General features: G+C 62.0%; 387 protein-coding genes, 10 tRNA genes, 6 pseudogenes and 2 riboswitches (1 of these 405 cut by a window edge). Of the genes and pseudogenes, 196 read left to right on the top strand and 207 right to left on the bottom strand.

The window, feature by feature from the left end:
• The first annotated feature begins 178 nt into the window (after positions 1–178).
• The 3 genes from JET17_RS09895 (at position 179) to JET17_RS09885 (ending at position 4,129) form a co-directional block, all read left to right on the top strand.
• Positions 179–418 carry a DUF3203 family protein gene (locus JET17_RS09895; RefSeq protein ID WP_012313837.1) on the top strand — a complete coding sequence of 80 codons (240 nt, stop codon included), beginning with the start codon at positions 179–181 and terminating at the stop codon, positions 416–418.
• Between the two features lie 123 nt (positions 419–541).
• Entirely contained in the window at positions 542–1,951 is a 1,410-nt protein-coding gene (gene mapR / locus JET17_RS09890; RefSeq protein ID WP_012313836.1) for a GntR family transcriptional regulator MpaR, read from the top strand.
• 102 nt (positions 1,952–2,053) lie between these two features.
• Positions 2,054–4,129, top strand: a complete 2,076-nt coding sequence (locus JET17_RS09885; protein WP_012313835.1) for a hybrid sensor histidine kinase/response regulator — start codon at positions 2,054–2,056, stop codon at positions 4,127–4,129.
• 10 nt (positions 4,130–4,139) lie between these two features.
• On the opposite strand, the gene JET17_RS09880 is transcribed toward JET17_RS09885, so the two are convergent.
• Together JET17_RS09880 and JET17_RS09875 are read right to left on the bottom strand one after the other, a co-directional pair.
• A complete protein-coding gene (locus tag JET17_RS09880) occupies positions 4,140–4,886 on the bottom strand; it encodes an SDR family oxidoreductase (RefSeq protein WP_012313834.1) in 747 nt (248 codons plus the stop codon).
• A 100-nt stretch (positions 4,887–4,986) separates the two neighbouring features.
• A complete protein-coding gene (locus JET17_RS09875; protein ID WP_012313833.1) occupies positions 4,987–5,280 on the bottom strand; it encodes a DUF1330 domain-containing protein in 294 nt (97 codons plus the stop codon).
• Positions 5,281–5,358: 78 nt separating this feature from the next.
• On the opposite strand from JET17_RS09875, the gene ribBA reads away from it, so the two are divergent.
• From ribBA to JET17_RS09815, 12 genes are all read left to right on the top strand, one after another.
• Positions 5,359–6,474, top strand: coding sequence for a bifunctional 3,4-dihydroxy-2-butanone-4-phosphate synthase/GTP cyclohydrolase II (gene ribBA, locus JET17_RS09870; protein ID WP_012313832.1), 1,116 nt, complete (start codon positions 5,359–5,361; stop codon positions 6,472–6,474).
• Positions 6,475–6,763: 289 nt separating this feature from the next.
• Positions 6,764–7,789, top strand: coding sequence for a polyamine ABC transporter substrate-binding protein (locus JET17_RS09865; RefSeq protein ID WP_012313831.1), 1,026 nt, complete (start codon positions 6,764–6,766; stop codon positions 7,787–7,789).
• Positions 7,786–8,703, top strand: a complete 918-nt coding sequence (locus JET17_RS09860) for an ABC transporter permease (protein ID WP_012313830.1) — start codon at positions 7,786–7,788, stop codon at positions 8,701–8,703. The genes JET17_RS09865 and JET17_RS09860 overlap by 4 nt, the downstream gene beginning before the upstream one ends.
• A gap of 6 nt (positions 8,704–8,709) precedes the next feature.
• Positions 8,710–9,519 carry an ABC transporter permease gene (locus JET17_RS09855; protein ID WP_012313829.1) on the top strand — a complete coding sequence of 270 codons (810 nt, stop codon included), beginning with the start codon at positions 8,710–8,712 and terminating at the stop codon, positions 9,517–9,519.
• 19 nt (positions 9,520–9,538) lie between these two features.
• Positions 9,539–10,687 (top strand): ABC transporter ATP-binding protein, encoded by a 1,149-nt coding sequence (locus JET17_RS09850; RefSeq protein WP_012313828.1) that lies wholly within the window; start codon positions 9,539–9,541, stop codon positions 10,685–10,687.
• A 46-nt stretch (positions 10,688–10,733) separates the two neighbouring features.
• Positions 10,734–10,940: riboswitch (cobalamin riboswitch) on the top strand.
• A gap of 112 nt (positions 10,941–11,052) precedes the next feature.
• Positions 11,053–13,179: a TonB-dependent receptor gene (locus JET17_RS09845; protein ID WP_042111318.1), complete on the top strand. Its 2,127-nt coding sequence runs from the start codon at positions 11,053–11,055 to the stop codon at positions 13,177–13,179.
• 113 nt (positions 13,180–13,292) lie between these two features.
• On the top strand, positions 13,293–14,459 hold the full coding sequence (locus tag JET17_RS09840; protein WP_012313826.1) for a DUF1624 domain-containing protein: 1,167 nt from the start codon (positions 13,293–13,295) through the stop codon (positions 14,457–14,459).
• Between the two features lie 28 nt (positions 14,460–14,487).
• Positions 14,488–14,686: riboswitch (cobalamin riboswitch) on the top strand.
• Positions 14,687–14,796: 110 nt separating this feature from the next.
• On the top strand, positions 14,797–15,807 hold the full coding sequence (locus JET17_RS09835; protein WP_012313825.1) for an ABC transporter substrate-binding protein: 1,011 nt from the start codon (positions 14,797–14,799) through the stop codon (positions 15,805–15,807).
• Positions 15,807–16,823 (top strand): FecCD family ABC transporter permease, encoded by a 1,017-nt coding sequence (locus JET17_RS09830; protein WP_042111316.1) that lies wholly within the window; start codon positions 15,807–15,809, stop codon positions 16,821–16,823. Before JET17_RS09835 ends, JET17_RS09830 begins: the two co-directional genes overlap by 1 nt.
• A complete protein-coding gene (locus JET17_RS09825; protein ID WP_012313823.1) occupies positions 16,820–17,608 on the top strand; it encodes an ABC transporter ATP-binding protein in 789 nt (262 codons plus the stop codon). Before JET17_RS09830 ends, JET17_RS09825 begins: the two co-directional genes overlap by 4 nt.
• Before the next feature lie 16 nt (positions 17,609–17,624).
• Positions 17,625–18,059 (top strand): pseudoazurin, encoded by a 435-nt coding sequence (locus JET17_RS09820; protein WP_012313822.1) that lies wholly within the window; start codon positions 17,625–17,627, stop codon positions 18,057–18,059.
• Positions 18,056–19,393 (top strand): OprD family porin, encoded by a 1,338-nt coding sequence (locus JET17_RS09815; RefSeq protein ID WP_012313821.1) that lies wholly within the window; start codon positions 18,056–18,058, stop codon positions 19,391–19,393. Before JET17_RS09820 ends, JET17_RS09815 begins: the two co-directional genes overlap by 4 nt.
• Positions 19,394–19,479: 86 nt before the next feature.
• Here JET17_RS09815 and JET17_RS09810 read toward each other — a convergent pair whose 3' ends face one another.
• Positions 19,480–19,980 carry a GNAT family N-acetyltransferase gene (locus JET17_RS09810; RefSeq protein WP_012313820.1) on the bottom strand — a complete coding sequence of 167 codons (501 nt, stop codon included), beginning with the start codon at positions 19,978–19,980 and terminating at the stop codon, positions 19,480–19,482.
• 117 nt (positions 19,981–20,097) lie between these two features.
• On the opposite strand from JET17_RS09810, the gene JET17_RS09805 reads away from it, so the two are divergent.
• From JET17_RS09805 to JET17_RS09790, 4 genes are all read left to right on the top strand, one after another.
• Positions 20,098–20,577, top strand: coding sequence for a hypothetical protein (locus tag JET17_RS09805; RefSeq protein WP_012313819.1), 480 nt, complete (start codon positions 20,098–20,100; stop codon positions 20,575–20,577).
• Between the two features lie 86 nt (positions 20,578–20,663).
• On the top strand, positions 20,664–22,247 hold the full coding sequence (locus JET17_RS09800; RefSeq protein ID WP_012313818.1) for a sensor domain-containing diguanylate cyclase: 1,584 nt from the start codon (positions 20,664–20,666) through the stop codon (positions 22,245–22,247).
• Positions 22,248–22,331: 84 nt separating this feature from the next.
• Positions 22,332–22,676 carry a hypothetical protein gene (locus tag JET17_RS09795; RefSeq protein WP_012313817.1) on the top strand — a complete coding sequence of 115 codons (345 nt, stop codon included), beginning with the start codon at positions 22,332–22,334 and terminating at the stop codon, positions 22,674–22,676.
• Positions 22,677–22,800: 124 nt separating this feature from the next.
• On the top strand, positions 22,801–23,577 hold the full coding sequence (locus JET17_RS09790) for a ParA family protein (RefSeq protein WP_012313816.1): 777 nt from the start codon (positions 22,801–22,803) through the stop codon (positions 23,575–23,577).
• A gap of 21 nt (positions 23,578–23,598) precedes the next feature.
• On the opposite strand, the gene JET17_RS09785 is transcribed toward JET17_RS09790, so the two are convergent.
• The 4 genes from JET17_RS09785 to JET17_RS09770 are packed head-to-tail and all read right to left on the bottom strand — an operon-like array spanning position 23,599 to position 26,441.
• Entirely contained in the window at positions 23,599–24,333 is a 735-nt protein-coding gene (locus tag JET17_RS09785) for an amino acid ABC transporter ATP-binding protein (protein WP_012313815.1), read from the bottom strand.
• On the bottom strand, positions 24,320–24,967 hold the full coding sequence (locus JET17_RS09780; protein ID WP_012313814.1) for an amino acid ABC transporter permease: 648 nt from the start codon (positions 24,965–24,967) through the stop codon (positions 24,320–24,322). The genes JET17_RS09785 and JET17_RS09780 overlap by 14 nt, the downstream gene beginning before the upstream one ends.
• Positions 24,968–25,633, bottom strand: coding sequence for an amino acid ABC transporter permease (locus JET17_RS09775; protein WP_012313813.1), 666 nt, complete (start codon positions 25,631–25,633; stop codon positions 24,968–24,970). It abuts the gene before it with no gap.
• 22 nt (positions 25,634–25,655) lie between these two features.
• Entirely contained in the window at positions 25,656–26,441 is a 786-nt protein-coding gene (locus tag JET17_RS09770; RefSeq protein WP_012313812.1) for a transporter substrate-binding domain-containing protein, read from the bottom strand.
• A gap of 278 nt (positions 26,442–26,719) precedes the next feature.
• Here JET17_RS09770 and JET17_RS09765 point away from each other — a divergent pair, with 278 nt between their 5' ends.
• The 4 genes from JET17_RS09765 (at position 26,720) to JET17_RS09750 (ending at position 30,414) form a co-directional block, all read left to right on the top strand.
• Entirely contained in the window at positions 26,720–27,403 is a 684-nt protein-coding gene (locus JET17_RS09765; RefSeq protein ID WP_012313811.1) for a FadR/GntR family transcriptional regulator, read from the top strand.
• A gap of 193 nt (positions 27,404–27,596) precedes the next feature.
• A complete protein-coding gene (locus JET17_RS09760; protein ID WP_012313810.1) occupies positions 27,597–28,934 on the top strand; it encodes an MFS transporter in 1,338 nt (445 codons plus the stop codon).
• A 185-nt stretch (positions 28,935–29,119) separates the two neighbouring features.
• Entirely contained in the window at positions 29,120–29,569 is a 450-nt protein-coding gene (aroQ, locus tag JET17_RS09755; RefSeq protein ID WP_042111314.1) for a type II 3-dehydroquinate dehydratase, read from the top strand.
• Entirely contained in the window at positions 29,566–30,414 is an 849-nt protein-coding gene (locus JET17_RS09750; protein WP_012313808.1) for a shikimate dehydrogenase, read from the top strand. The genes aroQ and JET17_RS09750 overlap by 4 nt, the downstream gene beginning before the upstream one ends.
• Positions 30,415–30,464: 50 nt before the next feature.
• Here JET17_RS09750 and JET17_RS09745 read toward each other — a convergent pair whose 3' ends face one another.
• Together JET17_RS09745 and JET17_RS09740 are read right to left on the bottom strand one after the other, a co-directional pair.
• Positions 30,465–31,001 (bottom strand): thioredoxin family protein, encoded by a 537-nt coding sequence (locus JET17_RS09745; protein ID WP_190273320.1) that lies wholly within the window; start codon positions 30,999–31,001, stop codon positions 30,465–30,467.
• Positions 30,991–31,266 (bottom strand): DUF2790 domain-containing protein, encoded by a 276-nt coding sequence (locus JET17_RS09740; protein WP_042111311.1) that lies wholly within the window; start codon positions 31,264–31,266, stop codon positions 30,991–30,993. Before JET17_RS09740 ends, JET17_RS09745 begins: the two co-directional genes overlap by 11 nt.
• 217 nt (positions 31,267–31,483) lie before the next feature.
• Between JET17_RS09740 and JET17_RS09735 the strand changes: the two genes are divergently transcribed.
• The 4 genes from JET17_RS09735 to JET17_RS09720 all read left to right on the top strand — a co-directional run bounded on the left by JET17_RS09735 (position 31,484) and on the right by JET17_RS09720 (position 34,789).
• Positions 31,484–32,224: a response regulator gene (locus JET17_RS09735; protein ID WP_012313805.1), complete on the top strand. Its 741-nt coding sequence runs from the start codon at positions 31,484–31,486 to the stop codon at positions 32,222–32,224.
• On the top strand, positions 32,221–33,507 hold the full coding sequence (locus tag JET17_RS09730) for a sensor histidine kinase (protein ID WP_012313804.1): 1,287 nt from the start codon (positions 32,221–32,223) through the stop codon (positions 33,505–33,507). Before JET17_RS09735 ends, JET17_RS09730 begins: the two co-directional genes overlap by 4 nt.
• 161 nt (positions 33,508–33,668) lie before the next feature.
• The gene (locus tag JET17_RS09725; RefSeq protein WP_012313803.1) at positions 33,669–34,286 is read left to right on the top strand and encodes a ferric reductase-like transmembrane domain-containing protein; all 618 of its coding nucleotides are present in this window, start codon (positions 33,669–33,671) and stop codon (positions 34,284–34,286) included.
• A gap of 14 nt (positions 34,287–34,300) precedes the next feature.
• Positions 34,301–34,789, top strand: coding sequence for a DoxX family protein (locus JET17_RS09720; RefSeq protein WP_012313802.1), 489 nt, complete (start codon positions 34,301–34,303; stop codon positions 34,787–34,789).
• A 128-nt stretch (positions 34,790–34,917) separates the two neighbouring features.
• On the opposite strand, the gene JET17_RS09715 is transcribed toward JET17_RS09720, so the two are convergent.
• The 4 genes from JET17_RS09715 to JET17_RS09700 all read right to left on the bottom strand — a co-directional run bounded on the left by JET17_RS09715 (position 34,918) and on the right by JET17_RS09700 (position 43,628).
• Positions 34,918–35,469 carry a DUF4174 domain-containing protein gene (locus JET17_RS09715; protein ID WP_012313801.1) on the bottom strand — a complete coding sequence of 184 codons (552 nt, stop codon included), beginning with the start codon at positions 35,467–35,469 and terminating at the stop codon, positions 34,918–34,920.
• Between the two features lie 228 nt (positions 35,470–35,697).
• Positions 35,698–40,194 (bottom strand): NEL-type E3 ubiquitin ligase domain-containing protein, encoded by a 4,497-nt coding sequence (locus JET17_RS09710; protein WP_012313800.1) that lies wholly within the window; start codon positions 40,192–40,194, stop codon positions 35,698–35,700.
• Positions 40,195–40,273: 79 nt separating this feature from the next.
• Positions 40,274–42,634 (bottom strand): DNA polymerase II, encoded by a 2,361-nt coding sequence (locus JET17_RS09705; RefSeq protein WP_012313799.1) that lies wholly within the window; start codon positions 42,632–42,634, stop codon positions 40,274–40,276.
• Positions 42,635–42,707: 73 nt separating this feature from the next.
• Complete coding sequence (locus JET17_RS09700; protein ID WP_012313798.1) at positions 42,708–43,628, bottom strand: LysR substrate-binding domain-containing protein; 921 nt, start codon at positions 43,626–43,628, stop codon at positions 42,708–42,710.
• A 160-nt stretch (positions 43,629–43,788) separates the two neighbouring features.
• On the opposite strand from JET17_RS09700, the gene JET17_RS09695 reads away from it, so the two are divergent.
• The 8 genes from JET17_RS09695 to JET17_RS09660 all read left to right on the top strand — a co-directional run bounded on the left by JET17_RS09695 (position 43,789) and on the right by JET17_RS09660 (position 49,396).
• Positions 43,789–44,571: a YqcI/YcgG family protein gene (locus tag JET17_RS09695; protein ID WP_012313797.1), complete on the top strand. Its 783-nt coding sequence runs from the start codon at positions 43,789–43,791 to the stop codon at positions 44,569–44,571.
• 2 nt (positions 44,572–44,573) lie between these two features.
• Positions 44,574–45,200, top strand: a complete 627-nt coding sequence (locus JET17_RS09690) for a LysE family translocator (RefSeq protein WP_012313796.1) — start codon at positions 44,574–44,576, stop codon at positions 45,198–45,200.
• Between the two features lie 42 nt (positions 45,201–45,242).
• Positions 45,243–46,337, top strand: a complete 1,095-nt coding sequence (locus tag JET17_RS09685; RefSeq protein WP_012313795.1) for a hypothetical protein — start codon at positions 45,243–45,245, stop codon at positions 46,335–46,337.
• Positions 46,338–46,535: 198 nt separating this feature from the next.
• On the top strand, positions 46,536–47,189 hold the full coding sequence (locus JET17_RS09680; protein ID WP_420094549.1) for a sel1 repeat family protein: 654 nt from the start codon (positions 46,536–46,538) through the stop codon (positions 47,187–47,189).
• Positions 47,190–47,285: 96 nt separating this feature from the next.
• The gene (locus tag JET17_RS09675) at positions 47,286–47,987 is read left to right on the top strand and encodes an AzlC family ABC transporter permease (protein WP_012313793.1); all 702 of its coding nucleotides are present in this window, start codon (positions 47,286–47,288) and stop codon (positions 47,985–47,987) included.
• Positions 47,984–48,298, top strand: a complete 315-nt coding sequence (locus JET17_RS09670) for an AzlD domain-containing protein (protein WP_012313792.1) — start codon at positions 47,984–47,986, stop codon at positions 48,296–48,298. The genes JET17_RS09675 and JET17_RS09670 overlap by 4 nt, the downstream gene beginning before the upstream one ends.
• Positions 48,295–49,128 carry an AraC family transcriptional regulator gene (locus tag JET17_RS09665; RefSeq protein WP_012313791.1) on the top strand — a complete coding sequence of 278 codons (834 nt, stop codon included), beginning with the start codon at positions 48,295–48,297 and terminating at the stop codon, positions 49,126–49,128. Before JET17_RS09670 ends, JET17_RS09665 begins: the two co-directional genes overlap by 4 nt.
• Before the next feature lie 40 nt (positions 49,129–49,168).
• Positions 49,169–49,396 carry a hypothetical protein gene (locus JET17_RS09660; RefSeq protein WP_012313790.1) on the top strand — a complete coding sequence of 76 codons (228 nt, stop codon included), beginning with the start codon at positions 49,169–49,171 and terminating at the stop codon, positions 49,394–49,396.
• Between the two features lie 33 nt (positions 49,397–49,429).
• Here the strand turns inward: JET17_RS09660 and JET17_RS09655 are convergent, their stop codons facing one another.
• From JET17_RS09655 to JET17_RS09635, 5 genes are all read right to left on the bottom strand, one after another.
• On the bottom strand, positions 49,430–49,918 hold the full coding sequence (locus JET17_RS09655; RefSeq protein ID WP_012313789.1) for a copper chaperone PCu(A)C: 489 nt from the start codon (positions 49,916–49,918) through the stop codon (positions 49,430–49,432).
• Positions 49,918–50,526: an SCO family protein gene (locus JET17_RS09650; protein ID WP_012313788.1), complete on the bottom strand. Its 609-nt coding sequence runs from the start codon at positions 50,524–50,526 to the stop codon at positions 49,918–49,920. The genes JET17_RS09655 and JET17_RS09650 overlap by 1 nt, the downstream gene beginning before the upstream one ends.
• A 213-nt stretch (positions 50,527–50,739) precedes the next feature.
• Complete coding sequence (nfuA, locus tag JET17_RS09645) at positions 50,740–51,324, bottom strand: Fe-S biogenesis protein NfuA (RefSeq protein ID WP_012313787.1); 585 nt, start codon at positions 51,322–51,324, stop codon at positions 50,740–50,742.
• 58 nt (positions 51,325–51,382) lie between these two features.
• Positions 51,383–52,417: an acyltransferase family protein gene (locus tag JET17_RS09640; protein WP_012313786.1), complete on the bottom strand. Its 1,035-nt coding sequence runs from the start codon at positions 52,415–52,417 to the stop codon at positions 51,383–51,385.
• A 112-nt stretch (positions 52,418–52,529) separates the two neighbouring features.
• Entirely contained in the window at positions 52,530–54,830 is a 2,301-nt protein-coding gene (locus JET17_RS09635; protein WP_012313785.1) for a fatty acid cis/trans isomerase, read from the bottom strand.
• 169 nt (positions 54,831–54,999) lie between these two features.
• Between JET17_RS09635 and metH the strand changes: the two genes are divergently transcribed.
• The gene (gene metH, locus JET17_RS09630; RefSeq protein ID WP_012313784.1) at positions 55,000–58,707 is read left to right on the top strand and encodes a methionine synthase; all 3,708 of its coding nucleotides are present in this window, start codon (positions 55,000–55,002) and stop codon (positions 58,705–58,707) included.
• Between the two features lie 77 nt (positions 58,708–58,784).
• Positions 58,785–59,003, top strand: a complete 219-nt coding sequence (locus tag JET17_RS09625; protein ID WP_012313783.1) for a DUF2970 domain-containing protein — start codon at positions 58,785–58,787, stop codon at positions 59,001–59,003.
• A 266-nt stretch (positions 59,004–59,269) separates the two neighbouring features.
• On the opposite strand, the gene JET17_RS09620 is transcribed toward JET17_RS09625, so the two are convergent.
• Positions 59,270–60,346 carry an ABC transporter substrate-binding protein gene (locus JET17_RS09620; RefSeq protein ID WP_012313781.1) on the bottom strand — a complete coding sequence of 359 codons (1,077 nt, stop codon included), beginning with the start codon at positions 60,344–60,346 and terminating at the stop codon, positions 59,270–59,272.
• Positions 60,347–60,561: 215 nt separating this feature from the next.
• On the opposite strand from JET17_RS09620, the gene JET17_RS09615 reads away from it, so the two are divergent.
• Both JET17_RS09615 and JET17_RS09610 read left to right on the top strand, forming a co-directional pair.
• A complete protein-coding gene (locus JET17_RS09615) occupies positions 60,562–62,214 on the top strand; it encodes a nitrite/sulfite reductase (protein ID WP_012313780.1) in 1,653 nt (550 codons plus the stop codon).
• Entirely contained in the window at positions 62,198–62,692 is a 495-nt protein-coding gene (locus JET17_RS09610; protein WP_012313779.1) for a DUF934 domain-containing protein, read from the top strand. Before JET17_RS09615 ends, JET17_RS09610 begins: the two co-directional genes overlap by 17 nt.
• A 71-nt stretch (positions 62,693–62,763) precedes the next feature.
• Here JET17_RS09610 and JET17_RS09605 read toward each other — a convergent pair whose 3' ends face one another.
• Complete coding sequence (locus JET17_RS09605) at positions 62,764–67,998, bottom strand: NEL-type E3 ubiquitin ligase domain-containing protein (RefSeq protein WP_012313778.1); 5,235 nt, start codon at positions 67,996–67,998, stop codon at positions 62,764–62,766.
• Positions 67,999–68,149: 151 nt separating this feature from the next.
• Here JET17_RS09605 and JET17_RS09600 point away from each other — a divergent pair, with 151 nt between their 5' ends.
• The 5 genes from JET17_RS09600 to JET17_RS09580 all read left to right on the top strand — a co-directional run bounded on the left by JET17_RS09600 (position 68,150) and on the right by JET17_RS09580 (position 74,660).
• Positions 68,150–69,727 (top strand): hypothetical protein, encoded by a 1,578-nt coding sequence (locus JET17_RS09600; RefSeq protein WP_012313777.1) that lies wholly within the window; start codon positions 68,150–68,152, stop codon positions 69,725–69,727.
• Between the two features lie 198 nt (positions 69,728–69,925).
• Entirely contained in the window at positions 69,926–70,729 is an 804-nt protein-coding gene (dkgB, locus tag JET17_RS09595) for a 2,5-didehydrogluconate reductase DkgB (RefSeq protein ID WP_012313776.1), read from the top strand.
• A gap of 75 nt (positions 70,730–70,804) precedes the next feature.
• Positions 70,805–71,986: an MFS transporter gene (locus JET17_RS09590; RefSeq protein ID WP_012313775.1), complete on the top strand. Its 1,182-nt coding sequence runs from the start codon at positions 70,805–70,807 to the stop codon at positions 71,984–71,986.
• A 123-nt stretch (positions 71,987–72,109) separates the two neighbouring features.
• The gene (locus tag JET17_RS09585; RefSeq protein ID WP_012313774.1) at positions 72,110–72,574 is read left to right on the top strand and encodes a DUF1348 family protein; all 465 of its coding nucleotides are present in this window, start codon (positions 72,110–72,112) and stop codon (positions 72,572–72,574) included.
• 172 nt (positions 72,575–72,746) lie between these two features.
• Positions 72,747–74,660, top strand: a complete 1,914-nt coding sequence (locus JET17_RS09580; RefSeq protein WP_012313773.1) for a tyrosine-protein phosphatase — start codon at positions 72,747–72,749, stop codon at positions 74,658–74,660.
• Positions 74,661–74,716: 56 nt separating this feature from the next.
• On the opposite strand, the gene JET17_RS09575 is transcribed toward JET17_RS09580, so the two are convergent.
• Positions 74,717–76,483: a S8/S53 family peptidase gene (locus tag JET17_RS09575; RefSeq protein ID WP_012313772.1), complete on the bottom strand. Its 1,767-nt coding sequence runs from the start codon at positions 76,481–76,483 to the stop codon at positions 74,717–74,719.
• Between the two features lie 245 nt (positions 76,484–76,728).
• Here JET17_RS09575 and JET17_RS09570 point away from each other — a divergent pair, with 245 nt between their 5' ends.
• Entirely contained in the window at positions 76,729–77,838 is a 1,110-nt protein-coding gene (locus JET17_RS09570) for a hypothetical protein (RefSeq protein ID WP_012313771.1), read from the top strand.
• Between the two features lie 57 nt (positions 77,839–77,895).
• Here JET17_RS09570 and JET17_RS09565 read toward each other — a convergent pair whose 3' ends face one another.
• Positions 77,896–78,921: a helix-turn-helix domain-containing protein gene (locus JET17_RS09565; RefSeq protein WP_012313770.1), complete on the bottom strand. Its 1,026-nt coding sequence runs from the start codon at positions 78,919–78,921 to the stop codon at positions 77,896–77,898.
• Between the two features lie 657 nt (positions 78,922–79,578).
• Here JET17_RS09565 and JET17_RS09560 point away from each other — a divergent pair.
• The 13 genes from JET17_RS09560 to nuoN all read left to right on the top strand — a co-directional run bounded on the left by JET17_RS09560 (position 79,579) and on the right by nuoN (position 94,548).
• Positions 79,579–79,992 carry an NADH-quinone oxidoreductase subunit A gene (locus JET17_RS09560; RefSeq protein WP_003251427.1) on the top strand — a complete coding sequence of 138 codons (414 nt, stop codon included), beginning with the start codon at positions 79,579–79,581 and terminating at the stop codon, positions 79,990–79,992.
• 10 nt (positions 79,993–80,002) lie between these two features.
• Complete coding sequence (locus JET17_RS09555) at positions 80,003–80,680, top strand: NuoB/complex I 20 kDa subunit family protein (RefSeq protein WP_012313769.1); 678 nt, start codon at positions 80,003–80,005, stop codon at positions 80,678–80,680.
• Between the two features lie 79 nt (positions 80,681–80,759).
• On the top strand, positions 80,760–82,541 hold the full coding sequence (nuoC, locus tag JET17_RS09550; protein WP_012313768.1) for an NADH-quinone oxidoreductase subunit C/D: 1,782 nt from the start codon (positions 80,760–80,762) through the stop codon (positions 82,539–82,541).
• A gap of 2 nt (positions 82,542–82,543) precedes the next feature.
• Positions 82,544–83,041 (top strand): NADH-quinone oxidoreductase subunit NuoE, encoded by a 498-nt coding sequence (gene nuoE, locus JET17_RS09545; RefSeq protein WP_012313767.1) that lies wholly within the window; start codon positions 82,544–82,546, stop codon positions 83,039–83,041.
• Positions 83,038–84,414: an NADH-quinone oxidoreductase subunit NuoF gene (gene nuoF / locus JET17_RS09540; RefSeq protein WP_012313766.1), complete on the top strand. Its 1,377-nt coding sequence runs from the start codon at positions 83,038–83,040 to the stop codon at positions 84,412–84,414. Before nuoE ends, nuoF begins: the two co-directional genes overlap by 4 nt.
• Positions 84,415–84,546: 132 nt before the next feature.
• Positions 84,547–87,261: an NADH-quinone oxidoreductase subunit NuoG gene (nuoG, locus tag JET17_RS09535; RefSeq protein WP_012313765.1), complete on the top strand. Its 2,715-nt coding sequence runs from the start codon at positions 84,547–84,549 to the stop codon at positions 87,259–87,261.
• Positions 87,258–88,265 (top strand): NADH-quinone oxidoreductase subunit NuoH, encoded by a 1,008-nt coding sequence (nuoH, locus tag JET17_RS09530; protein ID WP_012273297.1) that lies wholly within the window; start codon positions 87,258–87,260, stop codon positions 88,263–88,265. The genes nuoG and nuoH overlap by 4 nt, the downstream gene beginning before the upstream one ends.
• Positions 88,266–88,276: 11 nt before the next feature.
• The gene (gene nuoI / locus JET17_RS09525; protein WP_003251442.1) at positions 88,277–88,825 is read left to right on the top strand and encodes an NADH-quinone oxidoreductase subunit NuoI; all 549 of its coding nucleotides are present in this window, start codon (positions 88,277–88,279) and stop codon (positions 88,823–88,825) included.
• Positions 88,826–88,835: 10 nt separating this feature from the next.
• Positions 88,836–89,336: an NADH-quinone oxidoreductase subunit J gene (gene nuoJ, locus JET17_RS09520; protein ID WP_012313764.1), complete on the top strand. Its 501-nt coding sequence runs from the start codon at positions 88,836–88,838 to the stop codon at positions 89,334–89,336.
• Positions 89,337–89,339: 3 nt separating this feature from the next.
• Entirely contained in the window at positions 89,340–89,648 is a 309-nt protein-coding gene (gene nuoK, locus JET17_RS09515) for an NADH-quinone oxidoreductase subunit NuoK (protein ID WP_008096201.1), read from the top strand.
• The gene (nuoL, locus tag JET17_RS09510; protein ID WP_012313763.1) at positions 89,645–91,498 is read left to right on the top strand and encodes an NADH-quinone oxidoreductase subunit L; all 1,854 of its coding nucleotides are present in this window, start codon (positions 89,645–89,647) and stop codon (positions 91,496–91,498) included. The genes nuoK and nuoL overlap by 4 nt, the downstream gene beginning before the upstream one ends.
• A 40-nt stretch (positions 91,499–91,538) precedes the next feature.
• Positions 91,539–93,071 carry an NADH-quinone oxidoreductase subunit M gene (gene nuoM, locus JET17_RS09505; RefSeq protein WP_012313762.1) on the top strand — a complete coding sequence of 511 codons (1,533 nt, stop codon included), beginning with the start codon at positions 91,539–91,541 and terminating at the stop codon, positions 93,069–93,071.
• A gap of 7 nt (positions 93,072–93,078) precedes the next feature.
• A complete protein-coding gene (nuoN, locus tag JET17_RS09500; RefSeq protein WP_012313761.1) occupies positions 93,079–94,548 on the top strand; it encodes an NADH-quinone oxidoreductase subunit NuoN in 1,470 nt (489 codons plus the stop codon).
• A 74-nt stretch (positions 94,549–94,622) separates the two neighbouring features.
• Here the strand turns inward: nuoN and JET17_RS09495 are convergent, their stop codons facing one another.
• Positions 94,623–94,898, bottom strand: coding sequence for an ogr/Delta-like zinc finger family protein (locus JET17_RS09495; RefSeq protein WP_012313760.1), 276 nt, complete (start codon positions 94,896–94,898; stop codon positions 94,623–94,625).
• Between the two features lie 201 nt (positions 94,899–95,099).
• Here JET17_RS09495 and JET17_RS09490 point away from each other — a divergent pair, with 201 nt between their 5' ends.
• Positions 95,100–95,486 carry a helix-turn-helix domain-containing protein gene (locus JET17_RS09490; protein ID WP_012313759.1) on the top strand — a complete coding sequence of 129 codons (387 nt, stop codon included), beginning with the start codon at positions 95,100–95,102 and terminating at the stop codon, positions 95,484–95,486.
• Here JET17_RS09490 and JET17_RS09485 read toward each other — a convergent pair.
• Together JET17_RS09485 and JET17_RS09480 are read right to left on the bottom strand one after the other, a co-directional pair.
• Positions 95,483–95,845: a hypothetical protein gene (locus JET17_RS09485; protein ID WP_012313758.1), complete on the bottom strand. Its 363-nt coding sequence runs from the start codon at positions 95,843–95,845 to the stop codon at positions 95,483–95,485. The two genes, JET17_RS09490 and JET17_RS09485, sit on opposite strands and share 4 nt — an antisense overlap.
• Positions 95,846–95,852: 7 nt before the next feature.
• The gene (locus JET17_RS09480) at positions 95,853–96,101 is read right to left on the bottom strand and encodes a response regulator transcription factor (RefSeq protein ID WP_012313757.1); all 249 of its coding nucleotides are present in this window, start codon (positions 96,099–96,101) and stop codon (positions 95,853–95,855) included.
• A 230-nt stretch (positions 96,102–96,331) separates the two neighbouring features.
• Between JET17_RS09480 and JET17_RS09475 the strand changes: the two genes are divergently transcribed.
• Positions 96,332–98,398, top strand: coding sequence for a TonB-dependent receptor family protein (locus JET17_RS09475; RefSeq protein WP_012313756.1), 2,067 nt, complete (start codon positions 96,332–96,334; stop codon positions 98,396–98,398).
• Positions 98,399–98,426: 28 nt separating this feature from the next.
• Here the strand turns inward: JET17_RS09475 and JET17_RS09470 are convergent, their stop codons facing one another.
• Positions 98,427–99,491: an AI-2E family transporter gene (locus JET17_RS09470; protein ID WP_012313755.1), complete on the bottom strand. Its 1,065-nt coding sequence runs from the start codon at positions 99,489–99,491 to the stop codon at positions 98,427–98,429.
• A 129-nt stretch (positions 99,492–99,620) separates the two neighbouring features.
• Here JET17_RS09470 and yegQ point away from each other — a divergent pair, with 129 nt between their 5' ends.
• The 4 genes from yegQ (at position 99,621) to JET17_RS09450 (ending at position 103,038) form a co-directional block, all read left to right on the top strand.
• Positions 99,621–100,982 (top strand): tRNA 5-hydroxyuridine modification protein YegQ, encoded by a 1,362-nt coding sequence (yegQ, locus tag JET17_RS09465; RefSeq protein ID WP_012313754.1) that lies wholly within the window; start codon positions 99,621–99,623, stop codon positions 100,980–100,982.
• 116 nt (positions 100,983–101,098) lie between these two features.
• Positions 101,099–101,527 carry a DUF411 domain-containing protein gene (locus tag JET17_RS09460; protein ID WP_012313753.1) on the top strand — a complete coding sequence of 143 codons (429 nt, stop codon included), beginning with the start codon at positions 101,099–101,101 and terminating at the stop codon, positions 101,525–101,527.
• On the top strand, positions 101,527–101,964 hold the full coding sequence (locus tag JET17_RS09455) for a YqaA family protein (RefSeq protein WP_012313752.1): 438 nt from the start codon (positions 101,527–101,529) through the stop codon (positions 101,962–101,964). The genes JET17_RS09460 and JET17_RS09455 overlap by 1 nt, the downstream gene beginning before the upstream one ends.
• A 75-nt stretch (positions 101,965–102,039) precedes the next feature.
• Positions 102,040–103,038: an alpha/beta fold hydrolase gene (locus JET17_RS09450; RefSeq protein ID WP_012313751.1), complete on the top strand. Its 999-nt coding sequence runs from the start codon at positions 102,040–102,042 to the stop codon at positions 103,036–103,038.
• Between the two features lie 50 nt (positions 103,039–103,088).
• Here JET17_RS09450 and JET17_RS09445 read toward each other — a convergent pair whose 3' ends face one another.
• From JET17_RS09445 to JET17_RS09435, 3 genes are all read right to left on the bottom strand, one after another.
• Positions 103,089–104,189, bottom strand: a complete 1,101-nt coding sequence (locus tag JET17_RS09445) for an extracellular solute-binding protein (protein ID WP_012313750.1) — start codon at positions 104,187–104,189, stop codon at positions 103,089–103,091.
• Positions 104,189–105,298 carry an agmatine deiminase gene (gene aguA / locus JET17_RS09440; RefSeq protein WP_012313749.1) on the bottom strand — a complete coding sequence of 370 codons (1,110 nt, stop codon included), beginning with the start codon at positions 105,296–105,298 and terminating at the stop codon, positions 104,189–104,191. Before aguA ends, JET17_RS09445 begins: the two co-directional genes overlap by 1 nt.
• 93 nt (positions 105,299–105,391) lie before the next feature.
• Positions 105,392–106,279 carry a LysR substrate-binding domain-containing protein gene (locus JET17_RS09435; RefSeq protein WP_012313748.1) on the bottom strand — a complete coding sequence of 296 codons (888 nt, stop codon included), beginning with the start codon at positions 106,277–106,279 and terminating at the stop codon, positions 105,392–105,394.
• Positions 106,280–106,414: 135 nt separating this feature from the next.
• Between JET17_RS09435 and JET17_RS09430 the strand changes: the two genes are divergently transcribed.
• The 5 genes from JET17_RS09430 to JET17_RS09410 all read left to right on the top strand — a co-directional run bounded on the left by JET17_RS09430 (position 106,415) and on the right by JET17_RS09410 (position 111,525).
• Positions 106,415–107,704 carry an NAD(P)/FAD-dependent oxidoreductase gene (locus JET17_RS09430; RefSeq protein WP_012313747.1) on the top strand — a complete coding sequence of 430 codons (1,290 nt, stop codon included), beginning with the start codon at positions 106,415–106,417 and terminating at the stop codon, positions 107,702–107,704.
• Complete coding sequence (locus JET17_RS09425) at positions 107,697–108,248, top strand: helix-turn-helix domain-containing protein (RefSeq protein ID WP_012313746.1); 552 nt, start codon at positions 107,697–107,699, stop codon at positions 108,246–108,248. Before JET17_RS09430 ends, JET17_RS09425 begins: the two co-directional genes overlap by 8 nt.
• 9 nt (positions 108,249–108,257) lie before the next feature.
• Positions 108,258–109,613 carry a glutamine synthetase family protein gene (locus JET17_RS09420; RefSeq protein WP_012313745.1) on the top strand — a complete coding sequence of 452 codons (1,356 nt, stop codon included), beginning with the start codon at positions 108,258–108,260 and terminating at the stop codon, positions 109,611–109,613.
• A gap of 98 nt (positions 109,614–109,711) precedes the next feature.
• On the top strand, positions 109,712–110,542 hold the full coding sequence (locus JET17_RS09415; protein WP_012313744.1) for an alpha/beta fold hydrolase: 831 nt from the start codon (positions 109,712–109,714) through the stop codon (positions 110,540–110,542).
• A 203-nt stretch (positions 110,543–110,745) separates the two neighbouring features.
• Positions 110,746–111,525: a TSUP family transporter gene (locus JET17_RS09410; RefSeq protein ID WP_012313743.1), complete on the top strand. Its 780-nt coding sequence runs from the start codon at positions 110,746–110,748 to the stop codon at positions 111,523–111,525.
• On the opposite strand, the gene nudC is transcribed toward JET17_RS09410, so the two are convergent.
• Positions 111,493–112,323: an NAD(+) diphosphatase gene (nudC, locus tag JET17_RS09405; protein WP_012313742.1), complete on the bottom strand. Its 831-nt coding sequence runs from the start codon at positions 112,321–112,323 to the stop codon at positions 111,493–111,495. The genes JET17_RS09410 and nudC overlap by 33 nt on opposite strands.
• A 33-nt stretch (positions 112,324–112,356) precedes the next feature.
• A complete protein-coding gene (locus tag JET17_RS09400; RefSeq protein ID WP_012313741.1) occupies positions 112,357–113,169 on the bottom strand; it encodes a crotonase/enoyl-CoA hydratase family protein in 813 nt (270 codons plus the stop codon).
• A gap of 206 nt (positions 113,170–113,375) precedes the next feature.
• On the opposite strand from JET17_RS09400, the gene JET17_RS09395 reads away from it, so the two are divergent.
• Both JET17_RS09395 and JET17_RS09390 read left to right on the top strand, forming a co-directional pair.
• Entirely contained in the window at positions 113,376–113,942 is a 567-nt protein-coding gene (locus JET17_RS09395; protein ID WP_012313740.1) for a lipocalin family protein, read from the top strand.
• Between the two features lie 62 nt (positions 113,943–114,004).
• Complete coding sequence (locus JET17_RS09390) at positions 114,005–114,970, top strand: ribonuclease Z (RefSeq protein ID WP_012313739.1); 966 nt, start codon at positions 114,005–114,007, stop codon at positions 114,968–114,970.
• A gap of 73 nt (positions 114,971–115,043) precedes the next feature.
• On the opposite strand, the gene JET17_RS09385 is transcribed toward JET17_RS09390, so the two are convergent.
• Positions 115,044–116,327: a Zn-dependent hydrolase gene (locus JET17_RS09385; protein WP_012313738.1), complete on the bottom strand. Its 1,284-nt coding sequence runs from the start codon at positions 116,325–116,327 to the stop codon at positions 115,044–115,046.
• Between the two features lie 13 nt (positions 116,328–116,340).
• Positions 116,341–117,843 carry an NCS1 family nucleobase:cation symporter-1 gene (locus tag JET17_RS09380; RefSeq protein WP_012313737.1) on the bottom strand — a complete coding sequence of 501 codons (1,503 nt, stop codon included), beginning with the start codon at positions 117,841–117,843 and terminating at the stop codon, positions 116,341–116,343.
• A 616-nt stretch (positions 117,844–118,459) separates the two neighbouring features.
• Here JET17_RS09380 and hydA point away from each other — a divergent pair.
• The 3 genes from hydA to preA all read left to right on the top strand — a co-directional run bounded on the left by hydA (position 118,460) and on the right by preA (position 122,703).
• Positions 118,460–119,899 carry a dihydropyrimidinase gene (gene hydA / locus JET17_RS09375; protein ID WP_012313736.1) on the top strand — a complete coding sequence of 480 codons (1,440 nt, stop codon included), beginning with the start codon at positions 118,460–118,462 and terminating at the stop codon, positions 119,897–119,899.
• A 161-nt stretch (positions 119,900–120,060) separates the two neighbouring features.
• Complete coding sequence (locus JET17_RS09370) at positions 120,061–121,428, top strand: NAD(P)-dependent oxidoreductase (RefSeq protein ID WP_012313735.1); 1,368 nt, start codon at positions 120,061–120,063, stop codon at positions 121,426–121,428.
• Positions 121,429–122,703, top strand: a complete 1,275-nt coding sequence (gene preA / locus JET17_RS09365) for an NAD-dependent dihydropyrimidine dehydrogenase subunit PreA (protein WP_012313734.1) — start codon at positions 121,429–121,431, stop codon at positions 122,701–122,703.
• A 78-nt stretch (positions 122,704–122,781) separates the two neighbouring features.
• Here the strand turns inward: preA and JET17_RS09360 are convergent, their stop codons facing one another.
• The 4 genes and pseudogenes from JET17_RS09360 to gnd all read right to left on the bottom strand — a co-directional run bounded on the left by JET17_RS09360 (position 122,782) and on the right by gnd (position 127,850).
• Positions 122,782–123,402 carry a TetR/AcrR family transcriptional regulator gene (locus JET17_RS09360; RefSeq protein WP_012313733.1) on the bottom strand — a complete coding sequence of 207 codons (621 nt, stop codon included), beginning with the start codon at positions 123,400–123,402 and terminating at the stop codon, positions 122,782–122,784.
• A gap of 120 nt (positions 123,403–123,522) precedes the next feature.
• A pseudogene (locus tag JET17_RS09355) lies at positions 123,523–125,317 on the bottom strand (glycoside hydrolase family 15 protein).
• A gap of 47 nt (positions 125,318–125,364) precedes the next feature.
• Positions 125,365–126,870, bottom strand: coding sequence for a glucose-6-phosphate dehydrogenase (zwf, locus tag JET17_RS09350; protein ID WP_012313732.1), 1,506 nt, complete (start codon positions 126,868–126,870; stop codon positions 125,365–125,367).
• Positions 126,867–127,850 (bottom strand): phosphogluconate dehydrogenase (NAD(+)-dependent, decarboxylating), encoded by a 984-nt coding sequence (gene gnd / locus JET17_RS09345; RefSeq protein WP_012313731.1) that lies wholly within the window; start codon positions 127,848–127,850, stop codon positions 126,867–126,869. The genes zwf and gnd overlap by 4 nt, the downstream gene beginning before the upstream one ends.
• A 203-nt stretch (positions 127,851–128,053) precedes the next feature.
• Between gnd and JET17_RS09340 the strand changes: the two genes are divergently transcribed.
• The 12 genes from JET17_RS09340 to JET17_RS09285 all read left to right on the top strand — a co-directional run bounded on the left by JET17_RS09340 (position 128,054) and on the right by JET17_RS09285 (position 145,796).
• The gene (locus JET17_RS09340; protein WP_012313730.1) at positions 128,054–128,221 is read left to right on the top strand and encodes a DUF6026 family protein; all 168 of its coding nucleotides are present in this window, start codon (positions 128,054–128,056) and stop codon (positions 128,219–128,221) included.
• Positions 128,222–128,347: 126 nt separating this feature from the next.
• Positions 128,348–128,857, top strand: coding sequence for a sigma-70 family RNA polymerase sigma factor (locus JET17_RS09335; RefSeq protein WP_012313729.1), 510 nt, complete (start codon positions 128,348–128,350; stop codon positions 128,855–128,857).
• Entirely contained in the window at positions 128,854–129,783 is a 930-nt protein-coding gene (locus tag JET17_RS09330; protein WP_012313728.1) for a DUF4880 domain-containing protein, read from the top strand. The genes JET17_RS09335 and JET17_RS09330 overlap by 4 nt, the downstream gene beginning before the upstream one ends.
• 64 nt (positions 129,784–129,847) lie before the next feature.
• Complete coding sequence (locus JET17_RS09325; RefSeq protein ID WP_150105119.1) at positions 129,848–132,175, top strand: TonB-dependent siderophore receptor; 2,328 nt, start codon at positions 129,848–129,850, stop codon at positions 132,173–132,175.
• 11 nt (positions 132,176–132,186) lie between these two features.
• Positions 132,187–133,017 carry an alpha/beta hydrolase gene (locus JET17_RS09320; protein WP_012313726.1) on the top strand — a complete coding sequence of 277 codons (831 nt, stop codon included), beginning with the start codon at positions 132,187–132,189 and terminating at the stop codon, positions 133,015–133,017.
• A gap of 534 nt (positions 133,018–133,551) precedes the next feature.
• The gene (glgA, locus tag JET17_RS09315; protein WP_012313725.1) at positions 133,552–135,111 is read left to right on the top strand and encodes a glycogen synthase GlgA; all 1,560 of its coding nucleotides are present in this window, start codon (positions 133,552–133,554) and stop codon (positions 135,109–135,111) included.
• Between the two features lie 14 nt (positions 135,112–135,125).
• Entirely contained in the window at positions 135,126–136,868 is a 1,743-nt protein-coding gene (gene treZ, locus JET17_RS09310) for a malto-oligosyltrehalose trehalohydrolase (RefSeq protein WP_012313724.1), read from the top strand.
• Positions 136,865–138,934 carry a 4-alpha-glucanotransferase gene (gene malQ, locus JET17_RS09305; RefSeq protein ID WP_012313723.1) on the top strand — a complete coding sequence of 690 codons (2,070 nt, stop codon included), beginning with the start codon at positions 136,865–136,867 and terminating at the stop codon, positions 138,932–138,934. Before treZ ends, malQ begins: the two co-directional genes overlap by 4 nt.
• Positions 138,931–141,705 (top strand): malto-oligosyltrehalose synthase, encoded by a 2,775-nt coding sequence (locus JET17_RS09300; RefSeq protein WP_012313722.1) that lies wholly within the window; start codon positions 138,931–138,933, stop codon positions 141,703–141,705. Before malQ ends, JET17_RS09300 begins: the two co-directional genes overlap by 4 nt.
• Before the next feature lie 14 nt (positions 141,706–141,719).
• Entirely contained in the window at positions 141,720–142,004 is a 285-nt protein-coding gene (locus tag JET17_RS09295) for a DUF2934 domain-containing protein (RefSeq protein ID WP_012313721.1), read from the top strand.
• A gap of 144 nt (positions 142,005–142,148) precedes the next feature.
• Positions 142,149–144,302, top strand: coding sequence for a glycogen debranching protein GlgX (glgX, locus tag JET17_RS09290; RefSeq protein WP_012313720.1), 2,154 nt, complete (start codon positions 142,149–142,151; stop codon positions 144,300–144,302).
• A 417-nt stretch (positions 144,303–144,719) separates the two neighbouring features.
• Positions 144,720–145,796, top strand: a complete 1,077-nt coding sequence (locus JET17_RS09285; protein WP_012313719.1) for an autotransporter outer membrane beta-barrel domain-containing protein — start codon at positions 144,720–144,722, stop codon at positions 145,794–145,796.
• A 56-nt stretch (positions 145,797–145,852) separates the two neighbouring features.
• Here JET17_RS09285 and glgB read toward each other — a convergent pair whose 3' ends face one another.
• The 3 genes from glgB to JET17_RS09270 are packed head-to-tail and all read right to left on the bottom strand — an operon-like array spanning position 145,853 to position 153,442.
• On the bottom strand, positions 145,853–148,063 hold the full coding sequence (gene glgB / locus JET17_RS09280; protein WP_012313718.1) for a 1,4-alpha-glucan branching protein GlgB: 2,211 nt from the start codon (positions 148,061–148,063) through the stop codon (positions 145,853–145,855).
• A complete protein-coding gene (gene treS / locus JET17_RS09275) occupies positions 148,064–151,381 on the bottom strand; it encodes a maltose alpha-D-glucosyltransferase (protein WP_012313717.1) in 3,318 nt (1,105 codons plus the stop codon).
• Between the two features lie 42 nt (positions 151,382–151,423).
• Positions 151,424–153,442, bottom strand: coding sequence for an alpha-1,4-glucan--maltose-1-phosphate maltosyltransferase (locus JET17_RS09270; RefSeq protein ID WP_012313716.1), 2,019 nt, complete (start codon positions 153,440–153,442; stop codon positions 151,424–151,426).
• Positions 153,443–153,581: 139 nt separating this feature from the next.
• Between JET17_RS09270 and JET17_RS09265 the strand changes: the two genes are divergently transcribed.
• On the top strand, positions 153,582–153,743 hold the full coding sequence (locus JET17_RS09265) for a hypothetical protein (RefSeq protein ID WP_012313715.1): 162 nt from the start codon (positions 153,582–153,584) through the stop codon (positions 153,741–153,743).
• Positions 153,744–153,826: 83 nt separating this feature from the next.
• Here the strand turns inward: JET17_RS09265 and JET17_RS09260 are convergent, their stop codons facing one another.
• On the bottom strand, positions 153,827–155,509 hold the full coding sequence (locus JET17_RS09260; protein ID WP_012313714.1) for an AMP-binding protein: 1,683 nt from the start codon (positions 155,507–155,509) through the stop codon (positions 153,827–153,829).
• A 216-nt stretch (positions 155,510–155,725) separates the two neighbouring features.
• On the opposite strand from JET17_RS09260, the gene JET17_RS09255 reads away from it, so the two are divergent.
• The 4 genes from JET17_RS09255 to JET17_RS09240 are packed head-to-tail and all read left to right on the top strand — an operon-like array spanning position 155,726 to position 161,284.
• The gene (locus JET17_RS09255) at positions 155,726–156,889 is read left to right on the top strand and encodes an isovaleryl-CoA dehydrogenase (protein ID WP_012313713.1); all 1,164 of its coding nucleotides are present in this window, start codon (positions 155,726–155,728) and stop codon (positions 156,887–156,889) included.
• 19 nt (positions 156,890–156,908) lie between these two features.
• A complete protein-coding gene (locus JET17_RS09250) occupies positions 156,909–158,516 on the top strand; it encodes a carboxyl transferase domain-containing protein (RefSeq protein ID WP_012313712.1) in 1,608 nt (535 codons plus the stop codon).
• Positions 158,517–158,519: 3 nt separating this feature from the next.
• Positions 158,520–159,335, top strand: coding sequence for a gamma-carboxygeranoyl-CoA hydratase (locus JET17_RS09245; protein ID WP_012313711.1), 816 nt, complete (start codon positions 158,520–158,522; stop codon positions 159,333–159,335).
• Entirely contained in the window at positions 159,332–161,284 is a 1,953-nt protein-coding gene (locus tag JET17_RS09240; RefSeq protein ID WP_012313710.1) for an acetyl/propionyl/methylcrotonyl-CoA carboxylase subunit alpha, read from the top strand. Before JET17_RS09245 ends, JET17_RS09240 begins: the two co-directional genes overlap by 4 nt.
• 39 nt (positions 161,285–161,323) lie before the next feature.
• Here JET17_RS09240 and JET17_RS09235 read toward each other — a convergent pair whose 3' ends face one another.
• Positions 161,324–162,031: a LexA family transcriptional regulator gene (locus JET17_RS09235; protein ID WP_012313709.1), complete on the bottom strand. Its 708-nt coding sequence runs from the start codon at positions 162,029–162,031 to the stop codon at positions 161,324–161,326.
• A gap of 88 nt (positions 162,032–162,119) precedes the next feature.
• On the opposite strand from JET17_RS09235, the gene JET17_RS09230 reads away from it, so the two are divergent.
• Together JET17_RS09230 and JET17_RS09225 are read left to right on the top strand one after the other, a co-directional pair.
• Positions 162,120–162,431, top strand: coding sequence for a DUF6124 family protein (locus tag JET17_RS09230; protein WP_012313708.1), 312 nt, complete (start codon positions 162,120–162,122; stop codon positions 162,429–162,431).
• Positions 162,432–162,866: 435 nt separating this feature from the next.
• Complete coding sequence (locus JET17_RS09225) at positions 162,867–163,382, top strand: DUF4880 domain-containing protein (RefSeq protein ID WP_012313707.1); 516 nt, start codon at positions 162,867–162,869, stop codon at positions 163,380–163,382.
• 43 nt (positions 163,383–163,425) lie between these two features.
• Here the strand turns inward: JET17_RS09225 and JET17_RS09220 are convergent, their stop codons facing one another.
• The gene (locus JET17_RS09220) at positions 163,426–164,601 is read right to left on the bottom strand and encodes an MFS transporter (RefSeq protein WP_012313706.1); all 1,176 of its coding nucleotides are present in this window, start codon (positions 164,599–164,601) and stop codon (positions 163,426–163,428) included.
• Between the two features lie 328 nt (positions 164,602–164,929).
• On the opposite strand from JET17_RS09220, the gene JET17_RS09215 reads away from it, so the two are divergent.
• Positions 164,930–166,078, top strand: coding sequence for a M14 family metallopeptidase (locus JET17_RS09215; protein WP_012313705.1), 1,149 nt, complete (start codon positions 164,930–164,932; stop codon positions 166,076–166,078).
• A 59-nt stretch (positions 166,079–166,137) separates the two neighbouring features.
• Here JET17_RS09215 and JET17_RS09210 read toward each other — a convergent pair whose 3' ends face one another.
• The 7 genes from JET17_RS09210 to JET17_RS09180 are packed head-to-tail and all read right to left on the bottom strand — an operon-like array spanning position 166,138 to position 172,486.
• On the bottom strand, positions 166,138–167,109 hold the full coding sequence (locus JET17_RS09210) for a spore coat U domain-containing protein (protein WP_012313704.1): 972 nt from the start codon (positions 167,107–167,109) through the stop codon (positions 166,138–166,140).
• Positions 167,106–169,451, bottom strand: coding sequence for a fimbria/pilus outer membrane usher protein (locus tag JET17_RS09205; protein WP_012313703.1), 2,346 nt, complete (start codon positions 169,449–169,451; stop codon positions 167,106–167,108). The genes JET17_RS09210 and JET17_RS09205 overlap by 4 nt, the downstream gene beginning before the upstream one ends.
• Positions 169,452–169,511: 60 nt before the next feature.
• Entirely contained in the window at positions 169,512–170,288 is a 777-nt protein-coding gene (locus JET17_RS09200; RefSeq protein WP_012313702.1) for a molecular chaperone, read from the bottom strand.
• A 38-nt stretch (positions 170,289–170,326) separates the two neighbouring features.
• The gene (locus JET17_RS09195) at positions 170,327–170,830 is read right to left on the bottom strand and encodes a spore coat U domain-containing protein (RefSeq protein ID WP_012313701.1); all 504 of its coding nucleotides are present in this window, start codon (positions 170,828–170,830) and stop codon (positions 170,327–170,329) included.
• 9 nt (positions 170,831–170,839) lie between these two features.
• Positions 170,840–171,373: a spore coat U domain-containing protein gene (locus JET17_RS09190; protein ID WP_012313700.1), complete on the bottom strand. Its 534-nt coding sequence runs from the start codon at positions 171,371–171,373 to the stop codon at positions 170,840–170,842.
• 19 nt (positions 171,374–171,392) lie between these two features.
• A complete protein-coding gene (locus tag JET17_RS09185; RefSeq protein ID WP_012313699.1) occupies positions 171,393–171,929 on the bottom strand; it encodes a spore coat U domain-containing protein in 537 nt (178 codons plus the stop codon).
• Between the two features lie 29 nt (positions 171,930–171,958).
• Positions 171,959–172,486, bottom strand: coding sequence for a spore coat U domain-containing protein (locus JET17_RS09180; RefSeq protein WP_012313698.1), 528 nt, complete (start codon positions 172,484–172,486; stop codon positions 171,959–171,961).
• Between the two features lie 265 nt (positions 172,487–172,751).
• Here JET17_RS09180 and JET17_RS09175 point away from each other — a divergent pair, with 265 nt between their 5' ends.
• From JET17_RS09175 to JET17_RS09165, 3 genes are read left to right on the top strand one after another with little or no spacing between them, the layout of a single operon-like run.
• Positions 172,752–175,022, top strand: a complete 2,271-nt coding sequence (locus JET17_RS09175) for an ATP-binding protein (protein ID WP_012313697.1) — start codon at positions 172,752–172,754, stop codon at positions 175,020–175,022.
• A 15-nt stretch (positions 175,023–175,037) separates the two neighbouring features.
• Complete coding sequence (locus tag JET17_RS09170; protein ID WP_012313696.1) at positions 175,038–175,499, top strand: response regulator; 462 nt, start codon at positions 175,038–175,040, stop codon at positions 175,497–175,499.
• 14 nt (positions 175,500–175,513) lie between these two features.
• On the top strand, positions 175,514–177,901 hold the full coding sequence (locus JET17_RS09165; RefSeq protein WP_012313695.1) for a response regulator: 2,388 nt from the start codon (positions 175,514–175,516) through the stop codon (positions 177,899–177,901).
• A gap of 129 nt (positions 177,902–178,030) precedes the next feature.
• Here JET17_RS09165 and JET17_RS09160 read toward each other — a convergent pair.
• Positions 178,031–178,105 (bottom strand) — tRNA-Gln (locus tag JET17_RS09160).
• Positions 178,106–178,373: 268 nt separating this feature from the next.
• On the opposite strand from JET17_RS09160, the gene JET17_RS09155 reads away from it, so the two are divergent.
• Both JET17_RS09155 and zapE read left to right on the top strand, forming a co-directional pair.
• Positions 178,374–178,616, top strand: coding sequence for a hypothetical protein (locus JET17_RS09155; protein WP_012313694.1), 243 nt, complete (start codon positions 178,374–178,376; stop codon positions 178,614–178,616).
• A gap of 105 nt (positions 178,617–178,721) precedes the next feature.
• Complete coding sequence (zapE, locus tag JET17_RS09150) at positions 178,722–179,807, top strand: cell division protein ZapE (protein ID WP_012313693.1); 1,086 nt, start codon at positions 178,722–178,724, stop codon at positions 179,805–179,807.
• A gap of 35 nt (positions 179,808–179,842) precedes the next feature.
• Here zapE and JET17_RS09145 read toward each other — a convergent pair whose 3' ends face one another.
• Positions 179,843–181,732, bottom strand: a complete 1,890-nt coding sequence (locus tag JET17_RS09145) for a propionyl-CoA synthetase (RefSeq protein ID WP_012313692.1) — start codon at positions 181,730–181,732, stop codon at positions 179,843–179,845.
• Between the two features lie 180 nt (positions 181,733–181,912).
• Here JET17_RS09145 and JET17_RS09140 point away from each other — a divergent pair, with 180 nt between their 5' ends.
• Entirely contained in the window at positions 181,913–182,779 is an 867-nt protein-coding gene (locus JET17_RS09140) for a LysR family transcriptional regulator (protein ID WP_012313691.1), read from the top strand.
• On the opposite strand, the gene JET17_RS09135 is transcribed toward JET17_RS09140, so the two are convergent.
• The 5 genes from JET17_RS09135 to JET17_RS09115 all read right to left on the bottom strand — a co-directional run bounded on the left by JET17_RS09135 (position 182,753) and on the right by JET17_RS09115 (position 186,728).
• Positions 182,753–183,910 (bottom strand): HPP family protein, encoded by a 1,158-nt coding sequence (locus JET17_RS09135; protein WP_012313690.1) that lies wholly within the window; start codon positions 183,908–183,910, stop codon positions 182,753–182,755. The two genes, JET17_RS09140 and JET17_RS09135, sit on opposite strands and share 27 nt — an antisense overlap.
• A gap of 210 nt (positions 183,911–184,120) precedes the next feature.
• Positions 184,121–185,440, bottom strand: coding sequence for a sensor histidine kinase (locus tag JET17_RS09130; RefSeq protein WP_012313689.1), 1,320 nt, complete (start codon positions 185,438–185,440; stop codon positions 184,121–184,123).
• Positions 185,437–186,105: a response regulator transcription factor gene (locus JET17_RS09125; RefSeq protein WP_012313688.1), complete on the bottom strand. Its 669-nt coding sequence runs from the start codon at positions 186,103–186,105 to the stop codon at positions 185,437–185,439. The genes JET17_RS09130 and JET17_RS09125 overlap by 4 nt, the downstream gene beginning before the upstream one ends.
• Positions 186,106–186,420, bottom strand: a complete 315-nt coding sequence (locus JET17_RS09120) for a PepSY domain-containing protein (RefSeq protein ID WP_012313687.1) — start codon at positions 186,418–186,420, stop codon at positions 186,106–186,108.
• On the bottom strand, positions 186,420–186,728 hold the full coding sequence (locus JET17_RS09115) for a PepSY domain-containing protein (RefSeq protein WP_012313686.1): 309 nt from the start codon (positions 186,726–186,728) through the stop codon (positions 186,420–186,422). The genes JET17_RS09120 and JET17_RS09115 overlap by 1 nt, the downstream gene beginning before the upstream one ends.
• 153 nt (positions 186,729–186,881) lie before the next feature.
• On the opposite strand from JET17_RS09115, the gene JET17_RS09110 reads away from it, so the two are divergent.
• Positions 186,882–187,961 carry a hypothetical protein gene (locus tag JET17_RS09110; protein WP_012313685.1) on the top strand — a complete coding sequence of 360 codons (1,080 nt, stop codon included), beginning with the start codon at positions 186,882–186,884 and terminating at the stop codon, positions 187,959–187,961.
• A gap of 51 nt (positions 187,962–188,012) precedes the next feature.
• Positions 188,013–188,369: a 6-carboxytetrahydropterin synthase QueD gene (queD, locus tag JET17_RS09105; protein ID WP_012313684.1), complete on the top strand. Its 357-nt coding sequence runs from the start codon at positions 188,013–188,015 to the stop codon at positions 188,367–188,369.
• A gap of 26 nt (positions 188,370–188,395) precedes the next feature.
• On the opposite strand, the gene JET17_RS09100 is transcribed toward queD, so the two are convergent.
• Positions 188,396–189,157, bottom strand: coding sequence for a hypothetical protein (locus JET17_RS09100; protein ID WP_012313683.1), 762 nt, complete (start codon positions 189,155–189,157; stop codon positions 188,396–188,398).
• A 67-nt stretch (positions 189,158–189,224) separates the two neighbouring features.
• Entirely contained in the window at positions 189,225–189,692 is a 468-nt protein-coding gene (locus JET17_RS09095; protein ID WP_012313682.1) for a DUF1289 domain-containing protein, read from the bottom strand.
• Positions 189,693–190,097: 405 nt separating this feature from the next.
• On the opposite strand from JET17_RS09095, the gene acnB reads away from it, so the two are divergent.
• Positions 190,098–192,707 (top strand): bifunctional aconitate hydratase 2/2-methylisocitrate dehydratase, encoded by a 2,610-nt coding sequence (gene acnB, locus JET17_RS09090; protein ID WP_039602878.1) that lies wholly within the window; start codon positions 190,098–190,100, stop codon positions 192,705–192,707.
• Between the two features lie 65 nt (positions 192,708–192,772).
• Here acnB and prpD read toward each other — a convergent pair whose 3' ends face one another.
• From prpD to JET17_RS09060, 6 genes are all read right to left on the bottom strand, one after another.
• Positions 192,773–194,257, bottom strand: a complete 1,485-nt coding sequence (gene prpD / locus JET17_RS09085; protein ID WP_012313680.1) for a 2-methylcitrate dehydratase — start codon at positions 194,255–194,257, stop codon at positions 192,773–192,775.
• 138 nt (positions 194,258–194,395) lie between these two features.
• Complete coding sequence (gene prpF / locus JET17_RS09080) at positions 194,396–195,586, bottom strand: 2-methylaconitate cis-trans isomerase PrpF (protein ID WP_012313679.1); 1,191 nt, start codon at positions 195,584–195,586, stop codon at positions 194,396–194,398.
• A 139-nt stretch (positions 195,587–195,725) separates the two neighbouring features.
• Positions 195,726–198,314, bottom strand: a complete 2,589-nt coding sequence (acnD, locus tag JET17_RS09075; RefSeq protein ID WP_012313678.1) for a Fe/S-dependent 2-methylisocitrate dehydratase AcnD — start codon at positions 198,312–198,314, stop codon at positions 195,726–195,728.
• A 154-nt stretch (positions 198,315–198,468) separates the two neighbouring features.
• The gene (gene prpC, locus JET17_RS09070) at positions 198,469–199,596 is read right to left on the bottom strand and encodes a bifunctional 2-methylcitrate synthase/citrate synthase (protein WP_012313677.1); all 1,128 of its coding nucleotides are present in this window, start codon (positions 199,594–199,596) and stop codon (positions 198,469–198,471) included.
• Positions 199,597–199,750: 154 nt separating this feature from the next.
• Positions 199,751–200,641 carry a methylisocitrate lyase gene (gene prpB / locus JET17_RS09065; protein WP_012313676.1) on the bottom strand — a complete coding sequence of 297 codons (891 nt, stop codon included), beginning with the start codon at positions 200,639–200,641 and terminating at the stop codon, positions 199,751–199,753.
• A gap of 8 nt (positions 200,642–200,649) precedes the next feature.
• Positions 200,650–201,354, bottom strand: a complete 705-nt coding sequence (locus JET17_RS09060) for a GntR family transcriptional regulator (RefSeq protein ID WP_012313675.1) — start codon at positions 201,352–201,354, stop codon at positions 200,650–200,652.
• Positions 201,355–201,648: 294 nt separating this feature from the next.
• Between JET17_RS09060 and JET17_RS09055 the strand changes: the two genes are divergently transcribed.
• The 5 genes from JET17_RS09055 (at position 201,649) to JET17_RS09035 (ending at position 207,078) form a co-directional block, all read left to right on the top strand.
• Positions 201,649–202,185: an ATP-dependent zinc protease gene (locus JET17_RS09055; RefSeq protein ID WP_012313674.1), complete on the top strand. Its 537-nt coding sequence runs from the start codon at positions 201,649–201,651 to the stop codon at positions 202,183–202,185.
• A 5-nt stretch (positions 202,186–202,190) separates the two neighbouring features.
• Positions 202,191–203,726, top strand: coding sequence for an inactive transglutaminase family protein (locus tag JET17_RS09050; protein WP_012313673.1), 1,536 nt, complete (start codon positions 202,191–202,193; stop codon positions 203,724–203,726).
• Positions 203,726–204,709: an alpha-L-glutamate ligase-like protein gene (locus tag JET17_RS09045; RefSeq protein WP_012313672.1), complete on the top strand. Its 984-nt coding sequence runs from the start codon at positions 203,726–203,728 to the stop codon at positions 204,707–204,709. The genes JET17_RS09050 and JET17_RS09045 overlap by 1 nt, the downstream gene beginning before the upstream one ends.
• 171 nt (positions 204,710–204,880) lie before the next feature.
• Entirely contained in the window at positions 204,881–206,224 is a 1,344-nt protein-coding gene (gene pabB / locus JET17_RS09040) for an aminodeoxychorismate synthase component I (RefSeq protein WP_012313671.1), read from the top strand.
• Positions 206,225–206,343: 119 nt separating this feature from the next.
• Positions 206,344–207,078 (top strand): phosphoadenylyl-sulfate reductase, encoded by a 735-nt coding sequence (locus tag JET17_RS09035; RefSeq protein WP_012313670.1) that lies wholly within the window; start codon positions 206,344–206,346, stop codon positions 207,076–207,078.
• 101 nt (positions 207,079–207,179) lie between these two features.
• Here JET17_RS09035 and cysB read toward each other — a convergent pair whose 3' ends face one another.
• The 3 genes from cysB to JET17_RS09020 form a co-directional block, all read right to left on the bottom strand.
• Entirely contained in the window at positions 207,180–208,154 is a 975-nt protein-coding gene (cysB, locus tag JET17_RS09030; protein WP_012313669.1) for an HTH-type transcriptional regulator CysB, read from the bottom strand.
• 129 nt (positions 208,155–208,283) lie between these two features.
• Complete coding sequence (locus tag JET17_RS09025) at positions 208,284–208,781, bottom strand: universal stress protein (protein WP_012313668.1); 498 nt, start codon at positions 208,779–208,781, stop codon at positions 208,284–208,286.
• A 104-nt stretch (positions 208,782–208,885) separates the two neighbouring features.
• Positions 208,886–209,833: a putative 2-dehydropantoate 2-reductase gene (locus JET17_RS09020; protein ID WP_012313667.1), complete on the bottom strand. Its 948-nt coding sequence runs from the start codon at positions 209,831–209,833 to the stop codon at positions 208,886–208,888.
• 233 nt (positions 209,834–210,066) lie between these two features.
• Between JET17_RS09020 and JET17_RS09015 the strand changes: the two genes are divergently transcribed.
• Complete coding sequence (locus tag JET17_RS09015; RefSeq protein WP_012313666.1) at positions 210,067–211,143, top strand: 3-deoxy-7-phosphoheptulonate synthase; 1,077 nt, start codon at positions 210,067–210,069, stop codon at positions 211,141–211,143.
• A gap of 63 nt (positions 211,144–211,206) precedes the next feature.
• Here the strand turns inward: JET17_RS09015 and JET17_RS09010 are convergent, their stop codons facing one another.
• Positions 211,207–211,488, bottom strand: coding sequence for a GNAT family N-acetyltransferase (locus tag JET17_RS09010; protein WP_012313665.1), 282 nt, complete (start codon positions 211,486–211,488; stop codon positions 211,207–211,209).
• A gap of 516 nt (positions 211,489–212,004) precedes the next feature.
• Here JET17_RS09010 and JET17_RS09005 point away from each other — a divergent pair.
• Positions 212,005–212,256, top strand: coding sequence for an Lpp/OprI family alanine-zipper lipoprotein (locus tag JET17_RS09005; RefSeq protein ID WP_003250288.1), 252 nt, complete (start codon positions 212,005–212,007; stop codon positions 212,254–212,256).
• A 140-nt stretch (positions 212,257–212,396) separates the two neighbouring features.
• On the opposite strand, the gene JET17_RS09000 is transcribed toward JET17_RS09005, so the two are convergent.
• The 3 genes from JET17_RS09000 to JET17_RS08990 all read right to left on the bottom strand — a co-directional run bounded on the left by JET17_RS09000 (position 212,397) and on the right by JET17_RS08990 (position 214,451).
• The gene (locus JET17_RS09000) at positions 212,397–213,374 is read right to left on the bottom strand and encodes a L,D-transpeptidase family protein (protein WP_012313664.1); all 978 of its coding nucleotides are present in this window, start codon (positions 213,372–213,374) and stop codon (positions 212,397–212,399) included.
• A 131-nt stretch (positions 213,375–213,505) separates the two neighbouring features.
• On the bottom strand, positions 213,506–213,787 hold the full coding sequence (locus tag JET17_RS08995; protein WP_012313663.1) for a hypothetical protein: 282 nt from the start codon (positions 213,785–213,787) through the stop codon (positions 213,506–213,508).
• A 58-nt stretch (positions 213,788–213,845) separates the two neighbouring features.
• A complete protein-coding gene (locus JET17_RS08990; protein ID WP_012313662.1) occupies positions 213,846–214,451 on the bottom strand; it encodes an arylesterase in 606 nt (201 codons plus the stop codon).
• A gap of 10 nt (positions 214,452–214,461) precedes the next feature.
• Here JET17_RS08990 and JET17_RS08985 point away from each other — a divergent pair, with 10 nt between their 5' ends.
• On the top strand, positions 214,462–215,145 hold the full coding sequence (locus JET17_RS08985; RefSeq protein WP_012313661.1) for an ABC transporter ATP-binding protein: 684 nt from the start codon (positions 214,462–214,464) through the stop codon (positions 215,143–215,145).
• Positions 215,145–217,652, top strand: a complete 2,508-nt coding sequence (locus JET17_RS08980; protein WP_012313660.1) for an ABC transporter permease — start codon at positions 215,145–215,147, stop codon at positions 217,650–217,652. The genes JET17_RS08985 and JET17_RS08980 overlap by 1 nt, the downstream gene beginning before the upstream one ends.
• A 57-nt stretch (positions 217,653–217,709) precedes the next feature.
• Here JET17_RS08980 and greB read toward each other — a convergent pair whose 3' ends face one another.
• The 4 genes from greB to JET17_RS08960 all read right to left on the bottom strand — a co-directional run bounded on the left by greB (position 217,710) and on the right by JET17_RS08960 (position 220,673).
• On the bottom strand, positions 217,710–218,183 hold the full coding sequence (gene greB, locus JET17_RS08975; protein WP_012313659.1) for a transcription elongation factor GreB: 474 nt from the start codon (positions 218,181–218,183) through the stop codon (positions 217,710–217,712).
• An 11-nt stretch (positions 218,184–218,194) separates the two neighbouring features.
• Entirely contained in the window at positions 218,195–218,503 is a 309-nt protein-coding gene (locus JET17_RS08970; protein ID WP_012313658.1) for a hypothetical protein, read from the bottom strand.
• A gap of 214 nt (positions 218,504–218,717) precedes the next feature.
• Positions 218,718–219,152 (bottom strand): DoxX family protein, encoded by a 435-nt coding sequence (locus tag JET17_RS08965; protein ID WP_012313657.1) that lies wholly within the window; start codon positions 219,150–219,152, stop codon positions 218,718–218,720.
• A gap of 114 nt (positions 219,153–219,266) precedes the next feature.
• On the bottom strand, positions 219,267–220,673 hold the full coding sequence (locus JET17_RS08960) for a transglycosylase SLT domain-containing protein (protein WP_012313656.1): 1,407 nt from the start codon (positions 220,671–220,673) through the stop codon (positions 219,267–219,269).
• Between the two features lie 158 nt (positions 220,674–220,831).
• Between JET17_RS08960 and JET17_RS08955 the strand changes: the two genes are divergently transcribed.
• The 3 genes from JET17_RS08955 to JET17_RS08945 all read left to right on the top strand — a co-directional run bounded on the left by JET17_RS08955 (position 220,832) and on the right by JET17_RS08945 (position 223,667).
• Entirely contained in the window at positions 220,832–221,629 is a 798-nt protein-coding gene (locus JET17_RS08955; protein ID WP_012313655.1) for a TatD family hydrolase, read from the top strand.
• A 115-nt stretch (positions 221,630–221,744) separates the two neighbouring features.
• A complete protein-coding gene (locus JET17_RS08950) occupies positions 221,745–223,223 on the top strand; it encodes a methyl-accepting chemotaxis protein (RefSeq protein WP_012313654.1) in 1,479 nt (492 codons plus the stop codon).
• Between the two features lie 75 nt (positions 223,224–223,298).
• Positions 223,299–223,667 (top strand): Mpo1-like protein, encoded by a 369-nt coding sequence (locus tag JET17_RS08945; RefSeq protein ID WP_012313653.1) that lies wholly within the window; start codon positions 223,299–223,301, stop codon positions 223,665–223,667.
• Between the two features lie 3 nt (positions 223,668–223,670).
• Here JET17_RS08945 and JET17_RS08940 read toward each other — a convergent pair whose 3' ends face one another.
• The 3 genes from JET17_RS08940 to JET17_RS08930 all read right to left on the bottom strand — a co-directional run bounded on the left by JET17_RS08940 (position 223,671) and on the right by JET17_RS08930 (position 225,617).
• The gene (locus JET17_RS08940; protein ID WP_012313652.1) at positions 223,671–224,468 is read right to left on the bottom strand and encodes an acyl-CoA thioesterase; all 798 of its coding nucleotides are present in this window, start codon (positions 224,466–224,468) and stop codon (positions 223,671–223,673) included.
• A gap of 76 nt (positions 224,469–224,544) precedes the next feature.
• Positions 224,545–225,324 (bottom strand): CHAD domain-containing protein, encoded by a 780-nt coding sequence (locus JET17_RS08935; RefSeq protein ID WP_012313651.1) that lies wholly within the window; start codon positions 225,322–225,324, stop codon positions 224,545–224,547.
• A gap of 14 nt (positions 225,325–225,338) precedes the next feature.
• Complete coding sequence (locus tag JET17_RS08930; protein ID WP_012313650.1) at positions 225,339–225,617, bottom strand: hypothetical protein; 279 nt, start codon at positions 225,615–225,617, stop codon at positions 225,339–225,341.
• A gap of 153 nt (positions 225,618–225,770) precedes the next feature.
• Here JET17_RS08930 and JET17_RS08925 point away from each other — a divergent pair, with 153 nt between their 5' ends.
• The gene (locus tag JET17_RS08925; protein WP_012313649.1) at positions 225,771–226,811 is read left to right on the top strand and encodes a patatin-like phospholipase family protein; all 1,041 of its coding nucleotides are present in this window, start codon (positions 225,771–225,773) and stop codon (positions 226,809–226,811) included.
• 80 nt (positions 226,812–226,891) lie between these two features.
• Here the strand turns inward: JET17_RS08925 and JET17_RS08920 are convergent, their stop codons facing one another.
• The 11 genes from JET17_RS08920 to JET17_RS08870 form a co-directional block, all read right to left on the bottom strand.
• On the bottom strand, positions 226,892–228,763 hold the full coding sequence (locus JET17_RS08920; protein WP_012313648.1) for a SurA N-terminal domain-containing protein: 1,872 nt from the start codon (positions 228,761–228,763) through the stop codon (positions 226,892–226,894).
• A gap of 183 nt (positions 228,764–228,946) precedes the next feature.
• The gene (locus tag JET17_RS08915) at positions 228,947–229,219 is read right to left on the bottom strand and encodes an HU family DNA-binding protein (RefSeq protein ID WP_012313647.1); all 273 of its coding nucleotides are present in this window, start codon (positions 229,217–229,219) and stop codon (positions 228,947–228,949) included.
• A gap of 152 nt (positions 229,220–229,371) precedes the next feature.
• Entirely contained in the window at positions 229,372–231,768 is a 2,397-nt protein-coding gene (lon, locus tag JET17_RS08910) for an endopeptidase La (protein ID WP_012313646.1), read from the bottom strand.
• A 156-nt stretch (positions 231,769–231,924) separates the two neighbouring features.
• The gene (gene clpX, locus JET17_RS08905; RefSeq protein ID WP_012313645.1) at positions 231,925–233,208 is read right to left on the bottom strand and encodes an ATP-dependent Clp protease ATP-binding subunit ClpX; all 1,284 of its coding nucleotides are present in this window, start codon (positions 233,206–233,208) and stop codon (positions 231,925–231,927) included.
• Positions 233,209–233,316: 108 nt separating this feature from the next.
• Positions 233,317–233,958 (bottom strand): ATP-dependent Clp endopeptidase proteolytic subunit ClpP, encoded by a 642-nt coding sequence (gene clpP / locus JET17_RS08900; protein ID WP_009683825.1) that lies wholly within the window; start codon positions 233,956–233,958, stop codon positions 233,317–233,319.
• Positions 233,959–234,049: 91 nt separating this feature from the next.
• On the bottom strand, positions 234,050–235,363 hold the full coding sequence (gene tig / locus JET17_RS08895) for a trigger factor (protein WP_012313644.1): 1,314 nt from the start codon (positions 235,361–235,363) through the stop codon (positions 234,050–234,052).
• A 246-nt stretch (positions 235,364–235,609) separates the two neighbouring features.
• Positions 235,610–235,909, bottom strand: coding sequence for a DUF6388 family protein (locus JET17_RS08890; protein WP_012313643.1), 300 nt, complete (start codon positions 235,907–235,909; stop codon positions 235,610–235,612).
• Between the two features lie 239 nt (positions 235,910–236,148).
• Positions 236,149–236,224, bottom strand: a tRNA-His gene (locus JET17_RS08885).
• A 36-nt stretch (positions 236,225–236,260) separates the two neighbouring features.
• Positions 236,261–236,345 (bottom strand) — tRNA-Leu (locus JET17_RS08880).
• A 54-nt stretch (positions 236,346–236,399) separates the two neighbouring features.
• Positions 236,400–236,475, bottom strand: a tRNA-His gene (locus tag JET17_RS08875).
• A 42-nt stretch (positions 236,476–236,517) separates the two neighbouring features.
• Positions 236,518–236,594 (bottom strand) — tRNA-Arg (locus tag JET17_RS08870).
• A gap of 259 nt (positions 236,595–236,853) precedes the next feature.
• On the opposite strand from JET17_RS08870, the gene folD reads away from it, so the two are divergent.
• The gene (gene folD, locus JET17_RS08865) at positions 236,854–237,708 is read left to right on the top strand and encodes a bifunctional methylenetetrahydrofolate dehydrogenase/methenyltetrahydrofolate cyclohydrolase FolD (protein ID WP_012313642.1); all 855 of its coding nucleotides are present in this window, start codon (positions 236,854–236,856) and stop codon (positions 237,706–237,708) included.
• A 99-nt stretch (positions 237,709–237,807) separates the two neighbouring features.
• On the opposite strand, the gene JET17_RS08860 is transcribed toward folD, so the two are convergent.
• Genes JET17_RS08860 through JET17_RS08835 form a run of 6 tightly spaced genes read right to left on the bottom strand, consistent with a single transcriptional unit; the run spans position 237,808 to position 243,726 of the window.
• Positions 237,808–239,547 (bottom strand): ABC transporter substrate-binding protein, encoded by a 1,740-nt coding sequence (locus JET17_RS08860; RefSeq protein WP_012313641.1) that lies wholly within the window; start codon positions 239,545–239,547, stop codon positions 237,808–237,810.
• Between the two features lie 38 nt (positions 239,548–239,585).
• A complete protein-coding gene (locus JET17_RS08855) occupies positions 239,586–239,858 on the bottom strand; it encodes a DUF2160 domain-containing protein (RefSeq protein WP_012313640.1) in 273 nt (90 codons plus the stop codon).
• Positions 239,859–239,870: 12 nt separating this feature from the next.
• Positions 239,871–240,671, bottom strand: a complete 801-nt coding sequence (locus JET17_RS08850) for a carbohydrate ABC transporter permease (protein WP_012313639.1) — start codon at positions 240,669–240,671, stop codon at positions 239,871–239,873.
• A gap of 3 nt (positions 240,672–240,674) precedes the next feature.
• Positions 240,675–241,538 (bottom strand): carbohydrate ABC transporter permease, encoded by an 864-nt coding sequence (locus JET17_RS08845; protein WP_012313638.1) that lies wholly within the window; start codon positions 241,536–241,538, stop codon positions 240,675–240,677.
• Positions 241,535–242,632, bottom strand: a complete 1,098-nt coding sequence (locus JET17_RS08840) for an ABC transporter ATP-binding protein (protein WP_012313637.1) — start codon at positions 242,630–242,632, stop codon at positions 241,535–241,537. Before JET17_RS08840 ends, JET17_RS08845 begins: the two co-directional genes overlap by 4 nt.
• Complete coding sequence (locus JET17_RS08835; RefSeq protein WP_012313636.1) at positions 242,632–243,726, bottom strand: ABC transporter ATP-binding protein; 1,095 nt, start codon at positions 243,724–243,726, stop codon at positions 242,632–242,634. The genes JET17_RS08840 and JET17_RS08835 overlap by 1 nt, the downstream gene beginning before the upstream one ends.
• 223 nt (positions 243,727–243,949) lie before the next feature.
• On the opposite strand from JET17_RS08835, the gene JET17_RS08830 reads away from it, so the two are divergent.
• The 7 genes from JET17_RS08830 to JET17_RS08800 all read left to right on the top strand — a co-directional run bounded on the left by JET17_RS08830 (position 243,950) and on the right by JET17_RS08800 (position 251,686).
• Entirely contained in the window at positions 243,950–245,707 is a 1,758-nt protein-coding gene (locus JET17_RS08830; protein WP_012313635.1) for a sigma-54-dependent Fis family transcriptional regulator, read from the top strand.
• A 143-nt stretch (positions 245,708–245,850) separates the two neighbouring features.
• The gene (locus JET17_RS08825; RefSeq protein WP_012313634.1) at positions 245,851–246,915 is read left to right on the top strand and encodes an ornithine cyclodeaminase; all 1,065 of its coding nucleotides are present in this window, start codon (positions 245,851–245,853) and stop codon (positions 246,913–246,915) included.
• A 104-nt stretch (positions 246,916–247,019) separates the two neighbouring features.
• Positions 247,020–247,505: an Lrp/AsnC family transcriptional regulator gene (locus tag JET17_RS08820; RefSeq protein ID WP_012313633.1), complete on the top strand. Its 486-nt coding sequence runs from the start codon at positions 247,020–247,022 to the stop codon at positions 247,503–247,505.
• Positions 247,506–247,792: 287 nt separating this feature from the next.
• The gene (locus JET17_RS08815; RefSeq protein WP_012313632.1) at positions 247,793–249,103 is read left to right on the top strand and encodes a C4-dicarboxylate transporter DctA; all 1,311 of its coding nucleotides are present in this window, start codon (positions 247,793–247,795) and stop codon (positions 249,101–249,103) included.
• A gap of 44 nt (positions 249,104–249,147) precedes the next feature.
• The gene (locus tag JET17_RS08810) at positions 249,148–249,852 is read left to right on the top strand and encodes a FadR/GntR family transcriptional regulator (RefSeq protein ID WP_012313631.1); all 705 of its coding nucleotides are present in this window, start codon (positions 249,148–249,150) and stop codon (positions 249,850–249,852) included.
• 16 nt (positions 249,853–249,868) lie between these two features.
• Positions 249,869–250,549, top strand: coding sequence for a GntR family transcriptional regulator (locus JET17_RS08805; RefSeq protein WP_012313630.1), 681 nt, complete (start codon positions 249,869–249,871; stop codon positions 250,547–250,549).
• Positions 250,550–250,624: 75 nt separating this feature from the next.
• Complete coding sequence (locus tag JET17_RS08800; RefSeq protein WP_012313629.1) at positions 250,625–251,686, top strand: hypothetical protein; 1,062 nt, start codon at positions 250,625–250,627, stop codon at positions 251,684–251,686.
• A gap of 14 nt (positions 251,687–251,700) precedes the next feature.
• Here the strand turns inward: JET17_RS08800 and JET17_RS08795 are convergent, their stop codons facing one another.
• Positions 251,701–252,129, bottom strand: a complete 429-nt coding sequence (locus tag JET17_RS08795) for a PACE efflux transporter (protein WP_012313628.1) — start codon at positions 252,127–252,129, stop codon at positions 251,701–251,703.
• 101 nt (positions 252,130–252,230) lie between these two features.
• Between JET17_RS08795 and JET17_RS08790 the strand changes: the two genes are divergently transcribed.
• The 4 genes and pseudogenes from JET17_RS08790 (at position 252,231) to JET17_RS08780 (ending at position 256,077) form a co-directional block, all read left to right on the top strand.
• Positions 252,231–253,109, top strand: coding sequence for a LysR family transcriptional regulator (locus tag JET17_RS08790; RefSeq protein WP_012313627.1), 879 nt, complete (start codon positions 252,231–252,233; stop codon positions 253,107–253,109).
• 140 nt (positions 253,110–253,249) lie between these two features.
• Positions 253,250–254,272, top strand: a pseudogene (mcpA, locus tag JET17_RS27740) (methyl-accepting chemotaxis protein McpA); the annotation flags it as partial.
• A 117-nt stretch (positions 254,273–254,389) separates the two neighbouring features.
• Positions 254,390–255,130, top strand: a complete 741-nt coding sequence (locus tag JET17_RS27735) for a methyl-accepting chemotaxis protein (RefSeq protein WP_371316843.1) — start codon at positions 254,390–254,392, stop codon at positions 255,128–255,130.
• A 161-nt stretch (positions 255,131–255,291) separates the two neighbouring features.
• On the top strand, positions 255,292–256,077 hold the full coding sequence (locus tag JET17_RS08780; RefSeq protein ID WP_012313625.1) for a sulfite exporter TauE/SafE family protein: 786 nt from the start codon (positions 255,292–255,294) through the stop codon (positions 256,075–256,077).
• Positions 256,078–256,134: 57 nt separating this feature from the next.
• Here the strand turns inward: JET17_RS08780 and JET17_RS08775 are convergent, their stop codons facing one another.
• A complete protein-coding gene (locus JET17_RS08775) occupies positions 256,135–256,674 on the bottom strand; it encodes a histidine phosphatase family protein (RefSeq protein WP_012313624.1) in 540 nt (179 codons plus the stop codon).
• Between the two features lie 141 nt (positions 256,675–256,815).
• On the opposite strand from JET17_RS08775, the gene JET17_RS08770 reads away from it, so the two are divergent.
• Positions 256,816–257,415: a biliverdin-producing heme oxygenase gene (locus tag JET17_RS08770; RefSeq protein WP_012313623.1), complete on the top strand. Its 600-nt coding sequence runs from the start codon at positions 256,816–256,818 to the stop codon at positions 257,413–257,415.
• Positions 257,416–257,444: 29 nt separating this feature from the next.
• On the opposite strand, the gene JET17_RS08765 is transcribed toward JET17_RS08770, so the two are convergent.
• From JET17_RS08765 to JET17_RS08750, 4 genes are all read right to left on the bottom strand, one after another.
• Positions 257,445–257,777 carry a DUF3325 domain-containing protein gene (locus JET17_RS08765; RefSeq protein ID WP_012313622.1) on the bottom strand — a complete coding sequence of 111 codons (333 nt, stop codon included), beginning with the start codon at positions 257,775–257,777 and terminating at the stop codon, positions 257,445–257,447.
• The gene (locus JET17_RS08760) at positions 257,774–259,294 is read right to left on the bottom strand and encodes a PepSY-associated TM helix domain-containing protein (RefSeq protein ID WP_012313621.1); all 1,521 of its coding nucleotides are present in this window, start codon (positions 259,292–259,294) and stop codon (positions 257,774–257,776) included. The genes JET17_RS08765 and JET17_RS08760 overlap by 4 nt, the downstream gene beginning before the upstream one ends.
• Entirely contained in the window at positions 259,291–259,578 is a 288-nt protein-coding gene (locus JET17_RS08755) for a hypothetical protein (RefSeq protein WP_012313620.1), read from the bottom strand. Before JET17_RS08755 ends, JET17_RS08760 begins: the two co-directional genes overlap by 4 nt.
• A 126-nt stretch (positions 259,579–259,704) precedes the next feature.
• Complete coding sequence (locus JET17_RS08750; RefSeq protein WP_012313619.1) at positions 259,705–261,945, bottom strand: TonB-dependent siderophore receptor; 2,241 nt, start codon at positions 261,943–261,945, stop codon at positions 259,705–259,707.
• 240 nt (positions 261,946–262,185) lie between these two features.
• On the opposite strand from JET17_RS08750, the gene JET17_RS08745 reads away from it, so the two are divergent.
• Positions 262,186–263,469 (top strand): arsenic transporter, encoded by a 1,284-nt coding sequence (locus tag JET17_RS08745; protein WP_012313618.1) that lies wholly within the window; start codon positions 262,186–262,188, stop codon positions 263,467–263,469.
• On the opposite strand, the gene dmeF is transcribed toward JET17_RS08745, so the two are convergent.
• Positions 263,393–264,388, bottom strand: coding sequence for a CDF family Co(II)/Ni(II) efflux transporter DmeF (gene dmeF / locus JET17_RS08740; RefSeq protein WP_012313617.1), 996 nt, complete (start codon positions 264,386–264,388; stop codon positions 263,393–263,395). The two genes, JET17_RS08745 and dmeF, sit on opposite strands and share 77 nt — an antisense overlap.
• A 297-nt stretch (positions 264,389–264,685) precedes the next feature.
• Here dmeF and JET17_RS08735 point away from each other — a divergent pair, with 297 nt between their 5' ends.
• From JET17_RS08735 to JET17_RS08725, 3 genes are all read left to right on the top strand, one after another.
• Positions 264,686–266,428, top strand: coding sequence for a copper resistance system multicopper oxidase (locus tag JET17_RS08735; RefSeq protein ID WP_012313616.1), 1,743 nt, complete (start codon positions 264,686–264,688; stop codon positions 266,426–266,428).
• Between the two features lie 120 nt (positions 266,429–266,548).
• Positions 266,549–267,415, top strand: coding sequence for a copper resistance protein B (locus JET17_RS08730; RefSeq protein ID WP_012313615.1), 867 nt, complete (start codon positions 266,549–266,551; stop codon positions 267,413–267,415).
• A gap of 315 nt (positions 267,416–267,730) precedes the next feature.
• Complete coding sequence (locus JET17_RS08725) at positions 267,731–268,420, top strand: SOS response-associated peptidase family protein (protein ID WP_012313614.1); 690 nt, start codon at positions 267,731–267,733, stop codon at positions 268,418–268,420.
• 16 nt (positions 268,421–268,436) lie between these two features.
• Here JET17_RS08725 and JET17_RS08720 read toward each other — a convergent pair whose 3' ends face one another.
• The 6 genes and pseudogenes from JET17_RS08720 to JET17_RS08695 form a co-directional block, all read right to left on the bottom strand.
• Positions 268,437–270,254, bottom strand: a complete 1,818-nt coding sequence (locus JET17_RS08720; protein ID WP_012313613.1) for an ABC transporter ATP-binding protein/permease — start codon at positions 270,252–270,254, stop codon at positions 268,437–268,439.
• A 193-nt stretch (positions 270,255–270,447) separates the two neighbouring features.
• Positions 270,448–270,651 carry a formate dehydrogenase subunit delta gene (locus JET17_RS08715; RefSeq protein ID WP_012313612.1) on the bottom strand — a complete coding sequence of 68 codons (204 nt, stop codon included), beginning with the start codon at positions 270,649–270,651 and terminating at the stop codon, positions 270,448–270,450.
• The gene (gene fdhF / locus JET17_RS08710; protein WP_012313611.1) at positions 270,648–273,527 is read right to left on the bottom strand and encodes a formate dehydrogenase subunit alpha; all 2,880 of its coding nucleotides are present in this window, start codon (positions 273,525–273,527) and stop codon (positions 270,648–270,650) included. The genes JET17_RS08715 and fdhF overlap by 4 nt, the downstream gene beginning before the upstream one ends.
• Entirely contained in the window at positions 273,524–275,083 is a 1,560-nt protein-coding gene (locus tag JET17_RS08705; protein WP_012313610.1) for a formate dehydrogenase beta subunit, read from the bottom strand. The genes fdhF and JET17_RS08705 overlap by 4 nt, the downstream gene beginning before the upstream one ends.
• The gene (locus JET17_RS08700; protein ID WP_012313609.1) at positions 275,077–275,559 is read right to left on the bottom strand and encodes a formate dehydrogenase subunit gamma; all 483 of its coding nucleotides are present in this window, start codon (positions 275,557–275,559) and stop codon (positions 275,077–275,079) included. Before JET17_RS08700 ends, JET17_RS08705 begins: the two co-directional genes overlap by 7 nt.
• Before the next feature lie 235 nt (positions 275,560–275,794).
• Positions 275,795–276,360 (bottom strand): annotated as a pseudogene (locus JET17_RS08695) (glutathionylspermidine synthase family protein); the annotation flags it as partial.
• A 368-nt stretch (positions 276,361–276,728) separates the two neighbouring features.
• Here JET17_RS08695 and JET17_RS08690 point away from each other — a divergent pair.
• Both JET17_RS08690 and JET17_RS08685 read left to right on the top strand, forming a co-directional pair.
• Positions 276,729–277,517, top strand: coding sequence for an SDR family oxidoreductase (locus tag JET17_RS08690; protein WP_012313608.1), 789 nt, complete (start codon positions 276,729–276,731; stop codon positions 277,515–277,517).
• Positions 277,518–277,711: 194 nt separating this feature from the next.
• Positions 277,712–278,404 carry a GntR family transcriptional regulator gene (locus JET17_RS08685; protein WP_198823191.1) on the top strand — a complete coding sequence of 231 codons (693 nt, stop codon included), beginning with the start codon at positions 277,712–277,714 and terminating at the stop codon, positions 278,402–278,404.
• A gap of 63 nt (positions 278,405–278,467) precedes the next feature.
• Here the strand turns inward: JET17_RS08685 and JET17_RS08680 are convergent, their stop codons facing one another.
• From JET17_RS08680 to JET17_RS08645, 8 genes are all read right to left on the bottom strand, one after another.
• Positions 278,468–279,994, bottom strand: coding sequence for a UxaA family hydrolase (locus tag JET17_RS08680; RefSeq protein ID WP_012313606.1), 1,527 nt, complete (start codon positions 279,992–279,994; stop codon positions 278,468–278,470).
• Positions 279,991–281,361, bottom strand: a complete 1,371-nt coding sequence (locus tag JET17_RS08675; protein ID WP_012313605.1) for an MFS transporter — start codon at positions 281,359–281,361, stop codon at positions 279,991–279,993. The genes JET17_RS08680 and JET17_RS08675 overlap by 4 nt, the downstream gene beginning before the upstream one ends.
• Positions 281,362–281,471: 110 nt before the next feature.
• A complete protein-coding gene (locus tag JET17_RS08670; RefSeq protein WP_007913166.1) occupies positions 281,472–282,398 on the bottom strand; it encodes a 3-keto-5-aminohexanoate cleavage protein in 927 nt (308 codons plus the stop codon).
• A gap of 50 nt (positions 282,399–282,448) precedes the next feature.
• A complete protein-coding gene (locus tag JET17_RS08665) occupies positions 282,449–283,411 on the bottom strand; it encodes a 3-hydroxyacyl-CoA dehydrogenase (RefSeq protein WP_012313604.1) in 963 nt (320 codons plus the stop codon).
• A gap of 322 nt (positions 283,412–283,733) precedes the next feature.
• A complete protein-coding gene (locus JET17_RS08660) occupies positions 283,734–284,954 on the bottom strand; it encodes an alpha/beta fold hydrolase (protein ID WP_033698809.1) in 1,221 nt (406 codons plus the stop codon).
• Positions 284,955–285,017: 63 nt separating this feature from the next.
• Positions 285,018–286,406: an MFS transporter gene (locus JET17_RS08655; RefSeq protein ID WP_012313602.1), complete on the bottom strand. Its 1,389-nt coding sequence runs from the start codon at positions 286,404–286,406 to the stop codon at positions 285,018–285,020.
• Between the two features lie 391 nt (positions 286,407–286,797).
• Positions 286,798–287,724 carry a LysR family transcriptional regulator gene (locus JET17_RS08650; protein WP_012313601.1) on the bottom strand — a complete coding sequence of 309 codons (927 nt, stop codon included), beginning with the start codon at positions 287,722–287,724 and terminating at the stop codon, positions 286,798–286,800.
• Between the two features lie 82 nt (positions 287,725–287,806).
• On the bottom strand, positions 287,807–288,343 hold the full coding sequence (locus JET17_RS08645) for a 2,4'-dihydroxyacetophenone dioxygenase family protein (protein ID WP_007913179.1): 537 nt from the start codon (positions 288,341–288,343) through the stop codon (positions 287,807–287,809).
• A 352-nt stretch (positions 288,344–288,695) separates the two neighbouring features.
• Between JET17_RS08645 and JET17_RS08640 the strand changes: the two genes are divergently transcribed.
• A complete protein-coding gene (locus JET17_RS08640) occupies positions 288,696–289,700 on the top strand; it encodes an LLM class oxidoreductase (protein WP_012313599.1) in 1,005 nt (334 codons plus the stop codon).
• Entirely contained in the window at positions 289,697–290,644 is a 948-nt protein-coding gene (locus tag JET17_RS08635) for a nuclear transport factor 2 family protein (RefSeq protein WP_012313598.1), read from the top strand. Before JET17_RS08640 ends, JET17_RS08635 begins: the two co-directional genes overlap by 4 nt.
• Here the strand turns inward: JET17_RS08635 and JET17_RS08630 are convergent.
• The 5 genes from JET17_RS08630 to JET17_RS08610 form a co-directional block, all read right to left on the bottom strand.
• Entirely contained in the window at positions 290,641–291,672 is a 1,032-nt protein-coding gene (locus JET17_RS08630) for a substrate-binding domain-containing protein (RefSeq protein WP_012313597.1), read from the bottom strand. The genes JET17_RS08635 and JET17_RS08630 overlap by 4 nt on opposite strands.
• A gap of 159 nt (positions 291,673–291,831) precedes the next feature.
• Positions 291,832–292,794, bottom strand: a complete 963-nt coding sequence (locus JET17_RS08625) for a cyclase family protein (RefSeq protein ID WP_012313596.1) — start codon at positions 292,792–292,794, stop codon at positions 291,832–291,834.
• Between the two features lie 46 nt (positions 292,795–292,840).
• Positions 292,841–293,932 carry a glycerol dehydrogenase gene (locus JET17_RS08620; RefSeq protein WP_233100436.1) on the bottom strand — a complete coding sequence of 364 codons (1,092 nt, stop codon included), beginning with the start codon at positions 293,930–293,932 and terminating at the stop codon, positions 292,841–292,843.
• A gap of 75 nt (positions 293,933–294,007) precedes the next feature.
• Positions 294,008–294,778 (bottom strand): SDR family oxidoreductase, encoded by a 771-nt coding sequence (locus tag JET17_RS08615; RefSeq protein WP_012313594.1) that lies wholly within the window; start codon positions 294,776–294,778, stop codon positions 294,008–294,010.
• 654 nt (positions 294,779–295,432) lie between these two features.
• Positions 295,433–296,371 (bottom strand): LysR family transcriptional regulator, encoded by a 939-nt coding sequence (locus JET17_RS08610; RefSeq protein ID WP_012313593.1) that lies wholly within the window; start codon positions 296,369–296,371, stop codon positions 295,433–295,435.
• A 121-nt stretch (positions 296,372–296,492) separates the two neighbouring features.
• Between JET17_RS08610 and JET17_RS08605 the strand changes: the two genes are divergently transcribed.
• The 4 genes from JET17_RS08605 (at position 296,493) to JET17_RS08590 (ending at position 302,348) form a co-directional block, all read left to right on the top strand.
• Entirely contained in the window at positions 296,493–297,419 is a 927-nt protein-coding gene (locus JET17_RS08605; protein WP_012313592.1) for an alpha/beta hydrolase, read from the top strand.
• Positions 297,420–298,220: 801 nt separating this feature from the next.
• On the top strand, positions 298,221–299,186 hold the full coding sequence (dusA, locus tag JET17_RS08600) for a tRNA dihydrouridine(20/20a) synthase DusA (RefSeq protein ID WP_012313591.1): 966 nt from the start codon (positions 298,221–298,223) through the stop codon (positions 299,184–299,186).
• A 232-nt stretch (positions 299,187–299,418) separates the two neighbouring features.
• Complete coding sequence (gene tal / locus JET17_RS08595) at positions 299,419–300,345, top strand: transaldolase (protein WP_012313590.1); 927 nt, start codon at positions 299,419–299,421, stop codon at positions 300,343–300,345.
• Positions 300,346–300,488: 143 nt separating this feature from the next.
• Complete coding sequence (locus JET17_RS08590; protein WP_012313589.1) at positions 300,489–302,348, top strand: alkaline phosphatase D family protein; 1,860 nt, start codon at positions 300,489–300,491, stop codon at positions 302,346–302,348.
• Between the two features lie 52 nt (positions 302,349–302,400).
• Here JET17_RS08590 and rssC read toward each other — a convergent pair whose 3' ends face one another.
• Together rssC and rssB are read right to left on the bottom strand one after the other, a co-directional pair.
• Complete coding sequence (rssC, locus tag JET17_RS08585; protein WP_012313588.1) at positions 302,401–302,883, bottom strand: anti-sigma factor antagonist RssC; 483 nt, start codon at positions 302,881–302,883, stop codon at positions 302,401–302,403.
• Positions 302,880–304,064: a two-component system response regulator RssB gene (gene rssB, locus JET17_RS08580; protein WP_042111919.1), complete on the bottom strand. Its 1,185-nt coding sequence runs from the start codon at positions 304,062–304,064 to the stop codon at positions 302,880–302,882. Before rssB ends, rssC begins: the two co-directional genes overlap by 4 nt.
• 269 nt (positions 304,065–304,333) lie before the next feature.
• Here rssB and JET17_RS08575 point away from each other — a divergent pair, with 269 nt between their 5' ends.
• Positions 304,334–304,633, top strand: a complete 300-nt coding sequence (locus JET17_RS08575) for a PilZ domain-containing protein (RefSeq protein ID WP_012313586.1) — start codon at positions 304,334–304,336, stop codon at positions 304,631–304,633.
• Positions 304,634–304,684: 51 nt separating this feature from the next.
• Here the strand turns inward: JET17_RS08575 and JET17_RS08570 are convergent, their stop codons facing one another.
• Positions 304,685–305,392: a VacJ family lipoprotein gene (locus JET17_RS08570; RefSeq protein WP_012313585.1), complete on the bottom strand. Its 708-nt coding sequence runs from the start codon at positions 305,390–305,392 to the stop codon at positions 304,685–304,687.
• A 188-nt stretch (positions 305,393–305,580) separates the two neighbouring features.
• Between JET17_RS08570 and JET17_RS08565 the strand changes: the two genes are divergently transcribed.
• Both JET17_RS08565 and JET17_RS08560 read left to right on the top strand, forming a co-directional pair.
• The gene (locus JET17_RS08565) at positions 305,581–306,144 is read left to right on the top strand and encodes a hypothetical protein (protein WP_012313584.1); all 564 of its coding nucleotides are present in this window, start codon (positions 305,581–305,583) and stop codon (positions 306,142–306,144) included.
• Between the two features lie 123 nt (positions 306,145–306,267).
• On the top strand, positions 306,268–306,531 hold the full coding sequence (locus JET17_RS08560) for a DUF4404 family protein (protein WP_012313583.1): 264 nt from the start codon (positions 306,268–306,270) through the stop codon (positions 306,529–306,531).
• A 125-nt stretch (positions 306,532–306,656) separates the two neighbouring features.
• Here JET17_RS08560 and queF read toward each other — a convergent pair whose 3' ends face one another.
• Positions 306,657–307,487, bottom strand: a complete 831-nt coding sequence (queF, locus tag JET17_RS08555; RefSeq protein WP_012313582.1) for an NADPH-dependent 7-cyano-7-deazaguanine reductase QueF — start codon at positions 307,485–307,487, stop codon at positions 306,657–306,659.
• A gap of 68 nt (positions 307,488–307,555) precedes the next feature.
• On the bottom strand, positions 307,556–308,059 hold the full coding sequence (locus JET17_RS08550) for a cupredoxin domain-containing protein (RefSeq protein WP_012313581.1): 504 nt from the start codon (positions 308,057–308,059) through the stop codon (positions 307,556–307,558).
• A 153-nt stretch (positions 308,060–308,212) separates the two neighbouring features.
• Here JET17_RS08550 and cinR point away from each other — a divergent pair, with 153 nt between their 5' ends.
• Together cinR and JET17_RS08540 are read left to right on the top strand one after the other, a co-directional pair.
• Positions 308,213–308,893, top strand: a complete 681-nt coding sequence (gene cinR / locus JET17_RS08545) for a two-component system response regulator CinR (protein WP_012313580.1) — start codon at positions 308,213–308,215, stop codon at positions 308,891–308,893.
• Positions 308,893–310,230 (top strand): heavy metal sensor histidine kinase, encoded by a 1,338-nt coding sequence (locus JET17_RS08540; RefSeq protein WP_012313579.1) that lies wholly within the window; start codon positions 308,893–308,895, stop codon positions 310,228–310,230. The genes cinR and JET17_RS08540 overlap by 1 nt, the downstream gene beginning before the upstream one ends.
• Before the next feature lie 114 nt (positions 310,231–310,344).
• Here the strand turns inward: JET17_RS08540 and JET17_RS08535 are convergent, their stop codons facing one another.
• From JET17_RS08535 to JET17_RS08525, 3 genes are read right to left on the bottom strand one after another with little or no spacing between them, the layout of a single operon-like run.
• Positions 310,345–311,586: a lipoprotein-releasing ABC transporter permease subunit gene (locus tag JET17_RS08535; protein WP_012313578.1), complete on the bottom strand. Its 1,242-nt coding sequence runs from the start codon at positions 311,584–311,586 to the stop codon at positions 310,345–310,347.
• Between the two features lie 56 nt (positions 311,587–311,642).
• Positions 311,643–312,326 carry a lipoprotein-releasing ABC transporter ATP-binding protein LolD gene (gene lolD / locus JET17_RS08530; protein ID WP_172655298.1) on the bottom strand — a complete coding sequence of 228 codons (684 nt, stop codon included), beginning with the start codon at positions 312,324–312,326 and terminating at the stop codon, positions 311,643–311,645.
• Between the two features lie 7 nt (positions 312,327–312,333).
• Positions 312,334–313,584 carry a lipoprotein-releasing ABC transporter permease subunit gene (locus JET17_RS08525; RefSeq protein WP_012313576.1) on the bottom strand — a complete coding sequence of 417 codons (1,251 nt, stop codon included), beginning with the start codon at positions 313,582–313,584 and terminating at the stop codon, positions 312,334–312,336.
• Positions 313,585–313,677: 93 nt separating this feature from the next.
• Here JET17_RS08525 and JET17_RS08520 point away from each other — a divergent pair, with 93 nt between their 5' ends.
• On the top strand, positions 313,678–314,262 hold the full coding sequence (locus JET17_RS08520; RefSeq protein ID WP_012313575.1) for a PilZ domain-containing protein: 585 nt from the start codon (positions 313,678–313,680) through the stop codon (positions 314,260–314,262).
• Positions 314,263–314,293: 31 nt separating this feature from the next.
• Complete coding sequence (locus JET17_RS08515; RefSeq protein WP_012313574.1) at positions 314,294–315,010, top strand: glycerophosphodiester phosphodiesterase; 717 nt, start codon at positions 314,294–314,296, stop codon at positions 315,008–315,010.
• A gap of 48 nt (positions 315,011–315,058) precedes the next feature.
• On the opposite strand, the gene sthA is transcribed toward JET17_RS08515, so the two are convergent.
• From sthA to JET17_RS08500, 3 genes are all read right to left on the bottom strand, one after another.
• A complete protein-coding gene (sthA, locus tag JET17_RS08510; protein WP_012313573.1) occupies positions 315,059–316,453 on the bottom strand; it encodes a Si-specific NAD(P)(+) transhydrogenase in 1,395 nt (464 codons plus the stop codon).
• A 204-nt stretch (positions 316,454–316,657) separates the two neighbouring features.
• The gene (locus JET17_RS08505; protein ID WP_012313572.1) at positions 316,658–317,656 is read right to left on the bottom strand and encodes an FAD:protein FMN transferase; all 999 of its coding nucleotides are present in this window, start codon (positions 317,654–317,656) and stop codon (positions 316,658–316,660) included.
• Positions 317,657–317,879: 223 nt separating this feature from the next.
• Complete coding sequence (locus tag JET17_RS08500; protein ID WP_012313571.1) at positions 317,880–319,343, bottom strand: glyceraldehyde-3-phosphate dehydrogenase; 1,464 nt, start codon at positions 319,341–319,343, stop codon at positions 317,880–317,882.
• A 168-nt stretch (positions 319,344–319,511) separates the two neighbouring features.
• Here JET17_RS08500 and mfd point away from each other — a divergent pair, with 168 nt between their 5' ends.
• The 3 genes from mfd to JET17_RS08485 are packed head-to-tail and all read left to right on the top strand — an operon-like array spanning position 319,512 to position 326,871.
• Positions 319,512–322,961, top strand: a complete 3,450-nt coding sequence (gene mfd, locus JET17_RS08495) for a transcription-repair coupling factor (protein WP_012313570.1) — start codon at positions 319,512–319,514, stop codon at positions 322,959–322,961.
• Positions 322,962–322,970: 9 nt separating this feature from the next.
• Positions 322,971–323,543, top strand: a complete 573-nt coding sequence (locus tag JET17_RS08490; protein WP_012313569.1) for a CsiV family protein — start codon at positions 322,971–322,973, stop codon at positions 323,541–323,543.
• A 1-nt stretch (position 323,544) separates the two neighbouring features.
• Positions 323,545–326,871 (top strand): DEAD/DEAH box helicase, encoded by a 3,327-nt coding sequence (locus tag JET17_RS08485; protein ID WP_012313568.1) that lies wholly within the window; start codon positions 323,545–323,547, stop codon positions 326,869–326,871.
• Positions 326,872–326,957: 86 nt separating this feature from the next.
• Here JET17_RS08485 and nagZ read toward each other — a convergent pair whose 3' ends face one another.
• From nagZ to JET17_RS08470, 3 genes are read right to left on the bottom strand one after another with little or no spacing between them, the layout of a single operon-like run.
• Positions 326,958–327,956 (bottom strand): beta-N-acetylhexosaminidase, encoded by a 999-nt coding sequence (gene nagZ, locus JET17_RS08480; protein ID WP_190273334.1) that lies wholly within the window; start codon positions 327,954–327,956, stop codon positions 326,958–326,960.
• 25 nt (positions 327,957–327,981) lie between these two features.
• On the bottom strand, positions 327,982–328,503 hold the full coding sequence (locus JET17_RS08475) for a L,D-transpeptidase (protein ID WP_012313566.1): 522 nt from the start codon (positions 328,501–328,503) through the stop codon (positions 327,982–327,984).
• Positions 328,504–328,543: 40 nt separating this feature from the next.
• Positions 328,544–329,251, bottom strand: coding sequence for a TetR/AcrR family transcriptional regulator (locus JET17_RS08470; RefSeq protein WP_012313565.1), 708 nt, complete (start codon positions 329,249–329,251; stop codon positions 328,544–328,546).
• A 221-nt stretch (positions 329,252–329,472) separates the two neighbouring features.
• Between JET17_RS08470 and lexA the strand changes: the two genes are divergently transcribed.
• Positions 329,473–330,081: a transcriptional repressor LexA gene (lexA, locus tag JET17_RS08465; protein ID WP_012313564.1), complete on the top strand. Its 609-nt coding sequence runs from the start codon at positions 329,473–329,475 to the stop codon at positions 330,079–330,081.
• Positions 330,082–330,094: 13 nt separating this feature from the next.
• Positions 330,095–330,571 carry an SOS-induced cell division inhibitor SulA gene (gene sulA, locus JET17_RS08460; RefSeq protein WP_012313563.1) on the top strand — a complete coding sequence of 159 codons (477 nt, stop codon included), beginning with the start codon at positions 330,095–330,097 and terminating at the stop codon, positions 330,569–330,571.
• 38 nt (positions 330,572–330,609) lie between these two features.
• Here sulA and JET17_RS08455 read toward each other — a convergent pair whose 3' ends face one another.
• The 7 genes from JET17_RS08455 to JET17_RS08425 all read right to left on the bottom strand — a co-directional run bounded on the left by JET17_RS08455 (position 330,610) and on the right by JET17_RS08425 (position 338,854).
• The gene (locus tag JET17_RS08455) at positions 330,610–330,843 is read right to left on the bottom strand and encodes a hypothetical protein (protein ID WP_003248777.1); all 234 of its coding nucleotides are present in this window, start codon (positions 330,841–330,843) and stop codon (positions 330,610–330,612) included.
• A gap of 50 nt (positions 330,844–330,893) precedes the next feature.
• A complete protein-coding gene (locus tag JET17_RS08450; RefSeq protein ID WP_012313562.1) occupies positions 330,894–331,409 on the bottom strand; it encodes a DUF6586 family protein in 516 nt (171 codons plus the stop codon).
• A gap of 116 nt (positions 331,410–331,525) precedes the next feature.
• The gene (gene topA, locus JET17_RS08445; protein WP_012313561.1) at positions 331,526–334,135 is read right to left on the bottom strand and encodes a type I DNA topoisomerase; all 2,610 of its coding nucleotides are present in this window, start codon (positions 334,133–334,135) and stop codon (positions 331,526–331,528) included.
• 100 nt (positions 334,136–334,235) lie between these two features.
• Complete coding sequence (locus JET17_RS08440) at positions 334,236–334,487, bottom strand: DUF1653 domain-containing protein (RefSeq protein ID WP_012313560.1); 252 nt, start codon at positions 334,485–334,487, stop codon at positions 334,236–334,238.
• Positions 334,488–334,567: 80 nt separating this feature from the next.
• Positions 334,568–335,743: an acetyl-CoA C-acyltransferase FadA gene (fadA, locus tag JET17_RS08435; protein ID WP_003248768.1), complete on the bottom strand. Its 1,176-nt coding sequence runs from the start codon at positions 335,741–335,743 to the stop codon at positions 334,568–334,570.
• Positions 335,744–335,783: 40 nt separating this feature from the next.
• Complete coding sequence (gene fadB / locus JET17_RS08430) at positions 335,784–337,931, bottom strand: fatty acid oxidation complex subunit alpha FadB (protein WP_012313559.1); 2,148 nt, start codon at positions 337,929–337,931, stop codon at positions 335,784–335,786.
• Between the two features lie 485 nt (positions 337,932–338,416).
• Entirely contained in the window at positions 338,417–338,854 is a 438-nt protein-coding gene (locus JET17_RS08425) for a hypothetical protein (protein WP_012313558.1), read from the bottom strand.
• 108 nt (positions 338,855–338,962) lie between these two features.
• On the opposite strand from JET17_RS08425, the gene JET17_RS08420 reads away from it, so the two are divergent.
• The gene (locus tag JET17_RS08420; RefSeq protein ID WP_012313557.1) at positions 338,963–339,403 is read left to right on the top strand and encodes a universal stress protein; all 441 of its coding nucleotides are present in this window, start codon (positions 338,963–338,965) and stop codon (positions 339,401–339,403) included.
• 88 nt (positions 339,404–339,491) lie between these two features.
• Here the strand turns inward: JET17_RS08420 and JET17_RS08415 are convergent, their stop codons facing one another.
• Positions 339,492–341,420 (bottom strand): ATP-binding cassette domain-containing protein, encoded by a 1,929-nt coding sequence (locus tag JET17_RS08415; protein ID WP_012313556.1) that lies wholly within the window; start codon positions 341,418–341,420, stop codon positions 339,492–339,494.
• A 221-nt stretch (positions 341,421–341,641) separates the two neighbouring features.
• Between JET17_RS08415 and JET17_RS08410 the strand changes: the two genes are divergently transcribed.
• On the top strand, positions 341,642–343,570 hold the full coding sequence (locus tag JET17_RS08410; RefSeq protein ID WP_012313555.1) for a transglycosylase SLT domain-containing protein: 1,929 nt from the start codon (positions 341,642–341,644) through the stop codon (positions 343,568–343,570).
• Positions 343,571–343,623: 53 nt separating this feature from the next.
• On the opposite strand, the gene JET17_RS08405 is transcribed toward JET17_RS08410, so the two are convergent.
• Both JET17_RS08405 and JET17_RS08400 read right to left on the bottom strand, forming a co-directional pair.
• Complete coding sequence (locus JET17_RS08405; protein ID WP_012313554.1) at positions 343,624–344,427, bottom strand: MOSC domain-containing protein; 804 nt, start codon at positions 344,425–344,427, stop codon at positions 343,624–343,626.
• 55 nt (positions 344,428–344,482) lie between these two features.
• Positions 344,483–345,418, bottom strand: coding sequence for a chemotaxis protein CheV (locus JET17_RS08400; RefSeq protein WP_012313553.1), 936 nt, complete (start codon positions 345,416–345,418; stop codon positions 344,483–344,485).
• Positions 345,419–345,767: 349 nt separating this feature from the next.
• On the opposite strand from JET17_RS08400, the gene JET17_RS08395 reads away from it, so the two are divergent.
• The 3 genes from JET17_RS08395 (at position 345,768) to JET17_RS08385 (ending at position 348,210) form a co-directional block, all read left to right on the top strand.
• The gene (locus tag JET17_RS08395) at positions 345,768–346,286 is read left to right on the top strand and encodes a hypothetical protein (RefSeq protein ID WP_042111287.1); all 519 of its coding nucleotides are present in this window, start codon (positions 345,768–345,770) and stop codon (positions 346,284–346,286) included.
• Positions 346,287–346,663: 377 nt separating this feature from the next.
• Positions 346,664–347,554, top strand: coding sequence for a sensor histidine kinase (locus JET17_RS08390; protein WP_012313551.1), 891 nt, complete (start codon positions 346,664–346,666; stop codon positions 347,552–347,554).
• Positions 347,551–348,210, top strand: a complete 660-nt coding sequence (locus JET17_RS08385) for a response regulator (RefSeq protein ID WP_012313550.1) — start codon at positions 347,551–347,553, stop codon at positions 348,208–348,210. The genes JET17_RS08390 and JET17_RS08385 overlap by 4 nt, the downstream gene beginning before the upstream one ends.
• Here the strand turns inward: JET17_RS08385 and yegS are convergent.
• On the bottom strand, positions 348,194–349,075 hold the full coding sequence (gene yegS, locus JET17_RS08380; RefSeq protein ID WP_012313549.1) for a lipid kinase YegS: 882 nt from the start codon (positions 349,073–349,075) through the stop codon (positions 348,194–348,196). The genes JET17_RS08385 and yegS overlap by 17 nt on opposite strands.
• Positions 349,076–349,533: 458 nt before the next feature.
• On the opposite strand from yegS, the gene JET17_RS08375 reads away from it, so the two are divergent.
• A complete protein-coding gene (locus JET17_RS08375; RefSeq protein WP_012313548.1) occupies positions 349,534–350,781 on the top strand; it encodes a glycosyltransferase family 4 protein in 1,248 nt (415 codons plus the stop codon).
• Here JET17_RS08375 and glp read toward each other — a convergent pair.
• A complete protein-coding gene (glp, locus tag JET17_RS08370) occupies positions 350,770–351,957 on the bottom strand; it encodes a gephyrin-like molybdotransferase Glp (protein WP_190273333.1) in 1,188 nt (395 codons plus the stop codon). The two genes, JET17_RS08375 and glp, sit on opposite strands and share 12 nt — an antisense overlap.
• A gap of 22 nt (positions 351,958–351,979) precedes the next feature.
• Positions 351,980–352,519, bottom strand: a complete 540-nt coding sequence (moaB, locus tag JET17_RS08365) for a molybdenum cofactor biosynthesis protein B (RefSeq protein WP_012313546.1) — start codon at positions 352,517–352,519, stop codon at positions 351,980–351,982.
• Between the two features lie 177 nt (positions 352,520–352,696).
• Here moaB and JET17_RS08360 point away from each other — a divergent pair, with 177 nt between their 5' ends.
• Together JET17_RS08360 and JET17_RS08355 are read left to right on the top strand one after the other, a co-directional pair.
• The gene (locus JET17_RS08360) at positions 352,697–352,918 is read left to right on the top strand and encodes a YgdI/YgdR family lipoprotein (protein WP_012313545.1); all 222 of its coding nucleotides are present in this window, start codon (positions 352,697–352,699) and stop codon (positions 352,916–352,918) included.
• An 82-nt stretch (positions 352,919–353,000) separates the two neighbouring features.
• A tRNA-Pro gene (locus JET17_RS08355) sits at positions 353,001–353,077 on the top strand.
• Positions 353,078–353,130: 53 nt separating this feature from the next.
• Here the strand turns inward: JET17_RS08355 and JET17_RS27730 are convergent.
• The 3 genes and pseudogenes from JET17_RS27730 to JET17_RS08345 form a co-directional block, all read right to left on the bottom strand.
• Entirely contained in the window at positions 353,131–353,844 is a 714-nt protein-coding gene (locus JET17_RS27730) for a methyl-accepting chemotaxis protein (RefSeq protein WP_420094548.1), read from the bottom strand.
• A gap of 171 nt (positions 353,845–354,015) precedes the next feature.
• Positions 354,016–354,174: pseudogene (locus JET17_RS27725) on the bottom strand (HAMP domain-containing protein); the annotation flags it as partial.
• A 763-nt stretch (positions 354,175–354,937) separates the two neighbouring features.
• On the bottom strand, positions 354,938–356,701 hold the full coding sequence (locus tag JET17_RS08345) for an ABC transporter transmembrane domain-containing protein (protein WP_042111282.1): 1,764 nt from the start codon (positions 356,699–356,701) through the stop codon (positions 354,938–354,940).
• 203 nt (positions 356,702–356,904) lie between these two features.
• On the opposite strand from JET17_RS08345, the gene JET17_RS08340 reads away from it, so the two are divergent.
• Positions 356,905–357,078, top strand: a complete 174-nt coding sequence (locus JET17_RS08340) for a PA1571 family protein (RefSeq protein ID WP_012313542.1) — start codon at positions 356,905–356,907, stop codon at positions 357,076–357,078.
• 69 nt (positions 357,079–357,147) lie between these two features.
• Here JET17_RS08340 and pdxB read toward each other — a convergent pair whose 3' ends face one another.
• The 3 genes from pdxB to rlmM all read right to left on the bottom strand — a co-directional run bounded on the left by pdxB (position 357,148) and on the right by rlmM (position 360,520).
• On the bottom strand, positions 357,148–358,290 hold the full coding sequence (gene pdxB, locus JET17_RS08335; RefSeq protein WP_012313541.1) for a 4-phosphoerythronate dehydrogenase PdxB: 1,143 nt from the start codon (positions 358,288–358,290) through the stop codon (positions 357,148–357,150).
• Positions 358,291–358,350: 60 nt separating this feature from the next.
• Positions 358,351–358,593 carry a sulfurtransferase TusA gene (gene tusA / locus JET17_RS08330; RefSeq protein ID WP_012313540.1) on the bottom strand — a complete coding sequence of 81 codons (243 nt, stop codon included), beginning with the start codon at positions 358,591–358,593 and terminating at the stop codon, positions 358,351–358,353.
• Between the two features lie 859 nt (positions 358,594–359,452).
• Positions 359,453–360,520, bottom strand: coding sequence for a 23S rRNA (cytidine(2498)-2'-O)-methyltransferase RlmM (gene rlmM, locus JET17_RS08325; RefSeq protein WP_012313539.1), 1,068 nt, complete (start codon positions 360,518–360,520; stop codon positions 359,453–359,455).
• A gap of 223 nt (positions 360,521–360,743) precedes the next feature.
• On the opposite strand from rlmM, the gene acnA reads away from it, so the two are divergent.
• Positions 360,744–363,485, top strand: coding sequence for an aconitate hydratase AcnA (gene acnA / locus JET17_RS08320; RefSeq protein ID WP_012313538.1), 2,742 nt, complete (start codon positions 360,744–360,746; stop codon positions 363,483–363,485).
• 260 nt (positions 363,486–363,745) lie between these two features.
• A complete protein-coding gene (locus JET17_RS08315; RefSeq protein WP_012313537.1) occupies positions 363,746–365,311 on the top strand; it encodes a methyl-accepting chemotaxis protein in 1,566 nt (521 codons plus the stop codon).
• A gap of 40 nt (positions 365,312–365,351) precedes the next feature.
• Here the strand turns inward: JET17_RS08315 and JET17_RS08310 are convergent, their stop codons facing one another.
• The 5 genes from JET17_RS08310 to JET17_RS08290 form a co-directional block, all read right to left on the bottom strand.
• Positions 365,352–366,236, bottom strand: a complete 885-nt coding sequence (locus JET17_RS08310) for a pseudouridine synthase (protein ID WP_012313536.1) — start codon at positions 366,234–366,236, stop codon at positions 365,352–365,354.
• A 51-nt stretch (positions 366,237–366,287) separates the two neighbouring features.
• A complete protein-coding gene (locus tag JET17_RS08305) occupies positions 366,288–366,596 on the bottom strand; it encodes a hypothetical protein (protein WP_012313535.1) in 309 nt (102 codons plus the stop codon).
• Positions 366,597–366,667: 71 nt separating this feature from the next.
• Complete coding sequence (locus tag JET17_RS08300) at positions 366,668–367,099, bottom strand: D-Ala-D-Ala carboxypeptidase family metallohydrolase (RefSeq protein WP_012313534.1); 432 nt, start codon at positions 367,097–367,099, stop codon at positions 366,668–366,670.
• 104 nt (positions 367,100–367,203) lie between these two features.
• Positions 367,204–367,443, bottom strand: a complete 240-nt coding sequence (locus tag JET17_RS08295; protein WP_012313533.1) for a glutaredoxin family protein — start codon at positions 367,441–367,443, stop codon at positions 367,204–367,206.
• 75 nt (positions 367,444–367,518) lie between these two features.
• On the bottom strand, positions 367,519–368,727 hold the full coding sequence (locus JET17_RS08290) for an ammonium transporter (RefSeq protein WP_012313532.1): 1,209 nt from the start codon (positions 368,725–368,727) through the stop codon (positions 367,519–367,521).
• A 312-nt stretch (positions 368,728–369,039) separates the two neighbouring features.
• On the opposite strand from JET17_RS08290, the gene JET17_RS08285 reads away from it, so the two are divergent.
• The 6 genes from JET17_RS08285 to JET17_RS08260 all read left to right on the top strand — a co-directional run bounded on the left by JET17_RS08285 (position 369,040) and on the right by JET17_RS08260 (position 376,072).
• Entirely contained in the window at positions 369,040–369,354 is a 315-nt protein-coding gene (locus JET17_RS08285; protein ID WP_012313531.1) for a DUF883 family protein, read from the top strand.
• A 9-nt stretch (positions 369,355–369,363) separates the two neighbouring features.
• The gene (locus JET17_RS08280) at positions 369,364–369,738 is read left to right on the top strand and encodes a phage holin family protein (protein WP_012313530.1); all 375 of its coding nucleotides are present in this window, start codon (positions 369,364–369,366) and stop codon (positions 369,736–369,738) included.
• Positions 369,735–370,064 carry a hypothetical protein gene (locus JET17_RS08275; protein WP_012313529.1) on the top strand — a complete coding sequence of 110 codons (330 nt, stop codon included), beginning with the start codon at positions 369,735–369,737 and terminating at the stop codon, positions 370,062–370,064. Before JET17_RS08280 ends, JET17_RS08275 begins: the two co-directional genes overlap by 4 nt.
• 163 nt (positions 370,065–370,227) lie before the next feature.
• Positions 370,228–371,559 (top strand): deoxyguanosinetriphosphate triphosphohydrolase, encoded by a 1,332-nt coding sequence (locus JET17_RS08270; RefSeq protein WP_012313528.1) that lies wholly within the window; start codon positions 370,228–370,230, stop codon positions 371,557–371,559.
• A 278-nt stretch (positions 371,560–371,837) separates the two neighbouring features.
• The gene (locus JET17_RS08265) at positions 371,838–372,458 is read left to right on the top strand and encodes a response regulator transcription factor (RefSeq protein ID WP_012313527.1); all 621 of its coding nucleotides are present in this window, start codon (positions 371,838–371,840) and stop codon (positions 372,456–372,458) included.
• An 8-nt stretch (positions 372,459–372,466) separates the two neighbouring features.
• Complete coding sequence (locus JET17_RS08260; RefSeq protein ID WP_012313526.1) at positions 372,467–376,072, top strand: transporter substrate-binding domain-containing protein; 3,606 nt, start codon at positions 372,467–372,469, stop codon at positions 376,070–376,072.
• Positions 376,073–376,108: 36 nt separating this feature from the next.
• Here the strand turns inward: JET17_RS08260 and JET17_RS08255 are convergent, their stop codons facing one another.
• The gene (locus tag JET17_RS08255) at positions 376,109–376,453 is read right to left on the bottom strand and encodes a YggL family protein (RefSeq protein WP_012313525.1); all 345 of its coding nucleotides are present in this window, start codon (positions 376,451–376,453) and stop codon (positions 376,109–376,111) included.
• Between the two features lie 187 nt (positions 376,454–376,640).
• Here JET17_RS08255 and dacB point away from each other — a divergent pair, with 187 nt between their 5' ends.
• Positions 376,641–378,104: a D-alanyl-D-alanine carboxypeptidase/D-alanyl-D-alanine-endopeptidase gene (dacB, locus tag JET17_RS08250; protein WP_012313524.1), complete on the top strand. Its 1,464-nt coding sequence runs from the start codon at positions 376,641–376,643 to the stop codon at positions 378,102–378,104.
• Between the two features lie 63 nt (positions 378,105–378,167).
• Here the strand turns inward: dacB and JET17_RS08245 are convergent, their stop codons facing one another.
• Entirely contained in the window at positions 378,168–380,558 is a 2,391-nt protein-coding gene (locus JET17_RS08245) for a diguanylate cyclase (RefSeq protein ID WP_012313523.1), read from the bottom strand.
• 94 nt (positions 380,559–380,652) lie between these two features.
• On the bottom strand, positions 380,653–382,845 hold the full coding sequence (gene rlmKL / locus JET17_RS08240; RefSeq protein ID WP_012313522.1) for a bifunctional 23S rRNA (guanine(2069)-N(7))-methyltransferase RlmK/23S rRNA (guanine(2445)-N(2))-methyltransferase RlmL: 2,193 nt from the start codon (positions 382,843–382,845) through the stop codon (positions 380,653–380,655).
• A gap of 562 nt (positions 382,846–383,407) precedes the next feature.
• Between rlmKL and rmf the strand changes: the two genes are divergently transcribed.
• The gene (rmf, locus tag JET17_RS08235) at positions 383,408–383,623 is read left to right on the top strand and encodes a ribosome modulation factor (protein ID WP_003248687.1); all 216 of its coding nucleotides are present in this window, start codon (positions 383,408–383,410) and stop codon (positions 383,621–383,623) included.
• Between the two features lie 96 nt (positions 383,624–383,719).
• On the opposite strand, the gene JET17_RS08230 is transcribed toward rmf, so the two are convergent.
• Positions 383,720–384,745, bottom strand: a complete 1,026-nt coding sequence (locus JET17_RS08230; protein ID WP_012313521.1) for a quinone-dependent dihydroorotate dehydrogenase — start codon at positions 384,743–384,745, stop codon at positions 383,720–383,722.
• A gap of 127 nt (positions 384,746–384,872) precedes the next feature.
• Here JET17_RS08230 and JET17_RS08225 point away from each other — a divergent pair, with 127 nt between their 5' ends.
• The 5 genes from JET17_RS08225 to cobA all read left to right on the top strand — a co-directional run bounded on the left by JET17_RS08225 (position 384,873) and on the right by cobA (position 390,484).
• Complete coding sequence (locus tag JET17_RS08225) at positions 384,873–386,075, top strand: CmpA/NrtA family ABC transporter substrate-binding protein (protein ID WP_012313520.1); 1,203 nt, start codon at positions 384,873–384,875, stop codon at positions 386,073–386,075.
• An 11-nt stretch (positions 386,076–386,086) separates the two neighbouring features.
• Positions 386,087–386,662, top strand: coding sequence for an ANTAR domain-containing response regulator (locus JET17_RS08220; RefSeq protein WP_012313519.1), 576 nt, complete (start codon positions 386,087–386,089; stop codon positions 386,660–386,662).
• 165 nt (positions 386,663–386,827) lie between these two features.
• On the top strand, positions 386,828–388,039 hold the full coding sequence (locus JET17_RS08215; protein ID WP_012313518.1) for a nitrate/nitrite transporter: 1,212 nt from the start codon (positions 386,828–386,830) through the stop codon (positions 388,037–388,039).
• A gap of 9 nt (positions 388,040–388,048) precedes the next feature.
• Positions 388,049–389,716 carry a bifunctional protein-serine/threonine kinase/phosphatase gene (locus JET17_RS08210; RefSeq protein WP_012313517.1) on the top strand — a complete coding sequence of 556 codons (1,668 nt, stop codon included), beginning with the start codon at positions 388,049–388,051 and terminating at the stop codon, positions 389,714–389,716.
• Positions 389,717–389,743: 27 nt separating this feature from the next.
• Positions 389,744–390,484: a uroporphyrinogen-III C-methyltransferase gene (gene cobA / locus JET17_RS08205; RefSeq protein ID WP_012313516.1), complete on the top strand. Its 741-nt coding sequence runs from the start codon at positions 389,744–389,746 to the stop codon at positions 390,482–390,484.
• Positions 390,485–390,582: 98 nt separating this feature from the next.
• Here the strand turns inward: cobA and JET17_RS08200 are convergent, their stop codons facing one another.
• From JET17_RS08200 to ppsA, 8 genes are all read right to left on the bottom strand, one after another.
• Positions 390,583–391,620 carry an OmpA family protein gene (locus tag JET17_RS08200; protein ID WP_012313515.1) on the bottom strand — a complete coding sequence of 346 codons (1,038 nt, stop codon included), beginning with the start codon at positions 391,618–391,620 and terminating at the stop codon, positions 390,583–390,585.
• Between the two features lie 110 nt (positions 391,621–391,730).
• The gene (gene sigX / locus JET17_RS08195) at positions 391,731–392,297 is read right to left on the bottom strand and encodes an RNA polymerase sigma factor SigX (protein ID WP_012313514.1); all 567 of its coding nucleotides are present in this window, start codon (positions 392,295–392,297) and stop codon (positions 391,731–391,733) included.
• 113 nt (positions 392,298–392,410) lie between these two features.
• Positions 392,411–393,235 (bottom strand): mechanosensitive ion channel family protein, encoded by an 825-nt coding sequence (locus JET17_RS08190; protein WP_012313513.1) that lies wholly within the window; start codon positions 393,233–393,235, stop codon positions 392,411–392,413.
• Between the two features lie 2 nt (positions 393,236–393,237).
• The gene (locus JET17_RS08185) at positions 393,238–393,501 is read right to left on the bottom strand and encodes a hypothetical protein (RefSeq protein ID WP_012313512.1); all 264 of its coding nucleotides are present in this window, start codon (positions 393,499–393,501) and stop codon (positions 393,238–393,240) included.
• Between the two features lie 112 nt (positions 393,502–393,613).
• Positions 393,614–394,609 carry a zinc transporter ZntB gene (locus JET17_RS08180; RefSeq protein ID WP_012313511.1) on the bottom strand — a complete coding sequence of 332 codons (996 nt, stop codon included), beginning with the start codon at positions 394,607–394,609 and terminating at the stop codon, positions 393,614–393,616.
• A 27-nt stretch (positions 394,610–394,636) separates the two neighbouring features.
• Positions 394,637–395,128 (bottom strand): ribonuclease E activity regulator RraA, encoded by a 492-nt coding sequence (rraA, locus tag JET17_RS08175; protein ID WP_012313510.1) that lies wholly within the window; start codon positions 395,126–395,128, stop codon positions 394,637–394,639.
• Between the two features lie 139 nt (positions 395,129–395,267).
• Complete coding sequence (locus JET17_RS08170; protein ID WP_233100420.1) at positions 395,268–396,260, bottom strand: alpha/beta fold hydrolase; 993 nt, start codon at positions 396,258–396,260, stop codon at positions 395,268–395,270.
• A 101-nt stretch (positions 396,261–396,361) separates the two neighbouring features.
• Positions 396,362–398,737, bottom strand: coding sequence for a phosphoenolpyruvate synthase (gene ppsA, locus JET17_RS08165; RefSeq protein ID WP_012313508.1), 2,376 nt, complete (start codon positions 398,735–398,737; stop codon positions 396,362–396,364).
• 175 nt (positions 398,738–398,912) lie between these two features.
• Between ppsA and ppsR the strand changes: the two genes are divergently transcribed.
• Entirely contained in the window at positions 398,913–399,731 is an 819-nt protein-coding gene (gene ppsR, locus JET17_RS08160; RefSeq protein ID WP_012313507.1) for a pyruvate, water dikinase regulatory protein, read from the top strand.
• A 214-nt stretch (positions 399,732–399,945) separates the two neighbouring features.
• Here the strand turns inward: ppsR and JET17_RS08155 are convergent, their stop codons facing one another.
• Positions 399,946–404,811: an NAD-glutamate dehydrogenase gene (locus tag JET17_RS08155; protein WP_012313506.1), complete on the bottom strand. Its 4,866-nt coding sequence runs from the start codon at positions 404,809–404,811 to the stop codon at positions 399,946–399,948.
• A 249-nt stretch (positions 404,812–405,060) separates the two neighbouring features.
• On the opposite strand from JET17_RS08155, the gene JET17_RS08150 reads away from it, so the two are divergent.
• From JET17_RS08150 to JET17_RS08135, 4 genes are all read left to right on the top strand, one after another.
• Entirely contained in the window at positions 405,061–405,414 is a 354-nt protein-coding gene (locus JET17_RS08150; RefSeq protein WP_012313505.1) for a hypothetical protein, read from the top strand.
• Between the two features lie 167 nt (positions 405,415–405,581).
• The gene (locus tag JET17_RS08145) at positions 405,582–406,292 is read left to right on the top strand and encodes a FadR/GntR family transcriptional regulator (RefSeq protein WP_012313504.1); all 711 of its coding nucleotides are present in this window, start codon (positions 405,582–405,584) and stop codon (positions 406,290–406,292) included.
• A 105-nt stretch (positions 406,293–406,397) separates the two neighbouring features.
• The gene (gene lhgO, locus JET17_RS08140; protein ID WP_012313503.1) at positions 406,398–407,591 is read left to right on the top strand and encodes an L-2-hydroxyglutarate oxidase; all 1,194 of its coding nucleotides are present in this window, start codon (positions 406,398–406,400) and stop codon (positions 407,589–407,591) included.
• 44 nt (positions 407,592–407,635) lie between these two features.
• On the top strand, positions 407,636–408,964 hold the full coding sequence (locus JET17_RS08135) for an MFS transporter (protein ID WP_012313502.1): 1,329 nt from the start codon (positions 407,636–407,638) through the stop codon (positions 408,962–408,964).
• 48 nt (positions 408,965–409,012) lie between these two features.
• On the opposite strand, the gene JET17_RS08130 is transcribed toward JET17_RS08135, so the two are convergent.
• Positions 409,013–410,320 (bottom strand): T6SS phospholipase effector Tle1-like catalytic domain-containing protein, encoded by a 1,308-nt coding sequence (locus tag JET17_RS08130; RefSeq protein WP_012313501.1) that lies wholly within the window; start codon positions 410,318–410,320, stop codon positions 409,013–409,015.
• A gap of 219 nt (positions 410,321–410,539) precedes the next feature.
• Between JET17_RS08130 and JET17_RS08125 the strand changes: the two genes are divergently transcribed.
• The 6 genes from JET17_RS08125 to JET17_RS08100 are packed head-to-tail and all read left to right on the top strand — an operon-like array spanning position 410,540 to position 417,362.
• Complete coding sequence (locus tag JET17_RS08125) at positions 410,540–411,499, top strand: AAA family ATPase (protein WP_012313500.1); 960 nt, start codon at positions 410,540–410,542, stop codon at positions 411,497–411,499.
• A 4-nt stretch (positions 411,500–411,503) separates the two neighbouring features.
• Positions 411,504–412,448 carry a DUF58 domain-containing protein gene (locus JET17_RS08120; protein WP_012313499.1) on the top strand — a complete coding sequence of 315 codons (945 nt, stop codon included), beginning with the start codon at positions 411,504–411,506 and terminating at the stop codon, positions 412,446–412,448.
• 13 nt (positions 412,449–412,461) lie between these two features.
• A complete protein-coding gene (locus JET17_RS08115) occupies positions 412,462–412,956 on the top strand; it encodes a DUF4381 domain-containing protein (protein WP_012313498.1) in 495 nt (164 codons plus the stop codon).
• A complete protein-coding gene (locus JET17_RS08110) occupies positions 412,949–414,025 on the top strand; it encodes a vWA domain-containing protein (RefSeq protein ID WP_012313497.1) in 1,077 nt (358 codons plus the stop codon). The genes JET17_RS08115 and JET17_RS08110 overlap by 8 nt, the downstream gene beginning before the upstream one ends.
• A complete protein-coding gene (locus JET17_RS08105; RefSeq protein WP_012313496.1) occupies positions 414,022–415,740 on the top strand; it encodes a tetratricopeptide repeat protein in 1,719 nt (572 codons plus the stop codon). Before JET17_RS08110 ends, JET17_RS08105 begins: the two co-directional genes overlap by 4 nt.
• Positions 415,737–417,362, top strand: coding sequence for a BatD family protein (locus JET17_RS08100; protein ID WP_012313495.1), 1,626 nt, complete (start codon positions 415,737–415,739; stop codon positions 417,360–417,362). The genes JET17_RS08105 and JET17_RS08100 overlap by 4 nt, the downstream gene beginning before the upstream one ends.
• 85 nt (positions 417,363–417,447) lie before the next feature.
• Here the strand turns inward: JET17_RS08100 and JET17_RS08095 are convergent, their stop codons facing one another.
• The gene (locus JET17_RS08095; RefSeq protein WP_012313494.1) at positions 417,448–417,879 is read right to left on the bottom strand and encodes a DUF2628 domain-containing protein; all 432 of its coding nucleotides are present in this window, start codon (positions 417,877–417,879) and stop codon (positions 417,448–417,450) included.
• A gap of 311 nt (positions 417,880–418,190) precedes the next feature.
• On the opposite strand from JET17_RS08095, the gene JET17_RS08090 reads away from it, so the two are divergent.
• From JET17_RS08090 to JET17_RS08080, 3 genes are read left to right on the top strand one after another with little or no spacing between them, the layout of a single operon-like run.
• Positions 418,191–419,429 carry an exonuclease SbcCD subunit D C-terminal domain-containing protein gene (locus tag JET17_RS08090; protein ID WP_012313493.1) on the top strand — a complete coding sequence of 413 codons (1,239 nt, stop codon included), beginning with the start codon at positions 418,191–418,193 and terminating at the stop codon, positions 419,427–419,429.
• On the top strand, positions 419,426–423,070 hold the full coding sequence (locus JET17_RS08085) for an AAA family ATPase (RefSeq protein ID WP_012313492.1): 3,645 nt from the start codon (positions 419,426–419,428) through the stop codon (positions 423,068–423,070). The genes JET17_RS08090 and JET17_RS08085 overlap by 4 nt, the downstream gene beginning before the upstream one ends.
• Positions 423,067–423,660 carry a glutathione S-transferase gene (locus JET17_RS08080; RefSeq protein ID WP_012313491.1) on the top strand — a complete coding sequence of 198 codons (594 nt, stop codon included), beginning with the start codon at positions 423,067–423,069 and terminating at the stop codon, positions 423,658–423,660. The genes JET17_RS08085 and JET17_RS08080 overlap by 4 nt, the downstream gene beginning before the upstream one ends.
• Positions 423,661–423,693: 33 nt before the next feature.
• Here JET17_RS08080 and JET17_RS08075 read toward each other — a convergent pair whose 3' ends face one another.
• The 11 genes and pseudogenes from JET17_RS08075 to JET17_RS08025 all read right to left on the bottom strand — a co-directional run bounded on the left by JET17_RS08075 (position 423,694) and on the right by JET17_RS08025 (position 435,739).
• On the bottom strand, positions 423,694–423,873 hold the full coding sequence (locus JET17_RS08075) for a hypothetical protein (protein WP_012313490.1): 180 nt from the start codon (positions 423,871–423,873) through the stop codon (positions 423,694–423,696).
• Between the two features lie 123 nt (positions 423,874–423,996).
• Positions 423,997–425,127, bottom strand: a complete 1,131-nt coding sequence (locus tag JET17_RS08070; RefSeq protein ID WP_012313489.1) for a lactonase family protein — start codon at positions 425,125–425,127, stop codon at positions 423,997–423,999.
• A complete protein-coding gene (locus JET17_RS08065; RefSeq protein WP_012313488.1) occupies positions 425,093–425,383 on the bottom strand; it encodes a DUF5629 family protein in 291 nt (96 codons plus the stop codon). Before JET17_RS08065 ends, JET17_RS08070 begins: the two co-directional genes overlap by 35 nt.
• A 157-nt stretch (positions 425,384–425,540) precedes the next feature.
• A complete protein-coding gene (locus JET17_RS08060; protein ID WP_012313487.1) occupies positions 425,541–427,940 on the bottom strand; it encodes an efflux RND transporter permease subunit in 2,400 nt (799 codons plus the stop codon).
• The gene (locus JET17_RS08055; protein WP_042111278.1) at positions 427,937–428,977 is read right to left on the bottom strand and encodes a WD40/YVTN/BNR-like repeat-containing protein; all 1,041 of its coding nucleotides are present in this window, start codon (positions 428,975–428,977) and stop codon (positions 427,937–427,939) included. Before JET17_RS08055 ends, JET17_RS08060 begins: the two co-directional genes overlap by 4 nt.
• Positions 428,978–429,226: 249 nt before the next feature.
• A pseudogene (gene pepN / locus JET17_RS08050) lies at positions 429,227–431,888 on the bottom strand (aminopeptidase N).
• Between the two features lie 13 nt (positions 431,889–431,901).
• Positions 431,902–432,732, bottom strand: coding sequence for a DUF2797 domain-containing protein (locus JET17_RS08045; protein WP_042111277.1), 831 nt, complete (start codon positions 432,730–432,732; stop codon positions 431,902–431,904).
• Complete coding sequence (locus JET17_RS08040; RefSeq protein ID WP_012313483.1) at positions 432,729–432,989, bottom strand: YeaC family protein; 261 nt, start codon at positions 432,987–432,989, stop codon at positions 432,729–432,731. The genes JET17_RS08045 and JET17_RS08040 overlap by 4 nt, the downstream gene beginning before the upstream one ends.
• Positions 432,990–433,002: 13 nt before the next feature.
• Positions 433,003–433,881, bottom strand: coding sequence for a rhomboid family intramembrane serine protease (locus JET17_RS08035; protein WP_012313482.1), 879 nt, complete (start codon positions 433,879–433,881; stop codon positions 433,003–433,005).
• Positions 433,878–434,849: a metallophosphoesterase gene (locus JET17_RS08030; RefSeq protein WP_012313481.1), complete on the bottom strand. Its 972-nt coding sequence runs from the start codon at positions 434,847–434,849 to the stop codon at positions 433,878–433,880. Before JET17_RS08030 ends, JET17_RS08035 begins: the two co-directional genes overlap by 4 nt.
• Positions 434,849–435,739, bottom strand: coding sequence for an NAD(+) kinase (locus JET17_RS08025; RefSeq protein WP_012313480.1), 891 nt, complete (start codon positions 435,737–435,739; stop codon positions 434,849–434,851). Before JET17_RS08025 ends, JET17_RS08030 begins: the two co-directional genes overlap by 1 nt.
• On the opposite strand from JET17_RS08025, the gene JET17_RS08020 reads away from it, so the two are divergent.
• Together JET17_RS08020 and JET17_RS08015 are read left to right on the top strand one after the other, a co-directional pair.
• Positions 435,738–436,766 (top strand): DUF1853 family protein, encoded by a 1,029-nt coding sequence (locus tag JET17_RS08020; protein ID WP_042111276.1) that lies wholly within the window; start codon positions 435,738–435,740, stop codon positions 436,764–436,766. The genes JET17_RS08025 and JET17_RS08020 overlap by 2 nt on opposite strands.
• Positions 436,767–436,936: 170 nt before the next feature.
• Complete coding sequence (locus JET17_RS08015; RefSeq protein WP_012313478.1) at positions 436,937–437,482, top strand: cytochrome b; 546 nt, start codon at positions 436,937–436,939, stop codon at positions 437,480–437,482.
• Here the strand turns inward: JET17_RS08015 and JET17_RS08010 are convergent.
• Positions 437,473–438,372, bottom strand: coding sequence for a 1-aminocyclopropane-1-carboxylate deaminase/D-cysteine desulfhydrase (locus JET17_RS08010; RefSeq protein WP_012313477.1), 900 nt, complete (start codon positions 438,370–438,372; stop codon positions 437,473–437,475). The genes JET17_RS08015 and JET17_RS08010 overlap by 10 nt on opposite strands.
• Positions 438,373–438,443: 71 nt before the next feature.
• Complete coding sequence (locus JET17_RS08005; protein WP_012313476.1) at positions 438,444–440,480, bottom strand: NADPH-dependent 2,4-dienoyl-CoA reductase; 2,037 nt, start codon at positions 440,478–440,480, stop codon at positions 438,444–438,446.
• Between the two features lie 247 nt (positions 440,481–440,727).
• Between JET17_RS08005 and JET17_RS08000 the strand changes: the two genes are divergently transcribed.
• On the top strand, positions 440,728–442,182 hold the full coding sequence (locus tag JET17_RS08000) for a TrkH family potassium uptake protein (RefSeq protein WP_012313475.1): 1,455 nt from the start codon (positions 440,728–440,730) through the stop codon (positions 442,180–442,182).
• A 39-nt stretch (positions 442,183–442,221) separates the two neighbouring features.
• On the opposite strand, the pseudogene JET17_RS27720 reads toward JET17_RS08000, so the two are convergent.
• Positions 442,222–442,302: pseudogene (locus tag JET17_RS27720) on the bottom strand (hypothetical protein); the annotation flags it as partial.
• A 193-nt stretch (positions 442,303–442,495) separates the two neighbouring features.
• Between JET17_RS27720 and JET17_RS07995 the strand changes: the two are divergent.
• Both JET17_RS07995 and JET17_RS07990 read left to right on the top strand, forming a co-directional pair.
• Entirely contained in the window at positions 442,496–443,614 is a 1,119-nt protein-coding gene (locus JET17_RS07995; RefSeq protein ID WP_012313474.1) for a nitrilase-related carbon-nitrogen hydrolase, read from the top strand.
• A gap of 4 nt (positions 443,615–443,618) precedes the next feature.
• Positions 443,619–444,704 (top strand): AraC family transcriptional regulator, encoded by a 1,086-nt coding sequence (locus JET17_RS07990; RefSeq protein WP_012313473.1) that lies wholly within the window; start codon positions 443,619–443,621, stop codon positions 444,702–444,704.
• Between the two features lie 220 nt (positions 444,705–444,924).
• On the opposite strand, the gene JET17_RS07985 is transcribed toward JET17_RS07990, so the two are convergent.
• The 18 genes from JET17_RS07985 to leuB form a co-directional block, all read right to left on the bottom strand.
• Complete coding sequence (locus JET17_RS07985) at positions 444,925–445,800, bottom strand: DUF2242 domain-containing protein (protein WP_042111275.1); 876 nt, start codon at positions 445,798–445,800, stop codon at positions 444,925–444,927.
• A gap of 188 nt (positions 445,801–445,988) precedes the next feature.
• A tRNA-Asp gene (locus tag JET17_RS07980) sits at positions 445,989–446,065 on the bottom strand.
• 138 nt (positions 446,066–446,203) lie between these two features.
• Positions 446,204–446,280, bottom strand: a tRNA-Asp gene (locus JET17_RS07975).
• Positions 446,281–446,381: 101 nt separating this feature from the next.
• Positions 446,382–446,458, bottom strand: a tRNA-Asp gene (locus JET17_RS07970).
• Between the two features lie 80 nt (positions 446,459–446,538).
• A tRNA-Val gene (locus JET17_RS07965) sits at positions 446,539–446,614 on the bottom strand.
• Positions 446,615–446,840: 226 nt separating this feature from the next.
• Positions 446,841–447,614, bottom strand: a complete 774-nt coding sequence (locus JET17_RS07960) for an SDR family oxidoreductase (RefSeq protein WP_012313471.1) — start codon at positions 447,612–447,614, stop codon at positions 446,841–446,843.
• Positions 447,611–448,822, bottom strand: coding sequence for an O-succinylhomoserine sulfhydrylase (locus JET17_RS07955; protein ID WP_012313470.1), 1,212 nt, complete (start codon positions 448,820–448,822; stop codon positions 447,611–447,613). The genes JET17_RS07960 and JET17_RS07955 overlap by 4 nt, the downstream gene beginning before the upstream one ends.
• A 16-nt stretch (positions 448,823–448,838) precedes the next feature.
• Entirely contained in the window at positions 448,839–450,344 is a 1,506-nt protein-coding gene (gene purF, locus JET17_RS07950) for an amidophosphoribosyltransferase (RefSeq protein ID WP_012313469.1), read from the bottom strand.
• A 42-nt stretch (positions 450,345–450,386) separates the two neighbouring features.
• Entirely contained in the window at positions 450,387–450,944 is a 558-nt protein-coding gene (locus tag JET17_RS07945) for a CvpA family protein (protein WP_012313468.1), read from the bottom strand.
• Between the two features lie 117 nt (positions 450,945–451,061).
• Positions 451,062–451,727, bottom strand: a complete 666-nt coding sequence (locus JET17_RS07940) for an SPOR domain-containing protein (RefSeq protein WP_012313467.1) — start codon at positions 451,725–451,727, stop codon at positions 451,062–451,064.
• A 4-nt stretch (positions 451,728–451,731) separates the two neighbouring features.
• A complete protein-coding gene (gene folC, locus JET17_RS07935) occupies positions 451,732–453,018 on the bottom strand; it encodes a bifunctional tetrahydrofolate synthase/dihydrofolate synthase (protein ID WP_012313466.1) in 1,287 nt (428 codons plus the stop codon).
• Positions 453,018–453,911 carry an acetyl-CoA carboxylase, carboxyltransferase subunit beta gene (accD, locus tag JET17_RS07930; RefSeq protein ID WP_012313465.1) on the bottom strand — a complete coding sequence of 298 codons (894 nt, stop codon included), beginning with the start codon at positions 453,909–453,911 and terminating at the stop codon, positions 453,018–453,020. The genes folC and accD overlap by 1 nt, the downstream gene beginning before the upstream one ends.
• 223 nt (positions 453,912–454,134) lie before the next feature.
• On the bottom strand, positions 454,135–454,755 hold the full coding sequence (locus JET17_RS07925) for a phosphoribosylanthranilate isomerase (RefSeq protein ID WP_012313464.1): 621 nt from the start codon (positions 454,753–454,755) through the stop codon (positions 454,135–454,137).
• A 60-nt stretch (positions 454,756–454,815) separates the two neighbouring features.
• A complete protein-coding gene (gene truA, locus JET17_RS07920; RefSeq protein WP_012313463.1) occupies positions 454,816–455,670 on the bottom strand; it encodes a tRNA pseudouridine(38-40) synthase TruA in 855 nt (284 codons plus the stop codon).
• Between the two features lie 98 nt (positions 455,671–455,768).
• Positions 455,769–458,459 carry a FimV/HubP family polar landmark protein gene (locus JET17_RS07915; protein WP_012313462.1) on the bottom strand — a complete coding sequence of 897 codons (2,691 nt, stop codon included), beginning with the start codon at positions 458,457–458,459 and terminating at the stop codon, positions 455,769–455,771.
• 70 nt (positions 458,460–458,529) lie between these two features.
• Positions 458,530–459,534: an aspartate-semialdehyde dehydrogenase gene (locus tag JET17_RS07910; protein ID WP_012313461.1), complete on the bottom strand. Its 1,005-nt coding sequence runs from the start codon at positions 459,532–459,534 to the stop codon at positions 458,530–458,532.
• Between the two features lie 141 nt (positions 459,535–459,675).
• On the bottom strand, positions 459,676–460,788 hold the full coding sequence (asd, locus tag JET17_RS07905; protein WP_012313460.1) for an aspartate-semialdehyde dehydrogenase: 1,113 nt from the start codon (positions 460,786–460,788) through the stop codon (positions 459,676–459,678).
• Between the two features lie 63 nt (positions 460,789–460,851).
• On the bottom strand, positions 460,852–461,373 hold the final stretch of the coding sequence (gene leuB, locus JET17_RS07900) for a 3-isopropylmalate dehydrogenase (protein WP_012313459.1). Its footprint extends 561 nt past the window's final position; 522 of the gene's 1,083 nt are visible here — the last part of the coding sequence; its start codon lies beyond the right edge, outside the window; its stop codon occupies positions 460,852–460,854.

The raw sequence follows: 461,373 nt of genomic DNA, 5'->3' as shown, positions 1-461,373 counted from the left end.
ACGCAAGCTGTGTGCTGCCCCTACCTTCCATTTACGAGCAATGCAGGCGAAAAGGCCGGGAGGGGCGCCTTTGTCGGTTGACCCGTGCACGCCCGCTAAAGTGCCGTGCAGCAGCTTGATGCAGCAACCTGCTACCGGTCGCGGTCACACCTGTAACCGCAACCCGGAGGACCACCCCATGCCCGTCGAAATCGAAGAAAGCACCCGCCGCTGCACGCTCATAGGCGAAGACCTGCGCATCGAAGGCGATGGCCCGGACATCGAGATCGTCACAGATGAGCAGTTGCACATGTCTGTGGCACTGCTCGCAGGCCAGCGTGTCCCGATCACCGAAGCCGAAGCCGACGCGCTGACCGTCGCCGGTGCGGTGGACAGCCGAAGGCATTTGAAGGCGAGCGTTCCTGGCTCGGTAATCTAGCGCGGCAGAGGCACTGACCAGCAACTGATACGGTTTTTAGTGCATGGCCTGAGCCTGTACTGAAAACCGCTTCGGGGCCATAGTGTGGGTGAATTGCCTGTTCACCCTGCTTGCCGAGCCCTCATGAAACGCTATGAACGATTCGCCGACGACATTGCCGAACTGATCCGCTCCGGCGTGCTCGGCCCCGGCCAGCGCGTGCCTTCGGTGCGCTACGCCAGCCAGACACACGGCGTCAGCCCCTCGACCGTGTTCCAGGCTTACTACCTGCTCGAACGCCGCGGGCTGATTCGCGCACGGCCGCGTTCAGGCTATTTCGTCACTGCCCATGCACCGCGTCAGTTCAGCGAGCCACAGCCACTGGAGCCGCTGAGCGAATCGACTGACGTGGATGTCAGCGCCTTGGTGTTCTCGATTCTCGACTCGATCAAAGACCCGAACACCGTGCCGTTCGGGTCGGCATTCCCCAGCCCGGAACTGTTCCCGCTGCAGCGTCTGTCGCGCTCGCTGGCCAGCGCCAGCCGGGCCATGGACCCGCGCATGGTGGTCACCGACCTGTCACCGGGCAACCCGCAACTGCGCCGGCAGATCGCCCTGCGCTACATGGTCGGCGGGCTGATGCTGCCCATGGAGGAGTTGCTGATAACCAACGGTGCGCTGGAAGCACTGAACCTGTGCCTGCAGGCGGTCACCGAGCCGGGTGACCTGGTGGCGGTCGAAGCACCGGCCTTCTACGCCTGCCTGCAGGTGCTGGAACGGCTCAAGCTTAAAGCGTTGGAGATTCCAGTGCAGCCGCGCGAGGGCATGGACCTGGCCGCGCTCGCCCAGACCTTGGAGAAGCATCCGGTCAAAGCCGTGTGGTGCATGACCAACTTCCAGAACCCGATGGGCGCGAGTATGCCCGAGGCGAAGAAACAGGCATTGGTGGCGTTGCTGCAGCGCCATCAGGTGCCACTGATCGAGGACGATGTCTACGCCGAGCTGTATTACTCGCAACAGGCGCCCAAGCCCGCCAAGGCCTTCGACACGCAAGGCCTGGTCATGCACTGCGGCTCATTCGCCAAGAGCCTGGCGCCCGGTTACCGCATCGGCTGGGTGGCCGCGGGGCGCTTTGCCCAGAAGATCGAACGGCTCAAGCTGATGACCTCGCTGTGCGCCTCGATGCCGGCCCAGGCCGCCATTGCCGACTACCTGGAACACGGCGGGTATGACCGCCACTTGCGCAAACTGCGCTATGCCCTGGAAGGCCAGCAGGCCAACATGCTTGCCGCCATCTCGCGGTATTTTCCCGCGCAGACGCGAGTCAGCCAGCCTTCTGGCGGCTACTTTCTGTGGCTGGAATTGCCCGAACGGATAGATGCACTGAAGCTGTTCCACATGGCCTTGGCCCAGGGCATCAGCATCGCTCCGGGGCCTATATTTTCGCCCACCCGCCGCTTTGGCAACTGCATCCGCCTGAACTACGGCACCCCTTGGAGCGACACCGCCGAGCGGGCCATGGACACCCTGGGCCGCATAATCCGCTCGTTCTGACGGCAAACTGCCTACTCGTGCGCAATCTGGCACGGTGGCGGATAGGCATATCCATAGCCGTCGCGCTAAAGTCTTGGCCACGCACTGCTGCCGGACGTCGCCATGCCTCTGAACGAGATGCTCGCCCTGCGTGAAGAAATCGCTACCCTGCGCCAACGTAACGCGCAGCTTGAAACCGAACTGCAGCAACAGCCGCATCCGGGCCTCGATGTCTACCGCTTTCTGTTCGACACCATGGACGAAGGCTTTTGCATCATCGAATTCATTGACGGCCCGCATGGCCCGCTGAGTGATTACGTGCACGTGCTCGTCAACCCCGCCTACGCCAGGCATGCCGGCATCGCTGACGTCACCGGCCAGAAAATGCGCGAAATATTGCCTGATGAAGCCGACGCTTGGGTTGCCCGTTACGGTCCAGTGCTGCATACCGGCGCCCCGCTGCAATTCGAACAGGAACTGCGAGCCAGCGGCCGCATATTGTCAGTAAGTACCTTTCGCATCGAGCCGCCGCAGCGCCGGCAGCTTGCGGTTCTGTTCAAGGATGTTACCGAGCGGCGCAACACCGAGCAGGCCCTTGAGCAGCTCAATGCGCACCTGGAGCAAAGGGTCAACGAAGCCTTGGCACAGCGCAGCCTGTTCGCAGAGCTTATCGACCAGAGCGCAGCCAACGTGCATGTGCTCGATAACGGCATGCACTGGCTGGCCGTCAATCGCAAGGCCAGGGAAGACTTCCGGTTCCTGTATGGCCAGACACCGGAAGTCGGTGCCCTCATGCCGCCCCTGATGGGTGACAATGCCGCTGACCGGAATGCGATCCTGCCCTTGTGGCGACGGGCACTGCAGGGCGAGCAGTTCACCGCGATCGGTGCATTCGGCCAGCAACCAGACCAGCGCCATTATGAACTGCGCTTCAATGCCCTGCGTGATGCTGCAGGTACGCCGGTGGGCGCCTACCTGTTCGCCTACGACATCAGCGAACGGGTACAGGAGCAACAACGCCTTGCCAAGGCAGAGCAGGCCCTGCGTCAGGCGCAAAAAATGGAGGCTATCGGGCAGCTTAGCGGCGGCATCGCACATGACTTCAACAATTTGCTGGGCAGCATCCTTAATACCCAGGAACTACTCCAGCTGCGCCTGCAGCAACAGCGCTATAACGAGCTGGAAAAGTTACTCGAATTGTCCAACAGCATGGCCAAACGCGCCTCATCGCTGGTGCAACGACTGCTGGCATTCTCGCGCCAGCAAACCCTGCAACCACGCGCCACAGAGGTGGCGGTGTTGCTGGGCGACATCGAGGAGCTGGTGCGCCGCACCATCGGGCCATCCATTTCCTTGCACAGCCGGTTCGCCCCTGAACTATGGCCAACCTTCATCGACCCGCCACAATTGGAAAGCGCACTGCTCAACTTGTGCATCAATGCACGTGACGCGCTGCCTGGCGGGGGTGTCATCAGCATACATGGCGACAATGTGGCCCTCGACAGCGATCAGGCACGCCCTTTGGGGTTGCCCTGCGGCGACTACGTGCGCATTAGCGTTGTCGACAACGGATGCGGTATGAGCGAGGAAGTGGTTGCACGCGCCTTCGATCCTTTCTTCTCCACCAAACCTATCGGCCGGGGCACCGGTCTCGGGCTGTCGATGACCTACGGTTTCGTGCGCCAGTCCGGTGGGCAGTCACGTCTGCTTTCTCAACCAGGCAAGGGCACACGCGTTGAACTGTACCTGCCGCGCCATCACGAACAACCCACGCGGCAGGCGCAGGCTCCCAAGACCAGCTCACTGGATAAACACCGTGCCGGCGGGCAGCGCATCGTGCTGGTGGAAGACCAGCCAGCCCTGCGCCTGGTGATCAGCGAGGTACTGCAAGAGCAGGGTTACCTGGTCGAAGCCTTCGAGACTGGTGCTGCCGCCCTGGCACACTTGCAACGTAGCGAACCGCCGGACCTGCTGCTAAGCGACATCGGCCTGCCCGAAGGCCCCAACGGTCGCCAGGTGGCCGAGCGTTACCGCCAACAGTACCCCAACCTTAAAGTGCTGTTCATCACCGGCTATGACAACAGTGCGGCGCTGGGAGACGGCCAACTGCTCCAAGGCGCCCATGTGCTGGGCAAGCCGTTCGAGCTGGACGTGCTGGCCGAGTGTGTGCATCAGCTGCTGGAGGCCAGGCAGCCCTGAGCGGTGGCACTCAGCGCCCGCCGCCCAGGTCGAGGAAACTGCCAGTGGAATAGGACGCCTTGTCCGACAGCAGCCAGAGAATCGCCTCGGCCACTTCTTCCGGGCGGCCGCCACGCCCCATGGGCAAGCCAGGCTCCAGCTTGGCGACACGGTCGGGGTCGCCGGACAGGTCGTGGAAGGCGGTATGAATGTAGCCTGGGCGCACGCCATTGACCCGCACCCCCTCACCTGCCACTTCCTTGGCCAAGCCGATGGTGAAGGTATCGAGGGCGCCTTTGGAGGCGGCGTAGTCGACGTATTCGTTGGGTGACCCCAGGCGCGCAGCGACCGATGACACATTGACGATGGCCCCGCCTTCGCCGCCGTGGCGGCGGGCCATGCGCAGCAAGGCGTGCTTGGCGCAAAGCATCGGCCCGACGATATTGGTTTTCATCACCTTGAGCAGGCGGAACTCCGACATGTCTTCGACACGGCTTTGCTGGCCGATGGTGCCCGCGTTGTTCACCAGTGCGGTGACGGGGCCGAGCTCTTCATCGACGCGGTGGAACAGCTGGATCACCTCGTCCTCGACACTGGCGTCTGCGCGCACACAGATGGCCTGGGCGCCGAGCGCGCGAACCTGGTCAAGAATGCCTTGCGCGGCCTGGTCATCGGCGTGGTAGTTGATGCAGATGCGGTAACCCTCGCGGGCCGCCTGCATAGCGGTGGCGGCGCCGATGCCACGGCTGGCGCCGGTGATGACAATGACTTTCTCCATGGCCCTGCCAAATCGCTTGGGAAGATAGGTCCGACAATAGGGGAAAAGCCAGCCGCTGGGAATGACCCAGCACAACAGGTCAGGCGATATCGCCCCGCGTTCAGGGCTCGAACCCTTCCACGATGATCACCTCTGCCTTGGCCACACCTTGGCGATGGCTGCACGCTTGCTGATACAACTCGGATCGATAGCAGGCCAGCGCCTGCTCGTAGGTCTGGAACTCGATCACCACACTGCGCTGGGGAGTTGGCCGCCCTTCCATCGCCTCGCTGCGCCCGCCCCGGGCGAGGAACCGCCCGCCGAATGCCGCAAAGGCGGCGGGCGCACGTTGGGTGTACTGCTGATACTGCTCGGGGTCGGTCACGTCCACGTGGGCAATCCAATACGCTTTCATCCGCTACTCTCCAGTTGCAAAACTATTTGTGTATGATGGTATACCATAATAATCACCTATTCACAGTGAGCGTGCAGCATGGCTTTCAACACGATCGAAGAACTCCTCGAGGACTACCGCCAAGGCAAGATGGTGCTGCTGGTGGACGACGAGGATCGGGAAAACGAAGGCGACCTACTGATCGCCGCCGAGCGCTGTGACGCCCAGGCCATCAACTTCATGGCCCGCGAAGCGCGGGGCCTGATCTGCCTGACCCTGACCGACGAGCATTGTCAGCGCTTGGGGCTGGAGCAGATGGTACCGGCCAATGGCAGTGCGTTCAGCACCGCCTTCACCGTATCGATCGAGGCCGCTACGGGGGTTACCACGGGTATTTCTGCGGCCGACCGGGCACGCACCGTGGCTGCAGCCATGGCCGCCGATGCCCGCCCGGAGGATCTGGTGCAGCCCGGCCACATTTTCCCGCTACGCGCCCGCGAAGGCGGTGTGCTGAACCGCGCCGGCCATACCGAAGCGGGTTGCGACCTGGCACGCCTGGCCGGTTTTGCCCCGGCGTCGGTGATCGTCGAGGTGCTCAACGACGACGGGACCATGGCCCGTCGACCGGACCTGGAAGTGTTCGCCGCCCGCCACGGCATCAAGATCGGCACCATCGCCGACCTGATCCACTACCGCCTGAGCACCGAGCAGACCATCAAGCGCATCGGCGAACGCGAACTGCCGACCGTACACGGCACCTTCCGCCTGGTCACCTATGAAGACCGTATCGAAGGCGGTGTGCACATGGCCATGGTGATGGGCGATATCCGCCGCGAACAGCCGACCTTGGTGCGCGTGCATGTGATCGACCCGCTGCGCGACCTGGTCGGTGCCGAATACGCCGGGCCGGCCAACTGGACCTTGTGGGCTGCGCTGCAGAAGGTCGCTGAGGAAGGTAGCGGGGTGGTGGTGATTCTGGCCAACCATGAATCCTCCCAGGCGCTGCTTGAACGCATCCCGCAACTGACCCAGCCGTTGCGGCCCTACCAGCGCGGCCAATCGAAGGTGTACTCGGAAGTCGGTACCGGCGCGCAGATTCTCCAAGACCTGGGTGTTGGCAAGCTGCGCCACCTGGGCCCGCCCCTCAAGTATGCGGGGTTGGCGGGGTATGAGCTGGAAGTGGTGCAGAGCATACCCTTCGAGCCCCAGGGCTGAACTGCAAGCTAAAGCGGATCTGCGGCGCAACGCGATCTGCTTTTACTTACAGCTTGCAGCTTGAGGCTTGCAGCTTCGAGACGAGAAAGAGTGATGGCCGGTAGCCTCCCCCCTCTTGCCAAAATCTTGGAATACCATAATATGATATCCCGTAGACCTTGAAATCGCAGGCCGCCACCTACACTCACCAAACGGCCACCGACACTTTGTTTTAGCTGCTCCCCGAATACTGTTGGCGGGCGCACTACCAGCCCCGCCTCGAATAACAAAAAGCAACGAGGGCGTAACCATGCTGTTGAGCAAACGTGTAACCGCAGTGCTGTCCGCCAGCCTGCTGACCCTGGCATGTCAGGCCACCCAGGCCGCTGACAGCCTCAACTTCGTCAGCTGGGGCGGTACCACCCAGGACGCCCAGAAAGAAGCATGGGCCGTACCTTTCAGCAAATCGACCAACATCAAAGTGGTGCAGGACGGCCCGACCGACTACGGCAAGCTCAAGGCCATGGTCGAGAGCGGCAACGTGCAGTGGGACGTGGTCGACGTGGAAGCCGATTTTGCCCTGCGTGCCGCCAGTGAAGGGCTGCTCGAACCCCTCGATTTCACCACCATCGCGCGCGACAAGATCGACCCACGCTTCGTCTCCGACCATGGCGTCGGTTCGTTCTTCTTCTCATTCGTGCTCGGCTATAACGAAGGCAAGCTCGGCGCCAACAAGCCGGTGGACTGGACCGCTCTGTTCGACACCAAGACCTACCCCGGCAAGCGCGCCCTGTACAAGTGGCCGAGCCCCGGCGTACTGGAACTGGCCCTGCTGGCCGACGGTGTGCCGGCCGACAAGCTCTACCCGCTGGACCTGGACCGCGCCTTCAAGAAGCTCGACACCATCAAGAAAGACATCGTCTGGTGGGGCGGTGGTGCTCAGTCGCAGCAACTGCTGGCCTCCGGTGAAGCCTCGCTCGGCCAGTTCTGGAACGGCCGCGTCTACGCCCTGCAGCAAGATGGAGCGCCGGTGGGCGTGAGCTGGAAACAGAACCTGGTCATGGCCGATTTCCTGGTCATCCCCAAGGGCGCCAAGAACAAGGACGCGGCCATGAAGTTCCTGGCCCATGCCAGCAGCGCCGAAGGCCAGGCCGAGTTCGCCAACAAGACCGCCTACGCGCCGGTGAACCTGGACAGCGTGGCCAAACTCGACAAAGACCTCGCGCAGAACCTGCCGACCGCCTACGCCCAGGACCAGGTCACCCTGGACTTCGCCTACTGGGCCAAGAACGGCCAGGCCATCGCCGCGCGCTGGAATGAGTGGTTGGTGAAATGAAAGTCGCCATCAACGCCCTGCAAAACGCGCAAGGTGCCCCCACGGGCGCCGGCGCTCCGGGGACGGCCCCGCGCCGCATAAGCCTCGGCCAGCGCTGGAAAGGCAGCCGCAACCTGTTGCCCGCCCTGTTGTTCCTTGGCCTGTTCTTCTTCGCCCCGCTAATCGGCCTGTTGCTGCGCGGCGTGCTGGAGCCGGTACCGGGGCTGGGCAACTACGAGCAGCTGTTCGCCAACTCGGCCTATGCGCGGGTATTGTTCAACACCTTCTCGGTGGCCGGCGTCGTCACCCTGATCAGCGTGTTGCTGGGCTTCCCGCTGGCCTGGGCAATCACCCTGGTGCCCAACGGCTGGGGCCGCTGGTTGTTGAACATCGTACTGTTGTCGATGTGGACCAGCCTGCTGGCGCGCACCTATTCGTGGCTGGTGCTGCTGCAGGGGTCAGGGGTAATCAACAAGGCGTTGATGGCGCTGGGCATCATCGATGCCCCGCTGGAAATGGTGCACAACCTGACCGGGGTGGTGATCGGCATGAGCTACATCATGATCCCGTTCATCGTGCTGCCGCTGCAAGCGACCATGCATGCCATCGACCCGATGGTGCTGCAGGCAGGCTCCATCTGCGGCGCAAGCCCCTGGACCAACTTCTGGAAGGTGTTCCTGCCGCTGTGCCGCTCGGGGCTGTTCTCCGGTGCACTGATGGTATTCGTCATGTCGCTGGGCTACTACGTCACCCCGGCACTGCTTGGTGGCGCGCAAAACATGATGCTGCCCGAATTCATCATCCAGCAGGTGCAATCGTTCCTTAACTGGGGCCTGGCCAGCGCCGCCGCCGCACTGCTGGTGGTAATCACCCTGGTGCTCTTCTACCTGTACCTGAAGCTGCAACCGGAGTCCCCGGTCGGCAACGCGAGGTAAACCGCCATGCTTCTGTCTCCCAATGCCATGGGGCGCCCGCTGCGTACGGGCCTGTACCTGACCACCGGAGTGATTGCGGCCTTCCTGCTGCTGCCGGTAGTGTTCATCATCCTGCTGTCGTTTGGCTCATCACAGTGGCTGGTATTCCCGCCACCAGGCTGGACCTTCAAGTGGTATGCGCAGTTCTTCGCCAACCCGGAGTGGATGGACGCCGCCCTGGCCAGCTTCAAAGTCGCCGTGCTGACCACCATCGCCGCCGTGCTGCTGGGCCTGCCTACCGCATTCGCCCTGGTGCGCGGCCGCTTCCCCGGCCGCGAGATGCTCTACGGGCTTTTCACCATGCCCATGATCGTGCCGTTGGTGATCATTGCAGTGGCGGTGTATGCACTGTTTCTGAAGCTCGGCTACACGGGCACGCTGTTCGCCTTCGTGGTCAGCCATGTGATCGTCGCCCTGCCCTTCACCATCATTTCGATCATCAACTCGCTCAAGCTGTTCGACCAGTCGATCGAGGATGCCGCGGTGATCTGCGGTGCCTCGCGCCTGCAGGCGATCTTCAAGGTGACCTTCCCGGCCATTCGCCCGGGGATGATCGCCGGCGGTCTGTTCGCCTTCCTGGTCTCGTGGGACGAGGTAGTACTGAGCGTGATGATGGCCAGCCCCGACCTGCAAACCCTGCCCGTGAAGATGTGGACCACCCTGCGCCAGGACCTGAGCCCGGTGATCGCCGTCGCCTCGACGCTGCTGATCGGCCTGTCGCTGTTGGTCATGGTCATTGCCGCCGCCTTGCGCCGGCGCACCGAAACGAACGCCTGAGCGCCCGGAGAAAACAACAATGAGTGCAGTGATCAAAGACAACGCGCACAACAAGACCCTGGTCAGCCTGCGCGGCCTGAACAAGCATTACGGTGACTTCACCGCCGTGGATAACCTCGACCTGGAAATCCAGGACGGCGAGTTCCTCACCTTCCTCGGCTCCAGCGGCTCGGGCAAGTCCACCACCCTGTCGATGCTGGCCGGGTTCGAGACGCCCAGCAGCGGCGAGATTCTGGTCGAGGGGCAGTCGCTGGTGAATGTGCCACCGCACAAGCGCGACATCGGCATGGTGTTCCAGCGTTACTCGCTGTTCCCGCACCTGAATGTGCGTGACAACATCGCCTTCCCCCTGGCCATCCGCAAGCTCGGCGCTGCCGAAACCAAGAAGCGGGTCGACGCCATGCTCAAGCTGGTACAACTGGAGGCGTTCGCCCATCGCAGGCCTTCGCAGATGTCGGGCGGCCAGCAACAGCGTGTGGCGATTGCCCGCGCCCTGGTGTACGAACCGCGCATCCTGCTGATGGACGAGCCACTCGGCGCGCTGGACAAGAAACTGCGCGAAGACCTGCAGGATGAACTGCGCCAGCTGCACCGCCGGCTGGGCATCACTATCGTCTACGTCACCCACGACCAGGAAGAAGCCATGCGCCTGTCCCAGCGCATCGCCATCTTCAGCCACGGCAAGATCGTTGGCCTGGGCACCGGCTATGACCTCTACCAGAACCCACCCAATGCCTTTGTCGCCTCGTTCCTGGGCAACTCCAACTTCCTGCGCATCACGGCCAGCAGCAACGGTGCCGGCAGTTTCGAAGGCCAGCCAGTGGCGATCCGCCTGACGCCTGGCCTTGCGGCGGGGCAGGATGCGCTGATCATGGTACGCCCGGAAAAGGCCCTGGCACTCACCACCGACCAGGCTGCACGCGAACCGTTGCCAGCGGGCTGGAACGAAGTGATCGCCAAGGTCGGCGAGGTGCTGTTCCTTGGCGAAAGCCAGACCTGCCATGTAATGACCCCGGGCGGTACCGAACTGACCGTGAAAGCACTGTCGGCTGCGGGTATGTCCATGCAGCCCGGGGACACCGTGAAGGTCCGCTGGGCGGTTGCAGATGCCTGCATCTACACCGAATGGGCGCAAAGCGACCTGAGCAAGTCGGCCGGCGCGCACTGAGCATCAGCAGCAGGTAAATGGTTGACGCGCATTCCGACCAATGGTCATATGCGCGCCAGTTTCAGGTGTCCTGCGCCGCCGCGCGCAGGGTGAAACGGGAAGCCGGTGCGTCTTGGTTCACGACAAGTCCGGCGCTGCCCCCGCAACGGTAAGCGAGCGAAGCCTTCGACACACCACTGTGCACACGCATGGGAAGGTGAAGGCCTCATGACCCTCGCAAGCCCGGAGACCGGCCTGAAGCTTCACTTGGCAACCCGCGGTGGGCGGGCGCAGGCCGGTATCCGCGTGCGCGCCTGCGCCCGTGGTGGTTGTGCCTTTGCGTGTTTTCCACCGGGATCCATTCATTCCTGCAGCAGTGGAAAGACATGTCCCGTTTCTTCAAGCTTCACCCTCTGGCAGCCTGCCTGGCCGTCGCCCTGCCGGCCCTGGCCGATGACCACGACAACCCTGCGGTGGCGCTGCCATCCACAGCCATCACCGACACCCGCGCTGAGCAGAAGGTCGACCTCGCCACGCCGACCCAGGCCGGTTCACGCCTGAACCTCAGCACCCTGGAAACCCCGGCCAGCACCACGAGCATCACCGCCGAACAGATCCAGCAGCGCAACAACCTCACCGTGCAGGAGGCCGTGACCCGCTCGCCGGGCATCACCTTCATCGGCAGCCCAGGCGATGGCGGCACCGGCCTTTCGGCGCGCGGCTTTACCGGGCACGGTTCAGTGATGACCCTGTTCGACGGCGCACGCTTGTATACCGGGGCCGGCACCCAGACCTTTCCAGTCGACCCGTGGATGGTAGAGCGCATCGATGTGATCCGGGGCCCGGCCTCGGTACTGTATGGTGAAGGCGCCACCGGCGCGGTGATCAACGTCATCCCGAAAAAGCCGTTCACCGGCGACATTCACAACCACCTGCGCCTTGGCTATGGCTCCTGGGATCGCCAGCAACTGAGCCTGGACAGCGGTGGCAGCCTCAGCAAGCGCCTGAGTTACCGCCTGACCCTTGACCAGCAGGCTGGCAATGGCTGGGTCGACCGCACCAACTCGCGCAGCCTTGCCCTGAGTGCCGCACTGCAATTCGATGCCACTGACGACCTGAGCTTTACCCTGGCCCACGAGCGCGGCGACGCCGAGCCCGCCAATTACTACGGTACGCCGCTGATCGACGGCCACTACCGCAGCAGCCTGCGCAAGAAGAACTACAACATTCAGAATGACGTGCAGCGCTACCATGACGAATGGACCCGCTTCACCACTGACTGGGCTATCAGTGACCAGCTCAGTGCCAGCAACCAGCTGTACTACATCAAGAGCCGCCGGCATTGGCGCAATGCCGAGGATTACAGCTGGGACGCCGACCGCCAACAGCTGCTGCGCCAGAGCTACCTGCAGATCAAGCATGATCAGGAGCAGATAGGCGATCGCCAGACGTTCACCTTCGACCATGCGTTGTTCGGGCTTGCCAGCAGGACGATGGTTGGCGCCGAGTACAATAAGGTGCGCTTCAACGTTGACAGCAACTCGCCGTACAACGATGTGGGCGGCGACTACATCGACCCGTGGCAACCAGCCCCGGGCTGGTTCCACAGTGCTTCGCCCCTGCGACCGCAAACCTTGTCCACGACCCACACCTTCGCTCTGTTCGCCGAAAACCGCCTGCAGCTGACCGATCGCCTGTCGCTGGTGACCGGCGTGCGTCGCGACCAGAACCACATTGACCGCAACAACCTCACCGACGGCACGCGCAGCGACCGTAGCCTGCAAGGTGGCAACTGGCGCGCAGGGCTGGTGTTCGCCGTCAGTGACGACCTATCGCTGTACGGCCAGTACTCCACCAGCGAGGACGGGGTGAACGACCTGATCAGCCTCAATCCTGCGCAACTGAACTACGACCTCACCGAGTCCAAGCAGACCGAGCTGGGCCTGAAGCAGCGCTTCTGGGAAGGCCGTGGTGAATGGACGCTGGCGGCCTATCACATCGTCAAGAAAAAGCTGCTGGTGGATGACCCTATCACCCATGAAAAACAGCAGGCTGGGCAACAAACCTCCGATGGCCTGGAGGCGAGCCTTGAGCTGGCCTTGCCGCAGCAGTGGCAGGTCTCAGCCAATGCGTCACTGGTGCGCGCAAAGTACGATGAGTTCGACGAAATGGTGGCTGGTGTAACACAGGATCGCGCCGGCAATCGCCCGTCCAACGTGCCACGGCGTACTGCCAACCTGTGGCTGACCAAGGGCTTCGGTCAGCAAGTGGAGGCCGGCATTGGCGCACGGTACGTGGACGACCGCTATGCCAATACGGCCAACACTCAGCGTGCGCCGGGCTATACCGTGGTCGATGCCAACATCGGCTGGCAGCTGTTGCCGGATGTGCGCCTGGGGCTGCAGATAAACAACCTGTTTGACCGGGAATATGTGGCTTCGGCGTTCAGTGGCACGCAATGGATCATGGGCACGCCGCGGTCGTATTTCGCGACAGTGGATCACAGCTTCTGATTTGAGCTGACTCTAATGGCCTTATCGCCAATACAAAAACCACTACCCGGCACAAATGAAATTGTTATAAGATAACGTTTCATTTGACATCCATTCCTGCCTGCGACCCCTCCATGACAAGTGCCGCCGCCACCCCCACCCAGCTCACCCAGCGCCTGCAGAGCATCGATGCCCTGCGCGGCCTGGTGATCCTGTTCATGCTGCTTGACCACGTGCGCGAGACATTCTTCCTGCACCGCCAGGTCAGCGACCCGATGAGCATCGACGCCACCGACCCGTCCCTGTTCTTCAGCCGCACCCTGGCCCACCTGTGTGCACCAGTGTTCGTACTGCTCACTGGCCTGTCAGCCTGGCTGTACGGCGAGAAGTATCAGGGCCGCAGCGATGTCTCGGCGTTCCTGTTCAAGCGCGGCCTGTTCCTGGTTGTGCTGGAGTTCACCTTGGTGAATTTCGCCTGGACGTTCCAGCTGCCGCCCAGCGTCATCTACCTGCAGGTGATCTGGGCCATCGGGGTCAGCATGATCGCCCTGTCGCTGCTGGTGTGGCTGCCGCGCCCGGTGCTGGTTGTGCTGGGCGCAGTGATCATCGCCGGCCACAACCTGCTCGACGGCCTGCACTTTGGCACGGAGTCGGCGATGCATGTGCCGTGGGCGATCCTGCACGACCGTGGCTGGCTGGAACTCTCTGAAAGCCTGCGCCTGCGCACCTCCTACCCGGTACTGCCGTGGATCGGCGTAATTGCCTTGGGCTACGGCCTGGGCCCTTGGTTCGCCCGTGGCAGCGATGCCGGCCAGCGTCAGTATCGGCTGCTGCTGGCAGGGCTAATCGCCCTGCTCGGCTTCATGGCGCTGCGCATGCTCAATGGCTACGGCGAAGCGCCGTGGAGCGGCTACCCGACGCTTACCCAGACCGTGATGAGTTTCTTCAACATCACCAAGTACCCGCCTTCACTGTTGTTCCTGGCCTTGACCCTGGGCTGCGGCCTGCTGTTGCTGCGCGCCTTTGAACGCGCAGGGCAAGCCCGCTGGATCGGCGCTCTGGCGGTGTTCGGCGCGGCGCCGATGTTCTTCTATCTGCTGCACCTTTATGTGCTGAAACTGATGTACCTGGCCAGCGTCGCCCTGTTCGGCCGCAATCACGGCGACTACTTCGGTTTCGACGGCATTGGCGCTGTGTGGCTGGGTGCTGTGCTGCTTGCCGTGGCGCTGTACCTGCCGGTGCGCTGGTTTGCCAGGCTCAAGGCGCGCCGACGCGACATCACCTGGCTGAAGTACTTCTGATTTAGCGTTTTCACCGGCTGCCTGATGGTCTACCATGCGGGCCGCCGGTTTCCACCACGGAAATAATAGGGAATCCCAGGCCGCCCAGGCGCGCCAAACGGAACTGCCCCCGCAACTGTAAGTGCCGAGCCCGCTCCATCGATGCCACTGGATCAGCCGATCCGGGAAGGCTGGAGCCGGGTGATGACGCACCAGTCAGGAGACCTGCCGGCTTACATTCACCAACCGGCGGGGTGTCCGGGATTGGCCATCAGAGTTGCCCCTGTCGCCTGCAGGGGCTCGGCGATGCCTGTCCGTGCGTTCCTTCCGTGAACTGTCTGATAGGAGATCGCCCTGCATGCTGTCCCGTTTCGCCACCCTGCTCGTCGGCTTGAGCCTCACCGGTGCGGCACAGGCCGCCGCCACGCACTACCCGCTGACCGTGGACAACTGCGGCATGCCGCAAACCTTCACCCACGCCCCCGAGCGTGCAGTGACCATCGGCCAGGCCGGCACCGAAATCCTCTACGCGCTGGGGTTGGGCGACAAACTGGCCGGCACATCGCTGTGGTTCAACAACGTCTTGCCCGAGTACAAGGCGCAGAACGACAAGGTGCCGCGCCTGGCCGACAACGACCCGAGCTTCGAAGCGGTGGTGGGCAAGCGCCCCGAACTTGTGGCGGTGCAGTTTGAGTGGATGGTCGGCGCCCAGGGCGTGGTCGCGACCCGTGAGCAGTTCAACGAACTGAAGATCCCCACCTATCTGCTGCCCTCGGACTGCGAAGGCAAGGACAACCTGGTGGGGGCCGATGGCACGCGACTGCAGGCATTTCAGGTCCAGAGCATCTACAAGAGCGTCAGCCAGCTGGCGGAAATCTTCGACGTCCAGGACCGCGGCGCGGCACTGAACAGCGACCTCAAGGCACGCCTGGACAGCGCCAGGCAACAACTGGCCGGCAAAGACCTGAGCCAGACCTCGGCACTGTTCTGGTTCTCTAGCGCCGACCTCGACATCGACCCTTATGTTGCGGGTCGCCAGGGCGTGGCGGACTTCATGCTGCGCACCCTGGGTGTACGCAACGTGGTCGAGTCCACCGAAGAATGGCCCACGGTGGGCTGGGAAACCATCGCCAAGGCCAACCCTACGTGGCTGATCATCGCCCGCATGGATCGCCGCCGCTTTCCGGCCGACGACTACCAGAAGAAGCTCGAATTCCTGCGCAACGACCCGGTAACCCAGCACATGGATGCCGTGAAGAACAACCGCATCATCATCCTCGACGCCGATGCCATGCAGGCCGGTATCCGTCTGTTCCAGGGCCTGCAGACCCTGTCGGCAGCCTTCGCCAGCGGTAAAGCTGCACCGTGATGAACCGTATGCTGCCTTACTGTGCCCTGGCCCTGGTTGCCTTGCTCGGCGCGCTGCTTGCCGGCACTGCCATTGGCGAGACCACCGTGTCACCCAGCGTGGTGTACCAGGTACTGGCCAACCACCTGTGGCAGGCCGGTTACCCGGTCGACCCGATCGACGCCGGTATCGTCTGGAACTACCGCCTGACCCGCACGCTGGTCGCCGCAGCCTGTGGCGCAGGGCTGGCGACCTGCGGGGTGATCCTGCAGGCGCTGCTGCGCAATCCGCTGGCCGAACCCTACTTGCTGGGCCTGTCAGCCGGGGCTTCGACCGGCGCCGTGCTGGTGGGCCTGCTGGGCCTGGGCAGCGTTGCCCTGAGCATGTCGGGCGGCGCCTTCGTCGGCGCCGTCGCGGCCTTCGCCCTGGTCCTGGTGCTGGCCCGCGCAGCCGGCCCGAGCAACAACAATGCCCAAGTGATCCTGGCAGGGATTGCCGGCTCGCAACTGTTCAACGCCCTGACGGCGTTTCTGATCACCAAATCAGCCACCGCCGAACAGGCTCGCGGCATCCTGTTCTGGCTGCTGGGCAACCTCAGTGGCGTGCGCTGGCCGTCAGTATGGCTGGCGCTGCCAGTGGCACTGTTCGGGCTGGTGGTGTGCCTGTGGCACCGGCGCACACTCGACGCTTTTACCTTCGGCACCGATTCGGCGGCGTCGCTGGGCATCGCGGTGCGGCGCAGCCAGTTGCTGCTGATCAGCTGCGCAGCGCTGGTGACGGCGGTGATGGTGTCGATCGTCGGCGCCATCGGTTTTGTCGGGCTGGTGATCCCCCATGCGCTGCGGCTGTTGCTCGGCCCCGGTCACAGCCGCCTGCTGCCGGCCAGTGCCCTGGGCGGAGCGCTGTTCCTGATCGCCGCGGACATGCTTTCCCGCACGCTGATCCCCGGCCAGGTGATTCCGGTGGGCGTGGTCACAGCGCTGATCGGCGCACCTGTGTTTGCGTTGATCCTGGTCAGCCGCAGGGGGCGCGCATGACGGCCATGACACCCCCAAAGGTCGCCCCGCTCGCCTGCCAAGGCTTGAGTTTGCAACTGTCGGGCAACCCCGTGCTGCGCGATATCAACCTGACGGTCGCCGCGGGTGAAACACTCGGCATCGTCGGCCCGAATGGTTCCGGCAAATCGTCCCTGCTCAAACTGCTGGCCGGGCTGCGCACGCCGCATAGCGGCAGTGTGCAATTGCTCGGCGAGCCGCTTGCGCGCCTGCCGCGTCGGCGCATCGCCCAGGCCTTGGCGCTGGTCGAGCAACAGGCCGACACCCTCGACGCCATCAGCGTGTTCGACGCCGTGGCGCTAGGGCGTACCCCTTGGTTGTCAGCCCTGGCGCCGTTTTCCCAGGAAGATCGCGCGGTCGTCGAACAGGCCCTGGCCGACCTCGATGCCTCGCACCTGCGTACTCGCATCTGGAGTTCGCTGTCCGGTGGCGAACGCCAGCGCGTCCACATTGCCCGCGCTCTGGCCCAGCGCCCGCAGGTACTGCTGCTCGATGAGCCAACCAATCATCTCGACATCCAGCACCAGTTGAGCCTGCTGCAACAGGTACAGGCGTTGCCGGTGACCACCCTGGTGGCCCTGCACGACCTTAACCAGGCGCTGACCTGCGACCGCGTGGCGGTGCTCGAACACGGCCGTCTGGTCGCCCTCGGCAAGCCGCTGGAGGTACTCACCCCCGAGCGTTTGCTGAGCACCTTTGGCGTCCATGCCCACTACCTCACCGACCCCTTCGACGGCGCGCGCATCCTGCGCTTTCGCGCCCCCTGAACCAGGAAGCTCCCGGATGCTGTTGCGCACTACCGTCCTGCTGATCGCCAACGCTCTGCTACCTTTCGCCGCGCTGGCCGACGTGCACGAAGTGAAGATGCTCACCCGCGGCGCGGCCGGTGCCATGGTCTATGAGCCCGACCACCTGCGTATTGCACCGGGTGATACGGTACGCTTCGTGCCGACCCAGAGCGGCCACAACGCGGCCAGCCTGCCCGGGTTGCTGCCGGCAGGTGCCGAGGCGTTCAAGAGCAAGCTGAACCAGCCCTTCGAGCAGTCCTTTACGGTGCCAGGGGTGTACGGAGTCCAGTGCATCCCACACCTGGCCATGGGTATGGTGATGCTGATCCAGGTGGGCGATACCGGCTTGACCGAATTGCCAGCGGATTTGCCTGCGCGGGCACGTACGCGCCTGGCAGCCCAACTGCAGCAGTTGGAGGCCGGCCAATGAACCGTTTGCTTCTTGCCCTGCCACTACTGGGCCTGGCGCCCTTGGCGCTGGCTGAATCCGCACAGTCGCAGAGCAACGGCTTGGTCGAAGACAGCAGCTGGAGCATCCTCAACCGCACGGTCTACGACCAGCGTGATTACAAGCATGGCGGGCGCAACAGTGCCGGCCGTAATGCCTACAAACCCCGCAACGAACGCAATGGCCTGGCCGAGGAATGGGCCTACGGTTTGATGGGTACATTCCAGTCCGGTTTTACCCAAGGCCTGATCGGTGTTGGCATCGATGCCCATGCCTACCTTGGTGTACAACTCGACAGCGGTGGGGGTCGAACCGGCAAGGCCCGCTTACTGGGTGTGGACAACCAGGGCCACCCCAAGAACGAATACAGCCGGGGCGGTGCGGCATTAAAGCTGCGCGTCTCCAACACCGTGCTGTCTTATGGCGAGCAGCGGGTGAAAACGCCGGTATTCAGCTCTTCCGACAGCCGCTTGCTACCCGAAACCGCCACCGGGTTCTTTCTTACCAGCAATGAAATCGACAAGGTCAAGCTGATTGCCGGCCACTTCAACGAAAGCACCGACCGCAACGCTTCAAGCCATGACCAGGGCTTCGTCGTGAATTACTCCAACGGTCGCCAGGGCAACAGCTTCGACGTTGCCGGTGCGGTGTGGAACCCCAGTGCTGCCTTGGGCGCCAGCCTGTACACCTCCCGCTATGAAGACACCTGGAACCAGCATTACCTGGGCAGCACCCTCACCCATGCGCTGGATGACCGGCGCAGCCTGAGCCTGGACCTCAACCTGTACCGCACCACCGACACCGGCAAAGCGCTGTCCGGGCGCATCGACAACACCACCTGGAGCCTGGTTTCGCGCTATAGCCATGGCCCACATGCTTTCAGCCTGGGCTGGCAGCAGGTGGATGGCAACACGCCGTTCGACTACGTGACCCGCGGCGCTATCTACATTGCCAACGCCGTGCAGATGTCTGACTTCAACGCACCCAACGAAAAGTCCTGGCAAGCGCGCTATGACCTGAACATGGGTGCTTTTGGGGTGCCGGGGTTGAACCTGACGGCACTGTATGTGCGCGGGTTCGATATCGATGGCACGCACGTGGACCCCAACGGCGGGTATGCGTACCTGGGCTATGGCAAGGGTGGCAAGCACTGGGAGAGAGACCTTGAGGCGCGGTATGTGGTGCAGAGTGGCAAGGCCAAGGGCACGGCGTTTTCATTGAGGCACAATGTGCACCGCGGGGATACGGCGCAGGCCGAACTGGACGGCAACCAGATCCGCCTGGCAGTGGAGTGGCCGCTGTCGGGCGGGCTCTGAGTGGTTTCATCCTCCTTGTGCGCCGCATTGATGATGCCCTTGCCGTTCCCGGTATCCACCCTCGTCACTGCAAAGCAGGAAAGATCCTAAACCGCCTGCAACTGTTCCATGTGCGTAGTCCGCCACACCGGGTCATCCTCTACGTTGATCACCGTGAAGCCCTGCCGCTCCCAGAACCGGATCGCCCCTGCCAGAAACGGATGGGTGTGCAGGTACAGACATTCAATACCTGCGCGGACGGCGTGCTCTCGCAAGGCCTGGAACAGTGCCGCGGCCAGGCCGTTGCGGCGGTATTCGGGGAGCACGAACAGGCGCACGATTTCGACGACGCGTTTGCCGTGGTAATCGAGTTGGCGGAAGCGATGGTCATAGGGCAGGTAGCCAATGACGGCGATCAACGTGCCACGATCACGGGCTTCCAGAAAGTGTCCGTCGCCATCAAGGTAGGTCGCCTCGAAATGGGCCAGGTCCTTGGGCAAAGGCGAATGGGCGAGCATGGGGAACAGCTCGCGTCGCGCACTGTCGACGAAGGCAACGACTTCATCGATGGCGTCACGGCCGGGTGATTGGAAGGTCCAGTCGGGCATGGGATTGATGCGATGGCTTGGGGAACGTGTTTCTACCCTACAGCATCTGACGGCGCAATGCAGGGCCGGCCCGACCTCGCTATAATCCTCGGCCGCAAACGCGCCCAAGGCCAGCCCATGCCCCGCCTCTCCAAGTTGTTGCTGCCGCTGCTGTTCGCCGCCGCTCTCGCCGCATGCGACCAGAAGCCGACCCGCGAAGAGCAGATCCTGGCCAACCTGCCCTTGCAGGAAGCCTATGAGCACAACATCGACCGTATGGCGTTGCTGCTGACCCGTAGCCACCCGCGACTCGATGAAGAAACAATCCGCAGCGTGCTGCGCAAGCACCTCACGGTCGAGGATCAGCGCCAGGACCTGTTCAAGCTCTACAGCGAAAAGAACTTCAGCGACGCCGAGTTCGCCACTATCGTCGAGGTGACTCGGGACCCGGCAAAGGCCAAGGCCTTGGCGCAGACCGAGGACGGCCAGCAACTGAGCGCGAAACTTACCCGGCTGATGCGCGAGACAGCACGCGATGAAAAGGCCCAGGCATTGGCCGAACAGCGCCTGCAGCAGGTGCAGGACGAGCTGAACGCATTGGAAAACGCCGGTTCCTGACCGATTGCGACAGCCCCACATCCATCCCGTAGCCGTACAATCCCATAACGAGTAAGGTTATTTCTTTTGCGCCAGTGAGGTCTGGATTGCCACACGCCAAGCATGGACTGCGCCTGGACTTGCGCACGCTGATCCTCATCCTTTGCACACTCACCGCCCTGGTGATGCTCTGTGCCAGCTACTTCGCCAGCTACCGGGTGCAGCGCCAGTTGCTCATCGATAACGCCCTGGAAGCCAACCGGGTATATGCGGCGAAGCTGGCGGCAATCACCGAAACCTTCATCGCGACTGCCTTGCAACAGCTGTCATTCAGCGCCAGTGTGCAGGGGCGGCAACTGGCCGACGGTGCGGCGCTGGAAGCAGAAACCACACGGTTGCTGCGCCAGAGCATGGCCTTCAACTCCACCTTCGTGGTCGATGCCGAAGGTATCGTGAGGGCGATTTCACCCGCTGCGCTGCGTCATTACCTTGGCCGCAAGGTACAGACGCCCGGTACTGAAGAGGCATTGCGCGAACGCCGGCCCTTGGTGTCGACGCCTTACCTGTCGGCGGCCAACAACCTGGTGGTGGCGCTTTCGCAGCCGATCTTCGATGCCAACGGCCGCTACCTGGGCTATGTCGGCGGCAGCCTCTACCTGCGCGAACGCAACATACTCAACAGCCTGCTGGGCAAGCATTTCTACAAGGACGGCTCCTACCTCTATGTAGTCGATCGCAACCGCCGCCTGCTCTATCACCCCAATGCCGAACGGGTAGGCAGCGTGGTCGAGGGCAATACCCTGATCGACCAGCTGAAAGAACTGCAGCACGGCACGCGGCAGGTCATCAACAGCCAAGGGGTAGCCATGCTGGCGGGCTTCGCCACAGTGCCCAGTACCGGTTGGGGCGTGGTCGCGCAACAACCGCTGGCGCAAACGGTGGCGCCGTTGAGTCATCTGATTCTCACGGTCATGGGCATCTCGGCCCCCCTGGCACTGGTGGGCAGCCTGCTGCTGTGGTGGCTGGCGTTGACCATCGCCAGGCCACTTTGGCAACTGGCCGCCGGTGCCCGCACCATGGACCGCACCGGCACCGCCGAACGGCTGCACAGGGTACACGCCTGGTACTTCGAGGCCGCCGAACTCAAACGGGCCATGCTGTTCGGCCTGAATCTGCTGCAAGAGCGCATCGGCCGGCTCAACCGCGATGCCCAGACCGATCCGCTCACCGGCCTGGGCAACCGCCGCAGCCTGGAATTCAAGCTGTCGCTGCTGGAGGCCGAAGGCCGCGCATTTTCAGTCATCGTGCTGGATATCGACCACTTCAAGCGGATCAATGATGGGCATGGGCATGATGTCGGGGACCAGGTGCTGCAGCGCTTGGCGGCAATCATGCGTGGCTGTTGCCGTGAAGGTGACCTGCTGTGCCGGACCGGTGGGGAGGAGTTCCTTATGCTGCTGCCTGGGGCCAGTGAGGCGGTCGCGACGGCGGTCGCGCAGCGGCTGCGCGTGATGGTGCAGGACACCGCGATAGAACCGGTAGGCGCGGTGACCATCTCACTGGGGGTGGCACATTGGCAGGCCGAGCAGGAACGCGAGCCGGGTGCAGCGCTCAGCCAGGCGGATAGCGCGTTATACCGGGCCAAGCGCGAAGGGCGAAATAGGGTGTGCAGCGAAGCTGGCAGGCATTGACTGGCGGCCATCCGTCGGTTGCACGGCACCTTGCAGCCGGCCAACCAGCCGAAGATTGGGTAATCAATCCAACAGGAGATCCCCATGAAGCGGATTACCCATCATGCGCTGTTGCTCGCCCTTTGCCTGGGCGCCGGCACATCCGTCGCTCTGGCGGCGACCGACATGAACGACAACGGTAACTCGCCCCCCGGCTCCGGCACGATGGCAGGCGACAAGGGCGGTGCGACGGGGTCGGGTGTGCCTGCCGATGCCACCGGCAGCGGAACGGGTAGCAATGATACTGACAATACCGGGGGAGATGGAACTACCAAGGGCTCGGGCAGCAATGGCTCAGGGGGCTCCGGTGGGGCTTCGGGCTCGGAAAGTGGTAGCGGCGGCAGTGGTGGTACTGGTGGTAGTAGCGGTGGGTCGGGTAGTGGCGGCTGAGCAAATCCCCCCACGGGCGGGTTATCTGGACCGAATGTAACAAGTATTGTCATAAAACTGTCGTGTATTGGTCATAGGATTGACCCCAACCTGACATTTACCTTCTTCATGGATGAGCGTCTAAATGCGTCGTGTGGTTTTCAATCAGAAAGGTGGCGTGGGCAAGTCAAGCATCGCCTGCAACCTTGCCGCCGCCAGTGCCGCCGAGGGTTATCGCACGTTGCTGGTGGACCTCGACCCGCAGGCCAACGCCACCTACTACCTCACTGGCCTCACCAACGACGCCATCCCCGCCGGCATCGCCGACTTTTTTCGCCAGACGCTGTCGCCCGTCACCGCTGCCGGCAAAAAGCACCGCGTGGCCATCACTGAAACCCGCTACCGCAACCTGCATCTGGTGACCGCCAGCCCAGACCTCAGCGACTTGCAGAGCAAGCTTGAAAGCAAGTTCAAGATCAACAAGCTGCGCAAGCTGTTGGTGGAGCTGGGCGAGGACTACGAACGGATCTACATCGACACCCCGCCTGCGCTCAACTTCTATACCTTCAGCGCTTTGGTAGCAGCTGAGCGCCTGTTGATCCCGTTCGATTGCGACAGCTTCTCGCGCCAGGCGCTGCACAGTGTCATGGCCGAAGTCGAGGAGCTGCGCCTGGACCACAACCCGGCGCTGCAAGTGGAAGGCGTTGTGGTCAACCAGTTCGCCGGGCGCACAGCGTTGCACCAGAGGCTGGTTGATCAACTGCGCAGCGAGGGCATGCCCGTGCTGCCGGTGTACTTGAGCAGTTCGATCAAGATGCGAGAGTCACACCTGGCGTCGGTACCGCTGGTACACCTGGCGCCACGGCACAAACTGGCGATGGAGTTCGTCGACCTGCTCGATGCGCTGGAGCGGGCTGCCTGAGCTGCACCGACCGATACAGGCTCAGGCCGATACCACTGAGCCTATGAAATTGGCCAGTTCGGCCGTTTTCGGTGCCGCAAAGACTTCTCGCGGGTTACCCACTTCATGCACCTTGCCATGGTGCATGAACACCAGTTTATCGCCCACTTCGCGGGCAAAGCGCATCTCATGGGTGACCATGATCAGGGTCATGCCTTCACTGGCCAGCTGGCGCACCACGCCCAACACCTCGTTGACCAGTTCGGGGTCGAGCGCCGAGGTGATCTCGTCGCACAGCAGCACCTTGGGCGACATGGCCAGCGCCCTCGCGATCGCCACCCGCTGTTGCTGGCCACCGGAAAGCCGGTCGGGGTAGGCATCGAATTTTTCCGCCAGGCCCACCCGCGCCAGCATCTGTTCAGCCAGTTGGCGCGCCTGGGCCCTGCTGGCCTTCTTCACCACCTGGGGCGCGAGCATCACGTTCTCGCCCACGCTCAGGTGCGGGAACAGGTTGAACTGCTGGAACACCATGCCCACTTTCTGACGCAGGGAACGCAGGTCAGCGCGGCCGGCATCGAGGTATTCACCGTCCACCTCGATCACGCCATCGCTGATCGACTCCAGGCCATTGAGCGTGCGCAACAAGGTACTTTTGCCCGAGCCGCTGCGGCCGATGATCGCTACCACCTCGCCCTCTTCGATGCTCAGGTCGACGCCCTTGAGCACATGGTTGTCGCCGTAGTATTTGTGCAGCGCGGACACTCTAAGCAGGGGCATGCAGCCTCCTTTCCAGATAACGGGCGCTCAGCGAGAGCGGGTAACAGAGGATGAAATAGCCCAGCGCGACCAGCCCATAGACCATGAACGGCTCGAAGGTGGCGTTGGCCAGCATGCCGCCGGTCTTGGTCAACTCGGTGAAGCCGATGATCGACGTGACCGCCGTGCCTTTGACCACCTGCACCGAAAAGCCCACGGTCGGTGCTACGGCAATGCGCAACGCCTGTGGCAGGATCACATGGCGCAGCTGCTCCATGCGGCTCAGTGCCAGGCTGCCGGACGCCTCCCACTGGCCGTTTGGAATGGACTCGACACAGCCGCGCCAGATCTCGGCAAGGAACGCACTGGTGAACAGGGTCAGGGCAATGGCAGCCGCCATCCAGGCAGACACATCCAGGCCGAACAAGGCAATGCCGAAAAACACCATGAACAGTTGCATCAGCAATGGCGTGCCTTGAAACAGCTCGATGTAGCCCCGCGCCAGGCCACGCAGCCACGGCCATTGAGCAATGCGTGCGACCAGCACCAGCAGCCCGGCCAGGCCACCAAAGAAGAAGGCCACCAGCGACAACAGCAAGGTCCATTGCAGACCGATCAGCAGGTTGCGCAGGATGTCCCAGAAGGTGAAGTCCATTCAGCGTCTCCCCATCAGCAAGCGCTGCCCCAACCATGCCAGCAATTGACGCAAGGCGATGGCCATGACCAGGTACAGCACGGTGGTCAGCAGGTAGGTTTCAAATGCACGGAAATTGCGCGACTGGATGAAGTTGGCGGCGAACGACAGTTCCTCGGTGGCGATTTGCGAACACACCGCCGAGCCGAGCATGACGATCACGATCTGGCTCGTCAGTGCCGGCCATACCTTGGCCAGGGCAGGCTGCAACACCACATGACGGAACGCCTCGAAGCGGCTCATGGCCAGGGCTGCAGCAGCTTCCAGCTGGCCCTTGGGAATGGCCTGAATACCCGCCCTGATGATCTCGGTGGAGTAGGCACCCAGGTTGATCACCATAGCCAGCACCGCTGCCTGCCACTCGGTCAGGCGAATGCCCAGCGCCGGCAGGCCGAAGAAGATGAAGAACAGCTGGACGATGAAGGGCGTGTTACGGATCAGCTCCACATACAGACCAAACAGCATGTCGAATGGGCGCACACGCCAGGCGCGAACCCCCGCGCCGAGCACGCCGATGGCCACGCCCAGCAAGGTGCCGACCACCGTCAGCTGCAGGGTGAACCAGGCGCCCTTGAGCAATAGGGGGGCCTGGGCCAGCACGGGGGCGAAGTCGAATTCATAGGCCATGGTGACAGGCTCCGGGTACAGCTCAGAGGTCGGCCGGCAGCGGCTGCTTCAGCCATTTTTCGGCATTGCGGTTAAGGCTACCGTCGGCCTTGGCGGCTTCAAGCGTGGCATTGACTTTGTCCAGCAGCGCCGGCTCGTTCTTGGCCAGGCCCACATAGACAGGCGAGTCCTTGAGCTTGACCTTGACTACCGGCACCTTGGCCGGGTTCTTCTGGGCAATGGCGGCCATCACCACGCTGCCGCTGGCGATCAGTTCGACCTGGCCAGAGAGGTAGGCGGCGATGGTCGAGTTGTTGTCTTCAAAGCGCTTGATCACCGCCCCCTTCGGCGCTACGGCGCTCAGTTCCATGTCCTCGATCGAGCCACGGGTGACGCTGATGGTCTTGCCAGCGACTGCGTCGATCCCCGCGATGTCCACCTCGGCCGGGCCGAATACGGCCAGGTAGAAAGGCGCATAAGGGCGGGAGAAATCGATCACCGCCGCACGCTCCGGGTTCTTGCCCAGGCTGGAAATCACCAGGTCGACCTTGCCTGTGGTGAGGAACGGTATGCGGTTGGTGCTGTTTACCGGGGTCAGGGCCAGCTTCACACCCAGCTTGTCTGCCAAAAGCTGTGCAGTGTCGATGTCCAGGCCACGGGGCTTGAGGTCTGGCCCGACCGAGCCGAAGGGTGGGAAGTCCTGGGGCACTGCCACCTTGAGCACGCCACGGGCGCTGATGTCGGCCAAGGCATCAGCCTGGGCGGTTGGCAGCATGAGGGCGCTGCTGCAGAACAGGCTGGCCAGGAACAAGGTGCGGAATGTCTTCATGGTGTGGCCTCGCAGATAACCAGGGAAAAGAGTGCTGGCTGGCCAGTGCACGGGCCATGCCAAAGTCCATGCTGGCACTGGCTTTACGTGCGCATGCCCTGCGCTGAACGGTCTTACTGGTCTGAACAGTCGCCTGCCTGCCCAGTCGCCCCGCCGCCGTCACGCCCCGCTTTTGTGCAAGGCCGCATTTGCCTGCATCAGCGCGGAGCAATGCTTGCAAGCGCCTGACAATGGCCGTAAAAAGCCAAGGTCATCGCCCTCCGACCGGTCTGAACAGCATGCTCGACACCCTACCCCGCGCCGTCCCCGAACAGGCCCTGCAAGGCATCCGCAAATTGATCGAAGACGGCGGCTATCAGCCCGGTGATGCCCTGCCCTCGCAGCGCGACCTTGCCGAGCAGCTGGGGGTCAGCAGAGCCTCTCTGCGAGAAGCGCTCTCCTCCCTAAGCGCTTTAGGATTGGTGAGCGTGCAGCCGGGCAAGGGTGTGTTCGTGCAAGCGCCAACGCCTTCGGCATTTGCCTGGCCCTATGCCGAACAGGTCTCTGCAAGCGACACCTTCCAGCTGCGTTACGCCTTGGAGGGTTTCGCCGCTGGGCAGGCGGCACTGGCACTGACTGCGGACGACATCGATCGCCTGGAAGTGAATGTAGAGGCGATGCATCAGGAGTTGCGCGCGGGCCGCTTCGAAGCCGCCGCACGGCTGGATTTCGCCTTTCACCAGCAATTGCTGCAAGCCTGCGGCAACCAAGCCATGCTGCAGGTGATCACCGCCAGCCAGGAGATTTTCCTGGAAAGCCAGAAGCTGCCCTTCATCCGCCCGGAACGGGCGATGGAAACCTGGCAGGAACACCGCAAAATTCTGCGCGCCCTGGCTCGCCGCTCACAGTCGGCGGCGCAGAAGGCGATGCAGGAGCATATTCGCAACGCGGCTTCGCGAACCGGGGTGGTTTTTTCGGTGTAACGCCCGCTAATTGCTGCACTGACGGCGGCGTGGCCACGAAGGGGCTCACGCGGTCAAAACAGATATCTGGGCGTCGTCCTCGAAGAAGCGCCCTGTCGCTCGCACCGGTTTACTGCCTGCAACAACAACGATGACGCGGCCAGACCGCTTCACTAATCCGCCAGGCTGCCTTTGAAAACCGGAGCGCTTCCACATGTCCGCATCTCACGAGGTATCCCCCGCCACCCTGCGCCGGGTCATCGCCGCCTCCGCCATCGGCAACTTCGTCGAATGGTTCGACTTTGCCGTCTATGGCTTTCTCGCAACGATTATTGCCAGTCAGTTCTTCGCCAGCGGCGACGCCAGCGTGGCCTTGCTGAAGACCTTTGCCGTTTTCGCCGTGGCCTTCGCCTTGCGGCCACTGGGCGGGATCGTGTTCGGGGCGCTGGGTGACCGGCTGGGACGCAAACGCATCCTGTCACTGACCATCCTGCTGATGGCCGGCTCCACCACACTGATCGGCCTGCTGCCGACCTACGCCAGCATCGGCCTTGCAGCCCCTGCCCTGCTGACCCTTGCACGCTGCTTGCAGGGCTTTTCTGCCGGCGGCGAATATGCCGGTGCCTGCGCGTACCTCATGGAGCACGCACCGCAGAACAAGCGCGCGTTCTACGGCAGCTTCGTGCCCGTTTCGACCTTTTCTGCCTTCGCCTGCGCGGCGGTGATCGCCTACGGCCTTGAGGCAAGCCTGTCGGCCGAAGCGATGGCAGCCTGGGGCTGGCGCATACCGTTCCTGGTGGCTGCGCCGCTCGGCCTGGTGGGCTTGTACCTGCGCTGGCGCATGGAGGAAACCCCGGCATTTCGCGAGGCCATCGCTCAAGGCAAAACCCATGAACATTCGCCACTCAAGGACACGTTGCGTAACCATGGCCGGGCCATCCGCAACCTGGGTGCCTTCATCTCGCTTACAGCGTTGTCCTTCTACATGTTCACCACTTACTTCGCCACCTACCTGCAGATGGTCGGCAACCTGACCCGCGCCCAGTCGCTGCTGGTGACCACCGTGGCCCTGCTGTTCGCTGCCATCGGTTGTCCGCTGGCCGGCGCGTTCTCAGACCGGGTCGGGCGGCGCAAGACCATTGGTTTCACCTGCCTGTGGGTAATGGTGTGTGTATTCCCGGCTTATTGGTTGGCCAGTTCCGGGTCGGTGACGGCCGCGCTGATGGGGGTCATCCTGTTGGCGGTGGGCGCACTGTGCAGTGGTGTGGTAACCGCCGCGTTGCTGTCGGAGAGTTTCCCGACCCGCACCCGCTACACCGCATCGGCGATTACCTACAACGTAGCCTATACGCTGTTTGGCGGCACCGCACCGCTGGTGGCGACCTGGCTGATCGGACAGACCGGCAGCAGCCTGGCGCCGGCGTTCTACCTGGTGGTCATCGCGCTGGTGGCGCTGGTGGGTGGGTTGGCTTTGCCGGAGACATCGCGAATATCGTTGCATGAGGAAACAGCCGGGGGTGAGGTGGGTCGCGAGGCCGCCAGCACGGTTTGAGAGGTGGGGCTGCATTGCAGCCCTTTCACAACAAATGGTGCCTTCAAGAGCACGCGCGCTGAGAACGCTTTGCTCCGAGTCCGATAATCGCCCACTTTCCACGATGCGACACCTAACCCAATTGACGAAACTAACCAGGTGGTACAAACATACGGGCATTCAACAACAACAAAGTGATGCCCGCCATGAAGCCCCTTATCCTTGTGCTCAACGGCCCCAACTTGAACATGCTGGGTACTCGCGAGCCTGCCCAGTACGGCCGTGAAACCCTTGCTGACCTGGCTCAGAGCTGCGCAGACACCGCGCAGGCCCACGACCTGGAAATCGAATTTCGCCAGACCAATCACGAAGGCGATCTGATCGACTGGATCCACGCTGCCCGTGGTCGCTGCGCAGGTATCGTGATCAACCCAGGTGCCTGGACCCACACCTCGGTCGCCATCCGCGACGCGCTGGTCGCCAGCGAGTTGCCTGTGATCGAAGTGCACCTCTCAAACGTGCACAAGCGCGAGCCGTTCCGCCACCTGTCGTTCGTCTCGTCGATCGCGGTTGGTGTTATCTGCGGTCTGGGTAGCCACGGCTACCGTATGGCTCTGGCGCACTTCGCCGAAATGTTCCAGGAGCAGGCAGCATGACTCAGCCGGCCATCCTTGCCGGCCTGATCGGCCGTGGTATTCAGCTGTCGCGCACCCCTGCCCTGCATGAACATGAAGGCGATGCGCAGGACTTACGCTACCTCTATCGCTTGATTGACGCCGACCAACTGCAGCTGGACGACAGCGCCTTGGCGCAATTGCTCGAAGCCGCCCAGCACACAGGCTTCACCGGGCTCAATATCACCTACCCGTTCAAGCAGGCGATCCTGCCACTGCTCGACGAACTGTCCGATGAGGCCAGGGGTATCGGTGCGGTCAACACTGTGGTCCTCAAGGACGGCAGGCGTGTGGGCCATAACACTGACTGCCTGGGCTTCGCCGAGGGCTTGCGTCGCGGCCTGCCCGACGTCGCGCGCCGGCAAGTGGTGCAGATGGGTGCCGGCGGTGCTGGCTCGGCAGTGGCCCATGCGTTGCTGGGCGAAGGGGTCGAGCGGCTGGTGCTGTTCGAAGTGGACGCAGCGCGCGCACAAGCACTGGTCGACAACCTCAACGGCCACTTCGGCGCAGATCGAGCCATTGTGGGCACAGACTTGGCGGCTGAGATTGCCGAGGCGGACGGGCTGGTCAACACCACGCCGGTCGGCATGGCCAAACTTCCGGGCACGCCGCTGCCGGTCGAGCTGCTGCATGCCCGGCTGTGGGTGGCGGAGATCATCTATTTCCCGCTGGAAACCGAGCTGCTGCGCGCGGCACGGGCACTGGGCTGCCGGACACTGGATGGCAGCAACATGGCCGTGTTCCAGGCGGTGAAAGCGTTCGAACTGTTCAGTGGCCGCCAGGCCAATGCCGAGCGCATGCAGGCGCATTTCGCCAGCCTCATCTGAGCAAGTACCGTTCCTTTGGCGGGTTTCCCGCGAAAGGAACGGCTAACACCTCAGCCTTTTTCATCCAGCAACGCCTTTATCACCCTCTCCTGCTCGTCGTAGTCACCTTCACCAAAGTGCACATGCCGCACTTGGCCCTGGCGATCGACAAAGTAGTGCGCTGGCCAGAACTGATTACCCCAGGCATTCCACACCCGATGATCGTTGTCCACCGCCACCGGGTAAGCGATCCCCAGGCGGGCCACCTTGCTTTTCAACTGACTGACATCATGCTCGTAGTCATACTCCGGCGTGTGCACACCAACCACCACCAGCCCCTGATCGGCGTACCGCCGTGCCCAGTCGTTGACATGTGGCAGGCTGCGCTGGCAGTTGATGCAGTCCCACGTCCAGAAGTCCACCAGCACTACCTTGCCTTTGAGTTGCGTGGCATCCAGCGCTGGCGAGTTGAGCCACTGACTGGCCCCGGACAGCGATGGCATGGCCCCGTAACTGTCGCGGGCCGCCAGATGGCCAGCCAGCCCCAGGCCGAAGAGCGCCATGGCCACACCGCCCACTTTCAACAGCATGCGGCGCTCAGTTGTCATGGCAACCGCTCGTGGCATAGGTGCGGTATTGCACACTCTGGCGCTGGCCCTGGGAGTTGATGTAATCCATGCGGCTGTTGACCAGGCCACAGGCATCACTCTGGTCATCCTTCACCGACAGCACTTTCTGGATATCAAGCCGGTCGCCATAGCGGTACTGCATGACGCTGGCGTCCTCCATCGGCGGCGTGGATGCCTGGGCAGCCAGGCCGCCGAAGCTGAGCGCGGCGAACAGGCTGGTGCTGGCGAGGGTTTTCATGTTCATGGCATCTCTCCTGTGCATCTTCTGAGGGTGGGGCGTTGTGTTCCCCGGTGAGAGCCATTTCACGCTCGCCAGGTATCAGGCATGTGTCGCCTGACCCTGCGCCCTGCCTCCTGCTGTATCTGTTGCATGGCCAGATACACTGCAATACAAACCTCTGCAGGCAAGCTCATACCTGCTCGGTACACTGCGCCCATTCCCCTTGCACAGGACCCCACCGATGGAACATGTCGATCACATCCTGATCGTCGACGACGACCGCGAAATCCGCGAACTGGTCGGCAACTACCTCAAGAAGAATGGCCTGCGCACCAGCATCGTCGCCGATGGCCGGCAGATGCGCGCCTTCCTCGAAGCCAACAGCGTCGACCTGATCGTCCTCGACATCATGATGCCGGGCGATGACGGCCTGCTGCTGTGCCGCGAACTGCGCGCCGGCAAGCACCGCAATACGCCTGTGCTGATGCTGACCGCGCGCAACGACGAGACTGACCGCATCATCGGCCTGGAGATGGGCGCCGACGATTACCTGACCAAGCCATTCTCAGCCCGCGAATTGCTGGCCCGCATCAATGCCGTGCTGCGCCGCACACGCATGTTGCCGCCCAACCTGACCATCAGCGAAAGCGGGCGCCTGATCGGTTTCGGCCAGTGGCGTCTGGATACAACCGCGCGCCACCTGCTCGACCGCGAGGGCACGCTGGTGGCCCTCAGTGGCGCCGAATACCGCCTGTTGCGCGTGTTCCTCGACCACCCACAACGGGTGCTCAGCCGCGAGCAGTTGCTCAACCTGACCCAGGGCCGCGAGGCCGATATCTTCGATCGCTCCATCGACCTGCTGGTCAGCCGCTTGCGCCAGCGCCTGGGCGACGACGCGCGCGAACCCAGCTGCATCAAGACAGTGCGCAGTGAAGGTTATGTGTTCTCGCTGCCAGTGCAATTGCTCGAGTCGCCATCATGAAGTGGCCGCGCACCCTCGCCTCGCGCCTGGCACTGATCTTCATCACCGGATTGGTGCTGGCCTACGGGCTGTCGTTCAGCCTGCAGGCCTATGAGCGCTATATCAGCAGCCGCTCGATGATGCTCAGCAATCTGGAACAGGACGTCGCCACTTCGGTGGCCATCCTCGACCGCCTGCCCGCTGCTGAACGCCCCGCCTGGCTGCCCCGCCTGGAGCGGCGCACGTACCGCTATCGGCTGGACGCTGGCGTAACGGGTGCGGCGATGCCAAGCGACGACCCGCCCATGGCCGCCGACTCGATCGTCAAGGCCATCGGTAGCGACTACCGCCTGACCTTCCTGGATATCCCCGGCCCGAATGCCCACTTCCAGGCACACCTGAACCTGGCTGACGGCGCACCGCTGACCATCGACGTCACCCCATCGCCGGTCCCGTTGGCCCGTTGGCTGCCCGTGGTTTTGCTGATCCAGCTGGCCGTATTGTTGCTGTGCACCTGGTTGGCAGTGCACCTGGCCATAGGCCCTCTGACCCGCCTGGCCCGCGCAGTGGACAACCTGGACCCGGACAAGCCCGGCGTACAGCTGGACGAAAGCGGCCCGCGAGAGGTGCGCTACGCCGCTGTGGCCTTCAACGCTCTGCAGGCGCGCATTGCCGCCCACCTCAAGGAGCGCATGCAGTTGCTGGCGGCGATCTCTCACGACCTGCAAACGCCGATCACACGTATGAAGCTGCGTGTCGAGGTGATGGACGAAGGGGTCGAGAAGGACAAGCTGTGGAGCGACCTGGGCGAGATGGAGCACCTGGTGCGCGAAGGCGTAGCGTACGCCCGCAGCATGGATACCAGCACTGAAACCCCGTGCCGGGTCAACCTCGATGCCTTTCTCGACAGCCTGGTGTTCGACTACCAGGACAGCGGCGCCAAAGTGCAGCGCCATGGCAGCACTGGCAGCCTGCTGGAAACCCGCCCCCATGCCCTTCGCCGAGTGCTGGTGAACCTGGTGGACAACGCCCTGAAGTTTGCCGGCGCCGCGGAGCTTGAGGTGTGTCGCGAGGGTGGCATGACCGTGATCCGGGTGCTCGACAACGGGCCTGGCATTCCCGGCGACGAGCTGGACGAAGTGCTCAAGCCGTTCTACCGGGTGGAGGGTTCACGCAATCGCAGCACTGGCGGCACCGGACTGGGGCTGGCCATTGCCCACCAGTTGATCCAGGCCATGGGTGGTCGACTGACCCTGAGCAATCGCGACAGTGGCGGTTTGTGCGCTCAGATCGAACTGGCCTGAAATAAAAATGCGACGCTTTGCAGGAGCGGCCTTGTGTCGCGCCTGCAACAGGCAAGCGATGTACCTACAGTTCGATACACAACGCCATCTCCCCCGACACACTGCAGATACCCCACCCCGACACACTCCCGGTCACACAACCACTCCCCGGGAGCCCCCTGATGAAAGCCCTTGCCTTACCCTCCGGCTGGAAACTGTTCGCAGCCCTCGCCACCCTTACCCTGGCGATGACCGCCTTGGTGCTGGCCAGCCAACCTGACCCGGACGGTTTGCGCAGCGCCATCCGTGCCACCGCCCGCAGCTCCTTCGCGCTGTTCCTGCTGGCGTTTCTGGCGTCGTCGCTGGTGACGTTGCTGCCAGGCACATCAAGCCGTCGCATTCTCCAGGAGCGACGCTACATAGGGCTGGCATTCGCTTTCTCCCACACCGTGCATGGCTTGTTGATCTACCGCTATGCCCAGCATTTTCCCGAGCTGTTCTGGGCCGGCCGTACATTCGCGTCCAGCCTGCCCGGCACCGTCGGCTACCTGTTCCTGCTTCTGCTCACCGCCACCTCCTTCAAGGCCCCCATGCGGCTGTTGGGCGGTCGCACCTGGCAGGCCCTGCACAGCAGCGGCATGTGGGTGCTGGCGGCCGTGTTCTGCCTGTCGTTCTACAAACGCATCCCCATGGGTGGCTGGTACCCGCTAGCGTTCGCCCTGATGTTCAGCGCTATCGCCGTCAAGCTCACCGCCAAGCTGGCCCGCCAACAACGCCGCAGCGCTCGTACCCTTTCCTGAAGAGACAACAGCAAATGACTACCTTGACCCGCACCCTGTCCGCCTTCGAACGCTTCGGAACCTGGAGCGCCGACCTGCCGTTACGGCTGTTCCTGGCCTGGGAATTTTTTGAATCCGGCCTGGAGAAATTCAACGCCAGCAACTGGTTCGGCGACATTCAAGGCAGCTTCCCGTTCCCCTTCAACCAGCTGCCGGCAGAGCTGAACTGGCAGCTGTCGATGTGGGCTGAGTTGATACTGCCGTTGCTGCTGTTGCTGGGCCTGGGGACGCGGCTGGCGTCATTGGGGCTGATGGTGGTGACCGTAGTGGCAATTGCGGCGGTGCACTGGCCGGCGCACTGGTCGGGCCTGGCTGAGCTCGCCCAGGGATATACGATTACTGACCAAGGTTTTGGCAACTTCAAATTGCCCTTGATCTACCTGGTAGCGTTGTTGCCACTGCTGCTGAAAGGGGCCGGGCGATTGAGCCTCGATCATTGGCTTGGAATGCAGTTCAGCAAGTGATCGCCGGGGCTGCTCTGCAGCCCCCTCAAGCGGCGCCAGGCGCGCAAAGCGCACCTTCAGCGCGGCATCGCGATGAAGCCATCATGGTTACATCAGGCCCCAAACAACCCTGGGGCCATGATATGAGTTCAGTCTTCCAGCGGTTTGGGCGGGGCCGCCGGTTTGGCTGGCTTGGCCGGCTTGCTGTCCTTGGCCTTGGCTTCAGGGGCCGCCGCCACAGGCTCGGGCGCCGCTACCGCCTTTTCGCTGGCAGGCAGTTCATCGACCGCCTTGAAAATCACCTGCGGATCGATGGGCTCGCCAGTCTCGTCGTCCTTGAGCATGTGCCGCTCGCCGTCCTTGCCCACCAGGATTACCTTGGTACCCTTGCTCGCGCCCAGTTTCAGTTCACGAATCAGGGCCATGGTGGTCTGCTGCTCAAGGTTCTTGTCCTCTCGCTTGCCCATCATGTTGGCGACGCTGTACAGCACAAGGTTGCGTTCCTTGAAGGCTGCCTGGGTAGCCGGGTCCTCAAGTGCCTTGTTCAGCCCGCGCAAGGTGGGGTCGGCACTGCTCGGGGCGATAACCACCAATGGCCTGGCCTTGCCCAGTTCCTTGGCTAAAGGCGCATCACTGTCTGCGGCAAACAGGGGGCCGGTAACAGCAAGCAGGGTAGCGAGGGTCAGTGACCGGACGAGCATGCGTATCTCCTTATTGTCTCGATAAACCAATGACTACAGATCACGGAGAAAAATCCGACAGGGAGCCTAAACCACTTCACGCAAGAACGGGCTGGGGAAAAGTAACCGTCGATTTCCGAGCTTCCTGAAGCCAAAGCAACGGCGCTGGCGCCAACCACCGTCACCTTGACTGAGCATAGCCCAAAGCCGCTTTGGACAGGACCCGGCAAGCCCTTACCCTGAATGCCGTCAACGCACATGGATCCCTGATTCTTCTGGCCCCACTTCCATGGCCCGAATTGTCATGTCCAGCATCAGCCCCCTGCGTGCAGCGCGCTGCGCATCACGAATGCCATCCGCCTGTTCCAGCTTTGCTCCCTCGGTGAGCGCTTCATCGTCAAGCAGCGTTTCAAGCTGGCGCCTGAACGGCAGATCGACCGCAGCGAATCGGTCAGGGTGGGTACGCTCGAGGTGCGCCTGCCAGAATTCGCGGTCGACCATCGACCTGGCAATCTCGCTTGGGTTTTCCGAACCCCGCACCGCAGCTTCTGCCTCTGCCAGGTCCGCGTCCAAAACGCCTGAAATAGCATGGAAGCTCATACCTCCCACCTGCACGGGCAGGTCAAGCCGCTCCCTTAGCCCGACCCTGAAGGCCAACCCCACTTCGCTCCCTTCCTGTTCCCTGCCATGCTGGAGTGCCCAACTGGCAGCAAACCGGTCGACTTTGTCCTGGCGCCATAAACGCCGGCCCAGGCTCAGCAAGGCACGCTCGCTTTTACCGGGAGCGGCATGTTCAACTTGCCAAACCAGCAGGTTCAGCTCGAGGTTGCTCAAGCACCAGGTTGCACCATCCTGGCACCCCCACTCATCATTGGCCACGGACAGCAGGTTCTCCCTCAGTTCCGGCGTCATGGCCATCGCCTGCAGTACCGCCATCACCCGATTGCCCATGGCACGTGCATCGACACGAAAATCCTCGGACAGCAACAGCTGGCGCAGGACACGGAAAAAACGTTCAGTGTCTTGCTCTCCATCCAGCGAGTCCCAGGCCGCAAGTATCAAGCCGCGATGCTCCGGGGCCACCGCATCCCCCCATACTTCACGAGCGTAATTCAGCCGCAGAAGAACCTGCTCGTCGTCCATTGCAGGAATGTCGCTCCTCAACGAGGCTTGCAAGCGAAGCGTCTGGGCCTCGCCCAAGGGGTTCGCACTCAGGCGGATCCTGCGCCTACGCTGCACGGGCAACTGGTAGAAATGCTCTGGAATCTGCCTGATCCGGTTCTCCCTCAAGTCCACGGATATCAGCTGAGCGCGGTCGAACAGGCCCGGTGGGAATTGCGTTATCTGTGTGTCGCGCAGGTTCAGCCAACGCAGTTCGGTCAAACCGGCCAGCGTAAATCGACGCCCCAGCGGGTTGTGGGACAGGTCGAGGGATTGCAGGCTCGTACAACTGGCCAGTGTGGCGGATTGCGCCAGGTTCAGACGGATCCGGTTGTTGGGCAGACTGAGGTGCCGTAGTTGCGTTATCTGCAGCAACGGGCGCGGTAGGCACGTCAGCAGGTTACCCCCCAGATCGAGGGTCCGCAGGTTAGGGAAAGCCAGCAGGAAGCTGCTGGGCACCTCCAGAAGATCCAGGTGCAGTAGCGAAAGGTTGGTAACGCCTCTGAAGCTGACCTGCGCGGGTATGTTGGGCAGTCTGCCCGCCCTGAAGTTGCAGAACATGACATGCAGGTTCTGTTGCGCCTCGATTTGCAGTTCCCCCACACCAACCGATCGACTCCAGCTACTGAGTAACGTCTCGCGCAAGGTATCCCGATCTTCCCTGGCATCGCCCTGTTCCTGTGCAACCCATGTATCCAGTGTGTTGCGAAGAGCCATGAGTTCATTGCGAAGGTCGGTCAGTTCCCGTTCAAGTTGGTGCCCTGAGCGCCGAGCATCAGCGGCGAAAGTCTCGATCTGCTCATCACTCAACCAAGGAAAGAGATCCCGCAGCGCCGCCCTCAGGGCACTGCCTCTTGACGCGAAGCCACTCACTCCACCGCCACCTAGCGGGTAACCTAATCGCCCATCGGCCAGGCGTATGGGCGTTCGAACAGCACCCGGGCGTACCGCACCGAGCAGACGACTCATCTCATCACGACGCCGGACCGCTTCACGCCCCAGCATCACCCTGAGGTTATGCGAAAACGGGTCGCCGATCCCCATCGCCTCACGCTGCTCTTGGGTATAGGCCGGCGCCATGACGTCGAACAACTCCCCCGCCTCACCGATCGCCGTGCCTTGGTCATCAAGCAACTGGAACGTGCCGTTCGTGTGCAGCAAGTCAAACGTACGCAGCCCTTGTTCGGTCCGCGTCAACAACGGCCCGCCCAGGTAACCTTCATGCAAACGCCAGCGCACACCGTGTTGGCGCCCAGGCAGATACCGCAACAGGCCCAGAGCTACCCTTGCCAAGTCTGCATTCTGCGGCGTATCGAGGTAAAAGGCTTCCAATACCCGAGCCTGACGGATAGCCAGCAGGCTGGTCCTTGCCGCTTCCGCCAAACCCAGCGCAACTCTGCCACTGGACAGCAGACGCCGGCGATCAACGCCACTGGCGGCGTGTACCAGCGCACGTGCGGCACGTGCGTGCAGCCCGGGGAAGATCCGGCGCAGCGCAGCGCTGCCAGGACTGTCGCCGGGCTGCAGCGCTTCGTACAAGCGCTGCAGCAATGTTCGGCGCTGAATCCGTACCAGCTCAGCCAGCGCCTGATCTGACAACCCTCTCGCGCCGGGCAACCCCCGTGCATGATCAAGTGCTGCCGTATCTGCAACCAGCTCGCCGCTGCGCAAACAGCCAACCAGGCTGCGAATACGCTGATCGAGCCCGGCTCGCTGCACGCTGTCGAGCATTTCTGGGCTTGGTGCCTGGGCATATACATGCAAGCCACGCACGTCGTCGCCATCAAGGCCATGAAACAGGAGAACCAGATCGATCCCTTCGTCATCCAGCCTGCTGAATGGTTCGCCCAGGCGACGGAACATACGGTAGGTATTGCGCCACAGGGCCGGTTGATCATTCCATAACCGCCAGGCGCCTGCACCATTGTGACGTAGCATCGGACCATGGCCGTCGACGGGGCGCAGGCGCCATTGACCGTCGCCGGCCACCTCGGTCACGCGATAGTGATGCCCGTCCATTTCGATCCAGGCCCGCCCATCCAGGCGCCGGATGCCCAAGGCGTCCGGGCTTGCGGCTGCAACGGGGGCCTGGGTTTGAAACGGGGCCAAGTCTTGTTGCCAGAGCTTGACGGTGCCGTCATCCAGCTGAGCCGGCACCATGGCATCGACCCGCATGGAACGCGCCCAGAGCCGTCGGGCCACGCCAACCCCCACCGCTGTGGTCGCAAGCACGGCAAGGTCGGTGGCAACATGGGTCAAATGGTCGAGCGCCTCTTGGCGATCCCCTTCGTGCCAGGCCTCGAAGCCATGGTAGACCTCCCCCAACAGCTCCCAGGCCGTCACGGCAAGCAGCGCCAGGCCAAGGCCCGGCACAAAGAAACTGGCCAGGTTGAGCAGCGTCCATCCTTCGGCCGCCAGGCGCTGGTCATGCTCGCGTTGAACCTCACGATCAAGCCGTGCCACAGGCACCGCGATCAACGCTGCATCTTCCTTGATCTGGCGGATACATGCCTGTGCCAGGCTGTTGAACAACGGTTGCGGGTACGCGTGCAAGCGCGGATCGAGATCGCGAAAAGCCCAGTCCGCCAGATCATCGAAGAGCGCCGTGACCTGCGTGAAAAACGCCTGGCTGTCACGTCGCAGCACCAAGCGGCTGAAAAACCGCTGATAGGTTTTGTCTCGCAGGCGACGCCCCAGCTCACGGTTCAGTTTGTCGAGGCTCTCGAACGTGCTCCACGGCGCTACAGGATCCCCTGGCACATAGAGCAGGACACGGCGCGTTGTGTCGAACAAGACGCCCTGGTCAATCACATCGAACACCACCACCTGCTGGATGTGGCAACCCAGCAACCTCAGCTGCCTGGCCTGCACAAGATCGCCCCCCAGGCGCAGCAGCTTTCCATCTGTGCACACTGCCACCGCCCACTGGAGCTCGCTGTCATCCAGTTTTCCCTCCTGCCTGGCTTTGTAGGCATCCACCAGCATGGCGTAGCGGCTGGCATCCACAAGCTGAGATTCCACACGCCTGGTATCACCCTCAGGTTTTAAAATGGCATCCAGATAACGTTGATACCGTTCACCCAGGTCCAGTTCACGGCACAGTGCGGCAAGCTCGATGCTCGTGGGCTCTGTAGCCCTCCCCTGGCACGGGACCAGCAGTCGGTTGCCGGGAGGCTGGCCACCTGCCCGGGCCTGTTCGGCAGTGAAGTTGCGCAATACCACCTCAAGCAGCGGCTTTTCTTCATACACCACTTCGGTGAGGTGAGCGCCTACCGGCTGACTGTTGATCACAGGTTCTCGATGGCCCTCCACAAACTTGAGCGAGCGCGAGTTGCAGTCAAGCCCGTAACGCTCGCCAAGGGCCTCTTCCAGTTTCGATGCTACGAAACTGTCGATGCCTTCGATGCCGCGCAGCAGCGCATCTACCTGCTCACGGCTGCGAAGGCTGTTTGCCAATGCCTTGCTGATTGCTGGCAATTGCTCGGTAGGTGCCTGACGCAACCAGAGCGGCAGGCGCTTGCCGAGTATGGCGTCCTGGAAAGCATCGATGGCTGCCTGTGCGCTTGATAGCGGAGGAGTGTGCATTGCTCGAGGCCTCTTCATGAAAAGAGGCCAGCTTAGGCAGCGTGCTCTGCGACAGGCGCTAGATAGCTAATGCCTGTGGTCAGAACAACTGCAACTGGCGGCCGGTCAAGGTCGCAAAATCATCGCCAACGAACGGCAGGATTGCATCAGCTACCGGCTGCAACTGCCGGCTGAGGTAATGTTCGTAGTCGATCGGCGATTGCAGGTTTTCCATCGGCTCGGGGCCAGCGGTAGTGATGACGTAACTGATCCAGCCCCCACGCTGGTACTGGCGAGGGCGACCAAGGCGGCTGTTGTACTCATCGGCCTGGCGCGCGGCACGCACATGGGGCGGCACATTGCGCTGGTAATCGGCCAGCGGCCGGCGCAGGCGCTTGCGGTACACCAGCAGGTTGTCCAGGTCGCCCGCCAGGGTCTGCTGCACATAGTGGCGCACATAGTCGCGATACGGCTGGCCGCGAAAAATCCGCCCATACAGCTCCTGCTGAAACTGCTGTGCCAGCGCAGACCAGTCTGTACGCACCGACTCCAGGCCTTTGTAGACCACATTCTCGCTGCCATCGGTACGCTGCACCAGGCCCGCATAACGCTTCTTGCTACCCTCATCGGTGCCACGGATGGTAGGCATCAGAAAACGCCGGTAGTGCACTTCGAACTGCAATTCCAGTGCGCTTTCCAGGTTCATCTGCTCGCGCAGGTGCTCACGCCACCACCGGTTGACATGGGCCACCAGTTCGTGACCGATCTGCGCGGCAGCCGCTTCGCCATGAGCGCCCTTGAGCCAGACAAAGGTGGAGTCGGTATCGCCATAGATGACCTCATAGCCCTTGTCCTCGATCAGCGCGCGGGTCTGGCGCATGATCTGGTGACCGCGCATGGTGATCGACGAGGCCAGGCGCGGATCGAAAAAGCGGCAACCGCTCGACCCTAGCACCCCGTAAAAAGCATTCATGATGATCTTCAGCGCCTGCGACAGCGGCGCATTACCCTCACGCTTGGCCGCTTCCCGGCCCTGCCAGACACGCTCGACAATGGCCGGCAGGCAATGCTGACTGCGCGAGAAACGCGCACCGCGAAAACCTTCTACCGAGTGCTCATCGTCGGGCAAGCGCAGGCCTTCGACCAGCCCCACCGGGTCGATCAGAAAGGTACGGATGATCGACGGGTAGAGGCTCTTGTAGTCCAGCACCAGCACCGAGTCGTACAAGCCTGGGCGCGAGTCCATGACAAAGCCACCGGGGCTGGATTCGTCGGGGCGGCTGCCAAGGTTGGGGGCAACAAAGCCCATACGGTGCATCTGCGGTATGTACAAGTGGCAAAACGCAGCGACCGATCCGCCGCTGCGGTCTACCGCCAGGCCGGTGACCGAAGACCGCTCCAGGAGGAACTCGAGCAGGCGGGTATGGGCAAAGATGCGCGTAACGAGCTCACAGTCCTTGAGGTTGTAACGTGCCAGGGCCGGTTTGTCCTCGGCAAAGCGACGGTTGATCTCGTCCATGCGCTGGTAAGGCGTGTCGATGGCCTTGCCTTCACCCAGCAGCGTCTGGGCAACGCTCTCGAGGCTGAAGGACGGGAAGCTCCAGGTCGCCGAGCGCAGTGCTTCGATACCATCGATCAACAGCCGTCCCGGAGCGTCGGCGAATACATGGCCGCCACCGGAGTGGCTGCGCACGGTCATCGGAGCGCCGTTGCGCCCCAGGGCCAACGGTACCTGCAACGACCTGGCGTGCTCATGCAGCAGGCGCAGGTCGAACTGCACAAGGTTCCAGCCGATGATCGCGTCCGGGTCATGCCTGGCCATCCACTGGTTAAGGCAGGTAATCAAGGCGGCGCGGTCGGGGCAATACTCCAGGTCGAAGTCCAGCCCGGTGGCATCGCCGTTGGCCGGGCCCAGCATGTACACCTGCCGCTGGCCGCAGCCTTCCAGAGCGATGCTGTACAGCTCGCCATGCTCGCTGGTTTCGATGTCCAGCGACACCAGGCGCAGTGCCGGGCGATAGCCGGGCAGTGGCCTGAGCTGGGCTTCACGGTAAACACCCTGTGCATCCGGTTGCCCGGCGAACTGCACCGGCGCCGTGATGAAGCGCTCCATCAGGTAGCGCTCCGGCGGGCGGATATCGGCCTCGAATACGTCGATACCGGCAGTGCGCAGGCGCTGCTCCAGTTGCATTAGTTGGCGATGCTGGCGTGTATAGAGGCCGAGCATCGGGCGATGCTCGAAGTCCTTCAGGCGCAGCGGCTTGAACTGCGTACCTGTTTCGTTGGCCAGCAGCAAACGGGCGTGCTCGGCCTGCGCCTGAGGAATGAACGCCACCGACTCCTGCGCCGCCAACCGCAGCAGCCGCGGCCCAGCATCGGTGGCCAGCCAGAATTCCACGCAGGTGCCTTCCGGCGTATCGTGCCAATGCCGGGTCAGTACAAAGCCCTGCTGCAACTCCACCGTGACGACCTCTGCTTGAAAAAGACGATTCTACGCTAGCGCGCCACCGTCACGAAGCCGCTTCGACTGGTGTTCAACCGTACAGGTAGTTGATGTCCTTGTAGGCCAATGGCGGCACCTGCCCCAACAGGAAGTCGCGCATCTTGTGCATTTGCCGCGCCTTGGGGCTGGACTTGAGCCAGGTCATGTAATACCCGTCTCCGGTCGCCACTGCATGCTTGAACGGGGTGACCAGGCGCCCTGCGGTCAGGTCGGCACTGGCCAGCACCAGGTCGACCACGGAAATTCCCAGGCCCTGCTGGGCCGCAGAAATGCCCTGGTCAAGGGTGTCGAACACCTGGCCCTGATCGATGCTGATGTCCAGGGCATCCATGCGCGCCAGCCAGCGCCGCCAGTCGCGCCGGTCCGATGAAGGATGCAGCAGTTCACACTGGCGCAGGTCACCCAGTGCCGGCTGCTCATGCGCCATGTAGTCTGGGTGACACACCGGAATCAGCCATTCGTCGAACAGCTTGAAACTCTCGATGTCGGAGGCAAACCGTCCGTTGGACAAAAGAAAGGCGCAATCGTAGGGCTCGGAGTAAAAGTCCACCGTGTCGATGTCCATCCAGACGCTCGACAATTGTACGCTGCAGCTGTCATCGACTTTCTTGAAGGCATCCAGCGCCCGCAGCAACCAGCGGACCGTCAGCGTCGAGGGCGCCTTCAAGCGCAAGCCGTAGCGGTCCTGACGCAGCAGTGCACAGGCGTTCTCGATGATCTTGAAGCCCACCTTGAGCTCCTGGGCCAGCAGGCGCCCATGTTCAGTGAGGCTCAACTTGGGCCCACGTCGCTCGAACAGATTGCAGCCGAACAGGCCTTCGAGGGTCTTGATGTGGTGGCTGACGGCGCCTTGGGTCAGTGCCAGCTCTTCGGCCGCGCGGGTGAACGACCCGTAACGTGAGGCGACCTCGAAGGCACGCAGAGCGTGCAACGCCTGGATCCGTTCCGACATGATGCCCCCAAAGCATGAGTGAGACTAATAGTAGGTCATAGTACCACGCGTTTTACAACGTTAGGTACGCCTCAGAAAATGCAGGTAAACAACCAAGATAAGCCAATAACCTGCCTGCATGTGTCTTGAATTTTCTACTTATTAAACGCCTGGGGAAATCATGTTTACGGGTTATGGAAACTGCTATCGCCTGGACGCGCTAGAGCTGGCCGCTGAACATGTCCGGAACACGCAGCACTGGACGCACAAAACGATACAACATTTTCGCAACATCCTCGCCAACCCTGACTTTCCGTGCCTGTTCGGGCGCAAGGCAGTGGCCGGGGAATCCTGCCACATCCTGTTCGCCCGCGCCGAGCAGCTCGCCGATGACATCGCACAAGGGCTGGCCGAATACGTGCGCACCATAGCACCGGTGCCGGTCAAGCAACGCATTGGCAGCCCGCTGGTGGTGTTTCTCGAAACTGCCGCCGACAGCAGCCTGGCCGAACAGCAGGCACTGGCCTGGAAGGTGCTGCGCGGCGTCCATGCCCGTGACCCGCACCCATGGCCGCAAGCGATCCCGGCCGACCCACACGACAGTGGCTGGTCGTTCTGCTACGCCGGCATGGCGTTGTTCATCAACATGAACTTTCCCGGCCACCATCAAATGAAAAGTCGCAACCTGGGCAATCACATCACCTTCGTCATCAATCCGCGGGAAAACTTCGATGAAGTGGCCAATGCCGATACCGAGAGCGGCAAGCGCATCCGTGCACGCATCCGCGAACGCGTACAGCACTACAACGACGGCGTGATGCCCGACAGCCTGGGTTTCTTCGGCCAGGCCGACAACTTCGAATGGAAGCAATACCAACTGCAGGAAGCAGGCTCGCTCAACCCGTCGCGCTGCCCCTTTCATGCCCCCGTCCACGCAACACCAGACACCCAGATCGAGAACTGACCGTGAATACCGCACTGACCGCTACCTACGCCCTGACCGTACTGCTGCTGATCGCCACACCAGGCCCGGTCGTGGCATTGATCGTCAACACCGCCGCGGCCTCTGGTTCGCGCAAGGCCATGTTCACCGCCGTGGGCACCAACTGGGCTTCCCTGGTGCTGATCGGCGCCGCGGCCTGGATCATCCTCACCAGTGCAGCCATCGACAAGGCCTGGCTCAGCGGCATGAGCCTGCTCGGCTGCCTGTTCATCGGCTACATCGCCGTAGGCACCTTGCGCGAATACCTGCAGGCGCCGGCCTGCCAGGCACTGGCGCAAACGCCCAAAGCTGGGCGTGGCGGTTTGTGGCAAGGATTCATGGTCGGTATTTCCAACCCCAAAGACATCATCTTTTTCATTGCCTTCTTCCCACAGTTCATCCAGATCACCGAATCGTTCGGCAAAAGCATGATGGTGCTGTCCCTGCTGTGGGTAGCCATCGACTTCGCCGTGCTCAGCCTTTACATCTTTGCCATCGGCAAGATCGCCTCGCAGCGTAGCAATCGGATGATTTCACTGGCCTCGGGGGTTGCGCTGTTGCTGATCGCAGTCGGCGGCCTGGCCTACAACATCAAGGAGCTGGCGGGCTGACGCCTCGGTGCGAGACGCCACGCCGGACAACAAGGAGCGCCCATGACCCAGTCCAATACCGCAACATTAGGCCCGGGCTTGCCTGCGCCACTGTCGCTCGACTACCAGCGTTTCCTGCAACTGGGTAGCCGCCGTGCCCCGCACACCCTGCATGTGCACGAAAGCGGCTACCGTTCCGGCACCATCAACACCGATGCGCTCGGTTTGCGCTACAGCCATTGTGCCGGCAAGCGATTCTCGGCCGCCGAGTATGGCGGCACCGGCCGTGTCAACTTGCTCGTTGGCGGTTCGACCGCATTGGGGATCGGTGCCAGTTCCGATGAGAATACGGTGGCATCACACCTGTCGATGCTCACCGGAGAAGTGTGGTTGAGCTTGGCCGGCTGTGGGCTCAATGCCAGCCAGGAACTGCTGCTGTTTCTCACCCATCAGCATCGCTTCGGCGAAGTCGGCCACGTGGTGGTGCTCAGCGGCATCAACACCTTGGCCCACGAGGGCCTCGGCGAAATGCTAGGCGGCCCGCACGCTGCGCTGCATGCCAAGGCCTATCGGAACTACCTCAACAGTTTCAACGAAGGCGTGCTACCTGCCAGCCCGGCGCGCCGGGACTCGCTGTGGCAACGCCTTGGCCAGGCCCTGGCTCCGCGTCGGCAGCTGCCGCCCCCCGCCTGGCCATTGTCCGCCCCACAGAAACGCCTGGCACAGGCTGCCGACCGCATTGGCCGTACCTTGCGTCAATGGGAACGCTTGCTTGCCGACAGCCACGCCACCCTTACCTTCATTCTCCAACCGCTGCTGCCATGGTGCCGTGAAACGCTGCCTGCCGCAGAGCGAGCCATGCTGTCGGCATTGGAACAGCAACCGACCAACTTCGACCGACTGCTTGAAGGTGCCTTTGACAGTCAACTGCACATGGCCTTCTTCAGGCGCATCAAGAGCCAGGCAGACCCGGTGCCGTGTTACGACATGAACAGCATGCTGAGCAGCTCCCCTGTATTCGGGGCCGAGCTGTTCATTGATCGCTTGCACCTCAATGATTTGGGCAACAATGCGCTGGCCAAGGTGATCACCGCCAAACTGGGCCTTGCCCAGGAAAAAATTGCCCAACGCAAGGTCACACCGATCAAGCTCGTCTGACAAATGTGCGTTGCCCTTTCGGTCGGGCCTTCCGGTTGGCTAGAATAGGCCGTCGTTCCGATACGCCTGAGGCGCAAGTGTACTTGTCATGAACACCCGAGCCGTCCACCAGTACCTTTCTACTTATCCGGGCTGTGTTGCCAGTGAGGCCCGCCTGTGAGTGGTTTCGCCCGCGTGCCCGCACTCCTCATCTCGCTGATGCCGTTTGCCGCACAAGCGCTCGACGTGCGTATCGACCCGCATGCCGACCTGCTTTATCGCCAGGCCCTGCCATTGCTGGAGCAGGCCGATAACCCGGACGCTAACGGCAACACGCTGCGCACTGCCATTGGCGGCGATCCGGAACTCAAACGCCAAGGCCAGGCCATGGCCCGTACGCTTCCGACTGCGGTAGCCCTGCTTGAAAAGTCAGTGGAACTCGGCCATCCCGTGGCCCAATACCGTCTGGCACTGTACTACACGACCTACCTGCCAGCGGCGCAAATCCCTGATGCTGCATGCCCATTGCTCGAGGCCAGCCTCCAGCAGGGCTTTGCCCCGCCCGCTACGGCGATCGCCACCTGGTGCCCACCGTATAACGCCAGCCCCCGGTACCGCGAAGCACTCGAAGCGATCCCGGGCATGGCCACGCTGTATGCGCCCTACTACCCGCAACCGGCCACACGTCTGGCTTGCAGCCGCAGCCAGCCACAAGGGTTGGAAATGCAGTGGGGGCGCCAACGCGACTATCAGGCTGAGGTGTATCGGTTACTGGGCGACCTCGATCCGCAGCACCGCCGGGATTTGCTGCAAAAGGCGGTGGAAATTAATGGTTGCGTAGCTGCACAACGGCGGTTGACCAGCCAGCGTTGATCGTTGTTCTGGCCGTGGCAAACCAGCAAGATCGTTCAAGCAACCTGCCCCACCCTCTGGCATGCTGCGCTACCGAACAATAGTGTTGCAGCCATCATGCAAAGCAGTCCGCCTATCGCCCGCCAAGCTTTTCTGCACGGCGCCATCGCCATTCTTCCGTTATCACTGGCCGTTGCTCCTTGGGGCCTGCTTGCTGGCTCGATGGCCATCGAGGCCAACCTCAGTGCCTGGGAGGGTCAGGGCCTTTCGGCGATCGTGTTCGCTGGCGCCGCGCAACTGGTGGCGATCGGCATGCTCAAGGGCGGCGCCAACCTGCTATCGATTCTGCTGACCACACTGCTGCTCACCTCGCAGCATCTGCTTTACGGCTTGTCGATGCGCCCGGTGCTATCGAACCAGCCGCTGCGCTGGCGCCTGGGCCTGGGTTTCCTGTTGACCGATGAGTTCTTCGCGTTGACCAGCCACTATGACCAACAGCAATTCAACCGCTGGTACGCGCTGGGTGTCGGCCTGACCTTCTACGTGGCCTGGAACCTGTTCACCCTGGCCGGGATCGTGCTGGGCCAGAACATCCCGCATCTGGACCAGCTGGGTCTGGATTTTTCCATTGTCGCCACCTTCGTCGCCCTGATCGCCCCGCTCGTGCGCAACCTCGCCACGGTAGTGTGCGTGGCGGTGTCGCTGTTCTGTTCAGTCCTTTTCAGCTACTGGCACTGGGAAACCGCGCTGGTGGCCGCTGGCCTGCTGGGTATGGCTGCCGGCTTTATCTGCCAGAAATTTTCCGGAGGCCGCGTATGACCTGGTTACTGATCTTTGCCATGGGCGCCGTAGTGTTCCTCAATCGCTACGCTTTCCTGGAACCGCGCCTACCGCTGCGCCTGAGCTCCAATGCCCGGCAGTTTCTGGGCTTTGCCGTGCCGGGCATGCTCACCGCCATTTGCGGGCCTATCGTCTTCCTGCCCGGCCACCAGCTGGACCTGAGCCCGCTCAACCCCTACTTGCTGGGGGCTGTAGTGGCCATCGTCCTGGTGTTGTTGACCCGCAGTGTATTGCTGAGCATGCTGGTGAGCATGTTTATCTTCTTCCTGCTGCGCAGCTGGCTGACATGAGCACACCCCTGCGCGAACAGACCCACCTTTGGCAGGCGCCCGCGCTGGGCGATGTCGAGATGCTGCATGCGCGCTACATTCAGCAACGCTTCGCCCCACATGTTCACGAGGGTTACGTGTTCACCGTGATCGAGTCGGGTGCCCAGCGCTTCTGGCACCGCGGCAGCGAGCACCTGGCACCCGTGGGCAGCATGGTGCTGATCAACCCGGACGAACTGCATACCGGCGCTACAGCCCATGAGGCTGGCTGGCGCTACCGCGGGTTTTATCCGGAGCATGAACGGGTGACCGGCGTGCTCGACGAGCTGGAACTGGGCCGCCACGGCATGCCCTGCTTCAAGGACAGCGTGATCCAGGACCCGGCCCTGGCCATCGCCTTCAGCAAGCTGCATCGGCTGTCCGAAGCCAGCGCCAGTGCCCTGCAGCAACAGACCGCCTGGCGCCAGGCGGTTCTGGCCTTGGTACAACGACACGGCCAATGCGCTGAACCCGCGCCCCCTGGCCACGAACCACTGGCCGTAGCCCGCGCCCGCGAGCTGCTGGAGAGCCAACTGGCAGAACCGCCTTCGCTCGAAGCACTGGCAGGCGCGGTTAATCTATCGCCGTTCCATTTCGCCCGGGTGTTCCGCCAGGCCACCGGCCTGCCGCCGCATGCCTGGCTGAAGCAACGGCGCCTGGCCCGTGCCCGGGAAATGCTCAAGAGCGGCGTGACTGCAACCGGCGTGGCTTTCAACCTGGGCTTCGCTGACCAGAGCCACCTCAGCCGGCAATTCAAACAGGCCTATGGCGTGACCCCGGGCGCCTATCGCACCGCCTGCCTGCACGGGTAACTGCTGCTACACTGACAAGGCTGAATTGGAGGATCCTGCCATGTCCGAAAGAGAGCTCACCACCCTCATATCGTTGATGAACCAGCGCCAGGCCTGCCTGAGCAGTGCCTGCAAAGAGATCGCCGACTGGATCGACCGGCAGGGTGACGTGCCCGCCGCTGGCAAGATCCGTGCAAGTCTCAAGGCCCTGGAGGCCGACGAAGCCCAGGTCCGCAAGACCTTGACCTCGCTGACCCTGGAAAGGCCGCTGCCGCGTTTTCGCAGCTGAATGAAGTGGGGCCGCTTAGCGGCCCCGGATCAATCAGTGCTTCATGTGCATGTGGTCGTGCCCACCGCCCGTCTCGTCGTTGAGCGCCCGTACCGCTGCCTGCACTTCCAAGGTTTCCTTGCCACCCTTGGCATCTTCCACAGTCAGGGTCAGCGGGACTTTGTCGCCCTCCTTCACCTGCTGCGTCAAGCCCATCAGCATCACGTGATAGCCATTGGGGTCCAGGCTCACCGGCTTGCCGGCTGGCAGCTGCACGGCCTCGACCTGTTTCATGCCCATCACATCACCGTTCATGGTCATCTCATGCACTTGCACAGTCTTGGCCACAGGCGATGCTACCCCAATCAGCTTGCTGTCGCTGCTGGCAGTCAGGGTCATGAACGCACCGGTGGACTGCTGGTGCGGTACGCTTGCGCGTACCCAGGCATCACTGACGGTGGTCTGGGCCAAAGCCGGCAGCGCCAGGCCCAGCAGGGCAATAGCGGCCAGGCCGCGCTTGAACGGGTGCAGTGAAACAGCCATTAGCAGATCTCCATCAGGGTGACCAGGTCTTCGGCGCATTCCTTGGCGTTCAGGGAATGGCCCAGGCTCAGGCGCAGGGTGCCACGCGTATCGTAGACGTAGCTGGTGGACGAATGAGAGATGGTGTAGGTATCGCCGGCAGGGACCTTCTCGTAGAACACCTTGAACTCCTTGGCCACCTCGGCGATTTCCTCCGGGGTGCCAGTCAGGGCCATGAACGAGGGGTCGAAGGCCTTGACGTAGGCGTCGAGCACTTCGGGCGTGTCGCGCTCCGGGTCCAGGGTGATGAACACCACCTGGAACAGATCGCGGTCGCGGCCCCGGAGCTGCTTGCGGATTTGCGCCGCTCGCGCCAGGGTGGTCGGGCAGACTGCCGGGCACTGGGTGAACCCGAAGAAGATCATCGGCATGCTGCCGTAGAAGCTCGACAGGGTGACGTCATTGCCCTTGGTATCCTTGAGACGGAACTTACGCCCCAGGATTTCGTTGCTCATGTTCTTGCCGTACTTGAACTCAAGCCCTCGGGCCGGATTGCAGCCTGCCAGCAGGCCGAGCCCGAGAACGCCCATCCCGGCGACGACTGCGCGCCGGGTCAACAGATCATTCATGGAACCATCCTTTAAAGGGAAGGTGCCGACCCTCGGGACGGGCCGGCCGAAAAACCCGGGCATTCTGGCATGACACCCCGAGCGCTTCTACCCGACCAAGGCGGTGGTGGCCTGCAGCCCTTTAAACACGGGCTGCGGCCTGTTGTCGCAGGGGTTGAATCCGTAACAGTTTGTTGCTAAGAGCTTGTGGCCAGCCGTTCGCCGAACTACCGGTCAGTAGTACGCGTTTTCTTTCTGGGTGTGGTCAGTCACATCCCGCACGCCCTTGAGTTCTGGAATACGTTCGAGCAGGGTCCGCTCGATGCCGTCCTTCAGGGTTACGTCTGCCTGACCGCAGCCTTGGCAACCGCCACCGAACTGCAACACGGCAATGCCGTCGTCGACCACATCCACCAGGCTGACCTGGCCACCGTGGCTGGCCAGACCCGGGTTGATCTCGGTCTGCAGGTAGTAGTTGATACGCTCGTTGATCGGGCTGTCTTCGTTGACCATCGGCACTTTGGCGTTCGGCGCCTTGATGGTCAGCTGGCCGCCCATGCGGTCGGTGGCGTAGTCGACCAGCGCGTCTTCCAGAAACGGCACGCTGACGGCATCCAGGTAGGCAGTGAAGCTCTTCAGACCCACGGCGGTGTCGTCAGGCTTTTCTTCGCCCGGCTTGCAGTAGGCAATGCAGGTTTCGGCGTACTGGGTGCCCGGCTGGGTGATGAAAACGCGGATGCCGATGCCAGGCGTGTTCTGCTTGGAAAGCAGATCGGCCAGGTAATCATGGGCGGCGTCGGTAATGGTTATAGCGCTCATGGAAGTTCCTCACAGACTTGCGGCCAAGTGTACGCCAACCTGGCCTTCGAACAAAGTCCTAGCATTTGACTCGGGAAAGAGCAAACGCCGGCGTTTGCTCCCGCGGTGCCGCCAGCCACGCCTGCATCCGCCGGTACAGGCCCCGCTCCAGCCACTGGTAGCTGAACCACGACATTAGTCCAATGGACGGCACGCACAGAGCAAAGACCAGGTAGGGATTCAAGTGCAGGCGCTGGCTGGCGAACCAGCCCGCGTACAGTACCAGTACGTGGATCAGGTACACCGAGTACGAGCAGTCCCCCAATGCCTTGAGCACCCGGTTGCCCTGGAAGTACCGCTCAAGTGCTACAAACGCCAACACTATCAGTGCGCTGGGAAGGCCCCAATGCAACAAGCGCTGGGACGCGTCCAGGTGGTAGATCGCGTAGCACGCCACACCCAGCACCGCCAGCGGCAACCACAGCCCTTCGCGCACCAGGCCGCGGCGGTACAGCACACCGATGCCGATACCGAGCAAGAATTCGTAGATGATGCCGTTGTTGTAGAAGCGGCTGAGCACGCCAAGGCGGCCCAGCACTTCGCTGACCAGCACCAGCGCAGCGGTCACCAGCAACAACTGGTGGCGTTGCCGGACAAGGAATGCCAGGCCAAACAACAGGTAGAAGAACATCTCGAAGTTCAGCGTCCAGCCCACGTTCAAGGTCGGGTACAGGCCGTAGCCACCCGGGTTCTCTGCCGGAATAAACAGCATCGACAGCAACAGGTGATGCCAGGTGAATGCCTGGTGTGGCATCCATTGGCTGAAGGCCAGTAGCAGTAGCGCCATCAGCACGGTGTAGAACCAATAGGCAGGGATGATTCGTAACGCGCGGTTGAGCAGGAACCGACGCGGCTCCACGGGCTTGTCTCGGGTCGAAAGGTAGATCACCAGCCCGCTGATGACGAAGAAGATGTCGACGCCCACGGCGCCGCGGTCAGTGAGCAACTGGCCAACGGGGCCAGTGGCATGGAAGTCGAAAAAGATCTGCATGAAATGGTGGCAGACCACCACCCAGGCGGCGAACGCCCGCAGTGCCTGAAGCGAATACAGCATGGATCACCCTGCGATTGCCTTGGTGCATTGAGGCCACAGTGGGGCTGCCTGGCAGCCCCGGACCACCCAACCTCTCCGACCGCAGGTGTGCCGGAAAGGTCAGCGCAACCGATCAGAGGTTCTCGTAGCGGTTCATGTCCAGCACCCCGGCCTCCAACGGCTGGGTTTCCTTGATGAAGGTGTTCAGGTCATGGAAGTAACGCCAGAACTGCGGGTGGCTGCGGCGCACGCCCCAACGCATGACGATGCGCTCGAACTTGGCGGCATCGTCGCGCGCGTACTCCATGTCTTCGACGAACTCCGGCACATCCGCCGCCGGGATATTGAAGATGAAGTTCGGGTAACTGCTGAGCACCCCGGGGTACAAGGTCAGGGTATCGAGCCCCGGCTGGTAGCGCGCAGCCTCGCCCAGCAGGAACGCGACATTGCTGTGCGCACGGTTGCGCAGCAGGCTGTAGACCTGACGCTGGCCGCCCTGCCCTTCGATGCGCAACATTGTGGCTTCGGGTAATTGATTGATCACCTTTAGGCCTGCGGCCGGGCGAGATACCAGGCGGCTGAGCGACTGCTCGACGTTACGGAATTGTTCATTCATCTGCGGCCGCGAGCAATAGGCGCCCTGGCATCGGTTGATCGGATCAGGCGCTGCATTCAGGCTGCCGGTGCGCTGCAGCAGCTTGAGACCGAAGTCGCGCTTGGGATCGCGGGGGTCGAGCCTGATACCGCTTGGCGTGTCGCTGTCGATGTCTTCATAGTCGAGCCACATCTTCACCTTGCCACTGTTCTGGTACCAGTCGCTGAGAATTGCGCCACGCTGGTCCGCTGGCATCAGGCGCAGGAAGTTGACCTCGGCACCATTGCGGATCAGGTCGAAGTACAGCCGCGTCTGCAACTGGTGCGAGACATTGCCGAATACATCGAAATTGACCGCCAGCTGGTAATAGGTACGTTCGAGCAGCGGGTAGTCGAACAGCCACACAGTCAGTGGCACATCGCCGACCAGGCCCTTGGTCACCGCAGCGCTGTCGAAGTGGCGGAAGATGCTAAGCAGCGCATTGTCGTTGCCGGCCCACAGGGTCGACCAGCCCGGCGCCGGCATTTCGGCGTAGGCCTCACGACGCAACTTTTCATACTCGTTGCGCTTGTCACGGTAGGCATGCCACAGGCTGAGCACACTGCCCACGTCATCGATCTGGCCCGGCATGGCGAGCAACGGTGTGGCTTGGCCTCGGTACGCAGCATCGGTGACATAGCGGTCGTGCGCCGGCTCCTGGAACAGCGCCCAGAAGTTATCGCGAATCACATCGGTAGCGATCTGCCCACGGCATACCGGCCCGCGAATGAAGGTACGTACGAAGTACTCGGCGTTATCCAGCATGAACTGATAGCGCGCCACCGCCGGGATCGCCTCGAAGGTTTCGAACGGGTTGGCGCGGTGGCGCGGCCCATAGCCCGGCAGCGCGCTGGCGTGCCAGTCACCGGCATAGAACAGCTGCTTCACGCGCTTGAGCTTTTGCGGCCCCATCGGGTAAGTGATGTGGGTTTTATGCACGATCACACCCTGCACCGGAATCAATCGGTAATAGAAGTCGGTGCCCGGCGGGTCGTTAGGGCGGCGCGTGGCAATCAGATCGACTGGCCGGCCGCTGGGCGTGCGCGAACGTACCCACTGAAAGAAGTGGCCCTGCTCGCCGCCGACGAAATGGATGTGCGCCAGAAACAGGTGCTCGTAAAGCCAGCGCCCTACCAAGGCCTCCGTAGACCCCGGGCGATTGAGCAGTTCTTCCCATTCGGCGATCTGTTTTGCCTCGGCCGCGCTTGGTTGAATCGGCTCATACTCGACCGGCGCACCTGCAGCCAGCCAACCCTGCAGGGTCTGGTATTCCTTATCGGTCAGGCCGGTGACCGCCAGTGGCATCCCCTCTTTGGGGTGAGCGCCGGCATAGGCATCGAACTCATGGGGCAATGGGCACATGTTGTTGCGTTCAAGCCCCAAGACGATATCGTCAGGCAGCTTGGCGTTGGGGGTAAGCGGCGCCTTGTGCCCCAGCTCCAGCATGCGTGCCATCAATGCGGCCTGGCTGCCCTGGCCGTCGAGCACCGAATAGAAGCCCTTCTTGCGCCACTGCTCTTCGCTGTGCGCGTCGTAGAAAAGCCGCGTGGTCGGGACTGCCTTGCTCCTTTCACCCTGGTAGACCGGTATCTTGGTTGCACCACGCACAGCGCCTTCTGGGCTCTCCAGCTTCAGCTGACAGGCGGCGTCGTTGCAGGCGTGGCAGGCCACGCACTTCTCGGTGAAAATCGGTTGAATATCCCGCGTGTAGGAAATTACCGCGCTCGATTGGGGGGCTTGTGCGAGCGCGACGCTGCTGAGCAGCAGCGCGAAAGCGCCGACAAGAAAACGATGCACCATGTGCCGAAAGTCCTGGGTTCTAGTAAAGCCATCACGTTTGCCTGGTCGACCTTGGGTGCTTCACGGCGCAACATGAACGAAATTCATGCAAATGGCCAATGCGCCTAAAAACCGCGCAGCTTTGTTATGATTCCGCACCTTCTGATATTCGCCCGACCAGGTAGTTCCTATGTCCGACCGCAGCGCTCGTCTCCAAGCACTCCAGCACGCACTCAATGAGCGCATTCTGATCCTCGACGGCGGCATGGGTACTATGATCCAGAGTTACCGCCTCGAGGAACACGACTATCGTGGCACGCGCTTCGCCGATTGGCCAAGCGATGTAAAAGGTAACAACGACCTGCTGCTGCTTAGCCGCCCCGATGTCATCGCTGCCATCGAGAAGGCGTACCTGGACGCTGGCGCCGACATTCTCGAAACCAACACCTTCAACGCCACGCAGATTTCCCAGGCCGATTACGGCATGGAGTCGCTCGTCTACGAACTGAACGTCCAGGGCGCGCGCATCGCCCGCCAGGTTGCCGACGCCAAGACCCTGGAAACGCCGGACAAGCCACGCTTCGTTGCCGGCGTGCTCGGCCCGACCAGCCGAACCTGCTCGATTTCCCCGGACGTCAACGACCCCGGCTACCGCAACGTCACCTTCGACGAACTGGTGGAAAACTACATCGAGGCGACCCGCGGCCTGATCGAGGGTGGCGCCGACCTGATCCTCATCGAGACCATCTTCGACACGCTCAACGCCAAGGCAGCGATCTTCGCCGTGCAGCAGGTGTTCGAAGATGACGGCATCGAACTGCCGATCATGATCTCCGGCACCATCACCGATGCCTCGGGCCGTACCCTGTCCGGCCAGACCACCGAAGCGTTCTGGAACTCGGTACGCCATGCCAAGCCGATTTCCGTTGGCCTGAACTGCGCGCTGGGGGCGAAGGACCTGCGCCCTTACCTTGAAGAGCTGTCGACCAAGGCCGACACCCACGTTTCCGCCCACCCCAATGCCGGCCTGCCAAACGCCTTCGGGGAGTACGACGAAACCCCGGCCGAGATGGCTGCAGTGGTCGAGGAGTTCGCGGCCAGTGGTTTCCTCAACATCATCGGCGGTTGCTGCGGTACCACGCCCGGGCACATCCAGGCCATCGCCGAGGCAGTGGCCAAATACAAGCCGCGCCAGATTCCAACGATCGCCAAGGCCTGCCGGCTGTCGGGCCTGGAACCGTTCACCATCGATCGCCAGTCGCTGTTCGTCAACGTCGGTGAGCGCACCAACATCACCGGCTCCGCCAAGTTCGCCCGGCTGATCCGCGAAGAGAATTACACCGAAGCGCTGGAGGTCGCCCTGCAGCAGGTAGAGGCCGGTGCTCAGGTAATCGACATCAACATGGACGAAGGGATGCTCGACTCCCAGGCAGCCATGGTCCGTTTCCTCAACATGATTGCGGGCGAGCCGGACATCTCTCGCGTGCCGATCATGATCGACTCGTCGAAATGGGAAGTGATCGAAGCGGGCCTCAAATGCATCCAGGGCAAGGGCATCGTCAACTCGATCTCCATGAAAGAAGGCGTCGAGCAATTCAAGCACCACGCACGCCTGTGCAAACGCTACGGCGCGGCCGTGGTAGTGATGGCCTTCGACGAGGTCGGCCAGGCCGACACCGCTGCCCGCAAGAAGGAAATCTGCCAGCGCAGCTACGACATTCTGGTCAATGAAGTCGGCTTCCCGCCGGAAGACATCATTTTCGACCCGAACATCTTCGCCGTCGCTACCGGCATCGAAGAGCACAACAACTATGCCGTGGACTTCATCGAGGCCTGCGCCTACATCCGTGACCACCTGCCACATGCGCTGAGCTCGGGCGGCGTGTCCAACGTGTCGTTCTCGTTCCGCGGCAACAACCCGGTGCGCGAGGCGATCCACTCGGTATTCCTGTTCCACGCCATCCGCAACGGCCTGACGATGGGTATCGTCAACGCCGGCCAGCTGGAGATCTACGACGAGATCCCGGCCGAGCTGCGCGAGCGGGTCGAGGACGTGGTGCTCAACCGCACCCCTGAAGGTACCGATGCGCTGCTGGCCATCGCCGATGATTACAAAGGCGGGGGTGCCACCAAGGAAGTCGAGAACGAGGCCTGGCGCTCACTGCCGGTCGGCAAGCGTCTGGAACATGCGCTGGTCAAAGGCATCACCGCACACATCGTCGAAGACACCGAGGAGTGCCGCCAGCAATGTGCGCGCCCGATCGAAGTCATCGAAGGGCCGCTGATGAGCGGCATGAACGTGGTTGGCGACCTGTTCGGCGCGGGCAAGATGTTCCTGCCGCAGGTGGTCAAGTCGGCGCGGGTGATGAAGCAGGCCGTGGCCCACCTGATCCCGTTCATCGAGGCCGAAAAAGGCGACAAGCCCGAAGCCAAGGGCAAGATCCTCATGGCGACGGTCAAGGGCGACGTGCACGACATCGGCAAGAACATTGTCGGCGTGGTCCTGGGCTGCAACGGCTATGACATCGTCGACCTCGGCGTGATGGTACCGGCAGAGAAGATCCTGCAGACCGCCCGCGACGAGAAGTGCGACATCATCGGTTTGTCCGGCCTGATCACCCCGTCGCTGGACGAGATGGTTCATGTTGCCCGCGAAATGCAGCGCCAGGGCTTCGAGCTGCCGCTGATGATCGGCGGCGCCACCACGTCCAAGGCCCATACCGCAGTCAAGATCGAGCCCAAGTACAGCAACGATGCGGTGATCTATGTAACCGACGCCTCCCGCGCGGTAGGTGTGGCCACCCAGTTGCTGTCCAAGGAACTCAAGCCCGGCTTCGTTGAAAAAACCCGCCTGGACTACATCGAAGTGCGTGAACGCACTGCCAACCGCAGTGCCCGCACCGAGCGCCTGAGCTACGCGCAGGCAGTGGCGGCCAAGCCAAAATACGACTGGGCCGCTTATCAGCCGGCGGTCCCTGCCTTCACAGGCGTCAAGGTGCTGGACAACATCGACCTGCGCACCCTGGCCGAGTACATCGACTGGACGCCGTTCTTCATTTCCTGGGACCTGGCCGGCAAATTCCCACGCATCCTCACCGATGAAGTGGTGGGTGAAGCGGCAACCTCGCTGTACAAGGATGCCCGCGAGATGCTCGACAAACTGATCGACGAGAAGCTGATCAGTGCGCGCGCCGTGTTCGGCTTCTGGCCAGCCAACCAGGTTGCCGATGACGACATTCAGGTCTACGGCGACAACGGTCAGCCCCTGGCCACCTTGCACCACCTGCGCCAGCAGACCATCAAGCCCGATGGCAAGCCGAACCTCTCCCTGGCCGACTTCGTCGCGCCCAAAGACAGTGGCGTCACCGACTACGTGGGGGGCTTCATCACCACCGCCGGCATTGGTGCCGAGGAAGTGGCAAAGGCTTACCAGGACAAGGGCGACGACTACAACTCGATCATGGTCAAGGCCCTCGCCGACCGCCTGGCCGAGGCATGCGCCGAGTGGCTGCACGAGCAGGTGCGTAAAGAGCACTGGGGTTATGCGCGCGACGAACACCTGGACAACGAGGCACTGATCAAGGAACAGTACAGCGGCATCCGCCCTGCACCAGGCTACCCGGCCTGCCCGGACCATACCGAAAAAGAAACGCTGTTCCGCCTGCTCGATGGCACAGCCATCGGTGAAACCGGCCCCAGCGGCGTGTTCCTCACTGAACACTTTGCCATGTTCCCCGCGGCTGCGGTCAGCGGTTGGTACTTTGCTCACCCACAGGCGCAGTACTTTGCCGTGGGCAAGATCGACAAGGACCAGATAGACAGCTACAGCGCACGCAAAGGTCAGGATGTGAGCGTCAGCGAGCGCTGGCTGGCGCCTAACCTGGGCTACGACAGCTGACATTCATGGGGCCGCTTTGCGGCCCCATTTGCCATCTACACTGTCCCTGATTGCCTCCGAATATCCAAGGAGCCAGCATGGACGATTCCAGCCAAGGCAAACCCCCTACCTTCTGGCAGATGCTGCACAGCATCCTCGCCGCCGCGCTGGGTGTGCAGAGCGGCAAAAACCGCGCGCGTGACTTTACCCACGGCAAGGCCAGCCACTTCATCGCACTGGGCGCACTATTCACCTTGGTGTTCATTCTGATTCTGGTCGGCCTGGTACAACTGGCGCTGCACCTGACAGCACACTGAAACGCAACCCGCCCGCGCAACTCCCTTGCGCGGGCGGCTCAGTTTGCGTCACGGCGTGGAGCTAAGGCTATTGGTGGCTGACCCAGTACACGGCGGTGACCACCACCAGGACGATAAGGCAGAGGATCGCCCAGGCATCGACGCTACTGTCAGCTTTGCGGACCTTGGTTGTATTTCCCATTGCATTGCCTCTTGTAGTGATTATGGGAATGCACTTCACAACCAGCAGTTAAGACGACCAATGCCCTTCTCTCAAGCAGGGTTTTTCAGTAGTCGACAGGTGACGTCAGGAAGGGATAACGGTAAGCCGGCGGGCGCGCTCTGGCGCTGAAACGCTGGAAGTCGACACCAAAGTCGTCCTGTTCCGCCAGTTTGAGCCAGCGCTTTGCCTTGAGCGGATCGATCGACTGCAAAACCGGCATCACATGGTCGCGTTTACCGTCCCGGGCGATCTCCACACCATAGGCATCGTCATGGAGCATTACCATGGCCCAGCCGCCGAGACTGAAATGCCCACCCATCAACACCCCCAGGCGCCCATCGATGCGCGCTCGCAAGGCCTCGGGGGAGCTATTGACGGCGCTGAACACTACATCCCGCCCAGGCTTGCGCCCCGCAGCCTCGAACGCACGCATGGCGCCAAAGGCCATTTCGTCGTTGGCCGACCATACCAGCTTGGTATCCGGGTAGCGCTGCAGTAACTGCTGCGCCTGTTCAAAGGCGCGCTGGCGGTTCCAGCCACCGTAAACCACCTGCCGCAGGCGCACCTGAGGGAAATCGGCCAAGGCGCGACGCATGCCTTGTTCGCGCAACTGCGAGGCGGGCGTGGTCTTGAGCCCGGCGAAAGCCACCAGGTCCACCGGCTCGTTACTGCGCGGTAGCAAAGCTACCATCTGGTGCAGCATCTGGTAACCGGCCTGCTCGTCATTGGCCGTCAAGGCCCCTAACAAAGCGCCGTACTTTGCGGGCTGGGCTTGAATGCTGCTCGCCTGGCTGGCAGTCAGCCCGTTGTTGACCAGTAACAGCTTGACCCCGCTACCTTGCGACAAGCGAATGATTTGCGGCGCAACGTATTGCTCGTTGACCAGCACGAGGTATTCCGGGCGCTGCGGCCCCTTGAGCACAGCCCGCGCCTGGCTTAGTGCGCGCTCGGCATTGCGCGCGCTGTATTGCACCTTCAGCGTCATGCCCAAGTCGTCAGCGGCCGCCTGCATGAAACGCGAGTAACTGGCCCAGAACGTCTCACTGGGCAGGCCCGGGTTGAGGAACACCACCGAAGCGGCCTGAGCACTGGCCGCCAGCGGCAGGCTCAGGCACAAGCTGTAGCACAATGCCTTGAGCATGCGGTTACATCCTTACCAACAAACCCGCGAGTATAAACCTGCGGCAGTGAGTGCCGGATAAATGCCAGTCGATCTCACTTAGTTCGTTTGGTTCTTTTCATATGCAAAAACATCACTTTAGCGCATAAACGCAACCTGATATCGTTTCCCCGCTCCGAACCGGAGTGCGCGGCCGTGCGCGCGAATAGCTGCATGCAGCCTGAGACAGGACTTTTATGTACGTATACGACGAGTACGATCAGCGGATCATCGAGGACCGCGTCAAGCAGTTCCGTGATCAGACCCGCCGCTACCTGGCCGGTGAGCTGAGCGAAGAAGAATTCCGCCCTCTGCGCCTGCAGAACGGCCTCTATATCCAGCGTTTCGCCCCGATGCTGCGCGTCGCCGTGCCCTACGGCCAGCTGAACGCCCGCCAGGTGCGCACACTGGCCAAGATCGCCCGCGATTACGACAAGGGCTATGCCCACATTTCCACCCGCCAGAACGTGCAGTACAACTGGCCGGCACTTGAAGACATCCCGGACATCCTTGCCGAACTGGCCACCGTGCAGATGCACGCGATCCAGACCAGCGGCAACTGCCTGCGCAACACCACCACCGATCAGTTCGCCGGTGTTGCCGCAGACGAAATCATCGACCCGCGCCCCTGGTGCGAGATCGTCCGCCAGTGGACCACCTTCCACCCGGAATTCGCCTACCTGCCGCGCAAGTTCAAGATCGCGATCAACGGCTCGAAGGAAGACCGCGCGGCCATCGAAGTGCACGACATCGGCCTGGAGCCGGTGCGCAACGCTGCCGGTGAGCTGGGCTTCCGCGTGCTGGTCGGTGGCGGCCTGGGCCGTACTCCGGTGGTCGGTTCGTTCATCAACGAATTCCTGCCGTGGCAAGACCTGATCAGCTATCTGGACGCCATCCTGCGTGTGTACAACCGTTACGGCCGTCGTGACAACAAGTACAAGGCGCGGATCAAGATCCTGGTCAAGGCCCTGACCCCGGAAGTGTTCGCCGAGAAGGTCGAGGCCGAAATGGCCCACCTGCGTGGCGGCAGCACCACCCTGACCGAAGAAGAAGTACAGCGTGTTTCGCGCCACTTCGTCGATCCGGACTACCTGGCCCTGGACAACGTTGACTACAGCGCCCAGGACGCCGAATACCCTGGCTTCGCCCGCTGGCGCTCGCGCAACACCCGCGCCCACAAGCGCCCTGGCTACGTGGCCGTGACCCTGTCGCTCAAGCCCACCGGCGTTGCCCCGGGCGACCTGACCGACAAGCAGCTGGACGCCGTGGCAGACCTGTCAGAGCGCTACAGCTTTGGCTTCCTGCGCACCTCGCACGAGCAGAACATCATCCTCGCCGACGTCGAGCAGCGTCAGCTGCACGCCCTGTGGATGGAGCTGCGCGAAGGTGGTTTCGCCACGCCGAACATCGGCCTGCTGACCGACATCATCTGCTGCCCTGGCGGTGACTACTGCTCGCTGGCCAACGCCAAGTCGATCCCGATCGCCGAATCCATCCAGCGCCGCTTCGACGACCTGGATTACCTGTTCGACATCGGCGAGATCGACCTGAACATCTCCGGCTGCATGAACGCCTGCGGCCACCACCACGTCGGCCACATCGGCATCCTCGGCGTGGACAAGAAGGGCGAGGAGTTCTACCAGGTGTCCCTGGGCGGCAACGCCGCGCGCGACGCAAGCCTGGGCAAGATCCTCGGCCCGTCCTTCGCCCAGGATGACATGGCCGACGTGATCGAGAAGCTGATCGCCGTGTACGTGGAACAACGTACCGAGGAAGAGCGTTTCATCGACACCTATCAGCGTATCGGCATCGACCCCTTCAAGGAACGCGTCTATGCAGCGAATCATTAAGAACAACCAGATCGTCGACGAAACCTGGCACCTGCTGCCCAAGGAAACCACGATCGACGAGCTGACCAACTGCGACGACTACATCGTCCCGCTGCAACTGTGGCGTGACCATGCCCACATGCTCAAGGCTCGCGACGGTGGCCTGGGCGTGTGGCTGGACAGCGATGAACAAGCGGAAGAGATCGGTGATGACGTGCAGCACTTTCAGGTCATCGCCCTGAACTTCCCGGCCTTCACCGATGGGCGCAACTACTCCAATGCGCGCCTGCTGCGTGACCGCTACCAGTTCAAGGGCGAGCTGCGCGCCATCGGCGACGTACTGCGTGACCAGCTGTTCTACCTGGCACGCTGCGGCTTCGATGCCTTCGCCGTCCGTGCCGACAAGGACCCGGAAGATGCCCTGCAAGGGTTGAAGGACTTCTCGGTGACCTATCAGGCCGCCACCGACGAGCCGCTGCCGCTGTTCCGCCGCCGTTGATCGTCTCCCGGCATGGTCCACCGCACGGTGGCCATGCCTCTGCTTCTATAACCATCTGGCTACACCGCTTCTCAGCCCCTGCGGTTCTGAGACCTTCTGCTTCCTGTTCCCGGCTGCGGCGCAGCAGCTCGCTCCCATTCGGCCCGCAGCCGAGCCAGTGCTTCACGCACGCGCTCCATGACCGTCTCACTCAGCTGATTCTGCTCGAGGTTGACCCTGTGCGGGTGCGCTTCGACCCAGATCAACGCCTCCTCGCTCAACGCCCCGATGCGATTGCCACGCAAGTCCAAGACCAACTCCGGGTAACGCTGCAACAACGTCAAAGGAAGACGGCGCAGGCCTGTTGCACACAACGATACGTAGTGAAGATGAACGTTGTAGCGTAACTGCGGCGCCACCCCCAACGGGTTCGCGTCAAGGTTGAGAATTTCAAGCCTGGGAAACCACTCCAGCCGCAGTTGGGATTGCGCGTCGAGGGTGATGAAATTGTTCTGCAGGTGCAACTGGGTCAGTCTACCCAAGTAATTCAGATTTTCCGGGATGGTGAGCAAGCGATTCGAGCCGACGTTCAGAGTGCTCAACTGCGCAAGGTTGCCGACACTGCTCGGTACAGCACTCAGGAGGTTGCCGCTCAATTGCAGGTTTTCAAGGCTGACCAGTTGCCCTACCCGATCATCCAGGACCGCGATCTGATTGAAGGAGAGATCGAGATGCGTCAGGCGGGCCAACTGCTCTAGCCCGGCGGGGAGGTCATCGAGCTGATTGCCACTGAGGTCCAGCTCGACCAGTTCGGTCAAGTACTCCAGGCCCACCACTGTATCGAGCATGTTACCCCCAAGGTTCACACTGCGCAGGTGCGGCAAATGCTCAAGTCCATCAAGCGCTCGCAGGCGATTGCCCGATAGGTCCATTGTTACCAAATTAGGAAACCGACTCAGGAAATCCGGCTCGATGACCGAAACCTGCTGGTTGCACAACGACAATTTACGCACCTGATCGAACACGATGCCCATGGGCAGCGCAGGTAACGAACTGACAGTCCAGCTTTCCTTGCTCGAGCGCAGGGGTGGCTCTTCATCGTGGTAACGCGACTGCCAGAAACCCCGCAGGAGCTCCGCCATATTGGATCGCGCTGCATACTCAGGGTCGCCAGGCAGCCCGCGCCAGATTGCCAGGCTGGCTTCAAGGCGACTGGACAGATGCGCAAATGCTCGCGAGCCAGGGCCATGGACAAGTCCGAGCTGAAACCACATCCGATAGTTGCCGCGGGCCAGCGCCAAGGTCAGGGCGTCCTCCTCCTCCCTGCGTTGCTCTGCAATTTGCTCCGCCGCACGTGTCGGGGCCGGGTCTTGTGCGCCCTCCCTGAAAAGTGCAGTTCGCCGTTCGTCGTAGGTTTGACGTATGGCTGCAAACTGATCGGCATAAGCGAGTTTGACGTGGTCCTGCCAGAACGCCTGTTGCGCCAGGAACAGGCTGAGTGCATCGGCTGTTTCGGCCTCGTATACGGCTGCCTCGGCTTCTATCAGGTCGTTTGGGGTCACACTTTCGACATGCCTGAAACTGAGGTAAGTCGGTTGGCCGTAAATACCCAATGGCTCTGCAAGCTGAACCCGAAAGGCCTGGTAGATCTCACCAGGGTTGAATGGCACAGAGCGCCGGCGCAAACCTTCGATGTGCCGTGCAGCAAAGCGGTTAACCTGATCAAGCCTGAACAACTCACGCCCAAGGCCGCGCAACTCATGCTCAAGGCGCCAACCACGCAGGCCTTCTGTGCGCAACGCTAGCTTCAAATTGACGAGCAGCACATCGAGGTCCACGCTGCGCCGTGGCACGGCAGCCTGCTGGAATACTGCCCGTCGAACATGAGCATGGTTGTACATGCAATAGAGCAGCTCACCCACGCGACGCCGAAAGTCTTGGGGTTCTACGGCAAAGCGCTCGGAATGCAGCAACGCACTGAGAAAAGCGAAGAACTCTTCGCTGCCTTGTTCTTGAGCAAGCGCCTGCCAATACCTGCGTCGCGGCGCGGCTTCCCGCTCGGTCAGCCCTTCGAGCCACGGAGCGCTGCCCTCCTCCCCCTGCTGGATGGCTGCTACAGGCTCGACGGCAACCCGCTCGAGTGCAGCCGGTGAAAGTGGGTTGCCCTGCAAGCGCGCGCAGGCGGGGTTGGCGCGTAGCCAGCCGGCCTGCGCTTCACTGATGTCGACAATGCGATTGTTACGCAGATCGAGCTGCTCCAGTTGCTCTAGGGCGCTGGTATCAGGTATCGAGATCAGCCGGTTGGACGACAAGTCCAGGCGCCGTACATTGGGGAAACGGGAGAGCCAGCCCTCGCTGAGCGCCGTCAGATGAAGATTGCGCAGTACCAGTGAAGTCACATGGTCGAAGTGAACGCGTTCAGGCAGTTCGGGCAGGCTGCCCAAGGCAGATCCCTCCAGTATCAACGCAGGATGGCCGTCACCGTCGCGAGCGCGTCTTTGCCAGGCATGACGAATCCGCCGAGCCATGCGTGCTCGCCGGATCAACTGAATCGGCCCCGACGATTGCCGACGCCACAACCCCAAAGCCTGATCAAGCGTGCGCAGCTCTTCACACAGGCGCAGGTAGTGATTCCAAGGTGTCAGCCCAAGCGTGCGGGCGTTCTGCGTAAACTGCTCCATCGCGTTTTCGTCGGAATCGGGGAACAGCCGTTGGATACCCCGACGCAACGCGCGATTGCTGCTTTCACCACGGCCACTCAAGGGGTAACCCAGGCGCCCGTCGCCCAGCCGTACCGGCGGCCTGAAACCAAGGCCGACTGGCGCCATGCGCAAAATTGAAGCGGCGAGCTCGCGCTCTTCGCTGGCCCACTGCGACATGGCCTCAGCCAGTGCTTCGGGGGAATCGCTGGCATCGCCCAACATCCTTTTCTGCCAGGGATCGAGCTGCTGCAACAGGGCCTGGAACAGGCTGTCATCAGCTCTGGCCAACGGCAACGGGTTTGCGCGCGCATCCAGCGCCTGATAACCCTGGGCAGTTCGAAGCACGGTGAGTACCTCGCTGGCCGCTTGCGTTCCGGCCCACGCAGTCATTTCACCCGACAGCGTGTCACCGCGCAGCTCGATGCGCACCCCTCGCCAGGGCGCGCGCTCGGCGATCAGGCCCAATGCCAGTTGCTCGGTGTCACGATTGATTGCTGCGGCTTGAAGCAGGCCCGCACAGGCGCGGTCCAGGCGGGTATCGCGCACGTACCACCGCGCCTGCTCGGCCAAGGCCAACGGCACACGCTGGTGCGCAAGCATATGCTCCACCTGGTCCTCGGGCGCATGTTCGATGATCTCACGCGCGCCCATTACCGAGAGGCCGGGAAAGTCCCGGCGAAGCAGGGTTTGCGCTTCGCCGGGCAGGGGCTGCTGAGCCTGTAGCTGTCGCTCGAAGTCCACCCCTTTCAGCTCGGGCCGCCGAGCGTGCAACTGCTGCCTCTGCACCGCATCGCGCAAGCGCGCCGGAGCCTGTGCCTGGTCTACGTGCAAGCGGCGCAGTTGATCTTGGTTGAACCCCGTTGCCCGCATCACCGCGTGTATGGCCTGTTCATCGAGGTGCGCCCAGCCCGCATCGAGGTCCTGAAACAACTCAGCGCTGCCCTGCCATTCGTGGGGCGTCTCCAGTTCATGCTGCCAGCCAGCGCCCTCACTGCCCTCAAGCAGCGGTGCATAACCGTTGGGACGCACGGGATGGCGGATGCGACGCTGCTGTGTTTGAGCCTCCAAGTAGGTCAAATGGCTGGCCAAGGGTGTACGCACATATTCTGTGCCTTGCAGGCTGATCAACTCGCCGACGGCTCCTCGGTCTTGGACGGCATAGCCTGGCAGCCTGGGGTCGCACAATTTCACGGTGTGCTCATCCGTGTACACCGGCACCAGGTCTTCGACGCGAGCGCCCTCCATCAGGTGGTGCGATGCCGCGCCTGCACCGACATTGACGGCCGTCATGCCCACGGTTTGCGCTACGGAGTACATGTGCTCCAGCGCACCCTGCCGGTCCCCCAGGCGCCAATCGGCATAGCCCTCGTAAACATCGTCAGCCACCTGCAACGCGGTGATTCCCAGCAATGGCAAGGCAAGTGCAGGTAGCGCAAAGCTCGCCAGGCCCAACGCATCCAGGCCAAAGCTGAGGTAGAAATGCAGGCGCCTGTCGCGTTGCTGCGCGTCCACTTCGGCGGTGGGTATGGCGTGCACTTTGGCGTTGTCCAGCAGCGTGTCGATCAGTTGCCGGCGCAGGTATTCGAACAACGGCTGCTCGATTGGTGCGTAACGTCCATCGAGCTGGACCGGCACATCCTCGCCAGTATCGTTCAGCGCTTCGGTCAAGGCACGGGTGTAGGCAGCCCGGTCGCGTTCACCGATAAAGCGCTGGAAGAATTCGACGTAGCCGGGCAAACGGAACTGTTTACCCACCGTCAGGAACAGCGATGCCCACGAGGTATACCAGGTCAGCGGGCCTTGAGGATCATCAGGGATCCAGCACAATATTCCCTCGAACACGTCACCGGTCGTACGCTGATGGGTTATCTCGAACGCCACTGCGCCTCGCACAAGCCGACCGAACACACGCAATTGCATTGGCCGCAGCCCAGGGATCGATGGAGGTGTAGCAGAGATCAGATCAATCAGCGGGGCACAATGTTCATAGGCATGCCTTGGTATTTCACCATTGACCAGTGCCAGCCGCAGCGTCGCCTCAAGGCTCGCGCGATAGCCTGCCTCGATCAGCGTGCCCAGTTGTTTTCCCGCTTCACCGCCGGGTGCCAGCTGCGCGCGCAGGTACGCCTGGTAACGCCCCCCCAGGTCGAGCGAGCGGCACAGGGTAAAGAATGCCTTGGCCGAGAGCGCGCACGCATTCCCTGCTGCATCCAGCACCGCAGAGCCCTGCATGATGCTGGTGGCGAATGTTTCACCCTCGGTAAAGTTATGCAACGCCGATTGCAGCAGGCTGTGCTGGTAAATCTGTTCCTTGATCCCATCCGGCACCTGCGCAACATGCGAGGGATATCGCTGCAGGGTCCTGCGCCGTAGCGTGGCCCGGCGCACATCGATGGTAAGTTGATGCTCCGCCTGCAGAGCTTGTTGCAGCAGCGGTTCGGCAAATGCATCGAGTGGAGTGATCCGCGCCAGCCATTCGTGCAACTGATGCTGTAGCTGCTGCTGTCGCTGCTGGCTCTCGTGCAAGCTGTGGAGGGTGTCGGACGGAAGTTCGGTCAGCCAGGCGGGCAAGCGGCTGGCAATCAAGGCGTTGGTGGAGTCATCGGTGAACGGCTGACTTGGCATCGCGGGCTCCTGGGGCGTAAAACCGCGATTGCACCACCGCGTGACGAGGTTTTTGCGTTAACTATTGCAACCTGCCGCCGTGACCGACGTTCACGTTTGCGCAAGCGCTGCCGATAACAGTTACATCTGATGACCAGAAAGGAAGCTGGCGATGAGCCCGATTACCTCAGTGGTGCGCCTGACCTCCGTCGCACACATCACCCCCCGTGCGCCTCAGGTACCCACCACCCTGTCGGCAGACGCGCCGATGACATCACCGAGCACGGTGGTAAGCCTTGGCCAGCAAGAAAGCCGCGTCGATACCCAGACCTACACGGCCAAAGGTACCCTCGGTGAAGCGCAGACGCGGTATGTGTGGGAGCAGGACGGCATCGATAAACTCAGCATGTACATGCTGAGTGCCATTCAGGCCTCCTCCCCGGCAGCGCGCTTCCAGGGGCTCGGTGCTGCCCTGCTGGAGCAACTGGCAGCCAGCGGTGGCCAACGTATGTCGCAATCCGGGCTGGCGATCGATGATGGCGCGACAAACGACCCGTTGTTGCTGGCCATGCAGCAGGCCAGGCTGCGCGAACACGCAACCAGCAGCGTCAGCTTCAATCTCACTACCGGCTCAGGCGCCACCGTGACGGTGGGCCTCTACAGCAGCACCAACGGCCTGGCGGTGGATGCCGACGTGCAAGGCGGTACGTTGACCAGTGAGGAACTCAAAGGCTTGGCAGCGCTTGCGAACAGCTTCCAGGCTGCCCTCAACGGGCTGACCCAGGAACCACCCAGCCTGCAGCTGGGCGCACTGGTAAAGCTCGACCCGGCGCTGTTCACCGGTTTGCAGTTGAATGCCAAATTGCAGACCGCTAGCGGCGAACAGCAAACCTTCGACCTGCAGCTGAACGAAGATTCCCGCAAACTCACGCTGCAAGGCGCCAACGGCACGGTCAAGATGAACCTCGACACCCAGGACGGTGCGCTGCTGGGCAGCCAGGCTCAGCGTCAGGCAGCCGTGGCCAACTACCTGGTCCAGTTCGACGCTGCACAAAAGCGCGGCCATGGTGACGCGCAACTGATGGCACTGTTCAAAGATGCCTTCAGCCAGCTCAACAGCGTGGACGATACCAGCAAGCGCCCTGCAGGCCATGACCTGGCGCAGAGCACGGCCAGCCGCCTGCTGTTGAGCGGCCTTGCCGACTTCGATGCCTCGATCACGCAGACCGAACAGAAGATCAATCCGATGCGGCCTGAAGAAGTGGACCACTTCGACTACAAGGTTTCGCAATCGACCACTCTGCAAGGCCCGGCAGCGGACCTGGCCGTGGAGCAGGAGCAACGGGCAAGCATGAAAGCCGCCTGGCATGAAGGCCTCAATCCGCTCGTCGGCCTGACCCTAACCCGCGACAACAAAACGCAGAACTACAGCTATCACACGATCGACGACCAATCGCGCAGCAGCACTCGCCTGGCGTTCTCCAACAACGCCCTGGTCGAGGCGACCGCGACTCAAGAGGCCAGCCAGAAAGAGCGCGTGCGCACCTATCAGGAGGGCGTGCTGCAGGACGATACGACCAATAGCGCAGCGGCCGCCCAAGCTCGCGAACTGCTGGACGTGCTTGACGAGCTGCTCAGCCAGGATCGGGCTGTGCGGCGCGCAGGGCTGGCCTCTACGCTGCAAGAGCAACTGGCGGGGTTGAGCCATCAGTGGTTGCTGCAGTCGGCGCCAGGACAAATTGCAACGTGAACCAAAGGTAGCCAGGTTTTTTACAGCACCTGAATCACGAGCCAACGGATGACTCGTGATTTCAGGTCAAAAGACCTTGGCACTGTCCCGTCTTAATCAAAGCCTGCAAAACCCCCACACTGCTCCCCATTCGAACGAGGTCGGCAGCAGGGCAACTAAGCTCTGGTTCAACCTCAGTCACTCAGCAGGAGCAGCCCCATGAGCATTCCATCTTTCGGCCTTGGCACCTACCGCCTCACCGGCCAGGCCGTCATCGACTCGGTCAAGTCCGCCCTGGCGCTGGGCTACCGCGTCATCGACACCGCGCAGATCTACAAGAACGAAGCCGAGGTAGGCCAAGCCATTGCCGAAAGCGGCGTACCGCGTAGCGAACTGTTCATCACCACCAAGATCTGGGTCGACAACCATGGCGCTGACAAACTGGTCCCCAGCTTGCGCGAGAGCCTGGCCAAGCTGCGCACTGACCACGTCGACCTGCTGCTGATCCACTGGCCAGCCCCAGGCAAGGGCATCGAACTGGCCGAGTACATGACAGCTTTGGCCGAAGCCAAAAAACTCGGCCTGACCCGTCAGATCGGCGTGTCAAACTTCAACATCGAACTCACCCGCCAAGCCATCGAGGTGGTCGGCAAAGGCGAAATCGCCACCAACCAGGTCGAGCTCAGTCCCTACCTGCAAAACGCCAAACTGGCTGCCTACCTCAAGGATCAGGGCATCACCGTCACCTCGTACATGACCCTGGCCTACGGCAAAGTGCTGAAGGACCCGGTGCTGGTCGAGATCGCCGCCAAGCACAAGGCCACGGTCGCCCAGGTGGCCCTGGCCTGGGCCATGCAGCTGGGTTACGCAGTGATCCCCTCCTCCACCAAGCGCGAAAACCTGGCCAGCAACCTGCTCGCCTGCAGCCTGAGACTGGATGCCGACGACATGGCGCGCATCGCCTCGCTCGAGCGCAATGGCCGTGAAGTCAGCCCGGATGGCCTGGCGCCCGCCTGGGACTGATTACCCACTGCATGTCGATACCGGCTTGTTCGTGGCCGGTATCACTGCTCATTGACCTTTGAACCGGAGCTCCTGATGAGCACGCTTTCCCCAAAACGGGTTCTGTTTGCCCTGGCTATCGGCGCCTTCGGCATCGGCACCACCGAATTCACACCGATGGGTCTGCTGCCGGTGATCGCACAAGGCGTCGATGTCAGCATCCCCAGCGCGGGCATGCTGATCACCGCCTATGCCATCGGCGTAATGGTCGGCGCACCGATCATGACCCTGCTATTCAGCCGCTTTGGCAAACGCGCCGCACTGATGGCGCTGATGGCCATCTTTACCCTCGGCAACCTGCTCTCGGCACTCTCGCCGGACTACTACACATTGCTCGCCTCGCGGCTGGTCACCAGCCTCAACCACGGTGCCTTCTTCGGCCTGGGCGCAGTGGTCGCAGCCAGCGTGGTCCCCAAGGACAAACAAGCCAGTGCCGTGGCAACGATGTTCATGGGCCTGACCATCGCCAATATCGGCGGCGTACCTGCGGCGACCTGGGTCGGCCAGCAGGTCGGCTGGCGCATGGCCTTTGCCGGTACTGCGGCACTCGGGCTGCTGGCCATGGCCGCCCTGTGGTACGCGCTGCCCAAAGGTGAGCGTGGCAGCGTGCCCCACGTGCGCAAAGAGCTGGCGGTCATCGCCCGCCCCAACGTGCTGCTGGCGATGGCTACCACCGTGCTTGGCGCCGGCGCCATGTTCACCCTGTACACCTACGTAGCACCGGTACTGGCTGAACTGACCGGCGCTTCAGACAGCTTCATCACCCTCGGCCTGGTGCTGATCGGTGTCGGTTTCACCCTGGGCAACAGCCTGGGTGGGCGCCTGGCCGACTGGTCGCTGGACGGCGCTGCGCGCATCTTCCTCGGTACACTGGCGCTGATCATGTTGCTGATGCCGCTGGTACTGGGCAGCCACATTGGTGCGGCCATCGCGCTGCTGGTCTGGGGCGTGTTCACCTTCGCCGTAGTGCCGCCCTTGCAGATGCGCGTCATGACTGCCGCCATCGAGGCACCAGGGCTTGCATCGTCGATCAATGTCGGCGCATTCAACCTTGGCAATGCCGTTGGCGCGGCACTGGGTGGCACGGTAATCAGCCTGGACTTGGGCTATGCCGCAGTGCCCATGGCCGGCGGCGTGCTGGCGGCGACGGCCCTGGTGCTGGTATGGCTGGGCGGGCGCGGCAAGGCTGTCGACAAGGCCTTGGGCGCCGCGGTTTAGGCACTGGCGTAAGCGCTGCACTCTTGCAACGGGCGCAATTATGAAGTGCCCGTTGCAGCCATTCCCCCCAATGCCGCTGCAGCAGTACTCTCCTCTACGCTAACCACCGCCAAGGAGTCCCCCATGTCCCGCCCTCCATTGCCTCCCTTTACCCGCGAAAGCGCCATCGAAAAAGTCCGCCTGGCCGAGGATGGCTGGAACAGCCGTGACGCGGCCAAGGTATCGCTGGCATACACACCCGATACCGTATGGCGTAACCGTGTCGAGTTCCCCCGGGGGCGTGCCGAGGTTCACGCCTTTCTGACCCGCAAGTGGAACCATGAACTGGAGTACCGACTGATCAAGGAGCTGTGGGCATTCACCGACAACCGCATTGCGGTGCGCTATGCCTACGAGTACCACGACGACAGCGGCCAGTGGTTCCGCGCCTATGGCAACGAAAACTGGGAGTTCGCCGCCGATGGTTTGATGCACAATCGCCACTCGAGCATCAACGAGCACCCTATTGCCGAAGCGGACCGCAAGTTCCGCTGGCCTTTGGGTCGTCGCCCGGACGACCATCCCGGCCTCAGCGAACTGGGGCTCTGACCCCGGGAAGGCCCAAGCGGCCGGTAGCCTGAGTGTGGCCTGAAGGCCAGACAAAAAACGCAGGCACCGGCCAGATCGCGCAGGCTTTTACGTTCCACCCTGGTATGTAACATTCAGTTTCATGTTGCCCGCGGAGAGTAGCCACACCACGTACTCCTCAGAGGCCTCTGCCGTGCTGCAACGTCTGTTCTGCTCCCTGTCCCTGCTCACACTCGCAATCTCCGCCGCCCACGCCGCCGATGCGCTCGATACGCCGCACCTGGCTGGCATTGACAATTTCCGCGACATCGCCGGCACCACATCGGCCTACGGCACAAGCCACGACGGGGTGATGCGCACCGGTGTGTTCTATCGTACCAATGCCCTGACCCCGACTGCCGCCGACCTTGCCGTGCTCAACGGCCTTGGCATAAGCGATGTATACGACCTGCGCACCGCAAGCGAAATCGCCGCCACGCCCGATACCCTGCCCGCCGGCGCCAGCTATACCAACATCGACATCATCGGCAGCACCACCTCGGGCTCGAACATCACCGACATCTCGTTCACCAGCGCTGCCCAGGCACGCGCCATGATGCAGGAGACCAACCGCGCCTTCGTCAGCGATGCCGGCATGCGTGGGCAATTCTCGGTGCTGTTCAACGAACTGGCCAGTGCCGACGGCGCCGCATTGTTCCACTGCACCGCCGGCAAGGACCGTACGGGCTGGACCGCCGCCGTGTTACTGAGCATCGCCGGTGTAGACGACGCGACAATCATGAACAACTACCTGGCCACCAATGAGTACACCGCCGCCCGTGTGGCCGCCACATTGGCAGCCATGCCGGCCAGCATGGCCGAAGTCTACGCCCCACTGCTGGGCGTAGAGGCCAGTTACCTGCAGGCCGGCCTGGATGAAGTTACGGCCGCATATGGCAGCATGGACAACTACCTCAAGCAAGGCCTGGGGCTTACCCAGGAAACGATCTATGTGCTGCGCGGCAAAATGGTGCGTTACGGCACGCTACCCGGTGAAGCTGGCCTGGTCGGTAACGCCGCAGCAGGCGCGCAACTGCTGCGCCAACTGCAGGACACGTCGCTGTCAGGCACCTACAGCGCCTACAACTACTACCTGCAGTCGGCCATCGATGCCGGCACGCTGGGCGGCGTGGAGTCCACTGTGGGTGGCCAGGTTCATGCCGATGCCGCCAGCTACCTGCTGCGCCTGGGCGTCATGATCGACAGCGCCGCAGCACCTTTCGCCGACGGTACCGACCTGAAGGTTGGCCAGTCGCGCCTGTGGAGCAGCACCCTGGCCGGTTATCTGGGCACCGACGGCTCGTCCAGTGTCGCCAGCAGCAACGAACACAGCCAAGGCCTGATGATCGGCATGACACAGCGTTTCTCCGAGCAGCTCAGCGCCCACGCAGGTTTCGGCTACAGCAGCGGTAACGTTGGCGGCGCAGGCGGCGAGGTTGACACGGACCTGACGTTCCTGAGCCTGGGCGCCCGTTTCGCTCCGGGCGGCCTGGAACAAGGCCTGTTCATCGACACAGATGCCAGCGCCGGCTACCTCGACTATTCCAGCAGGCGTGATCTGACAGGTGGCCTGGGTACGGCCAAGGGCGACAGCCACGGTACCCTGGCCGGTGCCAGCCTGGCCATGGGCTATCGCCTGAACACAAACCGCGTGGTGCTGGAACCGAGCCTGGGTGTACGCATAAGTCGCGTGGACGTGGCCGGGTTTACCGAAAAAGGCAGCGAACTGGCGCTAGAGGTGGACAACCTGCAGCAGACGCGCCGTAGCGCGACCGCCAATCTCAAGGCGTCTTTCGTGCCGTTTGCCATGGGCCGTTGGCAACTGGTACCCAGCGTGCAAGTGGGCTATGAGCATGCACTGGGCGACCACGAGGTGGAAAGCGAGGGCCACTTGCTGGGGCTGGACATCGAACAGCGAGCCGCCTTCGACGATCGTGACCAGTTCAACGCTGGCGTGAGCCTGATGGCCAACCTTGGCGCGCTGAGTGTTGGCGCCGATCTGTCAGCATTGGGCGGTGGTGACAGCCACGGGGCTAGTGGCAGCCTCAAGGCCAGATACGCGTTCTGACAGTTACCGACGCTGCTGTGCGGGCCCCATTGCTGCATTTTGCTCCCGCCTATGCTTCACAGCACTGACGGCTTTGCAGCATGCTTTTCAACCACAGCGGCACCGCCCCGATCCTTGATGACAAGTGCCAAGGCCCCCTCCATATTGAGCCGTGCATACACCTCTGCCTCGCTGCCTGCTGCCAACGCGTGCTCGGCGGGTGTGAGCGCAGAGGTCAGATCAATACCCCGGCGTTGCGCTTCATCTCGGGCCGCCAGCGGCAAGGCGCTTCTGCGCAACAGTGCCCGTATCTGCCTGGGCTCCAGCGCAGGATCTACCGCCAGCATGGCGGCCACCGTACCGGTCACCAACGCAGCGGCATAGGAAGTACCACAGGCCCCCCTGCCTTCTGTACGGCTGCGGCTCGTAGGGCGTTGGGGGCATGCGGCGGCGGTGATATCGACGCGCTGCCCGATATTGGAGGAATCACGCATAGTCACGAAGCGCGGTTCACGTATGTTTGCATCCTGCCTGGTACGTTGGTGCGCGCCGACAACCAGCAGCTGTTGCGATTGCAAACCTGCTGGCAAATGCTCATCGGTGGTAGAAAAACTGTTACCGGAAGAGTTGACGACCACAACATTGGGGTGGTTGCGTTCGAGCCACCTGAAGAATCGCGTCAACAACTGCTCATAGCCTTTGAAGGCCAAGTCAGACCGCACATTGGTTTCGACACGCTCACCTCGCAGATTGGTCGTACCCATGCGGTGGATGCCCCAACTCCAATTGAGCACGTGCGCGCCATCCTCCACCATGTTGACCGATGCCGCTACACGACCTGTCACGCCGGCGAGTGAGCCGCGGTCCACAATGATTTTGAAGCGTCCACCTGCGTCCCCCAACTGGCTCAGAAAGCCCAGATGGTCGACTGGCTGCCGGCCTGCTGCCAGCAGCCCAGTGACCAATGTTCCATGCCTTGCTTGTGGGCTGTGCCGCGCATAAAGGCAAGTCTGCTCCATGCTGCATGGCCTGAGGTAGCTTACGAAGTCGGGGGTATCGAAATTGACTGCCTTCTCCACCACCCCTATTACCACGGCACCCGGATTCGGGTTTGAAGACGCGCTAGCAACGTACTGCCGATACAAGTCGACAGCCGGGAAGAACCGGTTGGCGACCCAACCGTCCTCATCTGCAGGTTCCACCACCCGATCGGGGTCTCGTGGCACTTCAGGGTTGTCATCCTCCACGACCACACCGACAATCACAGGGTCGGTCTTCAATGCAGCCACCAGGGCATCCCGTGCGGCCAGATCACTGACGGGTAGGCGCACCTGGAAGACGTTTAACGGCGCAATCGCACCGACGATTTCCACGCCGTACTGGCGGGCCATCCGCTGCGCTTGTGCCGCGCCGTCGACCCCTTCATGAAAGATCAGGCTGACCAGATCCAGAGCTGTCACCACGCGGTCAGAGAGCCGGACTTGATGCTCGCGGCTCACGGACTGCACGCGGCTTGGCCGCAAGGTAAGCCAGACAGCATTGCTGCTACGCCGTCCTTGAGACACCCAAACCGGACCACTGACCTTTTGCCCCTGCGCGAGGTTAAAACGCAGCGTCGCCCCTTGCCGACTGACTGCGCTGGTGGGCAGGACACTGCCATTGAACACGACCCTGACAGGGTGTCCCTTCATGCCGCTGACCTGCATGCACCATGTTTGCGGCTCGCCGCCGGACCAGCTTTCGCAAGGTGCCAGGCTTTCAATGTGTAACGCGCTTGCAGGCTCGGCAGCCATGAACCACGGTATGACCAACAACGCAAACAGACGCTTCTTGAACGTGCCCATATCCATGTTCCCGTTTCGCCAACATCAGCCACTAGTTGCGCAGGCTTTGAGCCCGTCCGTGCTGACGCATTGACAATGAAACAAGACCCTAAAGGCTGAGCTTCAATGTGCCTACTGGCAAAAATGCCAGGTCATTCAATAGCGATAATGTCGAACAGCTACTGCCAAAAATGACAGTTTTCCGCTTCTGACCCTTCTATTACGCTTCTCCGCGCAGTACTTCCCACCACAAAAGGACAGCGCTCATGGAAAAGCCAGCAATCATCACGTTAGTTGCCGGACTCTTTATTGCAGTACCCCACGCGCCGGCCGCCGAACTGCCTGGACGTATTGAAGCCGTCGAACACCACACCGCACTGTGCCATGCAACTGACACCGCCGTAGACTGCGATGTATCAGCGGTGGTCAAAACCGATGGAAAACTGGTTTTCGCCAACGATAAAGGCTTGCCAGCCATTGGTGATCCGGCCATTTTCACATTTGATTTTGTCGGGGGAACTATCAGTGGTAATCCCGAAGTTCTCAAAGGTAGTGTGCTGGAAAAAGCAGATAAATACGAAGCCATGACCACGACGCTGGATGGCCAATACATTATCGCCAGCACCGCCTTCAATAAGGTCGGCACCGAGCAGGATCCAAGTAAAGACGCACTCAACACCCTTGTTTACTGGCCGGTAAATGACCCGAATACCGCAAAAGTCCTGGCGCAATCGACACGAGGCGGGATCAAAAGCTCGATCATGTTGCGTAAACAGATTGGTGAAGTCATAGGGTCCCCCTACTTTCAAGTCGAAGGCATCACCATGGCCCCAAGCGAACCGGGGCGGGAGAAAGATACAGACGGCCAGTTGATCGTCGGCATCAGCAAGCATGGGAATAGCAGTGCGACTTCTAACCCTGCTTTTCTGCTCATCTCGGCGCATGTGAAGTTCAACGATGCACGGATGGAGCTCGTGGACGGGTTCAAATCGATTCAGAACTTCAACCTGGAAGCGCAAGGGCACCCACTTGCGCTAACTGGCATCGAATATGACCGTTTCAATAAAGACCGACTGTATGCGGTCACCAGCTTTGAAACGCCATCCGCAGAGGGTGCGGGCAACAATGGTATCGAAACGGGCGGGGTTCTTTGGGCAATACCTTTCACGGCAGGTAAACCGGGCACCCCACAGCTGGTGAACCAAAAGGATGGCAGCCCCCTGATGTTCAGCAACCAGCCCGGCGGCGTAGAAGTGCTGGGAGCCAAACAAGTTCTGGTGGTTCACGACGATGACCGCGTTGAGGTGAAAACCTCCGAAGCAGGTATCAAGCGAGGTAAAAACGAATTTGCCTACAGCAAGATCACGTTCCCCTAAGCGCATCCATGGCATCCAACACATTATCTGATTCGCAGGTAGGCCCCTTACCGCAGGTCATGCGTCATGCCTACGCCTGACCTGCGCCGGGCGCAACCCAAACGCCTCTTGAAAATACTGGGCAAACCGCCCGGCATTGGTGAAACCGAAACGTAACGCCACCTGTTCCACCGAAGCACCCTGCTCGCTTGCCAGCACCTGACGCGCCTGCTCCAGCCGCACCTGCCGCTGATACCCGACTATCGAAGTGCCCGCAAACCGGCGAAAGCCCTCCTGTAACGCCCGCACGCTGACATTGGCCAAGCCCGCCAACTCACTGCTACTGCTCAGGCTGGCGGGATGCTCACGGATATAGGCCATGGCCAGTTTCACATGGCGCGGTGCAAGCAAGGGGGCTGGCCTGTGCAGCGCTTCGCGGTAATTGTGCGGCCAGGTTTCCAGCAACGCGTCGACCAGCATTTCCTGCAACCGCAGCGGCATCAACAGGCCCGTATTGATCAATTGATCGAACTCAGTGCCCGTGGCCAGCTCGAGCAAGGCACGGATGCCCTGGAAACCTGGCGCGTTGAGGTCCACTACCGGCGCAAAACGAATGGGGGCCACCAAGGGCCGCTCCAGCAGTGCCGACAGGCGCTCGGCGAATACGCCCCGGCGAATCGACATGCCACACTGGGCATGACCATCGGCAATGCGTACCGAGCGTATCTCGAGCTTGTCGACAGCCAGCCCGACCTGCGCGCCGCCGATCGACTCGCCGCGATGGTCGAAGATGATCTTGCCCGCAGTAGGTAGCACAAAAGTGATCTCGTCCTGCGGGGTGGGCAGGACGATGCGAAAGTCGCCGTGGTAGTGCAGGCGCCTTACGCTCATGCTCTCGAAGCGGCCATATACACCGCCGATGGAAATACACTCGCCCAGTGGCGCCATGTCGGCATACAGGTTGCCGTAGAGCTGCGTGAACAAGGCGCCGAAATCGTCGCTGTGCATGTCGGCGCTACGGAGCAAGAAGGGCTTGCGAGGCGTGGCGGGGTGCACCTGATGGCTCTCCTTTTGCTGCGGGGGGACCGGCACGCTAGCAGTCATTCATTACTCAGGTATGACGCCCGCTTTCGCCACACCGACGCCCCCGAACATCCCCCGGCAATCCCCAGGATCCGGACTATGCTTGAACCAGCCCGGTAGCGAGGATCAACCCAGCCACCGGCTATGGACAATTGCATCGGTGTCGCCGCTTTCCATTCATATGCACGGGCAAGCCACAGCCCCGACCTCTTCACCCGCCACTGCCCCGTGTGCACATCAGGGGGCACTCGAAAAACATTGACCCAGAGCGGTGCAGGCAGTGTCAAACACTGATAGAACGAGGCCAGAGCGCAATTGCAAGAGGGGGGCAACAGCCCATGAACTTAACAAGGCTCAATCTCATTAACTCTTATCGGCTCCAGCCAAACGCTATTAATTATCATTACTAAAATTACAATCTGTTACCACCCACAAGAAACATAATTGACAAAACCAGGCCCAATCCCCGAATTTCAGGGCTTTCAGCCAGTTACGAGCGTGTTTTGTTCTTAATCCTACGAATAAATTTGCGACAGAAATTTTACTTGCACCGGGTTTACCCATAAAATCAGCGCGATTGATTCAGCTGCGACATTTGGTCACTGCACCTGCGACACCACGTCGCCGCTCTACTTATTTCAGACTGCAGAGCTGGGTCTCTGTATAAGGATCTCTAGCATGTCCGATTCGGCAGGACTCATCGCCCACAACTGGGGCTTTGCCATCTTCCTCCTGGGTGTCGTCGGCCTGTGCGCCTTCATGCTCGGCCTGTCCAGCCTGCTCGGTAGCAAGGCCTGGGGCCGCGCCAAGAACGAACCCTTCGAATCCGGCATGCTGCCCGTCGGCAGCGCCCGCCTGCGCCTTTCCGCCAAATTCTATCTGGTCGCGATGCTGTTCGTGATCTTCGATATCGAAGCCCTCTTTCTCTTTGCATGGTCTGTGTCCGTCCGCGAAAGCGGCTGGACCGGATTCGTCGAAGCGCTCGTTTTCATAGCAATTCTGTTGGCAGGTCTTGTCTACCTTTGGCGCGTCGGGGCACTTGATTGGGCTCCCGAAGGTCGTCGCAAGCGGCAAGCGAAGCTGAAACAATGAGGCTTTGGCAATGCAATACAATCTCACCAGAATCGATCCGGATGCGCCCAACGAGCAGTACCCGGTCGGCGAACGGGAAACCGTTACCGATCAACTGCTAGAGGACCAGGTCCACAAGAACATCTACATGGGGAAACTCGAAGATGTGCTGCGTGGTGCGGTCAACTGGGGGCGCAAGAACTCCCTCTGGCCGTACAACTTCGGCCTGTCCTGCTGCTACGTGGAAATGACCACGGCCTTCACGGCGCCCCACGACATCGCCCGCTTCGGCGCCGAAGTCATCCGGGCCTCGCCGCGTCAGGCCGACTTCATGGTCATCGCCGGTACCTGCTTCATCAAGATGGCGCCGATCATCCAGCGTCTGTATGAGCAGATGCTCGAACCCAAATGGGTCATTTCCATGGGCTCGTGCGCCAACTCCGGTGGCATGTACGACATCTACTCGGTCGTTCAGGGGGTCGACAAGTTCCTCCCCGTGGACGTCTATGTGCCTGGCTGCCCGCCACGCCCTGAAGCTTTCCTGCAAGGCTTGATGCTGTTGCAGGAGTCGATCGGCCAAGAACGACGCCCGCTTTCCTGGGTTGTTGGTGATCAAGGTATTTACCGTGCCGAGATGCCAGCCCAGAAAGACCTGCGTCGCGAGCAGCGCATTGCAGTAACCAACCTGCGCAGCCCCGACGAAGTCTGATCCAGCGACCTGCCGCCCGCTCCCCAAGGAGCCGGCGGCCTGGCTTCATTCTTAACGTTGACCCAAAGCGACCGAGACCATGACAGCGGACAACGCTATTTTCATTCCGCCTTACAAGGCTGACGACCAGGATGTGGTCGTCGAACTGCACAACCGTTTTGGCGCCGAAGCATTCGTCGCCCAGGAAACCCGCACCGGCATGCCCGTGCTGTGGGTCAAGCGCGCCCAGCTCAAAGAGGTGCTCAGCTTCCTGCGCGGTGTTTCCAAGCCTTACAGCATGCTGTACGACCTGCACGGTGTCGATGAACGCCTGCGCACCCAGCGCCGCGGCCTGCCTGCCGCCGATTTCAGTGTGTTCTACCACCTGCTGTCGGTCGAGCGTAACAGCGACGTGATGATCAAGGTGTCGCTCAGCGAAGGCGACCTGAACCTGCCGACCGTGACCGGCATCTGGCCAAACGCCAACTGGTACGAGCGCGAAGTCTGGGACATGTTCGGCATCGACTTTGCCGGCCACCCGCATCTGAGCCGCATCATGATGCCGCCGACCTGGGAAGGCCATCCGCTGCGCAAGGACTACCCGGCCCGCGCCACCGAGTTCGATCCCTACAGCCTGACACTGGCCAAGCAGCAGCTTGAAGAGGAATCGGCACGCTTCAACCCGGAAGCCTGGGGCATGAAGCGTCAGGGTGCCAATGAGGACTACATGTTCCTCAACCTGGGCCCCAACCACCCGTCTGCCCACGGTGCGTTCCGTATCGTCCTGCAGCTGGACGGCGAAGAGATCGTCGACTGCGTACCGGACATCGGCTACCACCACCGTGGTGCCGAGAAGATGGCCGAGCGCCAGTCCTGGCACAGCTTCATCCCCTACACCGACCGTATCGACTACCTTGGCGGGGTGATGAACAACCTGCCGTATGTCCTGGCGGTAGAAAAGCTGGCCGGTATTCAGGTGCCGCAGAAGGTCGACGTGATTCGCATCATGCTCGCCGAGTTCTTCCGCATTACCAGCCACCTGCTGTTCCTGGGTACTTACATCCAGGACGTGGGCGCCATGACTCCGGTGTTCTTCACCTTCACCGACCGCCAGCGCGCCTACACCGTGATCGAAGCGATCACCGGTTTCCGCCTGCATCCGGCCTGGTACCGCATCGGCGGCGTCGCCCACGACCTGCCTCGTGGCTGGGAAAAGTTGGTCAAGGACTTCGTCGAGTGGCTGCCCAAGCGCCTGGACGAATACACCAAGGCCGCCCTGCAGAACAGCATCCTCAAGGGCCGTACCATCGGCGTGGCTGCATACAACACCAAAGAAGCGCTGGAATGGGGCACCACCGGTGCCGGCCTGCGTGCCACCGGCTGCGACTTCGACCTGCGCAAAGCGCGCCCCTACTCCGGCTACGAGAACTTCGAGTTCGAAGTCCCGCTGGCCCACAACGGTGATGCCTACGATCGCTGCATGGTGCGTGTCGAGGAGATGCGCCAGAGTATCCGCATCATCGACCAGTGCCTGCGCAACATGCCGGAAGGCCCGTACAAGGCGGACCACCCGCTGACCACGCCGCCGCCGAAAGAGCGCACCCTGCAGCACATCGAAACCTTGATCACGCACTTCCTGCAAGTCTCGTGGGGCCCGGTCATGCCGGCCAACGAGTCGTTCCAGATGATCGAAGCGACCAAGGGCATCAACAGTTACTACCTGACGAGCGATGGCGGCACCATGAGCTACCGCACCCGGATCCGCACCCCGAGCTACCCGCACCTGCAGCAGATCCCTTCGGTGATCAAAGGCAGCATGGTCGCCGACCTCATTGCGTACCTGGGCAGTATCGACTTCGTTATGGCTGACGTGGACCGCTAAGCATGAACAGCACGCTTATCCAGACAGACCGTTTCGCCCTGAGCGAAACCGAGCGCTCGGCCATCGAGCACGAGATGCACCACTACGAGGACCCGCGCGCGGCGTCCATCGAAGCCTTGAAGATCGTTCAGAAGGAACGCGGCTGGGTGCCGGACGGCGCCATCTACGCCATCGGCGAAGTACTGGGCATCCCTGCCAGCGACGTCGAGGGCGTGGCCACCTTCTACAGCCAGATTTTCCGCCAGCCTGTCGGCCGCCACATCATTCGTGTGTGCGACAGCATGGTCTGCTACATCGGCGGCCACGAGTCGGTGGTCAGCCAGATCCAGAGCGAACTGGGCATCGGCCTGGGCCAGACCACTGCGGACGGGCGTTTCACCCTGCTGCCGGTATGCTGCCTGGGCAACTGCGACAAGGCCCCGGCGCTGATGATCGATGACGATACCTTTGGCGACGTGCAGCCTGCTGGCGTTTCCAAGCTGCTGGAGGGTTACGTATGACCATCACTTCCTTCGGCCCGGCCAACCGCATCGCGCGTTCGGCCGAAACTCACCCGCTGACCTGGCGCCTGCGTGACGACGGCGAGCCGGTGTGGCTCGACGAGTACCAGGCCAAGAACGGCTACGCTGCCGCCCGCAAGGCACTGGCAGAAATGTCCGCCGACGACATCGTGCAGAGCGTCAAGGACTCCGGCCTCAAGGGCCGTGGCGGCGCGGGCTTCCCCACTGGCGTGAAGTGGGGCCTGATGCCCAAAGACGAATCCATGAACATCCGCTACCTGCTGTGCAACGCGGACGAAATGGAGCCCAACACCTGGAAGGACCGCATGCTGATGGAGCAACAGCCCCATCTGCTGGTCGAGGGCATGCTGATCAGCGCCCGCGCCCTGAAGGCCTACCGCGGCTACATCTTCCTGCGTGGCGAGTACACCACTGCGGCGAAAAACCTCAACCGCGCCATCGATGAAGCCAAGGCTGCCGGCCTGCTGGGCAAGAACATCCTCGGCTCGGGCTTCGACTTCGAACTGTTCGTGCACACCGGTGCCGGGCGCTACATCTGCGGTGAAGAAACCGCACTGATCAACTCGCTGGAAGGCCGCCGCGCCAACCCGCGCTCCAAGCCGCCCTTCCCTGCCGCCGTGGGTGTGTGGGGCAAGCCGACGTGCGTAAACAACGTCGAGACCCTGTGCAACGTGCCGGCCATCGTCGCCAATGGCAACGACTGGTACAAGTCGCTGGCCCGCGAAGGCAGCGAGGACCACGGCACCAAGCTGATGGGCTTCTCCGGCAAGGTCAAGAACCCGGGGCTGTGGGAGCTGCCGTTCGGCGTGACCGCCCGTGAGCTGTTCGAAGACTACGCCGGCGGCATGCGCGACGGCTTCAAGCTCAAGTGCTGGCAGCCAGGTGGCGCCGGTACCGGTTTCCTGCTGCCCGAGCACCTCGACGCGCAGATGTACGCCGGCGGCATCGCCAAGGTCGGTACCCGCATGGGTACGGGCCTTGCCATGGCGGTCGACGACAGCGTCAACATGGTTTCGCTGCTACGCAACATGGAAGAGTTCTTCGCCCGCGAATCGTGCGGCTGGTGCACGCCCTGCCGGGACGGCCTGCCGTGGAGCGTGAAAATGTTGCGTTCCCTGGAAAATGGCCAGGGCCGTGCCGAAGACATCGAGACCCTGCTGGGTCTGGTCAACTTCCTCGGCCCAGGCCGTACCTTCTGCGCTCACGCACCCGGTGCCGTCGAGCCGCTGGGCAGTGCCATCAAGTACTTCCGCTCGGAGTTCGAGGCCGGTGTAGCGCCTGAAAGCGCTGGCACCCTGCGCCCGAACCTGGCGAAGCCAATCCAGGCCGGGCCGATTGTAGTCGGCGCATAAAAAGATAGAACGCGGGTGGTCCGTGCCATCCGCCAGCCTGCAGGCCGGCCCGAACGATTCGCGGCGGGCCGCAGGCTTACAGATTTCCATTAGCCACGCCCGCTCACGCGGGCCAACGAAGAACTTTGAACAATGGCCACTATCCACGTAGACGGCAAAGCGCTCGAAGTCAACGGTGCAGACAACCTGTTACAGGCGTGTCTGTCGCTCGGCCTCGACATCCCCTATTTCTGCTGGCACCCGGCGCTTGGAAGCGTTGGCGCCTGTCGGCAGTGTGCGGTCAAGCAGTACACCGACGAGAACGACACCCGTGGTCGTATCGTCATGTCCTGCATGACCCCTGCCTCCGACGGCACCTGGATTTCCATCGACGATGACGAATCCAAGGCGTTTCGCGCCAGCGTCGTCGAATGGCTGATGACCAACCACCCGCACGACTGCCCGGTGTGCGAGGAAGGCGGCCACTGCCACCTGCAGGACATGACGGTAATGACCGGCCACAACGAGCGCCGCTACCGTTTCACCAAGCGTACCCACCAGAACCAGGACCTCGGCCCGTTCATCGCTCACGAGATGAACCGCTGCATCGCCTGCTATCGCTGCGTGCGCTACTACAAGGACTACGCAGGCGGTACCGACCTGGGTGTCTATGGCGCCCACGACAACGTGTACTTCGGCCGCGTTGAAGACGGCGTGCTGGAAAGCGAGTTCTCCGGCAACCTGACCGAGGTCTGCCCGACCGGCGTGTTCACCGACAAGACCCACTCCGAGCGCTACAACCGCAAGTGGGACATGCAGTTCGCCCCGAGCATCTGCCACGGCTGCTCCAGCGGCTGTAACATCAGCCCGGGCGAGCGCTACGGCGAGCTGCGCCGGATCGAAAACCGTTTCAACGGCTCGGTCAACCAGTACTTCCTGTGCGACCGTGGCCGCTTCGGTTATGGCTACGTAAACCGCACCGACCGCCCACGCCAGCCACGCCTGGCCGATGGCACCAAGCTGGGCCTGGACGCTGCCCTGGACAAGGCCGCCGACCTGCTGCGCGGCCGCACCATCGTCGGTATCGGCTCGCCCCGCGCCAGCTTGGAAAGCAACTACGGCCTGCGCGAGCTGGTCGGTGCCGACTACTTTTACTCGGGTATGGAAGCCGGTGAGCTGGCCCGCGTACGTCTGGCCCTGGACGTGCTGAACAACAGCCCGCTGCCGGTGCCGACCCTGCGCGACATCGAAGACCACGACGCAGTGTTCGTGCTCGGCGAAGACCTGACCCAGACCGCCGCCCGCGTTGCCCTGGCCGTGCGCCAGGCCACTAAAGGCAAGGCAGAAGCCATGGCCGAGGCCATGAAAGTGCAGCCTTGGCTCGACGCTGCAGTGAAGAACATCGGCCAGCACGCGCTGTACCCGCTGTTCATCGCCAGCCTGGCTGAAACCAAGCTGGACGACGTCGCCGAAGAATGCGTGCACGCCGCCCCCGCCGACCTTGCGCGCATCGGCTTCGCCGTGGCCCACGCCATCGACCCGAGCGCCCCGGCCGTTGCAGGTCTGGACGACGAAGCCCTGGCCCTGGCCAAGCGCATCGCCGACGCCCTGGTCGCCGCCAAGCGCCCGCTGGTGGTGGCCGGTACTTCGCTGGCCGACCCTGCGCTGATCGAAGCTGCCGCGAACATCGCCAAGGCCCTGAAGCTGCGCGAGAAAAACGGCTCGCTGAGCCTGGTCGTACCTGAGGCCAACAGCCTTGGCCTGGCCATGCTCGGTGGCGAGTCCGCCGATGCCGCGCTGGATGCGGTCATCAGCGGCAAAGCCGACGCCATCGTGGTGCTGGAAAACGACCTGTACACCCGCGTACCGGCCGCCAAGGTCGATGCCGCCCTGGCAGCTGCGAAGGTCGTCATCGTCGCCGACCATTCCAACACTGCCACCCTGGAGCGTGCCCATCTGGTGCTGCCGGCGGCCTCGTTCGCCGAAGGCGACGGTACCCTGGTCAGCCAGGAAGGCCGTGCCCAGCGCTTCTTCCAGGTGTTCGACCCGCAGTACCTGGACAGCAGCATCCTGGTTCACGAAGGCTGGCGCTGGATGCACGCCCTGCGTGCCACCCTGCTGAACAAGCCGGTCGACTGGACCCAGCTGGACCACGTCACCAGCGCCTGCGCCGAAGCTGCCCCGCAACTGGCCGGCATCGTCAACGCGGCACCTTCGGCGGCGTTCCGCATCAAGGGCATGAAGCTGGCCCGTGAGCCGCTGCGCTACTCCGGCCGTACCGCGATGCGCGCCAACATCAGCGTGCACGAGCCACGCACCCCGCAGGACAAGGACACCGCGTTCGCCTTCTCCATGGAAGGCTACTCGGGCTCCGCCGAACCGCGCCAGCAGGTGCCGTTCGCCTGGTCGCCGGGTTGGAACTCGCCGCAAGCCTGGAACAAGTTCCAGGACGAGGTCGGCGGCCACCTGCGTGCCGGTGACCCGGGCGTGCGCCTGATCGAATCGCAAGGCGACCGCCTGAACTGGTTCAACGCCATTCCGGGCGCCTTCAACCCGGCCCGTGGCACCTGGACCGCAGTACCGTTCTTCCACCTGTTCGGCAGCGAAGAAAGCTCCTCGCGCGCTGCACCGGTTCAAGAGCGCATCCCTGCCGCCTACGTGGCACTGGCCAAGTCCGAGGCCGACCGCCTGGGCGTCAACGAAGGGACTCTGCTGAGCCTGAACGTGGCCGGTGTGGCCCTGCGCCTGCCGCTGCGCATCAATGAAGAACTGGGCGCTGGCCTGGTCGCGCTGCCCAAAGGCCTGGCCGGCATCCCGCCGGCCATCTTCGGTGCATCCGTCGAAGGTCTGCAGGAGGCAGCACAATGAGCTGGTTCACCCCCGAAGTGATCGATGTGATCATCCAGGTCGTCAAGGCTATCGTGGTGCTGCTGGCCGTAGTGGTCTGCGGCGCACTGCTCAGCTTTGTCGAGCGCCGCCTGCTGGGCTGGTGGCAGGACCGTTACGGCCCGAACCGTGTCGGCCCGTTCGGCATGTTCCAGATCGCCGCCGACATGCTGAAGATGTTCTTCAAGGAAGACTGGAACCCGCCCTTCGTCGACAAGATGATTTTCACCTTGGCACCAGTCGTGGCCATGAGCGCGCTGCTGATCGGTTTCTCGATCATCCCGATCACACCGGGCTGGGGCGTTGCCGACCTGAACATCGGCCTGCTGTTCTTCTTTGCCATGGCCGGCCTGTCGGTCTACGCGGTGCTGTTCGCCGGCTGGTCGTCGAACAACAAGTACGCCCTGCTGGGCAGCTTGCGTGCGTCGGCACAGACCGTGTCGTACGAAGTGTTCCTGGGCCTGGCGCTGATGGGCGTGGTGGTGCAGGTGGGCTCGTTCAACATGCGTGACATCGTTGAATACCAGGCCCAGAACCTGTGGTTCATCATTCCGCAGTTCTTCGGCTTCTGCACCTTCTTCATCGCCGGCGTCGCCGTGACTCACCGTCACCCGTTCGACCAGCCGGAAGCGGAACAGGAACTGGCCGACGGCTACCACATCGAGTATGCCGGCATGAAATGGGGCATGTTCTTCGTCGGTGAGTACATCGGCATCATCCTCATCTCGGCGCTGCTGGTGACCCTGTTCTTCGGTGGCTGGCACGGCCCGTTCGGCATCCTGCCGCAAGTGCCGTTCCTGTGGTTCGCGCTGAAAACCGCGTTCTTCATCATGCTGTTCATCCTGCTGCGCGCTTCGATCCCGCGCCCACGCTATGACCAGGTGATGGACTTCAGCTGGAAGTTCTGCCTGCCGCTGACCCTGATCAATTTGCTGGTGACCGCTGCGATCGTGCTTTACAACACGCCAGCCGTCGCGGCCCAGTGAGGATTTGACCCATGTTCAAATATATCGGCGACATCGTTAAGGGCACCGGCACTCAGCTGCGCAGCCTGGCAATGGTGTTCTCCCACGGGTTCCGCAAGCGCGACACCCTGCAGTACCCCGAAGAACCCGTGTACCTGCCGCCGCGCTATCGCGGGCGCATCGTCCTTACCCGCGACCCCGACGGCGAGGAGCGCTGCGTAGCGTGCAACCTCTGCGCGGTGGCCTGCCCGGTCGGCTGCATCTCGCTGCAGAAGGCCGAGACCGAGGACGGCCGCTGGTACCCGGAGTTCTTCCGCATCAACTTCTCGCGCTGCATTTTCTGCGGCCTGTGCGAGGAAGCGTGCCCGACCACCGCGATCCAGCTGACTCCGGATTTCGAAATGGCCGAGTTCAAGCGTCAGGACCTGGTGTACGAGAAAGAAGATCTGCTGATCTCCGGCCCCGGCAAGAACCCTGACTACAACTTCTACCGTGTTGCGGGTATGGCGATCGCTGGCAAGCCGAAAGGCTCTGCACAGAACGAAGCCGAGCCGATCAACGTGAAGAGCTTGCTCCCATAAGGACAGAAAGATGGAATTCGCTTTCTACTTCGCATCCGGGATCGCCGTGGTTTCCACCCTTCGGGTGGTGACCGGCACCAACCCCGTGCACGCCCTGCTCTACCTGATCATTTCGCTGATTTCCGTGGCAATGATCTTCTTCGCCCTGGGTGCGCCGTTCGCCGGCGCCCTGGAAGTGATCGCCTACGCCGGCGCCATCATGGTGCTGTTCGTCTTCGTGGTGATGATGCTCAACCTGGGGCCGGCCTCGGTCGCCCAGGAACGCGGCTGGCTCAAACCCGGCATCTGGGCAGGGCCGGTGATACTCGGCACCCTGCTGCTGCTGGAGCTGCTGTACGTGCTGTTCGTCACCCCGAGCGGTGCCGGCATCAGCGGCACCACCGTGGGCCCGAAAGAAGTGGGTATCAGCCTGTTCGGCCCTTACCTGCTGGTGGTCGAACTGGCCTCGATGCTGCTGCTCGCCGCAGCCGTCACCGCCTTCCACCTGGGCCGCAATGAGGCGAAGGAGTAAATCATGGGTGCTATCCCTCTCGAGCATGGTCTGGCCGTCGCCGGCATCCTGTTCTGCTTAGGTCTGGTTGGCCTGATGGTCCGCCGCAACATCCTCTTCGTGCTCATGAGCCTGGAAGTCATGATGAACGCCTCTGCCCTGGCGTTCATCGTCGCCGGTGCCCGTTGGGTCCAGCCCGACGGCCAGGTGATGTTCATTCTGGTGATCAGCCTGGCAGCCGCCGAGGCCAGTATCGGCCTGGCGATCCTGCTGCAGCTGTATCGCCGCTTCCACACTCTCGACATCGATGCTGCCAGTGAGATGCGCGGATGAACCTTCTCTTCCTGACTTTCGTCTTCCCCCTGATCGGCTTTTTGCTGCTGTCGTTCTCGCGCGGGCGGTTCTCGGAGAACCTGTCCGCCCTGATCGGCGTCGGCTCGGTCGGCCTCTCGGCCGCCGTGGCGGCTTACGTCATCTGGCAATTCAATGTCGCCCCGCCTGAAGGCGGCGCGTACAGCCAGCTGTTGTGGCAGTGGATGTCGGTGGACGGCTTCGCGCCGAACTTCACCCTGTACCTGGACGGCCTGTCGGTCACCATGCTCGGCGTGGTCACCGGCGTGGGCTTCCTGATCCACCTGTTCGCCTCTTGGTACATGCGTGGCGAAGCCGGTTACTCGCGCTTCTTCTCGTACACCAACCTGTTCATCGCCAGCATGCTGTTCCTGATCCTGGGCGATAACCTGCTGTTCATCTACTTCGGCTGGGAAGGCGTGGGCCTGTGCTCTTACCTGTTGATCGGTTTCTACTACAGCAACCGCAACAACGGTAATGCAGCACTCAAGGCTTTCATCGTTACCCGTATCGGCGACGTGTTCCTGGCCATCGGCCTGTTCATCCTGTTCGTCCAGCTGGGTACCTTGAATGTGCAGGAACTGCTGGTGTTGGCACCGCAGAAGTTCCAGGCGGGCGACACCTGGATGGTCCTGGCAACGCTGATGCTGCTGGGTGGCGCGGTCGGTAAGTCGGCCCAACTGCCGCTGCAGACCTGGCTGGCCGATGCGATGGCAGGCCCGACCCCGGTTTCGGCACTGATCCACGCCGCCACCATGGTGACCGCAGGCGTGTACCTGATCGCCCGTACCAACGGCCTGTTCCTGTTGGCCCCGGACATCCTGCACCTGGTCGGTGTGGTCGGTGGTGTGACCCTGGTGCTGGCCGGTTTCGCCGCACTGGTGCAGACCGACATCAAGCGTATCCTCGCCTACTCGACCATGAGCCAGATCGGCTACATGTTCCTGGCGCTGGGCGTGGGTGCCTGGGACGCGGCAATCTTCCACCTGATGACCCACGCCTTCTTCAAGGCCCTGCTGTTCCTTGCTTCGGGTGCGGTGATCGTTGCCTGCCACCACGAGCAGAACATCTTCAAGATGGGTGGCCTGTGGAAGAAACTGCCGCTGGCCTACGCCAGCTTCGTGGTCGGTGGTGCCGCCCTGGCCGCCCTGCCGATCCTGACCGTAGGCTTCTACTCCAAGGATGAGATCCTCTGGGAAGCCTTCGCCAGCGGTAATACCGGCCTGCTGTACGCCGGCCTGGTCGGTGCGTTCATGACCTCGCTGTACACCTTCCGCCTGATCTTCATCGCCTTCCACGGCGAAGCCAAGACCGAGGCCCACGCCGGCCACGGCATCAGCCACTGGCTGCCGCTGGGCGTGCTGATCGTGCTGTCGACCTTCGTCGGCGCCTGGATCCACCCGCCGCTGGCAGGCGTGCTGCCTGAAAGCGCAGGCCATGCCGGCGGTGAAGCCAAGCACTCGCTGGAGATCGCCTCAGGCGCCATCGCCATCGCCGGTATCCTGCTGTCGGCCCTGCTGTTCCTGGGCAAGCGCCGCTTCGTCAGCGCCGTCGCCAACAGCAGCATCGGCCGCGTCCTTTCGGCCTGGTGGTTCGCCGCCTGGGGCTTCGACTGGATCTACGACAAGCTCTTCGTCAAACCTTACCTGCTGATCAGCCACATCCTGCGCAAGGATCCGGTTGACCGCAGCATCGGCCTGATCCCTCGGATGGCGCGTGGCGGCCACGTCGCCATGAGCAAGACCGAGACCGGCCAGCTGCGCTGGTACACCGCCTCGATCGCTGTCGGCGCCGTGCTGGTACTCGGTGCTGTGGTAGTGGCTGCGGTATGACTATGAATCTTGCGACTTTGCCAAAGGAAACCAACCCGTCATGATTTTGCCTTGGCTGATCCTGATCCCTTTCATCGGCGGCTTCCTGTGCTGGCTGGGTGAGCGCTTCGGCTCCACCCTGCCGCGCTGGATCGCGCTGCTGACCATGTCCCTGCTGCTCGGCATCGGCCTGTGGCTGTGGGGCACCGGCGACTACACCCTGGCCCCTGCACCGGGCGCCGAACCTGCCTGGGCACTCGAATACAAGCTCGAGTGGATCAAGCGCTTCGGCATCAGCATCCACCTGGCCCTGGACGGCCTGTCGCTGCTGATGATCCTGCTCACCGGCCTGCTCGGTGTGCTCTCGGTGCTGTGCTCCTGGAAAGAAATCCAGCGCCACGTCGGCTTCTTCCACCTCAACCTGATGTGGATCCTGGGCGGCGTGGTCGGTGTATTCCTGGCCCTGGACCTGTTCCTGTTCTTCTTCTTCTGGGAAATGATGCTGGTGCCGATGTATTTCCTCATCGCGCTCTGGGGTCACAGCTCGGCAGACGGCAAGAAGACCCGGATCTACGCCGCCACCAAGTTCTTCATCTTCACCCAGGCCAGCGGCCTGATCATGCTGGTGGCGATTCTTGGCCTGGTGCTGGTCAACTACAACACCACCGGCGTGCTCACCTTCAACTACAGCGACCTGCTCAAGGCCGAACTGCCGGCTGGCGTCGAATACCTGCTGATGCTGGGCTTCTTCATCGCCTTCGCGGTGAAGCTGCCGGTGGTGCCGTTCCACTCCTGGCTGCCTGATGCGCACGCCCAGGCACCGACCGCAGGTTCCGTAGACCTGGCGGGCATCTTGCTGAAAACAGCGGCCTACGGCCTGCTGCGTTTCGCCCTGCCGCTGTTCCCGAACGCTTCGGCAGAGTTTGCACCGATCGCCATGACCCTGGGCCTGATCGGTATCTTCTACGGTGCCTTCCTGGCCTTCGCGCAAACCGACATCAAGCGCCTGATCGCCTTCTCCAGCGTCTCGCACATGGGCTTCGTACTGATCGGTATCTACTCCGGCAGCCAGCAGGCCCTGCAAGGCGCGGTGATCCAGATGCTGGCCCACGGCCTTTCGGCTGCCGCGCTGTTCATCCTGTCCGGCCAGCTGTACGAGCGCCTGCACACCCGTGACATGCGCCAGATGGGTGGCCTGTGGCACCGCATCGCCTACCTGCCTGCCATCAGCCTGTTCTTCGCTGCTGCATCGCTGGGCCTGCCAGGCACCGGCAACTTCGTTGGCGAGTTCCTGATCCTGATCGGCAGCTTCGCCAGCGTGCCGTGGATCACCGTGATCGCTACCACCGGCCTGGTCTTCGGCTCGGTCTACTCGCTGATCATGATCCACCGTGCCTACTTCGGCCCAAGCAAGAGCGACACCGTGCTGGCCGGCATGGACGGCCGCGAGCTGATCATGGTACTGGGCCTGGCGGTGCTGCTAATCGTGCTTGGTGTGTACCCGCAGCCGTTCCTCGACACTTCTGCCGCCACCATGAGCGGTGTGCAGCAGTGGCTTGGCTCCGCTTTCACTCAACTCGCTTCGGCCCGGTAAGAGCGCTATGGAATTCACCACTCAACACTTCATCGCATTGGCGCCGATGCTGATCACCACCATCACCACGGTGGTGGTGATGCTGGCGATCGCCTGGAAGCGCAATCACTCGCAGACCTTCCTGTTGTCCACCGTGGGCCTGAACCTGGCCCTGTTGTCGATTCTGCCGGCGCTGAAGGTTGCGCCGCTGGCGGTCACCTCGCTAATCACCATCGACAAGTTCGCCTGCCTGTACATGGCCATCGTACTGGTGGCTACGCTGGCCTGCGTCACACTGGCTCACGCCTATCTCGGTGAAGGCTCCAAGGGTTTCCCGGGCAACCGTGAAGAACTTTACCTGCTGCTGTTGATGTCGGCTCTCGGTGGCCTGGTGCTGGTCAGCGCCAACCACTTGGCCGGCCTGTTCATCGGCCTGGAGCTACTGTCGGTACCGGTCTACGGCCTGGTGGCGTACGCCTTCTTCAACAAACGTTCGCTGGAAGCCGGCATCAAGTACATGGTGCTGTCGGCCGCAGGCTCGGCCTTCCTGCTGTTCGGCATGGCCCTGCTGTATGCCGATGCCGGCAGCCTGAGCTTCGACCAGATCGGTAAAAGCCTGGCCGCCACCAGCATGCCAAGCCTGGTGGCCCAACTGGGCCTGGGCATGATGCTGGTCGGCCTGGCCTTCAAACTGTCGCTGGTACCCTTCCACTTGTGGACCCCGGACGTGTACGAAGGCGCCCCGGCACCGGTCGCCGCGTTTTTGGCCACCGCGAGCAAGGTCGCAGTGTTCGCCGTGGTCGTACGCCTGTTCATGCTCTCCCCTGCTGCCAGCAGCGGCGTGCTGAGTACTGTTCTGGCGGTGATAGCGGTCGCATCGATCCTAGTGGGTAACCTGCTGGCGCTGACCCAGAGCAACCTCAAGCGTCTGCTCGGTTACTCGTCCATCGCCCACTTCGGTTACCTGCTAATCGCCCTGATCGCCAGCAAGGGCCTGGCCATGGAAGCGATGGGCGTGTACCTGGTCACCTACGTGATCACCAGCCTGGGTGCGTTCGGTGTCATCACCCTGATGTCCTCGCCTTACGGCGGCCGTGATGCCGATGCGCTGTACGAATACCGCGGCCTGTTCTGGCGCCGCCCATACCTGACTGCAGTACTGACCGTGATGATGCTGTCGCTGGCCGGTATCCCGCTGACCGCTGGCTTCATCGGCAAGTTCTACATCATCGCCACTGGCGTCGAGTCGCACCTGTGGTGGCTGGTCGGTGCCCTGGTGGTCGGTAGCGCCATCGGCGTTTACTACTACCTGCGCGTGATGGTCACCCTGTACCTGGTCGAGCCGAACCTGCGCCGCCACGATGCGCCGCTGAAGTGGGAACAGCGTACTGGCGGCGTGATGCTGCTGGCGATCGCCATTCTCGCTTTCGTACTGGGTGTATACCCGCAGCCATTGCTGGAAATGGTCCAGCAGGCTGGCCTGCAACTGATCGGCTGATCGAACAGGCAATACCAAACACCCCGCTCATGCGGGGTGTTTTTTTATCTGCGCTGCAAGCAGTGCCGGCTACGCTACCGTTCCGCTTGCCTGCCAGACGCAACATCTTCACTGCGGCGCAGTGCCGTCCTGCGTAAATCACTGCTGGCCGATGGCAAGTACACATCCGGATTAGGCATTCCACTGGGTGACAGTTCATGGGTCATTTCGAACTCGGCCCTCACCGACCAGCCACACGCCTCCGTGGTGCATTGCAAATAGGCCACTCTGAGGAAAATGTGGCGCCCTTCGCTGGTGCGTATGCGCATCCGGCTATGGCAGTGGGGACAGACCAGTTTGTAAGTACTCACGGTAGATACCTGTAAAGGCCGAGCAATGGCAAAGGCTGTAAGGTTGATCGTCCGTTTGTGTCAGTATTGTCTACGGTATTAGAAGGGGTTTTCATCAAACTGCTGTTCATGCCGATAAAGTTCCTCATATTGCAGGGTTAATATTCGTAACGAGTAGTTTAAGCCTAGGGAATGTCATTAAACCAGCCATGGATATCTGTCATGAGTAGCCGTTTTTTCGCCTCGGTGCTGGCCCGCCTCAAGCAACTTACCCAGTCAGAAAGCGACGCCCAGCTGGCCAGGGCGCTTGATGTAAGCCCGCAGACACTGAGCAGCTGGAAGGTACGTGGCAGCATCCCATACTCATTGTGCGTAGAAATGGCTCGTCAGCATGCTTGCTCGCTGGACTGGCTGCTGATGGGTGAGCGCAAGGGTACCTCGCACACCGGTGAAGACTGGGAAGTTGACATCCTCGAACGCTTGCGCAGCCTTTCATACGCCGATCGCGAGGCAACGCTGCTATACATCAAGGACAAACAGCGCATCCAGGAGCTGGAGAAGAAACTGGATGCACTTGCCTACCGTGTGCAGGATACCTCCGAGGGCTAACTGCGACGGCGCCAACGCTGCACGATTTCTCGAAGGTCCACCGCATCCAGCCACACCATGACCTTGAGGCTGATCGGGACCACCACGACCGCAGCAACGAAAGCAGCCATGCCCCGGGAAAGCATGGGAGCCAAAGCTTGCAACAGCGGCTCGAACAGGTAGCCCACGCCAACGGTGAGAAGAGCCAGCAAGGCTTGCTTGCCCAACGTAAGCCGCTTGCGCGAAATGATGACCAGCCGATCACGTGCCGCGCTCACCAGTAAAGCGCCCAACACTGCACCGAAAAGCACCCGCCCGTCGCGTTCGAGCCACTCCACAACGCTGGACAAGGCACCATCAATCAATGCGACTTCATTCATGAGTGCCTCACTGCTCTGCGAGCATGCCGTAGCGAATGGCCTTGATCACGGCGGCGACGCGCGTTGATACATCGAATTTGCGCAGGATGTTGCCCACATGGAAATTAACCGTCGATTCCTGGCACTGCAGGATCTGACCGATTTCCCACGAACTCTTGCCATAGGCGCACCACAGCAATACCTGCTGCTCTCTCGGGGTCAGGCGAATAGGCGTATCCGCTTGGCTATCTTCGATCTGTTGCGTGTTGGCTTTCATCACCGAACTCCAAAAAATCATCGCCAGTTCACGTCAGCTATCGGGCTGACGCGGTAGGACTCCACCTTACGAATCCCAAAACACGTGTGCCATTCATACGGGTTGTAGATCGCCGTCCTACACAGCCGTCCTAAAATGGCTGCTTTCAATTAACTGAAACTCTCCGTGCTCTGCACGGCGTTTCGCTCGTCACAACGCCGTTGCCTGCCCTTTTCACCTGGAGTTGTACGATGCGCCCCGTGTTGCCCCCCTCACCCTGCATTGGCTTTGTTGCCCTTTTCACTGTCGCCCAGCACGTGTCTGCCGCGCCTGCGGTCGAACTGGGCGAGGTGCTGATCAGTGACGAAGCACAAAGCGAAATGGAAGACGCCCGCGAGCGCCTGCAGGCAGTGCCCGGTGCCAGCAATCTGGTTGACATGCGGCGCGTGGGGCAAGGACGGGTGGCCAGCAACCAGGACGTGCTGGCCTACCAGCCGGGGGTGTTCGCCCAGTCTGCTGGTAACGATGGCATCAAGCTTTCCATCCGCGGATCAGGCATCAACCGTGCGCCAGGAGCCCATGGTTCAGGGGTGTACACGATGTTCGACGGCCTGCCGCTGACTGGTCCGGGCGGTACACCTTACGAGCTGTTCGAGCCGCTGTGGCTGAGCCGCGCCGAAGTGCGGCGAGGGGCCAACGGCTTCGATCAGGGCGCGCTGGCGCTGGGTGGGGCAATCAACTATGTGACGCATACCGGCTACGATGCCGCGCCGTTACAGGTGCGGTACGAGGCCGGCAGCCGCGGTTATCAGCACAGGCACGTCAGCTCGGGTCAGGTGTTGGGCAACCTCGACTACTACGTAGCCCTCACCGACTCGGAATATGACGGCTACCAGACGCATAGCAGCGGCAGCGCCAAAGGCATCGCTGCCAACGCTGGTTATCGCTTCAACCCCAACCTGGAAACGCGCTTCTACCTGCGCTACCGGGAAACCGAGAACGAGCTGGCCGGGCGCCTGACCAAGGACCAGATCAAACACGACCCTCGTGCCGCCAACGCCGCCTACCTGGCGCGCGACGACAGCCGGCCGCAACCGGGCAGCACCTGGGCGGCCAACAAGACCACCTTCTACCTTGAGGACGATGCCCGTGTGGAAGCCGGGCTGGTGTACCACGATTTCCCCATGGACCTGCGTGAAGGCCCGATGCGCCTGAAGGTCGCCTACACCGATGTCAGCGGCACCCTTAACTACGTGCGCCGCGACACCTTGCTGGGCCATCAGAGCAACACCACCGTGGGCTGGCGAACCACCAAGCACCTGCCCAACAGCGGCGCCTCGCAGTTTGCCCGCACCACTGGCGACAACTTCGGTGCACGCAGCCGCGACTTCAGCTATCAGGGGTCGGATACCGTCCTGCATGTCGGCAACGATCTGGAGCTGATCCCGGACCTGTGGCTGACCACTGGCCTGGCGATGATCTATACCCGCCGTGAAAGCGCAGTCACCTATCCGCAGAGCGGTGGAAAGGTCAGCCAGCATGACTGGGACTACGCACCGCGCCTGGGCCTGCGCTACGACATCAACCCGCAACTGCAGGTGTATGGCAACCTGAGCCGGTCCGTCGAGCCACCCCACCCATGGTCACTGATCTGGAGCTCCACGGTCGCCACGCAGCCGATCGAACTGCAAAACCAGACAGCCACCACGCTGGAACTGGGCGCGCGCGGCGATTCGGCGCTGGGCCGCTGGGACCTGGCCTGGTACTACTCGCAAGTGCGCCATGAACTGTTGGCCGTTGAAATCGAGGCAGGGCTCCCGGCCAAGGAGGTCAATGCCAGCGCCACTTTGCACCAGGGCGTCGAAGCCGGCCTGGACAGCACCCTCTGGGAGCACGCTGGCACTGGCAAGCTCAGCTTGCGCCAGGCCTACACGTTCAGTGATTTCCACTACCGGGACGATGACACCTTCGGCGATAACCGCCTACCTGGCATTCCCGTGCATTACTACCAGGCCGAACTGCGCTACGACTGGCCAAGCGGCTTCCATGCCGGAATCAACACGCAGATGGCGTCCAAGGTGCAAGTCGATTACGCCAACAGTTACCACGCCGATGCCTACGCCCTGCTCGGTGCGCGCCTGGGCTGGGACTCGCCGAAACAGGACTGGCAGACCTGGCTGGACCTGCGCAACCTGACCAATAAACGCTATGCGGCGACGGTAACGCCGGGGTACGACGATGCAGGGCAGGACATTGCCCGGTCGACGCCAGGGGAAGGGTTTGGCGTATATGCCGGGGTTTCATACAGTTTCCGTTGAAGCGCTGCCTGGGCTGCGCAACAGTCCCCTATTGAGGCAACTGCACCTGCGGTTTGGTCGCGGCGAAAATGCCCCAGCTCGACATGAACAGCGCCGCGATCAGCGGCCCGATCACAAACCCGTTGAGCCCGAATACGGCCAACCCACCCAAGGTGGACACCAGGATCAGGTAGTCGGGCATCCGCGTATCCTTGCCCACCAGGATCGGCCGCAGCAGGTTGTCCACCAGACCAATCACCAGCACGCCAAACGCGGTCAGGATCACCCCTTGCAAGATCGCCCCGGTCAACAGGAAATACGCCGCCACCGGCGCCCAGATGATCCCCGCGCCCACTGCCGGCAGCAGTGACAGAAACGCCATCATCACCGCCCAGACCAGCGCGCTGGGAATATCCAGCACCCAGAAGATGAAACCACCCAAGGCGCCTTGGGTGATCGCCACCAGCACATTGCCCTTCACCGTAGCGCGCACCACACGGTTGAACTTCAACTGCAGGCGGCGCTTCTGGTGCTCTGGCAGCGGCACGGCCAGGCGTACCCGCCGCGCCACGTCCGCGCCCTCACGCAGAAAGAAGAACAGCAGGTAAAGCATGATGCCGAAACTGATCAGAAACTCGAAGGTGCCCTGGCCGAAACTGAAGGCCTGGGTGGCCAGTATCTGGCTACCCTGGGTAGCCCATTTGGTGATCTTGTCGCGCAACCCTTCCAGGTTGCCCATGCCCATGCTGTCCAGGCTGTGCTGCATGAAAGGCGGCAGCATGTTCATGCCGCGCTCGACATAGCCGGCGATATCCAGTTGCCCGCTCTCGATGCGCTGATAAAGGGTGGCGCCCTCCTGCACCAACAAGGCGCTGGTGATGATCACTGGCAAGATGGCCACCAACAGGCAAATCAGCAAGGTGGTCGCCGCCGCCAGGTTACGCCGCCTGCCAAAGCGCATCAGCAGGTTTCGCTGCAGCGGCGCGAACAGTATGCCGAGGATCACCGCCCAGAAGATGGCGCCATAGTACGGCAGCAGGATCCAGCCGAAGGCAATGGTCACCAGCGCCAGCAATACTGCCAGGGCCTTGTTCTGCAAAGCGGTTTGGTTCATGGCGGTTCCTCGTGAGTGCTGGACATTAGTGCACACCACTTTGGTAAAAGTGCCATGCCCACCTTGATTCAAATCAATACGCGCAACGCAGGCTGGCCTTAGCATCCGCGCCTTTGCCCCGGTGCGCACATGAACATCCCCGCCAAGCCTGAACTGCTGGCCCCTGCCGGCACCCTCAAGACCATGCGTTATGCATTCGCCTACGGCGCCGACGCGGTTTACGCCGGCCAGCCACGCTACAGCCTGCGGGTGCGCAACAACGAATTCGACCATGCCAACCTGGCGCTGGGCATCCAGGAGGCCCATGCACAGGGCAAGCGCTTTTACGTTGTGGTGAACATCGCGCCGCACAATGCCAAGCTCAAGACTTTTCTCAAGGACCTGGCGCCGGTGATCGACATGGCGCCCGATGCGCTGATCATGTCCGACCCCGGCCTGATCATGCTGGTGCGCCAGCACTTCCCGCAGATGCCTGTGCACCTCTCAGTACAGGCCAATACGGTCAACTGGGCCAGCGTGCAGTTCTGGCAGCAACTGGGCTTGAACCGGGTGATCCTGTCGCGGGAGCTGTCACTCGAAGAAATCGACGAAATCCGCCAGCACGTGCCTGACATGGAACTGGAAGTGTTCGTCCACGGCGCCCTGTGCATGGCGTACTCTGGCCGCTGCCTGCTGTCGGGCTACCTCAACAAGCGTGATGCCAATCAGGGCACATGTACCAACGCCTGCCGCTGGAAGTACAGTGCCACCCCAGCTATCGAGAACGCTGCTGGCGACATCGTGCGCGAGGTCGAGCCGACGTTGGGCCAGGGCGCACCGACCGATCAGCTGTTCCTGCTGCACGAAAGCAATCGCCCCGGTACCGAGATGCCCGCCTTCGAAGATGAACACGGCACTTACATAATGAATGCCAAGGACCTGCGCGCCATCCAGCACGTCGAGCGGCTGGCGGCCATGGGTGTGCACTCCTTGAAGATCGAGGGCCGCACCAAGTCGCACTTCTACTGCGCCCGTGCGGTGCAGTCGTACCGCCAGGCCATTGACGATGCCGCTGCCGGGCGCCCCTTCGACAGGGCCCTGATGGACAACCTCGAATCGCTGGCCCAACGAGGCTACACCGAGGGTTTCCTGCGGCGCCATGTGCATGACGAGTACCAGAACTACCAGCGGGGCAATTCGCTGTCCGAGCGCCAGCAGTTCGTCGGCGAACTGACCGGTGCACGGGTGGACGGCCTGGCCGAGGTCAAGGTGAAGAACCGCTTCGCAGTAGGCGATCATCTGGAGCTGATGACCCCGCGCGGCAACTATCATTTCGACCTGCACAACCTGTATGGCCGCCACCAGCAGGCCATCGACGTGGCGCCCGGGGACGGCCATGTGGTCTACCTGCCGATCCCGGAGCAGGTAGCACTGGAATACGGCTTGCTGATGCGCGACCTGTGCCAGGACGAACTGGCTGACAAAGGTGTAATGTCCAGTTCAGCCAGCTGACAGTTGCTGGCCAGTACCCTGCCAGCGCATATCGCGCCTGCAAGCCGCCTGCGCTATCCTGCAGCTCATTCGCATGGCGGGCGGGGCGCCTGCCTACCCACAGGAGTCGTTCGACCATGCTGCATAAACACCTGATCGCGCTCGGCCTGCTGGCCATCACCGGCCTGGCCCAGGCTGCCGAAACCATAGACGTCTACCGCGACCCCAACTGTGGCTGCTGCAAGGCCTGGATCAGCCACCTTCGTGACAACGGCTTTACCGTCAACGACCATGTCGAACCGAACATGAGCGCCGTCAAGCAGCGGCTGGGCGTGGCGCCGCGGCTGGCTTCATGCCACACCGGGGTGATCGACGGCAAGTTCGTCGAAGGCCACGTCCCGGCCGAGCAGGTGCGTCTGCTGGCCAAGCGCAACGACCTCAAGGGCCTGGCCGTGCCTGGCATGCCGGTGGGTTCGCCAGGCATGGAAATGGGTGATCGCAAGGACGCCTATCAAGTCATCGGGGTAACCCGGGATGGCCAGGACACCGTAGTCGCCAACTACTGATGCTGAGCCTCTGGGCGCTGTTTCTCAGCGCCTTTGGCGCCGCCACACTGCTGCCGCTGCAATCGGAGGCGGTACTGGTGGGCCTGCTGCTGCGTCAACCCGACGCCTGGCTGACCCTGTTGCTGGTCGCCACCCTGGGCAACGTCCTCGGTTCGGTGGTCAACTGGTTGCTGGGCCGGGCCATCGAACACCTGCGCGACAAGCGCTGGTTCCCGTTCAGCGCCCGTCAACTGGAACGCGCCCAGCAGCGCTATCAGCGCTGGGGGCAATGGTCGCTGCTGCTGAGCTGGATGCCGGTGATCGGTGACCCGTTGACCCTGATTGCCGGGATCATGCGTGAGCCGTTCTGGCGTTTCGTGCTTCTGGTCACGCTGGCAAAGGGCGGGCGTTACATAGTGGTAGCCGTGATTACCTTGGGCTGGTTTCATGCCTGGTAACACCTTTAACGTTTAAGGTGCTTCTGCGGCTGCTAAAGTCGCCAATTCCTACATGGTCCTACACGGAGTGCCCCCATGCTGCGCGCAACCGCCCTGGCCTTGGCCTGCCTCATCGGCGCCCCCGCCATCGCCGCCGAATCACCCACCTACGGCAAGCAGCTCGAAGGCTTTAGCTACCCGCACCCCCTCAAGCATTTCGACTTCCAGTCCCAAGGGCAGAGCCTGCAGATGGGCTACATGGACGTGCCTGCCAAAGGCCAGGCCAACGGCCGCAGCGTGGTGCTGATGCATGGCAAGAATTTCTGCGCCGCCACCTGGGAAACCACTATCGATGCATTGAGTCAGGCCGGTTACCGAGTCATCGCGCCCGACCAGGTCGGCTTCTGCACTTCAAGCAAGCCAGGGTATTACCAATACAGCTTCCATCAGTTGGCCAGTAACACCCATGCCCTGCTGGAGCAGCTGGGCGTCAAGCAAGCGATCATCCTCGGCCATTCCACCGGCGGCATGCTCGCCACCCGTTACGCGTTGATGTACCCGCAACAGGTCGAGCGCCTGGCCATGGTCAACCCGATCGGCCTGGAAGACTGGAAAGCCCTCGGCGTGCCCTACCGCACTGTGGACCAGTGGTATGCCCGCGAACTCAAGCTCGATGCCGACGGCGTGCGTGAGTACGAGCGCAAGACCTACTACGCCGGGCGCTGGAAACCTGAGTACGAGCGTTGGGTCCAGATGCTGGCCGGGCTGAACAAGGGCCCTGGGCATGAAGCCGTGGCGTGGAACTCGGCGCTGATCTACGACATGATCTTCACCCAGCCGGTGTACCACGAGTTCAAGAACTTGAAGATGCCGACCCTGCTGCTGATAGGCGACCAAGACAGCACAGCCATTGGCAGTGACATCGCACCACCCGAGGTCAAGGCGCGGCTGGGCAAGTACAAGGAGCTGGGGCCGCACGTGGCCAAGCTGATTCCACAAGGCGAGTTGGTGACCTTCGAGGGCATGGGGCACGCGCCGCAGATCGAAGAGCCACGGCGCTTCAACAACACCCTGATCGAGTGGCTTGGGCGCTGAAGCTTTAGTGGGGGGCGCCTTGCGCCTCCTTGGCAAACAAGCGGTGCCGGTCAACCCTTGCCGCTTTTCAACCGGCTGAACGCTCGGGTCAGCTCACGGTTGAACGCCTTGCTGTTGTCGTTTTTGCCATACAACCGTGCCCTCACCTGCGCGGGCGGATAAGTGCCCGGCGCATTGCGAATCTGCGCATCCACCAAGCCGTCCGCAGCCGTGATGGCGTTGGCGTAATGAATGGTATCGGTAATCGGCGCAATCACCTCCGGCCGCATCAGGTAGTCCAGCAGCTTCCAGGCTGCCTGGGGATGCGGGGCATCCTTGGGTACCACCAATGCATCCAGCCAGATAAGCGTCCCTTCCTCAGGGATGCTGTACGCCAGGTTGAACGCCTTGCCCGCCTGCTGCGCCTGGGCTTGGGCGATCGCCACGTTGCCGTTCCACGACATAGCCACGCAGGTCTCTGCGTTGGCCAGGTCGTTGATGTTGCGGTCATTGTCGAAGTAGCGGATATACGGGCGAATCTTGCGCAGCTGCAGCTCTGCAGCCTTGAGGTCCTCCAAGCGTTGCTGGTTGATGTCCAGGCCCATGTAACGCATCACCGCGGCGAACACCTCGTTGGGGTCGTTGAGCAGGCTGACCCCGCAGTCGGCGAATTTGGCCACCACCTGCGGGTCGAACAGCATCGCCCAGCTGCCCACTGGCGCCTCGCCCATGCGCGCCGCCACCGCCTGCTGCTGATAACCCACGCCGGTGGTGCCCCAGGCGTAGGTCCCGGCATACCGGTTGCCAGGGTCATACAGTGCCATGTGCTGGCGAAACTCCTCGCCGACACCCGCCAAGTGCGGTAACTGCGCCTTGTCCAGCGGCTGCAGGGCACCGCTGGCAATCGCCCGGCTCAAGTGCTGACCGGCACTGAGCACCACGTCGTAGCCACTGCCGCCGGTAAGCAACTTGGTCTCTGCGGTTTCCAGCGAGTCGAAGTGGTCGGCAACCACCCGAATGCCGGTTTCCTTCTCGAAGTTGGTCAACGTGTCCGGGGCAAGGTATTCGCCCCAGATATACAAGTTGACGGTCGGCTGTTGTGCGTCGGCCGCCTGGGCCACCGACGCCACGCAGCCCAAGGCGAGTGCAGCCGCGAGCAGGGTCAGGTTCATCAGCGGCGGCCTCCGGCGTATTGAGGCATGGTGATGCAGGCGACATTGCCGCCACCGAGCAGGATTTCCCGCGAATTGTCGATGCCAATGATACGGTGGCCGGGGAACAGTTCAGCCAGGGTGGCCTGGGCTACGCTGTCATTGCGGTCACCGAACAGCGGCACGACGATGGCCGTGTTGCCGGCGTAGTAGTTGATGTAGGAGGCACAGATCCGGGTGCCGGCCTCCCGCACGTGCGTGCCTTCGACCTGATCCAGCCCGGCAGCTTCCTCGGCCGTCCACTGCAGCACCTCGGGCTGGGGCAGCTTGTGAACTTTGAGTTCCCGCCCGCGAGCATCGCGGGTGCTGCGCAATATATCGTAAGCCTCCTGGTAGATCTCCCACTGTGGGTCTTCACGGTTGTCGGTCCATTGCAGCACCACTTCACCGGGCCGCGCGAAACACGCCAGGTCGTCGACGTGGCCATCGGTTTCGTCGAACTTGCAACCGCGCGGCAGCCAGATCACCTGGTCGGCACCCAGGTAGTCCTCAAGCCGGCGCGTGACTTCATCCTTGCCCAGGTGGGCATTGCGGTTACGGTTGAGCAGGCACTGTTCGGTGGTCAAGAGGCTGCCCTGGCCGTCGCTCTGGATGCCGCCGAGTTCGGCAATCAATGGCGCGCGATAGCGGTCCAAACCTTCGATTTCGAGGATTTTCTGGGCGATCTGGTCGTCCTTGTCCCACGGGTAATAAAGGCCGCCGTCCAGGCCGCCGTAGGCATTGAATTCGAAGTCCACACCGCGCACTTCGCCGCTGCTGTCGTTGACCACGAAGCACGCGCCGCTGTCTCGGAACCAAGTGTCATTGCAGGTCATTTCCACCACCCGCACCTGCGCTGGCAGCAAGCGCCGGGCATTGGCGTACTGGGCAGCAGACGCGCAAACCGTGACCGGTTCGCTGGACGCGATGGCGGTGGCAATTTCGACCCAGACCTTTTGCGCCGGCTTACCGCCATTGCGCCACACATCTGGCCGCTCGGGCCAACCGAGCCAGCAGCCTGCCTTGTGTTCGAATTCGCCAGGCAAGCGGAAACCATCGCCCTTGGGCGTGGTGGTGAGCGAACGTGCCATGGGTCAACCTCATGTCGGTGAGTGATGCCTGCACGCTACGCTGGCCGGCCTGACTCATCCAACGATGAAAACTCAGCGATAGTTGAATTCAATTCAGCTATCACCCAACTGTTCAATGAACCATTCGATGAAGTGCGCCACCGCAGCACGCTCCAGGCGCAACCGCTCGCACACCAGTGCGTATTGCCCCTGCGCGGTGACACTGGCACCGAAAGGCCGCACCAGCCTGCCGCTTTGCAAATCGCTCTGGCAGGTCAGGTTGTCCCCCATGGCCACGCCCTGCCCAAGCAGCGCCGCCTCCAGCGCCAGGGCCGCATGCGGGAAGTACAGCTGGCGAGTGGGCAAGGCATCGTCGGCATGGGTAGCCAGCCAGGTGGTCCAGGTCCGGCCATCCTGATCGTCGTGCAACAGGCAGTGGCGCACCAGGTCGCGCGGGCGCTTCAGGCCGCCCTGGTTGAACAGGCCTGGGCTGCACACCGGGAAGAATTGCAGCAGCGGCAAGGGCCTGACGAAGTGGGTACTGGCGTCGAGTGTGCTGGTGCCATAGGTGATGGCCAGGTCGACATCCAGCGCCGGGGCTCCTGCGGCGATGGGTTGCTCGAGCAGGTGCAGAGTGATGTGCGGGTAACGGCCACTGAAGTCGGCGAGCCGCGCCACCAGCCATTTCTGCGCAAGCTCGGCAGTCACCGCCACCCGCAGCACCGCCTGCGATGCCGGGTCGCGCAGTTCGTCACAGGCCTTGCCGATCAGTTCGAAGGCCTGCTGCAGGTGATGCAACAGCCGCTCGGCCTCGGCGCTGGGCCGCACCTGGCGGCCAATGCGTTCGAACAGCGTGACCCCAAGCTGCTCCTCGAGCTGGCGGATCTGGTGGCTTACCGCGCTGTCGGTGACACACAGTTCGGCGGCGGCACGGCCGAAGTGGCCGTGGCGGGCGGCGCACTCGAACGTGCGCAGGGCAGTCAGGGAAGGCAGGCGGCGCATAGGTAGTCCTGGCAGGTGCGTGGAGACGCTGTACGGCCACCCGATCATATCGCCAACGCGACTCGACTGGCGCGATGAAAATTCCCTGCTAAATTTTCATGAAAATAATCATTAAAAATTTCATGAGACCAAGGCATGTTCAAGCAATCCGCCCAGCACGTCGCCAGTTATTACGCCTGCACCTACCCTGCCAGCATTCCCCTGCGCCCTACCCTGCAAGGCCGGCACGACACCGACGTGATCATCATCGGCGCCGGCTTCAGCGGCCTGCACACTGCCCTGCGCCTGGCCCTGGCCGGCAAGCGTGTGACCCTGCTGGAAGCCAGCAGGGTGGCCTGGGCCGCATCCGGTCGTAACGGTGGCCAGGCGCTACTGGGCTGGTCGTGCGACATGCCGCCCATCGAGAAGGCCTTGGGAGTGGAGCGCAGCCGACGCCTCTGGGACAGCATGTGCTGGGCTGCCGACGAAATGCGTGAATTGCCGCAACGGCACGGCTTCGATATCGATTATCGGGTCGGCAGCCTCTGGACATCGGTGCTGCCACGCCGGGTGAGAATGCTGGAACACGCCCTGCATGATGCCGAACAGAAATGGGGCTACGATGCCCTGCGCCTGATCGGCCGTGACGAGTTGCCCCAGTGGATCGACAGCCCGCGCTACCAGGCTGCCTTGTACGACGCCAGGGGCGCGCACCTCAACCCGCTGAAACTGGCCCAGGGCCTGGCCAGCGTGATCGAGGCTGCCGGCGGGCAGATCTTCGAGCAAAGCCAGGTAATCGGATACCAGCAGAGCGCCAATGGCTATGTTGCCCGCACCGACCATGGCGAAGTGCACGGTGATGTGCTGGTGCTGGCCTGCAACGCCTACATCGACCGCCTTGACCGCAACCTGTCGCGCCGGCTGCTACCGGTCGGTTCCTATCAAGTGGCAACCGCGCCACTGGACGCGGATTTCGCCCGGTCGCTGCTGCCACGCAACAGTTGCGTGATCGACAACCAGTTCGTACCGGACTATTTCCGCCTCACCCCTGATCACCGCCTGCTGTTCGGCGGCGGCTGCACCTACCTGGGCGGTATTCCCAAGGACGTGGCCAGCGCCACCCGCCCGTACCTTGAGCGTGTTTTCCCACAACTGGCGGGCGTTACCATCGACTATGCCTGGGGCGGGCATATCGACTGCAGCATCCAGCGCACCCCGGACATTGGCCGCGACGCCCAGCGCTACTGGCTGCAGGGCTTTTCCGGCCATGGCGTACTGCCAACCCTGGCAGCAGCACGCGCGGTCAGCGACGCGATCCTGGGCGACGACGACCTGCTGGCGTTGTACCAGGGCATCGACAATGGTCGCTTCCCGGGCGGTGACCTGTTGGCTGCCCCGCTGGAGGCCGCGGCCAAAGCCTGGTACCGGATGCGCGATCATGTCTGAAGACGCCCAGGGCCTGGCCCTGCTGATTCGTGGCCTGCGCAAGCACCGCGGGCTGACGCTCGGCGAGTTGGCGATCAAGGTCAAGCGCTCGCTGGGCTTTCTCTCCCAGGTCGAACGCGGCCTGTCGCAGCCGACCGTAGCCGACCTCACTGCGATCAGCGAGGCGCTGCACGTACCCACCACCTATTTCTACCAAGCCAGCCAGCCGCGCGAACTCGACTGGGTCACCCGCCCCGGTGAAAGGCGCACGATCTACTACGCCGAAGGCATCAGCGATGTGCTGGTCTCGCCGACCCTCAACGGCAGCTTTGCCATGCTCGAAAGCCACCTGGCGCCCGGCGCCAGCAGTGGCGAGGGGCATCTGGACGACAGCGCCGAACAAGGCGGTTTCGTCCTTGAAGGCGCGCTGACCCTATGGCTGGATGGCCACCCGGACGCCGTCACACTCGGCCCCAATGACAGCTTCCAGCTCCCTGCGCACAGTCATTTCCGCTACGCCAACCTGACCGACCAGACGACCCGTGTCCTCTGGGTATTCCGATGAGAGCACAGCATGACAACAACAACGACAGGCTTTGCCGATCTGCTCAGTGAAGTCCGCGCCTTCCGCGCCCGTTACCCCGAAGTACGCCACGTCGACCTGCTGAGCCTAGACATCCCCGGGCATTTCTACGGCAAGCGCTACCCCATCGACATGCTGGAAAAGGTCGCCGCCGGCAGCCCGCTGAAACTGCCGCAGAACTGCGTGCTGCTGGGCGTGCAAGGCGGGCTGTTCCCGATTGGCGACTACTGCTTCAACGACGGCGACCCGGACGCCCTGCGGCGCCTGGTGCCCGGCACACTCAAGCCGGTCAGCTGGGAGCGCGAACCGCTGGGCCAGATGCTGATCAGCTCCGACGGCACCGCCTCGCCCATCGAGTTCGAGCCCAGGGAGGTGCTCGCCCGCGTGCTGCAGCGCTTTGAACGGCGCGGCATTCGCCCGGTGGTGGCGTTCGAGCTGGAGTTCTACCTGCTCGACCGGGCACTCAAGCAGGGGCTGCCGCAGTTCCCCCGCGACCCGTTCAGCGATGACCCCGACGACCAGCCCAACATGCACATCGAACGGCTGTCGCGGTTCAGCGACGTGCTGCGCGACATGGTCGATACCGCCAACGCGCAAGGGGTCGACGCCAACGTCATCACCGCCGAGCTGGGTCCTGGCCAGTTCGAGATCAACTTCGGCCACTGCGACGACGGCCTGCGCGCCGCCGACTGGGCTGCCTTGTTCTGCCGCAGTACGCGTGGCGTTGCGCTCAAGCACGGGCTGCGTGCCTCGTTCATGAGCAAACCTTACCTGCAAGCGCCGGGCAGTGGCATGCACGTACACGTCAGCCTGTACGACATGGCCGGCCACAACCTGCTGGCGGCCGACCAGCAGCGCCCGCTGCGCCATGCCGTGGCCGGTTGCCTGGCCTTGCTGCCGCACTGCATGCCGATATTCGCCGCCAACCACAATGCCTTTCGCCGGTACGGTGCCATGGTCAATGCCGCCAGCCGCGCCAGCTGGGGCTTTGAAGACCGTGATGCGTGCATCCGCATCCCGGAATCGGATGCGCGCAACGTGCGTATCGAACACCGGCTGGCGGGTGCCGATGCCAATCCCTACCTGGTGCTGGCAGCGATCTTGTGCGGGATGGAGCATGGACTGGATGCCGCGCAAGAGCCGATCGCGCCGCTCAATGAAGATCGCGCCAGCGGGGTCGACTTTCCCAAGGAAATGCTTGGCGCAGTCGCAGCCATGCGTGGGCACCCGGCCGTGAATGAAGGGCTGGGGGAAGAGTTCGTGATGGTGTATTGCGAGAACAAGCGCCAGGACCATCTCGCGTTCATGCAGGAGGTCAGTGCCCGGGAGTACCGGTGGTTCCTTTGAGACAGATGCCAGTGAAGAGGCCGGTACTGACAACACAGAAAACTCTCCTATTCTGAATAGCTCAATTGGCAATCCCCCTGCACAGAGGAGACGCGACCATGAGCTACGTGACCACGAAGGATGGTGTTCAGATCTTCTACAAGGACTGGGGCCCGCGCGATGCGCAGGTCATCCACTTCCATCACGGCTGGCCGCTCAGTGCCGACGACTGGGATTCACAACTGCTGTTCTTCCTCGCCCAGGGCTTCCGTGTCGTGGCCCATGATCGCCGCGGCCACGGCCGCTCCAGCCAGGTATGGGACGGCCATGACATGGACCACTACGCCGATGACGTGGCCGCCGTGGTCGAGCACCTGGGTATACAGGGTGCGGTGCATGTCGGCCACTCCACCGGAGGCGGCGAAGTGGTGCGCTACATGGCCCGCTACCCAGGCGACAAGGTGGCCAAAGCGGTGCTGATCGCCGCCGTACCGCCCTTGATGGTGCAAACGCCAGACAACCCCGGCGGCTTGCCCAAGTCGGTGTTCGATGGCTTCCAGGCACAGGTGGCGAGTAACCGGGCACAGTTCTACCGCGATGTGCCGACCGGGCCGTTCTATGGCTATAACCGGCCCGGTGCCGAGCCGGCCGAAGGGGTCATTGCCAATTGGTGGCGCCAAGGCATGATCGGCAGCGCCAAAGCGCACTACGACGGAATCGTGGCGTTTTCCCAGACTGACTTCACCGAAGACCTGAAGAAGATCCAGCAACCAGTGCTGGTGATGCATGGCGATGATGACCAGATCGTTCCCTATGAAAATTCCGGCCCGCTGTCGGCCAAGCTGCTGCCCAATGGCACATTGAAGACCTACAAGGGCTTCCCGCACGGCATGCCGACAACCCATGCCGATGTGATCAATGCGGATTTGCTGGCCTTTATCCGAAGCTGACGTGACCTTCCACGCCGGCCTCATCGCCGGCAAGCCGGCCCACAGGACTATCACCGGTCTTGAGCACTGTGCAAAACCTGTGAGGGCGGGCTTGCCAAGCGAAGAGACCGGCACTGGCAACGCATCCCGCCCGGGATTACCATGGTGCCCTTCTAGCGCGGCAGTTTGCCGCACCCTGCCTGCCTCCTGCCTGCCAGACACCCATGCCCTTCGAACTCACCGTAGAACCACTAACCCTGCTGATCCTCGCCCTGGTCGCCTTCGTCGCCGGTTTCATCGACGCCATCGCCGGCGGAGGTGGCCTGCTCACCACCCCGGCACTGCTCACCGCCGGCATGCCGCCACACCTGGTGCTGGGCACCAACAAGCTCAGTTCGACCTTCGGCTCGGCCACCGCAGGCTTCACCTACTACAAGCGCAAGCTGTTCCACCCGGCGCAGTGGCGCCCCGCCTTGTTCGCCACGCTGGTCGGCGCGCTGATCGGGGCGGTCGTCGCCCACTACATGCCGGCCGAATGGCTGAACAAGATGCTGCCGGTGATCGTCTTCGCCTGCGGCATCTACCTGCTGTTCGGGGGTACGCCCAAAGCGCCGCTGGATGCCGATGCGCCGATCAGGAAGAAGTGGCAGTTCCCGCAGGGCTTCACTCTGGGCTTCTACGATGGCGTGGCCGGGCCCGGCACCGGTGCTTTCTGGACCGTGAGCACCCTGCTGCTCTACCCCATCGACCTGGTCCGCGCCAGCGGCGTGGCGCGCAGCATGAACTTCGTCAGCAACATCGCGGCGTTGACGGTGTTCATCATTTCCGGGCAGGTGGATTACGTCGTCGGCCTGTGCATGGGCCTTTCGGTGATGGTCGGCGCGTTCTTCGGCGCACGCACGGCGATCAGTGGCGGCAGCAAGTTCATCCGCCCGGTGTTCATCACCGTGGTGCTGGCGCTGACCGTGCGCCTAGCGTGGCAACACTGGTTCGGGCAGGCCTGAACGTCTGGCGACATACAGATCGATCAGGTACCGGGCGATGGAGCGCCCGGCTGGCAGCGGTGGCAGGTCGTGCACGTTGAACCACCTGGCGTCTTCGATCTCGTCCGGCTGCATGACGATCTCGCCGCCGGCATACTCGGCATGGAAGCCCAGCATCATCGAATGCGGGAACGGCCAGCACTGGCTGCCGACGTACTGGATGTTGGTGACCTCAACCGCCACCTCTTCACGCACTTCCCGCACGAGGCAGTCCTCGGCCGACTCGCCTGGTTCGGCAAAGCCTGCGAGGGTGCTGTAAACGCCAGTGACGAAGCGCGGCGACCGGGCCAGCAGGATTTCGTCGCCACGGGTCACCAGCACGATCATGCTCGGCGAAATGCGTGGGTAGCTGCGCAGGTCGCAGGGCTGGCAGTACATCGCCCGCTCCCAGCGGATCTGCGTCATCGGTTGGCCGCAGCTGCCACAGAAACGGTGCTCACGCGCCCAGGTGCCGATCTGCGCGGCGTAGCCAAGCACTTTATACAGATCGAAATCACCTTCGAGCATGAACGACCGCAGGCCGCGCCAGCCGCAACCGGGCACCTCGGCGGTGCTGCGCAGCTCCAGCAGGAACACCGGCTCGCCGTCGAAATGGCCGATGCCGTGCTCGGCCAGCACATCCAGGTCCTGGCGCTTGAGCCAGTCGCGGGGGAACAGCGCGCCGTTGGCGTCCACCAAAAACCCTTCCGGGCTGCGGGCGACGGCCCAGCCCCCGGTGATCTGCGGGTCGAGTACTGCGCTAGTCCAGCGTGCTGACATTTCGGGGTTCCTCTACTGCGTCCCCCGGCCCGGTCAGTCGGCGAACGTCGGTTTCTGTTTGCTCATGTGCGCCGCCACAGCCACGCGCAAATCTTCGGACTGCAGCATGGCGGCGTTCCAGGTGGCGATGTACTCCAGGCCATCATCGATGCGATGGTCACGCATGTAGCTGAGCATCTCCTTGGTGCCCGCCACAGCGATCGGTGATTTTGCGGCAATCTCGCGGGCAATGGCAAAGACCCCGTCGAGCAATGCAGCCTGATCATCATAGACCCGGTTGACCAGGCCGATGCGCAGCGCCTCATCGGCCGCAACGTTACGCCCGGTGAAGGCCAGCTCGCGCATGATGCCGTCGCCGATGATACGTGGCAAACGTTGCAGGGTGCCGACATCTGCGGCCATGCCCATGTCGATTTCCTTGATCGAGAACTGCGCGTCCGTGCTGCAATAGCGCATGTCGCAGGCCGATACCAGGTCGATGGCTCCACCAATGCAGTAGCCCTGGATGGCCGCCAGCACGGGCTTGCGGCAGTTGTCCACGGCATTGAAGGAGGCCTGCAGACGCAGGATGGTGCGGCGCAGCAGGCGCGCGTTACGGCCAACGTCCTTGCCCATCTGGCCGGCCAGCGAGGCCAGCATCATCAAGTCGATACCCGAGGAAAAATGCTTGCCCGCACCGCTGATGACCACGGCGCGCACCGCATCGGTGTCGTCGATCCACTGGAAGATATCGACGATCTCTTCCCAGAAGGCAGCATTCATGGCGTTGATCTTTTCAGGGCGGTTGATCTGCACATGGGCGATGTTGTCGGTCAGTTCGACCTTGAATGCGCTGTACTCGGTCACGGGCTGCACTCCTGCGGAGAAAAAGGTTCACTGCGAGGATGTTAACTCAGCCTGGTTGCCGTACTTGTGCCAAAAACGGGACTTGCCCGGGTTGCTCGGGTGCGTGTCGATAGAGGTTTGCCCTGCACAAAAAAACCATACAACTTTTGCCCCGCACACGCATCGAAACACAGGTAAGCTCTTCATCCCTTTCCAGGAGGTTTGCCATGGCGATGCGTACAGCCCTGATTGTTTCCTGCATGACACTGGCCCTGGCGGGCTGCGCCGGTTCGAGCGATGAGCATCGCGCGCCACCGACCACACAGCAGGTCGACCTGCAGCGCTACCAGGGTACCTGGTACGAACAGGCGCGCTTGCCAATGTTCTTCCAGCGCAACTGCGTGCAGTCTGAAGCCAACTATGGCTTGCGCGAAGACGGTCGCATCGATGTGACCAACCGCTGCAAGGAAAAGGACGGCCAGTGGAACGAGGCCAAAGGCATTGCCGAAGCCCAGCAGCCGGGCAAGACCGACAAGCTGTGGGTCACCTTCGACAACTGGTTCAGCCGCCTGGCGCCAAGCTTGACCAAGGGCGAGTACTGGGTGCTGTATCACGACAAGGACTATCGCGTAGCACTGGTCGGGCATCCCAACCGCGAGTACCTGTGGCTGCTGTCGCGCACCCCGGTCATCAACGACCAGACCCGCGAGCAGATGCTGGCCATTGCCCAGAAACAGGGCTATGACACCAGCGAGCTGATCTGGCGGCAGGGCGATGATGCAGTAAAACCCTGATTCATCGACGCCCTGGTTCGTTCGGGCCAGGGTGAGCGCCTAATCAAACTTGGAGTCAGTCATTGGACCTGCTGTTTCTGGGCACCTCGGCCGGGGTGCCCACCAAGGCGCGCAACGTCAGTGCCACCGCCGTGATCGAAGCCAGCGGCAGCCACTGGTACCTGGTCGATTGCGGCGAAGGTACGCAGCATCAACTGCTGCATACCCCATTGTCGGTCCGCGACCTGCGCGCCATTTTCATCACCCATGTACACGGCGACCATTGCTTCGGCCTGCCGGGCCTGCTGGCCAGCGCCGGCATGAGCGGGCGCACGGCGCCGCTGGACCTGGTGCTGCCGGCCGCCTTGCACGACTGGGTGCGCCTGAGCCTGGCCGCCAGTGATTCCTTCCTGCCGTTCGAGCTGCGTTTGCTGGCGGTCGAGCAGCTGGGCGAATGGCGAAGCGATACGCTTGCGGTCAGCACCGTACAGCTGTCGCACCGGGTGCCCAGCGTTGCTTTCGTGTTCACCGAGCTGAACCCCGAGCCGCGCCTTGACGTGCAGCGCCTGGATGCCGAAGGTATCCCGCGTGGCCCGCTGTGGGGCGAGCTTGCCAAGGGCCTGACGGTAGAACACGCGGGGCGAATGCTGCATGGCCGGGACTACCTGCGCGCCTCGCGGCCGGCACGGCGGGTGATCGTCTGCGGCGACAACGACAACCCCGAGCTGTTGGCAGAGGCGGCGAAAGACGTTGATGTGCTGGTGCACGAAGCGACATTCACACAACCGATCATCGCCCGCACAGGTGTGAGCTTCGGCCACAGCAGTGCGGCAGCGGTGGCGCGCTTTGCCGAAACGGCCGGTGTGCGCAACCTGGTGCTGACGCACTTCAGTGCCCGCTATCAGCCGGACCCTCGGCGCAGCCCGTGCATTGACGAGGTAAGGGAAGAGGCGCAGGTCCATTACAGCGGCAACCTGACCCTGGCCCAGGACCTGCAGCGTTACCACATCGGGCGCGATGGGTGCCTGGGCCGCGTCACGGGTATCTAGCAAATCACAATCGACATGATCGTCGTTCTCCATCGGTTTTAGGATTACGGGCCGGTGATGGGACGCTCAGGCATCAAGCCGCCAGCCGCCCGCTGGCGATCGCCTCCGACGCCGCCAGCATGGCCCGCAGCAACACCGCACAGCCCGCGGCCAGGTCTTGCGGGGTGGCGTTCTCGATTTCGTTGTGGCTAATGCCGTTTTCACAAGGCACGAAGATCATCCCCGCCGGCCCCAACTCGGCCAGGAAGATCGCGTCATGCCCTGCCCCGCTGACGATATCCATGTGCGGCAGGCCCAAGGTCTGCGCAGAATCGCGCACGGCATCGACGCAACTGCGGTCGAAGTACAGCGCTGGAAAGTCGGCCGTAGGGATCAGTTCATGGCTCAGCCCGTGCTTGGCACAGGTGGCCTCAATCACTGCCCGCACGTCGGCGATCATCGAGTCCAGCCGCTCACCTTCGAGGTGACGAAAGTCCAGGGTCATGCGCACTTCGCCCGGGATCACGTTGCGTGAGCCGGGGTAGGCCTGCAGGCAACCGACCGTGCCACAGGCATGCGGCTGATGGCCCAGCGCTGCCCGGTTGACCGCCTCCACCACTGCCGCAGCGCCGACCAGTGCATCCTTGCGCAGGTGCATCGGCGTAGGACCGGCATGGGCTTCAACGCCGCGCAGGGTCAGGTCGAACCACTTTTGCCCCAGCGCCCCAAGCACCACACCGATGGTCTTGGCCTGGTCTTCAAGGATCGGTCCCTGCTCGATATGGGCTTCGAAATACGCGCCTACCGGGTGGCCAAGCACTGCCCGCTGGCCGGCGTAGCCGATGGCAGTCAACGCCTCGCCCATGCTCACGCCCTGGGCGTCACGCTTGGCCAAGGTTTCCTCCAGGGTGAATTTGCCGGCAAACACCCCCGAGCCCATCATGCAGGGCGCAAAGCGCGAGCCTTCCTCGTTGGTCCATACCACTACCTCCAGCGGTGCTTCGGTCTCGATGCCCAGGTCATTGAGCGTGCGGATCACCTCAAGGCCCGCCATCACCCCAAAGCAGCCATCGAACTTGCCCCCGGTGGGCTGAGTGTCGATGTGGCTGCCGGTCATCACCGGTGGCAGCTTGGGATTGCGGCCTGGGCGGCGGGCAAAGATATTGCCGACGGCATCGACACTGACGCTGCAACCGGCAGCCTCGCACCACTCGACGAACAGGTCGCGGGCCTGGCGGTCGAGGTCGGTCAGCGCCAGGCGGCAGACACCACCCTTGGGTGTGGCACCGAGGCGGGCGAGGTCCATCAGCGATTGCCACAGGCGCTCACTGTTCACGTGCCGTTCAGTCGATAGCAGGGCTTGTTGGGCTGCGGTCATAGGTCAGGCCTCCTCAGGCGTTTTTGTTGTCTGCATTGATCACAGGCTGCACTGGCCCACGCACCGCCAAGCCGCCCAGGGCGTAGTACAGCACCCCGCCAAGCAGCGACCCGGTGAACCAGCCATAGTCGTAGAACCAGCTGAAACTGCTGTTACCAATGGCCATCACGGTCAGTGCCACAGGCAGCGCAAAGGCGGCAAACCCTGCCCAGTTCCAGGCCGGATAGATGTCATCACGGTACAGGCCGGCCAGATCCAGCTTCTGCCGACGGATCAAGAAGTAGTCCACCACCATGATCCCGGCAATCGGCCCAAGCAGGCTGGAGTACCCCAGCAGCCAGTTGGAATAGACGCTCTCCAGGCTGATGTCGGAAACGATCCAGCCGAGTTTTTTCAGCAGCTCGTGGCTCATCAGCGCCAGGCCGATGAAGCCTGTCAGCCACACGGCGCGGCTGCGCCCGATCAGGCGCGGGGCAATGTTCTGGAAGTCGTTGGTCGGCGAAACGATGTTGGCCGCAGTGTTGGTCGACAGCGTGGCGATGACGATCAACGCCATGGCCAGTGCCACCCAGCCCGGGCTCTGGATCTTGCCGATCAGGCTCACCGGGTCGGACACCGTTTCACCTACCAGCGACGCCGAGGCGGCGGTCATCACCACCCCCAGGGAGGCGAACAGGAACATGGTCAGTGGCAGGCCGAAGATCTGCCCGAGAATCTGGTCTTTCTGGCTCTTGGCGTAGCGGCTGAAATCCGGAATGTTCAGTGACAGCGTGGCCCAGAAGCCGACCATCGCAGTCAGCCCGGCGCAGAAATAACTCACTACGCTCGCCCCTTCCGGGCGCTTGGGTGGCTGGGCCAGCAGCTCGGTCATCGACATGTGCGGCAACGCCCAGAACAACAGGCCAAAGCCGACTGCCACCAACAGCGGCGCCGACAAGGTTTCGAGCCATTTGATAGATTCTGCGCCGCGCAACACCACCCACAGGTTAAGGGCCCAGAACACCATGAAACCGATCACTTCGCCCGTGCCACCCAGCGCTTTCCAGTCATCGAAGATCGAGCCCAGGAACAGGTGAATGGCCAAGCCGCCGAACATCGTCTGGATACCGAACCAGCCACAGGCAACCACCGCGCGTATCAGGCACGGCACGTTGGAGCCGAAGATACCGAACGATGAACGCAGCAACACAGGGAAGGGAATGCCGTACTTGGTGCCTGGGAAGGCGTTGAGGGTGAGCGGGATCAGCACGATGAGGTTGGCCAGCAGGATCGCCAGCAGCGCCTCGCCCACGCTCAGGCCAAAGTAGGCCGTGAGCACGCCGCCCAGGGTGTAGGTAGGCACGCAGATGGACATGCCCACCCACAATGCGGTGATGTGCCATTTGTTCCAGGTGCGCTGGTGCACTTTTGTGGGGGCGATGTCGTGGTTGTAGCGCGGGCTGTCGAGCACGTCACTGCCTGCGGACAGCTCGAACAGGCCATCCTGCTCGATCACTTGCGATCTGCTCTGTTGCATGGGGCCTTCTCCAGATTTTTCTAATTGTCTGCTCATCGGGCTAACGCGATGGCCGGAGTACATACACCACCAGTACTGCTCCTTCGGTCCGGCCTGGCGGTTGTGGCCGTACTCAAAATACGTGCCGGGCCGGCCTTCGCCTACCCGGCCGGCCGCCGCCGACCACAGGTAATCAACTGATCTGCAAGGCATTAATCCGCTTGAGGCGATGGCACGGTCATTCCATCGCCTGCCGCTTTCAGCGCCATGGGCCGGCCCTGGCTTCTGCATCAGGTTTCAAACTGGTGCAGCCTGGTTTTTCAGTGGCGCTCCCTGCGCCTCCCAGCCAGGTTTCAAGCAGCTGATTTTGCATGGAAAATCTTGACCAATTTGGCTTCTTGTCAAGTGCGTCAAAATGGTGAAAGGCCTCACCATTTTGGTGATTATTGAAATTAATCTTTAAAAAACAATTATTTATAGACGTTATAAGCTCATAAATTATTTTCTTGAACAATCCACAATGAGCATCTAAATTCCATTCTTGTCAGGCCTGACAGGATTGAAATTCATCCTCCAGCCACTGGCGCATAACAATTGAAGAACCGGCACAGACCGGTCAGCCTGCGAGGAAGACGGCATGTCCCTGTTGATCCGTGGCGCCACCGTGGTCACCCACGACGAGAGCTACCCCGCTGATGTCCTGTGTGTCGATGGCAAGATCAGCGCCATTGGCAAAGACCTCCAAGCCCCTACCGACTGCGAGATCCTCGACGGTAGCGGGCAGTACCTGATGCCCGGCGGCATCGACCCGCACACCCACATGCAGCTGCCCTTCATGGGCACAGTGGCCAGCGAGGACTTCTTCAGCGGCACTGCCGCAGGGCTGGCCGGCGGCACCACTTCGATCATCGACTTCGTCATCCCCAACCCTCAGCAGTCGCTGCTGGAGGCCTTTCACACCTGGCGTGGCTGGGCACAAAAGAGTGCGTCCGATTACGGCTTTCACGTTGCCATCACCTGGTGGAGTGAGCAGGTCGCCGAAGAAATGGGCGAGCTGGTCACCCAACATGGCGTGAACAGCTTCAAGCACTTCATGGCCTACAAGAATGCGATCATGGCGGCCGACGACACCCTGGTCGCCAGCTTCGAGCGCTGCCTGCAATTGGGCGCGGTACCCACCGTGCACGCCGAGAACGGCGAGCTGGTCTACCACCTGCAGCAAAAACTGCTCGCCCAAGGGCTGACAGGCCCCGAGGCGCACCCGTTGTCGCGCCCCTCGCAAGTCGAAGGCGAGGCGGCCAGCCGCGCCATCCGCATCGCCGAAACCATCGGTACGCCGTTGTACGTGGTACACATCTCCAGCCGTGAAGCGCTGGACGAAATCACCTATGCACGGGCCAAAGGCCAACCGGTCTACGGTGAAGTGCTGCCCGGGCACCTGCTGATCGACGACAGCGTCTACCGTGACCCGGACTGGGCCACCGCCGCCGGGTATGTGATGAGCCCTCCCTTCCGCCCGCGCGAGCATCAAGAAGCCCTGTGGCGCGGCCTGCAGTCGGGCAACCTGCACACCACCGCCACCGACCACTGCTGCTTCTGCGCCGAGCAGAAAGCCATGGGCCGCAACGACTTCAGCCGCATCCCCAACGGCACTGCCGGCATCGAAGACCGTATGGCGGTGTTGTGGGACGCTGGCGTCAACAATGGGCGGCTGTCGATGCATGAATTCGTCGCGCTGACCTCCACCAACACCGCGAAGATCTTCAACCTGTTCCCGCGCAAGGGCGCCATCCGCGTCGGCGCCGATGCCGACCTGGTGCTGTGGGACCCACAGGGCACGCGTACCATCTCCGCGCAAACCCACCACCAGCGTGTTGACTTCAACATCTTCGAAGGCCGCACCGTGCGCGGCATTCCCAGCCACACCATCAGCCAGGGCCGCGTGGTCTGGGCCGATGGCGACCTGCGTGCCGAACCTGGCGCGGGGCGTTACGTGGAGCGCCCGGCGTACCCCTCGGTGTACGAGGTACTGGGCCGCCGCGCCGAGCAGCAGCGCCCGATACCCGTCCAGCGCTGAAGCTGTTGGGGCTGCTGCGCAGCCCATCGCCGGCAAGCCAGCTCCTACAGGGGAAGCATCGCTCCCAGGGACATCACTGTACCTGTGGGAGCCGGCTTGCCGGCGATCGGGGCGCATGGTGCCCCCACCTCAAGCCCGATAAAAAAAGAGAGGCTACAACCGTGATCGATGCCCTGAACCACTTGCCGCGCCCCCGGGCCGGCGCCGACCAGTTGGCCGAGCAATTCAGCGACCTCGCGCCGCCCCTCACCGCCCGCCAGGCAGCGGTGGAAAGCGCTCGCTGCCTGTATTGCTACGACGCACCCTGTGTCAATGCATGCCCCAGCGAGATCGACATTCCCTCGTTCATTCACCGCATCAGCGACGAAAACCTGCAAGGTGCCGCCGAGCGCATCCTTTCGGCCAACATCCTGGGCGGCAGCTGCGCCCGCGTGTGCCCCACCGAGATTCTTTGCCAGCAGGCCTGCGTGCGCAACAACGCCCAGGAATGCGCACCGGTATTGATCGGCCAGCTGCAGCGCTATGCCCTGGACAATGCAGGGTTCACAGAGCACCCGTTCAAACGCTCGCCAGCCACCGGCAAGCGTATTGCCGTGGTCGGCGCGGGCCCCGCCGGGCTGTCCTGCGCACATCGCCTGGCCATGCATGGCCACGAGGTAGTGGTGTTCGAGGCCTGCGACAAGGCCGGCGGCCTGAACGAGTACGGCATCGCCCGCTACAAGCTGGTGGACGACTATGCCCAGCGCGAAGTGGAATTCCTGCTCGGTATCGGCGGCATCGAAATGCGCCACGGCCAACGCTTGGGCGACAACCTGAACCTGACAGAGCTGCGCGATCAGTACGACGCGGTATTCCTCGGCCTTGGCCTGAACGCCATACGCCAGCTCGGCCTGCCTGGCGAAGAGGCGCCCGGCATGCTCGCCGCCACCGACTACATCCGTGAGCTACGCCAGGCGGATGATCTTTCGCAACTGCCACTGGCAGAGCGTTGCCTGGTGATCGGAGCCGGCAACACCGCTATCGACATGGCGGTACAGATGAGCCGCCTGGGTGCCCGCGATGTCAACCTGGTATACCGCCGCGGCTACGCCGACATGGGCGCAACCGGCCACGAGCAAGACATCGCCAAGGCCAATCAAGTGCGCCTGCACACCTGGGCCCGCCCCGACGCCGTACTGCTGGACGACGACAACCGCGTGCGGGGCATGCGCTTCGCCCGCACCGAATTGGCTGATGGCCGCCTGCGCGACACCGGTGAGACCTTCGAGCTGGCCGCCGACGCCATCTTCAAAGCCATCGGCCAACGCTTCGACGAACAAAGCCTCAACGACCCGCTAGCGGCGCAACTGGCCCGCGACGGCGAGCGCATTCGCGTCGACGAGGGCATGCGCACCAGCCTGCCGGGCGTCTACGCCGGTGGTGACTGCACCGCCCTGGGCCAGGACCTTACCGTCCAGGCCGTGCAACACGGCAAGCTGGCCGCCGAAGCCATCCATGCCCAACTCATGCTCAATGTGGAGGCTGCATAAATGGCCGACTTGTCTATCGTATTCGCCGGCATCAAGGCACCCAACCCCTTCTGGCTGGCCTCTGCACCACCAACCGACAAGGCCTACAACGTAGTACGCGCCTTCGAGGCCGGCTGGGGCGGCGTGGTCTGGAAGACCTTGGGCGAGGACCCGGCAGCGGTCAACGTGTCGTCGCGCTACTCGGCGCATTACGGCGCCAATCGGCTGGTGCAGGGCATCAACAATATCGAGCTGATTACCGACCGCTCGCTGGAAATCAACCTGCGTGAAATCACCCAGGTGAAGAAAGATTGGCCAGACCGTGCGCTGATCGTCTCGCTGATGGTGCCGTGCATCGAAGAATCATGGAAATTCATCCTGCCGCTGGTGGAAGCCACCGGCGCCGACGGGATCGAACTGAACTTCGGCTGCCCGCATGGCATGCCCGAGCGCGGCATGGGCGCGGCGGTCGGCCAGGTGCCGGAGTACGTGGAAATGGTCACCCGCTGGTGCAAGACGCACTGCGCGTTGCCGGTGATCGTCAAGCTCACGCCCAACATCACCGACATCCGCCAGTCGGCGCGTGCGGCTCATCGCGGTGGCGCCGATGCCGTGTCGCTGATCAACACCATCAACTCCATCACCAGCGTCGACCTGGACCGTATGGTTGCCCACCCGATCGTCGGTGATCAGAGCACCCACGGCGGCTACTGCGGCTCGGCGGTCAAACCCATCGCCCTGAACATGGTCGCCGAGATTGCCCGCGACCCACAAACGCGCGGGCTACCGATCTGTGGCATCGGGGGTATCGGCAACTGGCGTGACGCGGCCGAGTTCATTGCCTTGGGCAGTGGCGCGGTGCAGGTGTGCACTGCGGCGATGCTGCACGGTTTTCGTATTGTCGAGGACATGCAGGACGGTTTGGCGCGCTGGATGGACCAGCACGGGCACCAGAACCTCGAAGCATTCCGCGGCCAGGCCGTGGCGCACACCACCGACTGGAAGTACCTGGACATCAACTACAAATCGGTGGCGCACATCGACCAGGATGCCTGCATCGGTTGCGGGCGCTGCCACATCGCCTGTGAGGACACATCGCACCAGGCCATTGCCAGTACGCTGAAGGCTGACGGGACCCATGCCTATAGCGTGATCGAAGACGAATGTGTGGGCTGCAACCTGTGCCAGATCACCTGCCCGGTGGAAAACTGCATCGACATGGTGGCGCAGGATACCGGCAAGCCATACCTGAACTGGACGCAGGACCCGCGCAACCCCTACCGCGAAGCGAGCTGACGCCTGGGAATCGCTGGGGCCGCTTTGCGGCCCTTTCGCGACACAAGGCCGCTCCTACACGAAACCGCGATGCACTCATCAAGGCTCCAGGCCGATACCGCGCAGGATCACACTCGTCACCGTCTGTACCGCACTCTCGAACGCCAGGTCCGACAACGGCTCACCGCCATTGAGCACAGCCACCTGGTAACCGAAGTCGGCATAGTGCTGGGTCGAAGCCCAGATCATGTACAGCAGCGCCGAAGGCTCCACCGGCAGGATGCGCCCCTCCTCCACCCAGCGGCGAATCTTGTCTACCTTCAGCTTCGCCCAGGGCACCAGGCTGTCATCCAGGCTCACCCCAAGCAGCGGCGCGCCATGCAGCATCTCTTCGGCCCAGATCTTCGAGCCCAGCGGGCGTGAGCGCGAATGGCCCATCTTGGCGCGAATGTAGCTGGTCAGCACCACTCGCGGGTCGTCGAAGTTCTCGAAGCACAGCGCATCCTGTTTCCACACATCCAGCAGGTCCTGCAGCACCGCGCGAAACAGCTCATCCTTGGTGCTGAAATAGTAATGCAGGTTGGAGCGCGGCAGCTCGGCCTGTTCGGCGATATCACCCATGGACGTTGCGCCGTAGCCTTTCTCGGCGAACACCTTTTCTGCGGCCACGAGGATTTTCTCGATATTGCGACGGCGAATTTCGATCTTGTGGTTGGCCATCAGAATTGCGATGCCCTGACTGCCAGCCTATGGCGACGAACGCTCATGCGTATTCCTTGTCGATTGCTCTTGGCACTAGTCTACTCCGGTCATTTCGCTGAATACGAGTAGCCATGCCCTTCAACCACACTGGGCCCGATCCCTTGCCGGGCACTGCGCCCGGTGCAGGTTCAACGCCGTGTTGATGATGCCGATGTGGCTGAACGCCTGGGGGAAGTTGCCCAACATGCGCTTGCCTGCCGGGTCGTACTGCTCGGCCAGCAGGCCCACGTCATTGCACAGCCCGGTCAGCTTCTCGTACAGCGCCTGCGCCTCGCCCTGGCGCCCCAACAGCACATACACATCGGCCAACCAGAACGAACACACCAGGAAAGTCCCTTCACCCGGCGTCAGGCCGTCACTGCAGCGGTCACTGTCATAGCGCATCAGCAAGCCGTTTTTCAGCAGGCGCTGCTCGATCTGTTCGAGCGTGCGCAGAAATCGCTCATCCTGGGCCGGCAGGAACCCGGTGAGGGCGATCTGCAGCAGGCTGGCGTCCATTTCGCTCGAGCCATAGGCCTGGACGAAATGCAGGCCTTTGGCATCGAGCCCCTGCTCACACACCTCACGGCGGATCTCATCTGCCACCTGCCGGTAATACTGCCCGCGCTCACTGCCCTCCTCGGTGGTCTCAGCCAACCCCGCCGCGCGGTCGAATGCGACCCAGGCCATGACCTTGGAATGCACGAAGTGCTGCCTGCCACCACGCACCTCCCAGATGCCTTCGTCCGGCTCACGCCAGATGCGCTCCAGGTAGGGCATGATCAGGCGGGAAATCGCCGCACTGCGTGGGTGCCTGGGCAATCCGCCCTTTATCGCCTGGGCCATGGCGTCGGCGACCTCGCCGTAGATGTCCAGTTGCCTCTGCTGAGCGGCAGCGTTGCCCACCCGCACCGGCTGCGAGTGCTCATACCCGGCCAGCCACGGCAGGGTGTATTCCTGCAGGTCTCGCTCGCCCGCCAGGCCGTACATGATCTGCATCTGCTCCGGGTTGCCGGCCACCGAACGCAGCAGCCACTCACGCCAGGCCTGCGCTTCGTCGAAGTACCCCAGGTTCATGAACGCCAGCAGGGTCATGGTGGCATCGCGCAGCCAGCAGAAGCGATAGTCCCAGTTGCGCTCGGCCGATGCTTTCGGGCAGCGAGGTGGTGACGGCCGCAACGATGCCACCGGTAGGGGCATACGTCATGGCCTTGAGGGTGAGCAATGAACGGCGCACGCTCGCGCTGTAGGGGCCGACGTCCGGGCAGCGGGCGGCAAAGGCCTGCCACTGGCTGACGGTGTGCTCCAGGGCATGTTCGATATCGCAGTCGGGTTGTACCGGCAGGTGCGAAGGTTGATGCCGCAGGCTGAACACCTGGCGCTCACCGGCGCACACCCGAAAGCGCGCGACAGTGTGGTGGTCGCGGGCGTGCGAGGCCACCGTGCTGCACAGGATCAGCCGGTCGGGACCGGCGACGGCGCTCAGGGTCAGGGGGTCGAGCTTTTCCACCCAGGGTACGCTGCGGCCGTAGTCGAAGCGCATCACCAGGTCCATTTCAAAGTTGGTTTCGCCGGCAATGCCGTCGACGATGCGCACGACCGAATTGATGTCGTCCAGCGGCATGAAGTCCAGCACACGGGCGCGGCCACTGGCAGTCACCCAGGTGGTTTCCAGCACCAGGGTATCTTGCTGGTAGCGCCGGCTGACATGCTCGATGGAGTCGCTGGGGGCCAGGCGCCAGCGACCGTTTTCTTCATTGCCCAGCAGCGCCGCGAACACGGCCGGGGCATCGAAGCGTGGCAGGCACAGCCAGTCGATGGAACCGTCACGGCTGACCAGGGCGGCACTGCGGCAGTTGCCGAGCAGCGCATAGTCTTCGATGTGGGCAGGCATTGGATCTCCTTAATGCAACTGTCTGGCCCACACAGTGGGCCGTGCGATCATCCCAACCGGTGCCACTCGCGCTTGTCACGGGTCAGCAACTCATTGCCAGCCTCTGGCCCATCCTCGCCCGCCGGGTACTCATGCACCTCGCCGTCCTGCGCCCAGGCATCCAGAAACGGCTGCACCGCACGCCAGCCGTTCTCGATGTTGTCGGCACGCTGGAACAAGGTCTGGTCGCCGGTCAGGCAGTCGTAGATCAAGGTCTCGTACCCCGTGGCCGGGGTCATCTTGAAGAAATCCTTGTAGGCGAACCCCAGCTCGACGTTTTCCATCACCAGTTCCGGGCCCGGGCGCTTGGCTTGCAGGTCGAACCACATGCCTTCGTTGGGCTGGATCTGGATCTTCAAGTAATTGGGCTTGGGCCGCTCCAGCTCGGATTCGCGAAACTGAGCATAAGGCGCAGGCTTGAAGCAGATGGCAATCTCGGTATCGCGCACGCTCATGCGTTTGCCGGTTCGCAGGTAGAACGGCACGCCAGCCCAGCGCCAGTTGTCGATCATCACCTTCAAGGCCACGTAGGTTTCGGTCTGACTGTCGGCCGCCACCCTGTCTTCCTGGCGATACCCGGCCAGGCGCTTGCGGCCCTGCTTGCCCGCGGTGTACTGGCCGCGCACGGAGTTCTTCAGTGCCATCTTCGTCGACCAGGGACGGATAGCGCCGATCACCTTGGCTTTTTCGCCGCGCACGGCATCTGCGCCAAAAGCTGCAGGCGGCTCCATGGCAACCATCGCCAGCAACTGGAACAGGTGGTTGGGCACCATGTCGCGCAAGGCACCGGTGTGGTCATAGAACCCACCGCGAGTCTCGACGCCCACCGTTTCGGCGGCCGTGATCTGCACATGGTCGATGTAGTGGTTGTTCCAGAACGACTCGAACAAGCCATTGGAAAAACGGCTGACCAGGATGTTCTGCACCGTCTCCTTGCCCAGATAATGATCGATGCGGTAGATCTGCCGCTCGCTCATCACTTTGAGCAGGCAGGCATTGAGCGCCTCGGCACTGGCCAGGTCGGTGCCGAAGGGTTTTTCCACCACGACCCGGCGGTAGCCACCACCAGACTCGTCGAGCAAGCCGGCATCACCCAGGCGCTGGGCAACCTCGGGGAAAAAGCGTGGCGAGGTGGCCAGGTAGAAAATGGCGTTGCCATGGCTGGTCTTGTCGATGCGCTTGGCCAGCGCGGTATAGGTGGCCGGGTCCAGGAAGTCGCCGGTCTGGTAGTCCAGGCGCTTGGCCAGGCGCGCCCAAAGTTTTTCGTCCAGGCACTTGGCAGCGCCCTCGCCGCCCTTGTCGCGTTCACGCATGAACGCATGCAGACGCTCGGCGAACTCCTCGGCAGTGGCGGCATTATGGTCCACACCAACGATGCGCAGGTTGCGGTCGAGCAGGCCATCCCGGCCCAGGTTGTACAGCGCCGGCATCAGCAGGCGCTTGACCAGGTCACCGTTGGCACCGAACAGGAACAAGGTACAAGGGCCAGCTGCAGGAGTGGTCTGTTCGGTCATTGGCCTTTCTTCTCGACGTGGCCACCGAAGCCCAGGCGCATGGCCGAGAGGACCTTGTCGCCGTAGGTGCCTTGCTGCTGACGTGAGCGGAACCGGGCGAACAGCGCGCTTGACAGCACCGGTACCGGCACGGCCTGCTCGACTGCTGCGTCGATCGTCCAGCGGCCTTCGCCACTGTCCGACACCGAGCCGCTGAACTGCGCCAGGTTCGGGTCGGCCACCAGGGCATCGGCGGTGAGGTCGAGCAGCCAGGAGGTGACCACGCTGCCACGGCGCCAGACCTCGGCGATTTCGGCGACGTTCAGGTCGAAGCGCTGTTCTTCCGGTAGCTCATCGCCGCCTTTGCTGCGCAGCAGGTCAAAGCCTTCCGCGTATGCCTGCATCAACCCGTATTCGATGCCGTTGTGCACCATCTTCACGTAGTGCCCGGCGCCGGGCGGGCCTGCATGGATGTAGCCATGTTCTGCGCGGTCGTGCTCACCTTCGCGCCCCTGGGTCCGCGGAATGTCGCCAACGCCCGGCGCCAGCGCCTTGAACAAAGGCTCCAGGCGCTCGAACACGTCTTTCTCACCGCCGATCATCATGCAGTAGCCACGGTCCAGGCCCCACACACCGCCAGACGTACCGACGTCCAGGTAATGCAGCCCTCGCTTGGCCAGTTCGGCGGCGCGTCGCATGTCATCCTTATAGAAAGTGTTGCCACCGTCGATGATCGCATCGCCCGGCTCCAACAGTTCGGCCAGTTGCGCGATGGTCTGCTCGGTAGGTTCGCCCGCCGGCAGCATTACCCATACCGCCCGCGGTGCCTTGAGCTTCTGCACGAGTGCACCAAGGTCATGAGCACCTTGGGCGCCCTCGCCCTCCAGCCCGACGACTGCATCACGGTTACGGTCGTGCACGACCGTGCGGTGCCCGGCGCGCATCAGCCGCCTTGCAATATTGCCGCCCATGCGGCCCAGCCCGACGATTCCCAGTTGCATGAGCCGATGCTCCCCTTGAAAAAATGAATGACAACACAGTCCAGCGTTTCAGATTAGTCCAGCACACCGCCCGAGGGTTCAGCGACGAACGGCGAGACAACGTTAAACAAAAAAGTTCCAATGAGCAGTGAAAGAATTCAGAATGCCGCCGCGTGAAGCGACTACGCTTTGATTGTCACCAGCCAAAACCGCGAGGTGTTTACATGGGTACCTTGATGCCTGCCACTCCAACCCAGACCCTCTATGTCTCCGTGCGCCGTGATGAGCTGCGTAAATTGAAGGACGAACGCGATCAGCTGCGCCAGCAAGTCGCTCAGTTGCACATGCAACTGGAGCGGGCGCGCTCCGGCGATGAATCTGTAAGCCTCTGATTCATTCTCTCCCCTGGTGGGGGCGTTAACGCTCCCACACTGCTGGCCCCACAGAAAAAAGTTTGAATTGGGAACGATTCGCGTTTATCGTGCGCGCTTTCTCCTTTCACCTGGCCGGGGCGTTGCATGGCAGTGCATGAAACGGATGCGATCATTCCGCTTGAGGTCCTGTATGACGCCCAGCGCGGCTGGCTGCACAGCTGGCTGAAGCGTTCCCTGGGCTGCTCGCAGCAGGCCGCAGACCTGGCCCAGGACACGTTCGTACGCCTGTTGGTGCGCAACCAGCCGATCAGTACCCAGGCGCCCCGCGCTCTGCTGGTACGCATCGCCCGCGGCCTTGTGGTCGACCATTGGCGGCGCGACGCACTGCAGCGCGCCTACCTGCAAACCTTGGCGCAGTTGCCCGAGGCCAGCTACCCCTCCCCGCACGTGCGCCACGAGGCCATGCAGTGCCTCGAGCGCATCGCGCAAATGCTCGATGGCCTCAAACCCACCGTGCGCGACGCCTTCCTGCTATACCAGCTGGGTGGCCTGACCCATGCGCAAATAGCCGAACGGCTAGGGGTTTCCAGCCGCACGGTAGAGCGCCACGTGGCCAACGCGCTGCTGCACTGCTACCGGCTGTGCTTCGAGTGACCGCCGCGCCAGAGCGGCTGCCTGAAGCCATCGTGCGTACGGCCATCGAGTGGCAGATGCGCTTGCGGGCCAGCCCGGGCAATGTCGAGGTGTTCAGCCAGTTCAATGCCTGGCGGCTTTGTGATACACGGCATGAACTGGCCTGGCAGCGCATGCAGCAGGTCAGCGGGCACTTTCACAATGGGCATCTGCCCGATGCCACTTGCACGGCCGCTGTGCTGCGCCAGGCCGACATCGACCTGAGCCGCCGCCGCACCCTCAAGCTGCTGGGCCTGGGCCTGACAGCGGGCGGCGCCACGCTGCTGATCGGCACTGCGCCCCCCGCGTGGCGTAGTGACGTCACCACCGGTGTTGGCGAACAGCGGCAGTTGCGCCTGAACGGCGACATCCAGTTGCAATTGAACACGGACAGCGCCGTTGACCTGCATGGCAGGGAAATCCGCCTGCGCAGTGGCGAAATGTTGGTCGATGGCGCCGACTGGCGCGTGCGCTGCCAGCAGGGCGTTTGCGACGGCCACCAGGCGCGTGCCGTGCTGCGCGAGCGCGATGGTTACAGCGAGTTGCACGTCGAGCGTGGTGAAGTGCTGGTAACTGCCGCTGCCGGCCGGCAGCGGGTGCAGGCTGGCAGCGGCCTCGCCCTCTACCCCACGCGACTGGCGTCTCTGGACGCCGGCGTTCTTGATCCGTTCGCCTGGAGCCGCGGCCTGCTGATCGTCAACGACATCCCCCTGGCCGACTTCCTCGCCGAGGCAGCTCGCTACCGCCGTGGCTGGCTGCGCTGCGACCCGGCAGTGGCCGACCTGCGCCTGTCGGGGGTGTTCCACCTCGACCAGCCGGGGGCACTGCTGGACAACATCGCCCACTTGCTGCCTGTACGTATCGACCAACGCACACGCTGGTGGGTACGTATTTCAACCCAGGCATGAAAAATCTGTCGGACTTCACGCGCTCATCCGGTTAGGGATGATCACCCCTTGAATGGATCGCTTCATGCTGCCTGCCCGACCGCCCCGCTGCTCCCGAACCTTGTCACGTGCCGTGTACCTTGCGTTGGCCCTGCACGCCGGTGGTGCGCTGGCCGCCACAGCGACCGCGCCGAGCATCCCGGCAGGCCCGCTGGGGCAGGCGCTGAGTGCCTTCGCTGAACGTGCCGGGATCACCCTGTCCTTCTCGCCGGAGGCCGTGCGCGGCCTGAACAGTCCCGGGCTGGCCGGTGGTGGCCCGCTGGAAGACGGGCTAAACCAACTGCTCAGTGGCAGTGGCCTGCAACTGCACAAGTCCAGCGCCGGTTATGTGGTGCTGCCCAGCCAGGGCGACGCCAGCTTGCAACTGGAGCCGATCAGCATCGACGCAACCGCCTCGCAAAGCGCCTTCGCGCCCGTCGAGGGCTACTTCGCCAGCAACGCCAGCAGCGCCACCAAGACCGACCGGCCCATCCTGGAAACCGCGCAGAGCATCAGCGTGGTCACCGCCGAGCAGATCGCCGACCGCAAGGTCGACCGCGTCGAGGATGCCGTGGCCTACACTGCCGGTGTACGGGTAGGAGCATCAGGCCTGGACCCACGTTTCGACATGATCAGCATCCGTGGCTTCGAAACCACCATGGGCGCGGACTTTCTCGATGGCCTGCGCCAACCCGGCAGCGGCTGGTTGTCGCTATACCAGACCGAAGCCTACAACCTGGAGCGCATCGAAGTGCTCAAAGGCCCGTCGTCGGTGATGTACGGGCAGATCAGCCCCGGCGGCATGGTCAACCGGGTCAGCAAACGCCCTGGCCTGCAGGCAAAAAACGAAGTGCAGATCCAGTCGGGCAACTACAACCACCAACAAGGGCAATTCGACCTGGGTGGCAAGCTGAACGAGTCCGGCGACCTGCTATACCGCGTTGTGGGTGTGTACCGCGATGCCGAAAACTATATCGAGCAGTTGAACAACGACGTGCGCCTGATCGCACCCTCGCTGACCTGGCAGATCGACCCAGACACCAGCCTGACCCTGCTGGCGCAATACCAGGAACGCGAGACAGCCGCCTCACCGATGCTCTACCAGCAGGGCGAGCACCTGAGCAATTTCTGGCAGGGTGACGAGTACTTCGACAAGCTGCAACAGCGCCAATGGACCTTTGGCTACGAATTCGAGCACATCTTCAACGACACCTTCAGCCTCCAGCAGAACCTGCGTTACGGCCAGGTCGATACCACCAACCAGTACCTGCAACCTTATCAGGAGCGCGAGGGGCACATTCTCGACCGCGATGCCATCGGTGTGTACGAAGACATGTCGAGTGTCTCGGCCGATACGCGCCTGGTCAGCCGTTTTGCGACCGGCACCCTGCACCACACCTTGCTGACCGGCGTGGACTACGGCTGGATCGACACCTCATTGCTGTATGCCAGCGGCCCGGCGCCGTCGATCGACCGCTTCGCGCCCGACTACCACCAACCTGTCGCCAAACCGGGTACGCCGCTGGCGGACGAAGATGGCCTGGAGCAACGCACCGGCCTGTACCTGCAGGACCAGATCGACCTCGACCGCTGGCGGCTTTCGGCCGGCTTGCGCCGCGACTTCGTGCATGTACGGCGCAGCGACAACCTCAGCGGCATCAACCGCAAGACCAGTGACTCAGCCACCACTGGCTCGGTCGGCGCGCTCTACCTGTTCGACAACGGCCTGGCACCCTACGCCAGCTACGCCACCTCGTTCCAGCCACAGAGTGGCAGCGGTGCCTACAAACCCACCGAAGGCGAACAATACGAAGTGGGCTTGAAGTACCAGCCACCAGGCAGCGCAACGATGCTCACCGCCTCGCTGTACCACCTGACCCAGAAGAACGTGCTTACCCGCGACCTGGCCAACCCGATCAACAGTATCGCCACTGGCGAGCAGGTCTCCAAGGGCTTGGAACTGGAAGCCGTTTCCGACCTCAGCGACCGGCTGAAGATGACCGCCAGCTACAGCTTCAACGACCCCGAAGTGACTGAAAGCAACGATGGCAATGAAGGCAAGCAGCCACTGGACGTTCCCCGCCATCTTGCTTCTGTCTGGCTCGACTACCGCCTGCCGATGGGCGTAGGCGTCTCTGGCGGTGCCCGCTACACCGGCAGCAACTACGGCGATGCACAGAACACCGTGAAGAATGAAGGCTACACACTGGTCGATGCCGGCGTGCACTACGACTTCGGCGGCGGCCTGGATGGCGTTCGCCTGGCGCTCAATGCGCGCAACCTGTTCGACAAACGCTATATCAACTGCCAGCAGGGCTACTGCTACCGGGGTGAAGCGCGCAGCGTGGTCACCAGTCTGAGTTATCGCTGGTAAGGGGGATGAACATGCGCACACTAATGATCTGGCTGGGCACTCTATTGCTTGCCAGCCTGGCCCACGCCGCGCCGGTGACGCTGGATGGCACTGAGCAATGGTCCATGACAAGTGCCGAGGGCCGCGAATACCGGATCATGATCAGCCTCCCGGAGGGCGATGTGCCCTGGACCGGCGGCTACCCGGTGATCTACCTGCTTGACGGTAACGCCTACTTCCCGGCGTTTCATGCCGCCAAGCGCGCTCAAGACCGGCTGCGCGGCGCGATACTGGTCGCCATCGGCTACCCCAGCGACACCCCACTGGACTTCGAACGCCGCGCCTTCGACCTGTCGCCACCGCAACCTGCCGAGCGCAACAAACCACCCCAAGGTGGCCAGGACCTGTTCCTGGACTTCATCGAAAAACGCCTGATGCCAAAGGTCAATGCCCGTTTCAAGGTCGATCAGGACCAGCGCAGCCTGATCGGGCATTCGTTCGGTGGCATGTTCGGCGTGTATGCGCTGTTTACCCGACCGCAACTGTTCCAGCACGTGATCGCCATCAGCCCGAGCCTGTGGTGGCGTGACCGCTACCTGATGGCCCATGAGCGTACATTCACGCGGCGTGCCCATGCCGGGCAGCTGGACCTGACCCACAGCAGCCTCACGTTGTTGATCGGTGACCGCGAGATGCCCCAGGAGATTCAGGATGCCCGGGCCCTGCAATTGCGCCTGGAGGCACTGTCGCAGTACGGACTGCGCAGTGATTTCCAGCTCGAGGCTGGGGAAGATCACATGTCGGTGCCGTTCAGGGTGCCGACACGGGTCCTGGATGAGTTGATCAGTACCCGCAGGTTCTAGCTGCAGGTGTCGGCCTTTTCGCAGATCGACCTGCGAGAAGGCCAATATGGGTAAGCCCCACCACGCACCATAACGGTGCATGCACCCTTTTTCGCCACAAAATGGCCCCCCAAAATTTGCCTGCGCCCTCTCTTGGAACACCCCCTCTCAAAGCGAAGACACACGCCAACGTTTGCGTCTAACTCGCGTCATAACGAAAGTGACCAGTGGGTCACCCTTTTTACTTCCGGTCTCCTACACTCAGCTTTCGGCCCGCGATTTGCTCAGGGAAGAGGCGACATGAAAAAAGTCGAACTTTTGCAAAAGGCGACGGGTCAGGAACTTAAGTAGGCCAAAGCAATGGGGCACCCCTCGCTGCAGCCCGCTCACTCCTTCCAGACCAAACGCTTTCGGCGGGAATGCCGATCGCGCCGTGCCTGCGCGCACGACCTTGGGGCAAGGACCGCACTACGAACACACGAAACAGAGATAACCAGCACGAAATAAAGCAAACGGGTGCCAGCACTCGGCCACACCATAGGGACGGAGAGAAGTATGATCAGTGCCGCTGTCGAACCTCACGTAGATTCATTCAAACCGGAAAACCGCGAACCGCTCACACCAGATTTCGCCACGACAGTCAAGGCACCCGGCGCGCAGCGCCAGCACAACCCCAACAAACGCAAGATCCTGTTCGTCACCTCCGAAATTGCCGACCTGATCAAGACCGGCGGCCTGGGCGACGTTTCGGCTGCACTGCCGCGAGCATTGGCGCACCTGCACGATGTTCGTGTGCTGATCCCCGGCTACAGCCAGGTGATGGAAAGCGACAACCCCATTCATATCGTCGGCGAACTCGGCGGCCACGCTGCCCTGCCGCCGTGCAAGATCGGCCGTATGGACATGGCTGACGGCCTGGTCATCTACGTGCTGATCTGCCCCGAACTGTATCAGCGCGACGGCACACCCTATGGTGCCAACAACGGCCGCGACTGGCCCGACAACCACATCCGCTTCGCCCGGCTTGGCCTTGCCGCAGCCGAGATCGCGGCCGGTGAAGGCAAGATCCACTGGAAGCCCGAAGTGGTGCACGCCCATGACTGGCCCGCAGGCCTGGCCCCGGCCTACATGCACTGGCGCGGGCTGAGCACCCCGACCCTGTTCACCATTCACAACCTGGCCTACCAGGGCGTGTACAGCCGCGCCTGCAGCCCGGAGCTGGCGATCCCTGACCATGCCATGCAGCAGGAAGGCATGGAGTTCTACGGCAAGCTGTCCTTCCTCAAAGCCGGCCTGGCCTACTCCAGCCATATCACCACCGTCAGTGCCACCTACGCCCGCGAAATCACCACACCAGAATTCGGCTGCGGCCTGGATGGCTTCCTCGCCAGCAAGGCCCAGCAAGGCCTGCTCGGCGGCATCCCCAACGGCATCGACGAAAGCTGGGATTCGGCCACCGACCAGCATCTGCAGCACAACTTCAGCATCAACGACTGGGATGGCAAGGCGCGCAATGCTGAAGAAGTCCGCCGCCTGTTCGAGCTCGACTCCAGCGAAGGGCCATTGTTCGCCGTGGTCTCACGCCTGGTATTCCAGAAAGGCCTGGACCTGACCTTGGCCGTGGCCGACTACATCGTCGAGCAGGGCGGACAAATCGCGATCATCGGCCGTGGCGAGCCTGAAGAAGAGCAGGCCATGCGCGAACTGGCCCTGCGTCACCCTGGCCGTATCGGCGTGCGTATCGGTTTCAACGAAACCGATGCACGGCGCATGTTCGCCGGCAGCGATTTTCTGCTGATGCCCTCGCGTTACGAGCCCTGTGGGCTGAGCCAGATGTACGCACAGCGTTTTGGCTCGTTGCCCGTGGCGCGCAACACCGGCGGGCTGGCCGACACCATCGAGAACGGCGTCACCGGTTTTCTGTTCAACGAATCGTCCGCTGATAGCTACCGCGAGGCGCTGAGCCGTGCCTTCTATATCTACGGCAAGAAGGACTTGCTCAATGCCATGCGCTGCCTGTCGATGACCCAGCCGTTCAACTGGTGCCAGGCGGTCGAGCCCTACGCCCGTCTCTACGAGGACCTGGTCAAACAGGCACAGTTGAACCACTACTGAGCGGGGATTCGAAGATGCACAGGCATGGCGCACACCTACTGGACGCCACGTCGGCGCGCTTCGCCCTGTGGGCGCCGGATGCGCGCAACGTGAGCTTGGAACTGGAGCAGCAGCCCCCTGTCGAGTTGCTGCCCGACGAAGATGGCTGGTACACGGGGATTGCCCCGTGCAAGGCAGGCGATCGTTATAAGTACCGCATAGACGGCAAGCTTCTGGTGGCCGACCCGGCCTCGCGCTATCAGCCGGACGGCGTGCAGGGGCCGAGCCAGGTGGTTGATACCCAGGCTTACGCCTGGCAACACTCCTGGCTAGGCCGCCCTTGGCACGAAGCGGTGATTCAGGAACTGCACGTCGGCGTGCTCGAGGGCTACCCTGGTGTCGCCCGGCATCTGCCGCGCCTGGCAGAGCTTGGCATCAGCGCCATCGAGCTGATGCCGCTGGGGCAGTTCCCTGGCGAGCGTAACTGGGGCTACGACGGCGTGCTGCCATACGCGCCGCAGCACAGCTATGGCAGCCCTGAGCAATTGTGCGCGCTGGTCGACAACGCCCACGGCGAGGGCCTGATGGTAGTGGTGGATGTGGTCTACAACCACTTCGGGCCGGACGGCAACTACCTGCACCAGTACGCCAGCCCGTTTTTCCGAGAGGACCGGCAGACGCCCTGGGGCGCAGCCATCGACTTCCGACGGCCAGAGGTGCGCGAGTTCTTCATCCAGAACGCCCTGATGTGGCTGTGCGACTACCGCTGCGACGGCCTGCGCCTGGATGCAGTGCATGCCATCGACCAGCCCGACTTCCTGGTCGAGCTGGCGCAACGGGTACGCGCTGCGGTGGAACCTGGCCGGCAGGTGTGGCTGATGCTGGAGAATGAACACAACCAGGCGTTCTTGCTGGAACAGGGCTTTGATGCCCAGTGGAACGACGATGGTCACAATGCCCTGCACGTGCTGCTCACGGGTGAAACCGAAGGGTACTACGCCGACTATCAGCAACAGCCAATCAACCAGCTGGCCCGCTGCCTGTCCGAAGGGTTCGTGTTCCAGGGCCAGGCCAACCGCCATGGCCAGCCGCGCGGCGAACCAAGTGGCCACCTTGAGCCCAGTTCGTTCGTACTGTTTCTACAAAACCACGACCAGATCGGCAACCGCGCCCTGGGCGAACGCCTGACCCGCCTGTGCCCGGTCCCTGCCCTGCGCGCCGCTACCGGCCTGTTGCTGCTGTCGCCGATGATCCCGCTGTTGTTCATGGGGGACGAGGATGGCAGTTGCCGGCCGTTTCTGTTCTTCACCGACTTCCATGACGAGCTGGCCGATGCCGTGCGCGAAGGTCGGCGTGGCGAATTCGCCCACTTCACCGCCTTTGCCGACCCCGAGCAGCGCGAGCGCATCCCCGACCCCAATGCCGAGCAGACATTCCAGGCCTCACGGCCACAGCGTCAGGAAGTCATCGCCGGCTGGCACGGCCTTTATCAGCAACTGCTCGAACTGCGCCGGCGCCATGTCATACCGCACCTGCCAGGCAGCCGTGCGCTGGGCGCCGACGTGCTGGGCGACAAGGCGCTGACCGCACGCTGGCGCCTGGGCAATGGCAACACCCTGCGCATCGACCTGAACCTGGCCGCCACGCCACAGCCGGTCGAACTGCCCGCTGCCGAACACCGCCTGTTCGACAGTAGCGACACCACGCACCCCGACACCGCACTGTCTGCGTACAGCTGCGTGGTCAGCCTGCTTGCACCTGGCCAGGAGCGCCCATGAGTGAAACCGCATTACACCGCCTGGCTGCCCGTGTAGGGCTGGCCCGCGACTGGATCGACGCCAACAACAGGCCGCAACAGGTCAGCGACGAGGTGCTGCGCAAGGTCCTTGAAGCGCTCGGCCACCCGGCCAGTGACGACCGTGCCATCCAAGACAGCCTGCGCGCCGTGGACGCCGCCGAAGACAGCGAACACTTACCGCCGCTGTTGACCGCCGACCTTGGCCAGCCTTTGGCACTGGCGCGCTACTTCAGCGCAGGCAGCGCCGCCCGCTGCACCCTGGAAGACGACAGCCAGCTCGATCTGACCCTCGACAACCAGGCACAACTGCCTGGCGCATTGCCCTTGGGCTATCACCGCATCGCTATCGATGGCCGTACTTTCACAGTGGCCGTGGCGCCGCTGCGTTGCCACAGCCTGGAGGACGCTGTCGAACAGCCGCCACCGCGCTGCTGGGGCATTGCGGCGCAGCTTTACAGCCTGCGCCGCCCAGGTGATGGCGGCTACGGCGACTGCCTGGCCCTGGAGCAACTGGCGCGCAGCGCGGCAGAACGTGGTGCCGACGCCCTCGCCATCAGCCCGATCCACGCCCTGTCAGCGTTCGACCAGCAACACTACAGCCCCTACTCACCCTCCAGCCGCCTGCTGCTCAACCCCCTGTATGCCAGCCCCGCTGCCGTGCTCGGTGAACGTGCCGTGCGCATGGCCGTCGAGGCCTGTGGCCTGGAGCAAACCCTGGAAGACCTCGAGCAACGCCCGCTGGTCGACTGGCCACGCGCCGCCGACGCCCGCCTGCGCCTGCTCGACGCGCTGTACCAGAGTTTCATCCAGGCGGATCACCCCCTGCGCAAAGACTTCGAGAGCTTCCGCGAGGCCGGTGGCCAGGCGCTGGAGCACCACTGCCGCTTTGAAGTGCTGCAGGCACACGCCGTGGACGACGGCCTGGGTGCCGACTGGCGCAACTGGCCGAGCGCCTGGCACGACCCCTATCACCCAGAAGTGGAGGCCTTCGCCAGCGCGTATCCCGCCAAGGTCGAGTTCCATGCGTTCTGCCAGTGGCTGACCGAGCGCAGCCTGCAGCGCGCGCAGGAAGCCGCCCGTGGCAACGGCATGGCGGTCGGCCTGATCGCCGACCTGGCGGTGGGCGCCGACGGTGCCGGCAGCCAGGCCTGGAGCCGCCAGGACGAGTTGCTGGCCAACCTGAAGGTTGGCGCCCCGCCGGACATCCTCAACCGCAGCGGACAGGACTGGGGCATCTGCGCATTCTCGCCCGAAGGCCTCAAACGCAATGGCTACCGCGCCTTCATCGAAATGCTGCGGGCCAACCTGGCCCATGCCGGCGGCCTGCGCATTGACCATGTGATGGGCCTGCGCCGCCTGTGGCTGATCCCGCGTGGCTGCAAGCCCGACGAAGGGGCCTACCTGCAGTATCCGCTGGAGGACCTGCTGCGCCTGCTGGCCCTGGAGTCAGTGCGGCACCAGGCAATCATCCTCGGTGAAGACCTGGGCACCGTGCCTGAAGGCCTGCGCGAAGAACTGGCGGCCAAGGCCGTGCTGGGCATGCGCGTACTGCCTTTCGAGCAGGCTCAGCCCGGCCACTTCACGCCGATTCTCGACTGGCCGGACAAAGCCTTGGCCACCACCGGCACCCACGACCTGGCACCTCTGGCCGGCTGGCTGCAAAACCGCGACATCGACTGGAGCCAGCGCCTGCAACTGATCGATGACGCCACCGAGCTGCACTGGCGTCAGGCGCGACAGAAAGAGCGTGACGGCCTGCGCCGCACCCTGGAAGCCAATTACGGCCCACTAAAGGACAACGACCACTTGATCGATGCTGCCATCCGTTACGTTGGTCACACCCGCGCACCGCTGGTGCTGATCCCGCTCGAAGACCTGCTCGGCAGTGAAGAGCAACCCAACCTCCCCGGCACGACCGAAGGCCACCCCAACTGGCGCCGGCGATTCGAGCACCCGGTGCGCGAACTGCTCGACGATGAAGATGCCGCGCGCCGCCTGGAGCTGTTGGCCCAGGCCCGCGAACAAGCCTGGGAGCGTGACCGATGAAGCCGTTGTCCGCCACACTGCGTCTGCAGTTCCACAGCGATTTCACCCTCGACCATGCACTGCCGCTAGTGCCCTATTTTGCCCAGTTGGGCATCAGCCACCTGTATGCCTCGCCGATCCTCAAGGCCCGCGCCGGCTCGCGCCACGGTTACGATGTGGTCGACCCGACCCAGGTCAACCCGGAGCTCGGTGGCGAGGCCGCCCTGGAGCGGCTCGTGGCCGCCTTGCGCCAGCACGGCATGGGCCTGATCCTGGACACCGTCTCCAACCACATGGCTGTCGGCGGCGCCGATAACCCCTGGTGGCAAAGCTTGCTGGCGTGGGGGCGGCGCAGCCCCTACGCCGAGTTCTTCGATATCCAGTGGCACTCCAGCGACCCCCTGCTGGCCGGCCAGCTGTTGCTGCCGTTTTTGGGCTGCGACTATGGCGCAGCGCTGAAAAATGGCGAAATTCCGCTGGAGTTTGACCAGCAGCACGGCGTGCTGCAGGTGGCCCATTACGAGCACCGCTTCCCGATCTGCCCGGTTGACTATGGCTGGATTCTGTCCCTGAGCCCCGAACCTGTCCTGCAGCGCCTGGCCGAGCACTTCACCGCACTGAACGATGCAGCCGACCCGCTGACAGCGGCTTTGCCGGTGCAGGCCGAGCTGGCCCGCCTGGTGCGCGAGGGCGCCGACCTGCAGTCTGCACTGCTTGCCTTCGATAGCCGCACCGAGAGCGGCTTCAAACGCCTGCACCTGCTGCTGGAACGCCAAACCTACCGCCTGGCCAGCTGGCGCACTGCCGCCGACGACATCAACTGGCGGCGTTTCTTCGACATCAACGAGCTGGGCGGTCTGCGCGTAGAGCGCTCGGTGGTATTCGAGGCGACCCATGCCAAGCTGTTCGAGCTGATTGAACGCGGGTTGGTCGATGGCCTGCGTATCGATCATATCGACGGCCTGGCCGACCCACGCGGTTATTGCCGCAAGCTGCGCCGGCGGGTCGACGGTCTGCTTGCCAGGCGCCCCCTCAATGCGGCGCTTGAGCATTTCCCGATTTACGTCGAGAAGATTCTCGGCACCGATGAACACCTGCATCGCGACTGGCTCACCGACGGTACCACCGGCTACGAGTTCATGAATCAGGTCTCGCTGCTGCAGCACGACCCCGCTGGCGAAGCGCCGTTGACCGAGCTGTGGGCCACTGTCAGCGAACGTCCGGACTTCCCGGAGGAAGTCCGCCAGGCCCGGCATCTGGTGCTCAATGCCAGCTTGGCCGGCGACTGCGAGTCGGTGGCCCAGGCGCTGCTGCAAGTCGCGCGCGACGACTTGATGACCCGCGACCTGACCCTTGGGGCGATCCGCCGCGCGTTGCAGGCGCTGGTCGCCCACTACCCGGTGTACCGCACGTATTTCAATGCTTGCGGCCGCCCGGCCGAAGACGAGAAATTCTTCCAGCAGGCCTTGGCCCATGCCCGCCACGACCTCAGCGAAGCAGATTGGCCGCTGCTCGAGCAGCTTGAACAATGGCTCGGCGGCCAGGCATGGCGCACGCTGCCCCCCGGCCGGCCGCGCAAGCACCTGCGCCATGCCTGCGTGCGCTTTCAACAGCTCACCGCGCCCAGCGCCGCCAAGGCCGTGGAAGACACCACCTTCTACCGCTCGGCCCGCCTGCTGTCGCGCAATGACGTAGGCTTCGAGGCCGAGCGCTTCAGTGCCAGCCCCGAACACTTCCACAACGAGGCCCAGCGCCGCCTGCGCGACTTCCCCAACAACCTGCTGGCCACCGCCACCCATGACCACAAACGCGGCGAAGACACCCGCGCGCGGCTGGCGGTGCTCAGTGAGCGCGGCCCCTGGTTCGCCAGCCGCGTGGAGCACTGGCGCGAGCTGGCGGCACCGCTGCGTGACCAGTTGGACGACGGCGTTGCGCCGAGCCCGGGCGACGAGTTAATGCTGTTGCAGACGCTGCTGGGCAGTTGGCCCCTGGACCTTGACCTGCACGACGATAATGCCCTGCAGCACTATGCCGGGCGCATCCGCCAATGGCAGCAGAAGGCGCTGCGCGAAGCCAAGCTGCGCAGCAGCTGGAACGCCCCGAACGAAGCCTACGAGGCCGCCTGCGCCGCCTATGTCGATGGCCTGTTGCTCGACCGCGAGAACCAGCAGTTACGCCAGTCCGTGGCCGACGCGGCGCAGTCGATCGCCACCCCCGGCGCCCTCAATGGCCTGGTCCAGGCCTTGCTGCGCAGCACCGTGCCCGGCGTGCCAGACCTTTATCAGGGCAATGAGTACTGGGATTTCAGCCTGGTCGACCCCGACAACCGCCGCCCCGTGGACTACGCTTGCAGGCGTCGCACGCTGGACGACGCCCTGCCCGTGGCAGAGCTACTGGCGCACTGGCGCGACGGCCGCATCAAGCAGGCGCTGGTGGCGCGGCTGCTGGATTGCCGGCAGGCCCACGCCGAGCTGTTCCGCCGCGGTGCCTACCTGCCGCTGAACGTGCAGGGCCGCCATGCCGACAAGGTCGTGGCCTTTGCCCGGCTGGGTGAGGAACACCGCGCCATCGTCGTCGCCCCGCGCCTGGCCAGCGGCCTGTTGGGCGGCGCTTCTACACCGTTGATCCCGGCACAGAACTGGGACGACACCCGGGTGATTCTGCCGTTTGCCTTGTCGCCTGCCAACTCGATGGGACTTTTCCCAAGCGCGGTGGTCAGCCCTTCAAAGGAGCTGATGTTGAGCGCCGTGCTGTCGGAATTTCCGGTCAATGTGTTGATACAACAATCTTGAGCATCAGGAGCGTCATGATGAGTGTCGATGAAAAGCGTATTCGCGAATTTGCCTACCAGATCTGGGAGTCTGAGGGTAAGCCTGTAGGCGAGGAAGAGCGCCACTGGGACATGGCCCGCAAGCTGGCCGAGGCCGAGGCGCTGGCGCCCAAGGCCGCGCCGCGCAAGAAGGCCGCCGCTAAACCCAAGGTCGCGGCGGCGCCAAAAGCGCCTGCCGAGCCCAAGGCGGCGGCGCTGCCAGGGGTGAAACCGGCCGCTGCGAAAAAGCCCAAGGCGGTGAAGAAGCCGGCTGCTGGCTAAGCCGGTCCCGGCCCTATCGCCGGCAAGCCGGCTCCCACAGAGATCTCAAAGACCCTGGGATTGCGGTGGCAGCCGGCTTGCCGGCGATGGGGCCGGGGCTGAAGGACCATCCGTCCCCTTCCCTACGGCCACCCGAGGACCACCATGAGCCCCCGCATTCCCAAGAAAACCCGCTCCATAGCACCATCCCGCCTGCGCGAGGGCATGCCCTTCCCGCTCGGCGCCACCTGGGATGGGCTGGGGGTCAACTTCGCCCTGTTCTCAGCCAACGCCACCAAGGTCGAGCTGTGCCTGTTCGACTCCACAGGGGAGCAGGAGCTTGAGCGCATCGAGCTGCCGGAGTACACAGACGAGATCTACCACGGCTACCTGCCTGACGCTCACCCTGGCCTGGTATACGGCTACCGTGTCTATGGCCCCTACGAGCCAGAGAACGGCCACCGCTTCAACCCCAACAAACTGCTGATCGACCCCTACGCCAAGCAACTGGTGGGCAGCCTGAAATGGTCCGAGGCGCTGTTCGGCTATACCATCGGCCACCCCGACGGTGACCTGTCGTACGACGAGCGCGACAGCGCGCCCTTCGTGCCCAAATGCAAAGTCATCGACCCGGCCTTCACATGGGGCCGCGACCAGCGTGTACAAATCCCCTGGGAGCGCACCATCATCTATGAAGCGCATGCCCGCGGCATCAGCATGCGCCACCCGGCCGTGCCGGAAAATCTGCGCGGCACGTTCGCCGGCCTTGCCAATGACGAGTTGCTCAAGCACATCAAGGACCTTGGCGTGTCGAGCATCGAGCTGCTACCGATCCACGCCTTCGTCAATGACCAGCACCTGCTGGACAAAGGCCTTAACAATTACTGGGGCTACAACAGCATCGCCTTCTTCGCGCCGCACCCGCGTTACCTGGCCAGTGGCAAGATCGCCGAGTTCAAGGAAATGGTCGCGCACCTGCACGACGCCGGCCTCGAAGTGATCCTCGATGTGGTCTACAACCACACCGCCGAGGGCAACGAGCGCGGCCCCACGCTGTCCATGCGCGGCATCGACAACGCCTCGTACTATCGGCTGATGCCCGATGACAAACGCTATTACATCAACGATTCCGGCACCGGCAACACCCTGGACCTCAGCCACCCGTGCGTGCTGCAACTGGTGACCGATTCGCTGCGCTACTGGGCTGGCGAGATGCACGTGGACGGCTTCCGCTTTGACCTGGCAACCATCCTGGGCCGTTACCACGACGGCTACAGCGAACGCCACGGGTTCCTCGTCGCCTGTCGTCAGGACCCGATGCTCAGCCAGGTCAAGCTGATCGCCGAGCCATGGGACTGCGGCCCAGGTGGTTATCAGGTGGGCAACTTCGCACCGGGCTGGGCGGAATGGAACGACCGCTTCCGCGACACCGTGCGCGCCTTCTGGAAAGGCGACGAAGGCCAGCTGGCCGACTTCGCCTCGCGCATGACCGCCTCGGGCGACATGTTCAACAACCGCGGCCGGCGCCCCTATGCCTCGGTCAACTTCGTCACTGCCCACGACGGTTTCACCCTGCGCGATCTGGTGTCGTACAACGGCAAACACAACGAAGACAACGACGAGAACAACCAGGACGGCACCGACAACAACCTGTCGTGGAACTGTGGCGCGGAAGGCCCCACCGACGACCCGGAAATCAATGCCCTGCGCATGCGCCAGATGCGCAACTTCTTCGCCACCCTGCTGCTGGCCCAAGGCACGCCCATGATCGTCGCTGGCGACGAGTTCAGCCGCACCCAGCACGGCAACAACAATGCCTATTGCCAAGACAGCGAGATCGGCTGGGTCAACTGGGACCTGGACGAAGAGGGCAAAGACCTGCTGGCCTTCGTCAAGCGCCTGACTCGCCTGCGCCTGGCCTACCCGGTGCTGCGCCGCTCACGCTTTCTGGTCGGCGACTACAACGAGGCCATCGGGGTCAAGGACGTGACCTGGCTGGCGCCTGACGGCAGCGAGATGAGTGTGGAGCAGTGGGAAGATCCGCATGGGCGCTGCCTGGGCATGCTGATCGACGGCCGCGCCCAGGTCAGTGGCATCGCCCGGCCGGGTTCGGAGGCGACTGTGCTGCTGATCGTCAATGCGCATCACGATGTGGTGCCGTTCCTGCTGCCGACGGTACCGGACGGTGACTACTGGAGCTGCCTGGTGGACACCGACCGGCCGGAACTGCGCAAGGGCCAGCACTTGCCGTTCGACAGCACGTTCCAGGTCCAGGGGCGCTCGATGCTGCTGATGGTGCTGCAGCGCGAGGAGGACTGAGCCGGTGTTGGCTCACCGGCCCTGGATCGAACGGATCTCAGGGCCTGCTGTGCCTTGCCACCTTGGACGCACGGCCCCGACCCGGCGTAACAGCGGTGCTAGCAATGATTCGGCATAGCCAGGGTGCAGCAAATAGCGAACGCCGCTATGCAAGCAGGGTTTTCGCTGAAAATCATGGCGTTAACGCTGCGCCCCAATACCCCTCGCCTGTTTAACACTTTCTTGACGCAAGCCCTTACCTCTCCTTAGCTAAAGATTATCTAGTCGTAAAAAAATTGCGCCGGGCCTTTAGCTCGCGCCTTCGTGCGTGCTTGAGAAGGCTGGCGTACTGGTTTGGGTCGCCCTGTGTTTTGCCGTACAGCTCGTGACAACAGGCCAGGTCCTTGGGCTGTACAACAAAAACACAGGAGATCCGCCATGAAAAGCACCTCGAACCCGATGCGCTTCGACCGTATTTTCTACGCGGTTTCCACGTCGATGCTTCTGGCAACCCCGGTGGAAACCTTCGCCTTCCCATTGCTGGACGACCCCAGCTCGCCCCTGTTCCTGCAGCAACCGGCAATGGCGCAACTGTCGCTTGACCCGGTCAGCGCCAGCGGCCTGAGCCTGGGTACGCTGACAGCCTTCAGCAACAAGATGGCCGAGCGACATGGCCCGCTGGCTCCCGACCTGATTGCCAGCCAATGGGCGCAGTTTTTCCCGGGCACACCTCGCCCGGGTGCTCAGGCCCCCGAACAGCTGGAAGCACCCAGCCAGCAACTGACGATTGGCCCGGACCTGTTCGTGCGTGAAACCAGCGGCGGCAATGTGCATCGCGCGGGCATTTTCGTGGGGCACAACAATCTGCAAAGCAGCTTGAAGGGCAGCCGTGTGATGCTAGGCGACAAGCAGCGTAATGCAGTGAACCTCAGCGGCGAGAGCCTGGGGGTGTACTGGAGCATGACCCATGAGCAGGGCTGGCACGTGGACGCTGTAGCCATGGGCACGCGCATCGATGTACTGGGCCGGGGCGAGACTGGGCAGCGGGTGAATGACAGCGGCCATGCGATGACGTTTTCCGTGGAGGGGGGTTACCCGATCCGCCTGGGTGGCAGTTGGGTGATCGAGCCACAGGCACAATTGATCAACCAGCAGTTCTTCCCTGGCAACCAGGTGCAGGAAGAGACGCTGCAGGCGTTCGACAGCCAGCCTACGTGGAGCGGCCGGGTCGGTGCCAAGTTGTCCGGGCGCTACGAAGTGCGGGGCATGCCCATCGAACCCTATGTGCGGACCAACGTCTGGTATGACTTCAGCGATGCCGACGAGGTCAAGCTGGACCAGGTCGACAAGATCTCCGGCTCGCGCTATTCGACCACGGTGGAACTGGGATTGGGCCTGGTGGCGCGGGTGACACCTTCCATGGCGTTGTTTGTCAGTGCCGATTACAGCAGTGATGTGGATGACAACGATCTGAACGGGTTGATCGGCAGCCTGGGGGTCAGGATGCGCTGGTGATCAGTGTGGCCTCTTCGCGGGACAAGCCCGCCAAGAGGCCAACTCAGACCCAGGGATCAGGCGGGTTTCATCACCAGTACACCCAGCGGTGGCAGGTTCAGGGCCAGCGACAGCGGTTGCCCGTGGCTGGCGACCTCATCACTCTCCACCGCGCCCAGGTTGCCCACATTCGACCCGGCGTACAGTTCGGCGTCGCTGTTGAGCAGCTCTTGCCAGCGCTCACCGAACGGCACGCCGATCCGATACCCCTCGCGCGGTACCGGGGTGAAGTTGGCCACCACCAGCAATGGCTCACCATTGCTGCTCCAGCGCAGCCAGGCATACACACAGTTTTGCGCGTCATCACCGATGAGCCACTGGAAACCCTGCGGCTGGCAATCTTGCTCATGCAATGCCGGCAGCTCACGGTACAGCCGGTTCAGGTCACCCACCAGGCGTTGCACGCCTTGGTGCTCGGGGTACTGCAGCAGATACCAGTCCAACTGGTGGTCATGGTTCCATTCCCGCCATTGGCCGAACTCACAGCCCATGAACAACAGCTTCTTGCCCGGGTGAGTCCACATAAAGGTCAGGTAAGCCCGCAGGTTGGCGAACTTCTGCCAACGATCACCGGGCATCTTGTCGATCAGCGAATGCTTGCCGTGCACCACTTCATCATGGGAAATGGGCAGGATGAAATGTTCGGAATAGGCATAGATCAGGCCGAAGCTCATCTCGTTGTGGTGATAGCTGCGGTGCACCGGGTCATTCTGGATATAGTGCAGGGTGTCGTGCATCCAGCCCATGTTCCACTTGTAGGCGAAGCCCAAGCCACCTTGCTGGGTGGGCTGACTGACACCCGGCCAGGCGGTGGATTCTTCGGCGATGATCAGCGCGCCCGGCGCTTCATGGGCGGCCACACCGTTGAGGTGGCGGATGAAATCGATGGCCTCCAGGTTCTCGCGCCCTCCATGGCGGTTGGGCACCCACTCGCCAGCCTTGCGCGAATAGTCGCGGTACAGCATCGAGGCCACCGCATCGACCCGTAGGCCATCGATGTGAAAGTGTTTGAGCCAGTGCAGGGCTGAAGCCAGCATGAAACCGCGTACTTCGTTGCGGCCCAGGTTGTAGATCAGCGTGTTCCAGTCCTGATGGAAACCCTCCAGGGGGTTGTCGTACTCATAAAGGGCGGTGCCGTCGAAGCGCGCCAGGCCATGCTCGTCCGTAGGGAAATGCGCCGGCACCCAGTCGAGGATCACACCGATACCGCCCTGGTGGCAGGCGTCGATGAACGCGGCAAAGTCTTCTGGCGTGCCGTAGCGCGAGGTCGGTGCGAACATCGACAAGGGCTGGTAGCCCCAGGAGCCACCGAACGGATGCTCCATGATCGGCAGCAACTCGATGTGGGTGAAGTTGAGCTTCTGCACGTAGGGCACCAGGCGCTCGGCCAGCTCGCGCCAATTGTAGAAGCGCGACACTTCACCCAGGTCATCCAGCTCGCACTGCCAGGAGCCTGGGTGCAGTTCATAGATCGACAGCGGCGCACTGTAGGCATGGCGCTGGGCGCGGTGTTCCATCCACTCCTGGTCTTGCCATGAATGGCTGAGTTCGCCGGCCACTTTCGATGCCGTGCTGGGCGGCAGCTCAGTGGCACGGGCAAGCGGGTCGGCCTTCAGCGGCAGCACGCCCTCCTTGCCCAGCACCTCGAATTTGTAGGTTTCGCCTACGCCCAGGCGCGGCACGAACAGCTCCCACACCCCGGCACTGTGCCGTAGACGCATCGGGTGACGACGGCCGTCCCAATTGTTGAAGTCGCCCACCACCGACACGCGCCGCGCATTGGGCGCCCATACCGAAAAGCACACCCCATCGACGCCGTCGACCTGAATGGGCTGGGCGCCAAAGCGCCCGGACAGGTCGCGGTGGTTACCCTCGGCAAACAGGTGGAGGTCCATGTCGCCCAACTGCGGGCCAAAGCTGTACGGGTCTTCGGTCACCTGCTCGCCACCGGCCCAGCCGATCTGCAGCAGGTACGGCTGTGCATCATCGAGGTGCGCGGTGAACAGCCCGGGCAGGCTGCCCTGCTGCATTTCGGCAAGCACCCGCCCGTCATTACGGGCCAGCACCCGAGCATTCAGAGCAGTTGGCAGGAAGGCCCGGACCCACAGTCCGCCCGCGCCATCGCCATGGGGGCCAAGTACTGCAAAAGGATCGGCGTGCTCGGCGCGGGCAAGGGCATCGAGCTCCCGCTGCCGAAGGCCACCGTTATCACGCGTGGTTGCATTCATCTATGACTCTCCCCAGGTACTGATCAATCCATGCAAGCCATGCAAAGGCACGGCCAGCCAACTTGGCCGGTTTTCGGCTTCATAAGTAATCTCGTAGGCGGCCTTTTCCAGGCAGAACAGTTCCAGTGCGGCGCGCTCGCCCTCGGCCTGTTGCCAGGCGTGAGGCATGGCGGCGGTGGCCAGGCCATAGGCTTCGACGAAGGCGTGGCGCGACTGGTGCAGGTACTGCCGGGCGACCCGCTGACGAGCCTGCCGTGCCGCCTCGGAAGCGTCTACCGCCGAGGCGCTGCGCAGGATCATCGCAGCAGCATAGTCGAAGGATCGCAACACGCCGCTGACATCCTTGTACGGGCTGTGCTTGGCACGCCGCTCTTGCAGTGCACGCGAAGGCTCGCCTTCGAAATCGATGAGGTAGGCATCCCCTTGCACCACCAGCACCTGGCCCAGGTGCAGGTCGCCGTGAACCCGCATCAGCAGGCCACCCTGGGCCTGCCTGGCCAAGTTGGCGATGTGCTGGGCAAGGCCTTCACGTTGCTGTTGCAGGTCGTCGACCAACGCCTGGCTGTCGTTGTCCAGGCTGTCGCGGTGCTGCGCCAGCAAGTCCAGGGCATGGCAGAGCTCGCTGCTGATCTGTTGGGCCCAGCGCTCGCTGTCTTCGCCATCGCTGCTGCGCGGCCGGAAGGCGGGGTCGTCGGTCGGGGCGGCCAGCAACAGATGCATCTCGCCCAGACGCTGGCCAAGCAAGGCAGCAAAACCGTTGAGCTCGGCCAATGCGTCGGTATGCGCTTCACCATCGTTGCTGGATGGCTCCATCTCGTCGCGGATGGCCCGCTCCAGCGTGTTCTGCGTCCAGGCCCAGGCGTCGCCCTGGTTACTCAGATAACCCTGGGCGATCATCAGCAGGTGCGGTGCGTCCGTTTCATCCACCCGGCTGACCCAGGCCAGCAGTGGCGAGATATTGGCGAACCCGGCGGCGGTGAGGTAGGCGCTCATTTCCAGCTCCGGGTGAACCCCCGGGTTGACCCGGCGGATCAGCTTGAGCACTACGCGATCGCCCACTACTACCGAACTGTTGGACTGCTCGGCGCTCAGGTAACGCACAGCGCTGTCTTCATCGAGGCCCAGGCTGGCCAGCGCCTCGGTGCAGTGGAAGCGTAACTCGCCCTGGCCATTGCCACAGGGCAGGCGCAGGCCGTCCTGGCAGGCGCGCAGCACGGCGCGAATGAAGGGTTCGAGCACAAAGGCATCGGTGATCAGGCCCACCTGACGGCCACGGCGTACCCGCGACATGGCCAGTTGTTGCGGCAACGCACTGTTGATCTGGTCTTCAGGCAGCAGCCCGAACGGCAACTGGTAACGGTTGGCCACGCCATCGCCCAGCACTTCGATTTCGCTGAGCAGCACGGGTGTCGTGGCGGTGCCCAAGCGCACGCCGTAACACAGGCGCACCTGGTCGACAGGCCCTTCCTTGCCGGCGAACCAGCGTCGTTTGGGCAGGTATTGCGGCAGGATCGCGTCTTGCAATGTATCGCTCGAAGGCGTTTCGAGCAGCTCTTCCATGCGTTTGCGCAGCACTAGCGTAGTCAATTCCGGCAACCCCTCGGTAGCTTGAACATGCCAGCTGGGCATGCGGTCGTGCGCTGCCAGCAAGAACCAGTAGAAGGCATAAGGCGGCAACGTCAGCAGGAACGGCAGTTGACCGATAGGCGGGAAGGCGCTGCCGCCGAGCATCTCCACTGGCACCTTGTCGGCGTACTGGGACAATTCAAGTTCGGCGGCCTGCGCCGCACGCGACACATTGGCAACACACAGAATGACTTCGCTGTTGCCCTCAGCATCGGTGTACTCGCGGATGTACGCAAGGATGCGGCGGTTACTCGGGGCGAGCGTACGCAAGGTGCCGCGGCCAAAGGCTTTCTGCTGGTTGCGCACCGCCAGCAGGCGGCGGTTCCAGTTGAGCAGCGAATGCGGGTCGTGGGCCTGGGCCTCGACGTTGACAGTCTGGTAGCCGTACAGCGGGTCCATGATCGGCGGCAGTACCAGGCGCTGCGGGTCGGCTTTGGAGAAACCGCCGTTGCGGTCCGGCGACCACTGCATGGGGGTACGCACACCGTCGCGGTCGCCCAGGTAGATGTTGTCACCCATGCCCAGTTCGTCACCGTAGTACAGGGTCGGCGTGCCGGGCATCGACAGCAGCAAGCTGGTGAGCAGCTCGATGCGCCGGCGGTCACGTTGCAGCAACGGCGCCAGGCGGCGGCGAATACCCAGGTTGATACGCGCGCGGCGGTCTTGGGCGTAGTAGTTCCACAGGTAGTCGCGCTCGCGGTCGGTGACCATTTCCAGGGTCAGCTCATCGTGGTTGCGCAGGAAGATGGCCCACTGGCAATTGGCCGGAATTTCCGGCGTCTGGCGCAGGATGTCGGTGATAGGGAAGCGGTCTTCCATGGCCAAGGCCATGTACATGCGCGGCATCAACGGGAAGTGGAAGGCCATGTGACACTCGTCGCCATCGCCCTCGCCAAAGTACGGGCGCGTGTCCTCGGGCCACTGATTGGCCTCGGCAAGCAGCATGCGGTCGGGGTAATTGGCATCGATCTCGGCACGAATCGCCTTGAGCACCTTGTGGGTCTCGGGGAGGTTCTCGTTATTGGTGCCATCGCGCTCGATGAGGTAGGGGATAGCGTCCAGGCGCAGGCCGTCGACGCCCAGATCGAGCCAGAAACGCATCACCCCGATCACGGCCTTGAGCACTTGGGGGTTGTCGAAATTCAGGTCCGGCTGGTGCGAGTAGAAGCGGTGCCAGAAGTACTGGCCCGCCACAGGGTCCCATGTCCAGTTGGACTTCTCGGTGTCGAGGAAGATGATCCGCGTACCGTCGTATTTCTGGTCGTCATCCGACCACACGTAGAAGTCGCGGGCCTTGCTGCCACGCTTGGCATGGCGAGCACGCTGGAACCAGGGGTGCTGGTCGCTGGTGTGGTTGATGACCAGTTCGGTAATCACCCGCAACCCGCGCTTGTGCGCCTCGGCGATGAAACGCCGGGCATCGGCCATGCTGCCGTAGTCGGGATGTACGGCTTTGTATTCGGCGATGTCGTAGCCGTCATCGCGCCGTGGCGAGGGGTAGAACGGCAACAGCCAGAGGGTGTTGACGCCAAGATCGGCGATGTAGTCGAGCTTGCTGATCAGGCCGGCGAAGTCACCTATACCATCGTTGTTGGCATCGAAGAACGACTTGATGTGCAACTGGTAGATCACGGCATCCTTGTACCACAGCGGGTCGTCGAGGAAGGCTGCCGGGCGGGAACGCTTGGCCATGTGCGACTCCTTTCAATTGCGGGTTCAGCGCCGCCCTGGGGCTTATCGGGCCTTTTCTATGCGCCAGATACCAAATGGCTGATGCCATGGTTCGATACGCATCCATTGGGTCTTGCCATGCCAGGTCCAGCGATGGCCGTTCATCAGGTCTTCGCCCAGAGTGTCGGCGTCATCGTCCAGCCCCAGCTCCCACAGCGGCAGTTCGAAGCTGGCCTCCTGGGCGTTGTGCGGGTCGAGGCTGACCGCTATCAGGATGTAGTTGTCGCGCTCAGGCGTGCGCTTGGCGAAATACAGGATGTTGTCGTTCCAACAGTTGAAGAACGCCACCCCCAGGTGCGTCTGCAGGGCGCGGTTCTGCCGGCGGATGCGGTTGAGCTGGGCGATTTCGGCAATGATGTTGCCGGGCTGGGTGAAGTCGCGCGGCCGGATCTCGTACTTCTCCGAGTCCAGGTACTCTTCCTTGCCCGGCAGGGGTGTGCCTTCGCACAGTTCGAAGCCCGAGTACATGCCCCACAGCCCCGACCCCATGGTCGCCAGCGCGGCGCGGATCAGAAAGCCCGCACGGCCGCTGGTGTGCAGGAAGAACGGGTTGATGTCCGGCGTATTGACGAAGAAGTTGGGACGGTAACACAGGCTCCAGGGCGGCTGATTGAGCTGCTCGAAATACTCGCGCAGTTCCTGTTTGGTATTACGCCAGGTGAAATAGGTGTAGCTCTGGGCGTAACCCACCTTGCCCAGGCGCGCCATCATCGCCGGTTTGGTGAACGCCTCGGCGAGGAAGATCACGTCCGGGTACTGGCTGCGCACATTGGCGATCAACCATTGCCAGAACGGCAGGGGTTTGGTGTGCGGGTTGTCGACGCGGAAGGTTCTTACCCCCTCCTCGACCCAGCCCACCACCACATCGCGCAGGGCCAGCCACAGCGACGGCACGGCGTCAGCGGCGTAGAAGTCTACGTTGACGATGTCCTGGTACTTCTTCGGCGGGTTTTCGGCATAGCGGATGGTGCCGTCGGGGCGCCAGCTGAACCAGCCGGGATGTTCCTTGAGCCACGGGTGGTCCTGGGAGCACTGGATGGCGAAGTCCAGGGCTATCTCCAGCCCGTGCTCGCCGGCGGCGGCCACCAGGCGGCGGAAGTCCTCCCGGGTGCCCAGCTGCGGGTGAATGGCATCGTGCCCGCCTTCGGGGCTGCCGATGGCGTAGGGGCTGCCGGGGTCGTTGGGCTCAGCCTGCAAGGCGTTGTTGCGGCCCTTGCGGTGCTGCTTGCCGATCGGATGAATGGGCGGGAAATACAGCACGTCAAAGCCCATGTCGCGAATCATCGGCAAACGCTCGTGCACGTCGTTGAAGGTGCCGTGGCGCTCTGGACTGTCGGTGATCGAACGTGGAAACAGCTCGTACCAGCTGGCGAACTGCGCGGCCGGGCGGTCGACATCTACCGGGAACTCGCGGCTGCAGGTGAGGTAGCTGCGGTGCTCGGCCTCGGTCATCAGGCGCGACGCCTGTGCCCCCAGTAACAGCGCCACCTGGTCAGCCTGCGACAGCGCGGGCAGCTGCGCCTGCAGCGCCTTGATCTGCTCGCGCAACTCGCCCTCGCTGCGCTCTGCACCTTTGCCAAGCAACAAGCGGCCCTCCTCCAGCTCCAGCTTGACCTCGACGCCAGCATGGAACTTCTTCTCGAGGTCGTGGCAATAGGTGGCGAACGGGTCGATCCAGGCCTCGATGCTGAAAAGGTGCGGGCCCAGGTCAGCGGGGGTGAACTCGGCCAGCCACAAGTCGTTGCCCGGCGAATGCATCGGCACGCAATGCCATCGCCGACTATCGGCCTGCCGCCAGTTGAGCATCACGGCCAGGCGATCGTGGCCGTCGCTGTATACCTTGCTACTAACCGCAACCGGCAGGCCGCTGATGGCCTTGACGGCGAAACCGCCACCGTCAAGTGCAGGCTGGGTATCCTCGATCACGATGCGCGGCGCCATCAGCGCCTGGGACAGGCTGATGGCCTGGTCGGGGTGATCGTTCGCCATCGGTACGCTTTCGAAGGGCTCGTTGCGCGACATCGGTCCTGGCTCCCTGTTGGCATTGGCGGTAAGGGTTCAGAGCCATCGTCCACGCAGGGGGTTCAAAAAAATTGAGCAAACGGCGCAGCCACGCATCAAAGCCTGCACCACCCTCTCATTCACCCTGCGAGGTCAGGCCATGAACATTCCCATTCCACCAGAGACACCCGACCCCAACATCGACGACCCGAGCCTGCCGCCGCCAGTGCCGGAAGAAGATCCGGACGAGCTGCCGATCAAACCGACCGAGCCGCCTACGGTGGGCGACCCGCCGAGCCAGGAGCCACCGGTGAAGGCTTAAGAATAGACGAGGGAAACCGATGCACCCGCAACGGTGGTGCCGGCCGTGCACGGGTACCCGGCGCGGCCAGCACCATAGCTGAATCACCCAGCCGGTACTGCTGAAAGCGTGGCCGCGCTGATTTCGCGCATCTTGAACTTCTGCACCTTGCCGGTCACCGTCATGGGAAACTCGTCAACGAAACAGAAGTGCCGTGGCACCTTGTAGTGCGCGATGCGTGCCTTGCACCAGCCCTGCAACTCTTCAGCCGTTGCGCTGTGGCCGGGATGCAACTTGATCCAGGCCACCACTTCCTCGCCATACCTATCGCACGGGATGCCGATCACTTGGGCGTCCGCCACTGCAGGGTGGGTATAGAAGAACTCCTCGAGCTCGCGCGGATAAATGTTTTCGCCACCGCGAATGATCATGTCCTTGTTGCGCCCGACGATGCGCACATGGCCATCTGCGTCCATCACTGCCAGGTCGCCCGAGTGCATCCACCCTGCGGGATCGATGGCATCCGCCGTGGCCTGCGGGTTGTCCCAGTAACCGAGCATCACGCTGTAACCCCGTGTGCACAATTCGCCGATCTCGCCCCTGGGCACAATGCAGCCGTCGGCATTCACCAGTTTGGTCTCCAGATGGGGCTGGGTGCGGCCAACCGTGGTCACCCGTAGCTCCAGATCATCGTCGGGGCCAGTCTGCAGGGACACCGGGCTGGTTTCCGTCATGCCATAGGCAATTTGCACTTGGGCCATGTGCAGCTGGTCGATGACCCGGCGCATGACCTCGATCGGGCAGGTAGCACCGGCCATGATGCCGCTGCGCAGGGTCGAAAGGTCCAAGTGCTGGCGCGACGGGTGGTCGAGCATGGCGATGAACATGGTAGGCACGCCATAGAGGATGCTGGCGCGCTCCTCGGCAACAGCACGCAGAGTGAGCTCGGCATCGAAGGCGTCGCTGGGGTAGATCATGGTGCTGCCATGGGTGATGCAACCAAGGTTGGCCATGACCATGCCGAAGCAGTGGTACAGCGGCACCGGGATCACCATACGGTCGGTGTTGGTCAGGCCCAGACTTTCCCCGACCATGAAGCCGTTGTTGAGAATGTTGTAATGGCTGAGCGTGGCCCCTTTGGGTGCGCCGGTGGTGCCGGAGGTGTACTGGATGTTCACCGGCTGGTCGAACTGCAGCCCGCGCTGGCGCGCCTGATAAGCCTCATCAGCCGTCTGCGCTGCCCGCGCCGCCAGCGCAGGCCATGGCAGGAAGCCCGGTGGCGGGTTGCCGGCCAGGCTTATCACCCCACGCAGCTCGGGCAGGCGTTCGCTTGCCAGATAACCAGGCGCCACTGCCGCCAGCTCCGGCAGCAGCTCCTGAACCATGGCGTGGTAATCAGAGGTCTTGAAGGCATCGGCGCACACCAGCCAACGGCAGCCGGACTGACGCACTACATATTCCAACTCGCCCACCCGGTAGGCCGGATTGATGTTGACCAGAATCGCACCAACCTTGGCGCTGGCCAGCTGCAGGATGCACCACTGGGCGCAGTTGGGTGACCAGATGCCGATCCGGTCCCCCCTGTCGACACCCAGCGCCATCAACGCCCGGGCATAGACATCGACCTGTTCGGCCAACTGCTGCCAGGTGAAACGCAGGCCCTGATGGCGCACCACCAACGCCTCGTCATCGGCGTAACGGGCCACTGTGGCATCGAAGGCCTGACCGATGGTCAGGGTCAGCAAGGATTGGTCCTGACGACCGCGGGTGTAACTGGGTTGACTCATAGGTGTCCCTTCTTGTGGTTGTTCTGGGCACGACTGAAGCAAGCGACAAATACTGTGGCGCAGATTTACGTTTACGTAAAGGTGATGAACGGATTGACACTAACGGGGTGCAGGTTTACGTTAACGTAAAGGTGAAAACGACATAGCGCTCATCGCCAATGGCTACCGCTTCATGAGCTACGGTGTTTCCTAATTTCAAGAACAAGAAGGTGCCCCATGCATTACCCCTCCCTGAACTTCGCCCTGGGCGAAACCATCGACATGCTCCGTGACCAGGTGCGCACCTTCGTCGCCGCCGAGCTGGCGCCACGCGCCGCACAGATCGACCACGACAACCTGTTCCCTGCCGACATGTGGCGCAAGTTTGGCGACATGGGCCTGCTGGGCATCACGGTGCCGGAAGAGTACGGCGGCGCCGGCCTGGGCTACCTGGCCCACGTGGTGTCGATGGAAGAAATCAGCCGTGGCTCAGCCTCGGTGGCGCTGTCCTACGGCGCCCACTCCAACCTGTGCGTCAACCAGATCAACCGCAACGGCACCCATGAGCAGAAGCTCAAGTACCTGCCCAAACTGATCAGCGGTGAGCACATTGGCGCGCTGGCCATGAGCGAGCCAAACGCCGGCTCCGACGTGGTGTCGATGAAACTGCGCGCCGAAAAGCGCGGCGACCGCTACGTGCTCAACGGCAGCAAGACCTGGATCACCAACGGCCCGGATGCCAACACCTACGTGATCTACGCCAAGACCGACCTGGACAAGGGCGCGCACGGCATCACCGCGTTCATCGTCGAGCGCGACTGGCAAGGCTTCAGCCGCAGCAACAAGTTCGACAAGCTGGGCATGCGCGGCTCCAACACCTGCGAACTGTTCTTCGATGACGTCGAAGTACCGGAAGAAAACATCCTCGGCCAGCTCAACGGCGGCGTGCGCGTACTGATGAGCGGCCTGGACTACGAGCGCGTAGTGCTCTCCGGTGGCCCCACCGGCATCATGCAAAGCTGCATGGACCTGGTGGTCCCCTACATCCACGACCGCAAGCAGTTCGGCCAGAGCATCGGTGAGTTCCAGTTGATCCAGGGCAAGATCGCCGACATGTACACCCAACTGAACGCCAGCCGCGCCTACCTGTACGCCGTGGCCCAGGCCTGCGACCGTGGCGAGACCACACGCAAGGACGCCGCCGGGGTGATCCTGTACACCGCGGAGCGCGCCACGCAGATGGCCCTGGAAGCGATCCAGATCCTCGGCGGCAACGGCTACATCAATGAATTCCCGGCGGGCCGCTTGCTGCGTGATGCCAAGCTGTACGAGATCGGCGCCGGCACCAGCGAAATCCGCCGGATGCTGATCGGCCGCGAACTGTTCAACGAAACCCGCTGAGCACAAGGGACGGGCGCACATGGCTACCTTGCACACCCAGATCAACCCGCGTTCGGCGGAATTCGCCGGCAACAGCGCGGCCATGCTCGAACAGGTCCAGGTCCTGCGCGGCCTGCTCGCCCACATCGCCCAAGGCGGCGGGCCCAAGGCCCAGGAGCGGCACACCTCCAGGGGCAAACTGCTGCCGCGCGAGCGTATAGATCGCCTGCTGGACCCGGGCTCGCCATTCCTCGAAATCGGCCAGCTGGCCGCCCATGAGGTGTACGGCGAAGACGTGCCCGCTGCCGGCGTCATCGCGGGCATCGGCCGTGTCGAAGGCGTGGAATGCATGATCGTGGCCAACGACGCCACCGTAAAAGGCGGTTCGTACTACCCGCTGACGGTCAAAAAGCACCTGCGTGCGCAAACCATCGCCCAGCAGAACCGCCTGCCTTGCATCTACCTGGTGGACTCGGGCGGCGCCAACCTGCCGCGCCAGGATGAAGTGTTCCCGGACCGCGAGCACTTCGGGCGGATCTTCTTCAACCAGGCCAACATGAGCGCGCTGGGCATCCCGCAGATCGCCGTGGTCATGGGCTCGTGCACCGCAGGCGGCGCCTATGTGCCGGCCATGGCCGACGAAGCGATCATGGTCCGCCAGCAGGCGACCATCTTCCTGGCGGGCCCGCCACTGGTGAAAGCCGCGACGGGTGAGGTGGTGAGCGCCGAAGACCTCGGCGGTGCCGATGTACATTGCCGCACCAGCGGCGTGGCTGACCACTATGCCGACAATGATGAACACGCCCTGGCCCTGGCCCGGCGCAGCGTGGCCAACCTCAACTGGCACAAGCTCGGCAAGCTGCAACGCCAGGCGCCGGTTGCGCCGCTGTATCCCGCCCAAGAGCTGTACGGCGTGGTGCCGGCCGACGCCAAGCAACCGTTCGATGTGCGTGAGGTGATTGCGCGTCTGGTCGACGGGTCGGGTTTCGATGAATTCAAGGCACTGTTCGGCACCACGCTGGTGTGCGGCTTTGCCCACCTGCACGGCTACCCGGTGGCGATACTGGCCAACAACGGCATCCTGTTCGCCGAAGCCGCGCAAAAAGGCGCGCACTTTATCGAACTGGCCTGCCAACGCGGCATACCGCTGCTGTTCCTGCAGAACATCACCGGCTTCATGGTCGGCAAGAAATACGAAGAAGGCGGCATCGCCAAGCACGGCGCCAAGCTGGTCACTGCCGTGGCCTGCGCCCAGGTGCCGAAGTTCACGGTGATCATCGGTGGCAGCTTTGGCGCTGGCAACTACGGCATGTGTGGCCGCGCCTACGATCCGCGCTTCCTGTGGATGTGGCCCAACGCGCGGATTGGCGTGATGGGGGCCGAACAGGCCGCCGGAGTGTTGGCCCAGGTCAAGCGCGAGCAGAGTGAACGCAGCGGCCAGGCCTTCAGCGCCGAGGATGAGGCCAGGCTCAAGCAGCCGATTCTCGACCAGTACGAACACCAGGGTCACCCCTACTACTCCAGCGCCCGGCTGTGGGATGACGGCGTCATCGACCCGGCGCAGACCCGTGACGTGCTTGGCCTGGCGTTGTCCGCCGCGCTGAACGCACCGATCGAACAGAGCCGCTTCGGCATTTTCCGGATGTGACCCATGAGCGATTTCAGCACCCTCGAAGTGATCCGTGACCCGCGCGGCTTCGCCACCCTGTGGCTGAGCCGCGAGGACAAGAACAACGCATTCAATGCACAGATGATCCGCGAGCTGATCGTCGCCCTCGGGCAACTGGCCGACGACGCCAGCCTGCGCTTCATGCTGCTGCGCGGCCGTGGCCGCCATTTCAGCGCTGGCGCAGACCTGGCGTGGATGCAGCAATCGGCACAACTGGACTTCAACACCAACCTGGATGACGCCCGTGAACTGGGCGAACTGATGTACGCCCTGCATCGCCTGAAGGTACCCACCCTGGCCGTGGTGCAGGGCGCGGCCTTTGGCGGCGCCTTGGGGTTGATCAGTTGCTGCGACATGGCCATCGGCGCCGAGGATGCGCAGCTGTGCCTGTCCGAAGTACGCATCGGCCTGGCCCCGGCGGTGATCAGCCCGTTCGTGGTCAAGGCCATCGGTGAGCGTACCGCGCGCCGTTATGCCCTGACCGCCGAACGCTTCAGCGGCGTACGGGCCCGGGAACTGGGCCTGTTGGCAGAGGTGTACCCGGCCAGTGAGCTGGAAGTGCAGGTACAGGCCTGGGTAGACAACCTCTTGCAGAACAGCCCGCAAGCACTGCGCGCTACCAAGGACCTGCTGCGCGAGGTCGATGACGGTGAACTCAGCCCTGCCCTGCGCCGCTACTGCGAAAACGCCATTGCCCGTATCCGTGTCAGCGCCGAAGGTCAGGAGGGCCTGCGCGCCTTCCTGGAAAAACGTCGCCCCGCTTGGCAGACCGAGCCCAACAAGGAGCCGCGCCCATGAGCCGCCCGCCATTGACCACCCTGCTGGTCGCCAACCGTGGGGAAATCGCCTGCCGGGTGATGCGCACCGCCAAGGCCATGGGCCTGACCACCGTGGCCGTGCACAGCGCCACCGACCGCGACGCCCGCCACAGCCGCGAGGCGGATATCCGTGTCGAGCTGGGCGGCAGCAAGGCCGCTGACAGTTACCTGGTGATCGACAAGCTGCTCGCTGCGGCCAAAGCCAGCGGCGCCCAGGCCATTCACCCAGGCTACGGCTTTCTTTCGGAAAACGCAGGGTTTGCCCGAGCCATTGAAGACGCCGGGCTGATCTTCCTTGGCCCGCCGGCCAGCGCCATCGATGCCATGGGTAGCAAATCGGCGGCCAAGGCGCTGATGGAAGCGGCCGGCGTACCGCTGGTACCGGGTTATCACGGCGACGCCCAGGACCTGGAAACCTTCCGCGCCGCCGCCGAGCGCATCGGCTACCCGGTGCTGCTCAAGGCCAGCGCCGGGGGGGGCGGCAAGGGCATGAAAGTGGTGGAGGAAGAAAGCCAGCTGGCCGAAGCCCTCGCCTCGGCCCAGCGTGAAGCGCAGTCGTCATTCGGCGACGCGCGCATGCTGGTGGAAAAATACGTGCTCAAACCCCGCCACGTTGAGATCCAGGTGTTCGCCGATCAGCACGGCAACTGCCTGTACCTTAATGAGCGCGACTGCTCTATCCAGCGCCGCCATCAGAAAGTGGTCGAGGAAGCGCCTGCACCGGGGCTCTCCCCTGAATTGCGGCGGGCCATGGGCGAAGCGGCGGTACGCGCGGCCCAGGCCATCGGTTATGTCGGTGCCGGCACCGTGGAGTTTCTGCTCGACGCCCGTGGCGAGTTCTTCTTCATGGAGATGAATACCCGCCTGCAGGTCGAGCACCCGGTTACCGAAGCTATCACCGGCCTCGACCTGGTGGCCTGGCAGATCCGCATCGCCTGTGGCGAGCCGCTGCCGATTACCCAGGCGCAGGTGCCGCTGATCGGCCATGCTATCGAGGTGCGCCTGTATGCCGAAGATCCGGCCAACGACTTTCTGCCAGCCACAGGCACCCTGACGCTGTACCGCGAGTCTGCACCAGGCGAAGGTCGCCGGGTGGATAGCGGGGTAAGCGAGGGGGACGAGATCTCATCCTTTTATGACCCCATGCTGGGCAAGCTGATCGCCTGGGGCGAAAACCGCGAACAGGCACGCCTGCGCTTGCTGGCGATGCTGGACGAGTTCGCCATCGGCGGGCTGAAGACCAACATTGCCTTCCTGCGCCGCATCCTCGCCCACCCCGCATTCGCGGCGGCCGAGCTGGATACAGGCTTTATTCCACGTCATCAGGAGGTACTTCTGCCGGCGCCACAGCCATTGCCCGCAGGCTTCTGGCAAGCCGCAGGTAAAGCCTGGCTGCAGGGCCAGGCGCCGCATCAGCGTGACGACGACAGCTGCTCGCCATGGGCTGAGCGCTCAGGTTTACGCCTTGGCCTGCCGGCACACAGCTGCCTGCACCTGCGCAGTGGCGGAGAGTGCCAGGCGATTGCGCTTGAGCAAAGTGTTGTCTCGGCCTGGCAACTGGACGGCGAACAGCTAGGCCACGATGAAGGCGGCGTGCGCAGGCGTTATCTGGCGGTGCGCCGCGGTGGCACGCTGTATCTGCGCTGGGATGGTGAAATGCATGCCATTGAGGCCTTCGACCCGATCGCCGAGGCCGAAGCCAGCCACAGCCATCAGGGCGGACTGGGCGCGCCCATGAATGGCAGCATCGTGCGAGTGCTGGTGGAGCCGGGCCAAGTGGTGGAAGCCGGTACGGCGCTGGTGGTGCTGGAAGCCATGAAGATGGAACACAGCATTCGCGCTCCGCATGGTGGGACGGTAAAGGCGTTGTTTTGCCAGGAAGGGGATATGGTCAGCGAAGGGACGGTGCTGGTCGAACTGGTGGAGTGATGTAAACACGGGCCGCTTTGCGGCCCAATCGCCGGCAATCTAGAAGGTGCCGTGCACCCGCACAACCACCCCGAGAAACTCACACCCGTCCTCACACACCAACGCCGGGTAGCTGCTGTTCAGCGCCTTCAGATACCGCTGCCCACCCTCTTCGGCCAGCTCGCGGAGAATCGCCGATTTGCCAGGTTGGCGCGCAATTACCAACCTCCCAGGCTCAGCCTCCAGCCCCGGGTCCACCAGAATGCGCATGCCCTGGGGCACGCTACGGCCACTGGCAGTACTCATGGCATCGTTCTCTACGGTCAACCAGAACGCTTTACCTTGGGCGAGGTACTCGGTCTGCTCGAACACCGTGCCCTGCTCGTGCGCTGAGTCAGCCAACGCATCCCAGCCACGCACGGGGTAACGAAAACACACGATGTATTGCATCAGGTCTACATCGTCATCCTCTTCATCCAGCACATAGCGGCCACTGTCTTCACCCACCTGGCCCAGTACCCGCAGTTGCATGCTGACGTGGTAGTGGGGCATGCCCAGCTCGACGAAGACGCGGTTCATCGACTCGACCTTGGGCTGGCGCCGCTTGTTCACCCAATGCCCCACGCTGCCCTGGGAAACCCCAACGCGTTCGGCGAGCTGTTCTTGGGAGATATCGAGCTCCTCCATCCGGTCACGGACGAGGGCAATCCATTTATCCATATTCATCGCTGGCACGATACGGACTGCCTTCTGGCGCTCAATAAACATTCAGTATTATTTATCAGAAAGCACAAAAATACTTTAGGTATTAATATCAGTCCGGACCTTTTCCCTCTTGGCATGCGCAGGTATCAGGATGAAACCACCGAAAAACGACGAAACAGAACTCGACAGCGAAGCAGCCCGCCGCGCCCTCGACTACTACCTCAACCCCAACCCGCCGCGCCCCAGCATCGACAACAAGATCTGGACACTCCACGAAGGCGTCACCGCAGACCAGGCCCAGGAGCACGCCATCGCGCTGCTGCGCTGCGCCGCCGCCACCGCACACGAAACCGCCACCCATCAGGAAGGCAGCCACCGCGAGCTGACCTTTGCACTGATGCACATGATGGACATGGCCAGGGCGCTCTTGGAGCACAAGCGCACCCTACAGGGCGGTCGGTAGACAGGTTCGAAAAAGGGAGAGACGTGGTGGCCAGGTACGGCAAAGGCCCCGATTGCCGGGACCCAGGAAGTGCTTCGGTCAATATTTTTCAGCGAACACGTGAAAAATCATTTGACTGCCAAATGATAACGATTATTATTGCACTCAGCTGATCGCGAGATCTGCTGGATAACCTGGAGCTTAGGTCGCTCTCAGATTATCTCCTCATCAGGCTAATCACGGTTTTTGACCCGGCTTTTTGCCGGGTCTTTTTTTTGGCTCTTCAGGCTAATGAAGATCGTTGATGGCCGCGATTATAGCAAAAGTGTTTCAGGGCGTGAACGCTCATTACAAAACTTTGCGGAATCAGCACTTGAGAATCAATCTCGTTTCTACTAATCTGGTTTCGCATCACGGAAGATGCCCCCACCCCCACTCTTGAGCAAGGAGCTGACCATGAGCCGCCTGCTGCTGCCTTTTGAGCACCCAACGCCCGCAACCGGCCACGACGCCGAGGATGCCCTGCTGCACGGGCTCAAGCGCTTGCCACGCCGCGTTCAGCAAGTGTTCCTGCTCAACCGCTTGGACCAGCTGGACTTCGCCGGCATCGCCAGGCGCCTCGAATTGCCCTTGCTGAGCATCGAACGGCACATGAACCAGGCCCTGCAAACGGCCCGCCCGCAAGGTGATGCTGTGGCCAGCGTTGCCAGCCAATGGTATGTACGGCTGCAGAGCCCTGAGGCCACCGCCTGCGAGCGCATTGATTTTCGGCGCTGGCTGGACGCCGATGCAGCGCACCTGCAAGCCTTCCATGACACCGAACTGCGCTGGCGCAGCCTGCTCGCCCCAGCGAGGGAGCTGGGGCACGATGGCTGGTATCGGCAAGGGCGAGCGGCGATTTCGTTGGGTGGGTGTTCGATTGCGGTAGGGCTAGGCGTGGCGGTGCTGGTGCTGTTTGGCTACTGGGCGTAAGCCGCCTGGGTCGGCAGGACGCAAAGCCGGTATTTCTGCCAAATCAAGCCCGATGTCCGAATGGCCTGGACACGTAGGCAAGGAGCAACCAGCCTGACAGGCAAGAGGCTATAAAAATCGCTGCCAGGCCCATTGCCAAACTCTCCTCGCCTGAGGACGCCACCAGCAGGCTAACGCACCCACCACACGCAAAGAGTAGAGTGTTGCTGACCGAGGCAGCAGCCCCTGCGCGATCGGGATACCGACTGAGTGCGTATGTGGTTGCAGCCGGGCGGACGATCGTCGTGCCGATTGTGCATAACGTTAATGGCAACACCAGATTGATGAGCACCAGTTCACCGCTTGAAATGGCAAGATGCAGGGCTACGCCAGCGGTTCCTATCAGTGCAAATCCACAACCAATCTGCACCTGTGTACTCAGACTCCGATTCAGCGAATTGGCAATGACACCGCCGACCATGTAAGCCAATCCGTAGAAGAGGAACACCATGGAGAAGGCGAACTCCGTCAACCCTAGCGGGCCCATGAGCAACAAGGGGGACACAACAACAAATGAAAAATGACAAGAAAATGCCAAACAGGAAAATAGCGAATACACAAGAAACTTTCTATCTTTCAGAATCTGGCAATAGCCATGCAAAAAACCTCCCCGATAGCGGGAGCCTCCACTTTCATTCAATAACATTAAACAAAGTAAGAGTACCAATACTGCCAGCATGACAAACGCCTGAAAACTCCCCTTCCACCCCCAATATTGCTGAAGCACGCTGCCTGCTAACGGCGACATCGCTATAAAGACGCCGCTTGCACTGGTCAGAAGGATTCGCATTGCATTGCGCTGCTGGCCACTGTAACTGTCCTGCACCAGCGCTTGGCTTAGTACGAAACAGCCACAGCCCATGGCCTGCAACAGGCGAAACACCATGAAGGTCTCATAGTGGGTGGTGCGCATGCAGCCGATTGCCCCTGCAATGCCCATCAAGAGCCCAGCGATCAGCAACCGTTTTCTTCCCACACAATCGGAAAGCGGGCCGATCACCGCTTGGGATAGAGCCACACCCAGCGCAAATAAACTCACCGAATAGGCAATGCGCTTTGTATCGACTGCAAAATATTCAGCCATCTGCGCAACGGAAGGCAAAATGACGTCGAGTGGGAATACACCCAGCAGGCTGATAAGAATGAGCAAAATCGACAGGGAAGTAGTTTTAGCAGGCACACCATCACTCCGGTTACTGACGACAGGCGCTGACTAACACGCCTTCCGTTCCACCATCTTTTTCAAGGCATATACGAACCCACACAGGCAAGACATACAAGAGGAATTACTGAATGAAATACCTCAAATACGTGTAGGACTTTTGAACCCAACGTAGTGCTAGTCCGTCCTGGCAAGCCCATTCCACTCCGTTCCATCAGCAGCGTACTCAAGCCTGCAATCAACTTCTCAACAATAGGAAATCATTGAGGGTGCCGGTTTTTGTACACAGTCTCCCCCGTGAGGGGTGTACAGTACCCCCCACAACAAAGCCCAAGGAGCCAAGCCAATGGCCGTGACGCTGTCCCCTCTGCAGATCGACTGCGCTTTCGATTCCGGCAACATCCAGGTCCTGGATGCCAGCAACCCTGCCCAGGTCCACCTGGCCATTCGCCCGGACACCCACAGCGGCCACTTCCAGTGGTTCCACTTCAAGGTCAGCGGCCTCACGCCCGGTCAGGTCCATCGCTTCAGCCTGGACAACGCCAGCGAGTCTTCCTACAAGAACGCCTGGGCCGGCTACAACGCCGTGGCTTCCTACGACCAGCAAACCTGGTTCCGTGTGCCCAGCCAGTTCGATGGCAAGGCACTGGCCTTTGAAGTGAAAGCCGAGCAGGAGCAGATCTGGTTCGCCTACTTCGAGCCCTACCCGCGTGCGCGCCACAACCAGTTGATCGAGCGCGCCCAGCAGATTCCCGGTGTCGAACTGCTGGCCCATGGCCGCAGCGTGCAGGGCCGCGACATTCCGCTGTTGCGCGCAGGCGACGGAGCCGCCGGCAAGCGCAAGCTCTGGCTGATCGCCCAGCAGCACCCGGGCGAGCACATGGCCGAGTGGTTCATGGAGGGGGTAATCGACCGTCTTCAAGCCAATGACGCAGTCGTCCAGCAATTGCTGGCCAAGGCTGACCTGTACCTGATCCCAAACATGAACCCGGATGGCGCCTTTCTCGGCCACCTGCGCACCAACTTCAAAGGCCAGGACCTCAACCGGGCCTGGCAGGACGCCAGCGTCGACGCTAGCCCGGAGGTGTTCTTTGCCCAGGCGCAGATGAAGCAGTACGGGGTGGATGCGTTCATCGATGTGCATGGGGATGAAGAAATCCCGCATGTATTCACGGCAGCCTGCGAGGGCAACCCCGGCTATACGCCACGCCTGGCCAAGCTTGAAGAGCAGTTCCGTAGCACCTTGTGCAGCGTTACGCCTGACTTCCAGACCAAGTATGGCTATACCCGCGATGAGCCGGGGCAGGCCAATACGACGCTGGCGTGCAATGCGGTGGGCATGGCGTACGACTGCCTGTCGTTGACCCTGGAGATGCCATTCAAGGACCATGACGATGCACCCAACCCGGTTACCGGCTGGTCGGGAGAGCGGTCCAAGGTATTGGCAGGGGCGGTGCTGGAGACCTTGCTGAAGATTGCTGACGATTTGCGCTGATCAGTGCCGGCCTTTTTCGCGGGGCAAGCCCGCGAATAGGCCGGCGCAGGCATACCCGGTCAAAACTGCACATCGAGTATCACATTGTCGGTATAGGTCGCCGCCGGCGGTGTCGCCTGGTCGGTATAGACCTTGGCGTTGTAGTTGAACACCTGGCTACCGGTGCCAGTCCCAGCTCCGGGGTTGATATTGGCATCGCTGCTGGAACGCCGCGCGCTGCCCACTGCTCCCCAACGTACCGCGCCCGCGCTCTTGAAGATGTCGTAGGCCAGGTAGTTGTTGGCAGCAGACTTCATCCTCCGACGCCCGCCAGATGCGTTCTGCCCGTCATCCAGCCCGACCGTGTAGCTGCTGCCCTTGGTGCAGGACAGGTTCACGCTCTGGTTCACCGTGCCGAACCCCGCCACTACCGGTGCGCTGCCAAAGCTGATGGTGGGCGTTGTGATCTGGCAATCATTACTTACCGTCAGGGTCACCGTGAGGGTCTGGTTCCCCGCGCCTGTGTCGCGCCCCAGGCACAGATTGCCCAGGCCAATGCCCGAGCAATAGTTCCAGACCCAGGCAAGGTTAAGCGTCTCGGTATAGACGCCGGCGGCCACGTTGGCGCCAACCGAAGTTTTCAAATACAGCGGCACAGACTTCGGGGAATTGCCATTGAGCAGGCCCAGGGCGTCGATCAGGCCATTGCGGGCGAAATCGAACTGCGCGCCGCGAGTGATGGGGTAGCTGGTCGTATTATTGGCATAGATCGTATAAGGGATGACATCCCCGCTCGGCCCCACCAGCCCGCTGGTAGCTGAGGTGATGGTGAGGTAGAAGTGGTCACTGCTCACCAGCAGGGACAACAACGAACCGGTGCACTGCAAACCCGCATTGGTGGTGGAGGCACTCTGGATGCCAGTGCGCACCAGCGTTGAGTTGACGGTACCGAACGCCGCTGGCGCGGTCGCGACGGACGAGCATAACGCCCAAGCCGAACCCACCGGCAGCCATAGCATTGCGATCAACAGGCCGCGCAATACGCTCCTCATCGGCACACCAACGGGCCGATCAACGGGATCGAGCCTTCTGCCTGCGGCAAGTCGAACTCGACCTGGCACTGCCCTCCTCCCTCCAGCCCGACCTGCAGGTGGTTGTGCGCTGAGAGGTTCTCCAGATACACCAGCCCGTCCCAGCCCACCACCGCCTGGCTGCCACTTTCACGGTGGCTGACCGTACTGCCCAGCTTGAGCGGCTGCTGGTTGCCATCTACCAGCTCGATGCTGGCCGCCAGCACGCGCTTGAGCGGGAACTCCAGCAAGTAGCCGCTGCCACGGCGCACCGCTACCCGCTGCTCCACCTGCGCCGCGAGCACATCGGGCGGCAGGTCCATGGGGTCGATCTCGTACTTGCCGCGGTAGTAGCCGCTGCTGTACGGCACCAGCAGGTGGCCGTTGCGGTCGGTGCGGCCGATCTCTTGGTTTTCGTAACGCACGGGCACATCGGCATAGCCGCCGGTGCTGACCACCACAAAGGCATCGTCGATACGGTTGGCGGCGAACAGCCCGGCGTCCATCCACACCAGCGAGCCGCTGGCATCGGCCCAGCGGGTCATTTCGCCGCTGCTGCCGTACACGCCGGCCTGCAATTGCACCGACTGCAGGCGCCAGGTGGCGTCGGCCTGGCGGTAGGCATCGCGATCACCTGCGGTGGCGTAGCCAAGGTTGTAGCCAACACCGCCGCCCACCGGTACCGCACGGCTGTAGTTGACCCGCTGCAGGTCCTCGCCTTCCTTGCTGCGTTCCATGCTCACGGCAAGGGTACCGCTGAAGTCGATCGGGATCACCCACTGTGCCTGCACCGCCCACTGGCTGTCGCCGACCTCACGGTTGGCCGACAGGTAGACACTGCTGTTGCCCCACAGCGGTTTGCTCCAGCTCAGGTTGATCAGCCGGGTGCGCGAGCCGTCACCGGCGCGCACATCGAAGTAGCCCGCGCCGAGGCTGCCGAAGCGGTCGAGGTTCAGGCTCAGGGTGACCTGCTCGCTACGCTGGCTCAATTGCATGTCCGGGCTGTCGACCCGGCTCAGGTCGGCGTAATGACCATGGCGCTGCAAGCGCTGATAGCTGAAACCGAGGCGCTGGCTGTTGTACTGATAGCCGAGGGCAACCTGGTGGCCCTTTTCACTGTCGAACTGGCTCTGCGCCATGGCAGCGTTCAGTACACCGAAAGTGCCCAGGCGCACATTCGCACCCAAACCCCCAAGCAGCAACGATTCTGCGGTTTCGACATGGCTTTCGAGGGTGAAGAAATCGCTGACGCCATGACGCAGGCTGGCCGAGGCGACGCCGGGCCCGTAGCTGAAGTCGCGCACTGCATAGTCTCGGCGCAGGCTGCCGGCGGCCATCGAGAAATCCGAAAGGCCTTTTTGCAGCAGGCTGCTGGTGACGTAGAACGGCAACGTGGTGGACACCTGGCGCCCAAGTGCATCGGTGGTAACCACCACGGCCTCGCCGGCACCGTTGATGAACGGCACGTTGGTCAGGGTGTAGGGGCCTGGCTGCAACTCGGCGGTGCTGGACTTGTAGCCGTTGATGAACAGATCCAGTGAGGTCGGCACCGCCGCCTCTCCCGCGAAGGCAGGCAACGGATAAGTGACCAGGTCAGGGCGGACGGCAAAGTCACGCGACAACTGCAGGCCGCCCACCCGTACCGAACTGGTCCAGGGCAACGCCCCGGTGACGAAGTCGCCCGCTTCGTAAGTCAGCAGGCGCTGCTCGTCGGTGAAGCGCCAAGTAGTGTCGTAGCGCAGGAAACCCTGGCGGCTGGCGTCGGCCGCGGCGCCGTTGAACGACTGCCGCCACTGACCGGTGGTGGCAAAGGTGCCCCAACTGTCGAACAGGCGTAGCTCATTCCACGCAGCCAGGTAAGTGCCACCCTCGTCGGTGTCGTTGAGGTACAGGTCATAGTTGAACAACGCACCGAAACTGCTGCGTGCATCGCTGGCCGGGTACAGGTTACGGTTGCCGACTTGCTGGTCCGGGAGCCAGGCCGGTGGGACTTGCAGCAACAGGCGCTGGTTCTGGCTGTCGTAATCGCAGTGCAGGCCCGCTACGGCATCCAGGGCCACCTCGCCTTGCGGATTGCCCGGCAGGGCGATGCCGGCAGCGCGTAGCACCTGGCTGTCGAGGAACAGCCCCCCGGCACGCTGCTGCACCGGTACCAGCTCAGCCCTGGGCACCTGGTTCACCAGCAGGTCCAGATACAGTGTGGCGTCGGCAATGGCGGCGGCCTCGGTGGGCGGCGGCGGCAGCTCGTCGGCCACCGCCAGGCCGGGGCCGATAACCGCCAGCCCCAGGCACCAGCGGCGCGTCGCACGCGACAGCCATTTCACACACGCATTCCGACCATTGCCGGGTCCTCCCTGGCCCCTGACATTCATTCAATAGTGACTTCATTGCCCTTGGCGGATCGCCTCGGCCACCTCCTGACCGTTCACCCTGCCCTTGAGTACGCCACTGCTGTTCGGTGCAACCGGTGCCGGCCAGCGCATGCTGGCCCCGGGCAGTACATAGCCAAGCAGCCCCTCGGCCAGTGGCCTTGCCTGGCCGCCCTGCTGTACCACCACATCGGTCAGCCGGGCATGCACAGGGCCAGTGTTGCGCAGTTCTACATAGGGCTTGCCCTGCACCGTCACTGGCCGCCAGCTCAGTTGCGGCTTGCCTACACCACTGGCGCTGCGCTTGCCCTCCGGATCCGGCTTGCCCCACAAGCCTTCGCCATAGACGAACAACGGTACCGAATAGCGCATCTGCAGGCGGATGGCCGCAGTGGCGCCCTGACTGGCGTTATCCGACGGCAGTGGCGAGGGTATTTCGTCGATGATGATGCGGTAAGCCTGCTCCTGACCGACCGGTGAGCTGCCGGTGCGGGTCAGGCGGATCAGTTGTTTCTGGCCGGGGGCAATGGTGGCGACCGGGGGGCTGCCGATGATCTCCCGCTGGGCCTGGAACTGTTCCTGGTTGTCGCCCTGCCGCCAGGCGAATACCCGCACCTGCAGGCTCGCCGGTGCGCTGCCGCGGTTCTCCAGCCACAGCGCACCGGCCTTCTGGTCAGCCTCCAGCACCGGGTCGATCGGCCAGATCAGCACCGAGGTGGCAGCCCCCGCCGGCAAGCTCGCCAGCAGCAATGACCCGATCAAACCCCGCGCCCACTTCGCGCCTGCCCGCATACCGCTCTCCTTGGTAGATTGTCGGGGGCCCGGTTGTTTCACCAGGTCACCGCCACTTGCACAACGTCGCTGTAGGTCCCGGCCGGCACAAGGCCGGTGAGTTGCGTACGGCCATACACCGACAGCTTTATCGCCGTCGGGTCGCTGTTGTTCAGCGCCACGCTCTGGCCCACAGCGATGCTCTGGCTGTAGGCAGCGTCCTGGTACAGCTGATAGGCCAGCAGCTGCGTACCGCCGCTGCGTTTGAGGTAGCGCGTGCCGGTGATCCCGTTCTGGCCACCGTCCAGGCTCATGCTCAGGCTCACGCCGGGCGTGCACTGGAAGGTCACTGTGGCCCCCCCCAATGAGGTACTGAGGGTCCCGGTCGACAAGGCCGACTGCGTACCGTAGTCGAGCACGCCATACTGGGTGGCGCCGCCCACCACCAGGCAGCCTGCGGTGATCGTCGCCGTGACCTGGAAGGTGCTGCTGGTCGCGGCATACAGGGGCGTCGCCAACAGGATACCCAGGCCTGCAAAGGAGCCACCCAGCCAATAGCGCATGGCCGCGGCTCAGAACGACAGCTCGACGGCCACCGTATCGGTGTATACCCCTGCTGGCAGGCCCGCCTTGCCGCGCGCCTGACCGTAGAGGTTGACGGTCTGAGCAACCCCGGTGCTGGTCGGCAGTGTGATGGTGCCGTCGATGGCCAGCAGTTGGGTGCGCCCGGTGTCGGTATAAAAGTCGTAAGGTACGAAGTTGCCGTTGCCGTCTGCCAGCGCCCGCGTGCCGCCAGTCGATGCACCGTCGTTGGCCCCCGCTCGCACGCGAATGGCTGGCACCGTACCTGCGGAGCACAGGATGCTCATCGCACCGCCACCGCCGCCGAGCACCTCACCGTTGGCGGTGGTGAACAGCGCCTCCTGGGTGCCGAAGCTGAGGGTACCGAAGTTCAACCCCGAGGTGCCTGTGGTGCCATTGACCTGGCACGCCGACGTCAATGTCAGGGTGGAACTGATGGTCCCGGTCACCGTGGCGGCCTGGGCGTGGAATGCCATCGCCAGGCCAAGGCCAGCGAGCATGCAGTGGGTGAGGTTCGTTCGCATCGGGATCTCCTTGCGGGGGTTACCAGTCCAAAGTCACTCTAAGCGTGTCGCGGTACAGCCCGGCCGGCAGCGCGCGCGGTTGCGCTACCACTACGCCGAAGATGGGAATCGGAATCTGTTCGGTGCTGCTGATGGTGAAGGCGCGAGCCTGGCCGATGCCATAACGGCTGTTACCGCCTGGGTCGAGCGCCAGTTGATAGGGGATCATTTCACGGCCATTGCTGAGCCGCCGTACGCCATCGCTGCCATTGAGGCCGCCGTTGATGCGCACATTGAAGGCCCTGACCTGGGGCGTGCAGCTGATTTGCAGACTGCCCTCGCCGCCTGCCTCGTCAACCCGGCTGCGCAGCGGCTGGTCCCAGTTCGGACCACGCTCGCCGAAGTCCATCAGCCCCGGGTTGCCGAGCGTGGCCGGGGGTTGGTCGCCACTGCTGATCTGGCACGCTGCACTGATTACCAGGCGGGCCTGGATAAAGCCGGTGGTCGTGCCATGTGCTGCACCACTGGGCAACAGCAGCGGGCCCAGGCTGAGCAACAGGATGGATGTACGGTTCATGGCGTGACGTCCTTGTGCATGTTGCCTCGCTACCAGGTGACCGTGACTTTGAGCAAGTCGACATACGTACCGGCGTGCGGCACCCAGGCCAGCTTGTCGATCCGGGCGTACAGTGGCAGTTCGACCGTACCGCTGTCCGGCACACGTGCGGCGTGGGGCTGGCCCACGACCACAGGCTCGCGCCAGGCCGCGTCGCGGTAAAGGCGATAGGGAATCAGCCGGGCCCTGGCGTCGCCACTGGCCAAAAAGCGCAGTTCACCGGCACCCCCGTGCTGGCCACCATCGACCCGTACCTGGTAGGGCGTGTCGGGGTTGCATTCCAGTCGCGGTGGGCGCTGGTTGAGCAGCACTCCACTCAAGGGTGCACCAGGCCCATCCAGACGTGCGGCAGCGCCCAGGTCGATCCGACCGAGGTCCTGCGCTCCCGCCTCGCGCTGCTGGTTGACCAGCATGCAGCCCCGTTGCACCTGCACCCTCACCTCCACGAGGAAGTCCGCTGCCACAGCACTGCCACTCAACAACAGGCCCCACAGTGCGGCCACCAAGCGTCCCGTCACTGTCACGTCCCTTGTTTCTCTGTCCTGACTCTGAGCGTAGCAGCCGGTGGCTTGCCCGTGGCCGCTGCCCGCCACTCTTTGGTAGTAACAACAAAGGGTTAGATCGATCCCCCAGCCACGGCAAAGAAATTTTCGACTGGCGTCGAACCCAAGCGCCTCCAGTGCCTCCAATGGCCATAGGCCGGCAAAGCTGTGCGCATTCTGTTACGGTGCGCAGCAGCCACCAAGCCCGCATCAGACGCATGCGCGCCATGCATGGACGAACATGACAGGAGCGTATCCATTGACGACCACAGACATCGCACTCGCCGAAGCCGTGGAACGCTGCGCCCAGGAGCCGATCCAGGTACCTGGCAGCATCCAGCCCCACGGCTTTCTGCTGGTGCTGGACGAACAGGACCTGCGTATCCTCCAGGCCAGCGACAATGTCGAACGCTGGCTAGGCGTGCCCGCCCGTGAACTACTGGGGTGCACCTTCGCCGACGTGGTCAGCGACAGTTTCGACCTGCGCGCCCATCTTGAGCGCCTGCCCGGCGACGACGTGTTCCCCTTCCATATCGGCGATGTCCACCTGCGCAACGGGGCACCCTGCGGCGACCGGCTACGCCTGCTGACCCATCGCCATGATCAGGTACTGATCGCAGAGTTCGAGCCCGTGCGTCAGCCTCTCGGCCCGGTCGACCAAGGCGACTATTACCCACTGGTGCGTGGTTTCGTCAGTAGCCTCAACAACGCCGCAACCCTGGAAGAGTTGCTGCAGCAGACTGTATTGCAGATAAAGCGAATCACGGGGTTTGGCCGGGTCAAAGCTTACAGCTTCGATACCGAGGGTAATGGCCAGGTGCTGGCTGAAGTGGCCGATGCCGGCTACCCCCGCTACCTGGGCCTATGCTTCCCGGCCTCGGATATCCCCCGCCAGGCCCGCGAGCTTTATAGGGTCAACCGCATCCGCGTGATCGAGGATGCCAACTACCAGGCCGTACCCCTGGTGCCGGCGGCCAACCCGCGCACCGGCAAGCCGCTGGACATGAGTTTTGCCGCGTTGCGCAGCGTGTCGCCGGTGCACCTGCAGTACATGCGCAACATGGGCACCATGGCGTCGATGTCACTGTCGATCGTGGTCGGTGGGCAACTGTGGGGGCTGGTGTCATGCCACCACGAGCAACCTCGCCCGGTCGACCTGCGCACCCGCACAGCCTGCGAGCTGCTGGCCAGTGTGCTGTCGCTGCAGATCGAGTCGCGTGAGTCCCACGCCAATACCCGAAAACTGCTCGACCTGCGCCAGCACATCGTACGGATGATCTCCTCGATGGCCGACCATGACAGTGTCAGCGAGGGCCTGCGCGCCCTGCCCGAGGTGCTGCTGGCCTTCGCCGGGGCGAGCGGCGCGGCGGTCATTTCCGCCGAGCGCTGCGACCTGATTGGCCAGACACCGCCGGCAGCGCAGGTCACGGCACTGGTGCACTGGCTGGCCCAGCGTGATGATGAGACGGTGTTCCACAGTGACAACGTACGCCGTGACATCGACGAACTGCCCGAGCTGGCCGAGCATGTCGGTGGCGTGCTGGCAGTGGCCATTTCCCAGATCCACTCACACTACCTGCTGTGGTTCCGGCCCGAGCAGGTACGCACAGTCAACTGGGCCGGGCGGCCCGACAAACAGATAGGCCCGCAGGGGGCGCTAAACCCGCGGCACAGCTTTGAACACTGGCAGGAACAGTTAGGCGGTTACTGCGAGCCGTGGGACCCGCTGACGATCGAAGGCGTGGTCGAACTGCGCACCGCAGTACTCGGCATTGTCTTGCGCAAGGCAGAAGAGATGGCGCAACTGGCAAATGAACTACGCCGCTCGAACAAAGAGCTCGAAGCCTTCAGCTACAGCGTGTCCCATGACCTGCGCGCACCCTTGCGGCATATCGCCGGCTATACCGAACTGCTCGGCGAAATCGAAGGCCAGGGCCTGAGCGAGCGCGGCCGGCGCTTTCTCAAACACATCGAGGAGGCCGCGCAGTTCGCCGGTAGCCTGGTGGATAACCTGCTCAACTTCTCGCAGATGGGCCGCTCGGCGCTACGCCTTTCGGATGTCGACCTCAATGCCTTGGTCGAAGCCATCCGCCAGGAACTGGCGCCTGATTACGAAGGGCGTGAGATCATCTGGGACGTGGCACCGCTGCCCAAGGTGATCGGTGACCCGGCTTTCATCAACCTGGCGCTGCACAACCTGATCGCCAACGCCATCAAGTACACCCGTGGTCGCGAGCCTGCACGCATCGAAATCGGCGCACACCAGCACGAAGAGGAAATCGAAGTCTATATTCGCGATAATGGCGTGGGCTTCGACATGGCTTATGCCAACAAACTCTTCGGTGTGTTCCAGCGGCTGCACCGCATGGAGGACTTCGAGGGCACCGGGATCGGCCTGGCCAGCGTGCGGCGGATCATCGAACGTCATGATGGACGAGTCTGGGCCCAAGGCCAGGTCGACCAGGGCGCCAGCTTCCATTTCACCCTTCCCCGTCATCCAGAAACAAACTGAGGCACCCGTACAATCATGCTCAAGCCTATCCTGCTGGTAGAAGACAACCCCAGGGACCTGGAACTCACGCTCCTGGCTCTGGAGCGTAGCCAGTTGGCCAACGAGGTCATCGTTCTGCGCGACGGCGCTGATGCCCTTGACTACCTGCTGCGCCGCAACACCTATGCCGAGCGCGCCGACGGCAACCCTGCGGTGCTGCTGCTGGACCTGAAACTGCCCAAGGTCGATGGCCTGGAAGTGCTCAGGGAAGTACGCGCCACGCCCGAACTGCGCAGCATCCCGACGGTGATGCTGACCTCTTCGCGGGAGGAGCCCGACCTGCTGCGTGCCTATGAACTGGGGGTAAACGCCTACGTGGTCAAACCCGTGGAGTTCAAGGAGTTCGTTGCAGCGATTTCCGACCTTGGGGTGTTCTGGGCCGTACTCAATGAACCACCACCCGGCTCGCTGCGCCTTAACCGGCGCGGCAGCAACTGAGGCCAACCGCAAAGATGCTGCCAACGCCGCTCAAATTACTGATGGTCGAAGACAGCTCGCTGGATGCCGAGCTGACCCTGCTGAGCCTTGAGCGCAGCGGCTTGCAGCTGCAGTCGCAGCTGGTGTTCGACCATGTCGCCGCCGAGCATGCCCTGGGCGAAGCCCGCTATGACCTGATTCTGTGTGACTGCGTGCTGCCGGGCTCGTCCGGCACTGACGTACTGGCCATCGCCCAGCGCCTGGCGCCGGACACGCCGTTCATTTTCCTTTCGGGCATCTACGGTGAAGAACACGCGGTGGAGATGATCCGCCTGGGTGCCACCGATTATGTCCTGAAAAAGAACCTGCCCTTGCTGCCCAAGGCAGTGCGCAGAGCGCTTACCGAAGTGCAAGAGCGGCAACGGCGGCGCCGTGCCGAGGAAGCCCTGGCGGACGTGGAGGCACGCGCACGGATCGCCATCGATGCCGCCGGCATGGGCACCTGGGACTTTCGCCCCGAAGAAGGGCTGCTGATCTGGGACGACCGCTGCAAGACCCTGTTCGGTCTGCCGGTAGACACAGAGATGAGCCTTGACGTTTTTTATGACGGCATCTATCCCGAAGACGTACCCCGGGTACGCGAAGCGGTGGAATACGCCATGCGCCCGGACAGCGACGGGCTGTACCGGGCCGAATTCCGCATTGCCCAACCAAACGGTCTGGAACCGCGCTGGCTGCTCAGCAGTGGCCAGAGCCAGTTTGTCGATGGCCGCTGCACACGCTTTTCGGGCGTGCTACAGGACATCCACACACAGCGCTTGGCCACCCAGGCGCTCAAGCAACTCAACGAAATGCTTGGCGAACGAGTGGAGCGCCGCACCCGCGAGCGCGACCGTGCGTGGGAGCTGTCCCAGGACTTGCTCGCGGTACTCAACAAAGACCTAACGCCGGTCGCACTGAACCCTGCCTGGGAGGCCAGCCTGGGTTTCTCGCGCGAGCGACTGAGCCAGACCTCGTTATTGCAATTGCTGCCCGAACCGGACCAGGAAGCGCTGCTGACCGAACTGGCCGCCCTCGCCCATGGCCGCACCAGCGCGCGCTTCGTCGGCCGCATCCAGCATGCAGGCGGCCAGTTGCGCTGGCTGTCATGGGTGGTGGTGCCGGAAGACACGCTGCTCTATGTGGTAGCCCGTGACATCACCAGCGAGCGCGAAGCAGCCATGGGCCTGGCCGACGCCAACGACCGCCTGCGCGAACAGATCACCGAGCGCGAGCGCATCGAGGCGGCACTGCAGCAGATGCAACGGCTGGAGGCGGTCGGCCAGCTCACTGCGGGGGTTGCCCACGACTTCAATAATCTGCTGACAGTCATCCTTACAGGCTCAAGCTTCCTTGAGCGTGACCTGGACAAAGGCGACCTGGAAAAAGCGCGCAAACGCCTGACGCATATCCGCGAGGCCGGTGAACGCGGCGCCAAGCTGACATCACAGCTGCTCGCCTTCTCCCGCCGCCAGCGCCTGGAACCGGTACCGCTGAACCTCAACCGCACCCTGGGCGGCCTGGAGGAACTGCTGCGCCGCACCCTGGGCGGGAGCATTTCTGTGCGCCTGGACCTGGACCACAGCCTGTGGCAAGCGCTGACCGACCCGACCCAGACCGAAATGATCATTCTCAACCTGGCGATCAACGCCCGCGACGCCATGCCCGATGGTGGCCAGTTGACGCTAGCCACACGCAATACCCGGATCAAGGCCCGCCCGCAGCGGCCGGAAGACCCGGAGCCGGGCGAGTACGTGATGCTGAGCATCCGCGACACCGGCTGCGGCATGAGCGAAGAGGTGGTGGCCAAGGTGTTCGAGCCCTTCTTCACGACCAAGGACATCGGCAAAGGCTCGGGCCTGGGGCTGGCCCAGGTGTTCGGCTTTGCCAAGCAGTCCGGTGGCGGTGTGCGCATCGACACCGCGCCTGGGCATGGCACCCAGGTTGCCGTTTACCTGCCCGCAGTGAAGCATGAGCTGGCTGCGGACCCGGTGATCCCGGCTGCATCGCAGTCAATCAGCGACAGTGGCCGCGACCGCATGGTGCTGCTGGTGGATGACGACCACCTGGTGCGCGACATGCTCGGTGATGTGTTGCGCCAGTACGGCTATCAGGTACGCCAGGCACACAGCGGCGAACAGGCATTGGCCCAGCTGGACGACGAGATCGACCTGTTGCTGACCGACTTTGCCATGCCCGAATTCAACGGTGCCCAATTGGCATTGGCCGCACGTGAACGGCATCCGCGCTTGCCGGTGGTTTTTCTGACCGGCTATGCCGAGCTGGAAGGGCTGGATCTGCCGGACAGCCTGGTGATGCAGAAACCGGTGCAGGCTGAGGAGTTGGCCCGCGTGCTGGATGAACTGTTGCGGGTGAACAGGTAATAACGCTATAGCGGTAGAGGCCCATCGCCAGCAAGCTGGCGACCGGCCTCTACGAACGCCAGAAACGAAGAAACCCAGCGCGGATAGTCATCTGCACTGAATCAAGAATTTTTGTGGTGATGCTGAAAATGGCAGGGGCGGCTGGATTCGAACCAACGCATGGCAGGATCAAAACCTGCTGCCTTACCGCTTGGCGACGCCCCTGTATCGGATGCAGCGTTAACTGCTCTGACCATTCCAAATGAGTGACAACTGGGTTGTTGTCTTGGAATGCGCGGCACTTTAACAACATTCCCTGCACCTGGGAAGCCCCTTGTGCAAAAAAATGCTTTAAAACAGCAGGTTAGTGTTTTTCGGGCCTTTCACAGGCCGCAAAGTGACCATCCGTCGCTTTTATACCGCCTCGCTTCAACACAATCGCATTCCGCCCTTCCAATCAGATAAGCAATTTGCATTGACCAAGGAGGATGCCATGCCTGTTTCCCACGACCTGTACCAGGACCTGCACTACCCTCGCGAAATCGTTCAGCAGCGCCGTCAACAGGACAAGACTCTTGACCGAATGCTTGACGAATACGTCGACATCGACAACCAGGTACTGGCTGCCGAGGCGATTTCAGCGGGAAACTTTCAGGACGACGATCTGCGCCGACTCAAGGAACGCCGGCTGGCCATCAAATACATGATCGAGCGTCAACTGGAACGCAGGGTTTGAGTTATCCGCTCAACTGATAGAAGCCCCGCACTTTTTCTATTGGTTAAAAGGGCCGACCTGGGGCAAGCTGCGCGCTGACCTTCCTTTGCCCAAGGAGCTTAGCTTTTGTCAGCCTGGATCCCTTCCCCCCTGCGCCAGCTGGGTCAACGCCTGCGAACCGCCACCTCCAACCAGAGCGAACTGCTGGCATGGTTCGAAGACAAGGCGCGCAGCCGTGGCTATCAGCTCAGTGAGGACCAGCGCCGGGTCATTCAGGCCATGGCCGAGCAGCTTGCCCGCTTGCCAGGCGGCGAACCACGCAGCCTTTACTTGTACGGTTCAGTGGGCCGCGGCAAGAGCTGGCTGCTGGACGGTTTCTTCCAGGCAGTGCCGATCGAGGCGAAAAAACGCCTGCACTTCCATGATTTTTTTGCCCGCCTGCACCAGGGCATGCACTGTCACAGGCTGCTTGACGATGCCCTGGGCGCGACGCTGGACGCATTGCTGGGCGACTGCCAGGTGCTGTGTTTCGACGAATTCCATGTGCATGACATCGGTGATGCCATGCTCCTCACCCGCCTGTTCAATGCCTTGTTCGCGCGCGGCATCTTCCTGCTGGTGACCTCGAACTACGCACCCGAGGGGCTGCTGCCCAACCCGCTCTACCACGAGCGATTCCTGCCGGTGATCCGCCTGATCAATGGCCGTATGGAGGTACTTGAAGTTGGCGGTGACACAGACTTTCGGAGCCTGCCGGCCAACCGTGAACATCAGCGCTTTACCCAAGGCCATTATGTATGGCCAGGCGATGCGGCCCAGCGCCTGGCGCTGAAAGTGCCGGCCGCGCAACCGCTGACGCTGGAGGTGAACAAACGCAATCTTCGCGCGCTTGCCAGTGATGACAGGCAAGTGATGTTTGCGTTTGACGACCTGTGTGAGCAGCCCACAGCGGTGGTCGATTATCTGCAGCTTGCCCAGCGCTATGAGGCGTGGATCATCGACGGGCTGGATGACCTCTGCGAGTGCTCATTGGCCGCACAGCAGCGCTTCGTCAACCTGGTGGATGTGCTCTACGACCAGGACCGGCAGGTAACGGTGATCGGGCAGCGGCCGCTGAGCGAAAGCCTGGGCGGGGCTATTGCCGACCTGATGCGCACCCGCAGCCGGCTGGGGCAGTTGCATCAGGTGGGGCCGGAGGATGTCAGCGGCTGAACCCCTCACATTCCCAGGCTAGCCAGGCAACCCGGTCAGCCTGCCCTGGGGAGATCCGCCAGCACCGCTTCAATCTCCCGCAATACCGCTGGATCATCCAGTGTCGAGGGCGGCACATATGCCTGGCCATCGGCAATCTTGCGCAGCACCGCCCGCAGGATCTTGCCCGAGCGGGTCTTGGGCAGCCGTTTCACCAAGCGCACCCGGTTGAAGCACGCCAACGCGCCGATCTCTTCACGCACCCTGCCCACCAAGTCCACTAACAGTTGCGCCTCGGTAATACCCTCACCGTCCTTGAGCACCACCAGCGCCAAGGGCACCTGGCCCTTGATCTCGTCATGTACGCCGATTACCGCGCATTCGGCCACCGCAGGGTGGCACGCCACCAAGTCCTCCATCTCACCGGTGGAAAGACGATGGCCAGAGACGTTGATCACGTCATCGGTTCGCCCCATGATGTAGACGAAGCCATCGTCATCCAGGTAGCCACCATCACCGGTGTGGTAGTAACCCGGGTAAGTCTGCAGATAAGCCTGCAGGTAGCGCTCATGATCGCCCCACAAGGTCTGGCTGCAACCGGGCGGCAGCGGCAGGGCGATGACGATGGCGCCCTGATGGTTCGGGCCCAGCAGGTGCCCATCGTCATCCAGCACACGTACGTCATAGCCCGGCACCGCGCGGTTGCTCGAGCCCGGCCGCGCCGCGCTGCCCTCCAGCCCCACGCATGGCGCGGTGACTGGCCAGCCAGTCTCGGTCTGCCACCAATGGTCGTGCACCGGCTTGCCGGTAACCCGTTCCAGCCATTGGTGGGTACTTGAATCGAGCTTTTCCCCCGCCAGGAACAACTGGCGCAGCGAGCTCAAGTCATGTCGCCGGATCAACTCGCCATCCGGGTCCTCCTTACGGATCGCCCGCATGGCGGTCGGTGCACAGAACAAGGCATTGACCCCATACTGCTCAACCACACGCCAATAGGCCGACGCATCCGGGGTGCGGATCGGCTTACCTTCGTAGAACACCGTGGTGCAGCCGCTCATCAGTGGCCCATAGACGATCAGCGAATGACCGACCACCCAGCCCACATCGGAAATGCCCCACCACACGTCACCGGCGTGCATGCCGTAGATGTGGCGCATGGCATAACAGAGGGCGACAGCGTTGCCACCGTTCTCACGGACGATGCCCTTGGGTTTGCCCGTGGTACCAGAGGTGTACATGATGTAAAGCGGGTCTGCCGATTCCAGCTCGACCGCAGGCACAGGCTCGGCATTTACCAGCGCTTGCTGCCAGTCAAGGTCGCGGTTTGGCTGCAACCGGGCGCGAGCCTGGGGCCGCTGCAGCACCAACACCTGGCGCGGCTGATGGTGAGCCAGTTGCAGTGCGCGGTCGACCAGCGGCTTGTACTCGATCACCCGATCGAACTCCAGGCCGCAGGAGGCCGTCAGCAGAAGGGTTGGCCGCGCATCATCGATACGCAGGGCCAGTTCGTTGGCTGCAAAACCACCGAACACCACCGAGTGCACCGCACCGATACGCGCGCAGGCGAGCATGGCCATGGCCGCCTGCGGCACCATCGGCATGTAGATGATCACTCCATCGCCTTTGCCCACCCCCAACTGGCGCAGCAAACCGGCCAGGCGCGCCACCTCGTCACGCAGCTGGTTGTAGCTGAACGTTTGCTGCACGCCGGTCACGGGGGAGTCGTAGATCAACGCCGCCTGCTCGCCACGGCCCAACTCGATTTGCCGATCGAGGGCCAGGTAGCAGCTGTTCAGGCGGCCGTCAGCGAACCAGCGATGGGTGCCGTCCGGGTTTTCCTGCAGCGTCAGGGTGGGTTTGCGGTACCAGGCCAGATGTTTGGCCTGTTCGGCCCAAAAGGCAGCAGGGTCGGCAATGGAATGAGCGTAGTTGTGCTGGTAGGTCATGTTGATGGCAACCCGGTACTTGTTGTTATTGAAGGGCGAGCCTTGAGTATGGACCGCCACGCCCGGGCTGCCATGGGACTAAAGTCACAACGCATATGCAGATTTGCAGCGTCGGCGAAAGCGCCCCATAACGGTGCAAAGCCTCTAGAATAGGCCACCCTCCCCGCCACAGAGCAGCCCATGGATATCGAGCAGGCCCGAACCTTTCTGGAAGTCGTACGGTGCGGCAGCCTCGTCGCCGCCGCCGAACGCCTGTTCGTGTCACAGACCGCCATTACCGCCCGCGTTCAGCGCCTTGAGCAGCAACTGGGCTGCCAGCTGTTCGTGCGTAGCCGCAACGGCGCCAGCCTGACCAGTGATGGCGAAGCCTTCGTCAGCTATGCCAACCAGCTGGTGCAGACGTGGGAAGCGGCGCGCCGTGACCTGCCGCTGCCTGAGGGCTGCCAGCAGGTGCTGCACGTAGGGGCGGAAGTGAGCTTGGGCAACCCGATGCTGCTCGACTGGGTCAGCGCCTTGCACTGCGCATTACCCAGCCACGCTATCCGCAGCGAGGTCAGCGACGGTGAGTCCTTGCTGCGCAAGGTAGAGATGGGCCTGCTGGACGCCGCACTGGTCTATCAGCCCACCTACGGTCCGGGCCTGCAGGTAGAGCAGTTGATGGAAGAGAAGCTGATCCGCATACGCCGGGTCGAGCAACCCGACCCGTACATCTACATCGACTGGGGCGAGGCCTTCCGCCGCCAGCACGACGCCGCCCTGCCCGACTGCGCGCGACCGGCGCTGAGCTTCAACCTCGGGCCGCTGGCCCTGCAGTTCATTCTCGACAAAGGCGGCAGCGGCTATTTCCGTACCCGCGTGGTGCAGGCGTATCTGGACAGCGGAGTATTCGAGCGGGTGCCGCAAGCTCCGGAGTTCACCTACCCGACCTTCCTGGTATACCCGCGCAAGCGCGACAGCGAGGCCCTGCAACAGGCCTTCGCGATGCTGCGCCGGCTGGTGGCCTCCGGCGCCAGTGATTGGTCACAACGCTGGGACCCGCTGATCTGAAACGCTGCCAGCGCCACTGAGCAACTGGCGCTTAAGGCCGGCGATCAGGTCGGTCTGGGTGATCACACCGACCAACTGGTCGCCATCGATCACCGGCAGGCAGTGCAGCCCTTGCTCGCACAGCAGGGGCAGCAGGCGTTCCAATGGGTGCTGGCTGCTGACACTGATGACCTGCCGGCTCATCACCTGCTCCATACGCACGGCCTTGCCCGCGAAAAGCCCCCGCCAGCTGAACCGGCCACGCTGCATGGCCGGACCGAGCAGATCGCTGAGACTGACGATACCCACCAGCTTGCCCTGTTGCAGCACCGGCAGGGTTTTCAGGTGATGACTGGCGAGCATCTTCCAGGCCTGTTCCAGGGTGGTGTCGGGTGCGGCGAACTGCACATCGCGCGACATCACCGACGCTGCGGTGATCCCGCCCAGGCTGCGCTGCAGGGCATGCTGCTCGGTGGCCAGGATGATGCGCTCCAGTTCATCGCGGGTGACGTCGACGAACTCACCCAGCTCTTCCAACGCCTGATCCAGATCCGCACCACTGACCCCGACCCGCTCGCTGGGCAAGGGGTCGTGGGTGTGGTGCTGGTCCTTGCGTGGTGCAGCGCCCTTGGGGTAATGCACGCCGGTCAAACGGTTGTATACCACTGCCACCATCACCAGAATCAGCGCGTTGAGCAACACGGGCTCCAGCAGGTGGTCGCCCAACGCCGTCAGCCCTGAATCGGCCAGCACCGCGCTCACCGCAACACCGCCACCCGGCGGGTGCAGGCAGCGCAACAGGCACATCAGCAAAAGCGAGATGCCCAAGGCAGCCGCCGCAACCCACAGGTGGGGGCCGAACCCCTCGCGCATGGCAAGGCCCACTGCACCCGCCAGCGCATAGCTGCCCAGCACCGGCCAGGGCTGAGCCAACGGGCCGGAATGCACGGCGAACACCAGCACTGCCGAAGCCGCAAGAGGGCCCAGCAGGTGCAAGGCGATGCCAGGCCCGTAGGCCATGCCGGTCAACCAGCCAGCGAGGAACAAACCGAGCAGCGCGCCGATGCCGGCACGCAGCCATTGTTTTGGAGGAATATTAAGGGGCGACGGCAACAGCCGCTGCAGACGACTTTCGGAACGCGAGGCAGTCATTCAAGTAATCGTGTTTGTGGTTCTGATGAAAAAGAAAGCCCAGCCAAACTGGCCTGGGCCCTAGGGGCTCCGTCCGTGGAAGAGATGGAAACCGCAGGGTTTCGTCAGTGGATTGTGCCGCCCTGTGTCGGACTTGGGCCAATTCAAAAAAATGCGGTTGCACTGCAGTTTTTTTGCAGTGCTGCTAGCCGGCGCTAGGGCCAGAGAGAATCAGCGCGCCTTGCGCGGTAATTCGATACTCACCCGCAAACCACCCAAAGGGCTCTCGAGCAAGGCCAAAGACCCACCCCAGGCATCGACGATATCCCGCACGATCCCCAGCCCAAGGCCATGCCCATCCACTTGCTCATCCAGCCGCGAACCACGCTCAAGCACCTGCAGACGCTGGCTTTCAGGTATGCCCGGACCGTCGTCGTCGACCCACACTTGATAGCCTTCGGTCGTCGGGGCTATGCCCAGGCGCACTTCGCTGTCTGCCCACTTGCAGGCGTTATCCAGCAGGTTACCTAGCAGCTCCAGGAAGTCCTCCCGGTCCCAAGGCAGCAGCAACCCTGGCGGTACATCGCGCTCGAGCAACAAGCCTTCGCCATGGATCATGCCCAAGGTAGCGAGCAAGCCCGGAAGCTCGGTATCGCAGTCGAATTGGGCGCCAGGCAGCGCATCCCCGGCCAGGCGCGCCCGGTTCAGCTCGCGTGCCAGGCGCTGCTGGATCTGCTCCAACTGCTCGCGCAGTTGCGCACGCACATCGGGCAAGTCATTCAAGCGCTCGCTGGACGCCAGGCTCAGCAGCACCGCCAATGGCGTCTTCAATGCATGGCCCAGGTTACCCAACGCGTTGCGCGAACGGCGCAGGCTGTCTTCGGTATGGCTGAGCAAATGGTTGATCTGGCCCACCAGCGGTGCCAGTTCGCTGGGCACTTGGGCATCGAGCTGCGAGCGCTGGCCTTGCTGCAATTGAGCAATCTGCTGACGCGCCCGCTCCAGCGGGCGCAACGAGCGGGTGACAGTGATGCGCTGCAGCACCAGCACCAGGATCAGCGCTACCAGACCCATGCCCAGGCCGATCTGCTGCAGGCGCCGGAACCCCTCGCGCACAGGCGAGTAATCCTGGGCAACGCTGATCGAAATGTCCTGGCCCAGCCGCCGGTAATCGGCACGCAGTGCAAGCAACTGCTGGCCTTCCGGGCCCAGTTCGTGGCTGTCGGAAAGGCCAGGGGCGGCTGGCTTCGGCATGTCCAGGTCCCACAGCGAGCGCGAGCGCCAGGTGCCCTTGTCGAAATCGATGCGGAAGTAGTAACCGGAAAACGGCCGTTGGTAGGCGGCGGAAATACGCCGCTCATCCAGCTGCAACCCCGAAGGCCCACGTACTAGCGCCACCAGCAGGTTTTCACTTTCCTTGCGCAGACCGTTTTCCAGATAGCGCTGCAAACCGGCTTCGAACAGCCATAAGGTAAGTTGCGCCAGTACCACCCCGGCCACCACCAATACGGCTACAAGGCCCAGGCTCAAGCGTGCCTGGATCGATTTCACCCGGCGCTCCCGGCGTAGATGTAGCCTTGCCCGCGGCGAGTCTCGATGACGCTGCGGCCCAGCTTGCGGCGCAGATGATTGACGTGCACTTCGAGCACGTTGGAGTCACGCTCGGTTTCACCGTCGTACAAGTGCTCGGCCAGGTGGCTCTTGGAAAGGATCTGCTGCGGGTGCAGCATGAAGTAACGCAACAGGCGGAATTCAGCAGCGGTCAACTGGATATCAACCCCTTCGCGGCTCACGCACTGGCGGCTTTCGTCCAGATGCAACCCGGCAGCTTCGAGCCTGGGCTGGTTGGCAAGGCCCTTCGCCCGGCGCAGCAGCGCCTGAATGCGCAACTGCAGCTCTTCAGGGTGGAAGGGCTTGCTCAGGTAGTCGTCCGCACCGGCCTTCAACCCCTCGATGCGCTCGGCCCACGAGCCTCGCGCGGTCAGGATCAGCACCGGCGTTGCCAGACCCGCGGCACGCCACTGCGCCAGCACCTCCAGGCCCGGCAACCCCGGCAGGCCGAGGTCCAGAATGATCAGGTCGTAGGGCTCGCTCTGGCCCTGGTATACCGCGTCCCGGCCGTCAGCCAGCCAATCCACGGCGTAGCCCTGGCGCTGCAGGCCGGCAATCAACTCGTCAGCCAGGGGAACGTTGTCCTCGACAAGCAACAGGCGCATTCAGTCGTCTTCCTCGTCTTTGAGCAGGGCACCGGTGCTGGCATCGAGCTTGATCTCGCGCACCACACCTTCCGTGGTCAGCAGCTCGACTTCGTATTCGTAGCGATCATCGTCTTCTTCCAGCTCCGCCTCCAGCAACCGCGCCCCGGGGTGACGCCCCAGGGCGGTCTCGAGCAGTTGCTCGAGCGGCAGAATCACGCCTTTCTGACGCAACTGCAGGGCCTCATCCTGATCCAGGTCGCGAGCAACAGCCAAGGAACAGACGGCCAGCAGCGAGAGTGCCAGGTAGCGCGCCGACCGGGTCAAGTGGATCATCAGCGGTCCTGTTCGTCCTTCAGCACTTCACCGGTCTTGGCGTCCAGGTCAACGTCCCATTCGACGTTCTGGGTGTCACGCATCTCGACCTTGTAGATGTAGCGACCGTATTCGTTTTCCAGCTCCGAATCGGTGACGGTGGCGCCCGGGTGCTTGGCAACGGCAGTGGCCTTGAGCTCATCCAGCGACTTGATGGTCTTGGCATTCACAAGCTTTACCACTTCGTCAGGCTGGACGTCCTTGGCCAGGGCAACGTTGGCACCGAAAGCAAGCGCAGCGGCAGTGAAAATGGCAGTCAGAGTTTTCATCAGGTTCTCTCCATCGAGATGTGCAATTTGTCTACGGAGTTAAGATTATCCACCGGTCCTTAACTCAACCTGAAAATAGCTGGCGCCATGATAGCGCAGCGCATCAACCAGCGACTCCCTATAATGGCCCTCCTGTGAGTTGCGAGGCCGTCCATGAGCGCCATCCATATCAAGTACCCGGCTCTGACCCTGAAGGCCGGCAAACGTGCCCTGCAGCAGATCCGCGAACGCGGGTTGCAGGCAGCGGACGTCGGTGTGGTGCCAGGCGCCGCTGGCGGGCCCAAGCCGCTGGGGATTCAGGGATTGGACCTGGCGCTGTTTGGCGAGTGGCTGCCATCGGCCCCTCGCCAGCGGGCATTGATTGGCGCATCGATCGGCTCCTGGCGTTTCGCCAGCGCCTGCCTTGACGACCCGGTCGCAGGCATCCGCCGCCTCGGCGAGCTGTATACCGAACAGGACTTCGCCAAAGGTGTGACCGCAGCCCAGATCAGCCGCAGCTGCCAGCAGATGCTCGACGACCTGCTGCAAGGGCGCGATGGGCAGATCCTGGCTAACCCGCACTACCGCCTGAACATCCTGGTGGTGAAGAGCCACGGCCATCTTGCCCACGACCACCGCGGCCGGTTGGGGATGGGTCTTGGCTCGGTGATCGCCAGCAACCTGCTGGGGCGCTCACGCCTGGCACGGCATTTTGAACGGATCATCCTGCACGATGAGCGTGCCACCCCGCCGCTGGATCAGCTCATAGACTTTCCCTCACGCTATCTGCCACTGGGCCTGGGCAACCTGCGCCATGCCCTGCTCGCTTCCGGCTCGATTCCGATGGTCATGGAAGGTGTGCGCGACATCCCCGGTGCCGGTGCGGGCACCTATCGCGACGGCGGTTTGCTCGACTATCACCTTGACCTGCCATACCGCGGCGACGACCTGGTGCTTTACCCGCACTTCACCGACAAGGTCGTGCCAGGCTGGTTCGACAAAGCGCTGCCATGGCGCAAGGGCGATGCCACACGCCTGCGCAATGTGCTGTTGGTGACGCCGTCACCGCAATACCTGGCCGCACTGCCCTTCGGCAAGCTGCCCGACCGCAACGACTTCAAGCGCTTCATGGGCGATGCACCCAGCCGCAAACGCTACTGGTACCAGGCCATTGCCGAAAGCCAGCGGCTGGGTGACGAACTGCTGGAGCTGATCGCCACCGGGCGGCTGCACGAACGCCTGCAAGCCTTGTAGCGACCATGCTGGTAGACTGCGCGCATCTTCGATACACACAGAGTTCTGACCGTGGAAATCTTTAAGGAATTTACCTTCGAATCGGCCCACCGCCTGCCTAACGTCCCTGCCGGGCACAAATGCGGCCGCCTGCATGGCCACTCGTTCAAGGTCGGCCTGCACCTGACCGGCCCGCTTGACCCGCACACCGGCTGGATCCGCGACTTTTCCGAGATCAAGGCGATCTTCAAGCCGATCTACGAGCAGTTGGACCACAACTACCTCAACGATATTCCAGGCCTGGAAAACCCCACCAGCGAAGTCATCGCCAAGTGGATCTGGGAGCAGGTCAAGCCGCTGCTGCCGGAGCTGTCCAAGGTGCGTATTCATGAAACCTGCACCAGCGGCTGCGAATACAGCGGCGATTGATTGGCGCTGCGCTACACGAGCACAGGTCAAGGCGTGGCAACGAGCGGGCGAGGGTGAGGAGGCACACAAGGGTTCGACACCTGCAGGCTGAACTGGCCGCGCTCGCCTCGACGGTTGTTAAGGTATGCAACCCGCTCCACCCGTCGCCTCACTTGCCGCCCGTCCGCACTGTAAAGCTTCATGTTCAAGAGCAATTGCCCTTCTTGCAACCGCTGCGGATCCAGGCCAGGGATGTACCACAACGGCGTCCGGCGCCCGGCGGTCAGCTTGTACAGTGCCGTCTCCAGATCGGTAGGCGGGTCGGCGGGTAGCACCACAGATGTCCCGAAGGGGTCTCGCAACACCAGACTGGCTGGGTCGTCCTTGCACACACCCGCATCCGAACGCGCCGGGTAAAAGCCCAGATAACCGTTTCGACTGACGTCGAGCCAGTATTCCAGTGAAGGCCATCGGTCGAGGTTATTGCCCTCATATGCCGGGCGGATCTCGTAAACGAAGCCAGTTGCAAGTCGATAGACGCCAAACCAGAAACTGTCACAAAACGCACGCTGACGATCCTCGCGTCCCCACAGCGAGTCAATCAGGAACGATTGCAACATTTCTTCGCCATAGTCCAGGCTGGTCATCAGCCAACCATCGTCACCGTTCCAGTCATCGAATTCGACCCAGAACGGCCGGGTGATTTCATCATCGTCAAACCGGGCGGCCGGCAACGGTGTATCCAGCAATTGCCAGCGGCATGTCGCGGTAAAACTCAGCAGCGGTTCAAAACACAGCTCCACCATCATCCGTACTCCATACGCTCGATAAAAACGCACAATGGCGCCCTTTCAAGGCATGGAGCAGAAAGAAGGCTTACCTCAGTTCGGCACGCAGGAACCCGGGCGCGATATAGCGCTGGTAATGCGCCTCGGACAACAAAAAGAATTCCCGGTCGATGGCATCGCGCAACTGCGGCAGCTCCCAGTCACGAAACTCGGGCAGCAACGCCATCCCGTAGGCTTCCAGGTCGCGAATCAGGCGGGCACCGCGTGCAATCAGCTGATACGCCCAACAATACTCAGACTGCTGCTCGACAAAGCGTATGGAGCGCTGCTGCAGTTGCTGACGCAGCAGGTTTGCATCAAACACTTCCAGCTTGGCCATCATCACCTGCACCAGCAACTGTTCCAGGCGCAGCAAAACGGCACGTTTCTGATCGTCGTCGTAGCCGTTCCAGTGGATGACTTCATGATGGAAGCGCTTGCAGCCACGGCACACCGTGTCTCCATAAACCGTGGAGCAAAGGCCGACGCAAGGGGTCTTGATGGACTGGTTGGGCATGGAAAAACAACGGCTTGGCGGTGGAACACAGGCCCATGTTAGCCCTTTGTCTAACCAGGGTCACTCGTTAAAGTCATGTTCGCCGCCTTACCTTCTGCGACAATTTGCCGTAGAATCATCCCGCCTTTTCAAGGCAACAATGTCCGTTGGAAGCTGTTTTCAAAGCGTCACGAGCACAGTTGATCCGGTAGAACGGCGTTGGCCCGGGCCATGCACCCCTCGCATGCCCGTGCCAGCCCTCATCAGCCCCCGTTCTGCAGGCGTAAAACTTTGAAAGCAGCTTCTGTAAGGATTCTCTGCGACCCTGGCTGGGCGGCCCAAGAAGCCGTGATGGCGCATGGGTGCAGAGAATGCTGGATGAGCGTCCCGGACTCCCTTTAGGGACCACTGATGAGGGTAATAACTGTGCTTGAAGCCTACCGCAAACACATCGAAGAGCGTGCCGCCCTGGGTATCGTGCCCCAGCCGCTGAACGCCGAACAAACTGCAGGCCTGGTCGAGCTGCTGAAAAACCCGCCGGCCGGCGAAGAAGCCTTCCTCGTAGACCTGATCACCCACCGCGTTCCACCAGGAGTCGACGAAGCTGCCTACGTCAAGGCTGCTTTCCTGTCTGCCGTGGCCAAGGGTGAAGCCAACTCGCCACTGATCGACCGCAAGCACGCCACCGAGCTGCTGGGCACCATGCAGGGCGGCTACAACATCGAAACGCTGGTCGCGCTGCTGGATGACGCCGAACTGGGCGCCGTCGCGGCCGAAAAGCTCAAGCACACCCTGCTGATGTTCGATGCCTTCCACGACGTGGCCGAAAAAGCCAAGGCAGGCAATGCTCACGCCAAGGCCGTGCTGGAATCCTGGGCTGCCGGCGAGTGGTTCACCTCGCGTCCGGCCATCGCCGACAAGTACACCCTGACCGTGTTCAAGGTGCCCGGCGAAACCAACACCGACGACCTGTCCCCTGCCCCGGACGCCTGGTCGCGCCCTGACATCCCGCTGCACGCCCTGGCCATGCTGAAAATGGCCCGCGACGGCATCGAGCCACAGCAGCCGGGCTCTGTCGGTCCGCTGGCGCAGATCGAAGCGGTCAAGGCCAAAGGCTTCCCGGTCGCCTACGTCGGTGACGTGGTCGGTACCGGGTCTTCGCGCAAATCCGCCACCAACTCGGTGCTGTGGTTCTTCGGCGACGACATCCCGTACGTGCCGAACAAGCGCGCCGGTGGCTTCTGCTTCGGCACCAAGATCGCCCCGATCTTCTACAACACCATGGAAGACGCCGGCGCCCTGCCGATCGAATTCGACTGCACCAACCTGGGCATGGGCGACGTCATCGACGTTTACCCATACAAAGGTGAAGTACGCCGGCACGACAGCGACGAGCTGGTCACCAGCTTCGAGCTGAAAACCGAAGTACTGCTGGATGAAGTCCGCGCTGGCGGCCGCATCCCGCTGATCGTCGGCCGTGGCCTGACCGAAAAAGCCCGAGCCGAGCTGGGCCTGGGTGCATCCGACCTGTTCAAGAAGCCAGAGCAGCCTGCCGATTCCGGCAAGGGCTTCACCCTGGCACAGAAAATGGTCGGCCGTGCCTGCGGCCTGCCGGAAGGCCAGGGCGTGCGCCCAGGTGCTTACTGCGAGCCGAAGATGACCACCGTCGGCTCCCAGGACACCACTGGCCCGATGACCCGCGACGAGCTGAAAGACCTGGCGTGCCTGGGCTTCTCCGCTGACCTGGTGATGCAGTCGTTCTGCCACACCGCAGCCTATCCAAAGCCGATCGATGTCACTACCCACCACACCCTGCCAGACTTCATCCGCACCCGTGGCGGCGTGTCGCTGCGCCCAGGCGACGGCATCATCCACAGCTGGCTGAACCGCATGCTGATGCCTGACACCGTCGGTACCGGTGGTGACTCGCACACCCGTTTCCCGATCGGCATCTCGTTCCCGGCCGGTTCCGGCCTGGTGGCCTTCGCCGCCGCTACCGGCGTCATGCCGCTGGACATGCCAGAGTCGATCCTGGTGCGCTTCAAGGGCAAACTGCAGCCAGGCATCACCCTGCGTGACCTGGTACATGCCATCCCTTACTACGCCATCCAGCAGGGCCTGCTGACCGTCGAGAAGAAAGGCAAGAAAAACGCCTTCTCCGGCCGCATCCTGGAAATCGAAGGCCTGGACGAACTGACCGTCGAGCAAGCGTTCGAACTGTCCGACGCCTCGGCCGAGCGTTCCGCTGCCGGCTGCACCATCAAGCTGCCGGAAAAGGCAATCGCCGAGTACCTGAAGTCGAACATCACCCTGCTGCGCTGGATGATCGGCGAAGGCTACGGCGATGCCCGCACCCTGGAGCGTCGCGCCCAGGCCATGGAAGCCTGGCTGGCCAAGCCTGAGCTGCTGTCGGCTGACGCCGATGCCGAATACGCCGAAATCATCGAAATCGACCTGGCCGACGTCAAGGAGCCTGTGCTCTGCGCGCCGAACGACCCGGACGACGCCCGCCTGCTGTCGTCGGTACAGGGCGAGAAGATCGACGAAGTATTCATCGGTTCGTGCATGACCAACATCGGCCACTTCCGCGCTGCCGGCAAGCTGCTGGAGAAGGTCAAGGGCGGTATTCCGACCCGTCTGTGGCTGGCTCCGCCAACCAAGATGGACGCCCACCAGCTGACCGAAGAAGGCTACTACGGCATCTACGGCAAGGCCGGTGCGCGCATGGAAATGCCAGGCTGCTCGCTGTGCATGGGTAACCAGGCACGCGTGCAGACCGGTTCGACCGTGGTCTCCACCTCGACCCGTAACTTCCCGAACCGCCTGGGCGACGCCACCAACGTCTACCTGGCATCGGCCGAGCTGGCGGCTGTCGCATCGATCATCGGCAAGCTGCCGACCGTCGAGGAGTACATGCAGTACGCGAAAGACATCGACAGCATGGCTGCCGACGTTTACCGCTACCTGAGCTTCGACCAGATCGCTGAGTTCCGCGAAGCTGCGGCCAACGCCAAGATCCCGGTTGTCCAAGCGTAATCAGCAGTACGCTTCAAGAAAAACCCCGGCATGAATGCCGGGGTTTTTTATTGCTCTTGCTCGCCTCAGGTCACGAACAAATCCACAAACCGGTGTACCGCCGTACCCTCCAGCCGCTGTTGATCCTCGCACAGCTCGAAAATCTCCAGGCAACGCTGGGGCGCAAACCGCGTCGCCAGGTTGTCCCTGAACTTGGCCTCCAGCAAGGGGATGCCCTCCCCGCGCCGGCGCCGGTGCCCGACCGGGTATTCCACCACCACCTGTTCGGTACTGCTGCCATCCTTGAAGAACACCTGCAAGCCATTGGCGATCGAGCGCTTGTCCGGCTCCAGGTATTCGCGGCTGAAACGAGGGTCCTCGACCACCTCCATCTTTTCGCGCAGACGGTCGATGCTCGGGTGGGCGGCGTGGAAGGCATCTTCGTAATGCTCGGCCACCAGATGGCCGAATATAAGCGGCACCGCCACCATGTACTGCAGGCAGTGGTCGCGGTCAGCAGCATTGGCCAGCGGGCCGACCTTGGAAATGATGCGAATGGCTGATTCCTGGGTCGTGATGACGATACGGTCGACTTCGTGCAGACGGTTGCGCACTTGCGGGTGCAGGCTCACAGCGGCTTCGCAGGCGGTCTGGGCGTGGAACTCGGCCGGGAAACTGACCTTGAACAACACGTTCTCCATCACGTAGCTGGCCAACGCCTGCGGTATGCGCAGCGCCTGCTGGGCAGAAGGCTTGAGCGCCAGGTCCTTGTTGGTATGGCTGAACGACACATCATAAAAACCCCACTGCGGCGCGGTCAGCACCCCGGGCACACCCATCTCGCCACGCAGCGCGATATCGGCCAGGCGTACGCCCCGGCTGGAAGCATCACCGGCAGCCCACGACTTGCGTGAGCCGGCGTTGGGTGCATGACGGTAGGTGCGCAGCGCCTGGCCATCGACAAAGGCGTGGGACAAGGCCGAGAGCAGTTGTTCACGATTGGCACCCATCAACTTGGCGCACACGGCTGTGGAGGCCACCTTGACCAGCAGCACGTGGTCCAGGCCGACGCGATTGAAGGCGTTTTCCAGCGCCAGCACACCCTGTATCTCATGGGCCATGACCATGGCCTCGAGCACTTCGCGCATGAACAGCGGGCCTTCACCCTTGGCCACCCGTTTTTGCGACAAGTGATCAGCTACCGCAAGGATCCCCCCTAGGTTATCGGAAGGGTGGGCCCACTCTGCGGCAAGCCAGGTGTCGTTGTAATCAAGCCAACGTACGGTGCAGCCGATATCCCAGGCGGCCTTGACCGGATCGAGCCGGTAACTGGTGCCGGGCACCCGGGCGCCGTTGGGTACCACTGTGCCCTCCACCAGCGGGCCGAGGTGCTTGGTGCACTCTGGAAAGCGCAGGGCCAGCAGGCCGCAGCCCAAGGTGTCCATCAGGCAACTGCGCGCGGTGTCCAACGCCTCGGGGGACTCGACGCGGTAGGTGAGAACGTAATCGGCAAGGGTTTGCAGCACCACGTCATAGTCAGGGCGCTCGTTCAGGTCTACGTTGGCGCTCATTTGCAGCTCCTTTGATTGGGGCTGCTACGCAGCCCATCGCCGGCAAGCCGGCGCCCACAAGACCACTGCAGGCACCGGCTTGCCGGCGATGGGCCGCGCAGCGGCCTTGCTGATTCAAAGCCAAGCGCCAATGGTGCGTCAGAAGCTGTCGCCAGGCACCCTTACCCAGCCTTCCATCAACACCCGGGCACTACGACTCATGATTGCCTTGGTGACCGTCCACTCGCCATCCACCTGGCTGGCCTGAGCCCCGACCCGCAAGGTGCCGGAGGGATGGCCGAAGCGCACGGCACTGCGCTCGCCCCCGCCAGCAGCGAGGTTGACCAGCGTACCTGGAATGGCAGCAGCGGTACCGATGGCCACCGCAGCAGTACCCATCATCGCGTGGTGCAACTTGCCCATGGAAAGTGCACGCACCAGCAGGTCGATGTCAGCCGCCTCGACAGCCTTGCCACTGGACGCAGTGTAGGTGCTTGGCGGCGCAACGAAAGCCACCTTCGGCGTGTGCTGACGCCCGGCCGCCTGGTCGACATGTTCGATCAGCCCCATGCGCACGGCGCCATGGGCACGGATCGCCTCGAAACGCGTCAGCGCTTGCGCATCGCCGTTGATCGCATCCTGCAGCTCGGTGCCGGCATAACCGATATCGGAGGCATTGACGAAAATGGTCGGGATACCGGCGTTGATCAAGGTGGCTTTGAAGGTACCGACACCGGGCACTTCCAGGTCATCCACCAGGTTACCGGTAGGGAACATCGCACCGCCGCCTTCACCCTCATCGGCCGCCGGATCAAGGAATTCCAGTTGCACCTCTGCCGCCGGGAACGTCACACCGTCGAGCTCGAAGTCGCCGGTTTCCTGCACTTGGCCCTCGGTGATCGGCACATGAGCGATGATGGTCTTGCCTATATTGGCCTGCCAGATACGCACGGTGGCAACGCCATTGCGCGGGATGCGCGACGGCTCGACCAAGCCACTGCTGATGGCGAACGAGCCGACAGCAGCAGACAGGTTGCCGCAGTTGCCGCTCCAGTCGACGAAGGCCTTGTCGATGGCTACCTGGCCGAACAGGTAGTCGACGTCGTGGTCGGGCCTGGTGCTTTGCGACAGGATCACGGTTTTGCTGGTGCTTGAAGTGGCGCCACCCATGCCGTCGATCTGCTTGGCATAGGGGTCAGGGCTGCCGATGACCCGCAGTAGCAGTGCGTCACGGGCCGGCCCTGGGGCTTGAGCTGGTTCAGGGAGGTCTTGCAGGCGGAAGAACACGCCTTTGCTGGTGCCGCCGCGGATGTAGGTGGCGGGGATCTTGATTTGTGGTGCGTGTGCCATGGTTGTGCTGTCCTGATAGTCCGGCGAAATACCCTGTGGCTGCTCTGCAGCCCTTTCGCGACGCAAGGCCGCTCCTACAGCTCCGGTAGGAGCGGCCTTGCGTCGCGAAAGGGCCGCAACGCGGCCCCGCTTTTCAAGCTCAGGCGGTGGCTTCGAGGAAATCCTGGGCGAAGCGCTGCAGTACCCCGCCCGCCTCGTAGATCGACACCTCTTCGGCGGTATCGAGCCGGCAGGTCACCGGCACCTCGACCCGTTCGCCATTGCGGCGCGTAACCACCAGCGTCAGGGTTGCACGCGGCTTGCGCTCACCTGCCACGTCATAGGTCTCGCTGCCATCCAGGCCCAGGGTCTTGCGGTCGGTCCCCGGCAGGAATTCCAGCGGCAGGACGCCCATGCCCACCAGGTTGGTGCGGTGAATGCGCTCGAAGCCTTCGGCCACGATCGCCTCGACGCCCGCCAGCCGCACGCCCTTGGCCGCCCAGTCGCGGGACGAGCCTTGCCCATAGTCGGCACCGGCAACGATGATCAGCGGCTGCTTGCGCTGCATGTAGGTTTCGATGGCTTCCCACATCCGGGTCACCTTGCCCTCCGGCTCCAGGCGCGCCAGCGAACCCTGCTGCACGCTGCCATCGGGTTTGCGCACCATCTCGTTGAACAGCTTGGGGTTGGCGAATGTGGCACGCTGTGCCGTCAGGTGGTCGCCGCGGTGCGTGGCGTAGGAGTTGAAGTCCTCCTCCGGCAAGCCCATCTTGGCCAGGTATTCACCCGCCGCGCTGTCGAGCAGAATGGCATTGGAAGGTGACAGGTGGTCGGTGGTGATGTTGTCCGGCAGCACCGCCAACGGACGCATGCCGCGCAACGTGCGCTCACCGGCCAGGGCGCCTTCCCAGTAGGGCGGGCGGCGGATATAGGTACTCATCGGACGCCACTCGTAAAGCGGCGCCACTTTCGGCCCACGGTCTTCCTCGATAGCGAACATCGGGATGTAGACCTTGCGGAACTGCTCCGGTTTGACCGCCGCGCGCACCACCGCGTCGATCTCTTCGTCGCTTGGCCAGATGTCCTTGAGGCGGATCTCCTGACCATCGACTACGCCCAGTACATCCTTCTCGATGTCGAAGCGGATAGTGCCGGCAATGGCATAGGCCACCACCAGCGGCGGCGAAGCGAGGAATGCCTGCTTGGCGTACGGGTGGATGCGCCCATCGAAGTTGCGGTTGCCCGAGAGCACCGCCGTCGCGTAGAGGTCACGGTCGATGATTTCCTGCTGAATCACCGGGTCCAAAGCACCGGACATGCCGTTGCAGGTGGTGCAGGCGAAAGCGACGATACCGAAGCCCAGTTGCTCCAGCTCCTTCTCCAGCCCCGCTTCCTCCAGGTACAGCTGCACTGCCTTGGAGCCGGGCGCGAGCGAAGACTTGACCCACGGCTTGCGTGCCAGGCCGAGCTTGTTGGCATTGCGTGCCAGCAGGCCAGCTGCGATCACGTTGCGCGGGTTGCTGGTGTTGGTGCAACTGGTAATCGCAGCGATGATCACTGCGCCGTCAGGCATCTGCCCCGGTATCTCGTCCCAGGCACCAGCGATGCCCTTGGCTGCCAGCTCACTGGTGGCAACACGGGCATGCGGGTTGGACGGCCCGGCCATGTTGCGCACCACGCTCGACAGGTCGAAGCTCAGCACGCGTTCGTATTCGGCCTTCACCAACGCGTCAGCCCACAAACCCGTGGCCTTGGCGTAGGTCTCCACCAGTTTAACCTGCTGATCTTCACGGCCGGTCAGTTTCAGGTAGTCGATGGTTTGCTGGTCGATGGCGAACATTGCAGCGGTTGCACCATATTCCGGTGCCATGTTGGAGATGGTCGCACGGTCGCCGAGGGTCAGGGCGCGTGCACCTTCGCCGTAGAACTCAAGGTAGGCGCCAACCACCTTCTGCTTGCGCAGGAACTCGGTCAAGGCCAGCACCAGGTCGGTGGCGGTGATGTTGGGCGCCAGCTTGCCGCTGAGCTCCACGCCGACAATTTCCGGCAGGCGCATCCAGGAGGCGCGGCCCAGCATGACATTTTCAGCTTCGAGGCCGCCGACGCCGATGGCGATCACGCCCAGGGCGTCGACATGTGGAGTATGGCTGTCGGTGCCCACGCAGGTGTCCGGGTAGGCAACACCGCGATCGTTGTGAATTACCGGCGACATTTTCTCCAGATTGATCTGGTGCATGATGCCGTTACCGGGCTGGATCACATCGACGTTCTTGAACGCCTTCTTGGTCCAGTTGATGAAATGGAAGCGGTCTTCGTTGCGACGGTCTTCGATGGCGCGGTTCTTGTCAAAGGCCTGCGGGTCGAAGCCACCGCACTCGACGGCCAGCGAGTGATCGACGATCAGTTGCACCGGCACGACAGGGTTGACCGCCGCCGGGTCGCCGCCTTTTTCGGCGATGGCGTCACGCAGGCCGGCGAGGTCGACCAGCGCGGTCTGGCCGAGGATGTCGTGGCACACCACGCGGGCCGGGAACCACGGGAAGTCAAGATCACGCTTGCGTTCGATCAGCTGGCCGAGCGAGGCGCTCAGGGTTGCAGGGTCGCAGCGGCGCACCAGGTTTTCGGCGAGCACGCGCGAGGTGTAAGGCAGGCTGTCGTAGGCACCGGGCTTGATGGCCTCGACCGCAGCACGGGCGTCGAAATAGTCCAGGTCAGTGCCTGGCAGGGCTTTGCGGTATGCAGTGTTCATAGAATTATCGGGCTCGGTCACGGTACGGTCGTGGATAAACGCACAGACGCTTCAATCACTACGGGAGCCGGCTTGCCAGCGATATGGCCGGATCAGGCGGCGCCTTCATCGCCGGCAAGCCGCCTCCCACAGGTTCGCTACAGCGCCTGCTGTTTCAGCGCTGCTCGATTGGCACGAACTGGCGCTGCTCGACGCCGATATACTCGGCGCTGGGGCGGATGATGCGGTTGTTGGCGCGTTGTTCGAACACGTGCGCTGCCCAGCCGGTCAGGCGCGAGCAGACAAAGATCGGGGTGAACAGCTTGGTCGGGATACCCATGAAGTGATACGCCGAGGCATGGTAGAAATCGGCGTTGGGGAACAGACGCTTCTGCTCCCACATGGTCTTGTCTATGGCTTCGGAAACCGGGAACAGCACCTTGTCACCGACTGCGTCGGCCAGCTGCTTCGACCAACCCTTGATCACCTCGTTGCGCGGGTCGGACTCTTTATAGATGGCATGACCGAAGCCCATGATCTTGTCCTTGCGCTCGAGCATGCGCAGCAATTCTGCGGTGGCTTCCTGCGGGCTCTGGAAGCGCTCGATCAGCTCCATCGCCGCCTCGTTGGCGCCGCCGTGCAGTGGGCCGCGCAGCGAGCCGATGGCCGCGGTGATGCAGGAGTACAGGTCCGACAGCGTCGAGGCGCAGACTCGGGCGGTGAAGGTCGATGCGTTGAACTCGTGCTCTGCATACAGGATCAGCGAAACGTTCATTACCTTGACATGTAACTCGCTCGGCTTCTTGCCGTGCAGCAGGTGCAGGAAATGGCCGCCCAGGGTGTCTTCGTCGCTGGTGCAGTCGATACGTACGCCATGGTGGGTGAAGCGGTACCAATAGCACATCACCGCCGGGAACAGCGCCAGCAGGCGATCGGTCTTGTCGTGCTGCGCGTCGAAGGTCAACTCTGGTTCCAGCGTACCCAGCACCGAGCAGCCGGTGCGCATGACGTCCATCGGGTGCGCATCGCGCGGAATGCGCTCGAGCACTTCCTTCAGCGCCTGCGGCAGGTCGCGCAGGCCCTTGAGCCTGTGTTTGTAATCGGCAAGTTCTGCCTTGCTGGGCAACTCGCCGTACAGCAGCAGGTACGCCACTTCTTCAAATTCGGCGCCTGCCGCCAGGTCGCGCACATCATAGCCCCGGTAAGTCAGGCCGGCACCGGCCTGGCCGACGGTCGACAGTGCAGTCTGGCCGGCCACCTGGCCACGCAGGCCCGCGCCACTGAGTACTTTTGCTTCGGCCATGGTGTTTCTCCTTTTTTGAATTTGTTATGGATATCGTTCTGGCTAATTCAGGGTGCCTGTACCGGCCCTATCGCCGGCAAGCCGGCTCCCACAGGCTCAACCTTGGCGCTGTACCTGTGGTAGCCGGCTTGCCGGCGATGAGGCCAGCATTGGCTCAACCTTTTTTCTGCGCAAACAGCGCATCGAGGCTCTGCTCGAAGGCGTGGTAGCCGATGGCATCGTAGAGCTCCATGCGGGTCTGCATGGTGTCGATCACATTCTTCTGCGTGCCGTCGCGACGCAGCGCGGTGTAGACATTCTCGGCCGCCTTGTTCATGGCACGGAACGCCGACAGCGGGTACAGCACCAACGACACGTCCACACCAGCCAGCTCTTGGGTGGTGAACAGCGGCGTCGCACCGAATTCGGTAATGTTGGCCAGGATCGGCGCCTTCACCCGGTCGGCGAAGGTCTTGTACATCTGCAGCTCGGTGATGGCTTCAGGGAAAATCATGTCAGCGCCGGCCTCGATGCAGGCGGCGGCGCGATCCAGCGCTGCGTTCAGGCCTTCCACGGCCAGGGCATCGGTACGCGCCATGATCACGAAGCTGTCATCGGTACGCGCATCGACCGCAGCCTTGATGCGGTCGACCATCTCCTGCTGGGAGACGATCTCCTTGTTCGGACGGTGGCCGCAGCGCTTGGCGCCTACCTGGTCTTCGATATGGATGGCGGCAGCACCGAACTTGCTCATCGAACGCACAGTGCGCGCAACGTTGAATGCCGAGGCCCCGAAGCCGGTGTCGACATCTACCAGTAAGGGCAGATCGCAGACGTCAGTGATGCGCCGCACATCGGTCAGCACGTCATCAAGACCGGTGATGCCCAGGTCCGGCAAGCCCAGCGAACCGGCGGCGACACCACCACCGGACAGGTAGATGGCCTTGAAGCCGGCGCGCTTGGCCAGCAGCGCATGGTTGGCGTTGATGGCGCCGACCACCTGCAGGGGATGTTCGGCGGCAACGGCATCGCGAAAACGCTGACCAGGGGTGCTCTTCACAGTCATTTCTCACCTCAAAGGCTATTGTTGTTGGCGTCCAGGTAGTGACGCTCGATGTTGCGTTTGGACGCGCCGATGTGGCGGCGCATCAGGAGTTCGGCAAGCTCGCCGTCACGATCGGCGATGGCATCGAGAATGCGGTGGTGTTCGGCAAAGGCCTGGCGCGGACGGTTGGGCGTGGCGGAAAACTGGATGCGGTACATGCGCACCAGCTGGTACAGCTCGCCGCAGAGCATCTTGACCAGGGTCTGGTTGCCGCTGCCCTGGATGATCCGGTAATGGAAGTCGTAATCGCCTTCCTGTTGGTAGTAGCCCACCCCCGCCTGGAACGCTGCGTCGCGCTCGTGGGTGTCCAGCACCCGACGCAGCTCGTCGATATCAACCTGGCTCATCCGCTCGGCGGCCAGTCGGCACGCCATGCCTTCCAGCGACTCACGGATTTCATACAGCTCGATCAGTTCAGCATGGCTGAGCGACACCACGCGCGCGCCTACATGGGGCACCCGCACCAGCAGGCGCTGACCCTCCAGGCGATGGATGGCCTCACGCAGCGGACCCCGGCTGATGCCGTAGGTGCGCGCAAGCTCCGGCTCGGAGATTTTGCTGCCTGGGGCTATTTCCCCCTTGACGATCGCGGCCTGAATGCGCCGGAAGACATTCTCGGACAAGGTTTCCGTTTCATCCGACGCTGAGGGGCTGGGGGTAATGAGGTCCAGCATATTGTTGACACCTTGATAAGCTCTTGAGAAGAAACTAGCGAAACAAGCTCATCCAGTCAAAGATAAAATGAACATTGTCGACAATCGTCTAAGCGCGAACTTAGTGAGTGATGGCGTTGTCAGATCGCGACGCGCTGGCGCCAAGGCATCGGCGTGATAGAATGCCGCGCCTCCAACGGAGTATGGATAGCGTTTCTGTCATCCATTCATGTTGTTGACAGATGAACCGAGGAAGCTTGCGCAGTACCTGCCAGTCGCCTTGCCCCGAACCTTGCACAGCACCGCGCCAGGACTATGAGACTTACACCCGTTTTATTGCTGTCATGCCTCACCCTGCTGCCGGCCCTTGGCCAGGCGGCGGGCAAGACCGTGTACGGTCTTAACGAATACGCTCGCCTTGGCGACCTCGACCTGGAAGTGGCCGCCAAGCTCGACACCGGCGCCAAAACCGCATCCCTGAGCGCCCGCGACATCAAGCGCTTCAAGCGCAATGGCGAGAGCTGGGTGCGTTTCTACCTGGCCATTGACGCAGCCCATTCGCACCCCATCGAACGCCCGTTGGCGCGGGTCAGCAAGATCAAGCGCCGCGCAGGCGACTATGATGCCGAATCAGGCAAGGCCTATACCGCCCGCCCGGTCATCGAACTCGAAATCTGCATGGGCCAGGCTCTGCGCACCATCGAAGTCAACCTCACCGACCGCAGCGCATTCCAGTTTCCGCTGCTGATCGGTTCCGAGGCGCTCAAGCACTTCGACGCGCTGGTCGACCCAAGCCTTAAATACGCGGCCGGCAAACCTGCCTGTGCCACCGACGCTCCCAAAGCAGAGTAATCCCGATGCGCTCTCTTACCCTACATCTGAAAGTCCTGATCACCGTACTGGTGCTGCTGGGCGTGGCGGTCACGGCTTATCAGATCTTCTTCCTCGGCATACCGGTGACCGAAGACGAAACCGACGACCTTTGGAACATCGACGCAAAGGTCGAGTTCGTCGCCAGCAGTAAGGACCCGGTCAAGGTACAAATGTTTGTACCGCCGCTGAACCGCGACTATGTCAGCCTCAACGAGAGCTTCATCTCCAACAACTACGGGGTCAGCGTCAACCGCGCCGATGGCAACCGCAAGGTAACCTGGTCGGCCCGCCGCGCCAGCGGCAACCAGACCCTCTACTACCGCCTGGTGCTGACCAAGCGCTACAGCAGCGAAAAGGCCGCCATCAAAGGCCCGACCTTCCGTGACAGCCTGGCGGTAGAAGGCCCCGAGAAGATCGCCGCTGAAGCCCTGATGGCGCCGATCCGCCAGCACTCTGCCGACGTCGAGACCTTCGTCAGCGAAACCATCAAGCGGGTCAACAACCTCAACGACGACAACGTCAAGCTGCTGCTGGCCGGCGATACCTCGCCCATGAAGAAGGCCCAGGTCATCGACCTGCTGCTGTCGATAGCGCATGTGCCGATGGAGAAGGTCCACACCATCCGCCTGGTGGCCGATACGCCGCAGTCCCCCGAGCTCTGGCTGCGCAGCTTCAACGGCAGCGACTGGCTGTACTTCAACCCGGACACCGGTGAGCAGGGCCTGCCCAGCGACCGCCTGCTGTGGTGGACCGGTGACGACAACCTGGTCACCGTCGATGGTGGCAAGAAGGCCAACGTCACTTTCAGCATGAACAACAGCGAGATGAACGCCATTCGCCTGGCCAAGCTGACCGACGAGAACACCGACGCCGACTTCCTCGAGTACTCGCTGTACGGCCTGCCGCTGCAGACCCAGCAGACCTTCATGATCATGGTGATGATCCCGATCGGCGTGCTGGTGATCCTGGTCCTGCGCAACCTGATCGGCATCCAGACCCTGGGCACGTTCACACCGGTACTGATCGCCCTGGCGTTCCGCGAGACCCAGCTGGGCTTCGGCATCGTGCTGTTCACCGTCATCACGGCATTGGGCTTGTCGCTGCGCTCCTACCTTGAGCACCTCAAGCTGCAGATGCTGCCGCGCCTCTCGGTGGTACTGACCTTCGTCGTGGTATTGATTGCCGCCATCAGCTTGTTCAGCCACAAGCTGGGGCTGGAGCGCGGCCTGTCGGTGGCGCTGTTCCCGATGGTGATCCTGACCATGACCATCGAGCGCCTGTCGATCACCTGGGAAGAGCGTGGCGGTGGCCATGCCATGAAAGTGGCGATCGGCACCCTGTTCGCAGCGTCGCTTGCCCACCTGCTGATGATGGTGCCGGAGCTGGTGTACTTCGTCTTCACCTTCCCGGCGGTACTGCTGATCCTGGTGGGCTTCATGCTGGCAATGGGTCGCTACCGCGGTTACCGCCTGACCGAGCTGGTGCGTTTCAAGGCATTTCTGAAGAAGGCTGACGCCTGATGTTTGGCCTTATCAAGACGTGGAAAGCCCTGGAGGCCCGGGGCATCATGGGTATCAACCGCCGCAATGCGGACTATGTGCTCAAGTACAACAAGCGCAGCCTGTACCCGATCGTCGACGACAAGATCATCACCAAGGAGCGTGCGCTGGCAGCGGGCATTCACGTGCCTGAAATGTACGGCATCATCGAGACCGAGAAACAGATCGACAAGCTTCACGAGATCATCGGCGGGCGCAACGACTTCGTCATCAAGCCGGCCCAGGGGGCCGGCGGTGACGGCATTCTGGTGATTGCCGACCGCTTCGAGGACCGCTACCGCACGGTTTCCGGCAAGATAATCAGCCATGAAGAGATCGAGCATCAGGTCTCCAGCATCCTTACCGGCCTGTACTCGCTCGGTGGGCATCGCGACCGCGCGCTGATCGAGTACCGGGTAACTCCCGACCAGATCTTCAAGAGCATCAGCTACGAAGGCGTGCCTGACATCCGCATCATCGTGCTGATGGGCTACCCGGTGATGGCCATGTTGCGACTGCCAACCCGCCAGTCCGGCGGCAAGGCCAACCTGCACCAGGGCGCCATCGGTGTAGGCGTTGACCTGGCCACCGGAGTGACCCTGCGCGGTACCTGGCTGAACAACATCATCAGCAAGCATCCGGACACCACCAATGCGGTGGATGGCGTACAGCTGCCGAACTGGGACGGCTTCATGAAGCTGGCAGCCGGCTGCTATGAGCTGTGCGGCCTGGGCTACATCGGTGTGGACATGGTGCTGGACCAGGACAAGGGGCCATTGATTCTCGAACTCAATGCCCGCCCTGGCCTGAACATCCAGATCGCCAACGACACCGGGCTGACCCAACGCACTCATGCCATCGAGGCGCACATCGAGGCGCTGGCCAAGGACGGTGTGACCGAAGATGCCGAACAGCGTGTCCGGGTGGCGCAAAGCCTGTTCGGGCACGTGCATCCGCACGGATAGCTCTGCCCCCATCGCCGGCAAGCCGGCCCACAGGATGGACTGCGCAGCCCCTGTGGGCCGGCTTGCCGGCGATGGCTTCAACACACTGCTCGAAAATCACACTGGCGCTAGGCGCATTTCCTGCACAGGTCTACAATCGCCCTCCTCGCTTTTACATCGCCGTCCACACTGATGCCGACCTGTACGCTCCACCCCCTGCCCTACCAGCCCGACCCCGCCGCGTACTTCGGCCGCCTGCGCCAGGCGCCCGGGGCGATCCTGCTCGACAGCGCCCGCCCAGGCGCCGAGCGCGGCCGCTTCGACCTGCTCAGCGCCTGGCCGCTGCAACACTTGCAGGTACTACCCGACGAAGATGGCCGGGCCTTCCTGCAACGGCTGCGCACCAGCCTGAAACAATTGGGCCCTGCGCAGTTGCCCGATGGTGTCGAGCTACCATTTGCCGGCGGCCTGATCGGCTACCTCAGCTACGACTTCGGCCGACGCCTGGAGCACCTGCCCTGCCTCGCCACGGATGACCTCGACCTCCCCGACGCCCAGCTTGGGTTGTATGGCTGGGCGCTGGTGACCGACCACCAGCATGGCAGCAGCCAACTGGTATTCCATCCCCAACTGGCTGATGACGAGCGTGAGCGCCTCATCGCCTTGTTTGCAGATCCCGATAACGCTGCAAGCGGCGATTTCCGCCTGCTTGCCGCCATGACGGGAGATTTGCAACCAGGGCAATACGAGGCAGCATTCGATCAGGTACAGCGCTACATCCAGGCCGGCGATTGCTACCAGATCAACCTGACACAACGCTTCCGCGCTCCTTGCCAGGGCGACCCCTGGCACGCCTACCAGGCACTGCGCAAGGCCTGCCCGACACCGTTCTCGGGTTACCAGCAACTGGCCGACGGCAGCGCACTGCTGAGCTTCTCGCCTGAACGCTTCGTCCGCGTCAGCCAGGGGCAAGTGGAGACCCGGCCGATCAAGGGCACCCGCCCGCGCTCGGCCGACCCGGCAGAAGACGCCCGCAATGCCGAGGAGCTGCGTCACAGCCCCAAGGACCGCTCGGAAAACCTGATGATCGTCGACCTGCTGCGTAACGACCTGGGCCGAACGTGCCAGATCGGTTCGGTGAAGGTGCCCGAGCTGTTCAGCCTGGAAAGCTACCCCAACGTGCACCACCTGGTCAGCAGCATCACCGGGCAACTGGCCACCGACAAGGACGCGCTGGACCTGATCGGCGACAGCTTCCCAGGCGGCTCGATCACCGGTGCCCCCAAGATTCGCGCCATGCAGATCATCGACGAACTGGAGCCCAGCCGCCGCGCGCTGTATTGCGGGTCCTTGCTGTACGTGGATGTGCGCGGTGAAATGGACAGCTCCATCGCCATTCGCAGCCTGCTGGTCAAGGATGGGCAGGTCAGCTGCTGGGGCGGCGGGGCGGTGGTGGCGGACTCCGACTGGCAATCGGAATACGAAGAATCGATCGCCAAGGTGCGGGTATTGATGGAGACGCTGCAAAGCCTGTAACTCAGCGCATGCCTGCCCCGGCCCAAGGCCGGTGCAGGCACAGCGTCTAGCCTGCCATTTTTTGTTACCATCACCTCATTACGAGCGCACAGCGCCATAGCCAAGATGGAAACCGCCTGATGAGCCAACCCTTCGACGTCGCCGCCCTGGCCGCGACCTACGCCAGCAAATCCCCGCAGGAAATCCTCAAGCTCGCCTTCGATCACTTCGGCGACGACCTGTGGATCTCTTTCAGCGGTGCCGAGGACGTGGTGCTGGTCGACATGGCCTGGAAACTGAACAAGCAGGTCAAGGTGTTCAGCCTCGACACGGGCCGCCTGCACCCTGAGACCTACCGGTTCATCGACCAGGTCCGCGAGCAATACAGCCTCCCGATCGAGATCCTCAGCCCGGACCGCGCCAAACTCGACCCGTTCGTGCAGGAAAAGGGGCTGTTCAGTTTCTACAAGGACGGCCATGGCGAGTGCTGTGGCATCCGCAAGATCGAGCCACTGCGGCGCAAGCTCGCCACCGTCAGCGCCTGGGCCACCGGCCAGCGCCGCGACCAGAGCCCAGGCACCCGCAGCCAGGTGGCAGCGCTGGAAATCGACAGCGCGTTCTCCACAGCGGAACGCACCCTGTACAAATTCAACCCGCTGGCGCAGATGACCAGTGCGGAAGTCTGGGGCTACATCCGGATGCTCGAGCTACCGTACAACAGCCTGCACGAGCGCGGCTTCATCAGCATTGGTTGCGAGCCTTGCACCCGCCCGGTACTACCAAACCAGCACGAACGTGAAGGCCGCTGGTGGTGGGAAGAGTCGACCCAAAAGGAATGCGGGCTGCACGCCGGCAACCTCATCAGCAAGGCCTGAAGGCAGCTGCAAGCCTCAAGCTATAAGCTGCAAACCCCAAGAAGAAAGAGCAGCCCACACGGACTGCTCTTTCTTGAAGCTTGCAGCTTGAAGCTGCCTTTTCAGTGCACAGGCAACTCGACACCGGCAAACAGCTCTTCGAGTTCCTGCTTGTTGTGGCACTGGATCGCCTTGGCCATCACTTCACGCGTCAGGTGCGGCGCAAATTTCTCAATGAAATCGCACATGAAACCGCGCAGGAAGGTGCCGCGGCGGAAGCCGATCTTGGTGATGCTGGCCTCGAACAGCTCACTGGCATCAAGCGCCACCAAGTCACTGTCCAGCTTGCTGTCCACCGCCATCTTGGCCACGATGCCCACGCCCAGGCCCAGGCGCACGTAAGTCTTGATCACGTCGGCGTCAGCAGCAGTGAACACTACCTTCGGTGTCAGCCCGCGGTGATTGAAGGCCTCATCCAGCTTGGAGCGGCCAGTGAAACCGAATACATAGGTGACGATCGGGTATTCAGCTACAGCTTCCAGCGTCAGCTTGGGCAATTTGGTCAGCGGATGGCCCTGCGGCACCACCACGCAGCGGTTCCACTTGTAGCACGGCATCATGATCAGGTCGCCAAACAGCTCCAGCGCCTCGGTGGCAATGGCGAAGTCGACGGTACCGTCCGCAGCCATCTCGGCAATCTGCATGGGTGAGCCCTGATGCATATGCAGGGCGACTTCCGGGTACTGCTTGATGAAACTGCTGATGACCGGCGGCAGCGCATAGCGAGCCTGGGTATGGGTGGTAGCGATGGACAGCGTACCCTTCTTCTCGTTGGAGAATTCCTGGGCGATCTGCTTGATACTTTCGACCTTGCGCAGGATTTCGCCAGCGGTGTTGATGATGCGCTCACCTGCCGGAGTGACACGGGTCAGATGCTTGCCGCTGCGGGCAAAGACTTCAACACCCAGCTCATCCTCGAGCAGGCGGATTTGTTTGCTGATCCCCGGCTGAGAGGTGTACAGACTCTGCGCCGTCGCGGAGACGTTGAGGTCGTGGTGCGCCACTTCCCAGATGTAGCGCAGTTGTTGAAGCTTCATAGGTTTCCCTCGAATCAGCGGTAAGTCAGCGGCAGCAGGCAGCGACGGGATATAACTATATTAGTGGTTCTCGAAATAAAACTAGAACTATTTTGTTACATGCCGCTCCGAAACTGCCCACCATCAGCTTCACGTTTTCCTACGGCCGAGATGCTGCGAAAGTGGCACCATGTACACCGGCACCGCAGACAACTGCAGCAAGCGCACAGCCGTTCGACCAATCGGCACATCTACCCCGGCACCGGCGCTGTGGCTGCCGAAAATCAGCAAGTCCACGCTCAAACGTTGCGCCTGCTCCAGGATGACCTGCGCCGGATCACCCTGGCGCACCCGGACCGCCTTGATCACCGCCAGGTCCGCGTCCTCGCCCAGCTCCTCGCGAAAGTTCTCCAGCACACGCTGCTCGATGTTGGCCATCACCGTATTGACGCCCTCGCTATGCAACGCATCGAGCGTCTGCTCATCGAGGTAGCTTTGCAGGAGGGATTCGGCGAACTGCCCCATGGGTTCTACGGCATGAATCACATACAGTTCCGCGCCGAACGTGCGGGCCAGGGCCAAGGCATGCTGCATGACAAAAGGGGCGTAGACACCGAGGTCGGTGGCGTACAGCATGGAGCGGATCATTCGACCTCCTCGACTGCCGTGGCGGCAGAGCAAGCTTCAGCTTAGCAGCGCGCCGGACACTCGCTCGGCCGCCCGGCGCACTGCCAATGCGGGCTGTAGAGGTTTCAGCCGGCGCGATTGGCGCGATCGACGAAGGCCAGTGCCTGGTAGAGCATCTGCATGCGCGGCAGGCTGCACCCCGCAGCGCGCGCCCGGGCCAGAGGCTCGGCATAGATAGCCTGAAGTTCCAGCGGTCGCTGCTGGACGTGATCGTGGTACATGCTCGGCCAGTAGTCGGGCATCTGCTCGGTGACCCGGAACAAGTGCTCGGCATAACCGGCAGGCAGCTCGTGACCACAGGCGGCCGCCGCCTGAACCACCTCAGCCATCAACGCCCGAACAAGCTCACGACTGTCGGCATCGGCCATCAGCGGCGAGGTACTGGCACCAAGCAACACCGAAAGGCCGTTGTAGGGGACATTCCACACCAGCTTCTGCCAGCGAGCCTGGCCGAGGTCGCCCATGGCCTGGGAGTCGATACCCGCGGCGCGGAACAGCCCGGCGCCCTCCTCTACGATGCTCGCCCCCCCGTCGCTGGCGGGCCCGCTGTGATAGCCCAGGTTGACCGCACCCAGCGCCTGATGGCGTACCACACCAGGGCACACGCGGTTGACACAGATAAAGCATAAGCCACCGAGCAAGTGCAGATTGCCGGGCAACGCTGGCCGCAGCTGTTCCTCGACACCCAGCCCGTTCTGCAGCAGAACCACCTTGGCATCAGGTGCCGACGCCTGGGTGATCAGCGGCGCCATTTCGCCATTGCTGGTGGCCTTTGCACCTACCAGCAACCAATCGCACGGCGGCATGTCAGCAGCGCAGGAATAAGCCTGCACCTGCATGCGCAAGTCGCCGTGCACAGCGCTTTCCAGCCGCAGGCCATGCTCGCGAACCTCCGCAAATTCGCTGCGCAACAGGAAATGCACGTCAAACCCGGCCCGCGCCAGCATCAGGCCATAAAAACCGCCAATGGCACCACTGCCAATAATGCCAATGCGTGGTTTGCGAGGGTCCATGCTGATCTCCTGATGAATGTCGGTGTGCTTTTCTACACCGATTGAGGCATTTTGCGCACCCAAATAGCAGTACAAGCCTGTTGCAGCAGGGAAAAACCCTGCACAGGCGCGTTGCAGCCCATTGTCGCGCCCCCTGTAACGCGCTAAGGTTCGGCTCCCCGCTGCGAACATTCTTGCTGCTGGGCCGCACGGGGATTGCTGGCGGCCGGCACCGTGACCTGACGAGTAACACGATGGCTGATTTACCGATCGACGACCTTAACGTTGCCTCCAACGAGACCTTGATCACTCCCGATCAGCTCAAGAAGGAAATCCCTCTCAGCGCCAAAGCCTTGCAGACCGTTACTGCCGGCCGCGAAGTGGTGCGCAATATCCTCGACGGGAAAGACCATCGCCTGTTCGTAGTGGTCGGCCCGTGCTCGATCCACGACATCAAGGCCGCTCACGAATACGCTGAGCGCCTCAAAGTGCTGGCTGAGGAGGTTTCCGACACGCTGTATCTGGTAATGCGTGTTTACTTCGAGAAGCCGCGCACCACGGTCGGCTGGAAAGGCCTGATCAACGACCCTTATCTGGATGACTCTTTCAAGATCCAGGACGGCCTGCACATCGGCCGCCAACTGCTACTGGATCTGGCCGAAATGGGCCTGCCAACCGCCACTGAAGCGCTCGACCCGATCTCGCCGCAGTACCTGCAAGACCTGATCAGCTGGTCGGCGATTGGCGCGCGCACCACCGAATCCCAGACCCACCGTGAAATGGCTTCAGGCCTTTCCTCGGCGGTTGGCTTCAAGAACGGCACCGATGGCGGCCTGACAGTGGCCATCAACGCTCTTCAGTCGGTATCCAAGCCGCACCGTTTCCTGGGCATCAATCAGGAAGGTGGCGTATCCATCGTCACTACCAAGGGCAACCCCTACGGCCACGTAGTACTGCGTGGCGGCAATGGCAAGCCGAACTACGACTCGGTAAGTGTTGCCCTTTGCGAACAGGACCTGGCCAAGGCGAAAATCAAGGCCAACATCATGGTCGACTGCAGCCACGCCAATTCCAACAAGGACCCGGCATTGCAGCCGCTGGTCATGGAGAACGTCGCCAACCAGATTCTCGAAGGCAACCAGTCGATCATTGGCTTGATGGTCGAAAGCCACCTGAACTGGGGCGCCCAGTCGATCCCGAAGAATCTGGAAGATCTGCAGTATGGCGTATCGGTCACCGACGCCTGCATTGACTGGTCTGCCACCGAGAAAACCCTGCGCAGCATGCACGCCAAGCTCAAGGATGTATTGCCGCAGCGCAAGCGCGGCTGAGCCGGGCCAGAAAACGAAACGCCGGGCATTGCCCGGCGTTTTTGCATGTACAGCCCAGCCCGATCAGGCCTTGCTCGAATGACGCTGCTTGCGCTCCATGTAACGCTCCACGTACGAGCAGGAAGGAATCACCGTGTAGCCCATCTGTTCAGCGTATTCCAGGGCCTTTTCGGTCAGCGCTGCAGCGATCCCGCGGCCGCGCAGGGCATTCGGAACGAAGGTGCGATAGATATCCAGCGTCTGCTTGCCCAGATCCATGTACGTCAGGTAGGCACGATGACCGTCCACGTTGGTCTCGAACTGATGACCGGCCTGGTCATGGTGGATGGTCAGCGCTTCACTCATCACTACTCCTCGCAGGCCTTTTGGGCAGACCTTTACCTTAATCGATGGTGATGTATCCGGCAGAGGAACCAATGCGTGCAGCGCCTATGCCACCTCTTGCCCCTTGGACCGCAGGCCGATCGCAATGGTTCTGCCGGACCGGGCCATCAAATAGTAGGCGCGACACCCCGGATTGCTCAAGGTAGCATCGGTTAAAAGTCACGCCGATGAGCTCGAATCCCTGTACGAACTGGCCTGCAACATCAGCCGGACACTATTGGGCTTTAGACGTACACGGACCCTTAAAGTCACCGTTAGTTCAACAAAAAGTTCCCACACAACAATCGCTTGCGCCGCCTGCACAGCGTGCTCACAAAAATCCTGAGAATCTTGTCAAGCACCCTTGGGCAACATTTTTTTTACCGTTCTTGCGCTGAGTCAGTTTACTTACTACAAGTAATGGGTACTATGTACGCCGGCCAGTTTCTCTTTCCTGAGAGATGGCTATTTAATAGAAAGTCCTTGAAGGGGAACACGATGAACAACGTTCTGAAATTCTCTGCTCTGGCTCTGGCCGCAGTTCTGGCTACCGGTTGCAGCAGCGTATCCAAAGAAACCGAAGCTCGTCTGACTGCGACTGAAGACGCAGCAGCTCGCGCTCAGGCCCGTGCTGACGAAGCCTACCGTAAGGCTGACGATGCAATGGCAGCCGCTCAGAAGGCTCAGCAGACCGCTGACGAAGCCAACGAGCGCGCTCTGCGTATGCTGGACAAAGCCAGCCGCAAGTAATAGTCCTCACGGATTGTTAAGAAGCCGACCCACTTGCGGGGTCGGCTTTTTTATTGCCGCAACAAAAGTAGCCGACACAAATGAAAAAGCCTGCGCCAGGCGTTTAACCCGGGCAGGCTTCAGTCGTATCGCTCGAGGGCTTACTGCAGTTCTGGTGGAATGCTCGACACCATGGGAGCTGTACCCTGGTTGTCGACTGGCACGGCAATCTCTACCGGCATGCCATCCTCTGCAGCGACCACGTCGCGGACCATGTCCCAGTTCATACGCACATTGCTGGCCAGGTCTTCGCGCTTGAGCAGCGCGTTGATGACCGCAGTGTGCTTGTCGACTACCGACGGGTCGCCGTTGTCATCAAGCGGCGTGTGCGCCTCGAGGTATACCTTGCCACCACTGATTCCGAACTTGTAAGGCTCGTTGATGATACGCACCGGCGTACCGACCGGGACCATCTTCGACAGCTCCAGCACATTGTTGTTGAACATGCGGAAGCAACCATGGCTGGTACGCATACCAATGCCGAACTTCTTGTTAGAACCGTGGATCAGGTACCCCGGCACACCCAGGGTGAATTTGTACGGCCCTAGCGGGTTGTCTGGCCCGGCCGGAACCACGGTTGGCAGGATGTCACCGTCGGCGGCATGTTCGGCACGGATCGAGGCCGGTGGCGTCCAGGTCGGGTTTGGGGTCTTGGCAATGATCTTGGTGTTGGCGATGGGGGAACCCCAGCCTTCACGACCGATTCCCAGCGGGAAGGTGTACACCACACTCTGCCCTTTCGGGAAGTAGTACATCCGGTATTCCGCAAGGTTGATGACAACGCCCTCGCGGGGCCCCGGCGGAAGCACGTAACGGGTCGGCAGGATGATCTCGGTACCGGCGCCCGGCAGCCACGGGTCCACACCCGGGTTGGCGGCGATCATCTCCAGGTAGCCGAGGTCGTTGGCTGTACCGATGTCGGCAAAGGTGTCCTCGTACTTGGCCTTGATCACCTGCACCTGGCCAACGACGTCTTCACCCGGAGGCGGCAGCGGCAACTCCAGTGCAACGGCGGGGCCTGCTACCAGCAGGCCGGCCAGGGTCAGGCAGCGGGTGACGGCGGGAAAGCGCGGCAACATCCGGTAAATCCTTCGAAAGGTGGGTCAAGAGAATCGATTGTACACCCGCACCGAGCCAAGCGGGAGACACTGGTGGTTTCCATGCGTTTCAGATGATGAAAGGCGCTCTGAGTTTCAGGCCAAGGGCCGCATCAAAGCTGCGGCCATACCGGACGCATGCCGCGCCGCTGGGCTTCGAGAATCGCCCGACAGAGGTCGCACAGGCGACCGTCACGATAGATGGAGCGCGGCACGCCGGACCAGCGTGGTTGTGCAGGCAGCAACCCGCCACAAAGGGTACGGTCGACCGGTACACCCAGCTCGAGCTGTCGGGCAACAAGGTGGACGCGGATTTCCTGGCAGGCGAACAGATCGAGTTGCTCATCGGGCTCGATCAGTTGGTAGGCATACAAGGACCAGGCAGGGCGCGGCATCGGGGGCTCTCGAAACGGGGGGCGCAACATTAGCCGAAAGCCGGCCCCGTTTAAAGCGTCAGAGCAAGGGTTTTATCGCTGGCCAGGCATTTTCCAGCAACCGCTGCTGGGCACCCTGCGCCGGATGGATGCCATCGGCCTGCATCATCTCCGGCACTCCCCCTACGCCCTCGAGGAAAAACGGCACCAGTGCCACCTGTTTCTCCGCTGCCAGCTGCTCATAAACCTTGGCGAACGCCGTGGTGTAGCGCACCCCATAATTGGGCGGCAGACGCATGCCCAGCAGCACGACCTTGGCCCCGGACTCGCGTGACCGCTCGATCATCGAGGCAAGATTTTGTTGCAATTGCTCTGGAGGCTGCCCGCGCAGCCCGTCGTTGCCGCCCAATTCCAGCACCACTAGGCTGGGCTTGTGCGCTGCAAGCAGCGCAGGCAGCCGCGCCTGGCCCCCTGCACTGGTGTCGCCGCTGATCGAAGCGTTGACCACCTGATCATCGAAACCTTCGTCCCTGAGCCGGGTCTGCAACAAAGAGACCCACCCCTGGCGGGTATCCAGGCCAAAACCGGCGCTGATACTATCGCCAACAACCAGCAAGGTTCCCGCCGCTGCGCTCTGGGCCAGGCAATACAGGGCCAGACCGGCACTCAACCACCACACTCGCATTGGATTCTCCATGGGCCCCAGCATTCTCGTTGCGCAGAACCTTAGCAAAGTGGTCCCCAGTGCGGAAGGTGACCTGACCATTCTGCACGCACTGTCCCTGGACCTCGCCCAGGGCGACAGCCTGGCCATCGTCGGCGCCTCGGGCTCGGGCAAATCTACCCTGCTCGGGCTGCTGGCCGGCCTGGACCGCCCCAGCGCCGGCAAGGTGATACTCGCCGGACACGACCTGGGCCCACTGGACGAAGACCAACGCGCCAGGGTTCGCGCCGAACATGTCGGCTTTGTGTTCCAGTCGTTCCAGCTGCTCGACAGCCTCAATGCACTGGAAAACGTCATGTTGCCACTGGAACTGGACGGCCGTCGCGATGCTCGCGAACAAGCCCGCACCTTGCTTGAACGGGTCGGTCTGGGCAAGCGCCTGACCCACACGCCACGCCAGCTGTCCGGTGGCGAGCAGCAGCGGGTGGCGATCGCCCGCGCCTTCGCTGCCCAACCGGCGGTGCTGTTCGCTGACGAACCTACCGGCAACCTCGACAGCCATACAGGCGAGCGTATCAGCGACCTGCTGTTCGACCTGAACAAGGAGCGCGGCACCACCCTGGTTCTGGTTACTCATGACGAGCGTCTGGCCAGCCGCTGCAGGCGCCTGATACGACTGGAAGCAGGCCGCCTGGTGGCGCCGGTGGAGGCCTGATGAAACATATGCCGCTTTCCCGCCTGTGCGGCCTGGCGCTGCGCCAGTTGTTGCGCGACATCCGCGCCAGCGAAGTGCGCGTGCTGTTCTTCGCCCTGCTGGTGGCCGTTGCCGCCAGCACCGCCATCGGTTATTTCGGTGCCCGCCTCAATGGCGCCATGCAGTTGCGCGCCAGCGAGTTCCTCGGCGCCGACCTGGTATTGCAAGGCAGTGCGCCGGCGCGTCAAGAGCAGGTCGATGCCGGCACCGCCCTGGGGCTGCGCCACGCACGGGTCGTGGAGTTCACCAGCGTGGTCGGTGGTGATGCCGGCATTCAGCTGTCGAGCATCAAGGCCGCCGATGGCGCCTACCCCCTGCGTGGCCAGGTACGCAGTGCACCGGCGCCGTATGCCATGGAAACCCCCGGTGGCGGCCCGCCGCCGGGCGAGGTCTGGGTCGAACCGCGCCTGCTGGCTGCCCTTGGCCTGAGCATCGGCGACAGCATCGATGTCGGCATGAAGACCCTGCGCATGAGCCGCGTTCTGACCTACGAACCGGACCGTGCCAACAACTTTTATAGCCTCACCCCGCGGGTGATGATGAACCTCGCCGACCTGGAGGCCACAGGGGTCATTCAGCCCGGCAGCCGGGTCAGCTACCGTGAGCTGTGGCGCGGCGATGCGCAGGCCCTGGCGCAGTACCGTCAGGGGCTGGAGAAGAACCTGGCGGCGAACCAGCGCCTGCTCGACACCCGCGATGGCAACCGGCAGATCGGGGGCGCCCTGGGCAAGGCCGAACGCTACCTGAACATGGCCAGCCTGGTAGCGGTGCTGCTGGCAGGCGTCGCCGTGGCACTGTCGGCCAGCCGCTATGCAGCGCGGCGCCTGGACGCCAGTGCACTGTTGCGCTGCCTGGGGTTGTCCCGCCACCAGGCGCTGGGCCTGTACTGCCTGCAACTGGCCATGCTCGGCCTGCTGGCAGCGCTGGTGGGCGCCCTACTCGGCTGGCTGGCGCAACTGGGCCTGTTCCGCCTGTTGCACGGTCTGCTGCCGAGCGTGGTGCCGCCTGGCGGCATCCTCCCGGCATTGGCCGGCATCGCCACCGGGCTGGTCGCACTGGCCGGTTTCGCCCTGCCCCCGCTCGCCGCCCTGGGCAAGGTGCCGCCACTGCGTGTACTGCGCCGCGACCTGCTGCCCGTGCCACCCAGCAGCTGGCTGGTCTACGGCGCCGCCCTGTTCGCGCTGGGCCTGATCATGTGGCGCCTGAGCCTCGACCTGCTGCTGACCTTCGCTCTGCTTGGCGGCGGGTTGCTTGCCGCGCTGGCACTGGGCGGCCTGCTGCTGCTTGGGCTGCGCAGCCTGCGGCAACTGCTGGCGGGCGCCCCGCTGCCCTGGCGCCTGGGCTTGGGCCAGTTGCTGCGCCACCCCATGGCTGCCGCGGGCCAGGCACTGGCGTTTGGCCTGATCCTGCTGGCCATGGCCCTGGTCGCCTTGCTGCGCGCCGAGCTGCTCGACACCTGGCAGGCACAACTGCCCAAGGACGCACCCAACCATTTCGCCCTGAACATCCTGCCCGACGACCGTGAGCCTTTTGCCCAGCGCCTGCACGAGGTGAACGCAGCCTCCGCACCGCTGTACCCGGTGACGCCTGGCCGGCTGATCCAGATCAACGAGCAACCCGTGCAACAGATCGTCAGCAAGGATTCCGCCGGCGAGCGCGCCGTTCAGCGCGACCTCAGCTTGACCTGGGCCGCCGACCTGCCCGCAGGCAATGCCTTGACTGCCGGCAACTGGTGGCGGGCGCTACCGGCTGGCGATGAAATCCCCGGCGTTTCGGTCGAAGCGGACCTTGCCGCCAGCCTGAAGGTGCAACTGGGCGACCTACTGACCTTCGACATTGGCGGCGAACAACGCCAGGCACGAGTCAGCAGCCTGCGCAGCGTGCACTGGGACAGCTTCCAGCCGAACTTCTACATGATCTTCCAGCCCGGCACCCTGCAGGGGCTGCCGACCACCTACTTGACCAGCTTCTACCTCGCGGCGGGTCATGACTTGGATGTGGTGGCCCTGTCGCGGGCGTTCCCGGCAGTGACCATCCTGCAAGTCGATGCCTTGCTGGAGCAGCTGCGCAGCATCCTCGCCCAGGTTACCCTGGCGGTGGAATATGTATTGCTGTTCGTCCTGGCGGCGGGGCTGGCCGTGCTGTTCGCAGGCTTGCAGGCAACGCTGGATGAACGCATTCGCCAAGGCGCATTGCTGCGCGCGCTTGGCGCTGCTCGACCGTTGCTGGTGAAAGCGCGGCGTATCGAGTTCGGGCTGCTGGGTGCGGCCAGTGGCGCCCTGGCAGCGCTAGGCTGTGAGTTGATTACCCTGGTGCTTTACCGCTATGCGTTCGACCTGCAGTGGGGCCCGCATCCGTGGCTGCTGATACTGCCGCTGGCGGGCGCACTACTGGTAGGCGGGGCTGGTGTGCTCGGGACTCGGCGGGCGCTTAATGCCAGCCCGTTGGCGGTGCTTCGAGAGGGGTAGCCTTGCAAGCTGCAAGCTGCAAGCATGGCCAATACGCCTCGGCTTGCAGCTGAACGCTTACTGTTCGTAACTTATGCTGCTTACATACCAGGTCGCTTCGCCGGTAGGTGTGTGCACCACCACCTCATCACCCTTCTCTTTCTTGAGCAGGGCCCGCGCCATCGGCGAATCGATCGAGATATAGTCATTGCGTCCATAGATCTCGTCGTACCCGACGATGCGAAACTTCAGGGTTTCGCCGTCATCATTTTCGATCTCCACCCAGGCACCGAAGAAGACCTTGCCCTCCTGCTGCGGCGAATAGGCAACCACTTTGACGTCTTCGAGGCGCTTGCGCAGGTATCGGACCCGACGGTCGATCTCACGCAGCAACTTCTTGTTGTACTGGTAGTCGGCATTCTCGCTGCGATCCCCCAGCGAGGCAGCCCAAGCCACCTTCTGGGTAATTTCCGGGCGATACACCCGCCACAGATGGTCCAACTCTTTCTTCAGAGCTTCATGGCCTTCTGTCGTGATGATATTGGTACTCAACAGCGGGATCCTCAGCGTCGGGTAATCAGGCCCTGGCGTGCGATGCGGGTGAGGTGGCCGATCACTTCGGCAGCATCCTGCGGGGCAGGGGCCTGGATCACCGCCAGATCGAAGCGGTCGTTGCCAAACTGCTCCAGCCGGCACGCGGTATCGGCAAACTGGATGAGGAAGGCGCGGGCCTGGCCTTTGCGACGGGACAAGCCTTCGAGATGACGCAAAAGAGTGGGCTGATGCTGGCCACCGAGCAGGATGCGCGGTGTACGGGTGGCCTGGCTGGCAGGCAGTGGGCTCAAGCAGACACTGGTACGTGGGCAACTCATGGAGTGTTTCTCCGCCTCGCAAATCCCGCTGGGCAGCGGTGGGAGGCGTCACCGAACCAGCGCTTTAGCGGTATTTCGGATGACCCGGGGCTGGGCTTTCCTGCGCCCCGCAAGTAGCTGTTTAAATCGGCGCAGGCGGTATGCTAGAGCTACACGCGGCAAGCTGCAAGCCCCAAGCTGAAAGTCATCAACTTGAGGCCTGCAGCATGAGCTGTCAGCGGGCGATCAATCGGTCTACGGAGAAGCGACCAGCGCCTTCGATCAGTACCGCGACGGTACCCGCCAGCAACGCCAGGGCGAACTCATAGCCATTGTTGGACATGAACAGGCCGTTACCGATGTGCACCGAGAAGATTGCCACCACCAGCGTCACTGTCAACGCCAGAGCCGCCGGGCGAGCCAGCAGGCCGATCACCAGGGCCAGGCCGCCGAAGAACTCGGCGCTGCCGGACAACAGGGCCATCAGGTAACCGGGGGCCAGGCCGATGCTCTCCATCCACTGGCCGGTGCCCTCCAACCCGTAGCCACCGAACAGGCCGAAGAGTTTCTGCGCACCGTGCGCCATGAAGATGATGCCGACCAGGATGCGAATTACGCTCAGGCCCAGGCCGGCGCGGGTGGAGAGCAGTTTGATGATTGCGTTGTTCATTGGGTGACTTCCTTGAAAGCTGGGCTGTTGTGTTGGGATGGGCGCCATAGTAATCGACTTGACAGATATTTGAATCGCAAAAAACCCAGCAAACCAATCAAATAAATCGATTTATTAGCGCTTGGCCCTCCGCTCCAGCACCGCACGCTCACGGTTGAACGCCAGGAAGTACTTGTTCACGCTGTTGACGAAGTTCACCGGCCCCATGCCCACCTGCTCCATCGCGACCCGTTCGGTCTGAAAGAACCATTGATTGCCATTGAGGCCACGCTTGCGAGCCTCGACACGCATGGCCTGGACCCGCTCGGGCCCAAGGTTGTAGGCGGCCAGCACAAAGGCCATGCGCTCACGCTCGTTGATCTGCGGGCTGGCAAAGAACTTGCGGCGTATCAACGCCAGGTAACGGGCGCTGGCCTGGACATTGCCATCCACCGTTGCGGTATTGCTGACCCCGACCCGTTGGGCAGCTGCAGGAGTGATCTGCATCAGGCCATGCGCCCCGCCACTGCCGCGCGCCGCCGGGTTGAGGGTCGACTCCTTGAAGGCCAAAGCGGCAAGGTTCAACCAGTCGATCTGTTGCGCCTGGCCATGTTTCTGCAGCACCGCGCGCACAGAAGCCAGGCGCTGACGGTCCTTGCGCGCAAGCGGGTTGTGCACGCGGTACTGGCGCCGGTAGATGCGCTCGAAGGCAGCGTCCTGGTTCTCCGGCGCACGGTAGCCCTGCAAAAAACGATCGACCGTGGCCTGCAGCAGCGTCGCATCACGCCGCACATACCAGCGCATGGCTTGCGGCGGGCCCAGTTGCAGGCGGCTATCCAGGCGCAGGCGTGGCATTACCCGAGCCCAGCGCAGCGCGATCGGCCGCTCCACCACGGTCAGGTGATAGATGCCGGCCTGGACCATCTCCAGCACGTCCTCCACCGCCAGGGTCGAATCGACCCACTCGATCTTGACGGGCGGGCGCTTGCGCAGCGCCAGGTGCTGGTTGATCTGCTGGATCAGCGCGCCGGCGGCACTGGCACTGGTCAGCGCCACGGTGCGCCCGGACAACTGCTCGACACGGGTGAAACTGCGCTCGCCCTTGCGCCCGACCAGCCACAGCGGCACTTGGTCCAGGACCGGAGCACTGCTGTTCACGCCACCGACCAGGCTCGGGTCGAGCAATTCGCCCGGGGCGGCAAGGTCGCCCTCACCGCGCTGCAGGGCCCCGAGTAGTTGCTCTTTGGCTCTGGGGATGAGTTTGAGCTGCACCTGTTGCCCGTCGCCGGCCCGAGCGTTGAGGTAATGCTCAAGCGCACGCAAGCGGTAGTACTCGATACCGACGGGCTCGCCCTTGACCTCACCGGAGCTATTGCGACTTTGATTGACCAGTACCCGCAGCACCTTGCTGCTGCGGATCTGTTCAAGGTCACGGGCCTTGCTCACCGGCACGTTCTGCTGCGGCCCCGGCAGGCGTGCGTAGGCGGGACCGACGCTCATCAGGCCAAACGCCAGCAGCAGGGCGAGCAGGTATCGCAGCATGCGAAAACGTATCCGAGGTCGGTGGGCAGCATCCATGTGTACGAGCAACTCGTGATAAATGACCGCAAAAGACCATGACAACAGCCTGAAGTTCTTGGCTTTTTCCCGAAAATCGCGCTTTTTGTTATGCTGGCCGTCCCGCGGCACGAGGTAGCACCATGCAACTGATCGATATCGGCGTCAACCTGACCAATAGCAGTTTCCACGACCAGCAGGCCGCCATTGTCGAGCGCGCCATCGAAGCCGGCGTAGTCCAGATGATCCTTACCGGCACCAGCCTCGCGGTCAGCGAGCAGGCGCTTGAACTGTGCCAGCAGCTGGATCCCGCCAGCGAGCACCTGTTCGCCACAGCCGGCGTACACCCGCACGACGCCAAAGCGTGGGACGCCAACAGCGACCAACGACTGCGCCAGTTGCTGAGTGAAGCGCGTGTGCGCGCCGTAGGCGAATGCGGGCTGGACTTCAACCGCGACTTCTCCCCTCGCCCACTCCAGGAAAAAGCCTTGGAAGCTCAGTTGGCGCTGGCCGCCGAGTTGCGTCTGCCAGTGTTCCTGCATGAGCGTGATGCCAGCGAGCGCTTGCTGGCGATTGTGAAGGACTACCGTGACCACCTGCCGGCCGCCGTGGTGCATTGCTTCACCGGCGAGCGTGACGCACTGTTCGCCTACCTGGACATGGATCTGCACATTGGCATCACCGGCTGGATCTGTGACGAACGCCGCGGCACGCACCTGCATCCGCTGGTGGGAAATATCCCACAAGGGCGCTTGATGCTGGAAAGTGATGCCCCGTACCTGCTGCCGCGCAGTCTGCGACCGAAACCGAAGAGCGGGCGCAACGAGCCGGCGTTTTTGCCAGAGGTGCTGCGGGAGGTAGCGTTGCACCGGGGTGAACGAGTTGAAGAGACCGCGGCGCACACTACCGCAACGGCTCGGGCATTCTTCCAGCTGACCTGAGCTTGATCGGGCATAAACGATTTGTTGATACACGTCAAAACCTCCCAGGCGTGGGCGGGCACAATGATGGCACCTTGCCAATAATGTTTCCGCTCAACTCAGAGAAGACCTGCCCATGGGTGCCTGGCTTAGCAATATTTCCCTGAAGTACAAGTTCTGGGCCGTCAACGCAGTGGCCTTTGTCACCACCCTGATGCTGGTGCTTTATGCCGTGCACCTGGAGCAGCGAGCCCGCGCTGAAGCTGTGCAGATCCAGGCGCAATCCCAGGCACAGCTGCTGGCCGCCTGGCCGCAAGGGCTTGCCCTGCCCCGCCAGGCCAACGTGATCACCTGGCAACCCGGCCAAACTCCGACCTTTGCCGGCCAAAGTCTGGATGCCCTGCGCCATGCACAGGGCTGGGTAACACTCCCGGCCGACTGGATCCTGGGCGACAACCCACTACGCGGCGCCCAGGTACTGCGCCATGGCGACCAGCAGGTGGCGGTACTGGCCCAGGCACCGAGCGTGCGCCAGGTGTTCTTCGAGCGTTTTGCCAACTACGCCGTCTGCGTACTGATCCTTATGCTGGCAATGCTTTGCGCCTCGCAGCTGCTGATCCGCTTCCTGCTGAGCCAACTCAACACCCTCAAGGATGTCATGCTTCACGTGGAAAAAACCGGTGACCTGTCGGCCCGCGTGCCCCTGGCTTGTGGGGACGAGGTGGGCCAGATGGCAGGCGCCTTCAACGCCATGCAGTCGACCTACCACCGTGTGGTCAGCACCGTGGCACGCACGGCCGCGCAACTCGATTCGGGCGCCGCGCGCCTGGCCACAAGCATGAACGAGGTTCGCCACGGCATGCTCGGCCAGCAGAGTGAGACCGACCAGGCAGCCACGGCGATCAACGAGATGTCCGCCACCGTGCACCATATCGCCCAGCATGCCGGTGCTACCCGCGACCTGTCGCAGACCGCCGACACCCTCGCTGGCAGCGGCAAGAATGTGGTCAACCGGGTGCAGGATTCGATTGCCGGGCTGTCCAGCGGTGTGCAGCAGACCGCCGAAATGATCCGCCAGCTGGCCGAGGACAGCCAGAAGATCAATGGCGTGGTTAACGTCATCCACAGTATTGCCGAACAGACCAACCTGCTGGCGCTAAATGCCGCCATCGAAGCAGCGCGCGCCGGCGAAATGGGCCGTGGCTTTGCGGTGGTCGCAGATGAAGTGCGTAGCCTGGCCAAACGTGTGCAAACCTCCACCGACGAGATCACTGGCATGGTTGCCGACCTGCAAGCCGGTACCCGCGATGCGGTGGAGTTCATGCAGGAAAGCTCTTACAAAGCTGACGACTGCGTGCGCCAGGCCCAGGAAGCCGGCGCAGCGCTGGCCGAGATCACCGGCGCCGTGGCGCAGATGCGCGAGAGCAACACCCAGATAGCCGTCGCCGCCGAGCAGCAAAGCCAAGTGGCTGAAGAAATGAACCGGGCAGTAGTCAGCATCCGTGACGTTACGGAGGAAACCGTGCAGCAGACTGTCGATTCGGCCACCACCAGCAGCGAACTGGCTACCCTGGCCGGCGAGCTGAACAAGGCCATCGGCCAGCTCAAACTATAGTCACCATAGCTAGCCTCGATTGGCTGTGAACACAGGGCCGCACTAAGCTTTGGGCATGACCGCGAGGAACTGCCCATGAGCAAACGACTGCCCAACTTGCCCGCCTGGCAATGGCGCGGCTATCACCACAACCACCGCCACCCGACCAACCTGGTGCTGCACCTGATTGCAGTGCCGCTGTTCATCCTTGGCGCTTTGCTGGTGCTTTCAGGCTTGTTCGCCCTGGACCTTGGCCAGATTGCTGTCGGCATCATTTCCCTGATCGCCGGCCTGGGCCTGCAGCGTCAGGGCCATCGCCTGGAGGCCGAGCAGCCAGAACCATTCGCCAACCGCAAGGACGCCATGCAGCGCCTGCTGACCGAACAGTTCATCACCTTTCCGCGCTTTGTGCTCAGTGGTGCCTGGTGGCGAGCCTGGCGGGAGCGGCACAAGCATCGGAATTGAATCTCAAGCAAACACCGTAACTGTCTGCCGGCTCAATGCCAGCAGCTCACCTTCAGCCGTCCACAGGGCGGCTGCAGCATGCCCGTAACCATCGCGCGCGTATTCGGTCTCGACGCAGTAGCGGCACCAGTCCAACGTCGACAGTCTGGCAACCGGCTGGATGAACTCAATGGTCCACGTCAGCGTGCTGCCTGCTGCCGGCTGCTTCAGGTAAGGCAAAAGGCTGGGCGGCCAGGCATCGACAAGCGCTAACAGGTGGGCCTCGTTGACCTGCTCCTCGGCAACATCTTGCAAGCGCACCCAGCCGCCCATGTGCCGTGATTGATTACCGCTGAAAGGCAGCCCACCAACCGCCCAGCGCAACGCAACATGGCGCATGAACTCTGGTGTGACGCCTTTGATGTAAGGAAGCACAGGGGCAGCATCCTCAAGCGCTTTCATCTCCATGGCCGGCACTGCCGGAACATCTACCACCGATACCCGCCCGGCGCCGAAATTGCCCTGCACCAAGGTCACCACCTGGCCATCCTGCACCGCTCGACCAAGCAGGGTGCTGACGGCTTTGCCCTCGCGCAGCACTTCGACTTCAAAACGGGTTGGCACGTCGGGAGCTGCCGGGGCGACGAAACTGATGGCCAGGGAACGCACAGGGCGGCTATCGGCAAGCTTCAGGCGCATGGCCTCATACACCATGGCGGCCATCAGGCCACCGAATACGGCACGCCCTTGGGCCCAGTTGGGCGGGACACTGACGCCGTCGGGGTTTGCTCGCACGGCGTCGAGCAGTTGGTTGAAATTCATGGGCCGGCTCCTGCAGCAGCGAAAGGTGTCAGCCAATACTATCGAGCAACCTTGCGTCGAACAGCCCGCATATCGGTCATTTGCCGGGCTTGCGCCGCTCCAGCGCTGCCTGCAAGGCAGCCAGTGTCACATCGGACTGACGCTCGGCATCATTGAGCTCCTGTTCCCAATCGACCTTGCAGGGCGCGAGGTCCGCATGCGATCGAGCCTGCAACAGCCATTGCAAGCGATCATGCCAGTTACCCAAATCGCTCTGGGCTTGTTTTAGCATGCGCTGCAGCGGCTTGCCGGCATGATCGAGTTGCGGATAGGCCTGGTCGCCATAGCGCACACGCTTGATCAACAGCCGCAGGCGGTGGCGGTCGTGGGCCGGGTCCTGCAAAGCTTCCTGCAGCTTGCGCCATTGCTTGACCAGGCGTTTGTCGACGCGCTTGCGCAGTGACTTCGCCAACCCTTCACGGCCCGCTGCGCGCAGGAACAGCGGGAAGGCATCGAGGATGGCAAGTACACGGCTCAGCTGCGCGCTGGTGGCCACGCCGGCAAAGGTGGCAGCCCGCCCTTGCAGACGCCGCTGCCCCGCCTGGGCAACGCCGCGCTTGATCAACTCGGCCGCCAGTACCTCACGGTCACGTAGCGGTGTGGTCAAGCTACCAAGGGCTTTCGCAGCGTCCTCCAACTGCTCGACCCCCGGCAAGCCCCTCAGCGGCCGCAACAGGCTGCGCAAACGCCTCAGGCCTATGCGCAGATCGTGCAAGGCCTCGCTGTCGGTATCGGCAGCAAGGCGCTCGCGACAAGTCAGCAGGCGCACCTGCAAGGCCACTACCTGGGCAACCACATGGTCGAGCATGCTGGACATACAGCGCTCCTCGGTCAGCGCCCGGCGCGCGACTCACGAATGTAGAAACGCGCCTTTTCGGCTTTATTGGTGCAACCTTCGAAACCTTCGAACTGCTGCTGGGTCTTGGCCCCGGTCAAAAGCGACAAAGCCTTGGAATAGCTGACAGTACCGGCAAAGCCTTCAGCCTTGGCCAGGTCAAGCTCCTTCCAGGCGGCATCGAGCTGCGACGCGCAGCTGTCACGGTAAGCCGTCTTGCCCGCACAGCCGGCAAGGGCCAGGGCAATCAGAGGAAGGCAGATCCAGGCTTTCATCGGTAATACCTCAGAGGTTCAAATAGAGTGGCTGTTCGACGCGCGGGCACCTGAAAAGTGCCGCGTCCCGCACGTTTTGCCTAGAGTCTACATTGAAGCACAGGCAACGCTCGGTGCATTGTAGGACCATGGATGCAAAAGCCGGGGAAGATCATGAGCAAACGTGTAGCACTGGTGTTGGGATCGGGGGGCGCTCGGGGCTATGCCCATATAGGCGTGATCGAGGAAATCGAACGGCGCGGCTACGAGATCGCCTGCATTGCCGGCTGCTCGATGGGCGCGGTGGTCGGGGGAATATACGCGGCGGGCAAACTGGATGAATACCGCAACTGGATCGAAAGCCTGGATTACCTGGACGTACTGCGTCTGGTCGATGTCAGCTTCCGCCTTGGTGCCATTCGTGGCGACAAGGTGTTTGGGCAGATCCGCAAGATCGTTGGCGAAATCAATATCGAGCAATTGCGCATCCCCTACACGGCGGTGGCCACCGACCTGACCCACCAGCAGGAGATCTGGTTCCAGGAAGGCTGCCTTCACCAGGCAATGCGCGCTTCGGCGGCAATTCCAAGCCTGTTCACGCCGGTAATGCAAGGCAACCGCATGCTGGTGGACGGCGGCATCCTCAATCCGCTGCCGATCGTGCCGGTAGTGTCCAGCCACTGCGACATGATCATTGCGGTGAACCTCAACTCCACCAACCAGAAGCAGTACCAGTTGCCTGTCATCGAGCGGCCGGCAGCATTCAGGATGCGCTTTGACGCGCTGATCAATTCGCTGGGATCGCGCATGCCGTTTCGGCGCAAGCCCGCCGAGGAACTGATGCGCATAGAGCAGGAGATCACCGGCGAGGGCCTGGTTCCACCCAACCCCTGGCTGACCGATGCGGCCGACCCAGAAGCCCAGCAACCGGCGGCGGCACCGCAGAGCGAGGGCGCGCCAAAATCAGCCACAGGGTCGATCATCGTCGACAACGTGGGGCCAGCTTCGCTGCTGGACCTGATCAACCAGAGTTTCGAGGTGATGCAGACGTCGTTGGCGCAATACAAGATCGCGGGGTATCCACCGGACGTGCTGATCAACGTGCCCAAGCGGGTCTGCCGATTCTTCGAGTTCTACAAGGCGCCGGAGCTGATCGCCTTGGGCCGGGAGATTGCGCGCGATACGCTGGATAACTATGAGGGCGAGAAGCGCTGAGGCGAACCCGGCGCTTACGCCCATGCCACAGAAACGAAACAGGCCGCATCATGCGGCCTGTTTCGTTACCAGACAGTCACTCAGTAGCGAGTGATGTCCGCACTGCCTTCCAGCTGCTTGCGGTATGCCGCAAAGTCCTGCTGGCCCGCACGCGAAGCGAGGTAGCGGCGAATCTGCTGCTTCTCTTCATCGCTGGCGGCCGCGCCTTCGTTGACACCCTTGAGCTGCAGCACGACCAGGCTGCCATCGGCCAGAACCACGCTGCCATATACCGGCTTGTCCTTGGCTTGCGGCTTGGCCAGGCGGAACAGCGCCTGCAACTCGGCCGGGTCGATACCGTCCTGGTTGCGGGTGACTGCTTCGTAGGCCTTCCAGCTCTGGCCTTCCTGGGCAGTACCGGCAGCGACGGAGCCGTCACGCAGGCCGGCGATCAGTTTGTCCGTCTTGGCCTTGAGCTCGGCGGTTGCCTTCTCCTTGGCCAGGTGTTCGCTGATGGACTTGGCTACGGCTTCGAGCGGCATCTGCTCCGGTTTACGGTGCTCCTTGACGCGCAATACCACGGTGGTTTCCGGGTCCAGCTCGATGGCGGTGCTGTTGGCAGCCTCCTCCAGCACTTCCTCGGAAAACGCAGCCTGGACCACGGCACGGTTGGCCGTGATGCCTTCACCGCCTTCACGGCCGAATGGCGCCGACGTATGTACCTTGAGGTTCAGGTCCTGGGCCGGCTGGGCCAGGTCGGCAGCCTCGTAGGCAGCATCCTGCAGCTGCTTGCTGGCATCGACATAGCGCTGCTCGACCAGCGGAGTCTTCAGGTCTCGGGTGAGCTTGTCCTTCAGGCTGGCAAAACTCGGGACTTCCGGCGCCTGTTTGCCCAGCAGCTTGATCAGGTGATAACCGAACTGGGTACGAACCGGTGCCGAAACCTGACCATCGTCGAGCTTGTACAGAGCGTCCTCGAAGACCGGGTCATACACACCCGGACCGGCAAAGCCAAGGTCGCCACCGCTGTTGGCCGAACCCGGGTCCTGGGAGAACTCCTTGGCCAGTTTGGCGAAGTCTTCACCTTTGGCCAAGCGTTGCTCGACCTCTTCGATGCGGGCCTTGGCCTGGGCATCGGTGACCTTGTCATTGACCTCGATAAGGATGTGCGCAGCGTGGCGCTGTTCGGCCAGGTTGGCGATTTCCTTCTCGTACTGGGCCTTGAGCTCGTCGTCGGTAACCTTCACCTGATCGAAGAAGGCCGACTTCTTCAGCTCGACATAGTCGATGACCACTTGATCCGGCGTCATGAACTCTTTGGCGTGCTGTTCATAATGGGCCTTGACCTCGTCATCGCTGACCTTGACTGCGGCCGGGTTGGCCTTGAAGGTCAACGAAGCGAAGTCGCGGGTCTGGTTTTCCAGGCGAGCGAAGGCGTCGACCTGCTGGTCGGTAACGAAGCTGCTGCCGGCAATGCCGGTGCGTACCTGGCCGATCAGCATTTCTTCGGCGAGCATCTCGCGGAACTGCAAACGGCCATAGCCCATCTGGCGGATGACTTGGTCGAAACGGTCGGCGTTGAACTTGCCATCCACCTGGAATTCCGGCGTCTGCAGGATTACCTGATCCAGCGCGGCCTCACTGAAGGCGAACTTGGCATCTTTGGCACCCTGCAATAGCAGTTTGCGTTCGATAAGCCCTTTGAGCGCAGCATCTCGCAGCAATTTCTCGTCCAGCAGTGCCGGGTCGAAATCCTTGCCCAGCTGTTGCATCAGCTGGCGGCGCTGCATGTCGGCCGCCTGGCTCAGCTCATTCTGGCTGATGGTCTGGCCGTTCACCTTGGCGGCGTCCTGGCTATGGCTGGCGGCCTGGAAAATGGCCTCGAAGCCGGTCAACGCCATCAGCACTACGATGAGGCCGATGATGGTCTTGGCAATCCAACCTTGTGAATTGTCCCTGATATTTTGCAGCATGCGTCCCCCAGAAACGGCTGTACCACTGCGTCGACAACCGCGGAGCGTGGGTAGAATCCTGATAAAAGAAAGGCGCATCCGAGGATGCGCCTTTTCTTAGCAAACGTGTCAGGCGGGAACGTTTGCGACCCGCCTTCAGCGTGCTCGGACCTGGCCAGGCCTGGTCCGGCTGAAAGAGACGACTTAGTTGACGGCGTCTTTCAGGCCTTTGCCAGCCTTGAAACCTGGAACCTTGGCAGCAGCGATCTTGATGGTCTTGCCAGTTTGCGGGTTACGGCCATCGCGCTCTGCGCGCTCTTTCACCGAGAAGGTACCGAAGCCAACCAGAACGACGTCGTCGCCTGCTTTCAGGGCACCAGTTACGGAGTCAATTACTGCGTCCAGCGCGCGGCCGGCTACAGCTTTCGGGATGTCAGCAGATGCGGCGATAGCGTCAATCAGTTCCGACTTGTTCACTCTAAGTCCCCTTATTTCTCTATTGAGTTTGTTTCTAAGTATGTAATGAAAAGCTTATGAAACGAGCGCTGGGTGGCCTGGTGACAATAGCGTGCCGCTTTATAGCAAGGCCCCGAAAATACTGTCAAGGAAAGCCCCCCAGCCAAAAACTACTAATGCGTGCTAATTCGTTCCTTAGCATCGCCGTCGCGCTTTTCATCTTTCGCGACAATCTCAGGAGCCACATCTGGCAAGGGCTCCGGGGCGTATTGCAGCGCAATTTGCAGGACTTCGTCAATCCATTTGACCGGTTTGATCTGCAGATCCTGTTTGATATTTTCCGGAATCTCCTTCAGATCGCGAACATTCTCCTCTGGAATGATCACTGTCTTGATCCCGCCACGGTGCGCCGCCAGCAGTTTTTCCTTCAACCCGCCAATGGCCAATACCTGCCCACGCAAGGTGATTTCACCGGTCATGGCAACATCTGCTCGCACCGGAATCTGCGTCAGGGCCGACACCAGCGCCGTGCACATGCCGATACCGGCGCTCGGGCCATCCTTGGGCGTGGCACCCTCGGGCATATGGATGTGCACGTCGTGCTTCTCATGGAAGTCGGCGGCTATCCCCAGGCTGCGAGCGCGGCTACGGACTACAGTTTGCGCGGCGGTAATCGACTCGACCATGACGTCGCCGAGCGAACCGGTCTTGATCAGTTGGCCCTTACCAGGGATAACCACCGACTCGATGGTCAGCAACTCGCCCCCCACCTGGGTCCAGGCAAGGCCGGTCACCTGGCCTATCTGGTCCTGCTGCTCGGCCAGGCCGTAGCGGAACTTACGCACTCCCAACAGGTGCTCGAGCTGCTCACTCGTCACTTTGACCTTGACCTGCTTCTGGCCGGTATGTTCCTTGACGACCTTGCGGCAGACCTTGGCAATCTGCCGCTCCAGGCCACGCACACCGGCTTCGCGGGTGTAGTAACGGATGATGTCGCGGATCGCCGAGGTGTCGATCTCGAGCTCTTCCTTCTTCAAACCGTTGGCCTTGACCTGCTTGGGCGTCAGGTACTTGACCGCGATGTTGATCTTCTCGTCCTCGGTGTAACCCGGCAGGCGAATGACTTCCATGCGGTCAAGCAGCGCCGGCGGGATGTTCATCGAGTTCGAAGTGCACAGGAACATCACGTCCGAGAGGTCGTAATCGACCTCCAGGTAGTGGTCGTTGAAATTGTGGTTCTGCTCGGGATCGAGCACTTCCAGCAGTGCCGAGGCCGGGTCACCACGCATGTCGCTGCCCATCTTGTCGATCTCGTCGAGCAGGAACAGCGGGTTGCGCACACCCACCTTGGTCATCTTCTGGATCAAGCGGCCTGGCATCGAACCGATGTATGTCCGACGGTGGCCGCGGATCTCGGCCTCGTCACGCACTCCACCCAGGGCCATGCGTACGAACTTGCGATTGGTAGCGGCGGCGATCGACTCGGCCAGCGAGGTTTTGCCCACGCCTGGTGGGCCGACCAGACACAACACCGGGCCGCGAATTTTCTTCACGCGCTTCTGCACGGCGAGATATTCGAGGATGCGCTCCTTGACCTCTTCAAGGCCATAGTGGTCGGCATCGAGAATTTCCTCAGCCTTGGACAAATCCAGCCGAACCTTGCTCTGGGCCTTCCACGGCACCTGCACGAGCCAGTCGAGGTAGGTTCGCACAACGGTGGCTTCGGCCGACATCGGCGACATCTGCTTGAGTTTGTTCAGCTCGGCCTGAGCTTTGGTCAGGGCGTCTTTCGGCAGGCCGGCAGCTTCAATGCGTTTTTTCAGCTCTTCGACTTCGTTGTGGCCTTCGTCGCCATCACCGAGCTCTTTCTGAATGGCCTTCATCTGCTCATTCAGGTAGTACTCGCGCTGGCTGCGCTCCATCTGTTTCTTGACACGGCCACGGATACGCTTCTCGACCTGCAGCAGGTCGATTTCCGCATCCAGCATCGCCAGCACATGCTCGACACGGGTGGACAAATCGACGATCTCGAGAATTTCCTGCTTCTGCTCGATCTTCAGAGCCATGTGTGCGGCCATGGTATCGACCAGGCGCCCAGGCTCCTCGATGCTGTTCAGTGACGACAACACTTCGGCGGGGACTTTCTTGCCCAACTGTACGTACTGCTCGAACTGAGACAGCAGCGTGCGCACGAAGACTTCCGACTCGCGCTCAGCGGCATCGGTTTCGTCGATCAGGGAAACTTCGGCACGGATGTGCCCTTCAACTTCGGTAAAGCGCTCAACCGCACCACGCTGCTCGCCCTCGACCAGCACCTTGACGGTGCCATCCGGCAGCTTCAGCAGTTGCAGAACGGTAGCGACGGTACCGACGCGGTACAGGGCGTCTTCGCCCGGATCGTCGTCGGCGGGGTTTTTCTGGGCCAGCAGAAGGATCTGCTTCTCGCCAGTCATCGCAGCCTCAAGGGCCTCGATGGACTTCTCACGCCCCACGAACAGTGGGATGACCATGTGCGGGTAAACAACGACATCGCGCAATGGCAAAAGAGGCAAGTCGAGGGTGGTCTTCATGATTTCGCCTCTACAGCGGCCTTATGGCCGGAAACCGGTGGAAATGATGCTTGGACCTAATGTGGGGGCACGCTTGGGAAATTACAAGCGCTTGCATAGGAAAAGCAGAAAGGGGCCCGCATGGGCCCCTTTCTTGCTTGCTGCCACCCAACCGACTCAGGCGTCGGGTGCGGCCTTGGCTTGCGGCTCGCTGTTCTCGTAGATCAGCAAAGGCTGCGAAGTGCCTTCGATGACGCTTTCGTCGATCACCACCTTGCTGACTTCCTTCTGCGAAGGAATCTCATACATGGTGTCGAGCAGCACGCCTTCGAGGATCGAACGCAGGCCACGGGCGCCAGTCTTGCGTTCCAGAGCTTTGCGTGCGACGGCCTTGAGCGCATCACTGCGGAACTCCAGGTCCACGCTTTCCATCTCGAACAGCCTGGCGTACTGTTTGGTCAGAGCGTTCTTCGGCTCGGTGAGGATCTGCATCAGCGCGGCCTCATCCAACTCGTCGAGGGTTGCCAGAACCGGCAGACGGCCGACGAACTCGGGGATCAGGCCAAACTTGACCAGATCATCCGGCTCGACTTCACGCAGCGATTCACCAACCTTCTTGCCCTCTTCCTTGCTGCGCACTTCAGCGCCAAAACCGATACCACCCTTGGTGGAGCGGTTCTGGATGACCTTTTCCAGACCAGAGAAGGCGCCACCGCAGATGAACAGGATGTTGCGGGTATCTACCTGCAGGAATTCCTGTTGCGGGTGCTTGCGCCCCCCTTGCGGCGGAACGGAGGCAACGGTGCCCTCGATCAGCTTGAGCAGTGCCTGCTGCACGCCTTCACCCGAAACGTCACGGGTGATCGACGGGTTGTCCGACTTGCGCGAGATCTTGTCGATCTCGTCGATATAGACAATGCCCATTTGGGCCTTTTCCACGTCGTAGTCGCACTTCTGCAGCAGTTTCTGAATGATGTTCTCGACGTCCTCACCCACGTAACCGGCTTCGGTCAGGGTGGTGGCGTCGGCAATGGTGAACGGCACGTTCAACAGGCGAGCCAGGGTTTCGGCGAGCAGGGTCTTGCCCGAGCCTGTAGGCCCGATAAGCAGGATGTTGCTCTTGCCGAGTTCAACCTCGTCACCTTTCTTGTCACGCTGGTTCAGGCGCTTGTAGTGGTTGTACACCGCTACCGAAAGCACCTTCTTGGCGCGTTCCTGACCAATCACATACTGGTCCAGGATGCCGCTGATTTCTTTCGGCGAAGGCAATTTGTGCGCGCTGCTTTCGGCCTGGGCTTCCTGCACCTCCTCACGGATGATGTCGTTGCACAGGTCGACGCACTCGTCGCAGATAAATACCGAGGGCCCGGCAATCAGTTTGCGCACTTCGTGCTGGCTTTTGCCGCAGAAGGAGCAATAAAGCAATTTGCCGCTGTCCTCGCCGTTACGGGTGTCAGTCATTCGATCGATCCAATCCGGTAGGCTTGCAACACAAGATGAAGGCAATTGCGGGCTTTTTCAAGTCCGCAGGTAGGCGCCTTGGGCACCTACCTGCTCTGGCACCTGGGTTCAGGAGGCCAGTTGCCGCTTGTCGTATACCGAGTCGATCAGGCCGTACTCGGCCGCGCGCGAGGCGCTCATGAAATTGTCACGCTCGGTGTCGCGCTTGATGGTCTCCAGATCCTGGCCGGTGTGGTAGGCCAGCAGCTCGTTCAGACGCGCCTTGATGTTGAGGATTTCCTGGGCGTGGATCTCGATATCGGTCGCCTGGCCCTGGAAGCCGCCGAGCGGCTGGTGAATCATCACCCGCGAGTTAGGCAGGCAGTGACGCTTGCCCTTGGCGCCGGCGGCCAACAGGAAGGCCCCCATGCTGCAGGCCTGGCCGATGCAGATGGTCGAGACGTCCGGCTTGATGAATTGCATGGTGTCGTAGATCGACATGCCAGCCGTTACCGAGCCACCTGGGGAGTTGATGTAAAGATGGATATCCTTGTCCGGGTTTTCCGCCTCAAGGAACAGCATCTGTGCCACTACCAGGTTGGCCATGTAGTCCTCTACCGGGCCGACCAGGAAGATCACTCGCTCCTTCAACAGGCGCGAATAGATGTCATAGGCACGTTCGCCACGGGCGGACTGCTCGATAACCATCGGGACCAGGCCGCCTGCGGCCTGGATGTCAGAGCTCTGCTGAATATAAGAATTGCGGGACATGTCCTGCGCTCACTCCCAAATAGTCATGGCTTGAATACGCACAAGCCAGCGCGAAGGCTGGCTTGTGGGGGTTTCCTACGAGAGGGCCGCCTTACTCAGCTTCGGCAGGCGCCTGCGCTGGTTTTACGGCTTCTTCGTACGAGACCGATTTGTCGGTCACAGTAGCTTTCTGCAGAACAGTATCTACAACTTGCTCTTCCAGCACAACCGAACGCACTTCGTTCATCTGCTGGTCGTTTTTAAGGTACCAAGCGATGACCTGCTCAGGCTCCTGGTAAGCCGAAGCCATTTCTTCGATCATTTCGCGAACCTTGCCTTCGTCCGGCTTCAGCTCGAACTGCTTGACCACTTCGGCGACGATCAGGCCCAGCACCACACGACGCTTGGCTTGCTCTTCGAACAGCTCGGCTGGCAGCTGCTCAGGCTTGATGTTGCCACCGAACTGCTGAACAGCCTGGACGCGCAGGCGGTTGACTTCATTTTCCAGCAGAGCTTTTGGCACTTCGATCGGATTGGCGGCCAGCAGACCGTCCATGACCTGGTTCTTCACCTTGGTCTTGATCGCCTGACGCAGTTCACGCTCCATGTTCTTGCGAACTTCGGCACGGAAGCCTTCCAGGGTCGATTCCTTGATGCCGAACTGGGCGAAGAACTCTTCGTTCAGTTCTGGCAGCTGAGGTGCCGAAACGCTGTTGACGGTGATGGTGAACTCGGCAGCTTTGCCAGCCAGGTCCAGGTTCTGGTAATCCTCAGGGAAGGTCACGTTGACAACGCGCTCTTCGCCAGCCTTGGCACCAACCAGGCCGTCTTCGAAGCCTGGGATCATGCGGCCGGAGCCCAGTACCAGCTGGGTGCCCTTGGCCGAACCACCGGCGAAGGCTTCACCGTCGATCTTGCCGACGAAGTCGATGTTGACCTGGTCATCTTTCTCGGCAGCACGCTCAACGGCCTCGAAGCGCACGTTCTGCTTGCGCAGCACTTCCAGCATGTTGTCCAGGTCGGCGTCAGTCACTTCGGCACTCAGGCGCTCGACGCTGATCGACTCCAGGCCGGCAACGGCGAACTCTGGGAACACCTCGAAAATGGCGACGAATTCCAGATCCTTGCCCTTTTCGAAGGACTTCGGCTCTACAGCAGGCGCGCCAGCCGGGTTCAGTTTCTGCTCGACGATGGCTTCGTAGAAGGAAGCCTGGACCAGGTCACCGAAGGCCTCTTGACGAGCATCGGCTTCGAAACGCTGGCGGATCACGCTCATCGGCACTTTGCCTGGGCGGAAGCCCGCGACCTTGGCGCGCTTGGCAGTCTGCTGCAGACGCTTGTTGACTTCGTTCTCGACGCGCTCGGCCGGAACGGCGATGGTCATGCGGCGCTCGAGAGCGGAAGTGTTTTCAACAGAAACTTGCATGGATATTCCTCGTTGCACAGACGTTAGCCGGCGTTAGCCCGACTCCAGAATCAAGGGCAAGCATTCTAGTGAGTCACGCACCAGAAGTCACCCCACCCTGGACGACGGGAAACCACGCCGGTCGATTAGCTTGCAAGGCCCGCACGGCGTATCGCCGGGCCTCTATATATATGCTGGCTGCGCAACGCCATCGGCGGCACGCAACCGTAATACCTTGTCAAACAACTACAGCCCACAAAAACGCCTTTATTCAGGGTCGATTTCATTGAACTGGCAGTACTCTTCCCAGGCCATACCCAGCGCCTCGGCCACTTCGCGATGAGTCTCCAGGCGCATGGCCTGCAGTTGCTCAGGGCTTTCGGCAATCAACTGCAGCGCCAGCTCCCAAGGCTGTATGCCCTGCTCGTCGGCGGCATCCTCGAACGCCCATTCGATCTGCCGGGCCTGTTCGCGCGCATCCAGCTCACGAATCTCCTCGAGCAGTTGCGGATTGGCCTCAGCGAAGCGCTGAAGCGCCAGCGCCTGACGGGCTTCTTTTGCAATCATTGGATAAATCCTTTGCCGGCCTAATCCAGCCGGTATTTCAACCGCCTGAAATCTATCAGCTTTTATTGGGGCGTCGCCAGAGGATTGCAAGGGCTGGCAGAGGTATTGCACAGGCCTCAAGAACTGCGCGCCCCTGCAGGAGCCGGCTTGCCGGCGAGGCTGCATAGTTACGCGCTCGTACGCATAACGCAGAAACAACAAAGGCGCCTGATCATACAATCAAGGCGCCTTCGAAAATATGGGGTGGACGATGGGAATCGAACCCACGACAACCGGAATCACAATCCGGCGCTCTACCAACTGAGCTACGCCCACCATATTGCGGTGTTACGGTACAACCTTACATAAACATGGTGCGGACGAAGAGACTCGAACTCTTACAGCTTGCGCCGCTGGAACCTAAATCCAGTGTGTCTACCAATTTCACCACGTCCGCATAACGCTTAAAACAAAGGCGCCAGATCTACAATCAAGGCGCCTCTGAAGAATATGGGGTGGACGATGGGAATCGAACCCACGACAACCGGAATCACAATCCGGCGCTCTACCAACTGAGCTACGCCCACCATATCGCTTTACTGCCTTACTTGCTTGCCCAAGCTGCCTAATGGCGCACCCGGCAGGACTCGAACCTGCGACCATCCGCTTAGAAGGCGGATGCTCTATCCAGCTGAGCTACGGGCGCATAAGCGTAAAGCCTAACCGAATGAGCAATACAAAAACCACTCATTCTGCCCGACTTCGCCAACCAGTGCTAGGCTGTGCCCGACAAGTGCGGCGAATCTTATAGGCGACCCGTATAAGCGTCAACACCTTTCTATAAAAAATTTAAATTATTTAAGGGGTTAGGGGATTTGCCCGACCACCCGCCTTTGCCCTCGGGCCGTGTCGTGCGAGAATGCGCCCTCTTTATTGTTCCTTTCTCGATGGTTAATCACGCGTCTATGACTGCACACCTAATCGATGGCAAGGCGATCGCCGCCAACCTGCGCAAGCAGATCGCTCAACGTGTCGAGGAGCGTCGCCAGCAAGGCCTGCGCACGCCGGGCCTGGCGGTGATCCTGGTCGGCACCGACCCCGCCTCCCAAGTCTATGTCTCGCACAAGCGCAAGGACTGCGAAGAGGTCGGCTTCATTTCGCAGGCCTTCGATCTGCCCAGCGAAACCACGCAGCAAGCCCTGACCGAGCTGATCGACCGCCTCAACGACGACCCGGCAGTGGACGGCATCCTGCTGCAACTGCCGCTGCCGGCGCACCTGGATGCATCGCTGCTGCTTGAGCGCATCCGCCCGGACAAGGACGTCGATGGCTTCCACCCTTACAACATCGGCCGCCTGGCCCAGCGTATTCCGCTGCTGCGCCCGTGCACCCCTAAAGGCATCATGACCCTGCTCGAAAGCACCGGTCAGGACCTGTACGGCATGAACGCCGTAATCGTCGGCGCTTCCAATATCGTTGGCCGCCCGATGGCCATGGAGTTGCTGCTGGCCGGCTGCACCGTGACCGTCTGCCACCGCTTCACCAAGGACCTGGCCGGCCATGTCGGCCGTGCCGACCTGGTGGTAGTGGCTGCCGGCAAGCCGGGGCTGGTCAAGGGTGAGTGGGTCAAGGAAGGCGCCATCGTCATCGACGTGGGCATCAACCGCCAGGAAGACGGCAAGCTGGTCGGTGACGTGGTCTACGAGACCGCCCTGCCCCGCGCGGGCTGGATCACACCGGTGCCGGGCGGCGTCGGGCCGATGACCCGGGCCTGCCTACTGGAAAACACGCTGTATGCGGCAGAAGAGCTGCATAAGTAAGTTGGCGTGATATGAAAACGGCACCTCTTGCAGGTGCCGTTTTTTTTGCCTTGAATTCATCAGCTTGCCGACGATGTACCCACTTGGGGCTCTAGCCGATCACTTGCGCGCCGCCTCCCACGATTTCAGCAGCTCGTCATAGCTGACCGTTTCGCCCTTGGGCTTTTCGTTGGCCAGTTTCGGCTTTGGCGCCCCCGGCTGATCGAACCAGTACTGTGCGTCTTTTTCAGGGTTCAGCTTAGGCGCGCAGGTAGCCTGGGCATTGGACCGCTGCAGCCGCTCCATCATACGGTCCTGATCCCGGGCCAGGCCATCCAGCGCCTCTTGCGGCGTTTTCTCGCCACTGGCCACTTCGGCGATATGGCTCCACCACAGCTGTGCCAGCCGAGGATAGTCCGGCACGTTGGTACCGGTCGGGGTCCATTGCACTCGTGCCGGGCTGCGATAGAACTCCACCAGCCCGCCAAGCTTGGGCGCAAGGTCGGTCATGGCCTGGGAGTTGATGTCCGATTCGCGGATCGGCGTCAGGCCAACGATGGTCTTTTTCAGAGACACGGTCTTGGAGGTGACGAACTGGGCGTACAGCCAAGCGGCCAGGCGCTGCTTCTCGGGGGTGGATTTGAAGAAGGTCCAGGACCCTGTGTCCTGATAGCCCAGCTTCATTCCCTCCTCCCAGTATGGCCCCTTGGGCGAGGGCGCCATGCGCCACTTCGGCGTGCCGTCGGCATTGACCACCGGCAGCCCCGGCTTGGTCATGTCGGCGGTAAACGCGGTGTACCAGAAGATCTGCTGAGCGATGTTGCCTTGCGCCGGCACCGGGCCGGCCTCGGAGAAGGTCATGCCTTGCGCTTCCTTGGGCGCATAGGCGCGCATCCAGTCGACGTACTTCTGCGTGGCATAGACAGCCGCCGGCCCATTGGTGTCGCCGCCGCGGGTCACGCTGGACCCTACCGGGTGGCAATCCTCCACGCGGATGCCCCACTCGTCCACCGGCAAGCCATTGGGCAGGCCTTTGTCGCCGCCGCCGGCCATGGAGAACCAGGCATCTGTGAAACGCCACCCCAATGAAGGATCCTTCTTGCCGTAGTCCATGTGGCCATAGACACGCTTGCCGTCGATCTCCTTGACGTCCTCGGTAAAAAACTTGGCGATGTCCTCATAGGCCGACCAGTTCACCGGCACGCCCAACTCGTAACCGTACTTTTCCTTGAACCTGGCCTTGAGCTCGGGCCGCTCGAACCAGTCGGCGCGGAACCAGTACAGGTTGGCGAACTGCTGGTCGGGCAACTGATAAACCTTGCCATCCGGCGCGGTGGTGAACGAAATGCCAATGAAGTCCTTCAGGTCCAGGGTCGGCGAGGTGTAATCCTTGCCTTCGTTGGCCATCAGATCAGTGATCGACTCCACCTTGCCGTAGCGAAAATGCGTACCGATCAGGTCGGAGTCGTTGACCCAGCCGTCGTAGATGTTCTTGTCCGACTGCATCTGCGTCTGCAGCTTCTCTACCACGTCGCCTTCCTGCAGCAGGTCGTGGGTCAGCTGGATACCGGTGATCTCGCTGAAGGCCTTGGCCAGCACCTTGGACTCGTACTCATGGGTTGTGATGGTTTCCGACACCACATTGATCTTCATCCCGCGAAACGGCTCTGCTGCCTTGATGAACCACTTGAGCTCGGCCAACTGCTGCTCCGGCGTGAGGGTCGAAGGTTTGAACTCGCTGCCGATCCATTTCGATGCCGCATCCTCGTACTGATCGGCCCACGCCGCACCGTGCACGCCGGCCAGTACCAGCATCGCGGCCAGGGTCAAATGTCGCCGGTTGTGTTTGTTATGGAACATTGTGATCTCCCGATTGAGTTATTCCCCGGAGCCGTCGCTCAGCCCCAGCGCAGCACCACCACGAGCCAGCCCAGCGACAGCAGCGAGGCCACCCACAAAGGCCAGTCGCTGACCCCGACTACCAGCAAGTGCAGGTAGGCGCTGACCAACAGGCCGATGAACAACCGGTCGCCACGGCTGGTGACGATCGGCAGAAAGCCGCGCCGCTCCACACAGGGGCAGCGCAGTTCGAACAGGGTCATGCACAGCAGCAGTACGCCGACGGCGCCGAAGAACAGCGCCGTGGGCAAGGTCCAGGCCATCCATTCCATACGTTGCCCTCCTCACACCCGGCCCAGGGCAAAGCCCTTGGCCACATGGTTGCGAACGAACCAGATCACCAGCATGCCCGGCAGGATAGTCAGCACCCCCGCCGCCGCCAGTACGCCCCAGTCGATGCCCGAAGCAGACACCGTGCGGGTCATCACGGCGGCAATCGGCTTGGCATTCACCGAGGTCAGGGTGCGCGCCAGCAACAGCTCGACCCAGGAAAACATGAAGCAGAAAAACGCCGTCACGCCGATGCCGGAGCCGATCAACGGGATAAAGATCTTCACGAAGAAACGCGGGAAGCTGTAACCATCGATGTAGGCGGTTTCATCGATTTCCTTCGGCACGCCCGACATGAACCCTTCGAGAATCCAAACTGCCAGCGGCACGTTGAACAGGCAGTGGGCCAGGGCAACGGCAATGTGGGTATCGAACAGACCGATGGACGAATAGAGCTGAAAGAACGGCAGCAGAAACACCGCAGGTGGCGCCATGCGGTTGGTCAGTAACCAGAAGAACAGGTGGCGGTCACCGAGGAAGCGGTAGCGCGAGAAGGCGTAGGCCGCCGGCAACGCCACCAGCAGTGAAATCAGTGTGTTGAGGCACACGTAGTACAGCGAGTTGATGTAGCCGCTGTACCAACTGGCATCAGTGAAGATAACCCGGTAGTTGTCTAAGGTGAACGCCTGCGGCCAAAGGGTGAGGCCACCGAGAATCTCGGTGTTGCTCTTGAACGACATGTTCAGCAGCCAGTAGATCGGCACCAGCAGGAAGAAGAAGTAAAGCAGCAGGGCCAGCGTCTTGCGTATGCTCATGGCCTAGTCCTTGTCGGCGTGGGTCATGGCGGTATAGAACAGCCACGACACCAGCAGAATGATCAGGAAATACACCAGCGAAAACGCCGCCGCCGGGCCCAGGTCGAACTGCCCGACCGCCATGCGTGTCAGGGTCTGACTTAGGAAGGTAGTGGCGTTACCTGGCCCGCCTCCGGTCAGCACGAACGGCTCGGTGTAGATCATGAAGCTGTCCATGAAGCGCAGCATCACCGCGATCAGCAGCACGTTCTTGAGCTTGGGCAACTGAATATGCCGGAACACCGCCCAGCCCGAGGCCCGATCGATACGCGCAGCCTGGTAGTACACGTCAGGGATGGCCCGCAGGCCCGAGTAGCACAGCAGTGCCACCAGTGATGTCCAGTGCCAGACATCCATCACCAGCACGGTCAGCCAGGCGTCGAACGGGTCGCCGGCATAGTTGTAGCTGACGCCAAGCTTGGCCAGCGTTGCACCGAGCAGACCGATATCGGCGCGGCCAAAGATCTGCCAGATGGTACCGACCACATTCCACGGGATCAGCAGCGGGATGGCCATGACGATCAGGCATATCGACGCCAGGCGCCCCTTGGTCGGCATGGTCAGGGCAATGCCGATGCCCAGCGGAATTTCGATCAGCAGCACGCAGGCGGAATAGATGAACTGGCGCAGCAAGGCATCGTGCAATGCCGGGTCACGCAACACCTGGCGGTACCAGTCGGCGCCGACGAAGTAGCGGCTGGACTGGTCGAAAATGTCCTGCACCGAATAGTTGACCACCGTCATCATCGGCATCACGGCACTGAACGCCACCAGCAGGAACACCGGCAGCACCAGCCACCAGGCCTTGTTGTTCGGCACCTTGTTCATGGCACGGCCTCCAGCAGCACATCGTCGACGTACAGCAGCAGCCACTGCGTCGGCAGGCTGACCCAGGCATGTGCCACCGGCACCGGGCGATCTTCTGCCAGGCGCGCCTTGAGCGACACGCCGCCAAGCAGCAGGGTGACGATGCGGTAGGTACCCAGGTCCTCAACGTCCAGCACTTGCGCAGCCAAGGCGCCCTCGAACGGGCTGTCCCACAGCTGCACGAACTCCGGGCGAATGCCCACTTGCAGGCGCCCGCCGCTCGTCGCCGCCAGGCGTTCGTGCAGGCCTTCGGGAAGTGCCAGGTGCACATCGCCGAACACTACCCCCGCCACGTCGGCGCGCACGTCGATCAGGTTCATCCCCGGGCTGCCGATGAAGTAGCCGACAAAGGTATGCCGTGGCCGCTCGAACAGCTCACGCGGGGTGCCGAACTGGACGATGCGCCCGCCATGCATCACCGCGATCTTGTCGGCGAAGGTCGAAGCCTCCAGTTGATCGTGGGTCACGTAGATCATGGTGATGTTGAACTGCTCATGGATCTGCTTGAGCTTGCGCCGCAACTTCCATTTCAGGTGCGGGTCGATCACCGTCAACGGCTCGTCGAAAAGAATGGCCGAGACGTCATCGCGCACCAGGCCACGGCCCATGGACACCTTCTGCTTTTCGTCAGCGCTGAGGTTGCGCGCCTTTTTCTTCAGCACTGCGCCCAGGTCGAGCACTTCGGCGATTTCCTCGACCCGCGTGCGCACCCTGCCTTCGTCCAGGCCCTGGTTGCGTAAAGGGAACGCCAGGTTGTCGAACACCGTCATGGTGTCGTACACCACCGGGAACTGAAACACCTGGGCAATGTTGCGCTGCTGCGGCGAAAGGTCATTGACCGGCTTGCCGTCGAACAGCACCTGGCCATGGGACGGCGTGAGCAGCCCAGAGATGATGTTCAGCAAGGTCGACTTGCCACACCCGGAAGGCCCGAGCAAAGCATAGGCACCGCCCTGCTCCCACACGTGCTCCAGTTGATGCAGTGCGTAGTCGCCCTCGGTGGCGGGTTGTCGGCTATAGCTGTGCGCCAGTTGGCGCAGGCGGATTTCGGCCATCAGGCGCTCCTTGCCTGGCGCAGGCCCGGTGCCTGTACCAGTGCCCCGGCGCTGTCGAAGACGAACAGCTTGTGGGTGGGTATGAAGACGCGGATAGGCGTATCCACCTGATACTCGTGCACCCCCGGCAGGTGCAGGACCATCCGCCACTGCTCGTTACGCACGTGCAGGAATGTCTCGGAACCGCTGATCTCGGCCAGTTCCACCCGCACCGCCAGCTCCAGGTCGTCATCGTGCGCCGGCACCAGGGTGAGGTGGCTGGGGCGCACGCCAAAGCGGTAATCGCCGTCGCCCAGGCGGTGCAGGTCGACATTGCGGGCGAAGTGCACGGCCTGGGCCAGGCTCACCTCATTGCCACTGATACGCCCCGGTATCAGGTTGATCGGCGGCTCGCTGAACAGCTCGGCGGCCAGCACGCTGCCGGGCCGCTGGTAGACCTCTGCTGTAGGCCCGCTCTGGACGATTCGCCCCTCGTGCACCAGGGTGGTGGTACCACCCAGCGCCAGCGCTTCGTTGGGCTCGGTGGTGGCATACACGGCAATGCAGTTGCGCGCGGCGAACAACTCGCGCAGCTCCTGGCGCAGCCCTTCGCGCAGCTTGTAGTCGAGGTTGACCAGCGGCTCATCGAACAGAATCAACCCGGCATCCTTGACCAGCGCCCTGGCCATCGCCGTGCGCTGCTGCTGGCCGCCAGACAGCTCCAGCGGCAAGCGTTGCAGGTAGGGCTCGATGCGCAGCATCTCGGCAGTTTCCTGCACGCGTCGACGGATTTGGGGCTCGGGCATGCGCGCCTGACGCAAGGGTGAGGCGATGTTCTCGTAAACGCTCAGGGTCGGGTAGTTGATGAACTGCTGATACACCATCGACACATTGCGCCGACGCACCGGCACGCCAGTGACATCTTCACCCGCCATCAGCACGCGGCCACGGTCGGGGCGGTCGAGCCCGGCCATCAGGCGCATGAGGCTGGTCTTGCCGGCCAGGGTCCGGCCAAGCAGCACGTTGAACGAGCCGGGCTCGAACTGCAGGGACGCGTCGATGATCCAGGGCTGGTTATCGACGCTGCGGCTGACCTGTTCCAGCACCAGGGACATGGCAAGGCCTTGTTGTAGTTGTTGTCCCACGACGATAGCCAGTTCCGTGCCAGTTCCACTCTGCCCCTCTGGCCTGCGGCATTGACGGTGCCGGCAGGCCAGCAGCGATTCACAACTGAACACTTTCGCTGAACATCTGAACAGCGGCGGGTTTGACAATGAACAACGGTGGACGACACTCAACAGCGGTCGGCTGATAACAACAATCACACAGGACAGGCCCATGGCCACCGCCACTTCGACCCATGCCCAATTGATCCAGGCCTCCTGGGCGCGCTGCCGAGATCACGGCCTGCAGCCACAAAGCGCCCCCGACTTCGATTGCCTGACCAGGGCCGAACTCAGCGCCCTGCTGGAGCGGCGCCAGGCACTGTTGCAACACACCCGCGATGCCGTGCTGCCGCAGTACGCGCACCTGCTGGGCAATGCCAGCTACCTGGTGATGCTCGCCGACGCCAGCGGCTGCCTGCTCGAGACCTGGGGATCGCGACGCTTCGTCTGCCCCCAGCACCAGCACGGTTTCAGTGCCGGCGCCCACTGGCACGAACGGGGCGTGGGCACCAATGCGCTGGGCACCGCGCTGGTCTGCGCCGAGCCCGTCCATGTTGGCCAGGACGAACACTTCCTGCGCCAGAACCGCTACATGGCCAGCGCCGCCGCCCCGCTGTACGATGCCCAGCGGCAACTGGTCGGCGTGCTCGACGTGGCCAGCGACGGCTACCTGCCAGCCACCCAGACCCTCGGCCTGGTGCGCATGATGGGCCAGAGCCTGGAGAATCGCCTGATCCTTGCGCAGCATGCCGAGCAGCACGCGCAGTTGCTGTTCAACAGCGCTTGCGACAACCTCGACAGCCCTTGGGCCGGGCTGCTGGTATTCGATGAGCGTGGCCAGGTACTCGCCGCCAATCATCGAGCCGACAGCCTGCTGGGCGGCAACCCGCTGCAGCAGAACGTCGAACAACTGTTCCAGATCCCCCTCTACCAGTTGCTTGCCCACCCCCAGCAGCAACCATTCGCCTTGCAGGCGGCCGGGCGCAACCGGTTCCACTGCCAGTGGCAAGCCCCCTGGCAAAGCACCCCGCGCTCAATGCTTCACAGTGGCGATCCACGCATGGAAAAGGCCTTGGGCCAGGCCAGCTTGATGCTGGAAAAAGACATCCCGCTGCTGGTCCAGGGTGAAACCGGCGTCGGCAAGGAAGTCTTCGTTCAGACCCTGCACCGCGCCAGCAGCCGTGCCCGCCAGCCGTTGATCGCGGTCAACTGTGCGGCGATTCCGGCAGAACTGGTGGAATCGGAGTTGTTCGGTTATGACAAAGGCGCCTTCACCGGTGCTCATCACAAGGGCAACCCCGGGCTGATCCGCAAGGCCGACAAGGGCGTCCTGTTCCTCGACGAAATCGGCGACATGCCGCTGCCGACCCAGGCCCGCCTGCTGCGCGTGCTGCAATCGCGCAGCATTCAGCCACTGGGCAGCGGCGAACCGGTAGCGGTGAATATCCGCGTAGTCTCGGCAAGCAATCGGGACCTGGCCGAAGAGGTACGTGCAGGGCGCTTTCGCCAGGATCTCTACTACCGCATCGCCGCAATGGCGGTCGTGTTGCCGGCGCTGCGCGAGCGCACTGACCGGCGAGAATTGATCGAGCACATCCACGCACGGTATCGCGACCCTTACCAACCCCAGCGCTTGGGGCAGCCTATCCTTGAGCTGCTTGATCGCCACCCCTGGCCGGGCAATCTGCGCGAGCTGGTGAGTGTGATGCAGGTGGCGCTGGCGTTGGCAGGCGATGGACCGGTCGGCGTCGAACATCTGCCCGCCGGCTTTCTGGCCGAAGCACAAGGATGCGCGGTGGTGAGCGACTGTAGTGACGATGAGGCGGACCTGCAAAGCCTGCTGAAACGGGCCAATGGCAACCTCTCGGCCGTGGCGCGTGGCCTGGGGATTAGCCGGACGACACTTTACAAACGCCTGCGCGAGCAATGACCGGGGGCCGACAGCCGATTCGGCTGCCCTGGCCCTGAAGTCAGCCGGACCCGCTGCCCGCACCGCCTTTTTCAGCCGGCATTCCCGCCCTGATCGCCCGACAATATCCCTACAGCCCAACCCGCAAGTTGCAGGGAGATGCCATGACCCGCTTCATCGATGTGCAAGACCTCGCCCGCCTGGTCAACCGCAAAGGCCTGGCCACCTGCCTGGTGGAGATGGCCGAGTACATCCGTCAGGACTACCTGCGCTGGGACGATTTCGAGAAGTGCCCGCGCCTGGCCAATCATTCGGCGGACGGCGTGATCGAACTGATGCCGGTTTCCGACTCCAGCCGGTATGCCTTCAAGTATGTCAACGGCCACCCGAAGAACACCCGCCTCGGCCTGCCCACGGTGATGGCCTTCGGCGCCTTGAGCGACGTCGGCTCCGGCGCGCCGCTGTTGCTCAGCGAGATGACCCTGACCACAGCGATGCGTACCGCCGCCACCTCGGCCCTCGCCGCCCGCTACCTGGCGCGTGAAGACAGCCGCAGCATGGCGCTGATCGGCAACGGTTCGCAAAGCGAATTCCAGGCCATCGCCTTCAAGACCTTGCTGGGCATCGACGAGATCCGCCTGTTCGACATCGACCCTGCAGCCACGGCGAAGCTGGTGGCCAACCTGGCGGGCCGCCCAGGGCTCAAGGTAATCGTCGCCCACAGCGTCGCCGAAGCCGTGCGCGGTGCCGATATCGTCACCACGGTCACGGCGGACAAGACGTACGCGACCATCCTCACGCCGGACATGATCGAACCGGGCGTGCACCTGAACGCCGTGGGCGGCGACTGCCCGGGCAAGACCGAGCTGCACCGCGACATCGTCGAGCGGGCCCGGGTGATCGTTGAGTACGAGCCGCAAAGCCGGGTCGAAGGCGAAATCCAGCAAATGCCCGCCGATTCGCCGGTCTTCGCTTTCTGGCAGGTGGTCGCAGGCCTTGTTCAAGGCCGTGAAAATGCCGATCAGGTGACCCTGTTCGATTCGGTAGGTTTTGCGTTGGAAGATTATTCGGCGCTGCGCTATGTGCTCGATACAGCGCTCACGTTAGGGATCGGCCAGGATATCGGGCTGGTGCCGGCTCTGGAAAACCCCAAGGACTTGTATGCACTGCTGCAACCTCGGGTGGTGGCGGTTCGTTCAGTGCACCGGGCCGGCAGCGCCTGCGCCTGACGGACCTTGGGCTGCTGCGCAGCCCAAGCGCCCGCGCGTGACGACGATCACCCGATAAACGCCTAACCTGTCCATGCCCCGCCTTCAAAAAAGAAGCACCGCGCATGGACACCAAGGACGCCACCTCTCCCCCGCTGGACCGCATCGACCAAGCCATCATCGACATACTGCGCGTCGATGGCCGCATCACCTTCGAAAAGCTCTCGACCCTGGTCCATCTGACTCCGCGCCCCTGCCTGGAACGGGTACGCAAGCTGGAACGGCGCGGCGTGATCCGCGGTTATGGCGCAATCATCGACCCGCAGAAGGTCGCACCAGGGCTGTCACTGCTGGTACTCGTGGCCCTGTCCAACCTGAGCGGGCGGTCCGCACAAAAGGCGTTCGAGGCAACCATGCTGGCCTGCCCTGACGTTCATGAATGCCAACTGATCAGCGGCCACTTCGATTACAGCTTGCGCGTGCGCTGTCGCGACATGGAGCACTATCGGGTGCTGAGCGAAAGCTGGATGAACGACGGCGCCCTGCACATCGACAAGCTGGTGGCCCACCCTGAACTGGCTTCGGTCAAAAGCATCGCCCCGCAGCCCTGATCGGGTAGAAGTTGGCAGGCAGATTGCTAACACCCTGCAGGTATTGGCAAATACCGGCCAACGGCGCATCACCTCAATCTGCAGCACGCACCGAACTAGAGCCCGGCAAGCCGAAATGCCCCACAACTGGTCAGACCGGTAAGGCCAAAAAACCTTGCATATTGGGATTTTTCGCGCTTTTATGACTTCGCGCTGAACAAACCGGTAAGACCACAAAAATAAATAAGTCCTGCGCTCTTTCGCCCCGTGCGGCACCGAAGCAAGGACACCGATCAGAGATCACTCCCATGCTCAAATGGTGCTCGCGTTCGATCTTCCTGCAAGTCGTGCTCGGCCTTGCCCTCGGCATCGCCTGCGGCCTCAGCTTTCCCGACCTTTCCCTGCAGCTCAAACCCCTCGGCGACGGCTTCATCAAGCTGATCAAGATGCTTATCGGCCTCATCGTCTTCTGTGTCGTGGTCAGCGGCATTTCCGGCGCTGGCGATCTGAAGAAAGTCGGGCGCATCGGCCTGAAATCGGTGATCTACTTCGAAGTGCTGACCACCATCGCCCTGGTGATCGGCCTGGTGTTCGCCTTTACCAGCGGCATCGGCAGCGGCGCCAACATCCATCTGGATCAGCTCTCTGCTGCCGACGCCAACGGCCTGGCCGAGCGCGGCCAGCATATCCATGGCGCCACTGCGTTCTTCATGGACCTGATCCCCACTTCAGTGGTGGGCGCTTTCGCCGACAACAACATCCTCCAAGTCTTGCTGTTCTCGGTGCTGTTCGGCAGCGCGCTGAACCTGGTGGGTGACTCGGCCGCCGGTATTTCGCGGTTGATCAACGAACTCAGCCACGTGATTTTCCGCATCATGGGCATGATCGTGCGCCTGGCGCCGATCGGCGTCTTCGGCGCCATCGCCTTCACCACCAGCAAATATGGCCTGGAGTCGCTGCAGCACCTGGGTGGCCTGGTGGCGTTGTTCTACCTGACCTGCGCGGGCTTCGTGCTGATCATCCTGGGCACTGTGATGCGCCTTTCGGGGCTGAAATTGCTGCCGTTCATCAAATACCTGCGTGAAGAGCTGACCATCGTGCTTGGCACCGCCTCCTCCGATGCCGTGCTGCCGCAGATCATGCGCAAGCTCGAGCACCTAGGCATTGGCAGCTCCACCGTTGGCCTGGTGATCCCGACCGGCTACTCGTTCAACCTCGACGGTTTCTCCATCTACCTGACCCTGGCCATCGTGTTTATCGCAAACGCCACGGGCACCCCCTTGGAGATGACGGACCTGTTGACCATCCTGCTGGTGTCACTGGTGACTTCCAAAGGCGCTCACGGCATCCCAGGCTCGGCGCTGGTGATACTCGCCGCCACCCTCACCGCCGTGCCGGCGATCCCGGTGGTAGGCCTGGTACTGGTACTGGCAGTGGACTGGTTCATGGGCATCGGCCGGGCGCTAACCAACCTGATCGGCAACTGCGTGGCCACCGTGGCCATCGCCCGCTGGGAAAAAGACATCGATCTGGAGCGTGCGCAGAACGTACTCGATGGCAAACCCGGCTTTGCCCATGCGCCTCGCAAGCAGCCCAACGCCCATCAACAGGAATTCTGAGCCCACGTGGCCGGCGCTGACGCCGGCCCTTTCAGGAGAAAACCGTGATCAGCTCATCGACCGTCGTCAACTCAGTGGTGGAAAAACTGCGCCAGGCCCTGGCCCGCGGCCAGTGGCGCTCCGGCGACATGCTGCCTGGCCAGCGCGAGCTGGCCGAACAGTTGGGCATCAGCCGCCCCAGCCTGCGCGAAGCCGTGACCGTGCTGGAGACCCTCGGCCTGGTGCGCTCCATGCCGGGCAAGGGCGTGCTGGTGCTGGATGCCGAACCGGCCGTGCTGGAACCAGGCGTCGACAGCAGCACTGCAGCGAGCCTGGCCGATGTCCTGGAGCTGCGCTACACCCTCGAACCGTTCATCGTCGGCCTGGTGGCGCAATCGGCCAACAGCCAGGACATCGGCCAGCTACGCCTGACCCTGATGGACATGCGCGAAGCGCTGGATGCCGATGACAGCGATGCCGGGGCCAAGGCCTACATCGCCTTCCACGAGGCGCTGTTCGCACTGACCACCAACCCGATTTTCCAGAGCGTGGTACAGCAGACCGGCAATGCCCTCAAGCAAAGCGCCAACATGCTGCGCAACTCACCCGAACACCTTGCTGCTCGGCTCAAGGAAAACGAAGCCGTGGTACGCGCCATTCGCGACCGCAACAGTGCCCAGGCCAGCGCCCAGATGCGCCAGCACATCCTTGCCGAAGGGCAGCGTATGGGCATCGAACTGAACATCCCGGATGACCATCCGCGCCAATGACCCCAGGAGATCGACCATGACCGCCTGCGCCCACGCCGCCCCCCACCTGCCTGCCCTGCTCGCCGCCGGCGAAACCCGCTTGTCGGCCGAGCAGATCTACCCTCGCCTGTTCGACGCCATTCTCGAGCAGCGCTTGCCGCCCGGCAGCCTGCTGCCCGAGCAGGCACTGGGCAACGCCTTCGGCGTCAGCCGCACGGTGATCCGCCGGGTACTCGGGCGCCTCTCGGACCAGCAAGTGGTGGTCCAGCGCCCCAGCCACACCGCGCACCTGGCCGCCCCTGATCCACAACAGGCGCGCCAGGTACTCAGCGCCCGGCGCCTGGCCGAAACCACCCTGATCAGCCTGGCAGCGCAACGCGCGCGGCCGGCGCAGATCCGCCAATTGCGTTCGCTGGTGGAGCGCGAGCGACAGCACCACGAGCGTGGCGAACGTTGCGCGGCGATCCGCCTGGGCGGCGAGTTCCACCTCAAGCTTGCCCAGGTGGCCGCCAATGCACCGCTGGCACGTTTTCTCAATGGCCTGGTGCCGATGACCTCACTGATCATCGCCCGCTATGAATCACCCTGCTGCGACCACTGTGCCTGGCAAGAGCACGCGGCGATCATCGATGCCGTGGAGGCTGGTGACGCGGCAGCGGCGCTTGCTCTGATGGACGAGCACCTGGACCGCCTGGAAGAAAAACTCGACCTCGCCTGACAGGGCGCATGCGCAGCCGATCACCGGCCCTATACTCGGTTAACCACCCAGCCTCGAAACCCGGGAGGCGGTCGTGTGAACCCACGCATCCTCGTGCTGCTCTGCCTTCTGCTGGCCCTCGGCGGCTGCGCCGGCAAGCGCCCGCCTGCCCCGCCGCCGCCCGCCGTGCTGACCCCCGCTGCCTGGCAACGCATCGACCAGGAACTGATCGATGCGTCGGTAGGCGCCGCAGGCTCAGCCAACGACTATGCGCGGCGCTCGATGCGGGTATGGAAAGAACAGGTACAGCAACGTACCGAAAGCGACTTCATTCCCTGGTTCACCGGTTACTGGACCCAGCAATGGCTGACCCTCAAGGTCGCCTGGTACAAGCTCAACAGCGGTGAGGGCCGCGAGCCTGCGGAAAAACGCCTGGCCCTGTACCTGCAGGAGCAGTACCAGAACCGCGTGATCGAGCCGGTGGCCGAGCAGATCAACCCCGAAGTCATCCGCGACCGGGCCTGCGAGTTGTACCTGCAACTGTTCGGCCAGCAACTGCCGGCCATCATCCAGCGCTACAACGCCCCGCCCGATCAGCTCAGCCAGCGCCTGAACCGGGTCCCTGCCATTGCCCTGGGGCCGCCGCCGGCGCGCAACGCCAGCCTCTATCAATTGCTTAAAGCCAAGCCGCTCGATCAGCAACCCGCCTGGCTCGCCCTGCGCGACCACCTGCACCGGCAAGCGGCCAAGGGCCCCGGGCAGACCGACGTAGGCCTGTCGTCGGTGGCCACCCGCGCCAGCGAGAAGCTTGGCGCCACCCTGGCCCCTCGCGGCATTGCCAGCGCAGTGGCCAGTGCGGTAGGCAAGGTGGCCGGGGCAATGATCTCGGTGGCGGCGGCAGGCTACGGCATGATCACTCATGATCGCGATCACCCGGAGATGGTCGAGCAATTGCGGGTGATCCTCAACGTGGCGCTCAATCAGGAATGGCAAGAATTGATGGAGAACCGCCAGAGCGGCGCCATGGCGGGGGTGTACTACCTGTCAGGGCAGGTCGAGGACAGTTTGCTGGCCAGTGCGCCGCGGCCAGTGGACCAGGCAGTGCAACCGGAACAACCTGCGCGGCAGGAACCCTTGTTGATTCGCCTGCCGCCATAGCGGTACCGACACCCTCAGGCGGTGGCCATGGCCGATGCCGGCAACCCGAATATCCGGTCAAACGCCCAGTTGTAGGCAAAGGTGTAGCAAGGCACCAGGATGATAAAGGCAAGGTCCACCAGGAACGCCTCGACCAGGCTCATCCCCAGCCACCAGGCAATCAGCGGGATCAGGTACACAACCAGGGTCAGCTGGAAACCGACAGCATGCACCACCCGCCGCGCCACGCTGCGGCCGCGCTTGGCCTGGCGGCTCTCCCAATACTCGAACAGGCTGTTGTAAATCAGGTTCCAGAGCATGGCGATGGTGGTGATCATCACCGCCAGCGGCCCAGTATGCGAAGCCTGGGTATCGGACAAATAAGCCAGCCCCAGCGTCGACATGCACAAGCCAATCAGCTCGTAGAAAGTCACGTAGACCAGTTTGCGTTTCAGTCCCTGCACCGGGTTTACCTCATGTGGAATCAAGCGAAGGGCGCGAGAATGCTTCAAATTTATTGACAGACAAAGTCGGTAGCTTTCAGATTCACTGACAGGAGGCCGACATGAACTTTTCCAGTGACAACATCCAGCTGTTCCTCGCCGTGCTCGACCGGGGTTCGTTTTCCGCTGCGGCACGCACCCTTGGCCGGGTACCTTCCGCCGTCAGCATGGCCATCGGCAACCTTGAAGCCGAACTTGGCTACGCCTTGTTCGAACGCGGCCCGCGCGAGGTTCGCCCTACCGCCCAGGCTTTGGCGCTAGAGCCACACGCCAGGCTGATCGCCGAGCAACTGGGGCTATTGCAGGTGCACGCACTGGAGTTGTCGCAAGGGCTGGAAAGCAGCCTGACCCTCGCCGTGGTCCCGGACATCGATCAGCGCCCGCTGTTTGCCGCCATCGCCAGCCTGGGCGAGCGCTACCCGCTGCTGGACATCCAACTGCTCAGCGCCCCGCAGGAAGACGCATTGCAGTTGCTCGACAGCGGCCGTGCCGACCTGTGCCTGGCCTTCGCCGGCCTGCACGTCGATGCCCGCCGGGGGTTTCAGCACATTGGTACAGAATCGCTGGTTGCCACCCTGTCACCGGCGCACCCGGCACTGCGCGACGGGCGCATCCGCTATCTGGAAGACCTGATCAACGTGCGCCAGATCCTGGTGCGCAGCCGCGACCTGCCCCTGGCCGACCCGCGCGCGCTGATCGGCGCCACGCACTGGTCCACCGACAGTTTCGACTTCGCCGTGCAAATGGTCGAAGCAGGCCTTGGCTGGGGCGATTTGCCCTTGGCCAGAGTGGCGCCACTGATCGCTGCCGGGCGCCTGGTACGTCTGCGTTTTGGCAATACCCGCAACGAACTTCAGTTGCCGATTCATGCCTTCTGGCGCAGGCAGCAACCGCTACGCCAAGCGGCGCGTCTGCTGATCGAACAGCTAGCCAACTGCTAGCGCACCGTCCGTCGAAATCGCCTCAGCCTGATGACGTAAGTGCTTCAATTTTTTATGAGATTTGCCGATATCAGAGTGGACAGGCCCATCGCGCCACAAGCGCGCAGTGCCCTCCCCTCCATGGCTCAAGGTCTCGAAACATGAACCTGAAATTTCGCCACAAAATCCTCCTCAGCGCGTGCGGGGTGGTGGTACTGGCTTTTGCCCTGTTCACGCTCTACAACGATTACCTGCAACGCAAGACCATCGCCCAGAACATCGAGTCATCGGTGCAACAGTCCGGTGCGCTGACTGCCAGCAGCGTGCAGAACTGGATGAGCGGGCGCATCCTGGTGCTTGAGAACCTGGCCCAGGACATTGCTGAACAAGGGGCGGGCGATACCCTGGCCGGGCTGATCGAGCAGCCTTCCTACACGCAAAATTTCCTGTTCACCTACCTGGGCCAGGCCAATGGTGTGTTCACCCAGCGCCCCAATGCCCAGATGCCGGCCGGTTACGACCCACGCCAGCGCCCATGGTACGGCGCCGCCGCAAACGCCGGGCAGACCGTGCTCACCGCCCCTTACCAAGGCGCCGTCGGTGGCCTGATGGTGACCATCGCCACGCCGGTAAAGCGTGACGGCGAAATGCTCGGAGTGGTCGGTGGCGACCTGACCCTCGATACCTTGGTGCAGATCATCAATTCGGTCGACTTCGGCGGCATCGGCCACGCCTTCCTCGCCGACAGCAGCGGCCAGGTGATCGTCAGCCCCGACAAAGACCAGGTGATGAAGAACCTCAAGGACATCTACCCAGGCTCCGGCCTGCGCGTGGCGGCTGACATGCAGGATGTCACCCTCGATGGCCAGCAGCGGTTGATCTCCTTTGCCCCGGTGGCGGGCTTGCCGTCTGCCCAGTGGTATATCGGCCTGTCGATCGACAAGGACAAGGCCTATGCCGCATTGGGCCAGTTCCGCACCTCGGCGATCATCGCCATGGTCATTGCCGTGGCGGCCATCGCCGGGCTGCTAGGCTTGCTGATCCCGGTGCTGATGCGACCGCTGACCACCATGGGCCGCGCCATGCGCGACATCGCCGAAGGTGAAGGCGACCTGACCCGCCGCCTGGACGTGCAGCGCAAGGACGAGTTCGGCGAACTGGCCACCTCGTTCAACCACTTTGTAGAACGCATTCACACCTCGATCAGCGAAGTGTCGTCGGCCACGCGGCTGGTGCACGACCTGTCGGAAAAGGTGGTCAATGCCTCCAATGCCTCGATCATCGGTTCCGAAGAGCAGAGCATGCGCACCAACAGTGTCGCTGCGGCCATCAACCAACTGGGTGCCGCCACTCAGGAAATCGCACGCAACGCTGCCGACGCTTCGCAGCACGCCAGCGGCGCCAGCGAGCAGGCCAATGGCGGGCGCGAAGTGGTGGAAGAAGCGATCAACGCCATGACCGCCCTGTCGCAGCGCATCAGCGAATCCTGCGAACAGATCGAAACGCTCAATGCCAGCACCGACGAAATCGGCAAGATCCTCGACGTGATCAAGGGCATCTCCCAGCAGACCAACCTGCTGGCGCTCAACGCCGCGATCGAAGCGGCCCGTGCGGGTGAAGCCGGGCGCGGGTTTGCCGTGGTGGCCGACGAGGTTCGCAACCTGGCGCACCGCACCCAGGAATCGGCGGAAGAGATCCACCGCATGATCACCAGCCTGCAGGTCGGCTCACGCGAGGCGGTGCACACCATGAACACCAGCCAGGTGTCCAGCGAACAGACCGTGCAGGTCGCCAACCAGGCCGGCGTACGCCTGGCCAGCGTGACCCAGCGCATCGGCGAGATCGACGGCATGAACCAGTCGGTGGCCACCGCTACCGAAGAGCAGACCGCCGTGGTCGAGAGCCTGAACCTGGACATCACCCAGATCAATGCGCTCAACCAGCAAGGGGTAGAGAACCTCAACCAGACGCTGCAACATTGCGATGCGCTGGCGCAGCAGGCTGGGCGTTTGAAGCAACTGGTGGGCAGCTTCCGCATCTGAGGTAATGCACCGGCACGCTCGCCTTCTGCAGGTAGCGAGCGTGCCGGCGCTGAACCCCAGACAGTTATAACCTAATAACGAACAAGTCTATTTGGCTATATAAACTACCTATATGCTGGCACCCATCCGATCACGGGCAAAGCTGGGCAGTCGAGTAGCGTATGGATGTAGGTTCTTTCGGTTTCACCATAGCCGGGCTGGTTGTGGGGTTCATCGTCGGCATGACCGGCGTCGGTGGCGGTTCGCTGATGACGCCGATTCTGCTTTGGTTTGGCATCAGCCCGGCCACCGCTGTGGGCACCGACCTGCTCTATGCCGCCATCACCAAGGCCAGTGGCGTGTGGGTGCACAGCCGCAACAAGAACATCGACTGGAGAATCACCGGCCTGCTCAGCCTGGGCAGCGTCCCGGCAGCAGCGCTGACCCTGTGGTTCCTGAGCACCCTGCACACCGACACCTCGGCGCTCAATGGCATCATCAAGCAGGGCCTGGCGGTAGTATTGATCCTCACTGCACTGGCAATCCTGTTCAAGTCGCGGCTGCAAGCGTTCGCCAACCGCCATGCCGGTGACCATTACCAACTCAGCGACCGTAGCCTAAACATCCTTACCGTACTCACCGGCGTGGTGCTGGGTGTCATGGTCACCCTCACTTCGATCGGTGCCGGTGCCTTGGGGACCGTGGCGCTGTTCCTGCTCTACCCGTTCCTGGTCACCCGGCGCCTGGTGGGCACCGAGATTGCCCACGCGGTGCCGTTGACCCTGGTCGCAGGCCTGGGCCACGCCGGCATGGGCAACATGGACTGGTCGCTGCTGGGTTACCTGCTGCTCGGCTCGTTGCCCGGCATCTATCTGGGCAGCCACCTCACCGGGCGGATCTCCGACCGCGTGCTGCGGCCCTGCCTGGCGGGGATGCTGTTGCTGATCGGGTACAAGCTGGCGTTTTGAGGGAAGGGTTTGGCGTGAGACGGGTTGGCCGGCCCTAACGCCATCACAAGCCATACCTCACCCGAGCCGCAAGCGCCATCGCCCGGTAAAGCTCAACTGCACACATGACAAAGGCAGCACATCAATCTGCCGATGAGCAGCCAGGGGGCAACCAAGCACCTGCACCAGCACCGCACGAATGACCATGGGATGCGTCACCGCCACCCACTCGCCCGGTTTATCGAATGCCGCCAGCCACCCCGCCATGCGCTGGCACAGCTCGGCAAACGACTCACCACCATGTGGCGTACTGTGCGGGTCGTCCAGCCACAACGCCAGCGCCTGCGGTTGCTCAGCCTGCAATTGCTTCAATGCCAGCCCGTGCCAGCACCCCAGGTCGCAATCGGCCAACGCTGGCTCGACCTGCACCGGCATCGAAAACCCTGCCGCCGTTGCCCTCGCACGCCGCTCCGGCGCGGTCAGCATGCGCGTTTCAGGCGCCACGGCGAACGGCTGGGCGTGCAGCGGCAAGATGCCGTCGTCAGGGCGGTGCAAGCGCCCGGTCTTCTGGGCCGTGGTCAGGGCATGACAGATCAAGGTCAGGTGTACGGCTTTCACCAGGCGGCTTCTTTGCGGGGGACGGCCGACTGGTTTAGCACGCCGAGATTATTTTTTCCGCAACAATGTCGCAGCCCAGGAGGAACACTACGTTACGATGGTCAGTCCAAATTAGGCGAAATGCCACTAGAGCCGACCCGAATGCCAGCCAGTCCCTCCTCCCCCAGCACTTTGCTGCTTGCCCTGCGCGAAGGCACCCGCGACTGCCATAAGTCGCTCGAAGCACGCCTGCCATTTTTTGCAGCGAACTTCGATGCCGCTGCCTACAGCCGGCTACTGCAAGCCTATTACGGGTTCCACGCCCCTCTCGAAGCCCGGCTGGGCGATTATCAGGAACCCGTGAGGGCCAAGACACCGGCTCTCACTCTGGACCTGCAAGCCTTGCACCTGAGCGCCGCCGACATCGATGCCCTGCCCCTGTGCCAGGCGCTGCCAGGCATAGATGATGAGGCCAGTGCGCTGGGTGTGATGTACGTTCTGGAAGGCTCGACCCTGGGCGGCCAGGTACTCAAAAAGGCGATGTCTGAACGCCTGGGTCTCGACCCGGCCAGCGGCACAGGCTTTTTCGATGTGTATGGCGCGCGGACCGGCAACTACTGGCGCAGCTTTCTCGACCGCCTTGGCCAGGCTTCGACCGCACCTGTAGCGCAGGCCGCCACCGTGCAGGCGGCCATTGAAACATTCCAGAGCTTCGAGCGCTGGCTTGAGCAACGCGACGTGCTGAACCAAAAACCCGGCTAAAGAGGCCTGCTTGCCGGCGATGGGCCTGCTCAGGCAAACAGCTGCAGCAGCCCCCACACCGGCACCAACCCCGCCAGCCCGACCGCCAGCCGCGGCCAATACGGCAACAGCACGACCAGCAGCATTGCCCCCAGCGACATCATCGCCAACCAGGCTACCGGCGCCATGGCCCAGCCCCAGACCTGGGCACAAAGCAGCAGGCTGATCATCAGTGCCAGCCAGCCAGCGCCACGCAGCACCACGCGCAATGACTGCGGGCAAGCCCGCTGCCATACCTGCTTGTAGTGCCGCTCCAGGCCTTGGCAAAGGCCAAGCATACCGGCATAGGCGAACAGCGCGCCGCCCGCGATCAGCGTCATCATGCGCCTGCCTCCACGCTGCGCCCTGCCTTGCGTGCAAGCGGCGCCGGCTCGGCGTTCTGCACACGCCACGCCACCACACCAAGCAATACCCCCAGCACCAGTGCGCAAGCCGCCACGCCCAGGCGCAAGGCATCCTCCAGCCCACCGAACAGCCCAAGGCCCATGCACAGCAGTGCCGTCAGCCCCAACTGCTCCACCCACGCCCGATGCGCAGGCCTGATACCGGCATACAACAGCGCCAGCAGCCATACACCAAAGAACGCCCGAACCTCCCAGGCTTCGCGCTGTACCAGCTCGACCGGCAGCAGGCGGCTGGCCCACAGCAAGCCGACACAGGCCAGCAGCAAACCGGCAACGAAACCGACATTGCACACCTCGGCTACCCGGTACCAACGCCGCGCCGACAGCTGCGCGCTGGCGCTGGCGTACTTGCGCCCACGCTTAACGCAAAACAGCACCAGGCCACTGGCGATCATCACGCAGCTGATAACGCCACAAACGAAGTACAACCAACGCATCGGGTACCCGCCAAACTGGGCAAAATGCAGACCGACCATGACCCGCTGGGTCAAGGGGGCCGCACGCCACTCGGTCACATCGCTGAGCAACTGCCCGCTGACACCATCGAATACCATGGCCTGCCCTTTGGACAGGGCGATGCGATTACCCAGCTCAGGGCGGACCTCGATCCGTGCCCCGGCAGTGTTGGGATTGCGGATATTGAAACCGGCTATGGGCCCCGAGCGTGCCTGCGCCTGGGCTAGCAGCGGTACCACATCGGCCAGCTCCGCGGGCTGCCTGGCCATGCCCCTTGGCTGCTCCAGGCGGGCGTTGCCCTGGGCCTTGAAGTAGGCCCGGTTGTCCCCGGCGAACAGCGCATCGACACCTGCAGGAATGTAGATGAGCATGAAGATCACCAGCCCGGTGTAGGTGATCATCAGGTGGAATGGCAGCAACAGCACTGCACTGGCGTTGTGAAAGTCCAGCCAGGAGCGCTGGCCCTTGTTCGGCCGGAAAGTGAAGAACTCCTTGAAGATCTTCTTGTGGATGACAATGCCGGTGACAAGCGCCGCCAGCATCACCAGCGCCAGTGCACCGACCACGAAAATGCCCCAGTTGCGCGGCAGGTCGAGGGTGAAATGGAAGCGGAAAAAGAAATTGCCGCCGACACTGTCGCGTACCTCGATGGCCTCGCCCGTCTGCGGGTCAAGCTGTACGCCGCCGCCATGGCGCCGCTCACCGGTAGACACCCGCAGCCCGGGCGAACGATCGGTGGGCAGGCTGACGCCCCAGTTGCCGGCCTGCGGCTCATGGGTTTGCAGGTAGGCAATGGCGCGCCGCGCGGCATCGGCCTGGGTCACTTCACTGGTCGGGATTTCCGGCTGCATCCAGTGGTTCAGCTCTTTGTCGAACACCGCCAGGGTACCGGTGACGAAGATGGCAAACAGCAGCCAGCCGAAGATCAGCCCGCCCCAGGTGTGCAGCCAGGCCATCGATTGAGTGAAGGTGTTCTTCATGCCAGCCACTCCAGCGCCTGGGGCCAGAAGCCGATCAATGCCAAGGGCACAGCGAGGGCAAGCGGTAGCCAGGCGCGCACCGCATCACGGCTGGCAAAGGCCCAGAGGATGGCTGCGGTGTAGAAAATGAAGGCTGGCAGGGTCGCGACGATGACCGCATCGGCAGGTGACAGGGGCAGCAGCCGCGCCAGGCAGGCGGTGGCCGCATAGCTAAGCGCGTAGCCGCCCAACAGCGCGGCGCTGCTGCGGGAGAGGATCAGCAGCCAGGCGATTTTATTGTTCATTGGGGTATTTCCTGGTAGTCACATCGAGGCAAGCCCGCTCCCTCAGGTACTCCACTTCTCTTGCGCCAGTGGGGTATCTGCAGGAGCGGGCTTGCCCCGCGAATGGGCCGCAGAGCGGCCCAAGCATCAGAACGAGATATTCAAGGAAGCAAACACCGCACGTCCCGGCTGGTTATAGGTGTTGGCACCCGAGCTACTGGCATTGCCACCGCGATAGATCTGCTTGTCGAACACGTTGTTCACGCCCACCCGCACGTCATAGTTGGCGTTGAACTTGTACCCGGTGCTGACATCCACCAACCCGTATGCCTCGACATCCTGCTGCGCCTCGGCGTCGTAGCTCTCCTCGGTGCGGTAGTTGTAGGTCGGCGACTTCTGCTTGCCGTAGTAGGTACCGGCCACCTGGAACGAAAGCTTGTCGGTGGCGCGCCAGTCCAGGGTGCTGTTGACCGTGTACTCGGGGATCACCGACAGCGGCTCGCCCGTCTCGCGGTTGTCGTTGTCGAGCATCCAGGTCAGGTTGGTGTTCCAGTCCAGTACCGGGGTCAGTTCGACGAACAGATTGCCCTCGATGCCTTCCACACGTGCCTCGCCGGCGTTCTCCCACTGGGTCACGCGGCGGCCGCTGTTGATGGTGTAAAGCACATCGGTGTCACCGATGATCTTGTTCTTGTAATCGTTGCGAAAGTACGTCGCGCTGGTACGCCAGGTGCCGCGGTCGTACAACAGGCCGATTTCCTTGTTGACGCTGATTTCCGGCTTGAGGTCGGCGTTGCCCTGCAGGTAGCAGCCCCCGGAGTTGCTCTGCTGCACACTGCAGCCGTTGCCACGGCTGTAGAGCAGGTAGTTGGGGTTGGACTGATACAGGTTCGGCACCTTATAGGCCCGGGCGATACCACCCTTGATCGACAGCGCGTCGGTCAGCTTGTGCGACAGGTTGAGGCTGGGGCTGAAGTTGTCGCCAAAGGTTTCGTGGTGGTCGAAGCGCAGGCCTGGGGTGACGGTGGTGTCGCCCAGCACAATATTGTCCTCGACGAACAGCGCGTAGCTCTTGGCGGTCATCTTCGAGTTGCTGCGGTCGAAGCCACTGATGACGTCACTGCCACCGCCACTGGGGTCGAAGCTCTGGGGGCGGAACGAGCCCTGGTCGTTGAGCGATTCGTACAGGTACTCGCCGCCCAAGGTCAGCACATGTTCAACACTGCCCATGGCAAACGGCAGGTTCACCTCGCTGCTCAGGCGAGTGTTGCGCAGCCGCGACATGGCTGCACCGCTGTCGTTGATCGCTCCTTCCGGGCCACCGGCCAGGCCTTCGTTGAGACGCCAGTTGCGTACGTATTCGTAAGCCAGGCTAGTCTTGCTGGTGCCCCAGCTGAAATCGCCAAGGTGGGTCAGGTCATAGGTGTTGCGCTGCATGACATTGGTCTCGTGGCCATACAGGCTGGAGATCAGGTCGACATTGCTGCCGCCGTTGCTGTTCATGGTGTCGCCGGCATAGATGTTGCCCTGGCGGCTATAACCGGCGCTGGCTTCGAGGCGGTGCTCGTCGTTGAGCCTCCAGCTCAGCAGGCCGTTGATGTCCTTGTTGCGCACGCCCTCACGGCCGGCGACCAGCGTGCTGTTGGCGTGGTCGGCGTTGATGTCCAGGTCATCGGCGTCGGTCTTGGCCAGGCCACCGTACAAACGGAAACCGAGGTTGTCGGTAAGCCCGCCGCTGAGGTTGAAGTTGGCACGACGGCTGACACCCTCGGCGCTGTCTTCCGGCATTTGCGTGAACAGGTTGAGGCTGCCCTTGAACGCCTCGGTGGGCCGCTTGGTGATGATGTTCACTACCCCGCCCATGGCGCCCGAGCCGTAGCGCGCCGCCGCCGGGCCGCGCAGGATTTCGATGCGCTCGACCGCCTCGGCCGGCACCCAGTTGGTTTCGCCGCGGGTGTCGCGGTCGCCGTTCCAGCCGTAGCGCACGGCGTTGCGCGCGCTGGACGGTTTGCCGTCGATGAGGATCAAGGTGTTCTCCGGGCCCATGCCGCGCAGGTCGATCTGCCGGTTGTTGCCACGCGCACCACTGGCGCTGTTGCCGGTCAGGTTGACCCCCGGCTCCCGACGGATGATGTCGGACAGGTCGTTGGCCGGCGGGCGACGCTTGATGTCTTCCTCAGTGATGATCGACGAACCCAACGCCTGACGCGCTTCGCGTTCAGCAGTGACCAGGGTGTCCTGGATCACCAGTGCGTCGTCGGCCACCGGCATTTCCAGCACCTCACCAGGGCTGCGCTCCACTGTTTCAGCGGCGGTCGCCATCATGGCCGGTGACGCCAACGCGACGAACGCCAGGGCCAGGCTGTTGGGTGAAGTTCTGCACTGCATTGACACATCTCCTGCGATGGGTAAGCGAAGGGCACATCCCTGCCAGGAAGCCGGAAGGCCCGCGCCCACCGGCCTCGCAAACACTGTTCGGGGGCCAACAGGGTTGGTAAATATAGTGATTCTCAAATGGGTTTAAATCTTATTTACGAAACTTACATGTTTGCACCGGAACTTTTCCGATGCGTAGCCAGCCCGTGTACAGTCACTTCTGCCCTCCTCATGAGACGAGACAGCGTTTCCATGCTCCCAGCCGCTCTGATCTTCCTTTTCACCCTGACCCTGGTCATCTGGCAGCCCAAAGGCCTCGGCGTTGGCTGGAGCGCCACACTCGGCGCCGTGCTGGCCCTGGTGTTCGGCGTGGTATCGCTGCATGACATCCCCACGGTATGGGCCATCATCTGGAACGCCACCGCCACCTTCATCGCCCTCATCGTCATCAGCCTGCTGCTGGACGAAGCGGGCTTTTTCGAATGGGCGGCGCTGCATGTGGCGCGCTGGGCGCGAGGGGACGGGCGCCGCCTGTTCGCCTTCATGGTGCTGCTGGGCGCGGCGGTGTCGGCGCTGTTCGCCAATGACGGCGCGGCGCTGATCCTCACCCCGATCGTCATGTCGATGCTGCTGGCGCTGCGCTTCTCCCCGGCAGCGACCCTGGCCTTCGTCATGGGTGCAGGCTTCATTGCCGACACCGCCAGCCTGTCACTGGTGGTATCCAACCTGGTGAACATCGTCTCGGCGGACTACTTCGACCTGGGGTTCAACGCCTATGCCTCGGTGATGGTGCCGGTGAACCTGGTAGCAGTGGCAGCAACGCTGCTGGTGCTGTGGCTGTATTTTCGCCGCGACATTCCGCTGCGCTATGCCACCGAGGACCTCAAGGTGCCGGCAATGGCCGTGCGCGACCGCGCAACGTTCCGTGTCGGCTGGGCGGTGCTGCTGGCATTACTGGCCAGCCTGTTCGTTCTCGAACCCATGGGTATCCCGGTCAGTGCCGTGGCCACAGCCTGCGCGGCGGTACTGTTCGCCGTCGCCGCCCGGGGCCATGTGATCTCCACCCGCCGCGTGCTGCGCGAGGCACCGTGGCAGATCGTGGTGTTTTCGTTGGGGATGTACCTGGTGGTCTACGGTTTGCGCAATGCCGGCCTCACCGACTCGCTCGGCAACGTGATGAGCTGGCTGGCCGGGCACGGGCTGTGGGCAGCCTCGCTGGGTACCGGGCTGATTGCGGCGCTGCTGTCGTCGGTCATGAACAACCTGCCCAGCGTGCTGATCGGGGCGCTGTCGATTCATGCCAGCGAGGCGCAGGGGGTGGTGCGCGAGGCGATGATCTATGCCAACGTGATCGGCTGCGACCTGGGGCCAAAGATCACCCCGATCGGCAGCCTGGCCACGCTGTTGTGGCTGCATGTGCTGGCGCGCAAGGGCGTGACCATCGGCTGGGGGTATTACTTCAAGGTTGGGGTGTTGTTGACGGTGCCGGTGTTGCTGGTGACCTTGGCAGCGTTGGCGGTGCGCCTGAGCCTTTGAAAACGCCGCAGGCCACTGTCCGGTATTCGACCGTGAGGTGAGTGACTTCATGTACAGGCGTCAACGCAGCCCGAACGTCATCGGCAGAAAGCAGCTCTGGGCCATGCACACTGACGATGGCAGCATGCGCTTGAGGCCCCACTTTCCAAACATGCAGGTCGGTGATCTGCAAATCGCCGGCTTGGCCAAGCAACTCCCTGATTTCTTCGGCGACAGGGTTATCGGTCTTATCAAGCAATACGGCCGCAGTATCCTTCATCAGCAACCACGCCCAGCGTGCAATCACAACAGCGCCAATGATCCCCATGACTGGATCGAGCCATACCCAGCCAAGGTATCTACCGGCCAGCAGCGCGACGATCGCCATGACCGACGTGACCGCATCGGCGAGCACATGGAGGTAAGCCGACCGCAAGTTGTTATCTCCATGCGAATGGGTGTGATGCCCATGCGAATGGCTGTGATCATGACCGCCGCCGGCCAGAAGAAGAGCGCTGATAATATTGACCAGCAAACCGACGATCGCAATCATGGTCGCCATCCCGAACTGCACTTGGGTAGGCTGAAATAGCCGCAGAACCGACTCGATGCCGATGCCTAACGAGACAAGGCCAAGAATCAACGCAGAAGCGAACCCTCCGAGGTCACCCACTTTACCGGTACCGAAACTGTAGGCGGAACTTGCCGAATGCTTGCGGGCGTAAGCATAGGCCGCAGCGGCAATCCCCAGCGCGCCCGCATGGGTTGCCATATGGAAACCATCTGCCAAAAGCGCCATCGACCCAGTTACATAGCCTGCGGCAATCTCACCGACCATCATCACCACGGTGAGCATCACTACCCACAATGTTCGTTTGGCATTGTCATCGTGGGCGGTGCCCAAGAAGTTGTGGCTATGTTCGAAATCAGTCGTGCTCATGGCCTGCTCACTTTGAATACCGCCGAATCGGCATCGAATGGTTCTTCAACGTCTTGTGCGCGCTCCAGGCCGGTCAGGCCTATCCCCTCTTGGTTGCCCTTCAGTGTGCAACAAAAATGGCAACCAACCAGAAGCTGACGGAAAAGTAATGTCGGGCTCAGCTTGCTGACAGCGCCCGGTAGCTAGCCTGAACCTGAGACCAGCGCCAATCAGGCGGAGTGAGAGCTCAATTGAAACGGGATGGTTGCCCAAGTCGCAGCCTGGATATCAGTGATCAACCTGACTGGACGCAACGGCATGCAAAGCAAAACCACGAGACGCTCATTCGTCACGGGCCTCGCTGCTACCGGACTACTGGGTGGGCTGGGCATGTGGCGCACGCCGGCCTGGGCCGTGACCAGCCCTGGCCAACCCAACGTACTGACCGGCACCGATTTTGACCTGTACATCGGGGAGCTCCCGGTGAACATTACCGGCGCAGCGCGTACGGCAATGGCCATCAACGGCTCGCTGCCGGGACCGATTCTTCGCTGGCGAGAGGGCGACACAGTCACGCTGCGTGTGCGCAATCGCTTGAAACAGGACACGTCCATCCACTGGCACGGGATCATTCTGCCGGCAAACATGGACGGCGTACCGGGCCTGAGCTTCCATGGCATCGCTCCGGATGGCATGTATGAATACAGGTTCAAGGTCCACCAGAACGGCACCTACTGGTACCACAGCCACTCGGGCTTGCAGGAGCAGGTCGGTGTTTACGGTGCGCTAGTGATCGATGCGAAGGATCCAGAGCCTTTCACCTACGACCGTGACTACGTCGTCATGCTCAGCGACTGGACCGACGCAAATCCGGCGCAGGTCCTGTCCAAGCTCAAGAAACAGTCGGACTACTACAACTTCCACAAGCGGACGGTTGGCGACTTCGTCGATGACGTGAGTGAGAAAGGCTGGTCTGGCGCTGTGGCCGATCGGAAGATGTGGGCTGAGATGAAGATGAGCCCAACCGATCTTGCTGACGTGAGTGGGTATACCTACACCTACCTCATGAACGGCAAGGCGCCCAATGGCAATTGGACTGGAATCTTCAAGCCAGGCGAGAAAATCCGGCTGCGCTTTATCAACGGCTCCGCCATGACCTATTTCGACGTGCGTATACCCGGCTTGAAGATGACGGTTGTCGCAGCCGACGGGCAGTACGTCAAGCCTGTGTCGATCGATGAATTCCGCATCGCGGTTGCCGAAACCTACGACGTCATTGTCGAGCCTGAAAACGAGCAGGCTTACACCATCTTTGCCCAATCCATGGATCGCACTGGCTATTCCAGAGGGACCCTCGCTGTTCGCGAGGACATGCAGGGCCCGGTGCCTGCTTTAGACCCAAGGCCTTTGATCTCCATGAGCGACATGGGGATGGACCACGGCAACATGGCCGGCATGGAGCACAACAATATGGCGGGTATGGACCATGGCAGCATGGCCGGCATGAATCACGGCAGTATGGCGACTGGCAGTGCCATGCAAAGCCATCCCGCCTCGGAAACAAACAACCCGCTGGTCGACATGCAGACCATGACCCCGGCTCCCAAGCTGAACGACCCAGGAATCGGGCTTCGTGACAATGGCCGCCGTGTGCTCACTTATTCGGATTTGCGAAGCACCTTCATCGATCCGGATGGCCGTGAACCGGGCCGGACCATCGAACTGCACCTCACCGGCCATATGGAAAAGTTCGCCTGGTCGTTCGACGGCATCAAGTTCTCTGACGCCCAGCCGCTGCGGCTCAAGTACGGCGAGCGCCTGCGCATCACCTTGGTCAACGACACCATGATGACTCACCCCATCCACCTGCACGGCATGTGGAGCGACCTGGAGGACGAGGACGGCAACTTCATGGTCCGAAAGCACACGATCGATATGCCTCCCGGCTCGAAACGAAGCTATCGCGTAACCGCCGATGCGCTAGGGCGTTGGGCCTATCACTGCCACCTCATGTACCACATGGAAACGGGCATGTTCCGAGAAGTGCGCGTAGACGAATGAACGGGAGAGACGAGATGAGCAAACCAATGAAACGAAGCGCCTTTTCCCTGAACCATGAAGGCATCAATCCCAGCATGATGCTGGAATCACAGCTTAGCGACATAGCTGAGGCAGGGAAAAATGGCCGGTAGCTTTGCACGACCATCGTTGCTGGCACTGACCTTTTCTCTTGGCGTGCTGGCCGTTTCGCCCTGCATCGCCGCTGAAATGGATCATTCCGGGATGGATCACTCGGCAATGGGTCACAGCCAGTCCAAAGCCACCCCCGCCTCGACCGCCCGCACGCCGATCCCAGTGCTGACCGACGCCGACCGCCAGGCTGCCTTCCCCCCGCTTGACGGGCACAAAATGGATGACAGCGGGATCAACGGTTTTTTCTTGCTGGACCAGCTGGAATACCAAAACGCCGATGAAGGCAGCACGCTTGCCTGGGATGCATCAGGATGGATGGGCGGCGACGTTAACCGGCTCTGGATTCGCGCGGAGGGCGAGCGCACCAACGGGGTAACTGAAGATGCGCAACTGCAACTCCTGTACGGCCGCTCGATCAGCCCATGGTGGGATGTGGTCGCCGGTCTGCGGCAGGACTTCGAACCGGAATCGCCCCAGACCTGGGCAGCCTTCGGTATTCAGGGAATGGCGCTGTACGACTTCGAGGCGCAAGCGACGGCTTTCATAGGTGAGAACGGTCAGACTGCCGCCCGCCTGGAGGGTGAGTACGACATTCTGCTGACCAATCGCTTGATCCTTCAGCCAACCGCTGAGGCCAACTTCTATGGCAAGAACGATCCGCAACGCGGGGTCGGCACTGGTCTGGCCAACACGGAAGTCGGACTTCGCTTACGCTACGAAATTATCCGCCAGTTTGCCCCCTACATAGGCATTGCCTGGAGTCGTTCCTACGGCAAAACCGCCGACTTCATCCGTGATGAAGGCGCAGACGTGGACGAAGCGCGCTTCGTTGCCGGCATTCGCATGTGGTTTTGAGAACTCGACATACAGAGAACAATTCCAACGCTGGTGTCGGCGGGGGCTTTAGGTAACGCGGCAGTTCTGGGCGCGCCCTACATCGGCCTGGTGAGCTGGTCGGTATTTGAAGATGCCGGCACCCTACATGCTGTCGCCGACTATCCTGACCAGGTACCTGTGCAGCGCACGCAGGTTGAACAACGCAACCAGCGAGATGGAATGCTCCTCGTGATCAGCGGCCGACGGCGGGCATTTGTATGAATGAACAGATAACACTGGGGCGGTTGCAGGGTCGATCGGGCGCAAGACATTTCGACGAGTGGGGGACATGCCATGTGCGGACGCTTCGCCCAGTATCAAGGCCAGGCCGATTACCTGCGTGAGCTGAACGCCGGGCAGGATGTGATCAGCGGTTACAACAACGTGCCCATTGGCCGTTACAACGTGGCCCCTGGCAGCCGCGTACAGGTTTTGCACAACGCCGCCGATGGCCTGCGCATCGACCCCTGCCATTGGGGTTGGGTACCGTTCTGGGCCAAGGGCCCGAGGCCTGCGCCGATCAACGCACGGGTGGAAACCGTGACCACGGGCAAGTTCTTCAAGGCATTCTGGCCTCAAGGGCGGGCCCTGGTCATGGCCGACGGCTGGTACGAATGGGTGAGCGACCCGCACGACCCCAAGCGCAAGCAGCCCTACTTCATCCGCCTGAAAAGCCAGGCACCGATGTTCATGGCCGCGCTGGCTCAGGTACGTGCAGGGTTGGAGCCGAACGAAGGGGATGGGTTTGTGATCATTACTGCAGCGAGCGATGCGGGGATGGTCGATATCCATGACCGCCGGCCACTGGCACTGGGGCCGGTGGATGCACGGGCATGGATCGACCTGGAAGTGCCTGCCGATCAGGCCGAGCGGCTGGCACGGGAGCGGGGCCTACCGGTGGAAGCCTTTGAATGGTTTGCGGTGGGCGAGGCCGTGGGGAATGTCCGTAATGAAGGCGCGCAGTTGATCGTGATGCAGCCCTGAACAGGGTACAGGCCTCCTAGACCTGCATCTCTACCTCCGGCTTTTGCTCCAGCAGCGACCAACCACCCTGCCCGTCCACTTCCAGCCGGTGGGTATGGAACCCGGCCAACGTGCTGCGATGGCCAACACTCACCAGCAAGGTTTGTGGCATTTCGTTGCGCAGCAGCGAATACAACGCATGCTCCAGGCCTTCATCCATCGCCGAGGTGGATTCGTCGAGGAACACCACCTGCGGCCGGTTGAACAGCACCCGGGCAAACGCCAGCCGCTGCTGCTCACCGACCGAGAGAATATGCGACCAGTCGCAACTGACCGCCAGCCGCTCAGCCAGGTGGGCCAGGTTGACCTGGCGCAGCGCCTGCTGCATGCGCGCCTCGTCCTCCGGCTTGCTGTCAGCCGGGTAGGCGATGGCGGTTCGCAGGTCACCCAGGGGCAGGTACGGGCGCTGCGAGAGGAACAGCGCCTCAGTGCCGGTGGGCCGCCTGACCTCACCCTCGGCGTAAGGCCACAGCCCTGCCAAGGCACGCAACAAGGTGGTCTTGCCACTACCCGACGGGCCCTTGATCAGCAGTGCCTGGCCGGCCTGCAGCTGCAAGTCGAGGTCGGCGATCAGCGCTTGGCCGTCGGGGCGCATCACTTGCAGGCCCGAGATAGCAAGGGCCTGCGCCTGTTCCTCGGTGCTGACACGTGGCAAGGTGCTGGCCTGCTGGTTGGCATCAAGAAATCCGGTCAGACGGTCGAGCGTGGCGCGGTACTGGGCAAAGGTGTCGTAGGACTCGCGGAAGAACGACAGCGCATCCTGCACCTGGCCAAACGCTTGGGACGTCTGCATGACATCGCCCAGCTTGATCGCGCCGCTGAAGAAGCGCGGCGCCTGTAGGATGAACGGGAACACCACCGCAACCTGGCTGACGCCCAGGTTGAAACCGCTGAACTTCAGGTTGCGGAACACCAGTGCCCAGACATTGACGATCAATGCCCCGAAGCGGCCCAGCAAGGTCCCCCGCTCCACTTGCGCGCCCTGGTAGAACGCGATGTTCTCAGCGTTTTCACGCAGGCGCATCAGCGCATAACGGAAGTTGGCGGTGAGTTTTTCGTTGAGGAAGTTCAGACGGATCAACGGCTGCCCGAGACGGAAGGCGATCCAGGTAGCGATCAGCACATACACATACACGGCAAACACCATGGCCCGGGGGATTTCCACACCTGTGACCGCTAACGGCGCCGACAGCCCCCAAAGGATGGCGGTGAACGCCACCAGCGACACCAGCGCGCTGACCGCGCCCAGCGCCAGGGTTACCGAATTGGTGACGAAGGCGTTGACGTCCAGTTCGATTCGCTGGTCGGGGTTGTCTACGGGCTCGGCAAGAAACTGGCCGCGGTAATAGGCGTCACCGTGCAGCCAGTCGTTGGTCAGCCGCTCGGTCAGCCAGACCCGCCAGCGGATGCTGAAGGCCTGGGTCACGTAGAAGGTGAACAGCGAACGTAGCACATGAAGGGTGGCTAATACCGCGAACACACCCAGCAAATACCAGAAGGCGGTTTGGTCAAGGGCCTGCAGGGCACTGTAGAAGCCGTTGTACCAGAACGAGAACAGCACGTTCATGCGTACCGAAAACAGGGTCAGCACCAGCAGTGCGGCAAACACCAGCAGCGGTCGCCAACTGCGCCTGAGGGAGAAATAGGGCCCGGCAAGCTGCCAGAACTGGCTACCCCAGCGCGTGTAGCGCACAGCCAGCGCAGCGGCGGCAGTGAAGCCGATCAGGGTGATGAACGAAGCGATTGCAAGCCAGCTCAGGCTCTCTTGCAGGGCCTGGTGCCAGTTCATGTCCATGGTGGGTATCCGTGACGAGTGTTTCCGCGAGCGTAGCATTGCGCCGGCTTTGGTCAGGCATTCATGACGGACATTTCATTTTGTCGGCACCGCCCCTATCGCCGGCAAGCCGGCCCCACAGGAGTTGCACTCAATCCGAGGGCAGTCCAGGAGTGCCATCGCTTGCTGGCGACGGGGGCAGCGCAGACAAACGCTAAGCCAAGGCCGCCACCACCTTGGGGTCCAAGCCCTCCCCTGCATGGGCCTGGGCCCATTCCCCCAACTGCCTGCGCATCGCCGGGGTCCAGAAGTTCTGCAAATGCTGCTGCACTCCTTTCACCGCCAACGCATGATCAGGCTCGCTGTCGAAGTAATGGGCAATCTGGTTGGCCATCTTGACCAGGTTTTCGATGCTCATCGGCGTACCTCGGCCTGTTCGGGTTTGTCGGCCGTGCGACGTTCCTTGAGCAGGCGCCGCTGTTCATCACTGAAGTCCTGGTAGCGCTTTTGCCACTGCGACGGGTGGAACACCTTGACCACCTCCACCGCCGTGACCTTGTACTCCGGGCAGTTGGTGGCCCAGTCGGAATTGTCTGTGGTGATCACGTTGGCGCCGGACTCGGGGAAGTGGAAGGTGGTGTACACCACCCCCGGCGCCACGCGCTCACTTATTTTGGCGCGCAGTACCGTCTGCCCTGCACGGCTGCCGATGCCGACCCAGTCGCCATCATGAATGCCGCGGCTTTCGGCGTCGGTGGGGTGCAGCTCCAGGCAGTCAGCAGCATGCCAGGCGACGTTGGCGGTGCGCCGGGTCTGGGCGCCGACGTTGTACTGGCTGAGAATGCGCCCGGTGGTCAGCAGCAGTGGGTAGCGGCTGTTGACCTTCTCGTCGGTGGGCACATAGCCGGTGAGCATGAAGCGCCCTTTGCCCCGCACGAACTGATCGATGTGCATGGTCGGCGTGCCGTCGGGGGCTGCGTCGTTGCACGGCCACTGCAGGCTGCCATGGCGGTCGATTTCGGCGTAGCTGACGCGGTGAAAGGTTGGTGTCAGGCGGGCGATTTCGTCCATGATCTCGGACGGGTGGCGGTAGCTCATCGGGTAGCCCAAGGCGTTGGCCAAGGCCACGGTGGCCTCCCAGTCAGCCTTGCCGGCCAGCGGCTGCATCACCTTGCGTACCCGCGAAATGCGGCGCTCGGCGTTGGTGAAGGTGCCGTCCTTTTCCAGGAACGAGCTGCCCGGCAAGAACACATGGGCGAACTTGGCCGTCTCGTTGAGGAAGATGTCCTGCACCACCACGCATTCCATGGCCCGCAGCGCTGCAGTGACGTGCTGGGTGTTGGGGTCGCTCTGGGCGATGTCCTCACCCTGGCAGTAAAGCGCCTTGAAGCTGCCGTCCAGCGCCGCTTCGAACATGTTGGGGATGCGCAGGCCCGGGTCGGGCTGCAGGGTTACGCCCCAGGCCTGCTCGAACTCGGCACGCACGGCCTCGTTGGAGATATGCCGGTAGCCTGGCAGCTCATGCGGGAACGAACCCATGTCGCACGAGCCCTGCACGTTGTTCTGCCCACGCAGGGGGTTTACCCCTACCCCTTCGCGGCCAATATTGCCGGTGGCCATTGCCAGGTTGGCGATGCCCATAACCGCCGTGCTGCCCTGGCTGTGTTCAGTCACGCCCAGGCCGTAGTAGATCGCCGCGTTGCCGCCTGTGGCATACAGCCGGGCGGCGGCGCGGATCTGCTCGGCGGGCACGCCGCACACGGGGCCCTGCACTTCAGGGGCGTTTTGCGCGAGGCTGACGAAGTCGCGCCAGCGGGCGAAGGCCTCGCTCTCGCAGCGCTCGTCGATGAAGCGCTGGGCCAGCAGCCCCTCGCTAACGATCACATGGGCCAAGGCGTTGAGCATGGCCACGTTGGTGCCCGGGCGCAGTTGCAAGTGCAGCTCGGCACGGGCGTGGGGCGAATCCACCAGGTCGATGCGCCGCGGGTCGATGACGATCAGCCGCGCGCCCTGGCGCAGGCGGCGTTTGAGCTGCGAACCGAATACCGGGTGGGCATCGGTGGGGTTGGCACCGATCACCAGGATCACGTCGGCCTGCATCACCGAATCGAAACTCTGGGTACCCGCCGACTCGCCAAGGGTCTGCTTGAGGCCATAGCCGGTGGGCGAATGGCAAACCCGAGCGCAGGTATCCACGTTGTTGTTGCCGAACGCCGTGCGCACCAGCTTCTGCACCAGGTAGGCTTCTTCGTTGGTGCAACGGCTGGAGGTGATGCCACCGATAGAGTCGCGCCCGTACTTGAGCTGGATGCGCCGGAACTCGTTGGCCGCGTAGGCGACGGCCTCGTCCCAGCTGACTTCTTGCCAAGGGTCATCCAGATGCTTGCGGATCATCGGTTTAGTGATGCGGTCAGGGTGGGTGGCATAGCCCCAGGCGAAGCGGCCCTTGACGCAGGCATGGCCGTGGTTGGCGCCGCCGTTCTTGTCGGGGACCATACGTACCAACTGGTCGCCCTTCATTTCCGCACGGAACGAGCAGCCCACGCCGCAGTAGGCGCAGGTAGTGATCACCGCTCGTTCCGGCTGTCCGATCTGCACCAGGCTTTTTTCGGTCAGGGTGGCCGTCGGGCAGGCCTGCACGCAGGCGCCGCACGACACGCATTCGGAGGTGAGGAAGTTGTCACCACCGGCTGCCGCCACCCGCGACTCGAAGCCGCGCCCGGTGATGGTCAGGGCGAACGTGCCCTGGATGTCCTCACAGGCACGCACGCAGCGGCTGCAGACGATGCACTTGCTGGGCTCGTAATCGAAGTACGGGTTGGATACGTCCTTCTGCTCAGCCAGATGATTGGCGCCGTCATAGCCGTAGCGCACCTCGCGCAGACCGACCTGGCCGGCGACCGTCTGCAGTTCGCAGTTGCCATTGGCCGAGCAGGTCAGGCAGTCGAGCGGGTGGTCGGAAATATACAGCTCCATGACATTGCGACGCAGGTCGGCCAGACGTGGCGTCTGCGTGCGCACCACCATGCCTTCGCTCACAGGCGTGGTGCAGGACGCCGGGTATCCGCGCATGCCATCGATTTCGACCATGCACATGCGGCAGGAGCCGAAGGCCTCCAGGCTGTCGGTGGCGCACAATTTGGGGATGGTGGTGCCGAGCATGGCGGCGGCGCGCATCACTGAGGTGCCCGCCGGCACGCTAACGCTGCGCCCGTCGATATTCAGACTGATCTGCACATCACCGTGGCGTTCAGGGGTGCCCAGATCGGTCTCGGGGTCAAAGTAATTGATCACTGCGCGGCCTCCGTGGTGGTCAGCCCGAAATCGGCCGGGAAGTACTTCAGGGCGCTGGCCACCGGGTAGGCGGTCATGCCGCCCATGGCGCATAGCGAGCCGTATTGCATGGTGTCGCACAGGTCGCGCAGCAGCAGGGCCTGGTCATGGCGTTCGGTTAGGTCGCTGCTGGCGATCAGGCGGTCGACCACCTCCATGCCGCGGATAGAACCGATGCGGCAAGGCGTGCATTTGCCGCACGACTCTTCGGCACAGAACTGCAGGGCAAAACGCGCCATGCTGGCCATGTTCAGGGTGTCGTCAGCCACCACCACACCGCCGTGGCCGAGCATCGCGCCCATGGCGGCGAAGGCTTCGTAGTCCAGTGGGGTGTCGAAGTGACTGGGCGGCACCCAGGCACCCAGCGGGCCACCGACCTGGGCAGCCTTGAGCGGACGGCCGCTGGCGGTGCCGCCCCCGTAGCCCTCCACCAGCTCGCGCAGGGTCAGGCCGAAGGCACGCTCTACCAGGCCGCCATGGCGGATGTTGCCGGCCAGCTGGAACGGCATGGTGCCCAGCGAACGGCCCATGCCGAAGTCGCGGTAGAACGCCGCGCCCTTGGCCAGGATGGTGGGCACCGAGGCCAGGGTGAGCACGTTGTGCACCAGGGTCGGCAGGCCGAACAGGCCCTGCAGGGCCGGTAGCGGCGGCTTGGCACGGACGATGCCGCGCTTGCCCTCGATGGATTCGAGCAGCGCGGTTTCCTCCCCGCAGATATACGCTCCCGCGCCCACGCGTACTTCCAGGTCGAAGGCCTGACCGCTACCGGCCACGTCGAAACCGAGATAACCGGCGTCGCGGGCGATGACGAAGGCCTCATTGAGCACACGGATGGCGTCGGGGTATTCCGAGCGCACGTAGATATAGCCCTTGTCGGCACCCACCGCGAGGCCGGCTATGATCATGCCTTCGATCAGCAGGAAGGGGTCGCCTTCCATCAGCATGCGGTCGGCGAAGGTACCGGAGTCGCCTTCGTCGGCGTTGCACACCACATACTTCTGCCCTGCCCCGGCGTCACGCACGGTGCGCCATTTGATACCTGCCGGGAACGCTGCGCCGCCCCGGCCGCGCAGGCCGGAATCGAGCACGGCGGCGACCACTTCGGCGCCGCCCAGCGCAACGGCTTGCTCAAGGCCGGCAAAGCCGCCGTGGGCGCGGTAGTCATCCAGCGACAATGGCCGGGTGATACCGGCGCGGGCGAACAGCAGACGTTGCTGGGTCTTGAGGTAAGGGAGCGCTTCCACGGGCCCGAGCGCCAATGGATGGCTGCCGGGTTCTGCCGCCAATGCATCGAGCAGCGCAGGCACATCCTCAGGGGTGACCGGGCCGAAGCCTTGCCGCCCTTCAGCGCGCTCGCACTCCACCAGTGGCTCGAGCCAATACAGGCCACGCGAGCTGGTGCGCTGGATATCCAGCGCCAACTGGCGGCGCTCGGCCTCGCGCTGCAACGCCTCGACAACCTGATCTGCGCCCACGGCACGGGCCACCGAGTCGCAGGGGATGAACAGCTTCAGCATGCTGTGTCCTCCAGGCAACCGTTGACCAGCGAGCGCAGGCGCTCAGGGGTCAGGCGCGCATGCACCTGACCATCGAGTTCAAGGGCCGGCGAGCAGGCGCAGGCGCCCAGGCAGTACACCGGGCGCAGGCTGATGGCGCCATCGGCGCTGGTGCCATGGTCGTCCAGCGCCAGCTGCTCACGCAGCTGCGCGGCCAGTGCCTCGCTGCCACGGCTCTGGCACGACTCGGCGCGGCACAAGCGCAGGGTATGGCGGGCCGGGGGCGCGGTACGGAAATCGTGGTAGAAGCTGATTACCCCGCGCACCTCGGCCAGGCTGAGGTTAAGGGCATGGGCAATGTCAGCGACGGCGGCATCGGGGATGAATCCGATGCTTTCCTGCACGGCATGCAGGATCGGCAAGAGCGCGCCGGGGGTGTCCTGGTGGCGACTCAGGATACTTTGGATCACGGGCAGGTGGGGCAATTGATCAGGCATACAGCGGACCTCGGCATCACGGCCCCCGCCTGTTGTTGTAGTGGGCAGGTGACCGGCGTGTTCTGCTGCGGCACACCGCCCACGTCACGGTTGCGTGGTTGTCGGTGGCCTCCTTGCCGGTGGCCGTGCGTCTGCGCGCACTGGGCTCAGGGGCATTCCACAAGCATGGCACTTGTGGCGCCGAAGGGATGCACGCGAACGACCAGGCGCATCCTGAAACCGACCAGAGGGCCGGTCAGCCCAGTACCACATGCGGCAAGAAGCGCGAACTGTCCTTGGTGATCAGCGAATCATCTTCACGAATGCCAAGCCCCGAGGCCTTGTCGCCAATCACCCATGAACCAATCAGCGTGTAACTGTCAACGAACTTCGGCAAAGGTGCAAAAGTCTGCAGAATATAGGGCGCATCGCCATAGGGCCCGTCTTCAAAACCCGCCGGCCATCCTCGGTGCGGATATCCACGTTGGCGCCCTCACGGGAGAAGTACGGCTTGCGCACCCAGCCTTTGGGCACCGGTGCCTGCGGGTTGTCGTCGACGAAGGCCGGCAGCAGGTTCGGATGCGCCTCGAACCACTCCCACAACAACGGCAGGATGCCTTTGTTGGAGATCAGTGCCTTCCACGGCGGCTCGACGAACTGCGTGTCGCAGCCGGTGATCGCCTGGCCGAAGTCCTCATGGAAGATATGCTCCCAGGCATGCAGCTTGAACAGGCGCTGGATGGGCTGGCCCTGCAGGTCGACGAACCGGCCGTTGTCGTGCAGGCCGATGTCTTCCAGGTCGATATGCCGTGTGCGAACACCCGCATGGCCCGAAGACCACCCGCACGCAACCACCGTTGGAAAAAACAACAGCAGTTGAGGCCAGTTCGGGCTTGCAGACCCGCCCGCTATTTGTTGCAGCGGCCCAGCGAGACTAGGGAGCTCAGTTTTCCATCGCAATGGCTCAAGGGCGTGGAAAGGGCGATTCAGAAATGGACTACGGGACGCAGGTAGGAATGCTGAACCGGAGCAGGAGTAAGCACCCACGCCAGTAATCAACTGAAAACCTGCGGCATTCCTATCTTGACAAGCCAGCTGTGATCACATATCACGTATAAAGCGTTTCTTGGCTATGCAGGCCGTAGCCGAGGAAGAATTCATAAACAAAAATAAGACAGGTGCATTTAGCTATGAACGTGATGAAGCGGCTGACACCCTATAGCGGGTTGAGGGTTTTGATTTCTGGTGGTGCAGCAGGTATTGGAGAATCGATCGCGGCTGCATATCTCGAAATTGGGGCAAGAGTCCATGTCTGTGATGTAAGCGAGCAGGCGATCGTACAGTTTCGTGAGCGCCACCCTGAGGCTTTGGCCACATTAGCTGACGTCTCCGACACTGCCCAGATCAAGCGAGTTTTCGAGATACAACAGGAGTGGGTGGATGGACTTGATGTCCTTATCAACAATGCAGGCATAGCAGGGCCGACCGGCGGAATCGACAAAATTAGCGATGCCGAATGGGAACAGACAATAGACATCAATCTCAATGCGCAGTATCGTTTCGCTCATAATGCTGTCCCCCTCCTGACAAAGTCAGAACACGCACACATCATTCATATTTCATCCGTCGCGGGTCGCTTAGGTTACGCTTGGCGAACTCCATACGCAGCGACCAAGTGGGCCATCGTAGGTCTTATGAAGTCATTGGCAGCCGAGTTGGGCGAAAAAGACATTCGAGTCAACGCACTGCTGCCCGGCATCGTCGAGGGCCCTCGCCAGGATCGCGTGATCAGTGACCGCGCCAAACAGTTAGGCATTACCGAGCCGGAGATGCGCCAACAAATTTTGAAGAAAATCTCATTGCGCCGGATGACTCCACCCGAAGACGTGGCCGCAATGGCCTTATTTCTATGCTCTCCTGCTGGTAACAATGTGACAGGACAAGCGATCAGCATCGACGGTAATGTTGAGTATCTTTGATCAGTCAGGCCTACGTCTCGCCACCGACCTTGGTAGCGAGACGTTTGCTGTGCGTGTGCTAGAGAGCTCGTCCTCCCCAATTCTGTCAATTCGATAGCAGCACATCCATGATCACAGAGGTCTCATTTTCCTATGCCGGCTGATCGAACCTGCCTATAATTCTCATCATGAACCTATCCACACTCGTAACGCCCATGATCCGCCAGACGCTCAGCGCGGACGTTTATACCCAACTGCGTGACCTGCTGATAAGCGGACGCGTTATGCCAGGGGAAAAGCTCTCGCTCAGATCTATAGCGGACGCTCTAGGTGTTAGCGTCATGCCAGTGCGAGAAGCGGTTCACAGGTTGGTCGCTGAGCAAGCGCTTGAGATGGCGGCAAATCGATATATTCGCGTTCCTGTGCTGACTATCAGCCAGTTCCGGGAAATCACCAGTATCCGGTTGAATCTTGAGGGCCAAGCTGCGGCTCGGGCTGCGGAGCTTGTTGATTCGCAGGCACTGGCTGAGATAGAAAAGATACACGAGGCATTTTGCGCGGAGTTTGCTAAAGGCGCTCCCGATGAGTCACGACTGATCACCCTAAACAAAGAATTGCATTTCGCAATTTATAATCAGGCGGACATGCCCATCCTGCTACAGATAGTTGAGTCCCTGTGGCTGAGAATAGGGCCTATCATCAACTATGACCTACGATCTGGCACTGAGCGTGTGGTTCAGCGAGTGCAAGCCAGCCATCACGCAGCGATGGTGGATGCTTTAAAGAAGGGGGACTCCGTTGCCGCCCGTGAATCACTGCAAGATGACATCAAAAGTGCTGCCGAGTTTATCCTGAATACAGGGGCGCTGATCGTTGCCGATGCGCACAAACCTGTAGAAGCTGATTAATTCCACCAACATGTTTTAAAAGAGGCGCTCTGGTATCAGGGCGCCTCTTTTTTTGCTCGCTTATTACATCTGAGCGCCGATCATCCAAGGCACTGTTTCTTCATTGCCGACGCCCAACGCCTCGCTTTTAGATTTTTCCCCAGAAGCCACGCGTATGAGCATGTCGAAAATCTCTTTACCCTTCGATTCAAGGGTGGCATCACCATCCATGACATCCCCGCAGTTGATGTCCATATCATCCTTCATGCGAGTGTACATTTTGGTATTCGTCGCAAGCTTGATCGAAGGAGCAGGTTTGGCGCCAAAGCACGAGCCGCGTCCGGTGGTGAACGCAACGAGATTTGCGCCGCTGGCGATTTGGCCAGTGGCACCCATAGGATCATAGCCAGGCGCATCCATGAACACCAAGCCTCGGACTGTAATGGGCTCGGCGTAACGATAAACGCCCATGAGTGCTGACGAACCACTTTTGGCAACTGCGCCTAGAGACTTTTCAAGAATGGTCGTCAGACCGCCGGCCTTGTTACCAGGCGTGGGGTTGTTATCGATACTGCCTTTTTCGCGGTCTGCGTAGCTTTCCCACCATTTGATAAGGTCTACGATACCCTGGCCGACCTCACGGGTTGCAGCGCGACGAGTTAGCAGGTGTTCAGCACCGTAGATCTCCGGCGTTTCGCTAAGGATGGCCGTTCCACCTTGCGCTACGAGCATATCGACAGCCACACCGAGGGCGGGGTTGGCCGTGATGCCCGAATATCCGTCTGAACCGCCGCACTGGAGCGCAACGGTCAGGTGCCGCGCCGAGACCGGCTCGCGTCGGCACTCGTTGGCAACCGGCAGCATCGATTCCACAGCGGCAATGGCGGCATCCGCTGCCTTGCGGGTTCCGCCAACGTCTTGGATGACCACAGGAGCGATAAGCTTGCCGGTCTCGATGCCCTGGGCCATGAACAGCGCGCCCATCTGGTTGGCTTCACAGCCAAGGCCGATGACCACCACGCCAGCGAAGTTGGCGTGCTTGATGAACCCGCCTAGCGTGCGCCGCAGTTGGTTCACCCCCTCGCCATTGTGCTCTATGCAGCAACCGAAGCTGTGGGTGATCGGCACCACACCGTCCACGTTTGGGTAAGCATCCAGAACACCGTTTCGCGAGAAGTGTTCAACCACCATTTTGGTAACAGTGGAGGAGCAGTTCACCGTGCTTACTACACCAATGTAGTTTCGAGTTGCTACTCGCCCGTCAGCGCGGACGAAACCTTGGAATGTCACAGGAGAGGCTGCAGGCGACGCGACTTTGGCATCCTCGCCGAACGCGTAGTCTCGCTCGAACGTCGCCATCTCCAGATTGTGCGTATGCACGTAATCGCCTGGCTCAATGGATTTAGTAGCAAAGCCAATAATCTGGCCGTAACGCAGAACAGGATCACCTGGGTTTACGTGTGCAAGGGCAATCTTGTGCGCTGCGGGGACATCGGCGAACACCACGATATTACCGAACTCCGTAACCACGGTTCCTTGAGGTATCGAAGCACGTGCGATTGCAACGTTGTCGTCGGGATGTAGTTTAAGTACCAGGGATGTACTCTTCATTTTGTCCTCGCATTATCAGTAATACACGGCGCAACCTGGGACAATACAATGTTGTCCCGCGTTTTTGTAGTAATCGTTTCTTGTGCCTGACGTAGTTTCAAACTCAGGAATGCGGCGAGCGTTAAAAGAGCCGCTACAATGATGAGTCCATTCTTCGTACTCCCAGTAGTTTGCTCAACGAAGCCAAGAAGTGAAGGGCCGAAGAAGCCACCAGTAATACCAAAGGTATTCACTAACGCCAGACCCGCCGCCATACCTACTCCCGCCAGCCTTGAGCTGGCGAAGAGAAATATCACAGGCTGAACAACGAAAAACATCGATGCCGTAAGGGTAAATCCTATTAGTGCTATCAGTGGAGTGGTATAGGCCGCGAGGGTCAATCCAGCCGACATCAGGAGCAGACCACCGAACATTATTTTGCGTGAGATTTTCGGAGTAGTTGCATACTTTGGAAGAAACGCTGCGCCGAGTGCTGCTGCTATCCATGGGATTGAGTTTAACAATCCTATCTGTAGCGATGACAAGCCTCCATACGTGCCGATGATGCCGGGCAAGAAGAAAATTACTGAATAAACACTAACTTGGTGGAGGAAGTACACCGCGATAGCAAGCCAAATTTGAGGGATTTTAAGAACACCCTTAAAAGAATGACCAACATTGCCGGAGGCGATTTCTTCATCATGTTCTTTTTTCAGAACTTGCTCTACTTCAGTGGCTTGTTCCTTTGATAGCCAAGTTGCCGTAGATGGGCCGTCCGGAAGCTTTCGCCAAATCACGACGGAGAATAGAACAGCTGGAATTCCCTCCAAGAAGAACAGCCACTGCCAGCCGTGCCAACCCCAGATTCCATCCATCTCTAACAGCAGCCCGCCAACCGGCCCGCTGATGATGTTCGCGAGACAGACCCCGATTAGAAAATAGCCACTGGCACGTGCCCTTTGCTCACGACCAAACCAATAGGTTAAATAGAGCATTACACCTGGGAACAATCCGGCTTCAGCTGCGCCCAGTAGTGCGCGGGCAATGTAAAACGTAGTCTCATCGGTAATGAAGGCCATACCGGCAGACAACAACCCCCAGGTGATCATGATCCTGGTGATCCAGAGTCGGGCACCTACCCGATGCATGATCAGGTTACTAGGTACCTCCATGAGTGCATAAGTAAGGAAGAAGAGCCCTGCACCGAAACCGTAGGCGGCAGCGGAAATACTCAAGTCTACTGCCATGTGTGTTTTGGCAAGTGAAATGTTAGTTCTGTCTAGAAAGCTTATAATGTAAGCAACAATTAACATCGGCATCAATTTGCGAAACATTAAAGCGTTCAGCGACTGTCCCTTTTGTGTTTTTGTATGGGTCGTAGCTAACATGATTCATGTTCTCCTCATGAGGATAAATTGCTAAGGCGCGAGTGTTGTGCCGCGACCTTTAGTTATCAAAATATCCTCTAGATAGGCTTTACGGGGATGAGTACCCGCGTTTAGAAATTGACGTTATCGCCACCTTTGAGCTTCAGGATTTCCCTCGCGTCAGCAGGTGTCGCCACTTCAAGTGAAAGCCCTTCGAGAATTTTGCGCATACGCGAGACTTGATCGGCGTTGCTTTTTGCCAATTGGCCCGGCCCGTCCCAAAGCGAGTCTTCAAGACCCACACGCACGTGTCCTCCAAGCGTGGCTGATTGAGCACCAATGCTCATCTGCTGCTTTCCTGCTGGAAGAACCGACCACTGATAGTCATCTCCGAAAAGACGATCAGCTGTGCGCCGCATATGCAGGACGTCCTCAGGGTGCCCGCCGATACCGCCCAAAATGCCGAAAACCGATTGGATCAAAAACGGGGGTTTGATGAGGCCACGATCAATGAAATGTGCAGCGGTGTAGAGATGCCCAATGTCATAGCATTCGATTTCAAAACGGGTACCATTCTCACTGCATGACTCGAGGATGTGGGCTATGTCGGTAAATGTATTTTTGAAAATGCGGTCATGGCTGCCGGCGAGGTATGGTTCCTCCCAAGCGTGTTTGAACTCCTTAAACCGATTGAGCATTGGGTAAAGACCCATGTTCATCGTGCCCATGTTCAGTGAGGCCACTTCCGGTTTGAACTGATGTGCTGGACGAAGTCGATCTTCAAGCGACATTGTCGGTGCGCCACCTGTAGTCAGGTTGATCACCACATCGCTAGCCTCTTTGATAGCGGGTAGAAACTGCTTAAATAGTTCCGGATCCTGAGAGGGGCTGCCATCAATTGGATTACGAGCGTGTAGGTGAACAATTGAGGCACCAGCCTCAGCAGCACCAATCGCCGCTTCGGCAATTTGACCTGGTGTTACCGGCAGGTAACGGGACATAGAAGGCGTATGAATTGCGCCGGTGACCGCGCAAGTGATGATGACTTTACGAGCCATGGTGATCTCCTGGTTACTTTTATTTTGGTGTTCAGGATGGAGTGATGTCGTCAGGAATTTGGTGCTTGACGCTTGTGCGCAGCGAGAGCCATAAGGCGGCGGTCACGCCAAGCGGATCGCAAGGCAATTCCTTCGAGTTCAAGTTTTTGGCGGCGCTCGTCATGTACTCGAGCGACTGCTGATTCCGACCAGTCAAAAGCATTTTCGGAATTGATCGTTTCGCGATTTTGCTGACCGTAGCGTTTGGCATAGTCAGATACGCCGGCAGGGGCGTTGAGATCGATGGTTTCGAAGGGGCCCATAAATGACCAGCGGAGGGCGAGTCCATCCTTGAGCACCCGATCAATGTCCTCCGAGCTAGCAAAGCCTTCCTCATGCAATTTGAAGCATTCGTTGAGGACTGCGGCTTGAACTCGGTTCAACAAGAAGCCATGGATCTCTCGGGATAGAACGACAGGGCTCTGCCCAGCTGCGGTGTAGATCTCATGCGCTCGAACCATCACCTCAGATTCTGTCCACGGCGCAGGGCATAGCTCTACAAGAGGAACTAAGTAAGGCGGGTTGGTAGGGTGTGCAACTACGCAGCGCCCCCGACCTGGTAGATCTTTTGTGAACTCGGAGGCCGGTAACCATGAAGTTGAACTGGCAAGAATCGCGTCCTTGGGCGCCAACGCGTCCATTCGACTGAAGATGTCGATTTTCGCCTCTACCGTTTCCCGAACGTTTTCCTGTACAAGCACCACGTCACGTAGCGCATCAGCCAAGTCGGGAACGCAAGTAATGCGTGCCAGTACGGTGAGAGGGGCGTCATTAAGAAGATCGAATTCTGCGAGCTCATTAAGTCTCGCTTCGATGTAGGCATGGCTGTTCTGCATTGTCTGCAGATCCATGTCGTGCAAACGCACCGGATGTCCTGCCCGAGCAAAAACAATCGCCCAAGCTCGCCCAATCAAGCCCGCGCCAACGATTGCAATGGGGCCACGCTCGGTCGCAGATGAAGCTGTAGTTCGCATGATGTTCTCCAAATTTTGTATTTATGTTTAGGAGTAATCGTTTGAGCGGTTGGTGATCAAAGCTGACGCACAGATGCTCGCTCTGAGACAGATGCTATCCACTGTGATCACAGATCACAAGGAAATATTTCCGATTGTCAGACGATCGGCTATGCAGGCAATTTGAAGGTCGAGAGAGCACCTTCAGACGGCATGAGCCCCAGTGGCTCGACGCGCTTCAGGTTTGTTGTGCGGGAATTGAATAGGCTTTTCGGGATCGAATCTTCGCGTTCAATAAATGCAGAAAAGCCCGCTTGCCGAGCGGGCTCCTCAATCACATCGTTCAGTCGGCGTGGCCGTGACCCGCTTCACGAAGGAACGCGCGTACCGTGTCACAGAACTCCAGCGGGTTTTCAGTCATTGGATAGTGGCCAGTACCTGCAAGCACGGCGATCTTACTGCCGGGAATGCGAGATGCTGTTTCCTCAACCTTCTCTTGGTACACCAACCAATCCGCGTCACCGCGCAGAAGTAGAACAGGCGCTTTGATCTTTCCAACCTGTTGCCGCTGATCAAAGTTCGCATAACCTGTCAGGTCACCTTTCATCACCTGCGGCGTGGTGCGCGAAATCTGCCACACCACCTCCTTCGCACGATCTGGTGGAGTGCGATTGCCCGTCATCGAACGAGACCAGGCACCGATGATCTCTGGCCCATTCATGAGCAACATATCGAGGAAGAACTCCGAAACCGTTGGGGTGAAATCTGCCCCTTCGGCTGAGATGATTGCACTGTACGCATCGGGTCGACGTGCCCCCAATTCCAGCACCAGATTGCCGCCCATCGAGCATCCCATGATGGCGGGTTTCTCAAGTCCCAAGGCCTCCATAAGGTGCTCATTGAACTCCGCATGGCGAGTGAGGCTGTGGAATGGGCCTGATTCGGGTAGCTCTGATTTGCTGTGCCCGGGAGCGTCAATTGCAATGACGCGGAACTCATCTGACAGACCGTCCAGTACGTGCCTGTACATTAGAGAATCTTGTGATGCCGCGTGGAAGCAAACGAGTGGACGTCCCTCCCCTGCTTCTTCGTAGTAAACGCGAATCCCATCCACGGTGATGTACCGTCCTACCGTCTCTTTGCCCGACGGCTTCGGCCCGGGAGAATAGGAGAGCGGAGGGTTTGTATCGGTTTTCCCTACACGCTTCATTGCGTCGAACGCGCGAGCCATCACATCTACGTACTGCCATGCAGCGACCACGTTGCCCTCAAGCTCAAGTTTTCCCAATCCAGGGGACAACGCTTCAAACCAGTCGATCTTTCCGTCAAGAACGCGCTGCCACTCATCATCAGCACCAGACACGATGATGTCAGCGCCCAACGGGCTTCCTTCCGGGTAAACCGCAACGACTTTACCGGCGAGAACCGCAAGCGTTGAGAAACCGGTGCTGTGCTTGAATTGAATGCGCCCATCAAAATAGCGAGCAGCGGCAGTCCAATCAGCATCACCGTTTAACTCGTCGGCGAACTGGCCCAACCATTTGGCATCATTAATAAGGGTCATGACTTTCTCCTAGCTTAGCTATCCCCAAGGGATTTTCTTGTAAATGCAGGTACGATCGGTTCGTTACAAACCCATATTGCAAGAGGACTTCGATACCAGCGCTTTGTCGTACTTAAGAAACCAGCCGGTAGTTTCACGGGTGAAGAAAATGGTAATGATGGCTGCCAGTACCATGAGGCCGGAAATAAAGTAGAGCGCGTAGTTGTAGCCCGCAGACTGCTCAAAGCCACCACCTGCGCCGATGAACATCCCGATCACGAATGGCCCAAAACCACCGGCGTAAATACCGACGTTGACGATTGAGCCCGCCAGGCCAGTCGTGCCTTGCTTCGCAGAGTCAAACGCAATGGCATAGACCAACGTGTAGGGCGCGTTCATTGCGAACCCAGCAAACAACTGAATCGCGATAAGCCAAGTCAGGCTGACGGATGAGTATTTGAAGAGGTACATGCCCACCGCAAGCCACGCGAAAACAAGCACTAGGCAAAGTTTTCGGCCTGCACGGTCTGAGATCCATCCCCAAACGATCTGGCCGATACCACCGGTGATCGTGAAGAGCACCGAGTAAGCAGCCGCCTCTGCGAAGTTGTAATGGGCAACAAATGCCAGGTACTGGGGTAACCAGAAGCTGATGCCGAAGTAGCCAACGATTGCGAACATCGAGATTAGAGCGATAGCTGAGATGTTCGGATTTTTCATTGCAGACTTGAACGCGCCTTTGGGCACCTCCACCACACCCTTTACAGCTTCCATTGATGGAGGGGTCTCACCCACGGCTTGAGCGTGTTCAACAAAGGATTCGTAACGCTTCTTCGTACTGAACCACCAGTAGACCGAAAAGATGATGATCATCGGCACAGGGAACAGCAGGAATGCCAAACGCCAATTTTCCGGGCCGTAAGCGTGGAGTAGAGCACTGATCGCCAAGCCACCGATCAATGTGCCCCAAGGGTATCCGGTGTGATGAAGTCCTAGGGCGAAACCACGGCGCTCCTTCGACCACCACTCAGACAAGGAGGTGACTTCGATGGCTTCGCCAGCCCCCCCAAATGCGTGAGAGATCACTTGCAGCGCGACCAGCACTCCAAGGGAGCCGGTCAAGAAATTGAGGCCGGTCAGAAAGGTGAATAGCGTGTAAGCAATCACGATTGGCAGGTGGCGGTATTTTCGCATCCATCCCTGACCGCCTTTATCAGCCCAAATCATGCAAGGCACGGCTATCAAAGAGGTCGCGATCGTGATGAAAGCGGCAAGCAGTCCAGTCAGCTCAGCGCTTGTCTTGAACTCGCTGGTGATCGAGGGCAATACCATGAAGAACATCTGGCGGGAGTTGGCATCCATGGCATACACGAGCCACAAAAGGGCCATCGCGCCCCATGAGGCTGCACCTGCTCCTTTTGGCACACGATTGACCGCAGGTAATGCTTCGATTTTGTCTTGAGCAAATCCCATGGGGATATCTCCGGGTATTTATTTTTATTCTCCGGCTGAGGATCGGTGTTTCGCACACATACGCCTCAACATCCGAGATGATCCAGCACTTGTCGTACCGCTCACCATGGACAGAGGTTATGGCTCAATTTCAGGGCTGAATATAGCTGGCAAAGCACACCTGCTGTGACCGCCAGGAACAGGTCAGTGGCACAAAATGGGAGAGGTGCCAGCGAAGCATTTGGCTAAGTAATTACTGGGGAACAGGTCTCAAATTTTTGAGAGCTCTGTTGGGCACAGAGCAAGAGGGAAAATTATCAGAGCGGTGGAGTATTGGCTCCCTTGTGCAGGAGCCACAGTTGCACGCTTGCGCGGAGGTAGAGTGAAAGTAGGCGCCGAGCCGTAGTGGCTATCAAACCGCTCCGGGCAGTCGTCTCACGATTTTCCATGGGTGAGCAATCCATTTTTCCTGAAAAAACTCGATGAACACCCGGATGCGAGGACTCAGATGCTTACGGTCTGAATAAAGCAGGTAAATAGGCTCCAAGATCTCCGCTTTGTACTCGTCAAGCAGGAGCACCAGCGATCCGTCCTGAATGTCTTTTCCAATGTGGAAATCTGCAAGGCGGACTATACCCGCGCCTGATTTGGCCATGTCCCTCAGCAGTTCGCCTTGGGTAAACGATCCTCGGGGCTTCACAGGGGTCGTCACACCCAGACCGTCCTGGATAAAGGCCCATTTGTTCCAAGGGCTGGCAAAACTGAAGTTAAAGCATCGATGATTCATCAGGTCTTGTGGCTGCTGCGGTGTTCCATACTTTTCCAAATAGTCAGGTGAAGCACACAGCAACCATTCACATTCGCCTATCTTCTTTGCAATTCTGGAAGAGCTCGGAAGAATCCCGCTATGGATGGCTATGTCCAATCCCTGCTCGAACTGGTCAATGAACTGAGCGCCTAACTGAATCTCGACATCAAGACCCGGATAAGTGTCGAGGAATTCCGGCAACCAAGGCACGATCTGCTGCTTCGCAAAAGAGGTCATCGTGTGGATGCGAAGCGTGCCACTGACCCTTGAAGGAAGCCCTTCTGCCAGAGAGTCAGCTTCACTCATCGCCTCAACCACAGCTTTCGCACTGCGCAGATAAGCAGCCCCCTCCTCCGTAAGGGTGAGGACTCGGGAACCCCTCTGGAAAAGTCGAACCCGAAGCCGATCCTCCAGCCGCGCTATCAATTTACTGATGGCCGACGGAGTCATCTCATGCGCCCTGGCGGCAGCAGAAAAACTTCCGCACTCTGTTGACCAGATGAAGGCTAGCATTTGAGAGTATTGATCCATTTCGGTACGCTCCTTACGCGACTGAATCTACCTGTTTATCTACACAAAAAACGCGCCGTAGCGCGTTTTTTTTGAACCAGAATCAGCGAATGAACTGCTCGATATAATCGTCCGGCAAGCCCAAATTTTTGTAATGGCTGCGGGCAGCTTCCAGCTTGGTGAAAACGTCTTCATAGCCAACCGCGACACCCTGCGGGTCGACGTAAGTGTAGCCACCCTGAACGTGGAACCAAGTAATCATTTCTTCGACATCTTCAGGGACGAACAGGGTGTGAGTCTCCCCTGGCGGCTCGAACGCAAAGGAGCCTTCATCAGCAACCCAATCGTGTTCGAGGTAGTACCAACGCCCCTTCAACACGATCGCATGCACTGCACCTGAGTGGCGGTGACGTGACAAAACCCCGCTCTGCCGCACTCGAAGCAAGTTGATGTAGTACCCACCGCTAACGCTCAGCAGTAGTGGTTTGAAAGATACTGACTTGGTGACAGGCACCCAGAGATTATCGTCTTCGAGCCAAGTGGTCATAACGCCTGGATGCACCATGTCTGGAGACATGAAAGGCACCTGCGGCAAAGCATAAGGAATGGCAAGTTCATCAGGTTTAACGGGCGTATTCATTATAATTTCTCTCAACGTGTGACTGGCGAGCGAGCCAGGATTTCAATCGCTGAGTGAGAGTAGGTGATGCTCTCGCACAGGAGAATACTCAGAAATTCACACCATCTGTGACCACTCGTCACAGCGCGTAGGGCTCATCCCGTTGAAGGCCGCGACTTATCTAAGACGCCTACTGCGCACGAGTTCAAGCGATTGACCCAGCAGATTTTTCATTGAGTGGATACCGGCCACCCGTGGATCGCGCCCCGTCAGAGGGGACACATTTTCCCCAATACCTTCACTACCATGCAGACCTGTTCATCTGAAAGCCGCTTACACAGTAGTAATCGGCTTAAAATAATGAGGTTTAGCAATGACTTCTCTCAGCCCTTCCCTTGAGCTCAGTCCTGAGCTTGCAGCTCACCCGGCCTATTCGCGAGTGTTCCAGCCCGAAGGCCTAACCTTCGGATACATCATGCCTCTGGAAGGCTACCCAAATTCGCCGTTCCCTACTTTGCAGGATCATCAGCGCCTTGCTCGAATCGCAGATGAGGCTGGTTTTGCAAGTTTATGGATGAGGGACGTGCCCTTCTACGATCCAAGCTTTGGTGACACCGGGCAGATGATCGACCCCTTCGTCTACCTTGGATATTTGGCAGCCGTAACTCAAAAAATTGCTTTGGGAACGACAGGAATCGTTCTTCCACTGCGCGAGCCGTTGATCGTTGCTAAACAATCTGTGTCGGTTGACCAGCTCACCGGTGGACGATTCTTGTTAGGGCTCTCCAGCGGAGATCGACCGATTGAATATCCAGCATTCGGGATTGATTTCGAAGCGAGAGAAGAACGGTACCGGGAAGGCTTCGAGCTGATTAAGACAGTCACTGAAAACAGCTTCCCAAGCGTCTCAACCAAACTTTTCGGCCAGCTGGAAGGCTTGCTAGACATGGTACCCAAGCCAGTTGGCCCTCGACTCCCAATGATTGTCGTGGGCCGGGCCCGTCAGTCGCTTGAGTGGATAGCCAATAATGCCGATGCCTGGATTTGGCATCTGAGCGATTTCAATCGTTTGCCCGGCCTCATCCGCGAGTTCCGTTCTGCCAGTCAGACCGGCAATGCAAAACCATACGGCTACGCGACGTTTTTCGATCTGGCGAAGGATCCGAGCACACCGCTGGAACGCGGCTACAACGGAATAAGGATCGGGCGTAATGCTCTCGTGGATCTCTGGAAACGGCAACAGGATGAAGGTGTTTCACACGTCGCACTGAATATCAAACCTCTGCAGCGACCAGCCGCTGATGTCCTGGAGGAGATGGCTGAGTATGTCCTGCCACACTTTCCCATAGGCCAACCTGTCTCGCAGGTGACCCAGTGACCGGCTCAAGTGATCGCACCGACATTAAGGGCGTTATAGCCACCTTTCTGGAAGCCTGGGAGAGCGGTTATTGGGAATCTGCTGGGGATATGTTCACTGACAATTGCCAGCTGGTTACAAGCCACATGTCCGCTCATGAGGGTGGACGCAAGATTGTCAGAGCTTTCCAGCAAGACCGTGCCAAGGCTGATGGCTTTTCAGTGAAGGCAACCAATCACTATGTGGGTGGTGGAGAAACCGACGCCAATTTCAGTTTCTACGCATATGGCCATATCAGCAAAGCCAAAAAGTCGGCCACGCTCGCATTTGGAATGACTGTCACAGGCTCTATGAAAAAGACAGCAGGCACCTGGCGCCTCGACAGCGTGCTGATTGCCTTGAATTGGATAACCGGGGACTACTCGCTTGCAATTCACTGGCAGCTTCCACCAGGTGACGACGGATGGAGGATTGGCGACCCAGCCCCGACCATCGTTAGCGAGCTGAATTCGCCATGGCTTGCTTTCCCTAACTCAACGGCTTCGGTGACCAGTGCGGAATGTATTGCTGAAACCTACGCTCGTTACTCATGGGCGCTGGATCAAGCTGACATGCAGCTGCTTGCTCATTGCTTTACCAACGACGCCGCTGGCGATTTCCAACCGATGGGCCTTATTGAAGGGCGCCACGCGATCATCGGCTCCTTCAAAGAATTTCGCAGGCCCTGGCCGTGGATGCAGCATTTCGCGGACGTGCTGGAGATCAAGTCCGACGAGGAAAAGGGTGTAGCGGAAATGATTGTCGGCAGAGTCATTCCTGGAAACTCACACACGCAAGATGGCACGCCTCTCTATGGCGCGCATTACCGGATGCGACTTCGTCGCAAGCATGAGGGATTCTGGCAACTGACCTGGAGCGAGTACCGCCCAGGCTGGTTCAATGCCAATGAAGCACCAAGAGTTTAGTCCCTTCCTGAAAACGGCCGTGGCGCCGTACTATCTCGAACGACGAGTTCGATTTGTATGCGCTCGCGGCGTGCAAGTGGGCGCCCCTCGATCAGCGCAACGATGTTGTTGGCGCTGCTGATACCAATTTTCGAAGTCGGCACCCTGACGGTCGTCAGGGCTGGCACGTAGGCAGCCGCGAACTCGATATCATCGAACCCGCTGACTGATAGTTCTTTGGGGACGTCGATCCCATTGGAACGCGCTTCCGCCAACGCTCCGATACAGGTGAGGTCAGTGCTGCAGACAATGGCTGTAGGCTTGGGGTTAAGCTCCATAGCAATCCGCAGCCCGGCGCGCCCTCCCTCAATCGTGAATGGCTGCTCAATAATCCGTTCACTTGAAAGCTCGATCCCTGACTCGAGTAGCTGAGCGGTGATTCCTTTCAGACGGTATTTAGCCCGTTCGTTGTGAGAAACAACTCCACTGATCATGGCAATACTTTGATGACCAAGGCTAAGCAAGTGCCTGGCTATCAATCGACCACCCTCCTCATTGCTGAACCCCACGCAGTGATGGTCATGAGCACCATCTAGCGACCACATGAGAATGAATGGGCATTGGGCGGCAGTTAGTGCTTCATAAATTTCAGGACTGTGTTCAGTGCCCACCAACAGTAGTCCTTCGACGCCCCGCTCAATCATGTTCCTTACGTTTACCAGTTCTTGCGCCTGGTCGTATTCATGGGAAGAAATGATCAGGTGATACCCAAGCTCCGTTAGCCTTAACTGGAGGGCCTGGACAGCTTCAGCGAACGCAGGGTTGTTAAAAGTAGGAAAAACGGCTCCGATGCTGTGCGTGCGCCTGGATGCCAAAGCACGCGCCGCCCCGTCTCGCACGTACCCAAGCTCTTGAACAGCTGCTTGTACTTTGGCCAGCGTTGCAGGTTTCACTAAGTGCGGGACAGCCAAGGCTCTTGAAGCACTCCCCATCGAGACGCCCGCCAATTCAGCCACATCCTTGAGCTTCGGTTTCTCGATTTTTTTCATTGGAGATTCAGCATCCTCGATCGTAGTGCGGCAGGACGATCAGAAGAACGTCCTCGATTTTTCACAGAGGATGATAAGCCAACCGCCTGCCGTTCGGGAGCCGTTAGTTGGAGAGAAAAACCTGAGAGCAGCGCTTCTGCTGCCCCCTGGCAAAGACACTCATTTAATGACGATCGGATTCACAGGAGCGCCGGTTCCGCCAACGACCTTTAGAGGGGCTGCGGTGTACAGGAACGTCCACTGACCGTCCTCAGCGCAGTCCTCCGCGAGAGGGTCAAGCTGAGCGATCTCAGTGAGAGTGATGCCCAAGTTCCTCATGAGTGCGTTGTGCAACGGCAACGCAACCCCTGACACGGGATCGACGGTAACTTCGTTAGCGATGGTGTCGGTGACAATGTTCGGAATTTCCATCTCCTGAAACCACTTTACCAGCTCAGGGCTGTAGGTCAGGCCTGGCTCGATAAAGTCTTTGTAGAACTCTTCCGGGTCGCGTTTATAAAACGAGCCGATCCATCCAGTGCGGATGATGAGAATGTCGCGCTTGTTGATAGAGACGCCTTGAGCGCGGGCCGCAGCCATCAGATCCTCATGGTTGAAAGTTTCGCCTGCATCCAGCACGTCTTTGCCACGGTGGCGCGCTATGTCGATCAGAATGCCTCGGCCAACGATGCCTTTTTCACCCAATGGAGCAACGCTCGCCTTGGCCAGGGAGCCGATAGTGGTATCAGCGCTGTACCCATTCCAGATCTGGTCGTCGTACCAAACGTGGCCGAGCGCGTCGTATTGAGTTGAACCCTGAAGGTGGAAAAACATTACATCGTCGGCGAACTCGTACGAGCCTGGAAAGTGTGGGCCCTTGCCGCAGTTGTAGTGGCCACGATCCATGATATTCATGCGCTTTGACTGAGAGCGCCCAGGCCAGACCGGGTCACCTGCAGGATCAGCCATCCGCACCTGCAAAGTAAATGTCTTGCCTTGCGTGACCTCTTTGACACCTTGGAGCACCTCGACACCTGTGAGGTAGTTGAGTGAGCCAACCTCATCATCCGGCCCCCACTTACCCCAGTTCTTAGGGGAGTCTTTGAGCAAGTCATGAATGTGCGGAACGGTCTTGTCTGTCATTTTCTGAGCCTCTTTTATTATTGGATTAGCTGTACCGCATTAGCGGTTAGTTGAAACGTTCAAATCGTTGTCCCAGGTCGTCGGCACGAGCGAGTCCTCGGATGAGTCGTTCAGCGGTAAGGGCTGGCGCCATATTTTTCGCGTAAACCGCACCCAGTGTTGCCTGGACAACAATGTCCAGTTCCTCAGAGGTAAACGGAGACGTCTGGCCAAGGCCGTCGAGGGTGACGGGAAGATTCACATCATTCAGAAGCTGAGCGACCTCTAGGATGTCTGAGTCTGGGCGCTCTTCGACCGACATCTGCACCAGCGTCCCGAATGCGACAAGCTCACCATGCAGCATGGAAGTAATCGCAGGAATTGCCGTAAGACCTCGCACAAGCGCATGAGCTAGCGACAAGCCGCCACTCTCGAACCCAACGCCACTGATAAGGACGGTTCCTTCAACAACCCGCTCGACATCATCATTAACCTCGTGCCGGCCTACTGCTTGGTAAGCGCTGTACCCGTAGGTCATAAGCGTCTTAAACACTGCCTCTGTTAGCAGCAATGCAGTGTTCAACGCTGGAGTACCAAATGAGTTATTGCCTCCGGCAGACTGACATTGTTGCGCCTCAAACTTTTTACTGATGGCGTCGCCGATGCCTGCGGCGAAAAACCTTGCAGGCGCACAGACAATCACTTCGGTGTCCACGACTACTGCAGAGGGGTTCATGTTCAGGTACTCGACACCAACGACCTTGTGCGCTTCGTCGTAAAGCACAATCAAACGGCTGGTTGGGGCGTCGCTGGAAGCAATGGTCGGGCATACGACAATAGGGACATCAAGCTGAGCAGCCATACCTTTAGCCGTGTCAATTGTCTTACCCCCGCCCAAAGCGATGATGGTGTCTGGCCTGTAATCTGCTGATCGCTCACAGAGAGACGCAATTGCCGCTTTAGTGCATTCACCTGGAAAAACGATGCTGTTCGCCTCGAAACCATGCTCTGACAATGCACTCCCTACCTCAGGCCACAGATGCCTTGAGACGAACTCGTCGCATAAGACCAAAGGGCGCGATTGCCCCATATCGGAAAGGATTCTGCCAAGCTGCTTTAGTGCGCCTGGCCCTTGCTCGTATCGGCCAGGAAAACCCATTGTTCGAACCATGCCATCACCCGCTGCTGAAAAACTGTGAGATAAATCGTTACGTTGAATACGAGCCCGGCTGGATCAGCGCATCAACCAGCCACCAGCCACATCCACGACTTGGCCCGTGATGAAGTCGCTGTCGTTTGAAGTCAAAAAGCATGCTGCTTTAGCTACCTCAAGTGGCGTTCCAAGACGGCCCAACGGAGTCTCATCAACAACAGCCTGGTTCGCTTGCGCAGAAACGGTTTTCAGAAGCGGCGTTTCGATGCGTCCCGGGGCCAGCGCGTTTGCCGTAATCCCATAAGGCCCGAGCTCACCTGCCAGATGACGGGTAAAACCGATAATTGCGGCTTTGGTGGCGCTGTAATGCGCCGCAACGATAGGGAGAAATGCGCTGCCAGCAACGGAAGACATGTTCACGATTCTCCCAAAGCGACGCTCGACCATCCCCGGTGCGAGTGCTCTAACCAAGTTGAACGAGCCAGTGAGGTTGATGCCGACGACCCGATCCCACTCCAGGGGATCCATCTCCCAAATCGGTGCGGGTGCCCCCTGATGTTTGGGAGACACGCCTGCATTGTTGATCAAGGTGTCGATAGGGCCGAGCTGCTCGCTAAACTCAGCACAGGCTCGACTGCATTGATCAAAATTTGCGACGTCAGCTTTAGCCCAAGCCACCAAATGTCCGGCAGTACAGAGTTGCTGGGAAAGCTCAGAAACTGACTGTTCGTCGAAGTCTACCAAGGCAACCCGCGCGCCCTCCTCGCAGTACAGCCGGGCAATCGAGGCACCGATGCCCCCTCCTGCCCCGGTAATAAGAACTGTGCGTCCTGTGTGTCGAAGATTCGTCATGCCAAATTCCCCGCGCTGAACAAACAGAAACAAGACGCGGTGATGCTCACACGCGTCCAATGCCGCACTGGCTCACCGAAAATTTCGGGTTCATGTAAGCGGGTGGTGTTAGGAGATTTGCGTGGCGAAGCCAGTGCCCCCGCGCCGGAGCGGTCGGTGACTCTAGATAAGAGAGTGGCGAGGGCTGCCCACGTGCTTGACCGAGCGCAGGCTAATGATGCAGTGACCATCATGATCTCCAGATTTGCCTAGGAAAACGGCAAATATGAATCGTTTCATTCTCGCAGTCTGCGGACTTCAGCCAACAAAATATGCGATCTTTTCACGACTATATTTTTGTATTTATTCTCGAAAGAGATATTTATGAAGCGCTTCATTTTTAGTCTGATATTTGACCGCTGTCAAGCGGTCTGCACGGTCACTTCCCCAGCAAGGAGCGCCAGTAGCTCCTACGAAACGCATTCATGAGCATCTGCGCCAATCCTATTGAGGATGCGAAAAACACCGGCGCACTAAGCCCCTGACGTACTGGCCCCTTCGGCAGATGAGCTGAACACGGGCGCAGTGCTCACGCCTGGAAGTCGATGCTCAAGTGAAATGAATATGCGATGCATATGTTAGGTATCGACTAGCCGCGCGGGCTTCGCTCACGGGTCAGACAGAGTGAATGCGTTCCGCAGAATGCTGCTCCCATGGTGGGCATGGTGACCAAGCCTCCACGAGCTTATCGATGAAGAGTCGAATTTTTGGAGAGAGGTGCCGCTTGCTAGGGTAGATCACCCGAATAGGCTCTGCGGCCTCTGCATACCCAGCGAGCAATTGAACAAGCTTGCCGCTCCTCAAATCGTCGTTCACCACGTAGGAAGGAAGAGTCGCGATGCCCAGGCCAGCTACAGCTGACTGGTGTAATGACTCAGCACTGTCCATCTGTAGCCTTCCACCATGAGTAACGGACACAGCGCTACCATTCACGCGAAAATTCCAAGGAAGCAATCTCCCACCGCTCACGAAATGCAGGCACTGGTGCCCGGTTAAATCCTCAGGCGTTTTAGGCTCGGCATGCTCAGCCAAATATGTGGGGGAAGCGCAGGTAATCATTTGTTGGTAGGCCACAGTGCGCGTTAACAACCGAGAATCTTCCTTCGGTGGCCCGATGCGCATGGCCAAATCAAATCCCTCGTCAATCAAATCGACCAGCCTGTCAGAAAAGGTGATATCCACGCTCAGGGAGGGCCAATCCTTAAGGCAGTACTCAATGTGTTGAAGGACATGAAGTCTGCCAAGCGCAACCGGCAAACTCATCCGCAGTCGCCCACTGGGAGTCGAACGACGAAACGCAAGGGCATCCTCCACGTCGTCCAGATCCTGAAGAACGCCCACACAGCGCTCATACAGAACCTGGCCGTCATCCGTCATGCTTAAACTGCGCGTAGTGCGATTCAGTAAACGTACCTGTAAACGAGCCTCGAGCCTGACTATCGACTTCCCCACTGCAGAGCGCGTAAGGCCAAGCTGTTTTGCCGCCGCAGTGAAGCTTCCAGCGTTTACCGAGCTTACAAACGCGGCGATATCGTTCAGGTTGTGGAGTTCCATACGGCCTCAGTGATCTCAACGTTCGGGCGGCTTAGCACCAGTTATGGGGAACCCTATTCCCCAATACTAAGCATAATATCTCAATTAGCTAATCCACTCCCAACGATCAATTGAGGTCAATATGAACACGAAAGTCCAAGCAGCCGTCCAAACCTGGGCCAACAGCCTTAGCGATCTGGTACCCGTTCTCAAGGGAATCGATACCACCACAAAAATGAGCGTCATCCGCGACTCCTACGCAAAAATGCTCGCGCAAAATCCAGCGCCAGCTGGCGTTAAATTCGAAGCAGTCGACATGGGTGGCGTACCCGGCACACTGGTTACCCCGGACGAGATCAAGACTGACGCAGTAGTGATGTACATCCACGGCGGCGCCTACATTGTAGGTCGTCCAGACGGCTACCACGGCATCGGCGGCAACTACGCGAAAATGCTCGGTGCTCGCGTGTACATGCCGGACTATCGCCTTGCCCCTGAGCACAAGTTCCCAGCCTCTATTGACGACACACTGCGCGCCTACGAGTGGTTGCTTGAGCAGAAAATCCCGGCTAACAAAATTGCTTTCTCTGGCGAGTCGGCTGGCGGCGCAATGGTTGTCAGCGTCATGGTTGCGGCTAAATCGAAAGGGCTTCCATTGCCTGCGGTTGGCTCCTCCATCTCGCCATGGGCGAACCTTGAACACACCGGGGCTTCCATGAGCAACCGTGAGGGTCTGGATCCTCTGAACTCCAAGCCTGTCCTGGACATTCTCGCCAGAGCATTCCTAGGCGACACATTGGCCAATCATCCACTGGCCTCACCTGTGTTCGCGGACGTCACCGGTCTTCCACCAATCTTGGTGCAGATCGGCGAGAACGAGCTGATGTTGAGTGATGCAATGCGCCTTGCAACTCACCTCGCGGATAACCGCGTTCGCGTCAACCTGGAAGTATGGCCAGCAATGTTCCACGCTTGGCATTTCTACGCCAGCATGCTGCCAGAAGGTCAGCAGGCTATGGAGAGTTCCGTTCGCTTCATTGAGGGTGGCTTGGCCGACGCTAACCGCTGAAACGCAGTACAACCGCGATAGCTTTCTGGCTGTTGCGGTTTTCCTCATCCTGTTTCTGAAAAAGCTTCATCAGGCTGCCCAGAGCACTTGAACAAGCGCCCTGCCCAACCCGAGCAAATTTCACCAAACGCCCCGTCGTGGCAGGCTGTGTCCACTGAGCTCAAAAGATGTTTGTTCCGTTGACACCAGACCGCACAACTATCAACCCAAGGGGCTCTGTGCGGAGAGTGGCCTCGTGGCAGCTTTTGCCTTAGGCATGGACATCAGCGCGCCAATCATTGGTGCTCCAGGAAAACGCTGAAAAAAGCTTCCTGATTTGGCAAAACCCTCAGATACCAGTTGCCGAGCTTTTCAAAGCCGCTCGCTGCCGATTTGCCAACCCTCTTCTACACCGCCTTGTAGATAAACAGAAAGCTCCGCTGAAGGGTGCCCCCGCGCTGTATGTAATCGAGTTAGTCATCGATATAATGAGCGACAGCTGAACCCTTGGGGCCGCCGTCCTGTCTGTAGCCTTGATCTCTTCAAGCTGACGCTCCCTCTCCTTCGCAAGCTTTTCGGTCTCGAACGTTGCGCTGATAGGGGTGATGCCCTTTTTCCGGATGAGGGCGCGCCATTTTCCACTGGGGAGCCGCTGGATCGAAGCCATACTTGTGTTCACTCAATGTTCATTAACCCATACCCGACGCATACTTTTTTGCACACGGCGTGTATCTCAGATATACCAAAATCTTCTTTTTGGCCCGGAAATGTACACGCTCGATAGCACGAACACATGCTGGAGGCCTTTAAATACAAGGCTTTATGAATCGTAAATTTAGTGTAGCCCCGATGATGGACTGGACCGACCGCCACTGCCGGTTCTTCCTGCGCCTGCTCTCCAGGCACACCCTGCTCTACACCGAAATGGTCACCACTGGCGCCCTGCTGCACAACGACGCGCACCGTTTCCTGCGCCACGATGTGTCCGAGCATCCGCTTGCCCTGCAGCTGGGCGGTAGTGTGCCGGCCGACCTGGCGGCCTGTGCGCGCCTGGCCGAACAAGCGGGCTATGACGAGGTGAACCTCAACGTCGGCTGCCCGAGCGACCGGGTGCAGAACAACATGATCGGCGCTTGCCTCATGGCCCACCCGGCGCTGGTGGCCGATTGTGTCAAGGCCATGCGTGATGCGGTGTCGACGCCGGTGACGGTGAAGCACCGTATTGGTATCAATGGCCGTGACAGCTATGCCGAGCTGTGCGACTTCGTCGGGCAGGTACGTGACGCCGGGTGCCGCAGTTTCACCGTGCATGCGCGCATCGCGATTCTCGAAGGGCTGTCGCCGAAAGAGAACCGCGAGATCCCGCCGCTGCGGTACGACGTGGCTGCGCAGTTGAAAGCAGATTTCCCGGACCTTGAGATTGTACTCAATGGCGGGATCAAGACCTTGGAGGAATCTAAGGCGCACCTGGAGACCTTCGATGGGGTGATGCTGGGCCGCGAGGCTTACCACAATCCGTATGTGCTGGCTGAGGTGGATCAGGTGCTGTTTGGCAGTAATGCGCCGGTGGTCAGCCGTAGCGAGGCGATGGCCAAGCTGCGGCCTTATATCGTGGCGCACATTGAAAGCGGGGGCGCAATGCACCACGTCACCCGGCACATTCTGGGGCTGGGCCAGGGGTTCAAGGGGGCGCGGCGGTTCCGGCAGTTGCTTTCGGCGGACATTCACAAGGCGCCGGAGCCACTGGTGGTGTTCGACCAGGCCGCGGAGCTGTTGCAGGGGCGGTGAGGTGAATGGGCGGGCCCTATCGCCGGCAAGCCGCTCACAGGGACGGTGCTGTTCTTGAAGGTATCGCCCTGCTTGTGCGGGGTTTGCTGCAGTGTTGCAAGGTGGTGGGGAACCTCGTGCTGGCTGGTGACTCGAATCATCACCCCAGACAATTCGCCACCGCCCCACTGGCCCCTTGAGCGGCCGTCGGGGCTCGGGTAATGTCGAGACATCGCACAGGACAGAGCACGCCATGACTTCCAAGCTGGAACAACTCAAGCAGTTCACCACCGTGGTCGCCGACACCGGGGATCTGGACGCCATCACCCGCCTCAAGCCGGTCGATGCCACCACCAACCCCTCGTTGCTGCTAAAGGCTGCCGCTATCCCGGGTTATGCCGACCTGCTCAAGCAGGTAAAAAGCGATGCCAAGGGCAATGTCGACCTGGCGTGCGACAAGTTCGCGGTGGCGGTGGGCGCTGGCATTCTGAAAGTGATCCCTGGGCGCATCTCCACCGAAGTGGATGCGCGCCTGTCGTTCGACGAACCGGCACTGCTGAGCAAGGCCCGCCAGCTGATCGAGCTTTACCAGGCCGCCGGGATTCCCAAAGACCGCGTGCTGATCAAGCTGGCCTCCACCTGGGAAGGCATCCGCGCCGCCGAGCAGTTGGAGAAGGAAGGCATCCAGACCAACCTGACCCTGCTGTTCTCCTTCGCCCAGGCCCAGGCCTGCGCCGATGCCGGTGTGTTCCTGATTTCGCCGTTCGTGGGCCGGATCTACGATTGGTACAAGAAAAGCACCGGCCAGGAGTACGTGGGTGCCAATGACCCGGGCGTACAGTCGGTCACACGCATCTACAACTACTACAAGGCCAACGGCTACAACACCGTGGTCATGGGCGCCAGCTTCCGCAACATTGGCCAGATCGAACAACTGGCTGGCTGCGATCGCCTGACCATCAGCCCGGAGCTGCTGCAGCAACTGAGCGATGACCAGGGCGAGCTGCCGCAGGTGCTAAAGCCGGGCGATGCCGGCGAGGCCAAGCAGGTGCTCAGCGAAAGCCAGTTCCGCTGGGCCATGAACGAAGACGCCATGGGCACCGAGAAACTGGCCGAGGGCATTCGCCAGTTCGCCCGTGACCAGGAGAAGCTGGAAAAGCTGATGGCTGACAAAGCCTGATACATATCCGGTTTGCCAGGCGGGCGGTGAATGTTCAGCATTTTCCGCCCGCTTTGCTTTAGCCGTTCAAAAAGCGTTTTGAATTCAAGGGCCCCTTCGCGACGGTTCGACGCGAATGGGCCGATTAGCCACCAGAGCTGTCCATGACTTCCTCCCCTTTGCCCCTTGTTCTCGCCGGCCCTGTACTGCGCCGCCTGGAGCCTCAGCGCCTGGCCATCTGGCTGGTCGGCAGCCAACCCTTGCAGCCCGAGTTCACCCTGGACGGCGCGGCCAAGGTGGATTGCCAGGTCGTACCGATCGGCCAGCACGCCTTCATTCATCTGCTGGACATCCACTTTGCCCAACCGCTGCCCAGCAACGTCGAACTCGAATACGACCTGCTGATCAACGGCCAAGGTATCGCTGGCTGGGCGCCGCACCTGCTCTACCCAGGGCGCCGGCGCCCGAGCCTGGTGCTGCGCGACCGCCTGGACCAGCTACTGCACGGCTCTTGCCGCAAGCCGCACCACCCCGCTGCCGATGGCCTGCTTTGCGCCGACCGGCTGCTGCAGGCCTGTACGCGCCCCGAAGAGCGCCCGGCCGTGCTGCTGATGACCGGCGACCAAGTCTACGCCGATGATGTAGCAGGGCCGATGCTACGGGCCATTCATTCGCTGATCGAGCGCCTTGGCCTGTTCGATGAACACCTGGACGGCGCGGTCGTGGCCGACAGCAGGTCGCTCTATGACCACCCGGCCAGCTATTACCACCGCGCCGACTTGCTGCCGGCCCAGGAACGCAACGAAACCCTGCGCGAGCGATTCTTCGGCGGCAAGCGCAAACCGATCTTCTCCTCAAGCAATGCCGACAACCATCTGGTGACGTTCGCCGAGGTCATGGCCATGTACCTGCTGGTCTGGTCACCAACACCTTGGCAACTGGTAGAGCTCGAGATGCCTGCGGGCCTTGCCGACCCGCACCAGGCGCGCTACCGCAAGGAACTGCCGCTGGTGCAGACGTTCGCCGACAACCTGGGCCAGGTGGCCCGGGTAATGGCGCATTTGCCTTGCCTGATGATCTTCGACGACCACGACATCACCGATGACTGGAACCTCTCGGCGCAGTGGGAGGAAACAGCCTACGGCCACCCATTCTCGCGACGAATCATCGGCAATGCCCTCCTCGGCTACCTGCTGTGCCAGGCCTGGGGCAACGACCCGCAAGGCTGCAAGGCAATGGTCGGGCAATGCCAGGCACTAGCTAGCCCACAACTGGACAGCCAGCAACAGGACCACCTGATCGGTGAGCTGCTGCGCTTTCAGGGCTGGCAGTTCAGCCTGCCCAGCAACCCGCCCCTTCTGGTACTGGACACCCGCACACGCCGCTGGCGCAGCGAAAGCGACTTGGCCAAACCCTCCGGCCTGCTCGACTGGGAGGCGTTGAGCGAACTGCAGCAAGCCTTGCTGGACCACCCTTCGGCGATCATCGTGTCACCGGCGCCGATCTTTGGTGTCAAGCTGATCGAGACGGTGCAGAAAGTGTTCAGCTGGCTGGGCCACCCGCTGCTGGTAGATGCCGAGAACTGGATGGCCCACCGCGGTGCCGCCCAGGTGATCCTGAATATCTTCCGCCACTCGCGCACGCCGGGGCACTACGTGATCCTGTCAGGGGACGTGCATTATTCGTTCGTGTACGAGGTGCTGATTCGCCATCGCCAGCGCAGCCCGCACCTATGGCAGGTCACCAGCAGCGGGATCAAGAATGAGTTCCCTCGCCGCTTGCTGGACGTGCTGGACCGGCTCAACCGCTGGCTCTACTCGCCGCGCTCGCCGCTGAACTGGTTCACCCGGCGGCGGGAGATGGAAGTGGTGCCGCGCACACCCAGCCACAGCAAGGCCGGGGAAAGGCTATGGAATGGTGCGGGGCTGGGGCAGGTATTTTTCGATGAACAGGGGCGCCCGGCACGGGTGTTTCAGCTGGATGCAAAGGGGGGTGAAGCTACGGAGTTTGCCCGGCCGAACTAGCTGATCTGGCCCTTTGCGAGTTCAACCGCCAAGGACGCAGGCAGGCGGCGGATCAGGAGCGCTCCAGCGCATTCACCAGGTCATGGAAGGCTTCACGGTTGGAGTCATTCAGGCCCATCAGAATCTTGTGCGCCTCCAGCACCTTGGAGCGCACCACATCTTCGTTCTGGTCCTGGGATGGCAGGTCGGTCAGGCATTCCGGGCACGGCACCGGGCGATCGACGATGTTGAACACCTGATCGAAGCCCATCGACTGCAGCAGGCGCGAAATATCCGGGTTGGTGGTGACCACGGTCGGCAGCAGGCCGACCTTTTGCCGCGACAGGATCGACAGCTTGGCCAGCAGGCCCAGCGTGGTGCTGTCTATGCTCTCGGTCTCGGTGAGGTCGATGACGATGGCCGAGAAATTCAGCGCGGTGAATATTTTCTCGATCGTCGCATCCAGCGCCGAACACAAGGTCAGGCGCACTTCACCGACGAATTTCAGCACGAAGGTACCGCTTTGCTCGGCGAACTGGATTCTACCGGTACTCATTGAAGGTTCCTGCTTAACACCAATAGGGCGATATCATCCGGCATCTCCCCAAGCGTAGCCAATCCAAATCGTTGGCGCAGCCCATCCAGGCTACCACCCGCTGCCTTGACGATGTCCGGCAAGGCGGCCTCTTTATCTTTGAGCGTGTCCCCTGGCAAAAGATCCAGGATACCGTCTGACATCAGGGTCAGGCTGAACTGCGGTGGCAGTTCCATCACCAGGTCCTGGTAGGTTGCCTCATCGAACAGGCCTACCGGCAGACCACGGCCTTCCAGGTAGCGGGCCTGGCCTGGGGTATACAGCACCGGCAGCGGCAAGTGGCCGCCCACGGCGTAGGTCAGCAGGCCGGTTTCTTCATCGATCACACCACCGACCATGGTCACGTGTTTGCCAAGCTTGCAGTTGATCAGGCCACGGTTGATGTGGCCGAGCACTTCGGAAGGCTTGAATTCGCGCAGTTTGCTGTTGCGCTTGAATTCGAACATCAGCCGGGTGGTCATGAACTTCAGCAGCACCGTGACGAAAGCCGACGACGCGCCATGCCCGGAGACATCGGCGAGGTAGAAAGCGATGCGCCGCTCATCCACGCGGAAATAGTCGGCGAAGTCGCCTGACAGGTACAGCGACGGGATGATCTGGTGCTCGAAGGCAAACTCCCCGGCAACCCAGGGGCTCTCTGGCAGCATGTTCATCTGCACCTGGCGACCGGCAGTCTGGTCCTCCTGCAACAGGTGCAGGCTGGCCTCCAGTTCACGGTTCGCAGCCTCGAGCTTGTCGCGGTAACGCTGGTTTTCCACCACCAGGCGCGAACGGTCAAGCGCACGGCGCACCGAATGTTCGAGCACGGCTAGGTCTTCCAGCGGCTTGATCAGGTAATCGGCGGCGCCCAGGCGCAAGGCCTCGACTGCGTCGCTCATCACGCCGGCACCCGATACCACGATCACCGGCAACTGCGGCGCGCGCTCACTGACCTGGCGGATCAATTCCAGGCCGCCCATCTGCGGCATGCGCAGATCGCAGATCACGAGGTCGGGCTGGTGTTCTTCAAAGACCTGGAGCCCCTGCTGGCCATTACCGGCCTGGAGGACGCTGAAGCCACTGTCTTCCAGATAGGCGGCGAGGCTCGCACGGACCACGTCGTCATCATCGATGATCAGCAGCGTTGCACTGATTTTCTGCATGTGGGCGAACGGCGCCGATTTAGGTTGGTGCAGGGGCGTCTGCAAGGCTGACATCCAACTGCTGGAATACTCTGTGGTAACACTCTACTTGAGTTGTAGGCCAAGAACACGGCCCAGGCAACCGGCAGAGGTACTGTGTAAGGCGCAGACGGTACTCCCATCCGCCAGGCGTTTCAAGCATGCATGGGTCGAGTCTGGTGCTCTTTACAGGCTAAATCACCGAGAGTTATAAGAATGCGACCTGTGCAACCCGATGAGAAGGATGCAGCATGCCAAACACGCCCTCCAACCACAGTGAGAAACGCGACTTCATTCGCATGCGCATCGACACCGAAGTCAGCCTGCTGCATGCCGGCCAAGTGATCGCAGCGGTATGTCTGGACCTGTCCAGTAGCGGCATGCAGGTGCGCGCACCGCAGCGCTTCGAGGTAGGCGACACCCTGGAGGTACGGATCGACTCCGACCACCCTGCCCTCAAAGGCCTGCATGCCAGCACCGAAGTGGTCTGGATCGCCGACCAACCCGGCGGGCAGCAGAAATTTGGCCTGCGCATCTTGGCCATGCATTGATCTGTTACGAAAAAGGCGACCCGAAGGTCGCCTTTTTCATGCACGCATGAATCAAAAGTCGTCTTCGACCTCACCATCCTTGACCTTGAACTCGCGGTTCTGCAGGTAGGCGTTGCGAATGAAGATGTACTTGTCGCCCTGAATCAGCTTTTCTGCCGACAACAGGCTGGCCCGGGTATCGACCACATCCAGAGCGAAGATAGAGTTGCGGGTCGGCACATGATCGATGTAGCGGTACGGCTTGGTGTAGCCGTCCGGGTATTTCGCCAGGCCATCGCGCACGGTGCTCGGGCCCAGCAGCGGAATGACTACGTACGGGCCACTGGGCAAGCCCCAGTAACCGAGCGTCTGGCCGAAGTCTTCGTCACTGCGCTGCAGGCCCATCTTGGTGCCCACATCGAAGAAGCCGCCAAGGCCGAAGGTGGTGTTGACGATCAGCCGCGCCGTATCAACGCCCGCCGCATGCGGCTTGAGCTGCAGCACGTTGTTGGCCAGGTTGGTGACATCGCCCAGGTTACGGAAGATATTGTGTATGCCATCTTCGAGGAACTGGGGGGTGACAGCCTGATAGCCCTGGGCCAACGGCTTGAGGGCATAGGTGTCGAGGACATCGTTGAAGCGGAAGATCGGCCGGTTGACCGCCTCCCAGGGATCATCCTCGGTGGCCGCCTGGGTAGCCGCCACAGGTGCCAGCAGCAAGCTGGCACAGACACAGGCCTGGGTGACTCGCTCGATCACACCGGCACCGATCCTACGCATAGATGTTTCTCCATCGAATTTCTCGGCCGCAGGCGCAACGCATGCGCCGCAGGTAAGGCGGCAGTATAGAGGCTTGCGAGCTGATAAACACCTTTACACATTTTTCCTAAATATTTGTGAGCAGCCATTACGAGTCACAGAGACGTAACAATCGCTCAATAGCCTGCGGTGTATTTAGGGACGTTGCCATGCATGATGCACCTGCCTTCACCGCCGTGCTGTTCGGCCTGCGTGGTTGCCTGGTCCAGGCTGCCAATGGTAGCCCCTTGCCCGCCCCCGGCGCCCTCGACACCCTGGCTGGCCTGCGCCGCCGTCAGGTGCCATGCATCTGGCTCGATGACCTGAGCAGCCCTCAGGGCAAACGCCTGGCCAGCGTGCTGCCGGATTGGTTGCCGGGGCACGCGACCAATGGCGTGCGATTGCCCGCGCCCAACGCCTGCTGGCAGGCACTGATGGCGCTGGACAGCCAACGCCTGGACGGCTGCGTGTTGGTAAGCGGCGAGCCGCGGCTGTTGCAATCAGGCCTCAACGCCGGGCTGTGGACCATCGGCCTGGCCGCCTGCAGCCCATCCTGCGACCTCGGCTCGCAGCAATGGCAAGCCATGACCCCGCAGCAGCAGGAGCTGGCGCGGGGCAAGGCCACGCTGGAACTATTCCGCTTGGGCGTGCACTCGGTGATCGACCACCTCGAAGCGCTGGACACCTGCCTGGCCGACATCGCCCAGCGCCGCCGCAAGGGCGAAAAACCCTGACACAGCAACGTTGACACGGATCATGCAAAGCAACGGCGAGTGGATTACGCTAGAAGACAGGTGCGAACCTTTGCCGCTTCGCTGAGGTCCATGCCTTGCCAAGCCATTGATGGAGAACAGCCAATGCCTGCCCGCGAATTGCAAGAGCGCCTGAACAGCTTGCGCGAGCAACTGGATCGAAACATACCGCTTACGGATGAGGAGTTGGCCGCGCTGCATGAGGAAGCCAGACAGATCGAGGCGCAACTCAAGCTTGAGGAAGCGACGCCAGACAACAACCTGGTCGATGGTGTGAACCTGGCCATAGAGCGTTTCGAGGCCGACCATCCCGACCTTACCGCCACCCTGCGCAGCATTGCCAACTCGCTGCACAGTATGGGTATTTAGTAATAGCTGGGGCCGCTTCGCGCCCCTTTCGCGACACAAGGCCGCTCCTACAGAAGCGCGAGTACTTCTGTAGGAGCGGCCTTGTGTCGCGAAAGGGGCGCGAAGCGGCCCCAATCACTCGAACCTTACTGACGCACCAGCCGCACGTTTTCAGGGCTGATCGCCCCAGTACTACGGTACGGATTGATATCCAGCCCACCCCGGCGCACATAACGCGCGTACACGGTCAGGTGCTCCGGCTGCAGCAGGTTCTTCAAATCCAGGTAGATCCGCTCCACGCACTGCTCATGAAAGTCCGCATGCTGGCGGAAGCTGATCAGGTAGGTCAGCAAACTCGCATGGTCCAGCGCCCTGCCCTTGTACTCAACTACAACACTCCCCCAGTCCGGCTGGCCGGTCACCGGGCAGTTCGACTTGAGCAGGTGACTGTGCAGGGTTTCTTCCACCACACGCTCGGGGTTGCAGCGCAGCAACTCTGGCTGCGGCTGCTCGTAGTTGCTGATGGTCACATCCAATGCATCAATGCACTGCCCCGGCAGCGCAACCACACCTTGCGCCTCCACTTCTGCCAGCGTGCGCACCTGCACGCTCACAGGCTTGCCAGCGGCAGCCGACAGGTCTTTCTCAAGGCATGCCTGCAACTCGCCAATGGTGGCGAACACCGTCTGGTTCAGTGAGTTCAAGTAAAGCTTGAACGACTTCGACTCGATGATGTTCGGCGAATCGGCAGGGATGGCGAACTCCCCTATCGCCACCACGGGCTTGCCGGACGGCAGCAGCCACGACAGCTCGAAGCAGTTCCAGTAATCCACGCCGTGCCACGGTAGGGTCTGGGCGGTTACCCCCAGTTCGGCCCACTTGGCCGTGCGCGGGATGGGGAATAGCAACGAAGGCATGTAGGTGGCAATGTATTCGCTGGATTTGCCCAGCGGGGAATGTTCGGCGGCGGGATGCATGGAAACTGACCTGAAGGTTCGGAAATACCCTTAGTCTACCGGTTTTACATCCCGCCTTGGAGCGCCAGTCACTCGATGGTCAATGGCCCGACCATGCCAGCCTGGTAGTGCCCAGGTACGTTGCAGGCGAATTCGATGGGCGCCGACTGGCGGAAGGTCCAGGTCAACTCGGCGCGCTGGCCGGGCTGCAGCAGCACTGTATTAGCAGCATCATGGCCGTGGGCACCGTGGTCCATCTGGCCATGGTCCATACCCTCGTGGTTCATGCCAGCGGTGAACAGCTTGCCTTGCATGGAAATCATTTCTTTCTGGTGCTGGGCGTGCATGGCCTTGTCGCCCAGGTTGAATTCATGGGGCAGCTTGCCTTCGTTGATCAGGACAAACCGTACGGTCTCGCCCGCCTCGACCTGCAGGCTCCTGGGTTCGAAGGCGATGTCCTTGAGCACTACCTCGACCGTGCGCGTGGCCTTGGCCGCCGGGGCCGGCTCGCCGAAGGAAAAGCTTTTGCCAGTGCCTGCCAGGGTGGGCAGGCTGACCAGGGCAAGCGCAGCGGCGATGAACAGGCGTTTCATGATGACTCCAGTACTTGCAGCGGATATGAGGCCACTTTAGAAAGGGCTGACTGGCAGCTACCTGACGGCAAGATTACAACTTTGTCAGTTTGGGCGGCGACAGAGATAGTCACGTATCATTTCAACCACTACACCGCCGATTCCGGACACCGCATGAAACTGCTGATTGTCGAAGACCAGGCCCGCACCGGCCAGTACCTGAGCCAAGGCCTCAGCGAAGCCGGCTTCGCCACTGAGCTGGTCGCTGACGGCGAAACCGGCCAGCACCTGGCGCTGAGCGGCGATCACGACCTGCTGATCCTCGATGTGATGCTCCCTGGTCGCGACGGTTGGCAGATCCTCCAGGCTGTGCGCCAGGCCGGCCTGGACACGCCGGTGCTGTTCCTCACTGCTCGCGATGCGGTGGAGGACCGCGTGCGCGGCCTGGAACTAGGTGCCGACGATTACCTGGTCAAGCCTTTCGCCTTTTCCGAACTGCTGGCCCGGGTCCGCAGCCTGCTACGCCGCGGTGCCAGCCCCAGCCAAGAGACGCAGCTGGCCTTGGCCGACCTGCGCCTGGACTTGTTCCGCCGCCGGGCAGAGCGCGCAGGCCAACGCATCGACCTGACCGCCAAGGAGTTCGCCCTGCTTGAATTGCTGCTGCGCCGCCAAGGCGAAGTATTGCCCAAATCGTTGATCGCCTCGCAAGTTTGGGACATGAATTTCGACAGCGACACCAACGTCATCGAGGTCGCAATCCGCCGCCTGCGCCTGAAAATCGACGACCCGCACCGCAACAAGCTGATTCACACCGTGCGCGGCATGGGCTATGTGCTCGAGGAGCGCCACGACTGATGCGCAGGCTTTCCCTTGGCAGCCGTCTGGCCCTGTTGTTCGCCGCGTGTACCGCTGCCGTTTCGCTGGGGGCGGGCCTGCTGTTCAACCGCGCCAGCGAGCAACATTTCGTTGAGCTGGACCAGCAACTGCTCGAATCACGCGTGTCGCTTTTACGCACCCGGCTTTCCGGCCTGCAACGCCCTGCCGACCTGCAAGCGCAGTTGGCAGCACTGCGCAACGAGCTCAGCCACCAGGCCGACCTGGCCTTGCGCATCAATGGCAGCGATGGCAGCCCTTGGTACGCCAGCCGCTCCGCGCTGCCAGACGCGCCGGCCGGCCCAGGGCTGGCAACGGTGCATGCCGACGGTGTCGATTACCGCAGCCTGGCCGTGCGGCTGAACGACAGCGCACGACTGACGCTGTTTCTCGACATCACCCATCACCAGCACTTCCTGCAGGGCATGCAACGCCTCATCTGGCTCACCGTCGGCCTGTCCGCGCTGGCCACGGCACTGCTCGGCGCCTGGGCCGCGCGCCGCGGGCTAAAGCCCTTACGGCAGATGGGCCAGGTGGCCGCCAGCGTGTCGGCGCGCTCGCTGACCACCCGTCTGCCGGTGGCGCAGCTGCCGGAAGAACTGGCGGAACTAGGCAGCACCGTGAACGCCATGCTGCAGCGCCTGGATGACGCCTTCCAGCGCCTGTCAGCGTTCTCGGCCGATATCGCCCACGAGCTACGCACGCCGCTGTCAAACCTGCTGACCCACACCCAGGTCACCCTCACCCGCCCACGTAGCCTCGAGGAATATCGCGAAGCACTGCACGGCAACCTTGAGGAGCTGCAGTGGATGGCACAGATGATCAACGACATGCTTTTCTTGGCCAAGGCCGACCATGGGCTGCTGGCACCAGGCCAGGCGATGCTGGCGTTGCATGAAGAGGTGGACGCGCTGCTGGAGTATTACGCCCCCCTCGCCGAGGATAACGAAGTGCAGCTGCTGCGTGAGGGTGAGGCGACGTTGAAGGGCGACCGGCATATGCTGCGCCGGGCACTGTCCAACCTGCTCGACAATGCACTGCGGTTTACGCCGGCAGGCGGGCAAATACGCGTGACGCTGGAGCCTGGGGGTAAGGTTTGCGTGGCCAATACCGGCAAACCGATCGAAGCTGCATCATTGCCTAGGCTGTTTGACCGGTTTTATCGGGTGGACCCAGCGCGGCGCGAGGGCAGTAGCGAACATGCGGGGCTGGGCCTGGCAATCACCCGGTCGATCATCCAGGCCCATGGCGGGAGCATCCGGGCACAGTGCAAGGACGGCTGGACGCGGTTTGTAATCAAGTTCAGCGAGCCGCTTTAGATCCCCTGGCTGTTTTGCAGCCCATTCGCGACACAAGGCCGCTCACAAAGCTGACGTGATCGCTGTAGGAGCGGCCTTGTGTCGCGAAAGGGGCGCAAAGCGCCCCCAGTGCAATCAACCAGCCAGCCCGATCGCCGGCTGCACCTGCGAAGCCCGGTATGCCGGGTAGATGGTCGCCAGGAAGCTCATCACCAGCCCGGCGGTGCAGATGATCGCCACATCACCCCACTGCAGCTGCGACGGCAAACTGCTGATGAAATACACATCCGAGGTAAAGATGTGCTGCCCGCTCATGCGCTCCAGCCAGCCGACGATCTGGCTGACATTGAACGCAGCAATCACCCCAAGCACGCCACCGATCAATGTGCCGACGATACCGATCAGGCTGCCCTGGACCATGAAGGTGCCCATGATCTGTGCCGGGGTGGCGCCCAGGGTACGCAGGATGGCGATGTCCGGCCCCTTGTCGTTCACCACCATCACCAGGGTGGCGATGATGTTGAACGCTGCCACAGCGATGATCATCATCAGCAGCAGGCCGATCATGGTCTTTTCCATCTTCATGGCACTGAACAGGCTGCCCTGGGTGTGCGACCAGTCATCCGCGCGGTAGGCATCACCCAAGCTGGCAGCGATGGCCTTGGACACCTGCGGTGCGGCATACAGGTCGTGCAGTTTGAGGCGCACGCCCTGCACCTGGCCTGGCGACCAGCGCTGCATCTCGCCGGCATCGGCCACATGCATGTAAGCCTGCGAACCGTCGAGCTCGGCACCCACCTTGAAGATGCCGACCACCGTCAGGCGCTGCATGCGCGGGGTGATGCCGCCCGGCTCCTTGCTGATTTCCGGCACGATCAGGGTCAGTTTGTCGCCGGTATTGAGGCGGAATCGGCGCGCAGTCAGCTCGCCGATCACCACGCCATACTCACCCGGCTGCAGGGCCTGCAGGCGCCCCTGCACGATGTGCTGGCCGACGATCGAGACCTTGCCCTCTTCGGCCGGGTCGATACCGCTAACCTGGATGGGCTGCATCGCACCTTTGTAGGAGAGCATGCCCTCCATCTCGGTGATCGGCGCAGCGGCCATCACTGCCGGGTTCTGCAGTGCCGCGTCGGCAGCCTTGCGCCAGTCGCCCAAAGGCTGCACGCCGAGGATGCTGGCGTGTGGCACCAGGCCGAGGATGCGCGAGCTCATTTCGCGCTGGAAGCCATTCATCACCGACAGCACCACGATCATCGCCAGCACACCCAGGGACAGGCCGATCATCGAAGTCATCGAGATGAACGAGATGAAATGGTTGCGGCGCTTGGCACGGGTGTAGCGCGCACCGATGAACAAGGGCAAGGGTCTGAACATGTAAAACACCCACTGAAAAAGTTGCGGGGCGGCTCAGGCCACCCCGTGCAAGCGGCTCAGATTGCCACCAGATGACCGTCGTCGAGTTTCAGCACGCGATCCATCTGGCGCGCCAGGTTGAGGTCGTGGGTCACCACCAGGAATGCCGTGCGCGAGGCGCTGGACAGCTCCTGCATCAATTCCTGGATGCCTTGGGCGGTGTGGTGGTCGAGGTTGCCGGTCGGCTCATCGAGCATCACCAGGCCCGGCCGGTTGACCAGCGCCCGGGCAATGGCCACCCGCTGACGCTCACCACCGGACAGCTCGGCCGGCTTGTGGTGCAGGCGGTGGCCCAGGCCGACACGCTTGAGCAGTGCCTCGGCGCGCTCACGTGCCTCGGGGATCGCGGTGCGGCCGATCAGCAGCGGCATGCACACGTTCTCCATGGCGGTGAACTCGGGCAGCAGGTGGTGGAACTGGTAGACAAAGCCCAGCTCGCGGTTGCGCAGCAGGCCGCGGGCCCGCTCGCCAAGCGCCGACAGCTCTTCGCCGGCCAGCCAGACGCTGCCTTGGGTCGGCCGATCGAGGCCGCCCAGCAGGTTGAGCAAGGTGCTCTTGCCCGAACCGGAACTGCCGACGATGGCCACCCGCTCCCCTGCGTGCAGTTCGAGGTTGAGCCCGGCCAGCACTTGCACCGACTCCGGCCCCTCGTCGTAGGACTTGCCCAGGTTGCGGCAACTCAGAACGGCTTTATCACTCATGCGCGACTCACTCATAACGTAGCGCCTCTGCAGGCTGGGTGCGGGCCGCACGCCAGGCCGGGTACAGGGTGGCGAAGAAACTCAGGACCAGCGCCGCACCGCAGACCATGTACACATCCTGGGCCTGGATCTGCGAGGGCAGGTAATCGATGAAATACACGTCAGCGTTGAGGAACTTGTGCCCGATCAGTTTCTCGATGCCGGCGATCGCCGCACTGACGTTGAGCGCAGCAAGGATACCGACCACTGCACCGATCAGGGTGCCGATGACTCCGATCACCGTACCCTGAACCATGAAGATGGCCATGATCTGCCCGGGCGTGGCGCCAAGGGTACGGAGGATGGCGATGTCACCACGCTTGTCGTTGACCACCATCACCAGGGTGGAAATGATGTTGAACGCCGCCACCGCAACGATCAGCAACAGCAGCAGGCCGATCATGGCTTTTTCCATGCGGATCGCCTGGTACAGGTTGCCGTGGGTACGGGTCCAGTCGCGGCTGTAGTACTCCTGGTCACCCAACTGCTGGGCGATGCTCCAGGCCACACGTGGCGCCTGGAACAGGTCGTCGAACTTCAGGCGCAGGCCCTGCACCTGGTCCGCCTTCCAGCGGTGCAGCCGTGAAAGGTCGGCAATGTTGGTCAGGCCCAGGTAACCGTCGATCTCGCCAGCACCAACGTGGAAGGTGCCGACCACGGTGAAGCGCTTCATGCGCGGGAACATGCCGGCCGGCGTCACGCTGACTTCAGGGGCGACGAAGGTCAGCTTGTCGCCGATGGCCACCCCCAGCTTGGCGGCCGCCTTGTCACCGATCATGATGCCCCACTCGCCTGGCGCCAGCTGATCAAGGCGGCCTTGCTGAATGAAGTTGTCGATGATCGACACCTCACGCTCGCGGCCCGGGTCGATACCATTGAGCAGCACCTTCTGCACCTTGCCATCAAAGGTCAGCAGGCCCTGCATCTGGGTATAGGGCGCAACCGCCAGCACCTGCGGATTCTGCTTTACTTGTTGGGCAAGGGCAGGCCAGTCGTTGATCGGCTGGCCGCTCTCGAGCGTGGCGTGAGGGACCATGCCCAGCACGCGGGTACGCATCTCGTGGTCGAAACCGTTCATTACCGAGAGCACCACGATCATCACTACCACGCCCAGGGCGAGGCCGATCATCGAGGTCAGGGAAATGAACGAGACGAAGTGATTACGGCGCTTGGCACGGGTGTAGCGCGTACCAATGAATGCGAAAAGAGGTCTGAACATGTCGGGGCTTGTTCGGATGAAAGGGAACGTCCTTGTGGCGAGGCGCCTGCGGCGGCTTTACACTCGGACCACCGCCGCTACCATGGGTTCGCCATGACGACATTAGACGAAGAAGATCGCCGCGAATACTACCGCATCGAAGATCGGATCGCACTGGAAATCAGCCCCCTGAGCGCGGCCGAAGCCCTTGAGCCAGAACTGTTGCAGGATGATTCACCACTGTTCAACCTGCTCAGCGAGCTGCACCTGTCCGACTTCGAGTCCCAGCACCTGTTGCGTCAGCTGAGCGAAAAGGACCGCACCCTGGCGGCGTTCCTGCGGGCGCAGAACAAGCGCCTGGACCTGCTCAGCGCGGTGGTCGCGCAAACCCTGATCGGCGAGATCGGCCAGCCCCAACGGGTGATCATCTCCGAAGGTGGCATCGAATTCGCACAAACTCAGCAAATCGCCCCAGGCACCCGGGTCAAAGTGAAGATGGTGTTGATGCCCCGCGCCCACGGCCTGCTGCTGCGCGGCAAGGTCACCCACTGCGACCCGCGTGCCGATGGCAGCTTCGAACTTGGCACCGAATTCACCGACATGACCGATGCCCAGCGCCAGTTGCTGGCCCGCTACATCCTGCAGCGCCAACAGCAGCAACGGCGCCAGCAGCTGGAACAGGGCGACCCTGCCTCCTGAGCCTTTTCATTTTTGACCTGAAGGAACGAACGTGACCCTCATCTATGGCCACCGCGGCGCCAAGGGCGAAGCGCCCGAGAACACTCTGCACAGTTTCCGTCAGTGCCTGTCCCACGGCGTGACCCGCTGCGAACTGGACCTGCACCTGTCGGCCGACAATGAACTGATGGTCATCCACGACCCTACCCTCAAGCGCACCACAGGCCGGCGCGGCAAGGTGGTCGAACACCCGGCAGCCGACCTGGTCACCTACGACGCACGCAGGGGCGGCCCGGGCCATGTGCAGCCCTGCCCTATCCCACGGTTGGAAGAATTGTTCGAAAAATGCCCCTTCGAGCACTGGCAACTGGAGGTCAAGAGCGCCTCGCGGACCCGTGCCGCCACCACGGTACTGGCGATTCGGGAACTGGCACAGCAGTACGGCCTGCTGGAAAAGGTGACCATCACCTCGAGCTCTCGGGAAGTACTGGGTGCTGCGCTGGAGCTGGTGCCTGACGTAAAGCGCGGCCTGGTCGCCGAGTACGCCTGGCTCGACCCGCTAAAAGTCGCGCAGAACTATGGCTGCGATCTGCTGGCGTTGAACTGGACACTGTGCACCCCCGAGCGCCTGCTGAAAGCGCAGGGCCAGGGTTTGCATGTATCGGTGTGGACGGTCAACGAGCCGGCACTGATGCGCCGGCTCGCTGATTTTGGCGTGGACAGCCTGATTACAGACTTTCCCGGTTTGGCCAAGACCACCCTCGGGTAGGGCTGAAATCGGTCTCCCCGACCGGCTCAGGCCACCGGCCGGAGCCGCTCAAAAAAGCCGGTTCAGGCCGTCATAGGCAGCTACCCGATAGGCTTCGGCCATGGTCGGGTAGTTGAACGTGGTGTTGACGAAGTATTTCAGGTTATTCAGTTCGCCCGGCTGATTCATCACCGCCTGGCCAATGTGGACGATTTCCGAAGCCTGGTAGCCGAAGCAGTGCACGCCGAGGATTTCCAGGGTCTCGCGGTGGAACAGAATCTTCAGCATGCCTTGCGGCTCGCCGGCGATCTGTGCACGCGCCATGCTCTTGAAGAATGCCTTGCCCACTTCGTACGGCACCTTGGCCTGGGTCAGCTCCTGCTCGTTCTTGCCGATCGAGCTGATCTCCGGAATGGTGTAGATGCCGGTCGGCACGTCGTTGACGAAACGCCAGCTGCCGTTGTCGACGATGCTGCCTGCCGCCGAGCGGCCCTGGTCATGGGCGGCACTGGCCAGGCTCGGCCAGCCGATCACGTCACCGGCACCATAGATGTTCGGCACGCTGGTGCGGTAGGCCTCGTCGACTTCGATCTGGCCACGGCTGTTGACCTTGATGCCGATGTTCTCAAGGCCCAGCTTGTCGGTGTTGCCGGTGCGGCCGTTGCACCACAGCAAGGCGTCGGCCTTGATCTTCTTGCCAGACTTCAGGTGCAGGATGACACCATTGTCCAGGCCCTCGACCCGCTCGTAGTCTTCGTTGTGGCGCACGGTGATGTTGTTGTTGCTGAAGTGGTAGCTCAGCGCCTGGGAAATTTCCGAATCCAGGAAGCTCAGCAACTGGCCGCGGTTGTCGACCAGTTCGACCAGCACACCCAAGCCACTGAAGATGGAGGCGTATTCGCAGCCAATTACGCCGGCGCCGTAAACGATCAGTTTGCGCGGGGTGTGGCTGAGGCTCAGGATGGTGTCACTGTCATAGACACGCGGGTGGTGGAAGTCGATGTCGGCCGGGCGGTACGGACGCGAGCCGGTGGCGATGATGATGTGCTTGGCGTTGAGCTTTTCCACCACGCCATTGGGGCAGACCACTTCGACGGTCTGCTCATCGGCGAAGCTGCCGGTGCCGAAGAACAGGTCGACGCGGTTACGGGCGTAGTAGCCGGTACGCGAAGCGACCTGCTTGGAAATCACCTTCTCGGCGCTCTTGAGCACGTCTGGGAAGGAGAACCAGCGTGGCTCACCGATGGCACGGAACATCGGGTTGGTGTTGAACTGCATGATCTGCCGCACCGAGTGACGCAGTGCCTTGGACGGGATGGTGCCCAGATGGGTGCAGTTGCCACCGACCTGGCGACGGCTGTCGACCATCGCCACCTTGCGCCCTGCTTTGGCGGCGTTCATTGCCGCACCTTCTCCGGCCGGGCCGGAACCCAACACCACTACGTCGTAGTTGTAGACAGCCATGCGTACTCCTTCAGAACTGGCCCGCTGGCCACGGTCGCCGCGGGACTCGATCATGCCGCCGGGGCGCCATGAGAAAATTCGGGTGCAGTCTAATCAAGCGTGAACGCCGCGCACATTAACCCTTGGTCGCGTCGTAGGCCAATTTTGCCTGCACTACATGTGCATCCACCGATTCCCTGGCAGCTACCGTCCCTGCTTGCGCTTTCACTTGCCTTTGAGCGCCCGCTCGAAAGCGGGCGTAGCTCGGGAGACGAAGCCACCCTCTGCCCGAGTCACCAATACCGCCGCCAGGTCATGAGCGAGGGCAAAGTCCCAGCCGCGCTCAGGCCCGAGGATCAGCAACAGGGTCGAGTAGCCGTCGGCCTGCAGCGCCGAGGCATCGAGCACGGTGACGGCAGCCAGGTCATGATCGACCGGGCGCCCGATACGGGCATCGAAGGTGTGCGAATAGCGCCGGCCATTCTGCTCGAAATAGTGCCGATAGTCACCCGAGGTCGATACACCCAGGCCATTGACCGGCATTACCTGGCGGGCGATCTGACGGTCTTCGCGGGGCAACTCCAGGGCAATGCGCCATGGGCTACCATCGGGTTTGCGGCCCACCGCCTTGAGCTCGCCGGTAACTTCGGCAATGAAGTTGACGATACCCATGGCACGCAGGCGTGCAGCAATCAGGTCCACGGCGTGGCCAGCGGCGATGCTGTTGAAGTCCAGTTGCACAGGGGCGTCCTTGCACAATGCCTGGCCCTCGATGCGCAAGTGCTGGTAGCCCACACGCAGGCGGGCATTGGCCAGCGCCTGCGGTTCTGGCACCTGCTCATGGCGAGCCTGGGGGCCGAAACCCCAGAGGTCAAGCAACGGCTCGACAGTGAGGTCGAAAGCGCCATCGCTTTGTTCGGCCAGGTGTTGGCCGAAGGTGACCAGTTCGAGCATGTCTGACGGCAAGGCCAGGCACTGGTTGCCGGGGAGCTGATTGAACTGGCTCACCGCAGAGTCGCCGCGGTAGGTCGAGTAGTGCTGATCTATGCCCTGCAGGATCGTTTCCACTGCCGCCTGTACCTGGACAGGCGCAGGCCCGCCTGGCTCGCGGACGTACTGGACGCTGTAGCTGCTGCCCATGGCAGGGCCACCGAGGCGCTCCAGGGCGGGGCCTTGGTTGCAGGCGGTCAGCAGCATGAGGATGAACAGGAGGGCTGTGCGCAAAAGTTGAGTTCTCGGTTGCCAGCACCGGCGCGACCTTGTAGGAGCGGCCTTGTGTCGCGAAAGGGCTGCGCAGCAGCCCCAGCAATTTGTGTTGCTCAGCTGAGACCTGGGGCCGCTTTGCGGTCCTTTCGCGACACAAGGCCGCTCCTACAAGGTCGCGCCGGTGCAGCCATAAAAAACGGGAACCCGAAGGTTCCCGTTTTTTCATTGCCTTACAAGCGAATTAGCGTGGAAACGCTGGCGGGTTCACACCAGCCATGTCTTCCATCACGCGAACCACCTGGCAGCTGTAACCGAATTCGTTGTCGTACCAGACGTACAGAACAACGCGGTTATCGTTGGCGATGGTCGCTTCGGCGTCGACCACACCCGCGTGGCGCGAGCCTACGAAGTCGGTGGAAACCACTTCCTGCGAGCTGACGTAATCGATCTGCTTGTGCAGCTCCGAGTGCATGGCGGTCTGGCGCAGGTACTCGTTGATTTCTTCGCGGTTGGTAGCCTTCTCCAGGTTCAGGTTCAGGATGGCCATCGACACGTTCGGCGTCGGTACGCGAATGGCGTTGCCGGTCAGCTTGCCCTTGAGCACTGGCAGCGCCTTGGCGGCAGCAGTGGCAGCACCGGTTTCGGTGATGACCATGTTCAGCGGCGCGGCGCGACCGCGACGGCTGCCCTTGTGGAAGTTGTCGATCAGGTTCTGGTCGTTAGTGAACGAGTGAACGGTTTCAACGTGACCATTGACGATACCGTACTGGTCGTTGATGGCCTTGAGCACCGGCACGATGGCGTTGGTGGTGCACGAAGCTGCCGAGATGATCTTGTCCTCGGCGGTGATGTCACCGTGGTTGATGCCGTGCACGATGTTCTTCAGCGCGCCCTTGCCAGGTGCGGTGAGGATCACGCGGGCAGCGCCCGGGCAGGCCAGGTGCTGGCCCAGGCCGTCGGCATCACGCCATACGCCGGTGTTGTCGACGATCAGGGCGTTGTCGATGCCGTACTGGGTGTAGTCGACTTCGCTCGGGCTCTTGGCGTAGATGATCTGGATCAGGTTGCCGTTGGCAGTGATGGTGTTGTTGGCTTCGTCGATGGTGATGGTGCCATCGAACGGGCCGTGCACCGAGTCACGGCGCAGCAGGCTGGCGCGCTTGACCAGGTCGTTTTCGGCACCCTTGCGCACAACGATTGCACGCAGGCGCAGGCCGTCGCCACCACCGGTCTTCTCGATCAGGATGCGCGCCAGCAGGCGGCCGATGCGGCCGAAACCGTACAGGACAACGTCGGTGCCCTTGCGCGCCGAAGCGTTCTGCTGGCCAACCACGTCGGCCAGTTCTTCACGCACGAACTGCTCGGCGGTCTTGCCGTTGCCTTCCTGCTTGAACTTGTTGGCCAGCTTGCCCAGGTCGACCGAAGCGGCGCCCAGTTTCAGCTCGCTCATGGCTTTGAGCAGGGGGAATGTCTCGTGGACGGACAGTTCGGTTTCGTCGGTTTGACGGTGACGCGCAAAGCGGTGGGCCTTGAGGATCGAGATAACCGAACGGTTGATCAGGCTGCGGCCATAGATCGAGCTCACCACGTTGTTGTTGCGGTAGAGCTGACCGATAAGCGGGATCATCGCTTCAGCCAGAGCTTCACGATCGATCCACTCACCAAGACACTGGTCGGGCTTCTGAGTCACGGGAACCTTCCACATGTAGGGGGAGAAAAAAGGGGCTACATTATGACGCCCCAACGCGTAACCGGCAATGAGCGCCTGTCGTGGGAGCCAAAGCCCGTGCTCATGCCCTTTCCGAGCCTGACAGCACGCACCGGCACCGGTACAATCGGTCTCTTTGCCGCAACGCTTGGAGTGCAATCTCCCGTGTCAGTTCTGCGCCTACCGCAAATGTCGGCCACGGCCGGCAAACAAACCTGGGGCAACCTGCCCGGTGCCGCCCTCAGCCTTGCCATCGCCGAGGCCGCCAGCAGTGCTGGCCGCTTCACCCTGCTGCTGACCGCCGACAGCCAGGCTGCCGACCGTCTGGAGCAGGAGCTGCGCTTCTTTGCACCCGGCCTACCGGTGCTGCCGTTCCCGGACTGGGAAACCCTGCCCTACGACCTGTTCTCACCACACCAGGACATCATTTCCCAGCGCATCGCCAGCCTCTACCGGCTGCCAGAGTTGAGCCATGGCATCCTCGTGGTGCCGATCACCACGGCCTTACACCGTCTGGCCCCAACGCGCTTCCTGCTCGGCAGCAGCCTGGTGCTGGATGTCGGCCAGACGATCGACGTAGAACAGATGCGCTCACGGCTGGAGGCCACTGGCTACCGCTGCGTCGACACGGTCTACGAGCATGGCGAGTTCGCCGTGCGCGGCGCGCTGATCGACCTGTTCCCGATGGGCAGCAAGCTGCCCTACCGTATCGACCTGTTCGACGACGAGATCGAGACCCTGCGTACCTTCGACCCGGAGACCCAGCGCTCGATCGACAAGGTCGACTCGATCCGTCTGCTGCCGGCACGCGAATTCCCCATGCAGAAAGAGGAAGTGACGCGCTTCAAGGCACGCTTCCGAGAACGTTTCGATGTCGACTTCCGCCGCAGCGCGATCTTCCAGGACCTGGCCAGCGGCATCATCCCCGCCGGGATCGAGTACTACCTGCCGCTGTTCTTCGAAGAAACCTCGACACTGTTCGACTACCTGCCAAGCGACACCCAGGTGTTCTCGCTGCCGGGCGTCGAGCAGGCTGCCGAGCACTTCTGGAACGACGTGCGCGGGCGTTACGAAGACCGCCGCGGCGACCTGAGCCGTCCACTGCTGCCGCCTTCTGAACTGTTCCTGCCAGTGGAGGACTGCTTCGCCCAGCTTAAACAGTGGCCGCGCGTGGTGGTCAGTGCCGAGGATGTCGAGCCTGGCGTCGGCCGCGAGCGCTTTCCCGCCCGCACCCTGCCCAACCTGGCCATCGAAGCCAAGGCCAACCAGCCGCTGGCGGCGCTGTCCGACTTCCTCGACCAGTTCAGCGGCCGGGTGCTGTTCACCGCCGAATCGGCGGGCCGTCGCGAGGTGCTGCTGGAGCTGCTCGAGCGCCTCAAGCTGAGGCCACACACAGTCGAGGGCTGGGCGGACTTCATCACTGGCAGCCAGCGCCTGGCGATCACCATCGCCCCGCTGGACGAAGGCCTGCTACTCGAAGACCCGGCCATCGCCCTGGTCGCCGAAAGCCCGCTGTTCGGGCAGCGCGTGATGCAGCGCCGGCGCCGCGACAAGCGCGGCGAGGCCGCCAATGATGCGGTGATCAAAAACCTTACCGAACTGCGTGAAGGCGCGCCGGTGGTGCACATCGACCATGGCGTGGGCCGCTATCTGGGCCTGGCCACGCTGGAGATCGACGGCCAGGCCGCCGAGTTCCTGACCCTGGAATACGCCGAGGGCGCCAAGCTTTACGTCCCGGTGGCCAACCTGCACCTGATTGCCCGCTACACCGGCAGCGATGACGCCCTGGCGCCGCTGCACCGGCTCGGCTCGGAAGCCTGGCAGAAGGCCAAGCGCAAAGCCGCCGAACAGGTCCGCGACGTGGCCGCCGAGCTGCTCGACATCTACGCCCGCCGAGCCGCGCGCAAGGGTTACGCATTCGCCGACCCGGCTGCCGACTATGCCACCTTCAGCGCCGGCTTCCCCTTCGAGGAAACCCCCGACCAGCAGAACGCCATCGAAGCGGTGCGCGCCGACATGCTCGCCGCCAAGCCGATGGACCGCCTGGTGTGCGGCGACGTCGGCTTCGGCAAGACCGAGGTCGCCATGCGCGCGGCTTTCATCGCCGTGCACAGCGGCCGCCAGGTAGCGGTGCTGGTGCCTACCACCCTGCTTGCCCAGCAGCACTACAACAGCTTCCGCGACCGCTTCGCCGACTGGCCGGTAACGGTCGAGGTGATGAGCCGCTTCAAATCGGCCAAGGAAGTGGCCAGCGCCGCAGCGGACCTGGCCGAAGGCAAGATCGACATCCTGATCGGCACGCACAAACTGCTGCAGGACGATGTGCGCTTCAAGGACCTGGGCCTGGTGGTAATCGACGAAGAGCACCGCTTTGGCGTACGCCAGAAGGAACAGCTCAAGGCCCTGCGCAGCGAGGTGGACATCCTCACCCTGACCGCCACACCGATTCCGCGAACGCTGAACATGGCCGTGGCCGGCATGCGTGACCTGTCCATCATCGCCACACCGCCGGCACGGCGCCTGTCGGTGCGCACCTTCGTCATGGAGCAGAACAACAGTACGGTAAAAGAAGCACTACTGCGTGAACTGCTACGCGGCGGCCAGGTGTACTACCTGCACAACGATGTGAAAACCATCGAAAAATGCGCCGCAGACCTTGCCGAACTGGTGCCTGAAGCGCGTATCGGCATCGGCCACGGGCAGATGCGCGAGCGCGAACTGGAACAGGTGATGAGCGACTTCTATCACAAGCGCTTCAACGTGCTGATCGCCTCGACCATCATCGAGACCGGCATCGACGTGCCCAGCGCCAACACCATCGTCATCGAGCGCGCGGACAAGTTCGGCCTGGCCCAATTGCACCAGTTGCGTGGCCGGGTCGGCCGCAGCCACCACCAGGCCTATGCCTACCTGCTGACACCGGCGCGGCAGAAAGTGAGCGCCGACGCCGAGAAACGCCTGGAAGCCATTGCCAACACCCAGGACCTGGGCGCCGGCTTCGTGCTGGCCACCAACGACCTGGAAATCCGCGGCGCCGGCGAGCTGCTGGGCGAAGGCCAGAGCGGGCAGATCCAGGCCGTGGGCTTTACCCTTTACATGGAAATGCTCGAACGGGCGGTCAAGGCCATTCGCAAGGGCACACAGCCGAACCTGGAACAGCCGCTGGGCGGTGGCCCGGAAATCAACCTGCGCCTGCCGGCACTGATCCCCGAGGATTACCTGCCCGACGTACATGCGCGGCTGATCCTCTACAAACGCATCGCCTCGGCAGCTGACGAGGAGGGTCTCAAGGACCTGCAGGTGGAGATGATCGACCGCTTCGGCCTGCTGCCCGAGCCGACCAAGAACCTGATGCGCCTGACCCAGCTCAAGCTTCAGGCGGAAAAGCTCGGCATCAAGAAAGTCGATGCCGGCCCGAACGGCGGCAAGCTCGAGTTCGAGGCCGAAACCCCAGTCGACCCGCTGACCCTGATCAAGCTGATCCAGGGCCAGCCAAAACGCTACAAGTTCGAAGGCGCAACCCAGTTCCGCTTCCTGGTACCGATGGAACGGCCCGACGAACGCTTCAACACTCTGGAGGCGCTGTTCGAGCGCCTGACCCCACAGACAGCCTAAGGAAGATCCATGCGTGCCATCCGTTGCCTGACCTTGTTGCTTGCGCTGTTCGCGCCGGCCGCCTTCGCTGAAGGTCTTTATCAGGTGGAAATGATCCTTGTGCGGCAGAACAGCGTGCCGGCCTTCACCAGCCCGTACGCCCCTGAAGACTGGAGCGCCGGCGCCCTGCGCCTGGAAAAGAGCGCAGAACGCCCACTGGCGCTGGAAGATGAAGCCACCCGCCTGCAAGCCACGGCCGACTACACCGTGCTGCTGCACAAGGCCTGGCAGCAGCAGGTCGGCGACACGCCAAGCCGCATCGCTCTGGGTCATGGCCAGGAGCAGTTCGGCCATTTCCCGATCGAAGGCAACCTGAGCATCACCGAAGGGCGCTTCATCGCCGTGGAGGCCAATTTCTGGGTCAACCAGCTCGACAGCAACGGCAATGTGCTCAAAAGCGAGCAGTTCAAACAGAGCAACAGCACCGTCAAGGGCGGCCAACTGACCTTCCTCGATGGCGGCCACCTGGCGGTGCTGCTGAAGGTCACCCCACCAGGCACACGGAAGATGCCGGTGATGGATCCGGAGATGATGGAGCAGTGATGTGACTGAGGGCGACGCACGGCAACTGCTCAGAGCCCATCCCGATTGGGTCGATTTTATCGACGCTGGCGCACTGGCCCGCGGCCGGAAATATGCAGCGCAGGAACGAACGCGCATCCTCTCGCTGCAGGGCCATTCCATCGAGGCGATGTGCAGGGGCTCGGCGGGCCAGATTTACCATCAGGATATCAAGCTGGTGTTGAATTACGGTGACCTGCGCGTCTTTGGGAGCTGCTCCTGCCCGGTAGGATTGAATTGCAAGCACTGCGTCGCCGCGTTGCTGCAACTGGAGCTCGAAGACAGAGACCTTGAGGCAGGCGCAACTCAGGGGCAAGCCGCACTGTCGTTACCGCCCGACCTGAACCAGTGGGTGCAAGGGCTCGAATCGCCATCGCCGATCGCAGCCACAAAGGAACCGGCACGCAAAGGTCCCGCCATCTACTATCGCATTCACAGGGATAGCGAACATTTTCATCTCGAGCCGATCAAGGGCACGCTACAACCTGACGGTACGCTGAAAGTCGTTCGCATCACCTCAATGCCCGAGATGATCTACTACACCCCCCGTTACGTCACGGAGGACGACGCTCGGCTGTTGCGCCTGATCGACGCCCGCAGCAAAACGCTCACGCCCGTGGCTGAACTGGAAGGCAAGCAAGGTGCGGAGCTTTTGAGCTACGCCTTGGCAACCGGGCGCCTGCTGTATGAAGACGACCCCACGCCTTTGCATGCCGGGCCGCAACTGCATGCCGAGTTCCGCTGGGTCAGATTGGACAACGGCAGCTACAGGGGCGCCTGGCACCATGACCAGCACCTGCCGCTGCAGGTACTGCCCATCGAGCCGCTGCACTACATCGATCGGCATTCGCATCAGACCGGCGAGCTGCAGCATGATCTCGACCCCTTCATCGCCAGCCAGCTCGCACGCGCACCAACCGTACCTGAACACCTGGTAGTACCTTTGAGCCATCGACTGAACGCCTTGAACCGGCAAGTCCCTACCCCCACCGCCGTGATCACCGAGCAGATCGATAACATCCAGCCCAAGGGCCGGCTGACCCTTGGCAGCCTTGAATTCAGCGCCTATATGCCCAAGACCGGGCGCATGCAGCGCCAGATGCAACACCGCGCCGCCCTATCGTTCGACTACGATGGGCTACGCGCCAGTGGCAGCGACGACAAGCCATTGACCCGACTGGTGGATACCATCAGCCAACGCATCCGCCGCCAGCCCCAGGTCGAGCAGGCACTGCGCAAGGCACTGCGCGAACTGGGCTTCAAACCCGCCACCCGGCAGAGCAAGGCACTGCCAGACAGCGCGGGAGAAATGCTTCAGTTGCCCGACGACGAAGCCTGGCTGCGCTTCGCCCGCGACGGCCTGCCGCGCCTGCGCAAGGCAGGCTGGGAAGTCGACATCCACCGCGACTTCGCCTTCAACCTGCATGAGGTGGATGACTGGTACGCCAGCATCGACGAAGCGCCAGGACACGAATGGTTCGACCTGGAGCTGGGCATCGTCGTCGAAGGCCAGCGCCACAGCCTGCTGCCAATCGTGCTGCAGCTGCTGCGCAGCAACCCCGAGCTGCTGCGCCCCAGCGAGCTGGCCCGGCGTAGCGACGATGAACACCTGCTGATAGACCTCAACCGCGGCCGGCTGGACGCCCCTGCGCTGCGCGTCGCCCTGCCCTACGGGCGAATCAAGTCGGTCATGGGCACCCTCGGTGAACTGTACCTGCACGAGGACAACGTCGGCCCCACCCTGCGCATGGACCGCGCCGACGCGGCACGTCTTAACGACATCGAACATTTGCCCCTGCACTGGGAAGGTGGCGCCCATGTGCGCGACCTGGGCCGGCGACTGCGCGATGCACGCGACCTGCAGGTCGCGCCACCCGCAGCGCTCAACGCCACCCTGCGCCCCTATCAGCAGCAGGGCCTGAACTGGTTGCAGGCACTGCGCGAAATGGGCACCGGCGGCATCCTTGGCGACGACATGGGCCTGGGCAAGACCTTGCAGGCCCTGGCCCACCTGCTGCTGGAAAAGCAGAACGGGCGCCTCGCCCACCCCGCCCTGGCAGTGATGCCGACCAGCCTGGTGCCCAACTGGCTCGACGAAGCCCAACGCTTCGCCCCCGACCTGCGCGTCCTGGCCCTGCACGGCCCCGGCCGCAGCAAGCATTTCGCCAAGCTGCACGAATACGACCTGGTACTGACCACCTACGCCCTGGTGCCGCGCGACCTCGAGCACCTGCGCGCCCAGCAGTGGAGCGTGCTGGTGCTTGACGAGGCGCAGAACATCAAGAGCAGCACCAGCAAGGCCGCCCAGGCTGTCTGCGAGCTGCAGGCCAACCAGCGCCTATGCCTGACCGGCACACCAATGGAAAACAACCTGGGCGAGCTATGGTCGATCTTCCACTTCCTCATGCCAGGCTGGCTGGGCGAGGTGAAACGCTTCAACCAGGATTACCGTACGCCGATCGAGCGCCACGGCGACGCCGAACGCCTGTCGCACCTGGTCCACCGCATCCGCCCGTTCCTGCTGCGCCGGACCAAGGAGCAAGTGGCAACCGAACTGCCGCCCAAGACCGAAATGGTCCACTGGGTCGAGCTCAGCGACGCCCAGCGTGATACCTACGAGGCCGTGCGCGTGGCGATGGACAAGAAAGTGCGCGAGGAAATCGCCCGCAATGGCGCGGCACGCAGCCAGATCGTGATCCTCGATGCCCTGCTCAAGCTGCGCCAGGTATGTTGCGATTTACGCCTGGTCAAAGGGGTCGAGATCAAGGGCAATCAGGCTGACAAGGGCAAGCTCGGCGCGCTGCTGGACATGCTCGAAGAACTGCTGAGCGAAGGGCGCCGTGTGCTGCTGTTCTCGCAGTTCACCTCGATGCTGGCACTGATCGAACAAGAGCTGGAAAAGCGCAAGATCCGCTACAGCCTGCTCACTGGTGACACCCGTGACCGACGCACACCGGTGCAGCAGTTCCAGCAGGGCGACAGCGAAGTGTTCCTGATCAGCCTCAAGGCCGGCGGCGTGGGGCTGAACCTGACGGCTGCCGACACCGTGATTCACTTCGACCCATGGTGGAACCCGGCCAGCGAGAACCAGGCCACCGACCGCGCATACCGCATCGGCCAGGACAAGCCGGTATTCGTGTTCAAGCTGATCACGCGCGGCACAGTTGAAGAGAAGATACAGCAGCTGCAGCAGGAAAAAGCAGCGCTGGCAGCAAGCCTGCTCGATGGGGCAGAAGCTGGGCAGTGGCGACTGGGGGATGAGGAAATCGAGGCATTGTTTGCCCCGCTGCCTGGAAAGCGGGGGCGCTAGCAGTCAGTCCCGGCTATTTCGCGGACAAGCCCCACAGGACTTTCACCGCCTTAAACAGCAGCGAGATACCTGTGGGGCCGGCACAGTCAATCGACCAACTGCGCCTCGCGCAACGCCCCCAGCGCCTCCAGCCAACGCGGCTGCTGGCGATAATCGGTCCGCGCAAACCCCTGCCCGCGCATGCGTGCAATCCGCGGCGATGGCTTGACCTTCAGCCGCTGCGCCGCGCTCAAAGCCAGCTCTGCGGCCGCCCGGTCATTGCACACCAGGCCCATGTCACAACCCGCACTCAGCGCTGCCTCGATCCGATTGGCCGCATCGCCAACCACATGCGCACCAGCCATCGACAGGTCGTCACTGAAGATCACCCCGTCAAAGCCCAGTTCGCCACGCAGAATGTCCTGCAACCAACGACGCGAGAACCCGGCCGGCTGATTGTCTACCTGCGGATAGATGACATGCGCCGGCATGACTGCCGCCAGCTGCCCGCTGAGACGGGTGAACGGTACCAGATCTGCCTGGCGCAGTTGCTCAAGGCTGCGCTCGTCCGTCGGAATGGCCACGTGGGAGTCCGCCTCCGCCCAACCATGCCCGGGGAAATGCTTGCCACAGGCAGCCATACCCGCTGCGTTCATCCCGCGGATGAAGGCGCCAGCAAGCTGCGCGGCACGTTGCGGGTCGCCTTCAAACGCGCGGCTGCCGACCACAGCGCTACGCTGGTGATCCAGGTCGAGCACAGGGGCGAAGCTGAGGTCCAGGCCAACCGCCAGCACTTCAGTGGCCATCAACCAACCGCACTGCTCGGCGAGGTACTCGGCATTGGCGTTATCGGCGATCGCGCGCATGGCTGGCAGGCGCACGAAGCCTTGACGCAAACGCTGCACACGCCCACCTTCCTGGTCGACGGCCAGAATCAGATCGGGACGAATGGCGCGGATGGACGCGCACAGTTCACGCACCTGGCGCGGGCTGTCGATGTTGCGGGCAAAGATGATCAGGCCAGCCACTTCCGGCTGGCGCAGGAGTTGGCGGTCTTCGGCGGTCAGCCATTTACCGGCGATATCCACCATCAGGGAGCCTTGCAGGCTGACGGTCATAGGCAATCCTTCATTACAGACTTAAAGAAGCCCACTGGGGGCATGCGGCCTCCTCGATACGCACCGGGCAATGCGCCGGTACGCGCTCGAACAGGCCAAGCAGATCGGTGTTGCGCAGGCGAATGCAGCCATGGGACAGCGGTATGCCCAAGGGTTCCGTGTCGGGCGTGCCATGCAGATAGATATAGCGGCGGAACGTATCCACGGCGCCAAGACGATTGACTCCGGCCTCGCAACCGCTGAGCCAGAGGATGCGGGTAAGGACCCAGTCACGCCCGGGGTACTGTGCGTGCAACGCCGGCGACCAGACCTCACCGGTCCAGCGCCGCCCACGCAGCACGGCATTGAGCGGCAAGCCCGCCCCAATCCTCGCTCGCACCTGGTGCAGGCCGCGCGGCGTGCAGCCGGAGCCATTGCGCTCACCGGCCCCATTGCGTGCGGTCGACACCGCCAGGCGCAGGCACAACTGCCCATTGGCAAAGCCATAGAGGCGCTGGTCAGCGAGGGAGATGTGCAGAAGATCTAGGTCGGACATGGGCGCTAGCTTAGCCCAAGCGCCCTGCCCCGCCCAGCCTTCAGGCCTTGGCGGTGGTGCTACCGGTTTTACTGCGCGGGCGCAACTGTGCTGCGGCCATCGCCTCGTCGGTGACACCGCTGTCGGCGCGCATGCCAGCGGCCAGGAACGGTACCATCAGGCGCATGACCTGCTCTATGGAGGTGTTTATACCAAAGTCGGTTTCGGCAATGGCGCGCAACGCCTTGATGCCGGACATGCTGAACGCCGCAGCACCGAGCATGAAGTGCACGCGCCAGAACAGTTCGAGCGGAGGAATGCGTGGTGCGGCCTCATTGACCAGCAACATATAGCGGCGGAACACCTTGCCATACATGTCTTCCAGGTAGCGCCGCAGGTGCCCTTGGCTCTGGCTGAAGGCCAGGCCCAGCAGGCGCATGAAGATCGACAGGTCGTTGTTGCTGCGCGGCTGCACCACCAGTGCCTGTTCCACGAGCATTTCCAGCAGTTCTTCGAGGCTGGGCTTTTGTTCAGGCTTACCTTGACGACGCTCCAGTTCACGTTCGAGGCTGGCGCAGAACGGCCCGAGGAAACGGGAAAAGACCGCCTGGATCAGCGCCTTCTTGGACCCGAAATGGTAATTGACCGCCGCCAGGTTGACCCCGGCCTTGCTGGTAATCAGCCGCAACGAGGTTTCCGCGAACCCCCTTTCCGCGAACAGCTGCTCGGCAGCATCGAGAATGCGTTCAACGGTTTCCGATTGGGCCATGACTACTCCGCCAGACAGACAAACAGGTGTTTGAAACATACGTTTCAGACCTGAGGATGTCAAGGCTCGGTGACTGTGCGGTCGCCATTAGAAAGCCCCGAGCCGCAAGCTGCAAGCTGCAAGAGGGGTGGCGCGCCGCTTTTTCTTGTCGCGTGGCGCTTGCAGCTCACCCAGTACTGTATATAATCCCAGTCACTGTATAAAAAGACAGAGCGCCCGCCATGTTGAAATTGACGCCCCGCCAAGCCGAAATCCTGGCCTTCATCAAACGTTGCCTTGAAGACAACGGTTTCCCGCCGACGCGCGCGGAGATCGCTCAGGAGCTGGGCTTCAAGTCGCCCAACGCCGCCGAGGAGCACCTCAAGGCCCTCGCGCGCAAAGGCGCGATCGAGATGACCCCAGGTGCATCCCGCGGGATCCGCATCCCCGGTTTCGAAGCCAAGGCCGAAGAAAACGGCCTGCCGATCATCGGCCGGGTCGCAGCCGGCGCACCGATCCTTGCCGAGCAGCACATCGAACAATCTTGCAACATCAATCCATCCTTCTTCCACCCGCGCGCCGACTACCTTCTGCGCGTACACGGCATGAGCATGAAGGACGTCGGCATCTTCGACGGCGACCTGCTGGCTGTGCATACCTGCCGCGAGGCCCGTAACGGGCAAATCGTCGTCGCCCGTATCGGCGACGAAGTAACCGTCAAACGTTTCAAACGCGAAGGCAGCAAGGTCTGGCTGATCGCCGAAAACCCCGATTTCGCCCCCATCGAAGTCGACCTGAAAGAGCAGGAAATGGTGATCGAAGGTTTGAGTGTCGGCGTTATTCGCCGCTAAACCAGGAGGCGTCATGCAACAGTTCGTCCAAGCACAACAGCAGGTACAGCTTCCATTGTTCGAAGCCTTCCTCGCCCAACCGGTACTGCCAGGCCTGAAGGCCAGCGAGCAGGCGCGCAAGAACAGCGAACCGGACCTGTTCAGTGAACTGTCCCTGCGTGGCGCACCCGAACATTGCCAGACCTTGCTGGCACCGGTGCTACGCGAACTGAGCGAAGAACAAGAGGCCCGCTGGCTGACGCTTATTGCACCACCGGGCAGCCTGACCCAGGCATGGTTGCGCGATGCCGGCCTCAACCGCGAGCGCATTCTGCTGCTGCAGCCACGCGGCAATCAGAGCGCACTGCAATTGGCATGTGACGCGCTGCGCCTTGGCCGTAGCCATACCGTTGTCAGCTGGCTTGGTAGCGTAAATGCCACCGCGCGACAGCAACTGTTGCGTGCAGCCAGTGCCGGAAACGCACAAAGCCTGAACATCCGCCTCGGCTGATGTTCAGGCTTTGCCTGTAACCCGAAACAACCTGGGTGTCAGTGCAGTACGCGCGGCCCTTCGTCGCGTTCGAGTTCGCCATCCATGAGGCGCCCCGCCATCTGCACGCCCACGCTCAGCATGGCCTTGGCTACTTCAACGTGTTGCCCCTGCAGGAATACCTTGGCGTCTTCCGAGAAATCCAGGGTTACCAGGGAGCCTTCGTCCTCGGCACGACGCAGTTCGATTCGGCCATCAGGCAACTCGACAATTTCCAGAAAAGACGTAGACATAAAGGGCTGTTCTCCGCGAAAGGCCACTATTGTACCAGCCAAGGCGAGTATCAGCACTCACTCAACGCATCACGGAATCGTCTCACCAGGCCTTTGAGGTTGTTGCGCCAGGTTTCCAGCTCTTCACGCGACAGCGCAACCTGCTCGGGTTCGTCGAGATTGACGGCCTGGATGAGTGGCTGAGTGACATCGGCTTTTGCCGTTTTTTTCGCGACCGGTGGTCGGAACAAATCGGCATAAGCGGTGAGCAATTGCGCCAGCCAGGTTTCCCGCTGCCTGGCCAGTTCCAGCAACTCAGCCACCTCGGGAATGGCAATGTCATTCAGGGCGTCATCGGCGAGCAATTGCTCGACGCTGGGCGCTGCAGGCAGGCGGTAGAAACCACCAATCTCGTGACACAAGCCCAGTAGCGCGCCATACAGGTGGAATAGCGCAGATTCGCGCTCGGCCTGCACCAGGCCTTGTGCATTCATGGCCTGGCTGTCGACAGCCTTGGCCATGGACTCAAGGGCAAGGCCGGCGAAGAAGAGCTTTTGGTTGGTGCGGGTGTAGAGTTCTTGGGCCATCTCGAGTGACCTCCCTAAGGCTGAAAGGCGAATACCTGCAGTTTCAAGGATCGGGTGTGTACTTGTCACCAATGAAATGGGGCCGCTAAGCGGCCCCAATCACATCACCGAAACAATCACCGCTTGTCTTCAACCTTCCAGGCATTACCGTCGTAGAACGCCTTCCACCCGGTAGGTTTGCCATCGACCTCGGACTGCACGTATTGCTCTTTGGTCTTACGGCTGTAGCGGATCACTGCCGGGCGACCCTCCGGGTCTTTCTGCGGCGCATCGCACAGGAAGTGGTACTTGGGGTCGATATCATGCTTGTGCGGCACGATCTCCAGCACCAGCGGCGCACGGGTCTCGCGATTCTTGGGGAACTGGCTGGCTGCCAGGAACAGCCCAGAAGCACCGTCACGCAGCACATAGGTGTCGTCGACCTTCTCGCACTTGAGCTCTGGCATGTCCACCTTGTCCATCTTCGGTGGCGCCGCCTCGCCGCTCTTGAGCAGCTTGCGGGTGTTCTTGCACGCCGGGTTGGTGCAACCGAAGAACTTGCCGAACCGGCCGGTCTTGAGCTGCATCTCGCTACCGCACTTGTCACACTCCAGGCTCGGCCCTTCGTAACCCTTGATGCGGTAACTGCCCTCTTCGATCTCGTAGCCAACGCAATCGGGGTTGTTACCGCAGATATGCAGCTTGTGCTTCTCGTCGAGCAGGTAGGCATCCATGGCCGTGGCGCAGATCGGGCAGCGGTGCTTGCCCAATAGCACGCGCGACTCCGATTCACCTTCGTCGTCAGCAGCAATTTCATCGCCCGGCACCAGGTTGACGGTGGCCTTGCAGCGCTCTTTAGGCGGCAGACTGTAACCCGAGCATCCCAGGAACACGCCAGTAGAAGCAGTCCGAATCATCATCGGCCGGCCGCATTCCTTGCATGGGATGTTGGTCATGGTCGGCTGGTTGGCACGCATGCCGTCTTCGGCTGATTCGGCCGTCAGCAGTTTCTTGCTGAAGTCGCCGTAGAACTCGTCCAGCACGTTCTTCCAGTCGCGCTCACCCTGCGCCACATCATCGAGGTTTTCCTCCATGCCGGCGGTGAAACCGTAGTCCATGAGGTTGGCGAAGCTTTCCGACAAGCGCTCGGTGACGATGTCGCCCATCTTCTCGGAGTAGAAGCGACGATTGTGCAGTGTTACGTAGCCGCGGTCCTGGATGGTGGAAATGATAGCCGCGTAGGTCGACGGTCGACCAATACCGCGCTTTTCCATTTCCTTGACCAGGCTCGCTTCAGTAAAGCGCGCAGGCGGCTTGGTGAAGTGCTGGCTCGGGTCGATCTGGATCAGCTTGAGCGCTTCACCCTGGACCATTTCCGGCAACACATCATCTTCGCCCGGCTTGCTCTGCTGAGGCAGCACACGGGTGTAACCGTCGAACTTGAGGATGCGGCCTTTGGCGCGCAACTCGAAGTCACCGGCAGCCACGGTCACACTGGTGGACAGGTACTGGGCAGGCGGCATCTGGCAGGCGAGGAACTGGCGCCAGATCAGCTCATACAAGCGCTCGGCGTCACGCTCCATGCCGCTGAGCTTGGTTGGGTGCGTATTGACGTCGGAAGGACGAATCGCTTCGTGGGCCTCCTGAGCGCCTTCTTTGCTGCCGTACACCAGCGGTGCCTCAGGCAGGTACTGCTTGCCGAACTCACGCTCGATGTAGCTGCGCGCCATGTCCAGCGCGTCCACCGACAGATTGGTCGAGTCGGTACGCATGTAGGTGATGTAGCCCGCTTCGTATAGCCGCTGAGCCATCATCATGGTCTTCTTCACCCCGAAGCCCAGGCGGTTGCTTGCAGCCTGTTGCAGGGTGGACGTGATGAACGGTGCCGACGGCTTGCTGCTGGTCGGGCGGTCTTCACGCTTGACCACACTGTAGCTGGACGCCTTGAGTTTGCTCAGCGCAGCCATGGCTTGAGCTTCGTTCAGCGGCTTGAACGCCTCGCCCTTCTCGCGGGTTACCTCGAAACGCACCTTGGCGTCCTTGGCGGTGCCAAGGTCGGCGTGCACTTCCCAGTACTCTTCCGGGATGAAGGCACGGATCTCGCGCTCACGCTCGACAACCAGCTTCACGGCCACCGACTGGACACGCCCCGCAGACAGGCCACGGGCGATCTTGGCCCACAGCAGTGGCGAGACCATGTAGCCCACCACGCGGTCCAGGAAGCGACGCGCCTGCTGGGCATTGACACGGTCGATATCCAGCTCACCGGGCTGCGAGAACGCATCCTGGATGGCCTTTTTGGTGATTTCGTTGAACACCACGCGCTTGTAGCGGGCGTCGTCGCCACCGATGGCCTCGCGCAGGTGCCAGGCGATGGCTTCCCCTTCGCGGTCCAAGTCGGTTGCGAGATAGATGGTGTCAGCATCCTTGGCCAGGCGGCGCAACTCTTCGATCACCTTTTCCTTGCCGGGCAGGATCTCGTACTTGGCCTTCCAGCCGTGCTCGGGGTCGACGCCCATGCGCGCCACCAGCTGGCGACGGGCCTTCTCTTTCGGCGACAGGGCCGGAGCCTCACCCGCAGCCTTGCCACGCTTGGCGGCCGGCTCTTTGCTGGCGCTGGCCGAACCGCTGGTGGGGAGGTCACGGATGTGGCCGATACTCGACTTCACCACGTACTGGTTGCCCAGGTACTTGTTGATGGTCTTGGCCTTGGCCGGGGATTCCACAATGACCAGCGATTTGCCCATGGATCGGAGTATTCCTGAATCTGAAGATGAAAAACGCGTCAGGTGCCGGACGCGGCACCGCTATATATAGTGGCAATAGAGTGAGGTCAAGCGCGGTCGTTCACTCGTACGCCTTGCCAAGCAGCTCAGGCAACCCTTCTTCGGCCTTGACCAAAGCAAAGCGTGGCACCTGCTCGCCGTCAACCTCGACTGACTCCTGGAACATCGAAAGTGGTCGTACCCAGAAGCTGTAGTCACCATACAGGCATTGGTAGAAAACCATCCACTCTTCGCTTTCGGAGTGCCGTGCGACACTGAAGACACGGTACTCAGGCCCTTTGTAATGCCGGTATACGCCTGGTTGTATCTGCATGTCGCCTTCCCTCTTGAAACAAATTCTGTAAAAAAACAAAAGCCGGGGCACAAGGCCCCGGCTGCTGTCCCGCTACGCGATCAGACGCGTTCGAAGACAGTGGTGATGCCCTGACCGAGGCCGACGCACATGGTGGCCACGCCCAACGTACCGCCATTTTGCTTCATGACGTTGAGCAGGGTGCCGGAAATGCGTGCCCCGGAGCAACCGAACGGGTGGCCCAAGGCAATGGCGCCGCCGTGCAGGTTAACCTTCTCATCCATCTTGTCGAGCACTTTCAAATCTTTGAGCACTGGCAGGGCCTGTGCAGCAAAGGCTTCGTTGAGCTCGATGAAGTCGATATCGGCCATGGTCAGCCCGGCGCGCTTCAGGGCTTTCTGGGTCGACGGCACAGGGCCGTAGCCCATGATTGCCGGGTCCACGCCAGCTACAGCCATGGAGCGGATCACCGCCAATGGCTGGATACCTAGGTCCATCGCACGCTGGCCAGACATGACAATCATGCACGAAGCGCCATCGGTAATCTGCGACGAAGTACCGGCTGTGACCGTACCACCCTTAGGGTTGAACGCAGGCTTGAGCGATGCCAGACCTTCAAGGGTAGTTTCCGGGCGAATGGTCTCGTCGAAGTCGAAGACCTTCAGGAAACCGTTCTCGTCATAGCCCTGCATCGGGATGATCTCGTCCTTGAACTTGCCTTCGACCGTCGCCTTGTGGGCGAGCTGGTGCGAACGCAGGCCGAACAGGTCCTGCTGCTCACGGGTGATGCCGTGCATCTTGCCGAGCATCTCGGCAGTCAGGCCCATCATCCCGGAAGCCTTGGCAGCGTGCAAGGACAGGTGCGGATTGGGGTCCACGCCATGCATCATGCTGACGTGCCCCATGTGCTCGACGCCACCGACCACGAACACGTCGCCGTTGCCTGTCATGATCGCCTGGGCGGCGGTGTGCAGCGCGCTCATCGATGAACCGCACAGGCGGCTTACGGTCTGGGCGGCCGAGGTGTGCGGGATCTGGGTCATCAGCGACGCCATGCGGGCGATGTTCCAGCCCTGCTCCAGGGTCTGGTTGACGCAGCCCCAGATCACGTCTTCGACTTCTTTCGGGTCGACCTTACCGTTGCGCTCCAGCAGCTTGCTGATCAGGTGCGCAGACATGTCTTCAGCACGGGTGTTGCGGTGCATGCCACCCTTGGAGCGGCCCATCGGGGTGCGACCGAAGTCGACAATCACCACGTCTCTTGGATTGAGGCTCATATCAATAATCTCGCTCTACTCTCTCAAAGGCGTTGGCTGCTCAGCTGAAGAAGCGCTGGCCATTCTTGGCCATTTCGCGCAGCTTCGCGGTCGGGTGGTACAGCGGCCCCAGATCGGCGTACTGGTCGGCCAGGGCAACGAATTCGGCCACACCGATCGAATCGATGTAACGCAGCGCACCGCCACGGAACGGAGGGAAACCAATGCCGTATACCAGGCCCATGTCCGCTTCAGCAGCGGTTTCGACGATGCCGTCTTCCAGGCAGCGCACGGTCTCCAGGCACAGCGGGACCATCATCCAGTTGATGATGTCTTCGTCGGTGACTTCACGCTGCTCGAAGACGATCGGCTTGAGCACATCGAGCACGGTGGCGTCGAAGACCTTCTTCGGCTTGCCACGCTTGTCGGTTTCGTAGGCATAGAAACCCTTGCCGTTCTTCTGGCCCAGGCGATTGGCCTCATACAGGGCGTCGACGGCCGAGCGGCGTTCGTCCTTCATGCGGTCCGGGAAGCCTTCGGCCATCACATCGCGGCCGTGGTGACCGGTGTCGATGCCGACCACGTCCATCAGGTAGGCCGGGCCCATCGGCCAGCCGAACTTCTCCATGACCTTGTCGATGCGCACGAAGTCGACACCGGCGCTGACCAGCTTGGCAAAGCCGCCGAAGTACGGGAACAGGACACGGTTGACCAAGAAGCCCGGGCAGTCGTTGACCACGATCGGGTTCTTGCCCATCTTCTTGGCGTAGGCCACGGTGGTGGCGACCGCCACTTCACTGGACTTCTCGCCACGAATGACTTCGACCAGCGGCATCATGTGCACCGGGTTGAAGAAGTGCATGCCGACGAAGTTCTCGGGGCGCTTGAGCGCCTTGGCCAGCAGGTTGATGGAGATGGTCGAGGTGTTGGACGCAAGGATGGCATCCTCTTTCACCTGGCCTTCCACTTCAGCCAGCACTGCCTGCTTGACCTTCGGGTTCTCGACCACGGCCTCGACGACGATGTCGACGTTGGCAAAATCACCGTAGGACAGTGTCGGGCGAATGGCATTGAGTGCCTCGGCCATCTTCGCCGGAGTCAGGCGGCCTTTTTCGACGCGGTTGCCGAGCAGCTTGGACGCCTCGTTCAGGCCCAGCTGGATGGCTTCCTCGCGGATGTCCTTCATCAGGATCGGGGTGCCCTTGACCGCCGACTGGTAAGCGATGCCGCCACCCATGATGCCGGCGCCGAGCACGGCAGCCTGCTTAACATCGTGAGCGATTTCGTCATGGGCCTTGGCTTTGCGCTTGAGCTCCTGATCATTCAGGAACAGACCGATCAGGCTTTGGGCAACCGAAGTCTTGGCCAGCTTGGCAAAGCCTGCTGCCTCGACTTCCAGCGCCTTGTCGCGACCGAAGTTGGCGGCCTTCTGGATCGACTTGATCGCTTCGACCGGGGCCGGATAGTTCGGGCCGGCCTGGCCAGCGACGAAGCCCTTGGCAGTCTCGAAGGCCATCATCTGCTCGATGGCATTGAGCTTGAGCTTTTCCAGCTTGGGCTGGCGCTTGGCCTTGTAGTCCAGCTCACCGCTGATGGCGCGCTTGACCAGGTCGAGGGCCCCGGCCTGCAACAGTTCTGGGGCGACGACGGCGTCGACGGCGCCAACTTTCAGGGCGTCTTCAGCGCGGTTTTCCTTGCCGGCGGCAATCCACTCGATGGCGTTGTCCGAGCCGATCAGACGCGGCAGGCGCACGGTACCGCCGAAGCCGGGGTAGATACCCAGCTTGACTTCCGGCAGGCCGATCTTGGCAGAGGTGGACATGACCCGATAGTCGGCGGCCAGGCACATTTCCAGGCCGCCGCCGAGTGCGATGCCGTTGATCGCGGCAACGGTCGGCACTTCGAGGTCTTCGAACGCGTTGAAGATGCGGTTGGCTTCCAGATTGCCGGCAACCAGTTCGGCCTCGGGCAGCTTGAAGTTGTCGACGAACTCGGTGATGTCGGCGCCGACGATGAACACGTCCTTGCCACTGCTGACGATTACGCCCTTCACCGAGGCGTCGGCCTTGATGGCTTCGACAGCCTGGCGCAGCTCGTCCAGGGTCAGGCGATTGAACTTGTTGACGGACTCACCCTTGAGGTCGAACTTCAGTTCGACGATGCCGCTTTCAAGAGCCTTAACCGTGATGGCTTTACCTTCGTAAATCATCAACTGATCTCCACGATATGGAAGCTGAACTGTACACGCCGATCGCTGGTGGAAAAGCAGCGCTTCGCTGCTCTTGCCCAGGCACACCCGTCAGCGCGCTAGTCGGGATTCTGGATGAGCGTTGTGACATACAAACGCTCAATTCATACGCCCGTTTGATTTGGGTATGCACACATTCTCCGAAAAGGTCGGCGTTGTCAAATGCTCACAGGCACGGTGGAAACGCGACTTTCCGGTCATTTTCTAGCGTCTGGGTATAAATCATGATGACAGTGATTACTGATCATTCATGTCAGCGATTGACGACAAAAAGAAGGCCGCTGCATTTTTCGATGCACACCGCTGCAGGTTGGCTACACTGCGACTGGCTTAAAGAATTTCCCGGCCTGCCTGGCCTTTTCTGCTCTGCAGAAACGACAAAGCGGCAACCTGGCATCTGCCCCTGATGGGGTGCTGCCAAGTTGCCGCTTTGTCGTTGAACGATGTCAGGCTAGGGTTTCGAAGGCGTAGGCAATATCCTGCAACACAGATTTGTCACCCCGCTCGCTCCAGCACAACGCGATCATGCGCTTGTCGGCTTCGACCTTGTAAACGGTCCCCGGCAGCCGCGAGAAAACATCATTCAAACGCGGTTCCTCACACACTTCACGCCATTGGTTCCACCACACACCAGGGCTGACCTGCCAGTAGCACCAGCTGTCTTCATGCCCACGCCGACGCGCCCGATGGTACTGCGGGCAGGGGCTGGGGGGCTCTTTTTCCAGCCAGTGCGGCCACTGCTGCGGCGCCAGTTGCATGGCCAACCCCATGCGCCGCGCCTCCAGGCGCAAGCTCATCTGCTCACCCTGTTTGCGCGACTGGCGCAGCCAGGCAAACGGGCTGAGAATCAGCGCAAGGATTGACACCACCAGCAATACCGTCATATCTGTAGATCCCATAAAGCGTTGCAAATGAGCGGGTTACTCGGTTTCACGCAAGACCCGCCCGAAGCGACCATACTTCTACTATCGCGATTGTCAGGAGTACAGCTCATGCCTTACGAACATCTTCTGGTCGCCGTCGACCTCACCGAAGAGTGCGACCCGGTGATCAAGCGTGCCATGAAGCTCGCCGAGCCCACAGGCGCCAAGGTCTCGCTGGTGCATATCGTCGAACCCATGGCCATGGCATTTGGCGGTGACGTGCCAATGGACCTGTCGCAGCTGCAACAGCAACAGTTCGATCAGGCCAAGGAGCGCATGGAACGCCTGTTCAACAAGTACCCCGAGATCAACCGCGGTGATTCTCACCTGACCTATGGCCAACCGCGCCAAGAGATCCACCAGTTGGCCAAGGAGCAGAACTGCGATCTGATCGTGGTTGGCAGCCATGGCCGCCATGGCCTGGCATTGCTGCTGGGCTCAACGGCCAATGACGTGCTGCATGGCGCGCCGTGCGATGTACTGGCGGTGCGGTTGCAGAAGAAAGAATGACTCAGCCTGTCCGGCCTCATCGCCGGCAAGCCGGCTCCCACAGAGATCCTGTAGGAGCCGGCTTGCCGGCGATGAGGCCGGGACTGGCTTAGCCCTCCAGCTCGGCCCAGCGCTCTACCAAGGCATCCAGCTCGCCCTGCATCTGCTCCAGCTTCGCCAGTACAGCCGAGGTCTCCTCGATCGGCCGCTGATAGAAGCCCGGCGCGTTGACTTCTTCCTGGGCCACCGCCATACGCTGCTCGACCGCATCGATCTGCCCAGGCAGCATCTCCAGTTCCCGCTGCAGTTTGTAGCTGAGCTTCTTCTTCGAGGCATCCGCTGCGACTGGGGCTGGCGCCGGAGCCACCTGCTCGTCCTGCTTCTCGACCACTGCACTGTTGAGCTCGGATTTGCCACCCTTGCTCTCGGTCACGCCCAACAGCTTCGGCGAACCGCCCTGGCGAATCCAGTCCTCATAGCCGCCAACATATTCACGTACCTTGCCCTCGCCCTCGAACACCAGCGTGCTGGTGACGACGTTGTCGAGGAAGGCCCGGTCGTGGCTGACCATCAGCACGGTGCCCTTGTAATTGCACAGCACCTCTTCAAGCAGCTCGAGGGTTTCCACGTCCAGGTCGTTGGTCGGTTCGTCCAGTACCAGCAGGTTGGCCGGTTTGCTGAACAGTTTGGCCAGCAGCAGGCGCGCCCGCTCACCGCCAGACAGCGCCTTGACCGGCGTGCGGGCACGCTGGGGGCTGAACAGGAAATCGCCCAGGTAGCTGAGCACGTGACGGTTCTGGCCGTCGATTTCAATGAAATCGCGACCCTCGGCCAGGTTATCGATCACGGTTTTTTCCAGATCGAGCTGGTGGCGCATCTGATCGAAGTAGGCGACTTCCAGTTTGGTGCCGCGCTCGACCTTGCCCGAGGTAGGCTCAAGATCACCGAGCATCAGCTTGAGCAGCGTGGTCTTGCCGGTACCGTTGGCGCCCAGCAGGCCAATGCGGTCCTGACGCTGCAGGACCATGGAGAAGTCCTTGACCAGCATCGGCCCTCCAGCGTGATGGAAGCTGACATTCTCCAGCACCATCACCTGCTTGCCGGATTTCTCTGCGGCCTCGATCTGGATATTCGCCTTGCCCTGACGATCCCGCCGCTCGCTGCGCTCGACACGCAGGGCCTTGAGTGCGCGCACCCGGCCTTCGTTACGGGTACGACGGGCCTTGATACCCTGCCGGATCCACACTTCTTCCTGGGCAAGACGCTTGTCAAACAGGGCGTTGGCCGTCTCTTCGGCGGCCAGCGCAGCTTCCTTGTGTACCAGGAAACTGGCGTAGTCACCGTTCCAGTCGATCAGCCCGCCGCGATCCAGTTCGAGGATCCGGGTTGCCAGGTTCTGCAGGAAGGAACGGTCGTGGGTAATGAACAGCACCGCGCCGTTGAAACCGCGCAGGGCCTCTTCGAGCCAGGCGATGGCACCGATGTCCAGGTGGTTGGTCGGCTCGTCGAGCAGCAGCAGGTCGGGTTCGGACACCAGCGCCTGAGCCAGCAGCACGCGGCGGCGCCAGCCACCGGACAGCTCGGCCAGGGTTTTGTCGGCAGGCAGCTGCAGACGGCTCAAGGTGCTTTCCACCACCTGCTGCAGGCGCCAGCCGTCACGGGCTTCCAGTTCGTGCTGAACATGCATGAGTTTGTCCAGGTCATCGTCGCCCTGGATGTTCTGGCTGAGGTGGTGGAATTGGGCAAGCAGTTCGCCTACGCCGTCCAGGCCTGCGGCCACCACGTCGAACACTGTCCGCTCGTCAGCCACTGGCAATTCTTGTGGCAGTTCGCCAATCTTCAAGCCGGGTGCGCGCCAGATCTCTCCGTCGTCGCCCTTCTGCTCGCCCTTGACCAGGCGCAGCATGCTCGACTTGCCGGTGCCATTGCGGCCGATGATGCACACCCGCTCGCCACGGGCGATCTGCCAGGACACTTTGTCCAGCAGCGGCATCGCGCCGAATGCGAGGGACACATCGCTGAATTTGAGCAGGGTCATGTTCGTCTCCAGAAAGCGGGCGCGCATTCTACCTGAGTTGGCCCGTTCCGGCATTAAGTTGACCGCGCTGCCAGGGCATTGCGACATCCGGTCGAACTTAATGCCTTGATACAAGCACAGTGCTTTCACCCGCTGCCGGCAAACAGCTAAGCTAGAACAATAGCTTCCAACAGTGCTGGCTCCGCCGTCACTTTCCCATGGTTCAACTGCCCGGACGTATCATGCGCAGCCGCCTGTTACAGATTGCTTCCTGCCTGCTGCTTACCGCCGCCACCGCCAGCGCGGCGCAGGCCATAGACCTCTCTCAGCAACGTCAGTACTACGACGAGGCCAAGCGTGCATTGGCCAAGGGCGACAAGGGCCCTTACCTTCGCTACGCCCAGGCCCTGCGCGATTATCCGCTGACGCCCTATTTGGCCTACGACGAACTGACCGCTCGGCTGAAAAGCGCCAGCAACCAGGAAATCGAAGCGTTCCTGGCCAAACATGGCGACCTTCCCCAGGCCAACTGGATGAAACTGCGCTGGTTGCGCTGGCTGGCCGAACGCGGCGAGTGGAACACCTTCGTCAAATACTATGACCCCAAGCTCAACTTCACCGAACTGGACTGCCTCAACGGCCAGTACCAGCTGAGCCATGGCCTGCGCGCCGAAGGTTATGCCAGCGCCGAAAAACTGTGGAACGTGGGCAAGTCGCAACCGGCCGCCTGCGACACCCTGTTCGGTATGTGGGCCGCCGAAGGTCAGCTGACTGAGGCCAAGCGCTGGAACCGTGCCAAGTTGGCAGCCCAGGCGCGTAACTACTCCCTGGCCAACAGCCTGGTCAAATCGCTGACCACGCTTGGCCCGCAAGGCCGCCTGCTGGTCGATGTCGCGCAAAAGCCAGAACTGCTCAACCAGCCGTCGCGCTTCACACCGGTCAACGAGGCCATGTCCGATGTCGTCAGCCTGGGCCTGCGCCGCCTGGCTCGGCAAGACCCTGAACGCGCCATGGCCCTGCTTGACGACTACGCCCAGCGCATGCACTTCTCCCGCGATGAAAAAGTGGCTATCGCTCGTGAAATCGGCCTGACCCTGGCACGCCGCTATGACCCACGCGCTCTTGACCTGATGACGCGCTACGACCCTGAGCTGCGGGACAACACGGTCAGCGAATGGCGTCTTCGCCTGCTGCTGCGCCTGGGCCGCTGGGAAGATGCCTACGAACTGACCAAGCGCTTGCCGCAGGACCTGGCCAGCAGCAGCCGCTGGCAATACTGGCAAGCGCGCAGCCTGGAACTGGCCCAGCCAAACAACCCGCAAAGCCTGTTGCTGTACAAGAACGTGGCGCGCGAACGGGATTTTTACGGATTCCTCGCGGCCGACCGGGCGCAAACGCCCTACCAGCTCAACAACAGACCACTGGTACTGAGCCCGCAACTGGTCAGCAAAGTACGCAATACTCCCGGCATCCAGCGCGCCCTGGAGTTCCACGCCCGCGGCCAGATCGTCGACGGTCGCCGCGAGTGGTATCACGTTAGCCGCCACTTCAGCCGCGACGAAATGGTTGCCCAGGCGCGCCTGGCCTATGACCTGCGCTGGTATTTCCCGGCCATTCGCACCATTAGCCAGGCCAAGTACTGGGACGACCTCGATATCCGCTTCCCGATGGCCCACCGCGACACGCTGGTACGCGAAGCCAAGGTGCGTGGGTTGCACTCAAGCTGGGTGTTCGCGATCACACGCCAGGAAAGCGCTTTCATGGAGGATGCGCGCTCCAGTGTAGGTGCCAGCGGCCTCATGCAGTTGATGCCGGCCACAGCCAAGGAAACAGCGCGCAAGTTCAGCATTCCGCTGGCGTCGCCGCGCCAGGTGCTCAACCCGGACACGAACATTCAGCTGGGCGCAGCTTATCTGAGCCAGGTACACGGCCAGTTCAACGGCAATCGGGTGCTGGCGTCGGCAGCGTATAACGCCGGCCCCGGGCGCGTACGTCAATGGCTCAAGGGTGCCAAGCACCTGAGCTTCGATGTGTGGGTGGAATCGATTCCGTTCGACGAGACGCGTCAGTATGTGCAGAACGTGCTGTCTTACTCGGTGATCTACGGGCAGAAGCTCAATGCACCGCAGCCGTTGGTAGATTGGCACGAGCGGTATTTCGACGACATGTGAAGCAATGCTGCCTCTTCGCGAGCAAGCTCGCGAAGAGGCAGTACTTGCTACCACTACTCCAGTACTTCGACCTCCATCCCCACCTCAAGCCGACCACAGCCATCCACAGCCAGGTTCTGCCCGAACAAGATGTCACCTTCGCGCTCGCGAAAGGTCTTGAGGGTGGTCAAAGGCTCCCGGTCCGGGCTGCGCTCTCCGGTTTCAGGGTCCAGCGTGGTGAAGATGCACCGCACGCTCGGCTTGAGCACGCGAAACTCAAGCCCGCCAATACGAATGCGCTTCCAGCCGTCTTCGGCAAACGGCTCTGCGCCGTGCACCACCAAGTTCGGTCGAAAACGCAGCATCTCCATTGGCCGGCCAATCCGCCGGTTCAGCTCTTGCAGCGAACCCTGGCCAATCAGTAGTAACGGAAACCCATCGGGGAAAGCCGCCCTGTCGCTGTTCAAGCCATAACCGCTTGGCAGGTATCGCGCCCGATGCTCCGGGCAGTGGACCAGTCGCACTGGCTTGCCGAGCACTTGCGACAGCCAGGCTGCTGCTTCATCGCCGGCATCCGGCACACGCAGCGTGTCGCGCCAGATGGTCACCCCGCGCAGGCCATCATCTGCAGGCGGCACCGCCACATGCAGAGCTGGCAGCCCCGGCGCCTCCAGCAGCAGCGTACCCGCTTCCCCTTCGCCGGCCTTGAGCTGGCTGAGCTGAGGCCAGGCGCGCTGGGTCAGAAAGCGTCCGTTGTCTTGCTCGACCACCAGCCAGCGCCGGTCACCCGACAAACCCAGATTGTCGACCAGTGAAGCCTCCAGGCGTTGCGCCTGCCCCGATTTCACCGGATACCGATACAGCTCACTCAGAAACATCCCTGCCTGCCTCGTGCCATGCCAAATGCCGAATTATACCCGGCAGCCGCAGGTATCACGCAGTGGTCGAATCCAGCAGCAAACGCTGCTTGACCACGTCGACCAGGCGATCAGGCTGGAACTTGGAAAGGAAATTGTCGCAGCCGACTTTCTTGACCATGGATTCGTTGAAGCTGCCCGACAGCGAGGTGTGCAACACCACGTACAGCTTGCGCAGGCGCGCATCGCTGCGGATTTCTGTGGTCAGCCGATAACCGTCCATTTCAGGCATTTCCGCGTCAGTGAACACCATCAGCAGTTTTTCGCACATATCCTCACCCGCATCGGCCCAGCCCTTGAGCATGCGCAAGGCCTTCAGGCCGTCGCTGGCAACATGCAGTTTCATCCCCAGTTGCGACAGGGTGTCACGCAGCTGCGCCAGCGCCACGCTGGAATCGTCCACCAGTAGCACTTCACGGCCACGAGCGCGAGCCAGTATCGGGTCAGCGAGCTTGTCATTGGAGACCTTCGCGTTGTAAGGCACGATCTCGGCCAGCACCTTCTCGACATCAATGACCTCCACCAGCTTTTCGTCCACTTTGGTGATGGCCGTAAGGTAATGCTGACGGCCCGCGCTGGAAGGCGGCGGCATGATGGCTTCCCAGTTCATGTTGACGATGCGATCGACCCCACCCACCAGGAACGCCTGCACCGAGCGATTGTACTCGGTAACGATGATGGTGCTGTCTGGCCCCGGCTGCAGCGGGCGCATGCCGATTGCCTGGGACAGGTCGATGACCGGCAAGGTTTGCCCACGCAGGTTGACCACGCCACAGACAAACGCGTGGCGCTGTGGCATCAAGGTCAATTTGGGCAATTGCAGCACTTCCTGCACCTTGAACACGTTGATGGCGAACAGCTGGCGCCCGGCCAGGCGGAACATCAGGATTTCCAGGCGGTTCTCACCCACCAGTTGCGTTCGTTGGTCTACCGTGTCGAGAATGCCAGCCATTGGAAAACCCCCAGGCTCAATTCGGAATAATGTGAGTTCATCCACCTTGTATCGGCGGCTGCGTGCGCAGCTTGACCCTTGAACGAAAATGCTTCGCGGGCCAATTGATATCACATTAACATCATGCTTTACTGCAGCCAGCCTTGGATCCATTCCTTAGACAAGCTATCCACCCCTAGAGCAACATCAGGGAAACCCTTAGCGTCAACCGGGTACAACCTGATGTTCGCGCTATCCTTTAGCCATTAATGTGACGCCATTCTCACTGCATGAATGGAGTCAGGCTTTTGCTAGCGAACGACACGGCTTGGCCATCCCCCGCTCCCGCGTTGCGGGCCGGGACCTCATGATGGACAGTTCAGCTTTCGACAGCAGCGCTCTGCAGGACTTTCTGCTGGATGCGCAAGTGTTGCTGACCCAGTCCCAGGAGTGCCTGCAGCACCTGGAACTGATCGCCAATGACCCCGACGCCTGCCATTGCCTCATCAACACCCTCGATACTCTTGCCCGGCGCGCCAGCGGCCTGGGCCTGCTTGAAGTCGCCAACTACGCCTCTGCCTTGCAGCAACTGCTCGCTCCGGCCTGCATGCAGCTGCACCTGCACAATCAAGCCTTGCCTGCATTGGCGGCCTGCCTGACCCTGCTGGCCTGGCAACTGGAGCTTGTCGATGCGCACACAGGGCGACTCGCCCTTGATGCCAGTGAACAAACCACCTTGCTGGCCGAACTGGCGAACGCACTGGACCAGCCATTGCCGCAAACGTGTGCGCCTTGCCAGGAAACGCGCAGCGATTGTGCTGACACGCACCAGGCCGGCCTCATGGCCAATCGCCCAACTTGCTCAAACAAACGCACTAGCAGTCATTGACAACCTGCAACTAAGGTGACGCTGTAATACCGAATCAGGATCCAACTTGTGAACGGCTGAAAGTTGCTACACCCTGCAATACCGGACTTCGCGCAAGTTGATCTGAGCAGGCCATCCAGGCCAATCAATGGTGGCTATTTGCTGCTCGAATCAGGCATTGCCTCCCCTTGATCGCCCCGCAAACCTTGAGGTTTCAAAGCATTACCCACTCGCGACCAAACAGGCCTGAAGTGATACCATGCACACTAACAAGTACCGGTCACCCGTATATGGATCGCCTCAACGCGCACTTGGCGATTATTGAAAGCACTACGCCAAAGCCTCCGGCAAGACATGCGCAAGGCCTCCATCAGCAAGGTTTCAGTGGCTTCCCATCTATGCTCCCACGCTTGAAGAATGCTCTGCGTTGCCGCTCCCTCCCCACTGTGCTGCGCTGGGCGACCGCATTACTGTGCGTGGCGTCACTTTTTGCCAACCTGCTGCTGTTCACTGGCGGGCATGCCATACCGGCCAGCCTGATGCTGTTACAGCTGATGGCAATGTTCGGGGTCGGCTGGCACCTGAGCCAGGGTGCCAGGTCTATAAGCTTGCGCCCGGCAGAACTGGCCGATCGCATGCTCAAAGTCCAGGAAAGCGAACGCCAGCACCTGAGCCGTGAACTGCATGACGACATAGGCCAACTGCTGACCGCTGCCAAATTGCAGCTGGAGTGGTTGCAGCGGCGGCTGCCAAGCGATGTGCAGGCCCAATGCGGCACCCTGTGCAGCACACTCGATGACACTCTGAGCAAGGTGCGTGATGTCTCTGCACTCCTCAATCCACGGCAGTTGGCAAGTCTTGGCTTGGAAGCCAGCTTGCGTGCACATCTGGTGCGCACGCTAGGAAGCACCGACATGCATTGGAGCCTGGAGTGTCATCAAAGGCTGGGTGGCATTTGCGAGGAGGTGACCATGGCTGCTTTTCGCATCGCGCAAGAAGCGGTCACCAACATATTGCGCCATGCCAAGGCGCGCAACCTGACCATCCGCCTGCAGCGCAGCCCCGCCGGCCTGACCTTGTCGATAGAGGACGATGGCCAGGGCTTCATCCCCGCCGCCAATCCGGCTGAGGCAGGCCAGCGCGGGATGGCCGGCATGCAGGAGCGTGCCACAGCGCTCCAGGGCACACTGAAAATTACCAGCCAGCTGGGCCTCGGTACCCGGATCGAGGTCTTGTTCCCATGGACACCACGTACCCATGAACGCGCCAGGACACCTGCTATCCGATGACCTGTAGACTGCTGCTGGTCGATGACCACTCGCTGATTCGAGCCGGGGTACGTGCTCTGGTGTCTGACATACCAGGCTACACCGTGGTCGGGGAAGCCGACGATGGCGGCCAACTGCTAGAGCAAGCCCAGCAGCTGGCGCCGGACATCATACTGCTCGACATTTCCATGCGCTCGACCAGCGGCCTTGATGCCCTCACCCTGCTGCGCGCCTCTGGCAGTACCTGCAAAGTACTGATCCTGTCCATGCACACCGACCCGGACCTGATCATGCGCGCCCTGGAAAGCGGCGCCCACGGCTACCTGCTCAAAGATGCCACCGCAAAGGAGCTGGAGCAGGCACTGGCCGCGCTACGCAGTGGCGAGCGCTACCTCAGCCCAGCCATAGCCCACACGGTGATCAACCAGGCACTCATGCGTGCGCAGCATGGCAAGCAGGCAAACATCGACCGCCATAACCTAACTGCACGGCAACTGGAAATTCTGCGCCTGATCGTACGGGGCAAATCCACTCGCGAAATCGCTGCCGGGCTTGCCCTTTCGATCAAAACGGTGGAAACCCATCGCTCGCAGATCATGAAACGCCTGCAGATCTACGATGTCGCCGGCCTGGTACTGTTCGCCGTGCGCGAGAAAATCATCAGCCTGGATGACTGAGCAGCGGCGAATTTGGCGGCAGGTGCAGGCGCAGCGCCGCAGGCAGGGCCTCGAAGCGCAGGCTGTCAGCCTGTAACGGCTCACCATCGAGGTTGATGTCCAGGCCTTGGGAGCTCTTGATCTCGACCCAGGGCAAGCGCGCCCGAACGAACAGCCCTTCGCCGGCCAGCAGTTCACGCAGCGCCCCCACCACTTCTTGCGGTGCCGGCAGGATAGCGATGTCGAGCAGGCCGTCATCCACCAGGGCATCGGCGCACAAAACCTGGCCGCCACCTGCCTGGCGGCCGTTGCCGATGCCTAGCGCCAGCAAGTCACCCTGCCAGTGAAAGTCCGGGCCTGTCAGCTCCACCGACGCGGCCTGCAACTCACTGAAGCGCGACAGCCCGGTGAACAGGTAAGCCGCTGCGCCCAGCACCTTCTTCAGGTCCTCGGAGGTGTTGGCCGTGACCTGACTGCCGAATCCGCCCGTGGCCATGTTCAGAAACATCTGGTCGCCAACCTTGCCCAGGTCGATTGGCCGGGCCGGCATATCCAGCAGCGCCAGTGCCTCAGCCGGCTGCAATGACACGCCAGCAGCCTTGGCGAAATCATTGGCGGTGCCCAAAGGCAGCAATGCCAGGCTGGCCTGCGTTTGTGCCTGCCCCATGGCTTCGGCCACATCGCGCAAAGTACCGTCGCCGCCTCCTGCGACCACATGGGTGTAGCCAGCCGCCAGCGCCTCGGCAACCAGCCGCTGGGCATCACCCGCTTCCCAGGTCACCCGCACGTCCAGCGTCCAGCCCCGCTCACGCTGGGCGAGTACGGCCTCGCGCACATCTTCGTTCATCGCCTGCTTGCCGTGCAGGATCACCATTGCCTTACCCATCACGCTTCTCCCAAGGGACCGCTCATTGCAGATCTCGACCACAGGCGTCGGCAGATTGCTGCATGCACTAGCTGACCAGGCGCCAACGCCAGACAAGTATTTGAACAAAAACCAGTCAGGCCCACATCAACAGGATTGAAAGCTTCGGCCATCAGGCGCATGATCGACAAATATTTGGCCAACACTGGCATGAAATAATAAAAAAGTCGGTTTTTTGACTTTTTTGCCGCCGGAACGCTGGCAGCTCACAAGTTGCCCCCTTAGCGCTACGTGCAGCGCCGAGTTGAGATTGTGAAATGAGCGTACTGATCCCCTGCATGATCGACAGAAACGAATACCTGAGCGAAGACGATAGCGTGGGCTTTACTGAAATGTATGGACGCGTCCCGGTTGCAGCCATCGGCTGACTGCCAACGGGCGCGTTTTTTGTCTGCAGCCTTTAGCGAGGATTGTGGTTCATGCGCATACTCTGGACGCTGCCCTACCTGCCCTGGCCAACCACCAGCGGCAGCAAGACCCGGCAATACCATCTGCTGCGCGCCCTTGCGCAGCACGGGCACCGGATCACCTTGCTGGTGCAGTCAAAAGTCCCGCTCAACGATGCCACCCGCGAAGCGCTGGAGCCACTGGTCGAACGGCTGATCGTACTTCCACGCCGAGCACTGCACAGCCCGCTCAACCTGCTGGCCTCACCGATCATCGACTACCCCATGCGGGCAATCATCAATGGCTTGGCGCCCTGCCTGCGCCACCGTTTCGAGCAGTTGCTGGACGAGCCCTGGGACGTCATCCAGATAGAGCACAGTTACGGCTTCCAACCTTTTGAAAAAGCCCTGCAGGCCCGCGCACTACCCTACATGCTCAGCGAACACACACTCGAATCGGTGATGGGCGCTGCCTGCCATGACCGCTTGCCGCTTTGGCTACGCCCGCTCAACGCGTTCGACCGCTGGCGCTATCGTCGCTGGGAGCAACGCGTACTTTGCCAGCCCACCGAAGTGGTGGCAGTGAGCGCCCATGATGCCGAACTGATCAGCCAGATCAGCGGGCGCCCAGTGAACGTAGTGGTCAACGGTGTGGATTGCGAGTATTACAAACAGGTATGTCCCGCACTGCACAGTCAGCGACTTCTGTTCGTTGGCAACTTCGAATACGGTGCGAACCTTGAGGCCATCGAATGGGCGCTGGAAGAAATACTGCCGCAGGTGTGGATGAGCAACCCTGCGGTGCGCCTGGCCATAGCCGGGCATGCCATGCCGGCCTCATGGAAGCTGCACTGGAATGATCCACGTATCGAATGGCTAGGTTATCGCCCTGACCTTCGCGAACTGCAGCGGCGCTCGGCGTTGTTCTTCGCCCCCCTGCGCTACGCCGGCGGCTCCAAAGTCAAGATTCTCGAAGCCATGGCTGCCGGGCTGCCGGTGATCACCACCAGCAAGGGCGTTTCAGGCCTTGCCGTGGACAACGGCGAGCATTACCTGGGCAGCGATGACGGTGACCAGTTGGCACTGCTGATTACCCAATTGCTCAACCAACCCTGGCGCATGCGCCAACTGAGCGAAGCCGGCCGCCAGTTTGCCCGGCACCGTCATGACTGGAGCGTGGCGGCGCAGCAACTGGAGAACGTACACATGCGCCTGACGCAGTCAGCGCCTGCCACCGCCCCGCAACCTATAGATCCCTGGCTAGGGCGATCAACCAAGTAGTTCGCTCAACGGTATGAACTGTACGCTGTCACCCTGCTGCAGCGTACTGCCTTCGCGAACCTCCACCAAGCCCTCAGCCCAGGCGGCGCTGCGCAGCACGCCAGAGCTCTGGTTCTTGTAGATGCGCACCCGGCCGTTGTCGATACGCGCCCGCAGGTATTCGCGCCGGGTTCCGGCCTTGGGCCAATCGAAACCGGCAGGCACATCGAAACGTAGCGGAGTGACATCGGCCACCCCTTGACGGCGAAGCAAGTACGGGCGCGTGAGCAGGCTGAAAGTGACCAGGGTCGACGCCGGATTGCCTGGCAGCCCGATCACCGGCACACCTTGAAAATGACCGAACGTCAGCGGCTTGCCCGGTTTGATCGCCAGCTTCCACAGGGCCAACTCGCCCGCCTCACGCAGCGCCGCGCCCAGGTAATCGGCCTCGCCCACGGAAACACCGCCGGTGGACAGGATCAGGTCGACATCACCCAGGCTGGCCAGGCACTGGCGAGTCCGCACCAGGTCATCAGGCAGGATGCCCATGTCGCGCACTTCACAGCCCAGGCGTTGCAACCAGCTGACCAGCAGGCGGCGGTTGCTGTTGTAGATCTGCCCTGGGCCCAGTGGCAAACCTGGCTCGACCAGCTCGTCGCCGGTAGACAACACTGCCACCCGTACCCGACGCACCACCTGCAGTTGAGCATGGCCCAGGGTTGCGGCCAACCCCAGCTCGATTGGGCCCAGGCGCGTTCCTGCGACCATCACCTGTTCGCCCTGACGTGTTTCCTGGCCTTGGGGGCGGACATTCTGCTCAGGCCTCATCAGCTCGAGGAAACGCACCCGCCCATCCTCCAGCACCTCGGTGTTTTCCTGCATCTCGACGCAGTCGGCACCGGCCGGCAGCGGGGCACCGGTGAAGATCCGCGCGCATGTGCCGGCCTGCAACGGCTCGGGCGCGTGCCCAGCAAAAATGCGCTGGCTGACGTACAACGGCTGGCCTTGGTAATCGGCCAGGCGCAGTGCGTAGCCATCCATGGCACTGTTGGGCCAGGGCGGCAGGTCGAGCGAGGCAACCAGGTCGGTCGCCAGCACCCGGCCCTCGGCCTCCGCCAGCAAGACGGTTTCGGTGTCCTTGATCGGCGCGGCTTCGGCCAAGGCCAGCAGGCGCTCCAGCGCTTCTTCCACCGGCATCAATGGCCGGGCCTGCGGCGCCTCAGCCACGGCTTTCACAGGCCCCTGCCTGCTTCAGGTGTGCAACGAAATTGCACGGGCGATGGCGGGCATCGAGCTGCTCGGCAAGGATGCCGTCCCAGCCAGTGCGTACGGCATTGGTGGAGCCCGGCAGGCAGCATACCAGCGTGCCGTTGGCCAGGCCGGCCAAAGCGCGCGACTGAACGGTGGACGTGCCGATGTCGGCAACGGAGATCTGCCGGAACAGCTCGCCGAAGCCTTCCACCTGCTTGTCCAGCAGGCAGGCCACAGCCTCAGGCGTGCTGTCGCGCCCCGTGAAGCCGGTGCCACCGGTGATCAGCACGACCTGCACGCGGTCATCGGCGATCCAGGTGGCCACCTGGGCGCGGATCTTGTAGAGATCGTCCTTGAGCAGCTTACGCTCAGCCAGCTGGTGGCCCGCCGCAGTCAGGCGGTCGACGAACATCTGCCCGGAGGTATCGGTTTCAAAGGTTCGGGTATCGCTTACCGTCAGCACGGCAATATTCAGGGCCACGAAGGGGGTATCTGCCTTGGCTTTCATGAGTGTCCATCGCAGGGGGGAAGGGATGGCCGCATTTATATCACAGGCTGCCCTGCGGCAACCTTGACAGACCCAGGTCAATACCCAGGGATTGGCGCTATGCTGCACTGTAAAAGGAACTTGCGCAGACGCCTTGCGTCTTAACGTCATCTAGCACCATCGCACTGGAGAAACACGATGATTAAACGGACCCTTCCCGCCTTTATGCTCGCCCTGGGCCTGGGCGCCCTCGCTGGCTGTGCCTCGCCGACCGTGATCACCCTGAACGACGGCCGTGAGATCCAGGCTGTGGACACTCCGTCCTTTGATGAGGACTCTGGCTTCTACGAGTTCGAGCAACTTGACGGCAAGCGTACGCGCCTGAACAAAGACCAGGTTCGTACCGTCAAGGAGCTCTGATCGAGCGCCCTGTTTTGAGCCTAAGCCCTTTTAACAACAAGGGCTTGCGTTCAAAAAAACCATGCAGTAGGATTTCGTTCATCGGAGTGTAGCGCAGCCAGGTAGCGCGTCTCGTTCGGGACGAGAAGGCCGCAGGTTCGAATCCTGTCTCTCCGACCAAATCCTTCAAAAAGCCCGCCATTGTGCGGGCTTTTTGTCATTCGTGATAAGCACTACGCGGTAAGCCGCGAAGTGACCTCACCCAACTGCCCCGACAGCCCATGCAGGCGCTGGCCCGCCTGCTCGGTGTGCTGCACCGCCTGCTGGTTGGCCGTGGCGATGCGGGTAATCTCGATCAGGTTGCGCGAAATATCCTCGGCCACGCTGGTCTGCTCTTCAGCTGCCGTGGCGATCTGCCGGTTCATGTCACGGATGGCCTCAACTGCCGTGGTGATGCGCTGCAGCATCTGCCCAGCCTGCTGCACCTGCTCGGCCCCCTCCTCGCTGCGCTGCTGCCCGCTTTCGATGGCCTTGACCGCCTCAACCGCGCCAGACTGTACGGCCTCGATGATCTGATGGATTTCGGCGATCGACGCCGCCGTGCGCTGAGCCAGGCTACGCACCTCGTCGGCGACCACCGCAAAGCCGCGCCCGGCCTCACCCGCACGTGCCGCCTCGATGGCCGCATTGAGCGCCAGCAGGTTAGTCTGCTCGGCGATACCGCGGATCACTTCCAGCACCTTGCCGATGCGCGAACTGTCATTCTCAAGATCGCGGATTACCGCCGCAGTACCTGCGATCTCCCGGTTGACCACGCCGATGATGTCGATGGTCCGCTGCATGACCTGCTCGCCAGCCTGGGCACTGTGGTCGGCTTCATCGGCCGCACGTGCGGCTTCGGCGGCGTGACGGGCAACCTCCTGGGCAGTGGCGGACATCTCGTGCATCGCCGTGGCCACCTGATCGGTACGCTGGAACTGGTCATGGGTACCGCGCGCCATGTCACCGGCGATGCTGCGCAGTTGGCCACTGGCGCCTTCCAACTCTTGGGCATTGTCCTTAAGGCGGCCAACGGTTTCGGCAAGGAAATCACGCAAGGTATTGGCCGCACGCGCAAGGCGGCCCAGTTCATCCTCGCGACGGCTGTCGACCCGGGCGCCAAAGCGGCCCTGGCTCAATTGCGCTACGTACTCGATCAACTGGCTGATCGGCTCGATCAGGCTGCGGTTGACCCGCCACAGGCTGAGCAAACCGACCAGCAGTGCCGAACCGAGCATCACCAGCATACCCAGCCATACCGTGCGCTCGGCACTGACATTGATGCTGGCGGCGCGCTCACGGGCGTCGGCGCGCAATTGCTCGACCAACGCGCTCATCTGCTCGCTGGCAGCACGGTCGACACCTTTGACCGCCAGATCGCCAGCGACCGGGTCACCACCTGCGGCCAGAAACGCCTGGCGCCCCTGCGCGTAGGCCACACCCAATTGCCGATGGCTGTCACGCAGTTGCTGCAAAGGCTCCTTGAGCTTCTGATCACTGCTGTCGATCAGTTGCCCAAGCAACTGCTGAACCTGCTGCTCACGGGCCTGGAACTGCTGCCAGTATTTCTCCAGCTCGGCCGGCTGACGGCCGCGCAGCAGCACGTTCTTCCACTCCTGCACCTGGATCTTGAACTGCAGGTTGGCTTCATCGATCGATTGCGAGGCCTGCAGCGGTCCATCGACCAACGTGGCATAGCTGCGCACACTGGAGGACAGAAACTGGAAGCACACCAAAGCAATCAGCAGCATCGCCGCCAGGCTACCGCCAAGCAGGGTAAGAATTTGTACTCTGAGGGATTTACGCAACATCGCAGATCTCGGGAACAAGGAATGAGGAAACAGCGTGCCGCTGGCAGCGCCGCCACAGACATCCATGTCCTCGTTCGCAGGCCAAAAAAAAGCTGCCATCAATCGATAGCAGCCAGGTCGAGCACTTACGCAACAGTTGAAGGGATAGTCTCAAGCAATTGCTACAAAAATGTTACAAGCCTTCGATGCGTCAACCTGCGTTGAACTGCAGCGAGGCCAGCCTGGCGTACAGCGGGCTCTTTTCGATCAGTTCACGGTGGGTCCCCACTGCCACCAGGCGACCCTTGTCGATGACCGCGATGCGATCAGCATGCTGCACTGTGGCCAAGCGATGGGCGATGACCAGCGTAGTGCGGCCCGCCATCAGGCTCGCAAGCGCCTGCTGGATCAAGTGCTCGCTCTGCGCATCGAGGGCGCTGGTGGCTTCGTCGAGCAGCAGGATCGGCGCATCCACCAGCAACGCCCGCGCAATCGCCAGACGCTGCCGCTGCCCGCCCGACAGGCCAATACCACCCTCGCCCAGCAGTGTCTGGTAACCCTGCGGCAGTTGCCGGATGAACTCATCGGCATGTGCGCCACGCGCGGCCGCCTCAACCTCGGCCAAGCTGGCCTCCGGGTGCCCATAGCGGATGTTGGCCTCGACCGTACCGCGAAACAGCGAGGGGTTCTGCGCCACCAGTGCGAACTGGCGGCGTAGTTCGCCCAACGCCAGGCTGGTGATTGGCTGATTATCCAGAAGGATGCCCCCCTCCTGGGGGTCGTAGAAGCGCAACAGCAAGTCGAACAATGTCGATTTGCCCGCGCCGGATGGCCCCACCAGCGCCACGGTCTGGCCTGGCTCGATGACCAGGTTCAGGTTGTCGATGGCGGCAACCGATGGCCTGGAAGGGTAAGCAAATACCAGGTTCTTCAGCTCGATACGCCCACCAGCGCGCTGCCGATCCAGCACAAACGGCTGCTCGGTCTCTAGAATGCTGCTGCGCGCTGCCAGCAGTTCGGCGATACGCTCGGCTGCACCGGCGGCGCGCTGCAGTTCGCCGATGACTTCGCTCAGAGTACCGAAGGCACTACCGACGATCAGGCTGTAGAACACGAAGGCTGCCAATTCGCCTGCGGAGATGCGCCCGGCGATTACATCCATGCCGCCGACCCACAACATCACCCCCACCGCGCCCAGCACCAGCACGATGACCAGGGTGATCAACCAGGCCCGTTGTGCGATCCGCTGGCGCGCCACGGCGAAGGCCGCCTCGACCGTTCCAGCGAACAACTGGCGGTCGAGTGCCTGGTGGTTGTAGGCCTGCACGGTCTTGATCTGCCCCAGCGTCTCGGCCACATAGCTGCCCACATCCGCCACACGGTCCTGGCTCTGCCGCGACAGGCTGCGCACGCGCCGGCCAAACAGCAGGATCGGCGCGAGCACCAGCGGCAGGGCCACCACGACGATACTGGTGAGTTTGGGGTTGGTGATGAAAAGCAGCACAACGCCGCCGATCACCATCAGGGCGTTGCGCAGGAACATCGACAGTGACGAGCCGATGACCGCCTGCAGCAATGTGGTATCGGCGGTCAGTCGGGACTGGATTTCCGAGCTGCGGTTGTCTTCGAAAAAGCCAGGGTGCAGGCCTACAAGGTGATCGAACACGGCGCGGCGAATATCGGCCACGCAGCGCTCACCGATCCAGGAAACCAGATAGAAGCGGCTGAATGTCCCTGCCGCCAACGCCAGCACCAACAGCAGGAACAGGCCGATGGTCTGATTGAGCTGTTGCGCCGAACGGGTCATGAACCCCTGGTCCACCAACAGGCGGATGCCTTGACCCATGGACAGGGTAATGCCGGCGGTCACTACCAGAGCCAGCAACGCCAACAGCGCTTGGCGACGGTATGGGCGCATGAAATGCCAGCAGAGAAACAAGGCGCGACGCTGACGTGAAGAAACCGGTTCGAGCATGGCGATGGACCACAATGACAGTGAAACAGCAGCCTACCATTCATCCCGCCTGGCAGTGGCTATAGCCCATCGTTCTAAAACATCTCTGGAGGTTTATCGCACTTTCTGGTGGACTGTAACTGTCGTGACCTCCAAGAGCCGCTGTCACAGGCCAGTCACGGCACAGGTTTACCTTGATATTGGACCTGACGAGGAGAGAGCAGATGAGTTTGCAAAACGGCAGCGACGCCCAGAAGCCCCAGAACACCCCGCAACCGAAGGTCTGCGGCTCAATCATCGATGCCCAAGGCCGTGAAGTACCGATCACCGAGCAAATGATCCAGCAGGCCTGCAAGGACCTCGAGGACAGCCGGGTGAAGAAGGTGCGCAAGGGCTGAGTGAAGAATTGATTGAAACCCGGCGCTGTCGCCGGGTTTTTTATTTGCCCAGGATGTTCTGCCTGCCGGTCAAACGACCACTGCACCCAAGGCATTGACCATCTGCACCAGCTGCGGCGCCTCGCCCCGCAACCGCACCGCTAACCCTTCGATTTCACGGCGTGGCGGATACTGTTTGCGCAACAGGTCGAACGCCGCGCGTTGCTCGGCCGCATCGTCGCTCAGGCTGCGACGGAAATCGGCATCGTCGCGGCGCGGGTCGTACACCGCCCGGCATAACGTCGCCAAGGCCCAGCCAAGGTCCGCTTCGCCATCGAACTCGATCTGCGCCAGTGGCGGTTTGGGCAGCAGATCCTGCAGCTGCACGCGCTCGGCCTCACCCAGGAAGCGGCACAATGCTTGATAGATCTGCGCCGTACCGCGCTGGCGGCCATCCAGGCTGTAGCCGGCGATGTGCGGCGTAGCCAGGGTGCAGAGGTCGGCCAGTTGCAGGTCGACCTGCGGTTCGCCCTCCCATACATCGAGCACAGCGTGCACGTCTTCGCGATCCAACAGCAACTCTCGCAGTGCAAGGTTATCCACCACCGGTCCACGGCTGGCGTTGATCAGCCATGCGCCAGGGCGCAGCTGCGCGAGCTGCGCTTGGCCCAGCAGGTGCCAGGTCGGGTGCTCGCCGCCCTGCTGCAACGGGGTATGCAGGCTGATCACATCGCATTGTTCAAGCACAGTTTGCAGGCTGACGAAATCGCCCCCCTCAGCCGCCTGGCGCAACGGATCGCAGACCAGCACCTTCCAGCCCATGCCGTGCAACACCCGCACCAGCCGGCCACCAACCTCCCCCGCGCCAACCACGCCATAGGTGCGCTGGGGCAGCGCTGCACCGTCCAGGTCGGCCAGGGTCAGCAGGCTGCCCAGCACATAGTCGACAACACCACGGGCGTTGCAGCCCGGCGCGCTGCTCCAGTGGATGCCCGCTTCGGCAAAGTAATCCAGGTCCAGGTGATCGGTGCCGATTGTGCAGGTGCCGACAAAGCGCACTCTGCTGCCTTCTAGCAGTTGCCGGTCGACCTTGGTCACCGAGCGCACCAGCAGCACATCGGCCTCTTTGACGCTGGCGGCGTCCATGCTCCGGCCAGGGTAACGGCGGATCTCGCCGAAACCTTCGAAGAAGGCATCGAGCAGCGGGATATTCTCGTCGGCAACTATCAGCATGGCGCTCTCCTGTCTGGGGAACGCAGTGTAGGTGCTATGCCCGGCACGATCCAGCGTGGATCAGTCGGCTTTCTTGCGAATCCAGTACAGGTAGGTACCGGCCTCTTCCTGCTGCTGCAGCAGTTCATGGCCGAGGAAGTTGCAGAACTTGGGAATGTCGCGCCGGGTCGAGGGATCCGTGGCGATGACCTTGAGCAGGCCGCCGGCGGCCAGGTTGCGCACGTGGGTGTGCAGCATCATCACCGGTTCTGGACAGTTCAGGCCGGTGGCATCAAGAATGGCGTCGGGGGTGAAGTCAGTCATGGGGTGCTCCGCAAATGATCGCTATTGTGGCGCATAGCGTGGCGCGGACCAATAGTCACCTGCACGCCCTGCGCCGCAAGCACAGCTTGCTCTGCCTTTGCCTTTGCCTTTGCCTTTGCCTTTGCTTTTCACTTTTCACTTTTCGCTTTTCGCTTTTCGCTTTTCAGCGCGCGGTAGCTCAATCACCACAGATTGCGACTTCAGGAGGCCGAGCGCAGGTCTTGCGGAGGGAGGTGACGGGCATGGATGCCCGTCAAGCGCTTCGGCCCATGGATGGGCCGTGAGCGCGGTCCTCCCGGGAGCAAGGCCGGAGCGAGGGAACCCCGAAGCGTAGCGTAGGGGCCGGATGATGGGAGCCAGCCTTTTTTGGTTACTTTTTGGGGCGTTTGCCAAAAAGTGACCCGCCGTAAGGGCGGAAAGGTGAGTGAGCGTCGCTACAGCAAATGGATATGCCCGTATGAATGAAAACACCCGCATGAGCTTTGGCTTGCGGCTTGCGGCTTGCGGCTTGCGGCTAGGGGCTAGCGTGAATATCCATTGGCCGTGGCGGCGCTGAATCACCTTTCCGCCCTTACGGCGGGTCCCTTTTTGTCTTGGCAAAAAGGAACCAAAAACCGCCCGCTCCCATCATCCGGCCCCTACGCTACGCTCCGGGGTTCCCTCACTCCGGCCTTGCTCCCGGGAGGACCGCGCTCACGGCCCATCCATGGGCCGAAGCGCTTGACGGGCATCCATGCCCGTCACCTCCCTCCGCAAGACCTGCGTTCGGCCTCCTGAAGTCGCAATCTGCGGCGTCTGAACTATCGCGCGCTTAAAAGCAAAAGCAAAAGCAAAAGCAAGGCAAAAGCAAGGCAACGGCTTACTTTCGCGGTTTCAGGTCCAGCCTGCGCAGATGGCACGTCACTTCCTCGCGGTCGTGATACAGCTGCTTGCAGGCAATCGACACCTTGAGCTTGCGGGCCTTGAAGGTCGCCTCCATGCGGTCCAGCAAGCGACGCACCTCGGCATATCGCTGCTTCATTGGCAATTTCAGATTGACCACCGCCTCCCGGCACAAGCCCTCCCCCAACCACGTCTCGATCAACGAGGTGGTGCGCGCAGGCTTCTCGACGATATCGCAGACCATCCAGTCCACCGGTTGCTTGGGCTGCCAGGTGAAGCCGTCGGCCATCAGGTGCTGGACCAGGCCAGTGTCCATCAAACTCTCGGCCATGGGCCCGTTGTCGATCGCAGTGACCAGCATGCCCCGGCGTACCAGTTGGTAAGTCCAGCCACCCGGCGATGCCCCAAGATCTACCCCGGTCATGTCATCGCCAAGCCGCTGCTCCCACTGCTCGCGCGGAATGAACTGGTGCCACGCCTCTTCAAGCTTCAACGTCGAGCGGCTCGGCGCCTCCCGCGGGAATTTCAAGCGAGGAATTCCCATCGGCCACAGCGCACTGTTGTTCGCCTCGGCAACGCCAACGAATACCCGGCGACCACTGATGAAGGTCAGCAACAGGCGAGGCAGGCTGGCGTTGTCGACCAAGCGACCGGCTTTTTCCAAAGCCTTGCGCAGCGGCACCTCAAACTTGCGACAGAACGTCGACAGCTCCTTGCCGTCGTTGCTGTCGAGCACCTCCAGCCACAGGCTGCCAAACACCGGCAATGCCGCCAGATGCTCGAGCAACACGCTGATCCGGTCGGTCTCAGGCAGTTCGATGTAGCTGCCACGCGCCCACTGGCGCGGGAAGATCAGTTGGGCAAAGCGCAGCTGCGCCATCAACCGTTCGGCACCTTCGGCTTCGGCGCAGACAAACTCGGCGCAGGCGCTCTGCGGCTTGCCTTTGGCATAACCGGCAACCCCCAGGCGGGCAGCGTGTTCGCTGATCTCGGCGCAAACCTCGCCCTCGAACCCGGGCCGGCAATGCATGAACAGGGTATTCATCTCTCACTCCACTACGGCTGGCGCACCACAGGCGCCGGCAGGGCGGCGATGATAAAGGAAGATCGGAACCTGCGACATGCCCCGCCGGTCCAGAATAGGGTCAGGGCAGACAAACCGGTCTAACCTGACTCTTCAGCCAGGTCCGTACCGTGCGGGCCGAAACACCGCGGTGACACCGGCATCATCCAGCCAATGCCGGGCACCGGTGCATAAGGAGTTGGCAATGCCCTCGCTCGATAGCCTGAAAACCCTAAAGACCCTCAAAGTGGCCGATCAGACCTACCACTACTACAGCCTTGCCCAAGCGGCACAGCAGCTCGGAGACCTGCAGCGCCTGCCCATGTCGCTCAAGGTACTGCTGGAAAACCTGCTGCGCTGTGAAGACGGCGAGACAGTCAGCAGCGACGACCTGCGCGCCCTCGCCGGCTGGTTGCAGGAACGCCGCTCCGATCGCGAAATCCAATACCGCCCGGCGCGGGTACTGATGCAGGACTTCACCGGCGTTCCAGCGGTGGTTGACCTGGCGGCCATGCGCGCCGCCATGGCCAAGGCCGGGGGCGACCCGCAGCGGATCAACCCGTTGTCGCCAGTGGACCTTGTGATCGACCACTCGGTGATGGTCGACCGCTATGCCACCCCCCAGGCGTTCGGTGAAAACGTCGACATCGAGATGCAGCGCAACGGTGAACGGTACGCCTTCCTGCGCTGGGGCCAGAGCGCGTTCGACAATTTCCGCGTGGTGCCGCCGGGCACCGGCATCTGCCACCAGGTGAACCTGGAATATCTGGGCCGTACGGTATGGACCCGCGAGGCCGATGGGCGCACCTATGCGTTCCCCGACACCTTGGTCGGCACCGATTCGCACACCACCATGATCAACGGCCTGGGCGTGCTCGGCTGGGGCGTTGGCGGGATCGAAGCGGAAGCTGCCATGCTCGGCCAGCCGGTGTCGATGCTGATCCCGGAAGTGATCGGTTTCAAGCTTACCGGCAAGTTGCGTGAAGGCATCACCGCCACCGACCTCGTACTCACCGTGACACAGATGCTGCGCAAGAAAGGCGTGGTCGGCAAGTTCGTCGAGTTCTACGGTGACGGCCTGGCCGACCTGCCCTTGGCCGACCGCGCCACCATCGCCAACATGGCCCCGGAATACGGCGCGACCTGTGGCTTCTTCCCTGTCGATGAGGTCACCTTGGACTACTTGCGCCTTTCGGGCAGACCGCAGCAGACGGTGCAACTGGTCGAACAGTACTGCAAGGCACAGGGCCTGTGGCGCCTGCCGGGGCAGGAACCGCTGTTCAGCGATACCTTGGCCCTGGACATGGGAGAGGTCGAGGCCAGCCTGGCAGGGCCCAAACGCCCTCAGGACCGCGTGGCGCTCGGCCAGGTCAGTCAGGCATTCGACCACTTCATCGAACTGCAGCCCAAACCACTGGCCAAGGAGGTCGGCCGCCTGGAAAGCGAAGGCGGTGGCGGTGTGGCGGTAGGCAATGCCGATCAGGCCGGGGAGATCGACTACAGCCACCAAGGCCAGACCTACACCCTACGTGACGGCGCCGTTGTCATCGCCGCGATCACCTCCTGCACCAACACGTCAAACCCCAGCGTAATGATGGCGGCCGGCCTTGTCGCGAAGAAAGCCCTGGAAAAGGGTCTGCAACGCAAGCCGTGGGTCAAGAGCTCGCTGGCGCCCGGCTCCAAGGTGGTTACCGATTATTACAATGCCGCCGGGCTCACGCCCTACCTCGATCAACTCGGTTTCGACCTGGTCGGCTACGGCTGTACCACCTGTATCGGCAACTCCGGTCCACTGGACGAGGCCATCGAGAACGCCATCGGCAGCGCCGACCTGACCGTAGCCTCGGTGCTGTCAGGCAACCGCAACTTCGAAGGCCGCGTGCACCCGCTGGTCAAGACCAACTGGCTGGCCTCGCCACCACTGGTAGTGGCATACGCCTTGGCCGGCAGCGTTCGACTGGACCTTACCCGTGATCCGCTGGGCACCGGCAAGGACGGGCAACCGGTGTACCTGCGCGACATCTGGCCCACCCAGCAGGAAATCGCCGACGCCGTGGCCAAGGTCGACACGGCGATGTTTCATAAGGAGTACGCCGAGGTATTCGCCGGTGACGCCCAGTGGCAAGCCATCGAAGTACCGCAAGCGGCCACATACGTATGGCAGGACGACTCCACCTACATTCAGCACCCTCCGTTCTTCGACGGCATCAGCGGACCACTGCCCGTGATCGAGAACATCCAGGGTGCGCGCATTCTCGCCCTGCTTGGCGATTCGGTGACTACCGACCACATTTCCCCGGCCGGCAACATCAAGGCCGACAGCCCGGCCGGGCGCTACCTGCGCGAAAAAGGCGTCGAACCTCACGACTTCAACTCATACGGTTCACGGCGGGGCAACCATGAGGTGATGATGCGTGGCACCTTCGCCAACATCCGCATCCGCAACGAGATGCTCGCCGGTGAAGAAGGCGGCAATACGTTGTACGTACCCACCGGAGAAAAGCTCTCGATCTACGACGCGGCCATGCGCTACCAGGCTGAAGGCACGCCGCTGGTGGTGATCGCCGGCCAGGAATATGGCACCGGCTCCAGCCGCGACTGGGCAGCCAAAGGCACCAACCTGCTGGGGGTCAAGGCGGTACTGGCGGAGAGTTTCGAGCGCATACACCGCTCCAACCTGGTCGGCATGGGCGTACTGCCGTTGCAGTTCAAAGCCGGGCACGATCGCAAGCAACTGGGGCTCACCGGCAAAGAGCGAATCGACATCCTGGGGTTGGCCGGAATTCAGTTGAAGCCCGGCATGAGTCTGCAACTGCGCATCACCCGTGAAGACGGGCAGCAGCAAGACCTAGAGGTACTGTGCCGGATCGATACGGTCAACGAAGTGGAGTACTTCAAAGCCGGCGGGATTTTGCACTATGTGTTGAGGCAGTTGATCGCCAGCTGAAGCCAAGTGACCGGGGCGCAAATGCGCCCCCTTTTTTGCGTCGGAGGCTGGCTCTTGGCCAGCCAATGAGTCATGATTTGACCTGCACGTCATTCCCTGCAATAAACCCGCAATAGTGACGCCATCTTTCGCGAACGTGTCGGGCTGCTAGCGCATTCACAGCCGCCTGCTCCTGCGCCAGATCAACGAAGTTAAATATCCATTCAATAAAAGTACCGGCTTGCCGATATCTGTCGAAAGCCTTGCGGATTACTCAGCCCATGCGTAACAACCAGCCGATCACTCAACGGGAAAGGACTTTCCCTGCCCAACAACGCTTGATCTCGACCACCAATGCCAAGGGTGTGATCACCTATTGCAACGATGCGTTCGTCGAGATCAGCGGCTTCACGCGCGAGGAGCTGATCGGCGCACCGCACAACCTGGTACGCCACCCGGATGTGCCCCCTGCAGTGTTCGCCCACATGTGGCAGACCCTCAAGCAAGGCCAGCCCTGGATGGGCATCGTCAAGAACCGCTGCAAGTCGGGTGACCATTACTGGGTCAACGCCTACGTCACGCCGATCTTCGACAACAACCAGGTGACCGGTTTCGAGTCGGTGCGGGTCAAGCCCACCGCCGAGCAGATCCGCCGCGCCGAAGCACTTTACCAGCGTCTCAACCAGGGCAAGCCCGCCGTTCCGCGCCGTGACAAATGGCTGCCAGTACTTCAAGACTGGCTACCCTTCATCCTGGTCAGCCAGATTGGCTTTTTGATCGGCAACTGGCTCGGGCATTCCTGGGGCTTCGCCCTGGCCGCCGGCCTGTCGGTGCCGCTCGGCCTGCTCGGCCTGGGCTGGCAACAACGCGGCCTCAAACGCCTGCTGCGCCTGGCCGAACAGACCACTTCCGACCCGCTGATCGCGCAGATGTACACCGACAGCCGTGGCGTCCAAGCGCGCCTGGAAATGGCCCTGCTCAGCCAGGATGCGCGCATGAAAACCTGCCTGACCCGCCTGCAGGACAGCGCCGAACACCTCAGCGATCAGGCGCGCCAGTCAGACGTTCTGGCCCACAAGAGCTCTTCGGGGCTGGAGCGCCAACGGGTCGAGACCGAGCAGGTTGCCGCCGCCGTCAACCAGATGGCCGCCACGACCCAGGAAGTGGCCAACCATGTACAGCGCACCGCCGATGCCACACAGGAAGCCAATCGCCTGACCAGCCAGGGCCGGCAGATCGCCGGCGAAACCCGCGACGCCATCGAGCGTCTGTCGGCGGCCGTGGGTGAAACCGGCGAGACCGTGACGCAACTGGCCAAGGACAGCGACGAAATCGGTGGCGTGGTCGATGTGATCAAGGGCATTGCCGACCAAACCAACCTGCTGGCACTGAACGCCGCCATCGAAGCGGCCCGCGCTGGCGAGATGGGCCGTGGCTTTGCCGTGGTGGCCGACGAAGTGCGCCAGCTGGCCCAGCGCACCGCTGAGTCCACAGGGCAGATCCATGGCCTGATTGCCAAGCTGCAACAGACAGCCAACAACGCCGTGCTCACCATGGAATCTGGCCATCGCCAGGCTCAGGAAGGTGTAGAGCGAGTGATGCAGGCTGACCAGGCTTTGGCGGGGATCAGCGATGCGGTGGCCAACATTACCGATATGGCGACACAGATCGCTGCCGCCACTGAAGAGCAGACTGCCGTGGCTGACGAGATCAGCCGCAACATCAGCACGATCGCCGAACTGGCCGACCAGACAGCCGAGCAAGCGCAGCATTCGGCGCTGCTCAGCGAAGCATTGACCACCACCGCCGGTGGCCAGTACTCACTGGTGGAGCGGTTCAACCGCTGACAACACAGCGCCCCTTCGTGACCTTACCCGCGAAGGGGTACTACCAACCGAGGGTCAGACGACTCTCGAAATAGCGCTCCTCCCCCGTCAACGGGTCGGCAAAGCGCAAGCTGTGTGCCAACAGCTTCAATGGCCGCTGGTAATCGTCTTCTACCTTGAGCAACTCAGGATAGAACGGGTCGTTACAGATCGCTGCCCCCAGTGCCGCCATGTGCACCCGCAGTTGATGCGTTTTGCCGGTCACCGGCGAAAGGCCGTAGCGCCATAACTCACCCTGCTTCTCCAGCACCTCGGCCAGGGTTTCGCTATTATCGTCGCCCTGTACCTCATGCATGCGGAAAAACGGCTCGCCATGTACCAGACGGCTTTTATGCACCAGCGGAAAATCACGCTGGGGCAAGGCCGGGGCGATGGCGTGGTAGCGTTTGTCGATGCGACGCTCGGGGAACAGCCTTTGGTACGCGCTGCGGGTTTGCGGGTTGGCCGAGAACAACACCAGCCCTGCGGTATGGCGATCAATGCGGTGCAACGGCACCAGGTGAGGGTTATCCAGGCGCCGGATCAAACGGCGCAGCAAGGTCTGTTCGACATACTCGCCGGTTGGCGTAACCGGCAGAAAATGCGGTTTGTCGGCCACCACCAGATGCTCATCCACATGCAGGATGGCTTCCTCTACCGGGATCGGCCGCTCGTTGGGCACCTCACGAAAGTAGTGCAAACGCATGCCGCGGCGGTAAGGCAGGTCGGCAGCAATCGCCTGGCCTTCGGCGTTGAGCACCCGGCCACGAGCAAAGCGGTCAAGCCATTGCGCACGCTCGATTGCCTTGAAATGATCGCACAGGCAATCAAGTACCGTCGCCCAGTTGCCAGGTGGCAGGCAAACCGTGCTGGCTTGCTGGCGGGCGGGGTCGAAAGGCGTTGTCATGGCGAGACTCGGAACGGGCAGGGTCGGGCATTATCCCCCAACCCCGCCAGCTCAACCAGCCTGGACTGTGGCCTCGCTGCGCGCTTTCAGCCAGCGCAGAACCTGCACGGGCTCCCAGCGACCGGGATCATAGAGCGCATACAGCAAGCCCTGGTAACCCACCACATCCAACCCTCGATGGTAGCCGGCCCGCTGAAACAGAGCCTCGATCTCAGCGAAGCAGGTATTGAAATGAACCTTGCCGAACGGCGTACGGTCATCGGTGACCAGGCCTTCGAGGCGCAGTTCCAGCACGGCGTCACATACCCGCTCCACCGGCATGCGGTTAACGCTGTACTTGAGTTGCTCGACATTGAGCATGGGCTTACCTCGATACTGTATTTATATACAGCATACGAACTTGCATACCCCGCCGTCAATTCATCCCCTCCTCACTGCAAACCTGGCAGGTAGCCTGTGCCCCTGCGGATGGTCAGCACTTCACGACGCGGCACGCCCGGCGTTACCGACAGGTGGACCCAACTGTCGAACTCGAGGATTATCTGGTCGAAACTCACCGCGCTTGCACTCACTTGGCGGACCACTTCTCGATTACTGATGCCGAATATCTCGAAGTCAGCGGCCAACCCGCGCAGGTGCTGGCTACGCGGGGAGCCGCCTATACGCTTGTTCAACGCGGGGGACCGGTAGCCACTGCTGATGATCACCGGCAGACCAAACAAAGCCCGCACCTGCTCAAGGGCGTCACAGAGCAGATGCAGGTTGCTGATGACTTGCTGCGATGGCGTATTGTCCAGCCCTTCCCGAGAGGCGACTTGCGAGACAATCATCTCTTCAAGGGTAAAATTTGGTGTGATGAACATGACTGCATTCTCGACGATGATGAGGTACCGGCGTCTGTCGCCGGCACGGCATCTTCGAGCAACAGCTCAACTCATGCAGGCAGGCGATGCTTCCCCTGCCGCTCTCATTGCTCGAGAAAGGCAACAACCTGTTCAGGATCGAACGGCCAGTGCAGTTCCGCCGAGGTATCGCAACGACGCAGCACGGGAATGATAAGCCCGTAGCGCTCGAACAGCGCCTCGCTCTCGGCGATATCGACCAGCTCGACCAGCAGACCATGATCGACGAAAGGCATGAGAACGGCTTCGGCCACTTCGCACAAGTGGCACCCAACGGTGCCGAAGAGTTGGCATTCAGGCAGCATGGGGGCAGGACCCGGTTTGGCATGGATGAGAAGCCTATTCTAGGTCGCTACCGCCCCATGTGCACCTGACCTCGCTCAATCCTGGCTGGTGGCACCGATGCGGTGCAGCGACAAGTCGGCGCCCTGGAACTCCTGCTCATGGCTCAGGCGCAGGCCTAGTACTGCGCGTATCAAGCCGTACACAACAAAGCCCCCAAGCAGCGCAATCAGTACCCCGGCCAGGCTTCCGATCAACTGGCTGATCAGGCTGACGCCCCCCATACCGCCAAGGCCTGCCTGGCCGAAGATGCCACAGGCTATCCCGCCCCATACGCCGCACAGCCCGTGCAATGGCCACACGCCTAGCACATCGTCGATCTTCCAGCGGTTTTGCGCGGCAGTGAAGCTCCACACGAACAACACACCGGCCACAAGGCCAGTAGCCAGCGCACCGATCGGATGCATCAGGTCTGAACCTGCACAGATCGCCACCAGACCAGCCAGCGGCCCGTTGTGCAGGAAACCAGGGTCGTTACGCCCGGCCAACAAAGCTGCCAGGGTGCCACCTACCATGGCCATCAGCGAATTGATCGCCACCAGGCCACTGACGCCTTGCAAGGTCTGTGCGCTCATGACGTTGAAGCCGAACCAGCCGATGATAAGGATCCAGGAGCCCAGTGCCAGGAACGGAATGCTCGACGGAGCGAAGGCCACCAGCCGACCATCACGGTACCGCCCCCGCCGTGCACCCAGCAGCAGCACTGCCACCAGTGCCAGCCAGCCGCCCATCGCATGCACCACCACAGACCCTGCAAAGTCATGGAACGGCGCACCAAAGCGCGCCTGCAGCCATGCCTGTGCGCCGAAGTTGCCATTCCATACCACGCCCTCGAAGAACGGATAAATGAAGGCTACGATCAACGCTGTGGCACACAGCTGAGGCACGAACCGCGCACGCTCGGCGATGCCCCCGGAGATGATTGCCGGTATCGCTGCTGCAAACGTCAGCAGGAAAAAGCATTTGACCAGAGCATAGCCGTGGTCGGCGGCCAGCTGGGATGCCGGGTGCAGAAAGCTCACGCCATAGGCAACCCAGTAACCGATGAAGAAATACACCAGCGCCGAGATGGCGAAATCGCTGAGTATCTTCGATAAGGCATTAACCTGGTTCTTGTGGCGCACGGTGCCCACTTCGAGAAACGCGAAGCCCGCGTGCATGGCAAGCACCAGAATGGCGCCCATGAGGATGAAGAGAGTATTGGAACCGTGGACCAGGGAGTCCATGGCGCTGTGCATGTTGTCCATGAAAAGGCAGACCTGCTGAAAAAGGCACCAGGACAGTTCAAGAACCTGCATCCATGCACCGGATCGGTGCCAGCCCACTGCCCGGGTACGGTGAACCGAGCGAAGCCTGCGTGGTTTTTTCTTGGGTTTGTCGTGGATTGGGTTAAGGTTTATCGGTATCTGCCGGGGTCGACGCCCTGTATCGGCGCATCGCTCCGGTCTACGCCCCGCGTTGTGGCAATCTTCATTAGCAAGGCCCATACCAGCGACCAAGTGAACCTTCAGCGCACAACGAAACTCGAATTACCTACACACCTACACAGGGAAAGCACCATGGCCAGCAAATCGGCAAAGACTGCACAAGAAATATTGATGGCGGACTTCCAGGCTTTGGTCCGTGACACCGAGAAACTCCTGGCGGACACCGCCAACCTGGCGGGCGACCAGGCCGATGAGCTGCGTGAGCAGATCCACGAGCGCCTTACTCAGGCCCGGGAAACCTTGCAACTGACTCAGGAATCGGTGCGTGAGCGTGGCCAGGCGGCCTTGGGTAGTGCCGAGCATTACGTTCAGGAAAACCCTTGGCAGGCCATCGGCATTGCCGCAGGTGTCGGCCTGCTGATCGGGCTGCTGGCCAATCGGCGTTAAGGAGCTTCCATGGAGAATGACGCCATTGGTACCGGCGCTTCAGGCAGGCGCCTGGGCGCCGCGATACTGGGGCTGCTGCACAGCCATATCGAACTGTTCGGTATCGAACTGCAGGAGCAGAAAGGACGTACTCTGAGCCTGCTGCTGTTCGCTGGCCTGGCGCTGGTGTTCGCTCTGCTGCTGCTGACGGCCTTGTCGGGCCTGCTGCTGGTGTTGCTGTGGGACAGCTACCGCCTGGCAGGGATCATCGGCCTGTGTGTGTTTTATGGTGTGGCTGCACTGTATTGCGGCCTTCGCCTGAAGGCTGCGGTATTCGACGAGTCCTCGCCGTTTGGCGCCACCCTCGAAGAACTTGCCAAGGACCGGGAGCGCCTGCTGCCATGAGCTTGCCTGAACTACCCAATACGCGTAATCCACGGGAGCTGCGAAAAGCGCTGCTGCGCCTGCGCATGGAGATGCATCGCCAGCAGATCCGCCAGGAGTCCGGGCAAATGCTGCAACCACTGCACCGCCTGCGGGGCATGGGCGGCTCATTGCAAGATGGCCTGGGCATCAAGCACGCACCGCTGTGGGGCATTGGTGCGGTGGTTGCGCTGGGCTTTCTGACCGGCAAAGGGGTGCGCAGCGGCAACCTGTCTCGGCTGGTGCGCCTGGGCACTACCCTGCTGCCGCTGCTGAAGCTGTATCTGCAAGGCTCACGGCGCTCCTGAGCCATCTCCAGAGCCGGCACTCACAGGTGACCCCACGCGTTTCAAGCGTGACAAGCATCTGTGAGAGACGGCTTGCCGACGATAAGGCCGAGATTGATTTTCCGCTTGCATAGCCCTGCGCGACACCGGAAGCTACGCCATTCGACCTACAGGAGAGCGAGCCTTGGACTGGCATACACTGCTCACCCGCGAGCGCCTGGGCAAAGCCCTGTACAGCCCCGAGGAACTGGGGCGCAGCCCCTTCCACAAAGATCACGACCGGATCATCTTCTCAGGCGCGTTCCGCCGCCTGGGGCGCAAAACCCAAGTCCATCCCGTCTCCAGCAACGATCATATTCACACGCGCCTGACACATTCCCTTGAAGTAAGTTGCGTAGGGCGCTCATTGGGCATGCGCGTCGGCGAAACGCTGCGCGACAGCCTGCCAGACTGGTGCGAACCCAGTGATCTGGGCATGATCGTGCAGTCCGCCTGCCTGGCCCACGACATCGGCAACCCACCGTTCGGCCACTCAGGTGAAGATGCCATCCGCCACTGGTTCCAGCAGGCTGCAGGGCGCGGCTGGCTGGATGACATGACGGATGACGAGCGCGGCGACTTCCTCAACTTCGAAGGCAATGCTCAAGGGTTTCGCGTACTCACCCAGCTTGAGTATCACCAGTTCGATGGCGGTACCCGACTGACCTACGCCACCCTGGGTACTTATCTCAAATACCCTTGGACCGCCCGGCATGCCGATGCCCTGGGGTACAAGAAGCATAAGTTCGGCTGCTACCAGAGCGAATTGCCGCTGCTTGAACAGATCGCCCAGAAGCTCGGCCTGCCGCTACTGGAGCCGCAGCGCTGGGCGCGTCATCCTCTGGTCTACCTGATGGAGGCAGCCGATGACATTTGCTACGGCCTGATCGACCTGGAAGATGGCCTGGAGATGGAGTTGCTGCAGTACGCCGAAGTGGAGGCGCTGCTGCTCGACCTGGTGGGTGATGACTTGCCAGAAACGTATCGCCAGCTTGGCCCTGCAGATTCGCGGCGACGCAAGCTGGCCATCTTGCGTGGCAAAGCCATCGAGCACCTGACCAACGCCGCTGCGAGCGCCTTCGTCGAGCAACAGCAGGCATTGCTTGCCGGGCATTTGAGTGGCGACCTGGTCGAGCACATGCACGGCCCGGCCAAGCGCTGCGTGCTCCAGGCCAAGGACATGGCACGCAACAAGATATTCCAGGACAAGCGCAAGACGCTGCACGAAATCGGTGCCTACACTACCCTCGAAATCCTGCTTAACACGTTCTGTGCTGCGGCCCTCGAGCAGCATGGCGGGCGTACCCCCTCCTTCAAGAGCCGCCGCGTACTCGATCTGATTGGTAACAATGCCCCACACCCGCATGATTCTCTGCACAAAGCCTACCTACGCATGATCGATTTCATCGCCGGCATGACCGACAGCTATGCCAGCGAAATGGCCCGCGAGATGACCGGGCGGTCCAGCCCGACCTGAACCTGGGTACTGCCGCATGCATTTGCGCATGCGGCCCATTATGTTGAGGGATATTTCCTACAACTGCTGCCAACTGTTAAACAGAAAGAGCATCTACAAATAAAAAGTTACCAACAGACCTTTGACACCGAATCAAATCCTTACACTTCGTAGCTCTAATTGTCTTCTGCTGTAAGCCATTTCCCATATACGTTTAATCGCCACACTTCACACCCCATGTCAGATGCAACTGGGTTAAGGTGCCCCCTGCCTCGTCATCCGCCGCAGGGAAGTTGAACATGCACTCCGTATTTATTGTCGATGACCATCCCGTCATCCGCCTGGCTGTCCGTATGCTGCTTGAAAACCAGAACTACAAAGTCGTAGGCGAATCGGACAATGGCGTGGACGCCATGCAGATGATCCGCGAAACGCTGCCCGACCTAGTGATTCTCGATATCAGCATCCCCAAGCTTGATGGCCTCGAGGTACTCTCGCGCTTTCAAACCATGGCCTTGCCGCTGAAGGTGCTGATCCTGACTGCGCAATCGCCCGCGCTGTTCGCCGTACGCTGCATGCACTCAGGTGCAGCAGGCTATGTATGCAAACAGGAAGACCTGAGCGAACTGCTCAGCGCTATCAAGGCGGTACTTGCCGGATACAACTACTTTCCCAGCCAGGCCATCCACACCGGCCACGAAACAGCAGGCACTGATCTCACGCTTTTCCGCCAGGTCAATGATCGCGAACTGATGGTGCTGCAACTTTTCGCCCAAGGGCGCAGCAACAAGGAAATTGCCAAAGGCATGTTTCTCAGCAACAAGACCGTCAGCACTTACAAGAAGCGCCTGATGCAGAAGCTCCAGGTCGACACCTTGGTCGACCTTATTGAAATGGCCAAACGTAACGCGCTGGTCTGAGGTGTCAAATGGCGCGACTCATTGCCTGGCTGGCCCTTGCACTGCCATTGGCCTGCTGCGCAGCGCAGGCTTCTCAGCTTGAGGCGGTACCGTATTCCCTTCTTGCCCGCTCCTCTGCCTCACCGGTAACCCCGCAACTGAACGCGCAACAGAGGGAATGGCTGATGGGCCGCCAATACCTGAAGCTGGGCACGTCAGCACCGGACTATCCGCCCTTCGACATAACCAGTGGCGGGCGCGACTATCAGGGCCTCACCGCCGAATATGCCAGCCTGATCGGCAAGGTACTGCAAGTGCCGATTCGGGTGTTGCGCTATCCCAGCCGGCAAGCCGCAGTAGAGGCGCTCAAGAAAGGGGATATCGACTTGCTTGGCAGCGCCAATGGCTACGAAGCAGCGAGCGATGGCCTGGCGCTTTCGCACCCTTATGCCGTCGACCAGCCGGTGCTGGTGACCCGCGAAGACGAAAGCCGCACGCTCAACCGCGGCATGGACGGCATGCGCCTGGGCATGTTGTATCACTATCTGCCACGAGAAGAAGTCAGCACTGTATATCCCCAAGCCGAACTGCTGGCCTTCGGTTCGTCTTCCCAAGCCCTCAATGCCGTAGCGTTCGGGCAGGCTGACGTGTTCATCGGCGATACCATCTCCACTCACTATCAGCTCAATCGCGGTCATCTGCCGCGCCTGCGCATGGCGAGCTTCGGCAAACATGAAAGCGTCGGTTTCAGTTTTGCAATGCGCGCGCAAGATACCCATCTCAAGGATCTGGTGAACCTGGCCCTGGACCGCCAGCCAGCCGCCGTGCGCGCGAGCATCTTCAAACGCTGGAGTGCCGGCAGCGACCTGCTGCTGAGCGACCGTAAGCTACAGCTCACGACCGAAGAGGAGCAGTGGTTGCGCCGCCATCCTGTGATGCAGGTGGCCATCGACGAGACGGCCGCACCGCTGTCCTATTTCGACGGCAATGGCCATTTCCGCGGGATCACCGCCGACCTGCTGGACCTGATCCGCCTGCGTACAGGGCTGCGCTTCGAAGTGCAGCGTACCAACGGCATCGCCGAGATGATCGCCCGACTTGAGGACGGGCGCGTGAACATGATCGCAGCACTTGCCGTGGATGACATGAACGAGGAGCACTTGCACCTCAGCCGACCTTACCTGGAAAGCACCTATGTGCTGGTGACGCGCACCGAAACGCCCCAGTACACCTCACTGGAACAATTGCAGGGCCGCCGCATCGCCATTACCCGCTACAGCGAGATGTCCGAACTGCTGGCAACCCGGTACCCGCAGACCGGCTGGATCGAGACCGAGAGCCCCTACTATTCCATGGCACTGTTGAGCAGTGGCGCAGTCGATGCCGTCATCACGACCTTGATCGATGCCAATCATGCCGTGGCAGGTAACGCCAAACTGGTCATCCGCAGCACGGTCGGTACCGATCCTGCGAGCTTCGCCATGGCCTCCTCCGCGCAGGCAACAGAGTTGGCATCGATTCTGGACAAGGCGTTGCTGAGCATTTCGCCGGAAGAACTGGGGGTGATCAACAACCGCTGGAGTGGCTACAGCCAGCATGATGACAGCAATTGGCTGGGTTTCAGGCGCCTTGCCATGAAAGTGTTGCTGGGGACCGCTTTGCTCCTGCTGGGGGCGCTGCTGTGGAACGCCCGGTTGCGCCGCCAGATCAAACAGCGCCAGCACGCCGAACGCGCCCTGAACGATCAGCTGGAGTTCATGGGCGCACTGCTCAACGGCACCCCGCACCCGATGTATGTGCGGGACAGGGCGGGCTGCCTGCAAAGCTGCAATGCCAGTTATCTGGAAGCGGTGCAGGCGACCCTCGACGAGGTCATAGGCAGGCGCCTGGAAGACAGTCTGTTCGCTGGTTCGGAAAGTACCCGCCAGATCCATGCCGACTATCTGCAGGTGATGGCCGCCGGAGTTCCGCTCATCATCGACCGCCCCTTGCGGCTCAAGGATCGCGAAATCACGATCTACCACTGGATACTGCCGTACCGGGATTCACTCGGTGAAGTCCAGGGCATCATCGGTGGCTGGATCGACATCAGCGAGCGGCGCAAGCTGGTGCAGGAGCTGCGCGAGGCCAAGCAACTGGCTGATGATGCCAACCGCGCCAAGAGTACCTTCCTGGCTACCATCAGCCACGAGATTCGCACCCCAATGAACGCGGTCATCGGCATGCTCGAACTGGCGGTCAAGCGTGCCCATCAAGGGCAGATCGATCGCACCTCCCTGGAGGTCGCCCACCATTCGGCCAAGGACCTGTTGGGCCTGATCGGTGACATCCTGGATATCGTGCGTATCGAGTCCGGCCACCTGTCCCTTGCACCCGAGCCCGTCGACCTTGCGGCGCTGGTCGAATCGGTGAGTCGCGTGTTCGATGGCCAGGCACGGCAAAAAGGCCTGGCCTTCGACGTCGTCATCGCCCCCAGTGCCCGCTGCCACGTCCTGCTCGACCCACTACGCTTCAAGCAGATCCTGTCCAACCTGATCAGCAATGCCATCAAGTTCACCGGGCAGGGCCAAGTGCGCATCAGCCTGTGCCTGCGTGAAGAAGCCCCGTCAGCACCCCCGAGCCTGGAGCTGGAGGTGCGTGACACCGGCATTGGCATTCATGACGATGACTTGCAACGCCTTTTCAACCCATTCGTTCAGGCCAACCCACATAGCCAGGGCGCTCGCGCCGGCACGGGCCTGGGCCTGGCCATCTGCCGTAGCCTGTGCGAAATGATGGGCGCAAGCCTGAGCATCAAGAGCGTGCCGGATTTCGGCACGCAGGTTCGCTTCAGCGTACCGCTGCAACGTGTCGACGCACTGCCGCCGCAGGTGCTGGAAGCAGATGACATGGATGCACCCGATGCCCGGCTGAAGGTGCTGGTGATCGACGACCACCCGGCCAACCTGATGCTGATGGCCCAACAGCTGGGGTACCTGGGCCTGAGCCAGGCCACTGCCAGCGATGGCCGCGAAGGCCTGGAAAAATGGCGTGAAGGGCAATTCGACGTGATCGTCCTCGATTGCAACATGCCGCATATGAACGGCTATCAACTCGCCGCCGCCGTGCGCGCCGAAGAACGCCAGAACGGGCGTCCTCCCTGCGTGATCCTGGGCTATACCGCCAACGCCCAGCCCGAAGTCAGGCAAAAATGCCTCAGTGTCGGTATGGACGACTGCCTGCTCAAACCCATCAGCCTGCGCACACTGAGCCAACGCTTGGCGAATATCGCTCCCCAGCGGGAGCCGGCCGCAACAGAGAGGCCGTTCGATCTCAAAGGCCTGCACAGTATCGTTGGCGATAACCCCAATGACCGTGAACTGTTTCTCGAGGCCTTGCTGTTGAGCCTACAGCAGGACCTGGCAACGCTCATGGGCCTGGACCCTGAAGTCGAACCCGAGGCCGTCGGCGAGCAGGCACACAAGATCCTCAGCGCGGCGCGGATGCTGGAGGCGCAGCACTTAATGGCGGCCTGTGAGGCCCTGGAACAAAGCGGGTTGCCCGCATCACAGCTGAAACAGCGGCGACAGGCTTTGGCACGGCACATGCGCCGCGTAGAGAAAGCCTTGGCCAGAGAACTGACCAAGCCTCGATGAAGCGGGCGCCCGAGCGGGCGCCGCTTCAGCCATGCATCAGGAAGCCGGGTTGATCGGCTTTTCCGGATACCAGGCGTCCAGCAGCGGGCTGACTTCGATGGAGGTCAGTTCGCTACGGCCTTTGAGCCAGGCTTCGACAGTGGCACGTTGCTCTTCGCTGACCGAGCCACGCTCTGCCAGGCAAACCAGGCCGAAATCATCACCACCGACGTAGTCCAGGCCGTTGGCGTCCATGGCTTCTGCCAGGAAGGCGTCGAGGAAGGCATCGATGGCTTCGTCGGACAGGTCTTCCTTGAAACCCAGGTTCAATTCGAAACCCAGCTCCTGGAATTCATCAACGCACAGTTTCTTGCGCAGACGACGGGAACGGTTGGTAGCCATGAAACAATCCTCTTGAGTAATAACGCGCGGCACTTTAACAGTTTCCGCAGTACAACGGCGCTTTTCCGTCGAACGTGGCGCATGAGCGATGCGCTTGGGGCATAATGCGCACTATATTTCGTAGAGGGGCGATCATCTCATACAGCCCCTATGTCTTTTTCCCTCGTCCGCAGGGTATGAATCTCATATGATCAAATCGCTCCGCCCCCTCGTTCTCGCCGGCATGCTCCTGCCGTTCGCCATGCCCGGCCATGCCGCAGCTGTCAACACCACGCTGCCACCCAAGGTTCAGCAGGCGCTCAAAGCCAGCAAACTGCAGGACACAGCACTGTCGCTGGTGATGCTGCCGCTCAATGGCCCTGGCACGCCGACCGTGTTCAACGCCGATGTGTCGGTCAATCCGGCCTCGACCATGAAGCTGGTCACCACCTATGCAGCCCTCGAGCTGCTCGGCCCGACTTTCCAGTGGAAGACCGAGTTCTACACTGATGGCACGCTGAGCAACGGAGTGCTCAACGGCAACCTGTACCTCAAGGGCGGCGGTGACCCTAAGCTGAACATGGAGAAGCTGTGGCTATTGATGCGTGACCTGCGCGCCAACGGCGTTCGCACCATTACCGGCGACCTGGTGCTGGACCGCAGCCACTTCGTACAGCCCAACCTGCCTCATTTCAATGATGACGGCGGTGACGTGAACAAGCCCTTCCTGGTCAAGCCCGACTCCTTGCTGGTCAACCTCAAGGCTCTGCGCTTCGTCGCCCGCAACGACGGCGGCAAGGTGACCGTCGCCGTCGAGCCACCCATTGCGAGCATTCGCATCGACAATCAGGTCAAGGCAGTTGCCTCCAGAAAATGCACTGGCGATGTACGCTACAACCCGGTGCCTCAAGCCGATGGTATGAATGTTGTGGTCAGCGGCCAGCTGGGCGATGGCTGCAACTCGCAAACCTACCTCGCGCTGCTCGATCACCCAACCTACGCCGCCGGTGCCGTGCGCGCGATCTGGAACGAACTGGGGGGCAGCATCCAGGGCCGTGACCGCATCGAGAACGTGCCCAAGGGCGCTCGGCTGCTGGCACGGGCCTTCTCGCCCGACCTGGTGGAGGTGATCCGTGACATCAATAAATACAGCAACAACACGATGGCCCAACAGCTGTTCCTGAGCCTTGGCGCACAGTTCCGTACCGACGCCGATGGCGACGATGCCCGCGCAGCCCAGCGCGTGGTTCGCCAGTGGATGGCCAAGAAAGGTATCACCGCGCCCCACCTGGTGATGGAAAACGGCTCTGGCCTGTCGCGCGCTGAACGGGTAAGCACGCGCGAAATGGCCGCACTGCTGCAGGCGGCGTGGAATAGCCCCTACTCCGCCGAATTCATCAGTTCAATGCCGTTGGTGGGCATGGACGGCACCATGCGCAAGCGCCTCAAGCGTACCGCCTTGGCCGGTGAAGGCCACATCAAGACCGGCACCCTGAATACCGTACGCGCCATTGCCGGCTTCAGCCGTGACAGCAACGGCAATACCTGGGCAGTGGCGGCGATTCTCAACGACCCGAAACCCTGGGGGGCATCGCAGGTACTCGACCAGGTACTGCTGGACCTGTATCGCCAGCCCAAAGCCGCTAACCGGACGGTAGGCGTCAACCCATGATCTGACTTGGGCAAATACCGACTTCATCGCCGGCAAGCCGGCGATGAGGCCCGTACTGCCCGCTCAGTTCAACTCTGCCTCGACACGGTCCCTGCCTGCCTGCTTGGCCGCATAGACGCCGGCATCAGCCCGCAGCAGCAAGGCATCGGCCCCCTCCCCCGGCCGCCATCCGGCCACGCCAAAACTTGCAGTCACTTTGCCAACCCCGTCGACAGGCAAATTGCGCACCCCTTGCCATAGTTCCATCGCCAGGAGCCGCGCCTGTTCAGCATTGCTCCCAGGGCAAAGCACCATGAACTCCTCCCCACCAAGCCGGCAGAATACGTCCGTACGCCGCAGACGCTGGCCGATACGCTGGCAGAGGCTGCGCAATACATGATCCCCTACGGCATGGCCGTACTGGTCGTTGATCCTCTTGAAGTGATCGATGTCGAGCATGATCACTGCCAGTTCCTGATCATCACGCTGGGCGCGGTCCAATTCGGCCTTCAACCGCTCCTGGAAGTAGCGGCGGTTGTGGATACCGGTCAGGGCATCGGTCACCGACAGCGTACGCAAATCCTCCTCCACGCCCTTGAGGTCGGAAATGTCGGTCAGGTAACCATGCCAGAGCGTGCAACCGTCTTCACCAACCTCTGGCGTCGCCTCCCCGCGCACCCAGCGCAGCCCGGATTTGGGCAGGCACACACGGTACTCTTCACGCCAAGGAGACAAGTGTTCGGCCGAGTGGTGCACGGAGCGTCGCACACGCTCCAGGTCATCGGGATGAATACGCTCGAACACCACCGTGGCGTCCTCATGCAGCAACTGCAAGTCGATCTCGTAGATATCGAACAGCCCCTGGCTGGCATAGGGGAAACAGGAATGGCCGTTGGCGTCGAGGCGATACTGATAAATGCCGCCCGGCACCTCGGCACTGAGCTTCTCCAGCAGCCGATCACGCATTGCCAGCGCCTCATGCACGCGACGCTGCTCGGTGACATCAATGCAAATTGCCAGGTAACCCACCCATAGCCCCTGTTCGTCGAGCACTGCGGTCACCAGCATGTTGGCCAACAGCTGGCTGCCGTCCTTGCGCACCAAGGTCCACTCGCCTGGCTGCGCGCTGCCCTCCTGCAGGGTCTCGGCGAACATCGCCTGGCCACCGTCAATGTGACGCCCGTAGCGCAGGCTCAGGGCATGGGCGCGCAGGCTGAGCTCCTCGGGCAGGACCAGGTGTTCCAGTTGCAGTTTCCCGACCGCGTCGCTGGCCGCGTAGCCAAGCATGCGTTCGGCACCGGCATTGAAGGTGCTGACCACACCCTTCAGGCTGGTCGCGATGATAGCGACCTGGGTAGCGGCATCGAGCACACTGCGCAGCTGATTATGCGTCTCGCGCAACGACTGCTCACTGACGCGCAACTCAGCGGTGCGCTGCTCTACCAACTTGAGCGCACGTTGCCGCTGGCCGAACAGGCTGTACAGCAAGGCACTGAGCAACAGGCTCAGCAGGCCACCGAGCAAGCCCACCGCCAGCGCCGCTGAGGAGCGGTTGCCCTGCATGAACACCTGGCTTGGGCGGATATCAAGCTGGAAATGATGGTCGGCCAGATGTAACAGCTGCGTGGTGACCAACGCCAACGGCGCGGCCGGGTTCTGCGAGTCGAACAACAGTTCATGGCCATCGCGCCCACTTGGGTCGACGATCCGTACCACCAGGTTGTCCTCGGCAATTGCCGGCAGGCCGTCGGTGATCAGTTGCCGCAGGTTCAGCAGCGCCATGACATACCCTGAGGGGCTATCAGCCTGCGCGGTGTAGAACACCGGCGCCACCATCAACAACCCGCGGGCGTAGCCGGGCGCCACACTGATCATGTCAATCGGCGCCGACACTGCCATGCTGCCGGGCTCCAAGGCACGCATCAGGGTCTGGTCACGTACCGCCTGGCCGCGCAGGTCCAGCCCGTAGGGTTGCCCCTGCATCTGGGTGGCCTGGGTGTAAAGCACGGGGAAGTAGTGATCACGCGGCGGCGCCGGATGCCAATTACCCCGCTCGTCCAGGTCACGGATCAGGTAGGCCTGCCCCAAGGCGGCACTGGCCTGGCGCTCGAAGTCACGCCGCTGAGCGCCTTCGACCCGCGGTGCCCATGAGTAAGCCTGGGTGCGACGCAGCAGGGGGCGGGCGTAGCCGTCGAATTCGCGTGGGGTGATGTCATTGGAAAAGTTGAAAAAGCGCCGCAAGCTGTCCAGGCGCTGCTCCTGGTCATCGAAGCGCTCGGCGATACGGCTATAGCGCTCGCTGGCCAGCAGCTCGAAGCGCTGGCGCAGTTGCTGCTTGTAAAACGCATGCGTGGCCAGCGCCAGGGCAATCGACAGCAAGCTGCCGGCCACCAACGCCACCAACGCCACTGCCCAAGCAGCCATCGCCTCGCTGCACAGGCCCACCACCTTCGCACGCACGCCATACTTCGACATAGATCGGTCTCGTCACGTCAGCGTCCTGCGAAAATCATGCCCCTGTGCTGTGTTATAGCTATTGGCCATTAGCGATGCAATGTCGCCTGTCGCATTAGCGCAGTTGCAGGCGCCAGGCACGGTGGATGCGGTTGTTGCGGGCGAAGTCCGGGTCCAGTGTCTGCGCAGTGATTTCCTCAACCACGTAGCGTGCAGCCAGATGCTCGTCGAGCTGGAACTTGCGGAAGTTGTTGGAGAAGTACAGCACACCACCGGGCGCAAGACGCGCCATGGCCAGGTCGAGCAGTTGCACATGGTCACGCTGCACGTCGAACACACCTTCCATACGTTTGGAGTTGGAGAAGGTTGGAGGGTCGATGAAGATCAGGTCGTAAGTGTCGCGATTGGCTTCCAGCCAGGCCATGACATCACCCTGCTCCAGGCGATTGCGCTCGGAGAAGCCGTTCAGCGACAGGTTACGCCGCGCCCAGTCCAGGTAGGTCTTGGACAGGTCGACGCTGGTGGTGCTGCGCGCACCGCCCTTGGCGGCATGCACGCTGGCCGTGGCGGTGTAGCAGAACAGGTTGAGGAAGCGTTTGCCAGCGGCCTCGCGCTGGATGCGCATGCGCATCGGGCGGTGGTCGAGGAACAGGCCGGTGTCGAGGTAGTCGGTGAGGTTCACCAGCAGCCTGACGCCACCTTCGCTGACCTCCTGGAAGCGCCCTTCGGTGGCTTGGCGCTCGTACTGGCGGGTGCCGCTCTGCCGCTCGCGGCGCTTGAGCACCACGCGCTGCGGGTCGACGCCCAGCGCCTGGGGGATCGCCGACAAGGCATCGATCAGGCGCGCCTGGGCCTTTTCCGGGTCGATCGAGCGCGGTGCGGCGTATTCCTGTACGTGTACCCAATCCTGATAGAGGTCGACCGCCAAGGCATATTCAGGCATGTCGGCATCGTATACGCGGTAGCAGTCGATCTGCTCCTTGCGGGCCCACTTGCCCAGTTGCTTGAGGTTCTTCTGCAGGCGGTTGGCGAACATCTGAGCGCCTTCAGACAGGCGTGCAGGCTCACTGGCTACCGGCAGCGGTCGGTGGGTATCGCCGCTATCGGCCTGGGCCTCGCGACGTTCGCCGGTGACGAACTGGTCAGGCTGAATCTTGAACAGCAGCAGCTTGCACGGCAGCGCGCCGTTCCAGAACGCATATTGCTTGTGGCTACGGATGCCCATGCGCTTGCCCAGCTCCGGCGCACCGGTGAACACTGCGGCTTCCCAGCCCATGCACGCCTGGCGCAGGCGCTCGCCGAGGTTCTGGTAGAGGTACAGCAAGCTGGCTTCGTCACCCAGGCGCTCGCCGTAGGGCGGGTTACTGATGACCAGACCCTTCTGGTTCTGATCAGGGCGCGGTTCGAAGCTGGCGACTTCTCCCTGATAGATCTTGACCCATTCACTCAAGCCCGCGCGTTCGACGTTGTTGCGCCCCGGCTGGATCAGCCGCGGGTCTGCCTCGTAGCCGCGAATCCACAGCGGCGGCTTGGCCAGGCCGGCCTGTGCACGGGCCTGAGCCTCTTCGTGAACCTTGCGCCAGGTGGCCGGCACATGGCCAAGCCAGGCGCTGAAGCCCCAGCGCTCGCGCTTGAGGTTAGGTGCCATATCGGCGGCGATCATCGCCGCTTCGACCAGGAAGGTGCCTACACCGCACATCGGGTCGGCCAGGGCGCCACCCTCGGCGGCGATACGTGGCCAGCCGGCACGGATCAACACCGCCGCCGCCAGGTTTTCCTTGAGCGGTGCAGCACCTTGCTGCAGGCGATAGCCGCGCTGGTGCAGGCTGTGGCCGGAGAGGTCGAGTGAAAGAATCGCCTCGCCCCGGTCCAGACGCAGGTGAACACGCACGTCCGGGTCAACTTTTTCTACCGATGGGCGCAGACCTTCACGATTGCGCAGTTTGTCGACGATGGCATCCTTGACCTTCAGCGCGCCAAAGTGGGTGTTGTCGATGCCCGAGCCATGGCCGCTGAACTCGACCGCCAGGGTACCGTCGGCCGCCAGGTGATCAGCCCAGTCGACAGCGTTCACGCCATCGTAAAGGTCGTCGGCATTTTTCATGTTGAAGCGCTTGAGCACCAGCAGCACGCGGTTGGCCAGACGCGACCAGAGGCACAGGCGGTAGGCGGTTTCCATGTCGGCCGCGCCGCGGATGGCCGAGGTGTGCTCGCGCACATCGTCCAGGCCGAGGCCCTTGGCCTCTTCGGCAAGCAGGCCTTCAAGGCCTTTGGGGCAGGTGAGATAAAGTTCGAAACGGTCCGACATGTGTATTCCAGAGCCTTGGGCTATTTGAGTGACGAAGCGACGCATCGCCCCGCCGATGTTTGCCCGAACGCCCTTCCAGCAAGCGTCCGAGTGGCCTTCGTCTGCGCTATATGCTGCAGCTTATGGGCCGGGCCGCCTGATCGATCCGCTCTCGCCAGTGGCAGAGACAGCTTAGATCATCAGGCAGTACAAAAAATTTCTGTCGTCTTCAGGGTCGATGTGACCCTTCGTCGCATTACCAAATATTTCTTTCATCGCAGCGTAACGCTGGCGAAATGACGTCAAGGTTCAGCAAACCCCGATCATAGCGGGCTCAACGCCAAACAAGGTTGAGTCGCATTTATTTACTTATCCCTTCACCCTTGGAAACGTTACGTGCTTATGACAAATCGATCATTCCCTCGGTGACTCGCATTCGTTAGAACTGGTCTTAGGCCGCTTCGCAACGAAGTGGCACTTTCAGCCCGCCACGCCGGCAGCGGGCGCAAACCGGCAGAAAGACTCTGCCCGGCCTCGGAGAGGCCGACGGGACATTACAGTCAACAAGTGAGGGCAACACCCTATGAGAAGACTTAAGCGTGATCCGTTGGAAAGAGCATATTCACGTGGCTACCAATATGGGGTCACCGGCAAATCCCGCGAACTTTGCCCCTTCAATCTTCCTTCTGTTCGCCAAGCCTGGATTAACGGCTGGCGTGAAGGTCGCGGTGATAACTGGGACGGAATGACTGGCACCGCTGGCATCCATAGACTCAACGAAAATCACGCCGTTGGCTGAACGAGGACACTGAATTCGAGTCACCATGCACGCCCCATCCGGGCGGCGGGCTAAGGCCCAGGGGCCCCTTCGGGGCCCTTTTTTATGCCTGCGTGATCATGCCCGCGGCATTGCGGCGATCGCATCCACTGCTTCACGGATCAGCGCCGGCCCTCTATAGATGAAGCCTGAGTAGATCTGCACCAGGCTCGCGCCAGCGGCAATCTTCTCTGCGGCATGCCGGCCTTCGGTGATGCCACCTGCAGCAATAATCGGCATCTTACCGCCCAGCTCGGCCGACAGCACCTTGACGATATGGGTGCTCTTTTCCAGTACCGGCGCACCGGAAAGGCCGCCCGCCTCACCCCCATACGGCAGGTTTTCCACACCTTCACGGCCCATGGTGGTGTTGGTGGCGATCACCGCATCCATGCCCGATTCCATCAGCGTTGCCGCCACCAGCGCAGTTTCTTCATCACTCATGTCCGGCGCGATCTTGATCGCCAGCGGCACACGCTTGCCATGCTCGCCGGCCAGCTGCTCGCGGCGCTCGGCCAGGGCATCGAGCAGCTGCTTGAGCGAATCGCCGAACTGCAGGCTGCGAAGGCCTGGGGTATTGGGCGAGCTGATGTTCACGGTGATGTAGCTGGCGTGGCCATAGACCTTGTTCAGGCAGATCAGGTAATCGTCGACCGCGCGCTCTACCGGGGTGTCGAAGTTCTTGCCAATGTTGATACCCAGCACACCGTCATAACGCGCGGCGCGTACCCGCTCGAGCAGGTGATCGACGCCCAGGTTGTTGAAGCCCATGCGGTTGATGATTGCAGTGGCCTCTGGCAGGCGGAACAAGCGCGGCTTCGGGTTGCCCGGCTGCGCTCGCGGGGTCACGGTGCCGATCTCGACAAAACCGAAACCCAGCTGGGCAAAGCCATCGATGGCCGCGCCATTCTTGTCCAGGCCTGCCGCCAGGCCGACCGGGTTGGCGAAGTTCAAGCCCATCACCGACACCGGCAATGCCGCCGGCTGCTTGCACAGCACGCCGTTGAGCCCGAGGCGGCCACCGGCGCCGATCAGGTCCAGGGACAGGTCATGGGAGGTTTCCGGGGAAAGCTTGAACAGCAGCTGGCGGGCCAGGGTATACATGGGCGGGCAAGGCTCGGGGTGAGTGAGGTTGCGATTATAGCCAGCGTACGGCCGGCATGACAGCGCCTTGGCACATGCGTTGCTACATCGCCTGCACACAGCCTATTCAGTACAGGCGAGGATCTACGTGAATACATCACCCCTGGCATGGGTCAACGGCAGCGATGCGCCAGAAAAGCCCAGCCTCGATATCGGTTTCATGGCCCTGACCGATTGTGCTTCGGTTGTGGTAGCGGCCACCCAGGGCTTCGCCCAGCAACACGGCCTTACCCTCAACCTCAAACGCCAGGGCTCATGGGCCGGCCTACGCGACAAACTGGCCAGCGGTGAACTGGATGCCGCTCATTGCCTCTATGGCCTGGTCTATGCCGTGCACCTGGGCATCGGCGGGGTGCCGGCCAGCGACATGGCGGTGCTCATGGGGCTGAACCAGAATGCCCAGGCCATCAACCTCTCCCCCGCACTTCAGCGCAAGGGCGTGACCACACCTGAAGCACTAGCGCGCCAAGTGCACCAGCAGGGTGCAAAACTGACCTTCGCCCAGACATTCCCCACTGGCACCCATGCCATGTGGCTGTATTACTGGCTGGCGAGCCAAGGCATTCACCCCCTTCACGACGTCAATAGCGTGGTAGTGCCACCGGCGCAGATGATGGCGCACATCCAGGCAGGCCGGATCGATGGCTTCTGCGTCGGCGAACCCTGGGCTGGCGCCGCCGTGGCCCAGGGCCAGGGCTTTACCTTGGCCACCAGCCAGTCGATCTGGCCCGACCACCCGGAAAAAGTCCTGGCCTGCGCCCGCACCTTTGCCGAGCAGTACCCAAACAGCGCCCGGGCGCTGATCAAAGCGATCCTCGCCGCCAGCCGCTTCATCGAACAAAGCCGGGAAAATCGCCACGGCACCGCGCAACTGCTCAGCGGCAGCGCCTACCTGGACACGCCCATTGAAAACGTCGAACCGCGGCTGCTCGGGGTGTATCACGACGGCCTTGGCAACCACTGGCAGGACCATCATGCCCTGCGCCTGTTCGATCAGGGGCGGGCCAATGTGCCTTACCTGTCCGACGGCATGTGGTTCATGACCCAGTTCCGTCGCTGGGGGCTGCTGCGCGATGATCCCGACTACCTCGGCGTGGCGCGCCAGGTCCAGCAGTTGGCGCTTTACCAGCAAGCCGCCGATGCCCTGGGCGTGGCTTGCCCTGGCACGCCCATGCGCAGCAGCCTGCTGATCGACGGTATCCGCTGGGATGGCAGCGACCCATACGGCTATGCCCGCAGCTTCAGCCTGCACGCCTTGGGCGATACGCCCGATGCCCGTATCGGTCTGTGAGGGTCACCAACATGCTGCGCATCCTGCTGATCGACGATACCCAGAACAAGCTCGGCCGCCTCAAGGCTGCACTGCGCGAAGCCGGCTTCGAGGTGATCGAGGCGCCAGACCTGACCATCGACCTGCCCGCCTGCGTCGAAATGGTGCGCCCGGACGTGGTGTTGATCGATACCGATTCACCCGACCGCGACGTGATGGAACAGGTAGTAATGGTGAGCCGCGACCAGCCGCGGCCGATTGTGCTGTTCACCGACGAGCATGACCCGGGGGTGATGCGCCAGGCGATCCAGGCCGGGGTCAGCGCGTACATCGTCGAGGGCATCCACGCCGCCCGCTTGCAGCCAATCCTGGACGTGGCCATGGCCCGCTTCGAGAGCGATCAGGCGCTCAGGGCCCAGCTGCTGGCCCGCGACCAGCAACTGGCCGAACGCAAGCGCATCGAGCAGGCCAAGGGTCTGCTGATGAAAATGAAAGACTGCAACGAAGAACAGGCTTACACCCTGATGCGCCGGCAGGCCATGAGCCGCCAGCAGAAGCTGATCCAGGTGGCAGAGCAGATCATCGCCATGCACGAGATGCTGGGGTAAGCAGGCGGCCGTACAATGTTGGCCCAGCTCTTGCTGAAGATATCGCACCGGTAGCCAACGGCGGTTGCCCACAAACCCCGACAAAGACGTCGCTCACCCCTCCATGCCAGTGGACCGGGTAGCGGCGTCTTTTCGTTTCCGTTGCATTGCCCAGTGAGGTGTTCGATGAGTACCAGCTTCTGGAAATCCGGGCATGTGCCCACGCTGTTCGCTGCGTTCCTGTATTTCGACCTGAGCTTCATGGTGTGGTACCTGCTCGGCCCGCTGGCCGTACAGATCGCCGCCGACCTGCAATTGAGTGCACAGCAACGGGGCCTGATGGTCGCAACACCCATCCTCGCCGGTGCCGTGCTGCGTTTTGCCATGGGCCTGCTGGTCGACCGCCTTTCACCGAAAACCGCCGGGTTGATCGGCCAGGTCATCGTCATTGTCGCCCTGGCCTGTGCCTGGTACCTGGGCGTGCACACCTACGAGCAAGCCCTGCTGCTCGGTGTATTCCTCGGCGTTGCTGGCGCCTCGTTCGCCGTGTCGCTGCCGCTGGCCTCGCAATGGTACCCGCCGCAACACCAGGGCAAGGCGATGGGCATCGCTGGCGCGGGCAACTCCGGCACCGTCTTCGCAGCGTTGCTGGCCCCGCTGCTGGCCGCAGGCTTTGGCTGGAACAATGTGTTCGGTTTCGCCGTGATCCCGCTGCTGGTGACGGTCGTGGTGTTCGCCCTGCTCGCGCGCAATGCACCACAACGGCCCAAGCCAAAGGCCATGGCCGACTACCTCAAGGCGCTGGGTGATCGCGACAGCTGGTGGTTCATGTTCTTCTACAGCGTCACCTTCGGCGGCTTCATCGGCCTGGCGAGCGCCCTGCCCGGCTATTTCAGCGACCAGTACGGCCTCAGCCCGATCACGGCAGGCTACTACACCGCCGCCTGCGTATTCGCCGGCAGCCTGATGCGCCCGCTGGGCGGCGCCCTGGCCGACCGATTCGGCGGCATCCGCACCCTGCTTGGCATGTACAGCGTGGCCGCCATCTGCATTGCTGCCGTCGGCTTCAACCTGCCCAGCGCCACAGCGGCCCTGGCGTTGTTCGTCAGCGCCATGCTCGGCCTGGGCGCGGGTAACGGCGCGGTGTTCCAGCTGGTCCCCCAACGCTTCCGCCAGGAGATCGGCGTGATGACCGGACTGATCGGCATGGCCGGCGGCATCGGCGGCTTCCTGCTGGCAGCCGGGCTCGGCACCATCAAGCAGCACACCGGTGACTACCAGATGGGCCTGTGGCTGTTTGCCAGCCTGGGCCTGCTGGCCTGGTTCGGACTGCTCGGGGTCAAGCAGCGCTGGCGCACCACCTGGGGTTCTGCAGCGGTCACCGCAGCGCGGGTCTGAGGCGAACCGATGAGCCTGCAACTGAGTTTCGCCCAGGCCAGCGCCACGGGGCCGCGCGAGGAGAACCAAGACGCCTTGCGCCTGGTCACCCCGGCGCCGGAGCTTGCCGCCAGCAAGGGTTACCTGTTCGCCCTTGCCGACGGCGTCAGCCAATGTGCTGACGGCGGCCTTGCCGCACGTGCCAGCTTGCAGGCCTTGGCCATGGATTATTACGCCACCCCCGCCACCTGGGGCGTGGCGCAGGCACTGGACCGCCTGCTGTCGGCACAAAACCGCTGGCTGCGCGCTCAGGGCAGCCAGCCGCTCCTGACCACGCTCAGCGCGCTGGTGCTGCGCGGGCGCCGCTTCACCTTGGCACACGTCGGCGACTGCCGCGCCTATCGCTGGCATGACGGCCGCCTGCAGTGCCTGAGTGAAGACCATGTGTGGGACCAACCCGGCATGCAGCACGTGCTCAAACGCGCACTGGGCCTGGACCAACACCTGCTGGTGGACTACCTGGACGGTGAGCTGCAGCCCGGCGAGTGCTATCTGTTGCTCAGTGACGGAGTCTGGGCCAGCCTGGGTGACCAGCACATCCAGGCCGTGCTGCGCGAGCAGCCCGATCTGCAACTGGCCGCCGATACACTGGTCGCCAGCGCCCACCACAATGGCAGCCAGGACAATGCCAGCGCCCTGCTGGTACGGGTCGAGCGCGTGGGCACGGCCAACCTTGGCGATACCCTGGTTCAACTGCAGCAATGGCCCTTACCCCGCGAACTGCGCGAAGGCCAGGCAATTGATGGCTGGCAGATCGAGGCGCGCCTGGCACAAAGCCGCCAATCGCTGTTGTACCGCGTTCGCGACAGCCAGGGCCAGCCGTGGCTACTGAAAACCTTGCCCGCGGAACGCGAACAAGAGCCGGGTGCTGCCCAGGCGCTGTTGCTTGAGGAATGGTTCCTGCGCCGCGTAGCCGGCCGCCATTTCCCCGAACTGCACGCCGCCAGTCAGCGCCAGCACCTGTATTACGTGATGCGCGAGCACAGCGGCCGAACCCTGGCCGCGCAGCTAGCCGAGCAGGGCCCGTTGCCGCTGGCCCAATGGCTGGAAGTGGCCCGCCAGTTACTGCAGGCCGTTGGTGTGCTGCACCGACGCAACCTGCTGCACCGTGACATCAAGCCCGACAATCTGCACCTGGGCGAAGACGGCCAACTGCGCCTGCTGGACTTCGGCCTGGCGTACTGCCCAGGGCTGTCCGAGGACCCGCGCCACGAGCTGCCAGGCACGCCTTCGTACATCGCCCCGGAAGCCTTCGAAGGCCAGCCACCGAGCCCGCGCCAAGACCTCTACGCAGTGGGTGTGACGCTCTACCACCTGTTGACCGGGCATTACCCCTATGGCGAGGTCGAAGCTTTCCAGCGCCCGCGCTTTGGCCAACCGGTCAATGCCGCGCGTTATCGCCCCGACTTGCCGGAATGGCTGCAGCACAACCTGCAGCAAGCCGTGGCCACGGACCCGGCGCAGCGCTTCGAAACCGCTGAACACTGGTTGCTGCTGCTCGAACGTGGTGACCGCCAGGCGCTCAACAGCCATCCACGCCCACTGCTTGAACGGGAGCCACTGAAGGTCTGGCGCACCCTGGCCCTGCTGTCCCTGCTGCTCAACCTGATACTGCTGTTCAGCCTGTTCAAGGGCTGAGCACGCCTTGCCGATGAGGAAACCCTGATGAATGCGAAAGTCTGGCTGGTCGGTGCCGGCCCCGGTGACCCTGAACTGCTCACCCTCAAGGCGGTACGTGCGCTGCAACAGGCCCATGTAGTGATGATCGACGACCTGGTCAACCCGGCCGTGCTGGAACACTGCCCGAAGGCACGGGTGATCGCCGTGGGCAAACGGGGTGGCTGCCGCTCCACGCCCCAGGCGTTCATTCAGCGCCTGATGCTGCGCCATGCGCGGCAGGGCCGCTGCGTTGTGCGGCTCAAAGGCGGCGACCCGTGCATTTTTGGACGTGGCGGCGAGGAGGCCTTGTGGCTGCAAGGGCATGGCATCGAGGTGGAAGTGGTAAACGGTATTACTGCAGGCCTGGCAGGCGCGACCCAGTGTGGCATTTCGCTTACCTCACGCGGGATCAGCCGTGGCGTGACACTGGTGACCGCGCACACCCAGGATGACAGCGAGCTGAACTGGACGGCGCTGGCACAGGGTGGCACGACCCTGGTGGTGTACATGGGGGTGGCGAGGCTGGAGCAGATTCGCCAGGGCTTGCTGGACGGCGGCATGGCGCCGGGGATGCCGGTAGCGATGATCGAGAATGCGTCACTGCCTGGGCAGCGCGAGTGCCGCAGCGACTTGCGGGGGATGCTGGAGGATGCGCGGGCGTTCGGCTTGCGCAGCCCGGCAATCCTGGTGATTGGCGAGGTGGCAGGGAACCTGGAGGCCCATCAGCGGATGGCGGCAGCCGGATGATGCGGTGTTCATCGGCTTAAAGACCTTGCCTGGAAACTACATGCTCCAGACACGAAAAACCCGGCCGAGGCCGGGTTTTTCAGTCAAGCTTCAACCAATTACTTGGCTTGGGCTTCTACCTGAGCTTCAACGCGACGGTTGACAGCACGGCCGTCTTCGGTGGCGTTGTCGGCAACCGGACGGGTTTCGCCGTAGCCAACCGAGTCAACACGAGTCGACTCAACACCGTACTGCTGGGTCAGCACTTCCTTCACGGCGTTGGCACGACGCTCGGACAGCTTCTGGTTGTAAGCGTCTGGGCCCACGGAGTCAGTGTGACCTTCAACCACGGTGGTGGTCTGTGGGTACTGCTTCATGAAGTCAGCCAGGTTCTTGATGTCGCCGTAGCTGTTAGGCTTGACGACCGACTTGTCGAAGTCGAACTTGACGTCCAGCTCAACGCGAACGACTTCGGCAACAGCCGGGCAGCCATCAGCGTCAACGGTAACGTTGGCCGGGGTGTCTGGGCACTTGTCGACGTTGTCGCAAACGCCATCGTTGTCGCTGTCGGAGCAGACTTCAGCAACTGGAGCAGGAGCAGGGGCAACTTTGCCACCGCTGCCACCGAAGTTCAGACCCACACCAACGGTCGGGCCCCACTCGGTGTTGCCGTTGTCGATGTTGTACATGGCTTCAACGCCGGCACGGGCGAAGAACATGTCGGTGATGTACCACTTGGCGCCAGCGCCAACGTTGGCGAAGGTGGAGTGGTCACGGCCGCTACGAGTGGCCTGGCCCAGGCTCTCGTGAGCGAAACCAGCGGAAACGTACGGACGCAGCGCGTCGCCTACGGTACCGAAGTGGTAGGTAGCGTCGAGCTTGGCTTTGGAACCTTTGATGTCTTTGTTGAAGACTTCGCCACGAGCGTTGTGGGTCTCGTTGTAGCCCAGGTCCAGGGAGACGTCGTCGGTCAGGAAGTAACCGAGGCGAACACCAGGATTGGTGCCGTCGTTCTTGAAGTTACGCTCGCTGTCGTAGTACTGCTTGGTGACGTTGCCTTCGATCTCGACAGCGCCTTGGCCTTGTGCCAGAACGCCGAACGAAGTAGCTGCTACGAGCGAGCCAATGGCCAAGCCCAAGGTGTTTTTCAATTTCATCCGTTAAATCCCCATCTGGTGATAGTTAAGCAGTCCCACCAAAATCCGGCGGACAACTCGACGGCAAGTCTAGCAGAACTCGCCGATTCGTTAGAGATATTCGCAAGGGGCTAAGTTTCATCCAAACCTGCAAATTTCTCTCTAAGCTTGTCCAGCGCGCGCTTGTAGCGCATTTTCGTTGCGCTCAGACCCATGTGCATGATATCCGCGATCTCCTGAAATTCCAGTTCCGCAACAAATCGCAGCACCAGAATTTCCCGGTCGATCGGGTTCACATACACCAGCCACTTGTCCAGGCCACCCTTTTCTTCGGGTTTGGGTGCCTTGTCTTCAGACGCCTCTTCAACAGGGTCAAGACTCAAGGCATCCATCAACCGACGTTTGCGGCGCTCCTTGCGGTACTGGGTAATGCACTCGTTATAGGTAATGCTGTAGAGCCAGGTCTTGAACTTGGATTTACCCTCGAAGTTCTTCAGACCGTAAAGCACCTTGAGCATCACCTCCTGACAGACATCGTCAGCATCCCGGTCGTTCCCCAGATAACGCGCGCACACGTTGAACAGGGTCCGCTGGTAGCGCCGCATGAGCTCTTCATAGGCGCGGGTAACGTGATACAGCTCCTCATGCGAACGCGCCACCAACTCCTCGTCGGTGAGCTCGCGCGGGTCGTAACGCATGGGCGGCGAATGAACTTTATTCAAAACGAATCTGGCCGACAGTCAGGTCAATGTCGCCGCTCGGCCACGTGGGCGGATTTCTGCGGCGGCATACATTAACAGCTTTTGGACAATTAGCGGCTATTGACGCGTTGCTCGAGCAATACTCGATTAGACAACGACACCAGTTCGCCATCATCGGTCAGCAACGTCGTCTTTACCGTGCCGATCTCCTCGATCTGCCCCTCGACCTCTCCAATCCGCACCTGCTGGCCGACCTGGTAAAGCTCACGCACATAGATACCAGCCAGAATCTGCCCGGCGATTTCGCGACTGCCAAGCCCCATCGCAAGCGCAACGGCCAGACCAACGGTAATCAGCCCGATCACGATAACGTGGTTGAGCAGGTCGGTCTTGACCTCAAGCTGGCTGATCGCCACCGAAATGCTGATGATGATCACCAGGCCTTGGGTAATGCGCCCAAGACCTGCGGAGTACTCCAGGCCGATGCCTTCGGCAGCACCACGCACCAGGCCGTTGGCTACTTGCGCCAGCAGCACGCCAACCAGCAACACCAAAGCTGCGCCAAACACCTTGGGCAGGTATAGGGCAAGCATGTCGAGGGTTGCGGAGACGCGTTCGAGGCCAAGCGATTCGGCGGCAGAAACCAGGAAAATCAGCAGTACGAACCAGTAGACGATCTTGCCGATCAAGGTCGAGATCGGCACCTGAATGCCACCACGGCTGAGCATTTTGGTCAGACCGGTACCGGCCATAAGGCGATCCAGACCAAACTTGGCCAGCAGCTTGGACAACAACGTATCGAGCAGCTTGGCCACCACGAAACCGAGCAGCACCACCACCAGCGCGCCGAACAGGTTGGGGATGAAGTTCGCCACCTTGGTCCATAGGGCGGTCATGGCAGTGACCAGGCTCTGGGTCCAGAGATCGAGTTCCATATTCAATCGGCCTTATCAGCTTTGCTGCCAGCGGCAGCGTTACGGGCAGAAGTACGGCGCACCGGCGCGACATGCGCCGAGCCATTGTTCACGGCGATCAGCAGCGCCTGGCTCCAGCGGCCAAGCAGGCTGAACAGGTCACCGGCGCCAACCTGGCGGTTGGCGGTTTTCAACACGCGACCCAGGCACGCAGCGTCGTCCCGGTCCTCACCGGATGGCGACGCGTTGAGCAGGTCACGCAGGGATTGTTCAAACGGATCGTGCATGTGCACCTCGCGCAATGTCACTCAGAGACGAGAGCGGCGGGCGGTGGGTCACACATCGGCTCATGTTGGGGCCGGCTTGTCGGCGATTACGCCGGTACATTCCAATAAGCATTCAAATCCACCGCAACCGTCGAAACAGCCACCACTGCCCCACCGCCAGCCCGAGCACGACGATACAGGCAAACAGGAAGCCATATGGGTTTTCCGCCCCCGGAATGCCGCCGACATTGATCCCCAGCAACCCGGTGACGAAGCTCATGGGCAGGAAAATGCAGGTGATGATGCCAAAGCGGTACATGGTCCGGTTCATCCGCTCGCTGCGCCGCCGGTCCTCGCTTTCCAGTACCAGCGCGGCCCGCTCACGGGCCAGCTCCAGCTCCTCCAGGTAGCGGATCAGGCTGTTGTTCAGCTCGTTCCAGTAGTCAGCGTCCGCATCGGCGAACCAGCTCCACCGGCTGCGGGACAGCTGGGCATAGATTTCCCGCTGCGGGGCGAGAAAACGCCGCAAGCCAGCGGCTCGGCGCCGAATCTGTTGCAAGATGCCGTGCTCAGGGCTGTACCGTTCGTCGGATTCAACCTTTTCTTCCTCCAGGTCGACCAATTCCGACAGATCGTTGACCAAACCCTGAACTTTTTCGGTGAGTAATTCGCCCATCAGCAGTAGCAGCTCGGACGCCGATCTTGGCCCCCTGCCCTCGTCCAGCAGACGGAGAATTTCGTCACTGGCGCGCAAAGGCCGCAAGCGCAGCGAGATGACCCGCCGCGCCTGGGCAAAAATACGTACCGATACCATGTCTTCAGGCTCGGCGCCCGGGTTGAGATTCACCCCTCGCAAGAACAGCAGCAGTTGCTCATCGGCCAGCGGCAACAGGCGCGGACGGGTGTTTTCCTCCAGCAGCAAGTCGCAGGCGAACTCACTCAGGCCGCTCTCTTGCTGCAGCCAGGTACGGGTTTGGGGATGACTGCGATCCCAGTGCAGCCACAGGCTTTGCTGTGGCTGCAACTGCAGATCGTCCAGCTCGGTCCGGGGGATCGAGCGCGCGCCGCCTTTACCATCGAGCACCAGGGCGTGCACCAGCCCCCACTGCGCGTTGTCTTCCTCGAACATCAAAGCTCCATCAGCGCGTGCGGCGCATCACTGCGGCATTTCCAGCGGGCTTGGCGAGACGATCACGCCGTTGTTGTCGGCATACACATACTCACCAGGGCGGAACGTCACGCCGGCGAAGGTCACAGCCACATTGAGGTCGCCGATACCGCGCTTGTCGGTCTTCATCGGATGGCTGGCCAATGCCTGCACACCGACGCTGGTCTGGATCAGCACATCGACGTCACGCACGCAGCCATAGATCACCAGGCCTTCCCAGCCGTTTTTGGCAGCCTTTTCGGCAAGCATGTCACCGAGCAATGCACAGCGCAGCGAACCACCGCCATCGACCACCAGAACCTTGCCCTTGCCGTCGAGCTCAACCTGCTCTTTGACCCGCGAGTTGTCCTCGAAGCACTTGATGGTAACGATCTGGCCACCAAATGAATCGCGGCCACCGAAGTTGCTGAACATCGGTTCCAGCACCTGGACCAGGTCGGGGTAGGCGTCGCACAGGTCGGGCGTTACGTAATGCTGCATGGGAAGCTCCTGTCAGTCACAACGAAAGCGGGTGTCTGCCAAGGCTACACCGGCGAGGCTGTCGCAGTCATCCGGGACTGCTCGGTCATCTGCATTTCGCCTGTCGTGACCCAAGCGGGCCACGACACCCGGCAGAAAATCAGCTGACCGGGACAGGCTCCGCAACCACGGCCGCCCCATGCACCGGCAGCAACGGCTGGCGCAACCAGCGTTGCACCAACGGCCACACCTGCGCCTGCGCCGCCTTGCTCACCAGCATATCGACATGCCCGAACGCCTCGAAGCCTTCCTCGCGACCCAACCTGATGAACTGCTTGCGCTCGCCACCCATCTGATCGAACAGCTTGCGACAGGCCCACACTGGGTCCTGGAAGTCTCCCGCGCCAGCCACTGCCAGCACCGGCACATCTACCTGAGCAAGCCCCGCCCACCAGTCACTGTCCTTGTCACCAAAACGGCCAAACAGGCCGTGCCAACGCATGCTTTCCAGCGCCAGCCCTATCGGTTCGTCCTCAGGCCCGCGCTTGAAACGCGACCCGGAAATCTGCCCCCAACGCTTGAGTAGCAGCTTCGCGCCCCAGGTCACGGGCGGTACCTTCAACGGCCAGTACACCCGGCTGATCTGCGTACCGAAGAACGCAGCACTGGCGACCTGCCCGGAATGCAGAAAACCACCGCCAAGCGCTGCCGCCAAGGTGGTACCGCCAAGCGAATGGCCTATCCAGTGGGGTGCTGTGCCGGACTGTTCTTCAACGAAGGCCGCGATCAGCGGCAAGTCATAGCGGGCATAGTCAGCGACCCGGTTGTGCCGCCACTTGTGATTGCGCGGCGACAACCCATGGCCACGCATTTCCGGGATCCATACATCGAAGCCCGCACGTGCAAGGTAAGCCCCCAGGCCAATGCCCTTGGGCGAATACCAGAAACGCCGATTGGAGAAACTGCCATGCAGGAGAATAACCGGCACGCCTTGGGCGCCGTCCTGGTCAGCTAGCCCCAGACGGGTCAAGGCCAGTTCCACGCTCGGATCAGGGCTGTTGCCGGCCTTGATCCGGTAGACGTCTTCGCTGAGGTCGCCGCGGCGCTCGGCACTGAGCAAGGCCACGGGAAATAAAACACTGCTGCTTTGCATAAGGTTGCTTGGTGCACAAAAAAGGGCGGGATCCATCACTGGAACTCGCCCTGGAAAAAACCAGGCGAGGGCACACCAGACGCGCCCCCGCATTTCATCTATCAGACCGCGCCCTGGCCCTCGGCCAGGAAGAACCAGGTCTCGAGTACCGAGTCCGGGTTGAGCGACACGCTTTCGATGCCTTGCTCCATCAGCCACTTGGCAAGGTCTGGGTGGTCCGACGGGCCCTGGCCGCAGATGCCGATGTACTTGCCAGCCTTGTTGCATGCCTGAATGGCATTGGCCAACAGCTTCTTCACCGCCGGGTTACGCTCGTCGAACAGGTGGGCGATGATCCCCGAGTCGCGGTCCAGACCCAGGGTCAGCTGGGTCAGGTCGTTGGAACCGATGGAGAAGCCGTCGAAGTACTCAAGGAACTCTTCAGCCAGGATGGCGTTGGACGGCAGCTCGCACATCATGATCACGCGCAGGCCATTGTCGCCACGGGCCAGGCCGTTTTCGGCCAGCAGGTCGACCACTTGGCTGGCTTCGCCCAAGGTGCGCACGAATGGCACCATGATCTCGACGTTGGTCAGGCCCATCTCGTTACGCACGCGCTTCAGTGCACGGCATTCGAGCTCGAAGCAGTCACGGAACGACTCGCTGATATAGCGCGAAGCACCGCGGAAACCCAGCATCGGGTTTTCTTCTTCCGGCTCGTACAATTTGCCGCCGATCAGGTTGGCGTACTCGTTGGACTTGAAGTCCGACAGGCGCACGATGACTTTTTTCGGGTAGAAGGCCGCAGCCAGGGTGCTGATACCCTCGACCAGCTTCTCGACATAGAAGCCGACCGGGTCGTTGTAGCCGGCGATGCGCTTGTCGACGCTTTCTTTGAGCTCCGGCGGCAGGCCGGCGTAGTTCAGCAGCGCCTTGGGGTGCACGCCGATCATGCGGTTGATGATGAACTCCAGGCGCGCCAGGCCGACACCGGCGTTGGGCAACTGGGCGAAATCGAAGGCGCGGTCCGGGTTACCGACGTTCATCATGATCTTGAACGGCAGGTCGGGCATGGCATCGACCGAGTTCTGCTTGACGTCGAAGCCCAGCTCACCTTCAAAAATGAAGCCGGTATCGCCTTCGGCGCAGGACACGGTCACGCCCTGGCCATCCTTGAGCAGTTGGGTGGCGTTGCCACAACCGACCACTGCCGGAATACCCAGCTCGCGGGCGATGATCGCCGCGTGGCAGGTACGCCCGCCGCGGTTGGTGACGATGGCGCTGGCGCGCTTCATCACCGGCTCCCAGTCCGGGTCGGTCATGTCCGAGACCAGCACGTCGCCCGGCTGCACCTTGTCCATCTCGGACACGTCCTTGATCACGCGGACCTTGCCGGCGCCGATGCGCTGGCCGATGGCGCGGCCTTCGACCAGTACGGTGCCCTTCTCCTTGAGCAGGTAACGCTCCATGACGTTGGCGCTGGCGCGGCTCTTCACGGTTTCCGGGCGGGCCTGCACGATGTAGAGCTTGCCGTCGTCACCGTCCTTGGCCCATTCGATGTCCATCGGGCGCTGGTAGTGCTGCTCGATGATCATGGCCTGCTTGGCCAGCTCGCTGACCTCGGCGTCGGTCAGGCAGAAGCGCGCACGCTCGGCGCGGTCGACTTCGACGGTCTTGACCGAGCGACCGGCCTTGGCCTCGTCGCCGTAGATCATCTTGATCGCCTTGCTGCCCAGGTTGCGGCGCAGGATGGCCGGGCGGCCGGCCTGCAGGGTGTTCTTGTGTACGTAGAACTCGTCAGGGTTGACCGCACCCTGCACCACGGTCTCGCCGAGGCCGTACGCACCGGTAATGAACACCACATCGCGGAAACCCGACTCGGTGTCGAGGGTGAACATCACGCCGGCGGTGCCGGTTTCGGAGCGGACCATGCGCTGTACGCCGGCCGACAGGGCCACCAGCTTGTGGTCGAAGCCCTGGTGCACGCGGTAGGCGATGGCGCGGTCGTTGAACAGCGAGGCGAACACTTCCTTGGCCGCGCGGATCACGTTATCGACGCCACGGATGTTGAGGAAGGTTTCCTGCTGGCCGGCAAAAGAGGCATCCGGCAGGTCTTCGGCGGTGGCCGAGGAACGCACGGCGACGGCCATGTTGTCGTTGCCAGCGGCCATCTCGGCAAAGGCCGTACGGATTTCCGAATCCAGTCGAGCCGGGAACTCGGCCTCCATGACCCACTGGCGAATCTGCGCGCCGGTCTTGGTCAGGGCATTGATGTCATCGACATCCAGCGCGTCGAGCGCGGCGTGAATGCGGTCGTTCAGCCCGCTTTGCTCGAGAAAATCACGGTACGCCTGAGCCGTAGTGGCAAAGCCGCCCGGCACCGACACGCCGGCACCGGCAAGGTTACTGATCATCTCGCCCAGGGATGCGTTCTTGCCCCCCACATGCTCCACATCATGGACGCCGAGCTTATCGAGGGAAACTACGTACTCTACCAAGGTGATCTCTCCACTAACTGTATTGGAAAAGCTCAAGGGCGCCCGCCTGCCTTTTGACTGGGCCGGACGCTTGTGGCCTGTACCTGGAAAATAAGTGAGAATGCCGACAGCCGCATTCGGCAAACCGAACTTATCATATCCAAGAAACGTCATCAGCTTAAGGCCCAGATCGCAAATGAAACGAACCGCGTTCTTCATCTCCGATGGCACCGGCATCACTGCCGAAACCCTGGGCCAAAGCCTGCTCGCGCAATTCGATAGCATTCCGTTCAACAAATTTACGCGTCCGTACATCGACACGCCGGACAAGGCACGCACGATGGTGCAGCAAATCAATGCCGCCGCCGAGCGCGACGGCATGCGCCCGATCATCTTCGACACCATCGTCAATCAGGACATTCGTGAGATCCTGGCGACGTCGAACGGTTTCATGATCGACATTTTTTCGACGTTTTTATCCCCGCTCGAGCAGGAATTGACTGCCCATTCGTCGTATTCCGTAGGTAAATCGCACTCGATTGGCGGTAATTCCAACTATATGGAGCGCATCGAGGCGGTGAATTTCGCGCTCGATAACGACGACGGCGCCCGCACCCATTACTACGACAAGGCCGACCTGATCCTGGTCGGCGTGTCGCGTTGCGGCAAGACCCCAACCTGCCTGTACATGGCGATGCAGTTCGGCATTCGCGCGGCCAACTACCCGCTAACCGAAGACGACATGGAGCGCCTGCAGCTGCCGGCGGTGCTCAAGAAGCATCACAACAAGCTGTTCGGCCTGACCATCGACCCCGACCGCCTGACCGCCATCCGCCACGAGCGCAAGCCCAACAGCCGGTATTCGAGCTTTGCCCAGTGCGAGTTCGAGGTACGTGAGGTCGAGAGCCTGTTCCGGCGGGAGAACATTCCCAACATCAACTCCACGCATTTTTCGGTGGAGGAGATTTCGGCGAAGATCCTGGTGGAAAAAGGCGTGGAGCGGCGATTCAAATAACACGCGGCCCTGTAGGAGCGGCCTTGTGTCGCGAAAGGGGTGCGCAGCGCCCCCCACAATTCATGCATCAGGCTGATATTGCCGGGGCCGCTACGCGACCCTTTCGCGACACAAGGCCGCTCCTACCTGGGGGCCGATCATCCGTCAGGACGGCACGCCAGTATGAAAAAAGCCCCGACATCACTGCCGGGGCTTTTTCATTTCAGTTGACCGATCAGGACGGCACTGCCACCGCCTGCCCGCTCATCGCCAGGTCGACCAGCTCGCGGTTGGCCACCGCATACATCGCATAGTCGGTACCAGTCGCATTGCGCAGGTCGTCGAGCATGGCGCGCCAGCGCTCGACCATGACCCGATGCTGCTCGGCCCACAGCGCCACACGGGCATCCATGTCTTGCGGGGCATCAACCATCTGCAGCACCGAGATGGTGATGGCCCGTTGCTGCAGGTCGATATCGTCGCGGAACGCCTCACGGGCCAGGGCCTGCCAGTTGTTCTCGACCGGCAGGTTGCTGATTTCCTGCAAGTACCAGGTCAAGTCCAGCGCACTGCCCACGGCGAAGAACGCCTTGGCAACCTGGGCCGGCTCATGCCCGGTCACGTCCGCCGCTTCGATGATCGGCAACAACGTGTACAGGTGGCTGGTACCTGCCACCATGCGTGCGAGCAACTCCGGTACGCCGGCATCGACGAAGCTCTGGTAACGGACCATCCAGCGTTCGCGGGTCGGGCCCTCCAGCAGTTCGTCGAGTTTGAGCCCCAGCTGGGCGATTTTCGGCCCGAAGTGGGCAGTATCGCGCCCGGCGTCCTGCTCGTTGCGCCGGCTGCGCAGGAACCAACGGGTCGCACGGCGGCCCAAGCGCATCAGTTCGTCCATCAGGGCCAGCTGGATTTCTGCCGGTACCTGGTAGTCCAACGCCTCTATCTGGCGGAACCAGTGCGGCAGATGGAAGATGTCACGCACGATCACATAGGCCCCGGCCACGTTGGCCGGGCTCATGCCGGTCGACTCTTTGAGCCGCTGGACGAAGGTGATGCCCATGTTGTTGACCAGGTCGTTGGCGATCTGGGTGCTGACGATCTCGCGCTTGAGGCGATGGCGACGCATGGCTTCGGCAAACTTGCTGACCAGCGACGGCGGGAAAGCGGTTTCCATGTCGCGGGTCAGGTAGTCGTCGTCAGGCACCAGCGACTTGAGCAACTGCTCTTTGAGGTCGATCTTGCTGTAGGAAATCAACACGGACAGCTCGGCACGAGTCAGGCCCTGGCCTGCCGCCAGGCGCTCGGCCAATTGCTCTTCGGTCGGCAAGAACTCGATGGCACGGTCCAGCTTGCCACGGCTCTCGAGGTCGGCCATCAGGCGCTTGTACTCGGCGATCCGCTCGCGGGCGCGACGCGCCGCCAACGAAAGCGCCTGGGTCTGCTTGTAGTTGTTGCCCAGCACCAGCCCGCCCACTTCATCGGTCATGCTGCCAAGCAACTGGTTGCGCTGCTTCTCGGTCATGTCGCCACCCTGCACCACTTCGTTGAGCAGGATCTTGATGTTGACCTCGTGGTCGGAGCAGTCCACGCCACCAGCGTTGTCGATGAAGTCGGTATTGGTGGCACCACCGTTCAGGCCGAACTCGACACGGCCAAGCTGGGTCATGCCGAGGTTGCCGCCCTCGCCCACCACCTTGCAGCGCAGTTCGTTGCCGTTGACCCGCAGCGCGTCATTGGCCTTGTCGCCGACATCGGCGTGGCTTTCGCTGCTGGCCTTGACGTAGGTACCGATGCCCCCATTCCACAGCAGGTCTACCGGCGCCTTGAGCAATGCATGCAGCAGCTCGGTCGGCGTCAGCCGGTCGGCCTCGATGGCGAAGCGTTCCTTCATTTGCGCAGTGATGGCGATGCTCTTGGCACTGCGCGGGAAGATCCCGCCGCCTTCGGACATGATGCTGGTGTCGTAATCGCTCCAGGCCGAACGCGGCAAGTCGAACAGCCGCTGGCGCTCGGCGAAGCTGCTGGCCGGGTCCGGGTTCGGGTCGATGAAGATGTGCAGATGGTTGAACGCCGCTACCAGCTGCAGCTTGTCGGACATCAGCAGGCCGTTGCCGAACACGTCACCGGCCATGTCACCGACGCCGATGACGGTGATCGGGTCCTGCTGCACATTGATGCCGCGCTCGCGGAAGTGGCGCTGCACGCCCACCCAGGCACCACGGGCGGTAATGCCCATCTTCTTGTGGTCGTAGCCGGCAGAGCCACCCGAGGCGAAGGCATCGCCCAGCCAGAAGCCGTAATCGATGGCGATGCCGTTGGCGATGTCGGAGAAGGTCGCGGTGCCCTTGTCGGCCGCCACCACCAGGTACGGGTCATCGTCATCGTGACGCACCACGTTGGCCGGTGGCACCACGCCGCCGTCCTTGAGGTTGTCGGTGATGTCGAGCAGGCCCGAGATGAAAATGCGGTAGCAGGCCACGCCTTCGGCGGCGATTTCGTCACGCGTGCCGCCCAGCGGCAAACGCCGCGGCAGGAAGCCGCCTTTGGCACCGACCGGCACGATTACCGAGTTCTTCACTTGCTGGGCTTTGACCAGCCCAAGCACCTCGGTACGGAAGTCCTCTTCACGGTCCGACCAGCGCAGGCCACCGCGCGCAACATTGCCGAAGCGCAGGTGCACACCCTCGACCCGAGGCGAATAGACGAAGATCTCGAACTTGGGTACCGGCTTGGGCAGCTCGGGGATCAGCTTGGGGTTGAACTTGAAGCTGAAGTACGACTTGCTCTGGCCGTTAGCATCAGGCTGGTAGAAGTTGGTGCGTAGGGTGGCCTTGATCAGGTCCAGATAGCGGCGCAGGATGCGGTCCTCGTTGAGCACCTGGACATCGTCCAGGGCGCTGAGGATGGCTTGTTCCAGACGTTGCTGCTTGTCGTCCAGGTCATCGGCAGTGAGCTTGCGCGCCAGGTAGAAGCGGGTCTTGAACAACCGGGTCAGCTCACGGGCGATGTCGGTGTGGTTGTTCAGGGTGCTGGCGATGTAGCCAAGGTCGAAGCCCAGGCGGATCTGCTTGAGGTAGCGGGCATAGGCGCGCAGCAGCGCCACGTCGCGCCATGGCAGGCCGGCAGTGAGCACCAGGCGGTTGAACGCGTCATTCTCGGCATCGCCCTGGACGATATGGATGAACGCGTCCTGGAGCACGTCGTTGAGTTGCTGGATGTCCAGGCTCAAGCCTTCGCTGTAGGTGAAGGCGAAATCGTGGATCCAGTATTCACGACCACTGGCGTGGCGCAAGCGATAGGGGAACTCGCCCAGCACGCGCAGGCCAAGATTTTCCAGGATCGGCAGCACGTCCGACAACGCCAATGGCGTGTCGGCGTGGTACAGCTTGCAGTGCAGCAAGCGTTCGCCCAGGCGCGTCAGCGGCTGGTAGAAGCTCATCGCCAGCGGCTTGCTTTCGGACAGGGCTAGCACATGTTGCAGGTCGACCACCGCCGAATGGGCGGCAAAGCGCTCACGGTAGCCGGCCGGGAAACCTTTGGGGAAATCGGCGAGAATGTTGGTGCCCTGGGCTTCACCGAAGTTCTCCACCACCAGCGCGGCGTAGTCGTCATGCCACGAGCGACAGGCCTGGATCACTTCGTTTTCCAGTTGCTGCGGGTCGATGGCGATACGGTTCTTCGGATCGACGCGCAAAATCAGCTGCACGCGGGCCAGCACCGATTCGGAGAAGAACGTCCAGAACTCGCAGTCGCTGGCCTTCAGGCGCTCCATCAGCACCTGCTGGATCTTCTGCCGCACTTCGGTGGAATAGATTTCCCGTGGCACGTAGGCCAGGCAATAGCAGAAGCGCCCGTACGGGTCCTTGCGCAGGAACACACGGATCTTGTTGCGCTCCTGGATCTGCACGATCGACATCACCGTGCTGAACAGCTCGTCGATCGGAGTCTGGAACAGGTCGTCGCGTGGCAGCACTTCGAGTACCTGGGCCAGTTCCTTGCCCAGGTGTGCCTTGGCGTCGAAGCCGGAGCGGCGCTCGACCTCGGCGACCTTGACCCGGATATAAGGAATGGCATGCACGCTCTCGCCGTACACCGACGAGGTGTAAAGGCCCATGAAACGGTGCTCCTTGAGCACCTTGCCATCGGCGTCCAGCTGGCGGATCGAGACGTAATCCGGGTAGGCCGGGCGGTGGACCCGGCTGGGCAGTGCAGCCTTGGCGAACGACAACAGCAGCGGTTCTGCCAGGTAAGCCACGGCGTAGTCTTCGATACGCAGCTCTTCAGGCGTCAGGCCCACACGCAGGCGGCGCGGCAAGCCCAGGAACGACTGCTCGTCGTAGACCATCTGGCCGCCGGCGCTGTCGGCCTGCACGGTGAACTCTTCATAACCGAGGAAGGTGAAGTGGTTGTCCAGCAGCCACTCGAGGAACGCCTTGACCTCACCCTTTTCATGGTGCGCCGGCGCAAATGCGGTTTGCTCCACCTGCGCCATGACTTCCCGCAGCTTGGCTTTCATCGGTTCGAAATCGGCCACCGCCACCCGCACCTCGGCCAGCACCTGCTCGATTTCACGGGTGAGCACCGTCAATTCGGCAGCATTGGCGCAGCGGTCGATCTCCAGGTACATCAGCGATTCATGGCGCACACCCTCGCCCTGGGTACCCTTGGGCAGCAGTTCGAGCAGATTGCCCTTGGCGTCACGGCGCACACTCAGCACGGTGGTTTGCAGGGTGTGAATGCTGTAGCCGCGGCGGTTGAGCTCGGTACGTACAGAATCCACCAAAAACGGCAGGTCATGGTGCAGCACCTCGACCACGGTGTGGGTCGACTGCCAGCCATTGCGCTCGTAATCGGGGTTGTACACCCGCACCTGCGGGTGCTCGGGGTCGAAGCGCTCGATGATGCGCCAGGCGGAAAGGGTACAGCCGGCCAGGTCCGACAGCCTGCGCTGGGTGAGTTCGTCCATGGAAATGATGCCGAAGAACTGCTCGGCGAACAGCGCCACTTGTGGCAGTGACTGTTCGCTGATGTGCTGCGCCAGGGCCGCTTGCAGTTGATGCTGGAAGTCGGCTTTGCTGGCTGCGGTGAAGAACGCCATCTGTGGTACTCCGCTTGGGCTTTGTAATAATTGAAGCGTCGCGTACGTCCGACGATCACGGATCAACGATAGCCAACCCGTGGCAAGCCGGACGGTAATATTCAGGGCTCGCGGAAGCTTAACGACTGATCGGTCATCACCGCTTGCAGCGCTGCGACAATTTCGGTCAAGGGGGGGAAACTTTACGTTTATCGATGCCCCCAAGGCTGTCAGAATTCACTTTCGTTTCCATTGACCCGAGCCGCCTTCATGCAAATCAACACCGCCCTGCTGTTCGCCACCCCTTGCGATGACGAGGAAGACAACATGGCGACCTTGTGCTGCCACAGCGACAAGGGGCAGATGTTCCTGCTCACCCGCTACCCGGATGAGGACACCGTGGACCTGACCCTGGACGATGAACCGTCGACGCTCGATGGCCTGAAGGTGACCCTGAGCGCAAAGCGCCTGCTGATCGAAGTGGCGGCCGGGGACCGAGATGCGTTGAAGGGTGACGAAACGCTGGAGATCGTGCTGACGTCGGCGGGGACTGACCTGGAAGAGGTCGAACTGACCTTGCGCAATATTCTGGAGGGGACAGGGACCTTCGTCAGCGAGCTCTGAAAGTCTGCCTGACGCGGCCGTCCAACCGCGGACCGGTGGCTTCTCTGCGCGAGACGGCTCACCGGTGCGAGGGCCATGCCTGGCAACGCACACCTGATCGAAACGATTGACATCCCATACCCGCCACAGGCATTGTCTGACAACCTGACCACTAGGCAATCGCTTCCATGCTAGAACTCCAGCGCCCCGACACTCTGGTCGAACGGGTTGTCAGCGCCATCCGTGCAGAAATCGATTCCGGTCGCCTGGCCGCCGAAGCGCGCCTGCCCACTGAACAGCAACTGGCTGAACAACTGAACGTCAGCCGCTCGGTAGTGCGCGAAGCGGTAGCGCAGCTCAAGGCCGATGGCGTGCTGATCGCCCGCCGCGGGCTTGGCTCCTATATCTCGAAAACCCCCGGGGGCACGGTGTTCCGCTTCCCCGGCAGTACCGGTCGCAAACCCGACCTGGTGCAGATGTTCGAAATGCGCCTGTGGATCGAAACCCAGGCAGCGGCCATCGCCGCGCGCCGACGTGACGAACACGATCTGGCGAACATGGCCCAGGCCCTGCAGGAGATGCTCGACAAACGCAGCGACTTCGCCACTGCCTCGGCAGCTGATGTGGCCTTCCACAGGGCCATCGCCGAAGCCAGCAAGAACGATTACTTCGTGGCCTTCCATGACTTTCTCGGCGGCCAGTTGGCCAATGCACGGCGCACCGCCTGGGAAAACTCCGCAGCCCATTCGGTGGGCGGCTCGGCCGAAGCCAATCGCGAACACCAAGCGCTTTATCAGGCCATCGCCGACGGTGACCGCCAAAGGGCTGCGGCGTGTGCCGAAGCGCATCTGCGCGCCTCTGCCAAACGCCTGAAAATAGAACTACCTGCACTCGACTGATACCCAGAGCTTGCTGCGACCCGGCAAGCTCTTTTTTTTTACGCATCCATTAGTCTGACAACCTGATAAGCAGATCCACCGACAAGAATCACAAGGTACCCCTGCATGACATACGACTACTGCATCATCGGCGGCGGCATCGTCGGCCTGGCCACCGCGATGGCCCTGCTCCAACAACGCCCCGGGGCGTCATTGCTGATACTGGAAAAGGAGTCCAGCCTCGGCCGCCACCAGACGGGCCACAACAGTGGGGTGATCCATGCGGGCATTTACTATGCCCCGGGTAGCCTCAAGGCCGAGTTGTGCAAGCGTGGAGCCCTGGCGACCAAGGATTTTTGCCGCGAGCACGGCATTGCCTTCGATGTCTGCGGCAAACTGCTGGTGGCGTCCAACCCGCTGGAAATGCAGCGCATGCAGGCGCTGTACGAGCGTTCACAGCTCAACGGGCTGAAGGTCGAGCGGTTGGACGCCAGTGAACTCAGGCGCCGCGAACCCAATATCGCAGGCCTTGGTGCGCTGTTCGTCGATGCCACCGGCATCGTCGACTACAAGCAGGTGTGCGATGCCATGGCCAAGGTCATCGAGCAGGCCGGCGGCGAAGTGCGCCTGGCCACCACCGTGCAGGCCATCCGCGAGTTTGGCGATCATGTCGAAGTGTGCGATCACAGCCAGACCTGGCATGCCCGCCAGCTGGTCGCCTGCGCCGGCCTGCAATCCGACCGCCTGGCGCGCCTGGCCGGGGTAAAGATCGACCACCAGATAATCCCATTCCGCGGTGAGTACTATCGCCTGCCAGCCAGCAAGAACCAGATCGTCAACCACCTTATCTACCCGATTCCTGACCCACAGCTACCGTTCCTCGGTGTACACCTGACGCGCATGATCGACGGCAGTGTCACCGTCGGCCCCAACGCCGTGCTGGGTTTTGGCCGGGAAAACTACAGCAAGTTCGCGGTGAACTGGCGCGATGTGGCCGAGTACGTGCGCTTCCCTGGGTTCTGGAAAACGATCTGGAACAACCTCGGCTCCGGCACCACCGAGATGAAGAACTCGCTGTTCAAGCACGGCTACCTGGAGCAGTGCCGCAAGTACTGCCCGTCGCTGCAGGCCGGCGACCTGCTGCCCTTCGAGGCAGGCATCCGTGCCCAGGCCGTGATGCGCGACGGCACCTTGGTCCACGATTTTCTGTTCGCCGAGACCCCGCGCATGGTGCATGTCTGCAATGCACCGTCACCGGCTGCCACCTCGGCGATCCCCATCGGCCAGATGATCGCTGAAAAGATCCTCAAGGCCAGCTGAACCCTGCTGCACACCCCAACTACAAAGACAATAAGGAACATCAGATGTCGGTACACGAGGCGGCCCCGGCCGCGAGCGAGACACCAGCACAGAAACGCAAGCGCCTGCGCAAGGTGGCGGCGGCAACCATCTTCGGTTCGATGCTGGAGTGGTATGACTTCTACCTCTACGCGACCATGGCGGCGATCGTGTTCTCGAAGATTTTCTTCGATGCCAGCAACCCGGCAGTGGCTTCACTGCTGGCGTTCTCCACGTTTGCCATCGGTTTTGTCGCGCGCCCATTCGGCGGGGTTCTGTTTGGCTACCTGGGCGACCGCTTCGGCCGCAAGCATGTACTGGTTATCACGTTCTGCATGATGGGTGTGTGCACCGCGCTGATCGGTCTGATCCCCAGCTACGCCTCGATCGGTATCTGGGCACCGATTCTGCTGGTAGTGATCCGCATCATCCAGGGCCTGGGCGCCGGTGCAGAGCTGTCCGGGGCGGCCGTCACCTCCTACGAACATGCCAGCGAAGGCAAGCGCGGCAGCCAGGGCGCTTGGCCAGCACTGGGGCTCAACCTGGGCTTGCTGCTGTCGTCGCTGACCGTTTACCTGCTGACCATGAACGGCAACGAGTTTCTCCTCGCCGGTGGCTGGCGCATTCCGTTCATCGCCAGCATCGCCCTGGTGGCGATCGGCCTTTGGGTGCGTAAGAGCATTCCTGAGACACCGGACTTCAAAGAACTCGACAAGGCCGATGCCAAACCGCAGGAGTCACCGCTGAAACTGCTGTTCAGGAACGATCTCAAAGGCTTGGCCGTGGTGTTTTTCGTGGCCATCGGCTACAACGCTCTGAGCTACATATTCAAGACGTTCTCGCTGGCATACCTGACTCAGTTCAAAGGTGTCGAGGCACATGTCACCTCCCTGTCGGTGACCATCGCCAGCCTGGTGGCGATCTTTGCCGTACCGTTCTTCGGCTGGCTGTGCGACCGCTGGAGCAGCAAGACCGTGTTGATGCTCGGCGGCGTGCTGTCGGCGCTGTTTGCTTATCCATTCTTGCAGTTGCTGAGCAGCGGTGAGCCAACACTGATCTATGTGGCCATTGCCATCGGCACCGGCCTCCTCGCGCCAATGATGTTCGCCCCCCAGGGCTCGTTCCTTAGCCGGCAGTTCCCGACCCAGACGCGCTCTTCCGGTTTCGGCACCGGGCGCGAGATTGGCACTGCAGTGGCCGGCGGCCTGGCGCCCCTGGGCGGCCTTGCCTTGGTGGCGAACTCGGCGACCCACTCCACCGACGGCGTGGCTTTGATCCTGGCGGTTTCCGGTGTGCTGGTGGTGGTGTTTGCCTTGTGTGACCAAGGCCGCAAGCACTCCAGTTCGAAAAACTGACCCGGGCCGGCCTGCACATCGATAATGGTGGGCAGGCCGGCACCCGCATCAGCCAACCGGGTTCTTGTGCAGCACCCTGCCCGCCTTGCCCGGCCGGTCGATGTAAAACGAATCCAGCGCACTGTTATCCAGCCCTTTCACGGCGTTCCAGTGCGCCGATGTGTGTACATACTTTGCCTGCAGCAACGCTCGTTCCTGGGTCGTCAGGCGCGGTTGCGCACATTGCCCGAGGGCAAATTCATGCAGTTTGCGGCTGACAGGCAGCAACTCTGCCGGTAGGTGATGCGCATCGTCACTGCCCAGAGGGGCGAACGGTACGCCACCGCGCACGGCCAGTTCACGCATGATGCTGAGGTAGACACGTGACAGATGGCCATTGACTTCACGTTCTCGGTACACAGCGGCATACACCTGCTTTTCCGGGTCATCGCGCTTGGCTCGGCTGCCTTCGATCGGCACCTCCCAGCTGAGCAGCCTTGGCCGCGGATCGACCAGGCCTGCAAAAGTTGAGGTCAGCAGCGCATTGACCGCCGCATGGGCGCTTGTGCATTCAGCCGGCGTCGTCCGCGCGACCCGGCTCGACTGCGGTTTGCACAAAAGAACCTGCTCACGCATGTGCTCCCGATAACCGCCACCGATATTCGAGTGCACACCCGGCACGACTATGTCGTTGTCGCTGCGCACCAGCGGGAAGTTGTGGCGCTGCTCATCACCTGCCACCAGTTGCACCACCTGCCGTGCGACGAGCGTGTCCAGCCCGAGACGCAAACCGCCGTATTGATCGCTGGCAGGGTCGAAGCTGCCTTGCAAAGGTGCAACGATTGCCGCCACCGTATCGAACAGACCAATGAAGTTGATCGCCCGGTCCCCGTGCAGCTCAGCCGGCAAGCCCGCCTCATCCTTGCCCAGCCGATTGGCCAGATGCCTGGCCGCCGCAGCACCGCGACTGAAACCGAACAGGTCGAATTCGATGCACTTGGGTACAACCTGCGGATGCTCAGCCCGATAATCGCGCAGCTGCCTGCCAACCTCCACCAACGCCTGATCTACCCGGGCCGCCACCCCCGCGCTTCCACGCCCCGTCGCCTGGGCGAAGGACGAGTCAGGCGCACCGTGAGTTGTACCGATACCTTGCACATAAACGCTGAAATGGACCTGACCTAGCACAGGCCCGGAGGGATAAAGCGCGTGCAGCAGGGCAATGTTACTGCGGGCATTGGCGTAACTACCCCCTGCGCAACCGCGGCCGGTGGAAGCCAAGGGTGCAGCGTTGCCCTGATTGTTGCCGGTGCCATCGAAAAAAACGCCCACCCGCAGGGTGACCGGGGCAGGTATACCGTACTGCTTGCTCATCATCATGCTCCTTCATGATTCGAAGAGCACAAGCAAGCGACAGATCACCGCCACCGGGAATCGGAGAACACCTGAAACGCACGCGGATATTCCACCGCTTCAATGCGCATAAAAAACCGGGCCGTAATTGGTCGCCACCCCCCGGATAGATTAAAGTATCCACCCCTGCCAGGTCCGTCGCGCTCCGCGCCCGCCCTGGCCCAATCCCAGGAACCGCCGCCGATGGAACACCGTGAAGCGCTGATCGCGCTACGCACCTTTCTTTCCTCCCAGATCCTAGGCCAGGAAAAACTGGTCGAGCGGCTGTTGATCGTGCTGCTGGCCGACGGCCACATGCTGGTCGAGGGCGCCCCGGGCCTGGCCAAGACCAAGGCCATCAAAGAGCTGGCCGAAGGTGTCGAAGCGCAGTTCCATCGCATCCAGTTCACCCCTGATCTGCTCCCGGCCGACATTACCGGCACAGAAATCTACCGCCCGGAAACCGGCAGCTTCGTGTTCCAGCAGGGGCCGATCTTCCACAACCTGGTGCTGGCCGACGAAATCAACCGGGCACCGGCCAAGGTGCAGTCGGCGTTGCTCGAGGCAATGGCCGAACGCCAGGTCAGTGTCGGGCGCAGTACCTATGACCTGTCGCCGCTGTTTCTGGTCATGGCCACGCAAAACCCGATCGAGCAGGAAGGAACCTACCCCCTGCCGGAGGCCCAGCTCGACCGTTTCCTGATGCACGTGAAGATCGGCTTCCCCGATGCGGCGGTTGAGCGACGCATTCTGGCCCAGGCCCGCGGTGAAGCGCTGGGTGGCGAAGTCAAACCTGAACGGCGTGTCAGCCAGCAGGCCATCTTTGCTGCACGCAAGGAAATCCTTGGCCTGTACATGGCCGACGCGGTGGAGGAATACCTCGTGCAACTGGTCATGGCTACGCGCACGCCGGCCAAGTTCGATACCGAGCTGGCCGACTGGATCGCCTACGGCGCCAGCCCGCGCGGTTCCATCGCCCTGGATCGTTGTGCGCGGGCGCATGCCTGGCTGGCCGGGCGCGACTTCGTCAGCCCCGAGGATATCCAGGCCGTGCTGTTCGACGTGCTGCGCCACCGCATCATCCTGTCCTTTGAAGCCGAAGCGGCCGGGATCGACCAGGACCGCGTGGTCCAGCGCATCCTTGACGTCGTCGCCGTTGCCTGAGCCCATGCCCACCGCTCAGCAGGCCGAACCCGGCATCCGCATCGGCCTCGCCGAGCTGATCGACATGCGTCACCGCGTGCGCGAGATCCAGTTGTTCTCCCGGCCTGGCCAGCGCAGCCCGCTGGTCGGCCTGCACCACTCCAAGCTGCGCGGGCGCGGCGTGGACTTCGACCAGGTGCGCGTCTACCAGGCCGGTGACGACGTACGCAACATCGACTGGCGGGTCACCGCACGCACCCAAGAGCCGCATACCAAGCTGTTCCATGAAGAACGCGAGCGGCCGATCTTCATCCTCGTCGAGCAAAGCCAACGCCTGTTCTTCGGCTCGGGGCTGATGTTCAAGTCAGTGCTCGCGGCCCAGGCTGCGGCGCTGTTCGGCTGGGCTGCGCTAGGCCACAACGACCGCATCGGCGGGCTGGTGTTCGGCGATGATGAGCACCACGAAATCAAGCCGCGGCGCAGCAAGCAGAGCCTGCTGCAGCTGCTCAACCGCCTGGCCAAGGTCAACCAGGCGCTGCACACCGAAGCCACGCCCCACGCTGACAGCCTGGGCCTGGCCCTACGCCGCGCGCGTGAAGTACTGCGCCCGGGCAGCCTGGCCATCGTCATTTGCGACGAGCGCTCACTCAGCGCCCAGGCTGAACAGCACCTGGCGATGCTCTCGCGCCATTGCGACCTGCTGCTGATGCCGGTTTCCGACCCGCTCGACCATGCCTTGCCTGCAGCAGGCCTGCTGCGTTTCTCCCAGCGCGGCGCGCACCTGGAGCTCGACACCCTGGACACCAACCTGCGCCAGGCTTACCGTCAGCAGGCCGAAGCACGTATAGAACGTTGGGAGCTGATGGCCCAGAAGCTGCGCGTGCTGCTGATGCCCTTGAGTACCCAGAGCGAAATGATCGAGCAGTTGCGCGAATACCTCAATGCGCAGCGCCCACGGAGCGGTTCATGAAGAGCAGCGCCCAATGAACCCTCTGGACCAATTGCAACCGCTGATCCCCCCTTCAGCGATCGGCCTGTGGCCACCGGCACCTGGCTGGTGGCTGCTGCTTGTCGTCCTCCCCCTGCTTGGCTGGGGCCTGTGGCGGCTGCGCCGCTGGCGCCCAGGCAAGCGTCGGGTAGTGCGCGCCGAGCAACCGCTCGACCCGGTACGCCTGGAAGCCCTGGCCGAGCTGGCCCTGCTGCCGCGCCCATACGACGGCGCGCCGGCCGGGGCCTGGCTGCAACAGATCAACGCCTTGCTCAAGCGCCTGTGCCGCAACCACTACCCTGGGGCCAACAGCCATACCCTCAATGGCCGCCAGTGGCTGGCTTTCCTCGACAACCGCTGCCCCGCCGCCGGCCTGACCCGCTGGATGGTGCTGGTCGAAGGCGCGTACAAGCCTGAATGCAAGCTTGACGACAAGGCCATCGCCGGGCTCAGTCAGGCTGTCGAAACCTGGATCCGCAAACATGTTTGAACTGGCCTGGCCGTGGATTTTCCTGCTGCTGCCGCTGCCGTGGCTGGCCCGCCTATTGCTGCCTGCCGCCGACAGCGGCGAGCCGGTGCTCAAGGTAGGCTTTCTCCACGAACTCGAAGGCCTCGCCGGGCGTCGGGCACGGCTGAACCTGCCGACCTTGCGCCAGCAGGCACCGTTCGCGCTGATCTGGCTGTTGCTGCTGCTCGCCGCCGCCCGCCCGCAATGGCTGGGCGATCCGGTACCGGTGGCCGCCAGTGGCCGTGACCTGCTGGTTGCAGTGGATGTGTCCGGTTCCATGGACTTTCCCGACATGCAGTGGAAGGATGAAGAGGTCAGCCGCCTCGACTTGGTCAAGGCGCTGCTGGGCGACTTTCTGCAAGACCGCGAGGGCGATCGCGTCGGCCTGATCCTGTTCGGCAGCCAGGCATACCTGCAGGCACCACTGACCTTCGACCGGCGTACCGTACGCACCTTCCTCGACGAAGCGCAGATTGGCATCGCCGGCAAGAACACCGCCATCGGCGACGCCATTGGCCTGGCGGTCAAGCGCTTGCGCCAGCGTCCGGCGCAGAGCCGGGTGCTGGTACTGATCACCGACGGTGCCAACAACGGCGGGCGGATCCATCCGTTGACCGCTGCCCGCCTGGCTGCGCAGGAAGACGTCCGCATCTACACCATCGGCATCGGCGCCAACCCCGAGGCCAGCGGTACGCCGGGCCTGCTCGGCCTCAACCCGAGCCTGGATCTGGACGAGGCCTCACTGAAGGAAATCGCTGACCTGACCCATGGCGCCTACTTCCGCGCCCACGACGGCGCAGAACTGGATGCGATCGGCGATACCCTCGACCAGCTGGAACCCGTCGCGCAGCAGCCAACCCAAGCCCGCACGGCAACAGCTTTGTATGCCTGGCCACTGGCCCTGGCCTTGCTGCTCAGTGTGCTGCTGGTAGTGGCGGTGCAATGGCCAGACAACTTGCTGCAACGTGCGCTGCGCCGGCCACGCTTCCTGCAGCCCCACCCGCAATGGCGCGAACGCCTCAAGAGGCTGCGCCTGAGGAGGCGGCGATGATCGACCTCTGGCCGCACTGGTTGCGCCCACTCTGGCTGCTGGTGGTACCGCTGCTCGCCTGGCTGTTGTTCAAGCTCTGGCACCGGCGCAGGCGCGCCGGGCGCTGGCAGATGATCCTGCCGCCGGCTTTCCACCCGGTGCTGCTCGGTGGCGGCAGCGGCAGCCACAGCAAACTACCTTGGGTCGCACTGGGCCTGGCCTGGTTACTGGTGGTACTGGCGCTGCTCGGGCCTAGCTGGGAGCGCCTGGAAGAAACCCGCCAACGCCCGGCCGACCCGCTGGTGATCCTGCTCGAACTGACGCCGCAGATGCTTGCCGAGGACACGCCGCCCAACCGGCTGCAGCAGGCTCGGCGCAAGGTCCTGGACCTGCTCGAACACCGCCGCAACAGCCAGACCGCCTTGATCGTCTATGCAGGCAGCGCACATACCTTGGTACCGCTGTCCGACGACCTGAGCACCACGCGCAACCTGCTCGAGGCCGTCGACCCTTCGATCATGCCGCAGCCCGGCCAGCGCGCCGACCTGGCCGTGCAAAAAGGCTTGGCCCTGCTGGCGCAGAGCGGCCTGGGCCAAGGCCGCCTGCTGCTGATCGGTTCGGCATTGAGCGCCCCGGAACGCCAGGGCATCGTCCAGGCCCTTGGCCGCCAGGGCCCGAGCCTGTTGATGCTCGGAATCGGTACCAGCGAGGGGGCTCCGGTGCGCCAGGCCAACGGCGAGTTCCTCAAGGACGAGCAAGGCGGCATTCTGGTACCGCGCCTGGACAGCAGCGGGCTCAGGACGTTCATCAACGGCACCGGTGGCCGCTACCGTCATGCCCGCATCGACGACCTCGACCTGCGGGGCCTCGGCCTGTACGACAACCCGCGCATCCTGCGCAATGACGGCCAGAACCTGCAACTCGACAGCTGGGCCGATCAAGGCTACTGGCTGTTGATACCCCTGTTACTGCTGGCCGCCTGCGCGGGTCGGCGCGGCTGGCTGTTCTGCCTTCCGCTGCTGCTGGCTCTGCCGCAGCCGAGCCAGGCGTTCGAGTTCAATGACCTGTGGTTGCGTCCCGACCAGCAGGGCCAGCGCCTGCTTGAACAGAACCGCCCGGTGGAGGCTGCCCGGCACTTCCAGGACCCGCAATGGCGCGGCATGGCGCTGTACCAGGCCGGCGACTACGCCGCCGCCGCCAAGGCCTTTGCCCAAGGCAATACGACAGCCGCCCACTACAATCGAGGCAATGCCCTGGCCCGCAGCGGCGAGCTGGAGGCCGCTCTGGATGCCTATGAGCAAGCCCTCGAGCGCCAGCCCGATTTCAAGCCGGCGCTGGATAACCAGGCACTGATCCAGCAGCTGTTGCAGCAACGCGAAGCACAGGCCGAGGAACAACCGGCCAAAGACGATGCCCAAGGCACGCCCGGCAGCGAGACCGAGGGCAACAGCAGCTCGGCCAGCAGCCCGGCGCAGGGCACGCCCGGCAACGATGAACAGGCCAACGCCGAACAGCCCGGCCAAGACAGCAACAACAGCCAGGCCACTCCCGGAAACCAGGGTGGCGACGATGACAGCATCACCCAGCCGCCCAAGCGGCCGGTTTCGACCAGCCTCGACGCCGAGCAACGCCAGGCCCTGGAACAATGGCTGCGGGAAATCCCCGACAACCCGGCGCAGCTGCTACGCCGCAAATTCTGGTATGAACAGCAATTGCATCAGGAAACCCCACGATGAGTCGCCTCGGCGTCTTTCTCTTCAGCCTCTTCTGGGCCCTTTTGGCCCAGGCCGAGCCGACCCTGCAGGCCAGCGTCGATCGCACTCGCCTGGGCGCCGGCGAAACCCTGGAACTGACGCTCGAAAGCCAGGATGTGACCCAGTTCGGCAAGCCCGACCTGCGCGCCCTGGACGGCGACTTCGAAGTGCGCGGCACGCGCCAGTTGAACAGCCTGCACACCCTCGACGGCGAGACTCGGGCCAGCACTCGCTGGATCATTACCCTGCTGCCGCGGCGCAGTGGCAGCCTGCGTATTCCTGAGCTGCAACTGGGCAAATCGCACAGCCAGGTCATCGACCTGCAGGTGGTGCAAGCTGATGCCAACCGCCCGGACAGCGCATCCCAGGTGTTCGTCGAGGCTACCCTGGACAGCAATGATGTATACGTCCAGGCGCAGGCCGTGCTGACCTTGCGCATCTACCATTCGGTGTCGCTGTACGACGACAGCAGCCTCAGCCCGCTGCGGCTGGAAAACGCAAAAGTCGAGCCGCTGGGTGACTCACGCACCTATGAGAAGGAAATCAACGGCGTACGCCATGGGGTGATCGAGACACGCTACGCACTCTATCCGCAGCAGAGCGGTAGCCTGGAAATTGCGCCCCTGACGTTCACCGCCACCGCTGCCGATACTGCTCAGCAGCCTGCGGGCACTGCACGTACAGGTCGTCAGGTACAGGTCAGTTCCCTGCCGCTACGCCTGACCGTTCGCCCAATCCCCGCCGCCTGGCCCACGGCCGAACCGTGGTTGCCAGCCCGCAGCCTGACCCTTGAGGAGCACTGGAACCCCGACCCTGGCAGGCAGCAACCCCAGATAGGCGATTCGCTGACCCGCAGTATTACGCTGCGCGCCGAAGGGCTGTCCAGCACCCAGCTGCCGCAACTGCCGGCCACCGAAATCGTCGGCCTGCGCCGCTACCCGGACCAACCGCTGCTGCGCAACGAAATCAGCGAGCGCGGTATGACCGCCAACCGCGAGGAACGCGAAGCGCTGGTGCCGACTCACAGCGGCGAACTCGCCCTGCCGGCGCTGGAAGTCACCTGGTGGAATACCCGCGAGGACCATCTGGAGCACAGCAGCCTGCCGGCGCGTAACCTGAACGTGCAGGACAACCCTGCCCTGAGCGGCGACACGCCGGTAGGCGATGCCGGCAGCGCCAGCCATCTGCTCTGGCCTTGGCAACTCTCCACCGTGATTTTCGCCCTCACCACGGCGCTCGGTTTTACCCTGTGGTGGCGCGCCCGCTCGCAACCAGCGGTACTGCGCGCCGCGCAGACCGGCCCAAGCCCGCGCACCCTGCTGGACGACCTCAAGCGCGCCTGCCAGGCCAACGATCCGCAGGCTACGCGCCAGGCGCTCGATGCCTGGGCCCGGCAACAGCCGGAGACCCTGGCGGAGATGGCGGCGCGGTTCGTGCCGCTGTCGGATGCGCTGGATGGATTGAACGGGGCGCTTTACAGCGAGAGTGGGCAGTATTGGCAGGGGGAGGATCTGTGGCGGGCGATTGGCACGATTCCACCGGCGGAACAGGTGTTGTTGCCTTCGGGTGAGCCGGGGAGCTTGCCCCCGCTTTATCCGAAGTGATTGGGAGAGGGGCGCAGTACTAAAGACAGGCCCTTCTCAGCCCGGATGCAATCCTGACTCTTCCCCCGCTGCTCACCGGCAGCGATCAGATGAACCGATGCCCCTGAAACGGGTTCCAGCCCTGCTCCCCTTTGGTCTGTTTCAGGTAATAGGCATAATTGGTCAACATGCCATACAGCACGGCAAAGGCCACACTGATGCCCTGATCCAGCGCCCGAGGTACCGCATTACCCGTGGCAGCCTCGTAAACGCCTTCAAGCAGCCCGATGCCCATGATGATGGCCAGCATGACCAGATTCTTCTTCCACATGCCCAGGACAAACCAGTAGATCGGGCCAAAGAAGAATCCGAGGAAATTGTTGTTGATCAACAGTTTCTTGCGAAACGGCAAGGCGCGGAACGCTGCTTTGTAGGTCGCTTCACGTGGCCCGCCGTGCTGATCGAAGAAGGCGAAACGCTCCTGCCATTTCGGCTTCAGGTTGCCGTAGTCGGCTTGGATTTGTGGCGTGCTTTGCATAAAAATTCCTTTTTAGATTGGTTCCGGTAGCCCACCCCAGCAGCATCGCAAGCGCCGCGCCGCGCCGGGGCAAAGATTAGAACATCGGCGATGGCCGGCAACAAGCAAGCAGATGGCCACTATGCCGACCTGTTCGCATAATTGAATGTCCGTGTAGCACGCGCCCCTCCTTTCAACGCCTCGAATACGGCCAGGCTCCAGACAATCAGCAAGCCACTTGAGTTACCATACCGCCCTCCTTCGAGGGCCGCCTTGGCGCTGTCATGACGCCAAGTGCCGAAGCCTTCATGTCCCAATCCAACAGGTCATCCATGCGTCTGTTTCACACCTCCGACTGGCACCTGGGCCAAAGCCTGCACGGCCAGGAACGCGACTTCGAACACGCCTGCTTCCTCGAATGGCTGCTCGGCCAGCTGCACCTGCGCCAGCCCGACGCGCTGCTGATCGCCGGTGATATCTTCGACACGGTCAACCCACCGGTCAAAGCCCAGGAGCGGCTTTACGACTTCATCGTCCAGGCCCACGAGCAACAGCCGAAGCTGGACATCGTGATGATCGCCGGCAACCATGACTCCGGCTCGCGCATCGAGCTGCCTGCCGCGCTCATGCGCCGCCTGCGCACCCACGCGCTGGGCCGTGTGCACTGGCTCGACGAAGGCCAGCTGGATGCCGAACGCCTGCTGATCCCACTGACCAACGGCCGCGGCAAGGTGGCCGCCTGGTGCCTGGCCCTGCCCTTCCTGCGCCCGGCCGAGGTCACCGGCCCGCAGTTGGGCGACGACTACCTGCAGGGCATCAACCAGGTGCACCAGCAACTGATCGCGGCCGCGCAGAAAAAACGCAAGAAGGACCAGGCGCTGGTCGCCATCAGCCACGCGCACATGGCCGGCGGTGCTGTGTCCGAAGACTCCGAGCGCAGCCTGATCATCGGTAACGCCGAGGCCCTTCCGGCCAAACTGTTCGACAAGGCCATCAGCTACGTTGCCCTGGGCCACCTGCACAAGCCGCAGAAGGTCAACCGCGAAACCCGCATACGTTATAGCGGCTCGCCGATCCCATTGTCGTTCGCTGAAATCAACTATCCGCACCAGGTGCTGGAAGTCGAGCTCGAGGGCACTGAACTGGTCAGCGTCGAAGCGCGCCCGGTGCCCCGTGCCGTAGCCCTGCAACGCATCGGCCCGGCGCCGCTGGGCGAATTGCTCGAACAGCTCGCCGAGCTACCTGAGATCGACTTGCTCGAAGACCCCAACCGCCAGCCCTGGCTGGAGGTACGCGTGCGCTTGGACGAGCCTCAGCCGGACCTGCGCCAGCAGATCGAAAACGCCCTGCAAGGCAAGGCGGTGCGGCTGATTCGTATCAGTACCGAATATGCCGGCCAGGGCAACGAGCAGGACGACGACCAGGCATTCGTGGAACTGGCACAGATGACCCCGCAGGACCTGTTCAGCCGCGCTTGGGAACAGGCCTACGGCAACCCCGTCGACGAGCAGGCCCTGGCCGACTTCGCCCTGCTGCTGCAGGACGTCCAGCTGGAAGAGGAGCAGCCATGAAGATTCTCGCCATTCGCCTGAAGAACCTGGCATCCCTGGCCGGCCCGGTCGACATCGACTTCACCGCCGAACCCCTGGCCAGCGCAGGCCTGTTCGCCATCACCGGGCCTACCGGCGCCGGCAAGAGCACCTTGCTCGATGCACTGTGCCTGGCGCTGTTCGGCACTGTGCCGCGGCTCAATGACATCGGCCGCGAAGCCAAGGTGCCAGATGCCGATGGCGAAATCCCCACCTCGGACCCGCGCAACCTGCTGCGCCGCGGCACCGGCAGCGGCTTTGCCGAGGTCGACTTCGTCGGCGTCGACGGCCACCGCTACCGCGCGCGCTGGGAAGCCAACCGTGCCCGCGACAAGGCCAATGGCAAGCTGCAACTGAGCCGTCAGAGCCTCTATGACCTGGACAGTGAGCAGGTGCTGGGCAGTGGCAAGAACGAATACAAACAACAGATCGAAGCCCGTCTGGGGCTCAACTTCGAGCAGTTCACCCGCGCCGTGATGCTGGCCCAGAGTGAATTCGGCGCCTTCCTCAAGGCCGACGACAAAGAACGCAGCGAACTGCTGGAAAAGCTCACCAACACCGCGATCTACACGCGCCTTGGCCAGCGTGCCTTCAGCAAGGCCCGCGAAGCCGGCGAAGCGCACAACGCGCTGAAAGACCGCGCCAGCCACCTGCTGCCGATGGCCGCCGAAGCCCGAGCCGAGCTGGACAAGCGCCTGGAGCAGGCGCAACAACATCTCAAGGCCGAGCAAGCCCGCCAGCGTCAGCTGGAGCAACAGCGCACCTGGCTCAACGAGCAACGCCAGTTGCAGACCCAACTCAGCGAAGCCGGTGCCGCCCTGCACACTGCCGAGCAAAACTGGCAAGCAATGGCCGAGCAACGCCTCGACCTGCAGCGCCTGGAACGCCTGGCCCCGCAACGGCACCAGTTCCATCGCCAGCAAGCACTGACCGCGCAACTGACGCCGTTGGCGGCGCAGATCGCCGAGCAACAACAGCTGCAAGCTGATCTGCTGGAGCGCACCCAGGAGCTGGAGCTTGCGCTGGTTGCAGCGCGCCAGACACTGGCCGACAGCCAGACGAAACACAGCGAAAGTGCCCCGCGCTTGCGCCAGGCGTTTGCCGGCCAGGACAGCCTAACGCGCCTAGACGCTGAGCTGGAGGCGCAACGCACGGCCAGGCAGCAGGCCGACCTGCACGTCGCCGAAGGCCAACAGCAGTTGCAGCAACTGGACGAACAACAGCAGCGCAGCCTGCAACAGCTGGCGCAGATCGACGCGGCCTTGGCAGACAGCCAGCACCTGGCCGGGCTGGCCAATGCCTGGCAGGCCTACCTGCCCCAACTCAAGCAAGTGATGCTGATTGGCGGGCGCCTGAGCAAGGGCCGTGAGGAACTGCCCGGCCTGCAGGCCAGCGCCAGCGAAGCCAATGCGCAGTGGCAGGCCCAGCATGACGCGTTCGAGCTGTTGTTCCGCGAAGCCAAAGCAGAGCCGCAGGCGCTGGCTGAGCAGATCGACCTGCTCGGCAACATGCTGCAGGACAATCGCAAGCAGCAGCGGGCGGTCGAAGAACTGGCGCGCCTGCATGGCCGCGAGCAGGAGCTGCGCAGTCAACTCGATGGTCTGCGTGAACGTCAGCAGCACGCCATGCAGCAACGCCAACAGCTGATTGGTGAAGGCACCGCAGCCAAGGCGGAGCTGGAAGCGGCCGAGCAAGCGCTCAACCTCACCCGCCAGTTGCTGGAGCGTCAGCGCCTGGCGCGCAATACCAGCGTCGAAGAGCTGCGCGGCCAACTGCGTGACGGCGAACCGTGCCCGGTCTGTGGCAGCGCCGAACACCCGTTCCACCAGCCTGAGGCTTTGCTGCAGAGTCTGGGCCGACATGATCAGGTCGAAGTAGATGCTGCGCAGAAGCACGTCGATACTCTCAACGGCAAACTGGTCGAGCTACGCACTCAGCTTGGCGTGGTCAACGCCCAGCTCAAGGACCATCAGCAGCAACAGGCGCAGCTGGGCGAACAGTTGCAGCCGCTGGTCGCACACGTACAGTCGCACCCCCTCTGGCCTGCCCTGGCGCCACAGGACGACAAGGCCCGTACAGTGTGGTTGGAAAGCCAGCTGAAGCGCCTGGACAATGAGATCAAACAGGACGAGAAGCGCCAAAGCGCCCTGCTTGCCCTGCAAAAAGACGCTGCCCGCCTCACACAGCAATTACAAGCCGCACAGGAGGCGCGGCAACAGGCCCAGCGCCACCTGGACCACCAGCACCAAGCCCTGGCCAACGATGAACAGCATCTGCAACAAGGCCTTGATGACTTGGCCAGTGTGTTGCCGGCCGATGTACTGAAGGCCTTGAGTGATGATCCGGCCAATGCCTTCCTGAGCCTCGACCAGCAGATCGCGCAGCGCCTGCAGCAGCTGGAACAGCGCAAGGACGAGCAGGACGAACAGCACGCGCGCCAACTGCAACTGGACAAGCTGCGCGATCAGCAGCAGACGCGCCTGCAGGCTCAGCAACAGCTGCAGCATACTCTCGCAGCCCTCGACGAGCAGCGTCTGCAGGCTCAGGCGCAGCTGGCCGCGCTACTCGGCGAACACACCAGCGCCGAAGCCTGGCAACACCACCTGGAGGTGCACCTGGAGCAGGCCCGCGCCCTTGATGCCCAGACTGCTGAGCGCCTGCAGGCGCTGCGCAACCAGGGCGTGCAACTGGCCGCAGAGCTCAAGGCCAATACCCAGCGCCAGCAGGCACTGGAGCACGAGTGCCAGCAGCTTCAGGGCGAAATTGCCCAATGGCGCAGCGAACATCCCGAACTGGATGACAGCGGGCTCGATCGCTTGCTGGCCATGGACGACTCCCAGCTGAGTACGCTGCGCCAGCACCTGCAGGCAGCAGAAAATGCCATCGAGCAAGGCCGCGTGCTGCTCCAGGAGCGTGAGCAGCGCCTGCAACAGCACGCCGCTCAAGCACAGGGTGACGTGAACGGCGAAGACCTTGAGCAATCACTGGCCGGCCTTGCCGAGCAACTGAACGTTCAGGAGCAGCAGTGCGCTGAGTTGCGCGCGCAGCAGGCTGACGACCAGCGTCGCCAGCAGGCATACCAGGCCCTTGCCTGCGAAATCGAACAGGCCTACCAACAGTGGCAGCGCTGGGCACGCCTGAACGCGCTGATCGGTTCGGCCTCTGGCGATGTGTTCCGCAAGATCGCCCAGGGCTACAACCTTGACCTGCTGCTGCACCATGCAAACGCCCAATTGCGCCAACTGGCGCGGCGCTATCGCCTCAAACGTGGCGGCAGCGCCCTGGGGCTGCTGGTGCTGGACACCGAAATGGGCGACGAACTGCGCTCGGTGCACTCGCTGTCCGGCGGTGAGACCTTCCTGGTGTCGCTGGCCCTGGCCCTGGGCCTGGCCTCGATGGCGTCGAGCACCCTGCGTATCGAGTCGCTGTTCATCGACGAGGGGTTCGGCAGCCTCGACCCTGAGTCGCTTCAGTTGGCCATGGACGCCCTCGACGGTCTGCAGGCGCAGGGCCGCAAGGTGGCGGTGATCTCCCACGTGCAAGAGATGCACGAGCGCATTCCGGTGCAGATCCAGGTGCGTCGCCAGGGCAACGGCCTGAGTGATGTCGAGGTGTGCGGGTGATCCTTTTCTCGTTTCGCCGTTGCCCTTGGGCCATGCGTGCGCGCCTGGCCCTGCACTATGCCGGGTGCGAGGTACACATCCGCGAAGTTGCGATGAAGAACAAGCCGGCCGAGTTGCTGGCTTTATCACCCAAGGGGACGGTCCCGGTGCTCGACACCGGCGAAGGCGCGCTGGAGGAAAGCCTGGACATCATGCGCTGGGCGCTTGAGCGCAATGACCCGCAGGACTGGCGGCTGCAGGCTGACCCCGCAGCCGCACAACAGGCTGACCGGCTTATTGCCCGCAACGACAGCGAGTTCAAGGCGCAGGTCAACCTGTACAAATATGCCGAGCGATACCCCGAGCACACACGCGAGCATTACCGCCAGAAGGCCGAGGCCTGGCTGGCGGAGCTTGAACACCTGCTAGAGGGCCGGCCCTACCTGCTGGCCAACCATCCAAGCCTGGTCGACGCCGCGCTGTTGCCCCTGATGCGCCAGTTTGCCGGGGTCGAACCGCAGTGGTTCGCCGAGGCGGCTTATCCGCGTGTGCGGAGCTGGCTGGAGGGGTGGTTGGCGTCTGAGCTGTTCAAGGCGGTGATGGCCAAGTGAGCTGATCCGAGCCTACAGAGGGTCGCGCATGGCTCAGTGGTTGTGTTTAGCACTCAAAGCCGCATGAAAATGGGCACTCTGGCGCAGGTACTGCTCGGTATAGCTGTGGGTGGCGGATACCTTGTTGCTGGTGTCAGCATGGGCATGCGCAGGCAGCACGACAGAGGCGGAAACGGCGGATGCGGCGATTACCGGGAAAAGATTGAAGTTCATCTGGGCTGACCTCGACTTCGGTGGTTTGACGTTGGCCTGTCTGGGCCTTGGGTCAAACTTACGCCGCCAGGATCAGCTACAGAAATTCATTGCGCTGGTAGGGATTATCACGCGTATCGATAGTCACTCGATAAACTTCAGATCCGAAGGTGCGTCCTGTGCCAGGGTCTGCACAGTCTCACCCAGCTTGCCCGTACGCGGATCGCGGCGCATGACCACGATCTGGTTGCTCTTCTGGTTGGCCACCAGCAGGAAGTTGTCACTCGGGTCCAGGGCAAACTCCCGAGGATGGTCGCCCTCCACCGATCGACGCTGCAGGAAGGCAAGCTGCCCATCATCCTTGCCCACACTGAATGCAACGATCTCATTGGCCGTGCCGCGATTGCTCACATAAAGAAAACGCCCGTCCGCCGAGAGGTGCAGGCCGCCTGCCGCCTTTGCCGCCGCGTCCTGCTGCTCGGTCAGCGGCAGGCGCTGGCGTTCGCGCAGGGCAGCATCATCGACATCGAACATGACCACTTCGGCGCTCATTTCCAGCGTCAGATAGGCATGCCGCCCCTTGGCATCGAACAACAGGTGACGCGGGCCGCTGCCAGCTGGCAGTTCGACCGATGCGGGGATGGCCGGGCTTAGCGGGCGGTCGGTGCTGGCGCCGTCGTAGCGGTAGATGAATACCCTATCGGCTCCCAGGTCACTGGCATACAGGTGACTACCGTCCGGCGACAGCACCACTGAATGCACATGGGCACCGGCCTGGCGCTCGGGGTTCACCCCACTGGGCGCGTGTCCGGCCTGCTGCACCACATCCTTGAGTTTGCCGTCTTTGGCCACCGGTATCACCACCAGGCTGCCGCCCGGGTCTGGAGCAACGGCGTAGTTGGCAACGAACAGGTAACGCTGGTCGCGGCTGAGGCTGGCATGCGTAGGTTCATCGCCGCGGGTGGCAACCTGGTTCAGCGGCTTGATCTCACCCTTGCTACTCACGCTGAAACTGCTGGCGTGTCCCTTTGGCGCCTCATTAACCGCGAACAGTTGCCGCTGATCCGCCGAAAGCACCAGCCAGGAAGGGCTGACGCTCTTGACCACCTGCTGCGGCGTAGGGCTGATGAGGCCAGTTTTGCTGTCGAACTGGTAACGGTAGATACCTTGGCTCGCACCATCGGTATAACTGCCCACCAGCAGCGTGACGGCCTGGGCATTCAAAGTCAGGCTCATGAGACTAGCGGTCAGCAGGCTCGTCCAGGTCGGGTTCATCGTCGTCTTCATCCGGGGCGCGAAAGGCACTCATACAGACTAGACGATGCTCGCCCTGGGCATCGTGCAGTTGCCACTCGTCACCGGCACCGATGGCGGCGGCGACCTGTTCGGCAGTGAAGGTCCAGCGCCGATGTTGGCGGCCGTCCATGCATTCGACCGTCAGGCCTGTTTCATCGAGATTGAAGTCGAAGGCGTGCAGGCCATCGATCAGTAGCATGTCGCAGGATGCGAGGGCGGTGGCGAGGGGGGACATGGGGGTACCAATTGGAAAGGAGCCGGCATTATAGCCTTGGCGCTGCGTTGCAGCGATGCATGGCACCGGCTTCACCGGTGATCGCCGGCAAGCCGACTCCCACAGGCCTTGTGGAAGCTGGCTTGCCGGCGATGGGCCGCAAAGCGGCCCCTTGCAATCAATGGGCGAAGATCGAACCGCCCTGCTTGCCTGCCTTTATCTTCTCGGGCTTGATCAGGAACCGCGCCAGCGCCGGCAGCAGCCACAGCGCACCGAACATGTTCCACAGCAGCATGAAGGTCAGCATCAGGCCCATGTCGGCCTGGAACTTGATGGCCGAGAAGATCCAGGTGCACACGCCGATAGCCAGGCAAAGACCGGTGAACAGCACCGCCTTGCCGGTCGAACGCAGGGTCTGGTAATAGGCTTCCTGCAGCGGTAGGCCGGCACGCAGGAAGCTTTCCAGACGGCTGTAGATGTAGATGCCGTAGTCAACACCGATACCCACGCCCAACGCCACCACCGGCAAGGTGGCGACCTTCACGCCGATCCCCATGAATGCCATCAGCGCATTGCCCAGTACCGAGGTCAGCACCAGCGGCAGCACGATGCACAGGGTGGCAGCAAAGGAGCGGAAGGTGATCAGGCACATCACCGCCACGCAGATGTACACCAGGATCAGGATGGTCAGCTCGGCCGACTTGATCACCTCGTTGGTCGCAGCCTCGATCCCGGCGTTGCCCGCCGCCAGCAGGAACTGCAAGCCGTCCTTGTCATGGCTTTCGGCAAACGCCTTGGCAGCGCTGGTGACACGCTCCAGGGTTTCGGCCTTGTGGTCGTTGAGGAACACCAGCACCGGTGCCAGCGAGCAGTCGGCGTTGTACAGGCCGTCGGCGCGGGCGATGGAGTTGTTGAGGATGTCCGGGTTGCGCGACAGGGTTTCCCATTTCAGGCTGCCCTCGTTCATGCCCTTGATCACCTGCTTGGATACCGTCACCAGGGAGATCGCCGACTGCACGCCGGGGGTGTTCTCCATGGTCCACATCAGCTCGTCGATCGGTGCCATGGTCGAGTGGATCGAGCAGCTCTCCGCCGGCGTCTTCACCATCACCACCAGCACATCGGAGCTGGTCGAGTAGTTGCTGATGATGAAGTTGTTGTCCTGGTTGTAGCGCGAGTCCGGGCGCAGCTCCGGCGCGCCCTGGTCGAGGTCGCCGATTTTCAGGTTCTGGCTGTACCACAGGCCACCAGCGAAGGCGACCAGGGCCAGTGCAATGGACACCGGCGCCACCTTGGCGCTGGCGAAATTCGACAGCAGGCGCCAGAACGGATGCTCACGGGTGGCGTCCTTCTTGCTGCGCTCGATGGCCTTTTTGCTGATGCCGATGTAGGAGATCGCTACCGGCAGCAGGATAAGGTTGGTGAAGACGATCACCGCCACGCCGATCGACGCACCGATGGCCAGTTCGCGGATCACGCCGATGTCGATGATCAGCAGGGTAATGAAGCCCACCGCGTCGGCGAGAATCGCGATCATCCCGGGCAGGAACAGCTGACGGAAGGTGCGCCGGGCAGCGGTCAGGGCATTCTCGGCGTCACTGGACTGCAAGGCGATGCCGTTGATCTTCTGCACCCCATGGGAAATGCCGATAGCAAAGATCAGGAACGGCACCAGCATCGAGTAAGGGTCCAGGCCAAAGCCCACCACATGCATCAGGCCCAATTGCCAGACCACTGCCACCAGGGTGGTGATCAGCACGGCGATGGTGCTGCGGATGCACCAGGTGAACCAGTAGAGCAGCACCCAGGTGATGACCAGCGCGACCCCAAAGAACATCGCTACCATCACCAGGCCGTCGATCAGGTCACCGACCTTTTTGGCGAAGCCGACGATGTGCACCTTCACATTGGGGTTCTGCGCCTGGAACTTGTCGCGAATTTTCTCCTCGAGCAAGTGCGAAAACTGCTGGTAGTCCAGCTTGACCTGTTTCCCGGGGTCCTGCGGATCGGGGTAGCTTTCCAGCAAGGGTACATCGACGATGCTGGACTTGAAGTTGTTGCCCACCAGGCGCCCTACCTGGCCGGACTTGAGCACGTTGTCGCGCAGTGAGTCGAGGCTGTCTTGCGAACCGTTGTACGTATTGGGGATTACCTCGCCGCCGGAGAACCCCTCCTCGGTGACTTCACTCCAGCGCACGCTGGGGCTCCACAACGACTTCAGGCCCGCGCGGTCGACGCCGGGGATGTAGAACACCTCGTCATGGATCTGGCGCAGGGTCTCCATGTAATCCTTGTCGAAAATGTCGCCATTGACCGCCTCGACCGAAATGCGCACGGTGTTGCCTAGGTTGGCCAGGTCGTTGCGGTGCTCCATCATCTGCTCGATGAACGGATGCTCGAGCGGAATCATCTTCTCGAAACTGGTCGAGGGGCGGATCTGCGCGGCCTGCCAGAACAGGAAGATGCTCACCAGCACGCACAGGGCGATGACCACCGGGCGGTTGTTGAAGATCAGGCGTTCCAGCAGCGTGGGTTTGTCCTGGTGGTGGGGGTGCATGATGCTCTCTCGGCTGGTCATGGGCGAGGCTCCTCGGTTGCCTGGTCGGCACCTTCGCCGGTGGCCAGATGTAAACCACCCTGCCCTACCAGCAGCAAGCCGCCATTGGCCAGGCCACTGACGCCAGCCAGGGCAATACGGTCGGCGCGGTTATAGACAGTGAAGCTCTGCCCGTCATCAATGCTGCGCAGCACGCTGCCGCCATTGCCGACCAATACCAGGCTGCCATCATCCAGAAGCGTAGCGCTTGCCAAGCCGAATTCGAGGTTGCCGCGCGCGGCCTTGAGTTCGATCGGCTGCCAGCTGTCGCCAAAGTCCGTGGAGCGGAACAGATTGCCGCGCAGGCCATAGGCCAACAGCGTCTGCGGCTGGGCGGTGCCGATCAAGCCGAACAGCGAGCCCTCGTAGGGGCCGTTGAGCTTGCTCCAGCTCTGGCCGCTGTCGCTTGAGCGAAACATGCTGCCCTGCTCGCCGACGATGAACAGGCCGGCATCCTTGATCTGGGCAATACCGTTGAGGTGCATCTGGTCGGGATTGTCCAGGCGCTCGGCGACGTCCTGCCAGTGCTGGCCGCCGTCGCGGGTTTCCAGCAGTGCGCCGTAAGCGCCCACGGCAAAGCCGTGCTGGGCATCGAGGAAAGTGACATCGAGCAACGGGGCTTCACGGGCAAGGTCTTCGAACTGCTTGCTCCAGGTCGCACCGCCATCGTTGCTGGCGAGAATCTGCGCGTCGTGCCCGACTGCCCAGCCACGCTTGTCGTCGACGAAGAACACTGCGGTGAGCAATTGCCGGGTAGGCACCCGGGCCTGGGTCCAGGTATTGCCCTGGTCATCGGAGAACAGAATGTGGCCGCGATCGCCCACCACTACCAGGCGCTTGCCGGCATGGGCGGCATCGATCAGCAGGCTCTGGCTGGCCTTTGCCGATTCGGTGGAGTACTCCTGTGCGGCGGCGGCTTGCGCGCTGCCCGCCCACATCCCCAGTGCCAGCGCCAGCATTGCGCCGGCTGCCAGCGGCCAGGCACCACGCCTGGCGCGCGTCATTACCCGCTCCCTCATGACCGTCCCCTGTTTGTTGTTCTTGGTGGGTCTGTGCCTTGCAGGTACTGCGAAAACCTTGTGATAGAGGCCTGCAATAGCTTCGGGCCATCGTAGCGGGGATGTTTGCGGGAACACAACGAGCGGGACGTTATGTTTTGTTAACCAGAAACAAGGGGCTGTTGCACAGCCCAATCGCCGGCAAGCCGACTCCCACAGGTACTGCACCGCCCTGAAGGCTTGTGCATTACCTGTGGGAGATCCCAGGCTTTATGCCAGGCTTTTGCTCACCACTTCATACACATCGCTGGACAGAGCCCCGGAAGCAAGAATCCGCTCCAGCTCGCCCTTCATCAGCGCCTGGCGCGCGTCGTCATACTTGCGCCAGCGGGTCAGCGGTGCCAGTTGACGCGAAGCAAATGATTTGCGGGTTCAGCGCATTCAGCTCGATCACCAGGTCCGCCAGGAAGCGATAGCCGGAGCCATCGGCCGCATGGAAGTTGACCAGGTTCTGTCCGGCAAACGCACCGACCAGCGCACGCACCTTGTTCGGGTTTTTCAGGGTGAACGCCGGGTGCTGCATCAGCGCCTTGACCCGCGCCAGCCCGCCCGGCAAGGCACTGGCTGCCTGCACGCTGAACCACTGATCCATGACAAGCGGGTTATCCTTGAAGTGCTCGGCGAACGTTTCCAGGGCCTTGCCACGCTCGGCCTCGAACGGCGAATTGACCAGCACGGCCAGCGCCGTCAGCCGTTCAGTCATGTTGTCGCAGTTGTCGAACTGCTCAAGGGTCGCTTCCAGCACCTGCGGTTTAGCGCTGAGCATCAGGTACGACAGGGCAATGTTCTGCAGGCTGCGACGGGCGAAGTGCTCGGCTGCGGCGACGTAGGCGGTGTTGCGCGAAACCTCGCGGTGCGCCTGGTAGCGCGCCCACAGGCCATCGAACAACTGCTCGGCAATCTGCCGGCGTGCAAACTCGCGTGCCGCGTGGATGGCGTCGACATCAGCCACCTGGCTGATCTCGGTCAGGTAGGCTTCGCCCGGCAGTGACAGCATCTCGGCAACCATCGCGGCGTCCAGCGACTCGTTGGCCAGAACAGTGCCCAGGGCAGTGATCAGGCGCTGATCGAGTCTCAGTGCTTCACCACGCTGATGCTGGCCGATCAGTTCCTGCAGTACCTGTACCGATAACTGCTGGCCCGCCTCCCAGCGGTTGAAGCCATCGCTGTCGTGCTGCATCAGGAACATAAGCTGGTCCCTGTCATACGGGAAGCTCAGCTTCACCGGCGCACTGAAGCCGCGCAGCAGCGATGGCAGCGGCTTGGCCTGGATACCTTCGAAAGTGAACGTCTGCTCGGCCTCGGTCACCGACAGCACGCGGCCAGTACCAACAGCGGAGGCCTCACCGGCCAGGCGCAGTGGCAGGTCGTTGCCCTCGGCATCCAGCAGGCCCAGCTCCACCGGGATCACGAACGGCAGTTTCTCGGCCTTGTCCGGCGTCTGCGGGCAGCTCTGGCGGAAGGTCAGGCTGTAGGTTTGTGCTGTGGCGTCGTAGACCTCGCTGACATCCAGGCGCGGCGTGCCCGCCTGGCTGTACCAGCGCTTGAACTGGGTGAGGTCGACGCCGTTGGCGTCTTCCATGGCCTTGATGAAGTCATCGGTGGTCACCGCCTGGCCATCATGGCGTTCGAAGTACAGGTCGCTGCCCTTGCGGAAACCCTCGGCGCCCAGGAGGGTACGGACCATGCGCACCACTTCGGCGCCCTTCTCGTACACGGTCAGGGTGTAGAAGTTGGAAATCTCGATGAAACTGTCCGGGCGCACAGGGTGAGCCATGGGCCCTGCATCTTCGGCGAACTGGTGGGTCCGCAGGTAGGCGACGTCCTCGATGCGCTTGACCGTGCGCGAGTTCATGTCGGCGCTGAATTCGGCGTCGCGGAACACCGTGAAACCTTCCTTGAGCGACAGCTGGAACCAGTCGCGGCAGGTCACGCGGTTGCCCGACCAGTTGTGGAAATACTCGTGGGCGACCACGCCTTCGACACGCTGGTGGGCAGCATCGGTGGCGGTTTCGGCGCGGGCCAGCACGCAACTGGAGTTGAAGATGTTCAGGCCCTTGTTTTCCATGGCGCCCATGTTGAAATCGTTGACCGCGACGATCATGAAGATGTCCAGGTCGTACTCACGGCCATAGACTTCCTCATCCCAGCGCATGGACTTCTTCAGGCTGACCATGGCGTGGTCGCACTTGTCGATGTTCTCGGGTTCGACATAGATGCGCAGGGTCACGTCGCGGCCGGACTGGCGCACGAACGTGTCCTCGACGCACCACAGGTCACCGGCCACCAGCGCGAACAGGTAGGCCGGTTTCATGAACGGGTCTTCCCAGGTCGCCCAATGGCGGCCATCTTCAGCCGGCCCGCTGCCGACCGGGTTGCCGTTGGACAGCAGCACCGGGTAACGATGCTGTTCGGCGATCACCGTGGTGGTGAATGTGCTCATCACGTCCGGGCGGTCGAGGTAGTAAGTGATCTTGCGAAAACCCTCGGCCTCGCACTGGGTGCAGAACATCTTGCCGGACTTGTACAGGCCTTCCAGCGCAGTGTTGCTCTCGGGGTGGATCTTCACGCTGGTGTCGAGGGTGAAACGCTCGGCTTTGGGGTGCAGCGTTAGGCTGTCGGCTTCGAGCTGGTAGTCGCTCGCCTGCAGTTGCTGATCGTCCAGCGAGGCGCGCAGCAGCTCAAGCTGCTGGCCGTCGAGCACCAGTGGCGGCAGGCCGGCACCGCGTGCCGGATTGCGGCGCATGACCAGTTGCGCATGGACCAGCGTGTGGTCCTCGAACAGCTCGAAGGTCAGGTGCGTCTCGTCGATCAGGTACTCGGGCGCCTGGTAGTCCTTGAGGTAGATCACTTGCGGTTGTTCGGTACGCATGTGCAGGTCCTTTTTACTGGAGCACGGCCAACTGGTAGGCCGTGTACTTGCGAATATTGATCACGCCGGTGTCGAAGATCAGGTACTGGCCCTTGATACCCAGCAGCGTGCCTTCCACCACCGGGTCCTTGTCGAGGTTGAAGCTGACGATCTTCTTCGGGTAGGCCTGGACCGGGTATTTCATCTGCACCACTTCGGCATCGGGCAGCGGCTGGATCGCCTGCAGGCCGAAGCGCGCCTGCAGATCGCGCAGGCCATCGGCGCATGCATCGAAGATCTGCTCGCGAATGGCCACCAGGTCGAGTACCTCGGCGTCGCCCTTGAGCAGCGCGCGCCAGTTGGTACGGTCCGGCACCTGACTGCGCAATACGTCTTCGACCAGGCCCGATTGCTGGCGGGTCGCCACGCGCATGATCGGCAACGCCTGGCTCGCACCCTGGTCAAGCCAGCGGGTGGGCAACTGCGTAGCGCGGGTGATGCCAACCTTGACCCCGGACGAGTTGGCCAGGTAGACCACGTGGTCGGTCATGCAGAACTGCTCGCCCCAGGACGGCTCGCGGCAGGTGCCGGCGTCGTAGTGGCAGCGTTCCGGCGCCATGATGCACACGTCGCACTGGGCCAGCTTGGTCATGCACGGGTAGCAGTAACCCTGGCTGAAACTGGTCTTGGTGCGTTTGCCGCAATGGCTGCAGTGAATGGCGCCGAGGTATTGCAGGCGCAGGGTCTGGCCGATCAGCGGGTTGACCGGCACCTGCGTGTCATCCAGGCGAAAGCTGTACTGCACCACGGGTGCTTCCAGGCTTACCGCCATCTTGCTCAAAGAGCCACGAGCGAGTTCGATCAATGTACCGAGTCCGACTTGAACAGAATGTTAGGGATCGGCGCAGACTTCGATGCGCACTCCTGGGGCCCCATGTAGCCGGTACGCTGGTCTTCTGGCAGGTTCTTCATCTCCCAGGCGATCACCGCCTGCAGCGACAGCTCCTTCTGCTCGGGGGTGAGCTTGCGGCCATCGGACCATTTGCCGATTTCCACGGCCGTTTTCAGGCTTTCGTAGATCTGCGGCGTGATGTTTTCGATCATTTGCGCGAACGTGGACATAGCGTCTCCTAAATCAAGCGGACAGTTTACGCCGCGCCAGCGCACCACCCAAGAGGCCCGTCAGGCATCCGATGAGCAGCCCGCCGACGTGCGCGGCGTTGGCGATCTGGCCAAAACCGAGTTGGCCGACCACACCGGTCAGGCAGATGACCAGCCAGATGAGCATCATCACCAGCACACCCTTGGGCAGGCTGAAGTGTGGGTTGGGCGCCAGCCACTGGTACAGCCAGACATGGCCGAGCAAGCCGTACAGCACCCCCGACAGGCCGCCGAACAGGCTCGGGCCACTGGTGTAGTGCTGGGCCAGGTTGGACACCAGGCTGAACAGCAAGGTCAGGCCAGCCAGCAACCAAGGGCCCTGGCGCAGTTCGATACGCTTGCCCAGTTCCCAGTACCACATGCCGTTCATGGCCAGGTGCAGTACGCCAAAGTGCAGCAGCATCGGCGACACCAGGCGCCACCATTGGCCTTCGGCGAGGCCCTGAGCCAGCGGCGTGAAATGCAGGTATTCACCCTGGACGCGGTAGTCGAGGAAGGTGAACCAGCTGATGGTGGTGAGGTTGTCGCCCAGGCGGGTAAGGCCGGCGACGATCAGGCACAGGAAGAGGACGGCGGCGGTGACCTTGCAGGCTTTTGCCTGCTCGGCCAGTGTCGGCCCTTTCGCCGGCAAGTCGCCTTGCGCAGGGGCCTGCGCAAGCTCGACATCAGCGTTGCCGTCTGGGTAGCGCTGGTAGAGTTGAAGGACATCGGCGGCCATGGTTTCCGGCGCCCAGAGCACCTGGGCTTCGCCCTCTTCGCTGACCCGGTGCGGCACCTGCAGGCGTTGCAGCAGGTGCACGAAGCCGCTGAGGTCGACCGACAGCGGCAGGCGCATCACTTCGACGATATTCATTGATTGGCCTGCGGTCGATCGACGTCGACCCAGACGAACTTGTGCGGGTCGATCCGGGTTTCATCATCCAGCCGATAGGCCGCCAGCTTGCCGTACAGCACTGCACTGTAGTCCAGGCAGGCAAGGTTGGGGCGGATCGGCGCCGGGCGGCCGCTGCGCCAGTAATGGCCGACGAACAGCAGCGGCTCCTCTTCGGCATAGCGTAGCAAGGCATTTTTCTCGGTGTGGCTGAGCGGCGTGCGGGCCACATCATCGGGCAGCGCGTCAGGCTGGAAGACGATGTCGCCATAGGTCTTCGGGTCTTCTTCCCAGAACTTGGTACGGAAGAACGCCCGGGTCAGGCCATCGCCGCCGGTCAGAGTCAGGCCGTCCGGCAGGCGCATGTCGGTGCCGCGCAACAGACGGTTGCAGACCGTGGAAGCGAAGCTGCCGGGCACCGCCGATGCCTGGATGAAGTGCTCGTCAATGCGCCCGTCGGGGTATTGCTGGCGCAGCGGCTCGATCAGCCGCGGGTCCCAGCAGGCATGCACCAGGCGGAACCGCCCGGCGTCGACGAACAGCGGCATGTCGTAGAACCACTGCAGAAAATCGTGCCAGTCACCGGGGTGGTGGGCGAACTGGGTCAGGGTCTCGTCGATCAGGCGGGCATGACGCGGCGTGTGCTCGCGCACATAGGCTTTGCCGCTGCCGGGCAGCGCCGGGGTTACCCAGCCCAGGGCGTTGTACTCATGGTTGCCCATGATACAGAAGGCCTGGCCGGCCTCGACCATGTCGTGGACGATGTGCAGCGCCTCACGGATACGCGGGCCGCGGTCGACAATGTCGCCGAGGAACAGCGCCTGACGCCGCGGGTGGCACCAGACACCACCGACACGCTTGTAGCCGAGGGTGTCGAGCAGGCGTTCGAGGGTCAGCGCACAGCCATGCACGTCACCGATGATGTCGAAACTTCGCGCCGGATCGAACATCAGTCGTCCCTGCCCCCCAGGCGGCTGCCCCAACCGAGCTTGGTGCGGCAAACCTCGTAGTAATTGTGGCCCAGCGGGTGGATCAGGCGCAGTTTTTGCGGCTTCTTGCTCACGGTGATGGTATCGCCGGGGGCGCAGGTGAAGTGGTTCTGACCGTCACAGGATACCTGCGGGTAGATCTGCAGGTCCTTGGACACCACGATCTTCAGCTCGCTGTTGCCGTCGACCACGATCGGGCGGCCCGACAGGGTGTGCGGGTACATGGGCACGATGACAATGGCGTCGAGCTTGGGGTGCATGATCGGGCCGCCGGCCGAAAGCGCGTAGGCGGTCGAGCCGGTCGGGGTGGCGACGATCAGGCCGTCGGCCTTCTGGCTGCAGACGAACTGGCCGTCGATGTAGATCTCGAACTCGATCATCCGCGTCGACTTGCCCGGGTGCAGGACCACATCGTTGAGCGCATCACCCTGGCCAATGGCCTCGTGGTGGCGGCGCACCTCGGCCTGCAGCAGGAAGCGGTTTTCCACCAGGTAGTGGCCGTCAAGCACTGCGGCGACCTTTTCTTCCAGCTCGTCCGGGCGAATATCGGTGAGGAAGCCCAGGTTGCCGCGGTTGATCCCCAGGACAGGGATGTTGTGCCGTGCCAAAGCACGCGCGGCGCCAAGCAGGCTGCCGTCACCGCCGACGACGATGACCAGGTCGCATACTTCGCCCAGCAACTTGCGCGTGGAGGTCTGCAGGCCGTGGCCAGGCAGCACTTCGGCAATGGTGTCCTCGAGGATCACGTGCAGGTGGCGCTCGAGGAGGAATTTTTTCAGTCGGCGAATGGTGTCGAGCACCTGCGAGCTGCCAAGGCGGCCGATGATACCGATATTGCGAAATTGCTCCATGGGGCTCCTGCAAGGCTCTGCGGCGGGTGACTATGCCGCGATTATGGGCGAAACGACCGGGCAGCGGCAAACCGGCTATGCTCGCAGCATGATGCCTTTCGCCGAACTCCACGACCTGCCTCGCCAATTGCGCCGCGCCGCCGTGCGCGACCTGGCCTGGACGCTGCTGTCGCCACCGCTGCTGAGCACACCGCCCTGCCCCCAGCGCCATCCGCTGGCAGGCAGCACCTGGGCGGCGGATCCCCAGCGGCTGAAAGACTGGTTACAGGCGCTGGACGCCGACGATCAGCCCCTGCGTGAATGGCTGGCAAACAGCACCAGCCGGCGCCTGGGCCTGTACTACGAAGGCCTGTGGCAGTTCGCCCTGGCCCAGGCGCCCGGTGTCGAGCTGCTGGCGGCCAACCTGGCGATCCGCACCGGTGGGCGCACGCTGGGCGAGTTGGACATTGTGCTGCGCGACGCCGACGGTACCCACCATCTGGAGCTGGCCATAAAGCTTTACCTGGGGCCAACGGACGGCCAAGGCCATGACCCGGCGCAGTGGCTAGGGCCGGGTTGCCATGACCGGCTGGGTACCAAACTGGCGCACCTGGCCGGGCACCAATTGCCCATGTCGGGTGGCACGCAGAGCCGTGAGGCGCTCGCCGGGCTTGGCATCGGCCAGGTACAGGCACACCTGTGGCTGGCGGGGTATCTGTTCTATCCGTGGTTTGGGCACGCCGAATCGCCCGCGGGGGCCAACCCGCTGCACCTGCGCGGGCGGTGGTTGCGGCGGCGGGATTGGGCACTGGCCGAGGTGGGACGCTGGCAGCCCCTGCCCCGCCATGCCTGGCTGGCACCGGCAAGGTTCGAGGCAGATCAAGGCTGGACCGCGCGGCAGTTCGCTCAATGGCTTGAGGGGCTTGACCCGCAAGCACCGGCGCAGATGCTGGTCAGGCTTGAACCAGGCCCGGAAGGCGAATGGCATGAGGTGGGCCGCGTGTTTCTGGTGGCTGACAGCTGGCCGCACTTGCACCTTAGCGGGTAAACCACCCCGGCATTGAGAGCAGCAGGGTATTGCAGGCCTGCGCGCGAAGCGGCGCAGGCCGAAAACACCATTTCACCGACCCAGCGCAAAGATTTAAACCCAGCAGCGGTTACAGTTACCTCTGAGCGCCGCCAAGAGCGCCACTTTAGACCTGATGACGAGGACCACCCATGGTTTCATCCAGCCCCGCGCCCCACTACGCACGCCTGTCCATCGCCCTGCATTGGCTGATGCTGGTGCTGCTGGCCGCTGTCTACGCCTGCATCGAGTTGCGTGGCCTGTTCCCCAAGGACAGCGCCGAGCGCAACCTGATGAAGGACCTGCACTTCATGCTCGGCCTGACGGTGTTCGTGCTGGTCTGGCTGCGCCTGGCCGTGCGCCTGGTCCGCCCTGCGCCGCCCATTGTGCCCAAGCCTCCCGCCTGGCAGACCGGGCTTGCCCACGTGATGCACCTGGCGCTGTACCTGTTGATGATCGGCTTGCCGCTGGCCGGCTGGCTGATCCTCAGTGCCGCCGACAAACCGGTGCCCTTCTATGGCCTGGAGTTGCCGCACCTGATCGCTGCGGATCCGGACTTGGCCAAGTTCATCAAAGGCTGGCATGAACGCGTGGGCAGTTGGGGGTACTGGCTGATCGGCCTGCACGCGCTGGCCGGGCTTTATCACCACTACGTAGTGCGCGACAACACGCTGCTGCGCATGCTGCCTTACAAGTAGCCGCGTCGGCCCTGCAGGCCACCGGTGTGCAAAAAGATCAGGCGAGTGCCAGGCTTGAACAGCCCGGCCTCGACCTGCCCACGCAGGGCCATCAGTGCCTTGCCGGTGTAAAGCGCCTCTAAAGGGACACCCGTGCTGGCCTCAGCCTGTTCGATGAAAGCCTGCAGCTCATCATCGCGCCTGGCAAAACCCTCTCGGCAGGCCTCGTGCAACTGGTACCCGGCCGTACCGGCCAGCGCCGTTATGGTCTCGGGTACACCATGGTCCAGCGGCACTGCCAGGGCGCCATGCACCCTGTGCGCGCCGGCCTCGGCCAGCACCAGGCCAGCCAGCGTGGTCCCGGTGCCAGCGGCCAGCCACCAGGCGTCATAGTCCGGCCAACCCAATGTGCCCAACTGGGCCTTGGCCTGCTCGACGATCAATGCACACCCCTGGGCACCAGCCTGCCCGCCACCGCCTTCGGGGATGCAGTGCCAGCCGGGATACAGCGCTTGCCAAGGTGCCCAGAAGCCGGGGTCATGACGGGCACGGTAGCCTGCGTAACCAAGCCAGTGCAATTGCATCCCCAGCGCCTGCAGATCACGCACCGTGGGGGTGTCCTGGGCATGGCCGCGCAACAGACCAACGGTGGCGAAGCCGAAGCGCTTGCCGGCGGCGGCCAGGGCATGGAGGTGGTTGGAGTGATTGCCGCCGAGGCTGATCAGCCCGGCGGCGCCCGAGGCGTGGGCGTGCAGCAGGTGGTGGCGCAGCTTGAACCATTTGTTGCCGCTGATCAGGGGGTCGATCAGGTCCAGGCGTAGGATGGCGGCTTCAACGTTGGCACTTTTCAGCCAAGCAAGCTCGAGGGGCTGTAAAGGTGCCTGGGGAAGGTCATGAAAGCGGGTAAACATGTTTCAGCGCCTGATGCGAGGCCGTCAGTCTACCAGTGAAAACCTGGGGCCGCTTTGCGGCCCCGGCCATCTCAAAGCTCTGCAGCCAGACGCGAGCCCTGGTTGATCGCCCGTTTGGCATCCAACTCGGCCGCCACATCCGCGCCGCCGATCAAGTGCACCGACTGCCCCGCAGCCAGCAGCCCTTCGTGCAGCTCCCGCAGCGGCTCCTGCCCGGCGCAGATGACCACGTTGTCCACCGCCAGTACCTGCGGCTCACCTTCAGCTACGCGGATGTGCAGGCCCGCATCGTCGATCCTCAGGTACTCGACGCCGTTGAGCATCTGTACCTGCTTGTTTTTCAGGCCCGTGCGGTGGATCCAGCCGGTGGTCTTGCCCAGACCGTCACCCACCTTGGACTTCTTGCGCTGCAGCAGATAAACCTGTCGCGCCGGTGCATGCGGTTCGGGCTTGATGCCTGCCACGCCGCCTCGCGCCTGCAGGTCGCGATCGATGCCCCACTCCTTCCAGAACACTTCCCGATCCTGACTGCTGGCCACGCCCTGGTGCACCAGGTACTCGCTGACGTCAAAACCGATGCCGCCAGCACCGATCACCGCAACCGACTCACCCACCGGCTTGCGCTGGAGCAGTACGTCCAGGTAGCTGAGCACTTTGGCGTGCTCGACACCGGGAATGGCCGGCGTACGCGGCGCAATGCCAGTGGCCAGGATGATCTCGTCGAAAGCGCCTTCCAGCAGGGCCGGCACATCGACCCGGGTGTTCAACCGCAGGTCGACACCCGTGCTTTTCAACTTGTTGCGGAAATAGCGCAGGGTTTCGAAGAACTCCTCCTTGCCCGGCACCCGCTTGGCCACGTTGAACTGCCCGCCAATTTCGCTGGCTGCATCGAACAGCGTCACCTGGTGACCGCGCTCTGCGGCTACGGTGGCAGCCGCCAGGCCGGCCGGGCCGGCACCCACTACAGCAATGCGCTTGACCGTGTTCACAGGCAGATAATTGAGTTCGGTTTCGTGGCAGGCCCGAGGGTTGACCAGGCAACTGGTCAGCTTGCCGCCGAACGTATGATCCAGGCATGCCTGGTTACAGCCGATGCAGGTATTGATTTCATCGCCGCGCCCCTGCGCAGCCTTGTTGACGAACTCCGGGTCGGCCAGGAACGGCCTGGCCATCGAGACCATGTCGGCATCGCCCTCGGCCAGCACGGCTTCAGCCACTTCGGGGGTATTGATGCGGTTGGTGGTGATCAACGGAATCTTCACCGCCCCGCGCAGCTTGGCGGTGACTTTGCTGAACGCCGCGCGCGGGACCTTGGTGGCGATGGTCGGGATGCGCGCCTCGTGCCAGCCGATACCCGTGTTGATGAGGGTCGCGCCAGCCCGTTCGACGGCTTTGGCCAGCAACTCGATCTCGTCCCAGGTGCTGCCGCCCTCGACCAGGTCGAGCATCGACAGGCGGAAGATGATGATGAAATTCGGACCCACGGCGTCGCGCACCCGGCTGACGATCTCGACCGCCAGGCGCATGCGGTTTTCATAGCTGCCGCCCCAGCGGTCAGTACGGTGGTTGGTATGGGCAACCAGGAACTGATTGATGAAGTAGCCTTCCGAACCCATGATTTCGACGCCATCGTAGCCGGCGCGCTGGGCCAGGACGGCACAATTGACGAAGTCGGCGATCTGCTTCTCGATCCCGGCCTCGTCCAGCTCTTTAGGCTTGAACGGGTTGATCGGCGCCTGGATCGCACTCGGCGCCACCTGCCGGGGGCTGTAGGCATAGCGCCCGGCATGCAGGATCTGCAGGCAAATCTTGCCGCCAGCGGCATGCACGGCCTCGGTGACGATGCGGTGCTTGTCAGCCTCCTCCTCGGTGCTCAACTTGGCTGCGCCGGAATACACGCCACCTTCATCGTTGGGCGCGATACCACCAGTGACCATCAGCCCAACGCCGCCACGGGCACGCTCTGCAAAATACGCAGCCATGCGTTCGAAGCCACCGGGACGCTCCTCAAGGCCTGTGTGCATCGACCCCATCAGGGTGCGGTTAGCCAAGGTGGTGAAGCCCAGGTCGAGCGGGGCCAGCAAGTGCGGATAGCGGTCGGCAGCCATGGAACGGTTCCCCATGTGGCGTGATCACGGAATGCGGGTGCCTCGGCGGGCCCCGTCGTTTATCTGCCAACGACATTAAACAGCCGTTTGAATGCGCTCAATGATCGAAACTGACAACTTACTGATCATTCTGCACAGGCGAACTGCAGTAACCGCGCTGAGATGACCCACACTTTTACGCCTTTTTTACTCGACATCCTGCAATGGCAGTCGATACTGCCGGTCATTGCCCCTGTGAGCCTGCTCGATGCCTCTCCCCGCTTTGCGCTTCATCGCGTTCATCATCGGCGTATTCCTGATTACCCTGGCGGTCAGCATGGTCATCCCCATGGCCACGCTGCTGCTGTATGGCCTTAGCGATGACCTCGGTGCCTTCCTCTGGTCCAGCCTCATAGCCCTGTGCGCAGGCCTGGTTCTGGTGGCTCGTGGCATACCCGACGCGCCGCAGTTAAGGGCGCGAGACATGTACTTCCTGACCACAGCCAGCTGGGTCATCGTCTGCGCGTTCGCAGCCCTGCCCATGGTGTTCATCCGGCATATCAGTTACACGGATGCATTCTTCGAAACCATGTCGGGCATCACCACCACAGGCTCGACGGTACTTACCGGATTGGACAGCGCATCGCCCGGCCTGCTGATCTGGCGATCGCTGTTGCACTGGCTGGGGGGCATAGGCTTCATCGGCATGGCCGTCGCAATCTTGCCGCTGCTGCGCGTCGGTGGCATGCGCCTGTTCCAGACCGAGTCCTCGGACTGGTCGGACAAAGTGACGCCCCGTTCACACGTCGCGGCAAAAATGATCCTGGTGATATACCTGGGGCTGACAGCACTCGGTACATTGGCCCTGTGGGCCGCCGGCATGACCCCGTTCGACGCCATCAATCATTCGATGTCGCTGATCTCCACGGGTGGGTTTTCGACGTCCGATGCATCGCTTGGCCACTGGACTCAGCCCGCTGTGCATTGGGTGGCGGTAGTGATCATGATCCTCGGAAGCCTGCCCTTCGCCCTGTATGTAGCGACCTTGCGTGGCCACCGGCGCATCCTGTTCAAGGACCATCAGGTGCGTGGCTTTCTCGGCTTTCTCGTATTCGTCTGGGTCACAGTAGGCAGCTGGTTGTGCTGGCATAGTGACCTGGCCTGGTGGGATGCCTTTCGTATCGTGGCGGTGAATGTGACCTCAGTGGTTACCACCACAGGCATTGCAGTAGGGGATTACACACTGTGGGGCAGCTTCGCTGTTCTGTTGTTCTTCTACCTGACCTTTGTCGGTGGATGCTCAGGGTCTACGGCCGGCGGCCTTAAAATTTTCCGTTTTCAAGTCGCCGCGTCGCTGCTGGTCAGCAGCTTGAAACAATTGATTCATCCGCGGGCGATGATCTCGAAAAAGTATAATGGCCACCCCATTGATGAAGAAATTGTGCGCTCATTGCTGACGTTCTCCTTCTTCTTCTCCGTCACCATTGCAGTGATCGCATTGGCGCTGACCCTGATAGGGCTTGACTGGACCACTGCCCTCAGTGGCGCGGCGACCGCCGTGTGCAACGTCGGGCCAGGATTGGGCAGTGTGATCGGACCTGCTGGCAACTTCAGCTCACTGCCCGACGCTGCGAAGTGGCTACTGACCATCGGCATGCTGCTAGGCCGGCTTGAGATCCTCACCGTGCTGGTGCTCATAGCGCCTGCCTTCTGGAGGTTCTGATCACGGCGCCGGCATGGGTATCCAGGACGCTGCCCATGCCACTGTGCCAGGGTCGCCCACAGGCGGCGTGGTGAAATGCTTCACCGGTTCGGCCACGCCAAAGAACATGAGGCTGATCCCCGATGAGCACAGCGCTCCCGGGCACCGCGACATTTTCCGCCTGATTACCGGAGAAACATTGTCGGGACACTGCCGGTCAAATCCAGTTGAAATCAACGGCTGCGCGAGGCACGTTCAAGACGACTGTGACACAATGCTCAGCGACTTCTTGGTTCACCGCCTCGTCATTGCGAGTATCAGCGAAATCAAAGGCATGCGAAAACTACTGGCAAGCGCCTTGGCGCTGGTAATGATCGCCGCCCTGTGCGGCTATGGCTTCTGGACCCAACAGCGCCCGGAAGGCCACTACCTCTCCGACCTGCGCATCGAACTGGCGCTGAACCACGGCGTGCCCGGCGAGCAGGGCAACCTGCTGGGCGTCGAGCCCCTGCTTTACCCAAGCGACTATCAAAACCTGCAACGCCTGCACCGCAAGCTCTCGGCCTACCTGCAACAAGCCCGTGCCCAGGGCCTGATAAACCCGCGCACAGTGGTGGTGCTGCCGGAGCACATTGGCACCTGGCTGTGGGCCCGCGGCGAAAAGAACGAGCTGTACCAGGTCACCCGCAGCCGCGAGGCAGAGCAATGGCTGGAGTTGAGCAACCCGCTGCGCTATGGCCTGGCAATATTGCGGGCCAGCGGTGATGACCGCCGGGCCGACGCGCACTTGCGCATGAAGGCTCAGCAGATGGCCCGCGACTACCAGCAGCTGTTCGGCAGCCTGGCCAAGGAGTTTGGCGTAACCTTGGTGGCCGGCTCGATCGTGCTGCCTGACCCCCATGTGGAACAGGGCGTGCTGCATGCCGGCGGCGGCCCGCTATTCAACAGCAGCCTGGTGTTCGCCAGCGATGGTTCACCGCTGGGCCAGCCACAACGCCAGCAATTCCCCGACAGCCAGGTACGCCGTTACATCCATGATGGCCGCAAGCAACCCCTACAAGTCGTGCAAACCCCAGCTGGGCGTCTTGGCGTGCTGATCGGCAGCGATAGCTGGTACCCGGAGAACCACCAGCAGTTGGAGAACCAACAGGTACAACTGATCGCCAACCCGGTTTTCCTGAGCGGCAAAGACAGCTGGCAAGCGCCATGGCGTGGCAACCGACACCAGGATGCGGCGGCCGAGCTTGCCCTGCAGCGCGGTGAAGTGAGCGAGAAGACCGCCTGGCAACGCCTGACCGAGGCTGCCGGCCAAGGGGTCAGCAGCATGAGTGTATTCATGCGGGGGCAGTTCTGGGACCAGGGCAGCGACGGTCAAGGCTTCGCCCACCAGAGTGGCGAATTGCTTACAGGCCATCCCAGCCAGGGCGCACGCCTGCTGAACGTGTGGCTGTAGGGATATGCCCCGTCCCCGCGTTCGCCTGGGCGACCTCTCGGTAGGGTTCGTCCAGCCAGTTGCTGAGGCCATTCAGGGCCTCGGTCACGATCCTCTGCCGCTGCTGCGCCGTTACGGGCTGGATGAGACACGCCTGGCCGAAGCCGGCGCACGGCTGTCGATCCCCCGTTACATGCACCTGGGGCATGCTGCGATCGCGCTGTGCGGGGAGCCTGCCTTGGGCCTGCACATGGGACGCCTGAGCCGGCTGGCCCAGGCCGGCCTGGCGGGCGTCACAGCCGCGCAGGCGCCTACGTTGGGCGAAGCCGCCCGTACACTGCTGCGTTTCGAGCCGCTGTATGCCGCCAACTACCGTGGGCATTCGAGTTTTCAGGAAGATGCCCAGGGGGCATGGCTGCGCTTTTATTCAATCAGCCCCTACAACGCCTACAACCGTTTCGTGGTTGACTCGCTGCTGACCGGCTGGCTGGCCCAGCTTGCGGCCCTGACCGACACGCCCATACAGGCCGAGCGCCTGGAGATCGAATTCGAAGCACCTGGCTACGCCGCCCAGTACCAGCCATTGTGCAGCACCGCCGTGCAGTTTGGCGCCAGTGGCAACCGACTGCGCCTGGGCCGGGCCACGCTGGAGCTGGCCAACCCCCAGCATTGTCCGAGCACTTGGCAGCACCTGCTGCAACTGTGTGAAACACACATGCTGCAGCGCACCCGCGTACGCAGCCTGGGCGAGCGCATCACCCACCTGCTCGGCCCCCTGCTCAACGGTGGCCGTGAGCCCGGCCTGGAAGAAGTGGCACTGCGCCTGCAACTACCCGCCTGGACCTTGCGGCGCAAACTGGCAGAGGAAGGCACGCGCTTTCGAGACTTGCTCAACGATACCCGGCGCGACCTCGCCGAGGCCTATATCCGCGATACGGAATTGAGCTTCGGAGAGATTGCCTATCTGTTGGGTTTTGCATCGGCTGAGGCCTTCCAGCGCGCATTCAAGCGCTGGACGGGCCTCACACCGGGGGGGTTCCGCCGCAGTCAGCGGCAGGTCGGTCAAAGCTCGGTGGCGTCGTCGGCCGGTTCCGGGGTGTCCAGCTCGTAGGCTTGGTACTCGAGCAGCTCTTCCTGATATTCATCCATTACCCTGCGCCCTCTTCACTCTTTTATCTTCGTTGGTCATGCCTTCCAACCTAAGCAGGCTGGATGAAGAAATGATGACAAGCCTATGAGTGGTAAACGTAGCAGGTGTTCAGAAAGTTATCGTCCGGTGATCTGTAACAGCGAATGATTGGCCGTGTCGACGCCTGTTCAGGGAAGATAATTCAGAGTGAGGGCGCTTCAGCCTCGGCAGGCTGTGCATCTTGCTGCACCTGAATTGGCGCAGGCGCCGCCGGCGGTGCGACCGGTTGCGAACCCTGGCTGTCATCAACTACCGGCGAAGCTGGGGCCTCGCTTGCCGGGGCTACCACCTCAGATGCTGGTGCTGGTTCTGCTGGCGCCGGTGCCGGTGCCGGTGCTGCTGGTTCAGGAGCAGTAGCAGGTGCCGCCTCTGCCAAAGGAGCGCTCACAGGTGCTGGCGAAACTTGCTCAGGCAACCCCAAGGCAGGCGCTGTGTTCTCGGCCTTGGGCACAGGCGCTTCAACCTTGGCCTTGCTGACCTTCTTCGGCTTGGGCTTGGGCAAGTAGCTTTCGACCAGAGCAAAGTAACGCTCGTAGAACTGCGGCGCGGTCACGGTCTCGCTGGCGACCTTGACCATCGAATCGTCACTGGAGCCGATGGGCATCGAAACAGAACCCAGTACACCCACGCCGAGGCTGGCGGACGTATTGGACTTCTTGAGGGCGTAGCGGTCCTGCAAAGCGTTGGCGAACATGGTCGAGCGCTGCTCGTCACTGCTGTCGGGCGCACAGGTCACGCTGAAGCTGATCTGCAGGTGGTTCTCGCTGTTCTGCTGGAAGCTTTTGTTACCGGCAATCTGGTTGGCGCCGCTGCTGGTGATGATGTAACCCTGGCTCAGCAGCGCACGCCGGGCAGCCTCGCACGAGCCGGCTTCACTGACCGGGAAGCTGCGCGAGAAGGTGCCCGAGTCATCGAAGTTCTCATGCTCATAGATAGCGGTTTTTTTCGAGGAGCAACCGGTCACGCCCGCCAGCACAAGGGCCAGCCCGAGCGCACCAAAGACGGATGATCTGGTCATTGCGAATTCCGGGTAAGTCGAGAGGTGCCTATTGTGCATCACAGCACCCTTGCACTGAAACCGTTCGACGGTGAAGAGTCTGTCAGCATCGTGTAAATGTTGACTTTGCAGGCGCGCAAATGAAAAAAGCGACCCTAAGGTCGCTTTCTCGTTTGCTTCGAAGCGTTCAAGGGGCTTCGAGGCGAAGATGGCGCAGCGGACGGGACTCGAACCCGCGACCCCCGGCGTGACAGGCCGGTATTCTAACCGACTGAACTACCGCTGCGTATCGCTCGGGCTTTCGCCCGGTTGAAACTGTGATCCACCCATGCGGCCAACAAGCCTCAGGGCAGGCACAAAAAAAGCGACATTAAGATCGCTCTTTTTGCTGCTTCGAAGCGTTCAAGGGGCTTCGAAACGAAGATGGCGCAGCGGACGGGACTCGAACCCGCGACCCCCGGCGTGACAGGCCGGTATTCTAACCGACTGAACTACCGCTGCGTATCGTTCAGGCTTGCGCCTGATTGAAACTGGGATCAGCCTTAGGCAATTTTGCCTTTAGGCTTCAGACCGGTGCCAGGCACCCATCTGTTACTGAAAAATGGCGCAGCGGACGGGACTCGAACCCGCGACCCCCGGCGTGACAGGCCGGTATTCTAACCGACTGAACTACCGCTGCGCATAGTGGCTTATCAGGCCTTGTTCCTCTCCGGCGATCTGCTTCTTTCGAAGCATCCTGCACCAGGAACGCTCAGGAAGTGGTGGGTGATGACGGGATCGAACCGCCGACCCTCTGCTTGTAAGGCAGATGCTCTCCCGGCTGAGCTAATCACCCTCGCGATGTTGCTTGTTGCGTTTGCTTCGCTGAGGCCGCGAAATTTACGCAGGTGCCGATGCTAAGTCAATAGCCCCGTTGAATTTTTTTTGAAAAGGGTGGGAGCACAGCTGCAAGCTTCAGGCTGCAAGCCGCAAGAAAAAGCCAGGTGGCGCTGGCCCGATTTCCAAGCCCCAAAATGACGAAGGGACCTCACGGCCCCCTCTTGTAGCTTGTAGCTTGCAGCTCAGGTGTAGATCATCTTGCGCGTCATGCCGCCATCGACCACGAACTCTTGGCCAGTGACGAATGCCGCCTGGCGCGACAACAGCCAGGCAACCATTGCTGCCACGTCTTCCACCGTCCCTACCCTGCCCGTCGGATGCTGGGCATGATCGGCATCGCTCAACGGCTCGGCACGGCGTTGCGCAGGGTCACGCGTATCGATCCAGCCCGGGCTCACGGCGTTGACGCGGATCTCCGGGCCCAGGCTCATGGCCAGGGCATGGGTCAACGCCACCAGGCCGCCCTTGCTTGCGGCGTAGGCCTCGGTATCTGGCTCGGACTGCCGGGCACGGGTCGAGGCCAGATTGACGATCGCACCATTGTGGGCTCGCAAGTAAGGCGCGCAGTGCTTGGCCAACAGCATCGGGCCGCTGAGGTTGACCGCCAGCACACGGTTCCATTGCGCCAGGCTCAGGCTCTCCAGGGTCTGGTTATGCGGGTTGGCGATGGCCGCGTTGCACACCAGCGCGTCCAGCCGCCCGAACTGCCCCAACACCTCGGAAACCCCGGCACTGACCTGAGCTTCGTCGGCTACGTCCATGCTGATGAACCAGGCGTTTTCACCCAGGGCCTTGGCAACCTTGGCGCCGCGAGGGCGGTCCAGGTCGCTCAGCACCACCTGCCATCCTTCGCAGATCAACCAGGCAGCAATACCCAGGCCGATGCCGCGTGCGGCACCGGTTACCAGGGCTACCCGGCCGTTATGGCCCGGCCCGCCGCCCTTCCAGTCGATCACAGCGCTGCCAGCCCACGCGCAAGGTCGGCCTGCAGGTCGGCCACATCTTCCAGGCCGACGGCAACGCGGATCAGGCTGTCGCGAATACCTGCAGCCTCACGCTCCTGCGGCGTCAGGCGGCCGTGAGAGGTGGTGGCCGGGTGCGCGATAGTGGTCTTGCTGTCACCCAGGTTGGTGGTGATCGAGATCACCCGCGTTGCATCGATGAAGCGCCAGGCGCCTTCCTTGCCACCCTTTACCTCGAAACTCACCACCGCACCAAAACCGCTCATCTGGCGCTTGGCCAGTTCGTGCTGCGGATGGCTTGGCAAGCCGGCGTAATGCACCTTCTCGATACCCTCCTGCTGCTCCAGCCACTCGGCCAGCTGCTGAGCGCTCTCGCAGTGCGCACGCATGCGCAGCTTGAGGGTTTCCAGGCCTTTGGTGAAGATCCAGGCGTTGAACGGGCTGAGGGTCGGGCCGGCGGTGCGCAAAAAGCCCACCACTTCTTTCATCTGCTCGCTGCGCCCGGCAACAACGCCGCCCATGCAACGGCCCTGGCCGTCGATGAACTTGGTAGCGGAATGGAACACGATGTCAGCGCCAAGCTTGAGCGGCTGCTGCAGTGCAGGTGTGCTGAAGCAGTTGTCCACCACCAGCATGGCACCACGGGCATGGGCAATTTCTGCCAGCGCGGCAATGTCCACCAGTTCGGCCAGCGGGTTGGAAGGCGACTCGAGGATCAGCAGCTTGGTATTGGCCTTGATGGCCTCGTCCCAACCCGCCAGATCGACCAGCGGCACGTAGTCCACCTGCACGCCGAAACGCTTGAAGTACTTCTCGAACAGGCTGATCGTCGAGCCGAACACGCTCTGCGACACCAGCACATGGTCGCCGGCGCTGCACAACGACATCACCACGGCCAGAATCGCTGCCATGCCGGTAGAGGTGGCCACGGCCTGCTCTGCACCTTCCATTGCCGCCAGGCGCTCCTCGAAGGCACGCACGGTCGGGTTGGTGTAGCGCGAGTAGACGTTGCCCGGGGTTTCACCGGCAAAGCGAGCAGCCGCATCGGCAGCCGTGCGGAAGACATAGCTGGAGGTCAGGAACAGCGCTTCGCTGTGCTCCGCCTCCGGTGTACGGTTCTGACCGGCACGCACCGCCAGGGTGTCGAAGCCGACACCCTCGAGGTCACTGTCCAGTCGCCCGGCATCCCATTGATCCGTCATGCCGTCGCTCTCCAAATCAGTTGTTGTAGAGGTCGATGATCGCGCTGACCGCCTGGTTTTTCACCTTGGCCAGGTCATTGCGAGCCTGCTCGATGCGGTCGAGGTAGGCCTCGTCGATGTCGCCGGTGACGTATTCACCGTTGAACACCGCGCAATCGAAGTGCTCGATCTTGATCTTGCCGCCACCGACCGATTCGATCAGGTCCGGCAGGTCCTGATAGACCAGCCAGTCGGCGCCGATCAACTCGGCCACCTGATCGGTGGTGCGGTTGTGGGCGATCAGCTCGTGAGCGCTCGGCATGTCGATGCCGTAGACGTTGGGGTAACGCACTGCAGGGGCCGCGGAACAGAAGTAGACGTTTTTCGCGCCGGCTTCGCGGGCCATCTGGATGATCTGCTTGCAGGTGGTGCCGCGTACGATCGAGTCGTCGACCAGCATCACGTTCTTGCCGCGGAACTCCAGCTCGATGGCGTTGAGCTTCTGGCGCACCGATTTCTTCCGTGCAGCCTGGCCGGGCATGATGAAGGTACGGCCAATGTAGCGGTTCTTCACGAAACCTTCGCGGAACTTGACGCCCAGGTGGTTGGCCAGCTCCAGGGCGGCGGTGCGGCTGGTGTCAGGGATCGGGATGACCACATCGATGTCGTGGTCAGGGCGCTCGCGCTGGATCTTTTCGGCCAGCTTCTCGCCCATGCGCAGGCGCGCCTTGTATACCGAAACGCCATCCATGATCGAGTCCGGACGGGCCAGGTAGACATGCTCGAAAATGCACGGTTGCAGTTTCGGGCTTTCAGCGCACTGCTTGGTGTACAGCTGGCCTTCTTCGGTGATGTACACCGCTTCGCCCGGCGCCAGGTCGCGGATCAGGGTGAAGCCGAGCACGTCCAGGGCAACGCTTTCCGAGGCGATCATGTACTCAACGCCTTCGTCGGTATGACGCTGGCCGAACACCACCGGGCGAATGCCGTTAGGGTCACGGAAGCCGACAATGCCGTAGCCGGTAACCATTGCCACCACCGCGTAACCGCCGACGCAGCGGCTGTGCACGTGGGAAACGGCGGCGAACACGTCTTCTTCGGTCGGCTGCAGCTTGCCACGCACCGCCAGCTCATGGGCGAACACGTTCAGCAGCACTTCCGAGTCGGAGTTGGTGTTGACGTGGCGCAGGTCGGACTCATAGATCTCCTTGGCCAACTGCTCGACGTTGGTCAGGTTGCCGTTGTGCGCCAGGGTGATGCCATACGGCGAGTTGACGTAGAACGGCTGGGCTTCGGCCGAGGTCGAGCTGCCCGCAGTCGGGTAACGGACGTGGCCGATACCCATATGGCCTACCAGGCGCTGCATGTGGCGCTGCTGGAAGACATCGCGCACCAGGCCATTATCCTTGCGCAGGAACAACCGGCCGTCGTGGCTGGTCACGATACCTGCAGCGTCCTGGCCGCGGTGCTGGAGGACCGTAAGCGCGTCATACAGCGCCTGATTGACGTTCGACTTACCGACGATACCGACGATGCCACACATGCGACGCAACCCCTACTTTGATGAAACTTGAGTGAATAGCGCTCAAGGCTTTGCAGGCCCGAGCAACTGTTCCTTGAACGGGAGATCAGCCGGAGTGCTGATCACCCCACTGGACATCCACTGGCTGGTGAAACCCAGAATCAGGTTCTTGGACCAGTCAGCGACCAATAGAAATTGTGGTATCAGGCGAGATTCCTGCCACCAGGTATCCTGTTGCACCGGCCCCAGGCTGAGCAGACCGATGGCGACCACCACCAGCAAGGCTCCGCGCGCCGCGCCAAAGGCCATGCCGAGAAAACGATCGGTACCGGACAGCCCGGTCACGCGGATCAGCTCACCGACCAGGAAATTGACCATCGCGCCCACCAGTAGGGTGGCGACGAAAAGAATGGCGCAGCCAGCAATGATGCGCATCGATGGGGTCTGGATGTAGCTTTCAAGATACACCGAGAGCGACCCACCGAACATCCAGGCGACGGCACCGGCAATGATCCAGATGAGCAGGGACAAGGCTTCCTTGACGAAGCCGCGCTTGAGACTGATCAGTGTGGAAACGGCGATGATCGCGATGATCGCCCAATCAACCCAGGTAAATGCCACGGTGCTGCCTGCAGACGTTTGAGGCGGCGCATTTTACCAGAGCAAAGGGCCGGGAGTAAGCGGAATGTCAGGCCGATTGGCTAGCCCGCAGATGGGCTGCAGGGCAGCCCCCTGGAATCAACCGCGTTCTGGCTGGAAACGGATCACAAAGCCCTTCAGCTTCTGCTGCCGATTGATTGCATCACGCAGGCGCTCAGCCTCGGCACGCTCGATCAGCGGCCCCACATATACCCGATTCATGCCACCGGCCGAACGGATGTAGGCATTGTAACCCTGGCTGCGCAGGGTTTTCTGCAGGCTCTCGGCCCCGGCGCGATTGGACAGGCTAGCCAGCTGGATCGACCAGCTCACCGGCAAGCCGTTGACGTCGATTTTCGACGGCGCGGTAGCGGTTGCTGCCGGCGCAGGTGTAGTGGCCGGTTGCACTTGGGCCTTGGACGCCGAAGCAGGCGCCGACGCTTGCGGCTTAGGCTGGATCTGAGCCTGGGTTTGCGGCGACGGCGTGATCGGCTGGCTCGGCGTGGCCACCGGGGCCGAGGATTCGTTGACCACTACGGGCGCCTGCTGCGCCTCTTGCGGCAGCGGTTGCGGCTCGGGCACGGCAACCGGCTCTACCTTGACTTCAGGCAAGCTCGGCATCGCTGGAGCCTGCGGGGCCTCTACGCGCACCTGACGCATTTCGTCCTCGCGGGTGAACAGCATCGGCAGAAAAATAACCGCCAGCGCCACCAGCACCAACGCACCCACCATGCGCTGTTTCATCCCTTTATCCAGCACTGCCATCTACTCACCCCTCCAGGGCCTGCTGCCCCAGCCATTCCAGGGCCTCGGCAACACAGAAAAACGAACCGAACAGCAGGATCTGGTCATCCGCCGTCGCCTGAGCGCATTGCCCATCAAGAGCGGCGCCGACGCTGGCATAAGACTTCACCGACGCGCCGAGGTTCGTCAAGGCGCCGACAAGCTCGGCGGCCGGACGGCTGCGCGGTGACTGCAAAGGCGCCACCGCCCAGTCATCGACCAGGCTCTGCAACGGCGCCAGAACGCCTGGCAGATCTTTGTCCGCCAGCAGGCCGAAGACTGCCAGGCGCCTGCCCTTGAGCGATTGCATTGACAGACGATGCGCCAGATATTCTGCTGCATGAGGGTTATGCCCCACATCCAGCAACAGCTCCACGCGCTTACCTTGCCAACTGAGCGTGCGACGGTCCAGCCGCCCGGTGATACGGGTATCGAGCAGTGCCTGACGGATTTGCCCGGCATCCCAAGGGAGCCCCATCAGCAGGTAAGCCTGCAGGGCCAGGGCGGCGTTTTCCATCGGCAGGTCGAGCAGCGGCAGGTCTGACAGCTCCACTCCTGAGCCGTCTGCCGCAGTACCACGCCAGCACCAGGTGGTATCGGCGCTGGCAAGATCGAAGTCACGACCCCGCAGGAACAACGGCGCAGCCAGTTCACGCGCCTTGTCCAACAGTGGCCGAGGAGGATCCAGGTCACCGCACAGTGCCGGTTTGCCCGGGCGGAAGATGCCAGCCTTCTCGAAGGCCACCAACTCGCGGGTATCGCCCAGGTAATCGATATGGTCGACGCCGATACTGGTCACCAGGGCCAGGTCGGCATCGACGACGTTCACCGTATCCAGACGACCACCCAGGCCCACTTCAAGCACCACGGCATCCAGCCCGGACTGGTAGAACAGCCAGAATGCCGCCAGGGTGCCCATCTCGAAATAGGTCAGGGAAATCTCGCCTCGCGCCGCCTCGACGGCAGCAAAGGCTTCGCAAAGGTGCTCATCACTGGCCTCCTGGCCATCGATCAGCACCCGTTCGTTGTAACGCAACAGGTGTGGCGAGCTGTACACGCCAACCTTGAGCCCCTGGGCACGCAGCATCGACGCCACGAAGGCACAGGTCGAGCCTTTGCCGTTGGTGCCGGTGACGGTCACCACACGAGGCGCCAGCTTGCCCAGGGCCAATCGTGCAAGCACCTTTTGCGAACGCTCCAGCCCCATGTCGATGGCCGAGGGGTGCAACTGCTCGAGGTAGGCGAGCCATTCGCCCAGGGTTCTGTCTTTCATCAGGCGACCGCAGCGGCCTCGCGTGCCTGCTCGGGAGTTTCCTGGCCGGTCATCTGCGCCAGCAGACGAGCGAGGCGTGGGCGCAGCTCGCCACGCGAGATGATCAGGTCGATGGCGCCGTGCTCCAGCAGGAACTCGCTGCGCTGGAAGCCTTCAGGCAGCTTCTCGCGCACGGTCTGCTCGATCACGCGCGGGCCGGCAAAGCCGATCAGCGCCTTTGGCTCACCGACAATGACATCGCCGAGCATCGCCAGACTGGCGGAAACACCGCCGTAGACCGGATCGGTCAATACGGAGATGAACGGAATGCCTTCTTCGCGCAGGCGGGCCAGCACGGCCGAGGTCTTGGCCATCTGCATCAGCGAGATCAGTGCTTCCTGCATGCGCGCACCACCGGAGGCCGAGAAGCAGATCATCGGGCAGCGGTTTTCCAGGGCATGATTGGCGGCGCGGACAAAACGCTCACCGACGACGGCACCCATCGAGCCACCCATGAAGGAAAACTCGAAGGCACTGACCACGATCGGCATGCCCATCAGGGTACCGCTCATGGAGATCAGGGCGTCCTTCTCGCCGGTCTGCTTCTGGGCACCGACCAGGCGGTCCTTGTACTTCTTGCCATCGCGGAATTTCAGACGGTCGACCGGCTCCAGCTCAGCGCCCAGCTCGGCACGGCCTTCAGCATCGAGGAAGATGTCGATACGCTGACGTGCGCCAATGCGCATGTGGTGGTTGCACTTGGGGCAGACATCCAGGGTCTTTTCCAGCTCCGGACGATACAGCACGGCCTCACAGGCTGGGCACTTGTGCCACAGGCCTTCTGGCACCGAGCTCTTCTTCACCTCGGAACGCATGATCGAAGGGATCAGTTTGTCGACTAACCAGTTGCTCATGCTTTATTTCTCCAGTATTGGCGGGCGGGGACCAGTCTGGCCGGCCATGCCCTGCCCTTTGAGCTCAAATTCTTCTGTCAAACGATGACGGACCGGCCACAGGGGCTGCCTGCGTACCGCACCGTCTTCAACGTATTCTTTGGCCAACCGGCATGCCGGCAGCCGCCCCGCAGGGCTGCGATAGCTATGGACGATGGCGCGCAGCCAGCCGTCACATCTGGCATCACGCCTGTTTCACCGCACGCATGAACGCTTCGATCTTCGCCGCGTCCTTGATGCCCTTGGCCTGCTCCACACCACCACTGACATCCACCGCATACGGCCGCACCTGGGCGATGGCCTGGCCGACGTTGCCGGCCGACAAGCCTCCGGCGAGAATGATCGGCTTGCTCAGCCGTGAAGGCACCAGCGACCAGTCGAACGCCTCGCCAGTACCACCGGGTACGCCGGCAACATAGGTGTCGAGCAGGATGCCACGCGCACCGGCATAGTGCCGGCAGGCAGCCTCCAGATCGTCACCCGGGCGCACTCGCAGCGCCTTGATCCACGGGCGGTGATACCCTTCGCAGTCAGCCGGGGTTTCGTCGCCGTGGAACTGTAGCAGGTCCAGCGGCACAGCCTCGAGGATCTCGTTGAGTTCGCAGCGCGAGGCGTTGACGAATAGGCCGACCGTGGTCACGAAGGGTGGCAGCTCGGCCATGATTGCCCGCGCCTGGCGCACGTCGACGGCGCGCGGGCTTTTGGCATAGAAAACGAAGCCGATGGCATCGGCCCCCGCCTCGGCGGCGGCAAGCGCGTCTTCTATGCGGGTAATCCCGCAGATCTTGCTGCGAACATTGCTCATGGACTGCAAACCCTGAGAAAACACTGAAAGGCCCGATGGTAGCAAAAGCGTTTTCGCCCGTCAGTCGGCCAACGCCTCGTAGCCGGTCAGAAAGTGTGGACCAATGTAACGCTGTGGCAGCTGGAATTCCTCCGGGTACTCCACCTGAACCAGGTACAGGCCGTACGGATGGGCCGTCACACCGCCTTCACGCCGGTTGCGCCCTTCCAGCACTTCACGGGCCCAGCCCGCAGGGCGCTCACCCGCACCAATGGTCATCAGCACACCGGCAATATTGCGCACCATATGGTGCAGGAAAGCGGTGGCCCGCACATCCAGCACGATCATCTGCCCGTGACGGGTGACCCGCAGGTGATGGATATGCTTGATCGGCGACTTGGCCTGGCACTGGCTGGCGCGAAAGGCACTGAAATCGTGGGTACCCAGCAGGAATTGCGCAGCATCGGCCATGCGCTCTACATCAAGCGGCCGGTGATTCCACGTCACTTCCTCGGCCAGGTGTGCCGGGCGGATCGGGTCGTTGTAGATGACATAACGGTAGCGCCGGGCGGTGGCCTTGAAGCGTGCATGGAAATCCGCAGGCATCGGCCGCGACCAGACCACACTGATGTCATGGGGCAGGTTGAAGTTGGTGCCCAGGGTCCAGGCGCGTTCGTCGCGATTGGCGCGGGTATCGAAATGCACGATCTGCCCACAACCATGCACACCGGCGTCGGTACGCCCGGCGCAGACCACCGTGATGGGCTCGTTGGCCACTTTCGACAGGGCTTGCTCCAGCGCCTGCTGGACACTGGGCACACCGCTGGCCTGGCGTTGCCAGCCGCGGTAGCGCGAACCCTTGTATTCCACGCCCAGGGCAATGCGGGTGAAGCCTTCGGCGGCCGATTCGGTGGCAGCGGTGTCGATGATGTCCAAGAGCGTGAAACCTGTGGGGCAATACGAAGTGCCGGGGATTATAACGACAACGGCAGCCTTGTTGGGCTGCCGTTGGTTTTACGCTGCAGGTGAGGCCTTCAGACCAGCCGGGACAGCATGTCTTCGGCTTCCTGACGCTGAGTGTCGTCGCCATCCTTGACTACTTCATCGAGGATGTCACGCGCCCCCTGATGGTCACCCATGTCGATGTAGGCACGTGCCAGATCGAGCTTGGTGGCCACTTCGTCGCTGCCGGAGAAGAAATCGAAGTCCAGATCGTCCAGGGGTTCCGGCTCTTGGGCAGCGTCTGCAGCAGTGAAGTGCGACTCCAGCGACGGCGACTCGAGGTTCTGCGACAGCTTGTCCAGTTCAGCGTTGACGTCACTGAGCTCCGAAGCAAAGCTCTTGGCGGCCGGTGACTGGTCATCCAGCGACAGCGACAAATCGAAGTCTTCTGGCAGCTCCAGCTCGGAAATCGGGTCGAACTCAGGGATGGAATCGAAAGCTGCCAGTTCGGCAGCAACGTCGACCGGCTCTTCCTCGACCGGTTCGGCAACGCTCGGCTCACCCATGTCCAGGTCGAAGTCCGCCAGATCATCGACGCTCTGTGGCTCGGCCTGAGCCTGCGCCAGCAAGGCTTCGAAATCGGCATCGGCGTCTGCTTCCTGCACAGCAGGATCAGCGGCGGCGAGCGGCTCATCATTTACCTGCAGATCCGTCAATGCGGCTTCATCGAGCATCGGCGGTTCAAGTTCGCTCAGGGGCAGATCGTCACTCAGGTCAAGGTCGAATGCACTGTCCAGACCATTGTCATCAAGGGCAGGCGCTTGAGCAACCGCCTCGATTTGCGACTCAGGTTCAGGTTCAGACTCAGCAACAGCTTCAGGCTCAGGCTCAGGCTCAGGCTCGGCATCGACCTCTGCCGGCGCCTGCGGCTGATCCTGCAACAGATCCTGGACGTACTGCTCATCCAGCTCGGCAGCCAGCGCCGCAGCCCCCAGCCCTGCCGCGGCAATGCCAAGCATGGCCGGGTAGTGCTCCTTGAGCTGACTGACCTGCGCGATATTCTCTTCGCTGCCCGGCAGCTTGCGCTCCTGCTCTACGAATGCGCTGTGGTCACCCTGGCGCGCGTAAACCTCCATCAGCTTCAACCGCAGGCCATCCTGCTCCGGTTGCGCAGCGACGGCCGTCTCCAATAGGTCCGCCGCGTGATTGAGACGGCCGCGGGCCAAGCTCTGCTCGACCTCTGCCAGCAGCTCGGCATTCGGGTCCTGTGCCGGTAATGGCACGCCAACGGGGGCCGGGGCAACGGGTTTTTCCGCCGCAACGGCTGCAGCAGCCGAAGCCGCTACCACCGCCGGCGACAGGGTTACGCCAGGCGCCGATACTTCCAGCTCATCGAAGCTGCTCGCAGGCAGGTCGAGGTCGGGGTTACGCTCGCCTTCCTCAGCCAGTGCCCGCGCCATGCGCAGGTGCTTTTCGGCCTCCTGCTGGGCTTTGCGTCGGCGCGCCAGCAGCAACAGCAGCAACAACAGCACGAGGAATGCGGAACCTGCGATCAGGCCCAGCACCAACGGATTCCCCAGCATCTCATCCAGCGCGCCCGGCTGCTGGCCGACAGGAGCATCCTCGCCAGCCGGGGCAGAGCCAGGCGCGGTGTCGACGGCAGCCGGCGCCGGTGCCACGACGGGATCGGCGGGCGGCATCTGGGTGTTATCTGCAGGCTGCGCCGGGGCCGACTCACCAGGCAAGGTGGCGGCCGGGGCGGGTTCCCCGGCGGCACCCTGTGCCTCCAGGCGTGCCAACTGGTCGTTCTTGAGCTGAATGAGGCGCTGCAGCTTGTCCAACTGGCTCTGCAGGTCACTCATCCGGCTCTTGAGTTCTTCATTGTCACGACGGCTGGTGTCCAGGCTCTCCTGGGCCACGGCCAGCTTGTCGTTGAGCGCCTTGGCATCGCCAGCGCCAGGCTGGTTGCCTGGGCTGACCAGGCGCAGGTTATCGCCTTGGGCTATACGCTCAGGCGCCGCGTCGGCGGCGCCGCGACGGGTGGCGTCCAGCTGCCGGGCGCGGGGGCCTAGGCGCCGGCCCTCACGCCAGGCGGCGTACTGTTCGGCCACTTCGCGATTGGCCTCGACCTGCGGGATGCTCTGGACCTGCTGCTGATCGGGCAGGCGCAACACCTGGCCAACCTTCAACTGGTTGATATTGTTGCCGATAAAGGCATCCGGGTTCAGCGCCTGAATGGCGATCATTGTCTGCTGCACCGAGCCACCACTTTGGGTATTGCGCGCAGCAATCTGCCATAGGGTATCGCGGCGTTTGGTGGTGTAGCTGCCGGCGCTGCTGGTTGCCGGGGTGACATTGGCCGCGGCAGGCTGCTCGCCCTGAGCCTTGGCCTGGTCGAGCAGCACACTGTAGTCACGCAGCAGGCGCCCCTGGGGCCACATCACCTGGACCAGAAACTTTACCACCGAACCCGGCAGCGGCTGGCTGGAGGTTACCCGCAGTACGCTCTTGCCATTGGGGTTGATCACCGGGGTAAAGGTCAGGTCCTCGAGGTAGCCCGGATACTCCACCCCGGCCTTGCTGAACTCTTCCGGCGGCGCCAGGCTTGGCGCCACTTCGGCAGCGGTGAGGTCGCGCACATCGAGCAATTCGATCTCGGCGTCCAGCGGCTGGTTCTGCGCCGATTTGAGCGTCAGTTCACCCAACCCCAGGGCATTCGCCATGCCAGATGACAGCGCCGACGCTGCCGCCATGGCCAGAACCAGTTTGCGAATTCGAAGCATGACCTCATCCCTTGTATGAATCGTCCCGAAACCGCAAGCGGTGCGGGACAAAAGTGCTCGCCAGTATCTTTTACGCTATGTGTTTAATCAACAATTGCGCCACCTGCACGGCGTTTAGCGCAGCGCCCTTGCGCAGGTTGTCGGTGGTCAGCCACAGGTTGAGCTGCCGGTCTTCGTCAACACCATGGCGTACACGACCAACATAGACCACGTCTTGCCCTACTGCGTCCCCTACCGGGGTCGGATAATCATCCCGCTCGACCAACTCGACACTGTCGGCACCCTCCAGCGCGGCATTGACCGCAACAAGATCCACCGGATTACGGCTCTGTACCGCCACACTGAAGCTATCGCCAAAAAACACCGGGACTTGAACGCAGGTCACGGAAATCTTCAGTTCCGGCTGGCCCAACAGCACCGGCAGCTCATCAACCAGGCGGCGCTCGAGCGCGGTGTGGCCCTGCTCGTCTGCCGCACCGACCTGGGCCAGCAGGTTGAACGCCACCTGGCGATCGAAGAAACGCGGCTCCAGCGGGCGGGCGTTGAGCAGCTCGGCGGTCTGCCGGGCCAGTTCGTTAACAGCCTCCCGGCCCTGGGCAGACACCGCGAGCGCGGCCATGACCTGCACGCGCTCGATCTCCACCAGCCCCTTCAGTGGCGCCAGCGCGACGGCCAAGGCCACGGCTGCGGCACTGGGGCTGGCGATGCACGCCGGCAGCGCCAGGCCGGCGATGCGCTCGGCATTGGCTTCAGGCACGACCGCCAGGGCGTCATCCAGGCCGCCAGACAGGTCAATGACCGTGCAGCCGGCCTCACGGGCCTTGCTGGCAAAGCTACGACTGACGGCCGGGCTGGCGGCGAAGAAGGCCAGTTTGACCTGGGTGAAATCGAAACTGTCGACTTCACGCACTTTGACCTTCTTGCCGGCGAACATCACGCTGCTGCCCGCCGACTCCATGCTGGCCAGCAGGTGCAGCGTGCCGACCGGGAAGTGCAGTTCTTCGAGAATCTGTACCAAGGTTTCACCGACACTACCGGTGGCGCCGACGACGGCGATGTCCAGGGGTTGGGTCATGGAGAGGATCCTTTTTGCTGTAACGGCGGGGGCGGCACTTTACTCGGATTGTACCGTTTTGTCTGTGCTGGCCCTGTGGGGCGCGCACATAAAAAAACCCGCGCTGTCGCCAGCGCGGGTTTTCTGTTCAACCCAGAACGATCAACGCTCCAGCAGAATCCGCAGCATGCGGCGCAGCGGCTCGGCAGCACCCCACAGCAGCTGATCGCCGACGGTGAACGCGCCCAGATATTGCGAGCCCATGTTCAGCTTGCGCAAACGGCCCACCGGAATGTTCAGGGTACCGGTGACGTTGGTCGGGGTCAGTTCCTGCATGCTGATCTCGCGCTGGTTCGGCACCAGCTTCACCCACGGGTTGTGCTGGCTGATCATGCCTTCGATATCGGCCAGTGGCACGTCCTTGTTCAGCTTGATGGTCAGCGCCTGGCTGTGGCAGCGCATGGCGCCGATGCGCACGCAGATGCCATCGACCGGGATCGGGCTCTTGAAGCGGCCGAGGATCTTGTTGGTTTCGGCCTGAGCCTTCCACTCTTCACGGCTCTGGCCGTTCGGCAGCTCCTTGTCGATCCATGGGATCAGGCTGCCAGCCAAGGGCACACCGAAGTTCTCAGCCGGGTAGGCTTCGCTGCGCATGGTCTCGGCCACCTTGCGGTCAATGTCGAGGATGGCGCTGGCCGGATTGGCCAGGTCATCGGCCACTGCCGCGTGGGTAGCACCCATCTGCTTGATCAGCTCGCGCATGTTCTGCGCACCGGCACCCGACGCCGCCTGGTAGGTCATGGCGCTCATCCACTCGACCAGGCCCGCTTCGAACAGGCCGCCAAGGCCCATCAGCATCAGGCTGACGGTGCAGTTGCCGCCGATGTAGTTCTTGGTACCGGCATCGAGCTGCTGGTCGATCACCTTGCGGTTGACCGGGTCGAGCACGATCACTGCATCGTCCTGCATGCGCAGCGACGAGGCAGCATCGATCCAGTAACCCTGCCAGCCGGCTTCACGCAGTTTGGGGAAGACCTCGTTGGTGTAGTCGCCGCCCTGACAGGTCAGGATCACGTCGAGGGTCTTGAGTTCTTCAATCGAATAAGCGTCCTTGAGCGGAGCAATATCCTTGCCCACGTTCGGACCTTGGCCACCGACATTGGAGGTGGTGAAGAACACCGGCTCGATCAGGTCGAAGTCCTGCTCCTCCAGCATCCGCTGCATGAGCACGGAACCGACCATACCGCGCCAACCGATCAGACCTACACGTTTCATCGCAACTACACCTTTGCTAAAAGTGGGCCGCCACCGAACAAAAACGGTGGCGGGCCGGAGAGATTACAGATTCTGCAGCGCGGCGACTACTGCGTCGCCCATTTCCTGCGTACCTACCTTGCTGCAACCGGCCGACCAGATGTCACCGGTACGAAGGCCCTGGTCCAGGACCTGGCTCACCGCCTGCTCGATGGCCTCGGCTGCGGCCTGCTGGTTGAAGCTGTAACGCAGCATCATCGACACCGACAGGATGGTCGCCAGCGGGTTGGCAATGCCCTGGCCGGCGATGTCCGGCGCCGAACCGTGGCACGGCTCGTACATGCCCTTGTTGTTGGCATCGAGCGACGCCGAAGGCAGCATGCCGATGGAGCCGGTCAGCATGGAAGCCTCATCCGACAGGATGTCACCGAACATGTTGTCGGTCACCATCACGTCGAACTGCTTGGGCGCGCGCACCAGTTGCATCGCGGCGTTGTCGACATACATGTGGCTCAGCTCGACATCCGGGTAGTCCTTGGCCACGTCCTCGACCACCTCACGCCACAGCTGGCTGGAGGCCAAGACGTTGGCCTTGTCCACCGAGCA

It is taken from the genome of Pseudomonas putida (assembly GCF_016406145.1).
GTDB lineage: Bacteria > Pseudomonadota > Gammaproteobacteria > Pseudomonadales > Pseudomonadaceae > Aquipseudomonas > Aquipseudomonas putida_E.
Note: the sequence above shows the minus strand (reverse complement) of the source record. Positions and strands in the feature narration are given on the sequence as shown.

What these genes read in the sequence shown, in the direction of transcription:
- JET17_RS09895 (WP_012313837.1), top strand. Translation starts at nt 179, where the DNA reads ATGCCCGTCGAAATCGAAGAAAGCACCCGCCGCTGCACGCTCATAGGC.
- mapR (WP_012313836.1), top strand. Translation starts at nt 542, where the DNA reads ATGAAACGCTATGAACGATTCGCCGACGACATTGCCGAACTGATCCGC.
- JET17_RS09885 (WP_012313835.1), top strand. Translation starts at nt 2,054, where the DNA reads ATGCCTCTGAACGAGATGCTCGCCCTGCGTGAAGAAATCGCTACCCTG.
- JET17_RS09880 (WP_012313834.1), bottom strand. Translation starts at nt 4,886, where the DNA reads ATGGAGAAAGTCATTGTCATCACCGGCGCCAGCCGTGGCATCGGCGCC.
- JET17_RS09875 (WP_012313833.1), bottom strand. Translation starts at nt 5,280, where the DNA reads ATGAAAGCGTATTGGATTGCCCACGTGGACGTGACCGACCCCGAGCAG.
- ribBA (WP_012313832.1), top strand. Translation starts at nt 5,359, where the DNA reads ATGGCTTTCAACACGATCGAAGAACTCCTCGAGGACTACCGCCAAGGC.
- JET17_RS09865 (WP_012313831.1), top strand. Translation starts at nt 6,764, where the DNA reads ATGCTGTTGAGCAAACGTGTAACCGCAGTGCTGTCCGCCAGCCTGCTG.
- JET17_RS09860 (WP_012313830.1), top strand. Translation starts at nt 7,786, where the DNA reads ATGAAAGTCGCCATCAACGCCCTGCAAAACGCGCAAGGTGCCCCCACG.
- JET17_RS09855 (WP_012313829.1), top strand. Translation starts at nt 8,710, where the DNA reads ATGCTTCTGTCTCCCAATGCCATGGGGCGCCCGCTGCGTACGGGCCTG.
- JET17_RS09850 (WP_012313828.1), top strand. Translation starts at nt 9,539, where the DNA reads ATGAGTGCAGTGATCAAAGACAACGCGCACAACAAGACCCTGGTCAGC.
- JET17_RS09845 (WP_042111318.1), top strand. Translation starts at nt 11,053, where the DNA reads ATGTCCCGTTTCTTCAAGCTTCACCCTCTGGCAGCCTGCCTGGCCGTC.
- JET17_RS09840 (WP_012313826.1), top strand. Translation starts at nt 13,293, where the DNA reads ATGACAAGTGCCGCCGCCACCCCCACCCAGCTCACCCAGCGCCTGCAG.
- JET17_RS09835 (WP_012313825.1), top strand. Translation starts at nt 14,797, where the DNA reads ATGCTGTCCCGTTTCGCCACCCTGCTCGTCGGCTTGAGCCTCACCGGT.
- JET17_RS09830 (WP_042111316.1), top strand. Translation starts at nt 15,807, where the DNA reads ATGAACCGTATGCTGCCTTACTGTGCCCTGGCCCTGGTTGCCTTGCTC.
- JET17_RS09825 (WP_012313823.1), top strand. Translation starts at nt 16,820, where the DNA reads ATGACGGCCATGACACCCCCAAAGGTCGCCCCGCTCGCCTGCCAAGGC.
- JET17_RS09820 (WP_012313822.1), top strand. Translation starts at nt 17,625, where the DNA reads ATGCTGTTGCGCACTACCGTCCTGCTGATCGCCAACGCTCTGCTACCT.
- JET17_RS09815 (WP_012313821.1), top strand. Translation starts at nt 18,056, where the DNA reads ATGAACCGTTTGCTTCTTGCCCTGCCACTACTGGGCCTGGCGCCCTTG.
- JET17_RS09810 (WP_012313820.1), bottom strand. Translation starts at nt 19,980, where the DNA reads ATGCCCGACTGGACCTTCCAATCACCCGGCCGTGACGCCATCGATGAA.
- JET17_RS09805 (WP_012313819.1), top strand. Translation starts at nt 20,098, where the DNA reads ATGCCCCGCCTCTCCAAGTTGTTGCTGCCGCTGCTGTTCGCCGCCGCT.
- JET17_RS09795 (WP_012313817.1), top strand. Translation starts at nt 22,332, where the DNA reads ATGAAGCGGATTACCCATCATGCGCTGTTGCTCGCCCTTTGCCTGGGC.
- JET17_RS09790 (WP_012313816.1), top strand. Translation starts at nt 22,801, where the DNA reads ATGCGTCGTGTGGTTTTCAATCAGAAAGGTGGCGTGGGCAAGTCAAGC.
- JET17_RS09785 (WP_012313815.1), bottom strand. Translation starts at nt 24,333, where the DNA reads ATGCCCCTGCTTAGAGTGTCCGCGCTGCACAAATACTACGGCGACAAC.
- JET17_RS09780 (WP_012313814.1), bottom strand. Translation starts at nt 24,967, where the DNA reads ATGGACTTCACCTTCTGGGACATCCTGCGCAACCTGCTGATCGGTCTG.
- JET17_RS09775 (WP_012313813.1), bottom strand. Translation starts at nt 25,633, where the DNA reads ATGGCCTATGAATTCGACTTCGCCCCCGTGCTGGCCCAGGCCCCCCTA.
- JET17_RS09770 (WP_012313812.1), bottom strand. Translation starts at nt 26,441, where the DNA reads ATGAAGACATTCCGCACCTTGTTCCTGGCCAGCCTGTTCTGCAGCAGC.
- JET17_RS09765 (WP_012313811.1), top strand. Translation starts at nt 26,720, where the DNA reads ATGCTCGACACCCTACCCCGCGCCGTCCCCGAACAGGCCCTGCAAGGC.
- JET17_RS09760 (WP_012313810.1), top strand. Translation starts at nt 27,597, where the DNA reads ATGTCCGCATCTCACGAGGTATCCCCCGCCACCCTGCGCCGGGTCATC.
- aroQ (WP_042111314.1), top strand. Translation starts at nt 29,120, where the DNA reads ATGAAGCCCCTTATCCTTGTGCTCAACGGCCCCAACTTGAACATGCTG.
- JET17_RS09750 (WP_012313808.1), top strand. Translation starts at nt 29,566, where the DNA reads ATGACTCAGCCGGCCATCCTTGCCGGCCTGATCGGCCGTGGTATTCAG.
- JET17_RS09745 (WP_190273320.1), bottom strand. Translation starts at nt 31,001, where the DNA reads ATGACAACTGAGCGCCGCATGCTGTTGAAAGTGGGCGGTGTGGCCATG.
- JET17_RS09740 (WP_042111311.1), bottom strand. Translation starts at nt 31,266, where the DNA reads ATGAACATGAAAACCCTCGCCAGCACCAGCCTGTTCGCCGCGCTCAGC.
- JET17_RS09735 (WP_012313805.1), top strand. Translation starts at nt 31,484, where the DNA reads ATGGAACATGTCGATCACATCCTGATCGTCGACGACGACCGCGAAATC.
- JET17_RS09730 (WP_012313804.1), top strand. Translation starts at nt 32,221, where the DNA reads ATGAAGTGGCCGCGCACCCTCGCCTCGCGCCTGGCACTGATCTTCATC.
- JET17_RS09725 (WP_012313803.1), top strand. Translation starts at nt 33,669, where the DNA reads ATGAAAGCCCTTGCCTTACCCTCCGGCTGGAAACTGTTCGCAGCCCTC.
- JET17_RS09720 (WP_012313802.1), top strand. Translation starts at nt 34,301, where the DNA reads ATGACTACCTTGACCCGCACCCTGTCCGCCTTCGAACGCTTCGGAACC.
- JET17_RS09715 (WP_012313801.1), bottom strand. Translation starts at nt 35,469, where the DNA reads ATGCTCGTCCGGTCACTGACCCTCGCTACCCTGCTTGCTGTTACCGGC.
- JET17_RS09710 (WP_012313800.1), bottom strand. Translation starts at nt 40,194, where the DNA reads ATGCACACTCCTCCGCTATCAAGCGCACAGGCAGCCATCGATGCTTTC.
- JET17_RS09700 (WP_012313798.1), bottom strand. Translation starts at nt 43,628, where the DNA reads ATGTCGGAACGGATCCAGGCGTTGCACGCTCTGCGTGCCTTCGAGGTC.
- JET17_RS09695 (WP_012313797.1), top strand. Translation starts at nt 43,789, where the DNA reads ATGTTTACGGGTTATGGAAACTGCTATCGCCTGGACGCGCTAGAGCTG.
- JET17_RS09685 (WP_012313795.1), top strand. Translation starts at nt 45,243, where the DNA reads ATGACCCAGTCCAATACCGCAACATTAGGCCCGGGCTTGCCTGCGCCA.
- JET17_RS09680 (WP_420094549.1), top strand. Translation starts at nt 46,536, where the DNA reads ATGCCGTTTGCCGCACAAGCGCTCGACGTGCGTATCGACCCGCATGCC.
- JET17_RS09675 (WP_012313793.1), top strand. Translation starts at nt 47,286, where the DNA reads ATGCAAAGCAGTCCGCCTATCGCCCGCCAAGCTTTTCTGCACGGCGCC.
- JET17_RS09670 (WP_012313792.1), top strand. Translation starts at nt 47,984, where the DNA reads ATGACCTGGTTACTGATCTTTGCCATGGGCGCCGTAGTGTTCCTCAAT.
- JET17_RS09665 (WP_012313791.1), top strand. Translation starts at nt 48,295, where the DNA reads ATGAGCACACCCCTGCGCGAACAGACCCACCTTTGGCAGGCGCCCGCG.
- JET17_RS09660 (WP_012313790.1), top strand. Translation starts at nt 49,169, where the DNA reads ATGTCCGAAAGAGAGCTCACCACCCTCATATCGTTGATGAACCAGCGC.
- JET17_RS09655 (WP_012313789.1), bottom strand. Translation starts at nt 49,918, where the DNA reads ATGGCTGTTTCACTGCACCCGTTCAAGCGCGGCCTGGCCGCTATTGCC.
- JET17_RS09650 (WP_012313788.1), bottom strand. Translation starts at nt 50,526, where the DNA reads ATGAATGATCTGTTGACCCGGCGCGCAGTCGTCGCCGGGATGGGCGTT.
- nfuA (WP_012313787.1), bottom strand. Translation starts at nt 51,324, where the DNA reads ATGAGCGCTATAACCATTACCGACGCCGCCCATGATTACCTGGCCGAT.
- JET17_RS09640 (WP_012313786.1), bottom strand. Translation starts at nt 52,417, where the DNA reads ATGCTGTATTCGCTTCAGGCACTGCGGGCGTTCGCCGCCTGGGTGGTG.
- JET17_RS09635 (WP_012313785.1), bottom strand. Translation starts at nt 54,830, where the DNA reads ATGGTGCATCGTTTTCTTGTCGGCGCTTTCGCGCTGCTGCTCAGCAGC.
- metH (WP_012313784.1), top strand. Translation starts at nt 55,000, where the DNA reads ATGTCCGACCGCAGCGCTCGTCTCCAAGCACTCCAGCACGCACTCAAT.
- JET17_RS09625 (WP_012313783.1), top strand. Translation starts at nt 58,785, where the DNA reads ATGGACGATTCCAGCCAAGGCAAACCCCCTACCTTCTGGCAGATGCTG.
- JET17_RS09620 (WP_012313781.1), bottom strand. Translation starts at nt 60,346, where the DNA reads ATGCTCAAGGCATTGTGCTACAGCTTGTGCCTGAGCCTGCCGCTGGCG.
- JET17_RS09615 (WP_012313780.1), top strand. Translation starts at nt 60,562, where the DNA reads ATGTACGTATACGACGAGTACGATCAGCGGATCATCGAGGACCGCGTC.
- JET17_RS09610 (WP_012313779.1), top strand. Translation starts at nt 62,198, where the DNA reads ATGCAGCGAATCATTAAGAACAACCAGATCGTCGACGAAACCTGGCAC.
- JET17_RS09605 (WP_012313778.1), bottom strand. Translation starts at nt 67,998, where the DNA reads ATGCCAAGTCAGCCGTTCACCGATGACTCCACCAACGCCTTGATTGCC.
- JET17_RS09600 (WP_012313777.1), top strand. Translation starts at nt 68,150, where the DNA reads ATGAGCCCGATTACCTCAGTGGTGCGCCTGACCTCCGTCGCACACATC.
- dkgB (WP_012313776.1), top strand. Translation starts at nt 69,926, where the DNA reads ATGAGCATTCCATCTTTCGGCCTTGGCACCTACCGCCTCACCGGCCAG.
- JET17_RS09590 (WP_012313775.1), top strand. Translation starts at nt 70,805, where the DNA reads ATGAGCACGCTTTCCCCAAAACGGGTTCTGTTTGCCCTGGCTATCGGC.
- JET17_RS09585 (WP_012313774.1), top strand. Translation starts at nt 72,110, where the DNA reads ATGTCCCGCCCTCCATTGCCTCCCTTTACCCGCGAAAGCGCCATCGAA.
- JET17_RS09575 (WP_012313772.1), bottom strand. Translation starts at nt 76,483, where the DNA reads ATGGGCACGTTCAAGAAGCGTCTGTTTGCGTTGTTGGTCATACCGTGG.
- JET17_RS09570 (WP_012313771.1), top strand. Translation starts at nt 76,729, where the DNA reads ATGGAAAAGCCAGCAATCATCACGTTAGTTGCCGGACTCTTTATTGCA.
- JET17_RS09565 (WP_012313770.1), bottom strand. Translation starts at nt 78,921, where the DNA reads ATGACTGCTAGCGTGCCGGTCCCCCCGCAGCAAAAGGAGAGCCATCAG.
- JET17_RS09560 (WP_003251427.1), top strand. Translation starts at nt 79,579, where the DNA reads ATGTCCGATTCGGCAGGACTCATCGCCCACAACTGGGGCTTTGCCATC.
- JET17_RS09555 (WP_012313769.1), top strand. Translation starts at nt 80,003, where the DNA reads ATGCAATACAATCTCACCAGAATCGATCCGGATGCGCCCAACGAGCAG.
- nuoC (WP_012313768.1), top strand. Translation starts at nt 80,760, where the DNA reads ATGACAGCGGACAACGCTATTTTCATTCCGCCTTACAAGGCTGACGAC.
- nuoE (WP_012313767.1), top strand. Translation starts at nt 82,544, where the DNA reads ATGAACAGCACGCTTATCCAGACAGACCGTTTCGCCCTGAGCGAAACC.
- nuoF (WP_012313766.1), top strand. Translation starts at nt 83,038, where the DNA reads ATGACCATCACTTCCTTCGGCCCGGCCAACCGCATCGCGCGTTCGGCC.
- nuoG (WP_012313765.1), top strand. Translation starts at nt 84,547, where the DNA reads ATGGCCACTATCCACGTAGACGGCAAAGCGCTCGAAGTCAACGGTGCA.
- nuoH (WP_012273297.1), top strand. Translation starts at nt 87,258, where the DNA reads ATGAGCTGGTTCACCCCCGAAGTGATCGATGTGATCATCCAGGTCGTC.
- nuoI (WP_003251442.1), top strand. Translation starts at nt 88,277, where the DNA reads ATGTTCAAATATATCGGCGACATCGTTAAGGGCACCGGCACTCAGCTG.
- nuoJ (WP_012313764.1), top strand. Translation starts at nt 88,836, where the DNA reads ATGGAATTCGCTTTCTACTTCGCATCCGGGATCGCCGTGGTTTCCACC.
- nuoK (WP_008096201.1), top strand. Translation starts at nt 89,340, where the DNA reads ATGGGTGCTATCCCTCTCGAGCATGGTCTGGCCGTCGCCGGCATCCTG.
- nuoL (WP_012313763.1), top strand. Translation starts at nt 89,645, where the DNA reads ATGAACCTTCTCTTCCTGACTTTCGTCTTCCCCCTGATCGGCTTTTTG.
- nuoM (WP_012313762.1), top strand. Translation starts at nt 91,539, where the DNA reads ATGATTTTGCCTTGGCTGATCCTGATCCCTTTCATCGGCGGCTTCCTG.
- nuoN (WP_012313761.1), top strand. Translation starts at nt 93,079, where the DNA reads ATGGAATTCACCACTCAACACTTCATCGCATTGGCGCCGATGCTGATC.
- JET17_RS09490 (WP_012313759.1), top strand. Translation starts at nt 95,100, where the DNA reads ATGAGTAGCCGTTTTTTCGCCTCGGTGCTGGCCCGCCTCAAGCAACTT.
- JET17_RS09485 (WP_012313758.1), bottom strand. Translation starts at nt 95,845, where the DNA reads ATGAATGAAGTCGCATTGATTGATGGTGCCTTGTCCAGCGTTGTGGAG.
- JET17_RS09480 (WP_012313757.1), bottom strand. Translation starts at nt 96,101, where the DNA reads ATGAAAGCCAACACGCAACAGATCGAAGATAGCCAAGCGGATACGCCT.
- JET17_RS09475 (WP_012313756.1), top strand. Translation starts at nt 96,332, where the DNA reads ATGCGCCCCGTGTTGCCCCCCTCACCCTGCATTGGCTTTGTTGCCCTT.
- JET17_RS09470 (WP_012313755.1), bottom strand. Translation starts at nt 99,491, where the DNA reads ATGAACCAAACCGCTTTGCAGAACAAGGCCCTGGCAGTATTGCTGGCG.
- yegQ (WP_012313754.1), top strand. Translation starts at nt 99,621, where the DNA reads ATGAACATCCCCGCCAAGCCTGAACTGCTGGCCCCTGCCGGCACCCTC.
- JET17_RS09460 (WP_012313753.1), top strand. Translation starts at nt 101,099, where the DNA reads ATGCTGCATAAACACCTGATCGCGCTCGGCCTGCTGGCCATCACCGGC.
- JET17_RS09455 (WP_012313752.1), top strand. Translation starts at nt 101,527, where the DNA reads ATGCTGAGCCTCTGGGCGCTGTTTCTCAGCGCCTTTGGCGCCGCCACA.
- JET17_RS09450 (WP_012313751.1), top strand. Translation starts at nt 102,040, where the DNA reads ATGCTGCGCGCAACCGCCCTGGCCTTGGCCTGCCTCATCGGCGCCCCC.
- JET17_RS09445 (WP_012313750.1), bottom strand. Translation starts at nt 104,189, where the DNA reads ATGAACCTGACCCTGCTCGCGGCTGCACTCGCCTTGGGCTGCGTGGCG.
- aguA (WP_012313749.1), bottom strand. Translation starts at nt 105,298, where the DNA reads ATGGCACGTTCGCTCACCACCACGCCCAAGGGCGATGGTTTCCGCTTG.
- JET17_RS09435 (WP_012313748.1), bottom strand. Translation starts at nt 106,279, where the DNA reads ATGCGCCGCCTGCCTTCCCTGACTGCCCTGCGCACGTTCGAGTGCGCC.
- JET17_RS09430 (WP_012313747.1), top strand. Translation starts at nt 106,415, where the DNA reads ATGTTCAAGCAATCCGCCCAGCACGTCGCCAGTTATTACGCCTGCACC.
- JET17_RS09425 (WP_012313746.1), top strand. Translation starts at nt 107,697, where the DNA reads ATGTCTGAAGACGCCCAGGGCCTGGCCCTGCTGATTCGTGGCCTGCGC.
- JET17_RS09420 (WP_012313745.1), top strand. Translation starts at nt 108,258, where the DNA reads ATGACAACAACAACGACAGGCTTTGCCGATCTGCTCAGTGAAGTCCGC.
- JET17_RS09415 (WP_012313744.1), top strand. Translation starts at nt 109,712, where the DNA reads ATGAGCTACGTGACCACGAAGGATGGTGTTCAGATCTTCTACAAGGAC.
- JET17_RS09410 (WP_012313743.1), top strand. Translation starts at nt 110,746, where the DNA reads ATGCCCTTCGAACTCACCGTAGAACCACTAACCCTGCTGATCCTCGCC.
- nudC (WP_012313742.1), bottom strand. Translation starts at nt 112,323, where the DNA reads ATGTCAGCACGCTGGACTAGCGCAGTACTCGACCCGCAGATCACCGGG.
- JET17_RS09395 (WP_012313740.1), top strand. Translation starts at nt 113,376, where the DNA reads ATGGCGATGCGTACAGCCCTGATTGTTTCCTGCATGACACTGGCCCTG.
- JET17_RS09385 (WP_012313738.1), bottom strand. Translation starts at nt 116,327, where the DNA reads ATGACCGCAGCCCAACAAGCCCTGCTATCGACTGAACGGCACGTGAAC.
- JET17_RS09380 (WP_012313737.1), bottom strand. Translation starts at nt 117,843, where the DNA reads ATGCAACAGAGCAGATCGCAAGTGATCGAGCAGGATGGCCTGTTCGAG.
- hydA (WP_012313736.1), top strand. Translation starts at nt 118,460, where the DNA reads ATGTCCCTGTTGATCCGTGGCGCCACCGTGGTCACCCACGACGAGAGC.
- preA (WP_012313734.1), top strand. Translation starts at nt 121,429, where the DNA reads ATGGCCGACTTGTCTATCGTATTCGCCGGCATCAAGGCACCCAACCCC.
- JET17_RS09360 (WP_012313733.1), bottom strand. Translation starts at nt 123,402, where the DNA reads ATGGCCAACCACAAGATCGAAATTCGCCGTCGCAATATCGAGAAAATC.
- zwf (WP_012313732.1), bottom strand. Translation starts at nt 126,870, where the DNA reads ATGACCGAACAGACCACTCCTGCAGCTGGCCCTTGTACCTTGTTCCTG.
- gnd (WP_012313731.1), bottom strand. Translation starts at nt 127,850, where the DNA reads ATGCAACTGGGAATCGTCGGGCTGGGCCGCATGGGCGGCAATATTGCA.
- JET17_RS09340 (WP_012313730.1), top strand. Translation starts at nt 128,054, where the DNA reads ATGGGTACCTTGATGCCTGCCACTCCAACCCAGACCCTCTATGTCTCC.
- JET17_RS09335 (WP_012313729.1), top strand. Translation starts at nt 128,348, where the DNA reads ATGGCAGTGCATGAAACGGATGCGATCATTCCGCTTGAGGTCCTGTAT.
- JET17_RS09325 (WP_150105119.1), top strand. Translation starts at nt 129,848, where the DNA reads ATGCTGCCTGCCCGACCGCCCCGCTGCTCCCGAACCTTGTCACGTGCC.
- JET17_RS09320 (WP_012313726.1), top strand. Translation starts at nt 132,187, where the DNA reads ATGCGCACACTAATGATCTGGCTGGGCACTCTATTGCTTGCCAGCCTG.
- glgA (WP_012313725.1), top strand. Translation starts at nt 133,552, where the DNA reads ATGATCAGTGCCGCTGTCGAACCTCACGTAGATTCATTCAAACCGGAA.
- treZ (WP_012313724.1), top strand. Translation starts at nt 135,126, where the DNA reads ATGCACAGGCATGGCGCACACCTACTGGACGCCACGTCGGCGCGCTTC.
- malQ (WP_012313723.1), top strand. Translation starts at nt 136,865, where the DNA reads ATGAGTGAAACCGCATTACACCGCCTGGCTGCCCGTGTAGGGCTGGCC.
- JET17_RS09300 (WP_012313722.1), top strand. Translation starts at nt 138,931, where the DNA reads ATGAAGCCGTTGTCCGCCACACTGCGTCTGCAGTTCCACAGCGATTTC.
- JET17_RS09295 (WP_012313721.1), top strand. Translation starts at nt 141,720, where the DNA reads ATGATGAGTGTCGATGAAAAGCGTATTCGCGAATTTGCCTACCAGATC.
- glgX (WP_012313720.1), top strand. Translation starts at nt 142,149, where the DNA reads ATGAGCCCCCGCATTCCCAAGAAAACCCGCTCCATAGCACCATCCCGC.
- JET17_RS09285 (WP_012313719.1), top strand. Translation starts at nt 144,720, where the DNA reads ATGAAAAGCACCTCGAACCCGATGCGCTTCGACCGTATTTTCTACGCG.
- glgB (WP_012313718.1), bottom strand. Translation starts at nt 148,063, where the DNA reads ATGAATGCAACCACGCGTGATAACGGTGGCCTTCGGCAGCGGGAGCTC.
- treS (WP_012313717.1), bottom strand. Translation starts at nt 151,381, where the DNA reads ATGGCCAAGCGTTCCCGCCCGGCAGCCTTCCTCGACGACCCGCTGTGG.
- JET17_RS09270 (WP_012313716.1), bottom strand. Translation starts at nt 153,442, where the DNA reads ATGTCGCGCAACGAGCCCTTCGAAAGCGTACCGATGGCGAACGATCAC.
- JET17_RS09265 (WP_012313715.1), top strand. Translation starts at nt 153,582, where the DNA reads ATGAACATTCCCATTCCACCAGAGACACCCGACCCCAACATCGACGAC.
- JET17_RS09260 (WP_012313714.1), bottom strand. Translation starts at nt 155,509, where the DNA reads ATGAGTCAACCCAGTTACACCCGCGGTCGTCAGGACCAATCCTTGCTG.
- JET17_RS09255 (WP_012313713.1), top strand. Translation starts at nt 155,726, where the DNA reads ATGCATTACCCCTCCCTGAACTTCGCCCTGGGCGAAACCATCGACATG.
- JET17_RS09250 (WP_012313712.1), top strand. Translation starts at nt 156,909, where the DNA reads ATGGCTACCTTGCACACCCAGATCAACCCGCGTTCGGCGGAATTCGCC.
- JET17_RS09245 (WP_012313711.1), top strand. Translation starts at nt 158,520, where the DNA reads ATGAGCGATTTCAGCACCCTCGAAGTGATCCGTGACCCGCGCGGCTTC.
- JET17_RS09240 (WP_012313710.1), top strand. Translation starts at nt 159,332, where the DNA reads ATGAGCCGCCCGCCATTGACCACCCTGCTGGTCGCCAACCGTGGGGAA.
- JET17_RS09235 (WP_012313709.1), bottom strand. Translation starts at nt 162,031, where the DNA reads ATGTTTATTGAGCGCCAGAAGGCAGTCCGTATCGTGCCAGCGATGAAT.
- JET17_RS09230 (WP_012313708.1), top strand. Translation starts at nt 162,120, where the DNA reads ATGAAACCACCGAAAAACGACGAAACAGAACTCGACAGCGAAGCAGCC.
- JET17_RS09225 (WP_012313707.1), top strand. Translation starts at nt 162,867, where the DNA reads ATGAGCCGCCTGCTGCTGCCTTTTGAGCACCCAACGCCCGCAACCGGC.
- JET17_RS09215 (WP_012313705.1), top strand. Translation starts at nt 164,930, where the DNA reads ATGGCCGTGACGCTGTCCCCTCTGCAGATCGACTGCGCTTTCGATTCC.
- JET17_RS09210 (WP_012313704.1), bottom strand. Translation starts at nt 167,109, where the DNA reads ATGAGGAGCGTATTGCGCGGCCTGTTGATCGCAATGCTATGGCTGCCG.
- JET17_RS09200 (WP_012313702.1), bottom strand. Translation starts at nt 170,288, where the DNA reads ATGCGGGCAGGCGCGAAGTGGGCGCGGGGTTTGATCGGGTCATTGCTG.
- JET17_RS09195 (WP_012313701.1), bottom strand. Translation starts at nt 170,830, where the DNA reads ATGCGCTATTGGCTGGGTGGCTCCTTTGCAGGCCTGGGTATCCTGTTG.
- JET17_RS09190 (WP_012313700.1), bottom strand. Translation starts at nt 171,373, where the DNA reads ATGCGAACGAACCTCACCCACTGCATGCTCGCTGGCCTTGGCCTGGCG.
- JET17_RS09185 (WP_012313699.1), bottom strand. Translation starts at nt 171,929, where the DNA reads ATGAACCGTACATCCATCCTGTTGCTCAGCCTGGGCCCGCTGCTGTTG.
- JET17_RS09175 (WP_012313697.1), top strand. Translation starts at nt 172,752, where the DNA reads ATGACAGGAGCGTATCCATTGACGACCACAGACATCGCACTCGCCGAA.
- JET17_RS09170 (WP_012313696.1), top strand. Translation starts at nt 175,038, where the DNA reads ATGCTCAAGCCTATCCTGCTGGTAGAAGACAACCCCAGGGACCTGGAA.
- JET17_RS09165 (WP_012313695.1), top strand. Translation starts at nt 175,514, where the DNA reads ATGCTGCCAACGCCGCTCAAATTACTGATGGTCGAAGACAGCTCGCTG.
- JET17_RS09155 (WP_012313694.1), top strand. Translation starts at nt 178,374, where the DNA reads ATGCCTGTTTCCCACGACCTGTACCAGGACCTGCACTACCCTCGCGAA.
- JET17_RS09145 (WP_012313692.1), bottom strand. Translation starts at nt 181,732, where the DNA reads ATGACCTACCAGCACAACTACGCTCATTCCATTGCCGACCCTGCTGCC.
- JET17_RS09140 (WP_012313691.1), top strand. Translation starts at nt 181,913, where the DNA reads ATGGATATCGAGCAGGCCCGAACCTTTCTGGAAGTCGTACGGTGCGGC.
- JET17_RS09135 (WP_012313690.1), bottom strand. Translation starts at nt 183,910, where the DNA reads ATGACTGCCTCGCGTTCCGAAAGTCGTCTGCAGCGGCTGTTGCCGTCG.
- JET17_RS09125 (WP_012313688.1), bottom strand. Translation starts at nt 186,105, where the DNA reads ATGCGCCTGTTGCTTGTCGAGGACAACGTTCCCCTGGCTGACGAGTTG.
- JET17_RS09120 (WP_012313687.1), bottom strand. Translation starts at nt 186,420, where the DNA reads ATGATCCACTTGACCCGGTCGGCGCGCTACCTGGCACTCTCGCTGCTG.
- JET17_RS09115 (WP_012313686.1), bottom strand. Translation starts at nt 186,728, where the DNA reads ATGAAAACTCTGACTGCCATTTTCACTGCCGCTGCGCTTGCTTTCGGT.
- JET17_RS09110 (WP_012313685.1), top strand. Translation starts at nt 186,882, where the DNA reads ATGAGCGCCATCCATATCAAGTACCCGGCTCTGACCCTGAAGGCCGGC.
- JET17_RS09100 (WP_012313683.1), bottom strand. Translation starts at nt 189,157, where the DNA reads ATGATGGTGGAGCTGTGTTTTGAACCGCTGCTGAGTTTTACCGCGACA.
- JET17_RS09095 (WP_012313682.1), bottom strand. Translation starts at nt 189,692, where the DNA reads ATGCCCAACCAGTCCATCAAGACCCCTTGCGTCGGCCTTTGCTCCACG.
- prpD (WP_012313680.1), bottom strand. Translation starts at nt 194,257, where the DNA reads ATGAGCGCCAACGTAGACCTGAACGAGCGCCCTGACTATGACGTGGTG.
- prpF (WP_012313679.1), bottom strand. Translation starts at nt 195,586, where the DNA reads ATGGCACACGCACCACAAATCAAGATCCCCGCCACCTACATCCGCGGC.
- acnD (WP_012313678.1), bottom strand. Translation starts at nt 198,314, where the DNA reads ATGAACACTGCATACCGCAAAGCCCTGCCAGGCACTGACCTGGACTAT.
- prpC (WP_012313677.1), bottom strand. Translation starts at nt 199,596, where the DNA reads ATGGCCGAAGCAAAAGTACTCAGTGGCGCGGGCCTGCGTGGCCAGGTG.
- prpB (WP_012313676.1), bottom strand. Translation starts at nt 200,641, where the DNA reads ATGACTGTGAAGAGCACCCCTGGTCAGCGTTTTCGCGATGCCGTTGCC.
- JET17_RS09060 (WP_012313675.1), bottom strand. Translation starts at nt 201,354, where the DNA reads ATGCTGGACCTCATTACCCCCAGCCCCTCAGCGTCGGATGAAACGGAA.
- JET17_RS09055 (WP_012313674.1), top strand. Translation starts at nt 201,649, where the DNA reads ATGAGACTTACACCCGTTTTATTGCTGTCATGCCTCACCCTGCTGCCG.
- JET17_RS09050 (WP_012313673.1), top strand. Translation starts at nt 202,191, where the DNA reads ATGCGCTCTCTTACCCTACATCTGAAAGTCCTGATCACCGTACTGGTG.
- JET17_RS09045 (WP_012313672.1), top strand. Translation starts at nt 203,726, where the DNA reads ATGTTTGGCCTTATCAAGACGTGGAAAGCCCTGGAGGCCCGGGGCATC.
- pabB (WP_012313671.1), top strand. Translation starts at nt 204,881, where the DNA reads ATGCCGACCTGTACGCTCCACCCCCTGCCCTACCAGCCCGACCCCGCC.
- JET17_RS09035 (WP_012313670.1), top strand. Translation starts at nt 206,344, where the DNA reads ATGAGCCAACCCTTCGACGTCGCCGCCCTGGCCGCGACCTACGCCAGC.
- cysB (WP_012313669.1), bottom strand. Translation starts at nt 208,154, where the DNA reads ATGAAGCTTCAACAACTGCGCTACATCTGGGAAGTGGCGCACCACGAC.
- JET17_RS09025 (WP_012313668.1), bottom strand. Translation starts at nt 208,781, where the DNA reads ATGATCCGCTCCATGCTGTACGCCACCGACCTCGGTGTCTACGCCCCT.
- JET17_RS09020 (WP_012313667.1), bottom strand. Translation starts at nt 209,833, where the DNA reads ATGGACCCTCGCAAACCACGCATTGGCATTATTGGCAGTGGTGCCATT.
- JET17_RS09015 (WP_012313666.1), top strand. Translation starts at nt 210,067, where the DNA reads ATGGCTGATTTACCGATCGACGACCTTAACGTTGCCTCCAACGAGACC.
- JET17_RS09010 (WP_012313665.1), bottom strand. Translation starts at nt 211,488, where the DNA reads ATGAGTGAAGCGCTGACCATCCACCATGACCAGGCCGGTCATCAGTTC.
- JET17_RS09005 (WP_003250288.1), top strand. Translation starts at nt 212,005, where the DNA reads ATGAACAACGTTCTGAAATTCTCTGCTCTGGCTCTGGCCGCAGTTCTG.
- JET17_RS09000 (WP_012313664.1), bottom strand. Translation starts at nt 213,374, where the DNA reads ATGTTGCCGCGCTTTCCCGCCGTCACCCGCTGCCTGACCCTGGCCGGC.
- JET17_RS08995 (WP_012313663.1), bottom strand. Translation starts at nt 213,787, where the DNA reads ATGCCGCGCCCTGCCTGGTCCTTGTATGCCTACCAACTGATCGAGCCC.
- JET17_RS08990 (WP_012313662.1), bottom strand. Translation starts at nt 214,451, where the DNA reads ATGCGAGTGTGGTGGTTGAGTGCCGGTCTGGCCCTGTATTGCCTGGCC.
- JET17_RS08985 (WP_012313661.1), top strand. Translation starts at nt 214,462, where the DNA reads ATGGGCCCCAGCATTCTCGTTGCGCAGAACCTTAGCAAAGTGGTCCCC.
- JET17_RS08980 (WP_012313660.1), top strand. Translation starts at nt 215,145, where the DNA reads ATGAAACATATGCCGCTTTCCCGCCTGTGCGGCCTGGCGCTGCGCCAG.
- JET17_RS08970 (WP_012313658.1), bottom strand. Translation starts at nt 218,503, where the DNA reads ATGAGTTGCCCACGTACCAGTGTCTGCTTGAGCCCACTGCCTGCCAGC.
- JET17_RS08965 (WP_012313657.1), bottom strand. Translation starts at nt 219,152, where the DNA reads ATGAACAACGCAATCATCAAACTGCTCTCCACCCGCGCCGGCCTGGGC.
- JET17_RS08960 (WP_012313656.1), bottom strand. Translation starts at nt 220,673, where the DNA reads ATGCTGCGATACCTGCTCGCCCTGCTGCTGGCGTTTGGCCTGATGAGC.
- JET17_RS08955 (WP_012313655.1), top strand. Translation starts at nt 220,832, where the DNA reads ATGCAACTGATCGATATCGGCGTCAACCTGACCAATAGCAGTTTCCAC.
- JET17_RS08950 (WP_012313654.1), top strand. Translation starts at nt 221,745, where the DNA reads ATGGGTGCCTGGCTTAGCAATATTTCCCTGAAGTACAAGTTCTGGGCC.
- JET17_RS08945 (WP_012313653.1), top strand. Translation starts at nt 223,299, where the DNA reads ATGAGCAAACGACTGCCCAACTTGCCCGCCTGGCAATGGCGCGGCTAT.
- JET17_RS08940 (WP_012313652.1), bottom strand. Translation starts at nt 224,468, where the DNA reads ATGAATTTCAACCAACTGCTCGACGCCGTGCGAGCAAACCCCGACGGC.
- JET17_RS08935 (WP_012313651.1), bottom strand. Translation starts at nt 225,324, where the DNA reads ATGTCCAGCATGCTCGACCATGTGGTTGCCCAGGTAGTGGCCTTGCAG.
- JET17_RS08930 (WP_012313650.1), bottom strand. Translation starts at nt 225,617, where the DNA reads ATGAAAGCCTGGATCTGCCTTCCTCTGATTGCCCTGGCCCTTGCCGGC.
- JET17_RS08925 (WP_012313649.1), top strand. Translation starts at nt 225,771, where the DNA reads ATGAGCAAACGTGTAGCACTGGTGTTGGGATCGGGGGGCGCTCGGGGC.
- JET17_RS08920 (WP_012313648.1), bottom strand. Translation starts at nt 228,763, where the DNA reads ATGCTGCAAAATATCAGGGACAATTCACAAGGTTGGATTGCCAAGACC.
- lon (WP_012313646.1), bottom strand. Translation starts at nt 231,768, where the DNA reads ATGAAGACCACCCTCGACTTGCCTCTTTTGCCATTGCGCGATGTCGTT.
- clpX (WP_012313645.1), bottom strand. Translation starts at nt 233,208, where the DNA reads ATGACTGACACCCGTAACGGCGAGGACAGCGGCAAATTGCTTTATTGC.
- clpP (WP_009683825.1), bottom strand. Translation starts at nt 233,958, where the DNA reads ATGTCCCGCAATTCTTATATTCAGCAGAGCTCTGACATCCAGGCCGCA.
- tig (WP_012313644.1), bottom strand. Translation starts at nt 235,363, where the DNA reads ATGCAAGTTTCTGTTGAAAACACTTCCGCTCTCGAGCGCCGCATGACC.
- JET17_RS08890 (WP_012313643.1), bottom strand. Translation starts at nt 235,909, where the DNA reads ATGATTGCAAAAGAAGCCCGTCAGGCGCTGGCGCTTCAGCGCTTCGCT.
- folD (WP_012313642.1), top strand. Translation starts at nt 236,854, where the DNA reads ATGACTGCACACCTAATCGATGGCAAGGCGATCGCCGCCAACCTGCGC.
- JET17_RS08860 (WP_012313641.1), bottom strand. Translation starts at nt 239,547, where the DNA reads ATGTTCCATAACAAACACAACCGGCGACATTTGACCCTGGCCGCGATG.
- JET17_RS08855 (WP_012313640.1), bottom strand. Translation starts at nt 239,858, where the DNA reads ATGGAATGGATGGCCTGGACCTTGCCCACGGCGCTGTTCTTCGGCGCC.
- JET17_RS08850 (WP_012313639.1), bottom strand. Translation starts at nt 240,671, where the DNA reads ATGAGCATACGCAAGACGCTGGCCCTGCTGCTTTACTTCTTCTTCCTG.
- JET17_RS08845 (WP_012313638.1), bottom strand. Translation starts at nt 241,538, where the DNA reads ATGAACAAGGTGCCGAACAACAAGGCCTGGTGGCTGGTGCTGCCGGTG.
- JET17_RS08840 (WP_012313637.1), bottom strand. Translation starts at nt 242,632, where the DNA reads ATGGCCGAAATCCGCCTGCGCCAACTGGCGCACAGCTATAGCCGACAA.
- JET17_RS08835 (WP_012313636.1), bottom strand. Translation starts at nt 243,726, where the DNA reads ATGTCCCTGGTGCTGGAACAGGTCAGCCGCAGCGTCGATAACCAGCCC.
- JET17_RS08830 (WP_012313635.1), top strand. Translation starts at nt 243,950, where the DNA reads ATGGCCACCGCCACTTCGACCCATGCCCAATTGATCCAGGCCTCCTGG.
- JET17_RS08825 (WP_012313634.1), top strand. Translation starts at nt 245,851, where the DNA reads ATGACCCGCTTCATCGATGTGCAAGACCTCGCCCGCCTGGTCAACCGC.
- JET17_RS08820 (WP_012313633.1), top strand. Translation starts at nt 247,020, where the DNA reads ATGGACACCAAGGACGCCACCTCTCCCCCGCTGGACCGCATCGACCAA.
- JET17_RS08815 (WP_012313632.1), top strand. Translation starts at nt 247,793, where the DNA reads ATGCTCAAATGGTGCTCGCGTTCGATCTTCCTGCAAGTCGTGCTCGGC.
- JET17_RS08805 (WP_012313630.1), top strand. Translation starts at nt 249,869, where the DNA reads ATGACCGCCTGCGCCCACGCCGCCCCCCACCTGCCTGCCCTGCTCGCC.
- JET17_RS08790 (WP_012313627.1), top strand. Translation starts at nt 252,231, where the DNA reads ATGAACTTTTCCAGTGACAACATCCAGCTGTTCCTCGCCGTGCTCGAC.
- JET17_RS27735 (WP_371316843.1), top strand. Translation starts at nt 254,390, where the DNA reads ATGCGCACCAACAGTGTCGCTGCGGCCATCAACCAACTGGGTGCCGCC.
- JET17_RS08780 (WP_012313625.1), top strand. Translation starts at nt 255,292, where the DNA reads ATGGATGTAGGTTCTTTCGGTTTCACCATAGCCGGGCTGGTTGTGGGG.
- JET17_RS08770 (WP_012313623.1), top strand. Translation starts at nt 256,816, where the DNA reads ATGCCAGCCAGTCCCTCCTCCCCCAGCACTTTGCTGCTTGCCCTGCGC.
- JET17_RS08765 (WP_012313622.1), bottom strand. Translation starts at nt 257,777, where the DNA reads ATGATGACGCTGATCGCGGGCGGCGCGCTGTTCGCCTATGCCGGTATG.
- JET17_RS08760 (WP_012313621.1), bottom strand. Translation starts at nt 259,294, where the DNA reads ATGAAGAACACCTTCACTCAATCGATGGCCTGGCTGCACACCTGGGGC.
- JET17_RS08755 (WP_012313620.1), bottom strand. Translation starts at nt 259,578, where the DNA reads ATGAACAATAAAATCGCCTGGCTGCTGATCCTCTCCCGCAGCAGCGCC.
- JET17_RS08750 (WP_012313619.1), bottom strand. Translation starts at nt 261,945, where the DNA reads ATGCAGTGCAGAACTTCACCCAACAGCCTGGCCCTGGCGTTCGTCGCG.
- JET17_RS08745 (WP_012313618.1), top strand. Translation starts at nt 262,186, where the DNA reads ATGCTCCCAGCCGCTCTGATCTTCCTTTTCACCCTGACCCTGGTCATC.
- dmeF (WP_012313617.1), bottom strand. Translation starts at nt 264,388, where the DNA reads ATGAGCACGACTGATTTCGAACATAGCCACAACTTCTTGGGCACCGCC.
- JET17_RS08735 (WP_012313616.1), top strand. Translation starts at nt 264,686, where the DNA reads ATGCAAAGCAAAACCACGAGACGCTCATTCGTCACGGGCCTCGCTGCT.
- JET17_RS08730 (WP_012313615.1), top strand. Translation starts at nt 266,549, where the DNA reads ATGGCCGGTAGCTTTGCACGACCATCGTTGCTGGCACTGACCTTTTCT.
- JET17_RS08725 (WP_012313614.1), top strand. Translation starts at nt 267,731, where the DNA reads ATGTGCGGACGCTTCGCCCAGTATCAAGGCCAGGCCGATTACCTGCGT.
- JET17_RS08720 (WP_012313613.1), bottom strand. Translation starts at nt 270,254, where the DNA reads ATGGACATGAACTGGCACCAGGCCCTGCAAGAGAGCCTGAGCTGGCTT.
- JET17_RS08715 (WP_012313612.1), bottom strand. Translation starts at nt 270,651, where the DNA reads ATGAGCATCGAAAACCTGGTCAAGATGGCCAACCAGATTGCCCATTAC.
- JET17_RS08705 (WP_012313610.1), bottom strand. Translation starts at nt 275,083, where the DNA reads ATGCTGAAGCTGTTCATCCCCTGCGACTCGGTGGCCCGTGCCGTGGGC.
- JET17_RS08700 (WP_012313609.1), bottom strand. Translation starts at nt 275,559, where the DNA reads ATGCCTGATCAATTGCCCCACCTGCCCGTGATCCAAAGTATCCTGAGT.
- JET17_RS08690 (WP_012313608.1), top strand. Translation starts at nt 276,729, where the DNA reads ATGAACGTGATGAAGCGGCTGACACCCTATAGCGGGTTGAGGGTTTTG.
- JET17_RS08685 (WP_198823191.1), top strand. Translation starts at nt 277,712, where the DNA reads ATGATCCGCCAGACGCTCAGCGCGGACGTTTATACCCAACTGCGTGAC.
- JET17_RS08680 (WP_012313606.1), bottom strand. Translation starts at nt 279,994, where the DNA reads ATGAAGAGTACATCCCTGGTACTTAAACTACATCCCGACGACAACGTT.
- JET17_RS08675 (WP_012313605.1), bottom strand. Translation starts at nt 281,361, where the DNA reads ATGTTAGCTACGACCCATACAAAAACACAAAAGGGACAGTCGCTGAAC.
- JET17_RS08670 (WP_007913166.1), bottom strand. Translation starts at nt 282,398, where the DNA reads ATGGCTCGTAAAGTCATCATCACTTGCGCGGTCACCGGCGCAATTCAT.
- JET17_RS08665 (WP_012313604.1), bottom strand. Translation starts at nt 283,411, where the DNA reads ATGCGAACTACAGCTTCATCTGCGACCGAGCGTGGCCCCATTGCAATC.
- JET17_RS08660 (WP_033698809.1), bottom strand. Translation starts at nt 284,954, where the DNA reads ATGACCCTTATTAATGATGCCAAATGGTTGGGCCAGTTCGCCGACGAG.
- JET17_RS08655 (WP_012313602.1), bottom strand. Translation starts at nt 286,406, where the DNA reads ATGGGATTTGCTCAAGACAAAATCGAAGCATTACCTGCGGTCAATCGT.
- JET17_RS08650 (WP_012313601.1), bottom strand. Translation starts at nt 287,724, where the DNA reads ATGGATCAATACTCTCAAATGCTAGCCTTCATCTGGTCAACAGAGTGC.
- JET17_RS08645 (WP_007913179.1), bottom strand. Translation starts at nt 288,343, where the DNA reads ATGAATACGCCCGTTAAACCTGATGAACTTGCCATTCCTTATGCTTTG.
- JET17_RS08640 (WP_012313599.1), top strand. Translation starts at nt 288,696, where the DNA reads ATGACTTCTCTCAGCCCTTCCCTTGAGCTCAGTCCTGAGCTTGCAGCT.
- JET17_RS08630 (WP_012313597.1), bottom strand. Translation starts at nt 291,672, where the DNA reads ATGAAAAAAATCGAGAAACCGAAGCTCAAGGATGTGGCTGAATTGGCG.
- JET17_RS08625 (WP_012313596.1), bottom strand. Translation starts at nt 292,794, where the DNA reads ATGACAGACAAGACCGTTCCGCACATTCATGACTTGCTCAAAGACTCC.
- JET17_RS08620 (WP_233100436.1), bottom strand. Translation starts at nt 293,932, where the DNA reads ATGGGTTTTCCTGGCCGATACGAGCAAGGGCCAGGCGCACTAAAGCAG.
- JET17_RS08615 (WP_012313594.1), bottom strand. Translation starts at nt 294,778, where the DNA reads ATGACGAATCTTCGACACACAGGACGCACAGTTCTTATTACCGGGGCA.
- JET17_RS08610 (WP_012313593.1), bottom strand. Translation starts at nt 296,371, where the DNA reads ATGGAACTCCACAACCTGAACGATATCGCCGCGTTTGTAAGCTCGGTA.
- JET17_RS08605 (WP_012313592.1), top strand. Translation starts at nt 296,493, where the DNA reads ATGAACACGAAAGTCCAAGCAGCCGTCCAAACCTGGGCCAACAGCCTT.
- dusA (WP_012313591.1), top strand. Translation starts at nt 298,221, where the DNA reads ATGAATCGTAAATTTAGTGTAGCCCCGATGATGGACTGGACCGACCGC.
- tal (WP_012313590.1), top strand. Translation starts at nt 299,419, where the DNA reads ATGACTTCCAAGCTGGAACAACTCAAGCAGTTCACCACCGTGGTCGCC.
- JET17_RS08590 (WP_012313589.1), top strand. Translation starts at nt 300,489, where the DNA reads ATGACTTCCTCCCCTTTGCCCCTTGTTCTCGCCGGCCCTGTACTGCGC.
- rssC (WP_012313588.1), bottom strand. Translation starts at nt 302,883, where the DNA reads ATGAGTACCGGTAGAATCCAGTTCGCCGAGCAAAGCGGTACCTTCGTG.
- rssB (WP_042111919.1), bottom strand. Translation starts at nt 304,064, where the DNA reads ATGCAGAAAATCAGTGCAACGCTGCTGATCATCGATGATGACGACGTG.
- JET17_RS08575 (WP_012313586.1), top strand. Translation starts at nt 304,334, where the DNA reads ATGCCAAACACGCCCTCCAACCACAGTGAGAAACGCGACTTCATTCGC.
- JET17_RS08570 (WP_012313585.1), bottom strand. Translation starts at nt 305,392, where the DNA reads ATGCGTAGGATCGGTGCCGGTGTGATCGAGCGAGTCACCCAGGCCTGT.
- JET17_RS08565 (WP_012313584.1), top strand. Translation starts at nt 305,581, where the DNA reads ATGCATGATGCACCTGCCTTCACCGCCGTGCTGTTCGGCCTGCGTGGT.
- JET17_RS08560 (WP_012313583.1), top strand. Translation starts at nt 306,268, where the DNA reads ATGCCTGCCCGCGAATTGCAAGAGCGCCTGAACAGCTTGCGCGAGCAA.
- queF (WP_012313582.1), bottom strand. Translation starts at nt 307,487, where the DNA reads ATGCATCCCGCCGCCGAACATTCCCCGCTGGGCAAATCCAGCGAATAC.
- JET17_RS08550 (WP_012313581.1), bottom strand. Translation starts at nt 308,059, where the DNA reads ATGAAACGCCTGTTCATCGCCGCTGCGCTTGCCCTGGTCAGCCTGCCC.
- cinR (WP_012313580.1), top strand. Translation starts at nt 308,213, where the DNA reads ATGAAACTGCTGATTGTCGAAGACCAGGCCCGCACCGGCCAGTACCTG.
- JET17_RS08540 (WP_012313579.1), top strand. Translation starts at nt 308,893, where the DNA reads ATGCGCAGGCTTTCCCTTGGCAGCCGTCTGGCCCTGTTGTTCGCCGCG.
- JET17_RS08535 (WP_012313578.1), bottom strand. Translation starts at nt 311,586, where the DNA reads ATGTTCAGACCCTTGCCCTTGTTCATCGGTGCGCGCTACACCCGTGCC.
- lolD (WP_172655298.1), bottom strand. Translation starts at nt 312,326, where the DNA reads ATGAGTGATAAAGCCGTTCTGAGTTGCCGCAACCTGGGCAAGTCCTAC.
- JET17_RS08525 (WP_012313576.1), bottom strand. Translation starts at nt 313,584, where the DNA reads ATGTTCAGACCTCTTTTCGCATTCATTGGTACGCGCTACACCCGTGCC.
- JET17_RS08520 (WP_012313575.1), top strand. Translation starts at nt 313,678, where the DNA reads ATGACGACATTAGACGAAGAAGATCGCCGCGAATACTACCGCATCGAA.
- sthA (WP_012313573.1), bottom strand. Translation starts at nt 316,453, where the DNA reads ATGGCTGTCTACAACTACGACGTAGTGGTGTTGGGTTCCGGCCCGGCC.
- JET17_RS08500 (WP_012313571.1), bottom strand. Translation starts at nt 319,343, where the DNA reads ATGTGGAAGGTTCCCGTGACTCAGAAGCCCGACCAGTGTCTTGGTGAG.
- JET17_RS08490 (WP_012313569.1), top strand. Translation starts at nt 322,971, where the DNA reads ATGCGTGCCATCCGTTGCCTGACCTTGTTGCTTGCGCTGTTCGCGCCG.
- JET17_RS08475 (WP_012313566.1), bottom strand. Translation starts at nt 328,503, where the DNA reads ATGTCCGACCTAGATCTTCTGCACATCTCCCTCGCTGACCAGCGCCTC.
- JET17_RS08470 (WP_012313565.1), bottom strand. Translation starts at nt 329,251, where the DNA reads ATGGCCCAATCGGAAACCGTTGAACGCATTCTCGATGCTGCCGAGCAG.
- lexA (WP_012313564.1), top strand. Translation starts at nt 329,473, where the DNA reads ATGTTGAAATTGACGCCCCGCCAAGCCGAAATCCTGGCCTTCATCAAA.
- sulA (WP_012313563.1), top strand. Translation starts at nt 330,095, where the DNA reads ATGCAACAGTTCGTCCAAGCACAACAGCAGGTACAGCTTCCATTGTTC.
- JET17_RS08455 (WP_003248777.1), bottom strand. Translation starts at nt 330,843, where the DNA reads ATGTCTACGTCTTTTCTGGAAATTGTCGAGTTGCCTGATGGCCGAATC.
- JET17_RS08450 (WP_012313562.1), bottom strand. Translation starts at nt 331,409, where the DNA reads ATGGCCCAAGAACTCTACACCCGCACCAACCAAAAGCTCTTCTTCGCC.
- topA (WP_012313561.1), bottom strand. Translation starts at nt 334,135, where the DNA reads ATGGGCAAATCGCTGGTCATTGTGGAATCCCCGGCCAAGGCCAAGACC.
- JET17_RS08440 (WP_012313560.1), bottom strand. Translation starts at nt 334,487, where the DNA reads ATGCAGATACAACCAGGCGTATACCGGCATTACAAAGGGCCTGAGTAC.
- fadA (WP_003248768.1), bottom strand. Translation starts at nt 335,743, where the DNA reads ATGAGCCTCAATCCAAGAGACGTGGTGATTGTCGACTTCGGTCGCACC.
- fadB (WP_012313559.1), bottom strand. Translation starts at nt 337,931, where the DNA reads ATGATTTACGAAGGTAAAGCCATCACGGTTAAGGCTCTTGAAAGCGGC.
- JET17_RS08425 (WP_012313558.1), bottom strand. Translation starts at nt 338,854, where the DNA reads ATGACGGTATTGCTGGTGGTGTCAATCCTTGCGCTGATTCTCAGCCCG.
- JET17_RS08420 (WP_012313557.1), top strand. Translation starts at nt 338,963, where the DNA reads ATGCCTTACGAACATCTTCTGGTCGCCGTCGACCTCACCGAAGAGTGC.
- JET17_RS08415 (WP_012313556.1), bottom strand. Translation starts at nt 341,420, where the DNA reads ATGACCCTGCTCAAATTCAGCGATGTGTCCCTCGCATTCGGCGCGATG.
- JET17_RS08410 (WP_012313555.1), top strand. Translation starts at nt 341,642, where the DNA reads ATGCGCAGCCGCCTGTTACAGATTGCTTCCTGCCTGCTGCTTACCGCC.
- JET17_RS08405 (WP_012313554.1), bottom strand. Translation starts at nt 344,427, where the DNA reads ATGTTTCTGAGTGAGCTGTATCGGTATCCGGTGAAATCGGGGCAGGCG.
- JET17_RS08400 (WP_012313553.1), bottom strand. Translation starts at nt 345,418, where the DNA reads ATGGCTGGCATTCTCGACACGGTAGACCAACGAACGCAACTGGTGGGT.
- JET17_RS08395 (WP_042111287.1), top strand. Translation starts at nt 345,768, where the DNA reads ATGGACAGTTCAGCTTTCGACAGCAGCGCTCTGCAGGACTTTCTGCTG.
- JET17_RS08390 (WP_012313551.1), top strand. Translation starts at nt 346,664, where the DNA reads ATGCTCCCACGCTTGAAGAATGCTCTGCGTTGCCGCTCCCTCCCCACT.
- JET17_RS08385 (WP_012313550.1), top strand. Translation starts at nt 347,551, where the DNA reads ATGACCTGTAGACTGCTGCTGGTCGATGACCACTCGCTGATTCGAGCC.
- yegS (WP_012313549.1), bottom strand. Translation starts at nt 349,075, where the DNA reads ATGGGTAAGGCAATGGTGATCCTGCACGGCAAGCAGGCGATGAACGAA.
- JET17_RS08375 (WP_012313548.1), top strand. Translation starts at nt 349,534, where the DNA reads ATGCGCATACTCTGGACGCTGCCCTACCTGCCCTGGCCAACCACCAGC.
- glp (WP_190273333.1), bottom strand. Translation starts at nt 351,957, where the DNA reads ATGCCGGTGGAAGAAGCGCTGGAGCGCCTGCTGGCCTTGGCCGAAGCC.
- moaB (WP_012313546.1), bottom strand. Translation starts at nt 352,519, where the DNA reads ATGAAAGCCAAGGCAGATACCCCCTTCGTGGCCCTGAATATTGCCGTG.
- JET17_RS08360 (WP_012313545.1), top strand. Translation starts at nt 352,697, where the DNA reads ATGATTAAACGGACCCTTCCCGCCTTTATGCTCGCCCTGGGCCTGGGC.
- JET17_RS27730 (WP_420094548.1), bottom strand. Translation starts at nt 353,844, where the DNA reads ATGCACGAGATGTCCGCCACTGCCCAGGAGGTTGCCCGTCACGCCGCC.
- JET17_RS08345 (WP_042111282.1), bottom strand. Translation starts at nt 356,701, where the DNA reads ATGCTCGAACCGGTTTCTTCACGTCAGCGTCGCGCCTTGTTTCTCTGC.
- JET17_RS08340 (WP_012313542.1), top strand. Translation starts at nt 356,905, where the DNA reads ATGAGTTTGCAAAACGGCAGCGACGCCCAGAAGCCCCAGAACACCCCG.
- pdxB (WP_012313541.1), bottom strand. Translation starts at nt 358,290, where the DNA reads ATGCTGATAGTTGCCGACGAGAATATCCCGCTGCTCGATGCCTTCTTC.
- tusA (WP_012313540.1), bottom strand. Translation starts at nt 358,593, where the DNA reads ATGACTGACTTCACCCCCGACGCCATTCTTGATGCCACCGGCCTGAAC.
- rlmM (WP_012313539.1), bottom strand. Translation starts at nt 360,520, where the DNA reads ATGAATACCCTGTTCATGCATTGCCGGCCCGGGTTCGAGGGCGAGGTT.
- acnA (WP_012313538.1), top strand. Translation starts at nt 360,744, where the DNA reads ATGCCCTCGCTCGATAGCCTGAAAACCCTAAAGACCCTCAAAGTGGCC.
- JET17_RS08315 (WP_012313537.1), top strand. Translation starts at nt 363,746, where the DNA reads ATGCGTAACAACCAGCCGATCACTCAACGGGAAAGGACTTTCCCTGCC.
- JET17_RS08310 (WP_012313536.1), bottom strand. Translation starts at nt 366,236, where the DNA reads ATGACAACGCCTTTCGACCCCGCCCGCCAGCAAGCCAGCACGGTTTGC.
- JET17_RS08305 (WP_012313535.1), bottom strand. Translation starts at nt 366,596, where the DNA reads ATGCTCAATGTCGAGCAACTCAAGTACAGCGTTAACCGCATGCCGGTG.
- JET17_RS08300 (WP_012313534.1), bottom strand. Translation starts at nt 367,099, where the DNA reads ATGTTCATCACACCAAATTTTACCCTTGAAGAGATGATTGTCTCGCAA.
- JET17_RS08295 (WP_012313533.1), bottom strand. Translation starts at nt 367,443, where the DNA reads ATGCTGCCTGAATGCCAACTCTTCGGCACCGTTGGGTGCCACTTGTGC.
- JET17_RS08290 (WP_012313532.1), bottom strand. Translation starts at nt 368,727, where the DNA reads ATGGACAACATGCACAGCGCCATGGACTCCCTGGTCCACGGTTCCAAT.
- JET17_RS08285 (WP_012313531.1), top strand. Translation starts at nt 369,040, where the DNA reads ATGGCCAGCAAATCGGCAAAGACTGCACAAGAAATATTGATGGCGGAC.
- JET17_RS08280 (WP_012313530.1), top strand. Translation starts at nt 369,364, where the DNA reads ATGGAGAATGACGCCATTGGTACCGGCGCTTCAGGCAGGCGCCTGGGC.
- JET17_RS08275 (WP_012313529.1), top strand. Translation starts at nt 369,735, where the DNA reads ATGAGCTTGCCTGAACTACCCAATACGCGTAATCCACGGGAGCTGCGA.
- JET17_RS08265 (WP_012313527.1), top strand. Translation starts at nt 371,838, where the DNA reads ATGCACTCCGTATTTATTGTCGATGACCATCCCGTCATCCGCCTGGCT.
- JET17_RS08260 (WP_012313526.1), top strand. Translation starts at nt 372,467, where the DNA reads ATGGCGCGACTCATTGCCTGGCTGGCCCTTGCACTGCCATTGGCCTGC.
- JET17_RS08255 (WP_012313525.1), bottom strand. Translation starts at nt 376,453, where the DNA reads ATGGCTACCAACCGTTCCCGTCGTCTGCGCAAGAAACTGTGCGTTGAT.
- dacB (WP_012313524.1), top strand. Translation starts at nt 376,641, where the DNA reads ATGATCAAATCGCTCCGCCCCCTCGTTCTCGCCGGCATGCTCCTGCCG.
- JET17_RS08245 (WP_012313523.1), bottom strand. Translation starts at nt 380,558, where the DNA reads ATGTCGAAGTATGGCGTGCGTGCGAAGGTGGTGGGCCTGTGCAGCGAG.
- rlmKL (WP_012313522.1), bottom strand. Translation starts at nt 382,845, where the DNA reads ATGTCGGACCGTTTCGAACTTTATCTCACCTGCCCCAAAGGCCTTGAA.
- rmf (WP_003248687.1), top strand. Translation starts at nt 383,408, where the DNA reads ATGAGAAGACTTAAGCGTGATCCGTTGGAAAGAGCATATTCACGTGGC.
- JET17_RS08230 (WP_012313521.1), bottom strand. Translation starts at nt 384,745, where the DNA reads ATGTATACCCTGGCCCGCCAGCTGCTGTTCAAGCTTTCCCCGGAAACC.
- JET17_RS08220 (WP_012313519.1), top strand. Translation starts at nt 386,087, where the DNA reads ATGCTGCGCATCCTGCTGATCGACGATACCCAGAACAAGCTCGGCCGC.
- JET17_RS08215 (WP_012313518.1), top strand. Translation starts at nt 386,828, where the DNA reads ATGAGTACCAGCTTCTGGAAATCCGGGCATGTGCCCACGCTGTTCGCT.
- JET17_RS08210 (WP_012313517.1), top strand. Translation starts at nt 388,049, where the DNA reads ATGAGCCTGCAACTGAGTTTCGCCCAGGCCAGCGCCACGGGGCCGCGC.
- cobA (WP_012313516.1), top strand. Translation starts at nt 389,744, where the DNA reads ATGAATGCGAAAGTCTGGCTGGTCGGTGCCGGCCCCGGTGACCCTGAA.
- JET17_RS08200 (WP_012313515.1), bottom strand. Translation starts at nt 391,620, where the DNA reads ATGAAATTGAAAAACACCTTGGGCTTGGCCATTGGCTCGCTCGTAGCA.
- sigX (WP_012313514.1), bottom strand. Translation starts at nt 392,297, where the DNA reads ATGCGTTACGACCCGCGCGAGCTCACCGACGAGGAGTTGGTGGCGCGT.
- JET17_RS08190 (WP_012313513.1), bottom strand. Translation starts at nt 393,235, where the DNA reads ATGGAACTCGATCTCTGGACCCAGAGCCTGGTCACTGCCATGACCGCC.
- JET17_RS08185 (WP_012313512.1), bottom strand. Translation starts at nt 393,501, where the DNA reads ATGCACGATCCGTTTGAACAATCCCTGCGTGACCTGCTCAACGCGTCG.
- JET17_RS08180 (WP_012313511.1), bottom strand. Translation starts at nt 394,609, where the DNA reads ATGTTCGAGGAAGACAACGCGCAGTGGGGGCTGGTGCACGCCCTGGTG.
- rraA (WP_012313510.1), bottom strand. Translation starts at nt 395,128, where the DNA reads ATGCAGCATTACGTAACGCCCGACCTGTGCGACGCCTACCCCGACCTG.
- JET17_RS08170 (WP_233100420.1), bottom strand. Translation starts at nt 396,260, where the DNA reads ATGCAAAGCAGCAGTGTTTTATTTCCCGTGGCCTTGCTCAGTGCCGAG.
- ppsR (WP_012313507.1), top strand. Translation starts at nt 398,913, where the DNA reads ATGAAACGAACCGCGTTCTTCATCTCCGATGGCACCGGCATCACTGCC.
- JET17_RS08155 (WP_012313506.1), bottom strand. Translation starts at nt 404,811, where the DNA reads ATGGCGTTCTTCACCGCAGCCAGCAAAGCCGACTTCCAGCATCAACTG.
- JET17_RS08150 (WP_012313505.1), top strand. Translation starts at nt 405,061, where the DNA reads ATGCAAATCAACACCGCCCTGCTGTTCGCCACCCCTTGCGATGACGAG.
- JET17_RS08145 (WP_012313504.1), top strand. Translation starts at nt 405,582, where the DNA reads ATGCTAGAACTCCAGCGCCCCGACACTCTGGTCGAACGGGTTGTCAGC.
- lhgO (WP_012313503.1), top strand. Translation starts at nt 406,398, where the DNA reads ATGACATACGACTACTGCATCATCGGCGGCGGCATCGTCGGCCTGGCC.
- JET17_RS08135 (WP_012313502.1), top strand. Translation starts at nt 407,636, where the DNA reads ATGTCGGTACACGAGGCGGCCCCGGCCGCGAGCGAGACACCAGCACAG.
- JET17_RS08130 (WP_012313501.1), bottom strand. Translation starts at nt 410,320, where the DNA reads ATGATGAGCAAGCAGTACGGTATACCTGCCCCGGTCACCCTGCGGGTG.
- JET17_RS08125 (WP_012313500.1), top strand. Translation starts at nt 410,540, where the DNA reads ATGGAACACCGTGAAGCGCTGATCGCGCTACGCACCTTTCTTTCCTCC.
- JET17_RS08120 (WP_012313499.1), top strand. Translation starts at nt 411,504, where the DNA reads ATGCCCACCGCTCAGCAGGCCGAACCCGGCATCCGCATCGGCCTCGCC.
- JET17_RS08115 (WP_012313498.1), top strand. Translation starts at nt 412,462, where the DNA reads ATGAACCCTCTGGACCAATTGCAACCGCTGATCCCCCCTTCAGCGATC.
- JET17_RS08110 (WP_012313497.1), top strand. Translation starts at nt 412,949, where the DNA reads ATGTTTGAACTGGCCTGGCCGTGGATTTTCCTGCTGCTGCCGCTGCCG.
- JET17_RS08105 (WP_012313496.1), top strand. Translation starts at nt 414,022, where the DNA reads ATGATCGACCTCTGGCCGCACTGGTTGCGCCCACTCTGGCTGCTGGTG.
- JET17_RS08100 (WP_012313495.1), top strand. Translation starts at nt 415,737, where the DNA reads ATGAGTCGCCTCGGCGTCTTTCTCTTCAGCCTCTTCTGGGCCCTTTTG.
- JET17_RS08095 (WP_012313494.1), bottom strand. Translation starts at nt 417,879, where the DNA reads ATGCAAAGCACGCCACAAATCCAAGCCGACTACGGCAACCTGAAGCCG.
- JET17_RS08090 (WP_012313493.1), top strand. Translation starts at nt 418,191, where the DNA reads ATGCGTCTGTTTCACACCTCCGACTGGCACCTGGGCCAAAGCCTGCAC.
- JET17_RS08085 (WP_012313492.1), top strand. Translation starts at nt 419,426, where the DNA reads ATGAAGATTCTCGCCATTCGCCTGAAGAACCTGGCATCCCTGGCCGGC.
- JET17_RS08075 (WP_012313490.1), bottom strand. Translation starts at nt 423,873, where the DNA reads ATGAACTTCAATCTTTTCCCGGTAATCGCCGCATCCGCCGTTTCCGCC.
- JET17_RS08070 (WP_012313489.1), bottom strand. Translation starts at nt 425,127, where the DNA reads ATGAACCCGACCTGGACGAGCCTGCTGACCGCTAGTCTCATGAGCCTG.
- JET17_RS08065 (WP_012313488.1), bottom strand. Translation starts at nt 425,383, where the DNA reads ATGTCCCCCCTCGCCACCGCCCTCGCATCCTGCGACATGCTACTGATC.
- JET17_RS08060 (WP_012313487.1), bottom strand. Translation starts at nt 427,940, where the DNA reads ATGACCAGCCGAGAGAGCATCATGCACCCCCACCACCAGGACAAACCC.
- JET17_RS08055 (WP_042111278.1), bottom strand. Translation starts at nt 428,977, where the DNA reads ATGAGGGAGCGGGTAATGACGCGCGCCAGGCGTGGTGCCTGGCCGCTG.
- JET17_RS08040 (WP_012313483.1), bottom strand. Translation starts at nt 432,989, where the DNA reads ATGTCCACGTTCGCGCAAATGATCGAAAACATCACGCCGCAGATCTAC.
- JET17_RS08035 (WP_012313482.1), bottom strand. Translation starts at nt 433,881, where the DNA reads ATGAATATCGTCGAAGTGATGCGCCTGCCGCTGTCGGTCGACCTCAGC.
- JET17_RS08030 (WP_012313481.1), bottom strand. Translation starts at nt 434,849, where the DNA reads ATGTTCGATCCGGCGCGAAGTTTCGACATCATCGGTGACGTGCATGGC.
- JET17_RS08020 (WP_042111276.1), top strand. Translation starts at nt 435,738, where the DNA reads ATGGGGCTCCTGCAAGGCTCTGCGGCGGGTGACTATGCCGCGATTATG.
- JET17_RS08025 (WP_012313480.1), bottom strand. Translation starts at nt 435,739, where the DNA reads ATGGAGCAATTTCGCAATATCGGTATCATCGGCCGCCTTGGCAGCTCG.
- JET17_RS08015 (WP_012313478.1), top strand. Translation starts at nt 436,937, where the DNA reads ATGGTTTCATCCAGCCCCGCGCCCCACTACGCACGCCTGTCCATCGCC.
- JET17_RS08010 (WP_012313477.1), bottom strand. Translation starts at nt 438,372, where the DNA reads ATGTTTACCCGCTTTCATGACCTTCCCCAGGCACCTTTACAGCCCCTC.
- JET17_RS08005 (WP_012313476.1), bottom strand. Translation starts at nt 440,480, where the DNA reads ATGGCTGCCGACCGCTATCCGCACTTGCTGGCCCCGCTCGACCTGGGC.
- JET17_RS08000 (WP_012313475.1), top strand. Translation starts at nt 440,728, where the DNA reads ATGCCTCTCCCCGCTTTGCGCTTCATCGCGTTCATCATCGGCGTATTC.
- JET17_RS07995 (WP_012313474.1), top strand. Translation starts at nt 442,496, where the DNA reads ATGCGAAAACTACTGGCAAGCGCCTTGGCGCTGGTAATGATCGCCGCC.
- JET17_RS07990 (WP_012313473.1), top strand. Translation starts at nt 443,619, where the DNA reads ATGCCCCGTCCCCGCGTTCGCCTGGGCGACCTCTCGGTAGGGTTCGTC.
- JET17_RS07985 (WP_042111275.1), bottom strand. Translation starts at nt 445,800, where the DNA reads ATGACCAGATCATCCGTCTTTGGTGCGCTCGGGCTGGCCCTTGTGCTG.
- JET17_RS07955 (WP_012313470.1), bottom strand. Translation starts at nt 448,822, where the DNA reads ATGACGGATCAATGGGATGCCGGGCGACTGGACAGTGACCTCGAGGGT.
- purF (WP_012313469.1), bottom strand. Translation starts at nt 450,344, where the DNA reads ATGTGTGGCATCGTCGGTATCGTCGGTAAGTCGAACGTCAATCAGGCG.
- JET17_RS07940 (WP_012313467.1), bottom strand. Translation starts at nt 451,727, where the DNA reads ATGGCAGTGCTGGATAAAGGGATGAAACAGCGCATGGTGGGTGCGTTG.
- folC (WP_012313466.1), bottom strand. Translation starts at nt 453,018, where the DNA reads ATGAAAGACAGAACCCTGGGCGAATGGCTCGCCTACCTCGAGCAGTTG.
- accD (WP_012313465.1), bottom strand. Translation starts at nt 453,911, where the DNA reads ATGAGCAACTGGTTAGTCGACAAACTGATCCCTTCGATCATGCGTTCC.
- JET17_RS07925 (WP_012313464.1), bottom strand. Translation starts at nt 454,755, where the DNA reads ATGAGCAATGTTCGCAGCAAGATCTGCGGGATTACCCGCATAGAAGAC.
- JET17_RS07915 (WP_012313462.1), bottom strand. Translation starts at nt 458,459, where the DNA reads ATGCTTCGAATTCGCAAACTGGTTCTGGCCATGGCGGCAGCGTCGGCG.
- JET17_RS07910 (WP_012313461.1), bottom strand. Translation starts at nt 459,534, where the DNA reads ATGACCCAACCCCTGGACATCGCCGTCGTCGGCGCCACCGGTAGTGTC.
- asd (WP_012313460.1), bottom strand. Translation starts at nt 460,788, where the DNA reads ATGAAACGTGTAGGTCTGATCGGTTGGCGCGGTATGGTCGGTTCCGTG.